Below are 457,480 nucleotides of genomic sequence, written 5' to 3'. Positions count from 1 at the left end.
TTTTCGCTCGCTCAGTAATGCAAACGCCCCGACTGATCGGGGCGTTTGCATAAGTGCGGGGTTTGCTGACGCGTGCCTACAGTGCGCCGAATACTTTCTTCGCCAAACTGGTGGCAGCCGCCGCGGGATTCTTGCGAATCGTCTCTTCCTGTTGCGCAATCATCTTGAACAAACCATCCAGTGCCTGTTCGGTCACGTAGTTCTCGACATTAGCGCTCTTGGCATCCAAGGCGCCGAAGGCGGCGGCTTTGCCGGCCAGGGCGTTGTACTGCTGGGCTACGCCGACTTTGTCGGTGGCAGCCTTGACGATCGGCAGGAACTTGGCGCGAATGGCTTCGCGACTGCTTTTGTCCAGGTACTGAGTGGCCGAATCCTGGCCGCCGCTGAGGATGCCCTTGGCGTCGGTCACGCTCATGTTTTTCACTGCGTTTACCAGAATCGGCTGGGCTTGGGTCACAGCCGTTTCAGCCGCTTTGTTCATGCTGGTTTCCAGTTGGGTGACCTGATCACCCATGCCGAACATCTTCAGCTTGTCCGCGACTTTGCCCAACTTGCCCGGTAGGCCGATCTTGACCTCCGGGTTGTTGCTGAAACCGCCGGGTACGCCCAGTTGTTTCACAGCGATCTGGGCACCTTGGGTCAGTGCATCCTTGAGTCCGCCAGTGGCGTCGCCCTGGGACAGGCTGCCCAGGTCCAGGGCCATAGCGTTGGCGCCGAGCAGCAGGCCGGCACACAGGGCAGTGAAGCGAAGGGATTTACGGAGCATGGGCGCTTCCTTATGTTCGATGTTCGAAATCAGGGGGCTACGGCGTTGACGCGCACGCGCAGCGGCTGGGCGTCCTGGCCGTCGAGCCGCACGGTGTGGCGATCAGTGGTGATGAACAGTAGCTTGCCCTCCAGCTCGATGCGAGCACTCACCGCGTAACTGTGGCCGGGCTTGACCTGTGCCGGGTCGTAACTCAGGTGGAACGGCAGGGGCACCTGGCCTTTGACCGGGCCTTTCTGTTCGGCCAGAACCACGGCGGGAGCGTCCGCCAGGGACACGTCCTGCAGGCTCACGCTCAACGTGGCCGCCGGGGGCAGGGCGATGCGTTGCAGGTAGAACACTTCGCCGTCGAGGCTGGCCTTGGGCGCGGGACTCATGGATTGGCAGGCTCCGAGCAGGGCGGTGAGGCCCAGGAGAATGATCTTTTTCATGGTGCAGCTCCTTTTCAACGGGGCCGGAGGCTCTCCGGCCCTTATTCAATTTAGCGGCTTTCTTCTGGTTCCACCGGCGCATCACCCGCACCGTCCACCCGGTGCAAGGCCACCTGGCGGATCGACAGGCGAATCTCGGCCGGCAACACGCGTTTGGCCGCGCCTTCGGCCAGTTCACCGAGCAGGTCGTGGTAGCTCAATTTGCCGGCCTCATCGCGGCGCAGCACATCTTGCTCCAGCAACGTCTGAATAAAATGTCGGAAAAGACTCTTATCGAAGAACTCCGGGGCATTGAGCCCATGCAGGATCGACAGGCGCTGGGCCATGATCGTGCACAGGTCTTCCAGCTCCTCGGCGCTGATGCTGTTCTGGCCGCTGTTGAGCAACAGCGAGATCGCCATATAGAAGCGTTGCAGGGTCTGGGCGATGCTCTTGGACAGCAGCGTCAGCAGCACAAAGTGTCGCGAGCTGGGGGCCGGGCGCAGGTACACATCTTTCTCGAAGCGCAGCAGGCCCTGTTCGACGAACGCCTCCAGCCACTGGTCGATCACGTTGTCCAGATCGTCCAGGGACCAGCGGATAAACAGTTCCGATTGCAGGTACGGGTACAGCGCGTGGGTATAGCGCAGGATCTGTTCGCGGCTCATGCGCGAGCTGCTCTGGAAGAAGCTCGCCAGCAGCGCGGGCAGGGCGAAGATGTGAAGTACGTTGTTGCGGTAGTAAGTCATCAGAACGGCGTTCTGTTCGTCCAGGTACAAAATCTTGCCCAGGGCGTCGCTCTGTTCCGACAACAGCTTCATATCTTTGACGTGCTGGATCAGCGCCATGCCATCGCCTTCCGGCACGGTGGTATGGGGCGAGTACGGCACGCGGCGCAATAGCGTCAGGTACAAGTCCAGCTGACGGGCCATGGCCTGTTCATCCAGGGCCAGGCGCGTGGTGGACAGCAGTGCCAGGGCCACCAGATTCACCGGGTTCACGGCGGCGGCTTCGTTCAAGTGGCGAGCCACTTGTTCGCCCAGGCGATGGGTGGTTTGGTTGAGCCACGCCGGCTTGTAGTTCGGGCCCAGGTCCTGGGCGCGCCAGTCCGGTTGCTCGGCGTCGAGGAATTCCGCCAGCTTGATCGGCTCGCCGAAGTTCACCGCGACCTGGCCGAAGCGCTGCTTGAGGGCGCCGACCACTTTGAAAATATCGAAGATCGACTCTTTCTTCTTGCTCGCCCCGCGCAGTTCGCCGAGGTAGGTGCGGCCTTCGAGCACGCGCTCATAACCGATGTACACCGGCACGAATACGATCGGCATACGCGAAGAGCGCAGGAAACTGCGCAAGGTGATCGCCAGCATTCCGGTCTTGGGTTGCAACATGCGCCCGGTGCGCGAGCGTCCGCCTTCGACGAAATACTCCACCGGGAAGCCCTTGGTGAACAGCGTATGCAAGTACTCGTTGAATACGGCGGTGTACAGCGGGTTGCCCTTGAAGGTGCGGCGCATGAAAAATGCACCGCCACGGCGCAGCAGGCTACCGATTACTGGCATGTTCAGGTTGATACCGGCGGCGATATGCGGCGGCGTCAGACCGTTCTTGAACAGTAGGTAGGACAACAGCAGGTAGTCGATATGGCTGCGGTGGCACGGGACGTAGATCACCTCGTAACCCTGGGCAACCTGTTGCACACCTTCGATGTTATTGACCTTGATGCCGTCGTAGATCTTGTTCCAGAACCAGCTCAGCACCACTTCCAGAAACCGGATCGCGGTGTAGGTATAGTCCGAGGCGATTTCGTTGCCGTAGCGCAGGGCCTGGGCCTTGGCTTTTTCCGGGCTGATTTTTTCGCGTTCGGCTTCGTCGGCGATGGCCTGGCGCACCAGCGGCATGTTGACCAGACCCTTTACCAAGTTGCGGCGGTGGGACAGGTCGGGGCCGATCACCGCAGTCTTCAGGTTACGAAAGTGCACACGCAGGATGCGCTGCGCCATGCGCACGGTGCGTTCGTGGCCTTTATTGTGCTCGATCAATTCACGCAGGTTGATAGGCGCGGAGAATTGCACGCGAGTCTTGCGCCCCAGGATCAGGATGCTCAACAGCCGGCGCAGACGCCCGGTGACCGCCCAACTGTCGGCGAACAGCAGCTTCCATGGGCTGGACTCGCTCTCGGGGGACTGGCCCCAGAACACGCTGACCGGAATGATTTGTGCATTCTCTTCGGCGTGCTCGCTGAGGGTGTTGACCAGGCGGGTCAGGGTCGGCGGCGCACCGCGCTTGTCCTGGCGGCCCAGCCAATCCGGTTCCGGCGTGAGGTAGAAGAACGCCGCCGGCTCCATCAGTGGGCCTACCGACACCGGCAACACCGGGCGCGGCAGGCCGGCCTTGGTGCACTCGGCGTCGACCACCGCCAGTTCGGTGAGGGAGGGTGATTGCAGGACGTAAAACACCGGCCGGCTGCGGTCCAGGTTGAGGGTTAGGGACGACTGGTTGATCGTCTCCGAGCGAACCCAGAGGTACAACAGTCGGCGCAAGGTGCCGAACACCAGACGGCGGAACGGGGAGCGGGTCATAGGCGAGCTGCTTCAAGTGGGAAAAAACCGAGCAGGCGCTCGGGCGGGTAGTGTGCCGTATTCGCCGAAAATCGGCAAAAAAGCAGCGATGTAAACTTGAGTTGAACGCTTTTGAGCCTGCCATATACTCGGCAGTTCAACGCGTACCGGCTCAATAATAAAAACCGAAGTGGGAGTAAACAGATGGCAACGCGCGAAACCGGCAATGTGAAGTGGTTCAACGATGCAAAGGGCTATGGCTTCATTCAGCGTGAGGACGGCCAGGATGTGTTTGTGCACTACCGCGCCATCCGCGGTGAAGGCCACCGCTCCCTGGCCGAGGGCCAGCAGGTGGAATACGCCGTGGTGAGCGGCGAGAAGGGCTTGCAGGCCGAGGATGTGGTCGGCCTATAGGCTGAGTGGCAGGTTTAAGCGGCAAGCTACAAGCGCTTTGGCTTGCCGCTTGCCGCTTGCCGCTTGCAGCTTGAAGCTGCTTTTCAACCCGTCCTCCAAGTAATCTGCTCTTCGCCGTCTGCGCTGATGCGAATCCATATGTCGGCGCTTTCTTCACCTTCTTCCTCGACCCACGTGCCCGGCGCGCAGCGCACTTCCACGTTCAGCGCGGCAAATGCGGCGCGGGCGCAGGCGATGTCGTCGTCCCATGGGGTCTGGTCGCTTTCCAGGTACAGACTGTTCCACTTGCCGACGGCCTTGGGCAGCCAGGTGACAGGCACGTTGCCGGCCTTGCACTTGTAGGTCTGGCCTTTCTGGACCCAGTCGCTGCATGGCCCCAGGGCCGCGCCCAGCCAGGCGGCGATGGCTTTGTGGTCGACGTCGGCGTCCTTCAGGTAAATCTCGATATCGGGTTGGCGCATGGATGTTCCTCGTTGCGGGATTCGAAAATCCATTCGCGAAAATAAAGTCGGTTATTGAAGCACGAAATAATCGTAGCGCATCGACACCGTGACCTTCAGCGGCTCGGCCGCCTCGATCACTTCGGCGCGGCGCTCGGCACTGGCCCGCCAGCCGTGGGGTGTCATGGCCAGCAGGTTGGCGCGGTCCTTGGGATCGGCCAGGCTCAGTGTGAATTCCAGGATCTCGCTGTGCGCCAGGCTCATGCCCGACGGCACCAGGGCCAGGTGCTTGTCGTCGGTGTATTCGCGCACTTCGTCGTACAGACGTTCACGTAGCTCCATCAGGTGACCACTGGTAGGACCGACCTTCATCAAGCCGCCGCCAGGGCTTAGCAGGCGCTTGGCTTCCTGCCAGTCCAACGGGCTGAATACGCTGGCCAGGAACTGGCAACTGGCGTCGGCCAACGGCACGCGGGCCATGCTGGCGATCAACCAGGTCAGCGCCGGGTTGCGCTTGCACGCACGTTTGACCGCTTCCTTGGAGATATCCAGCGCGTAGCCGTCGGCATGGGGCAGGGCCTCGGCGATTTGCGCGGTGTAGTAGCCCTCGCCACAGCCGATGTCCACCCAGCGCTGCGGCGCACGTTCTGCGGCCAGTTCGGCCAGGCGTTTGGCCACCGGGGCGTAGTGCCCGGCGTTGAGGAAGTCGCGACGCGCCTCGACCATGGCCAGGTTGTCACCCGGGTCACGGCTGTTCTTGTGCTGTACCGGCAACAGGTTCAGGTAACCCTGGCGTGCCCGGTCGAAACGGTGCCCGGCCGGGCACGCCACGCCATTGTCCACCGCGTTGAGCGGGGCGCTGCAAAGGGGGCAGGCGAGCATCAGGCGAGCAACTTGATCAGGGTCTGATAATAGATTTCGGTCAGCACATCGAGGTCGCTGGCCAGAATGCGCTCATTGACCTGGTGGATGGTCGCGTTGACCGGCCCCAGCTCGACCACTTGGGTGCCGAGGGTCGCAATGAAGCGGCCATCGGAAGTGCCGCCGCTGGTGGACGCCTGGGTCTCGCGACCGGTGACTGCCTTGATGCTGGCCGATACGGCATCGAGCAGGGCGCCCGGTTCGGTCAGGAACGGCAGACCCGACAGCGCCCATTCCACGTGCCAGTCCAGGCCGTGCTTGTCGAGAATCTGCGCAACGCGATGCTGTAGACCCTCCACGGTGGACTCGGTGGAGAAACGGAAATTGAACACCGCCGTCAGCTCGCCGGGAATCACGTTGGTGGCGCCGGTGCCGGAATTGAGGTTGGAAATCTGGAAACTGGTGGGCGGGAAAAACGCGTTGCCGTCATCCCAATGCTCGGCGGCCAGTTCGGCCAGGGCCGGCGCGGCCAGGTGGATCGGGTTCTTCGCCAGGTGCGGATAGGCCACGTGGCCTTGCACGCCGCGCACGGTCAGGGTCGCGCCGAGGGAGCCGCGACGGCCGTTCTTGACCACATCGCCGACCAGCGTGGTGCTTGACGGTTCGCCGACGATGCACCAGTCCAGGCGCTCCTTGCGCGCTGCCAGGCGTTCGATCACGGCTTTGGTGCCGTGGTGTGCCGGGCCTTCTTCATCGCTGGTGATCAGGAAGGCCACCGAACCCTTGTGGTCCGGGTAATCGGCGACGAAGCGCTCGGACGCTACCAACATCGCCGCCAGGCTGCCTTTCATGTCGGCTGCACCACGCCCGCAGAGCATGCCGTTTTCGTCGATCAAGGCGTCGAACGGGTCGCTCTGCCAGGCCTGCACCGGGCCGGTCGGGACCACGTCGGTGTGGCCTGCGAAGCACAGCACTGGGCCTTCATGCTTACCGTGGGTGGCCCAGAAATTGTCCACGTCTTCGATGCGCATCGGCTCAAGTTTGAAGCCGGCGTCGCCCAGGCGCTGCATCATCAGCTTCTGGCAATCGGCGTCGATCGGCGTCACCGAGGGGCGGCGGATCAGGTCGATGGCAAGTTGAAGGGTGGGCGAAAGGTCGGCATGGGCCGTCATGGGAAAACTCCGGAAAGCATGTTTGGAAGAGCAGGGCGGGCAGACAAAACGGCCGTTATCTTATAGCAAAACGGCGGCCAGAGGCCGCCGTTTAGTGCATTGCGCAAGTTTTTACGCGGCCGGAGCGGGCTGTGGCGCCGGCGCCGGTTTCGGCAGCGACGACAAGAACGCCATGATCAGCGCCGCCACGTACGGCAGGGACTGTACCAGCAACATCACCACCCAGAAGCGCATGTCATTGCTCGGCAGGCCCTGCACCAGGTAGATCCCCAGCGCGGCGCCCCACAACAACAGCATGATGAACATTTCTTCGCGGGCTTCGGAAATCGCGACCCAGAAGCCGTGGTTATCCGCGTTTTTCGGTGTACGAAAGAACGGAATACTGGTGGTGAAGAAGCCATACAGCACCGCCTTGGCGATGGTGTGGGACAACGCCAGCCCGGCCAGGGCCGCGCAGAACGCGTCCTTGAGGTTCACGCCCACCGCACGGCGGTACAGGAAGATGATCTTGCCCACCTTAAATACGAACAGCGCCAACGGCGGAATCGCGAAAATCAGCAATGGCGGGTCGACCCGGGTCGGTACGATGATCATCGCCGCCGACCACAACAGCGCGCCGACGGTAAAGAAGATGTTCATGCCGTCCGCCACCCAAGGCAACCAGCCCGCCAGGAAGTGATAGCGCTGGCCACGGGTCAGTTCGGTGTCCTTGCCGCGCAGCAGGCTGGCGGTGTGACGCTTGATGATCTGAATCGCGCCGTAGGCCCAGCGGAAGCGCTGCTTCTTGAAGTCGATAAAGGTATCCGGCATCAGACCTTTGCCGTAGCTGTCGTGGTAATACGCCGCCGACAGACCTTTCTCGAATACCCGTAGGCCCAGTTCGGCGTCTTCACAGATGCACCAGTCGGCCCAGCCCAGTTCTTCGAGCACCGAGCGGCGGGTCATGGTCATGGTGCCGTGCTGGATAATCGCGTCGCGGTCGTTGCGGGTCACCATGCCGATATGGAAGAAGCCTTTGTATTCCGCATAGCAGAGCTTCTTGAAGGTGCTTTCGTTCTGATCGCGATAATCCTGCGGCGACTGCACCACAGCGATTTTCGGGGCTGCGAAGTGCGGCACCATGTGCTTGAGCCAGTTGGGCGAGACGCAGTAGTCCGAGTCGATCACGGCGATCACTTCGGCGTCTTTGGCGGTGTGCGGAATCAGGTAGTTCAACGCACCGCCCTTGAAACCGGCCAGGGGCGCGACGTGGAAGAACTTGAAGCGCGGCCCGAGGGTGGCGCAATAGTCGCGCACCGGTTCCCACACGGCCGGGTCCTTGGTGTTGTTGTCGATGATCAGGACTTCGTAGTCCGGGTAATCGAGCGCGGCCAGGGCGTCGAGGGTCTGTTTGACCATCTCCGGCGGCTCGTTGTAGCACGGCACATGGATCGATACTTTTGGGCGGTAGTCCGAATCGCCGACCACCGGCAGGAATTCACGCCGACGTTTGTGGGTCCATACCGCTTCGGCCAGTTCGTGGGCTTCGGTCAACAACACGATGAACACGCCAAGGGCGCCGAGCGCCAGCAAAAAGCCCACGGTCAGGCTGAACCAGGTGCTGTATTGCTGGCTGTAGTCGTAGCCGATCCATACCAGCACCGAACCGCACAGGAACGCAATAAAGGTCAGGAACGTGCGGCCGCGCTGGCGCAGGGCCGAGCCGTCGATCATCAGCAGGGTCAGGGACAGCAGCGCCAGCACCACCGAACCGATAGCCAGCACGCGCCATTGCGGAATCGCCACCACCGGTCCTTCGAAGTTGAATTTCTGCTGGCGCGCGGCGTTGAACACGCCCCAATACGCACCGACCGAGCCTTCGTCGCTGGCCTTCCACGGCTGGTCGAACGCCTCGATCACAAAGTAGTTGTAGCCTTGGCGGTTGAGCTTGTTCACCAGCGTGCGCAGGTAAATGGCCTGGTCGGCCGGGGACGCGTCAGCCCCACCGCGCATGCGCCCGTTGCTCGGCCAGCCGACTTCCGACAGCAGCAGCGGCTTTTTCGGGAAGGTCTTCTTCAGATCCTTGGCGCGGTCGAGTACGAATTGGCCGGCCTTATCCACCGGAATATGTTCCCAATACGGCAGGATGTGCGCGGCGATCAGGTCGACGTGCTTGGCCAGTTGTGGATTGTGTTCCCAGATGTGCCATTGCTCGGAGGTGGTTACCGGTACTTTGACGGCAGCGCGCACACGGTCCAGCAGCACGATCAGCGCCTCGGGCGTGATTTCCTCACGGAACAACGCTTCGTTGCCCACCACCACGCGCACGACGCTGCGCGAGTTGTTGGCGATCTCGATGGCGCGCTGGATTTCGCGTTCGTTACGCTCCAGGTCCGGGCTGATCCAGATCCCCAGGGTCACCCGCAGGCCGAATTCTTCCGCCAGTTTGGGGATATCCCCCAGGGTGCCGTCGACCGAGTAGGTGCGGATGTTGTCCGTCAGCTTGCTCATGATCGCCAAGTCTTGACGCATCTGTTCGTCGGTGGGGTATTGGTCTTTCTGGGGGTACTGGCCTTGTTGGAACGGCGAGTAGGAAAAACCGGAGATTTGTTCAGGCCAGTTGGGGGCTGAGACCGGGCGGTTGATCAGCGCCCAGAAACCGGTGAACAGCGCGGCAATTGCCAGCACCACCACCAGGTTGAGTCCAAATTTACGCGATGCCATGGTTATGCGGGTTCCAAAGGGTGTGGAACGAAATGAGGTGCCGGGCTGCGCCGAACGGCGCGCATCCTACACCGGCCTTTCCCTGACCGTACAGCAAGCCGAGAAAAACCGGACATTGGGCAGCGAAAGTACATCTAAGTTCTTAACTTGTAGCTTGTAGCTTAAAACTTGTCGCTGCGTAGCCCTATAATGCGCGCCGGTTTTTGGGGTAATGGTCATGAGTACAGAAGATCCGCGGTTTGCAGGCGTTGCCCGCTTGTATGGCATTGAGGGCCTGCAACGCTTGAAAGCGGCCCATGTGGCGATCGTCGGCGTGGGCGGCGTGGGTTCCTGGGCGGCCGAAGCCATGGCCCGCTGCGGGGTGGGCGAAATTTCGCTGTTTGACCTGGACGATGTCTGCGTCAGCAACAGCAATCGCCAGTTGCACGCCTTGGACAGCACCGTGGGCAAGCCCAAGGTCGAGGTCATGGCCGAACGCCTGCGCGGCATCAACCCGGACTGCACCGTGCATGCGGTGGCGGACTTCGTCACCCGCGACACCATGGCCGAGTACATCACGCCCAACATCGATTGCGTGATCGACTGCATCGACGCCGTCAACGCCAAGGCCGCGCTGATTGCCTGGTGCAAGCGCCGCAAAATCCAGATCATCACCACTGGCGGTGCCGGCGGGCAGATCGACCCGACGCTGATCCAAGTCTGCGACTTGAACCGCACCTTCAACGACCCGCTGGCCTCCAAAGTCCGCTCCACGCTGCGCCGCGATTATGGGTTCTCCCGCACCGTGACTCGCCATTACAGCGTGCCATGCGTGTTTTCCACCGAGCAACTGCGCTATCCCAAACCAGACGGCAGCATCTGTTTGCAGAAGAGTTTTGTCGGCGATGGCGTGAAGCTGGACTGCGCCGGAGGATTTGGCGCGGTGATGATGGTCACGGCCACCTTCGGCATGGTGGCCGCGACCAAAGCGGTGGACAAAATTGTGGCGGGAGTGCGCAGGCCTTCGGAGCGGGTCAAACCCACCTGAATCTCACGGCCTTGCACAAATCAAAATGTGGGAGGGGCAAGTCCAATCCTCGCACCGGCCCTCTCACATTTAGTTCTGTGTCTGGCTTAGGGTTCGCATGCGCTGCAGGACTGCATTCAAGCCATTGCTGCGCGACGGCGACAGTTGGCGGGAAAGCCCGAGTTGATTGAACCAGTCGGGCAAGTCGACCCCCTGCAACTCAGCAGTCGATAACCCGTTGACTCGCGCCAGCAGCAGTGCCACCAACCCACGAATCATTCGTGCATCGCTGCTGGCGGCAAACTGCCAATGACCGTTCTCCAAACGGCCTACCAACCACACCAGGCTTTCACAGCCCTGCACCAGATTGGCGTCGACCTTATCTTTATCCGCCAAGGTCGGCAGCCTCTCGCCCCACTGCATCAGCATGCGCGCGCGTTGCTCCCAGCTGCCGACGGCTTGAAACGCTTCGAGCGCCTCTACGGCATCAACGGGCAGAGTCATCGCAGCATATCCAGCGCTTGGTCCAGGGCCTCGAAAAAGCGCTCCAGATCGTCGGAATCGTTGTACAGCGCCAGGGACACACGGATCGCCCCCGACAAGTGCATCGCCTTGAGTAGCGGCATTGCGCAGTGATGGCCGGCGCGTACGGCAATTCCTTGCTCGGTGAGCAAGTGCGCGAGGTCGGCGTTATGGATGCCGTCGACCACAAAGCTGACCAGCGCAACCTGCGGCGAACCCAGCACGCGCACGCCGTTGCGGGCCTTCAGGCCGCGCAGCAGGTAATCATGCAGAGCGGCTTCGTGGGCGAGAACCGCCTGTGGGTCCAGTGAACTGAGGTAGTCCAGGGTCGCGCCCAGGCCGATCACTCCCGCGATCGGCGGCGTTCCCGCTTCGAAACCCAGGGGCGCCGGGCGGAAACTGGCGCTGTGATAGTCCGCGTGCTGCACCATCTCGCCGCCCAATTGCCAGTGGCGCAAGTGGTGCAGGGCGTCATTGCGGCCAAACAACACGCCAACGCCGTCGGGGCCGTACAGTTTGTGGCTGGAGAATGCATAGAAATCACAGCCCAGGGCCTGCACATCATGCCGACCATGGACGATGCCTTGGGCTCCATCCACCACGGTCAGGGCGCCATGGGTCCGGGCCATCGCCAGCAAGGTTTCCAGCGGTTGCCAGGCCCCCAGCACATTGGATAACTGGCTCACCGCCAGCAGGCGCGTGCGGGGGCCGATCAGTCCGACTGCGGCTTCAACATCGATCACGCCGTCGGCATTGAGCGGCAATACCACCAACTCCAAGCCGCGACGTTTGGCCAGTTGCTGCCACGGCAGCAGATTGGCGTGGTGTTCCAAGGCGCTGATGACGATCTCATCGCCCGTTGTGAATAAGTGCTCAAGGCCATAGGCCAAGAGGTTCAGCGCAGAGGTCGCGCCATGGGTAAACACTATTTGCCCGCTATCACCTGCGTTCAACCACTGTGCAACCTTGCTGCGGCTGTCTTCGAAAGCCTGGGTCGCATGGGCGCCGGGCAAGTGTTGGGCGCGGTGCACATTGGCTGCGCCATTGGCGTAGTAATGGCTGATCGCATCCAGCAGCGCCTGGGGTTTTTGAGTGGTGGCGGCGTTGTCCAGATAGGTCTGGTCCTGCCGTTGCAGGGTGGCGATGGCCGGAAAGTCGGCGCGCCAGGGGGAGGGCACAAGCATGATGATCAAGACTCGTATAAGCGGGCCGCACCGCGAAGGCGCGGCCCACTAGTGGCATCGAGTGGCTGCTTAGTTGTGAGCGTGCAGCGCTTCGTTCAGTTCGATGGCCGATTTGTGGGTTTTGCACTCCACGGCACCGGTCTCGGAGTTACGACGGAACAGCAGGTCCGGTTGGCCGGCCAGCTCGCGTGCCTTGACCACTTTGACCAGTTGGTTCTGCTCGTCGAGCAGGGCGACTTTGGTTCCGGCGGTCACGTACAGGCCCGACTCCACGGTGTTGCGGTCGCCCAATGGGATACCGATACCGGCGTTGGCGCCGATCAGGCAGCCTTCGCCGACCTTGATCACAATGTTGCCGCCGCCCGACAGGGTGCCCATGGTGGAGCAACCGCCGCCCAGGTCCGAGCCCTTGCCGACGAATACGCCGGCCGACACGCGGCCTTCGATCATGCCCGGGCCTTCGGTGCCGGCGTTGAAGTTGACGAAGCCTTCGTGCATCACGGTGGTGCCTTCGCCCACGTAGGCGCCCAGGCGCAGGCGCGCGGCGTCAGCGATACGCACACCGGCTGGCACCACGTAATCGGTCATTTTCGGGAACTTGTCCACCGAGAACACTTCCAGCAGCTCGCCACGCAGGCGCGCTTCCAGTTGGCGCTCGGCCAATTCGCTGATGTCGATCGCGCCCTGGCTGGTCCAGGCCACGTTCGGCAGTTGCGGGAACACGCCGGCCAGGCTCAGGCCGTGGGGCTTGACCAGGCGATGGGACAACAGGTGCAACTTGAGGTAGGCCTCAGGCGTGGAGGTCAGTGCGGCGTCTTCGGCTAGCAGGGTGGCGACCAGCGGCGTATGGCTTTCGGCCAGACGGCTGAGCAGCGCGGCCTGGGTCGCATCGACGCCCTTGAGTGCGTCCGCCAGTTGCAGGGCCTGGGTGACGGTGAAGGTGATGGCTTGGTTGCCTTCGCTGTAACCGAGGATCGGTGCGATGGCCGCGACGATTTCAGCCGACGGGTTGAGCAAGGGGTGTGCGTAGAACACTTCCAGCCAAGCGCCTTGGCGGTTCTGAGTGCCGACGCCGAAGCCCAGGCTGAACAGGGAATGGGACATGCTGTTACCTCTACAAAAATAAAAGGGCTGGCCTACTTGAGGGCCGCCGAATAAATGTCTGGCTTGAAGCCAATCAGGGTTCTGTCTCCGAGATCCAGCACCGGGCGCTTGATCATCGAGGGTTGCGCGAGCATCAATTCAATGGCTTTCGACTGATCGAGATCGGCTTTGCGTTCGTCTTCGAGTTTGCGAAAGGTGGTGCCCGCGCGGTTCAACACCACTTGCCAACCGTGCTCGTTGCACCATTGGGTCAAGTGTTCACGGTCGATACCGGCCGTTTTGTAGTCATGGAACTCATAATTCACGGCGTGCTCATCGAGCCAGGTACGTGCCTTTTTCATGGTGTCGCAGGCTTTGATACCGAAAAGGTGCAACGTTTTGCTTGAAGCGGTCAAGGAATTGCCCCCCTCTGATCCGATGGAGTGTGCTGATGAAAGTCAAAGGTCTGGGATTATGCCACGCCCAGCGCATTTGGGTGCCGCTCGTCAGCACCGTGCGACTTTTGTGCAAAAGCCACCGCGCAGCATAGGCGGCTAATATGGCACTTCAACGGCGAGTTGTTGCCTGATGTGTGTCGTTGCGAGTCGATTGTCCGGGAACCCCGCCTTATGCAAACCGCCTACACCGTTCTTATCCTGCTGATGCTGGTCAGTGCTTCGCGCCTGGTCGGGCGTGTTATTCCCCTACCGTTGCCCTTGGTGCAGATTGCCGCCGGCGCTTTGCTGGCCTGGCCCACGTTGGGGCTGCATGTAGCCCTGGACCCGGAGTTGTTTCTGTTTCTGTTCCTGCCGCCACTGCTGTTTTCCGATGGTTGGCGCATGCCCAAACGTGAATTGTGGCGCCTGCGCGGCCCGATCCTGACGCTGGCAGTGGGGCTGGTGCTGTTTACCGTGGTCGGCGCCGGTTACTTCATCCACTGGATATTGCCTACGATCCCGCTGCCGGTGGCCTTCGCCCTGGCGGCCGTGTTGTCGCCGACGGACGCCGTGGCGGTGTCGGCCATTTCCCAGAATCGGTTGCCGACCCCGCTGATGCACATGCTGCAGGGCGAGGCCTTGATGAATGACGCGTCGGGCCTGGTGACCTTCAAGTTCGCCCTGGCAGCGGCGTTGACCGGGATTTTTTCCCTGGCGGATGCCAGCCTGACCTTCGTGCTTGTCGCCCTTGGTGGCCTGGCGGTGGGCGTCGCTTTGAGCTGGGTGGTCGGTCGGTTGCGGGCTTGGATGATCGCGCGGGGCTGGGACGATCCGGCGACCCATGTGGTGTTTATGTTGCTGTTGCCATTTGCCGCCTATGTGCTGGCCGAACGCCTGGGGGCGTCGGGGATTTTGTCTGCGGTAGCGGCAGGGATGATGCAAAGCTGGCTCGACCTGCTGCCGCGCCAGACCAGCACGCGCCTACTCAACCGCAGCGTGTGGTCGTTGCTGGAATTCGCCTTCAATGGCCTGATTTTCCTGCTGCTGGGCCTTCAGTTACCCGACATCGTCAAGGCTGTGGTGAGTCATGAGTCGACGCTGTGGCCTACCTTGCTGTATCGCTGCCTGGACGTGATCGCGATCTTTCTGGTGCTGGTGGTTTTGCGCTTTATCTGGGTGCAAAGCATCTGGCGCCTGTCGGGCCTGTTGCGGCGCTTGCGTGGGAAAAGTGAGCTGACATTGGTACCGACTGCCCGGTCCTGCTGGTTGTTGACCGTCGGCGGTGTCCGCGGTGCCGTGACCTTGGCCGGTGTGATGTCGGTGCCGCTGCTGCTGGCGCCGGGCAAGGATTTCCCCGAGCGCGACCTGCTGATCTTCATTGCCGCCGGCGTGATTCTGCTGTCGCTGATCGCTGCCTGTATTGCGTTGCCGCTTTTATTAAAGGGCATCGAAAAAAGCCCGGACGAAAAACGCCACAAGGAAGTGCGCGAAGCGTGGAAAAAGACGGCCGTGGCTGCGATCCACGCCCTTGAGGCCGAGGAGCCGCCCGAGAGCGAGAGCCAGGACGCTGCGCAAGCCGCATTGGCCACCGAGCTTAAAGCGCGCCTGATGTCGGAATATCGTCATCAGTTGGAGGTATTCAATGATTCGGCCGAAGCTCAAGCGCTGGCGCAGCAGATGGACCTGCTGGAGCGAAAATTACGCCTCAAGGCCCTTCGAGCCCAGCGTCTGGAGTTATACAGTTTGAGCCGTCATCACCAAATTGGTGATGACGTTTTGAGGGAAGTGTTGGCGGAACTGGACATGAGTGAAGCGAACCTGGGGCCGGTGAAGTAAGTGCTATCACTGCCCATTGGCTTGGAATACTGAGCATTGGGTGCCCGAAGGATTGCCATCCCTCGGGCTCTCGATGCGTCTGGCTTAACGACGGCGCTGAATGAAATCGCGAATCCGCTCCGCTGCCTCCACGCACTCAGCCAGCGGCGCAACCAGCGCCAGGCGCACTCGACCGGCCCCAGGGTTGACCCCGTCCACTTCTCGCGACAGGTACGAGCCCGGCACCACCGTCACATGTTCTTCCACGAACAGGTCGCGGCAGAACGCAGCGTCGTCACCCTGCACATTCGGCCATAGGTAGAACCCGCCGTCCGGCGCCTGCACGTCCAGTACCGGCTTGAGAATGGCTAACACGGCTTCGAACTTTTCGCGGTACAGGTCACGGTTGGCCAGCACATGGGCCTCGTCCTGCCACGCAGCGATGCTGGCAAGCTGGGTTTGCACTGGCATTGCGCAGCCATGATAGGTGCGATACAGCAGGAAACCTTTGAGGATATCGGCGTCACCGGCCACGAAGCCGGAGCGCAGCCCTGGCAGGTTGGAGCGCTTGGACAGGCTGTGGAACACCACGCAACGCTTGAAGTCCTGGCGACCCAGTTCCACACAGGCACTGAGCAGGCCTGGCGGCGGGGTTTGCTCGTCGAAATACAGCTCGCTGTAGCACTCGTCGGCGGCGATCACGAAATCATATTCGTCGGCCAGGGCGATGAGTTTTTTCAGGGTCTGGACTGGAATCAGCGCGCCGGTCGGGTTGCCCGGGGAGCACAGAAACAGGATCTGGCAGCGTTTCCAGATATCCGGCGAAACCGCGTCGAAGTCTGGGTTGAAGCCATTGCTGTCCAGGCACGGCAGGTAGTGCGGCTTGGCCCCGGCGAGGAACGCGGCGCCTTCATAGATCTGGTAGAACGGGTTCGGGCTCACCACCAGTGCGTCGTCACTGCGATTGACCACGGTTTGGGTGAAGGCAAACAAGGCTTCCCGCGTACCGTTGACCGGCAAAATAGTGCGTGCCGGATCGAGCCACCCCTTGGGTACATTGAAGCGCCGCTCGCACCAGGCGCCGATGGCCTCGCGCAAGGCGGGAATGCCTAGGGTGGTCGGGTACACCGCCATCTGGTCGAGGTTATTAGCCAGGGCGTCGGCCACGAACTGCGGGGATTTGTGCTTGGGCTCGCCAATGGACAGCGCAATCGGGCGCTTCGCCGGGTTCGGTGTCACGCTGCCCAGCAGGGCGCGCAACTTTTCGAACGGGTAGGGTTGGAGCTGGTTCAGGGCGTTGTTCATCGGTGGATCTCGTGCAAGGCGTTAAAAACGGCGAAGGGGGCGGTGGGCCGCCCCTGGTATCAAATCGTCAGGCGCGTCAGTTCAACGCCCGGCTCCTGGGGCACGCTCAACTGTTGGACGATGGCTTCCTGCAAGCGTCGGCACAGCTCGGGGTCGGATAACGGTTGGTTGTCGGCATCGGTAATGAAGAACACGTCCTCCACGCGCTCGCCCAGGGTCGCAATCTTGGCGTTCTGCAACGACAGGTCGAACTCCAGGAAAATCCCGCCGATGCGCGCCAGCAGGCCCGGACGGTCCGGCGCGCTCAGTTCCAGCACGGTGACTGGGCGCTGGGCATCGTTGGAGATGGTGACCTGGGGTGCGAAGGCGAAGTGCTTGAGCTGGCGTGGGACCCGACGCTGGATGATGGTGGGGTAATCGTCGGGGTTGCGCAGGGCTTCGGTAAGGCCTTCGCGGATTTTCTTTACCCGCGCCGGATTGTCGCCGATCGAGTCGCCATCGGTGTCGAGCACGATGTAGGTGTCGAGGGTGAACTGGCTGCTGGAAGTGATCACCCGTGCGTCGTGGATGTTCAGGTTGAGCTGGTCCATGGCGGCCACGGTCACGGCGAAGAAGTCGTGCTGGTCCGGTGCATAGATGAAAATCTGCGTGCCGCCCTCGAACTCGCGCTGAGTGGTTTCCTTGATCAACACCAGCGGGCCGCCATCGGCAGGCTGCTGCAAAATGGCGTCGGTGTGCCAGGCGACATCGCCGGCGGTGTGGCGCAGGAAGTAATCGTCCCCCAACTGCGACCACAGCTGTTCGACATCGTCCGGGTCGTTGCCGCCGCGTACGAGGATATCCAGCGCCGCACTTTGGGTGCGGCGGATCTGCTCTTCGCGGTCCACTGGGTTTTCCAGGCCACGGCGCAGGGCGCGCTTGGTCTCGGTGTACAGCTGACGCAGCAGGCTGGCGCGCCATGAATTCCACAGAGTGGGGTTGGTGGCGTTGATATCGGAGACGGTGAGCACGTATAGGTAGTCGAGGCGGGTTTCATCGCCGACCACCTGGGCGAAATCATGGATCACCTGCGGATCGGACAAGTCCTTGCGCTGGGCAGTGGTCGACATCACCAGGTGGTTCTGCACCAGCCAGACAATCAGGCGGCTGTCCCACAACGGCAATTGGTGACGCTGGCAAAAAGCCTCGGCATCGACGGCGCCGATTTCCGAGTGATCGCCATGCCGGCCCTTGCCGATGTCGTGGTACAGCCCGGCCAGGTAGATCAGCTCGGGCTTGGGCAGTTTGGCCATCAACTTACTGGCCAGCGGGAATTTTTCCGATACCTGGGTGTACTGCAACTTACGCAGATGTTTGATCAGGTTCAGGGTGTGCGCATCGACGGTATAGATATGAAACAGGTCGTGCTGCATTTGCCCGACGATAAAACCGAACTCCGGTAAATAGCGCCCGAGGATGCCGTAACGGTTCATGCGGCGCAGGTTGCGGTGGATGCCGATCTTGCATTTGAACAGCTCGATGAACAGGCTGGTGTTGCGGATATCGTTGCGGAAGTCTTCGTCGATCAGGTAGCGGTTTTCCCGCAGCAGGCGAATGGTGTCGGCGCGCACGCCTTTGATTTCCGGCTGCTGGGCCATCAGCACGAAGATTTCCAGCATCGCGAACGGCGTGCGGCGGAACACATTGTCGCTGCGTGCTTCGATATAACCGTCGTGCAACTGGAAGCGCGCATTGATCGGTTGCGGCGGCGCTTCGTCTTCGGGGGCCAGGATCACCTCTTCGAAGTGCTGAATGATCAGGTCGCTCAGCTGCGCAATGCTCATGACCACGCGGTAGTACTGCTGCATGAAGCTTTCGATACTGGTCTTGGCGTCTTCGCCTTCAAACCCCAGCAGCGAGGCGATGGAGCGCTGATGGTCGAACAGCAAACGATCTTCGGCGCGCCCGGCAAGCATGTGCAGGGCGTAGCGCACTTTCCACAGGAACTCCTGGGAGGAGGCCAGCAGCGCATTCTCGCTTTCCACCAGGAAGCCTTCGCCGGCCAGGGCGCGCAGGTTCAGGGTGCCGTATTCGCGACGGGCCACCCACAGAATGGTCTGGATGTCCCGCAGCCCTCCCGGTGAGCCCTTGACGTTGGGTTCCAGGTTGTACTCGGTGTCGTTGTACTTGTGATGCCGGGCTTTCTGTTCGGCGCGCTTGGCCAGGAAGAAATCCTTGCTCGGCCACATGTGCGCCGTGCTGGTGACGTCGAGCATGCGCTGGCGCAGGCGCTCGGGGCCGGCGATGGTGCGGCTCTCCATGAGGTTGGTGATCACGGTGAGGTCGGCACGGGCCTCTTCGGCGCATTCGTCCACCGACCGTACGCTCTGGCCGACTTCCAGGCCGATGTCCCACAACAGTGTGAGAAAACGCTCGATGGAATCGCGAAAGATCTCATGGTCTGCACTGTCCAGCAGGATCAGCAGGTCGATGTCTGAGTACGGGTGCAATTCGCCGCGACCGTAGCCGCCGACCGCCACCAGGGCGATGTCGGCGTCAGTGCTCCAGGTGAACTGTTCCCAGGCCTTTTGCAGGATGTTATCGACGAACCAGGCGCGATCCTCGATCAGCCGGCGGATATCCCGGCCCTTGCGAAAGCGCTCATCGAGCACCTCGCGGGCCTGGCGAATGGCTTTTTTGAACGCGGCGATAGGGCTCGACTTCAGTGCCAGCTCGGCCTGGAACTGGCCACGGTCGAAGAGTTCGGGATCCACCTGGGGCATCGATCGGCTTTCCTTTCTATCTATGAGTCAGTCACAACACCGTTTGGGAAAACCAACGCAGCCTTGAATTACGCCGACACGCGCGGGATGGTGTCGTCCGAGCGCAGGGTGAAGATCTCGTAGCCGGTTTCGGTGACCAGTAGTGTGTGTTCCCACTGGGCCGAGAGCTTGCGGTCTTTGGTAATAGCGGTCCAGCCGTCGCCCAGCACCTTGGTGTCGGCCTTGCCCTGGTTGATCATCGGCTCGATGGTGAAGGTCATGCCGGCCTTGAGCTCCATGCCGGTGCCAGCGCGGCCGTAGTGCAGGATCTGCGGTTCTTCGTGGAACACCTTGCCGATGCCGTGGCCACAGAACTCGCGAACCACCGAAAAGCCGTTCTTTTCAGCGTGCTTCTGGATCACTTCGCCGATGTCGCCCAAGCGGCAGCCAGGTTTGACGATCTCGATAGCCTTGTACATGCATTCCTGAGTGACCTGGGACAGGCGCTCGGCCCAGACCGGCACGGTGCCGACGTGGAACATGCGGCTGGTATCGCCGTGATAGCCATCCTTGATCACGGTGACGTCGATGTTCAGCGTGTCGCCGTCCTTGAGCGGCTTGTCGCCTGGGATGCCGTGGCAGACCACATGGTTGATCGATGTGCAGATCGACTTGGGAAAGCCTTTGTAGTTGAGCGGGGCAGGGATAGCCTTTTGCACATTGACGATGTAGTCATGGCAGATTCGGTCGAGTTCTTCGGTGGTGACGCCGGGCTTGACGTGTTCGGCAATCATTTCCAGCACATCGGCCGCCAGTTTGCCGGCAACGCGCATGCCGGCGATGTCTTCGGCGGTTTTCAAAGTAACGGTCATACAGGCTCTCTCTAGCGCGAGGCGCTGAAATCAAAACGGTTTACGGGTGTGCGACAAAAGGTTACAGAATTCACACAAGCCCTGAAAAACGCGATTCTAACAGACGATGCTCTCAAGTCATGAGGGTCTGACGATCGCTTCTCTCTATAGGGTGGGGGTATCCGGACTCAATTCAAAGGGTTGCGCGAATGGCCTTCAAGGCAGTTGTGATTGCAGGTTTCGTTTTCGCCCTTCGTGTGGTATAAAATGCGCCGCTTTCCGGGGATACCCCGAAAAGCTTAAATCCACACACGTGTCGACACGATGACCTGGGTGCCGGAGGCCTTGATGCCGCTGGTTGGTCATTGGGATACGTGGAGGCCAAACCCGACTTATTAAGGAACTATCATGTCCCAAGTCAACATGCGCGATATGCTGAAGGCCGGTGTGCACTTCGGTCACCAGACCCGTTACTGGAACCCGAAAATGGGTAAATACATTTTCGGCGCGCGTAACAAGATCCACATCATCAACCTTGAAAAAACCCTGCCAATGTTCAACGAAGCGCTGACTTTCGTAGAGCGTCTGGCCCAGGGCAAAAACAAGATTCTGTTCGTCGGTACCAAGCGTTCCGCTGGCAAGATCGTTGCTGAAGAAGCAGCACGTTGCGGTTCGCCGTACGTCGACCACCGCTGGTTGGGCGGCATGCTGACCAACTTCAAAACCATCCGTGCTTCCATCAAGCGTCTGCGTGACCTTGAAGTACAAGCCGAAGACGGTACTTTCGCCAAGCTGACCAAGAAAGAAGCGCTGATGCGCTCCCGTGACCTGGAAAAGCTCGATCGTTCCCTGGGTGGTATCAAGGACATGGGCGGTCTGCCTGACGCACTGTTCGTTATCGACGTTGATCACGAGCGCATCGCGATCACCGAAGCCAACAAGCTGGGCATCCCTGTTATCGGCGTAGTCGATACCAACAGCAGCCCGGAAGGCGTTGACTACATCATCCCAGGCAACGATGACGCAATCCGCGCTATCCAGCTGTACATGGGTTCGATGGCTGACGCTGTAATCCGTGGTCGCAACCACGTTGCTGGTGGTACCGAGCAGTTCGTTGAAGAAGCTCCGGTAGCTGCCGCTGAGTAATTGACGCCCTGGCGTTGACTCAGTAAGCAAAAAGGGGGCTTGGCCCCCTTTTTGCCCCCTCGAAAACCATTTGTCGGCAGCGCAGCTACATCATCTGTAACGTGCAGCGGCCTACAAGGGGTGGTTCGAGAAGAATTGATCGCCCGTTTAATCGGGTGGAATGGTTGAAAACCTATCCAAGAGGATTTTGAAATGGCAGAGATTACTGCAGCGTTGGTTAAAGAACTGCGCGAGCGTACCGGCGAAGGCATGATGGATTGCAAAAAAGCCTTGACCAAGGCTGGCGGCGACATCGAAAAAGCCATTGATGACATGCGTGCTTCCGGCGCCATCAAGGCTGCCAAGAAAGCAGGCAACGTTGCCGCTGAAGGCGCCATCGCTCTGAAAGAAGACGGCAAATCCGCCGTTCTGCTGGAAGTGAACTCCCAGACCGACTTCCTGGCTCTGCAGGACGACTTCAAAGCATTCGTTGCCGATAGCGTTGAAAAAGCGTTCGCTGACAAGCTGACCACTGTCGAGCCTCTGATCGAAGCTCAAGAAGCTGCCCGTCTGGTACTGGTCGGCAAGGTTGGCGAAAACGTCAACATCCGTCGCCTGGTCCGCGTTGAGGGTGATGTAGTGGGTGGTTACCTGCACGGTAACAAGATCGGTGTTGCGGTTGTCCTGAAGGGCGGCAACGTTGAGCTGGCCAAAGACATCGCGATGCACGTCGCAGCCAGCAACCCTGAGTTCCTGCTGCCTTCGGAAGTATCTGCCGAAGCCATCGAGCGTGAAAAAGCTGTGTTCCTGCAGCTGAACGAAGAAAAAATCAAAGGCAAGCCAGAAAACATTGTTGAGAATATGGTTAAAGGCCGTATCAGCAAGTTCCTGGCCGAAGCGAGCCTGGTTGAGCAGGCGTTCGTCAAGAACCCTGAAATCAAGGTTGGCGAGCTGGCTAAAAAAGCCGGCGCTGAAATCGTTTCCTTCACTTACTTCAAAGTAGGCGAAGGCATCGAGAAGCCGGTCGACAACTTCGCTGAAGAAGTTGCTGCCCAGCTGGCTGCCGCCAAGCAATAAGACAGTTTTAACTGTCGCCCGAAAGAGGCTGCCCGCTCACGCGCGCAGCCTCTTTTCAAATGGGAAGGCCAATTTTATTTGGTTTCCTTTCGGAACTGGCTTACAAAGCCGTGTTCCGATGGCGCTGTGATAGCGTCCAGCTAGAGTGAACGCAAGCCGTAAACGGCTCGCCAAGAATTTTTGAAAAATACGCCGCAGGAGAGATTCGCAATGGCTCAGCAGGGCAGTGGTTATCAGGCTCGCTATAAACGCATTCTACTCAAGCTCAGCGGCGAGGCCCTGATGGGCTCGGAAGAGTTTGGGATTGATCCCAAGGTGCTCGACCGCATGGCGCTGGAAGTCGGCCAACTGGTCGGCATTGGCGTGCAAGTGGGCCTGGTGATTGGCGGTGGCAATCTGTTCCGTGGCGCGGCACTTAGTGCTGCCGGTATGGATCGGGTCACCGGTGACCACATGGGGATGCTGGCCACTGTGATGAACGCTCTGGCCATGCGCGACGCTCTGGAGCGCGCCAACATCTCAGCCATCGTGATGTCGGCGATCTCCATGGTGGGCGTGACCGATCACTATGATCGTCGTAAAGCCATGCGCCACCTGAACTCCAAAGAAGTGGTGATCTTCGCCGCCGGCACAGGTAACCCATTCTTTACCACGGATTCGGCGGCTTGCCTGCGTGCTATCGAAATCGATGCAGACGTGGTGCTCAAGGCCACCAAAGTGGATGGTGTGTACACCGCAGATCCATTCAAAGACCCGCATGCCGAGAAGTTCGATCATCTGACCTACGATGAAGTGCTGGATCGCAAGCTGGGTGTGATGGACCTGACGGCTATTTGCCTGTGCCGCGACCACAAGATGCCGCTGCGCGTATTTAACATGAACAAGCCCGGCGCCCTGCTGAATATCGTACATGGCGGTGCGGAAGGGACTCTGATCGAGGAAGGCCAACAATGATCAATGAAATCAAGAAAGACGCCCAAGCGCGTATGCAGAAATCCCTGGAGTCTCTGAGCCACGCATTCGGCCAGATTCGTACCGGCAAGGCTCACCCGAGCATCCTGGGCAGTGTGATGGTGCCGTATTACGGCGCAGATACGCCGCTGAGCAGCGTAGCCAACGTCACCGTCAAAGATTCGCGGACCCTGCAGGTCGTGGCCTTCGAGCGCAACATGCTTGCGGCCGTCGACAAGGCGATCCAGAGTGCCGGTTTGAATCTCAACCCGACCAACCTGGGCGAGTTGTTGCTGATCTCCATGCCTGCCTTGACCGAAGAAACCCGTAAGGGCTTCACCAAGCAGGCGCGCAGCGCGGCAGAAGATGCGCGCGTTGCTGTGCGTAACATTCGTCGTGATGCCTTGGGCGAACTGAAGAAGTTGGTCAAGGACAAGGAAATCAGCGAAGACGAAGAGCGTCGTGCCGTCGCCGATATCGACAAGCTGACCAAGGAAGCCGAGGCGAAGATCACTCAGGCAACCGAAGAAAAAGAAAAGGACCTGATGGCCGTATAAAGGGTCAGGACGCCTTCATGGAAAAGACCAAGCAGACTGTGCCCTCCGTGGTGCCGCGCCATGTCGCGATCATCATGGATGGGAATAATCGCTGGGCGAAGAAACGCTTTATGCCGGGTGTTGCCGGGCATAAAGCGGGTGTCGATGCGGTGCGGGCGGTGATTGAGGTGTGTGCCGAGGCCAAGGTGGAGGTGCTCACGTTGTTCGCGTTCTCCAGTGAGAACTGGCAGCGCCCCGCCGAAGAAGTCAGCGCGTTGATGGATCTGTTCTTCAAGGCCCTTCGTCGAGAGGCCAAGCGTCTCAACGACAACAACATCAGCCTGCGCATTATTGGTGATCGCTCGCGGTTCCACCCGGAGCTGCAAGCGGCCATGCGCGAAGCTGAGGCCATCACCGCCGGAGCCGACCGTTTTGTGTTGCAGATTGCAGCTAACTACGGCGGCCAATGGGACATCGCCCAGGCTGCGCAGCGCTTGGCTCGCGAAGTCCAGGCCGGTCATCTGCGACCGGACGACATCACGCCCGAATTGCTGCAAACCTGCCTGGTCACCGGCGACCTGCCGTTGCCGGACTTGTGCATCCGCACCGGTGGCGAGCACCGCATCAGTAATTTCCTGTTGTGGCAGCTGGCTTACACCGAGTTGTACTTCTCCGACCTGTTCTGGCCGGACTTCAAACACGATGCCATGCGCACTGCACTGGCCGATTTCGCTTCTCGTCAGCGTCGCTTCGGTAAAACGAGCGAGCAGATCGAAGCTGGAGCCCGGGTTTAAATGCTAAAACAACGAATCATCACTGCTCTGATCCTGTTACCGATCGCCTTGTGTGGGTTTTTCCTGCTCGATGGTTCCGGTTTTGCGCTGTTTATTGGCCTGGTCGTGACCTTGGGTGCCTGGGAATGGGCGCGTCTGGCCGGTTTCACCGCTCAGTTGCCCCGCGTGGCCTACGCCGCGGTCGTGGCGCTGCTGTTGTTCCTGATGCATACCCTGTCGAGCATCGTGGTGCCATGGGTGTTGGGCGCTGCGGTACTGTGGTGGGCGCTGGCGACCTTTCTGGTGCTGACTTATCCGCGCACCAGCAGCCAGTGGTCCAGTGTCGCCAGCAAGCTGGTGATTGGCCTGTTGATTCTGTTGCCAGCCTGGCAGGGGTTGGTGGAAATCAAGAACTCGCCAATGGGTAACTGGCTGATCATGGCGGTGATGGTGTTGGTCTGGGGGGCTGATATTGGTGCCTACTTCTCGGGTCGAGCCTTTGGCAAGCGTAAGCTGGCCCCGGCCGTCAGTCCTGGCAAGAGCTGGGAAGGTGTGTACGGCGGCCTGGCATTGACCCTGGCCATCGCGCTGGTGGTCGGCGTGGTGCGTGGTTGGTCGGGAAAGGAAATTGTCCTAGCCTTGCTGGGCACCGCAATCGTGGTCTTCATCTCGGTGGTCGGAGACCTTACTGAAAGCATGTTCAAGCGCCAAGCCGGTATCAAGGACAGCAGTAATCTGCTGCCAGGGCATGGCGGCGTGCTTGATCGTATTGACAGTCTTACCGCCGCCATCCCGATCTTTGCCGTGTTGCTGTGGATGACCGCTTCGTGAGCCGCTTGCAGCAGGTCACCGTGCTGGGGGCGACCGGCTCGGTGGGATTGAGCACCTTGGATGTCATCGCGCGCCACCCGGATCGTTACCAGGTCTTCGCGCTTACAGGTTTTACGCGCCTCAGCGAGTTGCTGACGTTATGCGTACGCCATGCACCGCGCTATGCCGTGGTGCCTGAGCCCATCGCGGCGCGTGGTTTGCAGGCTGATCTGCGCGCGGCCGGGCTCGCCACTCAAGTGTTGGTGGAGGAGGAGGGGCTGTGCCAGGTTTCGGCGGATGCCGAGGTCGACACGGTGGTTGCGGCTATCGTCGGTGCGGCGGGCCTGCGACCGACTCTTGCGGCAGTGGATGCGGGCAAGAAAATCCTGCTGGCCAATAAAGAAGCGCTGGTAATGTCCGGTGCGCTTTTTATGCAGGCCGTGCGCAAGAGCGGTGCGGTGCTGCTGCCGCTCGACAGTGAGCACAATGCTATTTTCCAGTGTATGCCGGGTGATTTTGCGCGAGGTTTGAGTCAGGTCGGCGTGCGGCGGATTCTACTCACTGCCTCGGGCGGTCCGTTCCGGCAAACACCGCTGGTCGAATTGGAGCATGTGTCTCCCGACCAAGCCTGCGCCCATCCTAACTGGTCGATGGGGCGTAAGATTTCCGTAGATTCGGCCAGCATGATGAACAAAGGCCTGGAGCTGATCGAGGCATGCTGGCTGTTCGATGCGCGCCCTGATCAGGTCGAGGTGGTGATTCATCCGCAAAGTGTGATTCATTCTCTCGTCGATTATGTGGACGGTTCGGTATTGGCCCAATTGGGCAATCCCGATATGCGCACGCCGATTGCCAATGCCTTGGCGTGGCCGGAACGCATCGATTCCGGTGTGGCCCCACTAGACCTGTTTGCAGTGGCTCGCCTGGATTTCGAAGCGCCGGACGAGCAGCGCTTTCCTTGTCTGCGCCTGGCGCGGCAAGCGGCCGAGGCAGGTAACAGTGCGCCGGCGATGCTCAATGCGGCCAACGAAGTGGCCGTAGCAGCGTTTCTCGAACGGCGCATCCGCTTCCCGCAGATCGCGAGTATCATCGAGGACGTGCTGAGTCTGGAGCCTGTCGTGGCGGTCGGCGATCTGGGTGCGGTGTTCGAGGCGGATACCAAGGCTCGCGTCCTTGCGCAACACTGGCTGAGCCGCAACGCGAAATAGTCTGTCGGCGCGTTGAGCCTTCTGGCACTGGATTGGAATGCGGAGAAATTAGATGAGTGCGCTTTATATGATTGTCGGCACCCTGGTTGCTCTGGGTGTGCTGGTTACCTTCCACGAATTCGGCCACTTCTGGGTGGCGCGTCGTTGCGGCGTCAAGGTACTGCGCTTTTCCGTCGGTTTTGGCATGCCGCTGGTGCGCTGGCATGATCGCCATGGCACTGAGTTCGTGGTCGCAGCCATTCCGTTGGGTGGCTACGTCAAGATGCTCGATGAGCGTGAAGGCGAAGTGCCGGCCGACCAGTTGGACCAATCCTTCAATCGCAAAACCGTTCGTCAGCGTATCGCCATTGTGGCGGCCGGTCCGATCGCCAACTTCCTGTTGGCCATGCTGTTTTTCTGGGTGTTGGCCATGCTGGGTAGCCAACAGATCCGTCCGGTGATCGGTGCGGTCGAGCCGGACAGCATTGCAGCTAAAGCGGGTTTGGTCGCCGGGCAGGAAATTGTTTCCATTGATGGCGAACCCACAACAGGCTGGGGCGCGGTCAATCTCCAACTGGTGCGTCGCCTGGGTGAAAGCGGCACCGTCAGCGTCATCGTGCGTGAGCAGGATTCAACTGCCGAAACCGCCCGTTCACTGGCATTGGATCACTGGCTAAAAGGGGCTGATGAGCCCGATCCGATCAAATCCCTGGGGATTCGTCCATGGCGGCCGGTGTTGCCGCCAGTGCTCGCGGAGCTGGACCCTAAAGGCCCGGCCCATGCCGCAGGTCTGAAAACCGGCGACCGCCTATTGGCGCTCGATGGACAGGCGCTTAATGACTGGCAGCAGGTGGTCGATCTGGTGCGTGTTCGCCCTGATACCAAAATTGTGCTGAAAGTTGAGCGCGATAATGCTCAAATCGACGTCCCTGTAACGTTGGCGGCACGCGGGGAAGCCAAGGCGGCCGGCGGTTATCTGGGTGCTGGGGTCAAGAGTCCCGAGTGGCCGCCTTCGATGATGAGGGAGGTCAGCTACGGGCCGTTGGCGGCAATCGGCGAGGGTGCCAAACGCACTTGGACCATGAGTGTGCTGACGCTCGAATCCCTCAAGAAAATGTTGTTCGGCGAGCTCTCGGTAAAAAACTTGAGTGGGCCGATAACCATTGCTAAAGTGGCGGGCGCTTCTGCCCAGTCGGGTGTCGCGGATTTCCTGAATTTCCTGGCTTATCTGAGTATCAGCCTGGGTGTTCTGAATTTGCTGCCCATTCCGGTATTGGATGGGGGGCATCTGCTGTTTTATCTGGTCGAGTGGGTGCGTGGTCGCCCCTTGTCGGATCGTGTGCAGGGTTGGGGGATACAGATTGGTATCAGTTTGGTGGTTGGGGTGATGTTGTTAGCCCTGGTCAACGATCTGGGTCGTCTGTAACGCTTCGCTGAATTGCGAATCTGCCGCATTTTGCGGCAGTTTGTTTATTGCCAGTTGGAATAAGAAAGGACTTCATGAAACGTCTGCTGCTAACTGCGGTTCTCACCGTATTGATGATCGCCGAAGTTCACGCCGAGTCCTTCACCATCTCCGATATTCGCGTCAACGGCCTCCAGCGGGTTTCCGCGGGTAGCGTCTTTGGTGCCTTGCCGTTGAACGTCGGGGAACAGGCTGATGATCGTCGCCTGGTGGAATCCACTCGTGCGCTGTTCAAAACCGGGTTCTTTCAAGACATCCAACTGGGTCGAGAAGGCAACGTCCTGGTCATCAACGTCGTTGAGCGACCTTCCGTCGCCAGTATCGAGATCGAGGGCAACAAAGCGATCTCCACTGAAGACCTGATGAAGGGCCTTAAGCAATCTGGCTTGGCCGAAGGCGAAATCTTCCAGCGTGCCACCCTCGAAGGTGTACGTAACGAGCTACAACGCCAGTACGTAGCCCAGGGCCGCTACTCGGCGACCGTGGAAACGGAAGTAGTTCCGCAGCCGCGTAACCGTGTAGGCCTCAAGGTCAACATTAACGAAGGCACCGTGGCGGCCATTCAGCACATCAACGTGGTGGGCAACACCAAGTTTGCTGATGAAGACCTGGTCGATTTGTTCGAACTCAAAACCACCAACTGGTTGTCGTTCTTCAAGAACGATGACAAGTATGCTCGTGAAAAGCTCTCCGGTGACCTGGAACGTCTGCGCTCCTACTACCTGGACCGCGGCTATATCAACATGGATATCGCTTCGACCCAGGTGTCCATCACGCCGGACAAGAAACACGTCTATATCACTGTCAACGTCAACGAAGGCGAGAAGTACAAGGTTCGTGACGTGAAACTCAGTGGTGACTTGAAAGTGCCTGAAGACCAGGTCAAGTCCCTGTTGTTGGTGCAGAAAGACCAAGTGTTCTCGCGCAAGCTGATGACCACCACTTCCGAACTGATCACGCGTCGTCTCGGTAACGAAGGCTATACCTTCGCCAACGTCAACGGCGTTCCAACGCCCCATGACGAAGATCACACCGTCGACATCACCTTCGTGGTGGATCCTGGCAAGCGTGCTTACGTTAACCGCATCAACTTCCGTGGCAACACCAAGTCTGCCGACGAAGTGCTGCGTCGTGAAATGCGTCAGATGGAAGGTGGCTGGGCGTCGACTTACCTCATCGATCAGTCCAAGACCCGTCTTGAGCGCCTGGGTTTCTTCAAGGAAGTAAACGTCGAAACACCGGCGGTGCCAGGTGTGGATGACCAGGTTGACGTGAACTACGCCGTTGAAGAGCAAGCGTCGGGCTCCATCACCGCCAGCGTCGGTTTCGCGCAGAGTGCCGGTCTGATTCTTGGTGGTTCGATCACCCAGAACAACTTCCTCGGTACCGGTAACAAGGTTTCCATCGGCCTGACCCGTAGCGAATACCAAAGCCGCTATAACTTCGGTTATGTCGACCCCTACTGGACCGCCGACGGTGTGAGCCTGGGCTACAACGCCTTCTACCGCACCACCGACTACAAAGATCTCGACGTAGACGTAGCTAGCTATGCGATCGACAGCCTGGGTGCTGGCGTGAACATCGGCTATCCGATCAGCGAAACCTCGCGCCTGACCTTCGGCTTGTCGGCGCAGCAGGATGAGATCAAGACCGGTGTCTACACCGTAGACGAAATCTTCGACTTCACCCGTCGTGAAGGCGACAAGTTCCTGAACTTCAAGGCCTCTGCTGGCTGGTCCGAGTCGACCCTGAACAAAGGTGTGCTCGCAACCCGCGGCCATTCCCAGAGCCTGACGGCGGAAGTCACCACGCCGGGCAGCGACCTGTCGTTCTTCAAGCTCGACTACCGTGGCCAGCTGTTCCAGCCATTGAGTGATAACTACACCATGCGCCTGCATACTGAGCTGGGCTACGGCGATGGTTATGGTTCGACCAATGGTCTGCCGTTCTATGAAAACTACTACGCAGGTGGTTTCAACTCGGTACGCGGCTTCAAGGACAGTACTCTTGGCCCGCGCGGTACGCCGAGTCGTGGTGTAGGTGTGACCGGTAACCAGGGCACCACGGCCGACTCGGACAACGACCCGCTGCCATTCGGTGGTAACGTGTTGATCCAAGGTGGTGCCGAAATTCTGTTCCCGCTGCCGTTCGTGAAAGATCAGCGTTCCCTGCGTACATCCGTATTCTGGGACGTGGGTAACGTGTTCGACTCCAAGTGCGAGCAGATCACCAACCCGAGCGGCGTGAAGTCCAACACCCAGTGTAACGACGTGAGCCTGAGCAACATGGCAAGCTCCGTGGGTGTGGGTGTGACGTGGGTGACCGCGCTGGGCCCGTTGAGCTTTGCTCTGGCCATGCCGATCAAGAAGCCGGATAACGCTGAAACCCAGATTTTCCAATTCTCCCTCGGCCAGACGTTCTAAGCGTTTGACCTAAGATAACGACAACGGATTCTGTAGGAGTACATCGTGCGTAAGTTGACTCAATTGGTTCTGCTGGCAACCGTGCTGGTAGCGACCCCGGCCTTCGCCGAAATGAAAATCGCCGTCCTGAACTATCAGATGGCGCTGCTGGAGTCCGACGCGGCCAAAAAATACGCCGTGGACGCTGAAAAGAAATTCGGTCCGCAACTGACCAAACTCAAGACACTGGAAAGCAGTGCCAAGGGCATCCAGGACCGTCTGGTGGCTGGTGGCGACAAGATGCAGCAAGGCGAGCGTGAGCGTCTGGAGTTGGAATTCAAGCAAAAGGCCCGTGACTACCAGTTCCAATCCAAGGAGCTGAACGAAGCCAAGGCTGTTGCCGACCGCGAAATGCTCAAGCAGCTCAAGCCTAAGCTCGACAGCGCCGTGGAAGAAGTCATCAAGAAGGGTGCCTTTGACCTGGTGTTCGAGCGTGGCGCTGTGATCGACGTTAAACCTCAGTACGACATCACCCGTCAGGTGATCGAGCGCATGAATCAGCTGAAGTAAGCCATGACCGCGACTATCAAACTCGGCGAGTTGGCCGAGTTCCTGGGGGCCACCTTGCGTGGCTCCCCGGAGAAGGAAATCACTGGGCTAGCCACCTTACAGGAGGCTGGCCCAGCTCAGTTGAGCTTCCTCGCAAACCCTCAGTACCGTAAATACCTTGTCGACAGTCGTGCCGCAGCCGTGTTGCTCAAAGCTGCCGACGCTGAAGGGTTCGCGGGGGAGGCGTTGGTGGTAGCGGACCCGTACCTGGCGTATGCCAAGGTGTCGCACCTGTTCGATCCAAAACCCAAAGCGGCAGGCGGTATTCATCCTTCAGCTGTGATTGCCGATGACGCTCAGGTTGACCCAGCGGCCAGCATTGGTGCCTTTGCGGTGATCGAGAGTGGTGCGCGCATCGCCGCAGGCGTCACGGTCGGGGCTCATTGCTTTATCGGTGCGCGTTGCGAGATCGGCGCCGATGGCTGGCTCGCGCCGCGGGTGACCCTGTACCACGATGTGCGAATCGGCCAGCGTGTGGTCATCCAGTCGGGTGCCGTGATCGGTGGCGAAGGCTTCGGCTTTGCCAAAGCCAAAGGCGTCTGGAACAAAATTGCCCAGGTCGGTGGCGTTCTGATCGGCGACGATGTGGAAATTGGCGTGAACACGGCGGTGGATCGTGGGGCCTTGGCCGATACCGTGATCGGTAATGGCGTGAAGCTCGACAATCAGATCCAGATCGCCCACAACGTGCAGATTGGCGATCACACCGCTATGGCCGCATGCGTGGGGATTTCCGGCAGTACCCGAATTGGCAAGCATTGCATGCTCGCCGGGGGGGTCGGGCTGGTTGGGCATATCGATATCTGCGACAACGTCTTCATCACCGGTATGACCATGGTGACCCATTCGATTACCGAGCCGGGCGCCTATTCCTCCGGTACCGCCATGCAGCCGGCGGCCGAATGGCGCAAGAGTGCGGCGCGTTTGCGGCAGCTTGATGATATGGCTCGACGTCTCAAACAGCTGGAAAAGCGTGTTGGAGAAGTGACCCCTGGCAGTAATGCTTCATCAGAAGGCTGATACCATTTTCATATCAAGTGTGTACAGCCGCTAGGCTGCCTCCTTGATTTGCTAGCGGGGCGTGCTTTTAGTCCGCCCGCCCCCAATCTTTATTACAGGCTTCCCCCCGAAATGATGGACATCAACGAGATTCGCGAATACCTGCCTCACCGTTACCCGTTCCTGCTGGTGGATCGCGTAGTGGACCTCAATGTTGAGGAAAAGCGCATTCGCGCCTACAAGAATGTCAGCATCAACGAACCGTTCTTCAATGGTCACTTTCCCGCACACCCCATCATGCCGGGCGTGTTGATCATCGAAGCGATGGCCCAGGCTGCCGGTATCCTTGGTTTCAAAATGCTCGACCTCAAGCCCGCCGATGGCACGCTTTACTATTTCGTGGGCTCGGACAAGCTGCGTTTCCGCAACCCGGTCACTCCAGGTGACCAGTTGATCCTGGAAGCTAAGTTCATCAGCTGCAAGCGCCAAATCTGGAAATTCGAGTGCCAGGCCTCGGTGGATGGCAAGCCGGTGTGCTCCGCCGAGATCATCTGCGCGGAACGCAAACTATGAGTTTGATTGACCCTCGCGCAATCATCGATCCGTCGGCCGTACTGGCCGCCGACGTTGAGGTCGGCCCCTGGTCGATCATCGGCGCAGGTGTGGAAATCGGCGAGGGGACTGTCATCGGGCCGCATGTGATCCTCAAAGGTCCGACCCGCATTGGCAAGCACAATCGCATCTACCAATTCTCCTCGGTAGGCGAAGACACACCGGACATGAAGTACAAAGGTGAAGAAACGCGCTTGGTTATCGGTGATCACAACATCATCCGAGAGGGCGTGACAATTCATCGCGGTACCGTGCAGGATCGCGCCGAAACCACCCTGGGTGATCACAACCTGGTTATGGCGTACGCCCATATCGGTCATGACAGCGTCATCGGCAACCACTGCATCCTGGTGAATAACACCGCGTTGGCTGGGCATGTTCATGTTGATGACTGGGCGATTCTGTCCGGTTTTACCCTGGTGCATCAGTATTGCCATATCGGCGCCCATAGCTTCTCGGGCATGGGGACCGCCATCGGCAAGGACGTTCCGGCGTATGTCACGGTATTCGGCAACCCGGCCGAAGCGCGTAGCATGAACTTCGAAGGCATGCGCCGTCGCGGGTTCAGCGATGATGCCATCCATGCTCTGCGCCGCGCCTATAAGGTGGTTTATCGCCAGGGGCTGACCGTGGAGCAGGCACTGACCCAACTGACCGAACCGGCTGCGTTGTTCCCGGAAGTTGCGGTGTTCCGTGACTCGATCCAGGCGTCGACGCGCGGCATCACCCGCTGACCATGGCCAATCTGCGTATAGCGCTGGTGGCCGGAGAAGCTTCCGGCGATATTTTGGGCGCAGGTCTTATGCGAGCCCTCAAGGCTCAGCATCCGGCGGTGGAGTTTATCGGTGTTGGCGGCCCGCTGATGCAGGCTGAAGGCCTGGCGTCCTACTTTCCCATGGAGCGCTTGTCGGTCATGGGGCTGGTGGAAGTATTGGGTCGTCTGCGCGAGTTGCTGGCGCGGCGCAAACTGCTGATCCAGACCTTGATCGAAGAAAAGCCTGACGTCTTTATCGGCATCGACGCACCGGATTTCACCCTCAATATCGAACTCAAGTTGCGTCAGGCCGGGATCAAGACCGTGCATTATGTCAGCCCGTCCGTGTGGGCCTGGCGGCAGAAGCGCGTGCTGAAGATTCGCGAGGGTTGCGACCTGATGCTGACCCTGTTGCCGTTCGAGGCCAAATTCTACGAAGAGAAGGGCGTGCCGGTGCGGTTTGTCGGGCACACGCTGGCCGACGCCATTCCCCTGCACGCCGACCGAGCCGCGGCCCGCGCCGAACTGGGCTTGCCAGAAGGTCCGCTGGTGGCGCTGATGCCGGGCAGCCGAGGCGGTGAAGTCGGACGTCTGGCCAGCGTCTTCTTCGATGCGGCCGAGCGCCTGATGGTCCTTAAGCCCGGCGTGCGGTTTGTATTGCCTTGTGCCAGCCCGCAACGTCGTGCGCAGATCGAAGCGCTGCTGCCAGACCGCGACCTGCCGTTGACCTTGCTGGATGGTCAGTCCCATCTGGCTTTGGCGGCGTGCGATGCGGTCATGATCGCTTCGGGTACTGCCACGCTGGAGGCCTTGCTGTACAAGCGCCCTATGGTCGTGGCCTATCGTTTGGCGCCGCTGACCTTCTGGATTCTCAAGCGCATGGTCAAGAGCCCTTACATCTCCCTGCCCAACCTGTTGGCCCAACGCCTGTTGGTGCCGGAGTTGTTGCAGGACGATGCTACGCCGGACGCCCTGGCGCAGACCCTACTACCCTTGATCGACGGCGGCGAAGAACAGACCCGTGGGTTCGACGCCATTCACCGCACGTTGCGCCGTGATGCCTCGAACCAGGCAGCCGACGCCGTGCTGAACTTGATCGGCAAACAACAGGAAGCTTTATGAGTACGCAAATGGGCCTGGATTTCAGCCTGGTTGCCCAAGCCCATGAGCTGGTGGCCGGCGTCGATGAAGTAGGACGTGGCCCACTGTGCGGTGCGGTGGTCACGGCGGCGGTCATTCTGGATCCGAATCGACCGATCCTGGGACTGAACGATTCGAAAAAACTCACCGAAGCACGCCGTGAAAAGCTGTATGACGAGATCTGTGAAAAAGCCTTGAGTTGGCATATCGCCCGGGCCGAAGTCGAAGAAATCGACACGCTCAATATTCTCCATGCCACGATGCTGGCGATGCAGCGTGCGGTCGAAGGCCTGCACATCACGCCGAAGATGGCGATGATCGACGGCAACCGTTGCCCGAAACTGAGCATGCCGTCGGAAGCGGTGGTCAAGGGTGATAGCAAGGTGCCGGCGATTGCCGCGGCCTCGATTCTGGCCAAAGTCAGTCGTGATCGGGAAATGGCTGCATTTGAACTGATCTACCCAGGTTATGGCATCGGCGGGCATAAGGGCTACCCGACGCCCGTTCATCTGGAAGCTCTCGCACGCCTCGGCCCGACGCCGATTCATCGCCGCTCCTTCGCCCCGGTGCGCCAGGCCTACGAGCTGCGCGAGAGCTTCAGCGAGGTTTAGTCGCGAGGCTGATGTTTTTGCCAAGGCCCGGTACAATCCGGGCCTTGTTGTCTCCATGTATTAGAACAGGATCACTATGCCGGCTTCATTCGTTCACCTGCGCCTGCACACTGAATACTCCCTGGTCGACGGCCTGGTACGGATCAAACCCCTGGTCAAAACCCTGGTGGGCATGAACATGCCTGCGGTAGCGGTGACTGATCAGAACAACATGTGTTCCCTGGTCAAGTTCTATAAAAATGCCATGGCCGCCGGCATCAAGCCGATCTGCGGCGCCGACCTGTGGCTGTCCAACAAAGACCCCGACAACCCCTTGAGCCGCATCAGCCTGTTGGCGATGAATGGCGTCGGCTATCGCAACCTCACCGAACTGATTTCCCGCGGTTTTATCGACGGTCAGCGCAATGGCTCGATCATCATCGAGCGCGAGTGGGTGGCCGAAGCCAGCGAAGGGCTGATCATGCTGTCCGCCGCTAAAGAGGGCGAGATCGGTATCGCGCTGCTGGGCGGCAATCCCCAGGAAGCCGAAGTGCTGGCCCGCGAGTGGATGCAGGTTTTTCCCGACCGTTTCTATTTGGAAGTGCAGCGCACCAATCGGCCCAACGATGAAGAGCACCTGCACGCCGCCGTAGCATTGGCCGACAAACTCGGTGCGCCGCTGGTGGCGACCAATGATGTGCGCTTTATCAAGAAGGAAGATTTCGAGGCCCACGAAACCCGAGTGTGCATCGGCGAAGGCCGAGCCCTGGATGACCCGCGCCGTTCGAAGAATTACAGCGAAGAGCAGTACCTTAAAAGCGCCGAAGAAATGGCCGAGCTGTTCAGCGACCTGCCCGAGGCCCTGGAAAACTCTGTCGAGATCGCCAAGCGCTGCAATATCGAAGTGAAGCTGGGCAAGCACTTCCTGCCTAACTTCCCGATTCCAGATGGCATGACCATCGATGAATATTTCCGCAAGGTCTCGTTCGATGGCCTTGAGGAGCGGCTGGCGGTCCTGCTGCCCAAGGAAACCACCGAAGACTACGAAGCCAAGCGCCAGGTCTACGTCGACCGGTTGAATTTCGAGCTGGATATCATTATCCAGATGGGGTTCCCCGGTTACTTCCTGATCGTGATGGACTTTATTCAGTGGGCCAAGAACAACGGCGTGCCGGTGGGCCCGGGCCGGGGGTCAGGTGCTGGCTCGCTGGTGGCCTATGTGCAGAAGATCACCGACCTTGACCCGCTGGAATACGACCTGCTGTTCGAGCGATTCCTGAACCCGGAGCGGGTGTCCATGCCCGACTTCGACGTCGACTTCTGCATGGACGGTCGCGACCGCGTGATCGAATACGTAGCCGAAAAATATGGCCGCAACGCCGTGAGCCAGATCATTACCTTCGGTTCCATGGCGGCCAAGGCGGTGATCCGCGACGTGGCGCGGGTGCAGGGCAAGTCCTACGGCCTGGCTGATCGTCTGTCGAAGATGATCCCGTTCGAAGTCGGCATGACCCTGGAGAAGGCTTACGAGCAGGAAGAGATTCTGCGCGATTTCATCAAAGTCGACGAAGAAGCCGCCGAAATCTGGGAGATGGCCCGCAAACTTGAGGGCGTAGTGCGTAACGTCGGTAAGCACGCCGGTGGCGTGGTGATCGCGCCTACCAAACTCACCGATTTTTCGCCGATCTATTGCGACGAAGAAGGCGACGGCCTGGTAACCCAGTTCGACAAGGATGACGTGGAGGCGGCCGGCCTGGTGAAGTTCGACTTCCTCGGCCTGCGTACCCTGACCATCATCGACTGGGCCCTCAAAACCATCAACCGCGACCGCGCCAAGGTGGGCGAGGAACCGCTGGATATCGCCTTTATTCCGCTGGACGACAAGCCGACCTACACCCTGCTGCAAAAAGCCGAAACCACGGCGGTGTTCCAGCTTGAATCCCGCGGTATGAAAGAGCTGATCAAAAAGCTCAAGCCCGACTGCCTGGAAGACTTGATCGCACTGGTGGCCCTGTTCCGTCCGGGCCCGCTGCAATCAGGCATGGTGGATGACTTCATCAACCGTAAGCACGGGCGTGCCGAGCTGGCGTACCCGCATTCCGATTACCAATATGAAGGCCTAAAGCCAGTATTGGCGCCGACCTACGGCATCATCCTGTATCAGGAACAGGTGATGCAGATTGCTCAGGTGATGGCGGGCTATACCCTGGGCGGCGCCGACATGCTGCGTCGTGCGATGGGTAAGAAGAAGCCTGAGGAAATGGCCAAGCAGCGTGGTGGTTTCATTGAGGGTTGCGCCACTAACAATATCGACGCCGATCTGGCGGGTAACATCTTCGACCTGGTGGAGAAATTCGCCGGTTACGGCTTCAACAAGTCCCACTCTGCCGCCTATGGCTTGGTGTCGTACCAGACCGCCTGGTTGAAAGCGCACTATCCTGCGCCATTCATGGCAGCGGTGCTGTCGGCGGATATGCACAACACCGACAAGGTCGTGACCTTGATCGAGGAAGTGCGCACCATGAAGCTGCGCCTCGACGCGCCGGACGTGAACGCCTCGGAGTTCAAGTTCACGGTCAACGACGAAGGCCGCATTATTTATGGCCTGGGTGCGATCAAAGGCGTGGGCGAGGGCCCGGTGGAAGCCATCACCGAAGCGCGTCAGGACGGGCCTTTCAAAGATCTGTTCGACTTCTGCGCGCGGGTCGATCTCAAACGTATCAACAAGCGAACCCTGGATGGCTTGATCCGCAGTGGCGCACTCGACCGTCTCGGCCCTTATTTCCATGATGAGCCCAAGGCTTATCAGGCCAATATCGACCGCAACCGCGCGGTGCTGCTGGCCGCCATGGAAGAAGCGATCAAGGCCGCCGAACAGACCGCCCGCACCCACGACAGTGGGCATGCCGACCTGTTCGGAGGTTTGTTCGTCGAAGAAGACGCGGACGTGTACGCCAATCACCGCAAGGCCAAGGAGTTAACCCTCAAGGAGCGGCTCAAGGGCGAAAAAGACACCTTGGGCCTCTATCTCACCGGCCACCCGATCGACGAGTACGAAGGGGAAATCCGCCGTTTCGCCCGTCAGCGCATCATCGACCTGAAACCGGCGCGGGATACCCAGACCGTGGCCGGCATGATCATTGCGCTGCGGGTGATGAAAAATAAAAAGGGCGACAAGATGGGGTTCATCACCCTTGACGACCGTTCGGGCCGGATCGAAGCCTCATTGTTCGCCGATGCGTTCCACTCTGCTCAGTCGCTTTTGCAGACCGACGCCATGGTGGTGGTGGAAGGGGAGGTCAGCAACGACGACTTCTCCGGCGGCCTGCGCCTGCGGATCAAGCGTGTAATGAGCATGGAAGATGCCCGCACCAACCTGGCCGAAAGCCTGCGCCTGAAAGTTAAAACCGAGGCGCTCAAGGGCGATCAGCTACGCTGGTTGGGTGAGTTGCTCAAGCGGCATCGGGGCGCGTGCCCGGTGACCATGGAGTACACCGGTAACGATGCCAAGGCCATGCTCCAATTCGGCGAGACCTGGCGAATTGATCCCGCCGACGGCTTGATTCAAGCTTTGCGTGACCAGTTCGGGCGAGACAACGTCTTCCTCCAATACCGTTGATGGCTGGCCCGGTAGTGGCATTCAGCGTGATCGACAAAACATTTAATCTCGACCTAAACGCGCCTCTCCCTTAAGGTAGGGCGCGAATAGACAACCGGCTGGCCAGGCACTCCCTGGCCGTCGACCCAAGACGGACGCTTATGAACCCGAATTTTCTTGATTTCGAACAGCCGATCGCTGACCTGCAAGCCAAGATCGAAGAGCTGCGCCTGGTCGGCAATGACAATTCGCTGAATATCGGCGATGAAATCGCCCGCCTGCAAGACAAGAGCAGCACGCTCACCGAAGACATCTTCGGCAAACTGACCAGCTGGCAGATCGCGCGCCTGGCCCGCCACCCGCGCCGGCCTTACACCCTGGATTACATCCAGCACATTTTTACCGAGTTCGACGAACTGCACGGTGATCGTCACTTCTCCGACGACGCGGCTATCGTGGGCGGTATTGCGCGTCTGGACGACCAGCCAGTGATGGTGATCGGTCACCAGAAAGGCCGTGAAGTTCGCGAGAAGGTGCGCCGCAACTTCGGTATGCCGCGTCCGGAAGGCTACCGCAAGGCGTGCCGTCTGATGGAAATGGCCGAGCGTTTCAAGATGCCGATCCTGACCTTTATCGATACCCCGGGCGCTTACCCAGGCATCGACGCCGAAGAGCGCAACCAGAGCGAAGCGATCGCCTGGAACCTGCGCGTGATGGCTCGTCTGAAAACGCCGATCATCGCCACCGTGATTGGTGAGGGTGGTTCCGGCGGTGCATTGGCGATTGGCGTCTGCGACCAGTTGAACATGCTGCAATATTCGACCTACGCGGTGATCTCGCCGGAAGGTTGCGCCTCGATCCTGTGGAAAACCGCCGAAAAAGCACCGGACGCCGCCGAAGCCATGGGCATCACCGCCGATCGCCTTAAAGGGCTGGGTATCGTCGACAAAGTGATCGCCGAGCCACTGGGCGGCGCCCATCGTGACCCGGCTGCCGCTGCCGCGACCATCCGCGCAGAGTTGGGCTCGCAGCTGGCGATGCTCAAGAAGATGGATAACGAAGCGCTGTTGGCTCGTCGTTATGAGCGCCTGATGAGCTACGGTCTCTAAAGTCGCAGCAGTACTAATGTGGGAGGGGGCTTGCCCCCGATAGCGGTGGATCAGTCAGCAAATACAGGGACTGAAACTCAGCAATCGGGGCGCAATCCCTCTCCCACATTTGCTTTGTGTATGCTTGGTCAACGTATTCCAGATTTGCGGCGGTAGCGTTTGATGAAACCAACTTTACCCGCCAAACTCCTGCAAGCCCTGGCTCCCTGGCGCGACGCCCCGGCTTGGCATATCGCTTTCTCTGGCGGTCTTGATTCCACTGTGTTGCTGCATCTCCTGGCCACCGCCAAACCCCTTGTGCCTCTAAGCGCCGTCCATATCCACCATGGCTTGCAAGCCGCTGCCGACGCTTGGCCAAGCCATTGCCAGTCGGTGTGCGACTACCTGGGAGTCCCCTTGCGTATCATGCGCGTGCAAGTGCCGTCCGGTGCCAGTCTCGAGCGTGCGGCGCGTGATGCGCGTTATCAGGCGTTTGCGCAAGTTATCGGAGCAGGGGAGGTGATGCTCACCGCCCAGCATCGCGAAGACCAGGCCGAAACCTTGCTGTTTCGGCTGTTACGCGGCGCAGGCGTACGGGGGTTGGCAGCCATGCCCGTGCACCGTCCGTTGGCGGGCGGGCACTTGGTCCGCCCGTTGTTGGGCGTCTCTCGGGCAGAGCTGGAAGCCTATGCCGTGGAGCATCAGCTTCAATGGATCGCAGACCCTTCCAATGCAGACAATCGCTTCTCCCGCAATTACCTGCGCCACCGCGTATTCCCGATACTGACCGAGCGCTGGCCGCAAGCCGTCCCCGGGCTGGCCCGCAGTGCCGAGCACTTGAGTGAAGCCCAGGGCCTGCTCGATGAGTTGGCCAGGATGGATCTGCAAGCCGCCGAACAACCTTCAGCGTTTCCCTGGTTGGGCTTGCCATCCCTGGCGCTTGCTCCGCTGCGAGAGCTTTCCGATGCCCGTCAGCGCAATGCTTTGCGCCATTGGCTGAATCCGCTGACACGCCTGCCCGACAGCGATCACTGGGTCGGCTGGCAATCCTTACGTGATGCCAAGCACGACGCACAACCGTTATGGTCTCTGGCTGCTGGGCAAATACACCGTTGCGGTGAGCGCATCTGGTGGTTGCCTTCCTCCTGGTCGGAATTTTCCGATGTGCCGGTGAGCTGGTCTGATGCGCAACGCCCGCTACAGTTACCCGATAATGGTGAGCTGAGATTTTGCGGCAAGGCGCCCGCAGGTCCGTTGGAGGTCCGTTACCGCCAGGGCGGTGAAATCGTCGATGTGCCAGGCCGCGGTCGACGGGATCTGAAGCGCTTGCTCAACGAAAGCGGTTTACCGGGCTTCGTCCGTGGCAGATTGCCGCTGCTGTATCGAGGAGGATTTTTAGTGGGGGTGCCCAACCTTGCGGGATTGTGGGCGCCGCCCAGTCAGGACTGGCAATTGCATTGGATGCCACAGACCTGCGATCAAGGTTTGAGCTGATAGAGCCTTTCCGGTAGACTACGCTCCCTTCTTGATACAACTTCTGTGGATTCGCCTGAATCGCAGCAGTTGCCGATTACCAAGCAGTCTTTGCTGGGCGATTCCAAAAAATGTGTAGCGATCAACGTACCGGTGTTTCATTGCTGGTCTGTCACAACGCGGCGGTTTTTTTGAAAGGTGCACTGTGATTAATGCAGGTGATCGGGGGCTTCGGCCTCTCTTCGCTTTCCCCGGCGGCTCGGACCGCTTTAACGCAGACTTCTAGGGTTTTTCATGACGCGCTACATATTCGTCACGGGCGGTGTTGTTTCTTCATTGGGGAAAGGCATTGCCTCCGCTTCATTGGCGGCCATCCTGGAGGCGCGGGGGCTTAAAGTCACCATGCTCAAGCTGGACCCGTACATCAACGTCGACCCGGGCACCATGAGCCCGTTCCAGCACGGTGAAGTGTTCGTCACCCACGACGGCGCCGAGACTGACCTGGACCTGGGCCACTACGAGCGGTTCATCCGCACGACCATGACCCAGAACAACAACTTCACCACCGGCCGTGTCTACGAACACGTGCTGCGCAAAGAGCGCCGTGGTGACTACCTGGGTGCGACCATCCAGGTTATTCCGCACATCACTGACGAAATCAAGCGCCGCATCATCAAGGGTGCGGGCGATGCTGACGTGGCGATGGTCGAGATCGGTGGCACCGTGGGTGACATCGAATCCCAACCGTTCCTCGAAGCCATCCGCCAGTTGCGTTTCGAAGTCGGCGCCAAGCGCGCGATGCTGATGCACCTGACTTTGGTGCCATACATCGCCACCGCCGGCGAAACCAAAACCAAGCCTACCCAGCACTCGGTCAAGGAACTGCGTTCCATCGGCCTGCAGCCGGACGTGCTGGTCTGCCGTTCCGATCATCCGATCGACATTTCCTCGCGTCGCAAGATCGCGCAGTTCACCAACGTTGAAGAACGTGCGGTAATTGCCCTGGAAGACGCCGACACCATCTACAAGATCCCGGGCATCCTGCATTCGCAAGGTCTGGATGATTTTGTGGTCGAACGTTTCGGGCTGCAGTGTGGCGGCGCGGACTTGTCCGAGTGGGATGCAGTGGTCGACGCCAAGCTCAACCCTGAGCACGAAGTCACCATCGCCATGGTCGGCAAGTACATGGAGCTGCTGGACGCGTACAAGTCGCTGATCGAAGCGATGAGCCACGCCGGTATCAGCAACCGCACCAAGGTCAACCTGCGCTACATCGATTCCGAAGACATCGAGAACCAAGGCACTGCGCTGCTCGAAGGCGTGGACGCGATCCTCGTACCTGGCGGTTTCGGCTTGCGCGGCGTGGAAGGCAAGATCACGGCCGTTCAGTACGCCCGTGAGAACAAGGTTCCGTACCTGGGGATCTGCCTGGGCATGCAAGTGGCCGTCATCGAATTCGCCCGGAACGTGTTGGGCTGGAAAGACGCCAACTCCACCGAGTTCGACAGCAAGAGCGGTCACCCGGTCGTGGGCCTGATCACCGAGTGGGAAGACGCCACCGGTGCGGTCGAAGTACGTACCGAGGCCTCCGACCTGGGCGGCACCATGCGCCTGGGCGCGCAGGATTGCCTGCTGGAGCCGGGCTCGCTGGTTCACGACTGCTACGGCAAGGACGTGATCGTCGAGCGTCACCGTCACCGCTACGAAGTGAACAACAACCTGCTGCCGCAGATCAAAGAGGCCGGCCTGAAAATCTCCGGTCGCTCGGGCGATGGCGCGTTGGTTGAAGTGGTCGAGGCGCCGGATCATCCGTGGTTCGTGGCTTGCCAGTTCCACCCCGAGTTCACCTCGACACCGCGCGACGGTCACCCACTGTTCAGCGGTTTCGTCAAAGCTGCACTGACGCAACATCAGAAGAAGGCGTAAACCGATGGCCCAGAAGATCATTCGCGTAGGCGATATCGAGATTGCCAACGACAAGCCCATGGTGCTGTTCGGCGGCATGAACGTACTGGAAAGTCGCGACATGGCGATGCAGGTCTGTGAAGAATATGTGCGGGTCACCCAGAAGCTGGGCATCCCTTATGTATTCAAGGCCAGCTTCGACAAGGCCAACCGTTCGTCTGTGACGTCCTATCGCGGCCCAGGCCTTGAAGAAGGCATGCGGATCTTCCAGGACATCAAGCAAGCCTTCGGCGTGCCGGTCATCACTGACGTCCACGAGCCTGCGCAGGCGGCCGTGGTCGCCGAAGTGTGTGACATCATTCAGTTGCCGGCCTTTCTGTCGCGCCAGACCGACCTCGTGGTCGCCATGGCCAAGACCGGTGCAGTGATCAATATCAAGAAAGCCCAGTTCCTTGCGCCTCAGGAAATGAAACACATCCTGAGCAAGTGCGTGGAAGCGGGTAACGACCAGTTGATCCTCTGCGAGCGCGGTTCCAGCTTCGGCTACAACAACCTCGTGGTGGACATGCTCGGTTTCGGCATCATGAAACAGTTCGAATACCCGGTGTTCTTCGACGTGACCCACGCGCTGCAAATGCCCGGTGGTCGCTCGGACTCCGCAGGCGGGCGTCGCGCCCAGGTCACCGACCTGGCCAAGGCCGGCATGAGCCAATCCCTGGCCGGCCTGTTCCTGGAAGCCCACCCGGACCCGGATAACGCCAAGTGCGACGGCCCTTGTGCCCTGCGCCTGGATAAACTTGAACCGTTCCTGGCCCAGCTCAAGCAGTTGGACGAACTGGTCAAGAGTTTTCCGACGGTAGAGACCGCGTAAGCCGGGTTTCTCCGGTAGAGTATCCCACGCTAAACGCTCAGGCCTGCGGGCCTGAGTCTTGTCGCCTGCAAGCCTGCCCCGTTGTTCCACCCTTGCGGTCGGTCAAAAGTTTTCCTTCAGCTGCGTCGTTTTCGTCAACTTTGGAGTGTTTACAACAATGGCAAAAATCGTCGACATCAAAGGTCGTGAAGTTCTCGACTCCCGTGGCAACCCCACCGTCGAAGCCGACGTGCTTCTCGATAACGGCATCATCGGCAGCGCTTGTGCGCCGTCCGGTGCTTCCACCGGTTCGCGCGAAGCGCTGGAACTGCGTGATGGCGACAAGAGCCGTTACCTGGGTAAGGGTGTCCTCAAGGCTGTCGCCAACATCAATGGTCCGATCCGTGACCTGCTGCTGGGTAAAGACCCGCTGGATCAGAAAGCCCTGGACCACGCGATGATCAAGCTCGACGGCACTGACAACAAAGGCAGCCTGGGCGCCAACGCCATTCTCGCCGTATCCCTGGCCGCCGCCAAGGCCGCTGCCCAGGACCAGGACCTGCCGTTGTACGCGCACATCGCCAACCTGAACGGCACCCCAGGCGTCTACTCGATGCCCGTACCGATGATGAACATCATCAACGGTGGCGAGCATGCCGATAACAACGTCGACATCCAGGAATTTATGGTGCAGCCGGTTGGCGCCAAGACCTTCTCCGAAGGCCTGCGCATGGGCACCGAGATTTTCCATCACCTCAAAGCCGTACTCAAAGCCCGTGGCTTGAGCACTGCGGTCGGCGACGAAGGCGGTTTCGCACCGAACCTGGCGTCCAACGAAGATGCGCTGAAAGTTATCTCCGAAGCCGTGGCCAACGCTGGCTACACCCTGGGCACCGACGTGACCCTGGCCCTGGACTGCGCGGCCAGCGAGTTCTACGAAGACGGTAAATACAACCTGTCCGGCGAAGGCCAGGTGTTCAACTCCGAAGGTTTTGCCGAGTACCTGAAGGGCCTGACCCAGCGCTACCCGATCATCTCGATCGAAGACGGCCTGGACGAGTCCGACTGGGATGGCTGGAAGATTCTCACCGACAAGATCGGCGAGAAGATCCAACTGGTGGGCGACGACCTGTTCGTGACCAACACCAAGATCCTGAAAGAAGGCATTGATAAAAAGATCGCCAACTCGATCCTGATCAAGTTCAACCAGATCGGTACCCTGACCGAGACCCTGGAAGCCATCCAGATGGCCAAGGCCGCAGGTTATACCGCTGTGATCTCGCACCGCTCCGGCGAAACCGAAGACTCGACCATTGCCGACCTGGCCGTGGGCACCTCGGCTGGCCAGATCAAGACCGGCTCGCTGTGCCGATCCGACCGCGTTTCCAAGTACAACCAATTGCTGCGTATCGAAGAGCAACTGGCTGGCAAAGCCAAGTACAACGGTCGCGGTGAGTTTCGCGGCTGAGGGTTAAATGGTAAAAAGTCGGCGGATTGCGTCGGAAAACTCACGACAGGGTGAATTTCGGCGTTAATCTGGTGACTATCTAGCACAAGCCTGGTTCTTCCAGGCTTCGTGCTATCAGTTGCTTCAAAAGTTTTGCATGGCTGTCTTTTTCCACTGGATACCCGATATTCGATGCGCAGTCCCAATTGGTTGTTTCTTGTCTTGCTCTTGCTGCTGGCTGGCCTGCAGTACCGCCTATGGGTAGGTAATGGCAGCTTTGCGCAGGTAAAAGACCTGACCCAACAAATTGCCGATCAGCGTGCTGAGAACGAACGCTTGCTGGAGCGCAACCGCGTGCTCGATGCCGAGGTCCTTGAGTTGAAAAAGGGCACGGAGACCGTCGAAGAGCGGGCTCGCCATGAGTTGGGCATGGTCAAGGAGGGTGAAACCCTCTACCAGTTGGCCCAATGAGTCAGCGTTTGCCGGCCTTCTGGGCCGTGATTCCTGCCGCGGGCGTTGGTGCCCGTATGGCCGCGGACCGTCCCAAGCAATACCTGCAACTGGGCGGACGCACGATTCTCGAACACAGCCTCGGCTGTTTCCTCGACCACCCCTTGCTCAAGGGCCTGGTGGTCAGCCTCGCTTCTGATGATCCTTATTGGCCCGCCCTGGCGTGTGCTGCCGACCCGCGTATCCAACGCGCGGACGGTGGTGCGGAGCGTTCGGGCTCGGTACTCAACGCGCTGCTGCAGCTCAATGCCCTGGGCGCCTGCGATGACGATTGGGTCTTGGTGCATGATGCGGCGCGGCCTAACCTGAGCCGTGATGATCTCGATAAATTGCTGGCTGAGTTGGCGGACGATCCGGTCGGTGGCCTGCTGGCGGTGCCGGCTCGCGATACCCTCAAGCGCGTCGACAAGCAGGGGCGGGTGGTGGAGACCGTCGATCGCAGTTTGATCTGGCAAGCCTATACGCCGCAGATGTTCCGCCTCGGGGCCTTGCATCGCGCATTGGCCGACAGCCTGGTGGCCGATGCGCTGATCACTGATGAAGCCTCGGCGATGGAATGGTCCGGGCAGGCGCCGCGCTTGATCGAAGGGCGCTCGGATAATATCAAGGTGACCCGTCCGGAAGATCTGGAGTGGCTACGACTGCGTTGGGCCAATCGTCGATAGTCAGTTGCACGGGGTCGACTTCATCGCAGGCAAGCCACATTCGATCACCTTCTCCCCATGCCGCTCGGTCAACTGTGGGAGCCGGGCTTGCCCGCGATGAGCCCCACCTAGGCACCCAATACTCAACCGCTGTACTCCGGCCGCTCGGCCAAGCCCTCCTTCAAGAAATCCACCAACTTCCTGACCTTTGGCGACAAATGTCGTTGCTGCGGATACAGCGCCCACACCGCCGTATTCGGTGGTTGATGAGCCTCCAGCAGCGACACCAGTGCGCCCGTGTGCAGGTGCTCCAGCACGTAATAGTCCGGCAGCTGACACAAACCCACACCTTGCAGCGCCGCATCCAACACGGCTTGCCCACTGTTGCATCGCCAGTTTCCCTGCACGCGCTGGGCAAATTCGCGTCCGTCCTGGGCCAATTGCCAAATGTCCGAACTGCCGATCAGACAATTGTGCCGAGTCAATTCCGACAAGCTATGTGGCCGACCATACCGTGCCAGGTAGGACGGTGAAGCGCACAGGAACATGCGTCGCGGCGCGAGGCGGCTGGCGACCATACGCGAGTCTTGCAGGCGGCCCAGGCGAATCGCCAGGTCGAGGCCTTCGTGCACCAGGTCCAGCTGACGGTTGCTCAGTTCGATATCCACTCGCAGCTGTGGATACAGGCGCATAAATCGGGTCACCAATGGCACGATAAAGCGCTCGCCGTAAGCCACGGCACAGGTCATGCGCAACATGCCCTTGGGTTCGCTGGTCAGGTCGCCCACGGCACGCAAGGCTTCTTCGCGGCCATCCTGCAGGCGTTGGCAATGCTGCAAAAAGGTCTGGCCGGCCTCAGTCAAGGTGACCTTGCGGGTACTGCGATAAAGCAGCCGCGTTTGCAGTCGGTCTTCCAGGCGCGCGACTTGCCGGCTGATATGGGATGACGAAACCCCAAGACGCTCAGCGGCGGCGGTGAACTGGCTGCACTCGGCAACTGCGACGAACTCGTCGATGCCTTCCCAGCGGTTTTCCTGCATGGTGATTATCCCTGTGCAGCAATAAAGTTTTGCTTTTGACTGGATTATTAATCATTCGGCCATGTTTTACACTCTCAGCCTCAGTTGTTAACCCATGGAGAAACCCGGATGATCAAGTCTCGCGCCGCCGTAGCCTTCGAAGCCAAGAAGCCCCTCGAAATCGTAGAAGTGGATGTCGCCATGCCCAAGGCCGGCGAAGTGCTGTTGCGGGTGGTTGCCTCCGGCGTGTGCCATACCGACGCCTACACCCTCTCGGGCGCTGATCCGGAAGGCATCTTCCCGTCGATTCTCGGCCACGAAGGCGGCGCAGTGGTCGAAGCCATCGGTGAGGGCGTGACTTCCGTTGCGGTCGGCGACCATGTGATCCCGCTGTACACCCCGGAATGTGGCCAGTGCAAATTCTGCCGCTCGGGTAAAACCAACCTGTGTCAGGCCATTCGCTCCACCCAGGGCAAAGGCTTGATGCCCGATGGCACCACGCGTTTTTCCTACAAAGGTCAGCCAATTTTCCATTACATGGGTACCTCGACGTTCTCCGAGTACACCGTGCTGCCGGAAATTTCCGTGGCCAAGATTCCCAAAGAAGCACCGTTGGAGAAGGTTTGCCTGCTCGGTTGCGGCGTGACCACCGGTATCGGTGCGGTGATCAACACCGCCAAGGTCAAGCCGGGTGACACCGTCGCCATCTTCGGCCTGGGCGGTATTGGTCTGTCGGCGGTGATCGGTGCGGTCAAGGCCAAGGCCGGACGTATCATCGCCATCGACATCAACCCGGCCAAGTTCGAAATCGCCAAGCAACTGGGCGCCACCGACTGCATCAACCCGAAAGACTACGATCGCCCGATCCAAGACGTGATCGTCGACCTGACTGATGGCGGCGTGGACTTTTCCTTCGAGTGCATCGGCAACGTACAGCTGATGCGCGCGGCCCTTGAGTGCTGCCACAAAGGCTGGGGCGAGTCGGTGATCATCGGCGTTGCCGGTGCCGGCCAGGAAATTTCCACCCGTCCGTTCCAACTGGTCACCGGTCGCGTCTGGCGCGGTTCGGCGTTCGGCGGCGTACGCGGTCGCAGCGAATTGCCAAGCTACGTGGAGATGGCCCAGACCGGCGAAATCCCGCTGGATACGTTCATCACCCACACCATGGGCCTGGAAGACATCAACAAAGCGTTTGACCTGATGCATGAAGGCAAGAGCATTCGTACCGTCATTCACTTTTGAGGTCGGCCATGAGTCTGGAGAACCTGTCGTGCCAGAAAAGCTTCGGCGGCTGGCATAAACGCTATAAACATCATTCCGATGTGCTCGGTTGCGACATGACCTTCGCAGTCTACCTGCCGCCGCAAGCGGAGCAGGGCGGCAAGCTGCCGGTGCTGTACTGGCTGTCCGGCCTGACCTGCACCGATGAGAATTTCATGCAAAAGGCCGGCGCCCAGCGCATGGCCGCCGAACTTGGTTTGATCATCGTGGCCCCGGACACCAGCCCTCGCGGGCCCGGTGTGCCGGGTGACCCGGACAACGCCTGGGACTTCGGCCTTGGCGCCGGGTTCTACCTGAACGCCACCCAAGAACCTTGGGCCAAGCATTATCGGATGCATGACTATGTTGTGCAGGAATTGCCGGCATTGGTGGAGGCGCATTTCCCTGCGTCCGATAAGCGCGGCATCAGCGGCCACTCCATGGGCGGGCATGGCGCTTTGGTGTGTGCGTTGCGCAACCCGGGGCGTTACCTGTCGGTGTCGGCATTTTCGCCGATCAGCAACCCCATGGACTGCCCATGGGGCCAGAAAGCGTTCTCCCGTTACCTGGGTGAAGAACGTTCAAAGTGGCGCGAGTGGGATGCCTGCGTACTGATCAGTGAAGCCTCGCACAAGCTCCCGCTGCTGGTGGATCAGGGCGATCGCGACGATTTCCTTGCCGTGCAGCTCAAGCCCGAAGCCCTGCAGCAGGCAGCGAAAGCGGCCAACCATCCGCTGGAACTGCGGCTGCAACCTGGTTACGACCATAGCTACTTCTTTATCGCCAGCTTCATCGAAGATCATTTGCGACACCATGGTCGTGCTTTGCTCGGTTAATGTGAGGCAAAAGTAGGTAGAATCACGCCCTGAATTAAATCGGGGCGTTTTTTTATGCGTATTGGCCACGGCTACGATGTGCACCGTTTCGCTGAGGGCGATTTCATTACCTTGGGCGGCGTGCGCATTGCACACCACCATGGGTTGCTGGCTCATTCCGACGGCGACGTTGTGCTGCATGCCTTGAGCGATGCGTTGCTCGGCGCGGCGGCATTGGGTGATATCGGCAAGCATTTTCCAGACACCGACCCCACCTTCAAAGGTGCCGACAGCCGGGTGCTGCTGCGCCATGTGGTCGGCCTGATCCATGCAAAAGGCTGGAAGGTCGGTAATGTCGACAACACTATCGTGGCCCAGGCACCGAAAATGGCACCCCATATCGAATCCATGCGCGCGCTGATTGCCGCGGACCTGCAAATTGAATTGGATCAAGTCAACGTGAAAGCCACCACCACCGAAAAGCTCGGGTTTACCGGTCGTGAAGAGGGCATTGCGGTGCACTCCGTCGCCTTGTTGCTGCGCGCATGAGTGATCTGCAACTGCTGGGCCCGCGGGCCTATGGCGAGGCATTGGGCAGTGCTGTACTGAAAGCCACGGCCGAAGATTTCCAAGTGGACGAAGTGCTCGATATCCCGCTGACCGGCGAGGGTGAGCATCTGTGGCTGTGGGTGGAAAAGCGCGGCTTGAACACCGAAGAGGCAGCGCGGCGTATCGCCAAGGCCGCTAGCGTACCGTTGCGCACCGTCAGTTATGCCGGGCTCAAGGATCGCCAGGCACTGACCCGTCAGTGGTTTAGCGTGCAATTGCCCGGCAAGGCCGACCCGGACATGAGCGCCGCTGAAAACGACAGCCTCACTATCCTCAAAACCGCTCGGCATAAACGCAAGTTGCAGCGCGGCGCACATTCGGCCAACGGTTTCACCTTGCGCCTGACCCAATTGGTGGCCGATACCGCCGCGATCGACGCGCGCTTGCAACTGATTGCCCAGCATGGCATTCCCAATTATTTCGGCGCCCAGCGCTTTGGGCATAACGGTGGCAACGTCGTTGACGCGCGCGACTGGGCAGCGCGCAAAGCCTTGCCCGAGCAACGCAATGTGCGCTCGCGGCTGCTGTCCACCGCGCGCAGTTTTCTATTCAACAAAGTCCTGGCGGCGCGCGTGGCCGATGGCTCCTGGCAGCGCGCCCAGGTGGGCGACTTGCTGGCGTTTACCGACAGCCGCAGTTTTTTCCCGGCGGGCGAGGCCGAGTGCAACGACCCGCGCCTGGCGATCCTGGACCTGCACCCCACCGGGCCGCAATGGGGCGAAGGCGATTCGCCTGCCGCCGGCGCCACCTTCGAGCTGGAACAGGCGATTGCCGCCAGCGAAGCCGACCTGCGTGATTGGCTGGTGAAGGCGGGCATGAGCCAGGAACGTCGTATTCTTCGACTGCCCATTGGCGGGTTGACGTGGCATTATCCCGGGCCTGACATTCTGCAATTGGAATTCGTCCTGCCGGCCGGATGCTTCGCCACTGTCTTGGTGCGCGAGCTTGTTGATCTGGTGCCGGTGGGGCAGACGGACAGCCCATGCGTATTCTGATATCAAACGATGACGGTGCCACCGCACCCGGCCTTGCCGCGCTCCATGCCGCGCTGCAGGATTATGCCGAGTGCATAGTGGTTGCCCCCGACCAGGACAAGAGCGGCGCCAGCAGTTCGCTGACGCTTGACCGTCCGCTGCATCCGCACGTTCTGCCCAATGGCTTTATCAGTGTGAACGGCACCCCCACCGACTGTGTACACCTGGCGATCAACAGCCTGTTGGAGCAGGAGCCGGACCTGGTGGTGTCGGGTATCAACCTCGGCGCCAACCTGGGCGATGATGTGTTGTATTCCGGCACCGTGGCCGCCGCCCTTGAAGGGCGCTTCCTGGGGCGCACCTCGTTTGCCTTCTCCTTTGCCTCGCGCCAGCTCGACAACCTGCCGACCGCCGCCCATTTCGCACGTTTGCTGGTCGAGGCCCACGGTTCCCTGGACCTGCCGCCGCGCACGGTACTGAACGTCAATGTCCCCAACTTGCCCCTCGACCATATTCGCGGTATCCAGCTCACGCGTCTGGGCCATCGCGCCCGCGCGGCGGCGCCGATGAAGGTGGTCGACCCGCGTGGCAAGGAGGGTTACTGGATCGCGGCCGCCGGTGACGCTGAAGATGGCGGCCCCGGCACCGACTTTCACGCGGTGATGCAAGGTTATGTGGCGATTACTCCGTTGCAACTCGATCGCACCTTCAGTGATGCCTTCGGTAGTCTCGATGGCTGGCTGGAGGGGCTGCGCTGATGGCTCGTGAACAAGACGATCTGCTGCGTCGCGGCATTGGGATGACCTCCCAGCGTACTCGCGAGCGCTTGATCCAGCGCCTGTACGAAGAGGGGCTGTCCAACGCCCAGGTGTTGGAAGTGATCCGGCGCACGCCCCGGCATCTGTTTGTCGATGAGGCCCTGGCCCATCGCGCCTATGAAGACACCGCGCTACCCATCGGGCATAACCAGACGATTTCCCAACCGTACATGGTTGCGCGCATGAGCGAGCTGCTGCTAGCGGCGGGGCCGCTGGACAAGGTGCTGGAGATCGGTACCGGTTCCGGCTACCAAACAGCCGTGCTGTCGCAGCTGGTGGAACGGGTGTTTTCGGTTGAGCGTATCAAAGTGTTGCAGGACCGCGCCAAGGAACGCCTGGTGGAGTTAAACCTGCGCAACGTGGTGTTCCGCTGGGGAGATGGTTGGGAAGGCTGGCCGGCGCTGGCACCCTATAACGGCATTATCGTTACCGCAGTGGCCACCGATGTACCGCAGGCGTTGCTCGACCAACTGGCACCGGGCGGCCGCCTGGTCATTCCGGTCGGTTCCGGTGAAGTGCAGCAGCTGATGCTGATTGTTCGTGAGGACGAAGGCTTTTCACGACATGTACTGGGTGCCGTGCGCTTTGTGCCCTTGCTCAATGGCCCGCTGGCCTGATCAATTTGCGCGGCCAGTGAATTCTGTTGGCGCGGATGTGTCTTACGGCGGGGTCTATCAAGTCAACATGATGGGTGGCTACATTCCCCGCGCTTGAACATCGGTTTCGCGCGGGTGCCAGTAAAACTTCAGTGCCCAGTTATACTTGCGTCATCTTTCAAGCCTGCTATGGGCGTTCATATTCAGTCACCACAAAGGGAGCGGCGGGTGAGTCTCACAGGTCTTGCGCAGCGTATGAGTAAAACAAGTTTTCAGCGACTGGTGCTTGGCCTTGTGTTCAGTTCCGTGTTGGTAGGCTGTTCAAGCTCGCCAAGCAGTGGCGCACGGGTCGTTGATCGTAATAATTCCGCCCCGCAGAAGCCCACGGTCACCACCGGGCAGTATGTGGTGCGTAAGGGCGACACGTTATTCTCGATCGCCTTCCGTTATGGCTGGGATTACAAGGCTCTCGCAGCTCGAAACAATATTCCTGTGCCCTATACGATCCATCCGGGTCAGACGATCCGCTTCGATGGACGCACAGGCTCGGCCTCTACGACGGTTGTGACAAGCACCGCATCGTCCCCATCGTCCTCCAGTAAAACCACCGTCATTACGCGGCCTGCCGGTACTGCGGCCTCGACCTCCGCCAGCAAACCAGCACCGGCGCCGCAACCTCCTGCAGGTCCTGCACCTACCGGGTGGGGATGGCCCTCAAATGGAGTGCTGATTGGAAAATTCTCTTCAAACGGTAGTTTGAATAAAGGCATTGATATCGCCGGGGATTTGGGACAGCCTGTTTTAGCTGCGTCTGATGGGACAGTGGTGTACGCCGGGAGTGGTCTACGGGGTTACGGCGAACTGGTCATCATCAAGCACAGCGATACCTACGTCAGTGCTTACGGTCATAACCGCAGGCTGTTGGTTCGGGAGGGGCAGCAGGTCAAAGTCGGACAGACAATTGCCGAAATGGGGTCAACTGGTACGGACCGGGTGAAACTGCACTTTGAGATTCGCCGTCAAGGGAAGCCTGTAGATCCACTGCAATTCCTACCCCGTCGTTGATGTGTTGCCAGCCTGTTCCTCGCGTAGAAGGAACAGGCTCCAGCGTTGCCAAGGATAAAGGCGTCGCTTGAGCTTGAGGTCGAACTCACCAAAGGACTATAACAATGGCTCTCAGTAAAGAAGCGCCGGAGTTTGACATCGACGATGAGGTTCTCCTTATGGAGAGCGGCATCGCTATGGAATCGATGTCGAATGAGGGACCTGCTACACCTTCAGTTCGAACCAAATCCAAGAACTCCTCCGCGTTAAAGCAACACAAATACATTGATTACACGCGGGCGCTCGACGCGACCCAGCTGTATCTCAATGAGATCGGTTTTTCCCCTTTGCTGACCCCCGAGGAAGAAGTCCACTTTGCGCGCTTGTCGCAAAAGGGCGATCCGGCTGGGCGCAAGCGCATGATTGAAAGCAACCTGCGCCTGGTGGTGAAAATCGCCCGACGCTATGTCAATCGTGGGTTGTCGCTGCTGGACCTGATTGAGGAGGGCAATCTGGGCCTGATCAGGGCAGTTGAGAAATTCGATCCTGAGCGGGGCTTCCGTTTTTCGACCTATGCCACTTGGTGGATTCGCCAGACCATCGAGCGGGCGATCATGAATCAGACCCGGACGATTCGCTTGCCGATCCATGTGGTCAAGGAACTCAATGTCTACCTGCGGGCCGCCCGTGAGCTGACGCAGAAGCTCGATCACGAACCGTCACCTGAAGAGATCGCCAACCTGCTGGAGAAGCCGGTAGGGGAGGTCAAGCGCATGCTTGGTCTCAATGAGCGGGTGTCTTCGGTCGATGTGTCGCTGGGGCCGGATTCGGATAAAACCCTGCTGGACACTTTGACGGATGATCGCCCGACGGATCCTTGTGAGCTGTTGCAGGATGATGATTTGTCTCAAAGCATCGACCAGTGGCTGTCTGAACTCACGGACAAGCAGCGTGAGGTGGTGATTCGCCGCTTCGGCCTGCGCGGTCATGAGAGCAGCACCCTGGAGGATGTGGGCCTGGAGATTGGGCTGACCCGTGAGCGGGTGCGTCAGATCCAGGTGGAAGGGCTCAAGCGCTTGCGTGAGATCCTGGAGAAGAATGGCCTGTCGAGCGAGTCGTTGTTTCAATAGCGGCGCAGCTTGAATGCCTGAATAGGGGAGGGGGCTTGCCCCCGATAGCGGTGTATCAGTCAAAGCAAGTGCCGACTGCTAAGCCGTCATCGGGGGCAAGCCCCCTCCCACATTTTTTATCAGGCACCAGTGGGTGTGAATACCAAATCCCAGGCATAAAAAAACCCCGCTTTTAAGGGCGGGGTTTTTTCGACTAAGTCAGTACAAGTTAGATAACTTGAACTTCTTCAGCTTGCATGCCTTTCTGACCGCGGGTAGCGATGAAAGAAACCTGTTGGCCTTCTTTCAGGCTTTTGAAGCCGTCGGATTGGATAGCTTTGAAGTGAACGAACAGGTCGTCACCGGATTGTGGAGTGATGAAGCCGAAGCCTTTTTCATCGTTGAACCACTTAACGGTACCAGTTTGGCGATTAGACATGGTGTATCTCCTTGGACAAAGTTAACTGCGACTCAGGAAAAGCCCTGGCCGAGACTGAGTGCAAAGAGCAGGAAAAATTCTTGGAGATGGTTGGATCGAAATTCAACATATCGTGTAGAGATTCTCAGTGACACAAGCAGCACAGTGGCGCCACCTTAACCCTTTTTCCGGAACGTGCCAATGATATTTCCGAAGGTTTCTCCAATTTCGTGACTGGCGGTGATATTTCCAGTCACCCGACCCAGTAGCGTGGGGCCCAGCCCCGCTGGCTGGAGCGTATGAAGAGGCCCGCTTTCGTCAAGAAAACCCCCACGCCCTTTGAACCCCAACGCCGGCACCGGTAAGATGCCCCACAGAATTTTTCCACCTCGCTATTCAGGACACCCGCCATGAGCATCAAATCGGACAAGTGGATTCGCCGCATGGCGCAAGAGCACGGCATGATCGAACCCTTCGTCGAGCGCCAGATGCGTGGCGAAGGCGCCGAACGCCTGATCTCCTATGGTGTTTCCAGCTATGGCTACGACGTGCGTTGCGCCGATGAATTCAAGGTGTTCACCAACATCAATTCGGCAACCGTCGATCCGAAAAACTTCGATGAAAAGAGCTTCGTCGATATCAAGAGCGACGTGTGCATCATTCCGCCGAACTCTTTCGCCCTGGCGCGCACCGTGGAGTTTTTCCGTATCCCTCGCGACGTGCTGACCATCTGCCTTGGTAAAAGTACCTACGCGCGCTGCGGCATCATCGTCAACGTGACCCCGCTTGAGCCTGAGTGGGAAGGCCACGTGACCCTGGAGTTCTCCAACACCACCACATTGCCGGCAAAAATCTACGCCAACGAAGGCGTGGCACAGATGCTGTTCCTGCAATCCGACGAGGCCTGTGAAGTGTCCTACAAGGACCGTGGCGGCAAGTATCAGGGTCAGCTTGGCGTCACCTTGCCGCGCGCTTGATCGAAAGCTCCTACACGTAAAGGGAATTAGTCTGAAGAAAGTGACTCTATTGGGTGTACTGCCCCGACACGTGTGAAGTGTGTCGGGCCACGCTTGAGGAGTACTTTATGAAGATCGACCCCCGAATCAGCGCAGAACTCGCACGGCTGGAGCCCAATCAGATTGGTGTTCTAGCCTGGTCCCTGATGGCCGACCCTGCCTATGCGGGCGGCATCCCCGGCCAACCTGGGCCGGATTATCCGCAGCCCGGTGAGCCCGGTGAGCCTACCCGGCCGGACGAGGCACCCCCCGTGCCCGTTGCCTGAAGCCTTTAGGGTTGGCCTGCATCATCTGACAAACCATACCTCCTGATCGCCAATCACCAGAATCCGGTGGTTGGCGTCCGGTTCCACCCTATAGCCCCCTGTAAACGCCCCGAACGCGGGTAGCAGGCTGACCCGCGGCCCGAGCTGAAAGCAGGGCAAGCGCAGGCTCTGGCGACCCTTGCCGCGCAAGCGATATACCGGATGCACATGACCTGCCAGTACATGGTAGCTGGGGTGAGCGTCCGGTTCGTGTTGCAAGGCAAACGGTCCCATCAGCAACGGTTCTGCTACTACGTCGATACCGAGGTCGGCCGGCGGATCACCCGCACGCTTATCGTGATTGCCGCGAATCAACGTCATGGGCAGCTCGCGATGCTGGGCGCGCCATGCTCGCAGGGCGCTCAGCGTGCCGCTGGCATGGGAGCCGGGGCCGTGCAGGAAGTCGCCGAGGAAGATCACCTGCGCGCAGTCGAATGCTTGTAGCAGTCTGTCCAGTCGCGCCAGGTTGTCGGTGGTGGTGCCTTGGGGAACCGGTTGCCCCAGGCTGCGATAGGCCGACGCTTTGCCAAAATGCGCGTCGGCGATCAGCAGGCAATTGCGCGCTGGCCAGTAGATAGCTTTCTCCGCCAGCAGCCATAACGTTTCGCCTTCAAGCTGCACTTCGCAATACATCAAGTTTTCCCGTTATCCGCGACTTTTTCCAAATCCTTGACCATCCGCGCGATGCGCTCCGAGAGTTTTTCCGAACTCATGCTTTCGCGCATCCGCTCCACCAGTAGCGGAAAAGCCAGGGGCGTGGGCCGTTCGATCACGTGCAGGTCCAGCGTCAGGGTGCAAAGATGTCTCAACGCCGCTTCCAGGCGGCGGATGTCCAACTCGTCTCGCAATACTTCTTCGCCAGCCTGGGCCAGCAATAGGTTGTGCGGGTCATACTGCTTGAACACTTCAAAGAACAAGCCGCTGGAAGCCTGCACCTGCCGCGTGCTTTTCGGCGCGCCGGGGTAACCGGCGAACACCAGCCCGGCGATACGGGCGATCTCGCGGAAGCGGCGCAGGGCCAGTTCACCGGCGTTCAAGCTGGCCGCCACATCCTCCAGCAGGTTATCCGGGCTCAGCAGCTCAGAATTCAACAGTGCCGGCCAATCCACGGGTGTAGCGCTGAGCAGTTCCAAGCCATAGTCGTTGACCGCAATGGAGAAGGTGACGGGTTGCCCCTGGCTGACGCGCCAAGCCAGCAAACTGGCCAGGCCGAGATGCACTTGGCGCCCCGCGAACGGGTAGAGGAACAGGTGCCAACCCTCCCGTGACTTCAGCGCTTCGGCCAACAAATGCTCGCGTGTCGGCAGGCCCGACCAGCGCAACTGGGTCTGTAGCAACGGCTGCACGGCGCGCATTTCCGGGCCGTCGAAGTGGCCATGGGCGGCAGCATCGAAACGTTCCACCACGGCCTGGGCCAGTTCGTTGGAAAGCGGCATGCGCCCGCCATTCCAGCGCGGTACGGCGGCTTTTTTGGCGTTGCTGCGGCGTACATAGGCAGTCATGTTTTCCACCCGCACCAGCTCTAGCAAACGCCCGGCAAACAAGAAGCCATCCCCAGGTTTGAGCCGGGCGATAAAGCCTTCCTCGACGCTGCCCAGGTTCTTGCCGCCGCCGCCCTTGCTCCAGAATTTCAGCTGAATGCTTGCATCGCTGACGATGGTGCCCACGCTCATGCGATGGCGCCTGGCCAAGCGTGCATCCGGTACACGCCAGATGCCGTGTTCGTCGGGCTCCACGCGGCGGTAGTCCGGATAGGCCGTCAGCGATAAGCCGCCGTGGCGCACAAAACCCAGGGCCCAGGCCCAGTCGGCGTCAGTAAGGTCGCGATAGGCCCAGGCGCCGCGCACTTCCTCCAGCAACGACACGGGCATAAAGCCACCGCCCAAGGCCATACTTACCAGATGCTGTACGAGTACATCCAAGGGTTTGTAGGGTGATTCGCGGGCTTCGATGCGGCGCTCGGCGATCGCGTCCTGAGCCGCCGCCGCTTCAATCAGTTCAAGGCTGTGAGTCGGCACCAGCGTCACTCGGGACGGCCGCCCCGGGGCGTGGCCGGACCGCCCGGCACGCTGCATCAGGCGCGCCACGCCTTTAGCCGAGCCGATCTGCAACACCCGCTCGACCGGCAGAAAATCCACCCCCAGGTCCAGGCTGGAGGTGCACACCACCGCCTTGAGCTGCCCGTCTTTGAGCGCCCGTTCGACCCAATCACGGGTCTCGCGGGACAGCGAACCGTGGTGCAAAGCAATCAGCCCGGCCCAATCCGGCCGCGCATCGAGCAGGGCCTGGTACCAGATTTCCGACTGTGCACGGGTGTTGGTGAACACCAGGCAACTGCTGCTGGCGTCCACCTCGGCCACCACCTGCGGCAGCATTTTCAATCCGATATGCCCGGCCCAGGGAAAGCGTTCGGACACAGGCGGCAGCAACGTGTCGACGTGCAGCGCCTTGGCCGTTTGCCCCTGCACATTGATCCCGCCGCCTTGTGGCACCAGTACTTCCAAGGCGTGGGATTGATTACCCAGCGTCGCGGAAATCCCCCACACCATTAAGTCAGGATGCCAACGGCGCAAGCGTGCCAAGGCCAGTTGCAACTGCACCCCGCGTTTGTTACCGATCAGTTCGTGCCATTCATCCACTACCACCATGCGCACATGGGCCAGGCTGGCTTCGCTGTCGGCGCGGGCCAGCATCAGGGTCAGGCTTTCCGGGGTGGTGACCAGTGTGGTCGGCTGGCGACGGGTTTGTCGGGCGCGCTCAGCGCTACTCGTGTCGCCGGTGCGCAGGCCGACACTCCACGGGATTTGCAACGCTGCCAGCGGCGCTTCCAAGGCGCGCGCGGTGTCGGCGGCTAGGGCGCGCATCGGCGTAATCCACAACACCGTCAGCGGCTCGGCCGGTGGCTTGCGTTTGCCGGTGGCCGGCGGTCGCGTAATGGCGAAGCGATTGAGCGCGGCAAACCACAGTGCGTAAGTCTTGCCGGCGCCGGTGCTGGCATGCAGCAAGCCGGAATTTCCCTCCTTGACCGCCGTCCACACGGCTTTTTGGAAGGCGAATGGCTTCCAGCCTTTGGCGGCGAACCATTGCCTGGCGAAGTCGTGGGGTTTTGCCATGCGGTGGCTGACGCTCTGGAGGGCTTATTCCACAGACCCTCCAGGCGTCACAAAGGTTTACTTCAAATTACCGCTCAAGAACTGTTGCAGACGCTCGCTCTTGGGGTTGCCCAGCACGTCTTCCGGCGCGCCTTGCTCCTCCACCAAGCCTTTGTGCAGAAACAGCACCTGGCTGGACACTTTGCGCGCGAAGCTCATTTCATGGGTGACCATGATCATGGTGCGGCCTTCCTCGGCCAGACCCTGGATCACCTTCAGCACTTCGCCCACCAGTTCCGGGTCGAGGGCCGAGGTGGGTTCGTCGAACAGCATCACCTCCGGTTCCATCGCCAATGCGCGGGCGATGGCGACACGTTGTTGTTGACCGCCGGAAAGAAACGCCGGGTATTGATCGGCTACGCGGGCCGGCAGGCCGACTTTGTCCAGGTAGCGGCGGGCGCGGTCTTCGGCGTCTTTTTTGCTGCAACCCAGCACCCGGCGTGGGGCCATGGTGATGTTCTCCAGCACGCTCATGTGGCTCCACAGGTTGAAGTGCTGGAACACCATCGCCAGCCGGGTGCGCAAGCGTTGCAGTTCGGCGTCGTCGGCCACGCGCATGCCGTGGCGGTCGCTGACCATGCGGATCGGCTGGCCGTCGAGGGTCATGGCGCCGTCGTTGGGGGTTTCCAGAAAGTTGATGCAGCGCAGGAAGGTGCTCTTGCCCGAGCCGCTGGCGCCGATCAGGCTGATCACGTCACCGGTCTTGGCCTTGAGCGAGACACCTTTGAGCACCTCATTGTCGCCATAGCTTTTATGCAGGCCTTCAACGGTCAATTTGTACATGGGGCGTGCATCCTCAAGGCGAAAGTAGATAGCCGCTGCGGTAGGCCTCGGTGCCTGCGACATGGCCGATGACCATCCCGGCAGTGGCCATGCGGCGCAGCGAACGGGCGTAAAGCAGGCCAGCTTTGCGGCAGTGCACGGGCGTTACGCGGTCGGTAATGGGGTCGATGATTTCGGCCAGCAATTGCCCGGCTTCCAGATATTCGCCGGGCAGGGCGGCGAACACCAGCAAGCCGCCCACTGGCGTGGCTACCGGTTCTACGCCTGCCAGTGGCGTGGCCGGGTAAGGCAGGTCGGGCAACGGCGAGGCCTGGCCGTTGATGGCACCGAAGCGGATCAGGTAATCGATGATCGCCTGGGCGTCGAGGCTGGCCAGGCCGTGGTTGACGTCGCCCTGGCCGCGCAGTTCGACGGTCACCGCGATGCTGCCCATGGGGATCGGAAACCGCGCGCCGAAGCGCTGCTGCAACTGCCACCACACCAGGGTGAAGCATTCGTCGAACGACTGTCCGCCCGAATCCGTAGCCAGCAGGTTGGCTTCCGAGCCGAGGTAACGTGCCAACGCCTCCACCTGCGGCCAGGCTTGCGGCGTGGTGTACAGGTGCGCCACGGCTTCGAAGTCGCAGTGCAGGTCCAGCACCAGGTCGGCATCGCACGCCAGGCGTTGCAACACCAGGCGCTGGGATTGCAACTGGGTCGCGGCGCCCTGGCCGGCCAGGGCGGAGAGCAGCGCGGCACGGATCACTTGCACGTTGTGCTGCGGATCGTCGCCAAGCAAGGCTTCGACCTGATTGCCCACCTCATCACCGAGGTCGACAAACAGCCGATTGAAGTTCTGCCCGCTCTCCAGCTCGTAGCGGCCCAGCGGGGTGTCCATCAGCACCTGTTCCAGGCCCGCCGGGTTAGCGACCGGCACCAACACGATTTCGCTGCGCAGGCGCCCGGCGGCGGCCAGCTCGGCCAGGCGCGCCTTTAAATGCCAGGCCACCAGCATGCCCGGCAACTCGTCGGCATGCAGCGACGCTTGGACGTAGACTTTGCCTTCGGCGTGTTCCGGGCCGAAGTGAAAACTGTGAATCTGCCGCGCCGTGCCGGGCACCGGCGCGATCAGTTCGTGAATCCGATGACGCATGAAGGCTCCTTAGTGGCTGGGGCCGAGAAAGGCCAGCCAGCGCCGCTCCGCCAGGCGAAACAGACCGACCAGGGCAAAGGTCACGGTCAGGTAGATCAGCGCGGCGATGCCGAATGATTGAAACGTCATAAAGGTGGCGGAGTTGGCGTCCCGGGCCACTTTGAGGATGTCGGGAATCGTCGCAGTGAAAGCCACGGTGGTCGAGTGCAGCATCAGGATCACTTCGTTGCTGTAGTACGGCAGCGAACGACGCAGCGCCGACGGCATGATCACGTACGCGTAGAGCTTCCAACCGCTGAGCCCATAGGCCTTGGCCGCTTCGACCTCGCCGTGGGCCATGCTGCGGATCTCCCCAGCGAAAATCTCCGTGGTGTAGGCGCAAGTGTTGAGGGCGAAGGCCAGGATGGTGCAGTTCATCGCATCGCGGAAAAACGCATCCAACACTGGCTGCGCGCGGACTGCGGCAATGCTGTAGATGCCGGTGTAGCAGATCAGCAACTGGATATAAAGCGGCGTACCGCGAAACAGGTAGGTGTAGAACTGCACCGGCCAACGTACCAGCGGGTTGCGCGAGACGCGGGCGATGGACAGCGGGATCGACACCAGAAACCCAATCACCAGTGAAGCGCTGAGCAGCCACATGGTCATCGCCAGGCCGGTGATGTGCTGGCCGTCGCTGTACAGAAACGGGCGCCAGTATTCCTGCAAGAGTTCGATCATCGCACGGCCTCCCGGGCGCCAGCGGAGTAGCGGCGTTCAAGACGGCGCAGGACAAAGTTGGAGGCACTGGTGATCAGCAGGTAGATCAACGCGGCCAGTACCAGGAAGTAGAACAGTTGATAGGTGCTCTTGCCGGCATCCTGTGCGGCCTTGACCAGGTCCGCCAGGCCGATGATCGACACCAGCGCGGTGGCCTTGAGCATCACCATCCAGTTATTGCCGATGCCCGGCAGGGCAAAGCGCATCATCTGCGGGAAGGTCACGTAGCGAAACCGCTGGCCGCGCTTGAGCCCGTAAGCGGTGGCGGCTTCCAGTTGGCCGCGGGGCACGGCGAGGATCGCGCCGCGGAAAGTCTCGGTGAAGTAAGCACCGTAGATAAAGCCCAGGGTAATCACCCCGGCGCTGAATGGGTCGATCTCGATGTATTCCCATTCCATAAAGTCGGTCAGGCCGGTGAGCCAGGTTTGCAGGCTATAGAAAATCAGCAGCATAAGCACCAGGTCGGGGACGCCGCGAATCAGGGTGGTATAGAGCTGCGCGGGGATGCGCAAAAATGGCAGGCTGGACAGTTTGGCGCTGGCGCCGAGCAAACCCAGCAACACGCTGACGGCCAGGGACAGTACCGATAACTTGATGGTCATCCAGGTGCCTTGCAGCAATAGCGGGCCGAAACCCTTCAGGCTGAGTGCGCTCAGCCCGAGGGTTTGCAACAGTTCTTCGAACATAAATCGGGACCTATGGCGATAAAAAAGCGCCCCTGCAAACCCAGGGGCGCCCCAGGCATTATTTGCCGCTGTACAGGTTCAGATCGCCAAAGTGTTTCTTCTGGATGGTGGCGTAGGTGCCATCATCGTGTAACGCTTTGATACCTTTATCCAAAAGGGCCTTCAGCTCAGTGTTACCTTTTTTGATACCGATGGCGGTTTTGGACGGCAGCAGAGGGTCGTCGATAGCCGCGCTGACTTCATAGCCGGCGCCTGCTGGCGACTTCAAAAAGCCCAGTTCGGCTTGCAGCATGTCTTGCACCGAAGCGTCGAGGCGGCCGGAAGTCAGGTCGGCATACACTTGGTCTTGGTTAGCGTAGGCCTTGGTGGTCACACCGGCTTTATCCAGTACCGCCTTGGCGTAGGCTTCCTGAATGGTGCCTTGCTCATAGCCTACCGATTTGCCCTTGAGGGATTCCGGCGTCGAGTAGCCCGCGCCTTTCTTGAATACCAGTGAGGTTGGGCCGGAGAACAGTTCGCTGGAGAAGTCGATGGCTTTCTCACGCACCGGGGTCACGGTCATGGACGAAATCACGCCGTCGAACTTATTGGCTTTCAGGCCCGGAATCATGCCGTCGAAATCACTTTCGACCCATTTGCACTTGACCTTCAGCTCGGCACAGATGGCATTGCCCAGGTCGATATCGAAGCCCACCAGGCTGCCGTCGGCTGCCTTGGATTCGAACGGTGCGTAGGACGGGTCGACACCAAAACGCAATTCCTTGTATTCCTTGGCCAACGCGGTACCGGCGGCCATGCACAGAGCCAGTGCAGAAAGGGTCAGCAATGCTTTTTTCATTATGTAATCCCTTGAAACCAAGATAAGCGCTTGTGGCGCGATTAGGACTGTTACTGAACGGTGTCAGACGGATCCCAAGTAGCAATTTCTGCACCATAGTTCCGAATGAGCGTTTTAAAAGGCAAGAAGGTGGCGATGTGAGTGTAGGAGATGCCCAAAAATGGGCATCGATTTTTCAATGCACCATTTTGGGTGATGGGGCTCAGTTCAGCAGGTCTTGCAAGGTGCCGAGGTTATCGGCGTCTTCCACGTGTTTATCCTGGCGCCAACGCAGCATCCGCGGAAACCGCACCGCAATTCCGCTTTTGTGGCGTTTGGACAGGGCGATGCCCTCGAAGCCCAGCTCGAACACCATGCTCGGCGTTACGCTGCTGACCGGGCCGAATTTTTCCACGGTGGTCTTGCGCACAATGGCGTCGACTTTGCGCATTTCTTCATCGGTCAGCCCGGAATAGGCTTTGGCAAACGGCACCAGGGTGCGCTCGCTGCCTGGCGGCCCATCCCACACCGCAAAGGTGTAGTCGCTGTAGAGGCTGGCGCGTCGGCCGTGGCCGCGCTGGGCGTAGATCAATACCGCGTCGACGCTGAACGGATCGACCTTCCACTTCCACCACACGCCCATGTCTTTGGTGCGGCCCACGCCGTAGAGGCCGTCGCGCGCCTTGAGCATCATGCCCTCCACCCCCAGTTTGCGGGAGTCTTCACGTTGCCGGGCCAAGTCCTGCCAAGTACTGCCCGTCAACAGCGGCGAGGGCAGTAGCACCGGTTGGTTGCACGTTGCGATTACCTGCTCCAACTGTGCCCGGCGTTCGGCTTGGGAATGGTTGCGCCAATCTTCGCCCTGGTGCTCCAGCAGGTCATAGGCGAGCACTGCCACAGGTGCGTCCTCCAGGACTTTTTTACTCAAGGTCTTGCGACCGATCCGCTGTTGCAGCAGGGCGAAGGGTTGTACCGCGTCCTTCCACACCACGATCTCACCGTCGATCACCGTACCATCCGGCAGACCACTGACCAGCGCATGCAGCTCCGGAAAACGTTCGGTCACCAGTTCCTCACCGCGGGACCAGACCCACAGGCGCCCCTCGCGCTTGACCACTTGCGCGCGAATGCCATCCCACTTCCATTCCACCTGCCAGTCGGCGGTGGAGCCCAGCAGGGCGTCGAACTGCTCCACCGGTTGCGCCAGGCCATGGGCCAGAAAAAACGGATACGGTTGCCCGCCACGCTGCGCGTGTTCGTCGGACGATTCGGCGGCGATCAGCTTCAGATAACCCTCGGCTGTAGGACGGTTGGACAAGTCGGTGTAACCCACCAACCGCTGCGCCACCCGTTTGCTGTCCAACTCGGCCATCGCGGCCAGGGCGCGGGTGACCAGCAGTTTCGAAACGCCCACGCGGAAACTGCCGGTGATCAGTTTGATACACAGCATCAAACTCGGTTGATCTAGTTGCGCCCACAGCGCCGGCAAGCGTTCGGCCAGTTCCGTCGGCGGCAGGCCGCGCAAGGGCAGCAGTTTTTCTTCCAGCCACACCGCCAGGCCGTCCTCGGAGGTGTAGGTCGATTCTGGCAACAGCAGGGAAATTGTCTCGGCCAGGTCGCCTACCGATTGGTAACTTTCTTCGAACAGCCAGGGTTCGATGCCCGAAGCCTCGGTGGCCATGTCGCGCAGCAGCCGCGTCGGCACCAACTGCCGTGGGCGCCCACCGGAAAGGAAATACACCGCCCACGCGGCGTCGGCTGGCGGCGCCTGGCGGAAATAGCTCTGCAAGGCGGCGAGCTTGGCGTTGCTAGAGGTGGTGGCGTCGAGGTTGGCGTACAACTCGGCGAAGGCCTTCATGCCGTGACCTCTTCTTCATCGTCCCCGTATTCGGTGGTGAACCCTTGGGCATCCAGGCCTTTTTCGCGCAGGTGACGTACCAATACGCCGACGGAACCGTGGGTGACCATCACCCGTTCGGCCCCGGTTTGCTCGATGGCCCACAACAAGCCGGGCCAGTCGGCATGGTCCGACAGCACAAAACCGCGGTCCACCCCACGCCGCCTACGGGTGCCGCGCAGGCGCATCCAACCGCTGGCGAAGGCATCGCTGTAGTCGCCGAAGCGGCGTATCCAGGTGCTACCGCCGGCGGAGGGCGGCGCGATGATCAGCGCCTGGCGCAGCAACGGGTCGTTTTTCTTGAAATCGCCAGCGTATAGCGTCTCCGGGATATAGATGCCGGCGTCGCGATACACCCGGTTCAATGGCTCGACCGCGCCGTGGCTGAGGATCGGGCCGATGCTGGCGTCGATGCCATGCAGGATGCGCTGAGCTTTGCCGAAGGAGTAACAAAACAGCACGCTGGCCTTGCCGTTGGCGATATTCCCACGCCACCACTCATTGATTCCCGCAAAGATCTGCGCCTGGGGCTGCCAGCGGTAGATCGGCAGGCCGAAGGTGGATTCGGTGATAAACGTGTGGCATCGCACCGGTTCGAACGGCGCGCAGGTGCCGTCGGGTTCGACTTTATAGTCACCAGAGGCTACCCAGACTTCGCCCTGGTATTCGAGGCGTACCTGGGCGGAACCGAGCACATGTCCGGCGGGATGGAAGCTCAGGGTCACGCCGTGGTGCACCAGGCGTTCGCCGTAGGGCAGGGTCTGCAGGTTGATGTCCTGGCCCAGGCGCGAGCGCAGGATGCCTTCGCCGGGCGCGGCCGCAAGGTAATGGGTGTTGCCGGTGCGGGCGTGATCGCCGTGGGCGTGGGTGATAACCGACCGCTCCACCGGGCGCCAGGGGTCAATGTAGAAATCTCCGGCGGGGCAATAAAGGCCTTCCGGGCGGGCGATGACAAGGTCCATGGGGTGACCGGGGAGGTGGGCTTGTTACTTATGAGGCAGGGGCGAACGCAGAAGTTCTATCTAAGTGCATGTGGATCCTGGTGGTTCTAGCAGGCTACCGATGATCAACAGCGAAACCGGCTGATCGTACTTCAATAGACATTCGACACTGAACAGGCTTGCTGGGGTGAGCAGCCTCACCACAACAAGCCCCTCTTGCATTTTGCAGCGTTTACTTGCCTGGGGTGAGGGTCAGGCGGGTCTTGCCATACACCTTGTCAAAGTTCTGTGGCTGCATCGGGAAACTCAGGTATTGCGCCTTGAGCGCCGCGTCAATGCCATTGGCGTAGTGCGGGCTGACCGGGTTGCCGGATTGGCCGATGCCGCCCTGGCCCATCATCGGTTCCGCCTGGCCGAAGTCGACGATCATGCGCAGCGCCGGTACCTGGGTGGTGTTGAAATCCTGGCCCCAGCTGTAGGGCGCCGGGTTCAAGGTGTTGTGATCGCCGCCACTGGCCAGCGGCCCACGGATCACTTGGCCTTGCACGTTTTTCCAGGTGGTGCTGTGCAATTTGCCCCACTGCCAGGCCTTGTGGTCCGCACCCAGTTGGCTGTCGCCGGCGGTGATGGCGGCCGCCAGGCTGCGTGCGAGGATCGCCGGTTTGTCTTCTTTCTGCGGGGTGCGCACATCGTCCCAGAAAGGGCTGTCTTCACGGCCCAGCAGGTGGTCGGCCTGGGCGGCGTAGGACAAGCGCGCGTTGCTCACAAAGGCTTTCCAGCTGGCGCTGGTTTCCGGGCCGAGTTCGTCGAGGAAGATCTGCCGCGTACTTTCCTGTAGGAACAGTTCATAGAGCGCAGCATCGGCGGAGGTCGACACCAGGCGACCATCGAAGGCCATCAGGCGGGTCAGGGCTTCGCGGGCCTTGGCCTGCTCGGCAGCGGGTAACGCCTCGATCGCCTGCTTGAGCGGCTGAGCCATGCCTGGGGCCTGGAACATGCTCTTGAGTTTGGCGGCGAAGGGGGTGGTTTGGTCGTACTGCATGGCGATCAGGCTGCGACTGTCATGCTTGCCGGCATTGGCCAATTGCGCCAGGCGTTCGCTGCGCTCAGGGGCATCCCAGGTGTTGGACAATTGCATGCCATAGCCGCGCGGTGCAGTGCGCTGGTTGGCGGTGCCGATCCAGCCTTGGGGCGGGTCCTGGTCATAGGGGTGCAGCATGGCATCGGCGTAACCGTCCCAGTCGAAGCGCCCGTCCCACCCTGGCGACGGCAATAGCCCTTCACCTTCGCGGCGATTGGGGAAGCGCCCGGTGACCTGCCAGCCGATATTGCTGGCGTCGGCGAAGATCATGTTCAAGGCGATTGCGCGGATTTCCCGGGTGGCGTCCGAGGCTTTGCCGGCATTCTGCGCGCGCGACAGGTCGAAGAAGGCGTCCAGGCTCTTGTCGTCTTTGAAGTCGGCGCTTTGCAAGGCCAAGCCCAAACCGCTGGTCAAGGCCTGGCTGCTATTGAGCAGGGCACCGTGGCGGGTTTCGTAGACGACTTCGCGGATCGAGCGTTGGCCCTTGATGAAGAAGGTTTCGTTACGAACGCCGGCAGGTAGCCATTTTCCGTTGTTTTCGTAGTAAAGCGCGCTGCCCTGGCGTTTGACCTTTTCCAGGAACAGGTCCTGGGTGTCGCCCTTGACCGCGCTCATGCTCCACGCCACTTTGCCGTTGAACCCGGTCAGCAGCGTAGGCAGGCCGGCAATCGAGACACCCACGGCCTGGTACTTAGGTGCGCGGATCTGCACGTAGCTCCATGGCGACGGTGCCTGTGGCTGCGCCGCCAAGTCGTTGGCCAGCAGGCTTTTGCCGGCGCGGCTGCGTTGCGGGCCGATGGCCCAGTTGCTTGAAGTGGTGACCGCCAGTGCATTGAGGCTGTTCAACTGCTGACTGACCGCATCCAGCCCCGCCAGACCGGTGATCTGGCCCAGGTTGATGCCCTTGAGTTTGTCGGCTTCGGCCAGTGGGATCGGCTCGTCGGGCGCGCTTGGCGTGAGCCAGGCAAGTTTATCGACGCCGACTTTTTGCCCCAGCACCAAGGAGCCCAGTTCTTCCTGCAGGTTGGCCGACTCGCTGAAATTGAGCAGGCAGAACAGCAGCGCGGAATCTTCCGGTTTCCAGTACTCGGGCTTGTAGCCGGTCTGGGCCAGGTCCGGCGGCAACTTGTCGCGATAACGGAACAGATAGGCGTTGACGCCGCGGGCGTACACCTCGAAGAAGCGCTTGAGGCGCGGCGATGAGGCGTTATACAACTCGCCGGCGCTTTTTTTCAGGTTGACCGCTCGCATAAAGCGGTCGACGTCCAGCACCTCAGGCCCCGACATTTCCGCCAGACGGCCCTGGGCCAGCAGGCGCAGGGTGACCATCTGCTGGATGCGGTCGCTGGCATGCACGTAACCGAGGCTGAACAGCGCATCGTGGAAGGTGTTGCTTTCGATCAGCGGCATACCTTGGGCATTGCGGCGCACCGACACATTCTGCGCCAGGCCCTTGATGGGCTGCACGCCGGCCACCGGCGGCAAGGTGTCTTGGGTGCTTTGGAGCTGGCAACCGGCCAGGCTCAATGCACTGGCAACTGCCGCGGCAACGCCGAACCGGGGAAGAAAATGTGAGAGGGCTGGCGAGGCCATGGCAAAGCTCCTGCGGGGGGTAGCGTCAGTAAAGGCGCTACGTTAGTGAGCGCGGTGAAACGACGCAAGCAGGAGTTGTGTAATTGCGTAAGCCTGGGGCAAAACAGTGTGGGAGGCGCTGGGCGTCCTCCCACAGGGTCAAGCGAATGTCATGCGTCGCGATCAGGCGCCGTGGCACTTCTTGAATTTTTTCTCGCTGCCGCACGGGCAAGGATCGTTGCGACCAACGTCCTTCAGGGCATTGCGCACCGGCTCTTGGTGAGCGTGGCCGCAGTTCGGGCCGTGGACATGGCCGTGGTCGTGATCATGGTGATCGTGATCGTGGTTGCAGTCAGGACCATGGACATGGGGTTGCTGAGTCATTGATGTCGCTCCGGAATAAAATCGCCGGGGATTATCTCGCCATTGTGGTTCACCTGCACGTCATAACCGATGAATAATCCGGTTTTCAGTTCGCCTTCGAGGCGGTAGGGCACAGGTCTGTCCGGGTTTTTCAGCATCTGCACCACATCGCGGATCTGCGGCCAGAGGTTGGTGCGCACCGTGACTTTGAACACCGCATGGCTGCGCGGCGGGACCGTCAACCATTCATTGGATTCGCCTTCGGTCAGCACAAAATCACCCAAGGTCACCTTGTAGATCAGGCCGCGCACGGTCAGGTCGTCGTCATCGCGGTTGTCCACGCGAAAGAACAGCTTGAATTTCTGCTCAAGCAGTTTGGCGCGCACCACCTCCACCTTCACCAGGGAAACATGAGGCGGTGGAGAATCGTCTTCGAACCACGATGCGCAACCGCTCAGGCCGAGGGTCAACGCCAGCATCAAGCTGTATATCCGGAGCATGGCGTCAGTCCTGTAAGGGTTAGAGGTAGCTGGAACAACACTTCTTGAATTTCTGCCCGCTGCCGCACAGGCAGGCGTCGTTGCGACTGGCTTTGATTTGCACCGTAGGATCGATGAAGTACCAGCGCCCGTCATTCTGTACGAAAGAAGACTGCTCGCGGTGGCTATGTTCGCCGGTGCTGTCGTGCCAGCGTGCGGTAAAGGTCACGAACGCGTGTTCCGGCTGGCCGCCGAACACTTCGGAGCTTTCCACTTCAAGACCCAACCAGGTGCTTTGGGCGCTCCACGCGGCGATGGCTTCGCGGTCCAGGCCGGCCTGTTGCGCAGGCAGAGTGGTGGCCACCAGATAGTCCACCAGGCCCAGGACGTAGGCGCTGTAGCGCGAACGCATCAACGCGCTGGCGCAAGGTGCCGGGTGGCCGGCGTGATAATGGCCGCAGCAGGCATCCAGCAGGTTGCCGCTACCGCAGGGGCAAATGGATGTACTCATCGGGATCACCACCAATACTTTCCGAAATTTTCCGGGTTGGCCCAGAACCGGGCGTTGAGCCAGTCGGGCACCTGTTTATAGTCAAGCAGATCGTAGGTGAACAGGGTCAACACCTGCTCGTCGCGCTGGAAACGCTCGCCGGCCTGTAGTGCCAGGGAGAAGAAGTCAGTGTCCTTCCAGTCGCAGGCGGCCAGGTCCACCAGCACGGCGATGCGGCTGGCATTGAGGTTGCGGATGCCGCCGAGCAGGGTCAGCCCTTGCGGTTTTGACAGGTGCTCCAGGCAATCGACCACCAGCGCCAGGTCAAAACGCTGGGCGGCCAGGTCTGCGGGCAGCGCGCCGGGCGCGGCGAAGGACACCTGGCTCTGCGGATGCGCCTTTTCAAAAGCGTCCAGTGCCGGGAACCGGCTGGCGCCCAGCACCAGCAGGCGTTGGGGCGAGTGCAGGTCGAGCAAGGCAGCCAGGGCTTGCTGGGGTGTACGGTCAGAATTACCAGCGGTCATCACAGATCCTCACATCAGAACCCTAGAGACTAGCGCGGCTGAACGTGCGGGCCTAGAGCGGGTGGTGGAGAAAAGTCCCGGCTGAGCCCTCATCCTTAATAAATACGGGGGTGTGACGCAGTGGCGCAGTTGAAAAGAGCGGTCTTAACTGCATCCATCGGCCTTCGCCGATCCCCTCAGGAGAAATCAGATGAGCATCATGCGGACAGCTCTACCCTTGGTTCTGCTAACCGGAGTATTGACAGGTTGCGCAGGCTTGCAAAAAACCGACTGGCCCACCTGTGCCGCCGTAGGCGGTGTGACAGGCGCGGCGCTGGGCGCCACCGAAAGTTCGTCATGGGCCGGCGGCGGTGCGTTGCTGGTCGGTGGTCTGGCCGGCGCCTATTGCTGGGTGCATGGCGATGGCGACGAGGATGGCGACGGCGTGCCGGACAGCCGCGACAAGTGCCCCGGCACTCCTAAAGGCGTGCAGGTCGATGCCAATGGCTGCCCGCCCGCGCCGCGAGCAGCAGTGGTCGAGGAAGTGGTGGTGGTCAAGGAAGAAACCATCGTGATTCGCGACGTACACTTCCAATTCGATTCGGCCAAGTTGACGGCAGCGGATAAAACCAAGCTCGACACCATTGCCACGCGCCTTAAACAGGAAGCACCTAACGCCCAGTTGCGTGTCAGCGGGCACACCGACAGTGTCGGTAAAGATGCCTACAACCAGAAACTCTCGGAACAACGCGCCCATTCGGTCACCGAATACCTGATCAGTGCCGGCGTGCCGCGCAGCAGTTTTGTCTCGGTCACCGGGGCGGGCGAGAGCCATCCAGTCGCCGACAATAAAACGGCCGAAGGTCGTGCGCTGAATCGCCGTACGGAAATCCAAATCAACCGCTGACAGCCCTTGCCCCTGTGGGACCCACAGGGGCATTGCCGATCTGCATCGCTCCGTTCTCAAGTTTTTTGATCCTTCACTGGCAAAGCGCCGGTAGAAGTCGGTACTGTGCGTCCAAAGAAAAATTTGAAAACACTCAGGAGCCCCATGATGCGTAAGGTTTTTCTGTTGGCCCTGTTGGTCAGCCCCATTGCCCTGGCCCAGAGCGTCAGTGTGGAAACCAACTCATTGATGCGCCTGCCCAGCAGCACCAGTGTGTTGCAGTTGGAGCGCTTGGACGTGGCGGACTATGGCACCTTGCTGGTGCCGGCCACCATCAGCCAAGTCAGCGTGGACGAGCTGCACCTGGGCCGCGACGCGCGCATCGCCATTGTGCCCGGCAACACCGCGCTGCAATTGCAGGTGCGCCATGCGCAATTGGATCACGGCAGTCAGATCACCTCGCGCGGCGCTCCCGGCACTCACGAAAAACCTGCTAAGCCCGGACGTGACCTGAATTTGCGCATCAATGCCCTGACGGCTGAAGAGCTCTCGGTGGATGCCCGTGGCGGTGCCGGAGCCCAAGGCTACGCCGGTCTGGATGGCGCCAACGGCGAAGACCCCGGCTGCACCTGGGGCGCGGCTGGGCGCGGCGCCAATGGCGATAACGGCGGCGATGGCTTGCCAGGCGCGGCAGGTGCGCAGGTGCGATTGGAGGTGCCGAAAGACTTTCCGGCCCAGCAGATCAAGGTATGGGTCGACGGCGGCCCGGGGGGCCTGGCGGGCACGGCAGGCAAACCGGGTAAGGGCGGGCAATCCAAGGGCTGTTTGGTGTACCGCGCCGATGGCGGCGAAAAAGGCCGCCCAGGCTTGGAAGGGCAGCCAGGGCCGGCCGGGCCGGCGGGTGCCGTCACTATTGAACGGCTCTGACGTGCCCCCACCTCAATCGGCAAGCCCAGGCTTGCCGTTTAGAACATCGGTCGCGCTGAAGCAATCGCCACCACCAGCAGCCCCACGATCAAGTTGATCCCCACCAACGTGCGAATTTGCCCCAGGGCCGTGGCGCCCGCCGGCCAGTCCTCGGCCGCCACCGCCGTGCGCAGCGCCGGGAATTTCAACGCCTGGATGCGGATAAACAATGCGGTCATCACCAGATACAGGCCCATCATCACCTGCACATAACGTGGCGCGGTTTCAAACCCATTGAAGCGCAGATGCAACAGGCCGACACCGCTGATCGGCAAAATCAGCACCGCCACCCAGACCCACACGAAAAAACGTTGAAACACATTCGCCCACAACTTGAGCCGGGCAGGGCCTTCAAGTGCCGCCACAGCGGCGGGGCGCAGGATCATCCAGGCGAAAAACATACCGCCGACCCACACCAGGGCGGCCAGGACATGCAGGGTGTAAGCGAGGCTAAAGACGGTCATTGCGGTACTCCGTTCTGCGCGGGATTAATTAGCGGGGTATGATAGCCGCCGATCCGAACCACTGAAAATTTATCCAGCGTTTTTTGCGCCCGACTATTCATGATCAGCACTGAACTCAAAACCACGATCCAGGGCGCCTACACGCGTTTTCTCGAAGCCAAGAGCTTGAAACCGCGCTACGGCCAACGCCTGATGATCGCCGAAGTGGCAAAAGTCCTCGGGGATATCGACACCGACGACGAAGGCCGCCGCGAAGGCGAGCCGGCGGTCGTGGCCGTCGAGGCCGGCACCGGCACCGGCAAGACCGTGGCCTACAGCTTGGCCGCGATCCCTACTGCCAAGGCCGCCGGTAAACGCCTGGTAATCGCTACCGCCACGGTCGCCCTGCAAGAGCAAATCGTCTACAAGGACCTGCCCGACCTGATGCGCAACAGCGGCCTGAACTTCACGTTCGCCCTGGCCAAAGGGCGTGGCCGCTATATGTGCCTGTCCAAGCTCGACGTGCTGTTGCAGGAAGGTCACGCGCAAACCGCCACCGCGCAGCTGTTCGAAGAAGAAGGCTTCAAGATCGAAGTCGATGAGGCCAGCCAGAAGCTTTTTACCAGCATGATCGAAAAACTGGCCGGCAATAAGTGGGACGGCGACCGCGACAGTTGGCCCACTGCCCTGGAGGATGCCGACTGGGCACGCCTGACCACCGACCACAGCCAGTGCACCAACCGTCATTGCCCGAACTTCGGTCAATGCGCCTTCTATAAGGCTCGCGAGGGCATGGGCAAGGTCGACGTGATCGTCACCAACCACGACATGGTGCTGGCCGACCTGGCACTGGGCGGCGGTGCGGTGTTGCCCGATCCGCGCGACACGCTGTACGTCTTCGACGAAGGCCACCACCTGCCCGACAAGGCCATCGGCCACTTCGCCCATTACACGCGGCTGCGTTCCACTGCCGATTGGCTGGAATCCACCGCCAAGAACCTCACCAAGCTGCTGGCCCAACACCCGCTGCCCGGCGACCTGGGCAAGCTGATCGAACAGGTGCCGGAGCTGGCGCGGGAGATCAAGACCCAGCAGCAGTTCATGTTCAGCGCCTGCGAACAGGTGGCCGACTTCAAGCCCGGCGAAGACGTGGAAGGCCGCGAGCGGCCACGCCACCGCTTCGTCGGCGGTCTGATTCCCGAGCACATGCGCGAAATGGGCATCGAGTTGAAGAAGGGCTTTTCACGCCTGACCGATCTGTTCACCCGACTCACCGACCTGCTCAAGGAGGGCATGGATGGCGAGGTCAATATCGGCATCGCCAGCAACCAGGCCGAGGAGTGGTACCCGTTGTTCGGCAGCCTGCTGTCCCGTGCCCAGGGCAACTGGGAGTTGTGGACCGCCTTCACCGTCGAAGACCCGGAAGACAACCCGCCCATGGCGCGTTGGCTGACCCTGGCCGAAAGCGGCGCCCTGTTCGATATCGAGGTCAACGCCAGCCCGATCCTGGCGGCCGAGATGCTGCGGCGCAACCTGTGGAATGTGGCCTACGGTGCCTTGGTGACATCGGCCACCCTGACTGCGCTGGGCACGTTCGATCGTTTCCGCATGCGCGCCGGTTTGCCGAAAAAGGCCGTGACTGCCGTGGTGCCGAGCCCGTTCCACCATGCCGACGCCGGCGTGCTGCGGGTGCCGGACCTCAGGGCCGACCCACGGGACGCGGCGGCCCACACCGCGGCGATCATCCGCGACCTGCCGGAGCTGGTCGAAGGCTCCCGGGGCACCCTGGTGCTGTTTTCATCGCGCAAGCAGATGCAGGACGTGTTCGACGGCCTGGACCGCGACTGGCGCAAGCAGGTGTTTATCCAGGGCAACCTGTCCAAGCAGGAAACCCTCAACAAGCATAAGGCGCGGGTGGACGGTGGTGATTCCAGCGTGTTGTTCGGCCTGGCGAGTTTCGCCGAGGGTGTGGACTTGCCGGGGGCCTATTGCGAGCACGTCGTGATCGCCAAGATCCCGTTCTCGGTGCCGGACGATCCGGTCGAAGCGGCGCTGGCCGAGTGGATCGAAGCGCGGGGCGGCAACCCGTTCATGGAGATCTCGGTGCCGGATGCCTCGCTGAAGTTGGTGCAGGCCTGCGGTCGTCTGCTGCGAACCGAACAGGACCGGGGCACCATCACCTTGCTCGACCGGCGTTTGGTCACCCAACGCTATGGCAAGGCTATCCTCAATGCGTTGCCGCCGTTCCGGCGCGAAATTTCTTAAGCCACTGTGGGCGAATTCGCCCACTTTGTGGTCTATCTCGTCACCGTCATCACAGGCCATTCATCGGCCGTCAGGGAGAACCTTGCTCGTATGATTCGCACGCTGCCCGCTCTTTTTGCCTTGCTGTTCGCGGCGCCTTTAATGGCCGCGCCAGATGGGCAACAAACACTGTTCAACTTCGTCCGGCCTGCCGATGTGGTCAAGGTGGCGACCCAGGACGCCAGCCTGCCCCAATACAATGCCGAGCAAACGCCCGAAGGCGAGGTGCTGCGCCGCGTCACCTTCAACCCCGCGGCCGAACCGAGCCTGGTGCTCAGCCCGCAAAGCGGAGCGTGGGATTGGTCGCAGTCCGGAGCCTTGAGCCTGCGTATCCAGAGCGCCATGGACTGGGCGTTGACCCTGTACGTCAAGGTGCAAAGCAATGATGGGCGCACGTTGACCAGCCGCATCGACCTGCCGGCCGGCCCTGCCCAGACCTTGCTGATCCCGCTGCAAGCCAATTCCCCACTGAGCCAGGGCATGAAGGCCGGCCCACCGATGCCGATCAGTGTGAACGGCCAACGCGTGCTGCTGGCCAGCAGCGCCGGCGAAATCGACCGCAGCCAGGTGGTCTCTGTGACCGTGTCGATGCACAACCCTAACGTGGCCCAGAGCATCCTGGTGGAGCGCTTCGGCGTGCAGGATGTGGAGCCGGTGATCAAAGCGGCCTACAGCGAACTGGTGGATGCCTACGGTCAATCCACCCGTGCGCGCTGGCCGGAAAAGGTCAGCAGCGACGAACAGCTCAGGGCTGCCGCCGTCAAGGAGCAGCAACAATTGCAGGGTTGGCTGGCCACCCGGGACAAATCCGCACTGGACCCTTACGGCGGCTGGAACAAAGGCCCGGCTTTCACCGCCAGCGGCTTTTTCCGCACCGAAAAACGCGACGGCCGCTGGTACCTGGTGACGCCCCAGGGGCATCCGTTCTATTCCCTCGGGGTGAACACCGTAGCCCCGGATAACAGCCAGACTTACGTGGCCGGCCGCGAATGGATGTTCGCCGCCTTGCCCAAGGCCGGCGAGCCTTTCGACAAGTATTACGGCAGCGCGGACCACCGCACCGGCAACGGCTCGGGCGAGGGTCGCAGTTTCGGCGCTGGGCGTTGGTACGATTTTTATGGCGCCAACCTGGAACGCGCCTACGGCACGGCAGGGTTCGACCAAAAACGCTGGGTCAGCCATACCCTCGACCGCCTGCAGGCCTGGGGCTTTAACACCGTAGGCAATTGGAGCGACCCGGACCTGACCACCGCCGACCGTGTGCCGTACACCTTGCCGCTGTCCATCGTCGGCGACTACACCAGTATCAGTACTGGCACCGACTGGTGGGGCGGCATGCCCGATCCGTTCGACCCGCGCTTTGCCATGGCCACCGAACGTGCCGTGGCCATCGCAGCCCGCGACCATCGCGACGACCCCTGGCTGATTGGCTTCTTCGCCGATAACGAACTGGCCTGGGCCGGCCCCGGTGACGATCCGAAGGCCCGCTATGCCCTGGCCTACGGCACCTTGCGCATGACCACCGATGTGCCGGCCAAGCGGGCGTTTCTCAAGCAATTGCGCGACAAATACCGCAACGAGCAAGGCCTCTCGAAAGCCTGGGGGATCGAACTGGCCGGTTGGGAGCTGATGGAAGACCCTGGCTTCGAGCCGCCGATGCCCAACCCAGCGCATCCCGAAATCGAAGCCGACTTCAAATACTTCCAGAAAACCTTCGCCGATGCGTACTTCAAGACCATCTCCGACTCGCTGAAATGGCACGCCCCCAATCAACTGTTGCTGGGCGGTCGCTTTGCGGTCAGTACGCCGGAGGCCGTGGCGTCCTGCGCCCAGTATTGCGATGTGTTGAGTTTCAATATGTACACCCTCAAACCCCAGGACGGTTACGACTTCGCCGCCTTGCGTGCGCTGGATAAACCGGTGCTGATCACCGAATTCAACTTCGGCTCGGCCGATCGCGGGCCGTTCTGGGGCGGTGTGACGCAACTGACCAGGGAAGAGGATCGCGGCGCGGCGTATGCCAACTTCCTCAAGCATGCCATCGCCGAGCCGTCGATTGTCGGCGTGCATTGGTTTCAGTACCTGGACCAACCCGTGACTGGGCGTTTGCTGGACGGTGAAAACGGCCATTTCGGTCTGGTGGGTATCACCGATATGCCGTTCCAGGGCTTTGTCGAGAGCGTGCGCAAGAGCAACCTGGCGGCGGTCGAGCAACTGGGCAAGGAAGCGGAAAAGGCCTCTGCCGCCGCAAGTGCTCAGGAGAAGGGGGGCGGGCGCTCGGGGCATGAAGGCAAAGGCCCGGGGCAGGGCGCCGGGCATGCCGGCGGTCATGCTGGAAACGGTCATTGATTCGAGGCTGACGGGTTCACAAACCCCACAAGGGCTGGAACAATGTCGGCCACTTTTTATGGCGCTTTACGAGGGGACTTAGGTGCAGATTCAGGGTCATTACGAGCTCCAGTTCGAAGCGGTACGTGAAGCCTTTGCCGCACTGTTCGATGACCCGCAAGAGCGTGGCGCGGCGCTGTGCATTCAGATCGGCGGAGAGAGCGTCGTCGACCTGTGGGCCGGTACCGCCGACAAGGATGGGGCTGAGGCTTGGCACAGCGACACGCTCGTCAACCTGTTCTCCTGCACCAAAACCTTTACCGCCGTCACGGCCCTGCAATTGGTGGCCGAGGGCAAGTTGCAATTGGACGTACCGGTCGCCCGGTACTGGCCGGAGTTCGCGGCGGCCGGCAAAGAAAGCATCACCCTGCGCCAACTGCTCTGCCATCAGGCCGGGCTGCCGGCGATCCGCGACATGCTGCCGGCCGAAGCGCTGTATGACTGGAACCTGATGGTCGACACCCTGGCCGCCGAGGCCCCTTGGTGGACACCGGGCCAGGGCCATGGCTATGCGGCAATTACCTACGGCTGGCTGGTGGGCGAACTGCTGCGCCGTGCCGATGGCCGTGGGCCGGGCGAGTCCATTGTGGCGCGGGTCGCGCAGCCGCTGGGGCTGGACTTTCATGTGGGGCTGGCCGATGACCAGTTTCACCGTGTTGCTCATATAGCGCGTAGCAAAGGCAATATGGGCGATGAAGCCGCGCAACGTTTACTGCAAGTAATGATGCGTGAACCTACGTCCATGACCGCACGGGCATTTGCCAATCCACCGTCTATTCTGACCAGCACTAATAAATCCGAATGGCGGCGTATGCAGCAGCCAGCGGCAAATGGTCACGGTAATGCACGTAGCCTGGCTGGTTTTTATAGTGGTTTGTTGGACGGTAGTTTGTTGGAAGCCGATATGCTCGAACAATTGACTCGCGAGCACAGTATCGGGCCGGATAAAACTTTATTGACCCAAACCCGCTTCGGCCTGGGCTGCATGTTGGATCAACCCCAACTGCCCAACGCTACATTCGGCCTTGGCGCTCATGCTTTTGGCCATCCTGGGGCTGGCGGCTCGGTGGGTTTTGCCGATCCGGAACATGATGTAGCGTTTGGTTTCGTGACTAATACACTCGGCCCTTATGTACTTATGGACCCGCGTGCCCAGAAGTTGGTCAGAATATTGGCCGGTTGTCTGTAAAACCCTTGCCGTTTCACAATTTTTTGTTACAAAGGCAACTATAAAAGGCGCTGAACGAAATCATGTAACTTTAATGTTCTGTAAGCGTCTGTTTAACGGGTCACCCAGACCCCCGTTTCTTTTCTCATTTTGTGGATATCTCATGTTATCGAACAAGTCCTTGGCTCTGGCGCTCTGCCTCACTATTACCGGATGTGCACAAACTCCACAAAATGATGCCGAAGGCGGGCATTGGTGGTCATTTGGATCGGATAAGACGGCTGCCAAGGACGCAGTAAGCCAGACCGATGCCAAACCGGACGCTAAACCCGCCGCCGGCGCCAAGCCTGCCGCTCCAGCTACCGCGGCTGCCCCTGCGCCGGCACCTGCCACTGCGGCACCGGTTGCCAAGGCCGACACCGGTTCCAGCTGGTGGCCATTTTCGTCGAAGAACGCTGATGCCAAGGCCGCCGATGCCAAGGCCGACTTGAAAGCCGATCTCAAAGCCGCAGATCCGGCCCCGGCGCCAGCTGTCGCCAAGACCGACACCGAAACTCACTGGTGGTGGCCGTTCGAAAGCAAGCCCAAGCCACTGGCCAAGGTCGATGTGACCAACGTGCAGATGCCCGATCCGAAAATCACCCAGGCTTGGTTGGACGACTATGAGCCGCGCCTGCGTGCCGCCATCAAGGACAGCAACCTGCAACTGGAACGTCGCGACAACGTGCTGGTGGTCATTGCCCCGGTGGACGGTTCCTACAATCCTAAGCGCCCGGCGATGTTGTTGCCGGTGACCCTGGGGCCTTTTACCCGTGTGGCCAAAGCGGTTGAATCCGATCCCAAAACCGCCGTGCTGGTGCTGGGTCACGTTGATGCCACCGGCAGTGCCCCGGCCAGCCAGGCGTTGACCAAGGAGCGTGCGCAGTCCATCGCCTCGATCTTCAGCCTCAGCGGCCTCAAGCAGGACCGCTTGATGCTGCGTGGCATGGGCGACCTGATGCCGCGTGCCGCCAACGACAGCAACCAGGGTCGCGCTCTGAACCGTCGCATGGAAATCATGTTCACTCAACGCACCACCATGCTGGCTCTGTTGAGCAAGTACAACTCGGGCAAAACCCCGCCTGTGGCTGAAATGGTCGCAGTGCAGAACGCGCCAGCCCCGGCCGCTCCTGCTGCCAAGGCTCCGGCCAAGAAAGCACCAGCTGCCAAGAAGGCTGCCGCCAAGCCGGCTGCAAAAAAGGCTCCCGCCAAGCCGGCCGCGAAGAAGCCAGCGCCGGCCAAAGCCAAGGCTGCTGCCCCGGCTACCAACGACCAGGCAAAAAACTGATCCGCTGAACCAGAAGGATAAAGCCGCATGACCCAGGCACTGGCCGATATGCGTCGTGACTACACACGGGACGGTTTGAGCGAGGCCCAGGCCCCGAGCGAGCCGTTTGCGCTGTTTCACCAGTGGTTTGCCGATGCGGTGAAGACCGAGCAGCCACCGGTGGAGGCCAATGCCATGACCCTGGCCACGGTCGATCAGGATGGGCGGCCGCACTGCCGTATCCTGTTGCTCAAGGGCCTGGATACCCAGGGCTTTACCTTCTTTACCAACTACGAAAGTGCCAAGGGTCAGCAGCTCGCGGCGCGGCCGTTCGCGGCAATGACGTTTTTCTGGCCGAGCCTGGAGCGCCAAGTGCGTATCGAAGGGCGGGTGGTCAAGGTCACGCCGCAAGAATCGGACGCGTACTTCCAGGTCCGCCCTCTGGGCAGCCGCTTAGGTGCCTGGGCCTCGCCCCAGAGCCGGGTGATCCGTGACCGTGAAGAACTGCAAGAACTGCTCAAGGTCACCGAGCAGCGCTTCAGCGATACCCAACCCGATTGCCCCGAGCATTGGGGCGGCTATCGCCTGCTGCCCGAGCGCATCGAGTTCTGGCAGGGCCGCGCCAGCCGCCTGCACGACCGCCTGAACTACCGCCTGCAAGATACTCAGTGGATCCGCGAGCGTCTGGCGCCCTGAGCTTCACCTTTCGTCACTTACGCTGAATGATGCCCTTCACCCCGCAGTCTCTGTTAAAGAGGCTTCGGGCGTGTAGTGCTGGGCGGCGTTCTTCAACCAGCCAGCCAAGTCGCGGCGTTTGATCTTCAGTTGGCGGGCGCTTTCCAGCTGTTGCAGCATAAAACTGCGTTTGTGCGGATCGTCACCGGCCAGCGACAGTGCCAGGTCGCGGTCAGTCCAGCGCCTGATTCGCACGTAGAGCCAGGCGTGGAAATACAGGCCGGCAAGGGTTGTGACTAGAATAATGAAATAGTCCATGGATGTCCTGAGACGGAGGGCAGTGCTACCGTTCGTCGAGTTGTCTGGTGCGGGCTGTCTGTACTCAGGCTGAATGAAAGCAGTTTTTTGCCGGGCTTGCCGTGACAGGCGTCAAGCGGCAGCGTTTAATGAATACCTGTCCTTTGGAGTTGATGCTATGCGTAAGTCTGTTTTACTGGTTGCCTGCTTTACCACCTTGTCTCTGCTGTTGGGTGGCTGCGCCTCGAGTCTGACCGGCGACTCGTACTCCCGTGATGAAGCGCGTCGTGTACAGACCGTTCGCATGGGTACCATCGAATCCCTGCGTCCGGTAAAAATCGAAGGCACCAAAACCCCTATCGGCGGCGCAGCCGGTGCAGTCATCGGCGGCGTGGGTGGCAGCGCCATCGGCGGCGGTCGCGGCAGTATCGTCACGGCGGTGATCGGTGCTGTGGCCGGTGGCCTGTTGGGTTCGGCTACGGAAGAAGGTCTGACCCGTACCCAAGGTGTCGAAATCACCGTGCGCGAAGACGATGGCAGCATGCGCGCCTACGTCCAGGCCGTGCAGGAAAATGAAATCTTCCGCATCGGCGACCGCGTGCGCATCATGACTGTTGACGGTACCAGCCGTGTTACCCGCTAAGGCGTAATCAGCAGGTAAAGAAAAACCCCAACCGGGTCACCGGTTGGGGTTTTTTTGTACGCCGTGTACCTGGGTAATCAGGCTTTCTTGCGGCTCGCCATCGCGGTCACGGCATAGCCGATGCAGGCCGCCAGGATCGACCCGGTCAGAATGCCCATGCGGTCTTCACCGGCAAATTCGCTGGCCCCTGGTACGAACGCCAGGGAGCCGACGAACAGGCTCATGGTGAAGCCAATACCGCACAGGATCGCCACACCGAATACCTGGCCCCAGTTGGCCCCTTCCGGCAGCGCGGCCAGGCCGGTCTTGATGGCCAGCCAGGTCAAGCCGAACACGCCGACGGTCTTACCGATCAACAGCCCGGTGGCGATGCCCATCGGCACATGGTGGGTAAAGCTTTCCAGGCTGACACCTGTGAGGGAGACGCCGGCGTTGGCGAAGGCGAACAGCGGCAGAATGCCGTAAGCCACCCACGGGTGCAGGGCGTGTTCCAGGGTCAGCAACGGCGAAGGCTCGGCGTTCTTGGTGCGCATCGGAATGCAGAATGCCAGGGTCACACCGGCCAGCGTGGCGTGTACGCCGCTCTTGAGTACGCATACCCATAGGATCAGCCCGACGATCAGGTAAGGCGCGAGCTTGATCACGCCTAGACGGTTCATCGCAATCAACGCCAGCAGACATGCGCCCGCACCGGCCAGGGCGGCACCGGACAGGTCGGTGGAATAGAACACGGCGATCACAATGATCGCGCCCAGGTCATCGATGATGGCCAAGGTCATCAAAAACAGTTTCAACGACACGGGTACACGCTTGCCGAGCAGGGCCAGTACGCCAAGGGCGAAGGCAATGTCGGTAGCCATCGGGATCGCCCAGCCAGAAAGTGCGGCGGGGTAGTCCTTGTTAATGGCCCAGTAAATCAGCGCCGGCACCACCATGCCACCAATCGCCGCGGCGCCCGGCAGCACCACTTGGGAGGGCTTGGACAGGTGGCCGTCGAGCAACTCGCGCTTGACCTCAAGGCCGATCAGCAGGAAGAACAGGGCCATCAGGCCGTCGTTAATCCACAGCAGGGCCGGCTTGGCGATTTGCAAGGCACCGACCTGCGCCACCACGGGCACGTCGAGAAACGCGGCGTAAAGGTGCGACAACGGCGAGTTGTTGACGATCAGCGCCAACGCCGCAGCGGCGATCAGCAGCAGGCCACTGGCGGCTTCGAGCTGAAAGAAACGGGTAAACGTGCTACGCAGAGCCAAGGGATGCTCTCCAATCCAAGTTCAATAGGTGGCTACCCTAACCCGTACCGATAGTTGTTAAAACAAAAGTTATATTCTTATTTGTTATAAGCAGCGGTCGACAAAGGCATCGCGCCAAACACTAGCAATTGTGTGTCTGATTGCGTCCTCACTGTATCTGTGTGGAGTGTAGGAAACATCCTAAGATTGCGTTCAAAATCCTTGAGAGATCACCCCCGATGAGTGACCACCGCCCCTGGGCTCGCGAAGCCATTCGCATCATTGAAGCGGATTTCCAGCGCAGCGCCGACACCCACCTGATTCCCCTGCCGTTACCTGGCTTGCCGGGAATTGAGTTGTACTTCAAAGATGAGTCCAGCCACCCCACCGGCAGCCTGAAACATCGCTTGGCGCGCTCGTTGTTTCTGTATGCCTTGTGTAACGGCTGGCTTAAACCAGGCGCGCCGGTGATCGAAGCTTCCAGCGGCTCCACGGCGATTTCGGAGGCGTACTTTGCGCGGCTGCTCGGCTTGCCGTTCATTGCGGTCATGCCCGCCACCACCTCCCAGGAAAAAATCGCGCAGATCGCGTTCTACGGTGGCAAGAGCCATTTGGTGCAGGATCCGACCCAGATTTACGCCGAGTCCGAACGCTTGGCGCAGGAAAGCGGCGGTCACTTCATGGACCAGTTCACCTATGCCGAGCGTGCCACCGACTGGCGCGCGAACAACAACATTGCCGAGTCGATCTTCCAGCAGATGCGCTTTGAGCAGCACCCCGAGCCGAGCTGGCTGATTTCCAGCCCCGGCACCGGCGGCACCACCGCCACCCTGGGGCGTTATGTGCGCTATCGCCAGCATTGCACCCGCGTGTTATGCGCCGATGCCGAACGCTCGGTGTTCTTCGACTTCTATCAGAGCGGCGACGCCAGCCTGCGCCTGGATTGCGGTTCGCGCATCGAAGGCATCGGCCGGCCACGAGTGGAAGCGTCGTTTCTGCCGAAAGTCATCGACGCGATGGTCAAGGTGCCGGATGCGCTGTCCTTGGCCGCCATGCATTACTTGGCCGAGCGCCTGGGGCGACGGGTAGGCGGGTCCAGTGGGACCAATCTGATTGGCGCGCTGATGGCCGCGCAGCAGATGAAAGCGGCGGGGGAGTCGGGCTCGATCGTAGCGATCCTATGTGACGGTGGCGAGCGCTATGCCACCACCTATTACGATCACGCGTGGCTCGCGGGGCAGGGGTATGAACTGGGTGCTTTGATATCGGCCGTTGCCGCCAGTGTGGAGCGCGGCGAACCGCTGCCCGCCAGCGTACTGCGGGCGAATATTTAAGAGAGCAGCGGCAAGTCAGAGCAGACGCACTTGCCGCTTACCGCTTGCTGCTTCAGCCCCGTCTGGCCAACATATCCCGCGCCAATGCCTCGGCAATCCGGATCCCGTCCACGCCCGCCGACAGAATCCCACCGGCATAACCCGCGCCTTCGCCGGCCGGAAACAGACCTTTTACGTTCAGGCTCTGCATCGATTCGTTACGAGTAATCCGCAGCGGCGATGAGGTGCGGGTCTCGATACCGGTCAACACGGCATCGTGCAGCGAGTACCCCTTGATCTGCTTCTCGAACGCCGGCAACGCTTCCCGAATCGCTTCGATGGCGAAGTCCGGCAGTGCCAAGGCCAGATCGCCCAGGGACACCCCCGGTTTGTAGGACGGTTCCACGCTGCCCAGGGCGGTGGACGGCTTGCCCGCAATGAAGTCGCCGACCAGTTGCGCCGGTGCCTCGTAGTTGCTGCCGCCGAGAACATAAGCGTGGGATTCCAGGCGCTCCTGCAGCTCGATACCAGCCAGCGGGCCGCCGGGGTAGTCCACTTCCGGCGTGATGCCGACCACGATGCCGGAGTTGGCATTGCGTTCGTTACGCGAGTACTGGCTCATGCCGTTGGTCACCACGCGGTGCGGCTCGGACGTAGCGGCGACCACCGTACCGCCCGGGCACATGCAGAAGCTGTAGACCGAACGGCCGTTCTTGGCGTGGTGCACCAATTTGTAGTCGGCGGCGCCGAGTTTCGGGTGACCGGCGTACTTACCCAGGCGTGCGGCGTCGATCAACGACTGCGGGTGTTCGATACGAAAGCCCACCGAAAACGGCTTGGCTTCCATGTACACACCACGGCTGTGCAGCATGCGGAACGTATCGCGCGCGCTGTGGCCGAGGGCGAGGATCACATGCTTGGACAAAATCTGCTCGCCGCCATCGAGCACCACGCCGTTCAATTGGCCGTCTTCGATCAGCACGTCGGTTACCCGTTGCTCGAAGCGCACTTCACCGCCGAGGGCGATGATCTGCTGACGCATATTTTCCACCACGCCGGTCAGGCGGAAGGTGCCGATATGGGGCTTGCTGACGTAGAGGATCTCTTCCGGCGCACCGGCCTTGACGAACTCGTGCAGCACTTTGCGGCCGTGGAACTGCGGGTCTTTGATCTGGCTGTACAGCTTGCCGTCGGAAAACGTCCCGGCGCCGCCTTCACCGAACTGCACGTTGGACTCGGGGTTCAGCACGCTTTTGCGCCATAGGCCCCAGGTGTCCTTGGTGCGTTGGCGCACTTCCTTGCCGCGTTCGAGGATGATCGGCTTGAAGCCCATCTGCGCCAGCAATAGCCCGGCAAAGATGCCGCATGGGCCGAACCCGACCACCACTGGCCGCTCCACCAGATCGGCTGGGGCATGGCCGACCACTTTGTAGCTGACATCCGGCGCCGGGTTGACGTTGCGGTCATCGGCAAACTTGCGCAGTAGCGCGGTTTCGTCACCTTTGACGGTCAGGTCGATGGTGTAAATAAAGCACAGTTCCGACGATTTCTTGCGCGCATCGTAGCTGCGTTTGAAGAGGGTGAAATCGAGCAGGTCATCACTGGCGATGCCCAGGCGCTGCACGATGGCGGGCCGCAGGTCTTCTTCGGGATGGTCGATGGGCAGCTTGAGTTCGGTGATTCGTAACATGACGGGATCCGGTGTGCGGCGTCTGGTAAGGCCGGCGGTTTTGCAAACCGGCGATTATAAGCCCCAACCTGGGTATCCCGTCATGCTAAAACAGCGCTGGCGCCGATCAATCGTCCCGCGAACCGCCGAAAGCTGCGCAGCCACGCTGGACTTTACCGTTGATCCGCAATTCGGCGCTCATGTGCTGCAGGCTGCCGCTGACGCTGTCCACGCAGCGTTGCGGGGCCACCCACAGTTCGATGTGTTCGTTATTGGCTTCGGTCATCAGGTTGAAACGGCCGTCGCCCAACTGTTCTTCCACATAGGGCACCGCCAGCGGTGGTTGGCCTTCGCGTTCGAGCACCATGCCCTTGGCCGCCACGTTCAGGGCCCAGGCCGGCTTGTGGCCGTTGGCGCGCAGGATCATGCGTTTGAAGTCCGGGTCGTTGCAGGCGTCGGTGGAACGTTCCACGCGGTACAGCTGCTGCAGCTCCACTTCGCCCTGGGCGCCGGCCGCCACGCCGGAAAACTTGCCACGCAAGTCGGCAAATAACGCCCCTTGCTGCCCGGCCAGCGCTGCCGCTTCCTGCAGGATACTGGTACCGCCGGTGTCCTTGACCACGTAGTTGCGCTTGTCGTTGCACGGCTGGAACAGCAGTTTGCCACCATCGGCCGTGAGTTCGCCCTGCATGCGAGTCAACCCGGCGAGGGAGGGTTTGGCTGGCTCGCTTTCGAACATTTGGCAAGCGGTGAACAAAGGAAGCAAGGCGAACAGGGCAAAGGTACGGGCGGCACGCATAAAGGGTCTCCAGGCAAGTGCCGCCACGTTACGCAGGCTGGCGTTGCATCACAAGCCCACTCGCCAGCTTCAGGCAGTTCTGACAGACGCTACAGTCAACCCACGATAAACGTCTGGCCGGTCTGCAAGCCTTCGACACTTTTTGCGTAGGCCAATGCCACATCGGCACCGGTGACCGGCTTGTAGCCACGGAAGTACGGCGCGTAGCTGCCCATTGCTTCCACCAGCACCGTCGGGCTCACGGAGTTGACGCGAAGACCGCGCGGCAATTCGATCGCGGCGGCTTTGACAAACCCATCGATTGCGCCATTGACCAAGGCCGCCGAAGCGCCGGTACGAATCGGGTCGCGGTTGAGAATGCCGCTGGTGAACGTAAAGGAGGCGCCATCGTTGGCGTACTCGCGACCGATCAGCAGCAGATTGACCTGGCCCATGAGCTTGTCACGCAGGCCCAGTTCGAAGTCGCTGTCCTGCATCTCGCCCAGCGCCACGAAGTTCACGCTGCCGGCGGCGCAGATCAGGGCGTCGAAGTTGCCGGTCTGTTCGAACAACTTGCGGATGGAAGCGCTGTCGCTGATGTCCACTTGGAAATCGCCGCTGTTGCGACCGATGCTGATCACCTCGTGACGCTGAGCCAGCTCTGCCTTGACGGCTGAACCGACGGTGCCGTTGGCGCCAATCAATAGGATTTTCATGTTGCTATTCCTTCAAGGGCTGATTGAAGGGCCAGTCTAGGCTGGCTTTTGCATGGGATAAACGCGCTAATAGGCAACCTTTGGTTTTCAAATGGAAACAATCCATGGGCGAAATGGATGACCTGGCGGCCTTCGCCGTGTTGATCGAAGCGGGCAGTTTTACGTTGGCAGCCGAACAACTGGGTTGCAGCAAGGGGCAACTGTCCAAGCGCATCAGCCAGCTGGAAGCGCAGTTCAGCGTGGTGTTGCTGCACCGCACCACACGCCGGCTCAGCCTGACGGCCGCCGGCGCGGCGTTGCTACCTCAGGCCCAGGCCTTGGTGGTGCAGGTGGAGCGGGCGCGTCAGGCCCTGGCGCGACTCAAGGACGACCTGGCGGGGCCGGTGCGCATGACGGTGCCGGTTTCCCTGGGGGAAACCTTCTTCGATGGCGTGCTGCTGGAGTTCACTGAGCGCTATCCGCAGGTCCAGATCGAGCTGGAGCTGAACAACCGCTACCGGGATCTGGCGCGGGACGGTTTCGATCTGGGCGTGCGCTCGGGGGCGATTGAAGATGAGCGCCTTGTCGCCAAACCATTGCTGGCCTGGCACGAAATGACCTGCGCCAGCCCGGCCTACCTGGAGCAGCACGGCGAACCGCGAACCCCGGCGGACTTGGCCACGCACCGTTGCCTGCTCAACAGCCACTACAGCGGCCGCGAAGAGTGGCTGTACCACCAGCAACACGAATTGCTGCGGGTGCGGGTCAGCGGCACCTTCGCCTCCAATCACTACAACCTGCTGAAAAAAGCCGCGCTGGTGGGGGCGGGGATCGCCCGTCTGCCGTCCTACGTACTGCCGGCTGAGCTGGCTGACGGACGTTTACGCTGGCTGTTGCGCGATTATCAAACGCGAAGTCAGCCGATGTATCTGGTTCACCCTTACCAGGGCGGCCTGCCGCGCCGCACCCAGGTGCTGGCCGATTACCTGGTGGAGTGGTTCAAGCGCAGCGGCGAGGCTTTGGACCGGCTTTAACGGTAGCGCCGTGCAATCAGGTGATCGATGGACAGACGCCCCGGCCCCTTGGCAACCAGCAGCAAAAGTACGGTGAGCCAGGTGCCGTGGGTTGGATAAGCGTCCGGGTAGACGAACAGTTGAATCACCAGGGTCATGCCGATCAGGGCCAGTGCGGAGAACCGCGTGGCCAATCCCAGCAGGATCAGCAGTGGGAAAAAGTGCTCGGCGAAGGCGGCCAGGTGCGCGGCCACTTCCGGCGACAGCAATGGCACCTTGTATTCGCTGCGAAACAGCGGCAGCGTCGAAGCCGCCAGGCGCGGCTCTCCCAGCTCGAAGGTGCCGTTGATCAGGTCAATGGCAAAACCCTGGACCTTGGTCTGCCCGGATTTCCAGAACACGGCGGCGATGGAAAAACGCGCGAGGAAGGCGATCAGGCTGTAAGGGATTTGTTCAAAAAGCTGGATGGCCCGTTGGATCAGGCACTGTGCGCTGGTGTTCATGGCGATACCTTTGAGTCCAGGTGTAAATGAGTGATGGCGTGATGGCTGATCAACAGCGTCAGGCATTGGTGCAGGTCGAAGTCATTGCTGGCCTCCAGGGCCCGTTCTACGGCGGTCTGCAAGGCTTCGCCCTGGGCAAGGCGCTGGATAAAGGCCACTGAACCTGCGTCGATGGCGAACACTTTGACTTCCAGGCCCTGGCGCAGGACCAGTGCGCTTTGGGCATGCCCGGGATCAAGGGCGGCCAGGCCGCCTTCGGTCTGATGCGCCGCCCACACTGCGACCACGGCATACGCCGAAGCCAGAGTGGCGACGCTGGGGTGCAGCCGTAGGCGCACCGTGCCGAGGTCGGCGCGGGCCTGCAGGGCAGCAAGTACGGTGTGCGGCTCCAGCGGGCGGTCATCGGCGGCGTGGTAAGCGCGGACCCGCAGGCGTTCCAAGCGTGCGATATCCGCCAGGTAAGGCACGCTCGCCGCCGGTTCGAAGCCCTGGATAAAGTTGGCGAATGTGCTGCCGTATTCGCTGATCAGCGGGCTGGTGGGCGGGCACGCCTGCACGTAAAGACCGGCCATGGCTCGAAAGAACGCTTCGCCCACCAGGAGCTGCGTCACCGGGTACGCCACTGCCAGCGCGTTGATCAACCCGTTGTGCACTGTGTTGCGATGCACCGCGAAACGGCTGGCCGGGTCGGCGCCGTTGCCACTGAACAGGCCGTCTGGGCAGGTTTGGTCGGGCGCGAGCAAGGCCTTGGCGAAGGTGGCTTGATGGTTCATGGGCGCACCTGCGTTAACAGCCCATCGGCATGCTGGGCTTCAGCCAGCAGCACCGACAATGCGGGCACCTGATTGTCGCGTTCGATCAGTGTCGGTATCGGGCCGATGCGCGCCAGCACCTGTTCATACAACTGCCACACGGCGTTATCGACGGGCGCGCCGTGATCGTCGATCAGCAGGCGATCGCCGAGGCTGTCGCTGTCTTCGGCAAACCCGGCCAGATGAATCTCGCCCACGGCCTGTAATGGCAGTGCATCGATGTAGGCAGACGGATCACGTTGGTGGTTGATGCATGAGACGTAGACATTGTTGACGTCCAACAGCAGCCCACAACCGGTGCGACGGATGACCTCGGTGATGAAGTCGGTTTCATCCAGGGTGGAACGCTCGAATTGCAGATAAGTCGATGGGTTTTCCAGCAGCATGGGCCGCTTGAGTGTGCTTTGTACCTGGTCAATATGTTCACAGACGCGGTGCAGGGTGGCGCTGTCGTAAGCCAGTGGCAGCAGGTCATTGAGAAACACCGGGCCATGACTGGACCAAGCCAGGTGTTCGGAAAAGGCTTGAGGTTGATAGCGCTCGATCAGCGCGGCCAAGCGCGCCAGGTGCTCGCGATTGAGCGAACCTTCGCCGCCGATGGACAGGCCCACGCCGTGCAAGGACAGCGGGTACCGGTCACGGATCAGCCCTAAATAGTGATGAAACGGGCCGCCGGCCATCATGTAGTTCTCGGCGTGTACTTCAAAAAAACCGAGGTCGGGTGAGGTTTCGAGCACTTCGATGAAGTGCTCGTGTTTCAGCCCCAGCCCGGCTCGATCTGGCAGGCCGGGCGCCTGAGCCGGTGAGGACGTGTGCGCGAATATAGGTGTCATCGTCAGTACTCAGGCGCGGCCAGGTTTCAGGACTTGGCGTCGAATGCGGCTTCCTGGCCGAAACCGGTCGGCGAGGTGGTGCTAGGGGTTTGGGTACAGGTGCCGGCAGGTACCAGTTTCCAGGCATTGGCCTGATCCTTGGTTTTCGAGGTGCCGGCGCAGGAAGTGCCGGGGCCTGCGGCGCAATCGTTCTTGCCGGCTTCTGCGATGCCATAGCATTTCACGTCGTCGGCGGCGTGGGCGGTGGTGGTCAGGGCGGACAGGCTCAGGGACGAGCCCAGGGCGAGGATCAGGGCGGTAGCGGACAGTTTGGTGGTCATTGAATTATCTCCAGCAGTGGGTTGAGGAGCGGGCTTGAATGCCTGCTTGCACCACTAGAGGCGGGACGACGCAGTTCGTTACAGGGGCGGGAGAATTAACTTCGAATAATGCAAAAAAAATGTGGGAGGGGTTGCCCCCTCCCACATTGATAGCCCGGTTCATGTAGCAACCGGGTGTTAACCGCCCAGGTACGCCTCGCGCACTTTCGGATCGGTCAACAACTGCTCGCCCGAGCCCTCCATCACCACCCGGCCGTTTTCCAGCACATAGGCACGGTCGGCGATTTTCAGTGCCTGGTTGGCGTTCTGTTCCACCAGGAACACGGTCACACCGTCCTTGCGCAGTTGTTCGATGATGTCGAAGATCTGCTGGATGATAATCGGTGCCAGGCCCAGGGACGGTTCGTCCAACAGCAGCAACTTGGGCTTGCTCATCAGCGCCCGACCGATGGCGAGCATTTGTTGCTCGCCGCCGGACATGGTGCCACCGCGCTGGCTGAAGCGCTCCTTGAGCCGGGGGAACAGGTGCAGCACCTTGTCCATCTGCTCTTGGTAGTCGCCCTTGTCGGTGAAGAACCCGCCCATGGCCAGGTTTTCTTCCACGGTCAGGCGCGAAAACACCCGGCGGCCTTCCGGCACCACGGCAATGCTCTTGCGCATGATGTGTGATGACTGCTGGCCCACCAGTTCCTCACCCATATAGCGGATGCTGCCGCTGTAGGCCTGTGGTGAACCGCACAAAGTCATCAGCAGGGTGGATTTGCCGGCACCGTTGGCGCCGATCAGGGTGACGATTTCGCCCTGGCGTACCTCCACGTTGACGCTGTGCAGGGCCTGGATCTTGCCGTAGAAAGTGGAAACGTTTTCGAATTGCAGCATTTTACGCTTCCCCCAAATAGGCTTTGATCACTTCGGGATTGTCGCGGATCTGCTCCGGGGTCCCGTCAGCCAGCGGCGTACCCTGGTTGATCACCACGATATGGTCGGAGATGCTCATGACCAGTTTCATGTCGTGCTCGATCAGCAGCACCGTCACGTTGTTTTCCTCGCGCAGCACGCTGATCAGCGCCTTGAGGTCTTCGGTTTCCTTGGGGTTCAGGCCGGCGGCCGGTTCGTCGAGCATGAGAATCCGCGGGCGGGTCATCATGCAGCGGGCGATTTCCAGGCGACGTTGCTGACCGTAGGCCAGGGTGCCAGCGGGACGGTTGGCAAACTCGGTGAGGTTGACCTTGTCCAGCCAATACGCGGCGTATTCCATGGCCTTGCGTTCGCTTTTGCGGAACCCCGGGGTCTTGAACAGGCCGGCAAAGAAGTTGGTGTTCAGGTGACGGTGCTGGGCAATCAACAGGTTCTCTACGGCGGTCATGTCCTTGAACAGCCGCACGTTTTGGAACGTACGCACCACGCCTTTGCGGGCGATCTCGTGGCCGGCCAGGCCCTGGATCGGTTGGCCGTCCAGCAGGATGCTGCCGCCGCTCGGTTTGTAGAAACCGGTAAGGCAGTTGAACACCGTGGTCTTGCCGGCGCCGTTGGGGCCGATCAAGGCCACGACCTGTTTCTCTTTGACGGTTAGGGCTACGCCGTTGACCGCCAGCAAGCCGCCGAAGCGCATGCTCAAGTTTTCGACTTTCAGGATCTCGCGGCTCATTTGCGCAGCTCCATGTGTGGACGTTGCATGGGCAGCAGGCCTTGAGGTCGCCAGATCATCATCAGCACCATCAGGGCGCCGAACATCAACATGCGGTATTCGCTGAACTCACGCATCATTTCCGGCAGCAGGATCATCACGATCGCCGCCAGGATCACGCCCAACTGCGAGCCCATGCCACCCAGTACCACGATGGCGAGAATGATCGCCGACTCGATAAAGGTGAACGACTCCGGCGTCACCAAGCCTTGGCGCGCGGCGAAGAAGCTGCCGGCGAAACCGGCGAACGCAGCACCCAGGGTGAACGCGGAGAGCTTGATGATGGTCGGGTTCAGCCCGAGGGCACGGCAGGCGATTTCATCTTCGCGCAGCGCTTCCCAGGCACGACCGATCGGCATGCGCAACAGGCGGTTGATCACGAACAGCGCGGCCAGAGCCAGCAGCAGGGCGACCAGGTAGAGGAACACCACTTTGCTCACCGGGTTGTAGTCGATCCCGAAGTATTCGTGGAACGTCTGCAGGCCTTCGGCGGCGTTACGGTCGAACGTCAGCCCGAAGAACGTCGGCTTTGGGATGCTGCTGATGCCGTTGGGGCCGCCGGTGATGTCGGTGAGGTTACGCAGGAACAAGCGGATGATTTCACCGAAGCCCAGGGTCACGATGGCCAGGTAGTCACCGCGCAGGCGCAGCACCGGGAAGCCCAGCAGGAAGCCGAACGTCGCCGCCGCCATGCCCGCCAACGGCAGGCAGATCCAGAAGCTCCAGCCCAGATAGTGCGACAGCAGCGCATAGGTGTAAGCACCCACCGCGTAGAAGCCCACATAGCCCAGGTCGAGCAGACCAGCCAGGCCCACCACGATGTTCAGGCCCAGGCCCAGCAACACGTAGATCAGGATCAGGGTGGCGATGTCCACCGCGCCGCGCGAGCCGAAGAATGGCCAGATCAATGCGGCCACGATCAGGCCGACGATGATGTAGCGCTGGGTACGCGGCAAGGTTAGGAATTGACTGACCTTGGGCGATACCAGTGGGCCACGGTTGCCTTTGAACAAGGCGCCCACCTGCTGGGTGAACAGCACGCGCAGGAACATCAGCACCGAGCACAGGGCAATGATGGTCAGGGTCACGGGACCGGTGCCATGCACTTCCAGGTTGATGCCGACAATGCTCAGCTTGAGGCCGAGGACCGGGAACGCCACGGCCCATACCAACAGGGCGCTGAAAAACGCCGATTTAAGATATCTGCTCATACTTTCTCAACCTCCGGACGGCCCAGGATGCCGGTCGGACGGAACAACAACACCAGGACCAACAGGCCGAACGCCACGACGTCCTTGTACTGGTCGCCGAAGATATCGGCGCCAAACGCTTCGGCCACACCCAGCACCAACCCGCCGAGCATCGCGCCCGGAATACTGCCGATGCCGCCCAATACCGCCGCAGTGAAGGCCTTGAGGCCCACCAGGAATCCGGCGTTGGGGTTGATCACGCCGTACTGCATGCTCAGCAGCACCGCCGCGACGGCAGCCAGCGCGGCACCGATCACGAAGGTCAGGGCGATGATGTTGTTGGTATTGATGCCCAACAGGTTGGCCATCTTGATGTCTTCGGCGCACGCCCGGCAGGCGCGCCCCAGACGGGAGCGAGAGATAAACACGGTCAGGCCCAGCATGGCCACCAGCGTGACCACGAAGACCAGAATCTGCATGTAGGAAATCAGGACTTCTTCCGCGCCGCCCGGGCCGAAGGAGATGCTCCCCGGGATCAGGTTGGGGATGGATTTATCCTTGGAGTCCTGGGACAGCAATACAGTGTTCTGCAGGAAAATCGACATGCCGATGGCGGAAATCAGCGGGATCAAACGGTTGCTGCCGCGCAAGGGGCGGTACGCGACGCGTTCGATACTGTAGCCATAGGCACTGGTTACGACGATCGATGCAATAAAGGCAGCGGTCATCAACAGCGGCAGGGAGTGGATACCCATCATGGCCAGCCCGGCAAGGGCGATGAAGGCCACGTAGGAACCAATCATGTACACCTCGCCATGGGCGAAGTTGATCATTCCAATGATGCCGTAAACCATTGTGTAGCCAATAGCTATCAAGGCATAGGTGCTGCCAATGGTCAGGCCATTAACCAGCTGTTGGAAAAAATGATAGATCTCAGGCATTACAGCGCTCCTAAAAACCCGATACGCATTTCACTGGTGGAGTCATGTTCCGGCCCCGTGCTGTGTTCTGTGAGCACATTTGCACGTTGCGTTTGCCAGCGAACCGCTGGTGACGGTTTTAAGATTTTCAGGTGAGCCAGCGCCCGGATCGCGGGTGACATGGCCCATAAACCTCGTAAAACAAAGCCCACTGCTTTCACAGTGGGCTTGTTGACCAGTAACGCCTGGCTTACTGAGGGGATACTTCGGTTTTAGGTTTGCCGAAGTGCCACTGGTAGACCACGAACTTGAAGTCCTTCAGGTCGCCGTTTTTGTCGAAGCTCAGGTCGCCGGTAGGCGTCTTGAAAGTGCCCGCGTGGATGGCTGCAGCCACTTTGGCGGTGTCTTCGCTCTCGGCGGCTTTGATGCCACCCGCGATGACTTCGATGGCCGAGTAGGCTGGGAACACGAACGGACCGGTTGGATCCTGCTTGTTCTTGGTGAACTCTTCCACGATGGCTTTGTTGGCAGGGTCGGTGTCGAAGGACTTCGGCAGGGTCACCAGCAGGCCTTCGGAAGCGTCCTGGGCGATCTGCGAGATGGAGTCGTTGCCGACGCCTTCCGGACCCATGAACTTGGCGTTCAGGCCTTTTTCCTTGGACTGGCGCAGGATCAGGCCCAGCTCTGGGTGGTAGCCGCCGTAGTAGACGAAGTCGACGTTGGCTTGCTTGAGCTTCTGGATGATCGAGGAGAAGTCTTTATCGCCAGCGTTCAGGCCTTCGAAGACGGCTACTTTTACGCCTTTCTTCTCGAGGGTCTGCTTGACGGCGGTGGCGATGCCTTCACCGTATTGCTGTTTGTCGTGCAGTACCGCAACGACTTTCGGTTTCACGTGGTCGGCGATGTAGTTACCGGCCGCAGGGCCCTGGGCGCTGTCCAGACCGATGGTACGGAAGATCATCTTGTAGCCACGGGTGGTGATTTCCGGGCTGGTGGCTGCCGGGGTAATCATGATGACGCCTTCGTCTTCATAAATATCCGAGGCGGGTTGGGTGGAGCTGGAGCACAGGTGGCCGACTACGAATTTGACGCCGTCGTTGACCACTTTGTTGGCTACGGCCACGGCTTGCTTAGGATCGCAGGCGTCGTCGTATTCCTTGGCTTCGAGCATCTTGCCGTCGACACCGCCTTTGGCGTTGATATCGGCGATGGCCTGCTTGGCACCCATGAACTGCATGTCGCCGTACTGAGTCACAGGGCCGGTTTTAGGGCCGGCGATGCCGATCTTGATGGTGTCGGCTGCGAACGAATGGCCGGCAACCCCAGCCAGGACCATAGCGGCAAACAGTTTGGAAATCTGCTTAGTAGCCTTATTCATAGTGCTCCACTCTTACTGTTGTATTTTTTATAGTTCTGGCGGCCTTGTGAGCTGCTGAACCGGATCGGATATCTCGGATATCCCCCCGGCAACCGCCTGGCAACTGTACCGGTACAGTGTAGAGCGCCGGTTGATCGCTTGAAAAGCTGGCTGCCAGGGGCAAATCCGGGGGTGTCGCTTAAATGAAAGAAAAAGACAGAATTGCGGCGGGGGTGATACCTGTATCTCGCGCATTCCTTGGCTTTCCTGACACTTTTCAATCGTTGACGCATTTGCAACTGGGTTTTTCTGCCTGAAGCATGACGTTATGATTGCGCCGATTTTTTCTTCAGGTGAACTCCCATGACGCAAGAACCTAGCACCCTCTATGCCAAGCTGCTCGGTGAAACCGCCGAAATCTCCTGGAAGGAGCTTGAACCGTTCTTTGCCAAGGGTGCCCTATTGTGGGTCGACCCCTGCCTGGATTTGATCGAGGCCGCTGAGGGAATGGCCGAGGACAATCGCGACAAAGTCGCTGCCTGGCTGGCCGCGGGCAGCCTCGGCGAAGTGTCTGCCCCGCGGGCATTGGACCTGGTGGAGCGTGATCCAAGCCTATGGGCGGTGGTGGTTTCTCCGTGGATTCTGATCCAGGAAAGGGCGTCGTAAGAAAATTCTGCACGAGAATGGTGCGTGATTTCTGCTCGAAGAAGTGTGTAGCGGAGTAACCGCTGGCGGCGTGATGGCATCTTGCCGTAGAGAAAGGTCACAGCCGAGGGTGACGTGCACGTCACGGGAACAGTTTCAGGGGGCTAGGAAGGCCTGGGCAATTGTTTCGAAGTATGCCAATGAAATGAAGGCCTTCATTCAAAGCGCCATCGCGGACCCGCCGCGATGGCATCGCCTCACGTCAGCCGGTCTTGCCGGTATGGTTGTTCAACGAAATGACCTTGGTCTTCCCGATCCGATGACGGTAAATCTCACGCAGGTACTTGATCGCCTTTTTCACGCAATCCCGTGACAGGCGAATGTCATTGATCGACACGAATTTCTCTTTGTCGTTGATCAGCTCGCGGTACTTCTTCTCATACATCGGTTTGATCGCGTACCAGTTGGTATCGAGGATCTTCGCCGGGTTTTCAAACTCATTGAGCAACTCGTCGATACGGTCTTCGTCGAAATCCTCGTGGATGATGAAGTCCAGGATCGAGTTGTCCAGGGTGTCGTCGAAACGATACGGATTGCGCGCAAAGCAGCGTTTGATAAACGCCACGATCAAAGTGAGGAAGTCATCCGACAGGCACGGGCTCTTGGCGATCAAGGTGGTCAGTGACAGGTTGGCCGACGCGCCGATCACCAGGGCATAGCGCTTGAGCGTGGTGTTGGGGAACAGGCTGTTGAGGTGAGTCTTGAGCCGATTCAGGTCCATATAGGACAGCTTGTAGTCCTTGGGCAGCGAGACGATCGACACCACCGACGAGCAGTTCTTGAAGAAGTGCAGGTCGTGCAGCGCCGCCGCGTCATAGCCGGAGTTCTTGTATTGTTCCAGGGACGCCTTGTAACGCTTGGACTCGATCGGCAACAGGCTGATGCCTTCGATGGCCTGGGTGACTTTATTGAAGTGCGGCAAATCGATGGAGCGGAAGAACAGGTCGTCGATGTTCAGGCGCTGAGGTTCTTTTTCGAAGACCTTGAACTTGTCATTCGACGGCGCCGGGGTTTCCGGGACCACGGATTCGGCGTAGGCAATCGCCACCGGGCCGGCCAGGCTCATAAACAGGTCGTTGGCATCCAGGCGAATGGTTTCGCCGATGTCGATACCGGCGCGGCGGAAATAGTTCTGGTCGTAGTCGGTGGTCACCGCCTGGGCCGTGAGGATGTTGAAGATCTGCTGGGAGATGTACTGGTTGGCGTGTTTCTCCATGGCATTGACATCAATGTTTTGGATATTGCCGTCGTCGCTCTCTTCGGCGTAACGCATGATGTCGTTGGAGATCAGCATCATGGCGTTCCACGGCCGGATACGGCCCTTTACGCTGGCTTCGCTGCTGTCTTCATTGGCGAAGTTGTACGAGAAGTCCCATTCTTCGGAAAGGTATTTGCACAGCAGGCGCCCGGCGTTGATGTGCAAGGCCTCGGACATTTCGCTGCGGTGGTCGGAAATATTCGGCAGTACGCAAATGCCGCTGGTGAAGATCGGCTCGAATACAAAGGCATGTCCGCTCTTGCTGTCGTGCTCGTCGGCGGGTTTGGTATCGAACGTTTTGTTCATGTACGAGTGTTGTTGAGCCAGGCCGAATTCGGACGCCATCCCCGAGCCGGTGCCGCCGCCGGCGCTGAAAATCGAAAAATACAGGCGCGACTGGTTGGCTTTGATGCCGCAGGAGTCGATGAGGTACGAGTGGATCATCTTCCAGTCGGGGCTGGAGAAACGCTGGGTATCTTTGTTGAGGATGATCTTGGCCAGGTACTGGCCGAGGATCGGGGCGTTACCGGCGCCGCCGGCATGCACTTCCGACAGGTCCATGATTTTCATTTTGCTGTAATCGCGCAGGAAGCCGCTCTTTTCGTTTTTGCGCGAGAAGCGGATACGCCCGGCGATGTCTTTATCCAGGTCGCCCAGCATCACCAGCGGCTCCACCAGGAACACCGGTTTGCTGGCCTTGCCGCTGCCCAGCCGCAAGTTGTTGCGAATCCATTGGGCCGGGCTGTAACCCTTATCGATCGACTTGTCTTCAGTGCTGAACTCGTTCAGGTAAAACTTGCGCGCGTTGTACACCAGTTCTGCCACGTCCAGAGCGATGTTGGAACCGCAACGGCCCAGGCCGATCAGGCACACCGAGGGGAATTCCTGGTCGCTGTGCTGTTCGCCATCGCCTTCGGCGTGGGGTGGGCGCGGGAACACCATGTCGCGCAGGCCGTCGAGGTTATCGAGAATGCGGTCGGTGTTGGTTTCGGTGAAGTACAAATACTGCTGAGTGGCCAGCGCGGAGGGGGTGCTCAATGACTTTGAACCTGAGGTTTTTTCCGCAGGAGCTGTGAGCAACACGTCGGATACCACGTTGGCAGAGTTATTTTTAGAAGTCATTGTGCGCCATGTGCCTGGGCGGATGGCTGAAGTGCATCAAAAGGCCATCACGGAATGGGAGTTCGCGACTTTACAGTGCGTCGTTGTCCTGCGCCGTTGAGCTTGAGGCTGAAGCACTCAAGAAAACGCTGATGCGGACTCTGATGAATCGGCCGTTCGTCGGCGATCTTTAGGGAAATGATGGCGAAATGCCAAAGATTGATGATCAACGGATGGGCCTTACGATCGAACCGGAGCCGCTGCGGCTGGCCGAAGGCTCCTTCAAAAGTGCCGACTCCTTGCTGGCGGCGGCGCGCATCCGGTGGAGAGGGTTGCGCCGCTCAATGCCCTGAACCACGCCAATGATGTCGCTGACGGCCACCGCCGGACTTAACAGGTAGCCCTGGATGAAATCGCAGCCCAGGCCGTGCAGCAGTTCGAATTGGCTCTGGGTTTCCACGCCTTCGGTCACTACTTGGAGGTGAAGGGTATGGCCCATGCCAATGATCGCCTGGACGATCTCCATATCGGCGGTGGACTTGGGAATATCTTGGATAAACGAGCAATCGATCTTCAATGTGTTGAGCGGCAAGCGTTTGAGATAGGCGAGGGACGAATAGCCGGTGCCGAAATCATCAATCGCCAGCGACACGCCCAGTGAGCGAATTTGCCGCAGCAGCGCCAGAGTGCTACTGATATTGCCCATCAGCGCGTTCTCGGTCACTTCCAGCTCCAGTCGATTGGCGGCCAGGCCGCTGAAGCGCAGAGCGTCTTCGATTTCATCCGCCAGCTCATCCCGCTCCAGGTTCAGGGCTGAGCAGTTCACCGAGAGGGTCAAGTCGGTGTAGCCCCGGTCCGTGAGCAGGCTCAGGTCATGGCAGGCTTGGCGCAGCACCCAGTGGTCCAAGTCGGCGATCAAGCCGTTGTTTTCGGCAATCTCGATAAACCGATCGGGGGCTAGCAGCCCGTGCTGTGGATGCTGCCAGCGTACCAGGGCTTCCAGGCGACTGACTTTGCCCAGTTTCATGTCGAAGATCGGTTGGTAGAACAGCACCAATTGGGTTCCGGTACGCAGGGCACTGCGCAGTTCTTCTTCCAATTGCAATTCGAGGGTGGCGCGGGTCTTCAAGTTGGAACTGAAGAAATTCAGGCTGTTGCGCCCCGCATCTTTGGACTGATAAAGCGCCAGGTCGGCGGTTTTGAGCAGCTCTTCGCATGTCTGACCGTCATCGGGAAACAGGCTGATGCCGATGCTGGTGGTCATCACCATCCGACGGCCCGCCAGTTCCACTGGTTCTTTCATTTTCTGCATGATGCGTTGGGCCAGATGCCGCGCTTCATCGCGGTGGTGAATGCTGATGAGGATGCAGAACTCGTCGCCGCCGAACCGGGCGACCACGTCGGCATGGCTGCGTACCGAGCCTTTGATATGGCTGGCCAGCACTGTCAGGAGCTGGTCGCCGGCGTCATGGCCGAGGCTATCGTTGATGCGCTTGAAATGATCGATATCGAGGAAGATCACCGCCATCATGCCGTGGTTCACGGTATTTTCTATGACTTTCTCCGCAAAGACCTGGTTGAACCCGCGACGATTGAGCAGGCTGGTCAGCGCATCGTAATGGGCCACCTGCTGCAAGGAGGCGCGAGCTTGGTCCAGTTCGCTGAGCAATGCGTTGACTCGGCGCAAATCGCGTTCCTTGTGCTGCAGCTTCTTGTCCGCCAGGGCCGCGCTGATGCTGCTGCTGATGACCAGCAGGGTGATGACAGCCACCGACAGACCCAATTGGATGGGATTGTTGTCCAGCCGTAGCGAAAGGTCTGCACCCGTTGGCACCACCAATTGCAGGGCTGCCATTCCGGTGAAATGCATGCTGATAATGCCCGCGCCCAGCACCAGGCTGGCGGCGTATTTGAGCAGTTGATGGAATATTCCGGCGCCGGTGCGCAGGTAACTCGACAGCAACAACGCCGCCAGGCTGGCGCCCATGGCAATGCCGATTGAGGCCAGCAGCAGCCATGAGTCGAAATACATTTGGGCCTGAGAGCGCATGGCCGACATGCCGACGTAATGCATCAGGGCGATGCCGATGCCTATCCACACAGCTGCGAGCAGGTATTGATGCAGTCGCACCTTCGTATGGCTGAGGGTTTTCATTGCGAACAGCGAAGCGACGAGGGCGATCAACAGGGACGTGAAGGTTGTGAGCAGTTCGTAGTGAAACGCGATGGGAGCCTGGAAGGCCAGCATGCTGATGAAGTGAGTCGACCAGATGCCGCCGGCCAGGCAACCCGCACCCAGCCAGCGCCAGTGGCGGCGGGCGGTGGGGTTTTCGACATGGCCGACCCGTTCAGCCATGTCCAGCGTGCCGAACCCCGCCGCGCAGGCGACCAAATAAGCCAGCAGCACCAGGAATGGGTTATGACTGCAGTTGAGTAATAAGTGCCCGTTCGCTGGAAGGTCGGTAAAAAAGTGCAGACCTAGCCATTCCATAGCATGTCCTGTCATAGGGTCACGTCACTGCCTACGGCGATGACCTATGAGGTCGAGTATAGAAGCCTCGCGGGATTTTCCATGGCTAATGGCACTTTGCTCTGGACCATTTCGGCATGCCGTTCATAGCGTTTGATGCTAAGCGCTGATGGGAAGCTCCACTTCGAACGGTGCTGGCAACGGCGCCAGGCCGAACGCAGCGCGCGCAGCATCGCAGTCGACGTTCTGCACGCCCTGGCTCCAAGACGATTCAAACTCGCGGCAGACGCTGGAGCGTTGTTCGTAGATCGTGCAACGGGTGCCTTCGCCCACCTGGCCCTCTAGGCTGCAGCAACGCGCGGGCTTTTGGTCGGTGCCGATCATCGCCACGCGGGTGGGGTTGATCTGTACCACCAGATCATCGGGCACCGTGCCCCCCGACGAGGCGCACTCGCCCCAGAAGAATGACACGCGAAAATAGGAACAGCAGGCACCGCAACTCAGACACGGACTGGCTTCGGACATGGGCGTCATCGATACGAAAAGTGGGATAGGGGCACTACAGGAAGGCTCGCCATTCTATCCACGCCATCGCCATTGGGAAGAGGGGGGCGCACATATATTTTGCGTAGGCAAAGTCCCGCAGCGCCGGGTGAAATTACGTCCTATCAGCTTTACGAATCATTACAGACAACCACCGCCAGCGTGACTATGTTGCAGGAACCTGAGCAGGATGCAGCGGGCATCGCAGCTCTCATAACAATAAAAGAGACGGACCCATGCAGAACTCGACCCAAGCGGCGAATGCCTGGCGCATTCTGTTCCTGCTGTTCCTCGCCAACCTGTTCAATTTCTTTGATCGCACTATCCCGGCGATCATCATCGAACCCATTCGCATGGAATGGCACCTGAGCGACTTCCAGCTCGGCATCATCGGCACCGCCTTCACCATCGTCTATGCCATCGCCGGCCTGCCCCTGGGGCGTCTGGCCGATACCGGTTCGCGCAGCAAATTGATGGGCTGGGGCCTGTTTGCCTGGAGCGGGCTGACGGCGGTCAACGGCTTGGTAGGCAGTTTCTGGAGTTTTCTGCTGGTGCGCATGGGCATCGGCATCGGCGAAGCCAGCTACGCACCGGCCGCTAACTCGCTGATCGGCGACCTGTTCCCAGCGCACCGCCGCGCCCGCGCCATGGGGATATTCATGCTCGGTCTACCGTTGGGCCTGCTATTGGCGTTCTTTACCATCGGGGCGATGGTCAAGGCGTTCGACAGCTGGCGCGCGCCGTTCTTTATTGCCGCAGTGCCGGGGCTGATCCTGGCGGTGTTCATGTTCTATATCAAAGAGCCCAAGCGTGGCGCGGCCGAGACTGTGCAGGTGTCGCAGACGCGTGTCGACCGCCCGATCCGCCGTGTGCTGGCGGTGCCGACATTCCTGTGGCTGGTACTGGCCGGGCTGTGCTTCAACTTCGCGACTTACGCGTGCAATTCCTTTCTGGTGCCGATGTTGCAGCGCTATTTTCTGCTGCCGTTGCAAGACGCGGCGGTGGCCACTGGGGTTATCGTCGGTGTGACCGGCCTGGTCGGTCTGACCCTGGGCGGCTGGATCGCCGATAAGATTCACCAGCGGATTGCCAATGGTCGGCTGTTGTTCGCCGCCTGCAGCTTGATTATTTCCACCGTCACTACCGCCTGGGCCCTGCATGCCGGGCGCATTGAAATCGGCGTGTTTATCGCGCTGTTCAGCGTTGGCTGGTTGTTTGCGTACAACTTCTACACCTGTGTCTACACCGCGATTCAAGACGTGGTGGAACCGCGCCTGCGGGCTACGGCGATGGCGCTGTTTTTTGCTGGGTTGTACCTGCTGGGCGGCGGCATGGGGCCGATTGTAGTTGGCGGTTTGTCCGACTACTTTGCCCATTCGGCGATGTATGCGGACGGGGCGCAACAGATGACGGAAGCCTACAAGGCCGTGGGGTTGCACGACGCCATGTACCTGATTCCGGTGGCGCTGTTGTTGACGATGCTGTTTCTGTTCCAGGCCTCGCGCAGTTTTGTGCGGGATGCCAAGCGGATGAAAGAGGGGTTAAGTGCGGTTGAAGTGCCGGCTGTTGCCGCGACCGCTTGAGACTGAGGTGATGCCATCGGGGGCAAGCCCCCTCCCACAGTTGACCGAGTTGTCATGTCGATCACAGATCAATGTGGGAGGGGGCTTGCCCCCGATAAGGTCACCAGGGCAGGAGAGTCATCAACCCGCCACCAGCACCCGAATCGCTTCCAGACGCAGCGCAGCTTTGTCGAGCATGGCCAGGCCTTGCTCGCGCTGCTGGCGTAGCGCAACCAGTTCGCTGTCGCGTACGGTCGGGTTGACCGCTTGCAAGGCGGTCAGGCGCGCCAGTTCTTCATCGGTATCCGCCGCCAGGCGACGTTTGGCTTCGGTCACGCGTTCGGCATGGCGCGGGGTGATCTTCTCTTCACCGGCGTTGATGCGCGGGGTGAGTTGATCGCGCTGGGCCTGTACGAACTTGTTGGCGCTGGCCCGTGGCACGCTTTCCAATTGATCGTTGAGGGTTTCGAACGACACTCGACCGGCCAGGTCGTTGCCATTGGTGTCCAGCAGGCAGCGCAGGGCGGCCGGTGGCAGGTAGCGACCCAGTTGCAGCGAACGCGGCGCCACCACCTCACTGACATACAGCAGTTCAAGCAGTACGGTGCCTGGTTTGAGCGCCTTGTTCTTGATCAGAGCCACGGCGGTGTTGCCCATGGAACCGGACAGCACCAGGTCCATGCCGCCCTGCACCATCGGGTGTTCCCAGGTGATGAACTGCATGTCTTCGCGCGACAGCGCCTGGTCGCGATCGTAGGTGATGGTCACGCCTTCGTCGTCGCCCAAGGGGAAACTGGCGTCGAGCATCTTTTCGCTGGGCTTGAGGATCAGTGCATTTTCCGAATGATCTTCGCTGTCGATACCGAACGCATCGAACAGGGTTTCCATATAGATCGGCAGTGCGAACTGATCGTCCTGCTCCAGGATGGCTTCCACCAGCGCATCGCCTTCACCTGCACCGCCGGAGTTGAGTTCCAGCAGGCGGTCGCGACCGGTGTGCAGTTCCTCTTCCAGACGCTCGCGCTCGGCACGGGCCTCGTCGATCAGCGCTTGCCACTCGCCATCGTCAGCGTTTTCCAGCAGCGGCAGCAGGCGCGGGCCAAACTGATGCTGCAAGGCGTTGCCGGTCGGGCAGGTGTTGAGGAAGGCATTCAGCGCCTCGTGGTACCACTGGAACAGCCGCTCCTGCGGGCTGGTTTCCAGGTACGGCACATGCAGTTCGATCACATGTTTCTGACCGATCCGGTCCAGACGGCCGATCCGCTGCTCCAGCAGGTCCGGGTGGGACGGCAGATCGAACAGCACCAGGTGGTGGGCGAACTGGAAGTTGCGGCCTTCACTGCCGATTTCCGAACAAATCAACACCTGGGCGCCGAATTCCTCATCGGCGAAGTAGGCGGCGGCGCGGTCACGCTCAAGAATGTTCATGCCTTCATGGAACACCGTGGCCGGAATACCGGAACGCACGCGTAGGGCGTCCTCCAGGTCCATGGCGGTTTCAGCGTGGGCGCAGATCACCAGGACCTTGGTGCGCTTGAGCATTTTCAACTGGTCGATCAGCCACTCGACCCGTGGGTCGAAACGCCACCAGCGGTTTTCTTCGTCGATATCCGGCTGCGACTGGAAGCTGACTTCCGGGTACAACTCGGCGTGCTCGCCCAGGGGCAGTTCGAGGTATTCGTCCGGGTTCGGCAGCGGGTAGGCGTGCAGCTTGCGCTCCGGGAACCCCTGCACCGCGGCGCGGGTGTTGCGGAACAGCACGCGGCCGGTGCCGTGGCGGTCCAGCAGCTCACGCACCAGACGGGCGCTGGCATCGGTGTCGCCATCGTTGACGGCAGTGAGCAGCGCTTCGCCTTCGTTGCCGAGGAAGCCGTGGATGGTCTGGTGTGCGGCCGGCGACAGACGACCCTTGTCCAGCAGTTCCTGCACGGCTTCGGCCACCGGGCGATAGTTTTCGCTCTCGGCACGGAAGGCTTGCAGGTCATGGAAGCGGTTCGGGTCAAGCAGGCGCAGGCGCGCGAAGTGGCTGTCCTGGCCCAGTTGCTCCGGGGTTGCGGTCAGCAGCAGCACGCCGGGAATGACCTCGGCCAGTTGCTCGACCAGCGCGTATTCCGGGCTGACCTTGTCTTCATGCCACACCAGGTGATGGGCTTCGTCGACCACCAGCAGGTCCCAGCCGGCGGCGAACAGCGCGTCCTGGGCTTTCTCGTCGTCCACCAGCCATTCCAGGGCCACCAGTGCGAGCTGGGTGTCTTCGAAGGGGTTGGTGGCATCGCTTTCGATAAAGCGTTCTTCGTCGAACAGCGCAACCTGCAGGTTGAAGCGGCGGCGCATTTCCACCAGCCATTGGTGCTGCAGGTTTTCCGGGACCAGGATCAGCACGCGATTGGCGCGGCCCGACAGCAGCTGGCGATGGATCACCAGGCCGGCTTCGATGGTTTTGCCCAGGCCCACTTCGTCGGCCAGCAATACCCGCGGCGCGATACGGTCAGCGACTTCACGGGCGATATGCAGTTGGTGCGCGATAGGCTGCGCACGCACGCCGCCCAGGCCCCACAGCGAAGATTGCAGTTGGCGGCTGGTGTGTTCCAGGGTGTGGTAGCGCAGCGAGAACCAGGCCAGTGGGTCGATCTGCCCGGCGAACAACCGGTCGCTGGCCAGGCGGAACTGGATGAAATTGGAGAGTTGGGTTTCCGGCAGGGTGACCTGCTCGTTCTGCCCATTGAGGCCGTGATACACCAGCAGACCGTCGACGTCGTCGACTTCCTGCACGGTCATTTTCCAGCCTTCGAAATGGGTGATGGAGTCGCCCGGCGAAAACCGCACGCGGGTCAGAGGCGCATTCCGTAGCGCATACTGGCGGGTGTCGCCAGTGGCCGGATAGAGCACGGTCAACAAGCGGCCGTCCTGTGCCAGAACGGTGCCTAACCCCAGCTCTGCTTCGCTGTCACTAATCCAGCGTTGCCCCGGTTGATACTGCTGCGCCATGCTGCCTGACTCCCGCCGTGAAAAAGCCGACTATCTTAACGGAACAAGGTCCACCGCCCAAGGACTCTGACAAAAACTACGCCGTTTGCATGCCGCCTTGGGCGCTGAATCGACGGGTGGCGGGCACTTGCGAGTGTCGACTGGGTCACAGCTTCAAACCGTGGCGCTCAAGTCGCTCCGCACTACGCCGACAGCCTGAGATCAGGAGATGAAAACTTATGCTGCCACCCATGTTGCCCGTCAGCGTTGTGCCGGTCACGTCACAACTCGATCCGGTGCGCCAGAAGCCGGATATCCCGCCCGTGGTGCCCGTGCAACAAGGCTCCAACGAAAGCACGATCGATCTGAAAAAGGGCGATGCGGAACAATCCACTTTTCTGCTGCGCGAGGAACAACGTCGTCAGCAGGAGCAGCAGAAGCGTCGGCGCGAGGCGGATGAAGATCCCGAGCAGCACCTGGCCATCCCCGGCGATCTGCTTAACGCCGATAACACTGTGCCGGTAGTGCCGCTGATTGAGGACGCGCCGCGCCAGGGCCTGTGGGTGGACGTCGAAGTCTAGCGACGCAACGCCCGCAGGGCGTTTAGCAGGGCATCGATATCGTCATCGTCATCGTCATCCTCATCGTCGCTGAGCGGGCAGACGCAGATGCGCGCAATGCTGGACAGGCCTCGAGCCTGCATGTCCCACGGGTGCAGGCCACGCCGTTGGCGCCAATGTTGATGCCCAGCAAGCCCAACCGCCGTTTGAGTTCGAACCCATCTCAGTCGTCGAGCGTGAAGGCGATCAAGCCCGATTGATGCTCGCCCAAGTCAACTTCCGTGCGTGCCACGGCTTCGAACGCTCGCAGGGCCGGCAACGGCGGAAGGTCTTTGTGCAGTGCCACCTGAATGCACCTCGAACGGTTGGGCAGATGCGCCGATCTTGGTCGATGGCCTGCCTTTTGTCGTTCGCTGATTTGCCGTGGGGCGGGGTTGGCCGCATTATTGGGGCATTCCCGCCACCACAAAAGCCAAGCCATGAGTGATGAACCCAAGCTGATCGACCTGAATGCCGAACGCGCCAAGCGGGTGCATGACCTTAACGAGAAACGTCTGAATGAAGTTCGCCAGGCATTCGAACAGGCCATGCCCCTTGGAAAAGCCAAGAAGAAACCGAAAAACAAACCTAAAAAGCGTTGAAATGGCCTGCATCTATTGATGCAGGTCAGTTATTTCCCTCCTTTACGCCCCGTTGCGGGCGACATTGATCCCCGTCAATTTTCCAATGTGCCTTCTCCATTAACTTAGCCCCATCGCAACAGGGCAAGCACAGGAGGCCGGTCATGTTTATCGATAATGTGGTGTTTGCCGGAGTGCTGACGGTCAGCCTCATGGTGTTGTTCTTTGTAGGGTTTGGAATTTTTATCTGGAAAGACGCGCATAAGCGTAAAAAACCTTAAGTCTTTCCGGGTTACATGAGCACGCAAGGCATTTTGGGCGACTTCGGTCGCCCTTTTTTTTTGCCTGTTATTTATGCCTGGCATTAATGCGCAGCCATAAAAAAAGGTGCGGTCCTCCTGCGAGGCCGCACCTTCTTTATTCAGCGCAGGGCGATCAGCTACCCAGCGCCTTGGACGCCAGCCAGAACAACCCGGCCGACAACGCCACCGTCGCCGGCAAGGTCAGCACCCAGGCCATCAGGATGGTCTTGACCGTGCCGCCTTGCAGGCCGCTTTTGTTGGCAACCATGGTGCCGGCAACGCCGGACGACAGCACATGGGTAGTCGACACCGGCAGGCTAAAGATGTTGGCCAGGCCAATCATGCTCGCCGTGGTGATCTGCGCCGACATGCCTTGGGCGTAGGTCATGCCTTGCTTGCCGATCTTCTCGCCGATGGTCAGCACTACGCGCTTCCAACCAACCATGGTGCCCAGGCCCAGGGCCAGTGCAACGGCCAGGATCACCCAGAACGGTGCGTACTCGGTGGTGGCGGTCAGGTCTTTGCGCAGCTTGTCGAGGTCGGATTTCTCACGGGCATCCAGGCCTGGCAGCTTGCCGACTTTCTTCGCGGTGTCGTCCAGGCAAAGCAGGTAGCGACGCACTTCGATACGTTGATCGGCGCTCAGCGAATGGTAGTCAGACACACCTTTCAAGGTGTTGACCAGCGCGTTGATGGTCGGCTCGGTCTGTTGCGGGTTGCACTGGAACTTGCCCGGCAGGTCGTCCTTCATGCTTTTGCCCAGGGCTAGGAACTCGCCGAGGGTTTCGTTATTGCGCTGATAGAACTGACTCAAATGCACGGTGGCGTCGCGGGTGCGTTCGATCTGGTATGTGGTGCTGCCCAGGTCGAGTACGAACTGCGCCGGCACGATACCGATCAGCACCAGCATGATCAGGCCGATACCCTTCTGACCGTCGTTGGAACCGTGCACGAAGCTTACGGCCATGGCCGAGATCACCAGTACCAGACGGTTCCAGAACGGCGGATGCTTCTTGTCGTCGAGCTTGCGGCGCTGGTCCGGCGTCTTGTGCATCTTCGACAGCGGGCGCCACCACTTCAGGCCGATCAGCACCAGGGCCGCGACCAGGAACCCGGCCATCGGCGAGAACACCAGGGAGGCACCGATATCGATCGCTTTCTGCCAGTTCACACCGTCAGCCAGGGGGATATCGTTGATCAGTGCGTTGGCCAGGCCGACACCGAGGATCGAGCCGATCAAGGTGTGGGAACTGGAAGCAGGGATGCCGAAATACCAAGTGCCGAGGTTCCAGGTGATCGCCGCCGCCAATAATGAGAAGACCATGGCCAGACCATGGCCGGTATTCACATTGATCAGCAGCTCCACCGGCAGCAGATGCACGATGGCGTAAGCGACACCCACACCGCCGAGCAACACGCCGAGGAAGTTGAACACCCCAGAGAAGAACACGGCCAGGTGTGGCGGCATGGCTTTGGTATAGATGACTGTGGCCACCGCGTTAGCGGTGTCATGAAAGCCATTGATGAACTCGAAGGCGAGGACAAAGGCCAGGGCGAGCAACAGGCTCACTAGAACCCACGCATCCAGTCCGCTGAATAAATCGATCATGAAGGTTTTCTGACCCGGTCGTAAGGGGGCGCGATTATGCCAGAAAACCTCGGTAATCGATGCACTAGCTGCTCATCGGTAACATTCATCAATGAAAAAATACCCAGGGACGGCGTGTATCCCAGGGATTCCGGGGCTTTGGCAAGTGTTTGATTTATAAAGCAGAGGGCGTGCGAGGAGGGGGAATGTCACCAAAATGTCATGTCGGAAACATTTGTATGAAATTTTACTGTGAGTGGTGAGATGCCAAGAAGCCGGCTGCTAGCCATACGCCAGCAGCCAATGCCACACCCAGGCTGTAACCGAATCGCTTATGGCTCTTCGGCCTTGAGTTCCTGTTCTATCTTTTGGATTTCCTGGGCAAACGCCTGATCCAGCAGGCTGGCGCGCTTGCGCCACGGTTTGCGCTCAGGTTCAGGCTGGGCGGCGTAGGTGGTGACTTCCCCGCCGTAAACGTCCTTGTAACGTTGTTCCTGGCGCTCAAGTTCCGCGCGCAGTTCATCTTTCGTCACATTGTTACCTAAATGAGTTGAGTGTATTTAAGTTCAAGCGTCATGCCTGATGGCCGTCCCGGATTGTTCAAAGTTGAACCGTTGTCGTGTTCAAGTTTGAAAATACAGAAGACAGACGCGGCGGTCATTCAGGCAAGTAGTTGCGCTCGGTCATGCACTGCCTGTGCACGGTTTCGGGCCCGGTTGCGCTAGCAACGTCGAATGGGCCTGAGCACACGGTGCATTATAGCGGCGCATCTGAATAACACTATCGGTATGAAGTTAAAAAGCTTCAACGGTGTGTGAGTGTTTTGTTACACCCACGTGTGAGTATTAATAAATGTCTGGCGTCAGAAAGTCCGCATTTGCTTTAACGGCCAAGATCATTTGTATAAGTCTTTGCAGAACCATCAGGTTGAGCGCGGAACCCCCGGGGGAGGCGCGGCGAATTGCGATAATCGAATACTCGTTCGATAATCGCACGATGTCGTCGGCCCTACCTTGTATCACGCGGCCGGCGCGGCTTGTAATACCCGGCAAACCTCCCCGTGCGGCTGACAATAAGAGAAGGCATCGAGATGAACGATCAATTGCGCAATTCTTTCGCGTCCGTAGCCCCTCCGATCGTTGCCTCGCCGGCAAAACGCATCCAGGCGTTTACCGGTGATCCCGACTTCATGACCTCCCTGGCCCGCGGCCTCGCCGTGGTGCAAGCCTTCCAGGAGCGCAAACGCCACCTGACCATCGCCCAGATCAGCCATCGCACCGAAATCCCGCGTGCCGCCGTGCGCCGTTGCTTGCACACCCTGATCAAGCTTGGCTATGCCACCACTGACGGACGCACCTATTCGTTGCTGCCCAAGGTGCTGACCCTGGGCCACGCTTATCTGTCGTCCACGCCGCTGGCGGTATCGGCACAGCCCTATCTGGATCGCATGAGCGAGCAACTCCATGAAGCCTGCAACATGGCAACCCTCGAAGGCGACGACATCCTCTATATCGCCCGTTCGGCCACCACTCAGCGCCTGATCTCTGTGGACCTCTCCGTCGGCGGGCGTTTGCCGGCGTATTGCACCTCCATGGGTCGCATCCTGCTGGCAGCGCTGGACGACGCATCGCTACAGGATTATCTCGACCACGCCGACCTGCAAACCAAAACCAGCCGTACCCTTACCACGCCTCAAGCCTTGTTCGAATGCCTTCAACAGGTGCGTCAGCAGGGCTGGTGCATCGTCGATCAGGAACTCGAACAGGGCCTGCGCTCCATCGCCGTGCCGGTGTATGACGCCTCCGGCCAAGTGCTCGCGGCGCTGAATGTGAGCACCCACGCCGGGCGGGTCAGTCGCAGCGAGCTGGAGCAGCGTTTCTTGCCCAATATGCTCAGCGCCAGCCGCGAGCTGAGTGCGCAGCTGTTTGCCTAAGTGTTCGGTGACCGCACAGATCCCGGTCTGATCAATTGACGGTGTTTCCCCCGGCTTATTAATGTGCGGCAGCGCTGTTCCAGCGCCCTTTAATAAGAATGACGGCCCCAGGCCGTCAGCCCGCCATCGGTGTGGAATAAAAATAATGAATCAGCCTTCTGTCGGTACTTCTCTGGACGTGCAGTCCTTTATCAATAGCCAGCCACTGTCGCGCTATCAGTGGCGCGTGGTCATCCTATGTTTCCTGATCGTGTTTCTCGATGGCCTCGATACAGCGGCCATGGGCTTTATCGCGCCGGCTTTGTCCCAGGACTGGGGCATCGACCGCGCCAGCCTTGGCCCGGTGATGAGCGCCGCGTTGATCGGCATGGTGTTCGGTGCCCTGGGCTCCGGCCCGCTGGCCGACCGTTTCGGGCGCAAAGTCGTGCTGGTAGGCGCGGTGCTGGTGTTCGGTGCATTCAGCCTGGCTTCGGCCTACAGCAGCAGCGTCGATCAGTTGCTGGTGTTGCGTTTTCTCACCGGCTTGGGCCTGGGCGCGGGTATGCCCAATGCCACCACCTTGCTCTCCGAATACACCCCTGAGCGCCACAAATCGCTGCTGGTGACCAGCATGTTCTGCGGCTTCAACCTGGGCATGGCCGGCGGCGGATTTATCTCGGCCAAGCTGATCCCCGCGTTTGGCTGGCATAGCCTGTTGTTGATCGGCGGCATTCTGCCGTTGATCCTGGCCGTGGTGCTGCTGGTGTGGTTGCCGGAATCGGCGCGTTATCTGGTGGTACGCAACCGTGGCACCGACAAAGTGCGCCGGACCCTCTCGCCCATCGAACCCAATCTCGTCGCCCAGGCCACCTATTTCAGTGTGCCCGAACAAAAAACCGTGAAGGCACGCAACGTGTTCGCGGTGATCTTTTCCGGCACCTACAGCGCCGGCACCTTGTTGCTATGGCTGACCTACTTCATGGGCCTGGTGATCGTGTACCTGCTGACCAGTTGGCTGCCGACCCTGATGCGCGACAGCGGCGCGAGCATGGAGCAGGCCGCGTTTATCGGCGCGCTGTTCCAGTTCGGCGGTGTATTGAGCGCGGTCGGCGTGGGCTGGGCAATGGACCGGTTCAACCCGCACAAGGTCATCGGTACGTTTTACCTGCTGGCCGGTGTGTTTGCTTACGCGGTCGGGCAGAGCCTGGGCAACATCACGCTACTGGCAACCCTGGTGCTGATCGCCGGGATGTGCGTCAACGGCGCGCAATCGGCGATGCCTTCCCTGGCGGCGCGCTTCTACCCGACCCAAGGCCGCGCCACTGGGGTGTCGTGGATGCTCGGCATCGGGCGTTTCGGCGCGATTCTCGGGGCCTGGATGGGCGCCACGCTGCTGGGCCTGGGCTGGAACTTCGAGCAAGTGCTCACCGCCCTGGTGATTCCCGCCGCACTGGCCACCACTGCGGTTGTGATCAAAGGCATGGTCAGCCATGCCGACGCGACCTGATCGATAGCCTGCCAACAATCAGTTCGATAATCGAACGCTTAGTCGATTATCGGATTGTTCGGCCCATTTGCCCGGCTTAATCTGCAAGCACTCGGCGCGCCCTCAGCGCCTTTTTCGATCAACACCGGGAGCCCGACCCCCATGGCTGAAATCCTTGCCCTGCGTGATGCGGTAAAGCAATTCGTCAACGACGGCGACACCGTCGCACTGGAAGGTTTTACCCACCTCATTCCTACGGCAGCGGGTCATGAAATCATTCGTCAAGGCAAGAAAGACCTGACGCTGGTACGCATGACACCTGACCTGATCTACGACCAGTTGATCGGCGCCGGTTGTGCCCGCAAGCTGATTTTCTCCTGGGGCGGCAACCCCGGAGTAGGCTCCCTGCATCGTCTGCGGGACGCGGTCGAAAAGCAGTGGCCGCAACCGCTGGAGATCGAAGAACACAGCCACGCCGACCTGGCCAATGCTTACGTAGCCGGGGCCTCCGGCCTACCGTTCGCGGTGCTGCGCGCTTACGCCGGTTCCGACTTGCCCAAGGTCAACCCGCTGATCAAGAGCGTGACTTGCCCATTCACCGGCGAAGTGCTGGCAGCGGTGCCGTCGGTGCGCCCGGATGTCACGGTGATTCACGCGCAGAAGGCCGACCGCAAGGGCAACGTGTTGCTCTGGGGCATTCTCGGTGTGCAGAAAGAAGCCGCGCTGGCCGCCAAGCGTTGCATCGTCACCGTGGAAGAAATCGTCGACGACCTGAACGCGCCGATGAACAGCTGTGTGCTGCCGACCTGGGCCCTGACAGCGGTGTGCCATGTGCCCGGCGGCGCACACCCGTCCTACGCCCATGGCTACAACGAGCGGGATAACCGTTTCTATCAGGCGTGGGACCCTATCGCTCGCGACCGTGAGACCTTTACCGCATGGATCGACGACTACATCCGCGGCACTGCCGATTTCACTGAGTTCCAGGCCAAGCTGGCCGCCGCACCGGAGGCCAAGTAATGACCTATTCGACCAATGAGATGATGACCGTCGCCGCCGCGCGCCGCCTCAACAACGGTTCGGTGTGCTTCGTCGGCATCGGCCTGCCCTCCAAGGCTGCCAACCTGGCGCGCCTGACCTCATCGCCGGACGTGGTGCTGATCTACGAATCCGGCCCGATCGGCGCCAAGCCGTCCGTGCTGCCGCTGTCCATCGGCGATGGCGAGCTGGCGGAAACCGCCGACACCGTGGTGCCCACTGGGGAAATTTTCCGTTACTGGCTGCAAGGCGGGCGCATTGACGTGGGCTTCCTCGGCGCGGCCCAAGTCGACCGTTTCGGCAATATCAACACGACCGTGGTCGGCGATTACCACCAGCCCAAGGTGCGTTTGCCGGGGGCCGGGGGGGCGCCGGAAATCGCCGGCTCGGCCAAGAGCGTGTTGATCATTCTCAAGCAGTCGGCGCGCTCGTTCGTCGACAAGCTGGACTTCATCACCTCGGTCGGCCATGGCGAAGGCGGCGACTCGCGTAAACGCCTGGGTCTGCCAGGCGCAGGGCCTGTAGGGATTATTACTGACCTGTGCGTCATGGAGCCGGAGGAGGGCACCCATGAGTTCGTGGTCACCGCGCTGCACCCCGGCGTGACCCGTGAACAGGTGGTGGCCGCCACCGGTTGGGCGATTCGTTTCGCCGAACAGGTCAGCACCACCGCCGAACCCACTGAGGTCGAGCTGACCGCGCTGCGCGACCTTGAAGCCCGCACCGCCGCCGCCCATGGCCAAGCCCCGGGAGAAGTCTGATGCGCGAGGTATTTATCTGCGACGCCATTCGCACCCCCATCGGCCGCTTTGGCGGTGGTTTATCCAGCGTACGCGCCGACGACCTGGCGGCGCTGCCGATCAAGGCGCTGATGGCGCGCAACCCGTCGGTGCAATGGGACGCGGTCGATGAGGTGTTCCTCGGCTGTGCCAACCAGGCCGGCGAAGACAACCGCAATGTGGCGCGCATGGCGTTGCTGCTGGCCGGCCTGCCGGAGAGCGTGCCGGGCGTGACCCTCAACCGTTTGTGCGCCTCGGGCATGGAGGCCATCGGCACTGCGTTTCGTGCCATTGCCAGCGGCGAGATGGAGTTGGTGATTGCCGGTGGCGTCGAGTCGATGTCCCGTGCGCCCTTTGTGATGGGCAAGGCCGATGCCGCGTTTTCGCGCAACATGACGCTGGAAGACACCACCATCGGCTGGCGTTTTATCAACCCGTTGATGAAAGCCCAATACGGCGTGGATGCGATGCCGCAAACCGCCGATAACGTGGCCGACGATTACAACGTCTCCCGCGCCGACCAGGACGCGTTCGCCCTGCGCAGCCAGCAACGCACGGCTGCCGCGCAGGCCGCCGGTTACTTTGCCGAGGAAATCGTGCCGGTGCGGGTCGCCCATAAAAAAGGCGAAACCGTGGTGGAACGCGATGAGCATCCACGGGACACCACCCTGGAAGCCCTGGCCAAACTCAAGCCGGTCAACGGCCCCGACAAGAGCGTCACCGCCGGCAATGCCTCGGGGGTCAACGACGGCGCGGCGGCGCTGATTCTTGCGTCCGCCGAGGCTGTGCGCCAACACGGTTTGACGGCCCGCGCCCGCGTATTGGGCATGGCCAGTGCCGGTGTAGCCCCGCGCGTAATGGGCATCGGCCCGGTGCCGGCGGTGCGCAAACTGTTGGCCCGTCTGGACCTGGCGGTAAGCGATTTCGATGTGATCGAGCTCAACGAAGCCTTCGCCAGCCAAGGCCTGGCCGTGCTGCGTGAACTGGGCCTGGCCGACGATGCGCCGCAGGTCAACCCGAACGGCGGCGCTATTGCCCTTGGCCATCCATTGGGCATGAGCGGCGCGCGGCTGGTCTTGACGGCCTTGCATCAATTGGAAAAAACCGGCGGCCGCAAAGGCCTGACCACCCTATGCGTGGGCGTCGGCCAAGGCCTGGCCCTGGCGATCGAACGCGTCTGAGTCTAATAAGAGAGGATGGCTCCATGAGTGATAAGCCCGGTTACCGGCGCCCCCAGGCGGGCACCCAGCCTGAATACCTGCATCCGGCGTACCAGTCGACGAACCTGCGTTCGCCGTCCAAGCCGTTGGTGTTTCTGCCCCATTCCTTGTCGGAAATCACCGGCCCGACCATCGGTGCCGAGCGGGTCGGTGAGAAGGACAACGACCTCACCGCCCAGCATGACGGCGAGCCCCAGGGCGAACGCATCATCATCCATGGCCGCGTGCTGGATGAAAACGGCCTGCCGGTGCCAGGCATTCTGGTGGAGATCTGGCAGGCCAACGCGGCCGGGCGCTACAACCACCCGCGCGACCTGCACGATGCGCCGCTGGACCCCAACTTCACCGGTACCGGGCGTACCGTTACCGACGCCGACGGGTGGTACCAGTTCCAGACCATCAAGCCCGGCGCCTACCCGTGGGGCAACCACCACAACGCGTGGCGTCCGGCCCATATCCACTTTTCGCTGTTCGGCCCCAGCGTGCTGACGCGTTTGGTGACCCAGATGTATTTCCCCGGCGACCCGCTGCTCGAATACGACCCGATCTACAACTGCGTGCCGGACACCCGTGCCAAGGAACGCCTGATCGCGCGTTTCGATCTGGAAAAAACCATTCCGTCCTATGCCCTCGGCTACCGCTGGGACATCGTCCTGCGCGGCCGCGATGCCACGCCGATGGAGAAATAAGATGACACTCAACGCAACCACGTCCCACACCGTCGGGCCGTACTACCACATTGGTCTGACCTGGCTGAACCGCGAAGACCTGACCACCCCGGCCACCCTTGGCGAGCGCGTGGCGATCAGCGGGCAAGTGGTGGATGGCAAGGGCGAGGTCGTCAATGACGCCATGCTGGAAGTCTGGCAGGCCAACGCGGCCGGCAAGTACGACCACCCCGAGGACGAGCAGGACAAAGCCCTCGACCCGAGTTTTGAAGGCTTCGGCCGCGTGCCGGTGGACGCCGAAGGGCGGTTTCGCTTCACCACCATCAAACCGGGTAGTGTGCCGGGGCTCAACGGCACGACCCAGGCACCGCACTTGGTGATATTGGTGTTTGCCCGTGGTCTGGTGAAGCACTTGCTTACGCGGATTTATTTCGAAGGCGAGGCACTGAATGGGGATGACCCTTTGCTGGCCTGTGTGCCCGCGGAGCGCCGGAGCACCTTGGTGGCCAAGCCGGACGCGCACGGTGTGTATCAGTGGAATGTGATTTTGCAGGGGACCGATAAGGAAACGGTGTTCTTCGATTATTGATTCGTTTGGTAGGGCCTGATCGGGGGCAAGCCCCCTCCCACAGTTGATAGGCGGTGCGGTCAAGATGTGGGAGGGGCTTGCCCCCCGATCAGGCCGTCTCAGGCACCGCTTTCGGAACATGGCTGTTGCAAAGTGTGTCTAGGCTATAACCGTTCCCACTGAGTGAAAACACTATGACCACCACCACCAGTCATTACACCGGCGAAGAACGCAGCAAGCGCATCTTTGCGATTGTCGGTGCCTCTTCCGGCAACCTGGTCGAATGGTTCGACTTTTACGTCTATGCCTTCTGCGCCATTTATTTCGCTCCGGCGTTTTTCCCATCGGATGATCCCACCGTTCAACTGCTTAACACCGCCGGTGTGTTCGCCGCCGGGTTCCTGATGCGGCCGATCGGCGGCTGGCTGTTTGGTCGAGTGGCCGATAAGCACGGGCGCAAGAACTCAATGATGATCTCGGTGCTGATGATGTGCGCCGGCTCGCTAGTTATCGCCTTTCTGCCCACCTACAAGGATATCGGCGCCTGGGCCCCGGCATTGCTGCTGGTGGCGCGGTTGTTCCAGGGGTTGTCGGTGGGCGGCGAATACGGCACCACGGCCACTTATATGAGTGAGGTGGCGCTCAAGGGGCAGCGCGGCTTCTTCGCCTCGTTCCAATACGTGACGCTGATCGGCGGGCAATTGCTGGCCGTGCTGGTGGTGGTGATCCTGCAACAGCTGCTCAGCGAAGAGGAACTGCGCGCCTGGGGCTGGCGCATTCCGTTCGTGATCGGCGCGATTGCGGCGCTGATCTCCTTGTTGCTGCGTCGCACCCTGAAAGAAACCACCAGCCAGGAAACCCGCCAGGACAAAAACGCCGGCAGTGTGGCCGCGCTGTTCCGTCATCACAAAGCCGCGTTTATCACAGTGCTGGGCTACACCGCCGGCGGTTCGCTGATTTTCTACACATTCACCACCTACATGCAGAAGTACCTGGTGAACACCGCCGGCCTGCACGCCAAGACGGCCAGCTTCATCATGACCGGCGCGCTGTTCTTGTACATGTGCATGCAGCCGTTGTTCGGCATGCTCTCGGACAAGATCGGCCGACGTAACTCGATGCTTTGGTTCGGCGCACTCGGCACGCTGTGCACGGTGCCGATCCTGTTGACGTTGAAAACCGTGACCAGTCCGTTTCTGGCATTTGTGTTGATTTCTCTGGCGCTGGCGATTGTGAGTTTCTACACCTCCATCAGCGGCCTGGTGAAAGCCGAAATGTTCCCGCCCCATGTTCGCGCCCTCGGCGTCGGGCTGGCTTACGCCGTGGCCAATGCGCTGTTCGGCGGCTCGGCGGAATATGTGGCGTTGGGCTTGAAGTCCATGGGCATGGAAAACACTTTCTACTGGTACGTGACTGGCATGATGGCGGTGGCGTTCCTGTTCAGCTTGCGTCTGCCGAAACAGGCGGAATACCTGCATCACGATCTGTAAGGACTGAGTTATGACGTTGCGCACGAGCAACCAACTGTTCGACGCCTATTTCACCGCCGACAGCATGGCCGAGGTGTTCTGCGACCAGGGGCGCTTGCAGGGCATGCTGGATTTCGAAGCCGCTCTGGCCCGGGCGCAGGCGCGCGTTGGGTTGATTCCGCCAGCGGCCGTGGCACCGATTGCCCAGGCGTGCCTGGCATCGCTGTACGACGTGGATGCCCTCGGCATGGCGATTGCCTCGGCGGGCAACTCGGCGATCCCATTGGTGAAAGCCTTGGGCAAATTGATTGCCAGCGAGGACGCTGACGCCGAGCGCTATGTGCACCTGGGCGCCACCAGCCAGGACGTGATGGACACCGGTCTGGTCCTGCAACTGCGGCGTGCCTTGGTGTTGATCGAAAGCGACCTGGCGCAATTGGGGGATGTGCTGGCCGCGCAAGCCCAGCGCTATGCCACGGTGCCATTGGCCGGGCGCACCTGGTTGCAACATGCGACACCCGTGACCCTGGGCATGAAAATCGCCGGATGGCTGGGCGCGGTGACGCGCAGCCGGCAACGTCTGGCCGAACTCAAACCGCGTTTGCTGGTGCTGCAATTCGGCGGCGCCTCCGGCACGTTGGCGGCGTTGGGCGAACAGGCCATGCCGGTGGGCGAAGCCTTGGCCGCCGAACTGCATCTGAGCCTGCCCGATCAACCCTGGCACACCCAGCGTGATCGCCTGGTGGAGTTCGCCAGTGTGCTGGGCCTGATCGCCGGCAGCCTCGGCAAGCTGGGGCGGGACATCAGCCTGCTGATGCAGACCGAAGCGGCGGAAGTGTTCGAACCTGCCGCGCCGGGCAAGGGCGGTTCTTCCACCATGCCGCACAAACGCAACCCGGTGGGCGCCGCCGTCCTGATCAGCGCCGCCACTCGTGCACCGGGGCTGGTGGCCACGATGCTCAGCGCCATGCCCCAGGAACACGAGCGCAGCCTGGGCCTGTGGCATGCCGAGTGGGAAACCTTGCCGCAGATTTGCCGGTTGGTTTCCGGTGCCTTGCAGCAGGCGGTATTGCTGAGCCAGGGCTTGGAGGTCGACCCGGCGCGCATGGCACGCAACCTCGAATTGACCCAGGGCCTGGTGCTGGCCGAAGCGGTGAGCATTGTGCTCGCCCAGCGCCTGGGCCGCGAAACCGCGCACCATCTGCTGGAGCAATGCTGTCAGCGGGCGGTCGCTGAGGGGCGCCATCTGCGCGCGGTATTGGCGGACGAACCACAGATCACCGCCGAACTGTCCGCCACGGAGCTGGATCGCCTGCTCGACCCGGCCCATTACCTGGGGCAGGCGCACACTTGGGTCAGCCGCGCCGTGACCGATCATTTTGCATTGACTGCCTGAGGAGACTGCTGTGGCTTTTGTACAACTCGCCGAGGGCGACCTGCACTACCAACTGGAAGGCCCGGTGGATGCGCCGGTGTTGGTGCTGTCCAATTCGTTGGGCACCAACCTACGTATGTGGGATACCCAGATCCCGGCGTTCACCGAGCATTTTCGCGTGTTGCGCTATGACACCCGTGGGCATGGCAAGTCGCTGGTGACCGAGGGGCCGTACAGCATCGAGCAATTGGGGCGCGATGTGCTCGCGCTGCTGGATGCGTTGCAGATTCGCCGCGCGCATTTTTGCGGGTTGTCCATGGGCGGGCTGATCGGCCAATGGCTGGGCATTAACGCCGGTGAGCGCTTGCAGCGTCTGGTGGTGTGCAACACCGCCGCCAAAATCGGCACGCCCGAGGTTTGGAACCCACGCATCGAGACGGTGCTGCGCGATGGCGCGGACGCGATGGTGGCCTTGCGCGATGCGTCGATTGCGCGCTGGTTCACCCCCGACTTCGCCGCTGCCAACCCACACCAGGCCAAACTGATCACCGACATGCTCGCCGCCACCTCGCCCCAGGGCTACGCGGCCAACTGCGCGGCGGTACGGGATGCGGATTTGCGCGCAAACCTAGGGTCGATCCAGGTGCCGACCCTGGTCATCGCCGGCAGTGAAGATGCCGTCACGCCGCCAGCGGGTGGGCACTTTATCCAGCAACAGGTCAAGGCTGCCGAGTACGCCGAGTTCTACGCCGCGCACCTGTCCAATGTGCAGGCCGGTGCTGCTTTCAGTGACCGGGTGATTAAATTCCTGTTGTGCCGCTAAGGAGCTTTTCGTGGACGAGAAACAACGTTACGCCGACGGCCTGCAAGTGCGTCGGGAAGTGCTGGGCGATGCCCATGTCGACCGCAGCCTCAACGCGTTGACCGAATTCAACAGCGAGTTCCAGGAGATGATTACCCGTCATGCCTGGGGCGATATCTGGACCCGACCGGGCTTGCCCAGGCACACCCGCAGCCTGATCACCATCGCCATGCTGATCGGCATGAACCGCAGCGAAGAACTCAAGCTGCACCTGCGCGCCGCCGCCAGCAACGGCGTGACTCGCGCCGAGATCAAGGAGGTGCTGATGCAGAGCGCTATCTACTGCGGGATTCCGGCGGCGAATGCCACCTTTCACCTGGCCGAGTCGGTGTGGGATGAGCTGGGCGTTGAATCCCGCCAAGGTTGAAGTTCGCTCGCCACACGGGGTCAGTGGGAGTCCGCATCCCACACCCAATTCCACACGCCCGGCAGGTGTACGGTGTCATTCACGTCCTTGACCGTACGGGCCAGGGCGGCGCGTTCCAGTGCTGGGTGGTCGGTGTAGAAAGGCTCTGCGGCGGTTTTCATGCCGTTGATGCGGGCGCTGTCCAACAGGATCTGCAAGTACTCCTGCAGGTGCCGCGCGGTGTAGCGGTTGATGTCGTGGAAGGTCACCACCACCGGGATCACGCCGTCCACCGTGGGCAATTCGCCGAGGGCGATGCGCTCGCGCACCACCGACAGTTGCCGATACAGATTGGCGCGGCGGCGTGGGCTGGCATTGAAACCCCAGATCTTGCCGTCATTGGCGCTCAGGTCCGTGAGCAGTACCTGCATACCGTGGCGCTGATAGGCAGCAAAAGTGCGGCGGTCGTAGTTCCAGAACGGTGGGCGCACCAGGCGCGGCGGTGCGCCGGTGATGGCGGCAATATCGGCCGCACCCTGGGTGAGAGTGCGCTCCAGTTCGGCATCGTTGAGCCAGCGGTGATTGGTGTGGAAGGTGGTGGCGGTGTGAAACGCCAGCACATGCCCGCCGGCGTACTCGCGTTCCATGGTCTTGCGACCCCGTGAACTGCCGCCTGAGCGCGCGGATTCGGTCTGTAAAAAGAACACGGCCTTGATGCCCGGCAGCACCGGGTTGTGTGCCAGGTCGGCGATCACCGAGCGGGTCGGGTTGTTATAGCCCGAAGCACTGGGACCGTCATCGAAGGTCAACAGAAAGCGGATTGGCGCCTGGGCTTGCAGGCGTTGCTCGGTCTGGGGCGTCAAGGCGATTGGCGCGCTGATGCAGCCGCCGAGGCTCAGGGCCAGGGCCAGCACGGCAGCGGCGAAAGCATAGAGTTTCATGGTGGGCACGGGCTCGGCAAAGAGGCCGCTGCTGGGCGAATCAGCAGCGGCAGGCGCGCACCATACAGCAAGTGCCGCGCCGGTTTACAGCAGGCTGATCGGGTAACTGACGATCAACCGGTTTTCATCGAACTCGTTGTTGCTGTAGTCGCGACGCATGCTGGAATTGCGCCAGCGAACCGTCAGGTTTTTCGCCGCGCCGCTTTGCACCGTGTAACCCACTTCGCTTTCGCGACCCCATTCCTTGCCATCGGTGACGGTGCCGCTGTGCACATTGCTGCCGCTGATATAGCGGTTCATCAGGGTCAGGCCCGGCACGCCGAGGGCGGCGAAGTTGTAGTCGTGGCGCACTTGCCAGGATTTCTCCCGGGCGTTGTCGTAGCTTGAGTTGTAGCTGTCGTTGGCCAGGGTGCCGCCGCTGGTGCCGTTGACGCGCATCCATGCACTGTCGCCGCTGAGCTTTTGCAGGCCCACATAGAACGTGTTGCCGCCGTATTTGGCCGAGAGCAGGCCGGACCAGGTTTTATTGTCCAACTCGCCGGCGCGGGCGCTGCCGTCTTCTTTGCCATAGAAGAACCCGAGGTTGGCGCCCAAGGTCCAGTCGCCCACAGGCTGGCTGTGGATCAGGTTGACGAACTGTTGGCGGTAAATGTCCTTGAGCTGGGCGTTCCACAGGCCGATCTGGGTGCGCTTGTCGTTGAATGCGTATTCGGCGCCTTGGAAGTTGAAGCGGTCCGAGGTGAAGGCCGTTTTGCCCACCATCGACATGTCCGACAGACTGCTGTCGTCGCGCGGGCTGTTGGCGCGGAACTGGCCGCCATAGAGGGTCAGGCCGTCGATTTCCTTCGACGTGATCTGCCCGCCGCGCAAGGTTTGCGGTAGGGAGCGGCCATCGTCGGCGCGCAGGATCGGCAGCACCGGCATCCACTCGCCCACCTTCAGCTCGGTCTTGGACAGCCGTGCCTTGAACGCCACGCCCAAACGCCCGAAGTCATCGGCCGGGCGACCGTCGTGATCCAACGGCAACAGCTGCGTGCCGCCGGTGCCGCGTCCGCCGTCGAGTTTGAGCGAATACAGCCCCAGCACGTCCACGCCGAACCCCACCGTGCCCTGAGTGAAACCGGATTTGGCGTCGAGGATAAAACTCTGCGTCCATTCCTGGGCGCCGCCCTGGGTTTTGCTCGGGTTGGTGAAGTTACGGTTGAAGAAAAAATTACGCAGGTTGAGGTTGGCGCTGGCGTCTTCGAAAAAACCGTGGTCTTCGGCGACGGCAGGCAAGGCAAGACTGGCGACAGCGGTGGCCAGCAACAGCCGGCGCGGGTGGAAAGTGCTCATGGTATCGGACCTGTTGTTATTGGGGTTATGCAGGTGGCGGCCATGGTGCGCGGCGGTGCGGGGGCGGTTCAATCGGGGGAGGGCGGGTTGTGGGCGATGATCGAACGCAACTTGCCGGGCGCGCAGGCCCGGCAGGCTCAGCGTTTGGGCAGATCGATGTGGGTCCAGGGGAACGCCGGCAGGTAATGCTGGGCCGCGACGATCACGGCCACCATCGCCACCAGGAACACCGCTTGCCATGGGCTCCAGAACGCCCAATGCAGGCCGTTGAGCCACGGGTAGCCTTCGCTGAAGCGTTGGCTCATATGACCGATGCGTTTTTTGTGCAGCAGGTTGATCAGCACCATGCCGGCATAGGTGAACGCTCCGAGGATGCCGAGCATCAAGGCGCAGGCCACCAGCATGATCGCTTGCGGCACGCCGTGGCGGATCACCAGCCAATAGTCGTTGGGGTTGAGTCGCTTGGGGATCAAGCGCTGGCTCAGCCACAAGTCCAGCACTCTGTAGGTCGAACTCATCCCGGCCCAAAACTGCGTAACGCGAAAACCGATACCGGCCGGCACCAGTGCCATGAACATAAAGATCGACACCGACATCAAGTCCAGCTTGTCGGGCCTGGAGTGGGCGATGCTCAGGCCGATACCCAGGGCGAACACGGCCCACAACCGGATAAACACTTGGGTGTAGATCGGCCGTGGCACGAATTTGCGCCAGAAGAATAGGTCAGGCTGAGGCAGCCGCTCGATCAGTTGCGGATAACGCCAGGTCAGGGTCTCGGCCAGGTGCTGGCAGGCGTTCCATTCGTTTTCGCCGAAGGTGTCGATGATGCGTTTTTGTTGAGTGGTGGACATCGGCGTCAGCAATAAGCGCGCGGCCAGAGCGTCGGCGGAGTTGCGTCGGGTGTCCTGGGCTTTTTCTTGCAGATGAGTGAAGAAACTCTCCTGCTCACAACGCGACACCAACTGGCGCCACATCCACGCCGGTTCCGGGTACACCCCTTTCTGATCGTCCCAACCAAATGTCTGGCACACCCGTTCGAACAGCGGCACGCTCCATTGGGTGTCATGCAGCAATTGCAGAACGATGCGTTGCCACTGTTGCTGCAAGTCGAATACCTGTAACCAGGCTTGGCTGTTGTACTGGGTCAATTGGCTGATGAACTCGCGCTCGGCCTGTTGCTCCAGCAGTTCTTGCAAGGTGCGGCGATAGTCCTGCAGCAGTTCGCCGGTCAGCGCCTCGTATTGCCAAGGGGTCATCGCTACCTGCTGCCACGGCGTCAGCCATTCCAGGTGCTGCGCGGCCCATTGGGCGATGGCGCTGCGTTCGCCGGGGGCATTGAAACAATGGCGCAACAGGCCGGCCTGGAACGCGTCGGCGCAACCCTGTTGCCGAGCCTGCGCCCAGCGTTCATCGAGGTTATGGGCATTGAGGCCGCAGATCAGCGCCTCGGCAGGGTCTGGCGCGGGGGCGTCGAACGGCGCCGGGCTGAGGGGGCGCACGTCCATCAGTTCGGCCAGATCGCGGAGGTTGTCGGGAGCCGCCTCGGCCAGCGGTGTCTCGACGGCCACTGTCTCGGCGTTGTCCATGCGCCAGCGCGCTTCGCTCAGCGCTTCTTCATAGGCCTCGCGCAGGCGCTGGAAGCCGGCGGCGTCTTCATCCGGGCGGCAGCTTTTGAGCAGCCGCGCATAGCTGCGTTTGATGGTGCGCTCGTCGGCATCTTCCGGCAGCTGCAGTACGGTCCAACAATCCATGTGATCTTTCCTCAGCGCCAAAAGCCGTTATCGAGCTGCTCCAGTTGCCGGGTCAGTTCGCTGCGGGCTTCGCGGATGCGGCGTTCGTCCTGGGTGTCGAGCACCTGCTGGAACTGAGCGGCCCAATGCCCGAGTTGTTCGCGCAGCTCACCCAGGCTTTCCTGATAGAGCCGTTCAAGGCGCGCGGTCAGAACGGTGTTGACCTGCTGGTCACGCGGATGAATCTTCAGTAACGCCAGGGCTTGCAGGCGTTGCTGGATTTCCTGCGGGCTGAGCACACCTGGGTTGTTTTCGATCACCAGGGAATGTTGCTCGCCGGTGAGCGGGATATTTACCTGGGCTTCCAGCAAGCCGTTATTGTCGTAGGTAAAGCGTACGTCCAGGGAGACCTCACCGGCCTTGCGCTTGGGCACGGCGATTTCCAGTTGGCCCAGTTCGATGTTGTCTTTCACCAAGCGGCTTTCGCCTTGATAGATCTTCAGCAGCACGCGGCTCTGGTCATCGTGCAGGGTGACCACACTTTTGACCCGGCTCACCGGCACGCTGCTGTTGCGTTCGATCAGGGGCAGGTAGTGGCCGCTTTCGATATGGCCGCCGTATTGGTTCGAGGTTTCGATGCCCAGGGTGTAGGGGCACACGTCGGTCAGCACCACTTCTTCCAGCGCGGCGGAACGCGCTTTGAGGGCGGCCTGGATTGCGGCGCCGTGGGCCACCACTTGGTCGGGGTCGAGGCTGATGGAGGGAAAACGCCCGAACAACCCGGCGGCGAGTTTGCGCACCAGCGGCATGCGCGTGGTGCCGCCCACCAGCAGAATTTCATCCAGGTCACTGACACGAATGCGCGCATCGCGCAGGGCCCGCTCGATTGGCGCGCGCAGGCGCTCCAACAGCGGCGTGTAGAGCTTGGCCAGCTCCGCTTGAGTGATGGTTTTGACCCACTGCTGGCCATCGACGCGCAGGGTGAAATCGGCGCTGTCATCTTGGCCCAATGCCTTGCGTACGCGCTCGGCCTCGCGGCGCAGGGTGTGCAGCACGCTGCTGGTGGGCGGAAAGCCTTGGGCGTTGCGCTGGCTGTCGACGAAATGCTCCAGCAGCAGCGTGTCGAAATCTTCGCCGCCCAAGAAATTGTCGCCGGCGCTGGCGCGCACTTCCATGACCCCCTCGAACAGCTCGATGATCGACACGTCAAACGTGCCGCCACCGAGATCGAACACCAGGAACGAGGTTTCTTTGTCGCGTTGATGCAGGCCGTAGGCGAGGGCGGCGGCGGTGGGTTCGTTGATCAGCTTTTCAACGTTGAGCCCGGCCAGCTCACCGGCAATGCGCGTGGCTTTGCGTTGGCCGTCACTGAAGTACGCGGGCACGCTGATCACGGCTTCGGTGACGGTGAGGCCGTAGGTGCGCTCGATGTCTTCTTTCAGGCTTTTGAGCACCAGTGCCGAGAGTTCTTCCGGGCGGAACGAACGGTCGCCCAGGCGCACTTCGGTGGCGCTGCCCATGTAGCGCTTGAACAGCGACGTAGTCAGGTGCGGGTGAGTGTGCAGGCGCTCCTTGGCGGCCTGACCGACCAGCACGCGCCCCTGATCATCCAGCCCGACTACGCTCGGGGTGAGCAATTGGCCAAGGGCATTGCTCACCAATTCGGCGGCATCACCGCGCCAGACCGCTGCGAGACTGTTGGTCGTCCCCAGGTCGATTCCTACGATCATTACGACAAGCTCCCTCTGTGGTCTGTAAGAATCTGTAACCAATTTTCCCGAAAGGCTGAACGCAAAGCAAGACGGTGGCCGCTGACCCGAGCGGGCTGGCGGTGTTTGTCGTCGCGAACGGGATGCTCAACCTTTCAACCTTACGTTTCACCACTGGGGTGTCTACTGTCAGGGTTGACAGTCGAACACGGACTTTTCAGGGCGTAGTTGGGGGTGGTCACAGTAGATGTTGAAGCACGCGAGGGAGGAAAACTCATGAGCTTCGGAAAAGATATAGGAGAGATCTTAACGTCCGGGCAGATACAGAGATAAACGCGCATAAAAAAACGCCTCCTGTCAGGGAGGCGTTTTTCTTGACGACGGCGTTATCAGAACGCCTTGAACGCCGGCGCTTCTTCTTTCAGCGGTTCATTCTTTGCAGTCTGCTCGTTCCAGCCACCGCCGAGGGCCTTGTACAGGTTGACCTCGCTGGTCAACTGCGCGAGGCGGTCGGTGATCAGCGATTGTTGCGCGCTGAACAGTTGGCGCTGTGCATCGAGGAACGTCAGGTTGCTGTCCACACCGATGCGGTAGCGACGCTCAGCCAGGCGGTAGTAATCCTGGTTGGCCTCAACGAAACCGCGTTGGGCTTCCAATTGCTGCTTGTAGGTCGCCCGCGCGGCAAGGCCGTCGGAGACTTCCTGGAAGCCGGTCTGAATCGCCTTCTCGTAGTTCGCCACGTTGATCTCTTTCTGGATCTTCGAGTAGTCCAGGCTGGCGCGCAGGCTGCCGGCGTTGAAGATCGGGATGTTGATCTGCGGCGCGAACGACCAGGTGCCCGAGCCGCCTTTGAACAAGCCGCCCAGGTTCGGGCTGGCGGTGCCGGCGCTGGCGGTCAGGCTGATGCTTGGGAAGAACGCCGCACGGGCTGCGCCGATATTGGCGTTGGCGGCCTTGAGGTTGTACTCGGCCTGCACAATGTCGGGGCGACGTTGCAGCAGGTCCGACGGCAAGCCGGCCGGTACTTCGCTGAGCAGGTCATCCGACAGCGGCTGGCTGGCCAGATTGGCCGGCAGGCCGGTGCCCAGCAGCAGGGTCAGGTTGTTTTCGTCCTGGGCCACCTGGCGGGTGTAGCGGGCCAGGGACACACGGGCGTTTTCCACGGAGGTGCGCGCCTGGCTGAGGTCGAGGGCCGAGGCCACGCCGACTTCGTTGCTACGCGAAGTCAGCTTGTAGCTCTGCTCGAACGCGGCGAGGGTGTCCTGGGTCAGCTTGAGCAGTTCCTTGTCGGCCTGCCAGGTCAGGTAGGCGTTGGCCACACTGGCCACCAGACTGATCTGAGTGCTGCGCCGCGCCTCTTCGGTGGCGAAGTACTTTTGCAAGGCTTCTTCACTCAGGCTGCGCACGCGACCGAACAGGTCCAGCTCGTAGGAGCTGATCCCAAGACCGACCGAGTACTGGCTGGCGATCCTCGATTCGCCGGTCTGCGACAGGCGAGCCGGGGTGCGCGAGCGCTCACCGCTGCCCGTGGCCGAAACGGCCGGGAACAGGTCGGCGCGCTGGATGTTGTATTGCGCGGCGTAGGCATCGATGTTCAAGGCCGCGACACGCAGGTCGCGGTTGTTCACCAATGCGGTCTGGATCAGCTGTTGCAGGGCAGGGTCATGGAAAAACTGCTTCCAGCCTTGCTCGGCAGCAGCCTGACCCGGCGCCTGGGCCGACGAATACGCCGGCCCCTGCGGGTACTGCGCTGCTACCGGCGCGTCGGGGCGCTGGTAGTCAGGGATCAGCGAGCAGCCACTGAGCACGAAGGCTGTGACGGCTAGGGAAAGTAGCGACTTGCTCATTGGCCAGCCTCGTTAGAAGTTTGCTTGGTTTCGGGTTCTTTGCGGTTGCCGATGGCCGACACGGTAGCGAAGAACAGCGGCACCCAGAAGATCGCCAGGACAGTGGCGGTGATCATGCCGCCAATGACGCCGGTACCGATGGCGTGCTGGCTGCCTGAACCGGCGCCCGAGGAGATCGCCAGGGGCAGTACGCCGAGGATGAACGCCATGGAGGTCATGATGATCGGCCGCAGACGCATGCGAGACGCTTCGATAGCCGACTCGACGATGCCTTTACCCTGTTCGTGAAGTTCTTTGGCGAACTCCACGATAAGGATGGCGTTTTTCGCCGCCAGACCCACCGTGACCAACAGGCCCACCTGGAAGAACACGTCGTTGGACAGCCCGCGCATGCTGGTGGCGATCAACGCACCCACCACGCCCAGGGGCACTACCAACACCACCGCAATCGGGATCGACCAGCTCTCGTACAGTGCCGCAAGGCACAGGAACACCACCAGCAGCGACAGCGCATACAACGCCGGAGCCTGGGACCCGGACAAGCGCTCTTCATACGACAGACCCGTCCAGGCATAGCCCACGCCCGCCGGCAGTTGCTTGGCGATGCGTTCCACTTCGGCCATCGCTTCACCGGTGCTGTAACCCGGTGCCGGAGTGCCGAGGATTTCCATCGCGGCCACGCCGTTGTAACGCGAGAGCTTCGGCGAACCGTAGATCCACTTGCCGGTGGCGATGGCCGACAACGGCACCATCTTCCCGGAGTCGCTGCGCACGTACCACTTGTTCAGGTCTTCTGGAGACATGCGGCTGGCGGCTTCACCTTGCACGTACACTTTCTTCACGCGACCACGGTCGATGAAGTCGTTGACGTAGCTGCCACCCAGGGCAATCGCCAGGGTCTGGTTGATGTTGGCCAGGGAGATGCCCTGGGCGCTGGCCTTCTCGTCGTCAACGGTGAGTTCGTATTGCGGCTCATCGTTCACGCCGTTGGGGCGCACACCGGCCAGGATCTTGCTCTGTGCCGCCATACCCAGGAACTGGTTGCGCGCGGCCATCAACTTCTCATGACCGACACCGCCCTGGTCTTGCAGGAACACGTCGAAACCGGTGGCGTTACCCAATTCCAGTACCGACGGCGGCACGATGGCGAACACCATGGCGTCCTGGAACGTCTGCATGAAGTAACCCTGGGCGCGCTTGGCGATCTCGAACACCGAGGTGGACGCATCACGCTCGTCCCACGGCTTAAGCATTACGAACGCCAGGCCGGAGCTTTGGCCACGACCGGCGAAGTTGAAGCCGTTCACGGTAAACACCGATTTGACGCCTTTGCCTTCGCCCGGCTCACCTTCTTTATCGTTGAGCAGGAAGATCCGCATGTCGTCGATGACTTTCTGCGTACGTTCAGCGGTGGAACCGACCGGTGTCTGCACCTGGGCAAAGATCACCCCCTGGTCTTCGTCGGGCAGGAACGCCGCCGGGATGCGCATGAACAGCCAGATCATGCCGGCGAAGATCAGCAGGTACACCAGGAACGCCGGGATCTTGTGCTTGATCATGTTGCCCACGCCGCGCTCGTAGCTCACTACGCTACGGTCGAAGGTGCGGTTGAACCAGCCGAAGAAACCACGCTTGGGTTGGCCGTGCTTCTCGGGATCGATCGGCTTGAGCATGGTGGCGCACAGCGCCGGGGTGAAGATCAGGGCAACCAGTACCGACAGCGCCATGGCCGAAACGATGGTGATGGAGAACTGTTTGTAGATCACCCCGGTGGAACCACCGAAGAACGCCATCGGCAACAGTACCGCCGACAGTACCAGGGCAATACCTACCAGGGCGCCCTGGATCTGGGTCATGGATTTGACCGTCGCTTCTTTAGGCGACAGGTGTTCCTCGGCCATCACCCGCTCGACGTTTTCTACCACCACGATGGCGTCGTCCACCAGCAGGCCGATGGCCAGGATCATGCCGAACATGGTCAGGGTGTTGATGGTGAAACCGAACGCCGCCAGGATGCCGAACGTACCCAGCAATACCACCGGTACGGTCATGGTGGTGATGATGGTGGCGCGGAAGTTTTGCAGGAACAGGAACATCACCAGGAACACCAGCACGATCGCTTCGACCAGGGTGTGCACTACACCGGAGATCGATTCGGTCACTACTGGGGTGGTGTCATACGGCACCACCGCTTTCATGCCAGGCGGGAAGAACGGTTCCAGGGACGCCACGGTGGCGCGGATAGCCTTGGCGGTATCCAGGGCGTTGGCGCCGGATGCCAGTTTGATCGCCATACCGGAGGCCGGCTTGCCGTTGAACTGCGCGCTGATGCTGTAGGTCTGGCCACCCAGCTCGATGCGCGCGACGTCCTTGAGGCGAACCTGGGAGCCGTCGGTGTTGACCTTCATCAGGATGTTGCCGAACTGCTCGGCGGTTTGCAGGCGTGTCTTACCGATGATGGTGGCGTTCAGCTGGGTGCCGGGCAGGGCAGGCAAGCCGCCCAATTGGCCGGTGGCCACCTGTACGTTCTGTGCGGCGATGGCGGTGCTGACGTCGACCGGGGTCAACTGGTAGTTGTTCAGCTTGGCCGGGTCGAGCCAGATACGCATGGCGTACTGGGAACCGAACACCTGGAAGTCACCCACGCCGGCTGTCCGCGAGATCGGGTCCTGGATGTTGGACACGATGTAGTTGGACAGGTCGTCCTTGGTCATGCTGCCGTCTTCGGACACCAGACCGATCACCATCAGGAAGTTCTTCACCGACTTGGTCACGCGGATACCCTGTTGCTGCACTTCTTGCGGCAGCAGCGGGGTGGCCAGGTTCAGCTTGTTCTGCACCTGCACCTGGGCGATGTCGGGGTTGGTACCCTGGTTGAACGTTACGGTGATGGTCATGCTGCCGTCGGAGTTACTGTCCGAGGACACATACCGCAGGTTGTCGATACCGTTGAGCTGTTGCTCGATCACCTGCACCACGGTGTCCTGCACGGTTTGTGCGGACGCGCCTGGGTAGGTCACCTGGATATCGATGGCGGTCGGCGCGATGGCCGGGTATTGGTTGATGGGCAACTTCAGGATCGAGAGTGCCCCGACCAGCATGATCACCAGGGCAATCACCCAGGCGAAAATGGGACGGTCGATAAAAAATTTCGACATGGGTTACTCCCCTTTGCCAGCAGCGGCAGCAGGAGCAGCGGTACCGGCGGGCTTGGCGTTGTCCGCGTCCTTGACCTTGACCTCGGCGCCCGGCTTGACGTACTGCAAGCCTTCGGTGATCACACGGTCACCGGCATTCAAGCCTTTTTCCACCAGCCAGTAGGCGCCGGCGGTACGGTTGGCCACCAGCTCGCGTTGCTCGACCTTGTTGTCCGCGTTGACGATCAACGCCGTAGGAGTGCCTTTGAGATCGCGAGTCACGCCTTGCTGCGGGGCCAGGATCGCCTTGCTGTTCACACCGGCTTGCAGTTGGGCGTGCACGAACATGCCCGGCAACAGGGTGTGATCGGGGTTGGGGAACACGGCGCGCAGGGTCACGGAACCGGTGGTCTGATCGACCGACACTTCGGAAAATTCCAGTTTGCCGTCGTGCTTATAGTCGCTACCGTCTTCCAGGGTCAGCTTGACCTTGGCGGCATTGGCCCCGGCTTTCTCCAGTTGGCCGCTTTCCAGGTCGCGGCGCAGTTTCAGCATTTCGGCTGAAGACTGAGTCACGTCGACGTAGATCGGGTCCAGTTGTTGGATCACGGCCATGGCATCGGCCTGGCCATTGCTGACCAGTGCGCCTTCGGTCACCGAAGAACGGCCGATACGCCCGGAGATCGGCGCGAACACTTTGGTGTAGCGCACGTTGATCTGGGCGGTTTGAACGTTTGCTTCGGCGGTCATGCGATTGGCGACGGCAGTGTCGTATTCCTGACGGCTCACGGCCTGCTCATCCACCAACTGCTTGTAGCGGTCGCTGATGGATTTGGTCTGGCTCAGGCTGGCCTGGGCGCTTTTCAGGGTGGCTTCATAGACCGACGGGTCGATCTGATAAAGCTGCTGGCCTTCCTTCACGTCTGCGCCTTCCTTGAACAGGCGCTTGAGAATAATGCCGTTGACCTGCGGGCGAACTTCCGCGATACGGAAGGCCGTGGTGCGGCCTGGCAGTTCGGACGTCAAGGTAAAGGCTTGCGGTTGCAGGGTGACGACGCCGACCAGAGGGGTTTGAGCGGGCGGAGCCGCTTCTTCCTTTTTACATCCGCTGAGCAGCGATGCCAGGGCGACGGCAGTGACCAGAGCGGTAACAGCTGGCTTAAGTTGCATGAAGATCCTCGGGTCAGGCGCGCAGGGTGCGCACAAGAAGTGTGGAAGGGTAAAAAACAAGCCGCGAGTAGATAAGTAGCTTGCTACGCAATATACTTACGTTCATGGTTGTTTGTAAACTCTTGACAGGCTTTGCGGATTGTTGACAAAGCAATGTCCAAAGCCTCGATTTTAGTACGTTCGGTGCCCATGACGGCGTCGTCCCACAATTATTCAGATGATCGTTAACATCTATTAACACTGCGTTAACGATAGTCCCACGTGTTCTGATTGAGGTTTTACTGCCATGGTTCGTCGCACCAAAGAGGAAGCTCAGGAAACGCGCAGCCAGATTCTCGATGCCGCCGAGCAAGCCTTTTACGAGCGCGGCGTTGCGCGCACCACGCTGGCAGACATCGCCACGTTGGCCGGCGTGACGCGCGGCGCTATCTATTGGCATTTCAGCAATAAGTCCGACTTGCTCCAGGCCCTGCTCGATACGCTGCACGAGCCACTGGACGAGTTGGCGCGGGCCAGTGAAAGCGAGGATGAACTCGACCCGCTGGGCTGCATGCGCAAGCTGCTGATTCGTTTGTTCCATCAAGTGGCCCTGGATCCGAAAACCCGACGCATCAATGAGATCTTGTTTCATAAGTGCGAATTCACCGACGAAATGTGCGACATGCGTCGTCAGCGTCAAACCCACAGCCTGGAATGCAACCTGCGTATCGGCCTGACGCTGCGTAACGCGGTCCATCGCGGGCAGCTACCGGAAAACCTCGACACCACGCGGGGAGCCGTGTGCCTCCATGCGTACATCAACGGGCTGATCGGCCAATGGTTGCTGGTACCCGACAGCTTTCAATTGCAGCAGGAAGCCGAACGCTGGGTAGAGGCCGGGCTGGACATGCTGCGCTTGAGCCCCAGCCTGCGCAATTGAGACAAAATGCGTAATTGCGTCCAGTTGTGTCAACAGTAAAGCCTAAGGACGGTCAATCGTCCTTCTGACTTATTCGTGGGGTGACTTTATATACGGGCTGGCCGGCGCTTGATAGGTAGCCGCCTAAGTATTTTGTAGGGATTTTGTTGCAATGCTGTGAAGGAATGTTACCTAGGCAAAGTGAGAGGGGGCGTGCCCCCGATAGCGAGTGATGGGCAGCTTATAGCCGACCCACCGCTATCGGGGACAAGCCCCCTCCCACATTTGGTTTGTGTTTTAGGCGATTACAGCGGCAGGGTCGGATAGTCGATGTAACCGACCGGGCCTTTGCCATAGAAGGTTTCCGGATGGGCTTCGTTCAGCGGCGCATCGGCCTCCAGGCGAGCCGGAAGATCCGGGTTGGCAATGAAAGGCACGCCGAACGCCACCGCATCCGCTTTACCCTCGGCCAGCCACGCATTGGCGCTGTCCTTGGTGAAGCGTTCATTGGCGATGTAAGCGCCGCCGAAGGCTTTTTTCAGTTGCGGGCCAAGGCTGTCGGCGCCTTCTTTTTCACGGGAGCAGATAAACGCGATGCCGCGCTTGCCCAGCTCAGTGGCCACGTAGGTAAAGGTTTCCGCCAGATTGGCATCGCCCATGTCGTGCGCGTCGGCGCGGGGTGCCAGGTGTACGCCCACGCGGCCGGCGCCCCAGACTTCAATGGCCGCGTCGGTCACTTCCAGCAGCAGGCGTGCACGGTTTTCCAGGGAGCCGCCGTACTGGTCGGTGCGCTGGTTGGTGCTGCTCTGCAGGAATTGGTCGAGCAGGTAGCCGTTGGCGCCGTGGATTTCCACACCGTCGAAACCGGCGGCCTTGGCGTTCTCGGCGCCGGTACGGTAGGCGTCGACGATGTCGGCGATTTCAGCGGTTTCCAGGGCGCGCGGAGTCGGGTAGTCGGCCAGCGGACGCACCAGGCTGACGTGGCCCTTGGGTTGGATCGCACTCGGGGCCACTGGGGTTTCGCCGTTCAGGTACGACGGGTGGGAAATGCGCCCCACATGCCACAGTTGCAGGAAAATCTTGCCGCCGGCGCCGTGCACGGCCTTGGTCACGTTGGCCCAGCCACGCACCTGGTCGTTGGACCAGATACCGGGGGTGTCCGGATAGCCCACGCCCATCGGTGTGACGGAAGTGGCTTCGCTGAGGATCAGCCCGGCAGACGCTCGCTGCACGTAGTACTCGGCCATTAGCGCGTTGGGTACGCGACCGGCGTCGGCGCGGCAGCGGGTCAGCGGGGCCATGATGATGCGGTTCGACAGCTCCACGTCACCCAGTTTGATCGGATCGAAAATAGTCGTCATCGCACAATACCTTCTCTAGTTACTTGGATCAGTTGGTCGCAGGGGCCAGGTCGGCATCGCCGCTCTGACGGAACGTTATCAAGGTCACCAACAGGGCAAGGATCGCCAGGGCAGCGGCCGCCAGCGGCACACTGGTCAGGCCGAAACCATGAGCGATCACGCTGCCACCGACCCAGGCACCGAGGGCGTTGCCGATGTTGAACGCGCCGATGTTCAAGGTGGACACCAGGTTCGGAGCGGCCTTGCCGAAGGTCACCACGTTGATCTGCAGCGCCGGCACGGCGGCGAACGCGGCGGTTGCCCACAGGAACAGGGTGATTTCGGTGGGGATCACGGCGACGCTGGTCCAGCTCAGCGCGGTGGACACCACCGCCATGCTGATAAATACGCCAATCAGCGTGGCCGCCAGACGTTTATCCGCCAGTTTGCCGCCGATGATGTTGCCCACGGTCAGGCCCAGGCCGATCAGCAGCAGGGTCCAGGTCACGCCTTTGGGCGACACTCCGGTGACATCGCCCAACAGCGGCGCCACATAGGTGAAGAGGGTGAACATGGACGCAGCGAACAGCGCCGTCATGCTCAGCGACAGCCAGATACCAGCACCCTTGAGGGCGGCCAGTTCGGCGCGCATGTCGAGCTTTTCTTCATCGCGCTTGGCCGGCAAGAAGCGGATCAGCCCGATCAGCGCCACCACACCGATCACCGTCACGGCCCAGAAGGTCGAGCGCCAGCCGGCTTGCTGGCCCAGTGCGGTGCCCAGGGGCACGCCGAGGACATTGGCCAGGGTCAAACCGGTGAACATCAGGGCTACGGCCGAGGCCCGCTTGTTGGCCGGCACCAGGTTGGCCGCCACCACCGAACCAATGCCGAAGAACGCGCCGTGGCACAGTGCGGTGACCACGCGGGCAAACATCAGCACGTTGTAGTCGCTGGCCAGTGCGCAGAGCAGGTTGCCGATAATGAAGATCCCCATCAACGCGACCAGAGCTGCCTTGCGTGGCAGTTTGGCCGTGGCCAGTGCCATAAATGGCGCGCCAATGGCCACGCCCAGGGCGTAACCGGTGACCAGCCAACCGGCGCCAGGGATCGATACACCGAGGTCCGCCGCCACATCGGGCAGCAAACCCATGATGACGAACTCGGTGGTGCCGATGGCGAAGGCGCTCAAGGCCAGGATGAGGAGCGAGAGGGGCATTTGCGGATCCTTTTTACAGCGGTTCAGCGCTGAGTTCAGTGATAAGCGCCGTGAGGAAGGCTTGGATCGCTTCCTCATTGCGTTTGAAAAAGTGCCACTGCCCGGCCTTCTGGCTGCTGATCAGACCCGCCCGTTGCAAGGTGGCCAGGTGCGCCGACACGGTCGACTGGGACAAGCCGCAGCGCTGGTCGATCTGCCCGGCACAGATGCCGTATTCGTGGTTGTGCAATTGCTCGGGGAATTGCACTTTTGGGTCTTTGAGCCAGTTGAGGATGTCTCGCCGTACTGGGTGCGCCAGGGCTTTTATTATTTCGTCGAGGTCGATGGACATGGCAGTGTGCTCGGTGTCGTAAAGCGTTATATCGCGATGAGGCGAACTTTAAATCGGTATATCCCGATATACCAATACGATTTAGCTCTGAGATCATCTCAAATCGGTATATCGGGTTATAACGATACGTTGGCGGCAGTGCTAAACTGCGCGCCATGAATTATCTCGCACATCTGCACTTGGGCGGCCAACTTCCTGCGCAACTGCTGGGCAGCCTGTATGGCGACTTCGTTAAAGGCCGTCTGCAGGGCCAGTTCAGCCCATCCATCGAAGCGGCGATCCAGTTGCATCGCTCGATCGACCGTTTTACCGACAGCCATCCGTTGGTGGGGCAGGCGCTGTCGCGCTTCAGCCTGACCCGTCGGCGCTATGCGGGGATTGTTCTGGACGTGTTCTTCGATCACTGCCTGGCGCGGGATTGGACCTTCTATGCCGACCAGCCGCTGGAGCACTTCACCTCGCAGGTATACCGCGTATTGGCTGCCGAACCGCAGTTGCCCGGGCGCTTGGCGCAGATTGCGCCGTTTATGGCGGCCGATGATTGGTTGGGCTCGTACCGCGACTTTGCGGTGATGGAGCAGGTGTTGCGTGGGATTTCGCGGCGGCTGACGCAGCCTGAGGAGTTGGGGCAGGCGATGCAGGAGTTGCGACTTTTATATGAACCGTTGAGTGAAGACTTCCGGCGCTTCTACCCTGAATTGCAGGTGTTCGCACAGTCTCAACTGACAACATCAAACTAAATGTGAAGGGGGCTTGCCCCCTCCCACATTTGTCTCAAGCTGCGAACGCTGGTCGCGCCGCTACTTGTTCTACCTCCGGCACCGGCCCAAACAACACCTTCTGCACCGCCTGCTGCGCCTGGTAAGCCAGCGCCGCGCGTTCCTGCCCGGCGCACGCAATCGGTGTGAGCACATGAATTTCCACATCGCCCTGGTCATTGGCGAACAACCGCATCAGGTGCGAGAGCAAGTCGTCATCGCCGATAAACGGCGCCAGGGGATCGACCTGTCCGTCACGCAGGTAACGGATCGCCACCGGTTGCAGCGACACATCCGCATCGATGGCGCTGGCCAGCAGGCGCCCGTGGAAGGTGCGCAGGCTGCGACCGTCGGTGGTGGTGCCTTCGGGGAACATCAGCAGCGGGTGCTGTTGTTCCAGGTGGCGGGTCATTTGTTTGCGGATCAGTTGGCTGTCGCCCGAACCCCGGCGGATAAATAGGCTACCGGCCTTGGCCGCCAGCCAGCCGGCCACCGGCCAGGTGCGCACTTCGGCCTTGGACAGGAACGACATCGGCGCCACGGCGCCCAACAGCGGAATGTCGGTCCAGGACACGTGGTTGCTCACCCACAGCATCGGCTGCGTCGGCAACTCACCGTGTACCGTCACGCGAAAGGGTAGGGCGTTGGTCAGCCGCGCCATGAAAAACCGCGACCAGCGTTGGCGCCGCACCATCGAGTTGGCGATGCCCAGCCGCTCGAACACACCGAACACGCTGGCCATGCTCAAGCCCAGCGCCACCACCAGCAACACCCGGGCGATGCGCCCGTACACGCGCAGGCGGCTCATCACATGGCCGCCTTGAAATGGCGCGCATAGCGTGGGCACAACTCGTCGCGCTTGAGCAGGATAAATACGTCGGCCACTTGGAAATCCTCATCCCAGCACGGCTCGCCGCAGATCTTCGCCCCCAGGCGCATATAGGCCTTGAGCAGCGGCGGCATTTCGGCGATCACGTTGGACGGCAGATCCAGGGCCGGCAGCGGTTTTTTCGGCTCGGCGCGCAGGTGCTCGTTGCACAGATAGCGTTCGCGCAGACGCTGCATGATCGCGTGTGCCTGGATGCCGCCGTCGTGCATGGGAATGCTCGCGCAACCCATCAAATAGCTGTAGCCGCCCTGGTTGAGCACTTCGGCCAACTCCCCCCACAACACGGCGATGGTGCCGCCGTTGCGATAGGCCGGGTCGACGCAGGTGCGGCCAATCTCCAGGATCGGGCCTTTGAGATGGAGCAAGCCATGCAGGCTGAATTCTTCTTCACTGTAGAACCGCCCCAGCGTGCTGGCGGCCTGGTGGTCGAGCAAGCGTGTGGTGGCTACCAGACGACCGGTGTTCAAGTCCCGCACGCCGATATGGCTGCAGTGCACATCATAATCATCCATGTCCAGGCCATGTTCCGCGCCTTTCAGCTTGGCATTGAACTCGCCGCTGAATACGTTGAACCGCAGGGCCTGGGCTTCCTGCAAAGCCTGGGCACCGATCAGGCGTTCGGCTTGCAGACGGCGTTCATTGCCGGTGTCGCTGATGCGGGCGATCTGAGTCATGGCGAGTCTCCGAGTGCCGGCCACGTTTCGGCCGGTCGACTTTGTTGTCCAAACTCAGGCTATGGAGGCCCGGTGTCATCTCCATGAAGTTATGGTGACGCTTGGATGACAGGCACTGTGTCGTCAATCTGTCATCCAGCGGGGCTAGGCTCGCGGGTTTGAATGCCCCGTTGAGTCCGTGTCTATGGTCAAAGGTCTGTTGTGCGCCGTGCTGCTGTTAATCACTATTAACGGCCATGCTGAGACCTGGCCTGACCAGGAATGGGCCAAGGGCACGCCGCTCACCGGCCCCGCGCTCGAAGCCCTGGACGCCTATGCCTTTGCACCGCGCGACGACGCCACCCGCCAAGGCATTCGCACCGATGCCTTACTGGTGATCCGCGACGGTAAAGTTATTTACGAACGCTACGCCGCGCCCACCAGCGCCAGCACGCCGCACCTGACTTGGTCGGTGAGCAAAAGCCTGATGGCCTGCGTGCTGGGCGTGGCTTATGGCGACAATCGCTTCAAATTGAGCGACCCGGTGGCGCGTTTCTACCCGCCGATGAAGCAGCACCCGACGGTGACCATGGCCGACCTGCTGCACTGGGCCTCGGGCCTGGACTGGCAGGAAGACTACGAATTCGCCCCGCTAAAATCCTCCGTCGTGGCGATGCTCTACACCCGCGGGCGCGCGGATATGGCCGAGTTCGCCGCGAACAGCGACACCTTCAGCGCACCGGGGCGGGCGTTTCGGTATTCCAGTGGCGACAGCAATCTTTTATCCGCTGCTCTTAAAGGCATGCTTGGCCACAAGGCGTACATGAGCTACCCGTGGGATGCGCTGTTCACACCGCTGGGTATTCGCAATGCCACCTGGGAAACCGACGCCGACGAAACCTTTGTTGCCTCGTCCTATGCCTACCTCACCGCTCGCGATCTTGCGCGGGTCGGCCTACTGATGGCGCGGGATGGGCGTTGGAAGGATCAGCAACTGCTGCCCAGGGACTGGGTGGCCTTCAGTCGCCAGGCATTCGATAACTACAAAGCCGGCCAGGACGAAGCCACGCCCGGCGGCCATTGGTGGCTCAATCAAGGCACACCAAGGCCCTGGCCCGATGCCCCCGCCGACACCTTCGCCGCCCTCGGCCACTGGGGCCAGGCGCTGTATGTGATGCCCGAGCAGCGCCTGGTGATCGTGCGCTACGGCGACGACCGCGACGGCAGCTACCGCCACAACGAACTGCTCAAACGCGTACTTGCGGCGGTGCAACCATGATCCGTCGTCGTCCGTTCACCAGCCTGTTTCTGCTGCTGTTGCTCGCGCTGTTGGGGTGGGTTTGGCACGAGCGCGTCAACCTGCAAGCCTTCCCCGATATCATCGCGGCGTACACCGCCAAGGAATATTGCTCCTGCCGCTATGTAGCGAATCACCCGGCGGCGTATTGCCTGGGGTACGTAAAACAGTACGTGCCGACCAGCGCGTTCACCGATAACCCGCTGCGTAGCGAAGTAACGGCCAGTGGCTTGGGGCGCACCCATACGGCGCGTTGGTTGGGGGAGCGCCAAGGCTGTCGCCTGAACCCCTGACACAAGATCCCCTGCGGGAGCGGGCTTGCCCGCCAAAGCTGTCTGTCAGTAAAGATGTACCAACAGGCTCACCGCATTTTCGCGAGCAAGCCCACTCCCACATTTGGATTTGCGCCGTTCGTGACATTGCGCTTAAGGTTCGTGCAGGTTTTTCGCCCCGCGAGTCCTTAATGTTCGACGTTTCGTTTATCAAACCCCTGGCTTTTGTCCTGCTGGCCGCTGTTGCCGTGCCCGCCCACGCCGACTGGTACCTGGACAACGAGTCCTCGCGCCTGTCTTTCGTCACCACCAAAAACACCGAGATTGCCGAGGTCCAGCGCTTCCTGGTCTTGCACGGCAAGGTCGACGACAAGGGCGCGGCGCAGGTGCAGGTGGAGCTGGAGTCGGTCAACAGTGGCATTCCGCTGCGCGATGAACGCATGCGCAATCAGTTGTTCGAGATCAAGACCTTCCCCGAAGCGCTGATCAGCGCACAGATCAACCTGCAACCCATCAATGATCTGGCCCCGGGCGCGCAACTGGAGTTGCGCCTGCCCCTGAGTGTGACCTTGCATGGCAAGACCCAGACCTACAGCGCCGAGCTGCTGGCTACGCGCCTGGATGACCGACGCTTCCAGGTGGTGACCCTGGAACCGGTGGTGCTGCACGGCGAGGATTTCGACCTGGCGCCCGGGGTGGCCGCGCTGCGCAAGGCGGCCGGGCTCAAGTCCATCAGTTTGTCGGTGCCGGTGGGTGCGGTGCTGATCTTCACGGCGCGCTGACATGGGCGGCGCGGTGTTCCCATGGCGCAGCGCCAACCGTTTCGAGTTGTTGATCGACGGCCCGCAGTTTTTTCCTCAGATGCTGGTGGGCATTGCCCGCGCCGAACAGCAGGTGGATCTGGAGTTGTACCTGGTAGAGGCCGGCGCGTGCGCCGAGGCAATGGTGCAAGCGTTGGTGCTCGCCGCCGAGCGCGGTGTGCGCGTGCGATGCCTGTTCGATGATTACGGCAGCCTGGCGTTTACCCTGTCGCTGCGCAAGCGCTTGACCGACGCGGGCGTGGAGCTGCGTTTTTACAATCGCCTGAGCTGGCGTCGCTGGATGCGCAACCTGTACCGCGACCACCGCAAGCTGTTGCTGATCGACCAGCATGTGGCGGTGGTGGGTGGCACGGGCGTGACGGACGAGTTCTGGACACCGGGCCACGACACGGCCGAGTGGCATGAAGTGATGGTGCAGATCAGCGGCCCGCTGGTATTGGATTGGCAGGCATTGTTCGACCGCCAATGGCACGCCAACGCGGCGCGCCGCGCGTGGAAACCGGCGACCCATTTTGGCTTGCCGCGTCTGCCCAAAGTGCCCGCCAGCGGGCCGGGGCTTGGCCGCGTCGCGTACGCCGACGCCCGCCAGCACCGCGATATTCTGCAATCGCTGATCCGCGCGCTGAACAACAGCCACCAGCGCATCTGGCTGGCCACTCCCTATTTCCTGCCGACCTGGGGCGTGCGGCGTGCCTTGCGCCGAGCGGCGGGGCGCGGCGTGGACGTGCGTTTGCTGCTCACCGGGCCGCGCACCGATCACCCGTCCGTGCGCTACGCCGGGCACCGGTATTACCCGCGTTTGCTGCGTTCAGGCGTACAGATCTTTGAATACCAGCCGTGCTTCCTGCACCTGAAGATGGTGCTGGTGGACGACTGGGTAAGCATCGGCTCGTGCAATTTCGACCACTGGAACCTGCGCTTCAACTTGGAAGCCAATCTGGAAGCACTGGACCCCGAGCTGACCCAGGCGGTGGTGGCGAGTTTTGAGCGGGACTTTGCCCAGAGCCAGGCGGTGAGCCTGGAGGCGTGGAAGGCACGGCCATTGTGGCGGCGGGTCAAGCAGCGCGTCTGGGGGTGGATAGATCGGTTGGTGGTGAACTTGCTGGACCGGCGAGGCTAGCAAGAACACTGAGATCAAATGTGGGAGGGGGCAAGCTCCTCCCACATTTTTTGACCGGGTCAGGCTTAGAGCAGTTCGAAGCTCTGTTGCTGTACATCCTGAGAGTCCAGGCCGATCTGCACATTGAACTCGCCCGGTTCAGCGGCGTACTTGAGCTGTGTGTTGTAGAACTTCAAGTCGTCTTCGGTGATGGTGAAGTGCAGCGTGCGCTCTTCACCTGCCTTGAGCATGACTTTCTGGAAGTTCTTCAACTCCTTGATCGGGCGGATCATCGAGCCGGCCACGTCCTGGATATACAGCTGCACCACGGTTTCGCCGTCGAGCTTGCCGGTGTTTTTCACGGTGACGCTGGCGTCGAGCTTGCCGGTCTTGTTCAGGGTGGTGGACGACAGGGCCATGTCCGACAGGCTGAACGTGGTGTAGCTCAGGCCATAACCAAACGGAAACAGCGGCCCGGTGGTGTCATCGAAGTACTGCGAGGTGTAGTTGCCCGGTTTGCCCGGTGTGAAGGGGCGGCCGATGGTCAGGTGGTTGTAGTAGGTCGGAATCTGCCCCACCGAACGCGGGAAAGTGATCGGCAGTTTGCCCGACGGGTTGTAGTCGCCGAACAGCACATCCGCAATTGCATTACCGCCTTCGGTGCCGGCGAACCAGGTTTCCAGAATCGCATCGGCCTGTTGGTTCTCTTCCAGGATCGACAGCGGGCGGCCGTTCATCAGCACCAGGACCAGCGGTTTGCCGGTGGCCTTGAGCGCCTTGATCAGGTCGCGCTGGCTTTGCGGGATGTTCAGGTCGGTGCGGCTCGACGACTCGTGGGACATGCCACGGGACTCGCCCACTGCGGCGACGATCACGTCGGCCTGCTTGGCCGCTTGGACCGCCTCGTCGATCATGGCCTGGGGCGAGCGCTTGTCATCCACCACTTCCGGCGCATCGAAGTTAAGGAAATTGAGGTAATCGACTACGGCTTTGTCGTTGGTGATGTTGGCGCCGCGGGCGTAGATCACTTTGCCTTTTTCACCGATCACGGCGTTGAGGCCGTCCTGCAGAGTCACCGATTGCGCCGGGCGGCCGGCGGCGGCCCAACTGCCCATCATGTCGATAGGCGCCTTGGCCAGTGGGCCGACCAGGGCGATGGTGGCGGATTTCTTCAGGGGCAGGGTGTCGTTGTGGTTCTTCAACAGCACCAGGCTGCGCCGGGCGATGTCGCGCGCTTCGGCGCGGTGCAGGCGGCTGTCGGCATAGGTGTCGACCGGGTCGTCCTCGGCCTTGCCGATGCGCAGGTACGGGTCCTTGAACAGGCCCATGTCGTACTTGGCGCCGAGCACTTCGCGCACGGCGTTGTCGATGTCGCTCTGTTCGATCTCGCCGGACTTGAGCAGCCCCGGCAGTTCCTTGCCGTACAGCGAGTCGTTCATGCTCATGTCGATGCCGGCCTTGATCGCCAGCTTCGCGGCTTCACGCCCGTCCTTGGCCACGCCGTGCTTGATCAGCTCGAAGATCGCGCCGTGGTCGCTGACGGTCAGGCCCTTGAAGCCCCAGGCCTTGCGTAGCAGGTCGTTCATCAGCCAGGTGTTGGCGGTGGCGGGCACGCCGTTGATCGAGTTGAGCGCCACCATCACACCGCCGGAACCGGCCTTGATCGCGGCGTGGTAGGGCGGCAGGTAATCCTGGTACATCTTGACCGGGCTCATGTCGACCACGTTGTAGTCGCGACCGCCTTCCACCGCGCCGTACAGGGCGAAGTGCTTGACGCTGGCCATAAGGCTGTCGGCATTGGCCGGGCTGGTGCCCTGGAACGCCTTGACCATCACTTCGGCGATGCGCGAGACCAGGTAAGTGTCTTCGCCGAAGCCTTCGGAGGTGCGGCCCCAGCGCGGGTCGCGGGAGATGTCGACCATCGGCGCGAAGGTGATGTCGAGGCTGTCGGCGGCGGCTTCCTGGGCGGCGATGCGCCCGGAGCGGCCGATGGCATCCATGTCCCAGCTGGAGGCCAGGGCCAGGCTGATTGGGAAAATGGTGCGGTGGCCGTGGATCACGTCGTAGGCGAAGAACATCGGGATCTTCAGGCGGCTGCGCATGGCCGCGTCCTGCATCGGACGGTTTTCCGGGCGGGTGATGGAGTTGAACGTGCCGCCGATGCGGCCGGCGGCGATTTCCTTGCGGATCAGCTCGCGGGGCATTTCGGGGCCGATGCTGATCAGGCGCAACTGGCCGATCTTCTCATCCAGGGTCATCTGCTTGAGCAGGTCGCTGACGAAAGCGTCCTTGTCCTTAAGCGCAGCAGGCTTTGTTTCTGCCCATACGGGGTGACTGGCCAGAGTGGCAACAAGGCCGAGCAAACACAGCTTTTTCATGAATATCCTTTTTCGGCTCACTGCACAGCGCTTGCGCTGATCGGCCAAAATGTGGGGAGCGTCTATTGTTGTTCGGGCGTTGTTCAGATAAATGCAGCACACTCTGAACTCTTATTCGCGCTGGGCATCTTTGTAGCTGATTGGCTCGATGCGTACCAGTGGTGGCGGATTATGCCCCAAGCGCGCGGTTTATAGGGCAGGTCATCCAATTCCATCCAGTTTGGGCAGGAGATACACCATGCAAGCAGCACAGGTTAACCGCTGGGGCCTCAAGGCCGCGGCTCTGCTATTGATCAGCACGGTGCTGAGCGGTTGCGGCATCAACAACATTCCCACCCTGGACGAGCAGGCCAAGGCAGCCTGGGGCCAAGTGCAGAACCAGTACCAACGCCGTGCCGACCTGATCCCCAACCTGGTGGAAGTGGTCAAGGGCTATGCCGCCCATGAGCAGGACACCCTGACCGCCGTGATCGAAGCGCGGGCCAAGGCCACGTCGATCCAGGTCGATGCCAGCACCCTGGACAACCCGGAAAAACTCAAGCAGTTCCAGCAGGCCCAGGACGGTTTGAGCGGCGCCCTCAATCGCTTGATGGTGGTCTCCGAACGCTACCCGGATCTGAAAGCCAACCAGAACTTCCTGGCCCTGCAATCTCAACTGGAAGGCACCGAAAACCGCATCGCCGTGGCGCGCCGCGACTTTATCCAGGCCGTGCAGGCGTACAACACCGAGATCCGCACCTTCCCGGGCCGCCTGTGGCACAGCGTGATGTACAGCGATTTGCCGATCCGCGCCACGTTCGAAGCCACCAGTGCCGATGCCGATAAAGCGCCGCAAGTGAAGTTCAAATAAGGCTGCACTGAGGTGTCGATGCGTTTATTAAGGATAGGCCTGGCGCTGTGGCTGTTGGCCTGCGTGGGCGTGGCCCAGGCGGCGTTGACCTTCCCGGCGCTGACCGGGCGGGTGGTGGATAACGCCCAAATGATCGACCCGGCGGTGCGCGCGCAGTTGACCCAGCAGTTGCAGGCGCTGGAGCAGAAGAGCGGCGATCAGATCGTGGTGGTCACCGTACCTGACCTGCAAGGCGTGCCGATCGAGGACTTCGGTTATCAATTGGGGCGCCAGTGGGGCATCGGCCAGAAGGGAAAGGACAACGGCGCGCTGTTGATCGTCGCCCGCGATGAGCGCAAGTTGCGCATCGAAGTCGGTTACGGCCTGGAAGGTGTACTGACCGATGCGCAGTCCTGGGTGATCATCAACCAAGTGATCGCGCCCAAGTTCAAGGCCGGCCAGTACAGCCAGGGCATCAGCGACGGTGTGGCTGCGATGATCCAAGTGGTCGGCGGTGAACCGCTGGCGGTGCCGGCCCATGTGGCGGATGGCAACTTTGCCAAGGATAATCCGCGGCTCTCCATTGGCCTGTTCGTGTTGCTGATCGGCGTGTTGTGGCTGTGCAATCGCTTGGGCCTGCCGGTGGGTGCGATCCTGTTGGCGATCCTCAGCAGCAGCGGACGTGGCGGCGGTGGCGGCGGCGGAGGGGGCGGTGGTTTCCGGGGCGGCGGCGGTGGCTTCGGCGGCGGCGGGGCCTCGGGCGGATGGTAATGACAATAACGAGAAAAGAGCATCTACAACCATGGCACTACTGAGTGAACACGAACAACGCCAGGTCGCCGAAGCGATCGCCCGGGTCGAGCAGCAGACCGACGCCGAGCTGGTGACGGTACTGGCCGCCCGTGCCGATGACTACGCGTATATCCCGTTGTTGTGGGCCAGCCTGATCGCTCTGGTGGTGCCGGGCGTGGTGCATTACCTGTCCGGCTACCTGACCATGTACACCTTGCTGTTGGCGCAGTGGGCGACGTTCATTGTGCTGTGCCTGGTGTTTCGCTTGCCCAAAGTCACCACGCGCCTGATCCCACGCTCAGTGCGGCATTGGCGCGCGTCCAACCTGGCGCGTCGGCAGTTTCTGGAGCAGAACCTGCACCACACAGTGGGCAGTACCGGGGTGCTGATTTTTGTCAGCGAGGCTGAGCGCTACGTGGAAATCCTGGTGGATGAAGGCATTTCCAAGCGCCTGGACGACAGCCGTTGGGACGCCATCGTCCAAGCCTTCACCCAGCAGGTCAAACAAGGCCAGACCCTGGCCGGGTTCATTACCTGCATCGAAGCCTGTGGCGAGTTGCTCAAGGTGCATGTGCCGGTGACCCAGGCGCGCAATGAACTGCCCAATCGCCTGGTGGTACTTGAGTAGCCCAAACACCGCGATCAAAAAGTGTGGGAGGGGGATTGTCCCCTCCCACATTTAGCCCCAGCAGTGTTCAAGTGCAGTACCGTTGATCAAATAACTCCGTGCCCTGAGCCTCCATCCCCCCTAAAATGCCCGGCATTCCCAGCCCGAGGCGTTTTTGTTCATGTCCGTCACCGCTCAACCCGCCCGCCCTGCGCCGGATCATCACGCCCAGTTCATCGAACTGCTCGGCGAAAGCCTCGCGCACAATGCCTTTATCAAGCTGGTGCTGGCCAAGTACGTCGGTGACGAAGCCGAGCTGCAACGGCTGATTATCAAACCGGTGACTGTCAAGGAGCAGGCGTGCCTGTCCTTTGTGTACCGCTACAAAACCCGCGACATCACCAAGAACCTGCCCGTAGCCGAAGGCGTCGCGGCAATTGCCGCACTGTTGCCGACGTCGTTCAAGAACGCGCACTTGCTGGCGCTGACCGACGAAGCCCAGCTGGAGTACAGCAAGAAGAACAAAAGTTCGCTGTTCAAGAGCAAGCCGCAGCAACTGCGTGAGGCGCCGTCGGCCGAGCATAACCGCGAAAAAAATCGCTTTCTCGACCTGAGCCGGCCGTTTCTGGCCGACCTGGGCGTGACCGATGCCAAGCAGGCGCTGATCCCATCGATGTCGCGCAAGTGGAAGCAGATCAACAAATTCATCGAGGTGTTCAGCCATGCGCTGACCTCGTCGCCGCTGAAACTCGATCAGCCGGTGCGGGTCGCCGATTTCGGTTCGGGCAAGGGCTACCTGACGTTTGCCATCCACGATTACCTGCGCAATACCCTCAATGCTGAAGCCCAGGTCACCGGCGTCGAACTGCGCGAAGATATGGTGACCCTGTGCAACAGCGCCGCTGCACGCCTGGAACATCCCGGGCTGGTGTTCAAATGCGGCGATGTGCGCAGCGTGGCGCCCAGCGAGCTGGACGTGATGATCGCGCTGCACGCCTGCGACATCGCCACTGACTATGCGATCCACACCGGCATCCGTTCCGGCGCATCGATCATCATGTGCTCGCCGTGCTGCCATAAGCAGATCCGCCTGCAGATCCAGAGCCCGGCGCTGCTCAAGCCGATGCTGCAATACGGTCTGCACCTGGGCCAGCAGGCGGAAATGGTTACCGACAGCCTGCGTGCGCTGTTCCTCGAAGCCTGTGGTTACGAGACCAAAGTGTTCGAGTTCATCTCGTTGGAACACACCAACAAGAACAAGATGATCCTGGCGGTCAAACGCGCCGAGCCGGTGGATAACGCCTCGTTACTGGAGAAAATCCAGGCCCTCAAGGCGTACTACCACATCACCGAACACTGCCTGGAAACCCTGCTGCGCGCGGATGGTTACCTGGGCACCCGCCGTTAAACTGCGCTGGGCTTGGGCACTGGCGCAGGCTGCACCGCTGTCTTGCGCCCCAGCATCACCGTCACGATCACCCCGCAGGCGAACACCCACGTAATCGGCTCGATCTGTTCGCCGAAGAACAGCGCCGAGAACGCAATGGTGAAGAAGATCTGCAGCAGTTGAATTTGGCTGACCCGTGCGATGCCGCCCATGGCCAGCCCGGCGTACCAGGCGAAGAAACCGAGGAACTGCGAGAACAGCGACACATAGCCGAACGCCCACCAGGTGCGCGCCGAGATCGCGCCCTGATGCTGCGCCGCCAGGTACCACACCGGGCCGATCAGCAACGGTGTCGACAGCACCAATGCCCAGCAGATCACCTGCCAGCCGCCCATCTCCTTGGCCAATCGGCCGCCTTCGGCATATCCCAAGCCGCCCACGGCAATGGCGCCGAGCATCAGCAGGTCGCCGGCTTGAATACTGCCGGCGCCGGTAATCAGCGCATAGCTGAGCACCAGCCCACTGCCCAGCGCCGCGCAGGCCCAGAAGGCTTTGGACGGTCGTTCATGGGACAGCCACGCCGCATACAGCGCCACGCACAAGGGTTGCAAACCGTTGACCAGCGCACCGTGGGACGCCGGTAAGGTTTGCATGGCCCAGGCCGACAACACCGGAAAACCCAGGATCACCCCGGCGATCACCAGGCAAAGGCCGCGCACTTGACGCCAAGTGGGCCAACGCTCGCGGCGCCACAGCAACAGCGCTGCCGCCGGCACCGCAGCGAATAACGCGCGACCCAGGCCGTTGAGCAACGGGTGGATGTCCTGCACCACGATGCGGGTGAAGGGCAGGGTCAGGCTGAAGATGATGACGCCCAGCAGGCCGAGGGCCATGCCGGTGTTTTCGCGCGAACTCATAAGGGGGGCCGGAATTCAGAGGGCTTCATGGAATGCCCATCTAGCCACAACCCCCGCCGATCACGGGCCTACAGCTGCGTGCGGATTTATCCGTACAGTTGTTCAGAAAAAACGCGTGACGCTGATCTTCGCATCGCGGCCCTTGGTGTAGGCCCGATCGCCGCTCAGGGCCGGGCGGTAGTTATTGTTGAACATATTGTCGAGGGTGAAGTTGACTTCGGTGCCCTTGAGGTAAGCCTGCTGCGGTTTCCATTTGGCGAACAGGCCCTGGGTGTTGTAGCGCTTGTTGTTGTATTGGTCGTAAAAGGTATCGCCGACGCTGCTGCCGGGGCCGCCGGAGTATTTGTCGCTGGGCAGGCGGTCGGTGGCGCCGATGAACTGGCCCATCCATCCCACTTGGGCATCCCACGCCGGAATATGGGTGCCGAGCACCAGTACCCATTTGGTCGGCGGGATGTCCCGCGCCGATACGTTCGGCCCCCAAGGGTTGGTGTAGGCGCCTTCATGCTGGCCGGTGGTGTAGGCGTAGGACACCGAACCGAACAGGTACGTGGAGTTATAGAACGATTCCACCTCGAAACCCTTGATGGTCACGCCGCCGATATTGCGGTAGTTGGACATCGGCCCCGGCGGGCAGGCCGTGGAAATCGTGCCGCCATTGATTGCCTGGTTCTGGCAGCCGACGCCGGTGGCCTTGAAGATTTCGTCTTCGACTTTGTTGTGGAACAGCGTGGTACGCACTTGCAGGCTGTCGTCCTGGGCGATCAGGTTATCGAAACTGGTGATGTTGCCCACGGTGATCGACGTGATGCGTTCCGGGTCCAGATCGACGCTGGTGGCGGTGCGACTGCCCACGCCCTGCACTTCATATTGTTCGTCGATCACCGGGGCGCGCCAGGTCTGACTCCAGTTGGCGAACAGCCCGACCTGCGGGGTGACGGTCCAGAACAGCGCCAGACGGGGCGACCAGCCGGTGTAGGTGCGGTCGCTGTAGTCATGGCCGACTGCCGGGTTGGGGTTGCTGTAGTACGGCGCATCGTTGGCCTCGCCACGGTTGCGCACATGGTCGTAGCGCAAGGACGGAGTGACCGTCACGTCGCCCAGGGTCACCGCATCCTGAATGAAGAAACTGTTGGTATCGACCTTGCCGTGGGGCATGAAGCCCGGCTGGAAATGCCCGTAGTTGTAGCGCGGCGTGTTGTAGGTGGCGCCAGGCATCCACATCTCGGTTTCCCGCGTGTGTTTGCGGATCTGCGTGCCGACGGTGACCGCGTGCTGCAGCGGCCCGGTGTCGAACAGGCTGACGTTGCGGATGTCGAGGTTTTTGTCGGTGTAGGCGGTGTCCATCCGGCGCCCGCCGCTGGCCAGTTGGAAAAACGCCGTGGCGGTGCGCTCGTCGGTTTGCTCGGTGTCGGACTGCGAATATTTAACGGTCAGATCCACCAGCGGGTTATCCAGGGGCTGGTATTCGTACTTGCCGGACCAAGTGGTGTCGACCGTATCGCGGTTGGCCAGGAAACGCTTCAAAGCGCCTTCGTAGCCGTAGCGGTCGATATTGGCCTGGGTCGGTGGCGTGGGGTAGCTGGCGGCGGAAAAGGGCGTCCAGCGATCGCTATGGGAACGCGAGTAGGACAGGCCGACGCTGTGTTCATCGGTGAAGTGCGCATTGACCTTGAACAACTGCCCGTCGACGTTCTGGGCAGAGTTGGGCAGGCGCTGGGGGTTGATCGGGTACTGGTTATTTTCGTTGGGCAACTTACCTGCAACCTTCATGTCGTCGCCATCGCGCTTGGTCAGGTAGGCCAGGGCGTCGAAACGACCGTCGTCGGTGCGACCGAACACGGCGCTGCTGTAGACCTGCTCGTGGTCGTTACTGGAGTAACCGTACTTGAGCATCGCGCCGCTGTTGCGGCCGTCTTGCAACAAGTCCGGGGCGTCCTTGGTGGTCATGTTGACCGTGCCGCCAAAGCCGCCGTTGCCGGTGAAGGGCGAGTTGGGGCCTTTCTCTACTTCGATGCTCTTGATCAGCTCGGGCTCGATAAACACCGTGCCCTGTTGGTAGCGTTCGAAGCCGCTCTTGGTGGCGCCGTCGACGGTGAGCGGCACGTCTTCGGCATCGCCGAAACCGCGAATGTTGATGGTCTGGCCACCGGGTTTGAGCGAGCCACCCTGGCTGACCCCGGGCAGGGTCTGCAGCAGGCTGGGAATGTTATTGGCTTGGTAGCGCTCGATATCGGCCTGGCTCAAGGTGGAGCGGCCGACGGTGCTGGAGTCGACTTCATTGCCGGTGCCGATCACGCTCAGGGCTTCCAGCTGGATCGCGCCGCTGGTGGTGGTCCTGGCCTCTTCGGGTTTGACCACGTAAGTGCTGCCGACTTTGATCAGGATGAACTCGCCATTGGACAGCAAGTTGCGGATTGCCGTCTCTGCGCTGTAGTCACCGTTGAGTGCCGGCGCCTGTACGTTCTTGAGCTGGGCCTCGTCGAACAGCAACTGGATTTTGGTCTGCTGCGCCACTTGGCTCAGGGACGCGGCCAATGGCTGGGCGGGCAGATGCAGGGTGAACGATTCGGCCTGGGCGCCGAGGCTGAATGCCAGGCAGGTGACGGCAAGGGTCGGTCGAAACAACGGCAGAGCAAGGCAAGGCGCGCGAAACATGAAATCCCCCAGGGTGGCTAAATGGCCAAAAAGGCGTGCGTATCAAACGCAGACGGGAGGAAGACGGGGCTGCGGAAAAAATCCACACATGCGAATGCAAAATATTCTCAAGTATGGCGCTCGGCGGGTTAACGGTTCGGTTCGATCCTGATCGCGCCGTCGGCCAGCGTCACGGTTTTCACCGGCAGCAGCGCGGGCAGGGCGTTGAGCAGCGCATCGGGGTCATTCACATCCAGGTTGCCCGATACCTTCAACTGCGCCACCGCCTGACTGACCTGCAACGGTGCCTGAGGGCGGTACAGGCTCACTTCGTCGATCAGGCTGGCCAGCTCGCGATTGCGAAACGCCAGGTGCCCGCTGCGCCAATCTGCCACCGTTTCGTCGGTGAGGGAGGATTGCACCAGCGTGCCTTTGGCGTAGTTGTAACCGGCGCGTTGCTGCGCCCCGAGCATGGCGACCGGGCTTCTGGCCGTGGGTTCGAACGCGACCTGACCGTGGGCAACGCTGACCACCAGTTGTTGCGGGCTGCGGCGCACATCGAAACCGGTGCCGACCACCCGCACGCGGGCTTCCCCCGCCTGCACGAACAATGGCCGTTCCTTGTCGGCGGCCACTTCGATATACAGCTGGCCCTGATCCAAGTGCACGATGCGCTGGTGGGCGCTGAAGTCCACGCGCAGGCGGGTGTTAGCGTTCACGTACAGCGTGCTGCCATCCGGCAGGTTCAGGGTGCGCGTGCCTTTGGCTTGGGCCGCCACCTGGGTGTGATACAGCTCGCGGGGCGTGCCGAGGTGCGTCGCCATCACCGCGCACAACACGGCGGCGGCCACCGCCAGCGCCGGACGCCACGGGGACGACTTACGGGGCGCCAGCGCCACGGGTTTGTTCAGTTGCTGCAATTGGGCCAGGTCGGCCCACAATTGTTCGAACTCGGCATAAGCACGGGCGTGGGCCGGCACCGCGTACCAGGCCGCGAAGGCCTTGCGGTCGGCACGGCCGGTGTCCTCACGGTTGCGTGCAAACCAACTGGCGGCTTGGGCATCGATGGAATCGCTGGCTTCGATATCCAGGCTGTCGGTGTCGCTCAGGCGGTTCATTCTGGCTGCTCCGTGCCGGGGTCGTGTTGAAGGCGTCGCTTGCAATGCAGCAGGGCAAAGGCAATGTGCTTTTCCACCATGCTGGTCGAAATGCCCATGCGCTCAGCGATCTGCGCCTGGCTCAGGCCTTCGAAGCGGTGCAGCATAAGGGCTTCTCGTCGGCGGGGCGAGAGTTCGGCGAGGACTTCTTTCAACTGTTCCAGGCGTTGCAGGCGCAGGGCGGCGGCCATGGGTTCGTTTTGCTCGTCGGTGAGTGGCTCGCAGGGCTTGTCGGCTTGTTCGCCATGCACGCTCTGGCGCACCTTTTGTTTGCGCCAGTGGTCACGCAGCAGGTTGCGCGCCATCTGGAACAGAAACGCCCGAGGCTGCTCGACCTTGGCTCGGTCGCGGTAATCCAGCCATTGGGTGAACACGTCCTGAGTCATGTCCGCCGCGTCGCTGACGTTGTCGGTGCGCTTGCGCAGGAAATGCAGAATGTCTGCATAAAACCCGCGAAAGGCATCGGCCGACAGCGGGTCGGGCTTGGGACGAGACATGGATATCCTTCTTGACGACGTAGGCTGTGGAAAACGTCGCGAATGATATCGAGAACTATTGTCATTTGTCTCCAGGTAAATACCGGACGCCTGTTCAGGCTGGCAATACGGGGTGCTTAGCCTTTAATCCTACGAGCTGGTAAACGAAATCCCACTTCGAAGGAACACAATCATGGCTGGATGGTATGAGTTGAGTAAAAGCAGCAACGGGCAGTTTCGTTTTGTGCTGAAGGCGGCGAACGCAGAAACCATTTTGACCAGCGAGCTTTACGCCACCCGCAGCGCTGCAGAAAACGGCATCGCTTCCGTGCAGACCAACAGCCCGCATGACGAGCGCTATGAGCGAAAACTGGCCCAGAACGGTAAGCCGTACTTCAACCTTAAGGCGGCCAATCACCAAGTGATTGGCACCAGTGAGCAGTACTCTTCAGAAGCAGCGCGGGACCAGGGTATTGCCAGCGTCAAGAGCAATGGCCCAAGCACCACGATCAAGGACAAGACCTGATGTTTGCAGAGGTAAAGCCAACGCCCCGGCTCGCAGGAACCGGGGCGTTTTCATTCAAAGGGCTTCCAGCAAGCCCTTGAGTTGATTGCGTGCGGTATCGCCCAGCGGGAACACCGGTAACCGCGGGTCTCCCACCTCCAAACCGGTCAAGCCCAAGCCCGCCTTGATCGTCGCCGGCAGCCCGCCCTTGAGGATGAAGTCCAGCAGCGGCAACTGTTGATAGAACAGGGCCTGCGCCTGGCTCAGGTCATTGGCCAGCACCGCGTCATACAACGCCAGGTTCAGCGCTGGGATCAGGTTCGGCGCCGCCGTGCACCAGCCCTTGGCGCCGGCCACGAAGGCTTCCAGCGCCAGTGGGTTACAGCCGTTGTAGAACGGCACATCGCTGCGACGACGCAACTGGTGCATGCGCTGGATATCGCCGGTGCTCTCCTTGACCATGGTCACGTTGTCGACCTGTTCCACGATACGCAGGATCAAGTCCACCGACATGTCCGTACCGCTAGTGGCCGGGTTGTTGTAGAGCATGATGGGCACGCCGATGCTGGCGCCGATCGCGGCGTAGTGGGCGAGGATTTCGGCTTCGCTGAGTTTCCAGTAGGAGGCAGGCAGCACCATCACGACGTCGGCGCCATGAGCTTCGGCGTAGCGCGCGCGGCGCACGGCTTTGGCGGTGGTCAGGTCGGACACGCTGACGATGGTCGGCACGCGTTTGCCGACTTTTTCCAGGCTGTAGGCGCTGACTTCGTCCCACTCGGTGTCGCTCAGATACGCGCCTTCTCCGGTGCTGCCCAAGGGCGCGATGGCATGCACACCGCCGGCGATCAAGCGGTCGATGGAGCGGCCGAGCGCGTCGAAGTCGATGCGTTGCCCATCGGCACTGAACGGGGTGATGGTGTAGCCGATGATGCCGTGAATGTTGAGGCTGGACATGGGAATTCTCCGGTCAAAAAGGGGGGGCTTCAGTTCAGGCAATCGACGTGCTGGCGCAGGGTCTGCCGTGCGTAGTAGTTGAACGCGGCGCCGTGGCGCTTGGGTTTGGAGATCCAGTCATGGGCCTCGCGCCCCAGTTCCGGCAAGATCGGTTGGATCGTCCCGGCCGCCATTGCCAGCAACTGCAACCTGGCCGCGCGTTCGATCAACTGCGCGATCACGCAGGCCTCCTCGATGGCTGCCCCGGTCGACAACTGGCCGTGGTGCGAGAGCAGAATCGCGCGTTTGTCCCCCAGGGCCGTGGTGATGATTGCCCCTTCCTCATTGCCCACCGGCACACCCGGCCAGGTTTGCAGGAATGCGCAGTCGTCGTACAGCGGGCAGAGGTCCATGTGCGAGACCTGCAACGGCACTTCTAGCATCGACAGCGCGGCGACATGGGTAGGGTGGGTGTGGATGATGCAATTCACATCCGGGCGGCCACGGTATACCCAGGTATGAAAGCGGTTGGCCGGGTTGGGAATGCCGTGGCCTTCCAGCACTTCCAGGTCTTCGTTGACCAGCAGTAGGTTGCTGGCGGTGATTTCGTCAAACCCCAGGCCTAACGGCTGGGTGTAATAGGTGCCTGGCATTGGCCCGCGTGCGGTGATCTGCCCGGCCAGGCCGGAGTCGTGGCCATGGTCGAACAGGATGCGACAAGTGAGCGCCAGCTTTTGCCGGTCGGTCCACGTATTATCCGCCAGGGTGTTTTGCATCTGGGTCAGTGCATGCTTGACCAGTTGGTCTTTGGGGAGCGCTAATGTCTTGGCCATATCGGTGTCCTTTGAGGGTTGCAATGGACGTCGGATTTGCTGGTCTCCCGCTGCTCGCAAGGTCGTTGGGTGAACGCAAATGACACTAAAGATGCTATATGACACAAAGTGTCATTGGCAAGCACGGCTCATCGTTTCCTGCATGGATTAATCGCAGCGCATGTCTATCCGTTTGAAATTATTGAGAAAAAAACTTGGCGTTACTTTGGAGACCCTGGCGGAAAAGTCCGGGATGACCAAAAGTTACCTGTCCAAGGTGGAACGCGGGCTCAACACGCCATCCATCGCCGCCGCGCTGAAATTGGCCAAGGCCCTCAACGTGAACGTCGAGGAGTTGTTCAGCGAGGAACGCGCAAGTCTCGACAGCTACAGCCTGGTGCGCAGCCATGAGCGCCCCGACACCTCGCCGGGCTATGCCGTGCTTGCCCATCAGGTCAGCGAACGCAGCCTGTTGCCCTTTATCATCTACCCGCCCGCAGAGTTCTCCGACAAGACCTTCAAGGAACACGTGGGGGAAGAGTTTCTGTTCGTGCACGAAGGCCAGGTGGAAGTGGATTTCATGACCGAACGCGTGACCCTCGAGCGCGGCGATGCGCTGCATTTCAACGCGCAGAAGCCGCACCGCATCCGCTCGCTGGGGCCGGTGCAGGCGCAGCTGTTGGTGGTGGTTCACAGTACTGATGAGTGAGGTTCTTGCAGTAAGCAGGTTGTCCCGCGCGGGACCGCGAAACGGCTCCCAAGCCAAGCGCCTGCCAGGTAAAACCACTTTGTCTGGAGTGGGGCTGCTCCACAGCCCAGCGCAGGGCAAGCCTGCTCACCACGGCGTTACGCATCAGCCTTTGAGATGTGTGTAGAGACCTGTGTCAGTCAGCTCATGGGTAACTGATACGCCGCTATCGGAGGCATGGGTATCTACATCTCTTCGGTGAAAACATCACCTGAAAAATGCGGTTTTAGTGGTGAGCAGGCTTGCCCTGCGCGAGGCAAGCCCGTTCACCACAGCGCTATAGAGCCGCTTTAGGATATCTATGTCTCCACGGGGACCGACAACGCCGAGTTACCCAATGCATGGGTGCGCGCCGCAAAGAACTTCAGCGCGACTCCAGTGCCGTCGAACAACTGCGAATACCGGCGCTTCTGCTGACGAATGAACCCCTCACTGCGCCCCGACACCGAGATCGCCAATGTGCTGGGGCGAGCGTGGCGAATCGCGTCCACCAGGTGGCTGTCCTGCGTGCCCAGCTCGTGGCCGAAGACGCACAACGCACCCTGATGGTTGAGCAGTTGCGCGTAACAGTACGACAGGTAATCCGAACTGCGGATGGTCTTGAGCTTCTCCTGAACGCTGCCTTCGCTGACGAACAGCGGCACATCGTCCAGGGTCTTGAGGGTGTTGTTGATCGCGAAACTGCTGAGCAGGGTGCTGTCGGTACTCGGCAGTTTGCGCGCGGTGCCGTCGAGGTTGCGCACCAGATGCAGGCCGCCATGCAGGTAGAGGATACGCGTGGCGTCGGTGCGGGTGTCACGTAGATCGAAGCAAGCTTCGGCGCCGCGAAACAGGTCATCAATGCCCGGGGAGTGCAGGATCGCCCAATAGTTGAGCAAATCGTAATTGCTGGTGAACACCGTGGGGTAGCGGGCCAGCTCGCCATTGATCGCCGCCAGGGTCGAGGGCTGCACCAGGCGCCATGGGATATGCACGGCGTGGATGGTATTGATCAGCGCTTCCTTGATCGCGTAATAGCGATTGCGTGGCGCGGCTGAGCTGACTGCCAGCGCTTTGTTGACCCGGCTGGTGGTTTTCAACGCGCCCAGGGCTTGCTCGAAGCTGCGGGTCTGTAACGCATCAAACACACTGAGTTCGGAGGCGCTCAAGGGTTTTTCTTCGACGGTGCGGGCGTTTTCGAACAGTGAGTCGTAGGCAAAGTCTTCCCAGATCGCCCGGCTGGCGCCGTTGCCGATCAGTATCGCGCTGAAGTCGTGGGTGCTACGCAGCGCGCTCCAGTCTTCAAGGTGGGCGTCAATATCCTGGAAATCCTTCATTGCGGCGGGTCTACTCGAAATCGGCTGGGCGGTGACTTTATCACGAGCCGGCGTTGATCTTGATCAAGGTGCGCCAGGCGGCTGAGGTTGATGCTGTACCTATAACGTCATCCGAGGATTCGCCATGAGCAGCACTTTCTTTATTCCCGCCGTCAACATCATGGGCACCGATTGCCTCGACGAAGCCATGAATGCCATTCGCAACTATGGTTTTCGCAAGGCCCTGATCGTCACCGACGCAGGGCTTGCCAAGGCCGGCGTGGCCGCGATGATCGCCGAGAAACTGGCGATGCAGGACATCGACTCGGTGATATACGACGGCGCCAAACCCAACCCCAATGTGGAAAACGTCGAGAAAGGCCTGGCACTGTTGCAGCGCAGCGCTTGCGACTTTGTGGTGTCCCTGGGCGGCGGCTCGCCCCATGACTGCGCCAAGGGCATTGCACTGTGCGCCACCAACGGTGGGCATATCGGCGACTACGAAGGTGTCGACCGATCCAGCAAACCGCAACTGCCGCTGGTGGCCATCAACACCACCGCCGGCACCGCCAGCGAAATGACCCGGTTCTGCATCATCACCGACGAAACCCGCCACGTGAAAATGGCCATTGTCGACCGTAACGTTACCCCGCTGCTGTCGGTCAACGACCCATCGCTGATGGTCGGCATGCCCAAGGGCCTCACTGCCGCCACCGGCATGGACGCCCTGACCCACGCCATCGAAGCCTACGTGTCCACCGCCGCCACGCCGATCACCGACGCTTGCGCGATCAAGGCCATTGAACTGATCAGCGCCAACCTGCGCCTGGCCGTACGTGACGGCAGCGACAAAGTTGCGCGGGAGAACATGGCCTACGCGCAGTTCCTCGCCGGCATGGCCTTCAACAACGCGTCCCTGGGCTTCGTGCACGCCATGGCGCACCAGTTGGGCGGTTTCTACGATCTGCCCCACGGCGTGTGCAACGCGGTATTGCTGCCTCACGTACAAAGCTTCAATGCCAGCGTCAGCGCCAAGCGCCTGAGCGACGTCGGCCGCGCCCTGGGCGCCGATACCCAAGGCGCCAGTGACGAAGAGGGCGCCCAACTCGCCATCGCCGCCATCCGCAGCCTGGCCCACGACGTGGAAATCCCCGCCGGCCTGCGCGAACTGGGCGCCAAGTTGCAGGACATTCCCCTGCTGGCCACCAACGCACTTAAGGACGCCTGCGGGCTGACCAACCCACGCCGGGCCGATCAGCGTCAGATTGAGGAGATCTTTCGCAGCGCGTTTTGATCTGCCTTGCAACGGGCGACGCAGATCCACGCGCCGCCCGCTAATGCCACGCACAGAAGCGCCAGAGGCGATGCCTGCTGAGTGACCAGCAGGCTCGCCACGCCACCGATCATGGCCGCCATCAACTGATGGGTAAAACCACTCAAGGCCATGGCGTACGAGCCGCTAATGGGCGCCCCATCGTTGGCCAGTGACAGGCTGATGGGGTAGCTCATTGACTGGCCCAGAACGGCCACGCAATACGGCAGCCACAGCAGCACGGCAAGCCCACTCGCAAACACACTGCCCAGCAACATCACGGCGCTACCCAATAGCACCAGCGCAACCCCCCAACTCATCATGGTCAATCGCCCCGTGCGTGCCACGAAGCGATTGACCATCAAGGCGCCTGCCAGATACGCCCCGCTGATCGGCCAACCCAGCCAACCGTATTGCGCCGCGCTCCACTGAAAATGCCCCTGCAGGATTAGCGGAGCGCAAGTATTGAACGCGATGATCACCCCGTAACCCAAACCGCCGAGCAGCGCGGCATGCAAGAAGGGTGGGTGCCGCGCAATCGTGGCGTAAATGCGCCATGGGGGAGCGAGGAATCGGCTTTCAATAATTTAGGAAACGTCACACGTTGCAAGACCATCATCAAGAGGGCTGAGCCGATGGCTAGGCCATAGAAAATTGCCTCCCAGCCAAACGCCAGTTGCACCCTAGATCCCGCAAACTGGCCGATGCCCAGTGCGATGACAAACGTCATCCCCAGCCACGACAACCCCTTGGCCAGAAGCGCGCCGCTGAAACTGTCCCGTACCAGAACCCTCGCCATCACCGATACACCGCCCGCGCCAAAGCCCTGAATCAGACGCAAGGTCAAAAACACTTCAACGTTGAACGCTGATGGAATGGTCGCGCTGGCCAACCCATACAGCGCGAGCGCCGCCAGCAGCACCGGCTTACGGCCAAACCGCTCACCCAGGCTGCCCCACAGCAACATCGGCAGCGCCATGCCTACCAAATACACCGCCAGCGCCAGAGCCACTCGATCCTCGGCGGCGGGCAGAGCAAGGGCGATGGCCGGAACCGCCGGCAAGTAGCTGCTGATGCCAACTTGGGCGAGGAAAGCGGCACTGCAGGCGAGCGCAAGGGTGGTGGTGCTTTTCAATGGCAAGCTTCCTTATTGTTGTTTGGCCGTGGAGCTACAGCGGGGACGCCACAAGCTGGTAGTGTATTTGTCTTCAGGATGCCGTTCATGGCGGGCCTTTGAAGGTAAACCTTATGAGAGTTCTGTTATTTGGCGCCACTGGCATGGTCGGCCAGGGCGTGTTGCGCGAGTGCCTGCTGGCGGCGGATGTGCAGGAGGTCGTCGCGGTTGGCCGTACGCCGCTGCCTCAGGTGCATGGCAAGCTGCATCAGGTGTTGCACGCCGATATGCTGGATTTCCAGCCGTTGGAAAATCTGTTGCAGGGCTTCGATGCGTGTTTCTTCTGCCTGGGTGTTTCTTCGGCGGGCATGAGTGAAGCGCGCTACACCCATCTGACTTACGACCTGACCCTCGTCGCCGCCAGTACCCTGGCGCGGCTCAATCCGCAGATGACGTTTATCTACGTGTCCGGCGCCGGCACCGACAGTACCGAGAAGGGCAAGTCGATGTGGGCGCGGGTCAAGGGCAAGACCGAGAATGCTCTGCTGCGCTTGCCGTTCAAGGCGGTCTACCTGTTCCGCCCCGGGGTGATTCAGCCGTTGCATGGCGTGCGTTCCAAGACGCCGCTGTATCAGGCGTTCTACAGGCTGTTCGGGCCGTTGCTTTCGTTGGTGCGTCGGATAAAACCCGAATGGGTAGTGAGCACCGAGTCGGTGGGGCGTGGGATGCTGGCGGCGGTACGCCATGGCGCGCCGCAGGCAGTGGTGGAACAGGCCCAGATCCAGCGTCTGGCCAGCGAGCGTGTGTGATGTTGCACAAGAGCCTGGTGCGGCGCCTGGACTTGATCACCCTGCAACTATTCGTCGCGGTGTTCGAAGAGGGCACGCTGACCCGCGCCGCCACCCGTGAAGCCATCGCAGTGTCCGCCGCCAGCAAACGCTTGATGGAATTGGAGCAGGTGCTCGGAGTCAGCCTGTTTGTGCGCCGGGCCAAAGGCATGGAGCTGACGGCAGCCGGCGAGACCCTGCTACACCATGCACGCAGGATGCTGTTCAACGTCGAAAAAATGGGCCTGGAGCTGGGCGAACACAGCCATGGTGTGCGCGGTTATGTGCGGATGCTGGCCAATCTGTCCGCGATCATTCAGTTCCTGCCCGAAGACCTGCGGGATTTTTCCGAGCTGCATCCCGAAGTCAAAACCGATCTGGAAGAGCGCCCCAGCAACGGCGTAGTGCAGGGTGTACTGGACGGGGTGGCGGACCTGGGGATCTGCTCCTGCGACACCGACACCAAGGGCCTGCCCAGCGTGACCTATCGCCACGACAAACTGGTGGTGCTGATGCCGGCCGATCATCCGCTCGCGGCCCGGCCGGCCCTGGCGTTCGCCGACACCCTGGGCAGCGATCACATCGGCCTGCACGCCGCCAGCTCGATCAACATGCGCACCCATGCAGCCGCGCGCGAGGCTGGCCAGATGCTGCGCCTGCGCATTCATGTGCCGGGGTTCGATGCGATGTGTCGCATGGTCCAGGCCAAGATGGGCATCGGCATCCTGCCGCGCAAAGCCTATGAGCTGTTCGGTCGCCCGCTGGGCCTGCACGCCGTGGCGCTGACGGACGCCTGGTCGGACCGCAGTCTGATCCTGGTCGTACGTGATGAAACACAGTTGTCGCCCGTCAGCCGTTTACTGTTCGACTACCTGAGTCTCTCAGTGCCTTCCCTGGAGCGGCCTGACAGCCTGGTCCTACGGAAAAATCCCTGAGCGTTCGCGTTTAACGAACGCTCCTTGCCAACTGACGGTTGGATTTCTCCCGCGGCGGTCCTCTAGCCTTGGTCACTATTCCAAGAATAAGAGGGACTCCCGATGACGGCTCCACTAAGCGGAATCAAGGTGATCGAGATCGGCACGCTGATCGCAGCGCCGTTTGCCGCACGGCTGATGGCAGAATTTGGCGCCGATGTGATCAAGATCGAATCCATGGGGCAGGGCGATCCGCTTCGCAAATGGCGAAAGCTGCACGAGGGCACTTCGCTGTGGTGGTACCTGCAATCGCGCAACAAGAAATCCCTGGCCCTGGACCTCAAGTCCAGTGAAGGCCTGGACCTGATCAAGCAACTGCTCGGCGATGCCGACGTCCTAATCGAAAACCTGCGCCCCGGCGGCCTGGAAAAACTCGGCCTGGGCTGGGAGGTGCTGCACGCGCTGAACCCTAAGCTGACCCTGGTGCGCATCTCCGGCTACGGCCAGACCGGACCGTACCGTGATCGTCCGGGTTTTGGTGCCATCGGCGAGGCCATGGGCGGCATTCGCTACACCACCGGCAACCCGGAATCGCCTCCGGCGCGGGTCGGGGTAAGCCTCGGCGATTCCCTGGCCTCGTTGCATGGAGTGATCGGCGCGTTGATGTCATTGCTGCGGGTCAAGACCGGCCAGGGCGAGGGGCAGATCGTCGATGTGTCCCTGGCTGAAAGCGTGTTCAACGTGATGGAAAGCCTGGTGCCGGAATACGACATGCTCGGCCATGTGCGCGAGCGCAGCGGCGGTGCGTTGCCCGGCATCGCGCCATCCAATACCTACCCGACCGCCGACGGTGCCTACGTGGTGATCGCCGGCAACAGCGACCCGATCTACAGGCGTCTGATGCACGCCATCGGCCGCTCCGACCTGGCCGACGCGCCCGAACTTGCCCACAACGACGGCCGCGCCGCCCAAAGCGCCGTGCTGGACGCGGCCATTACTCACTGGACCAGCAGCCAGCCCATCGACCGCGTGCTCAGCGCCCTGGAGGCTGCCGAAGTGCCGGCCGGTCGCATTTATTCAGTGGCGGATATCGTCAGTGATCCGCACTACCAGGCCCGCGACATGCTGCTCGATGCCCAGTTGCCCGGCGGTGTGTCGGTGAAGATGCCAGGCATCGTGCCCAAGCTCTCGCAAACCCCCGGCGGCGTGAATTGGCAGGGGCCCGCGCTGGGTCAGCACACCGACGAAATCCTCGGCAACCTGGGCTTGGGTGGTCCTGATATCCAACGCTTGAGAGCTTCGGGGGTGGTGCAATGATCCAGCGTTATGACGACCCGTTGATCGTGCAGGAAGTGTCGCCGCGCGATGGCCTGCAGATCGAGCCGACCTGGGTCGAGACCGCCGATAAGATTGCCTTGATCGATCAGTTGTCCCTCGCCGGTTTTTCCCGCATCGAAGCCGGCTCGTTCGTGTCGCCCAAGGCCATCCCGGCGCTGCGCGACGGCGAGCAGGTGTTCCAGGGCATCGAACGTCGGCCGGGGGTGATCTACGTGGCGCTGATCCCCAACCTCAAGGGGGCTCAGCGTGCTATCGAATCCCGCGCCGACGAATTGAACCTGGTGATGTCCGCCAGCCAAACCCACAACCTGGCCAATATGCGCATGCGCTGCGAAGCGTCCTTGGCGGCGTTCGCCGATGTCGCGCGGTTCGCCGCCGAGCATCCGGTACGTCTCAACGGCAGCATCGCCACCACCTTTGGATGCCCGTTCGAAGGCAAGATCGACGAAGACCGGGTGCTGCAGATTGTCGAGGCGTACCAGGCGCTGGGTATCCAGGGCATTAGCCTGGCCGACACCACCGGCATGGCCAACCCGCGTCAGGTGACGCGCCTGGTCAAACGCGTGTTGCAGCGGGTTTCTGCGCGGGATCTGACCCTGCATTTTCATAACACCCGCGGCTTGGGCCTGTGCAATGTGCTGGCGGCCTATGACGCCGGCGCGCGCCGCTTCGATGCAGCGCTCGGCGGCCTGGGCGGCTGCCCGTTTGCGCCGGGGGCGTCGGGCAATATCTGCACTGAAGATTTGGTCAACCTGTGTGATGAAGTGGGCATTCACACCGGTATCGACCTGCCGCAACTGTTGCAGTTGTCCCGGCGCTTGCCGGCGCTGCTGGGTCACGAATTGCCCGGCCAGGTGGTCAAGGCTGGGCGTAATTGCGACCTGCATCCACCACCGGCGTACACCGCCGCGTTGTAACGCTACACCAGACAACAAAAACAATCGGACGCCGTAGAGCGATCCGCTGGGAGAAAACAATGAGCACCAATACAGTAGAGACCGGCGCGCGCCCGGTCGGTGATGTCGATCCGGTCAAAGCGGTGGTTCACAAGGTTGCGTGGCGCCTGATGCCGCTGATCATGGTGTGCTATCTGTTCGCCTTTTTCGATCGCATCAATATCAGCTTCGCCAAGTTCCAGCTGCAGGCCGACCTGGGCCTTAGTAACACCGCCTACGGTCTGGGCGCGGGGCTGTTCGTGATCGGCTACGTGATCTTCGAGGTGCCGAGCAACATGATGCTGTACCGGGTCGGCGCGCGCCGCTGGATCGCGCGGATCATGGTGTCCTGGGGCCTGGCCACGGCGGCCATGGTGTTCGTCACGGCCGAGTGGCAGTTCTACGCCCTGCGCTTTCTGATCGGGGCCATGGAGGCGGGGTTTGCCCCTGGCGTGCTGTATTACCTGACCTTGTGGTTTCCCCAGGACTTCCGTGGGCGCATCACCTCGATGCTGTTTCTCGCCTCGGCCTTTTCCGGGCTGGTAGGCGCGCCGTTCTCCGGCCTGGTGCTGGAGCATATGGACGGCGTGCTGCAAATGCGCGGCTGGCACTGGCTGTTCCTGCTCGGCGGTCTGCCGTGCGTGGGGCTGGCCTGGATGGTACTCACCCAATTCAAGGACCGCATCGAGGACGCGCCCTGGCTCAGCGCCGAAGAGAAAACCCTGCTGGCCAGCCGCATCGCGGTGCACGAAGTGCACAAGAAAGGCTCGCTGCTGCAAGCCTTGCGGATTCCCGGATTTCTGATGTTGGGACTGATTTACTTCCTGATCCAGGTGGCGTCCTACGGCCTCAACTTCTGGGCGCCGCAATTGATCCGCAGCGCGGGTATCGAAAGCGCGGTGGTGATCGGTCTGCTGACCGCCATTCCGTATATCTGCGGGGCTATCACCATGGTGGTGGTGGGGCGGTGGTCGGATGCCACAGGCGAACGGCGCAAGTTCGTTAGCGGCTTGGTGGTCATGGGCGCGGTCGGGTTTTTCTGCGCGGGCATCTTCGATGATCAGCAGGTGTTTCTAATTATCGCGTTGGGCCTTTTGGGCGCCGGCATCATTGCCTCGATCCCAACGTTCTGGACCTTGCCGCCCAAACTGCTGGCCGGTGCCGGGGCGGGCGCGGCGGGCGGGATTGCGCTGATCAACACGCTGGGGCAACTGGGTGGGATCGTCAGCCCGGTGATGGTGGGTCGCATCAAGGACATCACCGGCACCACCACGCCGGCGCTGTATGTGATCGGCGTGTGTGCGTTGATCGCCGCTGCGTTGCTGATGTGGGGCCTGCCGCAGAAAATGCGCACGTCCGACAAGCGCTGACGCGGGTTCACGCGGACGCCAGCGCTTTGGCTGGCGCGCCGCCGAACTGAATCAACGCCACGCCCCCCATCAGCAACAACGCCCCGACCACCCGGGGCGTTGTCAGTTGACGCTCTGCCAGACCGAACAGGCCGAAGTGGTCGAGCATCAGCGAGGCCAGCATCTGCCCGGCCAACGCCAGCGCGACAAACCCCGACGCGCCCAATTTGGGCAGCAGCATCAGCGCCAGGGAAATAAAACACACACCAAAGGCACCACCGGCCCACATCCACAGGGGCGCCTGGGTGATAAAGGCCAGGCTCGGCAACGGCAGGCGCAGCGCCAACATCACCGGCAGCAGCACCACAATGCTCACCAGCAGCGAGGCCAGCGTGGCCCACAGCGGGTGGCCGAGGCCGCGCCCGAGGTTGGCGTTGATCGCGCTCTGAAATGGCACCACCGCGCCGGCGATCACGGCCAGCACTATCAGCCCAAGCCAATGCAAAGGGGTCATCTCGAATCTCCTGAATGGTTTCGCTGGACTCTAGGGTATTCGTCAAGCAAATTTAAATTCCAAGTTCTTATGATAAGCATGCAGCTGATGAATGATCTGCGTCGCATCGACCTCAATCTGCTGGTGATCCTCGACGCGTTGCTCACTGAGCAGCACGTCACCCGCGCCGCCGAGCGCCTGCACCTGAGCCAGCCGGCGGTCAGCCATGCGCTGGCGCGTTTGCGCGATGTACTGGATGACCCGTTGCTGGTGCGCCAAGGCGGCACACTGGTGCCCACGGCCCGGGCCCTTGAGCTGGCTACGCCGCTGGCCGAAGCCTTGGCACAGGTGCAGGCGCTGCTGGCACCGAATCAATTTGACCCGGCATCGGCCAAGCGCCGGTTTCGTGTGGCGATGTCGGACTACAGCGCGGCGATTTTCCTACCGAGCCTGGTGCGCACTTTGCGCCGCGAAGCGCCCGGTATCGACCTGCAAATCGTGCAAACCAGCCGCGAAGGCATGGTCGACGGCATACTCAACGGCGACCTCGACCTGGCCGCCGGTGTGTTCCCCGATATCCCTAGGGAACTGCGCACCACGGCGCTGTTCGATGAGCACTACACCTGCCTGATCGATCGCGACAGCCTACCGGACAACGCCACGCTCGACCTGCCCACTTACCTGGCACGCCCCCACGTGCTGCTGGAAATGCGCGGCAGCGGCACCCCGGAAATCGAGCGGGCGCTGAGGGCGATCCGCCAGCGCCGACACGTGGCGATCAGCCTGCCGCACTGGGGCGTGGCGCCACAGTTGATCCTGGGCACGGACCTGATCCTGACGGTGTCCGCCCGTGGCGTGCAGAACGTTGATCATCGGCAATTGCTCACTCTGCCACCGCCGTTCGCTATTCCATCGTTTGCCTTCGAACTGGCCTGGCATGCGCGGCGGGGTGGGGATACGGGGCTGCAATGGCTGATTGGGCGTATACAAGCGGTGGTGGGTCGAGATCCGCTCGTTTCATAATCTGCGCTCGCACTGTTGGATCTTGCTCAAGCTATTGCGCCGAGGAAATATCATGCTTTCTGGCTTCAACCACCTGACTCTGGCCGTCACCGACGTGCCGCGCAGCGTCAATTTCTACCATGATGTGCTGGGGCTTCAGCTTGAAGCCACGTGGGATAATGGCGCGTATTTATCATTGCCGGGGTTGTGGTTGTGCCTGTCCCTCGACAGCTCATGCGGGTCGGAGCCGGCTGCGGACTACACGCATTACGCGTTCTCGGCTGAGCCTCAGGGGTTCACCGCGCTGGTCGAGCGTCTGCGTACCGCCGGCGTGCAGGAATGGCGCGATAACCGCAGCGAGGGCGCCTCGTTCTATTTTCTCGACCCGGACGGCCATAAGCTCGAAGTCCACGTCGGCGATCTGGCGTCGCGCCTGCGAGCCTGTCGCACGCGGCCTTATACCGGCATGACGTTTTACCCGTAAGGCCGGAACGTGCAAAATCCTTGCACCCTTCACTGATCAGAGTCGCGCCATGACCCCTTCCTTGCTGCTCGCTGTGCTTGCTTCGGGTTTTATCTACGGGATTACCCCTGGCCCCGGTGTACTGGCCGTGTTCGGCATCGGTGCCGCCCGTGGTCGGCGGGCCGGGGCGGGTTTTTTGTGCGGGCATTTGCTGGGGGACGTGGTGTGGTGCAGCACTGCGTTGATTGCCATCGTCGGTGCGCGGGAGGTGGGCAGCAGCGCGTTCGATGTGCTGGGCGTGCTCAGCGGTGCGTATTTGTTCTGGCTGGGCTGGCGCGCGATACGCACCCAGCGTCGCAGCAGCGATGCTCCCGAGGGCGCGGCGCGGCATCCGTTCTGGCACGGCATTCTGTTCGGCTTGACCAACCCCAAGGCCTACCCGGTGGCGGTGGCCACCTTTACTGCGTTGTTGTCCAGCCGTGCCGAGCTGCTGACCTGGTCGATGCTGCCGTGGTTGATCGTGTTGAGTTTTATCGGCGGGTTGCTGGCTTATGGGATTCTGGTCGGCGTGGTCGGCGCTCAGCGGGTGCGCACCCTGTACCAGCGCCATGAAATCCTTATCACCCGTCTCTGTGGCGTGATGTTTATCGGCTTCGCCATTAACGCCCTGGCCCATGCTTTGCCCGGCTTGTTTGGCAGCAAAGCGGCCTGACGAGCCGATGACCGTTCGTCGCACTGGTAAGTTTTTTCTAAACCTTTACTCCTGTGAAAATTCGAATTCAGGGCAGGGCCTGTGCCCCGCCCTAATTTTTGCTCTGGAGGAACCCATCATGAGCCGCATGGCTATCCGGTTACGCACCGCCAGTTTCGCGATGCTGCTGGGCCTCGGCGCCAGCAGTGCTTTCGCCCAGTCTCCTGCCGAATTCATCGAGAAGGCGTCGGCCAAGGGCATGGCCGATATCGAAACCAGTCGCATGGCCCACGCCAAAACCTCGTCCCAGGAAATCAAGGACTACACCATCGAAGTCATCAACGAGCGCACCCTGGCCAATCAGCACCTGGCGGCGATTGCCAAGAAGCTCGATCTGCCTGTGGCCCCGCGCGAACAGATCGTGGATAAAGCCGAGACCTTGATGCCCGAACTCAAGGACGGCGACTCTTTCGATGCCGCCTACACGGCCCAGCAGGTCAAGGAGAACGAAGAGGCCATCGCGCTGTTCAAGCAAGAAGGTGCCGCCTCGGATGTACCGGAAATAAAAGCGCTGGTGGATGAAACGTTGCCACGCTTGGAAGAGCGTCTGCAAAAGGCCCGCGCGCTGGCCTCGACCTATGGCAAAGGTCATCAAGGCGATGGTTGAACCCTACGCCTGAACCGAAAAACGGCGGCTGCATCACATCCAGCCGCCGTTTTTTTATGCCTGATTCAGGTCGGTTTTACTCGGCGCCGCATCGTCGGCGGCATGCCCGCAGCTGCTGTTGAGATTCATCGAGGCCGTTTTGCCGATGCTGCGGTATTCCTGGCGCAGTTTTTCCAGTTCCTTGCGGTCAAGGCCATCCAGGCTCAGTACGGCATTCTGCGCGTCCTTGGTCACCCGCAGCAGTTCGTCAATCTTGATATGCAGGATGTCGTTATCGCGGTTTTGCGTGTTCTGAATCAGGAACACCATCAGGAACGTGATGATGGTGGTCGATGTGTTGATGATCAGTTGCCAGGTGTCGTTGTAATGAAAATACGGCCCGCTCAGGCTCCATAGGCCGATCAACGCGACTGCCGCGTAGAACGTGCGCGCGCTGCCCGCCCAGCGAGACAGAGATTGGGAGACTGCAGAGAATTTCATGACCGGGTTCCTTAAAAAATACAGGTGATGAAATTCTGACCGCAGTCGCGCTCTAAAATTTATTTTTACAATTTTGCGATTGAATGCAGCGGAATGCTTGTCCGACATGTTTTCGGAGTGGGCCTACGGTCCCCTGCTGCCAGGCACTCAAGACTGGGCTTTTCCACCGGACATGCCCCATGCGCCTCAATGCCTCTTGTGACCTGCACACTCTCTATCGCCGCACCGAAGATTATTTTTTGCGCTGTTATGCCTGCTGCATCGGCGCTTCAGTGCCGATACCTGCGCCTATTTCACCGCGCAAAAATCAAGCCCGTTTAACGTTCTTTCTGGAGGCTACAGCGAGTGGCAGCTCGGTGTATCGAAAGTTGGGGTTCGAACCGTTATACAACTGCAAGGCTTTTGTCCGCGGGCCCATCTTGCCCGCCTGATCAGAAGCCCATTTTCGTCTGGCCGCGATCCTCAAGGGCCAACAGATACTGCTTGGCCTCCAGCCCACCGGCAAACCCGGTCAAACCGCCTGACGCACCGATGACGCGATGGCAGGGGGCGATGATCGAAATGGGGTTCCGACCATTGGCCGCGCCCACGGCGCGTACCGCGCTTGGGTTGCCGATTTGCTGCGCGATCTGGCTGTAGCTGCGGGTTTCGCCGAAAGGGATGGTCAACAGCGCTCGCCACACCTGCTTCTGGAAGTCGGTGCCGGTGAACTCCAGTTCCAGCTCGAACCTATCGCGCCGGCCCGCGAAGTACTCCATCAACTGACGCTCGGTTTCCAACAGCACCGGGTTGTCGTCAGCAGCGCGTAACTCGCCGAGTCGAACCCGATTGGCGCGTTCGGTTTCCCACAAAATGGCACTGAGCTTGTCGTGGCGGGCCACCAGGGTGAGCTGGCCGACGGGGGAGGGCATGAGCATGTAGTCGTAGGACATAGGCGAACTCCTGGGAGGGCGACAGTTTAACGGCGCATCCCAACACTAGCGCCAACAGACTAAGTGGGCACTACGTTTCTTGCGCTCGAATTTTGCGCCCCTCTAGAAATTCCAATACACCCAGCTGGAGTAATTGGGGGCTACGTACCACCAGGCGATCAGAAACGGCACCTTCACTATCGTCGGTTGCCCTACGGCAAACAGTGAGAGGGTATTAAGCACAGTGACGACCAGCGCAAACAGGCTGACGCGCCGGCTGGCGTGGCGCTTGGCAAATCGTACGCCGTACACCGACCCAGCAAGGGAGGCCAACACCAGTAGCAACCCAAACGGCACCGGCAACCTCAGGAACGAAACCAGCAGGGGCAGCACCACCACCCAGCCCACCACCTGATGCAGGATGGGCTTGGGCGTGGTTTGTGGGTATTCAGGCATGGCGGTCATCTTGCTTCCGGGGGCAGGGGTCGCATCATCCTTACCGGAATCTTTCAGCGCATCCAGATTTTTCCGAACGTGATTTACCGCTGCTAAAAGGTCGCCTCCAGGGAAAACGGCACGCGCAACGCTTCGATGGGCCCATCGCGTACCCCGCACATTTCGTCATGGGCGCACTGTTGCACCAGCACGCAGGGGAAGGGTGCCACGCCTTGCAGCAGGTCGCGCAAGTGTGTGGTGGAGCGGATACGCAAAGGCTGGCCGTCCTCGCCCAACAACGTCATCTCGCCGTGAACCAGCCTGATGCGTGCCACATAGAAACCGCCCTCCAGCGACAGCAATTCCAGTTCGCGGACTTCGCCTTTTGCAGCCACATCCGACAGCATTTGCATATTCATCATTCATCCCCACGCCTGCCAGGCAGGCTGAAAAACCCGTTTATTGGCGACGGAAAAACAGCGTGACCTGGCCCCATTCCACGCCGAACTTGGACATGCTGGAGCGGTTGATCAGGGTGTCTTCGTCCATCAGGTACATCCAGTCGTCGAAGCTGACTTCGTACACCGAACCGTCCACCGGCAAGTTGAGCCGATAGCGCCAGCGCAACGCGTTGCCCGCCACCTCACCGATCGCCTCGCCGACCACATCGCCGGCGCGCCCACGCCAGCGCCCGGGGCCGTCCGGGGTGAGCGTCCATACGCGACGTTGGCGAGTGCCATCGCTGTACACGAAATGCTCGTCGAGAATCAGCTGGTTGCCCTCGCGCCGGCTGTCGATCTGCACTTCAAAGCGCTTGGCTACCTCGCCGGAACGCTTCTCGAAAATGCCCCAGGCCTTGACCGGCTTGCTGAAAAAACGCTCCAGATCCAGCTTGGGTTGCTGATCGGCATAGTGATCCACCCCCACGCCCGTGCAACTGCACAGACTTGCGACCAGCAATAGAGAAACCAGTAGACGCACCATGGCGGGGCTCCGTGATCGTGCGAGGCGAAGTGCCCCTATCGCCATTGATACTTGTACAAAATAATTGATTTGTACAGGTTTGCGCTGCGTCGTGATGCGTAAAGGTCGCAAGATCGGGTGGTATCACTGAATTTCGCCCATAAAAAAACCGGCCACCAAGGGCCGGTTTTCTTATGCACCCCCGTCAGCAACGGCGTGACGGGGAGCGAATCTGAGTGGAGCGGGTGAAGGGAATCGAACCCTCGTTATCAGCTTGGGAAGCTGGAGTAATGCCATTATACGACACCCGCTCAGAGCGGCTGACTTTGTACCAGATGCGCGCTGGGATTTGAAGTTTTTCTTTGGAAAATGTGCAGGTTGCGTGCATCTGTCGAGGTGACGAACGGCTTCTTGCCGGCTCACCATGGCGACCGCACGTGTTCGCCATGGTGAGCCGGCAAGGCCTCTGCGGTTCAGAGTGCGAACGCATGTTGCGTTTGGCCGCGGTCGTAGCGCGGCCGGTTGATACGCTGCTCCGGCTTCAAGAAACCCACCACGGCGTCACGGCTGTCCCGACACGCGGCTTTGTGTTCCATGTCCAGAAAGTGACCGGTGGCCTGGATGCTACTGAAGCTGCTGTTCTTCACATATTGACCGAATAGCCTGGCATCGTCGGCGCTGGTGTATTCGTCCCATTCGCCGTTGACGAACAGCACCGGAATGTCGATCTGCTTGGCCGCCTTGAGGTAGCACAACCGGTCGCTGTCGAGCACTTGGCTGATGTGGAAATGCATCTGCCCGTATTCATGCTCGGCCAGGCTGCTCACATGCTTGTGGTTGAACCGTTTGAACAGCGAGGGCAGATGCTTGCCGATGGTGCTGTTGACCAAGTGGCCGACACGGTCGCGGTCGAGGTTGCTCAGGTAATCGACGCCGCGTTCCAGGTAGTCGCGCATGGGCGCATTGATCACCGGTGAGAATGAGCTGATCACGGCTTTTTCCACCCGGCGCGGGCGCTGGGAGAGGGCGACCAGGGTGGCGGCGCCGCCCCAGGAAAACGACAACACATGTTCGGCGGCGAAGTGCTCGATCAGCTCCAGCAGGATATGGCCTTCGACGTCCTTTGTGAGCATATGCTCGTGGCGGTTATGGAGTTTGGAACGGCCGGCGTAGGGCTGGTCGTACAACACCACATTGAATTGCGGGTGCAGGCTCTTCACGGTTTGGGCGAAGGATGCCGTGGTGGCCATTGAGCCGTTGACCAGAATGATGGTCTTTGCAGCGGCATCCGCGCGATAGAACTCCGTGTAAACCCGATACTGACCCTGTATATCCAACACAGCGATTTCTGGCCTCATGTCGTAAGACTCCTGGCAAGCGGGTAGGGCGCGCAGAACACTCTGCACGAGCTTTGTGACAGGTAGGCATACGCCTGGAAAAGGAAGGCCCATGTCGGTCCGATTACGGCTGGCCGGCGGGTGTTGTTATGGCGGGCGGTTTGCCTGGAGGGCCCGTGGATCAAGCGCGGGCAGGGCAAGGTGGGTCTTGGAATTTATAGGCGACTCGTCAGTCATATTGCGGCTGACGGTTTGATTCAAGCAGCAGACCCGGGATGCCGCAAGGCGCTCAAATAGGTTTTTGCAGTCGCCGGCTGAATGGTCGTCAGACCTGTCTGATTTCTGCGTCGGTCAATGCCCGGTACTCGCCCGGCGCAAGGGTCGCGTCCAGCACCAGCGGGCCCATGCGCTCACGATGCAGGTCGATCACTTTATTGGCGAAATGTCCGAACATGCGTTTGACCTGGTGGTAGCGGCCCTCGACGATGCTCAACCGCGCGGTCCTCGGCCCCAGCAGCGTCAGTTCGGCGGGTTGGGTGGTGAGGTCTTCGAAGGCAAAGTACAAGCCTGCGGCGAACGTAGGCGCGTACTCGGGGCCGATGTCCTGTTGCGTCTCGACCCGGTACACCTTGGGCAACTTGGTCTGCGGTTGAGTCAGCCGGCGCGACCATTGGCCGTCATTGGTGATCACCAGCAAGCCCGTGGTGTTGAAGTCCAGCCGCCCGGCAATATGCAGCTCGCCCTTATCCGGCTCATCGAGCCAATCGAGTACGGTCGGGTGTTCAGGATCCAACGTCGCGCTCACACAGCCCCTGGGTTTGTGGAGCATGAAATAACGCGCCGGCTTGCCCGCCTGCAGCACCTCATCGTCCAGGCATACCCGGCTGAATTCGCGCACTTCATGGTGAGGATCGCTGACGGCAACGCCATCGACCCGGATCCGCCGCTCCACCAATAACAGGCGTACTTGTTTTCGATTGAAGCGCGGCAGGTTGCTGAGGAAACGATCGACACGCATCAGGATCGCTCGGCGTCGCGCAACTGTTGGTCGACCTGGGCACAGCGCGGGCACAGGCAGGCTTGGTTACGCAGGGCGTCCGGCAGGGCTTGCAGCACCGCCGGATCGATGGTGACGCTGTAGCACCAGCAGGCTTGGTCGACGCGGCGAGGGTCGGCCAGGGCGCAGTCGTTGCGAGCGCCGCAGGCGGGGCAGAGGGTGGGCGTGGTCATCGGTCGGTTCGGGCGGTATCGGGCAAGGAGCCGGTCCATTCCGGCGTGCCTTGCACGATACAGGGCCGACCTTGCCTCGGCTACTCAGAGCTGGAACTTGCTGACCAGCACATTGAACGAGGTAGCCAAGCGCGACAGGTCCTGGCTGGAGGCGTTGGTCTGGTGCGCACCGGCGGCTGTCTGAGTGGACAGGTCCTGAATGTTAAGCAGGTTGCGATCCACTTCACGGGCCACCTGGGCCTGTTCTTCCGATGCGGACGCGATGACCAGGTTGCGTTCGTTGATCTTGGCCACGCTGGCGGTAATGCGTTGCAGCGCTTGACCGGCACTTTGCGCCAGGGTCTGGGTATTGTTGGCCCAGGTCAGGCTCTTGTTCATTGCCGCCACCGCGCCGTCGGCGCCCACCTGCACTTCGCCGATCATTTTTTCGATGTCGACCGTGGAGGTCTGGGTGCGATGGGCCAATGCCCGCACCTCATCGGCAACCACCGCAAAGCCGCGACCCTGCTCACCGGCCCGCGCCGCCTCGATGGCAGCATTGAGTGCCAGCAGGTTGGTCTGGTCGGCGATGCTACGGATCACGTCGATCACCTTGCCGATCTCGCGTACCTGGTTGGCCAGGTCGACGACCGATTGCGTCGAATCGTTGATCTCCACCACCATCGACGACATGCCGGATACCGCCTGCTCCACCTGCTGGCGGCCGTCTTCGGCTTCGGCGGTGGCCTGGCGCGAGGCTTCGGAGGTGGACACGGCATTGCCGGCCACTTCGTCCACCGCGGCGGTCATCTGGTTGACGGCAGTGGCGGCCTGTTGGATTTCGTCATTCTGACGGGTCAGGCCACGGGTGCTTTCATCGGTGACCGCACTCAGTTCTTCGGCGGCCGAGGCCAGTTGATCCGAAGCATTGGCGATTTCCATCAGGGTGCTTTTCAGGCCGCCCTGCATGTCCGACAGTGCCATCAACAGTTGCCCGGCTTCGTCGGTACGTTCGGTGAGGATGGCGTGGGTCAGGTCACCGCTGGCAATGCGTTGGGCGCTCTGCACCGCTTGGGCAATGGGGCGGGTGATCAGACGGGTGATCAGCACGCCCACGGTGATGGCGATGATGAACGCCAGTACGATGCCACTGATCATCCACGTCAAGGCGCTGTTGCGCAGCTCGTCGGCGGCGATGGCGCCTTCTTTGATCTGGCGGTTGTTGGACTCGATGATCACGCGGATCAACTCGCGGGTCTGGCGGAACAGTTCGTTGTTGGTGGTGTTGAGTTCAGCCCGAGCCTGATCGATCTTGCCGCTGTCGAGCATCGCTGTAATGCGTTCGGCACTGCTGATATAGCTCGGTAGCACTTTATCCAGTTTGTCACCCGCTGCCCGTTCGTCATCTGCCAGTGGCGTTGCGCGGTAGGTGGCGTAGGCATCCTGGCTGCGCTTGAGTTCGTTGGCGATGTCTTGGCGTACGCGGTCGCGGTCTTGCTGGGACACATCGCCTTGGCTGGCGTCCATCAGGCGGTACAAGCCTCGATTGTGCGCGACGATCCCATTGAGGGTGGCGGCCGTGGTGCTCACTGATACAAGGTTGTTGGAAAACGTGAGTTCCAATGCCGTGGAGAGCCTGACCACGCCCTTGATACCCAGCAAGCCAACCCCGAGGGTGACCAGCGCACACAGTAAAAACGAAAGCAGCAGCTTGGTTGAAATTTTCATGGTTCGAATCCGGGGACGTTAGCGAAGGATGCACGCTAGAGCCTCCCTGGCTGCACGCGACATCATAGTGACATCATGGTAAAGCGAAGAGTTTCAACATCCAAAAATTAACTGAAACGTTAAAGCTCAAGATTGGATTCGAGCTGCGGAAGGGCAGCGTCCATAGGCATTTATCAGAGGCGGCCTAGGTGTATCAAGTTGTTACAGGAACGCACCAGATTCCGTTTTTGATGTCAGATATCTCGTCATTCAGTGAAAGCTGAATGCCGCCCCTCAGCGTCGCTGAAGGTGCTCTTTCGCGGTCCAGGAGGCCGCCATGTATCGACGAATGCTGCTCAGCGCTTTACTCGGTCTGACCCTTTCCGCTTGCGTGCCCTATTACGAGGGAGGCCAGAGCTACTACCGTTCCGAGGTCTATACCTCACCAGCGCCGACGTACTACTACGGGGGTGGCTCGGTGTATCAATACCGGCGTGATTACTACCCTGCGCCCCGTTACTACGCACCGGCACCGCGTTATTACTCTGCGCCGCGCTACTACCAGCCGGCCCCGCGCTATTACTCGGCGCCGCGTTACTACCCGTCCGGGCCGCGCGCCGGCTACCGGCCTTATCCCAATCAGGGCTGGGGGGATCGCGGTGGGCATGACCGTCGAGGCGACCGTGGCGACCGTGGTGGCGGACGCGGCGGTCATTGGTAAGTTTCCCACTATCGAGCGGCGCATCTAGCGCCGCTTTTTTTCGTCTGCCGTTTGTCGGAACTGTCATATTTGACAGGTATCCTTCGCGCTCCAGATGTATTTCACTCACAGGGATCAGAGTGCCGGTCAGGCATGGAGCGTCCAGTGGTTAAGCGAACAATCTGCCTGCTTGTGGTGATGATCTGCGGCGTTATGCACGCCAGCGCGAAGCAGGGGTGTCCGTACGCGTCCTCCGTTCAATTAAAAGAGGGGCGTTTCCAGGCGCGCGATGGGCAGCTTTTGTGGCAGGGGCCTAAGGTTACCCAACTGGATTTCGTCAGCGGGTTCGTGGGCGCATTGTTCATTCCTACCCAGGGGCAGGCGCGGGAAAACGGCTACGTTGAGAAGTGCATCTACCGAACCAACGGCGATCAAGTAATTGCGCTGCGCTATGGCGGCTCGGAGGAGGTCGACAGCGTGTCGCTGACCAGCAGCCTGCATTGGCGCCTGGCCAAGGATCCCTTCGGCCAGGACATCTATATCTGCGATGACAGCCAGCCCGATAATTGCTCTTTCACCATCGACCGCTCCAAGCACTGAGCTGTCAAAAGTCGGAAAGGTCTGCCAGAGGGTGCCTACCCTCCCACGCTTTGTTGAAGTGCGCCTGCACCACGGCGTCCGGGATCGTATTGATGTCCGGCCAGTGCCAATGAGGCGTCTGATCCTTGTCGATCAACCGCGCACGCACGCCTTCGGCGAATTCCGGGTGACGGCAGCAATTGAGGCTGAGGGTGTATTCCATTTGGAACACCTGGGCCAGGGACAAATGCCGCGCGCGCTGGATCTGCTCCCACACCAAGTGCGCCGTCAGCGGGCAACCTTCACTCAATGTTTTGCCCGCGCGGTTGAACAGCGGGTCGGCATGCTCGCGCAAAGCACTCAAGGCCCGCCACGCACAGCGCACATCGCCCACGTCCAGCCAAGCGTCGATCTGCGCGCGCCGCGGCAGCCATTGCGCGTCGGGTTGCTGGTCGTGCGCCTCCTGGGCCAGGGCCTTGAGCAGGCTGTTGAGCTGCATCGCGGTCTGTTCCTGCCAATTCAATTGCAATAGGCCCTGGAGCAGCTGGTCTTGCTGGTCGTCCCGTAGGAAACGGTCGGCCAGCCCCAGGTCCAGTGCGTCACGCCCATTGATATGCGCTCCGGTCAGGCCCAGAAACAAACCGAGTTTGCCCGGCAGGCGCGACAGGAACCAACTGGCCCCCACGTCCGGGTACAGGCCGATGCTGATTTCCGGCATGGCCAGCCGGCTGCTGGGCGTGACGATGCGCACCGCCGCGCTTTGCAGCAGGCCCATGCCGCCGCCCAGCACATAACCGTGACCCCAGCAGATCAGCGGTTTGGGGTAGGTGTGCAAACGGTAATCGAGTCGATATTCGGCGGCAAAAAACTGCGCGCCCAGGGCGGGTACTTCGCCCGGGTGCTCAAGGCACGCCTGGGCCAGGCTGCGTACCTCGCCACCGGCACAGAACGCCTTGGCGCCATTGCCGCGCAGCAACACGCAGACGATTTGCGGGTCTTTGGCCCAGGCCTCCAGGCGGTCGCCGAGGGCCAGGATCATCGGCAGGGAGAGGGCGTTGAGCGACTTTTCAGCGTCCAGGCTGGCGATGCCGATACGGGCACCGCCGCTGCCGGTGAGTTCTTCGAAGTGCAGATTCATCGTGACCTCAATCGAGAAAGTGAAAAATCAGTATGATCCTTTGGTGGGAAAGTGCCGGTGGTGTGTCAGATCAATTGACAAGCGGGGGCGGCTTTCCTACGGTTCGCCTCATTCTTTTTTTACAAGACACTTCAACGATGACCGACGGCGACCGCATCAAACTCGAACCCAGCTGGAAACATGCCCTACGCGATGAGTTCGACAAGCCCTACATGGCCCTACTGCGCGAATTCCTGCGTCAGGAGCATGCCGCCGGTAAAGAGATCTACCCGCCTGGCCCGCTGATTTTCAACGCCCTCAACTCCACGCCGCTGGACAAAGTAAAAGTGGTAATTCTCGGCCAAGACCCTTACCACGGCCCCGGCCAGGCCCATGGCCTGTGCTTCTCGGTGCAGCCGGGGGTGCCGGCGCCGCCGTCGCTGGTCAATATCTATAAAGAACTCAAGCGCGACCTGAACATCGACATTCCCAACCACGGCTACCTACAGAGCTGGGCCGAGCAGGGCGTGCTGATGCTCAACACCACCATGACGGTGGAGCGCGCCAACGCCAACGCCCATGCCGGCAAGGGTTGGCAGTTCTTTACCGACCGGATTATCGAAGTGGTCAGCGAGCACCAGCCGCACTTGGTGTTTCTGCTGTGGGGCGCCCACGCCCAGAGCAAGCAGAAGCTGATCGATGCCACCAAGCATCTGGTGCTGACATCGGTGCATCCGTCGCCGCTGTCGGCGTATCGCGGGTTTATTGGTTGTGGGCATTTCAGTCGCGCTAACAAGTTCCTTGAGCAGAACGGCGAAACCCCAATTGAGTGGCGGTTGCCGCCTGTCTGAGTACGCCGCCCGGCTTAACCATGCGCCTCGCGTAACTCGAAGCTTGCGTGATGACCTGCGGCCTCTTGATGTGTATGCATCAAGGGGTACCTGTTATTCCTGACAGTATCCGACCTTCTTGTATCAGCATTAAATAATCTCCCTGGCCTCGTCGGTCTGGTACATGCCAGCACGCTTGTCAGTGGTCAATCATTGGTTCAATGCTTGAGGAGAGTAGAAATGTCTAATTCTAAAGTTTCTTCAAATGCGGAGGCGATGGGCTCAAAAAATGTCGACGTGTCCGGGCGCAAGCGCTCGGGTTCCGCCAAGACCCTCCAGATGCCAACAGTGCCTGAAGCGTTGCCATTACTGCCGGACGAGGCGGCTTGGACGATTCACTCGAACCTCCAGAATCAACCGTTGGCGGTGACGATCGAAGACGTATGGCCAGTCCACTATTCTCACGTCGCCATGACTACAACGGTTGTATATTTTTGGCAGAACCTTGAAGTTCATCGCCGTGAAATCGTGGGGCCTTACGATCCCAATGCTGTGTTTCCTTTGGTTGAGTACTTGCCGGCAAGCGTGTTAAGTACTGGCGGTATACGCCAGCTCAGATATCAGGTGAGTGCGCCGTTGCTAACGACGACTTCCTCGTTTATCACAATGATCAACGTCGACAAGACTGAACCCAATAATAATAATCCAGGTCCGGAGTTGATTTTTGGCCCTGAAGTGGCAGATGGCATTGTCACCGACGATGAACTGGTGGCAAACAACGGTATAGGGGCAGAAGTCGAGCGTTGGACGGATATTCGCCTTGAAGATGAGGTCGAGTTCTTTTGGGGAGCGGTAGCCAACGTCAATTTTGTGGGTAAGCTGATCATCGGGCCAAATCATGTGGCGGGTGCGCCGATTCTGATCCATTTCCCTGAAGACTTTATTCGTAAGAGTGGGCCAGGCCTCAGGTCCGCCTCTTATCGGCTGATCGACCGTGCAGGTAATATCGGCCCGTTCTCCGCGCCCACCGAAATTGAAGTCAGCACCATAATGTTGCCGGATCTTCCCCGTGCTGAAGTGCCCCTGGGTGAAGACGACGGCCTTATAAACCTGGACGATGCTCGTACAGGCGTTATTGTCGAAATCGAACAAATTTTCGGGGCGCAGCCGAACGACACACTCGTCATTTGGTGGAATACCCATACGCTTGCCGTCGTGACAATTGGGGTGGCCCACGCCTGGCCCATCCGTGTACCTGTGAAGTGGGAGATCCTTTCAGCCGAGGGGTTTGAGCAGGCGATTCCCGTGCGGGTGCGTTATCTGTTTCAACGCGGCAGCGCGTCGAAGCCATCGCCTGATAGCTTTTACATTCTGGACTTCAGTGTGGCCGGACCAGACCCGCAAGGACCTGATCCGATCAATACCCAATTGCCTTTGGTCGTCGTAAAGGGAGTTACAGGGGATGATGTTGTCACCCAGGCGGACGCCCCGGGTCCTGTTCGCGTCGAGGTGAGACTATGGAACGGTGACGTAATACCTGGGCAAAAGTTGGAACTGTTCTGGGGCGGAGAGGCTGCGCTGGCGGACGAATATGAGATTCAGCCCGGTGACCTTCCCGGTCAAACCGTGGTTTTTTGGGTGCCTTGGCTTTTGATCATGCGAGCAGCGTCAGGACAAGTACCGGTGTATTACTGGACGGATAACGCTGTCAATCGCCAGCGCAGTCCTGACAAATTGGTGCGAGTGGAGCTTGATACACTCAAGGGCCTGGTGAGGCCTGTATTGCTGAATGACAGCGACCGCAATTTCGTTGCTTGTGATACCCATCCGGAACCCTGGACAGGCGTGTTCATAGGTATACCGTGGGATGCTACCCACTTTGAGGTCGGTGACCGGCTTGAAGTGTATTGGAGTAGCCACCGCACAAAAGATGGTAGCGGAGATCCTTTCCCAGGTACGAGTGTTACGTTCCATGTTGAGTTGTCTGATGCTCACAGAGATCTTCAGCAGGTTGAGGTACAGATACAACCCTTCAATCCGCTGTTTACCCTTCCTGGGCTGGTCGCGGATTGGGGTTCGGGTGTTGTCTTCTATCGGTTATTCAAAGCGTCCGGGCCAACGGGTCTGTCGGCCAAGAAGCTCATTTACATTGATCTGAAAAGGCCAGGTGGTGGCACTTGCCTCGGGCCTACTCAGAGTGAGTGAAAACTGAAAAAAGCGCTCACGCCTGATGCCGATCAATCAAACCCTCTCGCTTGACCCTGGGCGCAAGAAATCGAAATCCGATGCCTGTACTGGCATCGGATTTTTTGCGTCTTGCGCGAGCACTGGAACTGACCCACGACATTGCTTGCACCCGATTTACTCTAGTCGTTGGATACCTTGCTCGATCACTCTTCGGGGGAGCAGCAGCTTGAACTGGCCGGCATGGTGGCACCGCGCAAGCGGCGTTTACCGCTGACAGTGTGCTGCCGGCCCAACGCCTGTCATGGGCCTAATACGCCACGTTTCCAGCGTGTGAGTCCTATAGGAATACCCCCAGTTTCCGCATCTTTACCTGTCAAGGTTGACAGGTGCGCGCCTGGCACAGGGGGGGTTAAATAGACTCGTCACTCGGTCCAGTTAGATGTCTGGAAGCGAGCCATTCTCTATTCCATGTGAGAGTAAGCAGCCATGACAAAACCCAATAACTCCCGAGCGCTTGGATCAACCTCCACGAGCAAAAAAAAACTGACGATAGCACCGAACTCTCCGTTGTTGGTGCGGCCGCCATGGGCTCGAACCCCTCGCGGACCGCGGGTGCTGGATGCGCTACATGTGGTGAATGCATTGCCCGACGTGGCGGACGGGCAAACGAATCTAATGGACATCGCGGAGTTGTACGCTGAAGGCGTTATATGTGAAATCGCAAGGTGGAACGAAATCCTGCCTGTTGGCGACGACGAATTGGAAATTCGTATTAATAATGTCCTTTATGGCTCTCGAATTCCTTTCAGTAAGCCGTTGTCTGCGCACACCTGGCCCTACCGCTTCTCGATACCGGAAGACAAGATCGGCGAACACGGGCTGAAAAGCCTACGCTATGAAGTATTTACCTCCAGCGGTACGACGGATGGCCCTGCTCTTCCTACCTCAGTGACCATTGACCGCCGAGACGCTAATGCCGGTCTTAGGCCAGGCGCGGTGACGTTACCGGGTTGGGTGGGCCACTATGTGACGTTACAGGATGTGGACGATAACGGCGGTAGCCTGACTTTCCAGGTACCGCGTCGCTTGGACCCACAAGTTGGCGACAAACTGGAGATCTTCACAAAGTTTCCCAGTGATACGCCCATACTGACTTTGGAAAATCTACCGCGTACCACTGCGCCGATACAGGTCAGTCTGACCACCGCTCAGCTTGCTGCGGATGGGGGGGGGCTAAAACAGATCAACTTTGTTTACACCGATCGTGCCGGTAACCAAACCAGCTACCCGAGCGCTATGCGAGAGTTCACATTGGTGACGCGCGCCCTCCCCGCTAACCTGCGAGACCCAGAGTGCCCTGCAGCACCGCTCGACCTGACCGACGCTCAATTGAATCGTGCTGAGATCTGGATCCGCAAATACGACAATGCGCAGGCTGGAGACCAGGTTTTTATCGAATTCAACAGTTTTTTGATCGTGGGTACTGTAGATCTGAGCTGGCCGCTTAAGGTAAAAATTCCTTGGGAGGACCTTAGGGATGGAGGTCTCACCGCACCCTACGTGGCAGACGTGTTCTACAACATTCATAGCGGCGGATTAATTGTCGGCCCTTCGGGAACCATCACGGTGGATGTGGACTTGACCTCGGCGGGCGGGCGGCCTGAAGACCCGGGTCCTGTTAATCCCGAGCTGGGTCCAGTGACAGTGACTTCATCCGGGGGCCTGACCAATGAAATCGGCCCTGGCGACTTCGGCGACGCTACCGCCCGGTTTGCGCGCTATACAGGGGCTACGGCGGGGCACCTTATTCAGCTGTGGTGGAAAGGCATCCCTTGTTTCGACCCGCCTTACCTAGTCACTGTGGCAGATGAGACTAATCCCGAGTTCATGCTTACGGTGCCTGCGGAGGTGATCAAGCAGGCAGGCAACGGAGACATTCCCACTTGGTACACACTCAATAACGGGGTGAACGATAACTTCGTCGATTCAGTGGAAACCCTTGTGCATGTCCGCGCGTTTGCCGTAGATAACCTGAATGGCATCGAGTACCCGGACGCGCTGGCCTTCGACGATTTGTTTGCGCTTACCTGCGACCAGGACATTGTTGGTGGGATCAAAACCGTAATCAGAGACCCTGCGAACTTGCAGGCGGGCGATCAGATAACGCTTCATTGGGTTGTTTATGGTCCGGATGATTTCTACTCCGCCGAGAAAACGGTGGATCTGCCTTTCCCTCCCGTGACGGTTAGCCACGACCACACTGATCCGGGCCATCCTGGCGAGCGTTTTACAGTACCGTTCCCGGTCTATATCCAGCCTGTCGTGAGCGGGCGTATTGAAGCTTACTATCACGTACTAAAAGCGGATGGCGTAACTGAAGGCGATTCACCCGTCACCTTTGTGCTGATGACTCGGCGTCAGACAGGTAATACCATCTGTGGTAACTGATGTAACGCGTTGAGGAGCCTTGTCCGCTACCTGGCGGCGAAAGCCTTTAGGTAGCGGTTCTTCGCGTGTGATCCACGCACGAAATTGCCCATTTGTGTGGACGCGGCTGATAGCGTGGTTTCGTGAGATGAAATTGAAGTATTGATCGCGCGCGCTTAGCTAGAGCGAGATTAAGAATAATCCTACGCGACCTTAGACTTGCCTTACATGAAGTTCCTCTTCGGCTCCGTACTCTAGGCCCCCACTGAAAGCCCAGGGCGATAAGCCTTTAATCGCTTGGCTTGTTCAGTCACCCGACTAGAGGTTAATTCTCCGTGACTCATATTAAATTTTTTACTCCAACTCGACTCGCTACTGCTATCAAGTTTTTGGCATTGATGCCATTGTCGCTCGCCGCCACAAAAGCGCTTGCTCTGGAAGTCTTTCCAGGCCATGAACTGACCATCGATGCCAGTTCGCCGTTAGACCGCTATAAGTTGAGCGGTGATGCAAAACTTATTTCCAATGGCGCCACGATCGTCAGTGTCCTTGCCAACGAATCGACCTTCGAAATGAATGGCGGTCGGGTACAGGCCGGCAATGAAGTGGGCGTTTCACTTTATGACAGTTATGCGAGCATCCGTGATGCGCATATTTCCAGTGACCGTTCTATCGGATTGATCGTGGGGAGCCAAGGTGCCCAGGGGTCGACGGCCGATGTTTTCAATACCCTGATCGAGGGCGCCACCCAAGGCGTTATCTTGAATGGCGCCAGCGTACTGACTTTGAATAACAGTGAGGTCATAGGCGGCGAGCAAGGCCTGTTGGCCGTTGATGGGAACTTGAACGCGAATCAGAGCCGCATCACTGGCGCCACCAATGGTATTGAAGTCTATCGGCACCCGACTGCACCGAACCCGGCGTCCTTTACGTTCAACCAGACGGCTGTGGTTGGCGAGAGCGGCGCGGCTATTGTGGTGAAGTCTCCTGGCGTGGTCGAGATCGATGTCAATAACGGCTCCACCCTGCAGGGTGGGAATGGCAACATGCTGGAATTGACGAATGGCGGTTCGGCCAACATGCGCGTCAACAGCAGCGCCCTGGCCGGCAACGTTCAAGTCGGCACCGGCAGCGCACTGGACCTGAACCTGGACAGCGCCACCATGCACGGCGATGTGATCAACAGCGGCGGCACCGCCAGCGTCGGTCTCAACAACGGCTCGATCCTGACCGGCCGCCTGGAGAACGTCGATAAGCTGGCAATCAACAGCGATGCCACCTGGGTGATGGTCGATCACCAGCAGGTAGGCGACCTCTCCATGAGCGGCGGCAACGTCAAGTTCGGTGAGTCCGGCACGTTCTACCAATTGGACGTCGCTAACCTGTCGGGCAACGGCACGTTCCATATGACCGCGGATTTCTCCACGTTGACTGGCGATTTCCTCAACGTTACGGGCACTTCCTCGGGTGAGCACAAACTGCTGATCGCCAGCAGCGGTGCCGACCCGCTTAGCGCTGATCGTCTGCACGTGGTTCACACGGCGGACGGCGGTGCCCAGTTCAGTTTGCTCGGTGATCGTGTGGATGTCGGTACGTATTCCTACAGCCTGATCAACGAAAACGAAGGCAAGGATTGGCTGCTCGACCCGGAGAGCAAAGTGATCAGCCCAAGCACCAACTCCGTATTGGCGTTGTTCAACGCTGCACCGAGCGTGCTGTTGGGTGAGACGACTACGCTGCGTACCCGTATGGGTGAGTTGCGTTTCAGCCAAGGCCAATCTGCGGGGCTGTGGACGCGCGCTTATGGCAATCGGTATGAGGTGTCCAACGACAAGACTGGCCTGGGGTATAACCAGTCGCAACGCGGTTTCTCCATCGGTGTAGACGCGCCTGTCGAAGCGGGCGACGGCCAGTGGATTATCGGTGGGATGGTCGGTCACAGTAACTCGAACCTGGATCTGAACCGTGGCAGCAGCGCCACGATTAACAGCTACTACGTGGGCGGTTACGCCACCTGGCTGGATGCCGAAAGTGGTTTCTACTTCGACGGTGTGCTCAAGTTCAACCGCTTGCACAACGAGTCGAACGTGGCCATGAGCGACGGTAAGAAAGCCAAGGGTAACTACACGCAGAACGCAGTGGGCGCCTCGGCGGAAGTGGGTCGGCACATCAAGCTGGCTGACGATTACTTCGTCGAGCCTTACGGCAAGCTGGATGCGGTGATTACCCAGGCCCAGAGTTATACGCTGGACAACGGCCTGGATGCCAAGGGTGACCGGTCGAGCACAGTGATCGGTGAGCTGGGCACCACCGTCGGACGGACGATCCAACTGGAAAGCGGCAGCGTGTTGCAGCCGTACCTGAAGGCGGCGATAGCCCATGAGTTCGATCAGAGCAACCAGGTGTCCGTTAACAATAACGCGTTCAACAATGACCTGTCGGGTTCGCGTTTCAAGGTAGGTGCGGGTGTCGCGATGTCCGTGTCGCAGAACCTGAAGTTGCATGCGGATCTGGAGCACAGCACCGGCAAGAACATCAAGCAGCCTTATGGTGTGAATGTGGGCCTGCGTTACGATTTCTGAGCAGGTAAAACCAACGCCGGATGTCATGCAGTTTGCCGGCACAATAAAAAACCCGCCTCGAAAGAGGCGGGTTTTTTTTAACAATTACGTTAACAGCGTGGGATATAACACTTACAGGCTGACCACGATGATATTGGCATTTCCAGAGTTGGCCACATAAGCACGGCTGCCATCAGAGGTAATAACAATCTCTTTAGGTCGGTCCAGTGGGTAGCTACTGGTATTGATTTCTCCAGTGATGGATTGGGTGGACGTATCGATGATTTTTATCGAGTTTTCTCCATGTAAACACATGTAGGCTTTTGTGCCGTCTGGCGCAAATGCAATGCCCCAAGGATAGCCGAGGTTGTCAATTCTCTTGATAAGTGTTACGGGGACGGTCGCAGCGGACAACATCATCAAATACCCATCCGTCGCATACGAACCGGCGTTGGTTGCGTAAATAACGTCGGCAGTGGGGCTATAGGCTAATCCAAAGTTTCTTCCTGAGCCACGAGGAACAGTAAATGAGCCTATTATGGTGCCTGAAGCCTGATCGAATGTTCTTATATGATAGCCATTTGTATAAATTCGAGTGCCTGAATGATTGAAGGCAATTGCTTGTGTATAGTAACTGCCGCCATTAAGCCATCTCACATACTTGTTAGTCGAAGTGTCTATTTCTTGGAGACCTCCATAATATTCGTTTCCACTGTAAAGGCGGGATCCTGTTGGGTTTAAGCGTAGAGCTGAGTTGTATGGGAAACCAGCAGACGAGATCGTCGCTATTGTCTGAAAATGCGTGGTTTCAATAACCAGCGTCGAGGTACTCAGTAAGCTGACGTACAGATTCCGGCCATTCGGGCTAACCGCTATACCCGAAAGCGCCCCCGTTCCAGTCACTTGGAGCGTACGAATCACTTCCCCCTTGTCGGTGTCGATCACTGAAATCGTTCTGTCACCCACATTGGTCACATAGAGTCTCGAGTCGTCCTTGGACAGAGCAAGGTGACTAGGGGTATGCCCTACTTGAATCTCGCCTTCCACGACCCCCGATGCTTTTTTGATCCTGTACACCGGTGACCGGCTAAAGTGCTGAGCCGTCGATTCGTTCCCGCTGCCATCGAGCGATACCCGCGCCTGAATCGTCACTGTGCTGTTATCGGGCAGTGACCTGAGGTAGCTGGCAGGGATCAGATCGAGGGTACGTCCGGCCGTGAATTCAGCGGATGTGACGGGCATTGAAACGCGAAGCGCAAGGTCGGTGGAACTCAATATATCAATCCACAGCAATTGCGAGGCCCGGAAAAACGGCCACCGGTTAATTCGCACATGGTTGGCAACACTGGGGTTGATTGCCCCGCCTACTGTTTCGGGAATAGTGACCAAATCAAGTAACGAGTCCGGTAGCGCTAAAACCTCCACGGTAAGATTCGGCGAGCTAGTCGTCCCAGAGGCTTCCATAAGTTGGTACGACACGTTGAACTCACCACCCAAGTAAGCCGCGACAAAGTCGCTCGATAAGTTGAAGCGCGTGTAGGTTTCACCCGGTTCGGGTATGGAGGGCCGTGCGGGGATGTCTGGAGTACCGACCCCCGGTTTACCGGTGATAATGATTTTAATGTCTGCGTCGTTCGGAAAGGTGTTCGACGTCACGCGGACTTCCAAGGAAGGTGGGCTGGGTGCAATCACATGCACAGGGTTGAGTTCAACCCGGGTTTCCGAGATATACGTGGCTTGCACCACACTGGGTAAAGGTAAGATACGCGGTCCGCCAATCGCAATGATCAGTTCCAGGGAAAACTGAGTGGGCCCTGGCATTACTGGCTTGAGTTCGTAATACAAATGCGCCGTGCCGCCCTCGTTGTTCAGTACAACGGTGCGACCAATGGTGAAGGGGATTTCGGCATCCTCCCAGTTTTCGTCTATTCGGAACCATGGGCTCGTGTAACTACCACCCGGTTTCGAACCGATGAATATGACTCTGATCTCCGTGCCCGCGACGATAGACGGATGCGGTTGTACCCTGACGTTCAAATTACCTTTGTGGATCAAAGGGTTGAATCTAAAGTCGGGTGGTACTGCCTGCAGTGTCGTAGGCGCCGGCAGTTTATTTTGAGTCTTGCCAACATAGATGATCGCTACGTCTGACGGTGGCCTTGGAATACCGCCGTTAATGATGTAATGAGCCTTGAAATAGCCTCCGTAGAGGGCGAAGAAGAACGCGCCATCCAAGATGAAATCAATATCGCCCGTGCCGGCGACGTCCGTGTAGGTCGCATAAGTAGGGGCACCACTGGCTGGAAACCCCACCACCACCAGCTCAACCCTATCTTGCGAGTTTTGCCCCATGTAGTGCGGGACTACGATATGCACCGGGTCGGTATTTTCGGGCAACACTCCGTTGATCAGACCCTGCACCTCTGGAGGCGGCAACTGTGTACCGGTGGGGTTGCCGAAAATGTAGTAAAGCGCGGCTGAGGAGTTACGGTCGGGTGTGCCTGGGCGAATCCGTTTGTAGGTGATCAGAATCAGACCATCGACCAGGGGTAAGAGGAAAGAAAGGGGCAGGGGGATATATGCCCTGATCAGGTTGGTATTCGTTACCGTATAGCGCAGCACGATTGAGCTGGATATGGCATGAACAAGCCCATAGACGGTCAGGACGACCACATCGTTGATGTTGTAGCCGTTGAAGCGTATCGGCACTTCGATGGTCGCGTCACCTATGAGATCCGGCACATTGATGACGTCCTTATCGATTTCCGGGTCGTAGTGCGATTCAAGGACATGCACCATTGGCAGCAGCGGTTCCACACCGTTCCCGGCCCGAAGTTCGATCAATCTGGACGGTGAGAAGCCGGGGGAGTGATTGCCTGCCTTATCGACGACGTACCACTGGACCAGATGCACGCCATTGGGCAGTTGGCTCCAGGTCCCATGGTAAGCCACGATCCGTATTGGCTCATTGCCGGAAGCCTCGAAAGACGTGACGGTGTGCTTGATAATTACGCCGCCGATACTGACGTGAATGACATCGTTCTCTTTACGGCTATGGACGGGAGATTCGTTGGTATTCAAAGGGTAATTGGCGATCAGCATCGACACGCCGAGGCCTATCTGCTCATCGGTAACGAACCCAAAGTTTTCGATTTGGGGATCCTCAAACGTGACAGGGCTCATGTTGTCGTTGTAAGGCGTACTGGGGATCGGGTCCCTGCCCACAGGGGGCTCACGGTCTGCGAGAAAATTGAACACTTTGCTGCTTTCGACAGCGCCGCCCGTGCGCTTAACAAAGGCTTGCACGGTGTTGTTCGCTTGGTCGATAAAACGACCGCTGTCCATGAACAGGACAGTGATCTGGTCGTTATCTATTTCTTCTTGGCTAACGGTGTGAATAGGTCCCCGTACGCCATTGATCTCCAGCCAGATAAAGTCATCCGCCTCCCTTTCCAGGTACCCCGGAAGCAGACAGATAACCCCCTTCGTGTGGACCACCAACGCCGCTTTGTTGAGCGCGGCATCGTGACCGGCAACGGGTTTTGTTTCAGTGGGAAAGATAATCACCAAGTCGCTGAACGGTTTGAGTTCGCCGGGAAACAATCTACGGGGTAAAAGCCCGCTAGGTGGCTTGGGGACGCAATGGGAGATGATTGCAGGTAGGTTAGTACCGTCTGAGCGGGTCTCAGCATTCTGATCCAAGGTCATGATCGTCAGCCTCTTGGGGTTGGTCGGTGCGGACACCCCACCCTCAAGGCAGGGCGCGTCGAGAATCATTGAGCGCCGAGCACAACGAGCTGCCTAGCTGTGAGAAATGACAGTCACGACCAACGGTCATTCGTCCGCTATAACACCACCAAGGACACAGAATCGCCGCCGATATTTGCCACATAGCCATGGGAGCCGTCTGGAGCCACCACCACTGCGCGTGGCTTGTTGAAGCCGGCGTATGTGCCGATCAACTGCCGCGAGCGCGTGTCGATAATGCCCAGTAGGTCGCCGTCGGTCTGCGACACGTAGGCACGGTCGCGACCGCGTTCAAAGGCGATATGCAAGGGCCCAGATAACCCTGTCAGTCGCTGGGGGATGCCGTGATTCACGGTATTGCCGATCGTGACGCTGCCGCCTGTCCGGCTGACGATGTAGACCTCCGCCCCCCTGGGATTGTGGGCAATTGCACTGGGCGCCGAAGGGGTGTCGACGCTATCGATCAGGGTGTTGGTGTGCAGATTGAGAATCGACCAGTCAAAAAATGTAGCCACATGTGCGCGGTTGTTATCGGGGCTGATGACCACGTCAATCGGCTCGCGTACTGGAATCGAGGACAGGCGTTGATGGTTGGTGGTGTTGATCACCACCAGCTGTGATGCGCCTGTATCCGCCACATACAAGCGGGAACCGTTGGCGTTGAAGGTGATACCGGCGACGGTTGTAAACCCGGTGATCGTATCGATCAGGGCGTAATCCTGTGTGTTGTAAACGCGAATAGGCGTGTTGACCGCCACGCTGTTGTCCGTCACGTACAATCTTGGAGCGGTTGGATTGATCGCGATGTGCAAGGGCGTCCCTGGCACTGCGAAGTGGTGAATGACGCGGTTGCGCAGTGTGTCGATTATCCAGATAGACGTGTCGCCAAACGCGCAGGCGACATACAGCAATTCTCCGTTCGGGCTCAGCACCATGGCGTTCGGCGCACGACCCACCGTAATAGTTGCAAAAACGCCGACGGTATTGGTGATCCTGTAGTGAGCGGTACGCAAGCGGATGGCCGAGGTCTTGTTGGCACTGCCGTTGAGCGATACCCGTACTTCAATCGTCAAGGTGCTTTGAGTCGGCAACGAACGCAGGTAATCGGCGGGTATCGTGACCTCCACGCGGCCGGCGCTGAATTGCGCGGCGGTCAGTGGTACGGCATCAAGCAGGGCAAGATTGGCTGCGCCCTTGAGATCGACCCATATCGCCTGCCCGACGCTTATGAACGGCCATGCAAGAATCAGCACGCTATTAAGCATGTTGGCTCTTACGATGCCGTTCGATGCCTGAGGCACAGTGACCAGATCCAGCACCTGCTCTTGGAACGGGTCGATGGTCAAGGTTAATAGCTGGGAGGCGGTGTCGGCACCGGCGCGGGTGACGATGGAGGACAACACAGCTTTTCGGCCCAGATTGGCGGAGATCACTTTGTTACTCAGGATGAAATCCACATAGCCCTTCGCGGGGTCGCCTGGTCGCGCAGCAATGGTGGGCGTTCCTTGCCCGTGAGTGCCAACGAAACTCGGTTGAATATCGTCGCTGGCCAGCATCGGTGTGTAGCTTACTCGCAGTGTGCATATCGGCGGGTTCAGAACGTGTTGCGGGTTGAGCCTGGCGCTGTTCAATCCCGTGACTGTGCTCTCCAGCACCAGTGGCACCGGCAATTGCAGGCGACTGCCGACGGTGATCACCAGTGCCTTGGAGTAGCGGGTGCGCTGGCCCGGTTTTTCTACCCGATAATAAATGCGAGCCGAACCGTTGAGGTTGGCGAGAATGAACTGTCGTTGGATGACAAACGCCAACTCCTGCCCGACCCACGGTGGGGTGATGAGAAATGCATCGGGTGGGGCGCTGCCGCCGACTGCACTGCCTTCGCAATACAGAGTTACCGTGGCGTCTACAACGAAAGCAGCGTTAGCCGGGACTCTCACATCGGCATTGCCCAGGGATACGTCGGGGTCGAAGGTGAAACCGGGGGCAGGCGCTTGCAGTACTTCAGGCTGGGCCAGTGCGTCCAAGGGGTCGCCAATGCGCAATGACAAAATGTCAGAGGGGGGCCGTTGGCCGATATGGTTGATGAAGTAGTAGAGCATCAGTTCGCCGCCATCCAGTTGGCGGATGTCGCCGTCAGCGCTGTTGGGCAGTTCGAATACGATGCTGTCCTCGCCCGCCACTGCGACATACTCCCGATAGAATCGGTGGCCGTAGACGTTAGTGCCCTCTAATACCAACGTGACGCAATCAAACTGCTTTTGCCCCGTGTAGCTCGTGATCGTGACGATTACCGGGTCGGTCAAGGGGGGCAGGACGCCGCCGCTGGCGGCCGGCACTTGCGGCGCCGCAAGAGCGGTTTGCTCGGGGGTTCCCGTGACTCGGACGAAGGCGTTTTCAGAGGGCACGTTGGCCTGACCTGCGCGAACCCGTTCATAACTGAGTTCGATCATGGCGCCGATAAGCGCGCGTACATCGGCATTGGGCCACGGGACGTCGGTGAAGGTGGGTGTCGTCGACGTGATACTGACGGTGTAGGTTTTATCAACGTCGCCGCCGTCCAGCGCGCGCCCTCGAAGGGTCAGTCGAGCTTCGTCGCCCAATGCCCAGCCTTTGCCAGCAACAGCGAACCTGAGGGTTGCGTCTTTGCCTAGCAAGGCGTCCGCATCCAGCGTTCCTGTAGGTGCCTCGACAACGTGGGCAGGGTCCAGCAGGCGTTCGTTGGGATTAAGCCGCACTTCAATCAGTTGCGTCGGCGAGCGGCCCGGCGCGTGGTTGCCTACTTCATCGATGACATCGTAGGCGCAGGTCTGGTAGCCGCTGCCGATCTGCAGCCATGTGCCGTAATAAACCATGATTGAAATCGGCAGTGTGCTGCTGGCTTCGTTCTCGGTCACGGAATGCTCAATGATTTGCCCACCGATAATCAGGCGAATGCGATCACGAACCGCTCGGTGAGTAGTGGAAGGGCGGGTGAGGTGGGAGGGATAAAAGGGAATTCTCACCGCGACCCCGCGTTGGGCTGCGGCTGAATCGATCAAAAAATGTGCAGGTTGAGGGCGTGGCAGTTGTTCATTTACCCACGGCGGCTGTTGAATAAGGTCGTTGCCGGTTGGCGCTACGGTGTCGATCTTGAGAGTCAGGCGCTGGGTTTCTTCTGCACGCTGATCAGGGTGCGTCACCCGAAAAAACACAGGTCCTACCGCGCCCTCATCCAGTCGCGCCATGGATATGTGCAGGCTGATCGACTTCCCATCGCGCGCCTCCTCCTTGCTGACGTTATGGTGATCGATCGGTACCAGCAAGTCGCCGCAGAACAGTTGGATAAGATCGCCTTCTACCTGACCGGCGTAGGTGCGCAAGATGCAAATCAGGCCGGGGCTGCCATGGTTCTCCAGCAACAGTTTGTACACGCCACCGGAGAAGCCCGCGACTGGCGTCGTCAGGCCAGGAATATTGGGGGCTAGTTGCCCAACGCTAGGGCGCGCGGTCGGAACCGGAGTCATGCTTGACACCTCGTGCGGATGCTCGAATCACATGCGGATTGAACGCCGAACGAGGCAGCTAGGCTAACTGTGAGAAAAGACAGTTGCGACAGACGGTACGGTCCCGCGTGGGAAGCCCGCTACGGCTGGCGATTCCATCGTCGGAACAAGGGTTCCGCCAAAAACAGCACAAACAATAAACGCATCACCTGCATCGCCGTCACCAGCGGCACTGACAGTTGCAGGGTTTCGGCCGTAAGACTCATCTCGGCAATGCCACCCGGCATCATGCCCAGGGTCAGCGAGCGCAGGTCCAAGTGGGTGAGGGCGCTCAGGCCCACGGCGGCCAAGGTCGCCAGCGCCATGGTCAGAGCGGTGCCGACTAATGTACGAGCCATGAACGACGGCGCGCGGCGGAAGAACTGGCGGTTGAAATGGCAACCCAGTCCACTGCCGATCAGCCATTGGCCGATTTGGCTGCCGCCGTCGGGCAGGCCGATATGCAAATCCCAGACAACGCTGGCGGTCGCACTGACCAATAACGGGCCGAACAACCATGGGTTTGGCTGACGCAGGCGCTGCCAACCCCAGGCCACCAGAGCCCCCAGCGGAAACAGCAACGCCAGCCACGCCCAACTCACCGGTGCCGGATGAAACTGCGGCGCGCCGCCCCCCAGCACATACTTGAAGATCGCCGGTACGCACAGCACCACCGCCAGCACGCGCAGGCTCTGCCCCGCCGCGACACGGCTGAGCACCGCGCCGTTGCGTGCGCCGAGGTTGACCATCTCACCGGACCCGCCCGGCATGCTGGAGAAAAACGCGGTGGCGCGGTCTTCACCGCTGCGGCGCATCAGCCACACGCCCACCACGCTCGACAGGCTGGTGACCAGCGCGCCGAAGAAGATCAGGCCGAAGTGGCTCATCACCTGCTCAATCACCACTGGGGTGAAGTGCAGGCCGATGCCGATCCCCACCACCCATTGGCCGCATTTACGCCCGCCGGGAATCTCCGCCAACTGCCAGGGCGTGAGGCAACGCACCAGAATGATCGCCAGCAACGAGCCGACCATGTACGGCAATGGCCAGCCGATCAGGCTGGCCAGGTAACCGCCGGCCAGGCCGACCAGCGGTGTTCCCCACCAATGTTTAAGGGTGACCTCAGACATTGGCCACAGCGCGGCGCTGTTGGGCGCGTTTGCGCCAGATCCGCAGCAGCGGCACGAACAGCATGATCGCGGTCAGTACCCAGACGCCAAAGGTGATCGGGCTCGACCACAGAATCTCCAGCGCACCGTTGGAGATCGATAGCGCACGGCGCAGGTTCTGCTCCATCAGGCCGCCGAGGATAAAGCCCAACAGCACCGGCGACAGCGGGAAGTCCAGCTTGCGCAGGATGTAACCGAAGATGCCGATCCCGACCATCAGGAACAGGTCGAAAGTGGTGGCATGCACCGCGTACACACCGATCGCGGTGATGATGGCGATCACCGGCACCAGCGCCCAGTTCGGCACGGCGAGGATGCGCGTGAAGATCCGGATCATCGGGATGTTGAGGATCACCAGCATGATGTTGGCGATAAACAACGAAGCGATCAGGCCCCAGACAATGTCCGGTTGCTGTTGGAACAGCAGCGGGCCGGGGGTGATGTTGTACAGCGACAGCGCGCCGATCATCACTGCGGTGGTGCCCGAGCCAGGTACGCCCAGGGTCAGCATCGGCACCAGAGCGCCGCAGGCGGATGCGCCGATTGCGGTTTCCGGGGCGGCGAGGCCGCGCATGTCGCCCTGGCCGAACTTGCCGCTGGCACCAGCCATGCGTTTCTCGGTCATGTAGGCCACGGCCGATGCCAGCGTTGCACCGGCGCCCGGCAACACACCCATGATGAAGCCCAGCAGGCCGCAACGGATATTCACCACGAATACCGACGCCGCTTCCTTGACGTTGAACATCATGCGCCCGGTGGCCTTGACCGCTTCCTGGCCACGGTGGGTTTTTTCCAGCAGCAACAGGATCTCGCTGATGGAGAACAGGCCCAACACCAGTACGACGAATTGGATGCCGTCGGTGAGGTGGATGTTATCGCCGGTAAAACGGTAAACGCCGCTGTTGGCATCGATGCCGACTGCCGACAGGAACAGGCCGATCAACGCCGCGACGAAGGTCTTCAACGGCTTGTCACCGGCCATGCCGCCCAGGCAGACAATCGCGAACACCATCAGTACGAAATATTCCGCCGGGCCGAAGGCAATCGCCCATTTGGCCAGCAGCGGCGCAAACAGCACCATGCCGCAGGTGGCGATGAACGCACCGATGAACGAACTCCACGCCGACAAAGACAGCGCCACACCGGCCAGGCCTTTGCGGGCCATCGGGTAGCCGTCGAGGGTGGTCATTACGGTGGAAGCTTCGCCCGGGATGTTAAGCAGGATCGAACTGATCCGGCCGCCGTATTCGCAGCCCAGGTACACCGCCGCCAGCAGGATCAGCGCCGATTCCGGCGGCAGGCCCAGGGCGAACGCGATGGGGATCAACAGCGCCACGCCGTTGATCGGGCCCAGGCCCGGCAGCAGGCCGACCACGGTGCCGATCAACGTGCCGCACAGCGCGGTCACCAGGTTGTAAGGGGACAGCGCCACGCCGAAGCCCTGGCCCAAGTAGCCAAAAGTATCCATATCAGTTCTCCAGAACGTCGAGCAGGCCAAGGGGCAACGGCACATCCATGACCTTATCGAACAGCAGGTACAAACCGATGGCAATCAGGGAGACGATCACCACGCTGGGCATCCAGCGGCCGCCGTACAGGCGCGCCATCGGGATGCCGATCAGCATGCTGCTGAGGATGAAGCCCAGCGGTTCGAAGGTGGCGGCGAACACAATCAGCAGCACCACGCAGAGGCTGATCTTGATCAGGGTTTCGCGATCCAGCGCCGGTTCTTCTTCGGTGTGCTTGGTGGCCTGCGGGCGAATCAGCATGTAGATCAGCGCCAGGCTCATCAGCCCGAGGATCAGCAGCGGGTAGGCGCGGGGCCCTACCGGCTCGTAGGAAAACGACGCCTGATAGGGCCAGGCCATCAGCGCCAGACCGGCACAGGCCAGCAGCAGCGCGGCCGCGAATATGCGTTGTAAGAGCATGTTGAACTCCTGGGCCATGCCTGGGTTTTACCAGGCATGGCCGCGCGACAGAGGGGGCGATTACTGGATCAGGCCGAACTCTTTGGCCAGCACTTTGTAGTCAGCCACCTGTTTCTTCACATAGGTGTCCAGCTCCGGGCCGGTCATGGCGAACGGGAACAGCTCGCGCTGGTCACGCAGCTTGGCGAACTCTTCGGAGGCCAGCAGTTTGTCGAACGCGTCTTTCCACCAGGCGTACTCGGCATCGCTGACTTTTGGCCCGAGGTAGAAGCCGCGCACCACTGGCCACACGATGTCGTAGCCTTGCTCTTTGGCGGTCGGGATATCCTTCATTTCCGGCTCGTTCAGGCGCTGCTCGGAGAACACCGCCAGCAGACGCATGTCGCCGCTGAGGATGTGCGGCATGGAGTCGGAGATGTCGGTACTGCCCACTTGAATATGACCACCAAGCAGGGCCGTGGCGATTTCACCGCCGCCTTCGAGGGCCACGTAGCGCAGCTCGCGCGGGTTGATCCCGGCGGCTTTGGCGATCAGGGCGGTTTGCATCCAGTCCTGGCTACCGACGGTGCCGCCGGAACCGATCACCACGCTGCCCGGATCTTTCTTCAGGGCTTTGACCAAATCATCGAGGGTCTTGTAGGGCGAATCGCTTTTTACCGCGATGGCGCCGTAACTGGTGCCGACCGCGGCCAGCCAACGTACGGCGCTTTCATCGAAACGCCCGAACTTGCCCTGAGCCAGGTTCAGCAGCGAGCCGCTGGACCAGGCCACCAGCGTACCGGCATCCGCCGGACGCTGTGCGACCACGGCGTTGTAGGCCACCGCGCCGACGCCGCCGGGCATGTAGGTCACGCGCATCGGTTTGCTCAGCAGTTTCTCGTTGACCAGTGCGCTTTGCGCCAGTTTGCAGGTCAGGTCGAAACCGCCGCCGGGGGAGGCCGGGGCGATGCATTCCGGGCGCTTGGGCTCGTCAGCGGCCAGCAGTTGGCCGGCGAACAACATGCAGCCGGCGGTGAGGGCCAATTTACGCAATGAAAGGGTCATGGGTGTCTCCGTCGTTTTTGTTATGAGGTTTTACTGCCAGGCACTACTTACCAGAGCGCGACGCTGTAGCTGACGAGCAGGCGCGTTTCATCCGATCCGCAGTCTTCGAAAAGGGCGGTTTGGCTGAGCGACGAAATAAAACCGGCAAGGGCGGTCTGGGTCGGGCGGGAAATACGAACAGGCGGGCAAGTCTGGGGCTGTGTCGACAGCATCGTGGTGCACTCCGGTATTGTTCTTATTTTTACGAAAACGCATCGAGGCGCTTTTCGGGCGCTGCGGATTAGGCAACTGGGTGGGCAAGACTCACCGTGAGCTGGATGCTAAAGGGCGAAGCTTTCACTAACCTTTCAGCCACCTTTCAATGTTTTCGGGCTTCACAGGGCACCGGGCGCCTGTAAACTCCCCGCCAAAGCGTGGCATCGACCACTCCTGAATGAGGCAGAAAACCATGCGTGTCCTTCTGGTTGAAGACCATTTGCAACTCGCCGACAGTGTGGCCCAAGCGCTCAAGAGCACGGGTTTGACCGTCGACGTGCTGCACGACGGCGTCGCCGCCGACCTGGCCTTGAGCAGCGAGGACTACGCGGTGGCCATCCTCGATGTGGGGCTGCCGCGCATGGATGGTTTCGAGGTGCTCGCACGTTTGCGAGCCCGGGGGAAAAATCTGCCGGTGCTGATGCTGACCGCGCGAAGTGACGTCAAAGACCGTGTGCATGGCCTGAACCTGGGCGCCGACGATTACCTGGCCAAGCCTTTTGAACTGACGGAACTGGAAGCACGGGTCAAGGCCCTGTTGCGTCGCAGCGTGCTGGGCGGCGAGCGCCAGCAAACCTGCGGCGTGCTGGTGTACGACTTGGACACCCGGCGCTTCACGTTGGGCGGCGAACTGCTGACATTGACCTCCCGTGAACAGGCGGTGCTCGAAGCGCTGATCGCGCGTCCGGGCCGGGTGATGAGCAAAGAGCAACTGGCCTCCCATGTGTTTGGCCTGGACGAGGAGGCCAGCCCCGATGCGATCGAAATCTACGTGCATCGCCTGCGCAAAAAACTCGATGGGCAACCGATCGCCATCGTGACGTTCCGCGGCCTTGGCTACCTGCTGGAAGCCCGCGATGCATAAGCCCAGCAGCCTGCGCTGGCGCCTGCTGTGGAACCTGGCGCTGTTGCTGGTGCTGTTGATGTTGGCCAGCGGCATGAGTGCCTACTGGAACGGTCGCGAAGCTGCCGATACCGCCTACGACCGTACGCTGCTGGCGTCGGCACGAACCATCGCGGCCGGCCTGACCCAGGTGGACGGCACTCTCAGCGCCAATGTGCCCTATGTGGCCCTGGACACCTTCGCCTACGACAGCGCCGGGCGCATTTACTACCAGGTCAACGACATCGATCAGAAGCTGATCTCTGGTTACGAAAACCTGCCCGGCCCGCCGCCCGGCACACCGCGTACCGATGATTACCCGGCCCTGGCGCGTTTCTACAACGCCAAGTACCAGGGCCAGGAAGTGCGGGTGGTCAGCCTGCTTAAAGCGGTTTCCGAGCCGAACATGAACGGTATGGCGGAAATCCGCGTGGCCGAGACCGACGAAGCAAGGGTCAGCATGGCCCGTAGCCTGATGGCCGATACCCTGCTGCGCCTGGGCATGCTCGCGGTCGGTGCGTTGCTGCTGGTGTGGTTTGCCGTGAGCGCCGCGCTCCGCCCGCTGGACCGTTTGCGTAAAGCCGTGGAGGAGCGTCAGCCCGACGATCTGCGGCCGCTGCCATTGGTGGAGGTGCAACATGAATTCGGCCCGCTGGTCAGTTCCCTCAACCACTTCACCGAGCGCCTGCGCGGGCAATTCCAGCGCCAGGCGCAGTTTATCGCCGATGCGTCCCACGAACTGCGCACTCCGCTGGCCGCACTCAAGGCCCGCCTGGAGTTGGGGTTGCGCGCCGAAGACCCGGCGACCTGGCGCAGCACCTTGGAAACCGCGGCTCAAGGCACTGATCGCCTGACCCATCTGGCTAATCAGTTGCTGTCCCTGGCGCGCATCGAGAACGGCGCCCGGGCGATTGCCGAAGGCGGCGCGCAGTTGTTGGATCTGAGCCAGTTGGCTCGCGAACTGGGCATGGCCATGGCGCCTCTGGCCCATGCGCGCGGCGTGGCCCTGGCGCTGGAAGCCGACGAGCCGGTGTGGCTGCGCGGCGAACCGACACTGTTGAACGAACTGCTGAGTAACCTGGTGGACAATGCCCTGGCGCACACGCCGCCTGGTGGCAACGTGATCCTACGGGTGATGGCGCCGGCGGTGCTGGAAGTGGAAGACGATGGCCCGGGCATCCCGCTGGATGAACGGGATCGGGTGTTCGAACGGTTCTATCGGCGTAGCCAGCAGGGTATGGGCTCGGGCCTGGGCTTGGCGATTGTCGGGGAAATCTGCCGGGCGCATCTGGCGCAGATCAGTCTGCATGATGGCAAGCGGGCAGGTTTGAAAGTGCGGGTAAGTTTTATCGCCGGGTGAATCAGTAGAACATCGACCGCGCTTCATCCAGTTCCGCACGCAGGCTGTCGCTGTAGGGGTCGACGCGCAGCTTTTTCATGGCAGGGATCTCGGAAACCACCACGTTTGCCAGGGGGTGACTGGTGCCGCGGTGGCAGTACAACACGGCGACTTGCACGAGATCAATGTAGTCGAGGCGGTCGGAGTCACGCTCGAAGTTCAGGTACTGCCCCGGCAGTTTCGCCAGCATTTCGGGAAAGTCCCAGCCACTGAGCAACTTATCGCCCAGCTTAGGATGGATGCTGTCGATCACATGATTGAGGCTGACCGGGTCTGCCAGCAGCTCGTAGTGGTCTTCGGCGTAGGTGAGGATCGGCAGCACGCCGATCTGGTGCACCAGGCCACCGAGTGCCGCCTGATCCGGCTTGAGCTGGCTGTGGCTGCGGCACAAGGCATAGCTCACGCCCGCCACTTCCAGGCTGCGGCGCCAGACATCGCGCATTTTCTGTTCGACGACTTCGGAGCGGGCGTGAAAGATCTGCTCCATCACCAGGCCAATCGCCAGGTTGCTGCTGTAATTGGTGCCCAGCCGCGTGATGGCGGTGTGCAGGTCGGTGACTTCCTGAGTGGCGCGCAGCAGCGGGCTGTTCACCACTTTGATCAGGCGTGCGGACAGGGCGGTATCGCGACCGATCACTTTGCTCAAATGGCTGATGCTGATTTCCGGGTCTTCGGCAGCCTGACGAATCTTAAGGGCCACTTCCGGTAATGTCGGCAGAACCAGGTCATCGTTATCGATAGCCTTGACCAAAGCCTGTTGGACTTTTTCCGCCAGCTTGTTCATTCATGATCTCTAGGGTGTTGCAAAAAAGTATGACGACTAGCGTTGGATCTCTCGATCACGGTCGAGGGTATAAGGCAAGTCAAGCAGTCGCAGACCTGGGCCTTCAAGCGTGCCTAAATGCACATCGCCACTATCGGCAGCTTCGGCTTGCAATACGGCCAGAAGTTCAATGACCTGGTCAGCTTTTGCTGCGATCACCACTTCACCGATCGAGCTGCTGTGGCTCGGCGAAAACAGAGGAGTGCCTGGCTCGGGCATTTGCGCCGAATCAAGGCTTAAGCGGTACAAGCGGCGCTTGAGTTTGCCCAGGTACTGCATACGCGCGACGATTTCCTGGCCGGTGTAGCAGCCTTTTTTGAAACTCACACCGCCCACGGCTTGCAGGTTGAGCATTTGCGGGATGAACAGTTCACGAGTTTGCGGCATGACTTGGCCGATACCGGCGCGAATCTGGCCCAGCAGCCATTCATTCAAATCAGCTTGATCAAGGGTTTCACTCAATTGGGCTTTGACGGCGTCGGCTCGATCCGAGGGTACCCAGAGTTCGCTGCGGTCGGGTGAGACCCGAATCGCGATCAAGTGCTCGTTGCGGGCTACGCTATCGGTCTCGGCCGGCAGCTCAAGCCCGAGGTTGGCCAGGGCCGAATCCGCATTCACCAGACCGAAACGGGACCAGGCGGCACTTTCGTCGGTCAGCTTAGACTTGGAGAACACCGCGTATTTTTTCAGGTCGGCCAGTTGCGGCTCCAGTAGCTCGCTGGCCATGGCCAGCAACACGCCGTCACCTTGCAACAAGATGCGAAAGCTCGACTGCATGCGCCCTTTTTGAGTGCAGCGCGCGCCCAGGCTGGCCTGGGTATCACTCAGGTAATTGAGGTTGCAGGTCAATTGGCCTTGCAGGAATTTAGCAGCATCGGCGCCGCGGACGGCGAGGACACCTTCGTGGATCAGGGGGCAAAAGAAAGCAGAGTCAGCCATGGTTCATCGCAGGTCAAAAAGTCATGGGTGCATCATAGAGGGGCGCCCGGCAAATGGATAGTTTCCGTAGGAGCGACCAAAGCCGACTGTTCCACTGCTGTTGGGCCTGTATACTTGCGCTCTATTTGAGGAGCGCTCCATGGTCGAAGATGTAGAACTCAATCGCCTCTACTGGCACAGCCGTCGCGGCATGCTTGAGCTGGATGTATTGCTGGTGCCTTTCGTCAAAGAGGTTTATTCCACCCTTAATGAAGTGGACCGCAAGGTGTATGTGCGTCTGCTGGAGTGCGAAGACCAGGATATGTTCGGCTGGTTCATGGAGCGCGCCGAGTCGGACGATCCGGAACTGCAGCGTATGGTTCGGATGATTCTGGACCGTGTCCAGCCCAAGTAATCGCTTTGAATGTCGCTGGCAGCCGTCACGGCGGCTGCTGGTGGCGTATCTTTTCGCCCAACTGTTCGCGTTGGGTGCGTTGGCATTGATTGATCTCGCTTTCTCAACTCTGGCGATAGTGCTGTGTCTGGGGCATGCCGCCTGGGTTTTGCCGCGACACATTCTGTTGTCACACCGTTCGTCGATTCGAGGCCTGCGACGCGATGAGGACGGCTGGCAATTATTCAGTGAGCAGCGTGGCTGGCACGCCGTGCAGTTGCTCCCGGATAGCTTGGCGTTGCCCCTGGTCGTGGTGCTGCGATATCGGGTCAAGGGGCAGTGGTGGGCGCGTTCGATCTGTGTGCCCAAGGACGCGCAGGCGGCGGATACACACCGGCGCCTGCGGGTACGCTTGAAGTTCAGCCGGCGTAGGTGGCTGGCACCAGGATAGTGTCGCGGGCTTCGGGGAGCATCTGCGGGTAGTCGAGGGTGTAATGCAGGCCTCGGCTTTCCTTGCGTTCCATGGCCGAGCGGATCATCAGCTCGGCCACCTGAGCCAAGTTGCGCAGCTCGATCAGGTCACGGCTGACTTTATAGTTGCTGTAGAACTCGTCGATTTCATCCAGTAGCAACCGCACCCGATGTTGTGCCCGTTGCAGGCGCTTGTTGGTGCGCACGATGCCCACGTAGTCCCACATGAAGCGCCGCAGCTCATCCCAGTTGTGGGCGATGATCACGTCCTCGTCCGAGTCGGTGACTTGGCTGGCGTCCCAGCGGGGCAGGGCGTCGGGCACCGGAATTCGCGGCAGTTGCTCAAGGATATCCACCGCCGCTGAGCGGGCATACACGAAGCACTCAAGCAGCGAGTTGCTAGCCATGCGATTGGCACCATGCAGGCCGGTGAAGCTGGTTTCACCAATGGCATAAAGGCCGGGCACATCGGTGCGGCCATGCTGGTCAACCATCACGCCGCCGCAGGTGTAGTGCGCGGCCGGTACGACGGGGATCGGGCCTTTGGTGATATCGATATTGAAGGCCAGGCAGCGCTCGTAGACGGTGGGGAAGTGCGTCTTGATGAATGCCTCGGGTTGATGGCTGATGTCCAAGTAGACGCAGTCGATGCCCAGGCGCTTCATTTCATGGTCGATGGCGCGGGCGACGATATCGCGCGGGGCCAGTTCGGCGCGGGGGTCGAAGCGCTGCATGAAGCGTTCGCCGTTCGGCAGTTTCAAGTGCGCGCCTTCGCCGCGCAGCGCTTCGGTGATCAGGAAGCTCTTGGCCTGCGGGTGATACAGGCAGGTGGGGTGGAACTGATTGAACTCCAGGTTGGCCACTCGGCACCCCGAGCGCCAGGCCATGGCGATGCCGTCGCCGCAGGCACCGTCAGGATTGCTGGTATAGAGATAGACCTTTGCCGCGCCGCCCGACGCAAGAATGGTGAAGCGCGCGCCGTAGGTATCGACCTCGCCGCTGCTGCGGTTGAGCACGTAGGCGCCGAGGCAGCGCTCACCTTCCAGGCCCAGGCGCTTTTCGGTGATCAGATCGACGGCGACGCGTTGCTCCAGTAGTTCAATGTTGGGGCGTTGACGGGCCTGATCCAGCAATGTTCTGAAAATAGCCGCGCCGGTGGCATCGGCGGCATGGATGATGCGGCGATGGCTGTGGCCGCCTTCACGGGTCAGATGGAACTCGAAACCGCCGTCGTCGGCGCTGGCGTGTTCGTCACGGGTGAAGGGTACGCCTTGATCGATCAGCCATTGGATCGCTTCGCGGCTGTGCTCAACGGTGAAACGCACCGCTTCTTCATTACACAGCCCGCCACCGGCGTTGAGGGTGTCTTCGACATGGGACTGCACCGTATCGGTGTCATCCAGCACGGCGGCAACACCGCCTTGAGCCCAGAATGTCGAGCCATTGGCCAGGTCGCCCTTGCTCAGTACGGCGATGCGCAGGTGGCTGGGGAGGGTTAGGGCAAGACTCAATCCGGCTGCGCCGCTGCCAATCACCAGAACATCGTGTTGAAACTGTTGGCTCATTTGAAGGATTCCGCAAAAAGCGATCCAAGGGCTAGTGGCGCTGACGGGACGCCTGGATCGGCGAATCAAAGGGTCACACGGCCCACTAGTATATAGAGGGGGGGAGCGGCACAATAGCCAGGCATTCGTGGCAATGTGAGATTACGGTGCGCGGCTTGGGTATAATCTGTCGGTTATTGAATTGGGAACTTTTTGCATAAGCCCCGACTCAATAGCAGGTTGCCCGAAAGCTGGGAAAACGTTGAGTTTATTGGCCCGTCGGGAGCATTGGACGCGTCAGGAAACCGACGACAAGATTATTCGCGCAGCCGGCGTTGCCCGCGCTGCGTTTTTCGTGTGTGCCAAATCAGTGCATGCCGGAAACTTGCTTGGAGGGGGAGAACTTTTGCGAAAAGTCCGAGTCTATGTTTGCAAGCCTGATCGTTTAGTTATGCAAGCCTCCTTCAAGTACAACGAGGAGTGTTCATGCTAACCCAGGAAGAGGATCAGCAGCTGGTCGAGCGCGTACAACGCGGCGACAAGCGCGCATTTGATCTGCTAGTGCTGAAATACCAGCACAAAATTCTCGGGTTGATCGTGCGATTTGTGCACGACACCCACGAAGCGCAGGACGTTGCACAGGAAGCCTTTATCAAGGCGTACCGTGCACTCGGTAATTTTCGCGGTGACAGTGCGTTTTATACGTGGCTGTATCGCATCGCCATCAACACGGCGAAGAACTATCTGGTGTCTCGCGGACGCCGCCCACCAGATAGTGATGTTAGTTCAGAAGATGCAGAATTTTACGATGGTGATCACGGCCTCAAAGATCTCGAGTCGCCGGAGCGTGCATTGCTGCGCGACGAGATCGAAGGAACCGTTCATCGCACAATTCAGCAATTGCCAGAAGATTTGCGTACGGCGTTAACTTTACGTGAATTCGATGGTCTGAGTTATGAAGACATTGCGAGCGTCATGCAATGTCCGGTGGGGACTGTAAGGTCACGGATTTTCCGGGCCCGGGAAGCCATCGACAAAGCCTTGCAACCGTTGTTGCAGGAAAACTAAAGACAGCGGCGACAGCCAAGAGAGGAACCGCCATGAGTCGTGATGCCCTGCAGGAATCGCTGTCCGCAGTGATGGATAACGAAGCGGATGAACTGGAACTTCGTCGAGTGCTCAACGCATTCGATGACGCCGAAACCCGTGATACCTGGTCTCGTTACCAAGTCGCTCGGGCGGTGATGCACAAGGATCTTCTAATCCCTCGTCTGGATATTGCTGCGGCCGTTTCTGCCGCGTTGGCTGATGAAGCCGTTCCGGCAAAAGCTGCCCGTGGTCCATGGCGTAGCCTGGGTCGCCTTGCAGTTGCTGCCTCGGTGACTGTCGCCGTGTTGGCGGGTGTTCGTCTTTACAATCAGGACGAAATTGCCGGTGCCGAATTGGCCCAGCAGACTCAGCAACCGGTCATGGCTGGCCCGCAAGTCAAAGGTCCGGCAGTGCTCGCAGGCTACAAGGAAAGCTCCGACGCCACCGGCCCTATGGCCAACGGTGTATTGCAGGGGCAATCCGGTTGGCAGGATCAGCGTCTCCCAGGATACCTGCGTCAACATGCACAGGAATCTGCCCTGAAAGGCACTGAAAGCGCTCTGCCATACGCTCGCGCCGCTAGTCTGGAAAATCGTTGAACCGCTAAGGAGCTCTATGCGTGCCATACCGCTCCTTACGCTTTTGCTCAGTGGTTGGTTTGTACTTCCCGCCCATGCCGATGAAGCCCAAGACTGGCTGAGTCGACTTGGGCGCGCAGAGCAACAGCAAAGTTTCGAAGGTACGTTCGTCTACGAACGTAACGGCAGCTTTTCCACCCATGACATCTGGCACCGTGTCCAGAATGGGCAAGTCCATGAGCGGCTTTTGCAGCTTGATGGCTCTGCTCAGGAAGTTGTGAGAGTGGACGGCCGCACACAATGCGTAAGCGGCGCGTTAGTCGCCGGGCTTGGCAATTCTCGAGACGCCTCTTCCCGTGTGCTCGATCCGCAGAAACTCAATCAATTCTATGATCTGGCGGTGATAGGGAAATCCCGTGTTGCTGGCCGAAATGCTGTGATTGTGTCTATCACTCCTCGTGACCAATACCGTTATGGATTTGAACTGCATCTGGATCGTGAAACCGCCCTACCGCTCAAGTCCTTGTTGCTCAACGACCAAGGTCAGTTATTGGAGCGCTTTCAGTTCACCCGCTTGAATACGGCGATTTCGCCTGAAGATCGTAACTTGCAACCGAGCAAGGATTGCACGCCGGTCGCAGCGGTAAACAGCGACGAGTTAGAGATAGCACCAACCGATGCGTGGCACTTGGAATGGTTACCGCCGGGGTTTCAGTTAACGAATTCCAGCGCGCGCGAGGATGCCCACACCAAAAACACCATCGACAGTTTGATGTATGAAGATGGTCTGGCAAGATTTTCGGTGTTTCTAGAGCCCATCAGTGATGGCGGTGTCACGGAAAACCGTACTCAGCTAGGACCCACTGTCGCGGTTTCCCGTCGCTTGAATACGGTTGACGGTGAAATGATGGTGACGGTTGTTGGAGAAATCCCTATCGGTACCGCCGAGCGTATTGCGCTGTCGGTGCGCGGTGAAAAAAAGGCAGCCGCTAAGCCTTTGCCGTGAGTTGTTAATTCTATGTTCATCCTGATCTTTCAATTTACAACCATGCACGCTTGGCTGCCGAGAGCATGAAATGTCTGGATCAGGATTTTCACTTGCAAAAATCTTCCATCTTTTTTATAGGTCAGAGTTTGTCGGCTCTGGCCTTGTTTTGTTCGCGGAACAAAAACGGCGGACGCAGTTTCCGGCGTTTCTTGAACCCTATCGCTCAACCTTGCTCGTTGTAACGGGAGCTGTATGTCGATACCACGTTTGAAATCCTACCTATCCATAGTCGCCACGGTGTTGGTGCTGGGTCAGGCTGTGACCGCGCAAGCGGCTGAGTTGCCTGACTTCACCCAACTGGTTGAGCAAGCCTCGCCTGCCGTGGTGAACATCAGTACCACGCAGAAGCTGCCAGATCGCAAAGTGTCGAACCAGCAGATGCCGGATCTTGAAGGCCTGCCGCCGATGTTGCGCGAGTTCTTCGAGCGTGGGATGCCACAACCGCGCGCCCCCCGGGGGGCGGTGGTGGTCAGCGTGAAGCGCAGTCTCTGGGTTCGGGCTTCATCATTTCGCCGGATGGCTACATTCTCACCAATAACCATGTCATTGCCGATGCAGATGAAATTCTCGTACGCTTGGCTGATCGCAGTGAGCTCAAGGCCAAACTGGTTGGCACCGATCCACGCTCCGATGTGGCATTGCTGAAAATCGACGGCAAGGACCTGCCTGTGCTGAAGCTGGGCAAATCCCAGGATCTGAAGGCCGGTCAGTGGGTAGTCGCCATTGGCTCGCCGTTTGGCTTTGACCACACGGTCACCCAAGGCATCGTTAGCGCCATCGGTCGTAGCCTGCCAAATGAAAACTACGTGCCGTTCATCCAAACCGACGTGCCGATCAACCCGGGCAACTCCGGCGGTCCGCTGTTCAACCTGGCCGGCGAAGTGGTGGGTATCAACTCGCAGATCTATACCCGGTCCGGTGGATTCATGGGCGTATCGTTCGCTATCCCGATCGACGTGGCCATGGACGTTTCCAACCAGTTGAAAAGCGGCGGCAAGGTCAGTCGTGGTTGGTTGGGCGTAGTTATCCAAGAAGTGAACAAGGATTTGGCTGAATCCTTCGGCCTCGACAAGCCGGCGGGCGCGCTGGTCGCACAGATTCAGGATGATGGCCCGGCGGCCAAGGGTGGCCTGCAAGTGGGTGACGTGATCCTGAGCATGAATGGCCAGCCAATCGTAATGTCCGCCGATCTGCCCCATTTGGTGGGCGCACTCAAGGCCGGCAGCAAAGCCAAGTTGGAAGTGATTCGTGGCGGCAAGCGCCAGAACGTTGAGCTAACTGTCGGTGCGATTCCTGAAGAAGGCGCCACCCTCGATGCCCTGGGCAACACCAAGCCAGGCGCCGAGCGCAGCAGCAACCGTCTGGGGATTGCCGTAGCCGAACTGACGGACGAGCAGAAAAAAGCCTTCGACCTCAAGAGCGGTGTAGTAATTAAAGAAGTGCAGGATGGACCTGCTGCGTTGATCGGCCTGCAGCCGGGCGATGTGATCACTCACCTGAACAATCAGGCGATCGACAGCACCAAGCAATTCACTGATATCGCCAAAGCATTGCCGAAGAATCGTTCGGTGTCGATGCGCGTACTGCGCCAGGGCCGCGCCAGTTTCATCACCTTTAAACTGGCCGAGTAACCTGCCAGCTCAATAAAAAGCCCCGCGTTCGTTTGACGAAGGCGGGGCTTTTTTGTGGGGGATGGTTTAGCTCATCATGCCTTTGACCAAGCGTTCCTGCTCGATCAACTCACGCTGGCGTGCATCGATACGTGATGACAGTGGAAAGTTGTTTCCGGCCCTTCGCTTGGCAAAGTCCAGTTGCTGGATGGCCTGCTGGAAGTCGCCCACCAGCGCAAAGTATTCGGCACGGGCCTGGTGCAGGCCGATGATGTTGCCGGACAAGCCACGTGTTTCGGCGACCTGATACCACACATCTGGATCATCCGGGCGCGATTTGAGCAGCCCATCCAGCGCCTTTTCCGCATCGGCGGTGCGATTCTGCTTGAGCAGCAGGTCAACCCGAACCTGATTCAACGGGTAGTTGCTGGGGTACTGGGTCAACATCCTGTCGGTGCGTTGCTGGGCGTCGGGCAGGCGGTTGTTGATGATGTCCAGTTCGATCTGCGCCAGATTGTAGGTGATGTCGTTGGGCGCCTTGGCCAGCAGCGGCGCCAGGTTCTCCCGGGCTTCCTTGAGTTGCGTGCCTTTGATCTGGGCGATGGCCAGGCCGTAGCGCGCCACGTCGTTTTTCGGGTTTTCGTCGAGTTGCGCTTGGAAGCGTTTGGCGGCGAGGCCAGGGGTGTCTTCGTATCTCAATTGCACTCGCGCACGTATCAATTGGTAGCGCAGGCTGTCTTCCTTGCCGCCTGGCTTAGCCTGTTCGGCCCGGTTACGGGTGTCGGCGATCCGAGACTCTGTCACAGGGTGGGTCAGCAGGAATTCCGGCGGTTTGGCATCGAAGCGGTACTGGCGCATCAAACGCTCGAACATGGTCGGCATGGAGCGCGGGTCGTAACCAGCTTTTTCGAGGTTGACGATGCCGATGCGGTCCGCCTCTTGTTCGTTTTGCCGGGAGAAACGGCGCTGCTCCTGGATCGCGGCGGCCTGGGTGCCGGCAATCGCGGCAATGCCAGCATCGCCTGCGCCCGCTGCCGCCGCAATGATGCCACCCAGCAGCGCAGCCATCATCGGCACTTGCATGCGCTGTTGGGCTTCAACGCCTCGTGCGAAGTGGCGCTGGGACAAGTGAGCCAATTCGTGGGCTAACACCGAGGCGTATTCCCCTTCGGTCTGGGCATTGAGGAACAGTCCACCGTTGACCCCGACAATTCCGCCTGGTGCGGCAAATGCGTTCAGTTGTGGGCTGTTGATCAGGATGAACTCCAGACGTCGGTCGTTGACCTGGCTGGTCTCCACCAGTTTGTAAACGCTGGTCTCGACATAATCCTTGAGTTGCGGGTCGTTGAGTTGCGACACCTGGCCCCGCAAGTACGCCAGCCAAGCGCGGCCCAGTTGGTACTCCTGCTGCGGCGAGACAATGGCAGAACTGGCGTCGCCCAGCGACGGCAGGTCATCGGCGAAGCCTGGGGAGGCCAGCAGGCAAGCCAGCGTCAGCAGGGTAGGGCGCAAAAAATTCATGCACAGGGCCTTTCGACAAAGAGCTTACTGTAGCCGGACACTGAGCTTCGGACCAGATATTCTAAGCACCCCGAACGCTTGACCCGGAGTAAACCCATGACCGACACCGTCGCCTTTGATGCTGAACTCGATGCGAGCGGGCTCAATTGCCCGTTGCCCTTGCTCAAGGCCAAGTTGGAGCTCAATCGATTAGCCAGCGGTGCGGTACTCAAAGTGATTGCCACCGATGCAGGCTCCCAGCGCGATTTCCGCACATTTGCCAAACTGGCCGGGCACACCCTGTTGCACGAAGAAGACGCTGCCGGTGTGTACCGTTACTGGTTGCGCAAGGCCTGAACCGTTTGTTCCCACAGCCCGAGGTTGATTGATGTTCAAAGTGTTACGTGACTGGGTTCAGCGCTACTTCTCCGATGAAGAAGCGGTGGTGCTGGCGGTCTTGTTGTTCCTCGCCTTTACGGCGGTATTGACCTTGGGTGGCATGCTGGCCCCGGTGCTAGCGGGCATGGTGTTGGCGTATCTGATGCAGGGATTGGTGACGACGTTGGAGCGCCTGCGCGTACCCGGCGGGGTAGCGGTTGGGTTGGTGTTCGCGTTGTTCATGGGCCTGCTGGTGGTGTTTATCGTGGTGGTGTTGCCATTGCTCTGGCATCAGCTGATCACGCTGTTCAACGAATTACCGGGGATGCTCGCCAAGTGGCAATCGCTGTTGCTCCTGTTGCCGGAGCGTTATCCCCATCTGGTATCGGACGAGCAGGTGCTGCAAGCCATCGAAGTGGCGCGCGGTGAAATTGGGAAATTCGGGCAATGGGCGTTGACGTTCTCCCTGTCCAGTCTGCCGTTGCTGGTCAACATCATGATCTACCTGGTACTGGTGCCGATCCTGGTGTTTTTCTTTCTCAAGGATCGCGTAATGATCGGTCGTTGGGTGCGTGGCTATCTGCCGCGGGAGCGGGCGTTGATTACCCGTGTGGCGCAGGAAATGAATCGACAGATCGCCAATTACATCCGTGGCAAGGTGATCGAGATCTTTATTTGTGGCGGTGTGACCTATATCGCCTTCATCGCTTTGGACCTCAACTATGCCGCGTTGCTGGCATTGCTGGTCGGCGTGTCGGTGGTGGTGCCGTATGTGGGCGCGGTGGTGGTGACTGTGCCGGTGACATTGATCGCACTGTTCCAGTGGGGCTGGAGTGATCAATTCATCTACCTGATGGCGGTGTACGGGATCATCCAGACCCTGGACGGCAACGTACTGGTGCCGCTGCTGTTTTCCGAAGCGGTCAACCTTCACCCGGTGGCGATTATCTGCGCGGTGCTGTTGTTTGGTGGGTTGTGGGGGTTCTGGGGAGTGTTCTTTGCGATACCCCTGGCCACGCTGTTCAAGGCCGTGCTGGATGCCTGGCCGCGACAGGAACCGGTGGTGGCGCCGCTGTTGTAGGGGCGAGCTAGCCCGCCCCGCAGCGTTTGTTCAGGCCTTGTTCAAGGCTTGGGCGGCGGCCAGGACGGCATCTACATGGCCTGGCACTTTGACGCCCCGCCATTCCTGGCGCAGCACGCCATCTTTGTCGATCAGGAAGGTGCTGCGATCCACACCCAGGTATTCCTTGCCATACAGCTTTTTCAGCTTGATCACATCAAACAGCTGGCAGACTGCCTCATCTTTGTCGCTGATCAGCTCAAAGGGGAACTGCTGCTTGGCCTTGAAGTTCTCGTGGGACTTCACGCTGTCGCGCGACACGCCGAATACTTCCGTATTGGCTGCCTGGAACGCCGCGTGCTGGTCACGAAAACCCTGGCCCTCGGTGGTGCAGCCTGGTGTGCTGTCCTTCGGATAGAAGTAGATCACCACTTGCTTGCCCTTGAGGGCGGCCAAGCTGAAGGTCTGGCCACTGGTGGCCTGGGCTTCGAAGTCGGCTACGGGTTGGTCGATGACTACCGCCATGGGTACTTCCTTACATTGGGTTCTGTGGGCGCCACGGTTCGATCAGGGCGTCGAGGTTCAACGCATCGGCGAAATCCAGGAACTGATCGCGCAGCCAGCTGATCTGCACTCCGGCCGGCAAAGTGACGGTAAAGGTGGCATTGAGCATGGTGCCGCCGGTCTGGGGCGCCTGGTAGGTGTCGCACGTCAGGTTTTCCAGCTCGACGTTATGGTCGATGAAGAACTGGCACAGCTCATTGACGATGTCCGAGCGGTAGGCCGAACTGACGTAGGCAACGTATGGCAGGGCCTGTGGGCGATTCTCCAGAGCGGCACTGCGTACCACATTAACGGTGAAATCATGCTTCTTGGCCAGGCCCGGCAGACCGGTCTCAAGGCGCGCCAGGGCGTCCCAGCTCCCGGAGATCTGCAGCACCAGGGCGCTGCACTCGCCATGGCGAGTCAGCCGAGAGGTTACGACGGCGCAGCGGTTTTCATGGCTGGCGCGGCACAGGACGTTGGTCAGCTCCATGGGGTTGGCGCCGAGGGCACTGATAACAAGGAATTGTTCGCGAACTGTGGGGGTGGACATGCAGCCTTCCTAAAGCGATGAGCGGTCGATACCGAGATGGCCGTATCGATCAAAGGATCAAGGGTAGCGAAAAGCGTCGCCAAGGGCTAGGAGGTGGCGTTTTCATTGCGTCGTTCAGCGGTTTTCACTGCTCCTCAAACCGTGCTCTGGCCCGATGATGGCGTTGATCGATGTTTAGTTGCGTCAGAACGCATCCTCACGCGGTACTTCGCTTGTGCAAGCATCTTGGCGCCAGTACCATTACGGCTCTCTTTTTCCGGCAGGAGCGGTTGCATGATTGCGGGCAGTATGGTGGCACTGGTCACACCCATGGATGCACAAGGTCATCTCGACTGGGACAGCCTGGGCAAACTGGTGGACTTCCACCTGCGTGAAGGCACCAACGCGATCGTTGCGGTCGGCACCACGGGTGAATCGGCCACGCTCGATGTGGAAGAACACATCCAGGTCATCGAGTTCGTGGTCAAGCGCGTTGCCGGTCGTATCGCGGTCATCGCCGGTACGGGTGCGAATTCGACGCGTGAGGCGATCGAACTGACCAAAAACGCCAAGAAAGCCGGTGCCGATGCCTGCTTGCTGGTGACCCCGTACTACAACAAACCAACCCAGGAAGGCCTTTACCAGCACTTCCGCACCATTGCCGAAGCCGTCGACATTCCGCAGATCCTCTATAACGTGCCGGGCCGTACCGCCTGCGACATGAAGGCCGAGACCGTGATCCGCCTGTCCACCGTGCCGAACATCATCGGCATCAAGGAAGCCACTGGTGACCTGCAGCGCGCCAAGGACATCCTTGCCGGCGTGAGCAGTGACTTCCTGCTGTATTCCGGTGACGACGCCACCGCTGTCGAGCTGATCCTGCTGGGTGGCAAAGGCAATATCTCTGTGACCGCCAACGTGGCCCCCCGCGCCATGAGCGACATGTGCGCCGCCGCACTCGCCGGCGATGCCGACAAAGCCCGCGCAATCCACCAGAAGCTGATGCCGCTCAACAAAGAACTGTTTATCGAATCCAACCCTATTCCCGTGAAATGGGCTCTGTACGAGATGGGCATGATGCCGGACGGTATCCGTCTGCCGCTCACCCGCCTCAGCGAAGCCTGTCACGAACCGCTGCGACAGGCCCTGCGCCAGTCCGGCGTCCTGGTTTAATTGAGGAAGCACTACGCATGAAGCGATTGGCCGGACTTTCCGCACTTGCCTTGATTATCTCCAGCACCAGTGGCTGCGGTTGGATCTGGGGCCCGGAAGGCTACTTCCGTGACCGCGGCAGCGATTACCTGGAAGCCCAAGCAACCAAACCGATGCAATTGCCGCCGGACGTCAATGTCGCTAAGCGCCTTGACCCGTTGTTGCCGATTCCACGCAATGTTGCCGATGACACCACCAAAGGCGAGTACGTGGTGCCACGTCCACAGCCGATCGCGGCCGTGGCTGATGCCAGCGACTACAGCCTGCAAAAAAGCGGCGACTCGCGTTGGATCGTGGCGCAGCGCCCACCTGCCGAAGTCTGGCCGGTGGCGGTGCAGTTCTTCCAGGACAATGGTTTCCGCATTGACGAACAGCGCCCGCAGACCGGTGAATTCACCACTGCCTGGCAGCAGGGCAGCGAGTTGTCCGCCAGTATGGCCAAGCGCCTGCAGGCCGGCGGTGTTGCCTCCGGCAGCGAAACGCGCGTCCGTGTGCGCATTGAGCCAGGCGTGCAGCGCAATACCAGTGAAGTCTATGTGGTGAGCGCCGAGCGTCCTGCCGGCAGCACAGCCAACGTCGACTTCACCAACCGCTCGGTCAACACCGGCGTCGACTCGGCATTGGTCGATGAAATGCTGGCCAGCATGAGCCGTATTTCCGAGAAGGGCGGTTCGGTTTCCCTGCTCGCTGCACGAGATTACGACACCCCGAGCCGCGTCAGCCTCACCGAGGACGGCAGCGGTAACGTGGTGCTGAACCTGGGTGAAGACCTGGATCGTGCCTGGGCCAGCGTAGGCCGCGCGTTGGAGCAAGGCCCGTGGCGTGTTGAGGACATCAACCGGAGCTTGGGTCTGTACTACATCAACGTGGCGGAAAAGGCCGAACGTAAAGACGACGAACCGGGCTTCTTCGGCAAGCTGTTCGGCAGCAAGCCGACCAAGGAAGAAGTCGAGACCCGCGCCGAGCGTTATCAGGTGCGTTTGAGCAAGGTTGGCGACGCCGTTCAAGTCACGGTCGAGAAGAACATCAACACCGTAGCGCCGGCTGAAACAGCGCGCAAAGTGTTGGGTGTGATTCAGGACAACCTGGGCTGATCCGATGCGTTTTGCCGTTCTCGGCAGCGGTAGCCAAGGGAACGGCACGCTCGTCGCCCATGACGACACCTATGTGCTGGTTGATTGTGGTTTCTCGTTAAGAGAAACCGAGCGCCGCCTGCTGCGCCTGGGGGTTCACCCTGCGCAGTTAAGCGCGATTCTGGTGACCCACGAACATGCCGACCATGTGCATGGCGTGGGTTTGCTGTCTCGGCGCTACAATCTTCCGGTGTATCTGAGTCGCGGTACCTTGCGCGGGATGCGCAAACCCATTGAGCCTGCGGGTTTCCTGGCCGGTGGCGAGACCTTTCGGATCGGTGCCTTGAGCATTGATGTGGTCGCCGTAGCGCATGACGCTCAGGAACCCACGCAGTATGTATTCAGTGATGGCGAGCGACGTTTCGGTGTGCTCACCGACCTGGGTTCTTACTGCGCCAAGGTGCTTGACGGTTACCGTAATCTCGATGCCTTGATGATCGAGTCCAACCACTGCCGTGACCTGCTGGCTCGTGGTCACTACCCCTACTTTCTCAAGCAGCGGGTGGGCGGCGAACTGGGGCATTTGAACAACCATCAGGCGGCGTACCTGGTGTATGAGTTGGGCTGGCAAGACCTGCAACACCTGGTCCTGGCCCACTTGAGCAGCAAGAACAACCTGCCGATGCTTGCCCGGCAATGTTTTGTCGACACCCTTGGGTGCGACCCGGACTGGCTGCAACTGGCCGATCAAGATTCAGGGCTCGACTGGCGACATATCGCCTAGCCCACCTCACTCAAAGCGGAGCCCATCATGGAAAAACGTGAAGAACTCTACCGCGGCAAAGCCAAGTCGGTGTACAAGACCGACGACGCCAACCGCCTGATCCTGCTGTTTCGCAACGACACCTCGGCGTTCGACGGCAAGCGCATCGAACAGCTCGATCGCAAGGGCATGGTGAACAACAAGTTCAACGCCTTCATCATGCAGAAGCTCGAAGCGGCCGGTATTCCGACCCAGTTCGACAAGCTGCTGAGCGATAACGAGTGTCTGGTCAAGAAACTGGACATGATCCCGGTCGAGTGCGTGGTGCGTAACTACGCCGCCGGCAGCCTGGTCAAGCGCCTGGGTGTGGAAGAGGGCATGAAGCTCAATCCGTACACCTTCGAGTTGTTCCTGAAGGACGATGCCAAAGGCGATCCCTTCATCAACGAATCCCACGTCGTGGCCTTTGGCTGGGGCACCGCTGAGCAACTGGCGCGCATGAAGGAGTTGTCCCTCAAGGTCAACGACGTGCTGAGCAAGCTGTTCGACGACGCTGGCCTGCTGCTGGTGGACTTCAAACTGGAATTCGGTGTGTTCCACGACGGTTCCATCGTCCTGGGCGACGAATTCAGCCCGGACGGCTGCCGCCTGTGGGACAAGGCCACTAAGAAGAAGATGGACAAAGACCGCTTCCGCCAGGGCCTCGGTGACGTGATCGAAGCCTACGAAGAAGTCGCCAACCGTCTTGGCGTACCGCTGTAATCGACGCAAGCATCTGATAGCACGGAAAAAAATCTCGTAAGAGCTTTGCTTCCATGAAACAGGCTGTTATGATGCGCGCCGTTGGAGAGATGCCAGAGTGGCCGAATGGGACGGATTCGAAATCCGTTGTACCTTCACCGGTACCTAGGGTTCGAATCCCTATCTCTCCGCCATATAGATGCAAAAAGGCCCCACAAATGGGGCCTTTTTGCATTCTACGGTTTTTGTTCCCCCATTTGTCCCCCCACTCGGTTTTCGCGTTGTTTGGGCCATCGCGCTCAAGTACTTGGGCCGTCTCAGCTCATGCTTCTTCGCTTACTGATCTAGCTGCGTTATCACGCTGTTCGAGAGCATTACGTTAAGCCAACAAACTTATCGCGGGCCTGAATGAGCGGCTCAATCGCAGCGGTTTTTCCATCGATGTGAAAATCCCTGACACAACTTCGCTGACTCTCAAGTACACCGCTGGCGGGGGGCTGTGTAATTCGGTGTATAGCAAGCACGGGTAACGTCTCTCGCGCTCTCGCCGCAGCCTTGATGAGGATGTTCAGGAGCTCAAGAGAAAACGTCCTACAGATGTGATCGCGACACAGCGCATTTTCAACGTCTTGCCCCAGGGGGCTCGTTCGTTCAAAGTCCCATCTGCAGGTCATTGTTCTGGAACACGCTGGCGAGGAGATCTGGAAGGATATTCCTCTCACCCACTCCGTAGAGAAATGGAGCGTCAAGGGTGATGGTCTGATCCCGGCTTCCTGGACTTAATTGTGATCTGCTTGCGCTTATATCAGCGGCTGTATTTCCCTTGGCCGCCTTGACGCTGCCGAGCGGAGACGGGAACGTTCCTCCGTCGCAGCTCATGAGCGATCGGCTTTGATAGACCGAGAGTGTAACCTTACACACCCCTTGGTTTAAACGGCATGCTCCACGCATCCCATCCTCGTTCATGGCGGCTGTACGTAGGGCATCTTCAGTGGGCGCCGGGTTCCTACACTACAGGGCTGTCAACCCGCGTGCAGCTGCCCGGCTTCTTAAACATTGTGGGAGCCCCATCATGAAAAAGTTATCCCTACACCTCCCTACGCCCCACCAACATCCCAACAAAAACCACCCCCGCCACCCCCACCGATATCATCAACCCATGCGCACTGACATAAGACACCGTCGCCCCCGTCGCAATCGGCCCCAACACACTGCCCAGCGTATAAAACATTGCAATGGCCGTTATGGCCGTAGAAATCTGATGCTCCCCCACCCGATCCCCCGCCTCGATCACGGCCAGGGTGTTCATGCCGCCGATCGCACCGCCCCACAGAAACACGATGAGCGTCGCCAACCAGGGAAGCGGCTGGCTGAATGGGATGGTGAGGGTGCCCAGCAGCAGGATCAATCCGCAAACCAATTGGCCGATTTTGTAGGAGCTGCGGTCGGCCATCCAGCCGATGGGCAGTTGCAACAGGGTGCCGCCGATGCCGAAGACGGAGATCAGCAGGGTCGCGGCGGTGAGCAGGTAGCCGGCCGAGAGGCTGTAGCCTGCCAGGAATGAGACGGATGAGGTTTCTGCAAAGCCGGCGATAAATGCACCGCAGAGCGCGGTGGGGATGACGCTGAATAATTTGCCGTGGCGTTTTTCTGCGGGGGTTTGTGGTTGGGTGTCGTAGGGTTTAAGGGTCAAGGCCAGTATGCCGGAGAGTAGGACGATGACGGCGCAGGCGTAGTAAGGTGCGGTACTGCCGACGCCGAAGACCACCAACAGCAACGGGCCGACGGCGATGCCCAAGCCCATGAGGGTTTCGTGCACGCCGATCGCGCGGCCGCGTTCGTCTTTGGAGGCGACTGCGACGATCCAGGTATCGCAGGCGATCCAGCGCAGGATCAGGCCGATACCGAGGACAAAATTCAGCGCAAAAATCAGCACCAGGTGGTGGGTCAAGGTCATGCCGATCAGCGCGCCAATGGTCAGCACCGCACTGAGGATGTTGGTCTTGACCAGCCCCAGATGGGCGAGCAAACGCGGCACCCATTTGTACAGCAGCAGGATCGCCAGCCACGAGGCGCTGACAATCACGCCGATCTTGGCCGGTTCCACGTCTTGCTGTTCCAGCGACAGCGAAAGCAGCGGCGTGACGGTGCCGATCTGCACGATCTGCGACAGTGCCGAGAGGGTGTTGATCTTGGTGAGGGCAAACCAGCGCTGTTTGTCGGTGTATTCGATGCTCGGACTTTCCATGGGGGACCGACCTTGGTTAAACCGCCGTAAAGTGTTCGAACTGCCAAGGGCACAACTCACCTTCGGGCTTGTGAAACAGGGCATTGATGGTGTCCAGCGGCGTCCAGTAGGTCTGGATGCCTTGGAGGCTGCCAAGGAAGGGTAGAGCAATTTCCAGCACGCGTTGGTGGTCCATCTGTTCCGGTTCGACAATTCCACGGTCTGGGTTTTCGATGGCCCAGAGGATACCCGCGTACACACCGGCGGCCACTTGTAGGCTGGTGGCGGTGTTGAACGGGGCAATCCGGCGCGCTTCGTCGATGCTCAAGATTGAGCCGTACCACTAGGCATTCAAGGCGTGGCCCATGAGCAAGACGCCCAGTGCGTCGACACCATCGGGGGCAATCTTGTCGTTCATGATTCGCTTGGTGTTCCGGAGCTTTCAGCCTCTGCCGACATATTCATGCACCGACAACAGCGCATCGTGCCTCGGTCTTCATGACTGCTTGCATGTTCAATCTCCATTGCTTCCAGGGTTTATTGAGCACTGCTTCAGGTGGCCGATTGCGCGGCCAGGGGTTGCTTGCGCAACAACACGAGCGTCAACGCCCAGCCCGCGGCCAATAGCAGCGAGGACAAGGCGATAACTTGGGCGAACCCGTGGCCGAACTGGGCTGCATCGGTCATGTTGATCAACAGGCTGAAGATGGCTACTCCGATCAGGCCACCCACTTGGCGCGAGGCATTGACGATGGCGGACGCCACGCCGGACTTATCACTGCTGACGTGGTTGACGGCAGTGGCGGTGAGGGTGGGCACCGTGAGTGAAATGCCGAAGCCGATCACAAACATTTGTACGGCGATGTTGGCGTAAGGTGCGCCATCCACGAAGGGTGTCAGTGCCACCACGCCGAGCAGCGCGATGGCCAGGCCCAACGCCAGCAGGCGCCGCTCACCCAACTTGGGCAGCCAGCGGGCAGCCAGCTGATTGCCGAAAAACAGCACGCCGGTCATAGGGATAAAGGCCAGCCCGGTATTGATCACCGAGTAGTGATTGACCTGCTGTAAAAAGATGCTGAACACGAAAATCAGCCCGTAGAACACGAAGTTCACGATCACGCCCAAGATCGAGACCAGGCTGAACGCCGCGTTGTTGAAGACCGTGAGCGGCACCATCGGCCGGGCAGTGTGTGACTCGACCCACAAAAACCCGAGCAAGCCGCCGACAAAGCACACGGCATGCACCGCAACGCGCAGGTCGACACCGTTCTGGCGGCCCAACTCGATCACCGCGTAGGTCAAGTTGGCCAAGGTAAACAACGCCAGCAACTGCCCCCACAAATCGAAACCGCCTTTGTGGTTGGCCGGGATACGTGGCGCATTGATCAGGCACAGCACGATGCCGATCAGGCCAATGGGCAAGTTGATGAAAAAGATGCTGCGCCAACCGAACACACCAATCAGCAAGCCGCCCACCACCGGGCCGGCGGCCAGCGCAATGCCGGCAACGCCCGCCCACAAGGCAATGGCCTTGCTGCGTTCGGCGGGCACCTCAAAGGTAATTCGCACCAGCGCCAGGGAAGTGGGCACCAACAGTGCCGCGCCGATGCCTTGCAGCGCGCGAAAGCCGATCAGCGCGGGCAAGGTTTCCGCCAGGCCGCAACCGAGCGAGGCCAAGGTAAAGACCGCATACCCCCACAGGAAGATTTTCTTGTGGCCAAACCGGTCGCCCAACGCGCCACCGGTCAGCAAAAACGAGGCAAACAACAGCGTGTAGGCGTTGACGATCCATTGCAGTTGCAGCACGTCGGTGGCGAACTCGGCCTTGAAGCTTTCAAGGGCCACGTTGACCACGCTCACATCGAGCAGCACCACCACAAAGCCAAGGCAGGTGGCGAACAGGGTCAACTTCTTATTACTGGAAGTATCCATTATCAATTCCTCAGGAGGTGTGGAGCGCAGCCGGCAGCGACTCCAGGGTCGCCTCGATCTGCGCCTTGAACGCCAGTGCCGTAGCGCGCTCGACTTTCAGCGAACTGAACGCCAACGCCGCATGCCAGTTGCCATTGAACCTGCCCAGGTGCAGGATGAAGTCGTAGTTGCCGCCGGAGCGGTTAACCAGGGTTGAAAACCCGAGCACAGCCGGCGCGGGGTGAGTCAAGAAGCGGTCCAGCGGCCCGGTATTGGTAAAAGCCAGTGCGGGTCGCGGGCTGTCGTTGGCCGCACTGGCTGGGGGGGGCGCCCAGTTGCGCGCGGCCCTCGGCGACCGCCTGCGCATAGCGCTCAATACAGCCGATCACGCCTGGGTTTTGCCGTGCAAAGGCGGTTCTGCGCACATCGATCAGGCAGGCCTTGGTCAACGGATGGCCATGGCTGGCGGGCTCACGCAGTGAATACGCGGTGAACAAGTCGAACGCCGGCACATCCGCGAAGCTCAGATAACTGTGCGCCAGCACCCCACCCCAAATGGCATTGGTGGTGAAGCCAGACCCCGCGCGCAGTTGATCCAGGCGTTCTGTGGCCTGGTGGCTGACCTGCAGCCGGACAAAATCGGCGTAGCTGGCTTTACCCGTCTCAAGGGGTGACCCGCGCCAATGCTTCAGGCGGATATGGAACGCCTGCGACACCCGGCTATCGAGGCTCGCGGGCATCGCACCGAGGTAACCGGCCAGGCTGTTGACCAGCCTGGCGGTGCTGTAGCCGTCGGAGATCGCATGGTTACGCGTCAGCAGAATGTGGGTCTGGTTGATCTCGGCATCGGCAACCACTAACGCGCGCCAGCCCTCTTGATCCCCCAGCAAGCGGTTCAATTCAAGCTTGAGCAATACGTCGGTACGCTGCGACGGTGGCGTCGTGCTGGTCGACGACTGCACGTGATTGTCGACCGGCACGAACCCGTACCGGTCATCACCGACAGGCACAATCTTCTGGTGCAGGAACGGGTACTCCGCCACCAATTGCGCGAACGCTTTGCGGGCCTGCACAGGGCCCACACACCCAGGCACCGTCAGCAACGAGGTCACCTGAGTGTTGCCGTTATGTTGCAAAAAATTCTGGTGAAAGCGCTGTTCCGTTTCGTCGAGCAAGCGGTGCGGTTGCATGGCTGGCCTCCCTGGCAGTGCCTATCGGTCGATGAACTGCATCATTCGCTGCTCGTAGCGCTCACCGGCAACCGCCCACTGCCCCAGCAAGGCCTCGATCGCCTGAAGCTGCTCATCGCTGAGTACGCAGTCGTCGGCGGCGACGTTTTCTTCCAGGTAGGCCACTCGTTTGGTGCCGGGGATCACCGCCAGGTGCGGGCTGCGCGTCAGCAGCCAGGCCAGCGCCAGTTGCGCAGGCGTCATCGACCAGGAGGCGGCCAGCGCCAGAATCGACTCGGTCAGAAAGGTATTGGCCGCGAAGTTCTCTTCGCGAAAGCGCGGGTCCTGCTGACGGAAGTCATTGGCGTCGTAGTGCGTGGCGCTGACGGCCTTGCCGGTCAAAAACCCTCGGCCCAAGGGGCAGAACGCGACATAGCCGATCCCCAGGTTGTGCAGCAGCGGCAAGATCTCTTGCTCGACATTGCGCTCCCACAACGAGTACTCGCCCTGGACTACAGATATCGGGTGGGTTTTATGGACGCGCTCGATCGTGCTTGTCCCCACCTCACAGAGGCCCAGGTACTTGACCTTGCCCTGCTCAACCAGGCGTCCCATCGCGCCTACTACCTCTTCGATGGGAATGGTGGGGTCGAGCCGGTGCTGATACAGCACATCGATGTGGTCCGTGCCCAGCCGTTTGAGGGAGGCCTCGACGACCTTTTGCAGATTGCTCTGCGAGCTGTCGACGCCAACGATCTGGCCGTCGACGATGCGAAAACCAAACTTGGTGGCGATCACCACCTCTTCACGCCGACCGGCAAACGCGCGCTGCAACAGCCGCTCGTTGGTAAACGGCCCATACGCCTCGGCCGAATCGAAGAAGTCCACGCCCAGCTCCAGCGCACGGTGCAGGGTACGCACCGATTCGTTGTTATCCGTCGCGCCATACCACTGGCTCATGCCCATGCAGCCAAGGCCGATGCGGCCGACACGCAGCCCTTGAGTACCCAATGTGATCTTGGAAACCATGGAATCGCCCTCCTTGTGATACTGATCGTTCTACATAATTTTCAAAAAATCGGTTCTCCGTCAACGCAAAACTTCAATAAATAAAATTTAATTTTCGCCTCAGCGCGGAAAAAACGATCCAGAAACCGTCCTAAAAACCTTTGAATAACAGATGCTTGATCAATAAAAACGGCACTTTATTAATCTCGTCATATAAACCAAATGATTGGATCCAATAAATAGAAATATATTGACACATAAATTTCGGAGGACTAAACACTCACAACAGAGACATACCAGTCTCTCTTTTCTTTCACGTGATCGAGGACGAACGCATGGGCAAGATGGACTCTTGGATCGGCCATTGGGAACGCAGGGTGCCGACCTTCAAAGCTGAATGCGCCCAAGCGCAAGCGAACTATTTGGAAAGGCTCGACAAACCCCTCAGGACACAGGAACACGTGCTTGAGGACATCATTTCGGTGTGCCAGAAATCGCTGTTCTGGAAGGAAAACGGCTTTCACGTCAGCCACTGCAACGGCCGCATCACTCGCACCAACATCCCGGTCATGACCTACGAAGGGTTCCGCGAAATCCTGGTGCGTGAAGGCCAGCAAAAAGGCGGGATACGGCCGTAGACGGCGGGGATACCGTGAGCTTTACCTGAGTTTTTGCGACATATGGGCGAAACACCGAATGGAGACTGAGATAGACTGATCTATATCGTAATGTTACGGTTTTCGCCCATCCCAACTACTTGAACCTGGAGTTCCGAGTTGTCCGTATCGAAGAAGCAGCATGTCGTCGACACTGCTACCAGCCTGTTTTCCCAGCACGGTTTCCACCCCGTAGGTGTTGACTGGATCATCGAAGCGTCGGGCGTCGCCAGAATGACGATGTACCGTAACTTCAACGGTAAGGAAGACTTGGTCAAAACCGTGTTGACGCAACGCTCGGCGCATCTGATCGAGCAATTGAAAGCGCGCATGGATGAAAAGCCCAGCCTGGAAGAAAAGATCATTTCGATCTTCGATTGGCGCGGGCAGTGGTTCTGCTCCACCAGCTTCGCCGGCTGCCTGTTCGGCCGCGCAGTGGCGGAATTTCCGGAGCACTCCGATATCCGCGAGATCGCCCTCGACTACAAGCACAAACTGCATGCGCTGGTAGAACACGAGATAGCCCGCCACCACACCCCCGATACAGCGAAGACCCTCGCGACCTACATCATGATGTTGCTCGACGGGGCCACGGTGAATGCCCAGGCCTTCAGCAAAAGCCACTTTGCCGGCGATGCCTGCGATGCGGCGTTGATGTTGCTTCGATTTAACATGGGCAAGCAGATTCGCTGAGCGTTTTAGCGGTGTGCAGCGATGTCTGATAGCTGCATCTCTCTCGCCTACCTTTGTCACACCCTGGATGATCGAGGCGTTCATTTGAGCGCAGGGAGCGCCAGATGTCCTCGGCATAGGCCTTGGTAACGGAGTCTTTTTTCAGCTCAAACCAAGCAGTTTCGACCGCTATCCAGTCCGCTACAGGATACTACTCGGCTTTCCTCTAGTTCATTCGCATCGCCATCCGTAACTTTGCAAACCGGCGTTGCCTGAGGGGAGCGATACTGACTTTTCCAATTCCTGTTACAGACGTTCTGCGGCCGTGATGTGCTTGAAGCTGTTTGCTTTGCAGAAGATTGTCGCCATTAACCGATGTCTCGCAAAGTGCCGGCGTATAGCTGATAGATTTCGGGTAGCAATCAGACACACTCGCCATCAGTCAACGCTATCGTCAGCTACGTGGGGTTTGTAGTGCGTGGTAACCATAGTCGGCCCGCGCCTGGCGCAAAGGCACTCCCGTCTCGATAGCCGCACGGATATGCTCTTCGGCCTGGTGGACTTCTTCGGCTACCGCCAGCACTTCGCTCAGCGACCCGGCCGGAATCACCACCAGGCCATCGCCATCGCCGCGCAACCAATCATCCGGTTGTACCCGCACGCCGCCCAGCGTCACGGGCGCCTGGATCGCTTCGACACGCACACGATCCTTGCCGGTGCGCATCCAGTTACCTCGGGAAAAGATCGGGTAGTTGAGCTCCAGCGCACGGTCGACATCGCGGCAGATACCGTCAATCACCGTCCCGGCCAACTGATTACGGGCGGCGGTAGAGGTCAGCAAGTCGCCCCACACTGTGGTGTCGAGCCGCGCTTGGTTGTCGATCACCACCACTTGGCCCGCCTCAAGGTCGTCGATGTAATCCCCCACCGAGCCGCCGTCCAGGCCAATAGGACCGTAGCGCAGGGTCCAGGCTTTGCCTGTGAGATTGAACGTGCGATCCAGGGGCATGATGTCGGTGCACTGGCAAACGATTTTCAGGCGGTCCATCGCGTCGCTGAGGTCGGTGCAACTCAGGGCGTTGATACGGGTAAAAATAGAGGTTTGCATGATATGGCCTTCCTTGTGTCCGGTCGGTTAACGCACGATGGCGGCGTTACTGAATGCATGGATCTTGTCGACGATCTGGCGCGATGCCGACCTGATTGCCGTGGTGGTATTGCCGGCAATATGCGGCGTCAATTGCGCGCGGGGAATGCCGGTCAGTGGAGAGTCGAACCGGTCCTTTTCCAGGGCAAAGGTATCGATGGCGACCGCCTTGATATGCTTGGGAAACTGGCGCATGAAGGCTGCCAGTTGCTGTTCGTCAACGATCCCGCCGCGTGCGGTATTGATCAGGATTGAACCTTGGCGCATCTGCCGGAACTCGGCAGTGCCGAACAAACCTCGGGTCAGCGTGGTTAGCGGGACATGGATCGAAACGATGTGCGCCTCGGCCAGTAACTGCGCCAGGTTTGCTCGTCGTTCAAGCTCAAGGCTGCGCGCCACCGGTTCGGTGAAACGCTCCGACCCGGTGGCGATCACCTTGATGCCCAACACCGTAGCCTTGCGTGCTACCTGCCGGGCAATGCTGCCGGTGCCCACCAGCCCAAGCGTGAGTTCGGCGTATTCGGAGGTAGGTGCCAAGGCGCCTTTTGCCCAATGGCCGTTGTGGGTTTCGGCGTTGTAGTAATCCAAATCGCGAGACAGAAACAGCGCCTGGGCCACGACGTATTCGGCAACAGCGGTCGCGTTGGAACCCGGCGTGTTGAGTATCGCCACGCCACACTGCTCGCACTCTAGTCGATCAATATGGTTAACCCCGGTGCCTGCCTGGGCAATGGCGCGCAGTGGTGTAGACAGCGCGGGTGAGGTGGCTGCGCGAATCAGGCTAGCGCCGAAGGGGATATTCAGGCGTGTCTTGAATACGCTATAACCCCCGGCCTGATTCACGGCAGCAATAAAGTCAGGCTCGTCGTGGCAGTTAATCTCGGCATACTGAATGCGCGTGGTGTAATGCTGCCGGATGCGGTCCTTTTCCGCGAAATAGTGCAGATTGAGGGTAACGGCCAGGCCCAGGTTAAGGAAGCGATCGACTTCTTCAAACAGCAACGGTGGCCCGGGGGCGTCGAGTATCAGGGTAGTAAACGCCATACAGTTGATCCTCTTGGAGGGTAGCGCCTGCCGATACCCAGGTTGCCCTGGGTATCGGGACTGATCACCAAGTGAAATGTTGGGCGCTGGTGGGATCGACCAGACCTGCATCGGTACTGGCGGCCGCGAGGAACCCGCTGTAGAAATCATTCAGCGACGAAGACTGGATGAACTCGGGATTGCTTTTGGCGTAGATAAGAAACAACCGATAGATTCTCAGGTTCTTTTCCTTGCGGTAGACCTCTGCCTTGAGGCTAGGCCACGGGTTGAGCAAGCTGCTTTCCTTGATTTTCCATGGATCCACCCACTCGGTGCCGGTAATGGCTCTGTACACGAAGCGCTTACCTTCAATCACTTCCAGGTGCAGGCTGGCCAGCAGCTGTTCGGCCGTTCCGACTGCTTCGGTCTTCAAGGCTTCAGCCAGCGCCAGGATGTTGGTCTTCTCCGGGATGCTGCCGGTCAAGGTCAGCCAGGCGCATTTCAGGTCGGTTCGCGCGATGGCATAGGCCATACCTTTGACGTAGGTATGAAAACTCTCATCCTCGTTAAACGCCGTCGACAATTGCGCCGCCGGCTCTCGCGAAAACTGCCCGACGCCGATCAGTTCGCTGTGTAACCCACCGGCCAACAGCGCACGGGTCCAGGGAATTGCACGAATGGCATCTGGCCGGGACTCGAAAACCTTGATGTTAAAGATGCGAGAAGGCGGCCTGGTGCCCTTGGCGGTGGCCCTGACCACATCGAATCGCGCCAAGTCCCGCAGCAGGGAAGGCAGGGCTGGATGCTCGAAGAATGTCGCCTGGTAGCGGCGCACCACCTCAACCCAGCGTTGAATCCTGCCCGTAACGACCTCCTCGGACGGTTGCGACTGGGGCTCGGCGTGCATGCGGTACAACTGGCTGAGGAAGTTGACGGACTGCTTGCGGGTCAGCAGATGAGCGCGCATCTCCGCGCACCCGGCCAGCATGAAGCGGGTTTCCGGACCCTCCAGCGCACCGAACTCCTGCAAGGTCTCGGCGATCACTCCGTTACACCGTGCGTGTTCCCCGCCCATGATTACGTGGACAACCACCTCGACACCGTAGCGGGCCGCGATCCGCTTGTGCTGGTTGGCAATGGCCATGTTCAGTTTGTGCATGGCCTTGCCGCCTTGTTTGCCGGTGTCGCTTGGGCCAAACGTGATGTATTGGCGGTTGCCTCGCGTTGCCAGGTGCTGGCGGTACAACGGGTTTTCGTACACCTCATGCACCGTGGCCAGCGTGCGCTCGGCACCTGCCAGGTCTTCGGGTTGCAGGGCGATGTCGATACCGTCCCGCACCTGGGCCGCCTTCATCAGGAACAACACCTCCAGCGCGCTGAGGGCCGAGGTGTATTCGGCGATCCCGTGGATTTTCATGCGGTCGCGATACCGATCGATCATTTCAAACCGCTCGAGCGCATTGCGCGCATCGTGCATGCGGATGTAGCTCGGGTCCTGCTCCATCAGCGCGATGTAATCCTGGCCGGCGTATTGCTGGGCTTTCTTGGTGTAAATCGACGCGGTGCGTTGCAGATAGCCTTGCCACAGGGCAGCGGGAGCCTGGGACTCGTGGCCTTCCAGCGCGACCTCAAGCGCGGCCTGGCGCGCACGCTCATCCAGCTCATGATAGTGCCGGCCCTGGCCCAGGCCGATGGTTTCCAGCCACTGGCTGGAAAGAATCTCATCGACCACGCTGCTGAACATCTCAGCGTTTTCACGAAACTCGATATCCAGGTAGTGAAAGCCAAACGCATGCACCCGCAGCAGCAAGCGGTCAATGGCGGCCGGCTGGGTAAAACGGATGCTGCCAAGTGCTTCGATCAGCTCGGCGGGCTGCTCGAAATGCTCGGGATGATCCTTGCCCAGGCGTGCGCGAATCTCTTCCAGGCGATGCCGTGCGCCGCCGTCCTTGATCAGGCTGTCTATATCAGCGATGTAGCGATTGCGCAGCGCGGTTTCCAGCGCCACGACCAGGGTCTCGGTGTGCTGGTTGGTGTCATAGGGGCGGCCATCTTTGTCGCCGTATAACCAGGTAAACAAGGTCAGCCATTTTTCCTGCGGCGCCAGGCCCAGGGCGTGATGCACGTCGGGTAACGCGTCATACACACTGTCGGCGTAAAAAATCTGCGACTCGATATCGGTGCCATTACTGCCCGACCACACGGCGTTGTACAACTCCAGCAGGAGCTGCGCAGTGGCCTGGGGCTTTTTCATGCCACGGTCTTCGACGTGCTGCGCCAGTTTCTGCAAGACCAGCACGACGGAATGCTTGAGCTGGTCGGTCTCTTTGCACAGCAGCCCCAGGCTGATATTTACCCCCGATGGGGCTGCAATCAACTGCGAGTCGAGCGTGAGCAACTGACGGGGCAGGCTGGCTTGCGAAGCGATCTGGGTGGCCACACTCCTAACCGACAATTCGAACAGCAGTTGCTTGATCAGCAACAGTTTCCAGAAAGCCTCGACGTCTTTGCTAGAGCGGGATTCGAAGAACGCCTTGCCCAGAGCCGCCGCCAGTTTCGAATCAGCCTTGTCCAGATACGACAACGTATCTATTTCGGCGTAGATCCTCAGGCAGGCGCGAGTGTGCGGGGTTTGCGAAGCATCATCCATGTTTGCCTTGAGTGCGTGCTCCAATGCTCGCCATAGAACGTCATGCAGTAACGCGGGGTTGGTATGGCCGATTGAGGGGCGAGTTGACGTGTTTTCCAGTATGGAGTTGATCACATGATTCATGGGTTCAAGCCTCGATAATTGTACAAATCCCTTGTTTGCATTGCGCCAAACAGCCACAAGCAAAATCATCAATGTCCCAGGCTTAACCCACTGCGTCACAACGAACGGAACTCACCTGTTCGCCGACAGAAAGCCCTTGTCGGTACCGAAAAGCGGCAATAAATTCGAAACAACTCGTTACATCTGTTAGCAATAAAGCACGCCCCCGTTTTCTCGACAAAAGACCTTTTTGGAATAAATGGCATCGAAAAAATGATAGGGAGCTATTCAATATAATTGGATGAAGCTCTAATTTCGAACGCCGATATTTTCTTAAGCTTCTGTTTTTTCGAGGAGAAAAAAGCTGAAAGAAAAAATAGCCAAAAAAGCGTTGGTGGAACGGGGAGGTATTTTCTAGATGAATATGAAAAAAGTTTCACGACGTTAACAGCTGCTCCCCGCTCCAATACAAGAGCGTTATATGATCCAAATAAAACTATTGGAGGTTAAATACGCCAGTTGGCGCTGGAAAGCTCGTCTCGGCGGCTCCCTTGATGGTGAACGACAAGCTATTTCAGCGGTGGGGTGATCACGTGCGAAAATCGCAAGTCGTTGTTGACTGATAGATCATTCAAGCGTGAGTCCCTGAGTGTGGGAATGCAGAGCCTTCCCGCACTCAGGGACTTTGACTTAGGAGCGCAGGCGTGCGGGAGGTTTTGCGATAGTCGTGAAGCCTGTCCCCATACTGCACCACACGGTTACACGGTTTTTCGCCGGTGCCATCAGCTCTAGGATGCTCAGCGTATCGGTACGACGTTGAAGTCTCTGGTGTAATTGATCGCGGTTGCCGAAAGGCTGCCGGTGGCCGCCTTCTGGATATGTTCACTCCACCAAGCCATCATCGGACGCCGGCGTTCGATGTAATCCGCCCGGTTGTAGGCGCTTCGAACTTCGTCTTTATCGACATGCGCCAGCGCGACTTCGATCAGTTCCGGGTCCCACCCATGCTCGTTCAGGATTGTGCTGGCCATGGAGCGCATGCCGTGGCTGACTAAGCGGTCCTGAAAGCCCATTCGTTTCAATGCCATGTTGGCTGTCTGGCTATTCGCGCGGGTGCGCGGATTTCTATCTGACGGGAACACATACCCTGTGGCCGCTATGGGGCTTAAGCGTCTCCAATAACGAGAGTGCATGTTCGGTCAGCGGGATTGTGTGCGGACGACGCTTTTTCATTCGCTCTGGAGGGATGGTCCAGATGCGTTTTTCGAAGTCGATGTCTGCCCATCGGGTAGTCGCCGCTTCGGCAGGGCGGGTCATAGTGTGTAGCTGCCATTCGATCAGGCAGCGGGTCGTCCGCTTGATGCTGGCGTTCGCGATTTCCATCATGAGTTCCGGAAGCTCATCTGGTGGTAGCGCTGCCATGTTCTCTTTCTTAGGTTTCTTGGACACCGCTCGAATGCCGCTGAGAGGGTTGGCAAAGATCATTCCGGAATTGACCCCGTAGGTCATGATCTCGTTAAGGCGCTGGCTCACTCGCTTAACTGTCTCGAGGCTGCCTTTGGCCTCAATCGGACGAAGGAGCTTGATGACCATTGGGGCGCTGACTTCGGAGAGAGGCGTTGATTTCATGCTCGGAAAAACATGCAGTGTGAAGGAGCGCCAAATGTCTTCGGCATACGCCGGCGTGACGGAATCCTTCTTCAGCTCGAACCAGGCGGTGGCCACGTTCTCGAAGGTGTGTTCCGTTTCCGCTCGTTTGGCTTCCTGTAGCTCATTGCGCTGAGCTTTTGGGGCGATGTCCTGTGCAAGCAGCTCTCTGGCCTCAACGGTTTTCTTCCTCGCTTGCGCAAGAGAAACCTCGGGATAAGAGCCGAGTGCCATGTTGATTCGATTTTTGGTGACGGGATGCCGGTAGTTGAAATTCCACTGCATCGAGCGATTGACCCTGACTCGCAGTTGGGCCGGGGTAATCTGAATTGATTCTATAACATGTTGATTATTATGAATTATTTTTGGTTAAATTTTTTATTGGAATACCTTTTGGAATACCATTCGCGAATCTTCTTAAATTCCTACCTTTACGTCGATCAATGCTCAATTCCACAGCTGTTCGTCGGATCTCACTTTTGAGCGGAGCCAACGGCTTCTGATGGCCATTGCTGGCGATTGTGCATTCCTTCACTCGCTCTGGTGAGTCAGCACATGCCATATTGCCTTCGAGTACAGCAAATGGGCGGTCTCTACTACTTCCTGCTCCAACGCCCGGCGAATACCGCGTCGGCGGCTACTACAGTACCACCAAGGCTGACGATTTCTATCTTGCTGCGGACGTGGCACAGGAGCCGCTGAGCGATACAGGCTTCAAATCCCACAACAACAAACACGGCGCCTAGTGGGTGGTGCAGCATCAGGTCTACAAGGATGCGACCAACCCGGCCCGGGCGCTGACCTTGTTCAGCGACGCCACTGTGCATAACAAGGCAACCAACAAGATCGATCGCTACATCCAGCCCGGGATGTTCTACATCCAAAGTGGAGCTTTACTACGGCTTCCTGGTCAGCAAGTGGCTGACTGCGCGGCCAAATATTCAATACGTGGTGAGTCCTGGCGTCAACGATGTCGACAATGCCTGGATTGCCGGTTAGAAGTTTGAAACTACGTTGTAGTGCAAGATGTGCCAGGTTTGGCGCTGGGCCTAGTTTCTTTGCCTGCGTGAGTTATGAGAGCCAATACTAGTTCAGTCGGGGAGGACGGACCCAGGCCGTACAATATGCTCTGCTTAACAGCTGCGTCACAGCATGGATTGGCACGATGCAGAGCAGGTAAATAGAGAGCAGCCATTGTATCGCTCTCTTGAGATAGATCCTGCTGGGCCGTAAAATAATCCGAGAGTGAGGTCGGGTCTTGACCGGAGATCTATCAGGTATCTATTTCTGCAAAGTCCACTAATCTTGATTGAGTAGTTTGGAGTTTTTCAGTTTTTCAGCAATGTACGTAGCGTTTATCTCTTCTTGCGCTATGAGGATTTCTATTGCTCGAGCACGACTGATTTCATGTTGTTCGCATATTTTGTCTAAACTTCGAATGGCCTTGTCGGAAAGTATAAAGTTGTACTGAGACTTTCCTAATAGGTTGCTTCTGTATTTTTGCTGGCTCCATCGTGCTTTAATTTTAGTAAGGTAGAGCTCCCTTTGTTCGTTGATGATAAAGTTTTCATCAAAATATATTAAAAGGTCTTCATAGTCTTCAAACGGGGGGCGTGAGAGATTGAGTTGAGTGTTCTTTGTAAGCCATTCCCACGCGAGCAAGATTTTTTGGTTGTCGTCTTTAAACCATCTGAAAGGTTTGTCAGTGTTTTTTTGTGATCTCCACAGTTCCTCTATGTTTTTTAGTTCAATACGCTTGTAGGTGATGTCGGCTTCCCAGCAGTCTGCGATGTAATACAGCCTGTCTATTCCATGTAGGTTTGTTGGGATCATGAATGGAATAAGTCCTGAAGCGCTAAGTAATCGATTACTTACCCATGAGATTTGGCGTTTGCCCTCATGTATCCACTTGAAGTGATCCTGATGAAGTAGTTTTGCCGCTTCCTGTTGTTTCAAAGTCTCAGCGATGTGTGGGTTTAAGCTCAAGCACTCTGCGATTACGTTGCGCATCTCTCGCGGCGCTCTGTCGAGGGGGCCAATATTGAGCCCGTATTCTTGGAGGCGTTTCCATAGCCAAATATCCCTGCGGTCATTGACTAAATTGTCTCCCCAGAGCTGAGAAAGATTATCATTGATTCTGATGGCCATTTTATAAGTCTTCTAGAAAAAATTCAGTAGCTTTATAGCACAAACATAGACATTTTGCATGAGTTTTATAGTGTTTAGCTAGAATATTTATAGTAGATATTTTTGATGATGGGGCCGAAATTATACGGTGTTTAAGGCATCAGCACCATGGACTTCGCCCAACTGAGCACCCGTGAACAAGCCGCTGAAGTGCTGCTGGGCCTGAACAGCCTTGAGGTCAACAAGGGGCGGCTGCCGAAAGGTCTTCAAAAATCCGTCAACGCCGCCCATGGCAAGGAAGGGTCGCTTCTTACCATGCCCGTTTTCTAGCCTCTGAGTGGTTCATTGACTCGCCAGTAGACAGGAGTTTCGTGGCCCTCAGTAAAGTTCTACTGACCTTGCCAATCCTCTGGACGAATACAGGAGATGCGTTCATGAGGATAATTCGATTGAAAGAGGTCATGGATCTAACTGGCCTTGCTAGATCTACGATTTACAAGTTTATTTCGGGAGATTCATTTCCCAAACCTATTTCCTTGGGGGACCGTTGTGTAGGTTGGCTGGAAAGTGAAGTTCACGATTGGATACTAAGTAAAGTTAAAGAGCGGGATCAGTTGGTGAAGAATGATGCTTGAGGATCTGCTGCGTTTGCCTTTGTGAATTTCACTGGCTCGGTTCTAGTTAACACCATGAAGGAACTTATCCTTCATGGTGTTTTTCCAGAGTTGTTGTTTCTCTGTAATGTATCTTTTTTAACAGGGCTTGTGGGTGTTTTATCTAGTGTCGTGCCGTCAGAAAGTTTCGGTATTGGTATTATGCTTATACAGTATCTCTATTGTGAGTTTGGCTTGTCTGTACTGGTTAGGTGTAGGGGTGTGTCGGAGGGAAGGTAGGCACTCTAAGCAGAGCAGTACTGTGCTCTACATTCTTAGGTGTAAGTAAAAATGTACTAGTGGGCCTGACTATATGAAACTAAATACTCGGAGCTCCATCATGGCTAGATATCCAGGCAACACGAACTTAACCCTTCATTACGAAGGTTCTTATCAAGGCCTGACCGTGCAAGTGGATAAGGGACCCTTCATCCAAGAGTACCTAAACCGTCTTCATCAGACGGTATCTCGAGCGCTTAATCAGTACCCTCGTGTGTTCGCATTCAGATTTGACCTGCGGCTACCAGCTAACAATCAATTGCCCGATTACGCTTTCACGAACGAAGTTATTGACCGCTTCATCGAATCCTTTAAAGCCAAAATCAAGCACAATCGCCAAATGGCGAAACTTGTGAACAAGTACGCTCACGACACCAAGGTGCGTTACGTCTGGGCTAGGGAACAAGGGCAGCACGCGCGACCACATCATCACTTTGCGATCTTGCTGAACTACGATGCATTCAATGCGCTGGGTAAGCTCGAATCAGGCAGAGACAACATGTTTAATCGCTTGGAAGGAGCGTGGGCAAGCGCTTTAGGGTTATCAGTAGAGGCTGTCAGGGGATTGGTCGAGATTCCACAAAATCCTTACTATCACTTGTATCGCGACGAGATAGCCGGACAGGCAGCCTTCTTCCATCGTGCGAGCTACCTGTGTAAGTCGAGCACGAAGGTTTTTGGGGATGGTTCCCATGGTTTCGGGTGCAGCAGAACCTGAGCACAACGCTGAATCACGACAAAAAAATAGAAGGACACCGTGCCGACGACCACCCAGGCAATGCCAAAGGCGGTCCATCGGACGGTGTGTACATTGGAGTTAAAGGTAACCTCGTTCAGCCAGCGATACGCAGCCTTCATGACCTACAACGATGTGATCCAACGTCTGGGTGCCAATCATGCTGAGGGCGTTCTTGAGCGCCTGGGTTAGCGTGCGATCAGCTTGGCTGGGTTCAGGGTCGCCGGATGGATGGTTATGTACCAAAATCACCGCTGCCGCATTGTGCTCCAACGCAATCTTGACCACTTCTCGCGGGTAGACTCTGGCGCCATCCAGTGTGCCTCTGAATAGCTCCCTGAAGGCAATCACTCGATGTTTGCTGTCGAGCAGTAGTAGCGCAAAGACCTCGTGCTCGTGGTACTGCAGCAGTGTTTGCAGGTGGCTAAAAACCTGCTTTGGCTCCGTTAATGCCCGGCCTTTAGACAGACGGCTCATTGCCAATTGTTGTGCCATCTGCAGGATGTCAGCCTCGGTAACCGGGGATTCCATGACATAGGTACCGATTGTTTCACCGGATATCAGCTTGTGATATTTCATTCGGGTATTCCTGAGTGAATAGGGAAGGACGCAGAAGACTTGGTGGCTACTGAACCGAAGACCTGCTTTTGTGCTGCGAGGCTCGCGATTCCAGCTTCTGGGCAAGTGAGGGTTTGGCAGGCGCTGCCGGTGGAGGGGGGTTGAGTTCTATATGGCTGGGCTGATCTTCAATGGGAGGGAAGAACTCCTCGACGATGGCACCGGTGTCTTCCACGGTGTCCTCAAAGGCCCCGTTGTTAAAACCCTGCCTTGCCGCTTGATCTAAGGCGCTTTGGTCAAAGCCTGCGGCTTGGCGGGTCTCCTCCAATTGCTTGGCTGCAAGTAAGGCATCCTCCATGCCCAGACCGCTGCGTACCGTGATGTCTACGTAGAAAATCGGTGCACCGTGGCTTTGTCGAGTGGACTTGCCGCGGAGACGCAACTCCAGCGGCAGGCAGGCCAGGCGATCGCCGGAGATGGCTTGCAGATAATGCAGTCGCGCTGCAAGGGTGCGGATGCTGTTGTAGCCGGTGGTGCGAAAGACAAAGCTGCCAAGTGGATCGTCATCGCCAATCACAACGTTGAGCCGGCCGTAAGGTTTGCAGGCATTGCCTTGAGCCAGTGTGCAGCCATCCGGTGAAGGGCAGGGCAACGACTGAATGCCCTCCTTGGTCAGACGCTTGCAGGTCTCACCATTGCCGACGCACAGCGGCCGTCCAGTGTTACGGTCGAACAGGTTGTAGTCAGCCCGAAAGTTGAGGTCCGGCTCGTTGAAGAGCAGCCGAATCGGAATGCTGCGCAGTTTGCCGTCCTTACCATTGCGCAGTTCTTCGTTAAGGGGATGCAGCAACCAGCCGTCACGGTTATGTACTTGGGAGGTGAGGGTGAATTGATCGTCCTTTTCTGGCAGACGCTTACCGTTCTTTTCGACGACTTTGCCGATGGAAATTCGGCCCAAAACCGGCGGTGTGATGGCTAAACCTTTGAGCATGGGAATTTTCCTGTCATTGAAATAAAAACGCCACCGAGACCGCACGAGCGACCAGGGTGGTATTGAAGGGAAAGGGCACGGGGTTAAGGGAGGGGCGAACGATCGTTTAAGCCAGCAGAAAACGTCGACTACCGGCTTTGGTGGTCGAGTAGCGAACTTGCAGATGAGGCTTTTCTTTTAGCAGGCGTGGGATATCCAGAGCCAAGCTGTCTTTGGCTTTCTTCCACGTGATGCTGCCGGTTGCGAAGGTCGCCCGACTGGCATCGCCTATGGCCTGTTGCAGCGTTTGCTTAAGTTGAGCTTCCTGCGCCTCCTGCAGAGCAATCGACTTGCGCACGTTCTGCAGTTCGGTAAAGGCCGTGCAGAGCAGTGTGTCCTGGCTAAAGTCTAGGGTTTGTCCATTGTCGTGCGGATACAGGCAGCGCAAAGCTTGCTCCGCTGAGGCCGAACCGTCTGCCGGCGGTGGGGTGTCACTGACGACGTAATCCCAGAAGAGCCGTTCCAGGTCGATCAGCCGAGCTATCAGTGACTCATCGCGCTCAATGCGATGGATTTCCAGGTGCTGACCTCCGAGCAGTACCGCCACATCCGCCGCCTGCTTGCCAGTCACGGCCAACTGGTGAATGACCTGCAACTGCACATACTCGGGCACGCCTTCTTTCCAGAGACGTGCGCCGTTTATGCCGGCGGTTTTGCATTCGAGAATCTGCACTTCTGACGCACCGATAACCTCACGGTCGATATTGGCCAGCATCCAGGCCAGTTTGGGATCAGGATGCTGCAGAACCGCATTGACCCGACGGACCCGATGACCGCTGCGCCGGGTGTAATGGGATGCGACAATCGGTTCCAGAATGTTGCCCCAGTACGCGGGGTTTTCCTCATCCTGCGGATCGAGCATGGGCAGTAAGGTGTCACGCCCGGTTTTTTCCATCCACAGTTCCAGCTGTGATTTATAAGGGTTCAGGCCCACAGCGGCGGCGGCATCCGAACTGCCGATGCCTTGCTTGCGCACGGTCAACCAGTCCTCACGCGGCAGTTGTTTTGTGCCGACCAAGCGTAAGGCAGGACGGGGTTTAGTTCTGAGATTTTGTAGGGAGTGAGTGCTCATAATCATTTCCTTGAGGCATAAAAAACGCCCAACCAGCACGAGGCTGATCAGGTGTTTAGGGAGTGGAAGAACAGAATGGGGAAGGGGATGATGAGGACAGTGAAAACCTGGCCTAAGCTGCGAGTTGCAGCGCCGCCTCCAGCGCCCGTTGCTTGATCTGTGCACCTTGACCGAACCAGGCAGAATCCACGCGGTACTCGATGCTTCGCGCACGGCGTTCGTGGTCGACATATTCGGTCACCGCATTGAGTAGGCCCCAGACAGTTCCTTGAGCTGACTCCAGGGTTGATCCGCGGCCCTGGCCTTCATATAGACCTTGCACCTTGCGTAGCGCCCGCTCGTTGGGAAGTACTGCCGGTAGTGGCGTGTTCAGATTGGCATCACACAGCACGTTCATGAAGAACCCCATGGCTTCATGCCACTGAACTTTGCGTTCAGACAGCATTCGCATCCGGTGCATGAAGTTTTCCCATTGCGAGACGGCGATACCGAGTTGCTTTTTCACCGCCTGTGGATCGAAGCGCGTGCTGTGCGGCACCTTGATCGCTTTGGTGGAGCCGTCTAGCGCAATAGTCAACGTGTTATTGCAAACTACCCGCACAGTTGTAGGTGTGGCCGTGGTAGCCAAGGTACCGTCACAGGAGGTGGCCAGCAGGAGATAACCATTAACCTGATCGTTGCCTTTCAAGGTCGTACCTTGGCCAGTGCGGGCCAGCGCCCAAAACTTGCGACCGCCTTTGAGTACGCCGGCCGTTTCCAGCTCGTAGCCCGATACTTCAGTGAGGTCCCGATAGAACTCCAAGACCTCGCGCGGCTGCACGACCTGGTAGCGCTGAGAAACCACGGACAACGGGGCCTTAGTATCGGAGCGGTAGAGAACCTTCTGTTCAGGGAAGGTGTGAATTGAGCCAAGTGCACCGATGCTATCGGATTTGAAATGCACCGGGCTGTCCTGGATCATCCAGTCCATACCCGCTTCGCGCTGCCAGATTTCGATGGGTTGTTTCGGGGAAAGGCGACTACCCAGACCGTGCCAGGGAGTTGCGCCAACGTAAGCCATTTGTTCAATGAGATGAGCCATGGGAATAGGTCCTTTGACAAAGGGGGAGCCCCTGTTTGCATGAGAAACAGGGGCTGACTCGATGAGTTAGCGGTTGGCGCTAAAGCTGTAACCGCACTCTAGGCATTGATAGTTATTCAGTACCTTGTCATCGATCTGCTCACCGAGCGTGGCGCCTGCGACTCCGCCAGCAACCCCGCCAACTAGCCCCCCTAAAAGCGCCCCAGCGATACTCCCGATGACTATTCCAAAAGGTCCTCCAGCCACACCTAAGAATGCCCCGGCCTCTGCGCCAGACAAGGCACTTGCGGCACCACTGGCCGCGCCTCCTGCTGTCCCAATCAATCCACCTGTGTGTTTACCAACGTTTTTAGTGACGACTCTTCCCGAGTTGCAGCTTGGGCATGGCGCGTACATGTTTAAATCCTCTTAGAAAAATGAGCGTGCAGAATGAGAAATCAGCACGCGAATCCCCTGCCGCTGTTAATACGGATAGGTATTCATAGAGGTGATATAGGTCTGAGATTTTTTTGAATGTGATCAGCGTCTTGCAAACTGGAATTTGGGCCAAAAAAAATATGCCGCCCTGAAGGCACAGCGACGTCGCTACGCGCAAGTCCCCCCGTTTGTATGCAGCAGCTTTTTCATAGCTGGCATGTGCAACGCCCAACGCCTGGAGAGCGACCTCAAGTCGAGCGGAGTTCATCATGGTGAACATAGCCGCTAAGCCACCGTTCGGCTCGCCCATTAGCCATCCAGTGGCATTATCGAAATTGAGTACGCAAGTCGGGGATCCTCTCAATCCCATTTTGTGCTCGATGGACCCGCATGAGACTCCGTTTCGGGAACCTGGTGAACCATCTGGATTCGGTAAATACTTCGGGACTAGAAACAGTGAAATTCCTTTGGAGCCTAGAGGTGCACCCGGCAGTTTGGCCAGGACGAGATGCACAATGTTTTCTACCAGGTCATGCTCACCGCCGGAAATGAAGATCTTGGCTCCGTTAATCCGGTAAACCCCATCCTGTTCTTGCTGGCCCCTGGTGCGGATTAAGCTCAGATCTGTGCCCGCTTGAGGTTCAGTCATGCACACTGTGCCTGTCCAGGAGCTCGCTGCGAGCTTGGACAAATAAGTCTTCTTGAGGGATTCAGAACCATGCGCGCGAACGGCTCGATAAGCTCCTAGAGTCAATCCCCCAAACATCCCGAACGCCATGCTCGCCGAGTTGACGATCTCCTCTACCAGTCCCCCAATGGCGCTAACTACTCGACCAAGGAATGTCATTGGCTTGCATTTCTTAGGGCCCGCTAGCGCCATGCGACTTATGGAGGTCACCTGTGGTAAGGCCACTGCCAAAAACGTGCAAGCAAGTGTCCTGATGATCGCCAAGCGTATTGGAAAAATTCCCGTATTTCATAACGCGCACTCCATTTTTTGTCGGGCAGCGGATGCTTGAGTCATGCGCGCATCAAGTTCATCGGCTACTGCTTGAGGGCGCAAGTTCGAAGCAACTTAATAGAGTGCTTAATCTCCAGGGGCCTTCCCTATTCGATCTCGTGGGAGTCAATGCCAGCTATCTGATACGTGAATCGTGTCGCAATGTAATTTCCGCGGACTTTTACTACCCCGAAACCGGGCCAGAAAGCCCCGATACCTCTCTCTATGAGGGTAGTGGGAGTAGCCCCAATTTTAGTGCTGTCAAGTTAGCGGATCGGATGGCGATAGAGCTGGGGATTCAGAGGCGGGTGATCGACGACGATGAAGTTCAATGTCGCTGCCTTTACACGATGATTAATGAAGGGATCCAATTGATTGATGAAGGCATTGTGGCTAGTCGCAGCATTTTGGATCTGACTTGGACCAGCACCTTTGAGTTCCCACTCTGGACTGATGGACCGTTGCATTACGCTGAAAGCATCGGACTTGGAAAAGTGCTTGCTAGTTTGCTGCACTGTTGCACGATGCTCGGGCCCTATGGTGAGCGGTGGTTTCAGCCCGTGTTTTTGCTGGTGCGTCTCGTGAATAGTCACCGAGCAAGCATTTCTAGATTCTGACTAGTAAATGGTCATTCACAGATGGCCAAATTTCAATACAGGGAAGATGTGCAAAAATGAAAGAAGCAGTCATACTTTCCACCGCTCGGACACCGATTGCCAAGGCATTTCGCGGTGCCTTTAATAACTTAAAATCGCCGAGCATGGCGAGCTTCGCGATAAAAGCTACATCCGTATTCAGCGTATGGGGTGCTCCACCGAATTTACTGGTGTACTCAATCAAATTTCGAGCATTTTCCAAGCTCTGGGTCCCATTCCTGCTCGTTCAAGATGGTGCTGTCCATGGAGCGCGTTCCATGGCTCACCAATCCGCAAAAATCAAAGGCATATCGTGTCGATACCACTTATCACCGAATGGTATATTACGTGATCGTAGTCTCATCGTCCGTAAATTATTCTCGACTGCCGCACGGGACATTTTGCCCGATAGCCTCCCCCCAGTGCTTCAACAAGACTGATCTGATCCACAAGCAATCGTTCGCGAATATCCAGGTGTTCCATTTGCTGGGCCAGCAAGGGTATACGTGCTTCATCTGCGCTCGCCGCAGCAATCAAACCTTGTTCCAAGTGGGCAGTGACGCTCTTCCATATGAATGTTGCCTGCTCGACTCGCTCAACTTGCAACGTTTGTTCATGTTCGTTCGTTTGAACACGAGTTGCGGTAACAGCCACGTCCCGTACGGCATTTAATACTGCCTGATTATATTGCTGAATAAATATCTGACTGGCGGTCTTAGCGTTGGCAAGATTGGCGTCCAAGCGCCCCCCGTCGAAGATAGGCAAGGTAAATCCCGGCAACAAGTTGAATTGACGACTGCTGCGGGTGAGCAGATCGTCCAGATGCAACGCATCGACGCCAATAAACGCTTTAATGTCAAAACTCGGGTAATAGGCCGCTCGCGCTGCATCGATTTGGTTGAACGATGATTGCACATACCAGCGCGAGACCTGCAAATCGGGCCGCCGTGCGAGCAATTCGTAAGACAAGGAATCCGGCACGCCGAAGTCGGCATCAGGAAGTCCAACCGAGCTGATGTTGAGTTCATCGTGTGGGCCTGCCCCCATCAATGCACGCAACGCTTCGCGCAACTGTGCATATTCGCTCTGCGCCAATGACATGCGCTGATCGACTTGCAAAGACGCCATTCGCGCATGGGCATCTGGGATATAGGACTCAAGCCCCCGTTCGGCACGTGCCTGGTGCAGTGCTTGCCCCTGTGCTGCGGAAGCGCGAGTTTGAGCCAGTAGATCGACTTTTTTTAACAATGCCTGCATATGGAAATATAGACGTGCCACATTGCCGGCCACCTTCAGCTCAACGGCCGCCCGCTCGGCGATCCGAGCGTTTTCCAGGCCAATCGCTGCGTCTACAACTGATCTTTGCGTGCCCCAAATATCGAGATTCAGCGTGCTCACTGCTCCCGCGATACCCTGCGTATACCAGGGACCTGTCATGCCCATCGCAGGTTCGTCCGTTGCAAATGGACCCAGAAAACCGTTATGTGAAACCCTCTGACGATTTATTGCGCCCAATGCAGTGAGTTGCAGTCGAGTGCTGGAATTGGCCAAGTCAACTTGCGTTCTTGCTTGTTCCACCCGTTTGCTCGCGATCTCCAGAGTTGGCGAGCCTGCCAGTGCACGCTCGATCAGTCGGTTGAGTTGGGGGTCACGGTAATCCTCCCACCACCGCGTTCGCGGCCATTGCCCTGCGATCGCATTAATACTGGCATCCATCTCGGCGCGTTGCGGGGGGAGCAGGGTCTCAAGTCCCGGATAATTTTCTTTGGGTGCGCATCCGACCGCTATCGCTGACACCAGGAAAAGTAAGGCGAAGATAGGCAACTTTTTCATCCATGGCGAAGGCATCACTCGCGCCGGGGAGCTGTATTGGCTCATATGCCTACCTCCCACCAAACCAGGCGCGACGCATCTGGGCAAAGTGAGCGACCATCAAATTCGAATAGCCCTGCAAACGGCTCAGACTGTTCGTCGTGGAAACCGATGAGGCACTACGGATCGCAGCTGTCTGATGTACATCGAGAGGTTTGGGTAATGCGGCTATCCAGCTCGAAGGTTGATCGGCGTGTTGCAGGAAAGCGTCTCTATATTCCTCCAGCGCAATGGCTAGCCGTTCGAGAAAAAGCCGGCTCGGGGCAAGCGACTCCTCACCGCAGCATGCTTGCAGCGTACGCATCTCGGCAAAAAAGGCGTTGCTGCTGATCAGCAGTTCGCGCGCCGCGACAGTCGCGGTCTGCATGGTGCGAGCATCGATCTTCGGGTTAGCGTTCGCTGTTGCTCCGTCAGGTTCCAATAACACCCGCTCAAGCATCGTCTCGCACTCCTGGAAGCGGATCCATAGCGCAGGCTCGGTGAAATGAGGCGCATCAGCGGTGAGCCTGCCCGTTGTGGAGGGTTTGCGCAGATATGCGACTATTTCATCGAGCAAATGCTCCCATTTCGAATACAGCCCGCGCTTTTCTGACTCGGGCCACCACACAGAGTGTATGAACATGGACAGCGCCACTCCGAGGCAGATACCGATCATGCGGTCACGTATCTCAGTGATATTGCTCGTCGGCCCAAAATGCTCCAATAGCGCCAGGGCGAATGTAAACATCATCTGTATCCCGGCGTAACTGATGCGCTCCGACCCCGCAGCCAGCCATGCACTCGCCCCCAGGATCGGCAGGCACAGCAACACCAGCCCTGCGAGGTCGTCGAGTTGTGGCACGATCCAGATGATTGCCGCGAGGGCCGGCAGACTTCCGGCTGCTGCTCCGACAACCCGCAATCCGATGCGTCGCTGGGTGGCGCCCAGACTGGATTGAGCAACGATAAGGCACGTCAACATGACGGTATGAATACCCTGCCAGTCTGTGCCGACGTAGAACAGATATCCGATAAGGGTCGCTACCGTAGTTTTAAGGGCAAATTGCCGATATACCGGGTTGGTGAACGCATCTGGAACCCAGATTGGGCTGCTCTTGCGCGATTTGGCCAAGTTGTAAATTGTCTGCTCGGTAGATGCGTATTGCAGCAACGCCGCACGCATTTCACGCAACGGCCCTGGAAGCAGTGCATCATCAAGTCGGCTAAGCAAGGCGGGTGGTTCGTATGGCCGGTCGTGAAGCAGCGCTTGGGCAAAGAGCGCGCAAGCCTGTTCCATGCAAGCGGCCACTTGCACCGTGGCGCGTTCGCTCGAGAGCACAGGTATCTGACTTGCCGCTGCGTGCAGTCGAGACACTGTGGCGATCTGGGCCTGGTACACGCCCTGCATCCGAAAATACTGCGCATCGCGCATGGCGGCGTAGCCGAGCAGTTTCTGCATCCACACAGCATTGTCCTGCACTTGTCTGGCGCAAATCCGTATGGGCTCTGCACGCTCCTGCAACGCCCTCAACTGGTGGCCCACGTCGAGTATTTGTACGTGCATCCGAGCCATGAGCTGTTTTGCCGGCTCTTCGGGTAGCAGTAACGTATTGATGATAAGGCTTACAAGAATGGAGTAATTGACGGCGACCCATACCCACAATGTCAGACGCACAACCACATCGGCCTGATCGGTCAGATCGACAAAGCTTTGCACATAAACAATGACGATGGCGCAAATGAAAAATACCACGCCTATCTGAGTGGCGCGCATGAGGAACATGCAGGTCCAGACAAGGGCGCTGGCGATCAAGATGCGCGCCAGCGGTTGGTCATAGGTGAACTTCAACAATAGCAATGCACTGCCGATGGCGAGTGTTGAACCAACAAAAAACATCAAGCCTGTTAGCCGCGTCAGGGCAGCGTTGGATTGCGTTACGTAAAACATCACGATCAAGGACAACGCTAACCACGGAATCTGCAGCGCCATGGAAATGATGACCACCAAGGTGCTGCTGACAACGCAACGCAGGGTCATATTCAAACGCCCAGGCGTTGATTGGAGTTCACACTTGGTGAACTTTAAAAATCGCTCGAAGAGGCTGCCCACTTGATTCTTTTCAAGCGTGCGCTGGGTCATTTCGCCGACTCGCGAGTGTCTCCATCGCGGAGCAGGACTGCCACCGCGGAGGTACCTATGCGAAATAGATCAGGATCAGACGAGCGAACAGCGATCTTCACCGGGAAGCGCTGGGAGACATGCACCCAGTTGATGTTGCGGCGAACCCGAGGCAGACCTTCCACCACCACACCGCCATCATCTGGCAGGACTCCATAACCGATTGAATCAACGGAGCCTTCGAAAGATCGGCGGGTATCACCCATCAGGTAGATTTTGGCCGGCATACCACTGGTAATGCCAGCAAGGTCTGTTTCTCGGAAATTGGCCACGACGTACCATTGTCGTGCGTCTATCAACGTGAAGACAGGCTTCAGAGCCGTTGCATATTGACCCACCGAGGTACGCAACGAGGTGACTCGCCCCGTGAAAGGCGCACGCACTTCGGTAAATTCCAGGTGTATTCGCGCGATCGATATCTGTGCCCTTACCTCAGCGCGCTGTGCAACCAGTGCGTCTACGCCACTGACCGCAGCGGCAGCTCGCTCAGCCTGTAGCCTGGCAGTCTCAAGCTCAGCCATGGCAGCCTTGCGAGCATTCTGGGCACGCTCGACCTCCTGTGCAGAAGCGAAGCCGCGCGGTTCAAGCGGCTGTAGCCTGTTGAGCGTGTCGGTGGCCTGCCTGGTTAATGCCTCAGAACGTTTAACAATGGCCAGGGCCGAATCAGCCTCCAGCACTTGTGCGTTAACTGTTCGTTGGGTGAGCTTTATTTGCTGATCCAAGGTATGCAGCCGCGCAATTGCTGCATCTAAGGTGTCTTGATAAAGCCTAGGATCAACTCTGAACAGCAGATCGCCCTGATGCACCAGTTGGTTATCGCGAACCGGCATCTCTATGATTCGACCATCAACTTCAGGTACGACATCAATGGTATCAGCATATACATAGGCATCATCGGTACTCGGCGCGCGCTCGGTGCGTACCGAAACAACAACCAATAAGATAAGTGCGACCGCCATGAGCAAAATTGCCAGCCAATGTTTTGAGATAGAAGACGCTCTTTTCCTTATCATGGATTGCCTCTTATTGTGAAAAGAACACGAGCCAAAGCAGCATGGATACAACGGCGAAGAACGCGGGATAACTAATGGCAGCGGGCTCTAGAATGTGCAGCCCGACGGTCAAGGCCATCAGCCAGTGCATCAAACCAGTGGCAATCGCTCCAGCGATCAGACAAAAAAGCCAGTCGGGGAAGCCCGCACCGAATACAGGAAGGGACGGGGCCATTTGGCATCCCGACAGTATAGAGACCAAGATCAGAAGATAATATTTTCCAGAGTTCATATTTTTACTTCATATTTTGCAACTTATCATGCCAATAAGGCGATTTAAAAGCAGGCCGCTGCACACGTGCAGCAAACGCCGCAAGGCCGTATGCGAAAAATACTGGCAATACGCGATTATCAAAGTACCCCTCGAAACCGGCAACAGTATTTCACAAAAACAAAGTGGCATAATTGTGAGTAGAAACAATCCAAACTGGCGATAATCACAATGCGGCTATTCAGCTGGTTCGTTATATATGTACTCAACTAAGAAGGTCCTGCAAGCACGATCAAAAGAAGGAGTCACAATGTCGAACCCGTGCACACGGTTTAACAAAACCTTTAAAACACTGGCATTTCTGATAGCTCTGATGGGGCTGTTTTTCATTGGCAGCGGCATTTGGTTAATAACCCTGGGGGGCTCGTGGTACTACTTCCCGACAGGCGTGCTAATGCTGGCGTCCAGTGTCCAACTACTACGAAATCGAGTGGCTGGTGCCTGGCTCTACGCACTGGTATTCGTTGTGACACTCATTTTTACGTTATGGGAATCCGGGCTGGACTATTGGGGATGGGTGCCACGGATGGGGCTAATCGCCGCCATCGCCCTGGTGCTGTCGTTGCTGTTGCCGAGGTTGGGGGTTAACAAGCGCTGGGCCTGGGGCATGGGCGGGGTAATCTCTGCGTGCTTTGCGGTTGCGATCGGTCTGGCATTTCAGTCGTTCGCCACTGTACATGCCACCGCCTCCCTCCCCGGTAATTCGCTGGCAGGTGGATCTCAGGGCAGTCCTTCGAAAATATCCGAGGACTGGCGCACATATGGCAACCAGGACGGCACACGCTACTCACCGCTTACTCAATTGACGCCCCAAAACGTTGGTCAACTCAAGCGCGCCTGGATCCAAGTCACCAACGACTTGCCACCACCTGGAAAGCCCAACAAATGGGCGGCAGAAACGACACCGATCAAGGTCGGGGACGGACTGTACCTGTGCAGCGCCACGAATAATCTAATGCGTCTGGACCCGGCCAGCGGCGCCAAAGTCTGGGAATACCTGGCAAACGTAAAGTATGAAAACGTCCCTTACACCGCAGCCTGCCGAGGCGTGACCTATTACGAATCTCAACAGACGCCTGCTGGGCAACAGTGCCATCAACGCATCATTGAACCTACGCTGGATATGCGTCTTATCGCGGTGGATGCGCAAACCGGCAAGCCCTGCGAAAATTTTGGCAGTCAAGGCCAGGTCAATCTCATGAAAGGCTTCGGGCCGACGGTGCCGGGTTTTGTTGCAGAGCCATCGCCGGTGCCTATCGTCAACGGCGTGATCATCACCAATCAGGAAGTGTTGGATGGCCAGCGGCGTTGGGCCCCATCAGGGGTGATTCGCGGCTACAGCGCTGAAACCGGCGCGTTCCTTTGGGCCTGGGATGTCAATAAACCCCACGATCATGGTGAACCAGCGCCGGGCGAGACCTACAGTCCCGGCACGCCTAACTCATGGGTAGCCATGATCGGAGACGAGGCGTTGGGGTTGGTCTACGTGCCCATGGGTAACTCGGCGGCGGATTACTACAGCGCGCTGCGCACACCGCAAGAAAATCAGGTTTCCTCATCAATTGTTGCCCTTGATGTAAAAACCGGAGAAATTCGGTGGGTTTATCAAACCGTTCACAAGGATGTCTGGGATTACGATCTGAGTTCACAGCCTACTTTATTCGATTTCCCAGGCGACAACGGGCAGGTTGTCCCAGCGATGATAGTGCCAACCAAGCGAGGGCAGTTGTTCGTTCTGGATCGTCGTGATGGATCGCCGTTGACACCGGTAGAGGAGCGGAAGGCGCCAGATACTGTGCTGACAGAGGACCCACGCGCGCCCACCCAACCTTGGTCCATCGGCATGCCTCGCCTTGGTTTCGCGGATTTGCGTGAAGAAAACATGTGGGGAATTACGCCTCTGGACCAAATGTACTGCCGCATCAAATTCAGGGCCGCGCATTACGAAGGCGAATTCACCGCACCCACCCTGAACACGCCTTGGATAGAGTACCCAGGCTACAACGGCGGAAGTGACTGGGGCAGCGTCGCCTATGATGCGAGCAAGGGCATAGTGGTCGCCAATTGGAATAACACCCCGATGTATAACCAGCTGCTGCGCCGAGAGGAAGCTGATAAACGTGGACTAAAATCTATCGATGATCCGCAGTTCAAAGCTGGCAGTGGTGGCGCCGAAGGCCCTGGAGCGCAACAGGACACGCCTTACGGGGTGGACGTCAAACCTTTCCTGATGCCCCTCACTGGCATGCTTTGCAATGAGCCGCCCTACGGAATGATTACCGCTATCGATATGCATAATCGCTCCATTTTGTGGCAACGCCCCTTGGGTACGGCACGGGCTAACGGGCCGTTTGGCATACCTTCGCGCTTGCCGATCAATATCGGCACGCCCAACAATGGCGGGCCGATCATCACGGCTGGCGGGCTGGTATTCATCGCTGCGGCGACGGATAACCTGATTCGCGCCATTGACTTGAATACCGGCGAAACAGTGTGGAGCGATGTGCTGCCAGCGGGAGGGCAAGCCACACCAATGACCTATGAAGTGGACGGCAAGCAATTTTTAGTAATAGTCGCAGGGGGGCATCACTTCATGAAAACGCCGATTGGCGACTATGTCGTAGCCTACGCATTGCCCGATTTCAAATAGCGTCGAGCGCAGCCAGACCACCAGCCATTACCCGGCCGGTGGTCGCGCTTTTTCCTGAGCTTTCAGGTAATGCGAAGTGCTAGCCACAACGCAGTAATCCAACCCACATCACTGAGCTGCGCACCGAGAAGTTTTTCAATCCGCTCCAGCCTGTATGTGAGTGTGTTTGGGTGAATGCCTAGCGTGTCGGCGGTCACTTTACGGCGTAACCCCTGCTCGAAGTATGCCCTCAGCGTCAGTTTCAGCTCGGGCTCGGTCCCCAAGCGTTCCGCCAATGTCACCAAGTAATTGGATGCGGCCTTCGAGCGGCGGATGTGTTGCTCCAGCACGATGCGGGCATAGGCGAACACCGATTCTCCTTCTGCGGTACAACCATGGTTGAGCGCGCAAGCCGCTTCATCGGCTGAAGTCGCCCAACCTTGGACGCCTTGATTTGGCAAGCCGATTCCAATCCCGCGCACTTCTGATATTTGCCGCAAAAGCGCCCGCGATTGCTCGACTGCTGTCTGATTGATTACGTGAGCGCTGGCCCCTGGCTCAAAGGTTCTCCATAGCATCAACCGGTCATGCTGCCAGGTATCCACCAGGCTCTCTCGAGCTACGTTCATGCACCTGGCCATTTTGACAACAAAACGCTCCACGCTGTCCTCGAACCCAGGTTGGCCGCGATCTGGCGCCGCCCATTCAATAGCGAAGGCCACGCAAGGCGCCAGAGGCTCCAGCCCTAGAACGCTCACCATCTTGGCGAAACTTGCTGTGTCTGGCCGAGAGCTGAAAACGATACGCCGAAGCTGCTCCCGGGCGGCAGCACGCCAACGGGTCTGCTGCCCTTGCTCAACCTGGAACGCACTGAAAACCACATGCGCGATGGCATCGAAGTAGCTCATCAAAAAAGGAGAAAGCGTCAGCAGCAGTTCATCTCGCAGTTCGGCATGGCGGCTGGCAATACTCACGAGAGATTGCCAAATCTGAGCCCCCCCCATGCGGTAAGCGGCAAGTACGGCTTGCACAGGCAAACCTTGATGATAACGTCGCCTTGCATTATCCCATATGCAATCGAGCGGCAAGTCTGAGCGTAGGTCATGGTTTGCAATAGCCCTGAACCATAAACGAGAAGACTCTTGCACTGAACAGTGCAGCTCCGACTTCATATTCGGATGCAGATTCTGATAGGCCTGCATCTCGAGCAGATCTTCATAGATTCGGCTAATCAATGGTGAATCCGAAGCGAAGACGGGGCTGACAGCTTCCAATAATTGGGAGGAGGCTTGAGGCACACGCAGGTTCATGGGCGTAGCTCCTAATTGCATGATCCTTCTCAAATTTTATCGTCGGTGCTATCGAAACTGTGACGAATTAACTAGGCCTGACCAAAGGACCGCCGGAATATGGACGCGCAGACGACAACCGACCAAAATAAGACCAGGATTATACATTAAGTCATCTTTAGGTCTTCGCCATCGATCATTCAAACTCGCTGCTTGCTAACGCAACCCACTGCGTCAATTACAGCGAGCGAGCTACCAGTGGCTGGTTTACCAGACGGTGCGAAAGCTGGCCCCACAGCGTCCGATTCAGCGCTTAAGCAATGACTGCTATCGGCCGGTAGGACTGCTGAGTTGAGTTACTGCAGGTGCGTGTCTGATGGCGAAATACCCCCCTCCGGTTAGGCTGAAGATACTTCAGGGAGGGCATCCATGATCACACCGTGCTCGGTATCGATCAGATAATTCGTGGAGTAAGCGTAGAACGCTGGGCCACCTGGAGCCGCGGTCCAGAGGGCTCGAGGATCAGTTAGCGATAGGCGCTTCGGTAGCGTTTCGGCCAGAGCATCTTCATCGAGGGCTTCAAGGTACTTGAGCACAGCGCGGGTGCTCAGGACTGGATCGCTCCAGTTGACCTGTTCATCACTCAGTACACCGCGCTGCCGACTCGCATCCGCTTTGATGATGCAGGCGTCCTCGGCAAAGCCTTCGCCCTTGACCAGGCCGGCATTCATGCATCGACGCAGCACTTCATTGAACAGCCAGCGAAACAGATCGCTGTCCCGAAACCGGCCGTGTCTATTTTTGGAAAAGGTCGAGTAATTGCGAACTTCAGTTCAAGACTTAACCGGCAGGACTAGCGATACGCCAGGTTCAAATGGGCCTCTTCGCACAGCCGACGCTCTGAGCGAATGCCGTAGAATAGCCCACGATCAGCATGCGGATCATCAACTCAGGGTCAATCGAAGGACAGCCCTATCGGGCTGTAAAAAAATTGGCGAGGTAATGGCGCAATTCGCTCAGATCAAGACACCGATCAATGCTACGCAGAATGTGATTAGTGGGGGTGTGATCTTCAAGGTTGAACGAGTAAAACGGCCGTTCCTGCCCACTCGATTACTGTCCCATCATGCTGCATGCTTCCCTGCTGGCCGATGCGCGGATTTTGCCGCAGGCCAGACAGGGGAGCTACTTTTTCAACAGGATCGGCCAGAAGCAGACGTATAAAGCGTCTACTAAGCGGGGGCTATTCAGGACGCGCTTGACCACTCCCCAGAGGGCCAAAAAACAGGAGTAGATCACTACTGGGGCGCGCGCGGTTATTCTTCGATTGCTACCGCCTTCACAAGCTGGTGTATTGGTCTACGCTGAGGCGGCAAAAGGCCACTGCCTACTCAGGGTTCTAGGATGACGTACGCCATATCTAAGGCCGCCCCTTGGCTTGTTCCCTAACGTTTCCTCTCCACGGATGCGAGACATGATTGAATCGATCACCCTTTCCGGCATAGCAACCTACAGCCCTGTAACCCCCGAAACGATTCAAAACCTGAAGGCTGTGAACTACTTCTACGGTGCAAACGGAGCAGGCAAGACAACGATAAGCAGGCTGATAAACAACCCAGCACTATCAGCTACCTCCAAGGTCACGTGGGCGAAGGGCGATCCGATTCCTGCAATGGTCTACAACAACGATTTCATCGCTGCGAATTTCACTGACTCGAAGCAGTTCAAAGGTGTGTTCACGCTGGGCCAGGCCGAGCAGTCGCAACTTGATCACCTAGAAGAGCTCAAGAAGGAAAGGGGCCGCCACGCGCTATTCAAAACCAGAGCGCAAGAAAACCTGAATGGCCCAGACGGTAAGAGCGGGAAGATCGCCGAAAAAAATGCGTTGGAAGAAAAGCTAGTAGGACGGTGTTGGGAACAAAAGCAGAAGCACGATGATGAGTTTCAGGGGGCTTTTAAAGGCCTAAGAAACAACCGGGAGGCCTTCAAAAATAGGGTTTTGCAGGAGAGCAAAAGTAACACCTCCCAGTTGGTTGATATCGAAGACCTGCGCAAACGCGCAAACGTACTTTATGGTGACGCACCATTACCCATGAATGCTGTCCCCAATCTTGACCTGTCTCGCTTGGTCGCGCTTGAACAAAACCCTGTCCTGGGTAATAAAGTCGTCGGAAAAGAGGATGTCAATGTATCTGCGATGATCCAGCACTTGGGGAACAGTGACTGGATTAGACAAGGTATGAAGTACTTGGGCCATACCGACGATGACTGTCCTTTCTGTCAACAGAAATTGCCGCATGAATTCGAAAAAAGCCTTGAGGATTATTTCGACGAAACATTCGAAGCTGAAACTAGGGCTCTTTCGGAGTTTCGGGATACTTATAACGCATTAGCAGATGCTCTTTTAGCCCAGGCTCAAACAGTCCTGGCCACGGATTGTTCGCATCTAGATAAAGAGAAACTTGATCTTGAATTGCAGGCCCTGAATGCAATCATGTTGGTGAACAGGCAACGCATCGACCACAAGGTGGCTAGCCCCAGTATTGACGTGGCGTTGGAAGGTCTTGCAGAGATTCCGCTTAGAGTTTCTGATCTGATCAACTCAGCTAACCTCAAGGTATCTGAACATAATCGTCTTGTTTCCGGGTTCTCCGTTGAGCAGAATAAGTTAACAGATGCGGTATGGCGGTATCTTCTTGATGTTGAGCTAAAAGACACTCTTGCTGATTACACTAAAGATGTGGGTCGTGTCGACAAAGCAATTGATGGCATCACTGCAAGCGTGGATAAGGCAACGGTAGATATATCCACAGCTGACGCGGAAATTGCAAAGATTGAAAATTTGCTGACAAGTGTGAGGCCTACTGTCATTGCGATCAATAAAATCCTGAAAGACTTTGGGTTTCGGAGCTTCTCCCTAGATCCTGCGTGTGCCGATAATTCATATCGCCTGATCAGAAGCGATGGAACTGATGCTAAAGCAACGCTCAGCGAAGGCGAAAAGACCTTCGTTACTTTCCTGTATTTCTATCATTTGCTTAGGGGAAGTATCTCTACTTCAGGTGTCAGTACTGATCGAATAGTCGTAATTGATGACCCGGTTTCAAGCCTGGATAGCGATGTGCTGTTCATCGTGAGCAGTTTGATCAAAAAGCTCTTTCATGAGGTTCGCCAGAAGGGGAATAGCCTAAAACAGGTCTTTGTCCTGACTCATAACGTCCACTTTCATAAAGAAATTACCTTTAACCCCCAGAGGACTGGAGATGCTTCTATTAAGGATGAGACGTTTTGGGTAGTACGCAAGCCCGATTATTTCTCCAAGATTGAAGGCTTTGAGAATAATCCCATTAAGACGTCCTATCAGTTGCTGTGGGCAGAACTGACGAAAAAGCCATTGCCGGCGCTTACTATTCAAAATACCATGCGTAGGATCTTGGAGAATTACTTTAAAATTCTAGGAAACATAGATACGCATGTCATCATCGAAAAGTTCGAAGGGCAGGAGAAGGTTCAATGCCAATCATTAATTAGTTGGGTTAACGACGGATCCCACTATTCGCCAGATGATCTGTATGTGGCAATAAGCGATGGTATGGCACACAGCTATATGAAGATCTTCTTCAAGGTCTTTAAGGCTATGGAACATATGCCTCATTATAAAATGATGATGGGCCTAGACTTTGTCGATTTAGATCCTGTAGAAGATGAGCCGGAAGATGAGGAGCTGTTCGGAAATGCTGGCGGCACTGCAGTTGGGGAGGATGCACTTATCGTTGTTTCAGGGGGGCCTGGTGACGTAGGCGCTGTCGAGCCATTGCGCACTTCTGCGTCCTTGGTAATCCCCATTGTAGCGCAGTCTCCTAAGCCATTCTCAGTTGGGGCCGATGGTTCGGATACTGATATCCCATTCTGACTCGCTTGATCATGAGTCGGCGTGCTTGGTGGTACGCCGGTTCAAGAGCTTCTGCCTCGGTCTGATAATCGCCATATCGATATGAATTGTCCCCGGGCTCTGTAGGCGCCTCCAAATCTCAAAATAGAGCCTTGGTGAACATCCGCTTTTGGCCGATATCTGCCTGTCACCAAGGGCAGCAGCCGACCCTAAGCTGCCCTTCGCGAAAGGCAGCATTCGGCCAAAAGCAGCCGGATGTAGCAGTCAAAGCCTGATGGTTTCCCGGCGTCATCCGCAATGCTGGAACTTCACTCCAGCGGCAGGGGGCGATCAGTGATGACGTGCTTCATCACCAACGTTGATGTCAGACGCTGTACGTTCGGTAACCTCGACAGTTCCTCATCGTATAGTTTCTGAAACGCAGGAAGATCTGCTGTCACTACCATCAGCAGGTAATCAGGATCGCCAAAAAGTCTTTGCGCTTGGATGATGTAGGGAACACGCGGTAAAGCATCTTCAAAATCAGCTACCGCCTTTTGGTGCCCCTCTCGAAGCGTCACGAATACCAGGGACGAGAAATTGAGTCCTATATCAGTCGCGGATAGCTGAGCCCTATACCCTTTAATAACTCCTGCATCCTCCATCGCCCGAACACGTCGATGACACGGAGACAAACTCAGTCCTACACGTTCGGCCAAGTCCGTCAGCGACTGGCGACCATCCTGCTGCAGCTCCGCAAGAATCTTCTTATCAACACGATCCATTCAAGAAAACCTTCTAATTCTCACCACCGGGGAGGGAATCTTCGAAAGATAATACCACTTGGCTTTCTTTATCCTTCTATCACAGTTTTCAGGGCTTGAAGCTGCCCACTGAATTGATGAAAAGAAAGGTGTTGATCGTGACCGTATCTCTAATGATGGCTTTCTGGGCCGTATCATTTCTGTTTGTTATCACGCCTGGGGTTGACTGGGCCTATGCAATATCGGCGGGTCTGCGAGGCCGCGTATTACCCGCCGTAGTCGGCATGCTTTCCGGCCATCTTGTGGCCACGCTGATCGTCGCTGCAGGCGTGGGCGGGGTGCTGGTAAAAATACCCTATGGATTGCTGACATTAACGCTGATGGGGGCGGCCTATCTCTTATGGCTCGGACTCAACATGTTGTTCAAGCCTTCGCTGCCTGCTCAAGGGGCACGCCGCGATGAAGGTGCCTGGATGACCTGGGCGATAAAAGGACTGTGCGTCAGCGGTCTCAACCCGAAAGTCCTATTGTTGTTCCTAGCGCTGCTACCTCAGTTCACTGATGCGTCAGCCGCATGGCCAGTAGGGGCTCAGATTGTCGCTCTAGGCCTGATTCATGGTGTCAGTTGCGGTGTCGTCTATCTCGCGGTCGGTTATGGCGCTGGTGCGTTGATTGCTTCACGACCAGCAGCGGCAATTAATGTGAGTCGGATATCGGGAGCCGCGATGATCGTAATCGCTGTGGTTCTAGCTGCCGAGCGGCTGGCCATCTGAATTGAGGAAGTGAAATGTCTGATCAAATCAACGCCCCCTATAACAGCCGTCCTCGCGGAAGAGTACGAATTCCACATTTACAGGACATGAAGGTACGGGGGCAGAAATGGGCCATGTTGACTGCTTATGACATGTACGCCGCGTCGGTATTTGAGGCGGCAGGAATTCCAGTGCTGCTCGTAGGCGATTCCGCTGCCAACAACGTGTTTGGACATAACTCGACGTTGGCAATAACAGTTGACGAGATGCTTCCTCTTGTCAGGGCGGTTTCGAGTGCTACCAAAAGGGCGTTGGTCATTGCCGATTTGCCTTTTGGCTCTTATCAGGGATCGCCTGAGCAATGCTTTCATACCGCAGTGCGCTTCATGAAGGAAGGTGGCGCCCATGCCGTAAAGCTCGAAGGTGGGATCGAGATGCTTGCGCAGGTGGAGATGTTGGTAGCCGCTGGCATACCGGTTATGTCCCATATCGGCTTTACCCCGCAGGCAGAACACCAGCTAGGCGGATACCGTATCCAAGGCAAAGGCGAGGATGCACAGCGGTTGATTGATTTGAGTGTTGCCTTCGAGCGTGCTGGGGCGTTTGGTCTGTTGATAGAGATGGTGCCAGGCGATGTAGCAACGAGGATCACCGAGACAGTCTCCATCCCTACCGTCGGAATTGGTGCCGGGAATGGCTGCGACGCTCAGGTGCTTGTTTGGCAGGACATGGTAGGGCTCCGTACTGGTCAGTTACCGCGTTTCGTCAAGCAGTACGCGGATGTGAGAAAAGTGATGAGTGACGCTGCTCAAGCCTTTGCTAAAGACGTCGAGTCGGGTTCATTCCCTGGGCCAGTTCATACTTTTTAGATCAACGGAGATGTCAATGAACGCACTACGCCAGAAGGCAATTGAGGGACTTGAGGAAGGCGATACTTTCCAAATCAAACGCACTTTTTCGGACGCAGACATCGTCCAGTTTGAAGCGCTATCTCGCGATCACAACCCAGTGCATTCCAATGCCGTGTATGCAGAGGCCAAAGGCTTTGATGGTGTCATCGCTCATGGCTTGCTGACGGCGACATTGATCACAGAGATCGGAGGGCAGTTGGGGTGGTTGGCTACCTCCATGAGTTTGCGCTTCAAGCGCCCCGTTTATATGGGGGATGAGCTTACCTGCGTGTGGAAAATTATGGGAATCGATGAGGGCAATCGGGCTCAAGCCGAGGTAATTGTGACCAACAGTAGCGGCCTGGCTGTCTTGCTCGCGGAGACGACAGGGCTAATTCCCAATGACACCGAGAGAAAACTACTCGCGTCAATGACGGTTGATGAGATCTAGGCTTATCAAGGCAATGCAGAGACACTCCTGTAGAGAAATTACAGATGCATGACTTACTAAAATTTATTATTCGACCGGAAACGGAAAAGGCAGACGCCGGCTTTTTCGTTCTAGCCGCTTTCGTTGGTGGCGCAGCGGGAGTATTGCTGGCCTACAAAGTGTCGCTGTGGGTGGGATTGCCCTTCGCATTTTGTGCAACCTTAATGCTTCATCTCACCTGGCGGACACCAGGGTTCTCTCCCCAAACGACACAAAAATCGGGCCGTGCTGACGTATAGCATAACGGGAATAGTGAGGCCGTCTGATCGGTGCAATCAATTAAAGACCTAGTAAATGATTCCCCCTTTAGTGAGCACTTTTATGGATCGCATATGACCGCTTTTGGCCCAGAGTGTGTAAAAACGCCCGGACATACCCTTGCTATGATTTCTGAGAATTTCATCGCAAGGGAAGCCCATGAAACGGTTTATCCAGGGTGAGCACCGAGGGCAAAGCACCTTACTTCCCGAGAGGCTCGACGACTACGTCAGCGATTCCAACCCGGTACGGGTGGTTGATGCCTTCGTCGATGAACTCGATTTGGCCTCGTTGGGTTTTGATGGCGTCATTCCCGCCGAAACCGGCAGACCTGCGTATCACCCTGCGATCCTGCTGAAGATCTATATCTACGGCTACCTCAATCGCATCCAATCGAGTCGACGTCTTGAGCGAGAAGCCCAGCGCAACATCGAATTGATGTGGTTAACCGGGCGCTTGATGCCCGACTTCAAAACCATCGCCAACTTCCGAAAAGACAACAGCAAAGCCATTCGCGGCGTGTGCCGCCAGTTCGTTGTGCTGTGCCAGCAGTTGGGGTTGTTTAGCGAAAACCTGGTGGCCATCGACGGCAGCAAATTCAAGGCAGTGAACAACCGCGACCGCAATTTCACCAGCGCCAAACTGAAGCGGCGAATGGGAGAAATCGAGTCGAGCATCAACCGTTACCTGACCTCCCTTGATGCAGCTGATCGGCAAGTGCCAAGCGCCGCTGAGCCAGACGCTACGCGCCTGGAAGAGAAAATCGCCAAGCTCAAAGCTCAGATGAAAGAGCTTCAGGTGATCGAGTCTCAGCTCAACGACTCTCCAGACAAACAGGTCTCACTGACCGACCCCGATGCCCGCTCGATGATGACGCGTGGCAATGGCATCGTCGGCTACAACGTACAGACGGCGGTCGATACCCAGCACCATTTGATCGTTGCTCACGAGGTCACGAACGTTGGCTCTGACCGCGACCAACTCAGCTCGATGGCGAAGCAGGCGCGGGAAGCCATTGGTTCAGAAACGCTGTCCGTCGTGGCTGATCGAGGCTACTTCAAAAGCGAGGAAATCCTGGCCTGCCATGATGCAAAAATTACCGCCTATGTACCCAAGTCGATGACTTCAGGAGCTAAAGCGGACGGGCGTTTCAACAAAGATGCCTTCGTTTTTAACGCAGCTAAAAATGAATACCTTTGCCCGGCTGGCGAGGCATTGATTTGGCGTTTCTCCAGCGTCGAGAAAGGCCTGAACATGCACTGCTACTGGAGTTCGAACTGCCAAAGCTGCGCCCTGAAAACTCAGTGCACGCCGAGCAAGCAGCGACGAGTGCGGCGTTGGGAGCATGAAGCCGTGCTAGACGAAATGCAGAACCGGCTGAACCAGGCGCCGGACATGATGCGAGTCCGAAAGCGCACTGTTGAGCATCCCTTCGGGACGCTCAAACAATGGATGGGATCCACGCATTTCCTCACGCGTAGGCTGGCCGGCGTCAGCGCGGAGATGAGTCTAAATGTGCTCGCCTACAACATGAAGCGGGTCATGAGAATCATCGGTGCCGAAGGCTTGTTGAAGGCAATAGCGGCGTAAAAACCTCCGGCTTTTGCTGCTCCAGGTTGCGCTAAAACGCTTCATAAGCGCTCCGGAGCGTTACCGATGCTGATCGTGGCAAATACGTGGCCAATCGACTCGCCTGGCTGCGCTGGGCTGAGGCATCCACGATACGGAAGTGTTTTTACACACTCTGGGCCAGAAGCAGCCTCTCAGGGCAAGGCAGTAACGGACGTCTGACAAAACACCTATTCGTCTTAAGTACGATCCCAAATGGTGAACCGGACATCGGTACGATCAGGGGGCTGCGGTGTCTTGCTAAGTACAAGGCACCGGACAGGGCCAACATAATCATCTATCACACAAAGTGAGAAGATTGTGTGCTGCAGCCTAAATCGCCCAGCATCGTTTACTGATGGCAATCAGCCGCATATGATGCACTAACTGCAAGAACATCAGCCCCAAGGGCCTTAGCAATGGAAGCAAATAGTGAATTGCTGCGCTCACGACATCTCGCTACTCAAGCCCGGCAGCTCTTTGCTATCGCGATCACATCCGTACACGCCCCTCACCTCACTAAATGCCATGTGTGCCGCCAACCGTTTTTTTTGGGGGGGGGGGCTGCCTGGATGGCATAGTCGCGGAAGGAGGTAAGACGCTTCATAGTAGGCAACCGCCTTGGCAACAATCATTTGCATGATGGGGCCACCCTGCATACCTAGACACACCTACTTACCTATGCCATTTAAGTCTAACGATACGCTGGATATTTGCTTTCAAAACGCTCTTAACCCGTAAAACGGCGGGAGGTATCAAGTAGTGAAGGGTGGCTTTTGGTCAAAGTGATTCAGATATCTACGTTTCTGAGTTAGGAAAAATGGGGGGCAGCTCGGCGCTCTGTTGCTAACGCAGTGGTTAACCCACCGCTAGGTCTTTGAAGTCCACTTCTCCTCTTTTCCAAAACCCCGCTGCCTGTACATCTTCAGGATTGAATCCCCGCTCCCTGAGCAGATGCTGTCGAATCTTTTTGACGACGCCAGACTCACCGGCCACCCAAGCCCCGCCGGACTGATTCGGGAGCGGTGAACTGCGGATTGCGTCGTAAATGGTCGAGGAAGTCTCAAGGTTACCGGCATCGCGAAATAGCCATCGAACTACGGCGTTGGGCCGTGCCGGAAACTCTATAATCTCGCTCTCTCTGCCCACTTCAATAAAAACATGGAGCTCTTTTTCAGGCGTGGTTTTGGCCATGATTGCCTGGATGGCTGCGAGTGCAGATTCATCGCCTGCAAGCAGCAGCCAGCTTCTGGGGGGATTTTCGACGAAGCCTCCTCGCGGCCCGGATATGGAAAGGCGATCACCGACGCGGGCATTCGCAGCCCATTGGGACATTGGCCCACCACCGTGTAATGCCATGTCAAAGGTCATGCGGCGACGCTCGGCATCCCACGCACGGATGCTATACGCTCTGCCCACCGGAACCGCGTCATTGCTCGCTTCAAGGAACAGTTTGACCCAATGGCCTGGCTTTCCTTCCGGGAAGTCGAAGAGGCTGACACCGGTAACGACTATCCGTCGCAGCCGGGGTGAAACTTCGAGTACTTCCACCACTTTCGCCGGGCGTAAACGGGGGTGGTGATGCAGGGGGCGTGCAGTCACCTCCATGTCTGGAAGTGACTTGAATGCGGGTATGGGCCGGGATTTCATGGTCACTCCACCAATACGCAGGGCCATCCCGCAGGCACCGAATAATGTCGCCATCGCCTCTGGCAATTGGGCCGGCGCTGCCTCGTCCTGCCGCTGGGATTTCTTTCGCAAAAATGAGCTCAACGCTCCCAGCAACTCCAGTTCATTTTGCGAAACAAAAGGTGAATCTGGGCCGAGGAGCTCAAAGTCGGGAGCGTGCTCGCGTATCGATTTCATGAGCCGGGCGAATGTAAAATTATACTCCGGGTTTACCCCCAGTTCCTCGAGCAAGAATCCAGCTTGATTCGGCCAGGCGCCTTTCCAGTTCAAGGCCCGGAGCGCTTTGAGCAGCCTGGCTTCTACCGGGGAACAATGATGCCTGGACAGTAAAGGTCGCTGTATTCGGCTCTCCATCGAATCACTCCTCAAATCTTGATCAAGGTTTGGCAGGATGACGACTGCAAAAAAGTCTCCTGCCTCTCGGGTTACAGCGTCTTCACGTTACTGATGTGCGGTTGCGGTGCCTGAATGCCGCCAACTAGCGCGTAATTGCCTGCTTGCTCATCATTGCTTCTGGCTGTTGAGTCTTGCGCAATAGTCACGGGCGAATTGCGATGCAATGCGCCCCGATCGCGATCCTCGTTGAGTGGCCCATCGGTTCGCATGAATATGCGCTTCTTCAACGGCTTCCTCGGGGACCCCATGGGTCATGAGCCATTGATTGACGGCATTGATATATTCGTCTGGAGAGAAGCTGTAGAAGGAAATCCACAGCCCGAAGCGTTCGGATAAGGAAATCTTTTCCTCAACTTCTTCTCCTGGGTGCAGGGCGCCGTCCTCCCCTCGGGTTCTGGACAGGTTATCCGATGCCTTTTCGGCAATCAGGTGGCGGCGGTTAGAGGTCGCGTAGATCAAGGTATTCGTGGACTGCCCGGTAATCGAGCCATCCAGTACGGTTTTCAACCGTTTGTAGCCGATCTCACCCTCTTCAAAAGACAAGTCGTCACAGAAGAGAATGAACTTTCCGGGCTGGCCACTGACCAGGTCGATCACCTCGGGCAGGTCACCGATGTTTTCCTTATCGATCTCGATCAGGCGCAATCCCTGGCCATGGAATTCGTTCAGGCAGGCTTTGACCAACGAGGACTTGCCCGTGCCTCGGGAACCCGTCAGCAACACGTTGTTTGCAGGTTTCCCGGAAATGAAATTTTGCGTGTTGTCTCTTATCAGCTGAATTTGACGGTCCACGTTTTTTCAACTGGCGAAAATCTATCAGGCCCGGATGCTTAACCGGCAGCAATACCGCGTGACTAACGCCCCGGTGTGCCCTGTATCGCCATTGATAAGCGATGATGTCGGACTGCAGCGAGAATTCCGCGTTGAGTGGGTAAGCACGTTCGAGCGAGTCGGCAATGCGCTTGAGCTGGGCTAGTATTTCCAGCGAGATCTGGTTCTGAGAGTCGACGCTTGTGTTCACGATGATTAGCACGCAGATAGGGCAATGAGGCTTTCCATCATGCTAAGTTGGTGGTAACCCGTCTAACGCATAAGGGGCGCGCACCGTCGAGTTATGGACATTCCATTTCCGAGATTGCTCGGCAGCATCCGGGCCAAAGCATCTATACGCTGGCCCTTGATCTTTCCAGTGGCACACGCATCAGCACCCACCAGCATTCGGAAGGACAGCTTCTTTTTGCGCCTGCAGGTGTTCTGGCTGTGACGACAAATGCCGGTTGCTGGGTGGTGCCGGGTGGCCAGGGTCTATGGATTCCTGCCAATGAACCCCATTGGACGCGCGCTATCGGAACATCGAGGATCAGAACCATCTATCTCAGTGGCGAGCGGTCAGCAGATTTGCCCATTGCATGTACGCTGATGGGAATATCGACCTTACTGCAGGAGCTGATTGCTGCTGTCCTGCTCGTGACCGCGCACGGTGCACAGGAGAGTCGTGACTATCACCTGATGGCGCTTCTGGTCGAGGAGCTTGTCGCCGCACCCCGGAGCTCCAGACTCTTGCCGACTCCCGGCAGCGAGAGGCTGAAGGACCTGTGCCGTGCAATTTCAGCTAACGCGACCCTGGACTGGGGCCTGGCGGAGTGCGCGCAGTTTCTGGGTATAAGCATGAAAACCGTACAGCGCTGGTTTCAGGCGGACATAGGCATCAGCTTCGGCGAGTGGCGCAAGCAAGTCAGGCTGTTCGTAGCCCTTGAAAACCTCGCGCTAGGGAAGAGCGTATTGGAGGTTTCCCTCGATGCCGGCTATTCGAGCCCCAGTGCCTTTTCGGCTATGTTTCGACGCGAGTTCGGTATGTCACCCAGTACCTTTCAGAAAGTCTAAAATTCTGCAATAGACAGCTTTTGACCGATACTGTGGAAGAAGTCGAATTTTTTTGGGTAGCTGACACAGGCAGGTTGCCAGTAGTGGCCTCCTCAATATGATCACTCCACCAAGCCAACTTTGGTCGTCTGCGCTCAATCAATGTGGTTCGCAAGATTGTAGGTGCTTCGAACCTCATCTTTATCGAGATCGGCAAGCGCTACCTCGATTAGCTCCGGCTCCTAGCCGTGTTCGTTTACATAGCACTGGCCATTGAGCGAATGCCGTATCTACCTGACGCCTTTCGAGAACCATCCACTTCAGCGCCATATTTACTAAAGAATGGCAGGCCCATTTGCGTTGCGTGTCACAAAGTCGGCCCAGTCAGCCATCAATACACGGCGCTTTTCCAATAACTCACTTCGCCAATAGGCCGCCTCAGCACCGCTGGCGACAACATGAGCCAAAGCCATCTCGCAGACTTCGCGTGCATGGGGTGTACATTCAGCCGCCCAGTCCCTGAATGTGCTGCGAAACCCGTGAGCAGTAATGACTTTGTCATTGCTATCGCGCCAGCCCTTGCCACCATCTGCCAGATCCTTTTGGTCCATGCGACGCAAAGTCATTAACATGGCCATGTTGCTAATGGGGCGACCTTTACGAGCCCCTGGGAACAGCAACGAGCTACCTTTGATTCGTGGGAGAGCTTTGAGCAGTGCGATAAGCGCATCAGATAAAGGCACGGTATGAGTTTTCCCCGCTTTCATTCTCACCGCTGGAATCGTCCATAGCTTGGCTTCCAAATCAACCTCCCTCCAGTCGGCTTCAAGAACCTCGCTGGTTCGGCAGGCAGTGAGAATCGTCATTTTGAGTGCGCAAGCGGATTGTCCTTCGACACTATCAAGTGCTGGTATGAAACGAGTTAACTCCGAGTAAGGCAATGCCGGGTGGTTTTGGGTACGTTTAGCCTTGGAGCTCGGTGGTAACAGCTTGTCTAGGTGTCCACGCCAGCGTGCCGGGTTTTCACCGTCTCGCAGTCCACGTGCTTTTGCGGCGTCAAGCACTAGTTCGATCCTGTTACGAACCCGGCTAGCTGTTTCGGTTTTGCTGCCCCAGATGGGTTTTAGAATATCGAGAATGTGCTCGGTAGTGATCTGGTTTGTGGCGAGTTCGCCGATGACCGGCGCGGCGTAAGTAGACAGTGTATTCGTCCATTGTTGGGCGTGTTTGACGTTTTTCCAGCCAGTACGATGAGCTTCTATGTAATCGGTGGACACGTCCTTGAACGTGATGGATTTGTTTTTACGTTGCAGCTCAGCGGTCGCCTGCGCCGCTCGCTCGTCATCACGAGCCTGTAAGGGGTCAATACCATCGCGTAGTAAACGGCGCTTATCACTACTGTTTTGCCGAGCTTCCTTCAGGCCGATTGCAGGATAGGTGCCTAATCCCATTTCCCTGCGCTTTCCGGAAAGCTGGAAGCGCAGTACCCAGTATTTCTTCCCATTGGGCTTGAGCAGGAGACGTAGGCCATCCCCGTCCTCATAGGTGCCCGGTGTCGTCAGATTTTCAATTTGCTTAGCTGTCAGCTTTCCCATGGGAATAATCCTTTATAAGCTTTGTTCCCCCATCTGTCCCCCCACAAAGGCTAGGAAGGTGACGGATGTTGATGGATGTTATGAGACGATGATAGGCTGAGATTTCCTTTAAAATAAAGGGCTGCGGAGTTTTATCGGTTGTTGGTGGATTTTGATTGGGCGGACTATCTCTCCGCCATTATTGAATAACCAAAAGCCCCTGAAAGGTTTAATCCTTTCAGGGGCTTTTGCGTTTCCGATGGCTTCATTTTAGAGGTGGGTTTTATCCAGTGCGAGCACCAGCGTCCTTCACTTAAACACTAGCCCCTCACTCCCCAAAGCCTGCGCCATTTGCGCAAACTGCGGCAGCCGCGCGACATATTCCGTTTCGAACGCCAAATACCTATCCTGCGCCGCCACGTAACGAATCTGCGGTTTAACCCGTGGGATGTCCTTGGAGGACAGTTTCAATACATCGTTGCTGCACTGGTTCCACAACCACGCCAAGGTGTGGGTGCCGAAGGTTTGCGTGTGATAACTCCAGACCCACCAATCACCGTGGCCACGGGCAACGTCCAACCGGCCGTGAAAGGTGCGCAGGGTGATGACTTGCTTGGGCTGAGTGACCAGCAGGCGCGTGTCCTGGCGCACTTCGCTGCCGAAGCCGTCCAGTACCGCCTGGGTGCTGGTGCCGGTGACGAAGTTAAAGCGCCATGCTAGCAGCACGCTTTCCTGGTAGCCGGGGTGTTCGGGGTTGGGGCGCGCGCCTTCGCTGAATAACAGCACCTCATCGCCTCCCAGGTAAGCGGTGGCTGCGCGCAATTGATAGGCTTCAGCCGGCATCGGTTTGGCGGCAATGGTGACCGGTTGTGTAAGGTATTGACTCCAAATCCAGCAGCACGGGCCGTTGTGCTGCATAAACAGCAAACGGTTGGGGCCGATGGGCAGGAGGGTCAGTTCATCGGGGTGTTCGAAAATGATCTCGCTGGTCTGCGCGGTGATGCGCCAGATCCGCGTCAATGCCTCGGGTTCGTAGAGGCGTTGACGCTCGAAGACTTGATCCTCGACCACCACGCAGGGATCTTCAAACGCCGGCCATTGCGTCTCGACGGGGCCGAAAACCTCAACGCTGTTGCCCTTGCGGATCTCGTACTGATAGCGATCATCCGAACGGTACGCGCCGCGCGTTACCTGACGTTTCCACAGGCTGCGTTGAACGTTGGCATCGATCAGTTGCAGATCGGCGCCGTCCACGCCGTCTTTGCGGAGTTCGAGCATGTCCTGCTCGGTAGGCGGCCAGGCGTTGTAATCGATCAGGAAGCATAACCAGCTATCGTCCTCCTGCTCAGTGATCGCGGCCCAGCCGTTGCGATAGTTGCCTTCGTGCACATACGTCGGGCCTGGGTATTCATGTACGTCCTGCAGCCACTGGAGCTTGCTGCGTTTGGGCTTGGCTGCGGGCGGTGTTTGCGCTTGGATGAGTGTCGGCTTGAAATGCAGGGCTGTCTTCTGTCCGCACCAATGTTGGGTAAACCGTTCGCGCTGATTGGCGGGGACAATCACCGGGCGGTAATCGTCGCCCCCCGCGTCGAGGTTCCACAGGTCGAAGCCTTCGCGCGCCAGTGCAGTGGCCAGCGCTTCGAAGCACACCTCGGGCATTTCATTGCAGAGTTCATCCAGCAGCGTTTCGAAGGCCGCGCCGGAAAACACGCTGATGTGGGGGTAGACAGGTGGCAGCAGTGACAGCCATTCGCCGCCGGGGGTTTTCCAATCGATATGCACTAACGGATTAAAACCAGCAGTCATCACATCAGCCTCCCCCTGGAGTTTTGTACCTGTGCATCATAGAGCAAGAATGCAAGGCCAAGCGGCCGAGGCTCAATACAGCCGCTTGCGCAACAGTGTGTTCGGGGTTGTGCTTCTGACCGGTTTGAGCACGGTGGTGCTGGCCTGGTTGTTGACGCGCAGTATGTTCGGTCCGCTGGGCCAGTCGATGCGCGCCGCGCAAGCGTCGCTCGGGGCGAACTGACCCAGACCGTGCAGGTCAGTGGCAACGATGAAGTGACCCGCTGGTTCGTGGGGTGTTTTTGCGCTAGTTCACGGTGACGTCCTTCACGATCTCGATATTGATCGCCTGCCACTCACCGCCCGGACCTCTGACCCGTTCGTAGGTCACGACTTGCCCAGGACGCAGTACCGGCTCACCGTTATAGCTGAAGAAAACCTCTTGCTCGCCGTAGGGTATCGTCTCGTTGCTGGTGGGAATTGCAGTCTGTGGAGTTTCAATGGGCATGGCCGTTCTCCTTTTTCAGTGCAATACGTGGCCGGTTGTGGCCGGTAAGCGTGTGGGGGTTATTTTTCGACTTGGACTTTGTCCGCCTGCATGCCTTTCTGTCCCTGCACAGCCTCGAAAGTGACCTTTTGCCCTTCGGTCAGCGTTTTGAAGCCGGTGCCCATAATCGCTCTGAAATGCACGAACAGGTCAGGCCCACTCTCGGGGCTAATAAAGCCGAAGCCCTTGGTTTCGTTGAACCACTTCACAGTGCCGTGTTGTCTGTCGCTCATTGCTCATATCCTCGAAGCCTTGGTGTCTACCGTCAGTCGAGTCGACCTGACGACGGTATCCATAATCAAAGTTCCGATGAGTCTGGGCGTCAACGCGCCACAAGACCGGCGGTACTGTCATTCTTGACAGGTTCACCGCCCTTGGAAATGCGCCAGACTACGCAGTTATTGTCTGAAAAATCAGGTTGAGGACCCAGGTTTGGACGGTTCTAGCCCCTGGCGGATTTTTTCCAGCAATTGATCGATATGAAATGGCTTGGTGATCAGGTCCATGCGTTCGCCGAGAAAATCCTGTCGGTTTGCCGCGTTTTCGGCGTAACCGGTCATAAATAGGATCGGTAGCTCCTCGCGCATGCCCCGTGCGTGGTCCGCCAGCTCGCGACCGGTCATGTAGGGCAGACCGAAATCGGTAAGCAGCAGGTTGATTGTTGGATCGGCCCGCAGCATGACAATGGCCTCGTCGCCGTCCGCTGCCAGGCTGCAGCGGTAGCCCGCATCCATCAGGACTTCGGCCACGAAACCGCGCACAGACGGCATGTCTTCGACCACTAGGATATGTTCGCCGTGACCCATGCCTGGCAATGCTTCTACCTTGATGGCCTGGGCCGCAGGACCGTCGGCAGCGGGCAGCATGATGGTCACTTCGGTGCCCTGGCGGGTCACGCTGCGGATCTGTGCGTCGCCGCCGGACTGGCGCGCGAACCCGTAGATAGTCGACAGGCCCAGGCCGGTGCCTTGGCCCACCGGTTTGGTGGTGAAGAACGGGTCGAACACCTTGTCGATGACGCTGGGTTCGATGCCCACACCGTTGTCGCGTACCGACAGGGCAATGTACGGGCCGTTTTCCAGCTTGGGGTTACCGGTGGAATACGCCGGGTAGGTGGTGACCCAGATGATCCCGCCTTGTGGCAGGGCATCCCGGGCGTTGATCACCAGGTTGAGCACAGCGCTTTCCAGTTGAATCGGGTCCACCATCGCCACAGCCGGGTTGTTGGTCAGCTCCAGATTCAGCGCGATGTGCTCGCCGATGGTGCGCATCAGCAACTCTTCCAGGGAGCGGATATGCGCGTTGATATCGGTAGGGCGCGTATCCAGAGGCTGCTGGCGCGCGAATGCGAGCAGGCGGTTGGTCAGCCCGGCGGCGCTCAGGGCGGAGTTCAGCGCGGCGTCGGCATAGCCCAGTACTTTTTCGGTGCGCTGGCTCTGGATGCGTTTTTTGATCAGTTCCAGGCTGGTGATGATGCCGGTCAGCAGGTTGTTGAAGTCGTGGGCGATACCCCCAGTGAGCTTGCCCAGCGCATCCATCTTCTGCGCCTGCAGCAATTGGGCTTCGGTGCGCGCCAGTTGGCTCGCGGCGTTGGCCAGTTCGGCCTGTTGATGCCGTTCGCGATGGCGATGCTCGGTCACGTCTTCAACAAACACCAGGCTCAGGCCGGCGCGGCGGTAGGGTGAAATCTGCCACTCGGTCTCGCGCAACTGGTCGTCGACCTTCATCAGCAAGGTGCCTTTCCAGCGTTCACCAGCGGCCAGGCGCAGGCACAGCTCCTGGATCACGGCCAATTGATCTGCGGCGAAGCATTCCAGCAGAGCGTCCGGGTTGAGGTTGTCGTGAATCAGTTGAGCGAAGGCGTGGTTGCACTCGTGGACTTTGAGCTGCGCGTCCATCACTGCGATAGGCGCACTGATGTTGAAGAAAATCTCACGAAAGCGTGCCTCGCTCTCGCGCAAGGCGTACTCGGTGTCGCGGACCCGCAACAAGGTGCGCAGGGTGGCCAGCAGTACTTCAGGGTCCACCGGGTGGATCAGATACGCGTCGGCGCCGGCGTCCAGGCCGGTGATGATATCGCCGGTCTCGATCGAAGCCGCCGACACATGCACCACCGGCAGCAACGCGGTGGCGGGGTCAGCGCGCAGGCCGCGCACGATGTCGAAGCCGCTCATGTCCGGCAGGTTGACGTCCAGGATCAGCGCATCGATGGTACGGCTGGCGATCAGGTCCAGGCCGTCCTGACCGGTGCCGGCCTCCAGCACTTGGTAGTGATGGTTCTCCAGGCGCCGGCGCAGGGCGTAACGCGTGGCGGCGTTGTCGTCGACGATCAGCAGTTGGATGTCACGTTTCATCGACGGTCTCGTTGGCGATGGAAAGGGGAATGACCACAAAGAACAACGAACCCACGCCGGGCGTGCTTTCTACCCCAACCCGGCCGCCCAGCAGCTCGGCGAAGCGCTTGCACAGCGACAGCCCCAGCCCGGTGCCCCGCAGGCGCTTTTGCAGCGGCGAGTCGATCTGCGAGAAATCCTCGAACAGGTTGCTGTGCAGTTCGATGGGGATGCCAAGGCCGGTGTCCTGCACCGCGAAGCGGATCTCCCGCTCGTTCTCCATGCGCGCCGACACCCGCACCTCGCCCTGCAGCGTGAACTTCAGCGCGTTGGAGATAAAGTTGCGCAGGATCTGCGCGAGCTTTTTGTCATCGGTATAAAGCTTGGGCAGGCCGGCGGGCTCTTCGAAGATCAGGTCCACCGACGACGCATCCACAATCGGCCGGAACATGCCACGCAGGGCCGAGAATAGGTCGAACATATCGAACCAGGCCGGGGAGATGCTGATGCGCCCGGCCTCGATCTTGGCCAGGTCCAGCAGATCGTCGACCATCTCGCGCAGTTCTCGCGCCGAGCTGCGGATAAAGCCCACCTGGGTGTGTTGCTCGGGGCTGAGTGGGCCGTCGAGTTCATCGTCCAGCAGGCTGGTGATACTCAGGATCGAGCCCAATGGCGTGCGGAACTCGTGGCTCATATACGACAGGAAGCGGCTCTTGAGGTCCGAGGCCTGGCGCAGTTGATCGGCTTGGGTATCCAGCTCGGCATACAGCGCCAGCACGCCTTGGTTGGTCTCGTCCAATTCGGCGCGCAGCGCATCGGCCTCTTGACGCAAGCGCTGGACTTCTGCGGCGAGCGAGGCAGTGGTATCAGCCATCGATGGCCTCCAGGGCAATCACGAAAACGGTGACGTCATCCCGGCCGCGACAGAAGTCACGGTGCAGGATGGCGGCGATCAAAGCCGGGTGGCGGTGCGTCAGCCCGGGGTAGTCGGCCAGGTTCCAGCGTGACTGCAGGCCGTCGCTGAACAAGATCAGCAGCTGGCCGCTGACCTCAGCGTAGTCGAATGGCTGCGCCTTGCGAAACTGCACGCCGACGATGCCTGGATGAGACGCCAGACCGCGGGACTTGCCAGGGCCGATCAGGCTGGCGCCGATATTGCCCACGCCGGTAAAGCGCAGGCTGCCGGTCGCCGCGTTGTATTGCGCCACGGCCACGGCACCGCCACGGGTACCGCTCATGCCGGCGTGCATATCTGCCATCAGCAGCGTCGCTTCGTCAAAGGCGCCCCGTGCGAACACCTGTTCGCCGTCCCGCGCGGCGCGTTCGGCTTCGCTGCCATGGCCCAGCCCGTCGGCCACCATCACACTGAAGCGGCCGGGTTCAATTGCCAGGTGCCAGGCATCGCCGCAGGCCGGGTCGTCATGCAGGGAGTGTTGGCTGACCCCGTAACGTATGTCCTTGGCCGTTGAGGCTCTCGGATACAGGCGCGCGAGCATCGCCGTACCGCGTGGGTCGGCGTACACATCGAACACTTGGGCCACCCGTGAAATGGCGCCCATGCCGATGCCCTGGGTGCCGCCGGTGGAAAACCCGTCCACCAGGCAGCTGTCCAGGTCAAAGCCCTGGCCGCGATCCACGGCGATCATCTCCACACCGCCGTTGCCGGTGGCGCGCAGGTGCAATTGGCCGTGGGCGGCATGCTTGAGGATATTGCTGCTCAGTTCGGTGGCCACCAGGGCCACGCGACCGGCGTCGGTTTCGTCGAAGCCCAAGTGTTCGGCGAGTTTCTGTGCGGTACGTCGGGCGTGACCAATCTGGCTCACATCCTCGATCAACAACACCTGCGTGAGGGCGCTGGGAATATTCAGGACCATCGAGTGATCGTCACGCGGGTGCCCTGGCCGGGTGCGGTATCCAGTTCGAATTCGTCCACCAGGCGCTTGGCGCCGGTCAGCCCCAGGCCGAGCCCGCCGCCGGAGGTCCAGCCGTCGGTCATCGCCAGTTTGATATCGGGAATGCCTGGGCCTTCGTCGCGAAACGTCAGACGAACGCCGGAGCGCAGGTCTTTCTCGACTATTTCCCAATCCATATACCCGCCGCCGCCGTAGACCACCGTGTTACGCGCCAGCTCACTGACGGCCGTGACCAATTTGGTCAGGTCGATCAGGCGCATGCCGCAATCCTGGGCCAGTTTGCGGACCAGTTGTCGAGCCAGCACAACGTCCTGTTCGATCAGCACGGGATGAGTGCCATTGCTGGCCAGGGTCATGAGTTTTCTACCCGCTCGCGCAACAGCTTCATGCCGCGTTCGACATTGAGTGCGGTGGCGACTCCAGGCAAGGTCATGCCCAGCTCCACCAGGGTAATGGCCACTGCCGGCTGCATACCCACCAGCACGGTCTGTGCATCCATGATCCGCGAGAGCCCGGAGATGGTGCCGATCATGCGGCCGATAAAAGAGTCGACCATGTCCAGCGCCGAGATATCGATCAATACCCCACGCGCCGAGGTGCGGTTGATGCGTTCGGACAGGTCGTCCTGCAGCGTCAACGCGAGCTGGTCGTGCATATCCACCTGGATGGTCACGAGCAGAAACTCGCCCATCTGCAAAATCGGGATGCGTTCCATGGTCAGACGGCCTTGGTCACGGTCACGCCCAGACGCTTGAGGGACAGGGCCAGGGCGTCGGCGAGATTGGCCTTGGTGACTACGCCTTGCAGGTCAAGGCCCAGGTGAACGATGGTCTGGGCGATCTGCGGACGCACGCCGCTGATGATGCAATCGGCGCCCATCAGGCGAATGGCGGTCACGGTCTTGAGCAGGTGCTGGGCCACCAGGGTATCGACGGTCGGCACGCCGGTGATGTCGATGATCGCAATTTCCGCGCCGGTGTCGACGATGCGTTGCAGCAGCGATTCCATCACCACCTGGGTGCGCTGGGAATCCAGGGTGCCGATCATCGGCAGGGCCAGCACGCCGTCCCACAACTTGACCACCGGCGTGGACAGTTCCAGCAGTTCTTCCTGCTGGCGTTTGATCACCAGCTCGCGGGACTTCTGGAAGGTACGGATGGTGTGCATGCCCAAGGCGTCCAGCAGCTCGGAGATTTCCCATAGCTGTTCGGCCAGTTGCGCTGGCTGCTCGGCATATTCGCGTTGCAGCAGGGCGAAGAGCGGGCCTTTGAGGGCGAAGATGAAACTGGCGGTTTGTTGCGAGTCCTGGCCGACCAGTGCGCGGCTGTGGGACAGCTTTTCCAGGAGTACGCGGGTTTCGGCCCAGTTCTCCTGGTTAACGTTCTGCGAACCGCCTTGTTCCAGGGCTGCAATCAGGGTGTTCAGGAAGTCGTTGGCCTGTTGTTTCAGGTCGGCTTCCTTGACGTTGCGGGTGGCACCCGAGGCTTCGAGGCTTTCGATCCATGTGGTCAACAAGCTGAGTTTGTTGCTTTGCAGCGCCTGAACGGTAGTCGCGTGAAGTGTCGCCATGGGAAAGCTCCTGGATGCCTGTTATATGCTGCGCGCAATCTATACCAAAATGTGTGGTTTGAAACGGTTTACGCTAATTATTCCGGGGGATGTCTACAAAGTGCGTCGCGCCACGTTCATGGCCCTCGGGTACTATAGATCGCCCCCCCTAGTCGGCCAGTGTTTCCCGTGATTATCAATTTCGATCTCAATGACCTTCAGGCCTTTCGTGCCGTGGTGGACAAAGGCAGTTTCCGCGGCGCTGCCGAGGCGATCCGCATCTCGCAACCGGCCTTGAGCCGCCGCATCGAAAAGCTCGAATCGGCGCTGGACGTGAAGCTGTTCGAGCGCACTACCCGGCGCGTCAGTCTGACCATGGTGGGACGCGCTTTTCTCCCGCAGGTCGAACGCATGCTCGACGACCTGGACCTCGCCCTGATGGGTATCAGCAACGTGGCATCGACGCGCATGGGCAACGTCACCATCGCCTGCGTGCCTTCTACCGCGTACTACTTCATGCCTCACGTGATCTCCGAATTCCACAAGCTCTACCCGAAGATTCGTCTGCGGGTGCTCGACGCCAGTGCCGGCGAGGTGTGCAGTGCGGTGGAAAGCGGCGAGGCGGATTTCGGCGTGAGTTTCAGCGGCAGCCTGGCCGATGAGGTGGAGTTCGAACTGTTGTTGCAAGAGCGCTACGTGTTGGCGTGCCGGCGTGACCATCCGCTGGCCGGACGCGCCAGCGTGACGTGGGCCGAAGCCTATGAGCACGACTACATCAGCGTGGACAAGACCTCGGGCAATCGTTTTCTGCTCGACCAGGCCTTGCGTGGCGTGCGCGTTAAGAAGCTGAGTATTTGCGAGACCCACCACGTGACCACCATGATCGGGCTGGTAGAAGCGGGGCTGGGGGTAGCGATGGTGCCGTCGATTGCGATGCCAGCGTGCGAGCACCCGATTCTGGTGAGCGTGCCGCTGGTGGAGCCGCAGGTGATGCGCAATGTGGGCTTGATCAAGCGCCGCGGGCGGACTTTGCCGCCAGCGGCGCTGGAGTTGGAGCGCTTGGTGCGCGAGATGCCGTTTCGGTCAGTGTGACACTGAGTCCAGGCCGGTGGCCCGCACCGCCGGTTGCACCTCGGGAGAGGCAAGGAACTGCAGCAGCGCCTTGGCCTGCTTAGGGTGCTCGGCGTTCACCGAAATGCCCGCGGCGAAGCGCGTCACCGATTGCACGTCTTCAGGGATCTTGCCCACAAAGGTCACGCCCGGTACCGGCAACAGTTCCGCCACCTGCTGCAAGCCCACATCGTAATCACCCTTGGCTACCTGCTCGGCCACCGGCAGGCGTTCGATCATGGTGCCCTTGGCCGGCATACCGAGTTTCTTGAACAACTCTTTTTCCACATACACGCCGCTGGCGCTGTCGGAATACGCCACGGACTTGGCGTTGCTGAGCACAGCCTTTAGCTCGGCGTCGGTGCCGATCGCCGGTTTTGGCTGCCCTCGCTTGACCACCAGGCCAATGCGCGAGTCGGCCAGTTCTACCCGTGAGGCGGGGTCCACCTTACCTTGCTTGATCAACTCATCCAGGGCATAGCCGACCATGATCACCACGTCGGCATGCTCGCCGCGGGCCAGGCGGTTGGGAATCGCTTCCGGCGCCTTGCCCATGGATGGGCCGAGAATAGTGTCGAGGGTGTCGCCGCTACGCTGGGCATATTGCGGGCCCAGCACTTTATAAGCTGCGGTGAAGCCGCCGGACGTCATCACCTTGAGCTGTTCGGCCTGGGCCGTTAGTGCCAGGGCGCCGAGGGCGAGGGCGGTCAGGGTTTTGAACATTGATTTCATCACACGGCCCCCTGCATCACTTGACCACGGGCGTTGGCGCGGCGGTACAGCGCCAGGGTCGAGCACAGTGCACACAGCGCGGCGAACATCATCCAATAGGCTGGCGAGGCTTTGTCTTCGGTGATGTGAATAAACCAGGTGGAAATCGCCGGGGTGAAGCCGCCGAAGATCGCGGTCGCCAGGCTGTAGGCCAGAGAGAAACCCGCCACGCGCACTTCCACCGGCATGATTTCGGTCAGCGCCGGGATCATGGCGCCGTTGTACATGCCGTACAGGAAGGAGAACCACAGCAGGGTTTCCAGCATATGCGCAAAGCTCGGCGCGTTGACCACGTAGGACAACGCCGGATAGGCCGTGAGCACGGTCAGCGCAGTCATGGCGATCAGCACCGGTTTACGACCGAAACGGTCACTGAGAGTGCCGCCGATGGGCAGCCAGACGAAGTTGGAGATGGCCACCAGCAAGGTCACCAGCAGTGCGTCGGAAGTGCTCAGTTGCAGCACGGTCTTGCCGAAGGTCGGTGCGTACACGGTGATCAGATAGAACGCAGTGGTGGTCATGGCCACCATCAGCATGCCGCCGATGACTACGGTCCAGTTCTTTACCAGGGTTGCCAGCACTTCGCGCATGGTCGGGCGATGCTTGCGGTTGGCGAATTCTTCGGTTTCCTGCAAGTTGCGACGCAGTACAAAGATAAACGGGATGATGACGCAACCCACCGCAAACGGAATGCGCCAGCCCCAGTCGGCCACCACCGACGGTTCCATCCACACGTTCAAGCCATAACCCAGCGCGGCGGCGACCACGATGGAGATCTGCTGGCTGCCCGATTGCCAGCTGGTATAGAAACCTTTGCGGCCCGGCGTGGCCATCTCGGCCAGGTACACCGACACACCGCCCAGTTCCGCGCCGGCCGAGAAGCCTTGCAGCAGGCGACCGAGCAGCACCAGCAGCGGCGCCCACAGACCAATGCTGTGATAGCCCGGCACCAGCACGATCAACAGCGTACCGCTGGCCATGATCGATAGCGTCACGATCAGGCCTTTGCGGCGACCCACGTCATCGATATAGGCACCCAAAACGATTGCACCCAGGGGTCGCATCAGGAAGCCTGCGCCGAACACGGCGAAGGTCATCATTAATGACGCAAACTCATTAGCGGCGGGGAAGAACGCGGCAGCAATGTAAGTGGCATAGAAGCCGAACAGAAAGAAGTCGAACTGTTCGAGGAAGTTACCCGAAGTAACGCGCAATACCGCGCCCACTTTGGAGCGGGCAGAGTCAGGCCGGGTTGAGCTAGTCATGGTGTTGTGTCTCCAGCGTTCTTTTTAAAGTGCTTGTTTCGCTTAAGACTTGGGATAGTGGCTGACACATTTAGAAATGATAAGTGAAAATTTTGGATTTATTGATGCGTCATAGCTATCAATCAAGAAGGCGGCCAAACCCTTTGTCCTGTTCTATGCTTGTAGCTGTGTCCAATTCTTGGGAGGGGAGGTGACAATGGGCAATGAACCGAAGCACCACGATGAACCGGAGCAGGAGCAGCCCCGGCAGCGCCACGAGGAGGAAAAACCGCAGACCTGGAAACATCCCGACGATGGCACGGAGCTGTCCGAGCGAGATCAGGAAATACCGCTCAAACCCTGATGACCCGGCCTGACCAGCACCGGCGGGTACCGACCTGCCGGTGTGTTTGGCGGCAATGCGCATAGACGCCCGCCGCGGCGCTTTCTACACTGCGGCTCGTCTAGGGCAAAGGGCAGGCGCGATGAATCGCAATGAATTACGCAAGGCCGACATCAATCTGATGGTGGTTTTCGAAGCACTGATGCTTGAGCGCAACGTCACGCGCGTGGCGGAGAAGCTGTTTCTGGGCCAACCCACCATCAGTTCGGCGCTCAACCGTTTGCGTACGCTGTTTAACGACCCGTTGTTTATTCGCGTTGGCCATCGCATGGAGCCAACTGCGCGGGCCGAGGAAATCATTCAGCACCTGTCACCGGCCCTGGATTCATTGTCGTCGGCCTTGAGCCTGACCCACGATTTCGACCCGTCCATCAGCACCATGACGTTTCGCATCGGCCTGTCCGACGATGTGGAATTCGGCCTGTTGCCGCCGCTGCTGCGCGCCTTGCGCCAGGAAGCGCCGAAGGTGGTGTTTGTGGTGCAGCATGTCGACTACTGGCGCATTCCCGATCTGTTGGCATCCGGCGACATTACCGTCGGCATCACCCAGACCCGTGGCCTGCCGGCCAATGCCAAGCGCAAATTGTTGCGTCATATCCGTCCGCGCCTGTTGCGCGCCGACGCCTCGGACACGCCGCTGACCCTCGATGAATATTGCGCACGGCCTCATGTGCTGGTGTCCCACACCGCCAACGTGTCGGGGTTCGCCGATGAGTGGCTGGCGGAAATCGGCCGCAAGCGTCAGGTGGTGCTGTCGGTGCCGCAGTACAGCGCCTTGCCAGCGCTGCTGGCCGGCACTGACTTGATCGCCAGCCTGCCGGACTACGCCGCCGAGGCCATGGCCGTGTCAGGCAATCTGTTCTGCGAGCCATTCCCGTTCGAAACGCCGACCTTGGATCTGTCGATGGTCTGGCTCAGCCATGTGGACACCGACCCGGCCGAGCGTTGGGTGCGTTCGCGATTGGAAGCGTTTATGGGGGATCGCGGGCCGGTGAACCCAGCCTGATGGTTTTATCCGTGTTATATCTACGCGTCTTCCTACAAATAACTCGGAGCGATCAATGCCGCATCTGCACCTGGAATACACCGCGAACCTCACCGACCTGGCCGTCGAGAAAACCCTGTTGCGGCTCAATAACGTGCTGATGGCGTCCGGGCAGTTCGGTTCCGAGTTCGATATCAAAAGCCGCGCGTTGAAGGTCGAGAGTTTCCAGGTCGGCACGTCGCTGAGCCCGCGGGCCTTTATCGCGGTGAAACTGTCCTTGCTCAGCGGGCGCTCGCCTCAGGTTAAAAAGCAGTTGTCGGAGAGCCTGTTGGCGGCCTTGCAGGACGTGGCCGAGTGGCCGGCAGATATGCAGGTGCAACTCAGCGTGCAGTTGGTCGATATGGATCGCGAGTCCTACAGCAAAGTCGCCATCGGCTGATCACTGCCCCTAAGGTACGCGGGCGTCAGAGCAAGCCTTGCTCGGCGCAGACCTTCACCAGTTGTTCCCGGAACCAGGCATTGGCGCGGTCTTGCCCGCTGCTTTCATGCCACTGCATATCCAAAGTGAACCCCGGCAAGCCGTTGGGGGCTTCGCAGTGGCCGAAGGTGGTGGCCGGTGCCAGCAGTTTTTGCACGCGGCGGGGCAGGGTGACGACGTAGTCGGTGCCGCTGATCATCTTCAAGGCCGCGCTGTAGCTGTTGGCCCGCGCCACCACCTGGCGTTTGTGCGCCTGGCGCCCGAGCCAGCCGTCGATCATGTTGGTGTCGGATGTCCAGGGTGTCGGAAAAACATGGCGGCGTTCGACGAAGGATTGCAGGCTGAACGCCGGTTCCCGTGGCGCGGCGCGTTTGTCGAACACACAGACCAGGTCATCCTCCAGCAGCATTTGGGTCTTGAAGTCTTTATGGGCGCGGTGGAAATGCGGGCCGAAACAGATCACCAGGTCCAAGCGGCCTTCGCGCAGGTCGTCGGCGGGGATATCGGTCTCCAGCTTGCGCACATTAACGATCACCGGCAGGTCGGCGCGATCGAATTGCTTGAGCAGGCGCGGCAGGATCAGCTGTTCGAAGTATTCCGGGGCGCACACATTGAAGGTCACCGCCTGCTGCTTGGGGTCGAAAGCCTGGCCACCGGCGTGGCACAGGTTGATGCTTTCGAGGATCTTCTGCACATGCTCGTACATGGTGGTGGCCTTGTACGTCGGCCGCATGCCCGCACGGGTGTTGATAAACAGCTCGTCCTCGAAACTGGTGCGCAGTTTCTTGAGGCTGTAGCTCACCGTGGACTGGCTGACAAACAGCGTTTCTGACACCTCGGTAACGCTGCTCTGGTCATAGACGGCGATAAACACCATCAAGTCCTGCATATCGAGTTTTCTGAGCAAGTTACTGTTTAACATCGGTTTCGTCCGTAAATCCCATGTACCGAATTCAGTACAAGACAGCGCAAAAGATTAACGGAACGGTCGTACCAATAGAAAGCTCTGTAGGGCGTTTCTATGTTTGTGGTGGGACATAAACTGTTGGCAATACGACCTCAGCGGAAATGGCGCGCGTAATGCTTCGGGTCGAAGCGCGTGACCATCAGCAGCATCACCACGATCACTCCGGTCAGTGCCCACCAAGCCCATTCGAAGCTGCCCAATCGGTCGCGAATCACCCCGGCGATTAGCGGCGACACACCGGCGATCAGGTAGCCGATGCCCTGCACAAAGGCGGTGAGGCCGCCGGCGCGGCGCGGGTTGTCCAGGTGATCGAGGGACAGGATCAGGCTCATCGGGAACAGCCCGCCGATGCCCAGGCCGAGTAGGCATGGCCACAGCAGGCTCACGTGTTGCGGTGCCAGAATCAGGCCGCAGAAACCGAGGATGATCAGCACCAGCAACGTCGCCACCACGCTGCGTTTATCCTGGCGACGGTTGGCAATGGCCGGCGTGATCAGCCCCGACACCACTTCCATTGCCGTGAGAAAGCCCAGCACCAGGCCGGCGTTCTGTTCGCTCCAGCCTTGTTCCACGTAGTACGGCGCCAGCCAGGCGAGTACACAGGTGTAGGACGCGGTTCCGAGGCCGAAAAAGATCGCCAGCAACCAGGCGCGTGCGTTGCCGAAAAAGCGTTCCTGCGTGTCGGAACCGGCCTGGGGCACTGGCGGCAGCGTCGAGCGCTGGGCGTACCAGAACACCAGCGCCAACACGGCAAGCATCGCCCAGATGGCCAGGCCGATGCGCCAACTGCCGGTCTGCACCTGCACGAACGGCGCGAATGAAGCGGCCAGCGCAGCGCCGCCCATGATCGCCGTGACGTACAGCCCCATGAACAGCGAGACGTTCTGGTTGAAGCGGGTCTTGATCAGCGCCGGCATCACCGCCTGGATCAGCGCGATCCCCACCCCGGCGGCGATGGCGCTGACGATCAGCTCCAGCGCCGAGTCCAGCCACAACCGCGACAACGTCGCTACGCCGATCACCCCCAGGGACAACACGATGCTGCGGTGCTCACCCACCCGCTTGGCCAGGCCCATGCCGAAAAACATCGCCAGCCCCATGGCCATCACCGGCAGCATGGTCAACAACGCCGCGCTGCTGAAACTCAATGGCACATCGCCGCGAATCGACGACAACAACGGCCCGACCGCCGCCATCGAAGGGCGCAGGTTAAGGGCGACCAGCACAACACTAAGCATCAGCCAGACGGCGGTAGTGGGTTTTGCGTGAACGTTTTCCATGGGCAAGCCTTGAGTGAACAAGCGCAGATCAGGCCATGGCGGATGCCGGCGGAGCAAATGAGAAAGTCGCAAAGGCTATTGAAAAATTGCGCTGGGGTTAATGGGCTTGGTCCTTTGCTTGCCCCCTCGGCTCATATCGCCTTCATCCACAGCCCCTGATCGATTTCAATCAACGTTGGCCCTTGCCGTTGCACGGCGCTGTGCAAGGCATTGCGTAGCTGCTCAACGTCTTGTGCGCTGTCAGTGGCACTGCCAAGGGCCTTGGCCACGCCGATAAAGTCCGGGGTGTAGATATCCACGCCCACCGGTTCGATGGCGCGGTTGAGCATGTAGCGCTTGATCTCTTCATAGCCCTGGTTGTTCCACAGCAGCACGATGATCGGCGTGCGGGCTTCCACGGCGCTGGCCAGTTCCGGCAGGGTGAATTGCAGACCGCCGTCGCCGATCAGGCACACCACCGGCCGGCCATCGCCGCGTCCGAGCCAGGCACCGATGGCTGCGGGCAGGGCATAGCCCAGGGTGCCGTAACCGGTGGAGGCGTTGAACCAGCGACGCGGATGGTCGAGGTTCAGGGTCAGGTTGCCGCTGTACACCGGTTGGGTGGAATCGCCTACCAGCACGGCATCGGGCAAGGTCGCCAATACCGTGTTGAGGAACAGGGTCTGCGCGCGGGTGGCGGCGTCCCAGGTCGGCGCCAAGTCAGCCCACAACCGTGCGACGCGGTGCTGCCCCCAGTGTGGATCGCGCGCAGGCAGCAGCGTGTGGTTCAGTTCGGCCAGCACGGCCTCGACGGCGATCCGCGCATCGGCCACCAACGCCACGGCGGGCCGATAGTTGCGCACGGTCTGGTCCGGGTCGATATCGATGCGCAGCAAGGTGCCAGGAATCTCGAAGCCGCCGGCGAAGGTCGTGTCGTAGTCGGTTTCCGCCAGCTCGGTGCCGATGGCCAGCACCACGTCGGCTTCGGCCACCAGGGCGCGGGTGGCGGGCAAGGTTTGGGTCGAGCCGATTAGCAGCGGGTGCGCGGCGGGCAGCAGGCCCTTTGCGTTGATGGTCAGCGCGACCGGCGCGCCGAGGGTGTCGGCCAGTGTGGTCAGTGCCGCGGCGGCTTCAATGGCACCGCCGCCGGCCAGGATCAACGGACGCTTGGCTGTGGCGAGCAAGCGACCCATCTGCACGACGGACGCCGGTGCGGCACCGGCGCGGGCCACGCTGACGGGCGCGCAGTCCAGCAGCGCATCGGCGTTTTCCACCAGTACATCCAGGGGGATTTCAATATGCACTGGTCGCGGCCGCCCGGCCTGGAACAACGCAAACGCCCGCGCCAGCACACTTGGCAGTTCCGCCGCCGACATCACGGTGTGGGAGAACGCCGCCACCCCAGCCACCAGCGCACTCTGGTTCGGCAACTCATGCAACTTACCGCGCCCGCCGCCCAACTGACTGCGCGACTGCACGCTGGAAATCACCAGCATCGGGATCGAGTCGGCATAGGCTTGGCCCATGGCCGTGGTGATATTGGTCATGCCAGGGCCGGTGATGATGAAACACACGCCGGGCTTACCACGGGTGCGCGCGTAACCGTCGGCCATAAAACCGGCACCCTGTTCGTGGCGCGGGGTGATATGGCGGATGCCGGAGCGGGCCAGGCCGCGATACAGCTCCACGGTGTGCACGCCGGGGATGCCGAACACATGGTCCACACCATAGCCTTCCAAAAGGTTGACCAACACTTCGCCGCAGGTCGCCATACAGGTCGCTCTTATGAATGAGAGAAGGCGGTATTGGAACGGTTGGCCCATGGCGCCCACAATCGATAAAACGTCATACTTGCCATGTCCCCACGTCATGGCTCATCGCATGAAACGCCTTCCGCCGCTGCCTGCGCTGCACACCTTTTGGGTCACGGCCCACTGCTGCAACTTCACCCGCTCCGCCGAACATCTGCATATCACCCAGGGCGCGGTGAGCCGGCAGATCGCCGGGCTGGAGCGCCACTTGGGCTACCCATTGTTTCTGCGCCAGGCGCGAGGCATGAGCCTCACGGAGCAGGGCCGCGCGTGGCAGCACTGCGCGCAGCAGGTGTTTGGCCTGATCGGCGACGCGGTGGAGCACATCGGTCGGCGCCAGCAAACCCTGCAACTCAAGGCCTCCACCTGTGTGATGCGCTGGCTGCTGCCGCGCCTGATGCAATGGCAACGGGAACGCCCGGATGTGCCGGTAGAACTCACTACCACGGTGGCCAACACCGTGGACTTTCTTCGCGAGCCTTTCGATGCAGCAGTGATTTACGCGCCCATCGCCGAGCAGCCCGCCGAGGCCCGGCATTTATTCGATGAACGACTCACCCCGGTCTGCGCCCCGGCCTTGCTCGCGACGCTGCGCACACCGGCGGACCTGCAACACCAGGTGCTGCTACATCCCACGCGAGACGAGCGGGATTGGACGCTCTGGCTGAAGGCGGCGGATGTGCGCTTGAGCAGGGTCAGCCAAGGTCATCATTTCGAGACCCTTGACCTGGCGATGACGGTGGCGTCCCAAGGCTCTGGCGTGGCGATCGGCGACTGCGCGCTGATTGGCGAGGATGTGAAGGCAGGGCGGCTGGCCATGCCATTTGAACGGCGGGTGCCGACGGGGATGGGGTATTACCTGGTCTCTGCGCCGGGTACGCAGCCACTGCCGGAGCTTGAGGCATTGATGAATTGGCTGCAGAGCCAGGCCCACTCTTCAGATCAGGGGTGGGGCAGCGGTACTTGAACTGACCGATCGATCGCCATCGGGGGCAAGCCCCCTCCCACAGTTTTGATCTGGTTTCCTCAGTCCATGTGGGAGGGGGCTTGCCCCCGATAGCGATGGATCAGTCACTCCATCAATCAATCAGTAACCGACCGTAAAACGCTGGCGCGGGTGCTGATGCTTTTCCACTTCATCGATCATCGCGATAGCGTAGTCGGCAAAGCTGATCCAGCTGCGGCCTTCGGCGCTTACCAGCAAATGGTCCTGACCCAGGCGGAACGTGCCGGTGCGCTCGGTCTCGACAAATTCCGCCGACGGCGACAGGAAGGTCCAGTCCAGTTCCCGTTCCTGGCGCAGGGCCTCCAGGAACTCGGCGCCGGCGCTGGCTTCGGCTTTATATTCGGCCGGGAAGCCCTGGCTGTCGATCACGCGGCTACCGTCCGGCAGCAACAGCGAGCCTGCGCCGCCCACCACCAGCAGACGTTTGACCCCGGCTTTTTTCACCGGACCGAGCACCGCCGCAGCGGGCAAGGTGGCGAAGTGCGCCGCGCTGATCACCACGTCGCAGCCGCTGACGGCCTGTTGCAGGGCCTCGGCATTCAGGGCATCGACCTGCTTGACGGTGACGCCGTCGCGCGCCGGCAAGGCGTCTGTATTGCGTGCGATGGCGACCACGCTATGGCCGCGACGCAGGGCTTCTTCCAGCAGTTGGCTACCGGCACGACCGGTGGCGCCAATGATTGCGATCTTGCTCATGATGTTCTCCAAGTAAAGGTCAGGATCTACAACGGTTCACCACTTCATTTCGCCCTTGGCGACTTTTGCGCTCAGCTCCAGTGAGCTTTCGTCGGCGAGGGTCGGGTAACGCTTTTTCATGGCCGCGATCAGTGCGGCGGAGTCCTTGGCCTTGGCGGTTTCCAGGTCAAAAGCCTTGATGTAGTCGGCGGTGAAGGCCACTGACGCCAGCGACGGCGTGCCCAGGTAGTGCCCCGGAATCACCGTGCGCGGTTGCAGCTGTTGGATGCGCTGCAGAGTCGCCAGCCAGTCTTTGTGAGACTGCGCGCTTTGGGTGTCGGCCATCCACACATGAATGTTCTGGGCGACCACCACGCCACCCACCACAGCCTTGATCGACGGGATCCACACAACGCTGCGATCCGGCTGCGGGCCGTCCAGGCCGATCACCTCCAGTGTCTGGCCTTCCAGGCTCAGGCTATGACCTTCAAGCACCTGGGGCACGATGATCTTGGCCGGTTTGTCGGCGCCCATTTTCGGGCCCCAATAGGCCAATTTGCCGGCCTCGGTGGCTTTGATGTGCTCGACCACCGGTTGTGGGGCCAGCACTTTGGCGTCGGGGAAGGCCGCAGTGAGGATGTCGAGGCCGAAGTAGTAGTCCGGGTCGCCATGGCTGATGTAGATGGTGGTCAGGTGCTTGCCGCTGGCGCGGATTTTTTGCACCAGTTGTTCGGCCTGGCCTTTGCCGAATTGTGCGTCCACCAGGATTGCGTCCTTGGCGCCGCTGACCAGTACCGAACTGACCGGGAAAATCGCTGCTTCACCGGGGTTGTACACGTCCAGGCTCAGGTCGGCCGCTGCCGCTTGGGCCGCGAAAGCCAGGGCGGCGCTGGCCAGCGTCAGGCGCTTGAAAATTGAGAACATCGGGTAGCTCCAGCATCGATTCGAAGAATGCACAGAGCTTAGTTGCACCAAACCAAACTAAAAATGCGATGCTGGAACATAGTTTGTTTCTAAAAGCGGACAGATCATGGATCGTCTTCAAGCAATGCGTGTATTTGTCACCGTGGTCGACCTGGGCAGCCAATCCGCCGCCGCCGATCATTTGGACCTGTCGCGCCCGGTGGTATCGCGCTACCTGGCCGAGTTGGAGGATTGGGTCGGCGCGCGCCTGCTGCACCGCACCACGCGCAAGCTCAGCCTCACGGCGGCCGGCAGCGAAACTCTGCCCCGTTGCCGGCAAATGCTGGAGTTGAGTGCCGATATGCAGGCCGCCGTCAGCGAACCGGACGATGCACCCCGTGGCCTGTTGCGCCTGAGTGTGAGTACCTCGTTCGGCCAGGCGCAACTGGCCGAGGCCATCGCCGAGTACGTCAAGCGCTACCCGTTGGTCACGGTCGATCTGCAGATGCTTGACCGCACCGTCAACCTGGTGGATGAGCGCATCGATTTGGCGATCCGCATGAGCAACGACCTGGACCCCAACCTGATCGCCCGGCGGCTTACGGTTTGCCGCTCGGTGGTGTGCGCCACCCCGGCGTACTTGCGTGAGCATGCGGCGCCGCACAACGTCGAGGACCTGGCGCGACACAACTGCCTGACCCACTCGTATTTCGGTAAGAGCTTGTGGCATTTCGAAGAGCGGGGCGAACCTGTCTCTGTGCCGGTGAGTGGCACCATCACCGCCAACGAGGCCAGCACTCTGCTGCGTGTCACTCTGGCCAGCGCCGGAGTGGCGATGCTGCCCAGCTATCAGGCCGTGGATTACATCCGCCGTGGCGAACTGGTGCGCCTGCTGCCAAGCGCCGAACCCCGGCAGATGAACATCTATGCGGTCTACGCGTCGCGCAAGCACATGCCTTCGGCGCTGCGCAGCCTGCTGGATTTTCTGGTGTTGCGCTTTCCCGAAGAGCCGGCGTGGGATGAGGGTTTATACGCGACATAAACGGGTTGAATGGCGTCCAATAATGGCAACCTGCCCCGGCTGACCTATGCTTTAAACAGCACCGTGTATATCTGTGCAGAGGTCAGTGCCATGAGCATCAAAACCCGCAAGTACCTGATGATTTTCGCCCTTAGCGCGCTGGCCAGTGCGCTCTACGGGACGGCCGCCTACCGCGTCGAGCAGACCCGCATGCAACCGACCTTTGCGATCAGTTGCCATCAGGATCAGTGCATTCCCCACAGCGGCAGTTTCAGCGCGCTCAGGTAGGCTGCTGCGCTTTTAACTGTTCACGAAACGCCTTGGGTGAAAACCCGACCCGGCGGCGGAACAGCCGCGAGAAATTGGTCGGGTCGGAAAAACCCAACACCTCCGACATCTCATTGATGGTCATGCTGGTGTACGTCAGCAGGCGCTTGGCTTCCAGCAACTGGCGGTCATGCATGATCTGCAGCGCGGGCTGCCCGGCCAATTCGCGGCAGGTACCGTTCAGGTGCGACACCGAGATCCCCAGTTTGTGGGCCAGGTCCTCGATTTTGGGATGCTCGCGGTAGTGCTGTTCCACCAGCTGAGTGAAGCGCCGGAAATACTCACGACCCCGTGGTGCCCGTGGATGGCGGCGCTGGATCGCCTGGCGGCTGACCCACACCAGCAGCACGCTGACCAGGGCGTGCATCAGCATGTCCCTTGCCGGTTGCTCATCGGCGTATTCATCCTGCAGGCGCGCGAACAAGCTATTGAGGTAATCGCTGTCCTTGCCCGCTGGGTAATTGCCCAATGTCTGCAAGGCATCGACCGTGGAACCCAGTTGCGCCTGCATGTGGTCCACCAAGGGCGCGGCGAGGGTCACCACATAGCCTTCGACATCTTCACTGAAGCGAAACCCGTGCACGCACAGCGGCGGCAGGACCTGCAGCGTGGCTTCGTTGAGTGTGGTGCGCTGACCTTCGATTTCCAGCTGGGCCTGGCCTTTGTGCACATACAGCAACTGGCACAGATCCGCGTGCCGGTGGGGCTGGATCTCCCACTGGTATTCCCGGCTGCGCCGGGAAATGGTTTCGCAGTGCAACAAATCGGGCGTCGGCCATTGCTGGCTTTCCCCGTACAGCTTGAAGACCGGAATCGCGGTTTTGGTCATGGTTTCAATCCGATACTCAGGATAGGGGTGCGGTAATCGCCCCGATTGGTAAAAAGCGCAGGCTTTGGCGCAGTTTTCACCTTCTTATGCCGTGCACTCAAGTGAAAAATGTCAGCTACAAGATCAATGACAACTCTTTCACTCAATCCGTTCGAGTGGAACTTGCGGGCGATAAAAATAATGAAAACGCTGAATACCCAAGTCGCCATTATCGGCGCCGGTCCGTCCGGACTGTTGCTCGGTCAACTGCTGCACAACGCCGGCATCCAGACCTTGATCCTTGAGCGTCAGAGCGCCGATTACGTGGCGGGTCGCATCCGCGCCGGCGTGCTGGAGCAGGGCATGGTTGACCTGCTGCGCGAGGCCGGTGTGAGCCAGCGCATGGATCGCGAAGGCCTGGTGCACGACGGTTTCGCGCTGGCGCTCGACGGTCAACTGACCCCTATCGATCTCAAGGCGTTGACCGGCGGCCAATCGGTGATGGTTTACGGCCAGACCGAAGTCACCCGCGACCTGATGGCCGCGCGCGCGGAAGCGGGCGCCACCACCCTGTATGAAGTGCGCGACGTACAGCCCCATGACCTCAAAAGTGATCGACCTTGGCTCACCTTCGAACACCAGGGCCAGGCGTTTCGGCTGGAGTGCGATTACATCGCCGGTTGCGACGGTTTTCATGGCGTGGCACGTCAGTCGATTCCGCCTGAGTCATTGAACATCTTTGAACGGGTCTACCCCTTCGGTTGGCTGGGCATCCTCGCCGACACACCGCCGGTGCACGAGGAACTGGTGTACGCCAAGCACCCTCGCGGCTTCGCCTTGTGCAGCATGCGGTCGCCGACCCGCAGCCGCTATTACCTGCAAGTGCCGGCGGACGAAGACCTGGAGCAATGGTCGGATGCGCGCTTCTGGGAGGAGCTCAAACGGCGCCTGCCCCCGGCATTGGCCGAGCAACTGGTGACTGGGCCGGCCATCGAAAAAAGCATCGCCCCGCTGCGCAGCTTTGTGGTGGAACCGATGCAGTACGGGCGCTTGTTCCTGCTCGGCGACGCCGCCCATATCGTGCCGCCCACCGGGGCCAAGGGCTTGAACCTGGCGGCCAGTGACGTGAGTACGTTATTCAGGATCTTGCTTAAGGTTTACCGCGAAGGCCGCGTGGATTTGTTGGAGCGCTATTCCGCCATTTGCCTGCGCCGCGTGTGGAAGGCCGAGCGGTTTTCCTGGTGGATGACCTCCATGCTGCATACATTCGCCGAGGCCGATGGCTTCAGCCAACGCATTGCCCAAAGCGAGTTGGAGTATTTCGTCGGCTCCGAAGCCGGGCGCAAAACCATCGCAGAAAATTACGTCGGACTTCCTTACGAGGCTATTGAATAGCCTGCTATCGTATTGCGCATTGCCGTGGGCGCCTTTCCCACGGCCTTGCTCGAAGGTTCCTGCGTGACTCAGCTTAATCACTCCACCCCACCTGTTCCCGCCGTGCGCAGTATTCTGATTGCGCTGATGATGGCCATCTTTCTAGGCGCCCTCGACCAGACCATCGTTGCGGTGTCCATGCCTGCCATCTCGGCACGCTTCCACGACGTCAACCTGCTGGCCTGGGTGATTTCCGGCTACATGGTGGCGATGACGGTAGCGGTGCCGATTTACGGCAAGCTCGGCGACCTGTACGGGCGTCGGCCGATGATGCTGATCGGCATGGGGCTGTTCACCCTGGCCTCGCTGTTGTGCGGCATGGCGCAAAGCATGGAACAACTGGTACTGGCGCGGGTACTGCAGGGGATCGGCGCCGGGGGCATGATCTCGGTGAGCCAGGCGATCATCGGCGACATCATCCCGCCTCGCGAGCGCGGGCGTTATCAGGGCTATTTCAGCAGCATGTATGCGGTGGCCAGCGTAGCCGGGCCGGTGTTGGGCGGCTACATGACCGAGTACTTGTCGTGGCGCTGGGTGTTTCTGATCAATTTGCCCCTGGGCGCCGGTGCCTGGTACGTGGCCCATCGCACCCTGGTGGGGCTACCGGTGCCGCAACGCAAGCCGATCATCGATTACCTCGGCACTGTGCTGATGATCGTGGGCCTGACCGCGTTGCTGCTGGGCATCACCGAAATCGGCCAGGGCCATTCGTGGCGCGATTCGCAGGTGTTGGGGCTGCTGGGCGGTGCGCTGGTGGTGCTGACGCTGTTCGTGTGGCATGAACGCCGCGCGCGCGAACCGCTGCTGCCGATGCATCTGTTTGCCAACGCCAGCGCGGTGCTGTGCTGGTGCACGATTTTTTTCACCAGTTTCCAGGCGATTTCCCTGACGGTGCTGATGCCCCTGCGCTTTCAGACGGTGACCGGCGCCGGTGCCGACAGCGCCGCTCTGCATCTGCTTCCTCTGGCTATGGGCCTGCCGATCGGTGCTTACTGCGCCGGGCGCCGCACGTCGGTGACCGGGCGCTACAAACCGATGATCCTCAGCGGTGCGCTGTTGAGCCCGCTGGCGATCCTCGGCATGGCCTACAGCGCACCGCAGGCGGTGGGGTTGACGGCGGTGTTTATGCTGTTGTGCGGGATCGCCGCCGGCATGCAGTTCCCCACCTCCCTGGTGGGCGCGCAGAACTCGGTGGCACAGCCGGATATCGGTGTAGCCACCAGCACCACCAACCTGTTCCGCTCCCTGGGCGGCGCGGTGGGGGTGGCCTGCATGTCGGCGCTGTTGCTGGCGTTGCTACAGGATTCCAGTTTCGCCCACCTGGCCAGCGGCGCTCTGGTGGCCGAGGGCGCGTCCGGCAACGTGCTGCTCGACGGCCTCAACGCCGCCCCCGGCCCGGCGCAAGACGCCCTGCGCGCGGAACTGGCGGTCACCTTCCGGCATTTGCTGATGGTGAGTGCGGCGGTGTCGTTGCTGGGGCTGGCGGCCGCCGTGGCCATGCCTGATCGCATACTGCGCGGGCGTGAGGACAAGGCCAAGTAACGGGAACCGTGAACGACAAACTGTGGGAAGGCTTAGTCCCTCCCACATTTGCATGCAGTCCAATTCAAATCACGGGCTGTAGTAGCCCACCGCAACCATGAAATGCCCGGCCTTGCGCACATACACATGCTTGTTCTCGATTTTGCCGGTCACCGGGTTTTTCCAGCGGTATTTGTATTCGCCCTGATCCTGCTCCGCCATCATCTTAAGCATCGGTTCGCCCACCGGTTTGCCGTCCGGGTCCTTGACCTTGCTGAAGTCGGTGTTAATCATCCGCAATGTGGTGCCGTGGGCCACGTAGCGGTGGGTATTGAGGTCGACCACAAATACATACAGGTCATCTTGTAGAAAACCACCCTGCAGTGAGTTGATCGCCTTGAGTGTGCCGGTCTCGTCCTTGAGTAACGCGTTCACCGCTTTATTACGCAGCGCCCGCGCCTGTTCCGGCGTGGCCCTTGGCAGGTAGTAGCCCACCGCCAGGATGCGTTCGCCGACGCGCTGGTAGAACACATGTTTGTGCTCGACCTTGCCGTCGTTCCAGTTCTGCCAACGATAGTCAGCCTGCTGGATGCCCTGGCCTTCCGGAACCTTGAGCGCTTGCTTGAATGACTCACGCAGGTCCGGCCCCAGCACCTCGGACACATCGCGGCCGATCAACGCCGAAGACGGGCCGCCACTGGCCAGCAACACGCCTTTGGTGTCCACCACGAACACATAGCGGTCATGGTCGACGAACTCGCCCTGGCGGCTGAACGCGGCGAACGCCTTGTCGCCATTGCTCTGGTAATAAACCAGGGCTTTTTCCAGCAGCGCCTTGGCTGCCTGGGCGTCTTCATCCCGAGCGGTATCGGCATGCACCTGACTGAAACCCAACAGCAGCAACCAAGTGATGCGCAGCAGTCCCTTCATGAGCCAATCCTCGTTCTTGTTGATGTGAGCACAGCGTAGACGCCTATGGCTCAGGGCGCCGCCAGCCATTGATCGACGATGCCTTGGTACACCCCGGTGGCCACACTCAGGTGCAACCATTGGTCGACATAGCTTTTCCACGCCACGTCATCGCGGGGCAGCAGGAAGGCTTTTTCGCTGTACTGCATCTGCTTGTCCGGGTTGACCGCGCACAGCCCCGGCTTGAGTTTCTGCTGGAAGCGCGCCTCGCTGGCATCGGTGATCATCACGTCGGCCTTGCCCGCCAGCAACTCGTCGAAAATCGTCACGTTGTCATGCAGGCGAATCTGCGCTTTGCCCAAATGCGTGCGGGCGAACACTTCGTTGGTCCCGCCCGCCGGTTCGATCACCCGCACCTGGGGCTGATTGATCTGCTCGACGCTCTGGTAACGCTGCACGTCGGCGCAGCGCACCAGCGGGATCTTGCCGTCGACCCCGAGGGACTGGCTGAAAAAGGCTTTTTTCTGGCGCTCCAACGACACTGAAATGCCGCCCACCGCGATATCGCAGCGTTGGGCCAGGAAGTCTGGCATCAGGGTTTTCCAAGTGGTGGGCACCCATTGGATCTTGGCGTTGAGGCTCTTGGCCAGGGATTCGGCCATGGCAATGTCGATGCCTTCGTAGCCGCCATCGGCGCGCAGGGAGGTGTAGGGCTTGTAGTCGCCGGTGGTGCACACGCTGAGGGTGCCACGCTGCAACACTTCATCGAGGCGCGACGGGGCGGTGTCGGCCAGAGCCGGCGCGGCCAGGCTGGCCAATACACCGAGGGCTAAAAGAGCTTTCATGCAGTCGCGTCCTTGGGGCGGGGTCGGGCGGCCATTATTTCCAGCGCGGGGCAGGGTGGCAAGGCGTGACGATTGTTTAGTCGGGCTGCAACCATACTCCGCCAACCGTGAATTTAACCGGCGCTCGCGGCATGTGAGGCTGGCGCGCATCCCATCAGTGTGATTCGCCCATGGCCGCTTCCCCCGACGCCCACCTCGCGACACTGCCGTCCGCGCTGGCGTTCTGGGCGCTGTTCCATTGCCGCCACGCGCGCCCGCCGGATACCGCTCTCCTACGTTGATTGGCCCATTGGATGACGCACGCCTGTGCCCATCTGCCCGGCGGCGCCCGCGCGCCTGCCAGACCCACACGTATGAGAGCCCCCATGAGTGTTTTCGCCAGCCTGCACGAAGCCCAGTCTTTTCTTGAACACAACCCGGATATCGAACTGTTCGAGCTGTTTATCCTCGACAACAACGGTGTGCCCCGCGGCAAGCTGCTGCACCGCGATGAACTGCTGGCGGTGTATGAAAGCGGCCGCCCGCTGCCCAGTACCATCCTCGGCCTGACCATCAACGGCGACGACGTGGAAAACTCCGGGCTGGTTTGGGAGGTCGGCGATATCGACTGCCGCGCCTACCCGATCAGCGGCAGTTTGCAGCGTATGCCGTGGCGGTTGATCCCCACGGCGGCGGTGCAGGTCAGCATGCACCCCAGCGAAGGCCTGCCTGCCACCGTGGCCGACCCGCGCCAGGTGCTGGCCAAGGTGATCGACGCACTCAAGGCCGACGGCTATTACCCGGTGATGGCGGCCGAGCTGGAGTTCTACCTGCTCGATCAGAAACCCGACAGTCATGGCCGCCCGCAACCGGCGCTGGATCAGGACGGCGGCCGGCCGCGCGCGACCCAGGTCTACGGCCTGCGGGAACTGGAGCAGATCGAACCCTTCCTCGCCGACCTCTACAGCGCCTGCAAACTGCAAGGCATTCCGGCGCGCACGGCGATTTCCGAATACGCCCCGGGGCAGGTCGAGATCACCCTGGAGCACCGCTCCGACGCCCTGCAGGCCATGGACGAAGCGGTGCGCTACAAGCGCCTGGTCAAGGGCGTCGCACACAAACACGGCATGGCCGCCTGTTTTATGGCCAAACCGTTCGACGACCTGGCAGGCACCGGGCTGCATATGCACGTCAGCCTGGCGGATGCCGAAGGCCGCAATTTATTTGCCAGCGCCGCCGCCGATGGCACGCCGCTGTTGCGCCACGCGGTGGGCGGCATGCTCAGCACCTTGCTGGATTCGCTGCTGATGTTCTGCCCCAACGCCAACTCCTACCGGCGCTTCCAGGCCAACAGCTACGCGCCGTTGGCCGCCACCTGGGGGGTGGACAACCGTACCGTCAGCCTGCGTATTCCCGGCGGGCCAGCGCCCTCGCGGCATATCGAACACCGCATCTGCGGCGCCGACGCCAACCCATACCTGGCCGCCGCCGCGATCCTGGCCGGCATTCATCGCGGCATTCGCGAGCAGCGCGACCCCGGCGCCCCGGTGGAAGGCAACGGTTACGCCCAGGCCAAAGAGCGGTTGCCCACCGACTGGCTCACCACCCTGCGCGCACTGGAAGGGTCGCATTGGGCGCGGGAAGCGTTCGGGCCTGAGTTTCTCGGCGTGTACCTGGCGGTCAAGCGCGCCGAATACCGCCAGTTCATGGGGCAAGTCGGTGAACAGGACTGGCGCTGGTATTTGCATCAAGCATGACGGGATTAACGGTAGTGTCTTCGACCTTTTTTTCACGTTGCCGCCGTTAAGCTGCCAATCAAGGTCGTTCACTACCGTTTCACCCAGATGAGCCCATAGATGTCGTCACAACCTCCATCCTCCATCGAGATTGAATACGCCGAACGCTGTGGCCGTGAACACGCCCGGGTCTGCGGCGATACGCGCCCGCCAGGGCTGCGCCGGCGTCTGGTGGCGTGGCGCGACGCCTGGCTGGTGCGCCAGGCGTTGAAAGTGGCCGGTGAGCCGGGGCTGATCCTCGACCTGGCCTGCGGCTCGGGGCGGTTTTGGCCGGTGCTGGCCGAGCACGTCAACCGGGTGATTCTGGCCTCGGATAATTCCCAGGCCATGCTCGACCATGCTCGCACCCACTACCCGGCGTCGTTGCTCAAGCGCGTCAAGACGTTCCAGGGGTCGGCGTTTTCCATTGGCTTGTCGGAAAACGCGGTGGATTGCATCTTCTGCCTGGAATTGTTTCGTCATGTGCCCGACAGCGAAGGGCGCCTGGCGTTGCTGCGCGAGTTTCATCGGGTCAGTCGCGACACCGTGATTGTTTCGGTCAATTCCCGCGCCGTCGTCGAGGCAGAGTTTCGTCAGGCGGGGTTCAACGTGCTGCACCATCAGGAATTCGTGCCGGGCTCGGCGGTATGGCGGGTCTACGTTCTGCGTAAGAGATGATAACTCCCATCTGTCGGACTATTCTTCAACTCCTGTCTGAGTTTTCATGATCGGCTGTGCACTGTGGATGCTCGCAAGCCTCTTGCGCGATATATACTGCGCGCCATTCTTCAAGGGAGAGCCGTGTGGCCATCGATATTCACTGGATCTGCGACAACGATAGCCTCGGCCAGCATTGCGCCGAATGGCAGCAGTTGCCATTCGTCGCCCTCGACACCGAATTCATGCGGGTCGATACCTTTTACCCCATTGCCGGGCTGATCCAGATCGGTGATGGCGTTCGCGCCTACCTGATCGATCCCCTGACCATCGACAACTGGCAACCCCTGGCCGCCTTGCTGGAAAACCCAGCCGTGATCAAGGTGGTGCATGCCTGCAGCGAAGACCTCGAAGTACTGTTGCGCCTGACCGGCAGCCTGCCGGTGCCGTTGTTCGACACCCAACTGGCAGCGGCTTACCTGAACCTCGGGTTCTCCATGGGCTATTCGCGTCTGGTGCAAGCCGTGCTGGATATCGAGCTGCCCAAGGGCGAAACCCGCTCGGACTGGCTGCAGCGGCCATTGTCCGAAACTCAGATCAGCTACGCCGCCGAAGACGCGGTGCACTTGGCCGAGGTCTACACACGCTTGCGCCCACGGCTGTCGGACGACAAATACGCCTGGGTATTGGAGGACGGTGCCGAACTGGTGGCCAACCTGCGCCGCGAAGTCGACCCGTATGAGGTGTACCGCGAGGCCAAGCTGGCGTGGAAACTGTCCCGCGCGCAACTGGCCGTATTGCGTGAGCTGTGCGCCTGGCGCGAGCAACAGGCCCGTGCCCGTGACCTGCCGCGCAACCGCATCATTCGTGAACATTCGCTCTGGCCCCTGGCCAAGTCCCAGCCGGATAACCTCGCCGCCCTGGGCAAGATCGAAGACATGCACCCGCGCACCGTGCGCCAGGACGGCCAGTTCCTGCTGGATCTGATCAAGCGTGCCGGCAGTGTGCCCGCCGACCAATGGCCGCCGGCCATCGCCGAACCGTTGCCGGTGGACGCCGCCGCGCTGATCAAGCAACTGCGCGCACTCGGCCAGGCCGAAGCTGAACGCCTGGACATGGCGCCGGAGCTGATGCTGCGCAAGAAAACCCTCGAAGCCCTGGTTAAAAGCGGCTACCCCGATGGGCCTTACCAATTGCCAGACTCGCTGCGTGGCTGGCGCCGTGAGTTGATGGGCCAGGCGCTGCTCGACAGCCTGGCCACTGCCGGAGAACAGCCTTGAAACGTATTTGCTCCATCTACCGCAGCCCCAAACGCGCCGGCATGTACCTGTACGTGCTCAAGAGCGATGCCCTCGAACGCGTACCCGAAGGTTTGGTGAGCGTATTCGGCAAACCGGTGCATGCCTTCGACCTGGTGCTGACGCCCGAGCGCAAGCTGCAACAGGAAGACATCCACCAGGTACTGGAAAACCTCGACAAGCAGGGCTACCACCTGCAAATGCCGCCGGCCGAGGACGAGTACATCGAACACTTGCCCGAAGAGCTGCTGCGTCGCAATGACCCGATGTGATCGGTAGGTGCCCTGTCCGGGGCACATTTTCAATGAAATCGTATGAGTTGGCGGTGGCCGTAAGGATGCGGGCGGCCGTCTGCACTGTTTTTGAAAGGTTTGAACCATGCGTGTTCTGATTGCTGAACAGGATCACCCGCTCTATGCGCGACTGCTGCGCGAAGCCGCGCCGGACCTGGAGGTGCTCACCAGCGGCGACTCCGCCGAGTTATCGCGCCTGGCCGCCGATTGCCCGGTGTGGCTGGGCCAGCCGGACCTGCTGGCGACGCTGTTGCGCCAGGGTCATCAGCCGCAATGGCTGCAATCGACCTGGGCCGGCATCACGCCACTGTTGGCCGACGGCTTACCGCGCAACTATCGCCTGACCCGTGCGGTAGGCATCTATGGCCAGGTGATGGCTGAGTTTGTGCTCACCTATATGCTTGGCCACGAGCGTGAAGTGCTGGCACGTCTGGTCAGCCAGGTCGAGCGCAAGTGGGACAACCGCATGGGCCAGAGCCTGGCGGGGCGCACGGTGCTGATCGTCGGCTGCGGCGATATCGGCCAAAGCGTGGCGCAGTTTCTGCTGCCGTTCGGCGTCAAGTTGTACGGCATCGCCAGCACTGCGCGGGAGCAGGCGCCGTTTATCGAAGTGGCCGGCCTCGATCAACTGGGGCGGTTGGTGGGGGAGGCCGACTACGTGATCAACCTGCTGCCGAACACGCCCAACACCCACGACCTGTACGACGCGGCGCTGTTCAAGCAATTCAAGCCGACCGGGCTGTTTATCAACGTTGGGCGCGGCGTGGCGGTGGTCGATGCCGACCTGGTCGAAGCCCTCAAGGAAGGGCATCTGGCGGGCGCGGTGATCGACGTCTGTCGCCAGGAGCCGTTGCCGCAGCGCCATCCGTTCTGGACCGCCTGGGGCCTATTGTTGACCGGGCACAGTTCGGCGCCGACCTCGCCGCCGATGATGGTGGATTTGTTTATCGAAAATTTACGCGCGTATCAGGCCAGTGTGCCCTTGCGCGGCGCCGTGAGTTTCGACCGCGGCTATTGAATACACAGGGTCGCGGCCGTTCGGCCATGCGGCGGTCGAGGGTGGGGCTCACGGAGTTTAAAAACGTCTGCTCACACTCAGTCGATTTCGCCGTTTACTGCCCTGTGTGAGGCTGGCGCTCTTTGCCAAAAAGAGTGCCCGCCCATGCTCAGTTCCGGTGCTGTTTCCTCATCTTCTGGCGTTACTCCGTTATTCCCCGCGCCGGCTGCCGACGCGGTCATTCCCCCGTCCCAGGTACCGGCGGCGTTGCCCACCGCTAATGCTCACCTGCGCACGGCGTTGGGCGACCGGCATAACTGGAAAGTCCTCGGGCAACAGCTCGCAGCCATGGCGACCCGGCTTGGCCCGGCGGCCACGCCACAGGCTGTGCAGGCTGCGTTGCGGCAGACGCGGATGGACCTGCATCCCGACTCCTCAAGCCTTGCGCAGCTCGGTGCCGACCCAACACTTGAGGCTTTTATCCAGGCCAACGGTCTGCGCCTGCCGGCCAGGTTCTTTCACCTGACAAGCCTGGCGGACGCGGTCAGCGAGCGCGCCCTGGCGCATCCCTTGGGTAATTTCGGCGGTGGCCTGTCCTGGCCTGTCGCGCTGACGAGCGATGCACAGCGCATGTTGCTGCGCGCCGCTACCGACTATGCCGCGCATCACCCGAATAATCCCCAGACGGGCCCCAGTGCAGGGGCGCTGGAGTACCTCAACGGCAACCGTCCGCTCCCCAGCGATGCCGCCGACGATCCGGCGAAGGCGTTGCAAATGCTGGTCGGTTCCGCCCGTGGCCAGGCACTGGGCCAGGCCATGCAGCAACAGTTAAATGGCATCGCCACCGACACCAGCGTCAACGATTACACGCTGGCGGCGATCAACGTGGTGCTCGATCCCCAATCGGTCGCCGCACCCCGTCGCAATACAGTCGCAGGCTTCGATTTGGCTCAGCCGCGCTACTGGGGCAGGCCCATCACCGAGATACGCGCCGGGCTGAAGCAGCATTTGGTGGACAGCGGCCAGACCAGCGCCGGCATGGCCAATGTGGGCGCCTACGCGCTACTGGCCCGCAACGCCCCGCAGCTTCTGGTGAAGGATCTGCCTGACAACGTGACCTTTGGCAGCCCGGCCTGGGTCAGCCTGTCGATTGCGGCGGCAACCATCGAGGCCCAGGCGCCGGGTTCAGTGCCGAATATGACGTTTGCCCAGGTCATGCTCCAGGCCAAGCGTGCCGCCATGGCCGATCCGCTGGTCACCCAACACGCCCAGAGTGCCGCTTTGCTGGATTGGGGCGTGGTCAACGGCGTGGTGTCGGCCAAACCCGACGAGCGCTACACCCCAGCCGAGATCGAGCGGGTCAGAACCGCTTTCAATCGCCAGATGGATGAGCGTGTGCAGGCCTCCAGCCTGATGGAAACCGAGCTGCCGAACCGCAAGGAGATTGCGTTGGCCAAGCTCAAGGAACGGTTCGGCGAGGGCCTGCCCTTCGAGGCCAAGCGCCTGAGCGTCAAAGACCCGAGGCCCGGATTCGACCAGCCACTGTACGACCCGAACCGCGCGCCAGCGGGCCTGCACTCAATGCTCGATATTGCCATGGGCGGGTTGCACAACTACGCCTGGGAAACCCGCGACCCACGCCTGAGCAACGCGATCAAGGGCAAGTCCCTGAAGCTGGACGCCCATGGGGTTTTCAATAACCAACTCAACCAGGCAATCGCTGCGCGCAAGCAGGGCATAGGCACGACGATTAAACACCTGGTGGCGCAATTGCCCTTGGCTGATCGACAAAACCTCGAATATGGAAAACTCGAGTTTTTCCAGAACCATACATACGCGCTGGGGCTGGGCTTGACCGGTAGGACCCTGGAGCACAAGAACCCCACGCTACTGATCAAGGCCACCCGGCCCCGTGGCGTCAGCGTCTACGCCCTGGATCTGAAGCAAGGCGCTATTCGAACGATGCCGGCTTCGGTGCTGACCCGCGAGCGTGAGCGCGAGGCCAACCGGGTCTTCCCTATCGAGCCCTTCACACCGCGGCATAACAGCGGTGCTGCGCCGAATCGGGTAGAGCAGGCCGTTCCGTCAAGTTTTGAGAGCGCGCGAACACAGTTCATCGCCGATGCCTTTGTCGAACATTTGGATATCGACAATGACGAAGCGGTCAAGCAGGCCAAGGGCGTCACGACCTACGATCGGCAGATGGAAAACGAATGGAAGCTGGCGGATTTTTTCCTGAATCTGGTGCCGCTCAGGTCAGCGATCGGCAATTTTAAGCAGGGCAATTACCTGGATGGCGCATTGGATCTGGGGATGGATGTCTTCGGTTTTGTCACCGCCGGCGCAGGGGCCTCAACCAGGTTGGCGAAAGTGGGCGCCACGGCGGCGTCTGCTGGGGTCAAGGTGTTGAAGGTGGCCAGGATCATCGGCACTACCGCAATCGGTGCATTCAACCCGGCCAGTGGCCTGGGCGATTTGATTGGTCAAGGCGCGGGGTTGATCCGTCGGGGTGGCAGTTACCTGCTGGGCAAGGCGTTGAGCGGGGTCAATCAGCTCAAGGGCGCCGCCGGCAGTTATGACCTGTTGAAGACGGTCAGCAAGCAGTACGACGCAGCGGCAACCGGCACGTTCAAGGTGGCGGGCCAGGCCGTTGAGGGGGGCGCGGTACTTAATAACGGTCGTTGGTATGCCTTTGATGTCGACCACCTGCGCCCATATGGGCCCCCGCTGGAGGAGTTCACCGCGCAGACCAAAGCGGTAGGCGGGGCCTTGACCAGCGTAAGACGCGATCCGGGTAGCGAGCTGAGTAACCGAGCCCTGAGGCAGTACAGCGTGCCCGAATCCAGGATTGCCGGGCTCACGCGCAACAGTCGAGGGGTTTATACGGGAGCGGATGGCCATCTATCCTTTATCCGCCAAACCGACAGCACCGGTGCAACCGCTGTGTATGAGGTTCGGCAAGTCACCCGTACCCAAGACGGTGCGGTGCAGGCGAGGATTTACCACAACAATCGCCAGACTCCGGTGATGGTGCAGCATGTCGAAGGCGACCAGTGGCTGCGTTTGGGGGCTCGCGGCGGTAATCCACCTACGGTTGCCGAGGATCTCGGGCCCATCATCGGCGCAGGTGGCGAAGGCACAATTTACGAAAGCCTTGACGGCAAGAGTGTCTATAAAGAGTTCGTTGATCCCGTCCGTGGCTATATCCCCAGCTATGTGCAGATAGAAACTGACTGCCTGAACACCTATTACGGCGCTGGCTTTGCAACGGCGATTATCGAAGGCGAGCAGGCCTATATAAAAATGGGCAAGTTGGATGGCGTCGCGCTCAGCACCGTCGGCGGCCGCAGCTTGCCGCCGCAGGCCAGCACCTTACTGGAGGACGCACTGCGGCGAATGGAGGAAAAAGGCATCTATCACCAGGACTTGCAGCTCAAGAACTTCCTGTATTCGGCCCGCGATAAAGTGGTGTATCCGGTGGATATCCAATCGATGCCGGCGGAGTTCGTGGTCGGCCCCGTTCTGGATGCCTACAACGACATGAAGAGCACCTTGCTTTGGCAGTTCAGTGGGTTGGTTGGCTCATGACACGACGGGGGCTGGCGTAGGTTTGAGCCCAGGTGGCGTCACAGCATGCCCTGCCGTTTGAGCGGCAGGGCGTACGGCCTTACAGGCTGAAATCACCTTCGGACACCAACTCGCTCAACGGCCGGCGCGGGCTCGGTGTTTCGCGGCCTTGCAGGTATTCCGGCAGACTCGATTTGTCGCCCAGCTTGCCCACGGCCACCGCCGCATGCAGTGCGTAACCCTCGGGAATCTTCAACTCTTTGCGGGTCAGTTCCTGATCGAAACCGGCCATGCCATGGGTGTACCAACCGCTGAGGCTGGCTTGCAGTGCCAGATGGCCCCAGGCCGAGCCGGTGTCGAAGGTGTGCCACAGCGCCGGGGTTTCCTCGCTGGCGCCAGGGGCAATGAAGTCGGTTTTCGAGGCGATGATCACCAGTGCCGAGGCATGCTGTGCCCAGCCGCGATTGAATTCATTGAGCAGGCCCAGGAAACGCTTCCAGTCCGGCGTGTCGCGGCGTGCGTAGAGAAAGCGCCACGGCTGCGAGTTGTAGGCCGATGGCGCCCAGCGTGCGGCCTCGAAGAAACTCAACAAGGTCTCCTTCGGGATGCTCTCGCCGGTAAACGCGCGGGGCGACCAGCGTTCGGTGAACTGGGGATGGATCGGGTAGTCGGCAACGCGGGTCATGGGCGGGTTCCTGATGGTCAATTCGGCGCTCCAAGCTACTGCGCGCCCGCTAGACTGACAAGTCTTGCAACACCGCCAGTCGTAAGCGCTTGGCCCCGAGGGGCGAGGGCACTAGACTGGCGGCCTTTTCACAGACCGATACCGATGCAGACCCATGGCCGCCAAAGTCGAACCCTTCTGGATACGCAAAACCCTCGATCAACTCGACCAGGAGGAATGGGAGTCGTTGTGCGACGGCTGTGGCTTGTGCTGCCTGCAAAAGCTTGAAGACGAAGATGACAACAGCGTTTATTACACGCGCATCGCCTGCAAGTTGCTGGACCTGAAAACCTGCCAGTGCACCGACTACCCCAACCGCCGCGCCTCGGTGCCGGACTGTATCCAACTCACGCCAGGCCAGGCCGACCAGTTCAAGTGGCTGCCGCCCACCTGCGGCTATCGCCTGGTGAGTGAGCGCAAGGATTTGCCGCTTTGGCACCATCTCGTCTGCGGTGACCGCGACGCCGTGCACCATGAACGTATTTCCCAGTCCGGGCGCATGCTCAGCGAAGGCAGCGTGCCCGAAGACGACTGGGAGGATTACCTGATTTTCCGCGCTGGCTGAGGGGAGTGTGTATGACAGTTGCAGCCAAGTGGGCGGCAGGTCTGGTGATGCTGGCCATCAGCGGCGCGGCGTGGAGCGCCAGGAAAGTCGACCTGGACTACCACGTCAAACTGCTGCCGCAGACCGAACAGGCGGAGGTGCGTATTAGCCTGTCCCAGGGCTCGGCGGTGCGTGGTCTGGATTTCGATTTGGGCAGCGGCGGCGACTACAGCGACTTCAAGGCTGAAGGGCAGTGGAAAGTCACTGGTCACCGTGGCCTGTGGCAGCCCGGCGCGGACAAAGCCAGCCTGACCTACCGGGTCCGCCTTACGCATACACGCAAGCCGGGTGTGTATGACACCCGGTTCACGCCGAGCTGGGCGGTGTTTCGCGGCGAGGATCTGGTGCCGCCCGCGCGGCTCGATCAGCAGGACGGGGTTGAGTTGGTCTCGCGCCTGGTATTCGACCTGCCGGCCGGCTGGAAGAGCGTCGAAACCGCCTGGCCACGGATCGGTAAGAATAAATTCCGTATCGACAATGTCTCGCGCCTGTTCGACCGTCCCACTGGCTGGATGCTCGCCGGCAATCTGGGCAGTCGTCGCGTGCGCCTGGGGGAGACCGATGTCACCGTGGCGTCGCCCAAGGGGCAGGCCATGCGGCGCATGGATGTGCTGACGCTGCTGACTTTTGTCTGGCCGCAAGTGGAAGCGGCATTCCCGCGCCACCCGGCGAAACTGCTGGTGGTGGGCGCCAGTGATCCGATGCGCCGAGGTGCGTTCGCGGCGCGTGACTCGATCTTTCTCAACAGCCGCACGCCGTTGGTCAGCGAAAACGGCAGCAGCCCGTTGTTGCGCGAGGTGGTGCAGGCGATTGGTCGCTTCAATGACCATGACACCAGCGACTGGATCAGCGAAGGGTTGGCAGAGTTTTACGCCATCGAATTGCTGCGCCGTGGCGGTGGTATCACCGATGAGCGCTACGCGGCGATTCAGGCGCGGCTGACCAAGGAAGGCAAGGACGTGACCAGCCTGCGCGGCGAACATGTCAGCGGTGCGACGGTTTCCCGGGCGGTACTGGTGATGCAGGAGCTGGATCGCGAGATCCGCGTGAAAACCCACAACAAGCGCTCACTGGATGACTTGGCACAAGCAGTGATGCGCGCCGATAGCATCACCACCGCGGAGTTTGTGCAGTTGGCCGGGAGCATCATCGGCGAATCGTCGGTAGTGCTCGACTCCAAGCTTTTACGCTGATCCTCAGCCCTGCACGCACAAATCCAAACGTGGGAGTGGGCAATCCCCCTCCCACATTTGAATCTCCACTATGTCGAAGAGCTGTATCAGCCGGCAGTCTTAACTGCTTTCTCCGCCGCCACTTCGGCACGGGTCTTGAGGTTCTTCAACTCTTCACCGGCGCGCTCGATCTTTGTGCGCACGGCGTTCATTTCCTGGCGGCCTTGCTCCAGTTTGTCCTTGAGCGAGCTGTGCCCGGTGAAGCCGCGCGCCAGGGCGACGCCGCCGATTGCCACTTGGATCAGGCCGAAAATCCCGCCGCGGCGCAGGCCTTTGCCGACCATCACGACGCCACCGGCCACGGAGCCGATGCGCTCCCAGCCGTGTACGTTTTGGGTGGGCTGAGTCTGGAACGGCGTGTGTTCGATGACAGGGCGCAAGGTTTTGCTGTCGCTCATGATCTCTCTCCAACAAGGGCAAGTGTCTGCAACTGACTGCTCGCAGACGCTGGATGTTCCGAAAAAATCAATACTTGGGGCCCGAACGGGTGTTGTTGCCCTTGGCCAAGCGGTCGTACAGCACCACGTTGACCGTGGCGGCGAGGTTCATGCAGCCGGTGGTGGGGATGTACACCACGTCTTCGCACCAGTCGCGGATGTCTTTATCCAGGGAGCCGTCTTCCGGGCCGAAGATATACAGCGCGCGGTCCGGATGGGTGTACTCGGGCAACGGGCGGGCGCCGTCCACCAGTTCCACGGCCACCGGAATGCAGCCCAGCGGCAGGATTTTTTTCAGGTCATCGATGCCGATCAGCGGGATATCGTGATGGACCTTCTTGGTGTCGGTGATGAAGTCCCGGGCGCGCTCGTAACGCACGCCGGTGTAAAACACCGAGGCCACGCCATAGCAGCCGGCGGCACGCATCACCGAACCGACGTTTTCCGGGGATTTGGGGTTATACAGACCGATGCAGCTGTAGCGTTTATTGCCCACGGGGAAGGGTGCCTTGAAGAAAAGCGGAGATTATACGGCCTGGAGGGCATGTATTGCTTGGGCCCGCGTTATCGGGGCAAGCGCCCTCCCACATTTCGCTTGTGAGCACCCTAGAAATGTGGGAAGCGGGAGGGAACAGGCGACGGCAATGTTCAGTCGTCTTTCTTCATCAAGCCCGCCAACGCCGCGAACGGGTTGTGGGTGGCCTTGGCAATCGTTGGGCTGCTGGTCGAGCCTTCGCCGAAGTACTGCTGGTCGGTGTAGCGCGAGTGTTCGTTGTCGTGGCAATACAGGCACAGCAATTCCCAGTTGGAACCGTCCTGGGGATTGTCATCATGGTTGTGGTTGCGGTGGTGTACCGTCAGTTCACTCAGGCGCTTGCCGGAGAATTCGCGGGCGCAGCGGCCGCATACGTGGGGGTACATCTTCAGCGCTTTGTCGCGGTAGCCCATTTCGCGGTCGCGCTGGGCATCGGCGAGGATGCGGTCCAGCTTGGCGGTGTGGGAGGGCGGGTTAGTCGAGCTCATCATGGCTCCTGGCTATTAGGTGGGTCACGGATAGGGTTGATTCTAGCTGCTTGAGGGCAGTCACTGCACCTGGCACCGATAGACCGCTATCGGGGCCGAGCCCCCTTCCACATGGGATCTTCAACGGATTCAGCCCTTGAGCTTTTCCGCAATCCAGATGGTATGCCGCGTGCCTTTGTTGCCATGGGCGAACACCTGCACCTCTTCGGCCTTGAAGCCGGCCTTGCGCAGTTTATCGCTGAACAGTTTATCGGCACTGGCCGACCACACCGCCAGCACCCCCTTGGGGCGCAGCGCTTTGGCGCAGGCGGCCAGGCCACCGGCGGAGTACAGCCAGCTATTGGCCTTTTGCGTCAAACCTTCCGGGCCGTTGTCGACGTCGAGCATGATCGCGTCAAACCCTTGGGGCTCGGCCTGCAGCACCTTGGCCACGTCTTCCTGGCGGATCACCGTGCGTGGGTCCAGCAATGGCCGGCCGGATTTTTCCCCCAGCGGTCCACGGTTCCATTCCACGACCCCAGGCACCAGTTCGGCCACCACCACTTCGGCATTTTTGCCCAGATGCTTGAGAGCCGAGGCCAGGGTGAAGCCCATGCCCAGACCGCCGATCAACACCCGCGAGTTCGAGCGGCCAGCAACTTTGCGGCAGGGGATCTCGGCCAGCGCGTCTTCGGAACCGTGCATGCGCGTGTTCATCAACTGGCCACCGTCGCCGCCCTGGATCTTGATGACAAAATCCTCGCCGTATTCGAACAGGCACAAGGCACCGCCGTTGTCAGGGATTGGGGTGGTGTCCAGCAGAACGAAACGTTTCATGGAAATCTCATTGGGAAGGGCATTCTTGCGCGGTTGGGAGTAGCCTTACGACATTCCGGTCAGGCCATGGAGCCATCGATGAAGTGCAGCATTCTAACGGTCATTGTGTTGAGCGCGCTCGCATTGGGTGCGGCGCAGGCTCAGGAGTTGCAAACCGTACCGGTCGCCCCCGCGCCAACTCCCGGCGCACCGGGTACGCCAACGCCCACCCTGTATCCCCAGGTCACCCCGCCGGTGGTACCCAAGAGCAACGGTTCGCCGCCCCTGGCGCCCATCGTCTTGCCCGCACCGCCAAAAGACCAGACAGTGCCCGGCTTGCAGCAGAACGACAGTAAACCGAAGACACCCGGCGGCTAGAATTGCTGCGATAGCAGTTGCCCGTCAGCCATGCGCAGGCGCTTGGACAAGGCAATCGCAATCGCGCGGATAATCTTGGCAGCGACCCGTGGCGCTTCGTTGAGCATTTTCTCCAGGGAGTCTTTGCCCAGGTTCAATAGCACGCAAGCACTGGCGGCCACGCAACTGGCCGAGCGTCGCTCGCCGTCGAGCACCGCCATCTCGCCAAAGGCCCGGCCGCTGCGCAGGGTGGCGATGGTCACGGGTTGGCCGTCGTGATGAGCCTTCTGCACCGCCACTTGGCCGCTGTGGAGGATGCACATGAAGGTGCCCGCATCGCCTTCGAGAAAGATCACCTCGCCTTGGGCAATGCTGCTGATGTTGAAGTAGCCGGCAGCGATATGAAAATCTTCCGGCAACAAAGGATCGAACAATCCGCAGTCCATCAGCATGTCGCGGATTTCATTATTGAGTTGTGTCGGTGGTGGCATGGCAGCAATTGGGTCCATCAAAACAGGGGCGGTCCTGTGTTCAGACCGAACCGCCGCACTAAGTTCCTAAATCAACCCGAGCGCCTTGAACACAAATGCATATTCGAGCGCTACGTCACGTAATCCCTGATAGCGACCGCTCATTCCACCGTGACCGGCGCCCAGTTCGGTCTTGAGCAATAGCAGGTTGTCGTCGGTCTTGGTGTCGCGCAGCTTGGCCACCCACTTGGCCGCTTCCCAGTACTGCACGCGACTGTCGTTGTAGCCGGCAATCACCAGCATGGCCGGGTAAGCCTGGGCGCGGACGTTTTCGTACGGCGCGTAGGCTTTGATGCGTGCGTAGACATCCGGGTCTTCTGGGTTGCCCCATTCGTCGTATTCGGTGACGGTCAGCGGCAGTTCCGGGTCGAGCATGGTGTTCAGCACATCCACGAACGGCACTTCGGCAATCGCCGCCTGGAACAGCTCGGGACGTTGGTTGAGTACCGCGCCGATCAACAAACCGCCGGCACTGCCGCCGCTGATGACCAGTTGCTTGGACGTGGTCAGGCCCTGGGCGATCAAGTGTTCGGCGCAGGCGATAAAGTCGCTGAAAGTGTTCTGCTTGTGTTCCTGCTTGCCGTTGCGATACCAGGCCTCGCCCAACTCGCCACCGCCGCGCACATGCGCAATGGCAAACGCGACGCCCCGGTCCAACAGGCTCAGGCGCGCATGGGAGAACCAAGGGTCCAGGCTCGAACCGTAGGCACCGTAGCCATACAGGTACAACGGTGTCGGCTTGCCCACCTGATCGCGCTTGACCACCAGGCTGATCGGCACCTGGGTGCCATCGGCCGACGTGGCCCACAGGCGCTGGCTCACATAGTCGTCGGCATTGAACACGCCGAGTACCGGGGTTTCCTTGAGCACCTGTTGCGCGCCACTTGCCAGCTCCAACTGCCGCACTTGGGCCGGACGGTTCAGTGCTTCGTAGCGCAGACGGATGCGGTCGCTGGGGAATTCCAGGCTGTTTTGTACGTAGAGGCTGTACGCGGCGTCGGGCAACTCCACACGGTAGGCCGCCAGGTCCTGGGGATGCACTTCGATCACCGGCAGGCCGCCGATGCGCAGGCTCAGGGTCATGGCGCGGGCGTTCAGGCTCACGCCGTCGAGCATCACGTCGTCGCGGTGCGGGATCAGGTTGTGCCAATCGGCTTCGGTGGGCACCTCGCCGGTGTCGGCGGCGACGAACAGCGCGTAGTTGATGCCGTCGCGGTTGCTGCGGATAAACCAGGTCCACTGGCCATCGAGCTGGCCGTGGTCCACATCGTATTCGTGATCCTCCACCCGTGGCGCCACGCAGGTGAAGTCCAGGTGCGGCTGGTTGGCGTCCAGCGCCCAGATTTCGCTGGTGGTCTTGCTGCCCAGCGCCAGCAGCAACTGGCGTTCGGAGCTTGAGCGGTAGCAATGCAGGAAGAACCGTCCGTCAGGCTCGTGGAACACTTCCTGCGCCGCCGTGCCATCCAGGCGATAGCGATACAGCTTGTGCGGGCGGTGGGTGTCGTCCAATTCGCCGAAGAACAGGGTCAGGCTGTCGTTGGCCCAGGTCATGCTGCCGTCGCAGTGATCGAATTCCAGTTCGCTGACTTTGTCGGTGGCCAATTCCTTCACGAACAGGGTGTAGATCTCATCGCCACTGGTATCGAGGCTGTAGGCCAGGCGCTGATGGTCGGGGCTGATGCTGAACGCGCCGAGGGAGAAGAACCCGCCGTTGGCCAGCACGTTCGGGTCCAGCAGCAGTTCTTCGCTGCTGTCATCCACTTGGTTGCTGTCGTCGGCGGGGCGACGGCAGCGGTAGTGGCGCGCATATTCGTCACCGGCGGTGGTGCGCGTGTAATACAGGTACGGGCCCCAGGGGGAGGGCAGGGACAGGTCGGTTTCGAGGATGCGCCCCTTGATCTCGTCAAACAGGCTTTCGCGCAGGGCCGCTTGATCGGCGAGCTGGGCTTCCTGCCAGGCGTTTTCGGCTTTGAGGTAATCGAGCACTTCGGCGCTGTCACGCTCTTGCAGCCAGGCGTACGGGTCCTGGCCGGGGGCCTTGCGGGCAATCGGGGCGGCAGTGATGTGGGTCGATGACGGCATGGATCACTCTCTGTCTGGCGGAAGGTGGCGGGCATTGCAGCCGTGACACGCAAAAGCCGTTATGATAGCCGCCTGTTTGCCAACCTTGCCATGGACACCATGACCGAGAACGACTATCTGACCGCTTGGGGCCTTTACGCCTTCGCTGCTTTGGGCTGCCTGTTGGTGTGGTGGCGCCTGACCCGCTGGATCTGGCGCTGGCTGCGCGAGCCGCTGCAACTGCTGATGGCGGTGCTGTTGTTCAGCCCGACCATCGTCGATCCGGTCAAGACCCAGTTCGCGCCGGCCGTGGCCATTACGGCGATGGACCTGGTGCTCAAGGTCGGCAATAACGCCTGGCGTGCCATCTCCGATTTGTTCATGTACACCATGATTGCGTTCGGCGTGTACCTGGTGTTCGTGCTGATCCGCTGGCCCATCGAGCGTGCCGCCAAGGCGCGCCGCGAGCGCAAGGCCGCCACCGACGCCGCCCTGGCCGCCGAAGACCAGGACGATGACGAACCTTTCCGGCGTCCGGCGCCCGTCAGCGGTATGCGAGTCGAACCGCGTCTTTAACGTTGTAAGCCCTGCAGCGAGAGCCCTGGCATGTGTGAATTATTGGGCATGAGTGCCAACGTCCCCACCGATATCGTGTTCAGCTTTACCGGGCTGATGCAGCGCGGCGGGCGCACCGGGCCGCACCGCGACGGTTGGGGTATCGCGTTCTACGAAGGCCGTGGCCTGCGTTTGTTTCAGGACCCGGCCGCGAGCAGCGAATCGGAAGTCGCCCTGCTGGTGCAGCGTTATCCCATCAAAAGCGAAGTGGTGATTGGCCATATCCGCCAGGCCAATGTCGGCAAGGTGAGCCTGGCCAATACCCACCCGTTCGTGCGCGAGCTGTGGGGGCGCAACTGGTGTTTTGCCCATAACGGCCAACTGGCGGACTTCGCCCCACGCGCCACGTTCTACCGGCCGGTGGGCGATACCGACAGCGAAGCGGCGTTCTGCGATCTGCTCAACCGCGTGCGCGAAGCCTTCCCCGAGCCGGTGGACATCGAGCAAATGCTGCCGGACCTGATCGCCGCCTGCGCCGAGTACCGCAGCAAAGGCGTCTTCAACTGCCTGCTCAGCGATGGCGACTGGCTGTTCTGCTATTGCTCGACCAAACTGGCCCAGATCACCCGGCGTGCACCGTTCGGTCCGGCGCGCTTGAAAGATGTCGACGTGATCGTCGATTTTCAGGCCGAAACCACGCCCAATGACGTGGTCACGGTGATTGCCACCGAACCCCTGACCGACAACGAAAACTGGACCCGCTACGAACCGGGTCAATGGAGCCTATGGCGACGCGGAGAATGCGTCAGCCAGGGCATTACCGAGTAAGGACATCGACTATGTTGCTCAGCTATCTGCGGTTGGTGCTGTTTGCCATTGGCCTGTTGGTCGGTGTGCAAGTGCCGGGGTTTATCAGCGATTACGCCAAGCGCGTCGAAGCCCACCTGATCGAGGCCCAGACCAGCCTGCGTGGCTTCGAAACCACGGCGCAGCAGTTCTTCAAGGGGGACATGCACGCCCTGGTCGAGCATTACCGCGCCAGCGATGACCCGGTGTTCCAGAGCGATGCCAGCAGCCTGGGCGCTTTGCTCGATCGCCAAGTGGCGCTGGACAAGCAATTCCAGGCCATGCAGGGCCCGTGGTATATCCGTGCGCTGCAAGTGGCGGTGGCCGCCGACCCGGATATCCGCCAGGAAACCTGGAACGGCTACAGTTACCAGATCCTGCTGACCCCCGAAGCCATGGGCTGGGGCCTGGGTGGGGCGATGCTGTTGTCGTTCGGCCTGGAATGCCTGTACCGCTTGATCGACTGGATCGTGCTGGGCGGCAAGCGCCTGCGCCAGAGCCGGCCGATTGAAGAGCGGGACCTCAAGGGGCTCTAACGCCCAACTCGATCAAATGTGGAAGGGGGCTTGCCCCCGATAGCAGTGGATCAGTCAGCCGAACTGTCACTGACGCTATCGCGGGCAAGCCCGCTCCCACATTCATATCCGGTTTATTAAGTTGCCAGCACCATCCGCTCTTCGCCGACTTCCTCGGCATACCGGGCCACTACTTTCTGGCACAACCCCACGATCTCCTCCACCAACTCCACGCCCACGCGCCACGACACCACCACTTGCAGGTTCGGCAAACGTTGTTCCATGGGCAGCATCAGCAGTTCGCCGCGGGCCAGTTCTTCGCCGACCAGCACCGGCGGCAGCGCGCCAATCCCGAAACCGTCGCGCAGCAGGCGGGTGATCGCCGACACTGAGTTCACGCAGTTCATACGCGGCGCAGCAACGCCATTGGCTTGCATCAGGCGGATCACGTCCTGGTGCGGGTGGGAATTTTTCGAATAAGTGATGATGCGTTCCTGGGCCAGGTCGGCAAGGGAGGCATAGTCACGGTTATAGATCGATTGGCTGGCGACGATCCAGGCCATCGGGTGGCTGCCCAGTTCCAGGCTGCGCACGGTTTCCAGGCGCAGCAGGTCGGTTTGCAGGATCAGATCGAGAAAGCCTTTTTGCAGCTGATCGCTGAGGTTCAGCGCGGTATCGGCGACCAATTCGATTTCCACCAGCGGGAAATGGTCCATCAATTCCGCCACCAACGGGCTGAGCCAGGTGTGGATCACTGTGTCCATGGCGCCGATCCGAATCCGTCCGACCTTGCTGCTGGTGGTCTCCAGGGATTGTTTCAAACCTTGCAGGGTCACCATCATCTGCTCGGCATAGTCGAGCACCTTGACGCCTTCCGGGGTCAGGCTCACCCCCCGGGAATCGCGCAGGAAAAGCTTCACCCCCAGTTCGCTTTCCAGCACGGCGATGCGGCTGGAGATCGACGCCTGGGTGGTAAAGAGCTTTTCGGCGGTCAGGCGAAAGCTCTTGAGCCTGGCGACCCAAACGAAGGTTTCGAGGAACTTCAAATTCATGGGATCAACTTTTTCTTATGCTTGGATCGGTTTTTATTAGTTGGACGCCGCACGGGGCGAGCGCCAAAAATCGAGTCGTTCCACGATAAGCGGCGTGGGGGTGTCAGGACAAGTTGCGTGTCCGACGGTAAAAATCCCACACTACAAAAAAACAAAGCCTACAGGAGCGACCACCGTGAGCCGCCTGCTACTGAATTGTGATATCGGCGAAAGCTTTGGCAACTGGACCATGGGCCTGGATGCCGAGGTCATGCCGTTCATCGATTGCGCCAACGTGGCCTGCGGCTTTCATGCCGGCGACCCGAGCATCATGCGCAAGACTGTCAGCCTGGCGCTCAAGCATGGCGTGCAAATCGGTGCGCATCCGGCGTACCAGGACCTCCAAGGGTTCGGTCGCCGCTCGATGGCTTACAGCCCTGAAGAAATCCAGGACCTGTTGCACTACCAGATCGGCGCTCTCGATGGCATTTGCCGTGCCCAGGGCGCACGCGTCAGCTACGTCAAACCCCACGGTGCGTTGTACAACGACATGATGGCCAAACCCGCGCAACTGCGCGCGGTGATGCAGGCCATTGCGGCCTACGATGGCAGCTTGCCGTTGATGCTGCTGGCCACCCGTGATAACAGCGCAGCCCAGGCGATGGGCGACGAATACGGCCTGACCTTGTGGTTCGAAGCGTTCGCCGACCGTGCTTACGATAGCCACGGCCACCTGGTATCGCGCCAACTGCCGGGCGCAGTGCATCACGACGCTGACACCGTGCTCCAGCAAGCCCTGACTATTGCTCGCGGCGAGCCGCTCACCGCCAGCGATGGCAGCGCCCTGGTATTGCAGGCCAATACCTTGTGCGTCCATGGCGACAACGCCAGTTCCATCGCCGCCGTGCAACGTATCCGCGCGGCGTTGACGTCAGCATGAAGCCACGCATTGAAGTGGTGGCCATCGATTGTCTGATGGTGCGTCTGTTCGACGTGATCGCCGAAGCCAATATGCCGTGGATGCTCGCCGCTACCCAACGATTGCGCAGCGCTTTCGGCACGGCGTTGGTGGATCTGGTGCCGTCCTATACCACCTTGATGGTGCATTACGAGCTCACCGCGTTGAGCCCGGCCGAGGCGCGGCACCGCATCGATCAAGCCCTCGCCGACCTGCAACCCCAGGCCCAGGGCAGCGGCCAGTGCCATGTTTTGCCGGTGTGGTACGACCTGCGCGTCGGCCCGGAACTGAGCGTGCTCAGCCAGCGTAGCGGCTTGACGGTGGACGAGGTAATCCGCCGCCACAGCGCCCACGAATACCAGGTGTTCGCCCTTGGTTTTGCTCCCGGATTCGCTTTTATGGGCTTGGTGGATGAAGCCCTCGCCACTCCGCGCCTAAGCACCCCGCGCAAACGCGTGGCGGCCGGCAGTGTTGGGATCGCCGAGCGGCAGACCGCTGCCTACCCGGTGGTGTCGCCGGGCGGCTGGAACCTGATCGGCCGCACCCCGGCCAAACTCTTCGACCGCGAGCGCGGCGGCTACAGCTTGATGCAGCCCGGCGACACGGTGCGTTTCCAGGCGGTGGATCACGCCGAATTCATCCGCTTGGGTGGCGATGACACGCCGCTGGAGGCGCAGCCATGAGCCGCTTATCGATCGAGGCCAGCACCCCGCTGTGCCTGTTGCAGGACGCCGGGCGTTTTGGCGTGCGCCACTTGGGCGTCACCCAGGGCGGCGCGCTGGATTGGGTGTCGATGGCCTGGGCCAATTGGCTGCTGGGCAATGCGCTGAACGCTGCGGTGGTGGAAATTACCCTCGGCGGCTTCACCGTAAAGGCTGAGGACTATTGCCTGTTGGCTCTGGCCGGTGCAGACCTGGGTGCGCATATCGACGAGCGTGCCATCAGCCCTGGGCGCAGTTTTGTCCTGCAAAAGGGCCAGCGCCTGCGCTTTACCCAACCGTTCGACGGTGCGCGGGCGTACCTGGCGGCGCCGGGCGGGTTTGATGCGCCGGCGGTGCTGGGCAGTTGCGCGACGGTGGTTCGTGAAGCACTCGGAGGTGTGGATGGCTTGGGCAACGCACTGGCCGCAGGCGGTCGGTTGAGCTATTTCGGAACCGGCGGTGCCCTGCAGGAGTTGAGTCAGCCGGCGTTGCCAACCGGCGGCTCACTGGACGTGATTGTCGGCGCGCAGATCGGCCAGTTCAGCGGCCAGAGCCTGTTCGATGCGTTCAACACCGACTGGGCCTTGGACAGCCGTGCCGACCGCATGGGCATGCGCCTGCTGGGCACGCCATTGCAGTATCAGGGGCCGTCGTTGATCTCCGAAGGGATTCCGCTGGGGGCGATCCAAGTGCCGCCGGATGGGCAGCCGATCGTACTGCTCAATGATCGCCAGACTATCGGCGGCTATCCACGGTTGGGCGCGCTGACACCCTTGGCCTTGGCCAGGCTGGCGCAATGTCTGCCGGGGCAGAAAGTGCGATTGGCGCCGGTGGTGCAGGAAACGGCGCATCGGCAGCACATCGAGTATTTGCGCCGCTTCCAAACGGCGGGACGGGCTTGCTCCCGATAGAGTTAGGTCAGTCCATTCGTCAGTGACTGCACCACCGGAATCGGGGGCAAGCCCCCTCCCACACTGGATGTCTGTATTAATTGGAGAAAGTATCTGCGCCGCTTCCAAACAGTGGGAGGGGGCTTGCCCCCGATGACGGCGCGTCAGTGACAGAGGGGCAGGCAGACTGCTAAAGGGGGCAAGCCCCACCCACATTGGATGTCGGTATTACTTGGAAAAAGCCATTGCACCGCTTCCAAACTGTGGGAGGGGGCTTGCCCCCGATGACGGCGCGTCAGTGGCAGATGGGCAGGCAGACTGCTAAAGGGGGCAAGCCCCACCCACATTGGATGTCGGTAATACTTGGAAAAAGCCATTGCGCCGCTTCCAAACTGTGGGAGGGGGCTTGCCCCCGATGACGGCGCGTCAGTGGCAGATGGGCAGGCAGACTGCTAAAGGGGGCAAGCCCCACCCACATTGGATGTCGGTATTACTTGGAGAAAGCATTTGCGCCGCCTCCAAACTGTGGGAGGGGGCTTGCCCCCGATGACGGCGTGTCAGTGGCAGAGGGGCAGGCAGACTGCTAAAGAGGGCAAGCCCCACCCACATTGGATGTCGGTACTACTTGGAAAAAGCCATTGCGCCGCTTCCAAATTGTGGGAGGGGGCTTGCCCCCGATGACGGCGCGTCAGTGACAGAGGGGCAGGCAGATTGCACCAGGGGGCAAGCCTCCACATTGGATCTGGTGTTATTTGGACAGGTAGCGCATGCCTTCTTCCAGCCCGCGCAGCGTCAGCGGGTACATCTGGTCTTCCACCAACTCCCGCACAATCCCGGTGGAGGCCGTAAACCCCCAAGTTTCCTTGGGGTATGGGTTTATCCAGATCAGCTTCTTGTACTTGGCCATGAAGCGCTGCATCCACACATACCCGGGCTCTTCGTTCCAGTGCTCGACGCTGCCGCCGGCCTGGGTGATTTCGTACGGCGCCATCGAAGCGTCGCCGATAAAAATCACTTTGTAGTCGGCACCGTACTTGTGCAGTAAGTCCTGGGTGGAGGTGCGCTCCGATGTGCGGCGCTGGTTGTTTTTCCACACCGACTCGTACACGAAGTTATGGAAGTAAAAGTACTCCAGGTGCTTGAACTCGGTCTTGCACGCGGAGAACAGTTCTTCGCAGATCTTCACATGGGCATCCATCGAGCCGCCGATATCGAACAGCAATAGCAGCTTGATGGTGTTGCGCCGTTCCGGGCGCATCTGAATGTTCAGCAAGCCGGCATCGCGGGCGGTGTGGTCGATGGTGCCGTCGATATCCAGCTCTTCCGCCGCCCCTTGGCGAGCGAATTTGCGCAAGCGGCGCAGGGCCACTTTGATGTTGCGCGTGCCCAGTTCCACCTGGTCGTCGAGGTTTTTGTATTCGCGCTGGTCCCAGACTTTGACGGCCTTGCCCTGGCGCTTGCCGGCGTCGCCGACGCGAATGCCTTCCGGGTTATAACCGCCGGAACCGAACGGGCTGGTGCCGCCGGTGCCGATCCACTTGTTGCCGCCCGCGTGGCGTTCTTTCTGTTCTTCCAGGCGCTTCTTGAATTCCTCGATCAGCTTGTCGAGGCCGCCCAGGGACTGGATCTGCGCACGCTCTTCATCGCTGAGCGAACGCTCGAATTCCTTGCGCAGCCAGTCTTCGGGGATCAGCGCCTGTAGGTGATCATCGAGTTTTTCCAGGCCGTTGAAATACGCGCCGAAGGCCCGGTCGAACTTGTCGAAATGCCGCTCGTCCTTGACCAGGATCGCCCGGGCCAAGTAGTAAAACTCGTCCATGTCGGCAAAGGTCACGCGTTGTTTGAGCGCGTTGATCAGGTCGAGCAATTCGCGCACCGACACCGGCACCTTGGCTGCGCGCATTTCATTGAACAGGTTGAGCAACATCAGCGATTACCGCGACGGCTCATGAACGCCAGACGCTCCAGCAACTGCACGTCCTGCTCGTTCTTCACCAGGGCGCCGGCCAATGGCGGAATGGCCTTGGTCGGATCGCGCTCGCGCAGCACCGCCTCGCCGATATTGTCGGCCATCAGCAGCTTGAGCCAGTCCACCAGTTCGGAAGTGGAGGGTTTTTTCTTCAGGCCGGGGACTTTGCGCACGTCGAAGAACACGTCCAGCGCTTCGCTGACCAGGTCTTTCTTGATGTCGGGGTAGTGCACATCGACGATCTTTTGCAGGGTGGTGCGATCCGGAAAGGCGATGTAGTGGAAGAAGCAGCGGCGCAGGAACGCGTCCGGCAGCTCTTTTTCGTTGTTGGAGGTAATGATGATGATCGGGCGTTTTTTGGCCTTGATGGTCTCGTCGATTTCGTAGACGTAGAACTCCATCTTGTCGAGTTCTTGCAGCAGGTCGTTGGGGAACTCGATGTCGGCCTTGTCGATTTCATCGATCAGCAGAATCACCCGCTCATCGGACTCGAAGGCTTCCCAGAGCTTGCCTTTCTTCAGGTAGTTGCGCACGTCGTGCACCTTGTCCACGCCCAACTGCGAGTCGCGCAGGCGGCTGACCGCGTCGTACTCGTACAGGCCTTGATGGGCCTTGGTGGTGGACTTGATGTGCCAGGTAATCAGCTTGGCGCCGAAGGATTCGGCCAGTTGCTCGGCGAGCATGGTCTTGCCCGTGCCCGGCTCGCCCTTGACCAGTAGCGGACGCTCCAGGGTGATGGCAGCGTTGACGGCCAGTTTCAGGTCATCGGTGGCAACGTAGGCCTGGGTGCCTTCGAACTTCATCGGTGTTTCCTCGAATTCATCAATGCCCGGACTATACCGCGCGGCCCCGGCGACTGTGAACGCAGACGGGTTATTCAGTCTCTGAATGGCCGGTCACTCTGCGCGCTCAGTCGGCGCTCGGCTTGGGTTGTTCATAGCGCGCGTTGAACGCCTGAATAAAGCCGTTGCGCAAAATCGCCACCACGGCCCAGAACGCGCTGACATCTTGCTGATGCACGCTGCCGCTCAGTTCAACGCGGGTGGCGAACTGGTTTTTGCGTTGGTTCTTCAGCACGGTCTCGCTGGCGCCCACCACGGCCTCCCAGATCGAGCGGAAAATATTCTTGTCTTTGTTTTCCACGTCCTGCTGCCAGTCGAACACTTCCACATCCCGCAGCAACGGCTTGATGTAGCCGCTCAGTTGGCCCTTTTCAGCCTGGGCCTCAATGACCAGATCGCCAGTGCCGGCCTTGAAATCGAACTTGCCGTAGGCCGAGGCAAAGTCGTTCATACGCTTGAGCTGCAAGTCGCGGGCGCGGAAGCGGAATTCGAAGTCTTCGAAATTGCTCAAGGGGTCGAAGGTGGCACTGGCTTCCAGCGGGGCCTGGCCCAGCAGCAGTGCTTTACCGTCGAAGCGCGCATCGCGCCTGCCTTCGGTGTCGACCACGTTGGTCAGGTTATAGAAGCTGGCATTGACGCCGGTGGCGTTGATGTTCACCGCCGGTTTGGAATTGAAGTTATGGAACGCGATCTTGCCGTCTTCGATGCGCACCTCGTTGAGGGTGATCGGCAGCAACTTGCCCAGTTGCTCGCGCCAGTCGGTGCCCTTACCGGTCTGGGACGCCTGCTTGTTGGCGCCGCCGTCGACAAAATTGATTTCCGGCCGCACAAAGTAGCCTTCGGCGACGACCGCATGGTCGTACCACAGCGAATGCCAGCTCACCGCGAACTCGATCAGTGGCGCCTTGACGAACGGCACCGGCACCTTGCCGTCCACCTTAACGATCTGCAAGCCGTTGATGCGGTAGGCGCCGCGCCACAGGGCCAGGTCCACGTCGGCGATTTCGCCTCGGTAGTCGCCCATATTGGCCAGTTTGTCATTCAGGTAATTGCGCACCAGGTAGGGCAGGGCGATGTTCAGGGCGATCAGCACCACCACCAACCCGGCGACGGTCCATAGCGGCCAACTGTAGCGACGTTTCATGGGGCAGTTCTCCTTGCTCGTAAGCAGATGGACTGTCGCGCCGGCCTCAACGTTCCTCCGACTGGACGCCTAGTACGACCCGGCATACCCTTGAAGCCTTTCGCACATCGCCCAATAGGACCCGCCATGAGCCGCATTTTTGCAGATAACGCGCACTCCATCGGTAACACGCCCCTGGTTCAGATCAACCGCATCGCTCCGCGCGGCGTGACCATTCTGGCCAAGATCGAAGGGCGCAACCCCGGTTACTCGGTGAAGTGCCGCATCGGTGCAAACATGATCTGGGACGCCGAAAGCAGCGGCAAACTCAAGCCGGGCATGACCATCGTCGAACCCACCTCCGGCAACACCGGCATCGGCCTGGCGTTCGTCGCCGCCGCCCGTGGCTACAAGTTGCTGCTGACCATGCCGGCCTCCATGAGCCTGGAACGGCGCAAGGTGCTCAAGGCCCTCGGCGCCGAGCTGGTACTGACCGAGCCGGCCAAAGGCATGAAAGGCGCTATCGAGAAGGCCGGCGAGATCGTCGCCAGCGACCCGGCCCAGTACTTTATGCCGGCCCAGTTCGAAAACCCGGCCAACCCGGCCATCCACGAAAAAACCACCGGCCCGGAAATCTGGAACGACACCGATGGCGCCGTGGATGTGCTGGTGGCGGGCGTGGGCACTGGTGGCACCATCACCGGCGTGTCGCGCTATATCAAAAATATCCAAGGCAAGCCGATTCTGTCGGTGGCGGTCGAGCCGATCGGTTCGCCGGTGATCACCCAGACCCTGGCCGGTGAAGAGGTCAAGCCCAGCCCGCACAAGATCCAGGGGATCGGCGCCGGGTTCGTGCCGAAGAACCTCGACCTGTCGATGGTCGACCGCGTGGAACTGGTGAGCGACGAGGAATCCAAGGCCATGGCCCTGCGTTTGATGCAGGAAGAGGGGATCTTGTGCGGGATTTCCTGCGGCGCCGCGATGGCGGTGGCGGTGCGCCTGGCACAGAAACCGGAGATGCAGGGCAAGACTATCGTGGTGGTGCTGCCGGATTCCGGTGAGCGTTACCTGTCGAGCATGCTGTTCAGCGATCTGTTCACTGAGCAGGAAAACCAGGCTTGATGCAGGTCAGCTGGTCGGTGCGGGCCTTCTGCATAATGGCGCAACTGTTTATCATGGCCGGCTGCTACGTCTGGCACCCCTCCAACGGGGTGCTGTCGGCCAGACGCTTATTTCCAGGAGTTGCTGCATGACCTTTTCTCTGACCGCCAAACTGTCGGTGCTGCTGTTGTTTATCGGCAGCACGCTGTACGTGCACCTGCGCGGCAAGGCGCGTTTGCCGATGTTGCGCCAGTTCGTCAACCATTCGGCGCTGTTCGCCCCGTATAACGCCTTGATGTACCTGTTTTCGGCGGTGCCGTCCAAGCCGTACCTGGACCGCAGCAAATTCCCGGAGCTGGATGTGCTCAAGGACAACTGGGAAGTGATCCGCGAAGAGGCCATGCACCTGTTCGACGAGGGTTACATCCGCGCCGCCGAAAAGAACAACGACGCCGGTTTCGGTTCGTTCTTCAAAAAGGGCTGGAAGCGTTTCTACCTAAAGTGGTACGACAAGCCCCTGCCGTCGGCCGAGGCGCTGTGCCCGAAGACCGTGGCGCTGGTGAGTAGCATCCCCAACGTCAAGGGCGCGATGTTCGCGCTATTGCCGGGCGGCAGCCACCTCAACCCGCACCGCGACCCGTTCGCCGGTTCCCTGCGCTATCACTTGGGCTTGTCCACGCCCAATTCCGACGACTGCCGCATCTTCGTCGACGGCCAGGTGTACGCCTGGCGCGACGGTGAAGACGTGATGTTCGACGAAACCTATGTGCATTGGGTCAAGAACGAGACCGAGCAGACCCGCGTGATCCTGTTCTGCGACATCGAGCGTCCGCTGAGTAACCGCCTGATGACCCGCGTCAACCGTTGGGTCAGCAAACAGCTGGGCCGCGCCACCGCACCGCAGAACCTCGACGACGAGCGCGTGGGTGGGATCAACCAGGCGTATGCCTGGAGCAAGACCTTCAGCGACAAGTTCAGCGGTGTGGTCAAACAGTGGAAGCGCAAGCATCCGAAGGCTTACCGCATTGCGCGGCCGGTGCTGGCGGTAGTGGTGTTGGTACTGCTGTGGAAGTGGTTGTTCGGCTGATCTGAAGCGTTAAACGCGGTCAAAATGTGGGAGGGGGCTTGCTCCCGATAGTGGTGGATCAGTCATGGATGTTTTGACTGACATACCGCCATCGGGGGCAAGCCCCCTCCCACATTTGATCTCCTGTGTTCTTAAGAGGCAATCAGCTGCCGCAGCACATAGTGCAGAATTCCCCCCGACTTGAAGTACTCCACTTCATTCAAGGTATCGATCCGGCACAGCACCTCGACCTTCTCCGTGCTGCCATCCTCCCGGGTAATCACCAGCGTCAGGTTCATACGTGGCACGATCTCCACGTCGCTCAGCCCCAGAATATCGATCTTCTCCTTACCGGTGAGTTTGAGCGCCTTGCGGTTCTGATCCAGCTTGAACTGCAACGGCAACACGCCCATGCCCACCAGGTTGGAGCGGTGGATGCGCTCGAAACTCTCGGCAATCACCGCTTTGACTCCCAGCAGATTGGTGCCCTTGGCCGCCCAGTCGCGGCTGGAGCCGGTGCCGTATTCCTGCCCGGCGATCACCACCAGCGGCGTGCCTGTAGCCTGGTATTTCATCGCGGCGTCGTAGATCGCCATCTTCTCGCCAGTGGGGATATACAGCGTATTGCCACCTTCCTCGCCGCCGAGCATTTCGTTGCGGATGCGGATATTGGCAAAGGTGCCGCGCATCATCACTTCATGGTTGCCCCGACGTGAGCCGTAGGAGTTGAAGTCGCGCGGTTCCACGCCCTGTTCGCGCAGGTAGCGGCCGGCTGGGCTGTCGACCTTGATATTACCGGCGGGGGAGATGTGGTCGGTTGTCACCGAATCCCCCAACAACGCCAGCACGTTCGCACCTTTGACGTCCTTGATGACCGGCAGCGGCCCGGCAATGTCGTCGAAGAACGGCGGGTGCTGGATGTAGGTCGAGTCTTGCTGCCACACATAGGTGGCGGCTTGTGGCACCTCAATGGCCTGCCATTGTTCATCCCCGGCAAACACTTCGGCGTACTCCTTGTGGAACATGCCAGTGCTGACCTGGGCCACGGCGTCGGCGATTTCCTGGCTGCTGGGCCAAATGTCCTTGAGGTATACCGGGTTGCCCTGCTGGTCGTTACCCAACGGCTCGCTGCTGATATCGATGCGCACGGTGCCCGCCAGGGCGTAGGCCACCACCAGGGGCGGCGATGCCAGCCAGTTGGTTTTCACCAGCGGATGCACGCGGCCTTCGAAGTTGCGGTTGCCGGACAATACCGACGCCACGGTGAGGTCGGCTTTCTGGATGGCTTTTTCGATCGGCTCGGGCAAGGGCCCGGAGTTGCCGATGCAGGTGGTGCAGCCATAACCCACCAGATCGAAACCGAGCTTGTCCAAGTATTGCGTGAGCCCCGCGGCCTTGTAGTAGTCGGTGACCACTTTGGAGCCGGGCGCCAGGGAGCTTTTCACCCAGGGTTTGCGCGTCAGGCCTTTTTCCACGGCCTTCTTGGCCACCAGGCCGGCGGCCATCATCACGCTGGGGTTGGAGGTATTGGTGCAGGAGGTGATCGCGGCGATCACCACGGCGCCGTTTTTCAGGCGATAGGTCTGACCGTCGAAGTCGTAATCGGCTTCACCCACCAGGTCGGCATTGCCTACGGCGACACCGCCGCCGCCTTCGCTTTCCAGGCGACCTTCTTCTTTATTGGTGGGTTTGAACTGCAAGTCGAGAAAGTCGCTGAATGCCTGGCCGACATTCGGCAGCGCCACCCGGTCCTGGGGACGCTTCGGCCCGGCCAGGCTGGCTTCGACGCTGCCCATGTCCAGGGCCAGGCTGTCGGTGAACACCGGCTCCTGGCCCGCGTGACGCCACATGCCTTGGGCCTTGGTGTACGCCTCGACCAGTTTGACGGTTTCTGTCGGACGGCCCGAGAGGCGCAGGTAGTCCAGGGTCACTTCATCGACCGGGAAAAAGCCGCAAGTGGCGCCGTATTCCGGGGCCATGTTGGCGATGGTGGCGCGGTCCGCCAGGGGCAGGTCGGCCAGGCCGTCACCATAGAACTCGACGAACTTACCCACCACGCCTTTCTTGCGCAGCATCTGGGTCACCGTCAGCACCAGGTCGGTGGCGGTGATGCCTTCCTTGAGTTTGCCGGTGAGCTTGAAGCCGATCACTTCGGGGATAAGCATCGACACCGGCTGGCCGAGCATCGCCGCCTCTGCTTCGATACCACCCACGCCCCAGCCGAGCACACCCAGGCCGTTGATCATGGTGGTGTGGGAGTCGGTGCCCACCAGGGTGTCGGGGAACGCATAAGTGCGGCCGTCTTCGTCTTTGGTCCAGACCGTGCGGCCCAGGTATTCGAGGTTGACCTGGTGGCAAATGCCGGTGCCCGGCGGCACCACGCTGAAGTTGTCGAAGGCGCTCTGGCCCCAACGCAGGAAGGCATAGCGTTCGCCGTTGCGCTGCATTTCGATGTCGACGTTCTGCTCGAAGGCGTCGGCATTGCCGAACTTGTCGACCATCACCGAGTGGTCGATCACCAAATCGACGGGAGAGAGCGGGTTGATGCGTTGCGGGTCGCCACCGGCCTTGGCCACGGCGGCGCGCATGGCGGCCAGGTCGACCACGGCGGGTACGCCGGTAAAGTCTTGCATCAGCACGCGGGCGGGGCGGTACTGGATCTCGCGGTCGGACTGGCGCTCTTTGAGCCAGGCGGCGATGGCCTTGAGGTCGGCGCCGGTGACCGTTTTGTTGTCTTCCCAGCGCAGCAGGTTCTCCAGCAGCACTTTGAGCGACATCGGCAGCTTATCGAGGTCACCCAGGCTCTTGGCGGCTTCCGGCAGGCTGAAGTAATGGTAGGTCTTGCTGTCTATTTCAAGGGTCTTAAGGGTTCTCAGGCTATCAAGCGATGACATGACACGACTCCTTATGGTCCGCACGGCTACGGACCTGACGGGACGAACAGAGCTTTAAAGCTAGCGCTGTTTTCATTAGCAGGCTAATAACTGGACTCTATGGTGAAGTCCAAGGTTCCGAACTCGGCTATCATGCGCGCGTTTTCATGACAGACATTGCGATAGCGCAAGGTCCGTCGAGTCACCAGGAGAGTTGATGAACACCCTTTTTATGCACTGCCGCCCAGGGTTTGAAGGCGAAGTCTGTTCCGAGATCGCGGAACACGCCGCGCGCCTGAACGTGTCCGGCTACGCCAAGGCCAAGACCGGCAGCGCCTGCGCCGAATTTGTCTGCACCGAAGAAGACGGCGCCCAGCGCTTGATGCACGGCCAGCGCTTTGCCGAGCTGATCTTCCCGCGGCAATGGGCGCGTGGGGTATTTATCGACTTGCCAGAAACCGACCGCATCAGCGTGATCCTTGCCCACCTGCGCGAATTTCCGGTGTGCGGCAGCCTGTGGCTGGAAATGGTCGACACCAACGACGGTAAAGAGCTGTCCAACTTCTGCAAGAAATTCGAAGTACACCTGCGCAAAGCCCTGCTCAATGCCGGCAGGCTGGTGGATGACCCGAGCAAACCGCGCCTGCTGCTGACCTTCAAGAGCGGCCGCGAAGTGTTTATGGGCCTGGCCGAGTCGAACAACTCGGCGATGTGGCCCATGGGCATCCCCCGTCTGAAATTTCCCCGCGAAGCCCCCAGCCGCTCAACCTTGAAGCTGGAAGAGGCTTGGCACCACTTTATCCCGCGCGATCAGTGGGACGAGCGCCTGCATGGCGACATGACCGGCGTCGACCTTGGCGCCGCGCCGGGTGGCTGGACCTGGCAGTTGGTCAACCGTGGCATGCTGGTGACCGCCATCGACAACGGCCCCATGGCCGAGAGCTTGATGGACACCGGCCTGGTGCAGCACCTGATGGCCGACGGTTTCACTTTCGTGCCCAAGCAGCCGGTGGACTGGATGGTCTGCGACATCGTCGAGAAACCCGCGCGTAATGCGGCGCTGTTGGAAACCTGGATCGGCGAAGGGCATTGCCGCGAAGCGGTGGTCAACCTCAAGTTGCCGATGAAACAGCGCTATGCCGAGGTCAAGCGCTTGCTGGAGCGCATCGAGGAAGGCTTCAAGGCGCGTGGCATTCGTGTGGAAATCGGCTGTAAGCAGCTGTACCACGACCGTGAAGAGGTGACCTGCCACCTGCGTCGGCTGGAAAGCGTAAAGAAACCCAAGGCCCGCTGATCCACCGCCCAAATGTGGGAGCGGGCTGGCCCGCGAAAGCGGTATAACTGTCGAAATTTATGTTGAATGTGCCCGCGTCATCGCGAGCAAGCTCGCTCCCGCAGGAAATCGAGCTGGTTTTAGGAGTGAAATATGAGTCTTGAATTGCCCGTCGACGCCACCCTCGACGCCACCGGCCTCAACTGCCCGGAACCGGTGATGATGCTGCACCAGCACATCCGCGACTTGCCGGCAGGCGGCTTGCTCAAGGTGATTGCGACCGACCCGTCGACCCGTCGCGATATCCCTAAGTTCTGTGTGTTTCTGGACCACGAACTGGTGGAGCAGCAGGAGCAGGCCGGCACCTACCTGTACTGGATTCGCAAAAAAGCCGATTAACCCCGTAGCTTGTCGGCCCGAATGCGCCGGCGCGCGCTACGCGCCAGGCGCACCAGCAACATCCCCGCCGCACAACTCAGACCCACGATCAACCCTTGCCACAAGCCGCTCGGGCCGCTGGGTTCGCCGAGCCAGTGGGTCAGCCCCAAGGCATAGCCCACCGGCAATCCCACGCCCCAATAGGCAAACAGGGTCAGCACCATGGTCACCCGCGTGTCTTGGTAGCCGCGCAGCGCACCGGCGGCGGTAACTTGGATCGAGTCTGAGAACTGGAACAGCGCCGAGAACACAATCAAGGTAGACGCCAGATGGATTACCACCGGGTCCGGGGTGTAAATGCTTGCGATCTGTTCGCGAAACAGCAGCATCAAACTGCAGGACAGGCACGCATACGCCAGCGCCGTGCCCATGCCGACCCCGGCGGCGAAGCGCGCTTCACGCGGCTCGCCACGGCCCAGAGCCTGGCCGACGCGCACGGTGACCGCCATGCTCAGGGAGTAGGGGATCATAAACACCAGGGAACTGACGTTCAGCGCGATCTGATGCCCCGACACCACCGTGGCGCCCAGGCTGCCGAGCAGCAGGGCGATTACCGCGAAGATGCTCGATTCGGCAAAGATCGCCACGCCAATCGGCAGGCCAATGCCCAGCACGCGTTTGATCACTGCCCATTGCGGCCAATCGAAGCGTTTGAACAACTCGCTGCTCTGGTAGGCGGCGCCCCAGCGCGTCCAGCCGGCCAGGCCGAGCATCATCACCCACATCGCAATGGCCGTGGCCCAGCCGCAACCTACGCCGCCCATGGCCGGCACGCCAAAATGGCCGTAGATGAAGATGTAGTTCAGCGGAATATTCAGCGCCAGGCCGATCAGGCCCATAACCATGCTTGGCCGGGTGCGGCCCAGGCCGTCGCTGAAACAGCGCAACACGTAATACAACGCCACCGCCGGCATGCCCGCGGCAATGCCGTGCAGGTAACCCATGGACGGCGCGATCAGGTCGGGTTCCACCTTCATGGCATGCAAAATCGGTTCGGCGCACAGCAGCAATAATGCGCCGATGGCCCCGACGACCACCGCCAACCACAATGACTGACGGACCAACGGCCCGATCTCGCTGAACTGACCGGCGCCGTAACGCTGGGCGACTTTCGGCGTGGTGGCCAGCAGTGTGCCGGTCATCAGCAGGTACACCGGAATCCAGATCGAATTACCCAGGCCCACCGCCGCCAGATCCTGGGGGCTGACGCGTCCGGCCATCACCGCGTCGACAAAGCTCATGGCGGTGGTCGCCAGTTGGCCGATCATGATCGGCAGCGCGAGCGTCAACAGATCGCGCACCTCCCGGCTGATGCGGGCGGGGCGGGTGAGGGGAGCGGTGGCAGTGTTCACGTACGGGTGTCCAGTCGAAAGGTGCGCAAGGACGGCGGATTCTACGCCTTGACGCAATGGTCAGGAAAAAAGCTGTGTTAGGGATTTGTAAGCGAGGCCCGCGATCCCTGTACACTGCCTGTCCGCCAAAGGAGCCTGCCATGCTGATTGTTGCCGACGAAAATATCCCGCTGCTCGACGCGTTTTTCCAAGGGTTCGGCGAGATTCGCCGAGTGCCGGGCCGTTCCATCGACCGTGCGACCGTCGAGCAGGCCGACGTGCTGTTGGTGCGCTCGGTGACCAACGTCAACCGCGCCTTGCTTGAGGGCTCGTCGGTGCGTTTTGTCGGCACCTGCACCATCGGCACCGACCATTTGGACCTGGATTACTTCAAGCAGGCCGGTATCCAGTGGGCCAGCGCCCCCGGTTGCAACGCCCGCGGCGTGGTGGACTATGTGCTGGGTAGCCTGCAGACCCTGGCCGAGATCGAAGGGGTGGACCTCACCCGGCGCACCTATGGCGTGGTTGGCGCCGGTGAAGTGGGCGGGCGGTTGGTTCAGGTGCTCAAGGGCCTGGGCTGGAACGTGCTGGTGTGCGACCCGCCGCGCCAGATTGCCGAAGACGGTGATTACGTCAGCCTCGGGCAGATCATCGAGCAGTGCGACGTGATCAGCCTGCACACGCCGTTGATCAAGTCCGGCAATGCCGCTACCTGGCACTTGTTCGACCGTCAGCGCCTCAACCAGCTCAAGCACGGCGCGTGGCTGATCAATGCCAGCCGCGGTCCGGTGGTGGATAACGCCGCGCTGCGCGAGGTGCTGCTGGAACGTGAAGATCTGCAAGCCGTGCTCGATGTGTGGGAGGGCGAGCCTGAGGTCGATGTGGCACTGGCCGATCTATGCGTGCTGGCCACGCCGCATATCGCCGGTTACAGCCTGGACGGCAAACAGCGCGGTACGGCGCAGATCTATCAAGCGTTTTGTACCTATCTGGGGCAGGTGCCGAGTATCCAGCTGAGTGATCTGCTGCCGCCGCCGTGGTTGGCCGAAGTGCATTTGAACGCCGCCACGGACCCGGCCTGGGCGCTGGCGACGCTGTGCCGCAGCGTTTACGACCCGCGCCGTGACGATGCGGATTTTCGCCGTAGCCTGGTCGGCACCGTGCAAGAGCAACGTCTGGCCTTTGACCTGCTGCGCAAGCACTACCCGGAGCGCCGCGAGATCGAGGGTTTGAAAGTGCGGATCAACGGGGAGTCGGCGGCGCTGGCCAAGTTGGTCACTGCCCTCGGTGCCGAAGCCCTGTAGGAACGCCGTGCATAAAAAACCCGGCCACCGGGGCCGGGTTTGAAAGAGCGTGGGCGCTTCAGCCTTGCTTGGCAGGCTTGACCAGTCGCTGTTCCAGCGCGCTGCAGGCTTGCTGGATCATCTCTTCGGTAATCTGCACATCGTTGCCATCGGCATCGACATACCAGCACGGCAGCTGCTGCGGCTGGCGGATTACTTCGATTTTGGCATCGCTGCTGTGTTGCAAGGTCATGGCCTGTCTCCTCATCAGGTTGTGTACCTACTCTAAATCCCCCGCGTGACCGAGCTATTACAACTCCTTACAAGATCACCGGTTCGAACACCTACTCCAACAGAAACCGCCAACGATTTCCAGCCGGGCGTTAGACCGATAGCCTCTAGTGGCCAGCATCGACGGGCATAATTAACTGGACTCATTGTTATTTGCCCAAGTTCCCCCAATGTTGAACTACAGATTCCTTACCGGTGATGCCTTCCATGCTCTCAGTCCGTCAACGCCGTGCGATTCGCCTGGCCAGCCGCTTCATCGCGCCCTATCGCTGGCAGGCGTTGGGTGCCCTGGTGGCGCTGATCGTCACCGCCGGCATCACCTTGTCCATGGGGCAGGGCATTCGCCTGCTGGTGGATCAGGGCTTCATGACCCAGTCGCCGCACCTGCTCAACCAATCCATCGGCCTGTTTATGGTGTTGGTGCTGGGCCTGGCGGTCGGCACCTTTGCGCGCTTTTACCTGGTGTCGTGGATCGGCGAGCGGGTGGTGGCGGATATCCGGCGGCAGGTGTTCAACCACTTGATCTATCTGCACCCTGGGTTCTATGAAAACAACCGCAGCTCGGAAATCCAGTCGCGCCTGACCACCGACACCACCCTATTGCAGTCGGTGATCGGTTCATCGCTGTCGCTGTTCCTGCGCAATGGGTTGATGGTGATCGGCGGCATCGTGCTGCTGTTTGTCACCAACCCCAAACTCACCAGCATCGTGGTGGTTGCGCTGCCGCTGGTGCTGGCGCCGATTCTGATCTTCGGCCGTCGGGTGCGCAGTTTGTCGCGCCAGAGCCAGGACCGCATTGCCGATGTGGGCAGCTATGTGGCCGAGACCCTTGGCCAGATCAAGACCGTGCAGGCCTACAACCATCAAGTGCAGGACGAGCAGCGCTTTGCCGTCACCGTCGAACAGGCGTTCAGTACTGCGCGTAAACGCATCGCCCAGCGAGCCTGGCTGATTACCCTGGTGATCATGCTGGTGCTCGGCGCGGTGGGGGTGATGCTGTGGATGGGCGGCATGGACGTGATCAACGGGCGCATTTCCGGTGGTGAGCTGGCGGCATTCGTGTTCTACAGCCTGATCGTCGGCAGCGCCGTCGGCACGCTGAGCGAGGTGCTCGGCGAACTGCAGCGCGCCGCCGGTGCGGCGGAGCGCATCGCCGAGTTGTTGCAGTCGACCAACCAGATCCAAGCACCAGCTGCTGGCAGCGTGCCACTGCCCGAGCGGGTCAGCGGCCGCATGGAACTGCAAGACCTGCGTTTTTCCTACCCGTCGCGGCCGGACAGCTACGCCATCGATGGCCTGACGCTGACGATCAATCCTGGCGAGACCTTGGCACTGGTCGGGCCGTCCGGCGCGGGCAAGTCGACGATTTTCGATCTATTGTTGCGCTTCTACGATCCCCAGCAAGGCCGCATCCTGCTCGAAGGCCAGCCGCTGACCGCCCTCGACCCCATGGACTTGCGCCGCCACTTCGCCCTGGTGTCCCAGAGCCCCGCGCTGTTTTTCGGCAGCGTCGAAGAGAACATCCGCTACGGCAACCCGAATGCCACACGCGAGCAGGTCGAAGCCGCCGCGCGCATTGCCCACGCCCACGACTTCATTCTGCAAATGCCCGACGGTTACCAGACGCACCTCGGTGATGGGGGGCAGGGCCTCTCCGGCGGCCAACGCCAACGCCTGGCCATCGCCCGCGCGCTGTTGGTGGACGCGCCGATCCTGCTGCTGGACGAGGCCACCAGCGCCCTCGATGCCCAGAGCGAACACCTGATCCAACAGGCCCTGCCGCAACTTATGCAAGGGCGCACCACCCTGGTCATCGCCCACCGGCTGGCCACTGTGAAGAACGCCGATCGAATTGCCGTGATGGATCAAGGAAAACTGATGGCGGTGGGCACTCATCAACAGTTGATTGCAAGCAACCCGCTGTATGCGCGGTTGGCGGCGTTGCAGTTCAGCGATGGGGAAGAATCGGCCAGCTAGGCGATTGTTAGCGGTGATCAGCTCCCATTCCACAGGAGGGGAGCTACTGGATTCCACGCTCCATAAAAAATGCCCGTATCTTCCAATACGGGCATTTATCTTCACGCTTGAGCGGGTTGCTGCTTCAGCCTTCACTGATCGTCAAAATACCGCTCATGCCAATCCACCAATGGCTGTGGCGAGTTGAGCTTCTGCCCGTAGATCACCGAATAAGACAGCACGTTCTGTACGTATTGTCGGGTTTCGTCGAACGGGATGCTCTCCACCCACACGTCGAAACTCAAGTGGTCGGCCCCGCGCAGCCACTGGCGCACGCGGCCGGGGCCGGCGTTGTAGGCGGCGGAGGCGAGGACGCGGTTGCCGTTGAACTGGCTGTGCACTTGGCTCAGGTAAGCGGCGCCCAGTTGGATATTCTTGTCCGGGTCCAGCACCTGAGACGGGGAGGCCAGCGGAATGCTGAATTTGCGCGCGGTGTCCTTGGCGGTGCCGGGCATCAGTTGCATCAGGCCGCTGGCTCCGACGCCGGAGCGGGCATCGTCCATAAAGGCGCTTTCCTGGCGGGTAATGGCGAACACCCAGCTTGAATGCAGCCCGCGTACCTTGGCTTCGCGCACCAGGGTGTCGCGGTGGGCCATCGGGAAACGAATATCCAAGTCATCCCAGTACTGGGCTTGGCTGATGGTGCGGATGGCCGGGAAGTACCACTTCATGTCGTAGGCCAGTTTGGCTTGGGCGACCATCTCGTCACGGTTGAAGTGACGGCTGACGTGATACCACTCGCGGCGGCCGTCGACGATTTGCCCACGCGCGTAAAACTCCAGTGCGCGGCGCACGCCAGGCGTATTGCGCACCTTGTTGACCAGCGCCTGGCTCATCAGAAGCGGCTTGTTTTTCAACTGATAAGGCGCTTTGGAACGGTCGGCGGCCAGGAAACCGTAGAAGTCCCGTTCCTGGGCGAGGTTTTTGTACAGCACCAACGCCTGCGGGTTTTTCGGCTCGGCCAATTCCAGGCTGCGGGCCTGCCAGTAGCGCCAGCGGTTGCTGGTGGCCAGGTCCTGCGGGAGTTTGCGGGTCAGCTGGTAGGCATCTTCCCAGCGCGCCAGGCGCAACAGTAGGCGCAGGCGCCATTCGGAGACCGTATTGTCGCGCAGTTCCGGGTCGTATTTGGTCATCACCTCAAGGGCGCGCGGGTCGAAGCGTTTGGCCAGGGTCAGGCCGATTTCGCGGGCGATCGCGACTTTTTCGTCACGGGAGAAGTGCATGCTACTGGCATAGCCATCGAGCAGCGCCATGGCTTTGTCCGGGTCCTGACGGGCCAGGCGACGCAGGCCCAAGCCCACGGCGTCGGACATCGCCTCGGTAGCCGGCAGGAAGCGCGACGGGTCACTGAGCATGTCGGGCTTCTGCGCTACGTCCACCATCAAACGGCCTTGGGCGCCCAGGGTCGGCAGGGTTTTTACCAGGCTGTTGGCCAGCGCGTAATTGCGCGCTTCGGCGGCGAGCTTGGCGCGGTCCCAGATTTTCTGTTCGGTGAGTTGGCCGTCGGCGGCCCACTGGCCAAAAGTCACATCACAGGCGGCCGGTTGGGATTTGCCGGTCATCCAGAGTTTTTCGGCGGTTTTGTAGCCTTCGGCTTTCAGGTTGTGAGTGAGTTGGTATTGGCCGTGCAGGCAGTCCAGCTCGACGAAATTGAGCTTGGGGTCGTAGTACTTTTCAAAGGTCTGCCAGTCACCACGCTCGGCCAGCCAGCGCAACCAGCGCAGCTTCATCCAGTTGGCCTGGGGCAGGTCGCCGTTTTTGGCGAGGAATTGTTCGATTTCTTCGTTGCTGGCGCTCTTCAGGCGTGCGGTCAGCTCGTCGTAGGCCAGGTACGGCGTCAGTGGATAATCGGCCAGGGCCTGGCTGTATTGCATGTACGGGCCGGTATCGCCTTTGGCCAGGGCGCGCTTGGCCTCATCGTAATATTGACGTTGAGTGGTGAGGTCCACAGCCTGGGCGGATTGAACGGCGGTGGCGGAGAGAAGCAGACAGGATAAAAAGTTGAAAAGGCGACTGCGCATGAGACGTCCGTGCAGAGAAATCACGACTAGCACCGGCACCGCCGACGCTGATTGCCCCTAGCTTAGCCTTTTGCCAGCGGCCCGTGAAAGCTTTGCAGGATGGTTCCTGCAAGTTCGCTGCAAATGTCCTACAGAACGTGTCAACAACGAAAATGCCAGCCGCATCCCACCCTCAACTCAGGTAGAATGCGCGCCCAGTTTTTGGAGAAGCGTATGACCCTGCTCAAATTCAGCGATGTGTCCCTTGCTTTCGGCGCTATGCCGTTGTTGGACAAGGTGTCCTGGCAGATCGCCCGTGGTGAGCGGGTGTGCATCATCGGCCGCAACGGCACCGGCAAGTCCAGCATGATGAAGCTGGTCAAAGGCGATCAGAAGCCCGACGACGGCTCCGTGTGGCGCGCCCCGGGCCTGAAGATCGGCGAATTGCCCCAGGAATTGCCGGTGGCCGACGGACGGACAGTGTTCGACGTGGTTGCCGAAGGCCTGGACGGCGTCGGCGCACTGCTCGCCGAGTACCATCATCTGGCGCAGAACTGCGTCACCGAGGAAGACCTGGACAAGCTGATGCACGTCCAGCAAGACCTCGAAGCCCGTGACGGCTGGCGCTTGCAGCAGCTGGTGGACAGCACCCTGAGCCGCCTGCAACTGCCGGCCGACAAGACCCTCGCCGAATTATCCGGCGGCTGGCGTCGCCGGGTGTTGCTGGCCCAGGCGCTGGTGTCCGAACCGGATCTGCTGCTGCTCGACGAACCGACCAACCACCTGGACATCGGCGCCATTGCCTGGTTGGAAGAGGCCCTGAAGGATTTCCAGGGCGCCGTGCTGTTTATCACCCACGACCGTTCTTTCCTGCAAAACCTGGCCACGCGCATCCTCGAACTGGACCGTGGCGGCCTGATCGACTGGAACGGCGACTACGCCAGCTTCCTGGTACACAAGGAAGCCGCACTGGCCGCCGAAGAAACCGCCAACGCTTTGTTCGACAAAAAATTGGCCCAGGAAGAAGTCTGGATCCGCCAGGGCATCAAGGCGCGTCGCACCCGTAACGAAGGTCGCGTACGGGCGCTGAAAGCCTTGCGCGTGGAGCGCAGCGAACGTCGCGAGCGCACCGGCAAGGCCAATATCCAGCTGGATACCGCCGACAAGTCGGGCAAGCAAGTGATGGTGCTGGAGAACGTCAGCTTCCATCACCCGGACGGCCCGTTCCTGATCAAGGACTTCTCCATGGTCCTGCAGCGCGGCGACCGTATCGGCCTGCTCGGCGCCAACGGTACTGGCAAAACCACGCTGCTCAAGCTGATGCTCAGCGGTCTGCAACCGACCAGCGGCACCGTGGCCGAAGGCACGCGTATCGATGTGGCTTATTTCGACCAACTGCGCCACCAGCTAGACCTGGAAAAGACCGTGATCGATAACGTGGCCGAAGGCCGTGACTTCATCGATATCGACGGCCAGAGCCGCCACGTACTCAGCTACCTCGGCGATTTCCTGTTCAGCCCGCAGCGTGCGCGTACGCCTGTAAAAGCCTTGTCCGGTGGTGAGCGGGCGCGTCTGCTGCTGGCCAAATTGTTCAGCAAGCCGGCGAACCTGCTGGTGCTCGACGAACCGACCAACGACCTGGACGTGGAAACCCTCGAACTGCTGGAGGAGGTGCTACTGACCTTCAACGGCACCGTGCTGATGGTCAGCCACGACCGGGCATTCCTCGACAACGTGGTGACCAGTACCCTGGTCTTCGAAGGCGAAGGCAAGGTGCGCGAGTATGTCGGTGGCTATCAGGACTGGCTACGCCAGGGCGGCTCGCCGCGTCTGTTGGGCGTGACCGAGAGCAAATCCGGCAAGGCCGACTTGAACTCGGCGGTGGTTACGCCGGTGGCCGCGCCAGCACCCGCGCAGGAAACCGCACCAACGGCTAAGAAAAAGCTCAGCTACAAATTGCAGCGCGAGCTGGAAGCTTTGCCGGGGGATATCGAGGCCAAGGAGCAGCAGATCGCTGCAGTAGAGGCGCAAATGGCTGACGCAGGTTTCTACCTGCGTCCTGCGGCAGAAACCGCCAAGGTCATTGCTTCTCTGGAGACGTTGAATCAGGAGCTGGAAGCGTTGGTCGAGCGTTGGGCCGAGCTGGATGCCTGAGTGACCTTGGTGCAGTAAAAAGCCCGGCGCCCTGATGGGGGCGCCGGGCTTTTTTCATATGAAATGCGGTTCAAATGGGGAAGGGCTTGCTCCCTCCCAGATTAGCTCTGCATCGGTCCTAGGCGCTTTTTACCAGCTTCACCGCCAGCACATCGCACGGCGCGCCGTGCAGCACATCATTGGCGGTGGAGCCCAGCAGCAGCGCCAGGCCGTGACGGCCATGGCTGCCGACCACGATCAGGTCACAGCCTTGCTCCTTGGCGAGGTGGTGGATCTCCTGGCGCGGCTGGCCGTAGGTCAGGTGTGAGTTTTCTTTGGTCACTTCCGGGTATTTGGCTATCAGGCGGTCGAGACGTTCTTTGGCCTGATCGAACTGTTGTTGCTGCAGTTGGGACAGGTCCATCGGAACATCGCCGCCGAAGGCCATGGCCATGGGTTCGACGATATGCACGAGGGACAGTTTGGCGCCGCTGGCGACCGCGAAAGCCCGGGCGCGCTTGATCACTGGATCGCACTCTTCGGTCAGATCTACGGCGACCAGAATATGTTCGTATGACATGAGGCGTTCCTCCAGAGGACTGCAATAAATTAAGTATGGCTGGTTTCAAGCGGATGGGGTTGCGTCAGGTCAAATCCGCTCATCAGAAAAATCGGGAGTACACATATGACGGTCTGGATAGTGGTGTCAATCCTTGTGGTGGTATTAAGCCCCCTGGCATGGCTGCGCCCGTCGCGTCACCAGAGCGGGCGCATGGCCTTGCGCATGGAGGCGCGCCGCATGGGGTTGGCCATGCAGTTGGCGCCCCAGGAGTGGCCGCACTGGCTCAAGCAAGAGCCGCCGAGCCCTTGCGCCCAGTACTGCCGGCCACGACGCGGCGCCACGCCGGCCATTTGGAGTTACTGGCAACTGGAGCCGGGGGTGTGGGTTAACCAATGGCGAGAAAACTGCGTAGATGAGAAGTTGTTGCCGCATTTTTCAACGTTGCCGGCCAACGTCTACAAAGTCGAAGCCGACAAGCAAATGATTGCCTTGTATTGGGGTGAGAAGGGCGATGCCAGTGTCTTGAAGGACATCGACGCGTTGCTCAAGGCGCTGGCCTGAACCCAGGTGGCCCAGACTCAAACAGGCATTAAAAAGCCCGACACTCTCATCGGGCTGGAGTTGGCCAGGCAGGCCGGTGAATCTTGCGCCGGGTGTTGTCTTCTGGCGCTGTACGGTTGGCGCTAGCGTAGCCGTATCTCTCAATCTGTACAGCCCTTTCCCAAATAACTGAAATTATTGATTTCGTGAATAGTTGAATATTGACGAAGCGCGGGCCTATGGTTGTGGTTCTGAAATGACTGGAAAGTCGCGTTTTTCCTAGCCTTTGGAGCGATTGACAATTGCTCGGAATTGGATGAAGGTGGCGTACCCAAATCAAACGGGCGTATGAATTGAGCGTTTGTCTGTCAGACCGTTCATACATAATCCCGACTATCGCATTGGCGGGTGTGCCTGGCGGATTGGCATGAGCATTGACCTAACCATCAGTGTCCAACCATAGGCCAGCGTCCGATGTGTACTGTTCAGCTTCCATATCGTGGAGATCAGTTGATGATTTACGAAGGTAAAGCCATCACGGTTAAGGCTCTTGAAAGTGGCATCGTCGAATTGAAATTCGACCTCAAGGGTGAGTCCGTCAACAAGTTCAACCGTCTAACCCTGAACGAACTGCGTCAGGCCGTAGACACCATCAAAGCAGATGCTTCGGTCAAGGGCGTGATCGTCTCCAGCGGCAAGGACGTGTTCATCGTCGGCGCTGACATCACCGAATTCGTCGACAACTTCAAGCTGCCCGATGCCGAGCTGGTGGCTGGCAACCTCGAAGCCAACAAGATTTTCAGCGATTTCGAAGACCTCAACGTCCCGACCGTTGCCGCGATCAATGGCATCGCCCTCGGCGGTGGTCTGGAAATGTGCCTGGCCGCTGACTTCCGCGTGATGTCGGCCACCGCAAAAATCGGCCTGCCGGAAGTGAAACTGGGCATCTACCCAGGCTTCGGCGGCACCGTGCGTTTGCCGCGCCTGATCGGTGCGGACAACGCCATCGAGTGGATCGCCGCCGGTAAGGAAAACAAAGCCGAAGACGCCCTGAAAGTCGGCGCTGTCGACGCAGTGGTTGCTCCGGAAAAACTGGCCGAGGCCGCGCTGAACCTGATCAAAGGTGCCATCAGCGGCGAGTTCGACTACAAGGCCAAGCGCCAGCCCAAGCTGGAAAAGCTCAAGCTCAACGCCATCGAACAAATGATGTCGTTCGAAACCGCCAAAGGTTTCGTGGCTGGCCAGGCCGGCCCGAACTACCCGGCGCCGGTTGAAGCGATCAAGACCATCCAGAAAGCCGCGAACTTCGGTCGCGACAAAGCCCTGGAAGTGGAAGCGGCTGGTTTCGTCAAACTGGCGAAAACCTCGGCGGCCCAGAGCCTGATCGGCCTGTTCCTGAACGATCAGGAACTGAAGAAAAAGGCCAAGGCCTACGATGAAATCGCCAGCGACGTGAAACAGGCTGCCGTACTCGGCGCCGGTATCATGGGCGGCGGCATCGCCTATCAGTCGGCGTCCAAAGGCACGCCGATCCTGATGAAAGACATCAACGAACACGGTATCGAGCAGGGTCTGGCGGAAGCCGCCAAACTGCTGGTGGGGCGTGTGGATAAAGGTCGCATGACCGCAGCGAAAATGGCTGAAGTGCTTAACGGCATTCGTCCTACGCTGTCCTACGGCGATTTCGGTCACGTCGACCTGGTGGTCGAAGCGGTTGTCGAGAACCCGAAGGTCAAGCAGGCCGTGTTGGCTGAAGTGGAAGCACAGGTCAAGGAAGGCACCATTCTGGCGTCCAACACCTCGACCATTTCCATCTCGCTGCTGGCCAAGGCCCTCAAGCGTCCGGAAAATTTCGTCGGCATGCACTTCTTCAACCCGGTACATATGATGCCGCTGGTGGAAGTGATCCGTGGCGAGAAGTCCAGCGAACATGCGGTGGCCACCACCGTTGCCTACGCCAAGAAAATGGGCAAGAACCCGATCGTGGTCAACGACTGCCCGGGCTTCCTGGTCAACCGCGTGCTGTTCCCTTACTTCGGTGGTTTCGCCAAGTTGGTCAGTGCCGGCGTGGACTTCGTGCGCATCGACAAAGTCATGGAAAAATTCGGCTGGCCAATGGGCCCGGCGTACCTGATGGACGTGGTCGGCATCGACACCGGCCACCACGGCCGCGATGTGATGGCTGAAGGCTTCCCGGACCGCATGAAAGACGACCGCCGTTCGGCTGTCGACGCCCTGTACGACGCTAAGCGCCTGGGCCAGAAAAACGGTAAGGGCTTCTACGCCTACGAGGCGGACAAGAAAGGCAAGCAGAAGAAAGTGGCCGATCCGTCGGTGCACGAAGTGCTGGCACCGATTGTGTACGAGCAGCGTGAAGTGTCCGACGAGGACATCATCAACTGGATGATGATCGCCCTGTGCCTGGAAACCGTACGTTGCCTGGAAGATGGCATCGTCGAGACCGCCGCCGAAGCCGATATGGGCTTGGTGTACGGTATTGGTTTCCCTCCATTCCGTGGTGGTGCACTGCGTTACATCGACTCGATCGGTGTGGCCGAGTTCGTTGCCCTGGCTGATCAATACGCTGAGCTGGGCCCGCTGTACCACCCGACCGCGAAGCTGCGTGAAATGGCCAAGAACGGCCAGAGCTTCTTCGGTTAAGCGCCCAGACGACTAGAGCGAGAATATTTATGAGCTTGAATCCAAGAGACGTCGTGATTGTCGACTTCGGTCGCACGCCGATGGGCCGCTCCAAGGGCGGCATGCACCGCAACACCCGCGCCGAAGACATGTCGGCGCACCTGATCAGCAAAGTGCTGGAACGTAACACCAAGGTCGACCCGAACGAAGTCGAGGACGTGATCTGGGGCTGCGTCAACCAGACCCTGGAGCAGGGCTGGAACATCGCGCGTATGGCGTCGCTGATGACTCAGATCCCCCACACTGCGGCCGGCCAGACCGTCAGCCGCCTGTGCGGTTCGTCCATGAGCGCGTTGCACACTGCCGCCCAGGCGATCATGACCGGTAACGGTGATGTGTTCGTGGTCGGTGGCGTGGAGCACATGGGTCACGTCAGCATGATGCACGGCGTCGATCCGAACCCGCACATGTCGCTGTACGCGGCCAAGGCCTCCGGCATGATGGGCCTGACGGCGGAAATGCTCGGCAAGATGCACGGCATTACCCGTGAAGCCCAGGACGCATTCGGCCTGCGCTCCCACCAGCTCGCCCATAAGGCGACGGTGGAAGGCAAGTTCAGGGATGAAATCATCCCGATGAACGGCTATGACGAGAACGGTTTCCTGAAACTGTTCGACTACGACGAAACCATTCGTCCGGATACCACCCTGGAAAGCCTGGCGGCCTTGAAGCCGGCATTCAATCCCAAGGGCGGCACCGTGACGGCGGGTACTTCGTCGCAAATCACCGACGGCGCATCGTGCATGATCGTGATGTCGGCGCAACGCGCCCAAGACCTCGGGATCCAGCCTTTGGCGGTGATCCGTTCGATGGCGGTGGCCGGCGTGGACCCGGCTATCATGGGCTACGGTCCGGTACCGGCCACGCAAAAAGCCTTGAAGCGCGCGGGCCTTTCCATCACCGATATCGACTTCTTCGAACTCAACGAAGCTTTCGCTGCACAGGCCCTGCCGGTGTTGAAAGATTTGAAAGTGCTCGACAAGATGAACGAGAAGGTTAACCTGCACGGCGGCGCGATTGCCCTGGGCCACCCATTCGGTTGCTCCGGTGCGCGGATCTCTGGCACGCTGCTTAACGTGATGAAGCAAAATGGCGGCAACCTCGGGGTAGCCACCATGTGCATTGGTCTCGGCCAAGGCATTTCCACCGTCTTCGAACGCGTCTAAGCGTTGGGTTGACGGAAGCCGGGGCCCAGTGCCCCGGTTTTTGTTTTTTGGATTTTTTAATATTTTTTTTAATAAATTTTGTAAGGGGGCCAGAGCATGAATGTCACACCAGGGCTCTATCAGCATTACAAGGGTCCGCAGTACCGGGTTTTCAGCGTGGCGCGCCATTCCGAGACCGAAGAACAAGTCGTGTTTTACCAAGCACTGTATGGAGATTACGGCTTTTGGGTGCGCCCCTTGAGCATGTTCCTGGAGAGCGTCGAGGTTGACGGCGAGCAGGTCCCACGCTTTGCTTTGGTCCAGGCCGAACACGGTCTTCTTAAAGGGCAATAACCGCAGGCCGCGCAGAATGCTGCGCTTGACCTCACCCGGTTGCCACTATATATAGCGTTGCCGCGTCAGGCGCCAACTGCCTTTCACTTCTCGAATTCAGGAATTTTCCGATCCATGGGCAAATCGCTGGTCATTGTGGAATCCCCGGCTAAGGCCAAGACCATCAACAAGTACTTGGGCAACGAGTACGTGGTGAAGTCGAGTATCGGCCATATCCGAGACCTGCCCACCAGCGGTTCGGCTAGCGCCAGCAAGGAGCCAGCCGCCAAGCGCGGCAAGGCCGCTGCGGGCGAAGGTCCGGTGCTCACGCCCAAGGAGAAAGCGCGCAAGCAGCTGGTCTCGCGCATGGGTGTGGACCCGGACCATGGCTGGAAGGCCAAGTACGAGATCCTTCCTGGCAAGGAAAAGGTCATCGAAGAGCTGCGCCGGCTCGCCAAGGATGCTGACACCATCTATCTCGCGACGGACTTGGACCGCGAAGGGGAGGCCATTGCCTGGCACCTGCGGGAAGCCATCGGCGGTGACGACAGCCGCTACAAGCGCGTCGTGTTCAACGAAATCACCAAGAAAGCCATCCAGGAAGCCTTCTCCAAGCCGGGCGAGTTGGATATCGACCGCGTCAATGCGCAGCAGGCACGGCGTTTCCTCGATCGCGTGGTGGGTTATATGGTCTCGCCCCTGCTGTGGGCCAAGATCGCCCGTGGCCTGTCCGCCGGCCGCGTGCAGTCGGTTGCCGTGAAGCTGGTGGTGGAGCGTGAGCGTGAGATTCGTGCGTTCATCCCTGAAGAGTACTGGGAAGTCCACGCCGACCTGGGTACCGCCAAGGGCGCCAATGTGCGCTTTGAAGTGGCCCGCGAGAAAGGCGAGGCCTTCAAGCCGCTGAACGAAGCCCAGGCCATGGCCGCGCTGGAGAAGCTCAAGGCGTCCAGCTACAGCATCGTCAAGCGTGAAGACAAACCAACCAGCAGCAAGCCTTCGGCACCTTTCATCACCTCCACCCTGCAACAGGCCGCGAGCAACCGCCTGGGCTTCGGTGTGAAGAAAACCATGATGATGGCCCAGCGTCTTTACGAAGCCGGCTACATCACTTATATGCGTACCGACTCCACCAACCTGTCGGTGGACGCGGTCGCCATGGCGCGAACCTATATCGAAAGCGAGTTCGGCAAGAAGTACCTGCCGGAGAAGCCTAACGTCTATAGCAGCAAGGAAGGCGCACAGGAGGCTCACGAAGCGATTCGTCCTTCCGACGCCAACACCGAGCCAAGCAAGCTGAGCGGCATGGAGCGCGACGCTGAGCGTCTCTACGAGCTGATCTGGCGCCAGTTCCTGGCCTGCCAGATGCTGCCGGCGCAGTACCTGTCCACCACGGTTACCGTGGCGGCCTCCGACTTTGAGCTGCGTGCCAAGGGCCGCATTCTCAAGTTCGACGGTTATACCCGCGTGATGCCGCAGATCGCCAAGCCTGGTGACGACGATGTGCTGCCGGACATGGCTCAGGGCGATACGTTGAAGCTGATCAAGCTCGATCCGTCGCAGCACTTCACCAAGCCGCCGGCGCGTTATTCGGAAGCCAGCCTGGTCAAGGAGATGGAAAAGCGCGGTATCGGTCGCCCTTCGACCTACGCGGCGATCATTTCCACCATCCAGGACCGTGGCTATGTAGCGCTGCATAACCGTCGTTTCTATTCGGAAAAGATGGGTGACATCGTCACCGAGCGTCTCTCCGAGAGCTTCTCCAACCTGATGGATTACGGCTTCACTGCCGGCATGGAAGAGAATCTCGACGACGTGGCCCAGGGCGAGCGCGATTGGAAAAACGTGCTGGACGAGTTCTACGGCGACTTCAAGAAGAAGCTTGAGGTGGCCGAGAGCCCCGAGAACGGCATGCGCGCCAACCAGCCGGTGATGACGGATATCCCGTGCCAGACCTGCGGTCGGCCGATGCAGATTCGCACGGCGTCCACCGGTGTGTTCCTTGGTTGCTCGGGCTACAGCTTGCCGCCGAAAGAGCGCTGCAAGGCCACGGTCAATCTGGTGCCGGGCGATGAAATCGCGGCTGACGACGAGGGTGAATCCGAGTCGTTGGTGCTGCGTGGCAAGCACCGCTGCCCGATCTGCAGCACGGCGATGGATGCCTACCTGTTGGATGAGAAGCACAAGCTGCATATCTGCGGTAACAACCCGGATTGCAACGGCTACGAGATCGAAGAAGGCACCTACCGCATCAAGGGCTACGAAGGTCCGAGCCTGGAATGCGACAAGTGCGGCAGCGAGATGCAGCTCAAGACTGGCCGCTTCGGTAAGTTCTTTGGCTGCACCAACCCGACGTGCAAGAACACCCGCAAACTGCTCAAGAGCGGCGATGCGGCGCCGCCGAAGATGGACCCGGTGAAGATGCCGGAGCTCAAGTGCGAAAAGGTCAACGACACCTACATCCTGCGTGACGGTGCCTCTGGCTTGTTCCTGGCAGCCAGCCAGTTCCCGAAAAACCGCGAGACTCGTGCGCCGTTAGTGATGGAAATCGTGCCGCACAAGGACGAGATCGATCCTAAGTACCACTTCCTGTGTGAAGCGCCGAAGAAGGATCCGGATGGTCGCCCAGCCGTGATTCGCTACAGCCGCAAGACCAAGGAACAGTACGTGCAGTCCGAGGTCGACGGTAAGCCGACCGGCTGGAAAGCCTTCTATGAAGGTGGCAAATGGAAGGTCGAGGACAAGCGTCAGGGCGCCTGATCTGTCGGATGCGCTGAAGATCCAAATAGCGGAGGGGTAAGCCCCTCCCATATTTGGATCTTTTAGATCCTGAAGTAGCGTTTTGATCTGCATAAGCAGCGCTTGATTGCGCTTGCAGTCGATTCGGCTGATCCGTGACACTATTCAGCCAGCATCACGCCTAATTCGTTGTGGAGACTGCCGTTATGGCCCACGAACTCTATACCCGTACCAATCAGAAAATTTACTTCGCGGGTTTATCCCTGGAAGCCCTTGGCCGCGCCGAGGAAGGTAAGGAGATGAACGCGATCGCGCTGGTGCAGGCCGGGCGTGAAGCGGCGTTATTCCACCTGTACGGCGCTTTGCTGGGCCTGTGCCATGAAATAGCAGGGTTCTATCGCCTGCCGCAGGCGGGTTCTCCTCGGGCAGAGATGATCATGAGCCGCGAAGTATTGGACGCCATGGCCATTCCCGAGTTGGCCGAGCTGGTGGAAATGGCCCAAAGCCCTGAAAGCTGGTTGGCGCGCTTGCTCAAGGCCCATGCCGATATGTTCCAGCCGCCGCGCATTCCTCATGTGCCCAAGGGCGATGTGACCCAGCCGCTGATCGTTGCGGTTGCAGTGGAAGACGAGGAGCCTGAACCTTTGAGCCGGAAAGAGCTGGAGAGCTGGCGCCAGGAACTGAAAAAACTGGCACTGCGTTTTCGGGAAGGGTTGAGCGAGTGCTAGAACGCAGGGCAATGGCGTGGCGCTAACCACGCCGTTCATCAAGACGTAAAGAAACCTGTTGAGATCCGCACCGAGGCTTGGCGGATGACTGATATAATCCTGCCCTTTCGTGGAGAACAGACTTTTATGCCGACGTCCTTTCTGGAAATTGTTGAACTGCCTGACGGCCGAATTGAGCTGCGCCGGGCGGAGGACGAAGGTTCTCTGGTTATCTTGGATTTTTCCGAGGACGCCAAAGCTTTTCTGCAAGGTCAGCATGTGGAAGTGGCGAAAGCCATGTTGAGCGTCGGCGTGCAGATGGCTGGTCGCCTGGCCGAGGGCGAGCCGGAGAAAGAAGACGGGCCGCGGGTCCTTCACTGATTTCAGGCTGTTCGGTATTGTTGTGGTCGGCGGGCTTATCCCACGTCCGGCTGCGAAGCAGCGCTCCAATATGGGACACGCCCGCTGACCACAAAGAGCATCTTCACCCCAGCGAGCCCTGCTGAGGCCCTCCGCGTAGCGAAACCTTCATCCCAATCGAATATTCAAGCTCTGTGCATCCCCAACACGCGCAGCGCTCACCAGTTGTTGCTTAGCGGCCGCGTTCAATGGGTTGAGCCAGCTGACCACGGTGTGGCTTCGGCCCAAGCGTAAGGCCTCGCAAGTCAGCTGTTGTGCGCTTTGCGTACCGCGCGGTTGCAGCAACAGGATGCGTTCGCGGTTAAGGCCGGCGTCCCGCAGCCAAGCCTGGGTAAGACTGGCAGGCGGAGCGATCAGCGTTAGCCAGCGGGCGTCCTGTTCCTCACTCAATTCGCGAAGAATTGGCGCCAGCAGGCTCAGGCAGCTCCCGGCAGCACCGCGCAACGACAGCTCACTGAACACCTCGGGTTCGGCGCTCCAGGGCGCTTCGACCGTTTCCTTGAGGATAGGCGCGAGAGGATGGGCCATAAAGGCCTCGAACAGCGACAGTTGGGTGTGTTGTGGGGTGTGTACGAGCTGCATGGTGCCTCCTCTAGCGGCGAATGACGCCGACGCTCAAGCCTTCGATCACCAGATCCTGATCTTTCAGGTTCACTTCAATCGGGGCGAACTCAGGGTTCTCGGCCAGTAGCCAGACCTTGCTGCCTTCGCGCTTGAAGCGTTTGACGGTGACTTCATCGCCGATACGGGCCACGACGATCTGACCATTACGGGCTTCGCGGGTGGTATGGACGGCCAGCAGATCACCGTCGAAGATACCGACGTCCTTCATACTCATGCCGTGTACCCGCAAGAGGTAATCAGCGCGAGGGTGGAAGAAGGTCGGATTAATGTTGCAGGATTCCTCGACGTGCTGCTGCGCCAGGATCGGCGCACCGGCGGCGACACGGCCGATGATGGGCAGCGTCGACTCGTCGGCCTTGGCCTCGAAGCCAGGGATGCGAATGCCCCGCGAAGCACCGGGGGTCATCTCGATAGCGCCTTTGCGTGCGAGGGCCTTGAGGTGTTCTTCGGCGGCGTTAGGGGACTTGAACCCCAGTTCCAGCGCAATTTCGGCTCGTGTCGGCGGGTAGCCGTTGTCGTCAAGGCAGCGCTTGATAAAAGCCAGAATCTCAGCTTGGCGTGGCGTCAGTTTTAGCATGTTGATCGCTCTGTCTTTTTATACAGTGACTGGGATTATATACAGTGAACTGCGCTTGGCAATCATCCTTTTTCGGCACTCCGCTGGACGGTCATTCGATATCCGTCCTACAAGTCACGGATAGCGCTACCTACAGACGGATACGGATGTGATTAAATAGCACGCACATGCATGACTGCCCGGCCGGAAAACGGCTCCTCAGGCTTGACAAGACACACCCTGAAACGTATGTTTCAAACAAGTGTTTGTCAGGCGGAGTAGCCATGGCCCAGTCGGAAACCGTTGAGCGCATTCTCGATGCTGCTGAGCAATTGTTCGCGGAAAAAGGATTTGCTGAAACTTCATTGCGGCTGATTACCAGCAAAGCCGGGGTCAACCTCGCGGCGGTGAATTACCATTTCGGCTCGAAGAAAGCCCTTATCCAGGCCGTTTTTTCACGCTTTCTGGGGCCTTTCTGCGCCAGCCTCGACCGCGAGCTTGAACGTCGCCAGGCCAAGGCCGACAACAAGCCCAGCCTTGAAGAATTGCTGGAAATTCTCGTTGAGCAGGCGCTGGTAGTGCAACCGCGTAGCGGTAACGACCTGTCGATCTTTATGCGTTTGCTCGGCCTGGCGTTCAGTCAGAGTCAAGGCCACCTGCGGCGTTACCTGGAAGACATGTACGGCAAGGTATTTCGTCGCTATATGTTGCTGGTCAACGAAGCTGCCCCACGTATTCCACCGATCGAACTGTTCTGGCGCGTCCACTTTATGCTCGGCGCGGCGGCGTTCAGTATGTCCGGGATCAAGGCATTGCGCGCGATTGCCGAGACCGACTTCGGCGTTAACACTTCCATTGAGCAAGTGATGCGTTTGATGGTGCCGTTCCTGGCCGCCGGTATGCGTGCCGAGACCGGCGTGACCGACCCAGCCATGGCCGCTGCGCAACTGCGCCCACGCAGCAAAACAGTGCCCATTCCCGCCAAGGTTTGATTGCCCTGGGTGTGCGCGGCCATTGGCATCCGCTAAGCTAGCCGCCATGCCGATTTCAGCTATTTATTCGCAACCCGTTGTGCTCGCCGCGCCCTTCGTGCGCCGTGAGCGCAACGGGTTGTGTGCGTTATATAAGGAAGGTTTATGACTGCTGCCCTGCAAGGTTCTTTGATGGTCGACGTGGCCGGTACCTGGCTCACGGCTGAGGATCGCCACTTGTTGCGCCAGCCTGAAGTGGGTGGGCTGATTATTTTCGCGCGCAATATCGAACATCCGCGCCAGGTGCGTGAACTGAGCGCGGCCATTCGCGCGGTGCGCCCCGACCTGTTGCTGGCCGTCGACCAAGAGGGCGGCCGCGTGCAGCGCCTGCGCCAGGGCTTTGTGCGTCTGCCGGCCATGCGAGCGCTCGCGGACAACCCCAACGCTGAATACCTGGCCGAGCAATGCGGCTGGATCATGGCTACGGAAGTGCTGGCGGTTGGCCTTGACCTGAGTTTTGCCCCGGTACTGGACCTTGATTACCAACGCAGCGCTGTGGTCGGCACCCGATCCTTCGAGGGCGACCCGGAGCGTGCCGCCTTACTCGCCGGTGCCTTTATCCGTGGCATGAACAGCGCCGGTATGGCTGCCACCGGTAAACATTTCCCAGGCCACGGCTGGGCTGAGGCCGATTCCCACGTCGCAATTCCTAATGACGAGCGCAGCCTGGAGCAGATTCGCGCCAATGATCTGGTGCCTTTCGCACGTCTGAGCCAGCAATTGGCGGCGGTGATGCCGGCCCACGTGATCTACCCGCAGGTGGACGCCCAGCCTGCCGGTTTTTCGCGTCGCTGGTTGCAAGACATTCTGCGCGGCGAGTTGCAATTCGATGGGGTGATTTTCAGTGACGACTTGTCCATGGCCGGTGCCCATGTGGTCGGTGACGCGGCCAGCCGTATCAAGGCCGCGTTGACCGCCGGTTGCGACATGGGCTTGGTGTGCAATGATCGCGCGGCGGCGGAGTTGGCGTTGAGTGCTGCGCAGCGTATGAAGGTCACGCCGTCGCCTCGCATCGCGCGCATGCGCGGTCAGGCAATGGCTTCAACGGAGTACAAGCAAGACCCGCGCTGGTTGGCGGCGCTTACGGCGTTACGCGAAGCCCAGTTGATCGACTGATACCTCGCTCCGTCACCGCTTCTCCTGCTTATTGGACAACGGCGCGAACAACGCCTCGATATCCTCATTGCCCAACTGCCAATCACCCGTGGTTCGTCCATCCAGCACCCCCGCCGCCAGATCGGATTTCTCCTTTTGCAGGTGCTGGATTTTCTCTTCCACCGTGCCGCGCGCAATCATCTTGTAGACGAATACCGGTTTCTCCTGGCCGATGCGATAGGCACGGTCAGTGGCCTGGTTTTCCGTGGCCGGGTTCCACCAGGGATCGTAGTGGATCACGGTGTCGGCTTCTGTCAGGTTCAGGCCCACACCGCCGGCCTTCAAGCTGATCAGAAATATCTGCAGCTTGCCGCTCTGGAAGTCCTTGACCGGCGTGCGCCGATCACGGGTCTGCCCGGTCAGTAGTGCGTAGGCAATGCCGCGTTTTTTCAGCTCGGCTTCGATCAGGCTCAGCATCGAGGTGAATTGGGAAAACAACAGGATCCGCCGACCTTCGGCAAACAGCTCGTCGAGCATGTCCATCAAACTGTCGAGCTTGCCCGAGCTGCTGCCGCGAGCGGGCAGGGTGGCATCGTTGATCAGGCGCAGGTCGCAGCACACTTGGCGCAGCTTAAGCAGCGCCTCAAGGATGATGATCTGGCTGCGTGCCACGCCTTTGCGGGTGATCTCGTCGCGGACCTTCTTGTCCATGGCCAGGCGCATGGTCTCGTACACGTCGCGCTGGGCTTCGTTGAGGTCGACCCAGTGGATGATCTCGGTCTTCGGCGGCAGTTCGGTAGCCACCTGTTCCTTGGTGCGACGCAGTAGAAACGGCTTGATCCGACCGTTCAGGTGCTGCAATCGCACATCGCTGGCGCGCTTTTCGATGGGCACGCGGTAGTCGCGATTAAAGCTCTTCACATCGCCCAGCCAGCCCGGCAGCAGAAAGTGAAACAGCGACCACAGCTCGCCCAAGTGGTTTTCCAGCGGCGTGCCGCTCAGGCACAGGCGCTGCCGTGCGTTCAGCTCGCGTGCCGCCTGGGCGGCCTTGCTGGTCGGGTTCTTGATGTACTGCGCTTCGTCGAGGATCAGCACATGCAAGGGCAGGGTGGCCAGATGCTCGATGTCCTTGGGCAGCAGTGCATAGGTGGTGAGCAGCAGGTCATAGTCCTGCAAATTTGGGAGATGTTTCTTACGTCCGGCACCGTACAGTGCCAGTACTTTCAGTTGCGGGGTGAAGTGCGCTGCTTCATCAAGCCAGTTAGGGATCAGACTGGTGGGCATCACCACCATGCAGGGCCGGTCCAAGCGCCCGGCGTTTTTTTCGCTGAGAATATGCGCCAGGGTTTGTAGGGTTTTGCCCAGGCCCATGTCATCCGCCAGAATGCCGCCCACCTCTAATTGCCGCAGCGATTGCATCCAGCTCAAGCCTTCCAACTGGTAAGGGCGCAACGTCGCGTTCAAGCCTTCGGGGGCCGCGCAGGTGAAGTCCTTGATGTCCCGCAGGCGTTGGGCGAAGTTGCGGATTTTGTCACCGCCCTCCCATTGCAGAGGCAGGCCTTCCAGCGGGTTGAGTCGGACCGCATCGGCCTTGGCCAAGCGCAGCGCAGTACTGCCCGGTTCCTGCAGGTAGAACTCACCAAGGGTGGCCAGCACCGGTTTCAAGCGACCGTAGGGCAGCGCCACCTGCACGGGGCCATGGTCGCCGTTGGGCGCGGCGGGGATGTTCACCAGGATCAGTTCATCGTCGCGGCGCCGTGCGAGCTTCTCCGGGTTGAGGATTTCGGTGTGAGAGCGCATCAGGTTCAGCAGGATCGGCAACAGGCTCAGTCGCTGGCCATTGACGATAATCCCCAACTCAAGGTCGAACCAATCACGTTCCGGGCCTTCATCGACGGTGGCGTACCAGTCGTCCACCGCGCTGAGGTCGAAGCCGAAATCGTCGTCGAGCAGCAATTCCCAGCCCTCGGCGCGTAGGGTCGGCGAGTCGTTGAGGGTGAAATTCAGCCAGGCGCTGTCGTTGATCATCTCGAACAGCTCGCCGGCGCTTTCCGGCAAGGCTTTGCTCTGACGCGTGGCGATCTTGAAACCCAGCAGGCGCAGCTGTTCGCGGTAGGTCTGTTCCACCTCCGGGTGTCGCTTGATCCGCAGGCTTTGGGTTTCTTGACGCACGATGATGTCAGCGTGTTTTTGCCCGCTGACGTAGTTACCCAGGTAGTTGAACGCCAGTGCCGCGCGGTGCTGGATATAGCGTTGCATCTTGCCGTTGCGCGGTTCGAATGCGCTGAACTCGGCGCTGGCCAGCCACAGGCGCGGCACCGGTTGCACGTCCTCCATCAGCACTTGCGGCAGGACCACGCGGTTATCCAGCACGGCCTGGAGTTTTTCCAGCAACTCGGCATCTTGAGCCGCCGCCGGGTAGGCCAGGGTTTCCTGAACCTTGAGTAGCACAGCCGCGATATGTTTGCAGTTGCTGTGTACGGGGCAGGTGCAGCGGCTGTCCACCAGGAGCAGCGCGCCTTTGGCCGACTCGCGCAGCGAAATGGTCTGCCGGTACACATTGCCGCCCGAGCCTTCGCAACTGGCGATAATGGTGCTGTCGCCGGACTCGACAATCCGCACGCGGTTTTCCAACGCATAACGCCGCCCACGCTCCAGGCTTTGTTCTTTGAAGCGATTGGCCCATGAAGGGGCAAGGGGCTTGGTCAACGGCGGGGTGAGGGGCATGGCGCTGGATCAGTCCTGCAGGTCGGGCGGTGGTGCGCTGGGCGGTTTGGCGGTCAGTGAGGTGATTTTGATCAGCAGCGCCAAATGGCCGCCATCCAGGTAGTTGAGCTGGTTGTTCTTGGTGCGCACGTCTTTCTGCGCCAGGTGTTCGCTGGCGACCACGCTGCCGTTGCTGTCGAATTGGTTGATCCAGAAATCCGCATCGATATCGGTGAAACGGCCCAGTTGCAGGTTCAGCACGCCCTCGATGGGGAATTGGCCGAACTGCTCCTTACCCTCGGCGATGGCGATTTTCACCGGTTGTTCGCCGAGGTTCTGCTCCCAGGCCTTATGGGCCAACACCGTGTAGTTGGCGTCGCCACGCAGTTTGTCGACGATAGCGCTCAGGCGCGGTGGGCTCATTTTGTCGCCCAGGCGCTCAGCGCCGTCATCCCAGGTTTCCGGCGCGGCGCGACTGTAGATCACCGGTTCGGCGTTCTGACGCACCAGGATCATTTCCACCTGGTACGGGCTGTCGGCAAACGCCGGGGGCGCAAGTATCACTAACAACAGGCTCAGAATGCGGGACAGGCGCATTGGGGCGTCCTTCAAACAGATTTCGGGATAAGGCGCTCGAACAGCGCCTCCAGGGTATTGAAGCGTTCGTCGGCGCGTTCCATCGGCACCATGAATTTGAACAGCGTAGCCCCTTCGAACTTGTAGCGGTTGGGCTGGCCCTGGATCAGTTTGATCAGTACCAGCGGGTCGACCGGCGTCTGCGCTTCGAATTCGATACGCCCGCCCTGGGGCCCGGCGTCGACCTTCTTGATCCCCAGTTGCTCGGCCTGCAATTTGAGTAGGGTCAGGCGTACCAGGTTCTTGGTCGGCTCCGGCAGCAAGCCGAAGCGGTCGATCATCTCCACTTGCAGGTCCTTGAGCCCCTCTTCATCGGTGGCCGAGGCGATGCGTTTGTACAGGATGAGTCGCGCGTGCACATCCGGCAGGTAGTCCTCGGGAATCAACGCCGGCAGGCGCAGGTTGATTTCCGGACCGCCGCCCAAAGGCTGATCGAGGTTCGGCTGTTCGCCCTTGCGGATGGCTTTGACTGCCCGTTCGAGCATTTCCATATATAAGGTGAAACCCACGGCCTGGATCTGCCCGCTCTGGCCGTCACCCAGCAGTTCGCCGGCGCCACGGATTTCCAGGTCGTTGGTGGCCAGCACAAAGCCGGCGCCGAGGTCTTGGGTGTTGGCGATGGCTTCCAGGCGTTTCTCCGCGTCGCCAGTGATCTGCTGGCGTGGCGGGGTGAGCAAGTACGCGTAGGCCTGGTGATGGCTGCGTCCGACCCGGCCGCGCAACTGGTGCAGTTGCGCCAGGCCGAACTTGTCGGCGCGCTCGATGATGATGGTGTTGGCGCTCGGCACGTCGATGCCGGTCTCGATGATGGTCGAGGCGATCAGCACGTTGAAGCGCTTGTGGTAGAAGTCGCTCATTACCTGTTCGAGTTCGCGCTCGCGCATCTGGCCGTGGCCGATGGCGATCCGCGCTTCGGGCACCAGTTCGGCGAGGTCGGCAGCGCATTTCTCGATAGTCTTGACGTCGTTGTGCAGGTAATACACCTGGCCGCCGCGCAGCAACTCCCGCAGCAGCGCTTCCTTGACCGTGCTTTTGTTCTGCTCCATCACGAACGTGCGCACTGACAGGCGCCGCGCCGGTGGCGTGGCGATGATGGACAGATCACGCATGCCCGACACCGCCATGTTCAGCGTGCGCGGAATCGGCGTGGCGGTCAGGGTGAGGATATCGACTTCGCTGCGCAGGGCCTTGAGCTGTTCTTTCTGGCGCACGCCGAAACGGTGTTCTTCGTCGATGATCACCAGGCCCAGGTTTTTGATCTTCACATCGTCCGACAGCAGCTTGTGAGTGCCGATCACGATATCGATCTTGCCTTCGGCCAGGTCGGCGACGGCGGCGTTCACTTCTTTGGCGGACTTGAAGCGGCTCATCACTTCCACGGTCACCGGCCAATCGGCAAAGCGATCGCGAAAGCTGTTGTAGTGCTGCTGGGCGAGCAGGGTGGTGGGCACCAGAATTGCCACTTGCTTGCCGCCGTGCACCGCGATGAAGGCGGCGCGCATGGCCACTTCGGTCTTGCCGAAGCCCACGTCGCCACACACCAGGCGGTCCATTGGCTTGGGCGCAAGCATGTCGGCGCGCACGGCTTCGATGGTGGTCTGCTGATCCGGGGTTTCTTCAAAGGCGAAACCGGCGCTGAAGGTGGCGTAGTCGGCTTTCGGGTCGGCGAATGCATAACCTTCGCGCGCCGCGCGCCGGGCGTAGATGTCCAGCAGCTCGGCGGCCACATCGCGCACCTGCTCGGCGGCCTTGCGCTTGGCTTTTTGCCAGGTCTCGGAACCCAGGCGATGCAGCGGCGCCAGGGCGTCGTCGCTGCCGGTGTAACGCGCAATCAGGTGCAGGTTGGCCACCGGCACATAGAGCTTGGCACCCTCGGCGTATTCCATGGTGAGGAATTCGGCGGCCTGGTTGTCGATCTCCAGGGTCTGCAGGCCCAGGTAGCGGCCGACACCGTGATCGATATGCACCACCGGCGCGCCTTCGCGCAGTTCGGTGAGGTTTTTGATCACCGCGTCATTGTTGGCGTCCGCGCGTTTTTCCCGGCGCCGACGCTGCATCACGCGTTGACCGAACAGTGGGCTCTCGGCAATCAACGCCAGGGCTGGGTCATTCAGCAGCAAACCTTCGTCCAGGGGGGCGATGGTGATCGCCAGGCGATCCTTGCTCGCGACGAAGTCCGGCCAACTGTCGACGTTCTTCGGGCGCAGTTTGAGGCGTTCGAGCAACTCCAGCAGGACCTCGCGGCGCCCGGCGGATTCGGCGGTAAACAACACGCGGCCCGGGAAGTCGCCAAGGAAGGTGGACAGCGCTTCCAGCGGCTGGTTGGCCTTGGCTTCAATCGCCAAGTCAGGCAGCGCTTGCGCGGGGAAGCGCTCGCGGCCACTGCCGGCATCCACGTCCTGCTGGCTGGCGACGACCCGCGGCCAGTTTTTCAGGCGCGCGAAACAATCTTCCACCGGCAGGAACAGCTCGGCGGGCGGCAATAAAGGACGGGAAGGGTCGACGCGGCGCTCTTCATAGCGGTTGCGCACGTCGTTCCAGAAGTTTTCCGCAGCCTGCTCGATGCCCGGCAGCGAGAACACTTGGGTGTCCTGGGGCAGGTAGTCGAACAGGGTGGAGGTTTCGTCGAAAAACAGCGGCAGGTAGTACTCAATACCGGCGGGTGTAATCCCGCTGCTCAGGTCTTGGAAGATCGGGCAGCGGCGGAAGTCGACGTCGAAGCGTTCACGGAAACGCGCTTTGAAGCGGGTCACCGCATCTTTTTGCAACGGAAATTCCCGCGCCGGCAGCAGTTTGATCGATTCGACCTTGTCGATGGAGCGCTGGTTTTCCGGATCAAAGGTGCGCAGGGTTTCGATTTCGTCGTCGAACAGATCGATGCGATAAGGCAGCTTGCTGCCCATCGGGAACAGGTCGATCAGCGCGCCGCGCACCGCGAACTCGCCGTGCTCGTACACGGTGTCCACACAGCGGTAGCCACTGGCTTCCAGGCGCGTGCGCATCTGTTCGACATCGAGCTTCTGGCCGACATCCAGCACCAGACTGCTGCCCAGCAGGAACTTGGTCGGCGCCAGGCGGTGCAGCGCCGTGGTGATTGGCACCACGAGCACGCCGTGGGCCAGTTCCGGCAGACGGTACAGGCTGGCGATGCGCTGGGAAATGATGTCCTGATGCGGTGAGAACAGGTCGTAAGGCAGGGTTTCCCAATCGGGAAAATGCAGCACCGGCAAATCGGGGGCGAAGAAGCTCAGCTCCTGCTCCAACCGTTCGGCGCTTTGGCTATCGGCGGTAAGCAGCAGGGTAAAGCGCTTGGCTGCGCTGGCAGCCTCGGCGATGGCCAGGCTCAGGGCGGCACCGGGCAGGTTGCCCCAGTGCTGTTTACCTGCCGCGGCAGGGAGTTGCGGTAGACGCAGAACGGGCACGGAAGGTTGAGCTCCAAGCGTTGCGACAAAGTCGGTAATTGTAACGGCCCCAGGTGCCGCCTGTCAGTTGCTGACTGAGCCTATTACGGTTTGTAGGAAATGTAGTGGCTAAGACAAACAAAGCGGTGTTTTGACTCAATATGTAGTGCCAAAACACATGGGGTTTTCGGAGAGTTACGGACAAGTCGCCCGAGGCGTTCCAATGGTGGCCTTCTGAAAGCCGCGTATTTACTGGGCTGCAGCGGGGTCGCTTTTTTTCGCGAGGCCTTTTTGTTGTGGTCGGCGCATTGCTCCGAGGGCGGTCGGGCGTCATAATGTAGCCCCTTTTTTCAGCCCCTACATGTGGAAGGTTCCCGTGACTCAGAAGCCCGACCAGTGTCTTGGTGAATGGATCGACCGTGAAGCACTCGCAGAAGCGATGATCCCGCTCATCGGTCAGCTCTACCGCAATAACAATGTGGTGAGTTCGATCTATGGCCGCAGCCTGATCAACCAGTCAGTCATCGCGATTCTCAAGGCGCATCGCTTTGCTCGCCATCGTTCTGCCGACGACAGCGAACTCTCCGTCCACGAAACATTCCCCCTGCTCAAGGCCATGAGCGAGCTCAAGCTCGGCGCGGCTTCGGTAGACCTGGGCAAATTGGCCTACAAATTCCGTACCGAAGCCAACGGCCGTAGCGCCGAGCAGTTCGTGCGTGAGGAAATGGCCGATGTGGTTGGCCAGCAAAACGCCGCCGCTCGCAAGGGCACCGACGTCGTGCTGTATGGCTTTGGCCGTATCGGCCGCCTGCTGGCGCGCATCCTGATCGAAAAAACCGGTGGCGGCGACGGCCTGCGTCTGCGTGCCATCGTGGTGCGCAAAGGCGCCGAGAACGACCTGACCAAGCGCGCCAGCCTGCTGCGTCGCGATTCGGTCCACGGCCCGTTCAACGGCACCATCGTCATCGACGAAGAAAACAACACCATTACCGCCAACGGTAACCTGATCCAGGTGATCTACGCGAAGAACCCGACCGAGGTGGACTACACCCAGTACGGCATCAAGGACGCCCTGCTGGTGGATAACACCGGTGTATGGCGTGATGCCGAGGGCCTGGGCCAGCACTTGCAGTGCCCAGGTATCGCTCGCGTTGTTCTGACCGCGCCTGGCAAGGGCAAGCTCAAGAACATCGTGCACGGCATCAACCACGCTGAAATCACCGCTGACGATAAGATCGTGTCTGCCGCGTCCTGCACCACCAACGCCATCGTGCCGGTGCTCAAGGCCGTCAACGACAAGTTCGGCATCGTGAACGGTCACGTTGAAACCGTTCACTCGTACACCAACGACCAGAACCTGATCGACAACTTCCACAAAGGCGATCGCCGTGGTCGTAGCGCCGCGTTGAACATGGTGATCACCGAGACCGGTGCCGCCACCGCCGCTGCCAAGGCCCTGCCTGAATTGGCCGGCAAGCTGACCGGCAACGCGATCCGTGTTCCTACGCCTAACGTGTCGATGGCTATTCTCAACCTGAACCTTGAGAAAGCCGCTACCCGCGAAGAGATGAACGAGTACCTGCGCTACATGGCGCTGCACTCCGATCTGCACAAGCAAATCGACTTCGTCAATTCTCAGGAAGTGGTGTCCACCGACTTCGTCGGCTCGCGCCACGCCGGTGTGGTGGACGCAGAAGCGACCATCACCCAGGACAACCGCGTTGTGCTGTACGTGTGGTACGACAACGAGTTCGGTTACAGCTGCCAGGTGGTGCGTGTGATGGAAGACATGGCCGGGGTCAACCCGCCTGCGTTTCCGCGCTAAGCCTCTGCGCTGAATGAAAAAGCCCCGACTGGTTCGGGGCTTTTTTGTGGCTGGGTTTTGTGTGGCCTGGGGTGCCTGATCGGGGGCAAGCCCCCTCCCACAGTTTGATTTGTGAATATATTCAAAGGTGGGAGGGGGCTGCCCCCGATAGTGGTGGTGCAGCCGACACATCAATTCAGCAATCGATCCCGCAAACTGTCCGACAACCCCCCAGGCGCGAGCCAGATGCCTAGGTAGGCCCTCGCCAGTTCATCATCAACACTGCTGAAAACCACCTGCCCATTGATCTCCAGCTTCAAACCGCGACCGGGATGAAAATCCAGGGCATAACGATCACCGTTGCGGATGTCACGAAAACTGCCGTGCAATTTATCCAGTTCCGGCTTTAATCGAGCGTTGGCGTGTTGGCGCGCCAGGGTGGTCGTGGCGGCCTTGATCACGTCACTGCGGTCGATGTCGCGAAAGTAATACAGCGTCAGGCGCAGGGCTTTCTGCTGGTCCCAGGCGTGCCTTGCGCTGAGACCTGACGGGGCATACAGCGCTGCGGCATACACGTCTGCCCACAGATAATTGAGCATCGCCTGGTTTTTTCGCGTCAGTCCTTCGACCTGTGCCGGGAAGCCAGCTTGCTTAAGGCGCTGCGCATCGCTGGCGTGCGCCGTGATCGACACCATCAGCATTAAACAAAACAATAGTTGTCGCATAATGGGCTCATCCTGAAATCGGCGCTGATTTGCGTCCTGTAGTATGGCAAGACTGGCCTATGACGCGACCAAGGGTTAATGTGCGCGGCGTTGAGCCTTATATAGACTGTGCCCCGGTTCACACACTTGAGCCAAATTGTCCTTCATGACCGCTGGCCGCGGCATGATTTAGCCCGGCGTCCTACCGTACGCCTGGCCTGTTCTGAGGAGTACGCATGGCTGTCTACAACTACGACGTGGTGGTACTGGGTTCCGGCCCAGCTGGAGAAGGTGCGGCGATGAACGCCGCGAAGGCAGGGCGCAAGGTGGCGATGGTCGATAGCCGTCGCCAAGTCGGCGGTAACTGCACCCACCTGGGTACCATCCCGTCCAAGGCCTTGCGTCACTCGGTGCGCCAGATCATGCAGTTCAACACCAACCCGATGTTCCGGGCTATTGGTGAGCCGCGTTGGTTTTCGTTCCCGGATGTGTTGAAAAGCGCCGAGAAAGTCATCTCCAAGCAGGTGGCCTCGCGCACCGGTTACTACGCCCGTAACCGTGTCGACCTGTTCTTCGGCACCGGCAGCTTCGCCGACGAGCAGACCATTGAAGTGGTGTGTTCCAACGGCGTGGTCGAGAAACTGGTGGCCAAGCACATCATCATCGCCACCGGCTCGCGCCCGTATCGCCCGGCGGATATCGATTTCCATCACCCGCGTATCTACGATAGCGACACCATCCTGAGCCTGGGCCACACCCCGCGCAAACTGATCATCTACGGTGCCGGCGTGATCGGCTGTGAGTATGCGTCGATCTTCAGTGGCCTGGGTGTACTGGTGGAGCTGGTGGACAACCGCGATCAGTTGCTGAGTTTCCTCGACTCGGAAATTTCCCAGGCGTTGAGTTACCACTTCAGCAACAACAACATCACCGTGCGCCATAACGAAGAGTACGAGCGGGTCGAAGGCCTGGACAACGGGGTGATCCTGCACCTCAAGTCCGGCAAGAAGATCAAGGCCGACGCCTTGCTGTGGTGCAACGGGCGTACCGGCAACACCGATAAGCTGGGCATGGAAAACATCGGGGTCAAGGTCAACAACCGTGGCCAGATCGAAGTGGACGAGAATTACCGTACCTGCGTGGCCAACATCTATGGCGCCGGTGACGTGATCGGCTGGCCGAGCCTGGCCAGTGCCGCCCATGACCAGGGCCGTTCGGCCGCCGGCAGCATCGTCGATAACGGCAGCTGGCGCTATGTGAACGACGTGCCCACCGGCATCTACACGATTCCGGAAATCAGCTCCATTGGTAAGAACGAGCACGAGCTGACCAAGGCCAAGGTGCCCTACGAAGTGGGCAAGGCGTTCTTCAAGAGCATGGCGCGTGCGCAGATCGCCGGTGAGCCGCAAGGCATGCTGAAGATTCTGTTCCACCGTGAAACCCTGGAGGTCCTCGGCGTGCATTGCTTCGGCTATCAGGCGTCGGAGATCGTGCACATCGGCCAGGCCATCATGAACCAGCCAGGTGAGCAAAATACCCTCAAGTATTTTGTGAACACCACCTTCAACTACCCGACCATGGCCGAAGCCTATCGGGTAGCGGCCTACGACGGCCTCAACCGGCTTTTTTGAGCGGCTCCGGCCGGTGGCCTGAGCCGGCCGGGGAGACCGATTTCAGTAATTCCCGAGGGTGGCAGTGGCCAAACCGGGAAAGTCTGTAATCAGGCTATCTACGCCGAAGTCGGCGAGCCTGCGCATCAGCGCGGGTTCGTTGACCGTCCACACGGATACGTGCAAACCCTGGCGTTGGGCTTTGGCCAGGCGCTCGGGTGTGCACAACGTCCAATTCAATGCCAAGTACTCACAGCCATAGTTCTGCGCGACCTTCAGCGGGTCGAGCCAGGCGTATTCTGCCACCAGCCCGCGTGACAGGTCCGGGGTGAGTTCCACCGCCGCCTTGAGCACTTCCCTTGAGCTGGACGTAACGGTGACCTTGTCCATCAGGCCGAAGCGCACCGCCATCTCGCGGATCGCCAACACAGTGGTCGCGGCGCGGGTGCGCGAAGCGCTTTTGACTTCCAGTTGCCAGTGATCGAAATCGCATTGTTCGAACAGTTCTTCCAGGCGCGGGATAGGGCAGGGCGAGACCCAGCCCGGGCCGCCCTTGCGCGCGTCCATTTTCACCAGGTCGGCCGCCGAATACTCGACCACCTTGCCGCGCCGGTCGGCGGTGCGCTTGAGGGTCGGGTCGTGGATGACCATCAGCTCGCCATCCATGGACAGGTGCAGGTCCAGTTCGCAGCGGCGTACGCCGTGCTTGAGGCATTGCTGAAAGCTGGTCAGGGTGTTTTCCGGTGCTTCGCCTTTGGCGCCGCGATGGCCGTAAATCAGGGTCACAGTTGCTCCTTTTCGCCAGGTCGTCCGGCGGGTGTATACGAATTCAGGTGGCCTGGGCGTCGCTTTTTTCCCGCGCCAGGCGCCGCTCCTGGGCTTGTTTTTGCAGGATGTAGCGCGCCAGCAACTGGCGTTGGGCATCGGTCATGGATTCGAATTCCGTGCCGACGTCGAAGCCGTCGCCCTTGGCTTCGCAATGGGTGACCTTGGCGCGCAGCAACAGGCCCAGCGCCTGGGGCATCAGCACCAGCTTGACCGCCAGGTGGGCACCCACAGTCAAGGATGAGGGGTATTGGAAGTCGATGCCGCCTTCGGAGATGATCACGGGCTGCGGCGCGCCCACTTCGTCCAGCAGGCCGAGCGCCATGACTTGGCTGAGCAGGTCCAGGCGTTTGTTCTGGACTTTGAGGAACGCCGCCAGGCTTCGATCTTTCTCGCTGATCTGGCGCAACAGGTGCTGAGCTTCGAATTCGCTCAGGTGCAATTCACTGAGCAGGTTGAACAGCGGTGAATCATCCAGCAATACTTCCTTGCCCGCTGCTTCAGGGGCAGACAGGCTTTTGATTTGAAGTGCGATCATGTCGTCGATACGGTAGTATTCGCGGCGCTCTTCTTCATCTAATGTCGTCATGGCGAACCCCTGCTGGCGGTAATGGTCTGAGTGTAAAGCTGCTTACCAGACCCCGCCACCGGGACGTCTTCTTTTCCTCCGAACAAGCCCCGACATGTTCAGACCTCTCTTCGTATTTATCGGCACGCGTTATACCCGTGCAAAGCGTCGCAATCATTTTGTGTCGTTCATTTCCTTGACCTCGATGATCGGGCTCGCCTTGGGCGTGGTCGTGATGATTGTGGTGCTGTCGGTGATGAACGGTTTCGATCATGAGATGCGCACCCGCGTGCTGGGCATGGTGCCCCACGCGACCATCGAAGCCAGCGAGCCCATCAGCGACTGGCAAAGCCTGGCCGATAAGGTCAAGCAGAACCCCAAGGTCGTGGCCGTTGCGCCGTTCACCCAGATGCAGGGGTTGCTGACCAACGACGGCAAGGTGCAGAAGATCCTGCTTAACGCCATCGACCCGGCCCAGGAACGCAAGGTCTCGATCATCGACCAGTTTATGCTGCAGGGCCGGCTCGACGACCTGGCCCCGGGCAGTTTTGGCATCGTTATCGGTGACAAGGCCGCGGCCAAGCTCGGCGTGGGTATCGGTGACAAGCTCACCTTCGTCGCCCCGGAAGTCACCGTGACCCCGGCCGGCATGTTTCCGCGCATGAAGCGTTTTACCGTGGTCGGCACCTTCCACGTCGGCGCTGGCGAGATCGACGGCTACCTCGGTCTGACCAATCTCACCGACCTGGCGCGCCTGCATCGCTGGCAGCCGGACCAGGTGCAGGGCCTGCGCCTGAAATTCAGTGACTTGTTCGACGCCCCGCGCGGCGCCTGGGAAATTGCCCAGCACCTGGGCGAGTCCGAGTATTACGCCCGCGACTGGACCCGCACCCACGGCAACCTGTACCAGGCCATCCGCATGGAAAAAGCCATGATCGGTCTGCTGTTGCTGCTGATCGTTGCCGTGGCGGCGTTCAACATCATCTCCACCCTGGTGATGGTGGTGAACGATAAAAAAGGCGACATCGCCATCCTGCGCACCCTCGGCGCCACGCCGGGTCAGATCATGGCGATCTTTATGGTGCAGGGCACCGTGATCGGCGTGGTCGGTACCTTGATCGGCACTGCCGTCGGGATTCTCGCCGCGTTGAACGTCAGCGCGGCCATCGCCGCACTGGAAACCCTGATCGGGCACAAGTTTCTCAACGCCGACGTCTACTTCATCGACTATCTGCCGTCCCAGGTCCAGACCCAGGACGTGTTGATGGTAGGCGGCGCGGCGTTGGTCCTGAGTTTCCTTGCCACCCTGTATCCAGCCTGGCGCGCGGCACGTACCCAGCCAGCACAGGCCTTACGTTATGAGTGAATCGGGCATGAGTGAAAAAGCAATCCTGAGCTGCCGCAACCTGGGCAAATCCTACGAGGAAGGCCCGGAGTCCGTGGTGGTGCTGTCCAACCTGCAGCTTGAACTGCATCCGGGCGAGCGCGTGGCGATCGTCGGCAGTTCCGGTTCCGGCAAAAGTACCTTGCTCAACCTGTTGGGCGGCCTCGATACGCCGTCCCAGGGCAGCGTCTGGTTGGCCGGTGAAGAGTTGTCGGCCCTGGGTGAGAAAGCCCGTGGCCAGTTGCGCAACCGCTCGCTGGGCTTTGTGTATCAGTTTCACCACCTGTTGCCGGAGTTCACCGCTCTGGAAAACGTGTGCATGCCATTGCTGATCGGCAAAACCGCGATCCCCGAGGCCCGTCAACGTGCGACGGCGCTGCTGGAGCGTGTCGGCCTCGGCCATCGCCTGGAGCACAAACCCGCGGAGTTGTCCGGCGGCGAGCGTCAGCGTGTGGCCATTGCCCGTGCCCTGGTGAACAACCCGGGCCTGGTGATGCTCGACGAGCCCACCGGCAACCTCGATTCGCACACTGCCCAGGGCATCAAGGACCTGATGCTGGAACTGAGCACCCAGATGCGCACCGCGTTCCTGGTGGTGACCCATGACATGAGCATGGCCCGGCAGATGGACCGCGTGTTGCACTTGCAGGAAGGTCATCTGGTCGCCATCTGACCTGTTTCAAGCCCGGCGCATGATGCCGGGTTTTCTATTTTTCCAACGGTGCCCGCGAATGTTCAGACCGTTATCGATTTTTATCGGCACGCGCTATACCCGCGCCAAGCGCCGCAACCGTTTTGTCTCGTTTATCTCGATGACCTCGATGATCGGCCTCGCCCTCGGCGTACTGGCGATGATCGTGGTGCTGTCGGTGATGAACGGCTTTCAGCGCGAAATGAGTTCGCGCATTCTCGGCATGGTGCCCCATGCGACCATTGTCGGCGTCAAGCCCATTGACGATTGGCAGCCAGTGGCCGCCGCGGCGATGAAGAACCCGCAGGTCACCGCCGCAGTGCCTTTCACGCAAATGGACGGCATGTTTTCCTATAAGGGTGCCATGCAGCCGATTGAAATCAGCGGCGTCGACCCGGCCCAGGAAGGCAAGGTGTCGATCGTGGCCCAGCATATCGTGCGCGGCAAACTGGAAGACTTGAGGCCCGGCGAGTTCGGCGTGGTGGTCGGTGAGATCACCGCGCGGCGTTTCCGCCTCAATGTGGGCGACAAGCTGACCCTGATCGTGCCGGAACTCAGTAGCGCGCCAGGCGGCATCACCCCGCGCATGCAGCGGTTGAATGTGGTGGGGATCTTCAAGGTAGGCGCTGAGCTGGATGGTTCCATGGCGCTGATCAACATGGCCGACGCTGCCGAGATACAGCATTGGCAGCCGAACCAGGTGCAAAGCGTGCGTCTGGCGGTGAAAGACTTGTACGCGGCACCCAAGGTTTCGGCGGATATCGCCGCCAGTTTGGGTGCGGGCTACAAGGCCGATGACTGGACCCACACCCAGGGCAGCCTGTTCAGCGCCATGAAAATGGAAAAAACCATGATCGGCCTGTTGCTGCTGATGATTGTCGCCGTGGCCGCGTTCAACATCATCGCCACGTTGATCATGGTGGTGAACGACAAGGGCGCGGACATCGCGATCCTGCGCACTATCGGCGCCACGCCGCGGCAGATCATGGCGATTTTCATGGTGCAGGGCACCGTGATCGGCATCGTCGGCACCTTGATCGGCGGCGTACTCGGCGTGATCGCGGCACTGAACGTGAGCGAACTGGTGGGTTGGCTGGAGCGCGTGACCGGACAGCATATCTTCAGTTCGGATGTGTATTTTGTCAGTAACCTGCCCTCCGAGCTGCAGGGCGGCGACGTGCTGCTGATCTGCTCGGCCGGTTTTGTGCTGAGCTTTCTGGCGACGATCTACCCGGCGTATCGCGCGGCGAAGATCGAGCCGGCACATGCGCTGAGATATTCGTAATCATTGAGACCGCTATCGGGGGCAAGCCCCCTCCCACATAAGAACGGCGTTCAAGGTGTGGGAGGGGGCTTGCCCCCGATAGAGCCGGCCTGTCTTGCATCAATTTACCCTGGGCAACTCAATCACAAACCTTGTCACTCCAGCCGCGGATTCACAAAAAATCCGCCCCCCATGGGCTCGCACGATCGACTGGGTAATCGCCAAGCCCAAGCCGGCATGCTCGCTGCTGCCTTCGCGCCGCGCTGGATCTGCCCGATAGAAGCGGTCGAACAATCTCGGCAGTAACGGCGCCGGGATGCCATCGCCAGTGTTTTCCACCGCCAACCTCACCCCGTGCGCATCCTCAAGCATCGTCACCCGCACTTCGCCCCCGGCCGGGGTGAAGCGCAGCGCGTTGTCCAGCAGGTTCGACAACGCCCGGCGCAACATGCCGCGATCGCCGCGCGTTTGGGCAGCGCCCTCACGCACCAGGCGCACATTGGCGTCTTCGGCCAGCAGCGCAAAAAACTCCAGCAGCGCCTCCACTTCATCCGCCAGCGCCAGGGGCTCGCGCTTGGGCGTGAGCAACCCATGGTCGGCCTTGGCCAGGTACAACATGTCGTTGACCAACTGCGCCATCCATTGCAGTTCTTCCAGGTTGCTGTGCAGCGCCTCGCGATAATCTTCCAGCGGGCGCGGCTGGGTGAGGATGACCTGGGTGTGGGTCAGCAGGTTCGACAGCGGCGTGCGCAGTTCATGGGCGATGTCGGCGGAGAACGCCGAGAGGCGCTGGAATGCGTCATCCAGGCGACCGAGCATGGCATTGAAGGCCTGGGCCAGTTCCGCCAGTTCGGCGGGCATATGTTGCTGGGGCAGGCGTTGGGTAAGGGAGTTGGCCGACACACTGGCCGCGACTTCGCCCATGCGCCGCAGAGGCCGCAACCCGCTGCGCGCAGCCCAGGCGCCGAGCAGGGCGGTGGCCAGTGCCGAGAGGCCGACGGTAAGCCAGATCAACTGTTGCATGCGTTGCAGGAAATGCTGATGGTGGGTGATATCCAGCAGCAGGCTCAGTTGCGGCGAATCGGCCTGGCCCACAATCAGCGGTGTGTTGAGCACCCGATAGTCCGTGCCGGCCAGTCGCAGGCTATGCAGGCCGGGCGATTCCGGCAGGGTCAGGTTCGCTGTGCTGTCAAACCAGCGCTGGCCGGCGGCCGTGATGCGCAGCGCCAGGTCCGGTTGGCGGCTGAGTTCGGCCTGTAAAGGGGCTTGGTGTTGGGCGAACTCCTGCGGGGAATCGACGCCTTGCAGGGTGCCGCGTAGCGCAATCAGTTTGCTGTCTAGCAGTTGCTGGTCCAACTCCAGGAAATGCGCCTCGCTGGCTCGATTGAACAGCACGCCGGCCAACAACGAGACCACCGCAGTACAGGCGGCAAACAACAGCGCCAGGCGACTGGCCAGGGACAGGCGTCGGATCAATTGCTTCGCTCCTCCAGCACATAGCCCATGCCGCGCACGGTGTGGATCAGTTTATTGGGGAAGTTGTCATCGACTTTCAGGCGCAGACGGCGGATCGCCACTTCGATGATGTTGGTATCGCTGTCGAAATTCATGTCCCACACCTGGGAGGCAATCAGCGACTTGGGCAGCACTTCGCCCTGGCGCCGCAGCAGCAATTCGAGCAGGGAGAATTCCTTGGCCGTGAGGTCGATACGTTGGCCGTCGCGTTCGACGCGGCGGCGGATCAGGTCCAGGCGCAGGTCGGCCAACTGCAGCGCAGTCTCCTGGGGCGTGCTGCTACCGCGTCGTAACAGGCTGCGCACGCGGGCCAGCAGTTCGGAAAAGGCGAACGGTTTGACCAGATAATCATCGGCGCCCAGTTCCAGGCCATGCACGCGGTCTTCCACGGCGTCACGCGCGGTGAGGAACAGTACCGGCACTTCCAGGCCGGCGGCACGCACCGCTTGCAGGATTTGCCAGCCGTCGCGGTCCGGCAGCATGACGTCGAGGATCAACAGGTCGTAGTCACCGGACAATGCCAGGTGCTGCCCGGTAGTACCATCGATCGCCAATTCGGTGGTGAAACCTGCCTCGGCCAGGCCCTGGCGCAGGTAGTGGCCGGTTTTCGGTTGGTCTTCGACGATCAGCAGTTTCATGGGCGGCTCTAGGCAACGAGTAACGAAGGGCTTTATACCGTGGGCGCCAGGGCAAAGGCGCAACCTGACAAAGTTGTAATCTAGCAGTCAGCTGGCTGGCAGCGGCGCCATCTTAGAGTGCGTCTCAAGCGGATTACATTTTTTTGGAGAATAGCGATGGCATTGCGTACACCCCTGCTATTGGCGGGCTGCCTGTTGGCGTTGAGCTTCAATGCGCTGGCCGATGGTGCTTCCACCTATGCGTTCGGCCAGCCGGCGCCGGCCGACAAAGCCACGCGTACCGTGGAAGTGACGATGCAGGACATTGCCTACTCGCCAGCATCCATCGATGTAAAGGCCGGTGAGACGGTGCGTTTCGTACTGGTCAACAAAGGCAACCTGCTGCACGAATTCAACCTGGGCGACGCGGCGATGCATGCACAGCACCAGAAGGAAATGTTGCAGATGCAGGCCAGCGGCATGCTCACCGCCACCGGCATGGGAAAAATGGACCACAGCGCCATGGGGCACGATGGGATGATGAAACATGACGATCCCAACAGCGTGCTGGTGGAGCCGGGCAAGACGGCTGAACTGACGTGGACCTTCAAGCAAGCCACTGGCCTGGAGTTCGCGTGTAACCTACCGGGCCACTATCAGGCCGGCATGGTGGGTAAGGTCAACGTCAGCCAGTGAGCGGCTGAGGCGCAAAGGCGGGGGCAAGGCTGTTAGACTGGCGCGGTTTATTTAGCCAGGTTTCCGCCATGCATCCCGCAGCCGAACATTCGCCGCTGGGCAAGTCCAGTGAATACATCTCCACTTACACTCCGTCGTTGCTGTTCCCGATTCCCCGCGCCGCCAAGTGGGCCGAGCTGGGCCTGAGCGCCGAAACCCTGCCGTACCAAGGCGTGGATTTCTGGAACTGCTTCGAGCTGTCGTGGCTGTTGCCATCGGGCAAACCGGTGGTGGCCATCGGTGAATTCAGCATCCCCGCCGATTCGCCGAACATCATCGAATCCAAGTCTTTCAAGCTGTACCTCAACTCGTTGAACCAGAGTGCTTTTGCCGACAGCCAGAGCCTGGAAGCGACCCTGCGCGCCGACCTCAGCGCGGCGGCCGGCAAACCGGTGGGCGTGCGCATCCGCAGCCTGGCCGATGTGGAAGCCGAAGGCGTACAGGCGCTGCCGGGTGTATGTATCGACGATCTGGATATCAAGGTCAGCAGTTACGAACATCCGCGCCCAGAGCTGCTGCGCTGCGATGCATCGCGCATCGTCGAGGAGAGCGTGCATAGCCATTTGCTCAAGTCCAATTGCCCGGTCACCAGTCAGCCGGACTGGGGCAGCGTGGTGGTGGAGTACCGGGGGGCGGCGCTGGATCACGCCAGTTTGCTGGAATACCTGGTGAGCTTCCGCCAGCACTCGGACTTCCATGAGCAGTGCGTGGAGCGGATTTTCCTGGATGTGCAGCGTTTGCTGAACCCGGAGAAGCTAACGGTGTATGCACGGTATGTGCGGCGGGGTGGGTTGGACATCAACCCATATCGAAGCACCGAGAATACTCAGTTCTTAAACATGAGGCTCGCGCGTCAGTAAGCCTTTATCCAAAAATACTGTGGGAGCTGGCTTGCCTGCGATTGCGATCTTTCAGTCATTTATCCAGTGACTGATACGCCGGTATCGCAGGCAAGCCAGCTCCCACATTTGGTCTTGGGTTCGGCTTGGGCTCGGGTTAGATGCCCATACTGCCCAGGGTAGTGACTATATTGCGAAACGCTCCAGCCAGCCCGGGATGACTGGATTCAAACTCGATCGCCGCTTTGTTGAAATCGTCGGCAATGCTGGGTGACTGGGCGCCCGGTTCCATTTGAAGTTGAAAATTCAAATCGGCAACCAGTTTTTCCAGTGCTTGGCGCTTTTCGAGGGGCAAATCTGGATGCTCTTCCAGTTGTTTGCTCACAATATCGGCCTGCTGTTTTAACTTCTCGCGATCAGGCATCACATTCTTCCTTTTATCGATAGGCACTGGCATAGACCGCGGCACGCCGGGAAAGGTCTACGGACTTACTCGTAGATTAATTCACTGGCGGCGACTGTGCATGATCTCGATCAGGGCTTCTCGCCTTTGAGTTGGCGCAGGCTGATGTCCGCCAGGCAGGTGCCGAGTTCGCCGAGGTGATCGATCACCGAGTGCACGCCCAGCCCATACAACGCCACGGTGGCTTTACCGCGCTTGTACTCGCGTTCCTGTTCGCTGAGCGCTTGCCATTGCTCGGGCGCCAGGCCGCACAGCGAGCCGCAGGAGGCCAGGCCGATGGTCCACAGTCCGGCATTCAAGCCTGACTGCAACAGGCGCGGCTCGCCGCTGACCAGTACGCAGCCTTCCAAGCGCTCGATATTCAACTCCATCAAGGCTTGCCAGCAGGCATGGGGCGCCGGCCAGCGGATCGGGGAGGGCGTCGCGGCCTTGAGCCAGCGCGGCAGTACGGCTGCCAATGGCGTGGTCACGGTAGGAGGCAGCTCATCCAACCAGGCGCACGGCACGCCTTGTTCCTTCAGGCTGCGTAGGACGTTCAGAGCGCCTGGGGTGGCTTGGGAGTGTGGCGACGATGAATCGGTGCGCGCCTGGGAACCAAAGTCCACCAGGCAGCCACTCAGGCCGAACAACACGGCAGTCAGGGTAGGAGCGCTGGCGTTGGCAATTTCGGCGTGTGGCATGTCGACGTCCCTGAAATAGCTCAAACGCTATCGAGACGGGATGACAAGGCGATGACAGCTTTATTTAATTGTAGGAATTTTGTCCATTTTGCGTATGTCGTTTCCTAGCGGCTGCCTAATTGGATACTTCCGTCATATACTAACGGCCTTATTCAGGGCATAGCGCCCATGACAGACCATTCAAGGAGCTAAAGCTATGCGCTGGAGCCATTATTTCGCTCAGCTGTCGGTGTGTGCCACTGTGATGCTGGCGCCGTTCGCCGTACAGGCTGCATCGGAAGACGATCCATGGGAAAGCATCAACCGCCCGATCTTCACATTCAACGACACGGTTGATACCTACGCCCTCAAGCCTTTGGCTCAAGGCTATCAGTGGATCACCCCGCAATTTGTCGAAGACGGCATCCATAACTTCTTCCGCAACATCGGCGATGTCGGCAACCTGGCCAACAACGTGCTGCAACTCAAACCCCATAACGCAGGTGTGGATACGGCCCGTTTGCTGGTCAACACCACATTTGGCGTGCTGGGCTTTATTGATGTCGGCACCAAAATGGGGCTGCAACGCAGTGACGAAGACTTCGGCCAAACCTTGGGTTACTGGGGCGTGGGCAGCGGTCCGTACGTGATGCTGCCGCTGTTGGGGCCTAGTACGCTGCGTGATGCACCGTCCAAGTATGTCGATAGCTACACCCAGCCGTATCGCTATATGAACGATATCGACTGGCGCAACAGCACCATGGGCCTGAACATCATCGACACCCGTGCCAGCTTGCTCGACAGCGAGAAGCTGATCACCGGTGACAAGTACACCTTCATCCGCAATGCTTACCTGCAGAACCGCGAGTTCAAGGTTCGAGATGGCAAGGTGGTTGACGACTTTTAAGCTGTGACATATTGAAATGAAAAAGGCGACCTCTGTAGGGTCGCCTTTTTTGTGCGCGCTTTTCAGCTCATTTTCAAGATTTTGAGCCCCAGCTTCTGTTGCTCGTCTTGCGCGTTGATCCAAACCACCTCGGTATCGGCTTCAAGACCCTTGAGTGCTGCGTGCTCGGAGTCAATGCGCACGCTCAGCAGGTCACCGACGCTGAATTGACGAGGCGCCTGCACCTGCATACCGGAGCTGGAAAGGTCCAGGCAAACACCTTCAATTTCCTGGCCTGCGTGGATCAAAGACACATTGGTATCCACCCGCATGCGGATGAAATCGCGTTTTTCGGCGTAGTCGCGCTCTCGGTCGCTCATCGGTTTCATCCTTACTTTGTGTTGTGGTCTTGGTTGTTCTTATAACTCCCGGTGATTTGCGGTGTAAAGACGCCCGGCGACCATCGGCATGAGCTTGAAACACCTGGCGGATGGGAGTACCGTCTGCGCCTTAGAAGGGCACCTCTGCTTTACAGTTGTGCGTGGGCCAAAGGCCTATGCTTTGTAGGACAGAGAGGCTAGAAAGCGAATCCAGTAGTATGAGCCCGGCCATTGCCGCGCCGCCTACGCCAACCTAATTCTGGCGCCGTTTGCCCACATGCAAAAAACCAGTGCCACGCTGCTGATAATCGATGACGACGAAGTAGTGCGCGCGAGCCTCGCGGCCTATTTGGAAGACAGTGGCTTCAGCGTCCTGCAGGCCAGTAATGGCCAACAGGGTCTCCAGGTGTTCGAGCGCGATAAGCCCGACCTCGTGATCTGCGACCTGCGCATGCCCCAGATGGGTGGCCTTGAGCTGATTCGCCAAGTCACCGAGCTGGCGCCGCAGACGCCGGTGATTGTGGTGTCCGGCGCTGGCGTGATGAATGATGCCGTCGAAGCCTTGCGCTTGGGCGCCGCCGATTACCTGATCAAACCCCTGGAAGACCTGGCGGTGCTGGAGCACTCGGTACGCCGTGCCTTGGACCGTGCGCGTCTGCTGCTGGAAAACCAGCGCTACCGTGAAAAGCTCGAAACCGCCAACCGCGAGCTGGAAGCCAGCCTGAATCTGCTGCAGGAAGACCAGAACGCCGGTCGTCAGGTACAGATGAACATGCTGCCGGTAAGCCCGTGGACGATCGATGAGTTCCGGTTTGCCCACCAGATCATCCCGTCGCTGTACCTGTCGGGAGATTTTGTCGACTATTTCCGCGTCGATGAGCGCCGCGTTGCGTTCTACCTGGCGGACGTGTCCGGCCACGGTGCTTCATCCGCCTTTGTGACCGTGCTGTTGAAGTTCATGACCACACGGCTGTTGTTTGAATCCAAACGCAATGGCACCTTGCCGGAGTTCACTCCGTCACAGGTACTGGGCCACATCAATCGAGGCCTGATCAGCTGCAAGCTGGGCAAGCATGTGACGATGGTCGGCGGCGTAATTGACGAAGAAACTGGTCTTTTGACCTACAGTATCGGCGGTCACCTGCCGATGCCTGTTTTATACACTCCCGACAGTGTGCGTTACCTGGAAGGCCGTGGCCTGCCCGTAGGCTTGTTCAATGAAGCCACCTACGAAGACCATATTCTGGAACTGCCGCCGACGTTCAGTCTTACGCTGATGTCCGACGGCATTTTGGATCTTCTTCCAGAGCCTACACTCAAAGAGAAAGAAGCTGCCTTGCCCCAACGGGTCAAGTCGGCGGGCGGCAGCCTGGATGGCTTGCGGCAGGTTTTTGGATTGGCCACGCTGGGGGAGATGCCGGATGATATCGCCCTACTGGTGTTGAGCAGGAATCTTTGATGAGTACCGGAAGAATCCAATTCGCCGAGCAAGACGGGACGTTTGTCCTGAAGTTTGTCGGTGAAGTGCGCCTGACATTGTGTTCGGCGCTGGATGCGACGATTGAGCGGATCTTCACTGCGCTGAATTTCTCGGCGATCGTGATCGATCTGACCGAAACCCGCAGTATCGATAGCACCACGCTGGGGCTGCTGGCCAAGCTGTCCATTCTGTCGCGCCAGAAGGTCGGCCTGTTGCCGACGGTGGTGACGACCCACGAGGACATCACCCGTCTATTGCAATCCATGGGCTTCGATCAGGTGTTCAACATCGTCGATCGCCCGATACCTTGCCCGGAATGCCTGACTGACCTGCCCTCTCAGGACCAGTCCGAGGAAGTGGTGCGGGTTAAGGTGCTGGAGGCGCACAAGATCCTGATGGGTCTCAACGAATCCAATCGCGAAGCCTTCCACGATCTGGTCAACGCCCTAGAGCGCCACTGAGCCTCTGCCTAACATTCGCCCCATTGTGGGAGGGGGCTTGCCCCCGATAACGCAGTGTCAATCAATGTATCTTCCACTGTTGAAATGACATCGGCCTGAGACATCGGCACAAAAAAGGGCGGTACCCTCACAGGTACCGCCCTTTTTGTCGCCTCCGCCGTTTACAGCTTAGCGGACAGCAGCGCCTCCAGCTTCTCCTGGTCCCGCGCAAACTGGCGAATACCCTCGGCCAGTTTCTCGGTTGCCATCGCATCCTCGTTGGACTCCCAACGGAACTGCGCTTCAGTCATATGCACGCGCGCCTCGCCCGCATGGCCTGGCGACAACTTACGCTCCAACTTGCCTTCATCCGCCGCCAACTTTTCCAACAAGTCCGGGCTGATGGTCAGGCGATCACAGCCGGCCAGTTCTTCGATCTGGCTCAGATTGCGGAAGCTCGCGCCCATGACCACGGTTTTGTAGCCATTGGCCTTGTAGTAGTTGTAGATGCGCGTCACCGACTGCACACCTGGATCGTCGGCGCCGGTGTAGTCATTGCCATTGGCTTTCTTGTACCAGTCGTAGATGCGGCCCACGAACGGCGAAATCAGGAACACACCGGCTTCGGCACAGGCCACAGCCTGAGCGAAGGAGAACAGCAGCGTCAGGTTGGTCTGGATGCCTTCTTTTTCCAGCTTTTCCGCAGCGCGAATGCCTTCCCAGGTGGAGGCGATTTTGATCAGCACACGGTCACGGCCAACGCCGGCTTTTTCGTACAGGTCGATCAGGCGGTGCGCACGCTTGAGTATCGCGCCTTCATCGAACGACAAACGGGCGTCCACCTCAGTGGAAATACGGCCCGGTACCACTTTGAGAATCTCTTGACCCACCGCCACCGCAAACCGGTCGCTGGCCAGGCCTACGTCGCCGTTGCAGTCCTGCACGCATTCATCCAACAGCTTGGCATAGCCTGGAATCGATGCGGCCTTGAGCAGCAGGGAAGGGTTGGTGGTGGCATCCTGCGGCTTGAGCTTGGCGAGCGTGGAAAAATCGCCGGTATCGGCTACGACGGTGGTGAACTGCTTGAGTTGTTCCAGCTTGGAAGTCATGGGCGTGCTCTGTCCTATGGGTCTGATGACATTACCCGAGCGCCAACAAGCGCTCAAGGGCGCAAATGCGTTCGATCGTTTGCGAGGGCAACAACCTGAAAACAGCCGTTTGAATTACCGGCCGTGGTGATCAATAGGAGGACAAAAGCGCTCGCAGGTTCAACCCAACTGCCCGAATACCTGCTGACGAAACCAGGTCAAAATGTGGGAGGGGGCTTGCCCCCTATAGCAGCGCCAGCCAATCCACGCTTGGCTGCCCCCTGCAAGCAATCCCATCAACGCCCTTCCAGCAGAGCCCCAGCCTGATCCAGCAACGCCAGCGGATCCGCCGCCTTATGAATATCCACCGACAACAACTGCCTGAACTTGCGTGCCCCAGGGAAACCGGTGCCCAAGCCCAGCACATGCCGAGTAATGTGATGCATCGTCCCACCACTCGCCAGATGCTCAGCAATATAGGGGCGCAACTGCGCTAGCGCCTGGGCACGACTAATCACCGGCACCTCGCTGCCAAACAACTGCTGATCCACCTCCGCGAGCAGATAGGGATTGTGATATGCCTCACGTCCGAGCATCACCCCATCGAACGTCTGCAAATGCTCCTGGCACTGCTCAAGCGTCTTGATCCCACCATTGAGCACGATCTCCAACGCCGGAAAATCCTGCTTCAACTGCGCCGCCACGTCATAGCGTAACGGTGGAATGTCGCGGTTTTCCTTCGGCGACAAGCCTTCAAGAATCGCAATCCGCGCATGCACCGTAAAACTGGTGCAGCCTGCCTCGTTGACTGTCTCAACGAAATCACACAACTGGGCATAGCTGTCGCGGCCGTTGATACCGATGCGATGCTTGACCGTCACTGGAATCGACACCGCATCACGCATCGCCTTCACACAATCGGCTACCAGCGCCGGATGCGCCATCAGGATCGCTCCGATCATATTGTTCTGCACACGGTCGCTGGGGCAGCCGACGTTCAGATTCACCTCATCGTAACCAGCCGCCTCGGCCATGCGCGCACAGGCCGCCAAATCGGCGGGAACACTGCCGCCCAGTTGAAGCGCCAGCGGGTGCTCGGCTTCGTTGTGGCGCAGGAAGCGCTCGTGATCGCCATGCAGGATCGCACCGGTGGTGACCATCTCGGTGTAGAGCAGGGCGTGCTTGGAGAGCAGGCGTAGGAAGAACCGGCAGTGGCGGTCGGTCCAATCCATCATCGGGGCGACGGAGAAGCGGCGGGAGAGTGGAGCGGGTTGTAAGAGCATGGGGGATCTGAGTCAGCGAGGCGAATGGGGCGCAGTTTATCAGGGATGCATCCGAAACGTTGCGCGTTCAAGAGCCTCGTCTCCGTCCGGCAGGAGCCTGAACCCACCCTGTCGCGCATTAAAGTTTCATCATCGTTTCTGCCCGGTAGGTCTACGATCTGCTCAAGCGAGGACCGCCGAGCCTCCAGCCCCTAGGGAACCGAAAATGACTTCAAACCTTGTCAAAGTCGTGTTGATCGCCGGTGCGTTGTTGTTGAGCGCGTGTTCATCGTCTTCTGCTGTCAGCAGCGACCCGTGTTTTTCAGGCGGGTGCCAAGCCTTTGGCGACCACAGCCCCAACAAAGCCGCCAAGATGAATTTTGGCGGCAGTGGGTTGGGGAGCAGTTATGGGGAGTATGGGGCGGGGTTGTTGCATGATGATTGATGGGGTGATGGGTCAGTCAGTGGTGTATTGACTGGCCCATCGCTATCGGGGGCAAGCTGAACTGGCCTAATGATTTTGGACACTTCAATCGGGCGCTATGATGGCGCCCAAATCTGAGGTGTTTGGATATGCGTAAATCTTATTCGAGTGAGTTCAAGCTCAAGGCTGCCAGCATGGTGCTGGACGAAGGCCAGCCGGTTACCGAGGTGTGTGCCAGTTTGGATATAGGCCCTACCGCCTTGCGTCGTTGGGTTGATCAGGTACGCAAAGAGCGTTTGGGCTCGACGCCGGTAGGCGCCAAGGCGATTACCGCCGACCAGCGAGAAATTCAGAGGCTCAAAGCCCTGCTCAGGGAGAAAGACCTGGACATCGAAATCCTAAAAAAGGCCAGTGCTCTCCTGCTTTTGGACGCCAAAGATCATTCACGCTGATCGATGAGCTGGACGAGCAGTACGGCGTTAATCGGTGTTGCCGGGCGTTCGGCGTCAACCGCAGCAGCTTTTACGCTTGGCGTCAGCGCCAAGGTAAGGCTAACCCTCAGCGAGAGCAGCTTAAAGCCGCGCTGGTCAAGCATCACAAGGCATCGCGAGCTTCTGCGGGAGCGAGGACTTTGGCGAAGGAGCTGCAAGAGAAAGGGCATCGCATCGGCCGGTACTTGGCTCGCAGTTTGATGCGCGAAGCGGGGATCGCCAGCCGCCAGCGCCGACGCCATAAGTACAAATCGTCCGGCGTAGAAGCTTTGGTGGCACCGCACGTGCTCAAGCGTGAGTTTGATGTCACGGCGGTCAATCAGGTGTGGTGTGGCGACGTGACGTACATCAAGGTCGGCAAGCGGTGGCTGTATTTCGCTGCGATTCTGGATTTGTTCGCCCGTCGGATCGTGGGCTGGTCGTTTTCGATGATTTCCGATGCCACGCTGACCTGCGAGGCTTTGCGGATGGCGGTTGAGCTCAGAGGTCGTCCTAAAGAGGTGCTGTTTCATTCAGACCAAGGCTGTCAGTACACCAGTCATAAGTTCAGGAATGAGCTGCTGGCGCATGGCCTGCGGCAAAGCATGAGCCGTAAAGGTGAATGCTGGGATAACGCTCCGATGGAGCGTTTCTTTGGAAGTTTGAAATCAGAGTGGGTGCCCGAGACGGGTTACGCATCAGAACATGAGGCCCGAGCAGACGTGCAGCGTTATGTCTCGCGCTACAACATCACCAGGCCCCACAGTTACAACGATTACCGGTCGCCGGTCATCAGGGAGAGACTGGCGGCATGAACCTTAAATGGTGTCCAAGAATACTTGACCAGTTCAAGCCCCCTCCCACAGTTTGATCTCCAGTGGAGCGGGTGGCGTTAGTGGCCGCCTTGCATGCGGCGGGCGATCAAATAGATGCCCAGGCCGACCAGTGCGGTGGCGGCGCCGATGTAGCCGGTGCTGGTCCAGCCGTACCCGGCGGTGATCGCCATGCCGCCGAACCACGGCCCCAGGGCGTTCGCGAGGTTGAATGCCGCATGATTGGAGGCCGCTGCCAGGCTGGGGGCTTCGTGGGCGATGTCCATCAGGCGGATTTGCAGCGGTGCGGCCAGTGACACCATGGTGCCGACCAGGCCCATGCTTAGCAGCACGCCCCATAACGAGGATGCGGCGACGGGGAAGAACAGCAGCACCGCCATCGACCACACCAATATCAGACCCACCGCGCGAAATTGCAGGCGGTCGAAAAGCTTACCGCCGGCGATATTGCCGATGATCCCGCCCACACCGAAGGCTGCCAGGCCGAAGGGGATCCACTGGGGCGACACCTTGGTCACTTCCAGCATGGTCGGCGCCAGGTAGCTGAATACGCAGAACATCCCGGCAAAGCCGATGGCGCCGATGGCCAGGGCCATCCAGACCTGGGGTTTGGTGAAGGCGCGCAGTTCTTTGCGCGGGTCGCTGCGTTGTTCGTCATGGCGGTGGGGCACGAACTGCCAGACCAGAGCGATGGTGCATAGAGCAATCGCACTCACCAGTGCAAACGCCGAGCGCCAACCTAGGTACTGGCCGAGGAAGGTGGCGATGGGGTTGCCCAACAGCATGGCCAGGGTCAGGCCCATCATCACGCGGGCCACGGCGCCGGCGCGTTTGTCGGTGGGCACCATGCTGGAGGCCACCACGGCGGCAATGCCGAAGTAGGCGCCATGGGGCAGGCCGCTGATAAAGCGAAACGCTACCAGCGAGCCGAAGGTCGGGGTAAACGCCGTGGCCAGATTGCCCAACGCATACAGCCCCATCAGCAACAGCAACATGTGTTTGCGCAGCAATTTGGCGCCGAGGATCGCCAGCAGCGGCGCGCCGACCATTACGCCCAACGCATAAGCGCTGATGGCGTGGCCGACCTGGGGTTCACTCAAGTTCAGGTTATGGGCGATGTCGGGCATCAGGCCCATGATGGCGAATTCGCCGGTGCCGATTGCGAACGCGCCCACGGCCATGGCCGCTTCCATTTTGGCGGCACTGCGCGCGGGCAGCACATGCCCGGGTGTTTGCTGGATAGACATGAATCGCTCTGTTTTGATGAAGGGCACGAAAGACAGCCGCCGATGCTACGCAAGCAACGACGAAGGTGTCTAGAACAGCCATTTGCACCAGAGTTCCCGCGCGATTGCCAGGCTGTGACCCCACGTCGCGCCCGCCAGGCTTGACACTGTGGCCGATCCAGCGCGCTAAAGCGGTTGTTTTGGCGTTGTCAATTAGCCAAACAGCGCATAACGGCCTTTTGCCGTGATATTCTGCGCGCCGTCCTGGTTTGGTCTGTTCCCGCAACGTACTCCTGTATACGTCGCGTGGGGCGGCTGTCGCCGGGTAGCTGAAGCCAATAATGATAAGAAGTCAGCGCAGAAGGGACATAAAAGTGAAGTCGATACGTCGGCTTTGTGTGCCCACCCTGCGACCCTGAATTGACTGTGCACACCTCGCGGTGCGTTGCCTGGCGCAGCGCGATAGCGGCGTGCCCAGGCGCAGGGGCTGCGGGGCGGATGGCGTTTTATCATAGGTGCTACTGATGTTTAAGAAAGTTAACACTGCCCTGCTGGGGCTGGCGTTGTCGATGGGGATCACGACCGCGCAAGCGCAAGAGCCTAAGAAAGTCGATGTGCTGCTGATCGGCGGCGGCATCATGAGCGCGACCCTCGGCGTATGGCTCAACGAGCTGGAGCCGGATTGGTCGATGGAGATGGTCGAGCGTCTCGACGGCGTCGCCGAGGAAAGCTCCAACGGCTGGAACAACGCCGGTACTGGTCACTCGGCTCTGGCTGAGCTGAACTACACCCCAGAAGACAAGAACGGCAACGTTGAGATCCCGAAAGCGGTCGAGATCAACGAAGCGTTCCAGATCTCCCGTCAGTTCTGGTCCTGGCAGGTCCAGCAGGGCGTGCTGAAGAACCCACGTTCGTTCATCAACTCCACACCGCACATGAGCTTCGTGTGGGGCGATGACAACATCAAATTCCTGAAAAAACGCTACGAAGCCCTGCAGGCCAGCCCGCTGTTCGCCGGTATGCAGTACTCCGAAGACCCGGCGCAGATCGCCAAATGGGTGCCGCTGATGATGGAAGGGCGTGACCCGAACCAGAAAATCGCGGCCACTTGGACCCCGATTGGCACCGACGTGAACTTCGGCGAAATCACCCGCCAGTTCGTCGCGCACCTGCAAACCACTCCGAAGTTCGATCTGAAGCTGTCCAGCGAAGTGCAGGACATCACCAAGAACGATGACGGTTCGTGGCGCGTCAGCTACAAAAACCTGAAAGACGGCACCAAGACTGAAACCGACGCCAAGTTCGTGTTCATTGGCGCTGGCGGCGGTGCACTGCACCTGCTGCAAAAGTCCGGCATTCCTGAAGCCAAGGAATACGCAGGTTTCCCGGTGGGTGGCTCGTTCCTGGTGACCGAGAACCCGACCATCGCCGAGCAGCACCTGGCTAAAGCCTACGGTAAAGCTTCGGTCGGCGCGCCGCCGATGTCGGTGCCGCACCTGGACACCCGTGTGCTGGATGGCAAACGCGTGATCCTGTTTGGCCCATTTGCGACCTTCTCCACCAAGTTCCTGAAGGAAGGTTCGTACCTGGACCTGCTGACCAGCACCACCACCCACAACATCTGGCCAATGACCAAAGTCGGTATTCGTGAATACCCACTGGTCGAGTACCTCGCCGGCCAACTGATGCTGTCCGATGACGACCGTTTCAAGGCGCTGCAAGAGTACTTCCCGAACGCCAAGCAATCCGACTGGCGTCTGTGGCAGGCCGGTCAGCGCGTGCAGATCATCAAGCGTGACGAAGAGCAGGGCGGCGTCCTGAAACTCGGCACCGAAGTGGTCAGCTCCGCCGACAACACCATCGCCGGCCTGTTGGGTGCATCGCCAGGCGCGTCCACCGCGGCTCCGATCATGCTGACCGTGCTGCAGAAAGTGTTCAAGGACAAGGTCGCCACCCCGGCCTGGCAGGAAAAACTGCACCAGATCGTGCCGAGCTATGGCACCAAGCTGAACGACAGCCCGGAAGCGGTTGCCAAGGAATGGGCCTACACCGCCGGTGTCCTGCAACTGACACCACCGCCTGCAATCCCACAGCGGTCGGCACCAACGGCTACCGAGGCTGCCAAGCCTGCGGCCCAGCCAAGCAAGCCGGCGTCTGACCTGGCTCTGTAAAAAATGCTGTAAGACACAACAAAGCCCGCTGAACCGGTAACGGTCAGCGGGCTTTTTTGTGGGCATCTGTCAGAGGGTGAAGCCCTGTTTCAACTGCTCATGCAGATCGAGCGCCAAGTAGTTCGCGCTATCGGACAGCAAGTAGAGATGGTGGCGTGGCAGTTCGGGCAGTTGCACCCCTGGAATGTTTTTAGTCAGCCCGGCGGTGATGCGACTTTCTTCGATCATGCCCACGGCCAGGCCACAACTGATGGCCGCCTCCACTGCCGTGGAGCTGGCGCTTTCCAGTAGCACCCGGTAGTAGGTGCCGTTGTCCTTGAGCACCCGCATGGCGGAGGCGCGGTAGGGGCAACCGTTCAATTGCACGGCGATCGGCAGCGGCGCCTGTTCGGGTGTTGTGAAATCTTCGGAAACCACCCACACCGGTTGTATCGACCCCAACAGCTCCCCTTGTTCCAACGGCTGGGCGCTGACAATCAACGCCAGATCGATCTGCTCACGGCTGAACATGGTGAACAATTCACCACTGGATCGGGCTTCGACTTCCAGTTCGAGCAGCGGATTGTCGGCGATCAGTTGCGGCAGGAAGTCCCGCATAAAGGCCGGTGCGTAGGAGTCCGGCAAGCCCAGGCGGATTTTCCCCTGCATGCGTTGTGGGGTCAGGGAAGCGAGGAGTCGGTCATGGCTCTTTAGAAAGTCAGTGGTTTCGCTGAGCAGCTTCTTGCCATACATCGTCAGCTCCACGCCCTGATTGCTGCGGATAAACAAACGCTGACCGATCAACGCTTCGAGCTTCTGGATCTGCGTGGTGACCGTCGAGGCGCTGCGGTGCACATGTTGGGCGGCTTCATTGAAGCGCCGAAAGCGGGCCACCGCATGAAAGGTGCGCAACAGGTCGACATTCAATTGTTTGCTCATGATTCTTCTTTTAAGGATCAGTTGTGCAGATTATTCAAATATACAAAATCATGCTCGCTCCCTAGGCTTTGGGTCAAGCAGGTACGCCGGCGTGCCTGAGAACAATAAGAAAGGGAGCGCTTATGGATATCAATGAGCTGGTGATGTCGTCGTTGAAGAACAACCACGGCTTTGAAAGCCCGATATGGACGGTTGAAAATGCCGCTAAATACGCGGCCACAGGCGCTGATTTATCGGAATGGGACCGGTTGGTCAGCGAAGAAATCCTGCACCTGATGACCTCGCTGAATCAGGAGGGCGTCGACCGCGTGGATCTGTGCGCCGCACCCTGTGGCCAAGGCGCATTGGGTCAACTGTTGCGCGCGGTGGCGGATGACCTTGTGGAGCTGGTCGGTCAAGACCGCTTGCACTATGTGGAGTTGGGCCCTGAGCCGATCAAAACCTGCGCGCTGATGCGACACCTGCTGGAGAACGGCGCTGAGCCGTTGCATTACACCGCCGTTGATATCAACCAGGCATCACACGGGGTCATGCGCCGATCGGTCGAGCCATTGCTCGCAGCGCCGCAAGGGTTTCGCTACTTGTCGACGGATTTTCGCTCGCTGTACAGGCGTCACATCGACTGCGGGCAGGATGTGACGCTGATCACCATGCTGGGGTTTCAGGAAGGCAATGAACTGCCCGACACCATCGGACAGATCCTACGGCGTATTGGTGGCGCGCGAACCTACGTGCTTTCGGAGATGCAACTGTCCACTGCCCAGGGCGACGAACACATCCAGCGCTTTTACCGGCACGACTGTATGTATCGATTCTCCGACCTGATCGGCATGAAGCTCGGCTTCCAGAAAACCGGCGAGCACGAAGTGGTTGTTTTAGAAATCGAGCACGGGGTGGATCGCTACCGCGTTGCCGCCACCTTGTTGCCCGTCAGCAAAGGCTCGGCACAGGGCTACCTGTTGACCAATGTCTGTTTGAAGTACACCCGCGAACAATTTACCCGCGTACGCCAGGACTACGGCGGTTGCCGCGTCATCGGCGAGTACTGCAGCGGTGACGGCAGCGTGCTGTTTCAGCTGTCGGAATATTGCGCGGATCACGCGGCCGTCAATTGAGTGAGGCATCACCATGAAAAGACAAAGTGAGCTACCGGTATTCGCCCAAGGCTTCGCGCGCGTCAGATCAGCCTTGCAGGCGTCATTGGCCCCCACATCCCGTTGTAAACATCCGGGCGCATTGCTCGATACGTTGCAACCTTGGCGTGACAGCTATTTGCGAACGGATGGGCCCAATCTCATGGGGAGCCGCACCCTTGCGGACTTGGGTTATGTGGAGTCGCCCTTGGCGGTTTCCACGCCTCAACAATTGACGGCCTTGGCCCAGGTATCGGGGCTGTTCAGCGAGCAGGGCATCCTCCAACTGCGGCGTGCCTGTTATCAGTTGGAGGCGGGTTCCAGCACCAGTGACTGGATCATTTCGAACCGCACCCGCGGCGTCACCGAGTCGTCCACACTGATACGCGAGATGATGAACAGTCGGGCCTTTCTGCTGGCGGTATCGCGCATTGCCGGGGTTCCGTTGGTGCCCCATCCGTTCCCGCGGGCGCGTTCCCAGGTCAACTATTTCTATCCGCCTCAGGCACACCACGACAAGGCACAGATCGGCATGTGGCACACCGACGGCACCAGTTTCGTGTTGAATATTCTGCTGTCTGAGTCCGACGAGTATGACGGCGGCGAGTTCGTCTACTTCGATGGCACCGCTGAACAGTTCGATGTCGAGGAGCTGGATCAGCGTGTGCGCAGTTGCTCGGTTAAATCCAGTGGTGATGCGGTGTATATATACGGCAGTCGTGTGTTCCATGGAGTGCGTCCGCTTACGCGCGGTCGTCGTATGTCGTTGGTGCTTTCGTTTCATTGCCCTTATAGCCAGGAGGATGTGAACAAGTTCTGGCACCTGGCTTCGGACGATGGGGTCTTGCGGACGATCCGGCCGTGGTTCCGTTTACAACACGACCTGGTACGGCCGGCCCACGAGCAGTACCAGCGGCTGGGCATCGAGCCGATCACCTTCGCCGATCTCGATCCGTTGAGTGTGGCGCCGTGAGCGCCACTCGCGGCACGCCTCGCATGGGTTATGTGAAGCTGCTGCTCCTGCAGGCGGTGTTTGTCCTGTCCTGGAGTTCGGGCTTTATCGGCGCCAAATTGGGCGCGCAGAGTGCCGGTGCATTCAACCTGCTGTTCTGGCGATTTCTGTTGGTCTCGCTGTGCCTGGGCATGTTTTTGAATGTGCGGTTGCTCAAGGTTTCCTGGGCGCAGATACGCCATCACGCGGTGATCGGGTTTCTCTCGCAATTCCTCTACTTAAGTTGCGTTTACGTCGCGATCCAGAACGGGTTGCCGCCGGGGATCGCGGCGATTATCGCGGCCTTGCAGCCGTTGATGACGGCGGCGCTGTCAACGGGGAACGCTGGGGAGCGCAGTGGTGGATGGCAGTGGTTGGGGTTGCTGATCGGGTTTGTCGGCGTGTCGATCGTCATCTCGGGGCAATACGGCAGCAGCGGGCAAAGTGTCGGCCTGGTCATGTATCTGTTGCCGCTGGTGTCGGCGTTGGGGCTGACCCTGGCAACCCTGTATGAGCGCCGTTCGGCGCAACAACACAGCACGGGCCTGGTCTTGCCGCTGTTTATCCAATCGCTATTGACGCTGATCGGGTTTACCGCTGCGGTGTTGTATACCGACACCCTGAGCATTCCCCGTGAGCCTGAGGTACTGATCTCGATTGTCTGGCTGACGGTGTTCTCGACCTTCATTGCCTACTTGAGTCTTTGGATGCTGCTGCGGTTCATGACCGCGACCCATGTGGCAGTGCTGGTTTACCTTGAGCCGCCAGTGACCTTGGTGTGGGCGGCGTTGATGTTTGGCGATGCGATTCTCGTCTCCACTTATGCCGGCATTGCGGTGGTTGTCGCCGGTCTGATTCTGGTTCGACTCAAGCGACCGACCGTCGCCTGCACATCGTGATGCCCTCAGCTTCAGCAAGCCGACAGATATCGCCTGTTACAAATTGTCCATGGCCACGCAGGAGCATGGCTGCGGCAACGGGGGGATTTTTGACAGCGGCAGGTGTTGGGCGCTTACGCCCGAGGGGTTTGTATGTTGCTACGTTATGCGGCATTGGCGGCGGTGGTCGTGGCTGCGTCCGGGTGTGTGCAAGAGCGTGTGGTGCATGAGCGCCGACCGGTGCAACGGGAATATGTCGAGGTGGTGGCGCCGCAGCCGCCGCCGGTGCAAGTGGTCGAAGTCGAACCGCCAGCACGTTATGGCTATATCTGGTCTCGCGGTTATTGGCGTTGGGAGGGCGGTCGCTACGTGGCGGTCCATGGCCACTGGGAGCCAGTGCGCGAAGGCTATCGCTATGTGCATCCGCATTGGGTGCAGCGCAGTGATGGCTTTCACTGGCAGATTGGTGGCTGGGTGCGTTGAGCCCGGCTCAGCCCAGGCGCTTCATGCCGGCTGCCTTGGCGGCATTAGCGTCAAAGGTCGCGGTGTATTCACAGCCGGCCCCATGGGCGCACCGCTCGATCAGGCAGTCGGCGAAATCGGCTTTGCCGGCGCCGAACTTGCGTAGCGCCTGCCAGATGACTTCGGCATGTTCCAGGGTCAACTCGCGGGTGCGCAGCAGGGTTTCCAGCACGCTGACCACGTCTCGCTTGGCGCAGGCGTAGCAGCTCTGCAGGACCCACACCAATTCCACAACCGACACCAGGCTGACAAACCCTGGAGACACTGTAGTGAGGGATTCGATCAATTCGGATGCCTGAGCGGACTGAACCGGGTGGTCCTGGGTGATGTAGCGCACCAAGACATTGGTATCCAGCCCGATCATCGAGCTTTAGCTCCCTGCGCAGCGATAGCCTGGTTCATGTCATCGAGCGAGACCGCTTTGGCTGGCATTGGGATCAGTCCCTTCAGATCGCGAACGGTTTTACTCGCTGCAACGATTGAAAACCGGCCGTCTTCCATCTCGACGAATTCCACGCGGTCGCCGGTTTCCAGGCCAAGGGCGGTACGGACTTGCACGGGGATCGTGATTTGTCCTTTAGAGGTGAGGGTGGCGGTGGCCATAGCAAAGAGCTCCATCGGGGTATTCCTTACCCTAAGGTAAGGAATGATGGAGGACAAGGTCCGTTGGTCCATAGCGTGTTCGGCTCAAGTTAAAAGTGGGGTAGGTCAAAACCTAGTCCGAACTTTTAACGCTCGCACGCCCGATCCGGCGCCAAAGCAATACAAACTATGAACGCGCTTACTGCACCACGCGATAACACGGCACATACGCGGCGCCGCCGGGCAGTTTCATGCGGTGCTGGGCCACGAATGCCTTCAACAGTTCATCCAGCGGTTTCATGATCGCCGGATCGCCATGGATCTCGTACGGCCCATTTTCTTCGATCAGGCGGATGCCCTTGTCCTTCACGTTGCCCGCCACGATCCCGGAGAACGCGCGACGCAGGTTCGCCGCCAGTTCGTGAGGCGGCAGGGCGTGACTCAGTTGCAGGCTAGCCATGTTCTCGTGGGTCGGATCGAACGGGCGCTGGAAGCCTTCGTCGATCTTCAGCAGCCAGTTGAAGTGGAAGGCGTCGTTGCGCTCGCGGCGGAACTGCTTCACCTCCTTGAGGCCGGCGTTCATCTGGCGGGCCACTTCGGCCGGGTCGTCGATGATGATTTGGTAGTGCGCCTGCGCCGCTTCGCCAAGGGTGGCGCCGACGAACGCGTGCAGTTGTTGCAGATACGGCGCGGCCTGTTGTGGCCCGGTGAGGATCACCGGGAACGGCACATCGCGGTTATCCGGGTGCATCAGGATGCCCAGCAGGTACAGAAATTCTTCAGCGGTGCCGGCGCCGCCTGGGAAGATGATGATGCCGTGGCCCACGCGCACGAAGGCTTCCAGGCGTTTTTCGATGTCCGGCAGGATCACCAGTTCATTGACGATCGGGTTCGGCGCTTCGGCGGCGATGATGCCCGGCTCGGTCAGGCCCAGGTAACGCCCGCCGGTGATGCGCTGCTTGGCGTGGGAAATGGTCGCGCCCTTCATCGGGCCTTTCATCACGCCTGGGCCACAACCGGTGCACACGTCCAGGCTGCGCAGGCCGAGTTCGTGCCCGACTTTCTTGGTGTATTTGTATTCTTCGGTATTGATCGAGTGACCGCCCCAGCACACCACGATCTTCGGTTCCACGCCCGGACGCAGCGTGCGTGCGTTGCGCAGCAGATGGAACACATAGTCGGTGATGCCCTGGGAGTTGCTCAGGTCGATGCGCTGGCTGTCCAGCTCGTTCTCGGTATAGACGATATCGCGCAGGGCGCTGAACAGCATCTCGCGGGTGCTGGCGATCATTTCGCCATCGACGAAGGCGTCGGCCGGGGCATTGAGCAATTCCAAGCGCACGCCACGGTCCTGCTGGTGGATGCGCACTTCAAAGTCTTTGTAGGCGTCGAGGATGGTCTTGGCGTTATCGATATGCGCGCCGGTATTGAGGATCGCCAGGGCGCATTGGCGGAACAGGGTGTAGATGCTGCCGGTACCGGCTTCGCTCAGTTGCTGGACTTCGCGTTGGGAGAGGGTTTCGAGGCTGCCCTTGGGGCTGACGGAGGCATTGATGACTTGACGTTGGGGCATTCTGATTCCTTGAAAGCGCAGCCACCGCATCCCCTTGGGGGCGATGGCTTGAGAAAGGTGGGCGCCGATCACGGTCGCACGAGACGGTTTTTACCTCAGCCACACGGCCGAGCGCAAACACCGTCCAGCACCATCATGCCGCAGAACTTACTCGATCAGCTTCCAGTTTTTGTAGAAAACCCGACGCAGGGTAAAGACCATGGCGGCAAACCCGGCGATCACGGCGTTAAGCACCGCCGGCAGCGGGGTCGGCCGCACAATGTCGATAAACAGGCAGTAGCGCTTGGCGTCGTTTTTGTTGAAGGACGCGTGCATCAGGGTGTCATCGAAGATAAACAGCGGATCGTCATGCCAGTAGTGCTTGTGCTCGCCCACCTGGATATACACCCCATCGTGATGGGGCGCCGGTGCCATGTTGTAGAGCACGCGGAACATCATGCGCAGCGGGCCGAAGTGAAAAGACGTGGAGCGGTTCTCGTTGAATACCGACACGCCGATGGTTTTTACGAACGGCAGCTTTTGCCGCAGTTGCGGGATGTTCAGCGTGGTTTCGATCGGCCGACCGTACCATTGGAAAAACAACATGCCGCGTTTCTTCTCGGCCATGCGCTCATCCAGATAGCCGATGATTTCATCCTTGTGGGCCATGGCATCGTCGATCACCTGTTGCAGCTCCTCGCGCCAGGCAGGCGGCAAGTCACGCATCGTATACACATGGCGATTGCGCGAACTCAACAGGTCGAACAGGGTGTTGAACGGCGCCAGCAACCAAGTGTTGCGGCCGCTGCCGATAAAATACTTTTTGACGGTGGGCGCGTCATACAAGCCGTTGCGCAGGAAATCGTAGATCCCGCAGACCAGCACCAGGCTTAGAAAAACCACGGTGGTCATGGGAAACACTCCCATAAACAGCAACACGCCGATAACCCAGGCAACAGACACCGCTTTTTTACGCAACGCAGCCTTATTCATGACACTCAAGCTCCAGCAGGACGCCATTCGACAGGTCCGTATCCGTGGCCGCGAGTGGTGGTTTTGAAACATGTTGAAACATTTGCGTCATCATAAGGCGTTTGCCGCCCCGTCGGCATTTTAAATAGTGCGAAATTGTGAAGGCTTTACACAGTTTTTAACCCCGCAGGGTCCCGTGCATTGGATTTTGTAAACGCAAGATTTGCGACTATCGTGACGCTTCGGTTTTTTGGACGTCATAGACCGGTACGATTGAAGTTGAATGGCTACCACTGGCCTTCGGCACCTTGGAAGAGGCAGAAATTTTATGATCATCAAACCGCGGGTTCGTGGCTTCATCTGTGTGACCGCCCACCCTGTTGGCTGTGAGGCGAACGTCAAAGAGCAGATCGACTACGTGACTCAACACGGAACCATCGAAGGCGGCCCGAAGAAGGTGCTGGTTCTCGGTGCCTCCACCGGCTACGGCCTGGCCGCGCGCATCAGTGCCGCGTTTGGCTGCGGCGCCGATACCCTGGGCGTGTTTTTTGAGAAAGAAGGCGAAGAAGGCAAGCTGAGTTCCGCCGGCTGGTACAACAGCGCCGCGTTCGAGAAGTTTGCCGTCGAAAAAGGCCTGTACGCCAAGAGCATCAACGGCGACGCGTTCTCCGACGAGATCAAGCGCCTGACCATCGACACCATCAAGAAAGACCTGGGCAAGATCGACCTGGTGGTCTACAGCCTGGCCGCGCCACGCCGTACCGACCCGAAGACCGGTGAAGTCTACAACTCCACGCTCAAGCCGATCGGCAAGGCCGTGACCCTGCGTGGTATCAACACCGACAAGGGCGTAGTGGTCGACACCACCCTGGAGCCGGCGACCCAGGAAGAAATCGACGGCACCGTGAAGGTCATGGGTGGCGAAGACTGGCAACTGTGGATCGACGCCCTGCGTGACGCGGATGTACTGGCCGAAGGCGCCAAGACCACCGCGTTCACCTACCTCGGCGAAAAGCTGACCCAGGACATCTACTGGAACGGCTCCATCGGCGAAGCCAAGAAAGACCTGGACAAGAAAGTCCTGACCCTGCGTGAAAACCTCGCGGCATTGAAAGGCGACGCCCGCGTGTCGGTACTCAAGGCGGTGGTCACCCAGGCCAGCTCCGCGATTCCGATCATGCCGCTGTACCTGTCGTTGCTGTTTAAAGTGATGAAAGAGCAGGGCACCCACGAAGGTTGCATCGAGCAGGTCTACGGCCTGTTCAAGGACAGCCTGTACGGCAAGGCACCGAAGCTCGACACCGACGGCCGCCTGCGTGCCGACCTGGCTGAGCTGGAGCCGAAAGTCCAGGACGCCGTGGCGGCGCTGTGGAACCAAGTGACCGATGAAAACGTCGACGAGATCAGCGATTTTGCCGGCTACAAGGCGGAGTTCCTGCGCTTGTTCGGCTTTGAAGTCGAGGGTGTGGACTACGAGGCTGACGTGAACCCGACGGTGAAGATCAACGGTCTGATCCAAGCCTAAAGCGCGGTTAAAAATGTTGGAGGGGGCTTGCCCCGATGGCGTCGCGTCAGACAGCTCAGCTGTAGCTGAGCTACCGCCGTCGGGGGCAAGTCCCCTCCCACTTTGATTTGTGTGCGTTTCAGAGGTTTCTTACGCTTCAGCGCGCCGTTCCCTCCCTTCAAATCTGCCAGACTCCTCCCGCTATCAAGCCAAGCCAACGGAGGATCTGATGACGATTCGTGCAGTAGTTTTTGATTTCGGCGGTGTTCTCTTCGATTGGAGCCCGCATCACCTCTACCGCAAACTGATTGCCGACGATCAAGAACGGCAGTGGTTTCTGGATAACATCTGCACCCAGGCCTGGAATACCGAACAAGATGCGGGGCGGCCGCTGGCCGAAGCCACGCAAATCCTGATCGATCAACACCCCCAGCATAGATACCTGATCACGGCCTATTACGACCGCTGGCACGAAATGCTGCGCGGCCCATTGCCTGAAGGCGTGGCGATTCTCCAGGCCTTGCACACCGCAAACATGCCCTTGTTCGGGCTCACCAACTGGTCTGCCGAAACCTTCCCCTATGCTAGTAAACACTACCCGTTCCTGCAGTGCTTGCGTGACATCGTCGTGTCTGGCGAAGTGAAACTGATCAAGCCCGACCCGGCGATCTACCACGCCAGCCTCGCGCAGGTGCGTGCCCATCTGGCCGATATCCAGCCGAGCGAAGTGGTGTTCATCGATGACGTGGCCGACAACGCCGAAGCCGCCAGCGCTTTGGGTTGGCAGGGCATTCATCATGTATCGGCCGAGCAGACATCGGCACGGTTGCGTGAATTGGGCGTGGGCTTTTAGCGCGCCCATTTCTCCATCACAAAATCGACAAACGCTCGCAACTTGGGCAGGCGATAACGATCCTGGCCGTACAGCACATGCATGGGACGGCTGGGCAATTGATAGTCGGTCAGCAACGCCACAAGGTTGCCGCTGTGCAGATCGGGCTGGACCAGCGCATCGGGCAGCATCACGATGCCCATGCCTTGCACCGCCGCTTGGCGCAGGGCTTGTGAGCTATTGATGGTCAACGATCCCGACACCGGGATTTCCACTTCGCCGTCCGCTCCCGTCATGCGCCAGAGCTTGTCGGCGTTGCGCCAGTCGTCGGTGGACGGATAGGCGAATGCCAGGCAGTCGTGGAGTTGCAGGTCTTCGGGCTTGGTCGGCGTGCCGCGTCGCGCCAGATAGCTCGGTGAAGCGCAGAGGGTGATGGTGTAGTCCTGCATGGGCCGGGCGATCAGGCTCGACGGTTCCAACTCGCCCAGGCGGATCGCCACGTCGAAGCCACTGTCGACCAGGTCCATGCGCTGGTTGCTGAGCACCACATAGAGCTTGATCTGCGGATAACGTTGGGAGAATTCGCTCAACGCCGGCGCCAGGCGCTCGGTGCCGAAGGCGGGTGGGGCGGTGATGCGCAAGGTGCCTCTAGGCACGTCGCTGTGGGCCTGTTCGGCCAGTTGTTCGGAGTCGGCCACCAGCCCCAGCACCTCCAGACAGCGTTGGTAATACTGGCCGCCGAACTCCGTAAGGCTCTGCTTGCGCGTGGTGCGCTTGAGCAGGCTGACTCCCAGGCGCTGTTCCAGGGCTCGCAGGTGGTTGCCGACCATCGTGGTCGACATGCCGCAGGCGTGGGCCGCCGCTGTCATGCTGCCGGTCTCCACCACTTTTACGTACACCGACATTGCCTGGAACAGATCCATTATCAAGTCCTGATTTAAAGTCATTGCACAAATGCGCAGTTTATCCAGCTCAGGTGGCTAACGATACTGAGACCATCAACCTGATGACTTGGAGCCCGCACCATGACCGCCGCCTGCCTGATGACCACCTACCAACCCTTGGCCCTGAGCTTCGCCCGTGGCCTGGGCACGCGTCTGTGGGACCAGCAGGGTCGCGAGTACCTCGATGCGGTGGCGGGTGTGGCGGTGACCAATATCGGGCATTCCCACCCGCGTCTGGTGGCGGCCATCAGCGAGCAGGCCGGTCTGTTGTTGCACACCTCCAACCTCTACAGCATCGACTGGCAACAACGGCTGGCCCAGCGTCTTGCGCAGCTGTCCGGCCTGGATTGCGCGTTCTTCAACAATTCCGGTGCCGAAGCCAACGAAACCGCGCTCAAACTGGCGCGCTTGCACGGCTGGAAAAAGGATATCGAAGAGCCGTTGATCGTGGTGATGGAGAACGCTTTCCACGGGCGCACCCTGGGCACCATGGCGGCCAGTGACGGGCCGTCGGTACGCCTTGGGTTTCAGCGCTTGCCGGGGAATTTTCTCAAGGTCCGGTTCGGTGACTTGGCCGCCATTGAGGCGATCACCCGCACCCACGGCGCACGTATCGCGGCTGTGTTGCTGGAGCCGATCCAGGGCGAAAGTGGCGTACTGCCCGCGCCGCCCGGCTATTTGCGTGGCCTGCGCGATCATTGCACCGCCCACGGTTGGCTGATGATGCTCGATGAGATCCAGACCGGCATCGGTCGCACCGGTGCGTGGTTCGCGTTCCAGCATGAAGGTATCGTGCCGGACGTGATGACCTTGGCCAAGGGCCTTGGCAATGGCGTGCCGATCGGAGCTTGCCTGGCGCGGGCCGGTGTGGCGCGCTTGTTCACGCCGGGCAGTCATGGCAGCACGTTTGGCGGTAACCCGCTGGCTTGCCGGGCGGGCTGCACGGTGATGGACATCATCGAAGAGCAGGGCTTGCTGCACAACGCCGCGCAACAGGGCGAACGCTTGCTGGCGCGGCTGCGCGTGGAGCTGGCGGAACACCCCCAGGTGCTGGCGATTCGCGGGCAGGGCTTGATGATCGGCATCGAACTGGCCAACCCGTATCGCGACCTGGCCCAGCGCGCCGCCCAGGAACATGGGCTGCTGATCAATGTGACGCGGGGCAAGATCATCCGCCTGCTGCCGCCGCTGACCCTGGACGGCAAGGAAGTCGAGATGATTGTGCGGGCGATTAGCCGGTTATTGGATCAGGGCCATTGAGCCATTCTTGGTTGAGGGTTTCGGTGTCACCCAGGTATTCCAGTAACCACGCCATGGCCGGGGACAGCTTGTTCTGCGCCCAGGCCACGCAGGACGGGCTGGCGGGGAAGGGGCGGGTGAGTCGCAGCGCTACCAGCTCGCCGCGTTCGATCCACGGCGTCACTTGATGTGCCGGCGCCATGCCGACACACAGGCCGTCGCGCAGGCAATCGATGGCGGACGCCCAGTTGGGCACGACCAGGCGTCGTTGATTGTCCAGGGTCCAGGTATCGCGCTTGGGCAGGTTGCGCGACGTATCGGTCATGCACAGCGAAGCGAAGGGACGCAGCTGGTCGTCGTTGAGCAAGCCTTCGGCCCTCGCCAGCGGGTGTTCTGCGCTGACTACGCACAGCCAGTTCAACAGGCCCATGTCGCGGAAGGTAAAGTGGCTGGCCACCGGCACCGCGCTGGTGGCGCCGATCACAATGTCGGTGCGCTCGTCGGCCAGGGCATCCCATACGCCGTTGTACACCTCGTATTCCAACAGCAATTCCACCTCAGGGAACTGTCGATAGAAATCCAGCACCAGTTGCCGGCAGCGTTGGGGCTTGACGATGGAGTCCACTGCCACCTTCAACTGGCCGCTCCAGCCATTGGCCACCTGCTGGCACAAGCGCCGCGTGCCGAGCATTTTCTTCATCACCCCCCGGGCTTCGTCGATAAACAGGCGGCCGGCGGGGGTCAGTTCCACGTCACGGTGACGTCGCACGAACAACGGCACCGCCAGCCATTCTTCCAACTGACGCACCGTATAGCTGATGGCTGACGGTACCCGGTGCAATTCCTGAGCGGCGGCGCTGAAACTGCCATGGCGAGCCACTGCGTCTACTACGTCCAGAGAATATTCGGACCACATGGCTATTGCCTTCAAAAATATTGATAAGAGTGCCCAATTATTATCGCTTCACACATAATTTATCAGCTTCATAATGGGCGCTAGTCAGCAAATAGTTTGATGGCAATGTCAGCAAGGCTTCAATGAAAAATTCGTTTGGTTTCACCGGGTATCTAGCGGGCCTGAGCATGCTCGGTTATCTCGCCATGGACATGTACTTGCCGGCGTTCGGCGCCATGGGCGAGCACTTGCAGATCAGCGCGAGCGCGGTTGGCGCGAGCTTGAGCGTATTTCTAGCCGGTTTTGCGCTAGGGCAGTTAATTTGGGGGCCGCTGTCCGACCGGCTAGGACGCAAGCCGATCCTACTCGCGGGCCTGAGCTTGTTTGTGCTGGGCTGCGTCGGGATGTTCTGGGTCGACAGCGCTGCGCAACTGCTGGCCCTGCGCTTTATCCAAGCGGTTGGGGTGTGTTCCGCCGCCGTGAGTTGGCAGGCACTGGTGATCGATCGCTACCCGGCCGATAAGGCTCATCGCGTATTTGCCAGCATCATGCCGTTGATGTCGCTATCGCCGGCTTTGGCGCCGTTGTTGGGAGCCGTGGTATTGAATCATCTGGGCTGGCAGGCAATCTTCGGCGTGCTGTTGGGTGTGTCGCTGGTGCTGCTGTTGCCCACCTTGTTCCTGCGCAGCGTGCCGAAACGGCTGACACAGGCGTCGGCACGTTTGGGGTATGGGCAGTTGCTCAAATCGCGGGTGTTCAGCGGCAATGTGATGATCTTTGCCGCGTGCTCGGCCAGTTTCTTCGCCTGGCTGACGGCCTCTCCCTTTATCCTCGGCGGCATGGGCTACAGCCCTAACGATATCGGTTTGAGTTATGTACTGCCGACCTTGGCGTTCCTGATCGGCGGCTACAGCTGTCGCAGCGCCTTGCAGCATCTGCCGGGCAAAACGTTGCTGCCGTGGTTGTTGCTGGCCTACTGCGTGAGCATGGGCGCGCTGTACCTGGTTGCCACGTTGACCGTGCCGACCCTGACCGCCTTACTGATTCCGTTCTGCCTGATGGCGCTGTGCAACGGTGCCAGTTACCCCATCGTGGTGGCGAATGCGCTGATGCCCTTTGCGGAAAACTCCGGCAAGGCCGCAGCGCTGCAAAACACCCTGCAACTGGGCTTGTGCTTTGTGAGCAGCCTGCTGGTGTCATCGATGCTCGAACATCCGCTATTGATCACCGTGATCGTGATGCTGGCGACCGCGCCGCTGGCGGTGTTGGGATATTGGCTGGCCCGACCGAAGGCCAATCGCGCCGAGCTGATGACAGAGCTGAATTGAAAGAACACTTGCGTAGCGGCTGCCCCACAGCCTGCAAACTGTTTATGCCTGGCACACCGCAGTGTCTGGAGACAGGGCCGCTTCGCGCCCCAGCGCGGGGCAAGCCCGCTCACCACAACTTGCGGGGGTGCTGCTTCCCTGTGGTGATGATAGAGCTGAACTGAAAGAGGATCCTGCGCAGCGGCTGCCCCACAGCCTGCAAACTGTTTATGCCTGGCACACCGCAGTGTCTGGAGACAGGGCCGCTTCGCGCCCCAGCGCGGGGCAAGCCCGCTCACCACAACTTGCGGGGGGGCTGCTTCCCCTGTGGTGATGATAGGGCTGAACTGAATGAACACCCCTGCACAGCGGCTGCCCCAAAGTCTGCAAACTGTTTATGCCTGGCACACCGCAGTGTCTGGAGACAGGGCTGCTTCGCGCCCCAGCGCGGGGCAAGCCCGCTCACCACAATTTGCGGGGTTGCTGCTTCCCAGTGGTGAGCAGGCTTGCCCTGCGCTGGGCTGCGCAGCGGCCCTAATGGCTGCGAATGCGGTGTGTCCGACTCACAGCAGCACCCGTGATTAAAAGGTGATTTCCATATTCACGGTCGGCGTGGAGGTGCGGCTGCCGCGGCCGCCGTCCACGCCGAATTTGTTATGCCAGTACTCGTAACCCACGCCCAGGTACAGGTTCGGTTTGACGCTCTTGCCCGGTCGCACGGCCACCATCAACGCGGTGCGCATCAGCGCTTCGGCGGCGGTGTCGCGGCCGTGGTAGTCCTCGCCTTTAGCCCCGACGTAATTGATGAACCCTTGGAATTTCGCCCCATGGTTGGCGATCTCGAACGGGCGCATCCACGTCAGGTTAAGCATGTAGGTGTCGTCGAAGGTGTGGTCGGATTCCTGGGCGCCGGGAATGCCAGTGTGGTTGCGCTCCTTGTAATACAGCAGGCTCAAGTCCAATACGCCGACAGTATTGAATTTCACGGTCGGGCCGATCACCAGCGCGCGTTTCTTCGCGGAGGCGAAGTTGTTATTTCGGTTAGCGTCGAAGCCCAGGGTCAGGGCGTAATCCTTGATCGCACCCGTGCCCAGCGGCCTGTCGAATACCCGCGACGCATAGAGCTGGTGCCGGTACACCGCGTACACCTCGCTGCCGCCGTGATCGGTGCCCTTGCGCGGGTCGCGGCTGTCGGACAGAAACACATCCAGGTTGAGGAAGTTGCTGCCGTACCGGTAGCCGCTGGCGTGGGTGAAGCTGTAGATACGCTTGCTGAATTCATCGGGGTTGTTCGGGTTGGTGAACTGCTGGCCGTAGCGAAATCCTACGCTGTTGTTCATCCACTCCATCGCGACAGCCTCCCCGCCGCCCAGCAGAGTGAGTGCGACGGTAGCGCCCTGTAATGCCTTTTTCATTGTTTTTGTGTCCTTTGGCGTTGCGGCTCATCACGGCCGAATGGTTTTTGTAACGCCGGCGGAGGGTATCTTGTCTGAATGATTGTATACAACTCTATGGACATACAGTCATAGGATTGCATACAGTGGCCCCACAACAAAAACAGAGAACCCCTCACCATGACTACCCCGAAGGCGTCACCGCAGCGGCCAGAAGATGAGAATCTCGGCGTCGCGGCCAATATGGCTTACGGCCTGCAGCATGTACTCACCATGTACGGCGGCATCGTCGCCGTCCCGTTGATCGTCGGCCAGGCGGCCGGCTTATCGCCGGCGGATATCGGCCTGCTGATCGCTGCGTCGTTGTTTGCCGGTGGCTTGGCGACTCTGCTGCAAACCCTTGGCCTGCCATTTTTCGGTTGTCAGTTGCCACTGGTGCAAGGCGTGTCGTTCGCCGGTGTGGCCACCATGGTGGCGATCGTTGGCAGTGACGGAGCGGGCGGTATACCGGCGATCCTGGGGGCGGTGATGGCCGCGTCCTTGATCGGGCTGCTGATCACGCCGGTGTTCTCGCGGATTACCAAGTTCTTTCCGCCATTGGTCACCGGTATTGTCATCACCACCATCGGCCTGACCCTGATGCCCGTCGCGGCGCGCTGGGCCATGGGTGGCAACAGCCGCGCGGCGGATTTCGGCAGCATGTCCAATATCGGTCTGGCGGCGTTGACCCTGGTGCTGGTGTTGCTGCTGAGCAAAATCGGCAGCGCCACTATCTCGCGTTTATCGATCCTGCTGGCGATGGTGATCGGCACGCTGATCGCGGTGTTGCTGGGCATGGCCGACTTCTCGGGCGTCGCCCAAGGGCCGATGTTCGGCTTCCCCACGCCGTTCCATTTCGGCATGCCGACTTTTCACATCGCCGCGATTATTTCCATGTGCATCGTGGTAATGGTGACCCTGGTGGAAACCTCGGCGGACATCCTGGCCGTGGGTGAAATCATCGACACCAAGGTCGATTCCAAACGCCTGGGCAACGGCCTGCGCGCCGATATGCTGTCGAGCATGTTCGCGCCGATTTTCGGTTCGTTTACCCAAAGCGCTTTTGCCCAAAACGTCGGCCTGGTGGCGGTCACCGGGGTGAAAAGCCGCTTCGTAGTGGCCACCGGCGGGCTATTCCTGGTGATTCTCGGATTGCTGCCGTTTATGGGGCGGGTGATTGCTGCGGTGCCGACGTCGGTGCTGGGAGGAGCCGGGATCGTGCTGTTTGGCACGGTGGCAGCCAGTGGGATTCGCACCTTGTCCAAGGTGGATTACCGCAACAACATGAACCTGATCATCGTCGCCACTTCCATTGGCTTCGGCATGATCCCCATCGCCGCACCGAGCTTCTACGATCACTTCCCCAGCTGGTTCGCGACCATTTTCCATTCCGGCATCAGTTCGTCGGCGATCATGGCGATCCTGCTGAACCTGGCGTTCAACCATTTCACCGCCGGCAACTCGGACCAGCAGTCGGTGTTTGTCGCGGGGACAGAACGCAGCCTGTGCTTCCACGATGTGGCGGCGCTGCGGGATGGGGATTACTTCAGGGGCGGCAAGCTGTTTGATGCCGAGGGCAAAGAGATTCCGCTGATGGCTGAACCGGCAAGGCAGCCATCAAAGCCTGAGACTTCCGAGGTGTGAAGGGGGGGAGCAAGCCCGCTTGCTCCCACACTCAACTCAACCTGCCTTGAGTGTTGCGTGCGGTACTGCGCACGCCTCATCCAAAAACTTCACCACAGTCCCCATGCACGCTTGGCGTTCTTCCACATGGGGCATGTGGCTGGAGTCCTCAAACAGCGCCCAGCGCACATCGGCGATCTCATCCAGGAACGGCTTGACCACCAGCGGTGTGGCCTCGTCGTGGCGGCCGGAGATCACCAGGGTTGGTACGTTGATCTTCGACAAACGGCCAATCGATTTCCAATCCTTCAGGCTGCCGATGACGTGGAACTCGGTGGGGCCGCTCATGGCGTGGTACACCGTAGGGTCCGAATCGACCTGGGCAAAGGTGCGGGCCACTTCTTCCGGCCATGGGTTGACCCGGCACACATGCTGGTCATAGAAGATCCGCGACGCGGCGAGGTATTCCGGGTCTTGGTAGGTGCCTGCGGCTTCGTGTTTAAGCAGGGTTTCGTGCACGCCTTCAGGCAGCAGTTTGCGCAGGCGATTGGCTTCGCTGACCCAGGTACGCATGCAGGTCGGCGAGTTGGCCGGGATAAACGCGCGCAAGCCCTTCGGCTGCAGGATCGCGTGTTCGCTGCCAAGCATGCCGCCCCAGGACTGACCCAGGATCGCGTAGTTATCGCTGATCTGCAGGTGGTCCAGCAGGTTGTTCAGCTCGGCGAGGAACAGTTCGACCGTCCAGAAGGACGGATCTTTATCGGGCAAATGGGTGGAGCGGCCGTTGCCGAGTTGATCGTAATGGATCACGGCATGCCCACTGGCCGCGACGTCCTTGAAGGCGTCGACGTAGTCATGGGTGCAGCCGGGGCCACCGTGGATGATCACCAGCGGCGTGCGGCCGCTGTTCAGGTCGCCGGTGACGCGGTACCAGGTCTGGTAGGCGCCGAACGCCGCATACCCTTCGCGGATTTTTTCGATGAATTCCATTTCGTACCCTGCTCTTTGAAAAAAAGGATCAGGGTCACGATAAGCCGCCGCGCACATTTAGGTAACTAGCAAAACAGCTAGGTTTTATCGGTGGATCAGTCTTCCAGCAGGCGGTAATGGGTAGCGCGCACCACGGCCTGTACACGATTCTTGGCCCCCAGTTTGTGCATCGCCGAGGCCAGGTGCAGGGTCACCACGGCCAGTGAACGGCTCAACTGGGTGGCGATTTCCGCCGCGGTCAGGCCTTCGGCGGCCCATTTGAGGCACTCGCGTTCGCGTTTGGTCAGGCGGATATGCGGGTAGCTGCGCAGTTCTTTGCCGAACAGCGGGTAGGCCGCTTCCTGCAAGGCATGGGTGATCAAGCTGAAATCCGCCAGGGTGTGTTGCGCATCCTGCAGCACCGTGCGGGTCTTGCCGACGCGCAGGCCGGTCAGTGAGGCAAAACCGCCTCGGGGCAAATGGATCGGCACACTGACCCCGCAGGTCAGTTGCTGGTCGTGCAGGTAGGAAGACACTGGCGCATGGCAGGGGTCCATGACCTTTTTAAGCGGGGTATCGGCTTTGACGTCGTAGGACCACACAAACGGCGACACTGTGCTCAGCGCCAGGTGCTGCACTGGATCGATCTGATAGAAGCCTTCGCTGCACCATAAGGCGTGCCAGTCCTGCGGGGTGTTGCGCAGTTCCAGCACCGAAGGGGTGATCAACGCGCCGTTTTGGTCCATCGGCACCGGTGTGTAGTCATACACCAAGGCGTCGAAGCCCAGTTGCCGGGCGAGGATGAAAGTGTTGTCCATCTGTTCATCCAGGCTCCTGCCCGGCATCAGACGGTCGTTGAATGCAGTTAGCTTGGTCAGCATCCGTTCTGCTCCCGTTTTCATTTGAATCTCGACTTGCGCCAAGTAGAATGCCACGCCCCGGCGAAGGACTGCCAGGCCAAACCTATAAGAAATACTAGGTTATGGACGCACGGCATCCTCGGTAGTGTTGGCCTGATAAACGGCCGCTACCTGCCAGGCCGATACAACACAAGGAATGTATGCATGTGGCGTGAAATTGCCCCCGACCAGCGGTACAACGTGCAAGTCGATGGCCATAACCTCGTTGTCTACAGCTTTGGCCAGGGCGATGAGGTGCTGTTGTGCCTCAATGGCGGCCCCGGCCTGCCGTGTGACTACTTGCGCGACGCCCATGGCTGGCTCAAGGAGCATAACCTGCGAGTGGTCGCATTCGACCAGCTCGGCACGGGGGCATCAGCCAGACCGACCGATGTTTCCCTGTGGGAAATCCGCCGTTATGTCGAAGAAGTCGAAACCGTGCGCCAGGCCCTGGGCCTGGGCCGCGTGCATCTGCTTGGCCATTCCTGGGGCGGCTGGCTGGGCATCGAATACGCCATTCATTATCCCGACGCGCTCAAAAGCCTGATCCTGGAAAACACCGTCGGCGATATCCCGCACCTGTCCCAGGAACTGGAGCGCCTGCGCGGTGCCCTGGGCAGCGAAACCGTGGCCATGATGCAACGCCACGAAGCCATGGGCACCCTCGACCACCCGCAGTATCAGGCCGCGATCACCTTGCTCAACTATCGCCATGTGTGCCGTCTGGACGAATGGCCCGAGCCGGTCAAGCGCTCCCTCGGCGACTGGAATATGGGGCCTTATGAAACCATGCAGGGCCCCAACGAGTTTCTCTACGTCGGCAACCTCAAGGATTGGAACCGCATCCCTGAAATGGCCGACTTCACGATGCCCATGCTGATCACCACCGGGCAGCACGACGAACTCACGCCGGCCTGCGCCATGCGCATGAAAATGGCGGCCCGGCACGCCGAATTGCATGTCTTCCCCAACAGTAGCCATATGCCGTTCTACGAAGAACCCCAGGCATACTTCCCGGTGCTGTTGGACTTTCTCGCTCGCCATCGAGGCTGACGGATGAACCTGGCGCGTTACCGTTTCGTGCTGTACCGGCCGCTGCAACTGCTGCCGGTGCTGTTTGGCATCAGCGTGATCACGTTCGTGCTGGTGCGCTCGATTCCCGGCGATCCGGCGCGGGCGCTGCTGGGTTCGCGCAGCACACCCGATGCGCTGTTGAAAATCCGCGCCCAGTACGGCCTCGACCAGCCGCTGTGGCTGCAATATTTCTACTTCCTGAAGAACCTGCTCAAGGGCGATCTCGGCCAGTCGCTGTTATACAAGGTCGATGCGCTGAAACTGATCGTGACCCGGATCGAACCGACCCTGATGCTGGTGCTCGGCAGCGTATTGCTGGCGCTGCTGATCGCGCTGCCGCTGGCCAGCGTGGCCGCGCGGCATAAGGGCGGCTGGGCGGATAATCTGATTCGTGTCTTCACCACAGTCGGCCTGGGCATGCCGGCGTTCTGGCTGGGCTTGATGCTGATCCTACTGCTCAGCGTGCAATGGGGGCTGTTCCCGGTCTCCGGCTACGGCCGTACCTGGCTGGACAAGGCGCACCACATGGTGTTGCCGTGCTTGACCATCGCCCTGGCGTTGTCGGCAGTGCTGGTGCGCAACCTGCGTGCGAGCATGTTGATGGAGCTGCAGGCCGACCACGTCACCGCCGCCCGGGCGCGTGGGCTGTCGGAGGCGGCAGTGTTTCGTCGGCATGTGTTGCCCAACTCCCTAGTACCGGCGGTCAACTTGCTGGCGGTCAATATTGGCTGGCTGATCAGCGGCACGGTGGTCATCGAAAGCCTGTTCGCCATTCCCGGCATCGGCCAGTTGCTGGTGCGCGGCATCTTTACCCGCGATTACATGGTGGTGCAGGGCGTGGCAATGGTGCTGGCGTGCGCTACCGTGCTGGTCAATTTCGTCGCCGACCTGGTAACCGTCGCCCTCGACCCACGGGTAAAAATGCAATGAGTAGCCGCCCCCTGATTGCCCCGTGGCGCCTGCGGCTACGATTCGGTTTGCGCAATGGCCGGTTGACGGCCGCGTGGGGCCTGCTGGTTTTAGGCGTGTGGCTTGGCTTGGCGCTTTTTGCGCCGTGGATCGCGCCGTACGATCCGATTGCGCAGAACACCGATCTAAGCCTGTTGGCGCCCAGTCTGGCCCATCCATTTGGCACGGATAACTACGGTCGAGACATTCTTTCGCGTGTGATCTGGGGCGCGCGTATTGATCTGCAATTGGCGGTGGTCGGAGTGATCTTCCCGTTTCTCATCGGTACGTTTATCGGTGCGGTCTCGGGCTATATCGGCGGGCGTTTTGACAGCGTGTGCATGCGCGTGATCGATGTGATTCTGGCGTTCCCGTTCCTGGTGTTGATGCTGGCGATCATGGCGATCCTCGGTCCGGGCCTGAAGAGCTTCTATATCGCCATGGCGCTGGTGGGTTGGGTGTCTTACGCGCGGTTGATCCGCTCGCAGATCCTGGTGCTTAAGGAAAGCGACTTCGCCTTGGCCGCCAAGAGCCTGGGCTTTGGCCACGGGCGCATCCTGTTTCGGCACCTGCTGCCCAATGCGATGTTCGGCTCGATTGTGTTTTCCATGTCCGACGCGGTGCTGGTGCTGCTCAATGGCGCAGCCGTGAGCTACCTGGGCCTGGGGGTGCAACCGCCGACAGCCGAGTGGGGCACTATGGTTGCCGAAGGCCAGGCGTTTATCACCACGGCGTGGTGGATCTGCACTTTTCCCGGCCTGGCCATCGTGACCCTTGCCATGGGCTTCAGCCTGCTGGCCGACGGTGTGGCGCAGATCCTGGGGGACCGCTCATGAGCCTGTTGCAGGTACGCGACCTGAGCGTGATCGCCAACAACGCCGGGCATGACGTGACCCTGGTGGACCGTGTCTCGTTCGACCTGGCCGAAGGCGAGATTCTCGGCCTGGTGGGCGAAAGCGGTTCGGGCAAGACCATGGCCTGTCGCGGCCTGATCCGCCTGTTGCCATCGCTCAACCTGCGTGTGCAGGGCGGCGCGGTGCGCCTGGCCGGTCAGGACCTGCTGGCCATGGGCGAGGCCGACATGCGCGCGGTGCGCGGCGGGCAGTTGGGCATGATTTTCCAGAACCCCAGCAGCCACCTGGACCCATTGATGCGCATCGGTGAGCAGATCGCCGAGGGCATTCGGTTGCATCAGGGCGCGTCGAAAAAGGACGCGCGTCGTCAGGCCGTAGAGGTGCTGCGGCAGGTCGGCATTCCCGACCCGCAGGCCCGCGTCGACAACTACCCCCACGAATTCTCCGGCGGCATGCGCCAGCGCGCGATGATCGCCGTGGCACTGGGCTGCAACCCCAAGGTGCTGATCGCCGACGAACCGACCACTGCCCTGGACGTGACCGTGCAGGCGCAGATTCTGCGTCTGTTGCTGGACCTGCGCGACCGGCGCGGCCTGTCGATCATCATGATCACCCACGACCTCGGCGTGGTGGCGCAAACCTGCGACTCCATCGCAGTGATGTATGCCGGGCGTTTGTGCGAGCACGCCAGCAAGTACGAGGTGCTGGCGCATCCACAGCATCCGTACACCGCCGGCCTGATCGACTGCCAGCCGGCCCACAGCAGTGGCCACGCCTTGCTGCGTACCATCCCCGGCCAGCCGCCGTTGCTCGACGCATTGCCCGCCGGGTGCCGCTTCAGCCCGCGGTGCCCGCAAGTGGGCGCGTTATGCACCGAACAGTTGCCCCATGGCGCGCGGGTGGCGTGCCACTACCCCTTGGGAGACCGCCCATGAGCCTGTTGCAGATCAAGGACCTGGAAGTCCGCTTCGCGGCGTCCGGCAGCGGCGTGTTCGGGCTGAACAAGCAGTGGGTGAGGGCGGTGAACGGTGTTTCGCTGAACCTGGCTGCCGGCGAAACCCTGGGCCTGGTGGGCGAGTCGGGCAGCGGCAAGAGCACCCTGGGCCGGGCGATTCTGCACCTCAACCCCATCAGCGCCGGGCAGGTGCTGTTCGATGGTGTCGACATGGCCCACGCCAGCGCCGTCGACATCACGCGCCTGCGCCATGAAACCGCAATGATCTTCCAAGACCCGTACGCCGCGCTCAATCCACGGCACAGCATTGGCGAGACCCTGGCCGAAGTGTTGCGGGTGCAGCGCAAGGTCGCCGCGTCGCAGATTCCGGCGCGGGTCAATGAACTGCTCGACCTGGTGGGCCTGCGACCTGAACTGGCTACGCGCAAACCCGGTGCTCTCAGCGGCGGTCAATGCCAACGGGTCGGCATCGCCCGCGCGCTGGCGGTGGAGCCGCGTTTGATCGTCGCCGATGAATGCGTGGCGGCGCTGGATGTGTCGATCCAAGGCCAGATCATCAACCTGCTGCTGGAACTGCAACAGCGAATGAACCTGGCGATCCTGTTTATCGCCCATGACCTGGCCATCGTGCGGCGCCTGTGCGACCGCGTGGCGGTGATGTATCTGGGCAAGATCGTCGAAGAAGGGCCGGTGGAAGCGGTGTTCAGTGCGCCGCGTCATCCGTATACGGCGGCGTTGATCCAGGCGATTCCCGAGATCGACCCGCAGCGGCCATTGCCGGCCGAACCCCTGCCGGGCGAGCCGCCAAGCCCACTGAATTTGCCGACCGGCTGCGCCTTCCACCCCCGTTGCCGGCATGCGCGGGCAATGTGTTCCGTGGCGTTGCCGCCTACCCATCACCTGCACGAGCATCGGTACAGTTGCGTGCTTGAAACGCCTTTGCTTTAACCCTCTGCCATTCATGAACAAGGAGTTATGACATGCAATCCCACCACTTGAAGTTACTCGCCGCCGCCACGCTGACCGCCTGGTCGCTGACCGCCGGTTTCGCCCAGGCCGCCGGTGTGCTCACCATTGGTTGCCGTGAAGACAGCACCACCTTTGACCCGATCAAAAGTGCGCAGAACCGCGATACCTGGGTGTTCGCCAATGTCTACGACACCCTGGTGCGCGTGGATAACCTGGGCACCAAGATGGAACCGGGCCTGGCTGAACGCTGGGACATTTCCAAGGACGGCCTGACTTACACTTTCACCCTGCGCGACGCGAAATTCTCCGATGGTTCGCCGATCACCGCCGCCGACGCCGCCTTCAGCCTGTTGCGCATCCGCGACAACAAAGCCTCGTTGTGGAGTGACCCGTTCAGCCTGATCAACACTGCGAAAGCCGCCGACCCGAAAACCCTGGTCGTCACCCTCAAGACCCCGGCGGTGGCCTTCCTGTCCCAGCTCGCTTCGCCGACGGTGTCGATCCTGTCGGAAAAAGCCATGACCTCCATGGGCGAAGACGCCTACTCAGAAAATCCGGTGACGTCGGGTGCGTTCACTGTGGAAGAGTGGCGCAAGGGCGATCGGGTGATCCTCAAGAAGAACCCGAACTTCTGGCAAGCTAAAAATGTCAGCCTGGACGGCGTGGAGTGGGTCTCGGTGACCGACGACAACACTCGTATGCGCATGGTGCAGAACAACGAACTCGATACCGCGATCTTCGTGCCGTTCTCCCGGGTTGAAGAACTGAAGAAAGACAAAAACGTGGTGGTTCACGCCGACCCATCCACCCGCGAAGATCACCTGCTGATCAACCATGCCCACGGCCTGCTGGCCAAGCCGGAAGTGCGCCAGGCGCTGGACATGGCCATCGATAAGCAATCGCTGGTCAAAACCGTCACGTACGGACAAGGCACCGTGGCCTATTCCTACATCCCAAAAGGCTCGCTGTACCACTACGCCAACAACTTGCAACGCCCGTATGACCCTACCGCCGCCAAAAAGCTGCTGGAGCAGGCCGGCGCCAAGGACTTGAAGCTTAACTATGTGGTCAATGCCGGCAACGAAGCCGACGAGCAGATTGCGGTGATCATCAAGGATCAGTTGGCCAAGGTCGGCGTGACCGCCAACCTGCAGAAGGTCGACCCCACCCAGAGCTGGCAGATGCTGGTGGACGGTGAGTACGATATTTCTGTGATGTACTGGACCAACGACATCCTCGACCCGGACCAGAAAACCACCTTCGTGCTGGGGCACGACACCAATCAGAACTACATGACCCGTTACAAGAACGACAAGGTCAAGGACCTGGTTGCCGCAGCCCGCATCGAAGCTGACCCGGCCAAGCGCGAGCAGATGTATGTGGAACTGCAGAAGCTGGCGAAACAGGACGTGAACTGGATCGACTTGTACTACAGCCCGTACATCAACATCTCACGTAAGAACGTAAGCAACTTCCTGCAAAACCCACTGGGCCGCTTCACCCTTGAGGAAGTGGTGAAAAACTAATAATCAGGGAACCGCGCAATGCAAATGTGGCAGGGGGCTTGCCCCCGATTGCAGGGTTAGTCACCGTATCTGGTACTGACCCACCGCCATCGGGGGCAAGCCCCCTTCCACATTTTGTTCCAGTTGTGTCAGTGGTTACTGAGCATCGAATGCCTGCCCATTCACGCCCGCGCTGTCCGGCCCCATCAGGTACAGGTACACCGGCATAATCTCTTCCGGCGCGGGCCTTTCCATCGGGTTTTCCCCCGGATAAGCCTGGGCACGCATGCTGGTGCGGGTGCCGCCTGGGTTGATGCTGTTGGCCCGCACCGCCGCCACATCCTCCAGTTCGTCGGCCAGGGTCTGCATCAAGCCTTCGGTGGCGAACTTCGATACGCCATACGCGCCCCAGTACGCCCGGCCTTTGCGCCCGACGCTGCTGGACGTAAACACCACCGATGCATCCTGGGACAGCTTGAGCAGCGGCAGCAAAGTGCTGGTCAGCATAAACATCGCATTGACGTTCACATGCATCACCCGCATGAAGTTCTCGCCGGACAACTGTTCGATCGGCGTGCGTGGGCCGATGATCGAGGCGTTGTGCAGCAGGCCGTCGAGGTGGCCGAATTCCTTCTCGATCATCGCCGCCAATTCATCGTATTGATGGGGCAGGGCGGTCTCCAGGTTAAACGGAATCACCACCGGTTGCGGGTGGCCAGCGGCTTCGATTTCGTCATACACCTGGGCCAGGTTGGCTTCGGTCTTGCCCAGCAAGAGCACGGTGGCGCCATGGGCGGCATAGGTTTTCGCCGCTGCCGCGCCAATCCCGCGACCGGCACCGGTCACCAGGATGACGCGGCCTTTGAGCAGTTCTGGACGTGCGGAGTAATCAAACATAAATAGCCTCGACAGAATTCAACATGTTTCAGCACAAAACTTGAGACCGGTGGAGATCCCTTGTGGGAGGGGGCTTGCCTCCGATAACGGTGGATCAGTCAACAAATGCAGTGACTGACACACTGCAATCGGGGGCAAGCCCCCTCCCACAGGGGATCTTCATCGGTCAGCTGGATCGATGAGCCATCAGCAACTGCATAGCGCGTTATCCAGCACCTTGCGCAGTTCCAGCGGGTGATCCACCACCACATCCGCGCCCCAGTGGCGCGGGTTGTCGTCCGGGTGGATATAGCCATAGGTGACCGCGGCTGTGCGCGTGCCGGCGTCACGGCCGGACTCGATGTCACGCAGGTCGTCACCCACGAACAGCACGCTGGCCGGGTCGAGGTCGAGCATCTTGCACGCCAGAATCAGCGGCTCGGGGTCCGGTTTGCTGTTCTTCACATGGTCCGGGCAGATCAGCAATGCCGAACGCTCGGCCAAGCCCAGCTGCTGCATGATCGGCTCGGCAAAGCGCACCGGCTTGTTGGTGACCACGCCCCAGATCAGGTTGGCCTTTTCGATGTCCGCCAGCAGATCGCCCATGCCGTCGAACAGCTTGCTATGGATCGCGCAGCCCTTGAGGTAGCGTTCGAGAAACTCTTGGCGCAGTTCCTCGAAGCCTGGGGACTCGGGGTCCATCGAGAACGTCACCGCGACCATCGCACGCGCGCCGCCAGAGATCTCATCGCGGATGTGTTGGTCGTTGATCGGCGCCAGGCCTCGGTCGGCGCGCATGGCCTGGCAGATGGCGATAAAGTCCGGCGCCGTGTCCAGCAGGGTGCCGTCCATATCGAAGAGAACCGCTCGCAACTTCACAGGCTTACTCCTCGCGCAGGGTCTGGATCATGTAGTTGACGTCGACGTCGTTGGCCAGCTTGTAGTGCTTGGTCAGCGGGTTGTAGGTCAGGCCGATAATGTCCTTGACGGTCAAACCGGCCTGGCGGCTCCAGGCCCCCAGCTCGGACGGGCGGATGAATTTCTTGAAATCATGGGTGCCGCGCGGCAGCAGCTTCATGATGTATTCGGCGCCGATGATCGCGAACAGGTACGCCTTGGGGTTGCGGTTGATGGTGGAGAAAAATACCTGGCCGCCCGGCTTGACCATGCGGAAGCACGCGCGGATCACCGATGACGGGTCCGGCACGTGTTCGAGCATTTCCAGGCAGGTGACCACGTCGAACTGCTCGGGCATCTCTTCGGCCAGGGCTTCGGCGGTGATCTGGCGGTACTCCACGTTTACGCCGGACTCCAACTGGTGCAACTGGGCCACGGCCAGTGGCGCTTCGCCCATGTCGATGCCCATCACCGTGGCACCGCGCTGGGCCATGGCTTCGCTGAGGATGCCGCCGCCGCAGCCAACGTCCAGCACCTTCTTGCCGGCCAGATTGACGCGTTCGTCAATCCAGTTGACTCGCAGCGGGTTGATGTCGTGCAGCGGTTTGAACTCGCTTTCGCGGTCCCACCAGCGGTGGGCCAGGGCTTCGAATTTGGCGATTTCGGCGTGGTCGACGTTGCTCATGGTGAATCCTCTGAATCTGATAAATCGGTGGGCCGGTGTTGAACGCGCAGGTTCACCACCGTCGTTATTCGTGCTGCCCGCTGATGCGCCTGCCCCAGGCGACGGCCGTGGCGGTCAACTGTTGCTCATCCATGCGGGTCAATCGCCGGTCGTCGAGCAACTGCTTGCCGGCGACCCAAAGGTGTTTCACGCAATCGCGTCCGGTGGCATATATAAGCTGTGAGACCGGATCGTAGATCGGTTGTTGCGCCAGACCCGACAGATCGAAGGCGACGATATCCGCCGCCTTGCCCAGCTCCAGCGAACCGATCTCATTGTCCAGCCCCATGGCGCGCGCTCCGTTGAGCGTAGCCATGCGCAGTGCGCGGTGCGCGTCCAGGGCGGTGGCCGAACCGGCGACGGCCTTGGCCAGCATCGCGGCGGTGCGGGTTTCGCCGAGTAAATCCAAGTCGTTGTTGCTGGCGGCGCCGTCGGTGCCGAGGGCCACATTGACGCCAGCCTGCCACAGACGTTCCACCGGGCAGAAGCCACTGGCCAGTTTCAGGTTCGACTCAGGGCAATGGATCACGCTGGTGTTGCTTTCTACCAGCAAAATCAGGTCGTCCTCGCTGATTTGAGTCATGTGAACGGCCTGGAAGCGCGGCCCCAACAGCCCGAGGCGGCTCAGGCGCGCCAACGGCCGCTCGCCGGTCTGCTCCACGGCTTGCTGCACCTCGCCGGCGGTTTCGTGTACATGCATATGGATGGCGGCGTCGAGTTCTTCGGCGATTACTCGGATTTTCTCCAGGTTGGCGTCGCATACGGTGTAGGGCGCGTGGGGGCCGAAGGTGATATTGACGCGCGGGTGGTGCTTGAGGTCGCCGAACAGCTCGATGCCCTGGCGAATCGCTTCATCGGCGGTGCTGGCGCCAGGGATCGGGAAATCGAGGATCGGAATCGCGATCTGCGCGCGCATGCCGCTGTTGTGTACGCAGTCGCTGGCGACCTTGGGGTAGAAGTACATGTCGGAGAAACAGGTGATGCCCCCTTTGAGCTGTTCGGCGATAGCCAGGTCGGTGCCGTCGCGTACAAAGGCTTCATCGACCCACTTGGCCTCGGCGGGCCAGATATGCTTCTCCAGCCAGGTCATCAGCGGCAGATCATCGGCCAGGCCGCGAAACAGGCTCATGGCCGCGTGCCCGTGGGCGTTGATCAAGCCGGGGCTGAGCAGCATGCCCGGCAGCTCGCGCACCTCGGCGGCCTGCAGTTTCAACGCTGCCGCCCGAGGCCCGATAAAGGCGATGCGCCCGTCGCGGATGCCCAGGCCGTGCTCCCTGAGCACCACGCCGGCGGGCTCCACAGGTACCAGCCAGGTCGGCAACAGCAAGATGTCGAGCGGGGCGGCGGTGGGGGTCATCGCGGGCTTCTTCCTGGGCAGCTATAAAAGAAGCGCGAAGTATACCCGAGCGTCCTGGCTGGCGGATCGCTATAATCGGCGGCTTTTGTTCATGAGTGCGGAGTAAGGGATGCGCGATCGACTGTTGGCTGCGGAGAAAGTGAAGGCCATCGATTGGCGCGACGGCACGCTGCACCTGCTCGACCAACGCGCCTTGCCGTCCCACGAGCGTTGGGTCGCCTGCGCCACGGTGGATGAAGTGGCCGCGGCCATCCGTGGGATGGTCGTGCGCGGCGCGGCAGCCATCGGTATCAGCGCGGCCTATGGCCTGGTACTGGCCGCTCGGGCGCGCATCGCCGAGGGCGGTGACTGGCAGGCCGGGTGGGAAGAAGACTACGCACTGCTCGCCGAGAGCCGTCCGACCGCGTCGAACCTGTTCTGGGCCCTCAAATGCATGCGAGACCGCCTCGACCGTCTCAAGAAACACGCCGATCCGCTGGCTGCGCTGGAAGCCGAAGCCATTGCGATTCATGAAAGCGACCGCGAAGCCAACCTGACCATGGCGCAATTGGGCGTCGACCTGATCCGCAAGCATCAGGGCAATGCCCAGGCCATTTTGACCCACGGCAACGCGGGCGCGCTGGCCACCGGCGGGGTCGGCACTGCGCTGGGGGTGATCCGTGGCGCATTCCTTGAGGGCATGGTCGAGCAGGTCTACGTCAATGAAACCCGTCCTTGGCTGCAAGGTTCACGGCTGACCGCCTGGGAGCTGGCGGGCGAGGGCATCCCGGTCACGGTGAATGCCGACTCGGCCGGTGCCCATATCCTCAAGACCAAAGGTGTGACCTGGGTGGTCGTCGGTGCCGATTGCATCGCCGCCAACGGTGATGTGGTCGGCAAAATCGGCACCTACCAACTGGCGGTCTGCGCCATGCACCACGGCGTGCGTTTTATGGTTGTGGCGCCGAGTTCTACCCTGGACCTGATGATGGCCACCGGTGAAGACGTCGCCCTCGAGGAGCGCAATGCGGGCGAGTTGCTGGAGGTGGTGGGGCAACGTCTGGACGTTGGCGCTTACAACCCCGTGTTCGATGTGACGCCAGCCGATTTGATCGATGTGATCGTGACCGAAAAAGGCATCGTCGAACGGCCGGATACCGCGAAATTGGCCAAGTTGATGTGCCGTAAGCGGCTGCACTGAAGTTTGTGTGAAGGCTGAAATGGTCATCGGGGGCAAGCCCCCTTCCACATTTGACTGTGTTCACATTTTCAGTATGCGAGAGGGCTTGCCCCCGATTGGCCCTAAAAGTCAACAAAACCCTCGGATTCTCCCTCGAAAAATACCACCACCCCACCTCTGAGCCCCTCTCGTCGCCCTCAAGCCTGTCATCCGTCAACTTACTATGCTCCATGCCCATCAAGGGGATAGGTGCGTGGCGGCGATTGTGATAACATCCGGCGGTTTCCAAGGTCACCCCGAGGGGCGGCCTATAACGTGCAGATCCGTGTCATAACTCGTTGATTTGTCGTAAGTCGTTGCCAGGCACTCTGCCGGCAGCGGCGAGCTTCGTTCGTCCCATATGGATGTGACGAAGTTTCACCCGAAAAAGGAATCAGGCTTCTCATGGGCGAACTGGCCAAAGAAATCCTCCCGGTCAATATCGAAGACGAGCTGAAACAGTCCTACCTCGACTACGCGATGAGCGTGATTGTCGGTCGAGCACTGCCTGATGCGCGCGATGGCTTGAAGCCCGTGCACCGGCGTGTGCTGTTCGCGATGAGCGAGCTGGGTAACGACTGGAACAAGCCGTACAAGAAATCTGCCCGTGTTGTCGGTGACGTGATCGGTAAGTATCACCCTCACGGCGACACTGCGGTGTACGACACCATCGTACGTATGGCCCAGCCGTTTTCCCTGCGCTACCTGCTGGTAGACGGCCAGGGCAACTTCGGTTCGGTCGACGGCGACAACGCCGCGGCCATGCGATACACCGAAGTGCGCATGACCAAGCTGGCGCACGAGCTGCTGGCCGACCTGCATAAAGAAACCGTGGACTGGGTGCCGAACTACGACGGCACCGAAATGATCCCGGCCGTCATGCCGACCAAGATCCCCAACCTGCTGGTCAACGGTTCCAGCGGTATCGCCGTGGGCATGGCCACCAACATCCCGCCGCACAACCTCGGTGAAGTCATCGACGGTTGCCTGGCCCTCATCGACAATCCTGAGCTGACCGTCGATGAGCTGATGCAATATATCCCTGGTCCGGACTTCCCGACCGCCGCGATCATCAATGGTCGCGCCGGTATCATCGAAGCCTACCGCACCGGTCGCGGGCGCATTTATATGCGCGCCCGCTCGATCATCGAAGACATCGACAAGGTCGGTGGCCGCCAGCAGATTGTGATCACCGAACTCCCGTACCAGCTGAACAAGGCGCGTCTGATCGAGAAGATCGCCGAGCTGGTCAAGGAGAAGAAGCTCGAAGGTATTACCGAGCTGCGCGACGAGTCCGACAAGGACGGTATGCGCGTTGTGATCGAGCTGCGTCGTGGCGAAGTGCCGGAGGTGATCCTCAACAACCTCTACGCCCAGACTCAGCTGCAAAGCGTGTTTGGGATCAACGTCGTAGCCCTCATCGACGGTCGCCCGCGCATCCTGAACCTCAAGGATCTGCTGGAAGCCTTCGTCCGTCACCGTCGCGAAGTCGTCACCCGCCGTACCGTGTTCGAACTGCGCAAGGCCCGCGAACGTGGTCACATCCTGGAAGGCCAGGCGGTTGCGTTGTCGAACATCGATCCGGTGATCGCGCTGATCAAAGCCTCGCCAACCCCGTCGGAAGCCAAGGAAGCGCTGATCAGCACGCCTTGGGAATCCAGCGCCGTGGTAGCCATGGTCGAGCGCGCTGGCGCCGACTCCTGCCGTCCGGAGAACCTGGACCCGCAATACGGTCTGCGCGAAGGCAAGTACTTCCTGTCCCCGGAACAGGCCCAGGCCATCCTGGAACTGCGTCTGCACCGCCTTACCGGTCTGGAGCACGAGAAGCTGCTGGCCGAGTACCAGGAGATCCTCAACCAGATCGGCGAGTTGATCCGCATCCTCAGCAGCGCCGTGCGCCTGATGGAAGTGATCCGCGAAGAACTGGAGGTGATCCGCGCCGAATACGGCGATGTGCGTCGCACCGAGATCCTCGATGCGCGCCTCGACCTGACCCTGGGCGACATGATCCCGGAAGAAGAGCGCGTGGTGACCATCTCCCACGGCGGCTACGCCAAGACCCAACCGTTGGCGGCCTACCAGGCCCAGCGTCGTGGCGGTAAAGGTAAATCGGCTACCGGCGTGAAGGATGAGGACTACATCGCTCACCTGCTGGTCGCCAACAGCCACACCACGCTGCTGCTGTTCTCCAGCAAGGGCAAGGTGTACTGGCTCAAGACCTACGAGATCCCGGAAGCCTCCCGTGCCGCTCGTGGTCGTCCGTTGGTCAACCTGCTGCCGCTGGACAGTGACGAGTACATCACCACCATGCTGCCGGTCGAGGAATACACCGAAGGTCACTTCATATTCATGGCCACCGCCAAAGGCACCGTGAAGAAGACCCCACTGGAATCCTTCAGCCGTCAGCGCAGCGTGGGCCTGATCGCCCTGGAGCTGGACGAAGGCGACGTGTTGATCTCGGCCGCCATCACCGACGGCGAACGTGAAGTCATGCTGTTCTCCGACGGTGGCAAGGTTACGCGCTTCAAGGAGTCCGACGTACGCGCCATGGGTCGTACCGCCCGCGGTGTGCGCGGCATGCGTCTGCCGGAAGGGCAGAAGCTGATCTCGATGCTGATCCCGGAAGAAGGCAGCCAGATCCTCACCGCTTCCGAGCGTGGTTACGGCAAGCGCACCGCCATCAGCGAGTTCCCGGAGTACAAGCGTGGCGGCCAGGGCGTGATCGCCATGGTCAGCAACGAGCGCAACGGCCGTCTGGTCGGCGCGGTGCAAGTGCTCGACGGCGAGGAAATCATGCTGATTTCCGACCAGGGTACCTTGGTACGTACTCGCGTGGCCGAAGTGTCGAGCCTGGGTCGTAACACTCAGGGCGTCACCTTGATCAAGCTGGCCAAGGACGAAAAACTGGTGGGCCTGGAACGCGTCCAGGAACCCTCGGAAGTCGAAGGCGAAGAGCTGGAAGGTGAGGAGTTTGAAGGCGAGGTGATCCCGACAGGCGATGACACCGTCGACGAGCCAACCCTCGACGCTGCCGCAGACGAAGAAGAACCGCAGGAATAAGCGGACACACAGGGGGCGGATGAAGATTCGCCCCCTTGTTGTTTGTCCCTTATGAAATAACACGTCCTTTGGCTGGACGCGGTCAATGTGGGAGCTGGCTTGCCTGCGATGGCAGCGCCGCGGTATCACTGCGCTACCGAGGTGCCCTTATCGCCGGCAAGCCAGCTCCCACAAGGGGGCGCTCCAGATAAAGGTTGTTACCGAACATGATTGCAGCCCCACCAGATCAGAGTGAGATTGGATGTGAGCAAGAGAGCCTATAACTTCTGTGCCGGTCCCGCGGCGCTTCCTGAAGCAGTCCTGCAGCGCGCGCAGGGTGAACTCCTCGACTGGCATGGAAAAGGCCTCTCCGTGATGGAAATGAGCCATCGCAGCGATGAGTTCGTGTCCATTGCCACCAAGGCCGAGCAGGACCTGCGCGACTTGCTGGACATCCCATCCAATTACAAAGTGTTGTTCCTGCAAGGCGGCGCCAGTCAGCAATTCGCCCAGATCCCGCTGAATCTGCTGCCGGAAGACGGCACTGCGGACTACATCGACACCGGTATCTGGGGGCAGAAAGCCATTGAGGAGGCCTCGCGCTACGGCCACGTCAATGTGGCGGGCACCGCCAAGCCTTACGATTATTTCGCGATTCCCGGTCAGAACGAGTGGAAGCTGTCGAAGGACGCGGCCTACGTGCACTACGTACAGAACGAAACCATCGGGGGCCTGGAGTTCGACTGGGTGCCGGAAGTCGGTGACGTCCCGTTGGTGTGCGACATGTCCTCGGACATCCTCTCGCGCCCGATCGATGTGTCCAAATACGGCATGATCTACGCTGGCGCACAGAAGAACATCGGCCCGAGCGGCATCCTGGTCAACATCATCCGCGAAGACCTGCTGGGCCGCGCCCGTTCGCTGTGCCCGACCATGCTCAACTACAAGGTCGCGGCCGATAACGGCTCGATGTACAACACGCCGCCGGCGTTCGCCTGGTACCTGTCGGGCCTGGTGTTTGAGTGGCTCAAGGAGCAGGGCGGTGTGGCTGCCATGGGCAAGCTTAACGAAGTGAAGAAGCGCACCCTGTACGACTTCATCGACGCCAGCGGCCTCTACAGCAACCCGATCAACAAAACGGATCGCTCGTGGATGAACGTACCGTTCCGCCTGGCCGATGATCGTCTGGACAAGCCGTTCCTGGCCGGTGCCGACGAACGCGGTCTGCTCAACCTCAAAGGCCACCGTTCGGTAGGTGGCATGCGCGCCTCCATCTACAACGCTGTCGACATCAACGCGATCAACGCGCTGGTGGCCTACATGGCAGAGTTCGAAAAGGAACACGGCTAATGTCTGAACAAGAACTCAAGGCCCTGCGCGTTCGCATTGACAGCCTGGACGAGAAAGTCCTGGAGCTGATCAGCGAGCGCGCGCGATGCGCCCAGGAAGTGGCGCGAGTGAAGATGGCGTCCCTGGCCGAAGGCGAAGTGCCGGTGTTCTACCGCCCTGAGCGCGAAGCCCAAGTGCTCAAGCGTGTAATGGAGCGCAACAAGGGCCCGTTGGGTAACGAAGAGATGGCGCGGTTGTTCCGTGAAATCATGTCGTCGTGCCTGGCCCTGGAGCAGCCGCTGAAAGTGGCGTACCTCGGTCCTGAGGGCACTTTCACCCAAGCGGCGGCCATGAAGCACTTCGGCCACGCGGTGATCAGCAAACCAATGGCGGCGATCGACGAAGTGTTCCGCGAAGTGGCGGCCGGTGCGGTGAATTTTGGCGTGGTGCCGGTGGAAAACTCCACCGAAGGCGCGGTCAACCACACCCTCGACAGCTTCCTTGAACACGACATGGTGATCTGTGGCGAAGTGGAGCTGCGTATCCACCACCACTTGTTGGTGGGCGAGAACACCAAGACCGACAGTATCAGCCGCATTTATTCCCACGCTCAGTCTCTGGCTCAATGCCGCAAATGGCTGGACGCTCACTACCCGAATGTCGAGCGCGTGGCGGTGTCCAGCAACGCCGAAGCGGCCAAGCGGGTCAAGGGCGAATGGAATTCGGCAGCGATCGCCGGGGATATGGCCGCGGGCCTGTATGGCCTGACGCGCCTGGCGGAAAAAATCGAAGACCGCCCGGACAACTCCACGCGCTTTTTGATGATCGGCAATCAGGAAGTGCCGCCGACCGGCGACGACAAGACTTCGATCATCGTTTCCATGAGCAACAAGCCCGGCGCCCTGCATGAGCTGCTGGTGCCGTTCCATGACAATGGGATCGATCTGACGCGCATCGAGACTCGGCCTTCGCGCAGCGGTAAATGGACCTACGTGTTCTTTATCGATTTCGTCGGCCATCACCGCGACCCGCTGGTCAAAGGCGTGCTCGAGAAGATCAGTCAGGAGGCCGTGGCACTCAAGGTGCTGGGCTCCTACCCGAAAGCGGTTTTGTGAGGCGTTAACATGAGTGGCAACTTCCTCGCCCTGGCTCAGCCGGGCGTGCAACAACTGTCGCCTTACGTTCCGGGCAAGCCGGTGGACGAGCTGGCGCGCGAGTTGAACCTGGATCCGGCCAACATCGTCAAGCTGGCCAGTAACGAGAACCCGTTGGGCCCAAGCCCCAAGGTGTTGGCGGCGATTCGTGAAGAGCTGGCGGAGCTGACCCGTTATCCGGATGGCAATGGCTTCGCACTCAAGTCCTTGTTGGCGGAGCAATGTCGTGTGGAACTGAACCAGGTGACCCTGGGCAACGGCTCCAACGACATTCTTGAGCTGGTAGGTCGTGCTTATCTCGCCCCGGGCCTGAATGCGGTGTTCAGCGAGCACGCGTTCGCGGTCTACCCGATCGTGACTCAGGCCGTTGGTGCCGAGGCGCGGGTGATTCCAGCCAAGGAGTGGGGGCATGACCTGCCGGCCATGCTGGCGGCCATCGACGCGCAGACCCGCGTGGTATTCATCGCCAATCCGAACAACCCCACCGGCACCTGGTTCGGTGCCGAAGCCTTGAACGACTTCCTGCAGGACGTGCCGGAGCATGTGCTGGTGGTGCTGGACGAAGCCTATATCGAGTACGCCGAAGGCAGCGACCTGCCGGACGGCCTGGATTTCCTCGCGGCGTATCCGAACCTGCTGGTGTCGCGCACGTTTTCCAAGGCCTATGGCCTGGCATCGCTGCGGGTGGGCTATGGCCTGTCGAGCGCGGTGGTCGCCGATGTGCTGAACCGCGTGCGCCAGCCGTTCAACGTCAACAGCCTCGCCCTGGCGGCGGCCTGTGCGGCGGTGAAGGATGTCGACTACCTGGAAGAAAGTCGTCGCCTCAATGAAAGCGGTATGCAGCAGTTGCAGGATGGCTTCCGCGCATTGGGCCTGGGCTGGATTCCGTCCAAGGGCAACTTTATCTGTGTCGATCTGGGCCAAGTGGCTGCGCCGATATTTCAAGGGTTGCTGCGCGAAGGTGTGATCGTGCGCCCGGTGGCCAACTACGGCATGCCGAACCACCTGCGTATCACCATCGGCCTGCCGGCTGAAAACAGTCGCTTCCTGGAGGCGTTGGCCAAGGTTCTGGCCCGTGGTTGATGTCACTGCATTGCAACCTGCTGTGCCTATGATCGGTCGCCTGGTGGTAGTGGGTCTGGGCTTGATCGGCGGTTCCTTCGCCAAGGGCCTGCGTGAAAGCGGGCTGTGCGGTGAAGTAGTGGGCGTCGACCTGGACCCGCAATCGCGCCAACTGGCCGTTGAGTTGGGCGTGGTGGATCGCTGTGAAGCCGACCTGGCGCTCGCGTGTAAAGGTGCTGACGTGATCCAGCTCGCCGTGCCCATCCTGGCCATGGAAAAGCTGCTTGCAGTGCTGGCTCAGATGGACCTGGGGCAAGCGATCCTGACTGATGTCGGCAGTGCCAAGGGCAATGTGGTGCGCGCGGCGCAACGGGCCTTTGGCGGCATGCCCGCGCGCTTCGTGCCTGGGCATCCGATTGCCGGCTCCGAGCAGAGCGGGGTGGAGGCGTCGAATGCGCAGTTGTTCCGCCGGCATAAGGTCATCCTGACGCCGCTTGAGCAAACGGATCCAGCGGCCTTGGCGGTGGTGGATCGTCTGTGGCGCGAGCTAGGGGCGGATGTGGAGCATATGCAGGTCGAGCGGCACGATGAAGTGCTGGCGGCGACCAGTCATTTGCCGCATTTACTTGCCTTTGGCCTGGTGGATTCGTTGGCCAAGCGCAACGAGAACCTTGAGATTTTCCGTTACGCCGCCGGAGGTTTCCGCGATTTCACGCGTATTGCCGGCAGCGACCCGGTGATGTGGCACGACATCTTCCTGGCTAATCGCGAGGCGGTGTTGCGCACCCTGGACACCTTCCGCAGCGATCTCGACGCTTTGCGCGATGCGGTCGACGCCGGGGATGGCCATCAATTATTGGGCGTGTTCACCCGTGCGCGGGTGGCGCGTGAACATTTCAGCAAGATCCTGGCTCGCCGGGCCTATATGGAAACCGCTGTGAACGCCGATGCGTTGACCTTTCTCGCCAATCCAGGTGGCCGCCTCAGTGGGCGTATCCGGGTGCCCGGGGATAAGTCGATCTCCCATCGCTCCATCATGCTGGGCTCATTGGCCGACGGCGTGACCGAAATCGAAGGCTTTCTTGAAGGCGAAGATGCCCTGGCGACCTTGCAGGCGTTTCGCGACATGGGGGTGGTGATCGAAGGTCCGCACCATGGTCGCGTGAGCATCCATGGGGTGGGGCTGCACGGTCTGAAACCTGCGCCGGGGCCGATTTATCTGGGTAATTCCGGCACGTCCATGCGCTTGCTCTGTGGGTTGCTGGCTGCGCAAAGCTTCGACAGCGTATTGACTGGCGACGCGTCGCTGTCCAATCGCCCGATGAACCGCGTGGCCGAGCCGCTGCGTGAAATGGGCGCGCAGATCGAAACCGGCCCGCAAGGGCGACCACCGTTGACTATTCGCGGTGGCCAGTCCCTGAAGGGTTTGACCTACACGCTGCCGATGGCCAGCGCCCAGGTTAAATCCTGCCTGCTGCTGGCCGGTCTGTATGCCGATGGAAAGACCGCGGTGACTGAACCGGCGCCAACCCGTGATCATACCGAGCGTATGTTGCGCGGCTTTGGTTATCCCGTGGCGGTGGACGGGGCGACGGCAGCGGTTGAATCCGGCCATGCGCTCAAGGCGACCCATATTGAAGTACCGGGAGATATCTCGTCGGCGGCGTTCTTTATGGTGGCTGCTTCGATTGCCGAGGGTTCCGAACTGGTGCTGGAGCATGTTGGCGTCAACCCGACACGCACCGGCGTGATCGATATCCTGCGACTGATGGGCGCGGATATCACGCTGGAAAATCCCCGTGAAGTGGGGGGCGAGCCAGTAGCCGACCTGCGGGTGCGCGCGGCTGCGCTGACGGGTATTGAAATCCCCGAGACCCTGGTGCCGTTGGCGATCGATGAGTTTCCAGTGTTGTTTATCGCGGCGGCGTGCGCTGAAGGGCGAACCGTTTTGCGCGGCGCGCAAGAGTTGCGGGTCAAGGAGTCCGATCGTATCCAGGTCATGGCCGACGGTCTGTTGGCGCTGGGCGTGAAGTGTGAAGCCACCCCTGATGGGCTTATCATTGACGGCGGCCCGATGGCGGGGGGGGAGGTTCATGCCCATGGGGACCATCGCATTGCCATGGCCTTTAGTGTGGCTGGGTTGCGGGCGGCTGCGCCGATTCATATCCATGACTGCGCCAATGTTGCTACGTCTTTTCCGAATTTTCTTACACTGTGTGCCCAAGTCGGCATCCGTGTTGCCCAAGAGGCTCAATTGTGAATATCAAAGCACCGGTGATAACCATCGACGGGCCAAGCGGTTCGGGTAAAGGCACGATCGCCGGCATCCTGGCAAAGCGCCTTGGCTGGGGCCTGCTGGATTCCGGCGCGCTGTATCGCTTGCTGGCGTTCGCCGCGCGTAACCACGGGGTCGACCTGACCAATGAAGCGTTGCTGACCCAGCTTGCTGCTCATCTGGATGTGCAATTCATCGCCGCGACAGACGGTCAACTGCAGCGCATCATTCTGGAGGGCGACGAAGTCAGTGATGCCATTCGCACTGAAGATGTCGGCTCCGGAGCGTCCCAAGTGGCGGCGTTGCCGGCCGTACGGGATGCACTGCTGCAGCGCCAGCGGGCGTTTCAGGAGCCCCCGGGCCTGGTCGCCGATGGGCGCGATATGGGCACTGTGGTATTTCCCGAGGCGCCGCTGAAGATTTTTCTGACGGCCAGCGCCGAGGAGCGGGCGCGCCGCCGCTACTTGCAGTTGAAGGGCAAAGTCGATGGTGTTAGTCTGTCGAGTCTGCTAGATGAGATCCGTGCACGCGATGAGCGTGATACCCAGCGCGCAGTAGCCCCGCTCAAACCGGCGGCCGATGCCATACAGCTGGATTCCACGGAGTTGTCCATCGAGCAGGTGCTGGAACGCATCATGAGCGAGATCGCCATTCGCGATATCGCCGGGTGACCAAGAAGGCTGCAGGGGACCAGTCATAGTCCTGCGGTGCTTCTTTTAATTGAAACTGACCCACACCGTCTGGGGTGTGGAGATGGGCGTATTCTTCGCCCTTATCAACAGGAATTAAAATGAGCGAAAGCTTTGCGGAACTCTTTGAAGAAAGCCTAAAAACCCTGAACCTTCAGGCAGGCTCCATCATCACCGGTGTTATCGTTGATATCGATTACCAAGCTCGCTGGGTAACCGTTCACGCTGGTCTGAAGTCTGAAGCTCTGATCCCGCTGGAACAGTTCTACAACGATGCTGGTGATCTGACAATCAATGTCGGTGACGAAGTTCACGTTGCTCTGGACTCGGTTGAAGACGGTTTCGGTGAAACCAAGCTGTCCCGTGAAAAAGCCAAGCGCGCTGAATGCTGGATTGTTCTCGAAGCAGCCTTCGCAGCTGAAGAAGTGGTCAAGGGCGTTATCAATGGTAAGGTTAAAGGCGGCTTCACTGTCGACGTTAACGGCATCCGTGCGTTCCTGCCAGGTTCTTTGGTCGACGTTCGTCCAGTGCGCGACACCACGCACCTGGAAGGCAAAGAACTCGAATTCAAGGTCATCAAGCTCGACCAGAAGCGCAACAACGTTGTCGTTTCCCGTCGCAGCGTCCTGGAAGCAGAGAACTCCGCCGAGCGTGAAGCTCTGCTGGAATCCCTGCAGGAAGGCCAACAAGTCAAAGGTATCGTCAAAAACCTCACCGATTACGGCGCATTCGTCGATCTGGGTGGCGTCGATGGCCTGCTGCACATTACCGACATGGCTTGGAAGCGTATCAAGCATCCTTCCGAAATCGTCAACGTTGGCGACGAGATCGATGTCAAGGTTCTGAAGTACGATCGTGAGCGCAACCGCGTTTCCCTGGGCTTGAAGCAGCTGGGCGAAGATCCATGGGTTGCTATCAAAGCACGTTACCCAGAAGGCACTCGCGTGACCGCGCGTGTTACCAACCTGACCGACTACGGCTGCTTCGCTGAGCTGGAAGAAGGCGTGGAAGGCCTGGTGCACGTTTCCGAAATGGACTGGACCAACAAAAACATCCACCCTTCGAAAGTCGTACAAGTCGGCGACGAAGTGGAAGTTATGGTTCTGGACATCGACGAAGAGCGTCGTCGTATCTCCCTGGGCATCAAGCAGTGCAAATCTAACCCATGGGAAGATTTCTCTGGCCAGTTCAACAAGGGCGATAAAATCTCCGGTACCATCAAGTCGATCACCGATTTCGGTATCTTCATTGGTCTGGACGGCGGCATCGACGGCCTGGTTCACCTGTCCGACATCTCCTGGAACGAAGTGGGCGAAGAAGCTGTTCGTCGTTTCAAGAAGGGCGACGAGCTGGACACCGTTATCCTGTCGGTTGACCCAGAGCGCGAGCGCATCTCCCTGGGTATCAAGCAACTGGAAAGCGATCCGTTCTCCGAGTACGTTCAAGAGAACGACAAAGGCGCAATCGTTAAGGGCACTGTGAAAGAAGTTGACGCTAAAGGCGCCATCATCACTCTGGCCGACGATATCGAAGCGACTCTGAAAGCCTCCGAAATCAGCCGTGACCGCGTTGAAGACGCTCGTAACGTTCTGAAAGAAGGCCAGGAAGTAGAAGCCAAGATCATCAGTGTTGACCGCAAGAGCCGCGTAATCCAACTCTCCATCAAGTCGAAAGACGAAGTGGAAGAGAAAGAAGCTATCCAGAGCCTGAAATCGGCTCCAGAAGCTGCACAAGGCGAGACCACCATGGCCTCCCTGCTGCGTGAAGCAATGGCTAAGCAGAACTAAGTTCTGTAAAAGCTGTAGGAAAAGGGCGACTTCGGTCGCCCTTTTTTGTGCCTGAAATTTGTTGAATCAACAACTTAGAACCAACGCGTTCAGCTCAGTGTCGGAAGTGACTATAGTCGTTAAATAGACGCCACCAACGCTTTTCATAAGGATTCGGATGAACAGGCTTATCGTAGTGCTCGCCCTGCTAATGCTTGCAGGGTGCGCCGGCACCAATGCAAAAACTTATGCAAAGCGCGGCGTCAGCGGTGTAGAGATCGACTGCTCGGGCTTAGGCAACAAGTGGGATAAGTGCGAGAAGCGCGCTGCACGCGAATGCAAGATGCAGGGCTACAAGGTCATCACGCGCTCCAGCGACGCCAAGGATGAAGAAGGCGACTACTTGTTCGGATGGAACCCGGCAGGAGCGGTCACGCGCAAGATGCTCGTAATCTGCAAATAGCTTAAGGAGCTTTATTCGTCAGTGTTTATTCAGTCGTAGATTAGTTTATGCACGGGCTGTTCAAATTCATCAAGTCATGCTAAAACCTTTGAAGCGCTTTTCCTAGCTGCTTGAAAAAGAAGGGAAAAATATGACGAAGTCGGAGTTGATCGAACGAATTGTCACCCATCAAGGGCTGCTCTCATCCAAGGATGTGGAGCTGGCTATCAAGACCATGCTTGAGCAAATGTCCCAATGCCTTGCCACCGGAGATCGCATCGAAATCCGTGGCTTCGGCAGTTTCTCCCTGCACTACCGCGCACCACGCGTAGGCCGCAACCCAAAGACCGGTCAATCCGTCAGCCTCGACGGCAAGTTCGTTCCCCACTTCAAACCGGGCAAAGAATTGCGGGACCGGGTGAACGAAGAAGAGGAAGAAGGCGTCTGAGTGTTTTTGGGGTAGGAGAAGGTTATGCGTGGGGTTAAGCGCGTTGCGCTAGTGGTCGTGGTGTTGCTTGTGGCTTTTGTGGTTTTGGCTTTTGTGCTTGAAAACAAGCAGAGTGTGTCGCTGTCGTTACTGGGTCAGGCAAGCAGACAGCTTCCCGTATCAGTATTCGTGGTACTGGCGCTGATCGTCGGCATGCTGATAGGGCCGCTGTTGGGCATGATGATGCGTAGTCGGCGACGTAAGCCGATTCTGACCGCTCAATATTAGCTGGCGCTGTCAGAGATGAAGTTAGGGATAAAAATTTTATTACCGTTCGTCTGATTTTCTGCTGTATATTTATTCAGTAACTATGAACGTTTCGGGTTGCCTTCTCTCTTTTGCGTCGGCTTTCTCGCCATACATTGAGCGCCGCCCTTCCATGTGCTTATTTATTTACGTTGCAAGAATCTTGTAGGGGGCTGTCCCTAGGCGTATGGAAATCGCCCTACAGATATGTCAAGGTTTGTAATATGTCGGCGAGATGAAAAATGACATCTGTTCTCAGTAATTGGCATTTTGTGCGCACAAAATTTGGCAGAGACACTGGGTTTTGCCGGTCATCTAATTAGATAAGAAAACATATAATCTGGTCTGCATAATGAGCCCGCAGTTACTTTTTGAAGGCGGATTTTTGTTGCTGATGGCAGTTTTCCGCGCACCGGCTTTAACAACCTCAGCAGGAATCGATATTCTCTCCGCCGAAATAGATTTTTTAAAAAATCGAGGTTTTTCTGGGAGCAAAAACTTTTTATTGGCTCATCTTTGAGGTTGACTGATTGCGGCCTCAGTCGCCTGTTTTTGTTATTCTTGAATATAAAATCAGCACGGTGTCGCGCCCTTCAACCGTCAATAGCTGCATGCGTTGAATCGGTCAAAATATATCAGCTTCAGCTGTATGAGGTGCTCATAGAAGTGGGTTCGGCCATAGGCTCTTATAGTGTTCGTCTGGGAAGTTTCGAATAAAAAAGCTATTCGAGATTTATTAAGCCGAGGTGCATGTTTGAACAATTTTTTGGAAAGTTAATTTTTCCGAAAACAGTAAAAATAATACACTTTATGCTTATTTAAAGCTTGAAATGATATATTCAAAATGATTGAAGGCGTCGCTATCCTTAGCGGTCTTGTTTGCTGTGTAATCAACGTCAAGCGAATCCAGATATCGTCAGTTTTTAACGCAGTTATCTAAAATCGAATAAACGAGTAAAAAATAAAGTATGAATTGGCACGGTCGAACTAGAGTGTCGAGAAAGAGGCTAGAATAGCATTGCAGCACGAAGCAGGTTCAGTGAGGCGAGCTCAATTGTAAGATAAATTCGGCTCGCTTCGCTCGTAATGGAGGGGGGCATAATGACCGCATAGCTAAACTTTAAGAATTTATAAGTATTGCTAAATCTTTGGGCATACAAAAGCCGGCTAGGCCAGCCTCGCTCGGTAAGCAGGTGAATGCAAGTACTGCCAGTATTATGCGAACAGAAATAAGCAACTTGCAAGCCCTGCTGTATTTTTTTATGGATACGGAGGCGCTTTAAGCAGAGCTTGCAGCCGGTATCAGCGTAGATCAGATGATTTCACCGGGTCTCAAATTGCACAGGTTGTCCAAGAACTTCGGATACTGGCGGTCAATCGCGAGGTTGAAGTGCTGGCACCGTGTATAAATGAAGATGTTCTTCTTGGCTATGTACAGCCGCTGCGCGCAGGGATTGCGCGTTTGAGCAGCTTTAGTATTGATGTAACTAATATGAAATTAGCGTGTGACGATCAGCAGATCTTAAAGTCCTTGAAGCCTTATAGCCCGAATCGTGTGTTTTTGGTGATGTCTGGTATTTTTTTGGGGTGGCAGATTCTTGCAGTCGTTATCGTTCTCGCTAAGTTTGCTTTCCTTTTGAACTCTATTAAAGTAAAGCCTGATATCGTCGCACTGCCCTCCCATGGTCGTTCTCTAGTAAATGCTTAAGTGGGACGGCAAAAAATCCAAAAAAGATGCTTAGGACGTAGTCAGTACACTTGAATTTTCGCGGATCGAATCTATCGATGTTGGGATTAACTGGAGGCTTCCGTATGGGCTATTCCGGCAGGCTGTCTATTCGCCCACAGAGTGACGCTTGTATAATCTGTCATGGTTTACGTCAGAAGATTCTTGCAGGCAGGAGGGGCTGACTTCCCTCCAGCAATCACCCTAGTCCATTCAAAAAATGTGGTTTTTCGGGCTGTTTCATAGCATTCCGTACTACTATAGCTCCTCGCTTCTCAAGAGAGAGGAATCCAGATGTAGGGGTGTGGGACCAATCAATTGGTGTATCATCTTCATTGGCAGGAAGGAGTCTACATTTCTCCGCAACTTTTTTTGGGGGCTGCTTGGAGGCGGATTCTATTACGGCGAGGGTGTTGTCCATCGGGTGGTTTGCTGTTAGTCGGCGTCTACACTCGAAACTGAGGATGCTATGGCTCTTTTTAGGTATCTATTGGTTATGATTATATTTTTTGGTAGTGGCGCAAACAGCAATGTCCTAGAGATGGTTAATCATTATGAGAAAAATAGTTTATATTTTTTGTAAAAAGCTTTAGTTGGCGTGAACCGTTCGTGAGTCATATATATTTAAAATTAGTTGCTAAAGCTTTAGCTGTTTGGGAAGGGAAAATGAGGCTGGAACTAAATGTTAGGAATGACACCATATATAATCTGCTCGGGAACATTGTTCCGATTCTGGCAGCGCTGATTTTTATACCCTATCTTACTCGAGAATTAGGCGCTGAACGTTTCGGTTTTATGACTATAATGTGGGCGCTGATAGGTTATTTTGGGATTTTTGATTTAGGTGTTTCTCGAGCGCTTACTTATTTTGCGACGCGCTCCAATGATCCAGTTAGTCCCGATCCCTTGGCCCCAGCAGTCAAGGCGGGTATGCAAGTTGTTGGTGTTGCTGGTTTGATCGGAATGCTGTTGGTTATGGCTGCTTCAGATCTAACAGTAAGGAAACTGCTCGGTAACAACTTGGACATGTATAACGAAGCGCTTTGGGCGCTGTGGATTACAGCTCTTATAATCCCACTAACAGCCATGGGGAACGGACTGAGGGGAGTGCTTGAAGGCCTGGGTGACTTTAAAGACGTCGCAGTCATAAAAAGTGTGACGGGGTCTGTATTTTTTATAGCGCCAGCCTGTCTTGCTTTTTACAATGTTCATTCCTTATATGCGATAGCTGTATCATTTTTTATGGTCCGACTAGTCACGTCATTTTGGTGTTGGTACGCCGTTCAGAGAAGCTGGCAATATGACTCATCCCGCGAGAAGGCGGTTTTTCCTACGCATAGAAAAGCGCTACTTTCATATGGTGCCTGGGCGCTGCTATCCTCAATTATCAGTCCGTTGATGATGTATGGTGATAGGTTCATTATCTCCACTGTGTTGGGCGCTCAAATGGTGGGTATGTACGCTGTGCTCCAAGAGATGATGGGCCGTACCGTTCTATTTTCTGCTTCGTTTGCATCCGCCCTATTACCACGATTTGCCAAGGAAAATGGCGAAACGTTAAAAAGTAATTATCGGCGTTATAATACTCTGTCAACTGTCGTGATGATTGTGTTTTATACTATGTTTTGGGTTTTCTCTAAGTTTATGGCTGAGCTTTGGCTCGGGCGTAACCTCGATGAATATAAAAATATTTTTGCGCTATTTTCGTTTGCGTTGTTTATGAATTCTATTGCACAATTGCCTTTTTTCTTTTTGCATTCCAAGGGGATGCCAGAAGTGCCTGCCAAGTTTCACCTTGTAGAGTTTATTCTATATGTGCCAGCTTGTATTTGGGCTACCCTGAGTTATGGGGTTGAGGGGGCTGCAGTAGTGTGGGTTTTTAGGGTTTTAATTGATTGGGTATTGCTGCAATGGGCCGTAAGAAAAATACTTGGCTAGTCACGTTTTCACCATTGAGTGTTTTGCTGCTAGTGTGGGGGGGGCAGTGGGTTTACTACGAAGTTATAGGTACTTCAGTGTTTAACCCTATTCTTTCGGCCACCTGGTGGATGGTCTCTTTAGCCTTGGCTAGCTATGCGCTCGGCGCGGTGATTGTCGTAGTGTTTAAGCGAGGCGCGTTATGGCGGCCGGATTTCAGGTTGGGAAGAAGTTTTTTTTATTTTAAATCAACGTGTTTTATTTTAGCGATGTGGGTTGTACTCGATAATTTGGTAATCCCCGTAGCGCTTGGGCATAGTGTTTCTGAGCTGCGAAATCAAGCTATAGATGAATGGACGCAGGGGGAAGTTGCGCCAAGAGTCTTGGCTGTGCTGATGAACGGCTTGGCCTGTGCACTACTTTTCGTAATATCTCTAAATTATGAAGTTAAGAACAAGTTGAGTCTTTTTTGGGTATTGGTTTATTTTTTACTTTGTATTGCTTGTTTTTCTCGTACTCTATTGCTAATAGGTATGGCTATTATCTTGCTCAGGGTTCTTTTGCAAGGTAAGAATCCGCTTCGTTTTATATTTATTTCGTTGATTGGTTTTATAGTTCTGTTTCTAGCCCTTGCGTGGCTGATGAAAGATCATCTTCCTGGGGAAGACTCTGTGGCGGATGTGCTTGTTCGGCATGTTGAGGTTTATTTTTTTGGTGGAGTATCAGGCCTTAATTATTACGTAAAATATGATAGTCCACACTACGATACTTTGTTGACGGTGCCGCGATTTATTCAGGGTTTCTTTTCAATGCAGATGGAAATGCCGCCGTCTTATTTCGATTTTGTAGAGACTCCTGGGACGCTCAATGTGTTTACGTCTATATTTCCTCCTTATCATGATTTTGGAGGAACAGGTGTTTTTATTTTTTTTGGAATGTACGGCCTCCTATCCACGGTTGCTTGCATGCTCTTTGTCCGAACAGGAAGATTCTTATGGCAAGTGATTGCAGGGTTCACTGTTTATGCAACGGCCATGTCGATTTTTGATGATCAGTTTTTGAGAGGTTTACCGGTCTTTTTGATTTTGGCATTTTTTGCTTGGATGCTGGATTTGATTCGTGGGCTTATGGGGCGCGTTATTCAAGTGGAATATGAGCAATGAGTGTTTCTGTAACATCAGGTAAGCGGCACGACAGCAAGTTCGAGGCATTAAGTGTGTCTGTTTGTATGGCAACCTATAACGGCGAGTTGTACTTGCGCGAACAAATTGATTCGATATTGTTAGAGTTGCGTGAGGGGGATGAGCTTGTAGTGGTTGACGATTGCTCTAAAGACGCAACGTGCGAAATATTACTTTCTTATATGGTTAAAGATAAGCGCGTAAAGATATTTTTTAATCAGCGAAACCTCGGTGTTATTAAGACTTTCGAATCGGCGCTTTCTAAAGCGGCCAATGAAATTATCTTTCTTTCGGATCAAGACGACGTCTGGTTGTCAGGTCGTGTGTCTTCTTCACTTGCGATATTCGCGGGCTACGAGCAGGTATCCGCAGTCGTAGTAAATGCGGAGATTCTTGCATTTGCGGACCGAACCAGTACCTGCTTTTATCCCCAGGGTTACACGCCGAGATTTAGCTTGTTCTCCCAGCTGTATAAGAATGAATTTATTGGTTGTTGCATGGGAGTTCGTCGAAGAGTACTGAGGTTGGCGCTGCCGTTCGCTCACCGAATTTCTATGCATGACTGGTGGCTCGGTTGTTGTGCCCTAATGAGTGGGCAGATCCACTTTTTAAACGAAAACAAAATATATTACCGTCGGCATTCTTCCAATGCATCTCCCGCTAAGCGCCGCAAGTTGGCAATTGTTCTCCGTTCGCGAATTTTAGATATATTTTGTTTTTTATCATTGTTGATGCGCTGGGTGAGCAGGAGGAGTAAATGAGCGGCAAGGTAATTATTTTGATGGCGACTTACAATGGTGAGGCGTTTTTGAAGCAGCAACTTCAATCTATTGTCTCTCAAACACATGGAAACTGGCATCTTTTTGTGCGAGACGACGGTTCGACTGATGCGACGTACTCGATAATCCGGTTGTTTCAGGAACACCATTCGAACATATCCATTTTGGATAACCAGGGAGTAAGTACGGGGTCCGCGGCGGGCAACTTTTTTGAGCTTATTCAGCAATGTCCATTCTCGGATTTCGATTATGTTGCTTTAGCTGATCAAGATGACGTGTGGTCTCCTGACAAGCTTGAGGCTGCGATCAGGCTAATCGAAAAGGAGGGAGCAGGCGCTTATTCCTCTAATTTGATCTCTTACGATAACCGCCTAAAGCGCTCGCGATTCATGGACAAGGGGCAGTCGCAAAAAAAGTTTGATTATTTGTTTCAAGGTGCTTCAGCAGGATGTACATATGTCTTGACTCGTGCAGCGTTTGAGTGCGTCAAGCAGATGACATCTGGGATCCGATCCTACAAAGGCCGGTCTCATGATTGGTTAATTTATGCAATCTGCCGGGTTAGTAATATCCGATGGGCGTTTGATCAAAATGCCTATATTTTCTATCGGCAGCATGCCTCCAATGTTTATGGTGCCATGAGTGCCTTTGCTGGCTTAAAAAGTAAACTCGGATTGATCCGCAATGGCTGGTATCGTGACAATATCCTTTGGATAGCCGAAAAATCCGGCGCTGAAGCATCAGCGAAAGATATCGTGAGCCTGATCAAAAGCTGTTCAGTTATGAGCCGAGTGCGCCTGGCGCTTAAGGCCGGTGAGTTCCGTCGGGAAAAAAATGCTCGCATTCTGATGGTAGTCCTGTTGCTAACGTTCGTATTTTGATATGACGGAGATAGAAACGCCGCTCAGCGGTGAGATGTAGAAATAGGCTGGGCAGATTTACGGTGTAGGCTTGCTGATCTTTTCTTGAATTCTGTAATGATGTAATTGTCAGGGTGTTGTCATGAAGCGTTTGTTTGATGTTTTTGCCTCTGGCGTTGGCTTGATCCTGCTGGCGCCCGTTATCTTGATCGTTGCTTTTCTGATCCGTAGAAACCTTGGTTCCCCGGTGTTTTTCCGTCAGGTAAGGCCGGGCATCCACGGTAAGCCGTTTGATATGATAAAATTTCGGACCATGCGTGATGCCACCGATGATCAGGGGAATCCACTTCCAGATTCGGAGCGAATGACCCCGTTTGGTTGTTTCCTTCGGTCCAGCAGTCTTGATGAGCTCCCTGAGTTGTGGAACGTCTTTAAGGGGGACATGAGCCTAGTGGGGCCTCGTCCGCTCCTCATGCAATATTTACCGTTGTACAACTCAGAACAATATCGTCGTCATGAGGTCAAACCCGGTGTTACCGGTTGGGCTCAAATCAACGGGCGGAACAGTCTTGAGTGGGAAGAAAAATTTAAGCTTGATATTTGGTATGTTGATAACCGTTCGTTTATCTTGGACTTAAAAATTCTGTTGGTCACGGTCAAGAAAGTCCTGATCCGCGACAGCATCTCGCATGAAAATCATGCCACGATGGAAGCTTTCAAAGGGTCACAAGAAAAGTAATTAACACACACCGGAGATTGGATAATGGCTGATAAAGTTTTGCGTTTGATTGAAGAGGCGATGGAGGTGGAAGAAGGTTCCATTGCTCTCGGTCAGGCGCTCGAATGGGATTCTATTGCAGTAGTAACATTCATGGCGCTGGTTGATGAGCACCTTGATAAGAGAGTGTCGGCGGACCTGTTGAATAAGTGTGAGACAGTAGACGATGTCGTCGAGTTAGTTGATTGATCTGGATTCCTTTAGAGTCGTATATATAGAATATATAGAATATATAGAATCAGAATATTGCCCCGTTAGTTTATCTTTCGGGGCAATTTAATTGCATGGTTCGTAGATTTTTATAGTGTGGTATGACTAAATTGCAAAATGATTATTTTGGTGTTCTGAGTTGTTCGATAATTGCATTGCTCAGCCGCTTTCAGGGTGGGGCGCCCCGGAGAGTCTTCGCAGGCACGTCATACGCAAGGAGCTGTTGAGATTTTGTATAATGCTTTTTTCGGGCGCAGTGGAGATTCAATAAATGCTCAAAGCCGATAGCAACGTTCGCCTGGTAAGGGACGTAAGTGTGAAAGGAGTCGCCTGCGCTGTGCCACCAAGGGTTAGCGAGGTGTCTGATCTTTGCGAAAAGTTCGGACAGGAGAGCGTGAACAAGATAATGATGAGCACAGGCGTGGAACGTCGTCATGTGGTCACTGATGAGTGCTCCTCTGACCTATGTTTTGCTGCTGCTGAGCGACTGATCAGTGATATGCAGGTGGATAGAGCTTCAATTGATACGCTGATATTTGTTTCCCAGACTCATGACTACACGCTGCCCGCCACAGCTTGTGTTCTCCAGCAACGTCTGGGGTTACCGATAACTACGGCGGCGTTCGATATTGCCATGGGCTGCTCGGGTTATGTATATGGTCTCTGGATGGCAGCCTCATTGCTTTCGGGAGGTGGCAGCAAGCGGGCATTGCTATTGGTGGGCGATACCATAAGTAAAATTACTTCTGGAGATGATCGCTCTGTAGCGGCATTGTTCGGAGATGCAGGCTCGGCCACGTTGTTGGATTATGAGCTTGGCGCGCCAGCCATTCCTTTTGTTCTGGGCACTGACGGACGTGGCTCACCAAACCTGATTGTCCCTGGTGGTGCGTTCCGTGATCGCTCAGGTTATACCAGTGATGTCCAAGACCCCGATGTGCGTTCCGCTTTCGATCTATATATGAACGGGGCGGAAATTTTTGCATTCACGCTGGCTAGGGTCCCCGCACTTGTAGCCGTTTTGCACGAAAGCATTGAACGTGGTGCTGATGGAGTGGATAAGTACGTATTCCATCAGGCGAACAAATTTATGCTTGATCATCTGGTCAAGCGCATGAAGCTCGACAGGGCTAAAGTTGTGCTTGATGTCAAGAGCGTCGGTAATACCAGTTGCGCATCTATTCCTCTCGCGCTCGTAATTGATCAACGCGATCACTCGCTGCCTGTCAGCGGGCAGTACATGCTCGCGGGCTTTGGGGTCGGATATTCTTGGGCAGGGTGTATTGCGAATTTTGATGGCGTCCATATTAGTCCGTTGGTAGTGATGCCAGACCTAAAAATGGGAGCCGTGCAGTGAGTTCGTTTAATCCATTCTCTCTAGATGCTAAACATATTTTAGTCACGGGTGCCTCCTCTGGGATTGGTCGAGAGGTTGCTAACTGGTTAAGTCGACAAGGCGCTGTATTGACACTCGTAGCTCGCGATGAGGACCGGCTTGCTGCTACCGCTCAGGCATTGGAAGGCAAGGGCCATCAAACGGCGGTCATAGATTTCTTGGGCGACGAGGACATTTCGCGCTGGATGAAAGAGTTGGTCCGCAGTTCCTGCCCCTTTGATGGGTTGGTGCACGCCGCCGGTGTCCAGATGCCGATGCCAATCCGGGCAACGAGCCTGAATCATTGGGAAAAAATTATGTCGACTAACGTGTCGTCAGGTTTCTCTTTGATCAAGGCGTTTCGGCAGAAGGGCGTTTGCCTGCCCGATTCAAGTATCGTGTTGATTTCTTCAGTAATGGCCAGGGCAGGAGAGCCAGCGCTTTTGGGATATTGCGCAAGTAAAGGTGCCGTCGAATCAATGGCCCGTGCTGCGGCGCTCGAACTTGCCAGAGAGGGCATACGCGTCAACTGTGTGGCGCCAGGCGTCGTTCAGACCGAAATGGTGGAGAGTTTGCAGAACCTTGTCGGGGAAGACTCGATGCAAGTGATTAGGGAAAAGCACCCGCTTGGCATTGGTAATCCTTCCGATGTTGCCTATGCCGTAAATTATCTACTGTCGCCCGCAGCCCGATGGGTGACAGGCATTTCGCTGGTCGTAGATGGCGGGTACCTGGCATGATTGTGCAGAAGAATATCGTTATCTTGGGCGCGGGTGGGTTTGGCAGAGAGGTGCATGCCTGGTTGCTGGATTGGATCGCGCGGGGAGACGGCCAGCAAACCCAAACCCATTGCTGGAAAGTTGCAGGGTTTATCGACGACAACGCTTCGGCGATGGATGCGTTTGCCAACATGCCACCGGTGCTTTCATCGATTGAAGATTTCGTCTCAGTACCTAACACGTTCGTTGTGTGTGCGATTGCAAATCCGAAAGTTAAGAAGAAGGTGGTTGGGCGGATGCTCGATAAGGGTGCCCAATTTTTGAGTATGGTTCACCCGACTGTAGTGATGGGCACCAATGTGCGTCTGGGGCGGGGCACTGTTGTGTGTCCATTGTCAATGCTATCGGCGGATATCAGCATTGGGGAATTTGTGACGATTAACGCGACCTGTACGGTTGGTCACGATGCAAAAATCTCTCGTTTTTGCACTTTGAGCGGGCATTGCGATGTGACGGGTGGCGTCGTACTGGAGGAAGGCGTCTTCATGGGATCTCATGCGGCGGTCGTCCCCAATGTCACCGTCGGAGAGTATGCAGTGATAGGCGCAAGCAGCCTTGTTGTACGTAAAGTTCAGCCGGGTACCACAGTCTTTGGCGTCCCTGCAAAACGCATTTCTAGGTAGTCCATATGATGAAGTACGCGAGAGTTACAGCGATTGAGTATGTTTTGCCCTCTCAAACGCTTTCGAATGAAGACCTTTCACGGGATTATCCTGAGTGGGACGTTGCAAAGATTTTCGGCAAGACAGGGATCAATGAGCGTCATATTGTTGCGGCTGAAGAAACGGCTTCTGATTTGGCGTTTAGTGCCTGTGAGAAATTGCTAACCAGCGTAGACGTCCCACGCTCATCTATCGACTTTATTATCTTATGCAGCCAAAGCCCGGATTATTTCCTGCCGGCGACCGCGTGTATCCTGCAGGATCGCTTAGGGTTGACTACCCAGTGCGGTGCTTTCGATTACAACCAAGGCTGCTCTGGTTTCATCTACGGCCTTGGGTTGGCAAAAGGGCTGATCGAGTCAGGCCAGGCGAGTAACGTGTTGCTTGTGACTGCTGAGACCTACAGCCGTTACATCAATCCTGGTGATAAGAGCGTTCGGACGTTGTTTGGTGATGCAGCCGCCGCCACCCTTATACAGGCGAGTGATTCCGCCAATGGTCCATTTCTGGATCGGTTTCGCTACGGCACGGATGGATCCGGGGCAAAAAATCTGATTGTGCCGATCGGTGGAGCTCGCTGCCCCGCTGAACTCAATCCAGCCCCGGTGCTTCATACGGACGAGAGCGGTAACGTACGTACCGACTCTAATTTATATATGAACGGGCCCGCGATATTCGAGTTTTCGATGACCAGGGTGCCGGAGTTGTTCGCCACGATCTTCGATGAAGACTTGAGAGTTGAAAACGTAGATTTTTTTGTTTTTCACCAAGCTAACAAGTTTATGCTTGATGCACTTCGCCGACGTCTGAAGTTGCCCCAAGAAAAATTTATTACCGAGTTTGAACATTGCGGTAACACCGTTTCGTCGACAATTCCAATCGCGTTGAAGGAATGCTTGAGTAAAGGCACGCTTGCTGAGGGGCGTACAATTGCCGCTATAGGATTCGGGGTCGGTTACTCATGGGCAGGCTGCATTATAAAATGGTAATTTTTCCATCGGCGCTCATCGCCGCTCAAGTCAATCTCTGAGGGTCTTTGCTTTGCTGAACACTCCTTTCGCGCCTTGGCCCTGCTTTTCCGACGAGGAAGCTAACGCAGTTCGAGACGTAATTCTCTCCAATAAAGTCAACTATTGGACCGGCAAAGAGTGCCGTGAATTTGAAAAAGAATTTGCTGTGTTTGCCGGCACCGAGTTTGCCATTGCATTAGCGAATGGGACGGTAGCTCTCGACCTTGCGTTACACGCACTGGGAATAGGTGAGGGCGACGAGGTTATTGTCACATCTCGCACTTTTCTTGCTTCCGTCTCATCTATCGTCAATGCTGGCGCGGTCCCGATTTTTGCAGATGTAGACCGTGATTCGCAGAATATCACGGCACGCACCATTACTGACGTTATTACGCCCAAAACCCGTGCAATACTGTGTGTTCATCTGGCTGGGTGGCCCTGTGATATGGACCCGATCATGGCTCTGGCTGGCGAACATGATTTGAGGGTTATTGAAGACTGCGCACAAGCCCACGGTGCACACTATAAGGGGCGCCCGTTAGGTTCCATCGGGGACATCGGAGCGTGGTCCTTTTGTCAGGACAAGATTATGACGACCGGCGGGGAGGGCGGGATGGTTACCACCAACAGTCGCGATTTATGGGCTGATATGTGGGCCTACAAAGACCACGGCAAGAGTTGGGAAGCTGTGTATGAGCGCCAGCATCCACCAGGTTTCCGTTGGCTGCATGAAAGCTTTGGGACTAACTGGCGCATGCTTGAAATTCAAGGCGTGATTGGCCGTATCCAATTGCGACACATGGCGGCTTGGCATTCTGCGCGCTTGATCAATGCGCAGCGCATCTGGGAAGTGGCGTCAGAGCTCCCAGGTTTGCGGGTGCCTAAAATCCCCGAAGGTTTGGTGCATGCGGCTTACAAATGCTACGTCTTTGTGGAGGCCCGGCAACTGAAAACCGAGTGGAATAGAGACAGAATCATGGCGCGGATTAATGAATTGGGTGTGCCTTGCTTTTCTGGGTCTTGCTCGGAGGTTTATCTTGAAAAAGCTTTCGATAACACAAATATGCGGCCTGCTCATCCTCTTCCAACAGCAAAAGAGCTGGGCGAAAGCAGTTTGATGTTCATGGTCCATCCGACGCTTTCTGTAGCCGAAATCGAAAAGACTTGTCAGATTCTTTCTGAAGTGATGGCTGAAGCTTCACGTTGAATCTAAATGTAACGCTCATTCAGGTGCATTGCACATGAACCTCTAGGTCTTTATGGAGCTTGTTCGACGTTGGTTGCCTGGGGGCAGTGGGGTGAGGTTTCAGGCGAATTTCGCGGTTGAAAACTGCCCTATTGGTAGGACATTGCTTGACCAGCGCGGCTTTAAGCTGCTCTCGCTGAGGGTTAGCCTTACCTTGGCGCTGACGCCAAGCGTAAAAGCTGCTGCGGTTGACGCCGAACGCCCGGCAACACCGATTAACGCCGTACTGCTCGTCCAGCTCATCGATCAGCGTGAATGATCTTTGGCGTCCAAAAGCAGGAGAGCACTGGCCTTTTTTAGGATTTCGATGTCCAGGTCTTTCTCCCTGAGCAGGGCTTTGAGCCTCTGAATTTCTCGCTGGTCGGCGGTAATCGCCTTGGCGCCTACCGGCGTCGAGCCCAAACGCTCTTTGCGTACCTGATCGACCCAACGACGCAAGGCGGTAGGGCCTATATCCAAACTGGCACACACCTCGGTAACCGGCTGGCCTTCGTCCAGCACCATGCTGGCAGCCTTGAGCTTGAACTCACTCGAATAAGATTTACGCATATCCAAACACCTCAGATTTGGGCGTCATCATAGTTCCCGATTGAAGCGTCCAAAATCATTAGGCCAGTTCACATACCCTGCCCATCGTGTTAGTTTCCGCGCACACGGAAACCATACGGTTTCCATTTCATATAGCTGCTGTGGGCTCACTTATTAGAGTCGACATGTTTTGGCTAGTACTCAGGAAAGAGTTATCGTGATCTCACCCATTCCCCCCCTTGTCGTTGATCTCGACGGAACCTTACTGCGTTCGGATATGTTGATGGAAACCGGCATGGCGTTTATGCGCAGTCAACCGGCAAATTTCATCCGTCCCTTGAAATGGTTTCTTCAGGGCAAAACGTCGCTCAAGCAAGGTCTGGCGCAGAACTCCGAAATAGATGTCAGCCTTTTGCCTTACGACCCTGCCGTTATAGAGTTAATTGAAGTCGAGCGCCAGACTGGACGAACGATCATCCTGGCGACTGCAACACATCATTCGTTGGCCGATCAAATAGCCGGGCACCTGAAGCTATTTGACCGGGTACTGGCGACGGACGCAAACCGTAATCTGTCAGCCGAACGCAAGCGTGACCTGCTCGTTGAGCTTTACGGCGAGGGCGGATTCGATTACGTCGGCAACTCACTGGATGATCTTTCGGTGTGGGCGGCTTCACGTAAAGCCTATGTGGTAAATCCTGACGCTGGGGTAGAACTGCGCGCAAAGGCCTTCGGAAATGTCGAGCAGGTTATAGTTTCTAACTCTTCCAATTACAAAGACTGGCTCAAGGCTTTGCGCCTCCATCAATGGATGAAAAACGCACTTATCTTCGTACCCTTGCTGGCGGCACACCAACTCACAAACCTGACACTCGTATGGCAGGGTACTTTAGCATTTCTATTTTTTGGGCTCTGCGCTTCCAGCGTCTATCTGTTGAATGACTTGCTCGATTTAGCGGATGATCGCCACCATCATTCCAAAAGACGTAGACCGTTTGCTTCAGGTAAGTTATCCATAAAGTCCGGATTGCTTTTAGTTCCTCTATTGCTGGTAATCGCATTTGGCGGATCCGCTTTGTTACTGCCCTGGGAGTTTGGTGCTACGCTCGTGGGTTATTATGTGCTCACCTTACTGTATTCCTTGTTGCTGAAACGGCGCATGGCCGTAGATGTCATTGCCTTGGCTGCGCTTTATACAATAAGAATTATCGCAGGCGCGGCGGCCTTCGAGCTAGCATTGACATTTTGGGTATTGGCCTTTTCGATGTTTATGTTTTTAAGCCTTGCACTAGTTAAACGTTATGCTGAACTCCACGATGCGCGAATTAAAGGGATAATGGAAAAAACTCGTGGGCGTGGTTATTACCCGGCTGACCTTGAGATGATCTCTTCGCTGGGGGCTTCCTCTGGCTATTTGGCCGTGATGGTATTGGCACTCTATATCCATGATCAGGAAACGGCAGCTCTTTATGCGCACCCGCAGGTGATTTGGTTGGCATGTCCATTACTGCTTTTCTGGGTGACCCGTGTGTGGATGCTGACTCATCGAGGGCAAATGCACGATGATCCTGTGGTATTTGCCATTCGTGATCGCGTGAGCTTGGTTGTGGGGGCGTTATTTGGGCTGGTATTTTGGGTGGCCTCGTGAGCGAATCATTATACTCGTGGGGCCGTTATCCAGATAAACCGCAGCGAGGACATGCTGCAAGTTGGCGTGACGATTTACCGGATTTACTCGCGGAGGTAAGTAAATCGCATACGAGCACTCTGCCTTATGGCAATGGGCGTAGTTACGGAGATAGCTGCCTTTCAACTAGCAACCACGTCTTGCAAATGCGTTCACTGGATCGGTTTATCAAGGTCGATTGGCAATTAGGTACTGTCTGCGCCGAAGCTGGGGTAACGTTGGCGGAAATCCTTACGTTAGCTATTCCGCAAGGTTGGTTCTTGTCTGTTACACCTGGAACACAATTCGCGACCCTTGGCGGTGCCATTGCTAATGACGTTCATGGGAAGAACCATCATCTACGCGGTACCTTTGGCCGACATGTTCTTGGTTTTGGGCTTTTACGCGACCGTGAAGTATGGACATGCAGTGCCACTGAGAATGCTCACCTATACGGTGCGACTATCGGAGGGCTGGGACTTACAGGTGTGATTACATGGGCCTGCATACAACTTATCCCTATCTGCGCTAGCCAGATCAACAGCACAGTGGTGAGATTTGACAATTTGAAGGAGTTCTTTTCGCTATCGGCGGAGTTGGACCACCGGCATGAATACAGTGTTGCCTGGATCGATTGCCTCGCCAAAGGCGAGAGTATTGGGCGCGGTGTGTTCATTGTGGGAGACCATGCCGGGTATGGCGCATTGAACGTTGATAAGCGCAACAAGCTAAATGTGCCCCTGATCCCCCCATTGTCTTTAATCAATAACCTTTCGTTGCGTGCATTCAATCACACCTACTGGCACGCCCATCCAAGTCAACGCAAACAAGTCCGCAGCGGTTACGAGCCATTCTTTTACCCTTTGGATCGCATCTTGCAATGGAATCGCGTGTACGGTCCTCGCGGGTTTCAACAATATCAGTGCGTGATTCCAGATAGTGCTGCCGAAGTGGCGATGCGTGAGATCCTAGGGGCTATCGCCGATGCCGGGCAAGGATCGTTTCTGGCTGTTCTCAAACGTTGCGGTGATATTGAGTCACCCGGTCTATTGTCGTTCCCGTTGCCGGGAACCTCGCTGGCGCTGGACTTTCCTCAAAAGCAGGGTTTGCTCCCATTATTCCTGTATTTGGATCGTATTGTCCACGAGGCGGGAGGACGATTATATCCGGCCAAGGATGCACATATGAGCGGTGTGGACTTCCGTCGTGCCTACCCCGCTTGGGAACAGTTGGAAGCGCTGCGAGATCCATCCTTGAATTCCCATTTTTGGAAACGAGTTACCGAATGAAAAGAGTATTGATTATCGGCGCGACCTCGGCGATTGCCTCCGCCTGCGCACGCATATGGGCAGAAGAAAGTAGTCAGTTTTTCTTGGTAGGGCGCAATGCCGAAAAGTTAGAGCAATGCGCCGCAGACCTCACGGCAAGAGGTGCCACTGCCGTTAATGTGCATTGCATGGAAGCGGCTGACTTCGCTGCGCACGCTGTAATGCTTGAAAGCTGCACGGCAATGATGCGACAAATTGATATTGTGCTGATCGCCCACGGAACGCTGCCAGATCAAAAAGCGTGTGAGCAGGACGTCGGCACTGCGCTGGTAGAGCTGGCCAACAACGGCACTTCAGTGATCGCTTTACTCACCCTTCTCGCCAATCGATTTGAAACCCAGCGATGCGGCACGTTGGCCGTCATTTCGTCTGTTGCTGGGGATCGTGGCAGGCCGTCCAACTATCTTTACGGTACTGCTAAGGCTGCTGTTTCCACATTCTGCGAAGGGTTGCGAGCGCGAATGTTCAAAGTGGGCGTGCATGTTATTACTATAAAACCTGGTTTTGTTGATACACCGATGACTCAGGGGTTGGCACTGCCAACGGCATTAGTTGCTAAACCAGAACAGGTAGCGAAGCTAATCGTAGAAGGTATAAATAAGAAGAAAAATACGATATACGTCCCGGGCTTTTGGCGTTTTATCATGATCATTATAAGATCAATTCCTGTAGTTATATTCAAGAAAATAAATATTTAATTGTAATGAGGTGGAAAGTGCGTACGAGTAAGGAAACGCGTCTCCCGACAGTTTTTTTCGATGGGGGAAAATGGTTGGAATTAACATGTATGTTTTTATTGTTGTTGGTTTCATTGTGCGTATTTGTACCTTTTAGTCCCGTCATGCCGTCTGTTGGCCTTGACCCATCATGGGTGCTTGGCATGAATCAGGCTGTTTCGCAAGGGCTACGTATTGGCACTGATGTGATTTTTACCTTCGGACCTTATGCGTCTATTTACACAAGAGCCTATCATCCAGCAACAGATGCCATGATGTTGGCCGGTAGTGTGCTCCTGTCGGTCTCTTGTTGGTTAAGTATAATTTTTTTAGTTAAGGGTCGGCCTGGCTTACTGCTGTCGCTGTGCGTGGCTCTACTCTTCGCAGCTTATTCACGTGATGCGTTGCTTTTGTTTGTACCGTTCCTGGCTGCGCTAGTGTCTTATAAGATTATAAATAATCGAGCGGTGGGCGTCCCATTATTACCAAGGACGTTACTTGTTTTTGTAGTAGCATTCGCGGCGTTGGGGTTGATTCCTGTTATTAAGGGAAGTGTGTTGATACTTAGCGTGGCAATGGTTATAGCCTGCTTGATGATGTTTGTTTTTTGTCGAGAAGGTAGATTGGCGCTGTTGTCCGTAATGACTCCGGTTGTGTCAATTATCATTTTTTGGGTCGCATCAGGACAAGCTATCAGTGATCTTCCCCGTTATTTTGCTAATATGGTTCCTATTGCTTCGGGTTATACGGAGGCTATGGCTATTCCTGGGGAAAGTCATGAGGTGATTATATATGTAGCAGGGGCTTTATTAGTAGTTTTTGCAAGTTTCTTCGGTCAAAATAAAGTATCGTTTTCGGTAATAGATTTATTTTTGCCTGGCGTTTTCTCTCTGTTTTTATTTGTATCTTTCAAAGCTGGGTTTGTACGACACGATGCGCATGCTGTAGCGGCAGCTATAGCCATACTATTGGGAGGGATTTCTCTGTTGGCTTTTGGCAAAGGGAAGTTTACAGTGGTCGCGTTAGTCTTCTCTCTATTCACCGCAGGGCTAGTGTTTAATCGTCATGTTGGTCTGAGTCTGCCTACAGTAAGTAATTTGGTGAATGTGACGCTGGTATCTGCGGTAGTTGGAATTGATAGGCGCATTTCGGATAAAACCTGGCCTAGAGCGGATTTCGATGGTCATGTCGCGTATTATAAAAGTGTCACTGATTTACCCCTCTTGAAGGGACGTAGTGATATCTATTCGTTCAATCAGGCACCTTTGATATTCTCTGGAAATACTTGGGCCCCACGTCCTATTTTTCAGGGGTACTCAGCTTATACCCGCAGTCTTGCGGAAAAAAATATTCAATATTTACTTGGCAAGGATGCTCCAGATAATATCTTTTTCAGGGTGGAACCTATCGATGGACGACTGCCGTCGATGGATGATGGCGCAAGCTGGCCTACACTTTTGACTGAGTATCATCCTGTTAGGCGCCTTCCGGAGTACCTGCAATTGCAAAAGAATGGTGCAGATAAGTATTCTGTTATCAGTACTCGTGGAAAGCCCGCTGAGCACCAACTAGATGAAGTTGTTGCTGTTCCATTAATTGATAAGGTCTTGGTCGCGAAGATTGATGTAGAGCCTACGCTACTTGGTCGCCTGGCTAGTATTTTATTTAAGCCGGCAGAGTTGCGTATTGCTATAGTCTTGAACTCAGGAGAAGAACGGACTTATAGGGTTGTATCCGGAATGCTGAAATCAGGAGTAGTGATTTCTCCACTGGTTGAAGATACTTTTGATTTTAGTCTGCTTTACGGAGATGCTGATTTTTCAGCTGGTAAAAGAGTTAAGTCAATTAGGGTTTATCAGGCACAGTCTTCGGATTTTTCTTGGCAATCTAGGTATTCTCTTCAATTTGATGAGTTGGAGGTGGCGCAGAAAATAGATCCTGTTGAATTTTTTGGATTTGATTCAGTTGATAATGATGCTGGCAAGTTGCCGATTGTTAACGCTCAGAAGTGTGATGGCTCAATTGATGTGATTAATGGTGTAAATCCCTTACCTGAAATGCAATTGCATCGCTTAATGAGTGTTTCCGGCTGGCTTGCATCCTCTGTAAGCGAAGGGCTCCCGTCTGAGGCTGTTTATATTGTGTTGAGCGATAAAGCGGGAAAGAATACGTTTGTGAAAGCTAAGGTCAAATCTCGCATTGATGTGGCAAACGCATTTAAACAGCCGAATCTAGAGTATGCAGGGTATTCTATCGAATTCGATACGGAAGCTTTGCAAGGTCTATATAGTTTGCAGCTGGCGATGAGGCGAAATGGGCGTGTTGAAGTTTGTCCAGAGTATCTAATTTCCGCAACGATCAACGACCAGGTAAACTAATGAAAAAGATAATTCTTCCCGGCGGCGCCGGCTTAGTTGGACAAAACCTTGTCGCGAGGTTGAAGGCCAAGGGTTATAGCAACATCATTGTCTTAGACAAACACAGGCAAAATATCGAAATACTCAAGCAGGTTCATTCTGACATCGTTGTAGAATTTGCCGATTTGGCAGAGCCTGGTGACTGGCAAAGACATTTCAAACGGGCTGATGTGGTGGTCATGCTGCAGGCGCAGATCGGTGGGCTTGATTATCAGGAGTTCGTGCGCAACAACATTGATGCCACCTCTTTGATTCTCGACGCAATTAAAGTCAATAATGTTCCTAACCTAATACATATCAGTTCTTCGGTTGTTGAGTCTGTCGCGGATGACTTCTATACGCGGACCAAAAAAGATCAGGAAAAAATGGTGTTGGACAGTGGTGTTCCGTGCCCCATTCTGCGTCCTACGTTAATGTTTGGCTGGTTTGATCGTAAGCACCTAGGGTGGTTGTCGCGCTTCATGAAAAAAGTGCCTGTGTTCCCCATCCCAGGTCATGGGCGCTATATGAGGCAGCCCTTATATGTTGGCGATTTCAGCAATGTCATCATTAGCTGCATCGAGAAGAATATCCAAAAAGGTATTTACAATATCTCCGGGCACGAAAAAATCGATTATATCGATATGATTCACGTCATAAAAAAGGCGACGAATGCGAGTACTCCGATTGTGCGTATCCCGTACACATTATTCTATGGGCTCATCTGGACTTGGTCTCTGTTTGACAAGAACCCGCCGTTCACGACTCAACAATTAACGGCGTTGAGCGCCAAGGATGAGTTTGAGGTGATTGACTGGCCCGGGATTTTCGATGTGCCCTATACCCCATTTGCTGACGCGGTGGATGAGACATTTAACGATCCAACGTATGGCAAAGTGGTTTTGGAGTTTTAAGCATGAGACAACGAATTGCAGTATTAGGCGCAGGGCCAATGGGGCTTGCCGTCGCCTACCAATTGGCGCGTGATGGGCATGCCCCAGTCATCTTCGAAGCCGATGATCGTGTGGGCGGCATGACTGCGGCCTTCGATTTCTCGGGATTAAGTATCGAGCGTTACTATCATTTCCATTGTATTTCGGATCATGCGTTTCTCACCATGCTGGATGAGTTGAGCTTATCGGACCAAATGCGCTGGGTTGAAACCAAGATGGGCTACTGGTTCCAGAATCGCCTCCAACCTTGGGGAAATCCTATTGCGTTGTTGAAGTTCAGAGGGTTGAGCCTGGTCGCTAAGTTTCGTTACGGTTTGCACGCTTTTCTTTGCACAAAACGTAACGATTGGAAACCGCTGGACGGTGTTGAAGCAACGGGCTGGATCCAGCGTTGGGTTGGAGCAGAGGCCTGGGAGGTATTGTGGCGCCGCCTGTTTGATTACAAATTTTATGATTACACCGATAATCTTTCTGCCGCCTGGATCTGGAGTCGAATTCGTCGTATCGGACGTTCGCGCTACAGCCTATTTCGTGAAAAGCTGGGCTATCTGGAGGGGGGATCGGAAACTCTGCTGCAAGCGATTAAGCGGGATATTGAGACTAATGGCGGTGAAGTGCGACTGAAGTCGCCAGTTACCAAGGTTCTGATAGACGGAGACAGGGTCCAAGGCGTTGAGTTGAATGGGCAAGTCGAGTACTTCGATAAGGTGATCAGTACTATTCCTTTACCGTATGTGCCACAGGTTATACCTGATTTGCCTGCTGACATTCTTCAGCGTTTTAAAAGTTTGAAAAATGTGGCTGTAGTGTGTGTGATTGTAAAGCTACGCAAACCACTCAGCGAAAATTTTTGGTTAAACACCAATGATCCAGACATGGATATTCCTGGATTGGTTGAATATAGCAATTTGCGCCCGTTGGATCAGCATATAGTTTATGTACCGTTTTATGTACCGTCAGAGCACCCAAAATTTGCAGAGCCGGACCAAGTATTTATTGAAAAGGTTAAGCGTTATCTAAAAAAGATCAATACAATATTGACTGATGACGACTTTCTTGAGTTGCGTGCTAGCCGTTATCGTTATGCTCAGCCAATTTGTGATCCGGGCTATCTAGGCCGTCTTCCCCCGGTATCTCTTCCTGTAGAGGGGCTATGGGTTGCGGACACGTCTTATTATTACCCGGAAGATCGTGGCATATCGGAAAGTATTGATTTTGGTCGAAAAATTGCTCGGGACGCGGTTCTGTGATTCATCAGTTCATATCCCGTCAGTTTTTTGTCTTCCTGCTCACCGGCGGAACATCGGCAGTAATCAATTTTGGTTCGAGGATTTTCTATAATCAATGGATAGGGTTTTCCGGTGCCGTTATCCTAGCGTACCTCACCGGTATGATCACTGCATTTATACTTGCCAAACTGCTTGTTTTTAAAAATGGCAGGCAATCGCTGCATCGTTCCCTAATTTTTTTCGTGTTGGTAAACGTTGTTGCTGTCTTCCAGACTTGGATAATTAGCATGGTCTTAGCTTTTTATATACTCCCGGGCTTAGGAATTAGCCATTTCGTCGCAGAGATTGCTCATGGCGTAGGTGTAATTGTTCCTGTATTTACCAGTTATTTAGGCCATAAGCGTTGGTCGTTTCGCTGAAAGTACGTACGTGTGGGACGTCAGTCACAGCACTGGAATGCCACCTCCGTTGCCGATGGGCAGGGGGCAAGGCCTTTATTGAAGCTTCGAGTGCGCTCCCGTTGTATGATTGATCGACTGACGAAATCAGCTTGTGGTTTTGCGCTGAGGAACTAAGTGTCCGTCATCAAAAATTGAGCTGGAAGGAAATTTAGGATCTATGGGTACATTACGGGCAAATCTGCTTCGCCTCCCTCGTCGGCAGAAGCGCATTCTACAGGTCACCGCTGACACGCTGCTGGTGTGGCTTGCATTGTGGATGGCATTTGTGGTTCGGCTCGGTATCGACGAATTGATCAATCCCGTAGTACAGCACTCATGGTTGTTTTTAAGTGCTCCTATCATCTCGATTCCTCTCTTTATTCGATTTGGTATGTACCGTGCGGTGATGCGGTACTTTGGCAACGATGCCTTGATTGCGATTATCAAGGCCGTGAGTCTGTCTGCGTTGATCCTCGGTGTCGTGGTTTATTGGTACAGCAACCATGAAAGTGTCGTACCCCGTTCTATCATATTCAACTATTGGTGGTTGAGTTTGATCATGATCGGCGGATTACGGCTTGCGATGCGTCACTACTTTCTGGGTGACTGGTTCACTGCCGTTCAGCATGTTCCCTTTACGAGTAGAGATGATGGTTTATTGAAGGTAGCCATCTATGGTGCGGGTGCAGCAGGTAATCAACTGGTCGCAGCATTGCGGATGGGTAGAGTGATGCGCCCAGTGGCTTTCATTGATGACGATAGCGATATTGCAGGCAGGGTAATCTCTGGCTTGCAAGTATACAAGCCCAAGCACCTTCAACAGATGCTTGAATCAACAGGTGCGCAAGAGATTCTCCTCGCCATTCCGTCTTCCAATCGTGCTCGTCGTCGCGAAATTCTTGGCCTTCTCGAAGGCTTTCCACTTCATGTGCGAAGTGTTCCTGGTTTTATGGACCTTGCCAGCGGACGAGTAAAGGTCGATGACATCCAAGAAGTTGATATAGCAGATTTGCTTGGTCGCGACCCAGTTCCAGCCAATGAAGAACTGCTTGAGCATTGCATCAAAAGCCAAACTGTTTTGGTAACCGGTGCAGGCGGGTCCATTGGCTCTGAGTTGTGCCGACAGATTTTGGACCTTCGCCCCACCACACTTTTACTCTTTGAGCATAGTGAGTTTAACCTATACAGTATCTCTTCTGAGTTGGAACAAAGAATTTCACGAGAGTCATTGCCTGTTCGAATTTTGCCCATACTAGGATCGGTGCGCAATCAACCTAAACTTTATGATGTTATGAATACTTGGCATGTTGATACCGTATATCATGCAGCGGCCTATAAACACGTGCCGATGGTTGAACATAATATCTCTGAGGGTGTATTGAATAACGTGATTGGCACTCTCAACACGGCTCAGGCAGCGCTTCAAGCGGGTGTTGCAAACTTCGTACTTATTTCAACTGACAAGGCTGTCCGCCCAACCAATGTTATGGGTAGTACTAAGCGCCTTGCTGAATTGATATTACAAGCGCTCAGTCGAGAGTTGGCCCCTGTCCTGTTTGGCGACAAATCGAATATTCGTCAAGTTAATAAAACACGATTCACGATGGTTCGCTTCGGCAATGTGTTAGGCTCATCTGGCTCTGTGATTCCGTTATTTTATAAACAGATCAAGTATGGTGGACCTCTTACGGTCACTCATCCTAAGATTACGCGCTACTTCATGACCATTCCCGAAGCTGCTCAGTTAGTTATCCAGGCCGGATCTATGGGGCTTGGGGGCGACGTGTTCGTTCTGGATATGGGTGAGCCTGTTAGGATTGTTGAATTAGCTGAGAAGATGATTCATCTTTCAGGCCTGAGCGTTCGCTCTGATAAGAATCCCCATGGTGATATTGCTATCGAGTTTTCGGGGCTGCGTCCTGGGGAAAAACTATACGAAGAGCTGCTGATCGGCGATAACGTGGTCGCAACTCAGCATCCGATGATAATGAGTGCTAATGAGGACCATCTTTCGTGGGACGTACTTAAGGATAAGCTGACAGAGCTTCTTGCGGCGCTGGAGGAGGACGATTACACCCGCGTCCGCCAACTCTTGCGCGAAACTGTAAGTGGCTACTCCCCCGAAGGCGAAATCGTCGACTGGGTTTATCAGCAACGGCGCCTGGAACCATAAGTTAACACTCTGTAACCTACCCATTTTTGACACCCTCCAACCATCGTCTAAGTTAGAAAAGCAGCTTCGGAAAAGCTGCTTTTTTCTAAACGATGTCATGGAGCTTCACCAATGCAAAACACCTATATCTCCTCCCTTGTTTTCGCTTTCCTCACCACTCTCTCCCTAGCCACTACAGCAGCCCAGTCAGTCAAACCCGCAGCCCCAGGCCCGATCACCGCGCTGATTACCCAGGTCGAGCAGTCCGCCAAGGTGAACCTTAATGCCGCCGATGCCGAAACCCTGCGCCGCGATCTTTTCGGGGTCGGTGCTGCCAAAGCCAAGGCTATTGTCGCTTACCGTGAAACCAATGGTCCGTTCACTGCGGTGGATGAGCTGCTGGAAGTGAAGGGCATCGGCAAGGCGTTGCTGGAAAAGAATCGCGATAGGCTGGAAATCAAATAAGCACCCGAAGGCCGGTCATTAACCGGCCTTCTTCCATTGTTCATCGGAAAACTAACCCTCCCGATGTACATAATCCACATTTTCGCCATCGGCAATGGACCTCATCGACAGCCGATACTGGCACAAATATTGTGTACCTCTACACAAAAGATTGTTCAACAATCCCGAGGTACTTATGCCAGCAAACTTGTCTCTAGCCGACCAAATCGCGCTGGAACTACGGGCCGATATTATTGGTGGCCGACTCTTGCCTGGAATGGGCTTGGTCGAGGCCGAGCTGGTCAAGTCTTATAACGCCTCGCGCAATACAATCCGCGAAGCCCTGCATCGCTTGAGCCAAGAAGGGCTGACACGCTATGTGCGCAATAAGGGCGTTATGGTCCGGCGGCTGGCACGAGAGGAGGTGCGTGATTTGTTTTTGGTCCGTCGCACTCTTGAGTTGCAAGCTATCGCCCAAAGTGCTGCGCTCACTCCTGAGCAATCCGAGCACATGCAAAACGCCATCGACGCCACCACTCTTGCCCGAGAGCGCGAAGATTGGCGGGCGGTCGCCACTCACAGTTTGATGTTTCACCAGCAGATCGTCGGGTTGCTGCACAGCCCATTGTTCAATGAGTTTTTCGCCCAGGTAATCGCCCAATTACGCCTGGTATTTTGTGCCGCTCCCGATGAGCAGCGTTTCCAGTTGCCCTGGCTAGAACGGGACCGTGAGATCTACGCGTTATTAGCCAATAACAACAAGCCGTCGGCCAGCGAGGCAATGAGCTTCTACCTGAACGATTCCGAACATCTTTCCCTCGCCCTCTTTGATCACCCTTGATGGAGGATTGCCCATGTACAAAGACTACCCCGCCGCCTATCAGGTCAGTAAAGGTTCAGCGTTGCAGGTGGATACGGCATTTTATGAACGCATCAAGGATCGCAAGGATCAACGTCAGTTGATCGAAAAGTTCGAAGTGCCGATTCGTACGGGGAGGGCGTGGAAGGTGCCGGCCGGGCATGTGTTTCGCGTGACCACGCCGGTCGGCCCGCAGGTAGGCGATTTCAACGTATGGAACGCCAATGACCCACGCGAGCGTTTGTGGGCGGCGCGTACCCGGCAATTACAGGGCGCCCATGTCAGCACTCACGACCGGCTGTGGTCCAACCTGCCATTTTTACGCCCCTTGGTCACTATCACCGACGACAGCCTGGCCAGCTACGGCATTGATGAGCACGGCGGTCGTCTGCACGATCTACTCGGCACTCGCTGTGATCCCTATGTGAACCGCATGCTCACCGGTGAAGACTTCCACCACCATTGCCACTCGAACCTGACCCGTGCGGTGTTACCCCACGGCCTGACGGAGTTCGATGTGCATGACGTGTTGAATATTTTCCAATGCACGGGCCTCAATCATGACGACATGTACTTCATGAAAGCCTGCCCCGCGCAGAAGGGTGATTACCTGGAGTTCTTTGCCGAGATCGATCTGCTGTGTGCGCTGTCGACCTGCCCGGGTGGGGATTTGTCGCTGCCGATGTGGGGGCCGGAGGCGCAAGACCCGCTGACGGTGTGCCGACCACTGGGTGTGGAGATCTATAAATTGGAGGATGAATTGCTGAGTGGCTGGAGCCAGCCGGAGCGTGCTGCCTATAAAGGGCAGCACGGTTTGCAGATTGCCAAAGCGGATTGGGAGTAACTCAAGATTCAGCGATCCTGCGCATCCTTAGCATCCGCCTGCGCATTTCGCTCGGCCACGCGTTTGCGTTGTTCGTCGGTCAGTTCAACCTTGTTGGCGCTGTCTCGCAGCATCATCAGGCCACCGACGATTGACCCGATCGCGACCACTAAAATCAACCATGCATACCACGGCATAACGCTCTCCTTGAGGCAGATTGCCGTGGGAGGGTTTTCCCACGGGAATAACTGCTTTGAGTTACAGGCTTTCTGAGTAGTTCAGTGTAGGCCTGTTCTGCCTCAAAACTTTAGAGCCCGGTCAACATTGCATCCGCGGGTGCATCGGCGCGGTCTTGCGCGGTCATCTGGAAGTAGATGAACCCCACCACCATAAAGCCCAGGAAGATCAGCCCGATCAGTGCGTTGAACCAGGCCATGGCCACCAGGCACACCACCGCCAACACTAGTGCGATCCCCGGCACGATCGGATAACCCGGCGCGCGGAAGGTGCGTTCCAGCAGCGGTTCGGTCTTACGCAGTTTGAACAGGCTAAGCATGCTCATGATGTACATCACGATGGCGCCGAATACGGCCATGGTGATCATTGCGGCGGTCAGGGTCATGCCGCCCAGGTTGATCAGGCCGTCGCTGTAGATGGCCGCTATGCCGACCACGCCACCGGCGATGATGGCGCGGTGCGGTGTCTGAAAGCGCGACAACTTGGCGAGGGAAGAGGGCAGGTAGCCGGCGCGGGCGAGGGCGAAGAACTGGCGCGAGTAGCCCAGGATGATGCCGTGGAAACTCGCCACAAGACCGAAGAGACCGATCCACACCAGCATGTGCAACCAACCGGAGCTGTCGCCCACCACGGTTTTCATGGCTTGTGGCAATGGGTCGTTAATGTTCGACAGGGTGCGCCAGTCGCCCACGCCGCCGGCGAAGAACATCACGCCCATGGCCAGGATCACCAGGGTCAGGATGCCGCTGATGTAGGCTTTTGGAATGGTGCGCTTGGGATCTTTCGCTTCTTCGGCGGCCATGGCCGCGCCCTCGATGGCGAGGAAGAACCAGATGGCGAAGGGGATTGCCGCGAACATGCCGGCAATCGCCGGCGCGCCGAAGGTGTCGGAGCCGGCCCAGCCGTTTAGGGCGAAGTTGCTGAAGCTGAAGGCGGGCGCCACCACACCCATGAACACCAGCAATTCAGCAACGGCAAGCACGCACACCACCAGCTCGAAGGTAGCGGCGAGCTTCACGCCGAGAATGTTCAAACCCATAAACACGATGTAGGCGCCGACGGCGGCGTGTTTGGGGTCCAGCGCCGGAAACTGCACATTCAGGTAGGCACCGATGGCCAGGGCAATGGCCGGTGGCGCGAAGACGAATTCGATCAGCGTGGCCAACCCGGCGATCAGGCCGCCCTTCTCACCAAAGGCGCGGCGACTGTAGGCAAACGGCCCGCCGGCGTGGGGAATCGCGGTAGTCAGCTCGGTAAAACTGAAGATAAAGCAGGTGTACATGGCCGCCACCATCAATGAGGTCACCAAGAACCCCAGGGTTCCGGCTACACCCCAGCCGTAGCTCCAGCCGAAGTACTCCCCGGAGATCACCAGCCCGACGGCGATGCCCCAGAGATGCAGGGTGCCCAAGCTGGGTTTGAGTTGTGTGTTCATCGTGTGGCGCTCCTTGAACGGTTGGAATGACTCAAGGTGTTGCAGCGGCCATGCCATGCTGCGCAACCGTGTCGTAAAGCGGCGCAACTGTCGTGTGGGGGATGGTTTGGCGTTTGGAGTTTTGTGGTGTTGCACCAGTTAGGTGCGGTGCTGGCTGAGCCGGCGCTATCGGGGGCAAGCCCCCTCCCACATTTGCCCGGGTACATCCTAGGTCAACCTGTGGGAGGGGGCTTGCCCCCGATAGCTTCCACCCCGGCACCCGCACCCGCATAAACCCACTCTTTACGCCGTCTTTACGCCCCGCCCACACCCTCGCTCTCGTTCCTTTACACCACTCCTGCGGACAATTGCCCCACACGCGGCGCTCGCCGCTAAACGGAGAGACTTCCATGAGTGTTCTGGACGGGGTGTCACTGCTATTGGCCGTGGCGCTGTTCATTTATCTGCTGGTTGCGCTGTTACGCGCGGATCGGAACTAGGAGCAGGCTATGCACAGTTATGACTATTGGCTGATCATCGCCTTCTTCGCCGTGGTGCTGGTGCCCGCGCCGTTTCTGGGGCGGTTCTATTACAAGGTGATGGAAGGCCAGCGCACATGGCTGAGCCCGGTACTGGGGCCCGTCGAAAAAGTCTGCTATCGCTTGGCGGGCGTGGACGCGCAGCAGGAACAGAGCTGGCAGAAATACATGCTGGCCCTGTTGGCGTTCAACCTTGCGGGCTTTGTGTTGTTGTTCTCGATCCTGGTGTTTCAAGGTTCTCTGCCACTGAATCCGCAGAAGTTGCCAGGCCAGGAATGGACGCTGGCCTTCAACACAGCGGTCAGTTTCATGACCAACACCAACTGGCAGTCCTACAGCGGCGAGGCGTCCCTGAGCTACCTCAGCCAGATGGCCGGCCTGACTGTGCAGAACTTCGTCAGCGCAGCCACCGGCCTTGCCGTCCTGGTCGCACTTTGCCGTGGGATCGGTCGTAAGTCCGCACGCACCTTGGGTAACTTCTGGGTCGATATGACCCGCGCCACCCTCTATGGCCTGCTGCCATTGTGCCTGGTACTGGCGCTGTTTCTGGTGTGGCAGGGTGTACCGCAGACCTTCGCTCACTACGTTGATGCCGTGACGCTGCAGGGCGTGGATCAGGTGATTCCCCTCGGCCCGGCCGCCAGCCAGATTGCGATCAAGCAACTGGGCACCAACGGTGGTGGTTTCTTCGGCGTCAACTCGGCGCATCCGTTTGAAGACCCGACTGCCTGGTCCAACCTGTTCGAAGTGGCGTCGATCATCCTGATCCCGGTAGCGTTGGTATTTACCTTTGGTCACTACGTCAAAGACCTGCGTCAGAGCCGCGCGATCCTCGGCTGCATGCTGGCACTGTTCCTGATCGGCGGCGCGACTTCGCTGTGGTCCGAGTACCAGCCCAACCCGACCCTCAACAATCCGGCCGTGGAGCAAACCGCACCGCTGGAAGGTAAGGAAGCGCGCTTCGGCACCACCGGTACCGTGCTGTGGTCGGTGACAACCACCGCCGCGTCTAACGGTTCGGTCAACGGCATGCAGGACAGCCTCAGCCCCCTCAGCGGGATGGTGGCGCTGGTCAATATGATGGTCGGCGAAGTGATCTTCGGCGGCGTCGGCGCCGGCATGTACGGCATGTTGCTCAACGTGTTGATCGCGGTATTCCTCGCCGGCCTGATGATTGGCCGCACCCCGGAATACCTTGGCAAGAAACTCCAGGCCAAGGAAGTGCAACTGCTGGTGGTGACCCTGCTGGTGATGCCGGTTGGCGTGCTGGTACTCGGTGCTATCGCCGCCAGCCTGCCGGGCCCGGCTTCCGCCATCAGCAACCCTGGACCCCACGGCTTCAGCCAGTTGCTCTATGCCTACACCTCAGCCAGCGCCAACAACGGCTCAGCGTTCGGCGGCCTGAGTGCCAACACGCCGTTCCACAACCTGATGTTGGGCCTGGGCATGTTGATCGGCCGCTTCGGTTACATCCTCCCGATACTGGCCCTGGCCGGCAGCCTGGCGATGAAAAAGGCCGCACCCATTGGCCAGAACAGCTTCCCGACCCACGGCCCACTGTTTGTGACGCTGTTGACCGTGACCATCTTGCTGGTGGGCGGCCTGACCTTCCTACCGACGCTGGCACTGGGCCCAATTGCTGAACACCTGAGCATGGGCTTCTGAGGGATATGAAAATGAATATGCCTGTAAAAAACGCCGCTCCGGTCAAACCCCAGGAGCCGGCTAAAACCGCGATTTCCGCTCTGTGGCGCCCGGCGCTGATCCAAGCGTTCGTCAAGCTCGACCCACGTCAGTTGCAACGCTCGCCAGTGATGCTGGTGGTGGAACTCACCGCTATCCTCACCACCATGTTGTGCTTTGTGCCGGACACCGCGGTGCCCACCTTCGTCGCTGTGCAGATCGCAGTGTGGCTATGGTTCACCGTGCTGTTCGCCAACTTCGCCGAAGCCTTGGCCGAGGGGCGTGGCAAGGCCCGCGCCGACAGCCTCAAGGCCGGTAGCGAAGGGCTCAGCGCACGCCGTCAGGAAGCCGATGGCAGCTTCAAGGTGGTGCCGGCCACCAGCCTGCGTAAAGGTGATGTGGTGCGCGTCGCCGCTGGGGAGATGATCCCCGGTGACGGCGAGGTGATCGAAGGCATCGCCGCGGTCAACGAGGCGGCGATCACCGGGGAATCCGCGCCCGTGATCCGGGAGTCCGGCGGCGACCGTTCGGCCGTCACCGGCAACACGCGGCTGGTCTCCGACTGGCTGCTGATCCGCATTACCGCCAACCCCGGCGAATCCACGCTGGACCGCATGATCGCGTTGGTGGAAGGCGCCAAACGCCAGAAAACCCCCAATGAAGTCGCGCTGGATATCCTGCTGATCGGTCTGACCCTGATCTTCCTGCTGGTGGTGGTGACCCTGCAGCCATTCGCCCATTTCGCCAATGGCAGCTTGCCGTTGGTGTTCCTCGTCGCACTGCTGGTGACGCTGATTCCTACCACCATCGGCGGCTTGTTGTCGGCTATCGGCATCGCCGGCATGGACCGCCTGGTGCGCCTGAATGTGATCGCCAAGTCCGGTCGTGCCGTGGAAGCGGCGGGGGACGTGCATGTGCTGATGCTCGACAAGACCGGCACCATCACCTTTGGTAACCGCCGTTGCGCGGCGGTGTTTGCCGCGCCAGGCGTGAGCGGGCGGGAATTGGCCGAAGGCGCGCTGCTGGCATCCCTGGCCGATGACACCGCTGAAGGCAAATCCATCGTCGAATACCTGCGCGCCTTGCATCCTCAGGCCGAGCCTACGGTGGATGAGTTGACCGGTGTTCCGTTCAGCGCCGAAACCCGCTTGTCCGGTGTCGACTACCAGGGCCGTGTGTTCCGCAAAGGCGCAGTGGATTCGTTGCTGGCGTTTATCGGCCTGCCACGGGACGGCCTGCCGGCGGCGCTGTCGCGGGAAGTCGACAAAATCGCCCAAAGCGGCGGCACGCCTTTACTGGTGTGCGCCGATGGCAAGTTACTCGGTGCTATTCACCTCAAGGACGTGGTCAAGCCTGGAATTCGCGAACGGTTCGCCGAGCTGCGCAAACTGGGGATTCGCACCGTGATGGTGACCGGCGACAACCCGCTGACCGCCGCCGCGATTGCCGCCGAAGCGGGCGTGGACGACGTGCTCGCCGAAGCCACCCCGGAGAAAAAGCTCGCGCGCATTCGCCATGAACAGAATGACGGCCGCCTGGTCGCGATGTGCGGCGACGGCGCCAACGACGCCCCGGCGCTGGCTCAGGCAGACGTCGGCATGGCCATGAACGACGGCACCCAGGCCGCCCGCGAGGCCGCCAACATGGTCGACCTCGACAGCGACCCCACTAAGTTGCTGGACGTGGTGCAGATCGGCAAGGAACTGCTGGTGACGCGCGGTGCGCTAACCACGTTTTCCATCGCCAACGACGTGGCCAAGTATTTCGCGATCCTGCCGGCGCTGTTCGCCTCGATCTATCCGCAATTGGGCGTGCTCAACGTGATGCACTTGCAGAGCCCGCAGAGCGCAATCCTGTCGGCCATTGTGTTCAACGCGTTGATCATTGTGGTGTTGATCCCACTGGCCCTGCGCGGTGTGCGGGTGCAGGCGGCGAGCGCTGCGGCGTTGCTGCGCCGCAATCTGCTGATCTATGGGCTGGGCGGGATTCTGGTGCCGTTCGTGGGCATCAAGGCCATCGACATGCTGCTCACCGCCTTGCACTTGGTGTAACTCCAAACCGTGGCGAGGGAGTTTGCTCGGGCAGTGCCCCGGCGCCCTCGCCAGCGGGTATCTCAACTGATTGAGGATATGAACATGACCCCTATCATTCGCCCAGCCATCAGCCTGTTGGTTCTGATGACGCTGATCACCGGCATCGCCTACCCGTTGGTGGTCACCGGTGTCGCCCAGGTCGCATTTCCCGACCAGGCCAACGGCAGCCTGGTGCGCGATGCCAGCGGCAAAGTGCGTGGCTCCAGCCTGATCGCCCAGGAATTTACCGGTGACCGCTGGTTCCACCCGCGTCCATCGGCCGGCGCTTTTGTGACGGTCTCAAGCAGTGCCAGCAACCTTGGCCCAAGCAACCCGGCGCTGGCGACGCGGATCTTCGATGACGCGACCAAGCAATTCGTACCGAGTCAGGGGCCGGTGCCTCTGGCATCGCTGACTACCTCTGGCAGCGGTCTTGATCCACACTTGCCACCGCAGGCGATTGCCTATCAACTGGCGCGCGTGGCGGCGGCGCGAAATGTGCCGTTGTCGACCTTGCAGCGCTTGCTCGATGAACATATCGAAAGCCCGCTGGTGGGCCCGCCAGTGGTGAATGTGTTGGCATTGAACATGGCCTTGGAAAAATTGTAAGCAGTGAACTGCCTTCGCGAGCAAGCCCGCTCCCACAGGAGTACGCATGTGGGAGCGGGCTTGCCCGCGAAGGCGGCCTGAAGCGCAACCAATCAACACCTGAGGAACCCCCGAGCATGAGCGACTCCGGCCGCGCCGATGCCCTGTTAGCCGATCTGCCCCGGCACGGCCGTGGCCGGCTCAAAGTCTTTCTGGGCGCCGCGCCGGGGGTGGGCAAGACTTACGCCATGCTCCAGGCCGCCCATACCCAGCTGCGCCAAGGCGTCAAATTGATCGCGGGCGTAGTCGAAACCCACGGTCGCGCCGAGACCGAAGCCTTGCTCAGCGGCTTGCCGCAGCAACCGCTGGTGCGCAGCGAGTATCGCGGCGTGATGCTGGAAGAGATGGACCTCGACGGCCTGCTCGCCGCCAAGCCCAAGCTGGTGCTGGTGGACGAGCTGGCCCACAGCAACGCCCCCGGCAGCCGTCACGAAAAGCGCTGGCAGGACATCCAGGAATTGCTGGCCGCCGGTATCGACGTGTTCACCACGGTCAACGTCCAGCACTTGGAAAGCCTCAACGATCAAGTGCGTGGCATCACCGGCGTGCAGGTCCGCGAAACCCTGCCGGATTGGGTGCTGCAGGAGGCCGACGAGCTGTTGCTGATCGACCTGCCGTCCCGCGAACTGCTGGAGCGCCTGCGCGATGGCAAGGTCTACGTGCCGGAACAGGCGCGCGCAGCCATCGATGCGTTCTTCACCCAGACCAACCTGACGGCCCTGCGCGAGCTGGCGATGCAGGCCGCCGCGGCCCATGTCGACGCTGATCTGGCCCAGGGTTACCGCCAACTCGGTCAAGACGCCCCGGCTGTGCGCGGGCGCTTGCTGGTGGGCGTGGATGGCGATGCGCAGGCCGAACGTCTGGTGCGCCACGCCAGCCGCGTCGCGCAGCGTCGGCATCTGCCCTGGAGCCTGGTGCATATCGATAACGGTCGCGCACGGGACGAGCAATCACGCCTGCGCCTGCAAAACGCCCAGCAACTGGCCGAGCGCCTTGGCGGGGAGGTGGTGTTGTTGCGTGCCGGCGAGGTGGCCAAGACCCTGATCCAACACGCCGCCGAACGCCGCGCCAGCCTGCTGCTGGTGGGGCAGTCGCGCATGCGCTGGCACCGCCGCGTGTTCGGTGGCGGCCTGGCGGCACGCCTGCTGCGCAATGCCCGGGGCCTGGAAATCAACGTGCTCGACAGCGACGATGTGCCGGCCCCGCCGCGTCTGCCGGAAGTGCGCGGCCTGGAGTGGTTCGATTACGCCCTGGCAGTGGTCGCTACCTTGGTGGCAACCGGCGTGGCGTGGGCGGTGTCGAGCGCGCTGCCGTTACCGAATATCTCGCTGGTGTTCCTCGCGGCGGTGTTGCTGGTGGCGGTGCGCAGCAGCCTGGGGCCTTCTTTGGTGTGCGCCGCGCTGTCATTCCTGACCTATGACTTTCTGTTTATTCCGCCCAACTTCTCGTTTGCCATCCAGCGCGAAGAAGACGTACTGACGCTGTTGTTCTTCTTGCTGATGGCGGCGCTTACCGGCAACCTCGCCGCGCGTCAGCGTCGCCAGCTGCAAGCCTTGCGCGATACCCAGGAAGAGACCAGCGAGCTGCTGGACCTGTCACGCAAACTCACCGCCGCCACCGACCGCCAAGCGGTGATCAGCGCGGCTGCCCATCACTTGGAGGGCTGGAGCGATCTGGACCTGTGCCTGGTCAACCGCGACGGCCAGGGCGGCTGGAAGGTCGAGACCGGCGGCCCGCTGACGTTCACCGAAGCCGAGCGCGCCGCCGCCGATTGGGCCTGGCAACACGACCAGCCGGCGGGCATGGGCACCGGCACCTTACCGTTCGGGCGCTGGTGGTGGTGGCCGTTGTCGGGGGAAGAGGGGCCGCTGGGCTTACTCGGCGTCAGCGCCAAACCCGGCCTGGAATTGAGCGGTCAGCGCCGTCGCCTGCTGACGGCGTTGAGTCAGCCCCTGGCCCAAGCGTTGGCCCGCGCACAGCTGGCGCAAGAGTTGGAGTCCGCGCGTTTGCACGGTGAAACCGAGCAACTGCGCAGCGCTTTGCTCGCCTCGGTGTCTCACGATCTGCGCACGCCCTTGACGTCCATGCGCGGCAGCATCGACAGCCTGTTGGCCCTCGGCGAGGCGATTCCCTTGGAGGATCGGCGCGAACTGCTCGAAGGCACTCGCGACGAGGCCGAGCGTCTCGACCGTTATATCCAGAACCTGTTGGACATGACGCGCCTGGGCCACGGCGCGCTTAAGCTGGCGCGCGATTGGGTATCTCCCGGGGATATCGTCGGCAGCGCCCTTGGCCGTTTGCGCGCGGTGCTGGCGCCGTTGCAAGTGAGCACCGATGTGCCGCCCGAATTGCCCCTGCTGTATGTGCATGCGGCATTGATCGAACAGGCGCTGGTCAATGTGCTGGAGAACGCCGCGCGCTTTTCGCCGCCCCACGGGCGCCTGCAACTGAGTGCCGGGGTGGCGGAAAATCAGCTGTTTTTTGCCGTGGCTGACGAGGGACCGGGCATTCCCGAGGAGGAGCGCGCGAAGATTTTCGATATGTTCTACACCGCTGCGCGTGGCGACCGTGGCGGGCAGGGCACCGGCCTGGGGCTGGCGATCTGCCAAGGGATGGTCGGCGCCCACGGCGGGCATATTCGCGTCGCCGAGGGCATCGATGGGCGCGGCACCTGCATCAGTCTGTTCCTGCCGTTGCCCACCCAGCCTGGCCTGGAACGTGAGCCGTGAGCTACCCTGTTTTTTCTACGGATTTTGATGGAACACCATGAGCCAGACCGCGACGATTTTGGTCATTGATGACGAACCGCAGATCCGCAAATTCTTGCGCATCAGCCTGGCCTCCCAGGGCTACAAAGTGATCGAAGCCGGCACTGGCAGCGAAGGGCTGGCCCAGGCCGCGCTGAGCAAACCGGACTTGCTGGTGCTGGATCTGGGCCTGCCGGATATGGACGGCCAGCAAGTGCTGCGCGAGTTTCGAGAGTGGTCGACGGTGCCGGTGCTGGTGCTGTCGGTGCGCGCCAGCGAGGGACAGAAAGTCCAAGCCCTCGATGGCGGCGCCAACGACTATGTGACCAAACCCTTTGGCATCCAAGAGTTCCTGGCGCGGATTCGGGCGCTGTTGCGCCAGGCCCCCGCGGGGGAGACGCAGGAAGCCGCGCTGTGCTTCGGCCCGCTGACCGTCGACCTGGCCTACCGCCGCGTGCTGCTGGACGGTGCCGAAGTGGCGCTGACCCGCAAGGAGTACGCAGTGCTGGCGCAACTGGCGCGCCATCCGGGGCGGGTGATCACCCAGCAACAATTGCTCAAGGACATCTGGGGCCCGACCCATACCGAAGACAGCCACTACCTGCGCATCGTGGTGGGCCATCTGCGCCAAAAACTGGCGGATGATCCGACCCAGCCAAGGTTTATCGTGACCGAGGCCGGGGTAGGGTATCGATTAGTGGGGGCGTAGATCAGTTTCCTGTGTTCGAGTCGCGGGCATGCCCCCTTGCAATCCCCTGTGGGAGCCGGGCTTGCCCGCGATGGCGTCACCCGTCATACCGACGCCTTCAAGGCTGCTCACTCTCGTACCGATCCAGCGTATCGCTCGCAATCTCCCGCCCGAGGGCGATCAACTCTGGCGCCTTGTAAAACTCAAAAAACCGGCACACCCGCTTGGGCACGTTGATCAGCACATCCGGCGGATAACCGGCGATTTTGTACTGCGCCAACGACGTCTGCATCACCTCAAAACTCTGGTTGATCAAATCCAGCAGTGACGCGGGGCCGACGTTATCGATGATGAACGAACCGGTCGCCGATTTCGGCGCCCCGGGTTTTTCCGGCGCGGCCGCCGGTTGCTGCGATTCGGGCTCGGCCGACTCCAGCCACGGGTTGATATCCGCCGCCTGAGCCTGCAAGGCTTCCTGCTCAAGCTTCATTAACTGCTCGGCCTGTTTGCGGCGAAACGGCAAGTGCGAACCCAGCGACTTGGCCAGGCTGTTGAAACGACTCTTGAACGCCGGTGGGCGCTGAATGACCGGTAACTGATAGTGCTTCTGGTTGGTGGCGTTGAGGTTGACGGCAATGATCAAGTCACAGTGGCTCGACACCACCGGCACGATCGGCAGCGGGTTGAGCAGACCGCCGTCCACCAGCATGCGATTGCCTTGCATCACCGGCGTGAACAGGCTGGGAATAGCCGCCGACGCGCGCATGGCCTGGTGCAGGCAACCTTCCTGGAACCAGATTTCCTGCTGATTGGTCAGGTCGGTGGCCACGGCGGTGTAGGGGATGCGCAGTTCTTCGATATTCAGCTCGCCGACGATCTTGCGGATCTGCCCGAAGACCTTCTCGCCGCGGATCGCCCCCAGGCGAAAACTCACGTCCACCAGGCGCAGCACATCCAGGTAATCGAGGCTTTCGATCCAACGGCGATACTCGTCCAGCTTACCGGCGGCGTAGATGCCACCGACCACGGCCCCCATGGAACAACCGGCGATACAGGCGATGTCATAGCCGCGTCGTTCGATCTCTTCGATCACCCCGATATGGGCGTAGCCGCGAGCCCCACCGGACCCGAGCACCAAGGCAACACGTTTCTTCATGGTTCATGTCCTTCCCCAGACTGCCGCCCACAATGCACCCATTGAGGGGGCGGCTTCAATCTTCGCGGCCTGCCTGAACTATATTTTCCAGAATAGCCACGCGGCTCGAGTATGCTCTGGCAATAGGCGAGTATGATTTCCCCTTGGCGGACAAGGCACTTTTCCTTGTAGGCAACGTCTATTCCGTACGACTGTTTCTTCCTTTTGAGGTGTCATCAATGAAAGCCTGGATGTGTGTGCCTGTGATCGTGTTGGCCTTGGCCGGTTGTGCCGGCAAAACCGCCTACCGTGACAGCTGCGGATCGCAATTGGACGCCGCCTGGAAAGAACTGGACCTGGCCAAGG

The 457,480-nt window shown here is 59.2% G+C and carries 418 protein-coding genes, 2 tRNA genes and 7 pseudogenes (1 of these 427 only partly in view); 232 read left to right on the top strand and 195 right to left on the bottom strand.

All coding sequences use genetic code 11. The annotated features are described in order from the left end of the window. Window positions 1–76: 76 nt before the first annotated feature. The 3 genes from K1567_RS09640 to plsB are packed head-to-tail and all read right to left on the bottom strand — an operon-like array spanning window position 77 to window position 3,752. Entirely contained in the window at window positions 77–766 is a 690-nt protein-coding gene (locus tag K1567_RS09640; protein ID WP_034096222.1) for a DUF4197 domain-containing protein, read from the bottom strand. A gap of 29 nt (window positions 767–795) precedes the next feature. Beyond that, on the bottom strand, window positions 796–1,197 hold the full coding sequence (locus K1567_RS09635) for a YbaY family lipoprotein (RefSeq protein ID WP_034096223.1): 402 nt from the start codon (window positions 1,195–1,197) through the stop codon (window positions 796–798). Window positions 1,198–1,247: 50 nt separating this feature from the next. Further along, the gene (plsB, locus tag K1567_RS09630) at window positions 1,248–3,752 is read right to left on the bottom strand and encodes a glycerol-3-phosphate 1-O-acyltransferase PlsB (RefSeq protein ID WP_034096224.1); all 2,505 of its coding nucleotides are present in this window, start codon (window positions 3,750–3,752) and stop codon (window positions 1,248–1,250) included. A gap of 183 nt (window positions 3,753–3,935) precedes the next feature. Here plsB and K1567_RS09625 point away from each other — a divergent pair, with 183 nt between their 5' ends. After that, on the top strand, window positions 3,936–4,145 hold the full coding sequence (locus tag K1567_RS09625) for a cold-shock protein (protein ID WP_034096225.1): 210 nt from the start codon (window positions 3,936–3,938) through the stop codon (window positions 4,143–4,145). A gap of 83 nt (window positions 4,146–4,228) precedes the next feature. Here K1567_RS09625 and K1567_RS09620 read toward each other — a convergent pair whose 3' ends face one another. From K1567_RS09620 to K1567_RS09605, 4 genes are all read right to left on the bottom strand, one after another. After that, window positions 4,229–4,606, bottom strand: a complete 378-nt coding sequence (locus K1567_RS09620; RefSeq protein ID WP_034096226.1) for a hypothetical protein — start codon at window positions 4,604–4,606, stop codon at window positions 4,229–4,231. A 51-nt stretch (window positions 4,607–4,657) separates the two neighbouring features. Continuing rightward, window positions 4,658–5,467 carry a putative RNA methyltransferase gene (locus K1567_RS09615; protein WP_034096227.1) on the bottom strand — a complete coding sequence of 270 codons (810 nt, stop codon included), beginning with the start codon at window positions 5,465–5,467 and terminating at the stop codon, window positions 4,658–4,660. Then, the gene (gene dapE, locus K1567_RS09610) at window positions 5,467–6,618 is read right to left on the bottom strand and encodes a succinyl-diaminopimelate desuccinylase (RefSeq protein WP_099312715.1); all 1,152 of its coding nucleotides are present in this window, start codon (window positions 6,616–6,618) and stop codon (window positions 5,467–5,469) included. The genes K1567_RS09615 and dapE overlap by 1 nt, the downstream gene beginning before the upstream one ends. Window positions 6,619–6,729: 111 nt before the next feature. After that, a complete protein-coding gene (locus K1567_RS09605) occupies window positions 6,730–9,321 on the bottom strand; it encodes a glycosyltransferase (RefSeq protein WP_169867430.1) in 2,592 nt (863 codons plus the stop codon). Window positions 9,322–9,538: 217 nt separating this feature from the next. Here K1567_RS09605 and tcdA point away from each other — a divergent pair, with 217 nt between their 5' ends. Beyond that, on the top strand, window positions 9,539–10,348 hold the full coding sequence (tcdA, locus tag K1567_RS09600) for a tRNA cyclic N6-threonylcarbamoyladenosine(37) synthase TcdA (protein WP_052448339.1): 810 nt from the start codon (window positions 9,539–9,541) through the stop codon (window positions 10,346–10,348). 69 nt (window positions 10,349–10,417) lie between these two features. Here the strand turns inward: tcdA and K1567_RS09595 are convergent, their stop codons facing one another. The 4 genes from K1567_RS09595 to K1567_RS09580 form a co-directional block, all read right to left on the bottom strand. Continuing rightward, complete coding sequence (locus K1567_RS09595; RefSeq protein ID WP_220698408.1) at window positions 10,418–10,831, bottom strand: SufE family protein; 414 nt, start codon at window positions 10,829–10,831, stop codon at window positions 10,418–10,420. Next, complete coding sequence (locus K1567_RS09590; protein WP_034112161.1) at window positions 10,828–12,033, bottom strand: aminotransferase class V-fold PLP-dependent enzyme; 1,206 nt, start codon at window positions 12,031–12,033, stop codon at window positions 10,828–10,830. The genes K1567_RS09595 and K1567_RS09590 overlap by 4 nt, the downstream gene beginning before the upstream one ends. Window positions 12,034–12,102: 69 nt before the next feature. Beyond that, window positions 12,103–13,137, bottom strand: coding sequence for a 2,3,4,5-tetrahydropyridine-2,6-dicarboxylate N-succinyltransferase (dapD, locus tag K1567_RS09585; RefSeq protein ID WP_034096233.1), 1,035 nt, complete (start codon window positions 13,135–13,137; stop codon window positions 12,103–12,105). 32 nt (window positions 13,138–13,169) lie between these two features. Beyond that, a complete protein-coding gene (locus K1567_RS09580; protein ID WP_231980866.1) occupies window positions 13,170–13,478 on the bottom strand; it encodes an arsenate reductase in 309 nt (102 codons plus the stop codon). Between the two features lie 267 nt (window positions 13,479–13,745). On the opposite strand from K1567_RS09580, the gene K1567_RS09575 reads away from it, so the two are divergent. Next, the gene (locus K1567_RS09575) at window positions 13,746–15,389 is read left to right on the top strand and encodes a Na+/H+ antiporter (protein WP_034096235.1); all 1,644 of its coding nucleotides are present in this window, start codon (window positions 13,746–13,748) and stop codon (window positions 15,387–15,389) included. 84 nt (window positions 15,390–15,473) lie between these two features. Here the strand turns inward: K1567_RS09575 and dapC are convergent, their stop codons facing one another. The 3 genes from dapC to map form a co-directional block, all read right to left on the bottom strand. Next, window positions 15,474–16,673: a succinyldiaminopimelate transaminase gene (gene dapC / locus K1567_RS09570; RefSeq protein WP_184336262.1), complete on the bottom strand. Its 1,200-nt coding sequence runs from the start codon at window positions 16,671–16,673 to the stop codon at window positions 15,474–15,476. 59 nt (window positions 16,674–16,732) lie between these two features. Continuing rightward, on the bottom strand, window positions 16,733–19,435 hold the full coding sequence (locus K1567_RS09565) for a [protein-PII] uridylyltransferase (RefSeq protein ID WP_034096237.1): 2,703 nt from the start codon (window positions 19,433–19,435) through the stop codon (window positions 16,733–16,735). A gap of 68 nt (window positions 19,436–19,503) precedes the next feature. Further along, window positions 19,504–20,286, bottom strand: a complete 783-nt coding sequence (gene map, locus K1567_RS09560; protein ID WP_034096238.1) for a type I methionyl aminopeptidase — start codon at window positions 20,284–20,286, stop codon at window positions 19,504–19,506. Window positions 20,287–20,673: 387 nt separating this feature from the next. Between map and rpsB the strand changes: the two genes are divergently transcribed. The 23 genes from rpsB (at window position 20,674) to ispD (ending at window position 46,831) form a co-directional block, all read left to right on the top strand. Beyond that, complete coding sequence (gene rpsB, locus K1567_RS09555; RefSeq protein WP_003189158.1) at window positions 20,674–21,411, top strand: 30S ribosomal protein S2; 738 nt, start codon at window positions 20,674–20,676, stop codon at window positions 21,409–21,411. A 192-nt stretch (window positions 21,412–21,603) separates the two neighbouring features. Beyond that, window positions 21,604–22,467 carry a translation elongation factor Ts gene (gene tsf / locus K1567_RS09550; RefSeq protein WP_034096239.1) on the top strand — a complete coding sequence of 288 codons (864 nt, stop codon included), beginning with the start codon at window positions 21,604–21,606 and terminating at the stop codon, window positions 22,465–22,467. A gap of 210 nt (window positions 22,468–22,677) precedes the next feature. Beyond that, entirely contained in the window at window positions 22,678–23,421 is a 744-nt protein-coding gene (pyrH, locus tag K1567_RS09545; protein ID WP_003189161.1) for a UMP kinase, read from the top strand. Beyond that, window positions 23,418–23,975, top strand: coding sequence for a ribosome recycling factor (frr, locus tag K1567_RS09540; protein WP_034096240.1), 558 nt, complete (start codon window positions 23,418–23,420; stop codon window positions 23,973–23,975). The genes pyrH and frr overlap by 4 nt, the downstream gene beginning before the upstream one ends. 17 nt (window positions 23,976–23,992) lie before the next feature. After that, the gene (uppS, locus tag K1567_RS09535) at window positions 23,993–24,748 is read left to right on the top strand and encodes a polyprenyl diphosphate synthase (RefSeq protein ID WP_034096241.1); all 756 of its coding nucleotides are present in this window, start codon (window positions 23,993–23,995) and stop codon (window positions 24,746–24,748) included. Continuing rightward, window positions 24,749–25,558 (top strand): phosphatidate cytidylyltransferase, encoded by an 810-nt coding sequence (locus K1567_RS09530; protein ID WP_034096242.1) that lies wholly within the window; start codon window positions 24,749–24,751, stop codon window positions 25,556–25,558. Beyond that, complete coding sequence (gene ispC / locus K1567_RS09525) at window positions 25,555–26,745, top strand: 1-deoxy-D-xylulose-5-phosphate reductoisomerase (RefSeq protein ID WP_220698407.1); 1,191 nt, start codon at window positions 25,555–25,557, stop codon at window positions 26,743–26,745. Before K1567_RS09530 ends, ispC begins: the two co-directional genes overlap by 4 nt. Window positions 26,746–26,797: 52 nt before the next feature. Next, window positions 26,798–28,150: a sigma E protease regulator RseP gene (gene rseP / locus K1567_RS09520; RefSeq protein WP_220698406.1), complete on the top strand. Its 1,353-nt coding sequence runs from the start codon at window positions 26,798–26,800 to the stop codon at window positions 28,148–28,150. Window positions 28,151–28,224: 74 nt separating this feature from the next. Continuing rightward, window positions 28,225–30,612, top strand: coding sequence for an outer membrane protein assembly factor BamA (gene bamA / locus K1567_RS09515; protein WP_220698405.1), 2,388 nt, complete (start codon window positions 28,225–28,227; stop codon window positions 30,610–30,612). Window positions 30,613–30,657: 45 nt separating this feature from the next. After that, complete coding sequence (locus tag K1567_RS09510) at window positions 30,658–31,161, top strand: OmpH family outer membrane protein (protein WP_003219314.1); 504 nt, start codon at window positions 30,658–30,660, stop codon at window positions 31,159–31,161. Window positions 31,162–31,164: 3 nt separating this feature from the next. Then, window positions 31,165–32,220, top strand: coding sequence for a UDP-3-O-(3-hydroxymyristoyl)glucosamine N-acyltransferase (gene lpxD, locus K1567_RS09505; protein WP_034112165.1), 1,056 nt, complete (start codon window positions 31,165–31,167; stop codon window positions 32,218–32,220). Between the two features lie 111 nt (window positions 32,221–32,331). Next, window positions 32,332–32,772 (top strand): 3-hydroxyacyl-ACP dehydratase FabZ, encoded by a 441-nt coding sequence (gene fabZ, locus K1567_RS09500; RefSeq protein WP_003172281.1) that lies wholly within the window; start codon window positions 32,332–32,334, stop codon window positions 32,770–32,772. Then, window positions 32,769–33,545, top strand: a complete 777-nt coding sequence (gene lpxA / locus K1567_RS09495; RefSeq protein ID WP_034096247.1) for an acyl-ACP--UDP-N-acetylglucosamine O-acyltransferase — start codon at window positions 32,769–32,771, stop codon at window positions 33,543–33,545. The genes fabZ and lpxA overlap by 4 nt, the downstream gene beginning before the upstream one ends. A gap of 2 nt (window positions 33,546–33,547) precedes the next feature. Further along, window positions 33,548–34,687 (top strand): lipid-A-disaccharide synthase, encoded by a 1,140-nt coding sequence (gene lpxB / locus K1567_RS09490; protein ID WP_220698404.1) that lies wholly within the window; start codon window positions 33,548–33,550, stop codon window positions 34,685–34,687. Next, entirely contained in the window at window positions 34,684–35,316 is a 633-nt protein-coding gene (rnhB, locus tag K1567_RS09485; RefSeq protein WP_034096249.1) for a ribonuclease HII, read from the top strand. The genes lpxB and rnhB overlap by 4 nt, the downstream gene beginning before the upstream one ends. Before the next feature lie 76 nt (window positions 35,317–35,392). Beyond that, on the top strand, window positions 35,393–38,914 hold the full coding sequence (gene dnaE / locus K1567_RS09480) for a DNA polymerase III subunit alpha (protein ID WP_034096250.1): 3,522 nt from the start codon (window positions 35,393–35,395) through the stop codon (window positions 38,912–38,914). A 140-nt stretch (window positions 38,915–39,054) separates the two neighbouring features. Then, on the top strand, window positions 39,055–40,002 hold the full coding sequence (locus K1567_RS09475; RefSeq protein ID WP_034096251.1) for an acetyl-CoA carboxylase carboxyltransferase subunit alpha: 948 nt from the start codon (window positions 39,055–39,057) through the stop codon (window positions 40,000–40,002). 162 nt (window positions 40,003–40,164) lie between these two features. Beyond that, window positions 40,165–41,475, top strand: a complete 1,311-nt coding sequence (tilS, locus tag K1567_RS09470) for a tRNA lysidine(34) synthetase TilS (protein WP_220698403.1) — start codon at window positions 40,165–40,167, stop codon at window positions 41,473–41,475. A gap of 273 nt (window positions 41,476–41,748) precedes the next feature. Further along, window positions 41,749–43,380 (top strand): CTP synthase, encoded by a 1,632-nt coding sequence (locus K1567_RS09465; RefSeq protein ID WP_034096253.1) that lies wholly within the window; start codon window positions 41,749–41,751, stop codon window positions 43,378–43,380. Window positions 43,381–43,384: 4 nt separating this feature from the next. Continuing rightward, complete coding sequence (gene kdsA, locus K1567_RS09460; protein ID WP_034096254.1) at window positions 43,385–44,230, top strand: 3-deoxy-8-phosphooctulonate synthase; 846 nt, start codon at window positions 43,385–43,387, stop codon at window positions 44,228–44,230. Between the two features lie 157 nt (window positions 44,231–44,387). After that, window positions 44,388–45,677, top strand: a complete 1,290-nt coding sequence (gene eno, locus K1567_RS09455) for a phosphopyruvate hydratase (RefSeq protein ID WP_034096255.1) — start codon at window positions 44,388–44,390, stop codon at window positions 45,675–45,677. 171 nt (window positions 45,678–45,848) lie between these two features. Further along, window positions 45,849–46,127, top strand: coding sequence for a cell division protein FtsB (ftsB, locus tag K1567_RS09450; protein ID WP_034096256.1), 279 nt, complete (start codon window positions 45,849–45,851; stop codon window positions 46,125–46,127). Then, the gene (gene ispD, locus K1567_RS09445) at window positions 46,124–46,831 is read left to right on the top strand and encodes a 2-C-methyl-D-erythritol 4-phosphate cytidylyltransferase (RefSeq protein ID WP_034112175.1); all 708 of its coding nucleotides are present in this window, start codon (window positions 46,124–46,126) and stop codon (window positions 46,829–46,831) included. Before ftsB ends, ispD begins: the two co-directional genes overlap by 4 nt. Window positions 46,832–46,953: 122 nt before the next feature. Here ispD and K1567_RS09440 read toward each other — a convergent pair whose 3' ends face one another. Further along, window positions 46,954–47,850, bottom strand: a complete 897-nt coding sequence (locus K1567_RS09440; protein ID WP_034096258.1) for a LysR substrate-binding domain-containing protein — start codon at window positions 47,848–47,850, stop codon at window positions 46,954–46,956. 108 nt (window positions 47,851–47,958) lie between these two features. Between K1567_RS09440 and K1567_RS09435 the strand changes: the two genes are divergently transcribed. The 8 genes from K1567_RS09435 (at window position 47,959) to rpoS (ending at window position 55,075) form a co-directional block, all read left to right on the top strand. Further along, window positions 47,959–49,071 carry an S-(hydroxymethyl)glutathione dehydrogenase/class III alcohol dehydrogenase gene (locus tag K1567_RS09435; protein WP_034112177.1) on the top strand — a complete coding sequence of 371 codons (1,113 nt, stop codon included), beginning with the start codon at window positions 47,959–47,961 and terminating at the stop codon, window positions 49,069–49,071. An 8-nt stretch (window positions 49,072–49,079) separates the two neighbouring features. Beyond that, window positions 49,080–49,925: an S-formylglutathione hydrolase gene (fghA, locus tag K1567_RS09430; RefSeq protein ID WP_034096260.1), complete on the top strand. Its 846-nt coding sequence runs from the start codon at window positions 49,080–49,082 to the stop codon at window positions 49,923–49,925. A gap of 54 nt (window positions 49,926–49,979) precedes the next feature. Beyond that, window positions 49,980–50,453, top strand: coding sequence for a 2-C-methyl-D-erythritol 2,4-cyclodiphosphate synthase (gene ispF, locus K1567_RS09425; protein WP_012722614.1), 474 nt, complete (start codon window positions 49,980–49,982; stop codon window positions 50,451–50,453). Beyond that, a complete protein-coding gene (truD, locus tag K1567_RS09420) occupies window positions 50,450–51,508 on the top strand; it encodes a tRNA pseudouridine(13) synthase TruD (protein ID WP_034112179.1) in 1,059 nt (352 codons plus the stop codon). The genes ispF and truD overlap by 4 nt, the downstream gene beginning before the upstream one ends. Then, window positions 51,496–52,245, top strand: a complete 750-nt coding sequence (gene surE, locus K1567_RS09415; RefSeq protein ID WP_220698402.1) for a 5'/3'-nucleotidase SurE — start codon at window positions 51,496–51,498, stop codon at window positions 52,243–52,245. The genes truD and surE overlap by 13 nt, the downstream gene beginning before the upstream one ends. Before the next feature lie 41 nt (window positions 52,246–52,286). Beyond that, on the top strand, window positions 52,287–52,922 hold the full coding sequence (locus tag K1567_RS09410) for a protein-L-isoaspartate(D-aspartate) O-methyltransferase (RefSeq protein WP_169867554.1): 636 nt from the start codon (window positions 52,287–52,289) through the stop codon (window positions 52,920–52,922). Window positions 52,923–53,129: 207 nt separating this feature from the next. Then, window positions 53,130–53,966 (top strand): peptidoglycan DD-metalloendopeptidase family protein, encoded by an 837-nt coding sequence (locus K1567_RS09405; RefSeq protein ID WP_034096264.1) that lies wholly within the window; start codon window positions 53,130–53,132, stop codon window positions 53,964–53,966. Window positions 53,967–54,070: 104 nt separating this feature from the next. Further along, window positions 54,071–55,075, top strand: coding sequence for an RNA polymerase sigma factor RpoS (gene rpoS, locus K1567_RS09400; protein ID WP_034096265.1), 1,005 nt, complete (start codon window positions 54,071–54,073; stop codon window positions 55,073–55,075). 208 nt (window positions 55,076–55,283) lie between these two features. Here the strand turns inward: rpoS and K1567_RS09395 are convergent, their stop codons facing one another. Continuing rightward, entirely contained in the window at window positions 55,284–55,493 is a 210-nt protein-coding gene (locus K1567_RS09395; RefSeq protein ID WP_002554837.1) for a cold-shock protein, read from the bottom strand. Between the two features lie 389 nt (window positions 55,494–55,882). On the opposite strand from K1567_RS09395, the gene dcd reads away from it, so the two are divergent. Together dcd and K1567_RS09385 are read left to right on the top strand one after the other, a co-directional pair. Further along, window positions 55,883–56,449 (top strand): dCTP deaminase, encoded by a 567-nt coding sequence (dcd, locus tag K1567_RS09390; RefSeq protein WP_034096266.1) that lies wholly within the window; start codon window positions 55,883–55,885, stop codon window positions 56,447–56,449. 107 nt (window positions 56,450–56,556) lie between these two features. Continuing rightward, window positions 56,557–56,754 carry a hypothetical protein gene (locus K1567_RS09385; protein ID WP_034137254.1) on the top strand — a complete coding sequence of 66 codons (198 nt, stop codon included), beginning with the start codon at window positions 56,557–56,559 and terminating at the stop codon, window positions 56,752–56,754. 21 nt (window positions 56,755–56,775) lie between these two features. Here K1567_RS09385 and pdeM read toward each other — a convergent pair whose 3' ends face one another. From pdeM to K1567_RS09315, 14 genes are all read right to left on the bottom strand, one after another. Then, a complete protein-coding gene (pdeM, locus tag K1567_RS09380; RefSeq protein ID WP_220698401.1) occupies window positions 56,776–57,426 on the bottom strand; it encodes a ligase-associated DNA damage response endonuclease PdeM in 651 nt (216 codons plus the stop codon). Further along, window positions 57,426–59,906 carry a ligase-associated DNA damage response DEXH box helicase gene (locus K1567_RS09375; protein ID WP_169867437.1) on the bottom strand — a complete coding sequence of 827 codons (2,481 nt, stop codon included), beginning with the start codon at window positions 59,904–59,906 and terminating at the stop codon, window positions 57,426–57,428. The genes pdeM and K1567_RS09375 overlap by 1 nt, the downstream gene beginning before the upstream one ends. 57 nt (window positions 59,907–59,963) lie before the next feature. Further along, entirely contained in the window at window positions 59,964–60,728 is a 765-nt protein-coding gene (locus tag K1567_RS09370; protein WP_012722621.1) for an ABC transporter ATP-binding protein, read from the bottom strand. 13 nt (window positions 60,729–60,741) lie between these two features. Further along, window positions 60,742–61,860 carry a succinylglutamate desuccinylase/aspartoacylase family protein gene (locus K1567_RS09365; RefSeq protein ID WP_034096270.1) on the bottom strand — a complete coding sequence of 373 codons (1,119 nt, stop codon included), beginning with the start codon at window positions 61,858–61,860 and terminating at the stop codon, window positions 60,742–60,744. Between the two features lie 9 nt (window positions 61,861–61,869). Beyond that, the gene (locus tag K1567_RS09360) at window positions 61,870–62,580 is read right to left on the bottom strand and encodes an ABC transporter permease (RefSeq protein WP_220698400.1); all 711 of its coding nucleotides are present in this window, start codon (window positions 62,578–62,580) and stop codon (window positions 61,870–61,872) included. After that, entirely contained in the window at window positions 62,577–63,305 is a 729-nt protein-coding gene (locus K1567_RS09355; RefSeq protein ID WP_010212412.1) for an ABC transporter permease, read from the bottom strand. The genes K1567_RS09360 and K1567_RS09355 overlap by 4 nt, the downstream gene beginning before the upstream one ends. Before the next feature lie 58 nt (window positions 63,306–63,363). Next, a complete protein-coding gene (locus tag K1567_RS09350; RefSeq protein WP_027604451.1) occupies window positions 63,364–64,143 on the bottom strand; it encodes a transporter substrate-binding domain-containing protein in 780 nt (259 codons plus the stop codon). Window positions 64,144–64,345: 202 nt separating this feature from the next. Further along, window positions 64,346–65,980, bottom strand: coding sequence for an ATP-dependent DNA ligase (locus tag K1567_RS09345; RefSeq protein ID WP_220698399.1), 1,635 nt, complete (start codon window positions 65,978–65,980; stop codon window positions 64,346–64,348). After that, window positions 65,977–66,981 (bottom strand): ligase-associated DNA damage response exonuclease, encoded by a 1,005-nt coding sequence (locus K1567_RS09340; protein WP_034137260.1) that lies wholly within the window; start codon window positions 66,979–66,981, stop codon window positions 65,977–65,979. The genes K1567_RS09345 and K1567_RS09340 overlap by 4 nt, the downstream gene beginning before the upstream one ends. 211 nt (window positions 66,982–67,192) lie before the next feature. Then, window positions 67,193–69,634 (bottom strand): penicillin acylase family protein, encoded by a 2,442-nt coding sequence (locus tag K1567_RS09335; protein WP_169867439.1) that lies wholly within the window; start codon window positions 69,632–69,634, stop codon window positions 67,193–67,195. Between the two features lie 162 nt (window positions 69,635–69,796). Beyond that, window positions 69,797–69,997, bottom strand: coding sequence for an SEC-C metal-binding domain-containing protein (locus K1567_RS09330; protein ID WP_003189235.1), 201 nt, complete (start codon window positions 69,995–69,997; stop codon window positions 69,797–69,799). Beyond that, a complete protein-coding gene (locus tag K1567_RS09325; protein ID WP_034096275.1) occupies window positions 69,994–70,476 on the bottom strand; it encodes an LEA type 2 family protein in 483 nt (160 codons plus the stop codon). Before K1567_RS09325 ends, K1567_RS09330 begins: the two co-directional genes overlap by 4 nt. 19 nt (window positions 70,477–70,495) lie before the next feature. Then, complete coding sequence (locus K1567_RS09320; protein ID WP_034096780.1) at window positions 70,496–70,966, bottom strand: YchJ family protein; 471 nt, start codon at window positions 70,964–70,966, stop codon at window positions 70,496–70,498. A gap of 5 nt (window positions 70,967–70,971) precedes the next feature. Further along, complete coding sequence (locus K1567_RS09315; protein ID WP_034096276.1) at window positions 70,972–71,469, bottom strand: DUF6231 family protein; 498 nt, start codon at window positions 71,467–71,469, stop codon at window positions 70,972–70,974. A 190-nt stretch (window positions 71,470–71,659) separates the two neighbouring features. Here K1567_RS09315 and K1567_RS09310 point away from each other — a divergent pair, with 190 nt between their 5' ends. Both K1567_RS09310 and K1567_RS09305 read left to right on the top strand, forming a co-directional pair. After that, entirely contained in the window at window positions 71,660–72,355 is a 696-nt protein-coding gene (locus K1567_RS09310) for an OmpA family protein (protein WP_220698398.1), read from the top strand. Window positions 72,356–72,502: 147 nt separating this feature from the next. Beyond that, window positions 72,503–73,261, top strand: a complete 759-nt coding sequence (locus K1567_RS09305; protein ID WP_034096278.1) for a collagen-like triple helix repeat-containing protein — start codon at window positions 72,503–72,505, stop codon at window positions 73,259–73,261. Between the two features lie 38 nt (window positions 73,262–73,299). On the opposite strand, the gene K1567_RS09300 is transcribed toward K1567_RS09305, so the two are convergent. Next, window positions 73,300–73,764, bottom strand: coding sequence for a CopD family protein (locus K1567_RS09300; protein ID WP_034137267.1), 465 nt, complete (start codon window positions 73,762–73,764; stop codon window positions 73,300–73,302). A 99-nt stretch (window positions 73,765–73,863) separates the two neighbouring features. Here K1567_RS09300 and dinG point away from each other — a divergent pair, with 99 nt between their 5' ends. From dinG to pdxH, 5 genes are all read left to right on the top strand, one after another. Next, window positions 73,864–76,008, top strand: coding sequence for an ATP-dependent DNA helicase DinG (gene dinG / locus K1567_RS09295; protein ID WP_034096280.1), 2,145 nt, complete (start codon window positions 73,864–73,866; stop codon window positions 76,006–76,008). Window positions 76,009–76,098: 90 nt separating this feature from the next. Further along, window positions 76,099–78,396, top strand: a complete 2,298-nt coding sequence (locus K1567_RS09290) for a beta-galactosidase (RefSeq protein WP_220698397.1) — start codon at window positions 76,099–76,101, stop codon at window positions 78,394–78,396. Window positions 78,397–78,478: 82 nt separating this feature from the next. Further along, the gene (locus tag K1567_RS09285; protein WP_034112205.1) at window positions 78,479–79,624 is read left to right on the top strand and encodes an EstA family serine hydrolase; all 1,146 of its coding nucleotides are present in this window, start codon (window positions 78,479–78,481) and stop codon (window positions 79,622–79,624) included. Window positions 79,625–79,766: 142 nt separating this feature from the next. After that, complete coding sequence (locus tag K1567_RS09280) at window positions 79,767–80,930, top strand: OmpA family protein (protein WP_040267513.1); 1,164 nt, start codon at window positions 79,767–79,769, stop codon at window positions 80,928–80,930. A 27-nt stretch (window positions 80,931–80,957) separates the two neighbouring features. Continuing rightward, a complete protein-coding gene (gene pdxH / locus K1567_RS09275; protein WP_034112207.1) occupies window positions 80,958–81,605 on the top strand; it encodes a pyridoxamine 5'-phosphate oxidase in 648 nt (215 codons plus the stop codon). Between the two features lie 36 nt (window positions 81,606–81,641). On the opposite strand, the gene K1567_RS09270 is transcribed toward pdxH, so the two are convergent. Then, entirely contained in the window at window positions 81,642–81,902 is a 261-nt protein-coding gene (locus K1567_RS09270; protein WP_220698396.1) for a hypothetical protein, read from the bottom strand. Between the two features lie 157 nt (window positions 81,903–82,059). Between K1567_RS09270 and K1567_RS09265 the strand changes: the two genes are divergently transcribed. Further along, window positions 82,060–82,524, top strand: a complete 465-nt coding sequence (locus K1567_RS09265; RefSeq protein ID WP_003189251.1) for a glycine zipper 2TM domain-containing protein — start codon at window positions 82,060–82,062, stop codon at window positions 82,522–82,524. A 77-nt stretch (window positions 82,525–82,601) separates the two neighbouring features. On the opposite strand, the gene nhaA is transcribed toward K1567_RS09265, so the two are convergent. After that, a complete protein-coding gene (gene nhaA, locus K1567_RS09260) occupies window positions 82,602–83,777 on the bottom strand; it encodes a Na+/H+ antiporter NhaA (protein WP_034096286.1) in 1,176 nt (391 codons plus the stop codon). Window positions 83,778–83,995: 218 nt separating this feature from the next. Between nhaA and K1567_RS09255 the strand changes: the two genes are divergently transcribed. Beyond that, window positions 83,996–85,090 (top strand): PLP-dependent cysteine synthase family protein, encoded by a 1,095-nt coding sequence (locus K1567_RS09255; protein ID WP_034112209.1) that lies wholly within the window; start codon window positions 83,996–83,998, stop codon window positions 85,088–85,090. A gap of 52 nt (window positions 85,091–85,142) precedes the next feature. Here K1567_RS09255 and K1567_RS09250 read toward each other — a convergent pair whose 3' ends face one another. The 3 genes from K1567_RS09250 to K1567_RS09240 all read right to left on the bottom strand — a co-directional run bounded on the left by K1567_RS09250 (window position 85,143) and on the right by K1567_RS09240 (window position 88,232). Then, complete coding sequence (locus K1567_RS09250; protein WP_034096288.1) at window positions 85,143–86,759, bottom strand: NAD(P)/FAD-dependent oxidoreductase; 1,617 nt, start codon at window positions 86,757–86,759, stop codon at window positions 85,143–85,145. 106 nt (window positions 86,760–86,865) lie between these two features. Beyond that, window positions 86,866–87,537 (bottom strand): COG3650 family protein, encoded by a 672-nt coding sequence (locus K1567_RS09245; RefSeq protein WP_034096289.1) that lies wholly within the window; start codon window positions 87,535–87,537, stop codon window positions 86,866–86,868. Window positions 87,538–87,632: 95 nt separating this feature from the next. Then, the gene (locus tag K1567_RS09240) at window positions 87,633–88,232 is read right to left on the bottom strand and encodes a short chain dehydrogenase (protein WP_034112210.1); all 600 of its coding nucleotides are present in this window, start codon (window positions 88,230–88,232) and stop codon (window positions 87,633–87,635) included. A gap of 104 nt (window positions 88,233–88,336) precedes the next feature. Between K1567_RS09240 and K1567_RS09235 the strand changes: the two genes are divergently transcribed. After that, complete coding sequence (locus tag K1567_RS09235) at window positions 88,337–89,245, top strand: LysR family transcriptional regulator (RefSeq protein ID WP_220698395.1); 909 nt, start codon at window positions 88,337–88,339, stop codon at window positions 89,243–89,245. On the opposite strand, the gene K1567_RS09230 is transcribed toward K1567_RS09235, so the two are convergent. The 9 genes from K1567_RS09230 to K1567_RS09190 all read right to left on the bottom strand — a co-directional run bounded on the left by K1567_RS09230 (window position 89,242) and on the right by K1567_RS09190 (window position 96,867). Continuing rightward, the gene (locus K1567_RS09230) at window positions 89,242–89,727 is read right to left on the bottom strand and encodes a DoxX family protein (RefSeq protein WP_184336266.1); all 486 of its coding nucleotides are present in this window, start codon (window positions 89,725–89,727) and stop codon (window positions 89,242–89,244) included. The two genes, K1567_RS09235 and K1567_RS09230, sit on opposite strands and share 4 nt — an antisense overlap. After that, window positions 89,724–90,500 (bottom strand): DNA-binding domain-containing protein, encoded by a 777-nt coding sequence (locus K1567_RS09225; protein ID WP_213548995.1) that lies wholly within the window; start codon window positions 90,498–90,500, stop codon window positions 89,724–89,726. Before K1567_RS09225 ends, K1567_RS09230 begins: the two co-directional genes overlap by 4 nt. Beyond that, window positions 90,497–91,372, bottom strand: a complete 876-nt coding sequence (locus K1567_RS09220) for a DUF692 domain-containing protein (protein WP_169867442.1) — start codon at window positions 91,370–91,372, stop codon at window positions 90,497–90,499. Before K1567_RS09220 ends, K1567_RS09225 begins: the two co-directional genes overlap by 4 nt. A 26-nt stretch (window positions 91,373–91,398) precedes the next feature. Continuing rightward, window positions 91,399–91,692: a DUF2282 domain-containing protein gene (locus K1567_RS09215; protein ID WP_034112215.1), complete on the bottom strand. Its 294-nt coding sequence runs from the start codon at window positions 91,690–91,692 to the stop codon at window positions 91,399–91,401. Between the two features lie 177 nt (window positions 91,693–91,869). Continuing rightward, window positions 91,870–92,571, bottom strand: coding sequence for an ABC transporter ATP-binding protein (locus K1567_RS09210; RefSeq protein ID WP_034096296.1), 702 nt, complete (start codon window positions 92,569–92,571; stop codon window positions 91,870–91,872). A 1-nt stretch (window position 92,572) separates the two neighbouring features. Further along, complete coding sequence (gene livG / locus K1567_RS09205) at window positions 92,573–93,340, bottom strand: high-affinity branched-chain amino acid ABC transporter ATP-binding protein LivG (RefSeq protein WP_220698394.1); 768 nt, start codon at window positions 93,338–93,340, stop codon at window positions 92,573–92,575. After that, window positions 93,337–94,590 (bottom strand): high-affinity branched-chain amino acid ABC transporter permease LivM, encoded by a 1,254-nt coding sequence (locus tag K1567_RS09200; protein ID WP_034096298.1) that lies wholly within the window; start codon window positions 94,588–94,590, stop codon window positions 93,337–93,339. The genes livG and K1567_RS09200 overlap by 4 nt, the downstream gene beginning before the upstream one ends. Beyond that, complete coding sequence (livH, locus tag K1567_RS09195; protein WP_034096299.1) at window positions 94,587–95,510, bottom strand: high-affinity branched-chain amino acid ABC transporter permease LivH; 924 nt, start codon at window positions 95,508–95,510, stop codon at window positions 94,587–94,589. The genes K1567_RS09200 and livH overlap by 4 nt, the downstream gene beginning before the upstream one ends. Before the next feature lie 229 nt (window positions 95,511–95,739). Continuing rightward, entirely contained in the window at window positions 95,740–96,867 is a 1,128-nt protein-coding gene (locus K1567_RS09190) for a branched-chain amino acid ABC transporter substrate-binding protein (protein ID WP_034096300.1), read from the bottom strand. A gap of 342 nt (window positions 96,868–97,209) precedes the next feature. On the opposite strand from K1567_RS09190, the gene K1567_RS09185 reads away from it, so the two are divergent. Beyond that, window positions 97,210–97,512 carry a DUF2288 domain-containing protein gene (locus tag K1567_RS09185; RefSeq protein ID WP_034112217.1) on the top strand — a complete coding sequence of 101 codons (303 nt, stop codon included), beginning with the start codon at window positions 97,210–97,212 and terminating at the stop codon, window positions 97,510–97,512. Window positions 97,513–97,753: 241 nt separating this feature from the next. Here K1567_RS09185 and K1567_RS09180 read toward each other — a convergent pair whose 3' ends face one another. The 3 genes from K1567_RS09180 to K1567_RS09170 all read right to left on the bottom strand — a co-directional run bounded on the left by K1567_RS09180 (window position 97,754) and on the right by K1567_RS09170 (window position 102,905). Beyond that, window positions 97,754–99,931, bottom strand: coding sequence for a hypothetical protein (locus K1567_RS09180; protein ID WP_034096302.1), 2,178 nt, complete (start codon window positions 99,929–99,931; stop codon window positions 97,754–97,756). A 205-nt stretch (window positions 99,932–100,136) separates the two neighbouring features. Beyond that, window positions 100,137–102,401, bottom strand: a complete 2,265-nt coding sequence (locus tag K1567_RS09175) for a bifunctional diguanylate cyclase/phosphodiesterase (protein WP_220698393.1) — start codon at window positions 102,399–102,401, stop codon at window positions 100,137–100,139. A 138-nt stretch (window positions 102,402–102,539) separates the two neighbouring features. Beyond that, window positions 102,540–102,905, bottom strand: a complete 366-nt coding sequence (locus K1567_RS09170; protein ID WP_034096304.1) for a YkgJ family cysteine cluster protein — start codon at window positions 102,903–102,905, stop codon at window positions 102,540–102,542. 254 nt (window positions 102,906–103,159) lie between these two features. On the opposite strand from K1567_RS09170, the gene K1567_RS09165 reads away from it, so the two are divergent. After that, a complete protein-coding gene (locus tag K1567_RS09165) occupies window positions 103,160–104,506 on the top strand; it encodes an MFS transporter (RefSeq protein ID WP_034096305.1) in 1,347 nt (448 codons plus the stop codon). A 120-nt stretch (window positions 104,507–104,626) separates the two neighbouring features. Here the strand turns inward: K1567_RS09165 and rapA are convergent, their stop codons facing one another. After that, window positions 104,627–107,473, bottom strand: coding sequence for an RNA polymerase-associated protein RapA (gene rapA, locus K1567_RS09160; protein WP_034112221.1), 2,847 nt, complete (start codon window positions 107,471–107,473; stop codon window positions 104,627–104,629). A 218-nt stretch (window positions 107,474–107,691) separates the two neighbouring features. Here rapA and K1567_RS09155 point away from each other — a divergent pair, with 218 nt between their 5' ends. After that, window positions 107,692–108,033, top strand: a complete 342-nt coding sequence (locus K1567_RS09155) for a hypothetical protein (RefSeq protein WP_034096307.1) — start codon at window positions 107,692–107,694, stop codon at window positions 108,031–108,033. On the opposite strand, the pseudogene K1567_RS27515 reads toward K1567_RS09155, so the two are convergent. Continuing rightward, window positions 108,030–108,286 (bottom strand): annotated as a pseudogene (locus K1567_RS27515) (aminotransferase); the annotation flags it as partial. The gene K1567_RS09155 and the pseudogene K1567_RS27515 overlap by 4 nt on opposite strands. A gap of 205 nt (window positions 108,287–108,491) precedes the next feature. Between K1567_RS27515 and K1567_RS09150 the strand changes: the two are divergent. Both K1567_RS09150 and ccoM read left to right on the top strand, forming a co-directional pair. After that, window positions 108,492–108,653 carry a hypothetical protein gene (locus tag K1567_RS09150; RefSeq protein ID WP_094064713.1) on the top strand — a complete coding sequence of 54 codons (162 nt, stop codon included), beginning with the start codon at window positions 108,492–108,494 and terminating at the stop codon, window positions 108,651–108,653. Window positions 108,654–108,796: 143 nt separating this feature from the next. Further along, window positions 108,797–108,913, top strand: coding sequence for a cytochrome c oxidase subunit CcoM (ccoM, locus tag K1567_RS27775; protein WP_034096309.1), 117 nt, complete (start codon window positions 108,797–108,799; stop codon window positions 108,911–108,913). Between the two features lie 154 nt (window positions 108,914–109,067). On the opposite strand, the gene K1567_RS09145 is transcribed toward ccoM, so the two are convergent. Together K1567_RS09145 and K1567_RS09140 are read right to left on the bottom strand one after the other, a co-directional pair. Then, window positions 109,068–110,543: an inorganic phosphate transporter gene (locus tag K1567_RS09145; protein WP_034096310.1), complete on the bottom strand. Its 1,476-nt coding sequence runs from the start codon at window positions 110,541–110,543 to the stop codon at window positions 109,068–109,070. 311 nt (window positions 110,544–110,854) lie between these two features. Then, window positions 110,855–111,055, bottom strand: coding sequence for a hypothetical protein (locus K1567_RS09140; protein WP_003172389.1), 201 nt, complete (start codon window positions 111,053–111,055; stop codon window positions 110,855–110,857). Between the two features lie 557 nt (window positions 111,056–111,612). Here K1567_RS09140 and pcaR point away from each other — a divergent pair. The 11 genes from pcaR (at window position 111,613) to pcaC (ending at window position 122,266) form a co-directional block, all read left to right on the top strand. Further along, window positions 111,613–112,455 (top strand): pca regulon transcriptional regulator PcaR, encoded by an 843-nt coding sequence (gene pcaR, locus K1567_RS09135; protein WP_034112318.1) that lies wholly within the window; start codon window positions 111,613–111,615, stop codon window positions 112,453–112,455. A gap of 145 nt (window positions 112,456–112,600) precedes the next feature. Continuing rightward, the gene (locus K1567_RS09130; RefSeq protein ID WP_220698392.1) at window positions 112,601–113,941 is read left to right on the top strand and encodes an MFS transporter; all 1,341 of its coding nucleotides are present in this window, start codon (window positions 112,601–112,603) and stop codon (window positions 113,939–113,941) included. Window positions 113,942–114,082: 141 nt separating this feature from the next. Beyond that, window positions 114,083–114,940, top strand: a complete 858-nt coding sequence (locus tag K1567_RS09125) for a CoA transferase subunit A (RefSeq protein ID WP_034096313.1) — start codon at window positions 114,083–114,085, stop codon at window positions 114,938–114,940. Then, on the top strand, window positions 114,940–115,719 hold the full coding sequence (locus K1567_RS09120; RefSeq protein WP_047881519.1) for a CoA-transferase subunit beta: 780 nt from the start codon (window positions 114,940–114,942) through the stop codon (window positions 115,717–115,719). Before K1567_RS09125 ends, K1567_RS09120 begins: the two co-directional genes overlap by 1 nt. Beyond that, complete coding sequence (pcaF, locus tag K1567_RS09115) at window positions 115,716–116,918, top strand: 3-oxoadipyl-CoA thiolase (RefSeq protein WP_173603576.1); 1,203 nt, start codon at window positions 115,716–115,718, stop codon at window positions 116,916–116,918. The genes K1567_RS09120 and pcaF overlap by 4 nt, the downstream gene beginning before the upstream one ends. A gap of 23 nt (window positions 116,919–116,941) precedes the next feature. After that, the gene (gene pcaH / locus K1567_RS09110; RefSeq protein WP_034096316.1) at window positions 116,942–117,646 is read left to right on the top strand and encodes a protocatechuate 3,4-dioxygenase subunit beta; all 705 of its coding nucleotides are present in this window, start codon (window positions 116,942–116,944) and stop codon (window positions 117,644–117,646) included. A gap of 1 nt (window position 117,647) precedes the next feature. After that, the gene (gene pcaG, locus K1567_RS09105; protein ID WP_034096317.1) at window positions 117,648–118,214 is read left to right on the top strand and encodes a protocatechuate 3,4-dioxygenase subunit alpha; all 567 of its coding nucleotides are present in this window, start codon (window positions 117,648–117,650) and stop codon (window positions 118,212–118,214) included. Between the two features lie 173 nt (window positions 118,215–118,387). Further along, window positions 118,388–119,683, top strand: coding sequence for an MFS family transporter (locus tag K1567_RS09100; protein ID WP_034096318.1), 1,296 nt, complete (start codon window positions 118,388–118,390; stop codon window positions 119,681–119,683). Between the two features lie 10 nt (window positions 119,684–119,693). Further along, on the top strand, window positions 119,694–121,058 hold the full coding sequence (locus K1567_RS09095) for a 3-carboxy-cis,cis-muconate cycloisomerase (protein ID WP_184336271.1): 1,365 nt from the start codon (window positions 119,694–119,696) through the stop codon (window positions 121,056–121,058). A gap of 10 nt (window positions 121,059–121,068) precedes the next feature. Next, on the top strand, window positions 121,069–121,860 hold the full coding sequence (gene pcaD, locus K1567_RS09090) for a 3-oxoadipate enol-lactonase (protein ID WP_034096320.1): 792 nt from the start codon (window positions 121,069–121,071) through the stop codon (window positions 121,858–121,860). 10 nt (window positions 121,861–121,870) lie between these two features. After that, window positions 121,871–122,266, top strand: a complete 396-nt coding sequence (pcaC, locus tag K1567_RS09085; protein ID WP_034096321.1) for a 4-carboxymuconolactone decarboxylase — start codon at window positions 121,871–121,873, stop codon at window positions 122,264–122,266. A 20-nt stretch (window positions 122,267–122,286) separates the two neighbouring features. On the opposite strand, the gene K1567_RS09080 is transcribed toward pcaC, so the two are convergent. The 7 genes from K1567_RS09080 to K1567_RS09050 form a co-directional block, all read right to left on the bottom strand. Next, a complete protein-coding gene (locus K1567_RS09080; RefSeq protein ID WP_047881517.1) occupies window positions 122,287–123,186 on the bottom strand; it encodes a polysaccharide deacetylase family protein in 900 nt (299 codons plus the stop codon). 84 nt (window positions 123,187–123,270) lie between these two features. Continuing rightward, on the bottom strand, window positions 123,271–124,521 hold the full coding sequence (locus tag K1567_RS09075; protein WP_099312671.1) for an OprD family porin: 1,251 nt from the start codon (window positions 124,519–124,521) through the stop codon (window positions 123,271–123,273). 137 nt (window positions 124,522–124,658) lie between these two features. Next, window positions 124,659–126,272, bottom strand: a complete 1,614-nt coding sequence (locus K1567_RS09070; RefSeq protein ID WP_099312669.1) for a J domain-containing protein — start codon at window positions 126,270–126,272, stop codon at window positions 124,659–124,661. Between the two features lie 11 nt (window positions 126,273–126,283). Then, a complete protein-coding gene (locus K1567_RS09065) occupies window positions 126,284–127,981 on the bottom strand; it encodes a molecular chaperone HscC (protein WP_047883030.1) in 1,698 nt (565 codons plus the stop codon). A gap of 368 nt (window positions 127,982–128,349) precedes the next feature. Beyond that, a complete protein-coding gene (gene adeC, locus K1567_RS09060) occupies window positions 128,350–129,807 on the bottom strand; it encodes an AdeC/AdeK/OprM family multidrug efflux complex outer membrane factor (RefSeq protein WP_034112333.1) in 1,458 nt (485 codons plus the stop codon). Next, window positions 129,804–132,965 (bottom strand): efflux RND transporter permease subunit, encoded by a 3,162-nt coding sequence (locus tag K1567_RS09055; RefSeq protein WP_034112334.1) that lies wholly within the window; start codon window positions 132,963–132,965, stop codon window positions 129,804–129,806. Before K1567_RS09055 ends, adeC begins: the two co-directional genes overlap by 4 nt. 3 nt (window positions 132,966–132,968) lie before the next feature. Continuing rightward, window positions 132,969–134,114: an efflux RND transporter periplasmic adaptor subunit gene (locus tag K1567_RS09050; protein ID WP_034096328.1), complete on the bottom strand. Its 1,146-nt coding sequence runs from the start codon at window positions 134,112–134,114 to the stop codon at window positions 132,969–132,971. A 286-nt stretch (window positions 134,115–134,400) separates the two neighbouring features. On the opposite strand from K1567_RS09050, the gene K1567_RS09045 reads away from it, so the two are divergent. Then, window positions 134,401–135,033, top strand: coding sequence for a TetR family transcriptional regulator (locus K1567_RS09045; RefSeq protein ID WP_034096329.1), 633 nt, complete (start codon window positions 134,401–134,403; stop codon window positions 135,031–135,033). A 284-nt stretch (window positions 135,034–135,317) separates the two neighbouring features. Here K1567_RS09045 and K1567_RS09040 read toward each other — a convergent pair whose 3' ends face one another. From K1567_RS09040 to K1567_RS09030, 3 genes are read right to left on the bottom strand one after another with little or no spacing between them, the layout of a single operon-like run. Next, window positions 135,318–136,373, bottom strand: coding sequence for an alkene reductase (locus K1567_RS09040; RefSeq protein WP_034096330.1), 1,056 nt, complete (start codon window positions 136,371–136,373; stop codon window positions 135,318–135,320). A 28-nt stretch (window positions 136,374–136,401) separates the two neighbouring features. Further along, window positions 136,402–137,568: an MFS transporter gene (locus K1567_RS09035; protein WP_034096331.1), complete on the bottom strand. Its 1,167-nt coding sequence runs from the start codon at window positions 137,566–137,568 to the stop codon at window positions 136,402–136,404. Window positions 137,569–137,581: 13 nt separating this feature from the next. After that, window positions 137,582–137,899 (bottom strand): helix-turn-helix transcriptional regulator, encoded by a 318-nt coding sequence (locus K1567_RS09030; protein WP_034096332.1) that lies wholly within the window; start codon window positions 137,897–137,899, stop codon window positions 137,582–137,584. Window positions 137,900–138,054: 155 nt separating this feature from the next. Between K1567_RS09030 and K1567_RS09025 the strand changes: the two genes are divergently transcribed. Further along, window positions 138,055–138,639 carry an ACP phosphodiesterase gene (locus tag K1567_RS09025; protein ID WP_220698391.1) on the top strand — a complete coding sequence of 195 codons (585 nt, stop codon included), beginning with the start codon at window positions 138,055–138,057 and terminating at the stop codon, window positions 138,637–138,639. Between the two features lie 34 nt (window positions 138,640–138,673). On the opposite strand, the gene K1567_RS09020 is transcribed toward K1567_RS09025, so the two are convergent. Both K1567_RS09020 and olsB read right to left on the bottom strand, forming a co-directional pair. Beyond that, window positions 138,674–139,465 carry a lysophospholipid acyltransferase family protein gene (locus K1567_RS09020; protein ID WP_034096334.1) on the bottom strand — a complete coding sequence of 264 codons (792 nt, stop codon included), beginning with the start codon at window positions 139,463–139,465 and terminating at the stop codon, window positions 138,674–138,676. After that, window positions 139,465–140,220 (bottom strand): L-ornithine N(alpha)-acyltransferase, encoded by a 756-nt coding sequence (olsB, locus tag K1567_RS09015; protein ID WP_034096335.1) that lies wholly within the window; start codon window positions 140,218–140,220, stop codon window positions 139,465–139,467. The genes K1567_RS09020 and olsB overlap by 1 nt, the downstream gene beginning before the upstream one ends. A gap of 184 nt (window positions 140,221–140,404) precedes the next feature. Here olsB and K1567_RS09010 point away from each other — a divergent pair, with 184 nt between their 5' ends. The 4 genes from K1567_RS09010 (at window position 140,405) to K1567_RS08995 (ending at window position 143,709) form a co-directional block, all read left to right on the top strand. Further along, entirely contained in the window at window positions 140,405–141,478 is a 1,074-nt protein-coding gene (locus K1567_RS09010) for a serine hydrolase (protein WP_220698390.1), read from the top strand. Further along, window positions 141,475–141,789, top strand: a complete 315-nt coding sequence (locus tag K1567_RS09005) for a hypothetical protein (protein WP_034112342.1) — start codon at window positions 141,475–141,477, stop codon at window positions 141,787–141,789. The genes K1567_RS09010 and K1567_RS09005 overlap by 4 nt, the downstream gene beginning before the upstream one ends. 170 nt (window positions 141,790–141,959) lie before the next feature. Continuing rightward, window positions 141,960–142,550, top strand: a complete 591-nt coding sequence (locus tag K1567_RS09000; protein ID WP_220698389.1) for a YceI family protein — start codon at window positions 141,960–141,962, stop codon at window positions 142,548–142,550. 1 nt (window position 142,551) lies between these two features. Then, window positions 142,552–143,709: a phosphatidylserine/phosphatidylglycerophosphate/cardiolipin synthase family protein gene (locus K1567_RS08995; protein ID WP_220698388.1), complete on the top strand. Its 1,158-nt coding sequence runs from the start codon at window positions 142,552–142,554 to the stop codon at window positions 143,707–143,709. Between the two features lie 65 nt (window positions 143,710–143,774). Here the strand turns inward: K1567_RS08995 and bglX are convergent, their stop codons facing one another. Then, window positions 143,775–146,066, bottom strand: coding sequence for a beta-glucosidase BglX (gene bglX / locus K1567_RS08990; RefSeq protein WP_047883026.1), 2,292 nt, complete (start codon window positions 146,064–146,066; stop codon window positions 143,775–143,777). Between the two features lie 238 nt (window positions 146,067–146,304). Between bglX and K1567_RS08985 the strand changes: the two genes are divergently transcribed. The 4 genes from K1567_RS08985 (at window position 146,305) to K1567_RS08970 (ending at window position 149,702) form a co-directional block, all read left to right on the top strand. After that, window positions 146,305–146,916, top strand: a complete 612-nt coding sequence (locus K1567_RS08985; RefSeq protein ID WP_034096341.1) for a LemA family protein — start codon at window positions 146,305–146,307, stop codon at window positions 146,914–146,916. 18 nt (window positions 146,917–146,934) lie between these two features. Beyond that, window positions 146,935–147,666, top strand: coding sequence for a YgcG family protein (locus K1567_RS08980; protein ID WP_099312659.1), 732 nt, complete (start codon window positions 146,935–146,937; stop codon window positions 147,664–147,666). A 31-nt stretch (window positions 147,667–147,697) separates the two neighbouring features. Further along, on the top strand, window positions 147,698–148,315 hold the full coding sequence (locus K1567_RS08975; protein ID WP_034112348.1) for a TPM domain-containing protein: 618 nt from the start codon (window positions 147,698–147,700) through the stop codon (window positions 148,313–148,315). A 160-nt stretch (window positions 148,316–148,475) separates the two neighbouring features. Further along, complete coding sequence (locus K1567_RS08970) at window positions 148,476–149,702, top strand: SAM-dependent methyltransferase (RefSeq protein WP_034096344.1); 1,227 nt, start codon at window positions 148,476–148,478, stop codon at window positions 149,700–149,702. On the opposite strand, the gene K1567_RS08965 is transcribed toward K1567_RS08970, so the two are convergent. From K1567_RS08965 to K1567_RS08950, 4 genes are all read right to left on the bottom strand, one after another. Further along, the gene (locus K1567_RS08965; protein ID WP_034096345.1) at window positions 149,699–150,598 is read right to left on the bottom strand and encodes a DMT family transporter; all 900 of its coding nucleotides are present in this window, start codon (window positions 150,596–150,598) and stop codon (window positions 149,699–149,701) included. The two genes, K1567_RS08970 and K1567_RS08965, sit on opposite strands and share 4 nt — an antisense overlap. A gap of 102 nt (window positions 150,599–150,700) precedes the next feature. After that, window positions 150,701–153,256, bottom strand: coding sequence for a TonB-dependent receptor (locus tag K1567_RS08960; protein ID WP_220698387.1), 2,556 nt, complete (start codon window positions 153,254–153,256; stop codon window positions 150,701–150,703). A gap of 128 nt (window positions 153,257–153,384) precedes the next feature. Continuing rightward, window positions 153,385–154,353: a FecR domain-containing protein gene (locus K1567_RS08955; RefSeq protein WP_034096347.1), complete on the bottom strand. Its 969-nt coding sequence runs from the start codon at window positions 154,351–154,353 to the stop codon at window positions 153,385–153,387. Then, entirely contained in the window at window positions 154,350–154,889 is a 540-nt protein-coding gene (locus tag K1567_RS08950; RefSeq protein ID WP_094064690.1) for an RNA polymerase sigma factor, read from the bottom strand. The genes K1567_RS08955 and K1567_RS08950 overlap by 4 nt, the downstream gene beginning before the upstream one ends. A gap of 172 nt (window positions 154,890–155,061) precedes the next feature. Between K1567_RS08950 and K1567_RS08945 the strand changes: the two genes are divergently transcribed. Further along, entirely contained in the window at window positions 155,062–155,394 is a 333-nt protein-coding gene (locus K1567_RS08945) for a YegP family protein (protein ID WP_034096349.1), read from the top strand. A gap of 54 nt (window positions 155,395–155,448) precedes the next feature. Here the strand turns inward: K1567_RS08945 and K1567_RS08940 are convergent, their stop codons facing one another. Next, the gene (locus K1567_RS08940; protein WP_034096350.1) at window positions 155,449–156,327 is read right to left on the bottom strand and encodes a dihydrodipicolinate synthase family protein; all 879 of its coding nucleotides are present in this window, start codon (window positions 156,325–156,327) and stop codon (window positions 155,449–155,451) included. Between the two features lie 29 nt (window positions 156,328–156,356). Next, window positions 156,357–157,139, bottom strand: coding sequence for an aldolase (locus tag K1567_RS08935; RefSeq protein ID WP_034096351.1), 783 nt, complete (start codon window positions 157,137–157,139; stop codon window positions 156,357–156,359). 160 nt (window positions 157,140–157,299) lie between these two features. Here K1567_RS08935 and K1567_RS08930 point away from each other — a divergent pair, with 160 nt between their 5' ends. Next, the gene (locus K1567_RS08930) at window positions 157,300–157,827 is read left to right on the top strand and encodes a helix-turn-helix domain-containing protein (RefSeq protein WP_034096352.1); all 528 of its coding nucleotides are present in this window, start codon (window positions 157,300–157,302) and stop codon (window positions 157,825–157,827) included. 338 nt (window positions 157,828–158,165) lie between these two features. Here K1567_RS08930 and K1567_RS08925 read toward each other — a convergent pair whose 3' ends face one another. Next, window positions 158,166–159,182 carry a DUF4917 family protein gene (locus K1567_RS08925; protein ID WP_220698386.1) on the bottom strand — a complete coding sequence of 339 codons (1,017 nt, stop codon included), beginning with the start codon at window positions 159,180–159,182 and terminating at the stop codon, window positions 158,166–158,168. 124 nt (window positions 159,183–159,306) lie between these two features. On the opposite strand from K1567_RS08925, the gene yiaY reads away from it, so the two are divergent. Then, window positions 159,307–160,455, top strand: a complete 1,149-nt coding sequence (yiaY, locus tag K1567_RS08920) for an L-threonine dehydrogenase (protein WP_040267558.1) — start codon at window positions 159,307–159,309, stop codon at window positions 160,453–160,455. On the opposite strand, the pseudogene K1567_RS08915 reads toward yiaY, so the two are convergent. Further along, a pseudogene (locus tag K1567_RS08915) lies at window positions 160,422–161,608 on the bottom strand (MFS transporter). The gene yiaY and the pseudogene K1567_RS08915 sit on opposite strands and share 34 nt — an antisense overlap. 113 nt (window positions 161,609–161,721) lie before the next feature. Between K1567_RS08915 and K1567_RS08910 the strand changes: the two are divergent. The 5 genes from K1567_RS08910 (at window position 161,722) to K1567_RS08890 (ending at window position 166,971) form a co-directional block, all read left to right on the top strand. Next, a complete protein-coding gene (locus tag K1567_RS08910; protein ID WP_034112366.1) occupies window positions 161,722–162,396 on the top strand; it encodes an NAD(P)H-binding protein in 675 nt (224 codons plus the stop codon). After that, entirely contained in the window at window positions 162,396–163,349 is a 954-nt protein-coding gene (locus K1567_RS08905) for a LysR family transcriptional regulator (RefSeq protein ID WP_034096357.1), read from the top strand. The genes K1567_RS08910 and K1567_RS08905 overlap by 1 nt, the downstream gene beginning before the upstream one ends. A 102-nt stretch (window positions 163,350–163,451) precedes the next feature. Next, window positions 163,452–164,645 carry a CaiB/BaiF CoA-transferase family protein gene (locus tag K1567_RS08900; protein ID WP_034096358.1) on the top strand — a complete coding sequence of 398 codons (1,194 nt, stop codon included), beginning with the start codon at window positions 163,452–163,454 and terminating at the stop codon, window positions 164,643–164,645. Beyond that, window positions 164,642–165,583, top strand: coding sequence for a hydroxymethylglutaryl-CoA lyase (locus tag K1567_RS08895; protein ID WP_220698385.1), 942 nt, complete (start codon window positions 164,642–164,644; stop codon window positions 165,581–165,583). Before K1567_RS08900 ends, K1567_RS08895 begins: the two co-directional genes overlap by 4 nt. A gap of 59 nt (window positions 165,584–165,642) precedes the next feature. Then, on the top strand, window positions 165,643–166,971 hold the full coding sequence (locus tag K1567_RS08890) for an MFS transporter (RefSeq protein WP_034096360.1): 1,329 nt from the start codon (window positions 165,643–165,645) through the stop codon (window positions 166,969–166,971). A 7-nt stretch (window positions 166,972–166,978) separates the two neighbouring features. Here K1567_RS08890 and K1567_RS08885 read toward each other — a convergent pair whose 3' ends face one another. Further along, window positions 166,979–167,464, bottom strand: coding sequence for a DMT family transporter (locus tag K1567_RS08885; protein WP_040267561.1), 486 nt, complete (start codon window positions 167,462–167,464; stop codon window positions 166,979–166,981). A 78-nt stretch (window positions 167,465–167,542) separates the two neighbouring features. Between K1567_RS08885 and K1567_RS08880 the strand changes: the two genes are divergently transcribed. From K1567_RS08880 to K1567_RS08865, 4 genes are all read left to right on the top strand, one after another. Continuing rightward, window positions 167,543–168,466, top strand: a complete 924-nt coding sequence (locus K1567_RS08880; RefSeq protein WP_376753341.1) for a LysR substrate-binding domain-containing protein — start codon at window positions 167,543–167,545, stop codon at window positions 168,464–168,466. Window positions 168,467–168,518: 52 nt separating this feature from the next. Then, a complete protein-coding gene (gene fos / locus K1567_RS08875) occupies window positions 168,519–168,929 on the top strand; it encodes a fosfomycin resistance glutathione transferase (RefSeq protein ID WP_220698384.1) in 411 nt (136 codons plus the stop codon). A gap of 49 nt (window positions 168,930–168,978) precedes the next feature. Next, on the top strand, window positions 168,979–169,620 hold the full coding sequence (locus K1567_RS08870; RefSeq protein WP_040267566.1) for a LysE family translocator: 642 nt from the start codon (window positions 168,979–168,981) through the stop codon (window positions 169,618–169,620). A gap of 118 nt (window positions 169,621–169,738) precedes the next feature. Further along, the gene (locus K1567_RS08865; RefSeq protein ID WP_034137333.1) at window positions 169,739–170,266 is read left to right on the top strand and encodes a DUF4142 domain-containing protein; all 528 of its coding nucleotides are present in this window, start codon (window positions 169,739–169,741) and stop codon (window positions 170,264–170,266) included. Between the two features lie 54 nt (window positions 170,267–170,320). On the opposite strand, the gene K1567_RS08860 is transcribed toward K1567_RS08865, so the two are convergent. The 10 genes from K1567_RS08860 to K1567_RS08815 all read right to left on the bottom strand — a co-directional run bounded on the left by K1567_RS08860 (window position 170,321) and on the right by K1567_RS08815 (window position 177,329). Next, on the bottom strand, window positions 170,321–170,746 hold the full coding sequence (locus tag K1567_RS08860; RefSeq protein WP_034096366.1) for a low affinity iron permease family protein: 426 nt from the start codon (window positions 170,744–170,746) through the stop codon (window positions 170,321–170,323). 431 nt (window positions 170,747–171,177) lie between these two features. Beyond that, the gene (locus tag K1567_RS08855; RefSeq protein ID WP_220698383.1) at window positions 171,178–171,678 is read right to left on the bottom strand and encodes a methylated-DNA--[protein]-cysteine S-methyltransferase; all 501 of its coding nucleotides are present in this window, start codon (window positions 171,676–171,678) and stop codon (window positions 171,178–171,180) included. A gap of 102 nt (window positions 171,679–171,780) precedes the next feature. Next, window positions 171,781–172,122 (bottom strand): hypothetical protein, encoded by a 342-nt coding sequence (locus K1567_RS08850; protein ID WP_309475191.1) that lies wholly within the window; start codon window positions 172,120–172,122, stop codon window positions 171,781–171,783. 83 nt (window positions 172,123–172,205) lie between these two features. After that, window positions 172,206–172,511, bottom strand: a complete 306-nt coding sequence (locus K1567_RS08845; RefSeq protein ID WP_034096782.1) for a DUF6482 family protein — start codon at window positions 172,509–172,511, stop codon at window positions 172,206–172,208. 40 nt (window positions 172,512–172,551) lie between these two features. Beyond that, window positions 172,552–173,076 (bottom strand): DUF3833 domain-containing protein, encoded by a 525-nt coding sequence (locus K1567_RS08840; RefSeq protein ID WP_220698382.1) that lies wholly within the window; start codon window positions 173,074–173,076, stop codon window positions 172,552–172,554. A 216-nt stretch (window positions 173,077–173,292) separates the two neighbouring features. After that, window positions 173,293–173,366 (bottom strand) — tRNA-Gly (locus K1567_RS08835). Window positions 173,367–173,528: 162 nt separating this feature from the next. Continuing rightward, on the bottom strand, window positions 173,529–174,413 hold the full coding sequence (locus K1567_RS08830; protein WP_034096369.1) for an alpha/beta fold hydrolase: 885 nt from the start codon (window positions 174,411–174,413) through the stop codon (window positions 173,529–173,531). A gap of 304 nt (window positions 174,414–174,717) precedes the next feature. Continuing rightward, window positions 174,718–175,410, bottom strand: coding sequence for a 16S rRNA pseudouridine(516) synthase (locus tag K1567_RS08825; RefSeq protein WP_220698381.1), 693 nt, complete (start codon window positions 175,408–175,410; stop codon window positions 174,718–174,720). Further along, a complete protein-coding gene (locus K1567_RS08820) occupies window positions 175,410–175,622 on the bottom strand; it encodes a cysteine-rich CWC family protein (RefSeq protein ID WP_034096371.1) in 213 nt (70 codons plus the stop codon). The genes K1567_RS08825 and K1567_RS08820 overlap by 1 nt, the downstream gene beginning before the upstream one ends. Window positions 175,623–175,706: 84 nt before the next feature. Next, window positions 175,707–177,329 (bottom strand): methyl-accepting chemotaxis protein, encoded by a 1,623-nt coding sequence (locus tag K1567_RS08815; protein WP_220698380.1) that lies wholly within the window; start codon window positions 177,327–177,329, stop codon window positions 175,707–175,709. Between the two features lie 316 nt (window positions 177,330–177,645). On the opposite strand from K1567_RS08815, the gene K1567_RS08810 reads away from it, so the two are divergent. Next, complete coding sequence (locus K1567_RS08810; protein ID WP_034137340.1) at window positions 177,646–178,029, top strand: hypothetical protein; 384 nt, start codon at window positions 177,646–177,648, stop codon at window positions 178,027–178,029. Between the two features lie 144 nt (window positions 178,030–178,173). Further along, window positions 178,174–178,608: a DUF3757 domain-containing protein gene (locus K1567_RS08805; RefSeq protein ID WP_034096374.1), complete on the top strand. Its 435-nt coding sequence runs from the start codon at window positions 178,174–178,176 to the stop codon at window positions 178,606–178,608. A 4-nt stretch (window positions 178,609–178,612) separates the two neighbouring features. On the opposite strand, the gene K1567_RS08800 is transcribed toward K1567_RS08805, so the two are convergent. Continuing rightward, entirely contained in the window at window positions 178,613–179,725 is a 1,113-nt protein-coding gene (locus K1567_RS08800) for an enoyl-CoA hydratase/isomerase family protein (RefSeq protein ID WP_034096375.1), read from the bottom strand. 137 nt (window positions 179,726–179,862) lie between these two features. Here K1567_RS08800 and ung point away from each other — a divergent pair, with 137 nt between their 5' ends. The 4 genes from ung (at window position 179,863) to K1567_RS08780 (ending at window position 187,730) form a co-directional block, all read left to right on the top strand. Next, entirely contained in the window at window positions 179,863–180,555 is a 693-nt protein-coding gene (ung, locus tag K1567_RS08795) for a uracil-DNA glycosylase (protein ID WP_220698379.1), read from the top strand. 219 nt (window positions 180,556–180,774) lie between these two features. Next, complete coding sequence (locus tag K1567_RS08790) at window positions 180,775–182,739, top strand: hypothetical protein (protein WP_220698378.1); 1,965 nt, start codon at window positions 180,775–180,777, stop codon at window positions 182,737–182,739. Window positions 182,740–183,333: 594 nt separating this feature from the next. After that, window positions 183,334–185,169: a hypothetical protein gene (locus K1567_RS08785; RefSeq protein ID WP_144419311.1), complete on the top strand. Its 1,836-nt coding sequence runs from the start codon at window positions 183,334–183,336 to the stop codon at window positions 185,167–185,169. Window positions 185,170–185,546: 377 nt separating this feature from the next. After that, entirely contained in the window at window positions 185,547–187,730 is a 2,184-nt protein-coding gene (locus K1567_RS08780) for an autotransporter outer membrane beta-barrel domain-containing protein (RefSeq protein WP_080758691.1), read from the top strand. A 111-nt stretch (window positions 187,731–187,841) separates the two neighbouring features. Here K1567_RS08780 and K1567_RS08775 read toward each other — a convergent pair whose 3' ends face one another. From K1567_RS08775 to K1567_RS08750, 6 genes are all read right to left on the bottom strand, one after another. Next, window positions 187,842–191,417, bottom strand: coding sequence for a YncE family protein (locus K1567_RS08775; RefSeq protein ID WP_220698377.1), 3,576 nt, complete (start codon window positions 191,415–191,417; stop codon window positions 187,842–187,844). A 137-nt stretch (window positions 191,418–191,554) separates the two neighbouring features. Further along, the gene (locus K1567_RS08770; protein WP_220698376.1) at window positions 191,555–194,959 is read right to left on the bottom strand and encodes a YncE family protein; all 3,405 of its coding nucleotides are present in this window, start codon (window positions 194,957–194,959) and stop codon (window positions 191,555–191,557) included. Between the two features lie 119 nt (window positions 194,960–195,078). Then, entirely contained in the window at window positions 195,079–196,107 is a 1,029-nt protein-coding gene (locus K1567_RS08765) for an AbrB family transcriptional regulator (RefSeq protein ID WP_034096382.1), read from the bottom strand. Continuing rightward, the gene (locus tag K1567_RS08760) at window positions 196,100–197,614 is read right to left on the bottom strand and encodes a tripartite tricarboxylate transporter permease (RefSeq protein WP_034096383.1); all 1,515 of its coding nucleotides are present in this window, start codon (window positions 197,612–197,614) and stop codon (window positions 196,100–196,102) included. The genes K1567_RS08765 and K1567_RS08760 overlap by 8 nt, the downstream gene beginning before the upstream one ends. A 1-nt stretch (window position 197,615) precedes the next feature. After that, window positions 197,616–198,074 carry a tripartite tricarboxylate transporter TctB family protein gene (locus tag K1567_RS08755; protein WP_169867470.1) on the bottom strand — a complete coding sequence of 153 codons (459 nt, stop codon included), beginning with the start codon at window positions 198,072–198,074 and terminating at the stop codon, window positions 197,616–197,618. 60 nt (window positions 198,075–198,134) lie between these two features. Beyond that, on the bottom strand, window positions 198,135–199,118 hold the full coding sequence (locus K1567_RS08750) for a tripartite tricarboxylate transporter substrate binding protein (RefSeq protein ID WP_034096385.1): 984 nt from the start codon (window positions 199,116–199,118) through the stop codon (window positions 198,135–198,137). A 448-nt stretch (window positions 199,119–199,566) separates the two neighbouring features. Between K1567_RS08750 and K1567_RS08745 the strand changes: the two genes are divergently transcribed. Continuing rightward, window positions 199,567–200,238: a response regulator gene (locus K1567_RS08745; RefSeq protein ID WP_034096386.1), complete on the top strand. Its 672-nt coding sequence runs from the start codon at window positions 199,567–199,569 to the stop codon at window positions 200,236–200,238. After that, window positions 200,231–201,616: a sensor histidine kinase gene (locus K1567_RS08740; RefSeq protein WP_034096387.1), complete on the top strand. Its 1,386-nt coding sequence runs from the start codon at window positions 200,231–200,233 to the stop codon at window positions 201,614–201,616. The genes K1567_RS08745 and K1567_RS08740 overlap by 8 nt, the downstream gene beginning before the upstream one ends. Window position 201,617: 1 nt before the next feature. On the opposite strand, the gene K1567_RS08735 is transcribed toward K1567_RS08740, so the two are convergent. After that, window positions 201,618–202,439: an HDOD domain-containing protein gene (locus K1567_RS08735; RefSeq protein WP_034096388.1), complete on the bottom strand. Its 822-nt coding sequence runs from the start codon at window positions 202,437–202,439 to the stop codon at window positions 201,618–201,620. Between the two features lie 36 nt (window positions 202,440–202,475). Next, window positions 202,476–203,417 (bottom strand): folate-binding protein YgfZ, encoded by a 942-nt coding sequence (locus K1567_RS08730; RefSeq protein ID WP_040267582.1) that lies wholly within the window; start codon window positions 203,415–203,417, stop codon window positions 202,476–202,478. 139 nt (window positions 203,418–203,556) lie between these two features. On the opposite strand from K1567_RS08730, the gene K1567_RS08725 reads away from it, so the two are divergent. Together K1567_RS08725 and K1567_RS08720 are read left to right on the top strand one after the other, a co-directional pair. After that, complete coding sequence (locus tag K1567_RS08725; RefSeq protein ID WP_034096390.1) at window positions 203,557–203,811, top strand: succinate dehydrogenase assembly factor 2; 255 nt, start codon at window positions 203,557–203,559, stop codon at window positions 203,809–203,811. Further along, the gene (locus tag K1567_RS08720; RefSeq protein WP_220698375.1) at window positions 203,795–204,241 is read left to right on the top strand and encodes a protein YgfX; all 447 of its coding nucleotides are present in this window, start codon (window positions 203,795–203,797) and stop codon (window positions 204,239–204,241) included. The genes K1567_RS08725 and K1567_RS08720 overlap by 17 nt, the downstream gene beginning before the upstream one ends. On the opposite strand, the gene nadB is transcribed toward K1567_RS08720, so the two are convergent. Further along, a complete protein-coding gene (gene nadB / locus K1567_RS08715; protein ID WP_220698374.1) occupies window positions 204,210–205,826 on the bottom strand; it encodes an L-aspartate oxidase in 1,617 nt (538 codons plus the stop codon). The genes K1567_RS08720 and nadB overlap by 32 nt on opposite strands. A gap of 465 nt (window positions 205,827–206,291) precedes the next feature. Here nadB and rpoE point away from each other — a divergent pair, with 465 nt between their 5' ends. From rpoE to K1567_RS08695, 4 genes and pseudogenes are all read left to right on the top strand, one after another. Continuing rightward, window positions 206,292–206,873 (top strand): RNA polymerase sigma factor RpoE, encoded by a 582-nt coding sequence (gene rpoE, locus K1567_RS08710; protein WP_003172477.1) that lies wholly within the window; start codon window positions 206,292–206,294, stop codon window positions 206,871–206,873. Window positions 206,874–206,905: 32 nt separating this feature from the next. Then, window positions 206,906–207,493 (top strand): sigma-E factor negative regulatory protein, encoded by a 588-nt coding sequence (locus tag K1567_RS08705; RefSeq protein WP_034096393.1) that lies wholly within the window; start codon window positions 206,906–206,908, stop codon window positions 207,491–207,493. A gap of 16 nt (window positions 207,494–207,509) precedes the next feature. Continuing rightward, window positions 207,510–208,478 (top strand): MucB/RseB C-terminal domain-containing protein, encoded by a 969-nt coding sequence (locus tag K1567_RS08700; protein WP_099312616.1) that lies wholly within the window; start codon window positions 207,510–207,512, stop codon window positions 208,476–208,478. Between the two features lie 234 nt (window positions 208,479–208,712). Further along, window positions 208,713–210,151: pseudogene (locus K1567_RS08695) on the top strand (DegQ family serine endoprotease). 66 nt (window positions 210,152–210,217) lie between these two features. Here the strand turns inward: K1567_RS08695 and K1567_RS08690 are convergent. Next, the gene (locus tag K1567_RS08690) at window positions 210,218–211,651 is read right to left on the bottom strand and encodes a M48 family metalloprotease (RefSeq protein ID WP_034096396.1); all 1,434 of its coding nucleotides are present in this window, start codon (window positions 211,649–211,651) and stop codon (window positions 210,218–210,220) included. 96 nt (window positions 211,652–211,747) lie between these two features. Between K1567_RS08690 and K1567_RS08685 the strand changes: the two genes are divergently transcribed. After that, complete coding sequence (locus K1567_RS08685) at window positions 211,748–211,987, top strand: sulfurtransferase TusA family protein (protein WP_034096397.1); 240 nt, start codon at window positions 211,748–211,750, stop codon at window positions 211,985–211,987. Between the two features lie 31 nt (window positions 211,988–212,018). Next, window positions 212,019–213,089 carry an AI-2E family transporter gene (locus K1567_RS08680; RefSeq protein WP_034096398.1) on the top strand — a complete coding sequence of 357 codons (1,071 nt, stop codon included), beginning with the start codon at window positions 212,019–212,021 and terminating at the stop codon, window positions 213,087–213,089. A 30-nt stretch (window positions 213,090–213,119) separates the two neighbouring features. Here K1567_RS08680 and K1567_RS08675 read toward each other — a convergent pair whose 3' ends face one another. Beyond that, on the bottom strand, window positions 213,120–213,593 hold the full coding sequence (locus K1567_RS08675) for a peroxiredoxin (protein ID WP_034096399.1): 474 nt from the start codon (window positions 213,591–213,593) through the stop codon (window positions 213,120–213,122). Between the two features lie 10 nt (window positions 213,594–213,603). Then, on the bottom strand, window positions 213,604–214,164 hold the full coding sequence (locus K1567_RS08670) for a glycine cleavage system protein R (protein ID WP_003189463.1): 561 nt from the start codon (window positions 214,162–214,164) through the stop codon (window positions 213,604–213,606). A 273-nt stretch (window positions 214,165–214,437) separates the two neighbouring features. Here K1567_RS08670 and dapA point away from each other — a divergent pair, with 273 nt between their 5' ends. From dapA to K1567_RS27945, 6 genes are all read left to right on the top strand, one after another. Then, window positions 214,438–215,316 (top strand): 4-hydroxy-tetrahydrodipicolinate synthase, encoded by an 879-nt coding sequence (gene dapA, locus K1567_RS08665; RefSeq protein ID WP_220698373.1) that lies wholly within the window; start codon window positions 214,438–214,440, stop codon window positions 215,314–215,316. A 17-nt stretch (window positions 215,317–215,333) separates the two neighbouring features. Further along, window positions 215,334–216,449, top strand: a complete 1,116-nt coding sequence (bamC, locus tag K1567_RS08660) for an outer membrane protein assembly factor BamC (RefSeq protein WP_034096401.1) — start codon at window positions 215,334–215,336, stop codon at window positions 216,447–216,449. A 4-nt stretch (window positions 216,450–216,453) separates the two neighbouring features. Beyond that, entirely contained in the window at window positions 216,454–217,212 is a 759-nt protein-coding gene (locus K1567_RS08655; protein ID WP_034096402.1) for an MBL fold metallo-hydrolase, read from the top strand. 27 nt (window positions 217,213–217,239) lie between these two features. Next, complete coding sequence (gene purC, locus K1567_RS08650; RefSeq protein WP_034096403.1) at window positions 217,240–217,953, top strand: phosphoribosylaminoimidazolesuccinocarboxamide synthase; 714 nt, start codon at window positions 217,240–217,242, stop codon at window positions 217,951–217,953. 83 nt (window positions 217,954–218,036) lie between these two features. Beyond that, window positions 218,037–218,126 (top strand) — tRNA-Ser (locus tag K1567_RS08645). A gap of 469 nt (window positions 218,127–218,595) precedes the next feature. Continuing rightward, window positions 218,596–218,715: a DUF3732 domain-containing protein gene (locus K1567_RS27945; protein WP_220699030.1), complete on the top strand. Its 120-nt coding sequence runs from the start codon at window positions 218,596–218,598 to the stop codon at window positions 218,713–218,715. Between the two features lie 304 nt (window positions 218,716–219,019). Here the strand turns inward: K1567_RS27945 and K1567_RS08635 are convergent, their stop codons facing one another. From K1567_RS08635 to K1567_RS08615, 6 genes are all read right to left on the bottom strand, one after another. Next, window positions 219,020–220,180, bottom strand: coding sequence for an MFS transporter (locus K1567_RS08635; RefSeq protein ID WP_220698372.1), 1,161 nt, complete (start codon window positions 220,178–220,180; stop codon window positions 219,020–219,022). Window positions 220,181–220,196: 16 nt separating this feature from the next. Continuing rightward, complete coding sequence (locus K1567_RS08630; RefSeq protein ID WP_259444992.1) at window positions 220,197–220,487, bottom strand: hypothetical protein; 291 nt, start codon at window positions 220,485–220,487, stop codon at window positions 220,197–220,199. A 224-nt stretch (window positions 220,488–220,711) separates the two neighbouring features. Beyond that, window positions 220,712–222,091 (bottom strand): MFS transporter, encoded by a 1,380-nt coding sequence (locus K1567_RS08625; protein WP_220698371.1) that lies wholly within the window; start codon window positions 222,089–222,091, stop codon window positions 220,712–220,714. 10 nt (window positions 222,092–222,101) lie between these two features. Continuing rightward, window positions 222,102–222,320, bottom strand: coding sequence for a hypothetical protein (locus K1567_RS27510; protein ID WP_259444991.1), 219 nt, complete (start codon window positions 222,318–222,320; stop codon window positions 222,102–222,104). After that, window positions 222,274–223,260: a hypothetical protein gene (locus K1567_RS08620; protein ID WP_259444990.1), complete on the bottom strand. Its 987-nt coding sequence runs from the start codon at window positions 223,258–223,260 to the stop codon at window positions 222,274–222,276. The genes K1567_RS27510 and K1567_RS08620 overlap by 47 nt, the downstream gene beginning before the upstream one ends. Before the next feature lie 21 nt (window positions 223,261–223,281). Continuing rightward, window positions 223,282–224,268 (bottom strand): aldo/keto reductase, encoded by a 987-nt coding sequence (locus tag K1567_RS08615; RefSeq protein ID WP_220698370.1) that lies wholly within the window; start codon window positions 224,266–224,268, stop codon window positions 223,282–223,284. 314 nt (window positions 224,269–224,582) lie between these two features. On the opposite strand from K1567_RS08615, the gene K1567_RS08610 reads away from it, so the two are divergent. Together K1567_RS08610 and K1567_RS08605 are read left to right on the top strand one after the other, a co-directional pair. Continuing rightward, window positions 224,583–224,885 (top strand): hypothetical protein, encoded by a 303-nt coding sequence (locus tag K1567_RS08610; RefSeq protein ID WP_177409492.1) that lies wholly within the window; start codon window positions 224,583–224,585, stop codon window positions 224,883–224,885. 138 nt (window positions 224,886–225,023) lie between these two features. Beyond that, window positions 225,024–225,596, top strand: coding sequence for a TetR/AcrR family transcriptional regulator (locus tag K1567_RS08605; RefSeq protein ID WP_078050233.1), 573 nt, complete (start codon window positions 225,024–225,026; stop codon window positions 225,594–225,596). A gap of 433 nt (window positions 225,597–226,029) precedes the next feature. Here K1567_RS08605 and K1567_RS08600 read toward each other — a convergent pair whose 3' ends face one another. The 4 genes and pseudogenes from K1567_RS08600 to K1567_RS08585 all read right to left on the bottom strand — a co-directional run. Next, a complete protein-coding gene (locus K1567_RS08600) occupies window positions 226,030–226,683 on the bottom strand; it encodes an RraA family protein (protein WP_220698369.1) in 654 nt (217 codons plus the stop codon). Between the two features lie 27 nt (window positions 226,684–226,710). Beyond that, window positions 226,711–227,766 carry a D-isomer specific 2-hydroxyacid dehydrogenase family protein gene (locus K1567_RS08595; protein WP_220698368.1) on the bottom strand — a complete coding sequence of 352 codons (1,056 nt, stop codon included), beginning with the start codon at window positions 227,764–227,766 and terminating at the stop codon, window positions 226,711–226,713. A gap of 64 nt (window positions 227,767–227,830) precedes the next feature. Continuing rightward, window positions 227,831–230,518, bottom strand: a complete 2,688-nt coding sequence (locus K1567_RS08590) for a phosphoenolpyruvate carboxylase (protein WP_220698367.1) — start codon at window positions 230,516–230,518, stop codon at window positions 227,831–227,833. A 776-nt stretch (window positions 230,519–231,294) separates the two neighbouring features. Next, window positions 231,295–232,456: pseudogene (locus K1567_RS08585) on the bottom strand (integrase domain-containing protein); the annotation flags it as partial. A 573-nt stretch (window positions 232,457–233,029) separates the two neighbouring features. Here K1567_RS08585 and K1567_RS27940 point away from each other — a divergent pair. After that, on the top strand, window positions 233,030–233,143 hold the full coding sequence (locus K1567_RS27940; protein WP_162946134.1) for a carbohydrate porin: 114 nt from the start codon (window positions 233,030–233,032) through the stop codon (window positions 233,141–233,143). Window positions 233,144–233,443: 300 nt separating this feature from the next. Here K1567_RS27940 and K1567_RS08575 read toward each other — a convergent pair whose 3' ends face one another. Next, window positions 233,444–234,292, bottom strand: a complete 849-nt coding sequence (locus K1567_RS08575) for a hypothetical protein (protein WP_220698366.1) — start codon at window positions 234,290–234,292, stop codon at window positions 233,444–233,446. Between the two features lie 147 nt (window positions 234,293–234,439). Between K1567_RS08575 and K1567_RS08570 the strand changes: the two genes are divergently transcribed. The 3 genes from K1567_RS08570 to K1567_RS08560 all read left to right on the top strand — a co-directional run bounded on the left by K1567_RS08570 (window position 234,440) and on the right by K1567_RS08560 (window position 235,921). Next, window positions 234,440–234,601, top strand: a complete 162-nt coding sequence (locus K1567_RS08570) for a hypothetical protein (protein WP_220698365.1) — start codon at window positions 234,440–234,442, stop codon at window positions 234,599–234,601. A 104-nt stretch (window positions 234,602–234,705) separates the two neighbouring features. Next, window positions 234,706–234,906, top strand: coding sequence for an AlpA family transcriptional regulator (locus tag K1567_RS08565; RefSeq protein ID WP_008436723.1), 201 nt, complete (start codon window positions 234,706–234,708; stop codon window positions 234,904–234,906). A 358-nt stretch (window positions 234,907–235,264) separates the two neighbouring features. Beyond that, the gene (locus K1567_RS08560) at window positions 235,265–235,921 is read left to right on the top strand and encodes an inovirus-type Gp2 protein (protein ID WP_047335636.1); all 657 of its coding nucleotides are present in this window, start codon (window positions 235,265–235,267) and stop codon (window positions 235,919–235,921) included. Between the two features lie 99 nt (window positions 235,922–236,020). Here the strand turns inward: K1567_RS08560 and radC are convergent, their stop codons facing one another. The 6 genes and pseudogenes from radC to K1567_RS27500 form a co-directional block, all read right to left on the bottom strand. Beyond that, a complete protein-coding gene (gene radC / locus K1567_RS08555; protein ID WP_220698364.1) occupies window positions 236,021–236,518 on the bottom strand; it encodes a DNA repair protein RadC in 498 nt (165 codons plus the stop codon). A gap of 46 nt (window positions 236,519–236,564) precedes the next feature. After that, a complete protein-coding gene (locus K1567_RS08550; RefSeq protein ID WP_220698363.1) occupies window positions 236,565–237,488 on the bottom strand; it encodes a hydrolase or metal-binding protein in 924 nt (307 codons plus the stop codon). Window positions 237,489–237,594: 106 nt separating this feature from the next. Next, window positions 237,595–238,599, bottom strand: coding sequence for a YqaJ viral recombinase family protein (locus tag K1567_RS08545; RefSeq protein ID WP_220698362.1), 1,005 nt, complete (start codon window positions 238,597–238,599; stop codon window positions 237,595–237,597). Between the two features lie 112 nt (window positions 238,600–238,711). After that, the gene (locus tag K1567_RS08540) at window positions 238,712–239,680 is read right to left on the bottom strand and encodes a DUF932 domain-containing protein (protein WP_220698361.1); all 969 of its coding nucleotides are present in this window, start codon (window positions 239,678–239,680) and stop codon (window positions 238,712–238,714) included. A gap of 66 nt (window positions 239,681–239,746) precedes the next feature. Further along, window positions 239,747–240,076, bottom strand: a complete 330-nt coding sequence (locus K1567_RS27505) for a hypothetical protein (RefSeq protein WP_253298744.1) — start codon at window positions 240,074–240,076, stop codon at window positions 239,747–239,749. A gap of 193 nt (window positions 240,077–240,269) precedes the next feature. Beyond that, window positions 240,270–240,914: pseudogene (locus K1567_RS27500) on the bottom strand (acyl-CoA dehydrogenase family protein); the annotation flags it as partial. On the opposite strand from K1567_RS27500, the gene K1567_RS27935 reads away from it, so the two are divergent. Continuing rightward, a complete protein-coding gene (locus K1567_RS27935) occupies window positions 240,874–241,116 on the top strand; it encodes a 3-hydroxyacyl-CoA dehydrogenase NAD-binding domain-containing protein (RefSeq protein WP_405045959.1) in 243 nt (80 codons plus the stop codon). The pseudogene K1567_RS27500 and the gene K1567_RS27935 sit on opposite strands and share 41 nt — an antisense overlap. Window positions 241,117–241,363: 247 nt before the next feature. Here the strand turns inward: K1567_RS27935 and K1567_RS08525 are convergent, their stop codons facing one another. The 5 genes from K1567_RS08525 to K1567_RS08505 form a co-directional block, all read right to left on the bottom strand. Continuing rightward, window positions 241,364–241,690 carry a hypothetical protein gene (locus K1567_RS08525; protein ID WP_220698358.1) on the bottom strand — a complete coding sequence of 109 codons (327 nt, stop codon included), beginning with the start codon at window positions 241,688–241,690 and terminating at the stop codon, window positions 241,364–241,366. A gap of 402 nt (window positions 241,691–242,092) precedes the next feature. Further along, complete coding sequence (locus K1567_RS08520) at window positions 242,093–243,610, bottom strand: efflux transporter outer membrane subunit (RefSeq protein WP_220698357.1); 1,518 nt, start codon at window positions 243,608–243,610, stop codon at window positions 242,093–242,095. A 4-nt stretch (window positions 243,611–243,614) separates the two neighbouring features. Continuing rightward, window positions 243,615–245,723 carry an FUSC family protein gene (locus K1567_RS08515; RefSeq protein ID WP_220698356.1) on the bottom strand — a complete coding sequence of 703 codons (2,109 nt, stop codon included), beginning with the start codon at window positions 245,721–245,723 and terminating at the stop codon, window positions 243,615–243,617. Next, entirely contained in the window at window positions 245,720–246,775 is a 1,056-nt protein-coding gene (gene mdtN / locus K1567_RS08510) for a multidrug transporter subunit MdtN (RefSeq protein ID WP_220698355.1), read from the bottom strand. Before mdtN ends, K1567_RS08515 begins: the two co-directional genes overlap by 4 nt. A 10-nt stretch (window positions 246,776–246,785) precedes the next feature. After that, the gene (locus K1567_RS08505; protein WP_220698354.1) at window positions 246,786–246,989 is read right to left on the bottom strand and encodes a YtcA family lipoprotein; all 204 of its coding nucleotides are present in this window, start codon (window positions 246,987–246,989) and stop codon (window positions 246,786–246,788) included. Between the two features lie 346 nt (window positions 246,990–247,335). On the opposite strand from K1567_RS08505, the gene K1567_RS08500 reads away from it, so the two are divergent. Beyond that, window positions 247,336–249,735, top strand: coding sequence for a membrane-bound PQQ-dependent dehydrogenase, glucose/quinate/shikimate family (locus K1567_RS08500; protein WP_220698353.1), 2,400 nt, complete (start codon window positions 247,336–247,338; stop codon window positions 249,733–249,735). A gap of 62 nt (window positions 249,736–249,797) precedes the next feature. Here K1567_RS08500 and K1567_RS08495 read toward each other — a convergent pair whose 3' ends face one another. Together K1567_RS08495 and K1567_RS08490 are read right to left on the bottom strand one after the other, a co-directional pair. After that, on the bottom strand, window positions 249,798–251,024 hold the full coding sequence (locus tag K1567_RS08495) for a CdaR family transcriptional regulator (RefSeq protein WP_220698352.1): 1,227 nt from the start codon (window positions 251,022–251,024) through the stop codon (window positions 249,798–249,800). A gap of 404 nt (window positions 251,025–251,428) precedes the next feature. Continuing rightward, window positions 251,429–252,131: pseudogene (locus tag K1567_RS08490) on the bottom strand (transposase); the annotation flags it as partial. A 346-nt stretch (window positions 252,132–252,477) separates the two neighbouring features. Between K1567_RS08490 and K1567_RS08485 the strand changes: the two are divergent. Continuing rightward, the gene (locus K1567_RS08485) at window positions 252,478–254,916 is read left to right on the top strand and encodes an AAA family ATPase (protein ID WP_220698351.1); all 2,439 of its coding nucleotides are present in this window, start codon (window positions 252,478–252,480) and stop codon (window positions 254,914–254,916) included. 287 nt (window positions 254,917–255,203) lie between these two features. Here K1567_RS08485 and K1567_RS08480 read toward each other — a convergent pair whose 3' ends face one another. Beyond that, window positions 255,204–255,659, bottom strand: coding sequence for an Lrp/AsnC family transcriptional regulator (locus K1567_RS08480; protein WP_220698350.1), 456 nt, complete (start codon window positions 255,657–255,659; stop codon window positions 255,204–255,206). A gap of 137 nt (window positions 255,660–255,796) precedes the next feature. Here K1567_RS08480 and K1567_RS08475 point away from each other — a divergent pair, with 137 nt between their 5' ends. The 4 genes from K1567_RS08475 to K1567_RS08460 all read left to right on the top strand — a co-directional run bounded on the left by K1567_RS08475 (window position 255,797) and on the right by K1567_RS08460 (window position 259,618). Then, the gene (locus tag K1567_RS08475) at window positions 255,797–256,411 is read left to right on the top strand and encodes a LysE family translocator (RefSeq protein WP_220699029.1); all 615 of its coding nucleotides are present in this window, start codon (window positions 255,797–255,799) and stop codon (window positions 256,409–256,411) included. A 14-nt stretch (window positions 256,412–256,425) separates the two neighbouring features. Beyond that, on the top strand, window positions 256,426–257,259 hold the full coding sequence (gene panB / locus K1567_RS08470; protein WP_220698349.1) for a 3-methyl-2-oxobutanoate hydroxymethyltransferase: 834 nt from the start codon (window positions 256,426–256,428) through the stop codon (window positions 257,257–257,259). Between the two features lie 16 nt (window positions 257,260–257,275). Further along, entirely contained in the window at window positions 257,276–257,731 is a 456-nt protein-coding gene (locus K1567_RS08465; protein WP_220698348.1) for a MaoC family dehydratase, read from the top strand. Window positions 257,732–258,187: 456 nt separating this feature from the next. Then, complete coding sequence (locus K1567_RS08460; RefSeq protein WP_034097281.1) at window positions 258,188–259,618, top strand: IS1182 family transposase; 1,431 nt, start codon at window positions 258,188–258,190, stop codon at window positions 259,616–259,618. Window positions 259,619–260,494: 876 nt separating this feature from the next. On the opposite strand, the gene K1567_RS08455 is transcribed toward K1567_RS08460, so the two are convergent. Next, entirely contained in the window at window positions 260,495–261,595 is a 1,101-nt protein-coding gene (locus K1567_RS08455) for a siderophore-interacting protein (RefSeq protein ID WP_220698347.1), read from the bottom strand. A 234-nt stretch (window positions 261,596–261,829) separates the two neighbouring features. Next, complete coding sequence (locus K1567_RS08450) at window positions 261,830–262,513, bottom strand: ATP-binding protein (RefSeq protein ID WP_310794495.1); 684 nt, start codon at window positions 262,511–262,513, stop codon at window positions 261,830–261,832. Window positions 262,514–262,792: 279 nt separating this feature from the next. Between K1567_RS08450 and K1567_RS08445 the strand changes: the two genes are divergently transcribed. Further along, a complete protein-coding gene (locus tag K1567_RS08445; protein WP_220698346.1) occupies window positions 262,793–263,605 on the top strand; it encodes a helix-turn-helix domain-containing protein in 813 nt (270 codons plus the stop codon). Here K1567_RS08445 and K1567_RS27495 read toward each other — a convergent pair. From K1567_RS27495 to K1567_RS08435, 3 genes and pseudogenes are all read right to left on the bottom strand, one after another. Next, a pseudogene (locus K1567_RS27495) lies at window positions 263,553–263,926 on the bottom strand (hypothetical protein); the annotation flags it as partial. The gene K1567_RS08445 and the pseudogene K1567_RS27495 sit on opposite strands and share 53 nt — an antisense overlap. Continuing rightward, a complete protein-coding gene (locus K1567_RS08440) occupies window positions 263,920–265,179 on the bottom strand; it encodes a phage integrase central domain-containing protein (RefSeq protein ID WP_220698345.1) in 1,260 nt (419 codons plus the stop codon). The gene K1567_RS08440 and the pseudogene K1567_RS27495, both read right to left, overlap by 7 nt. A 288-nt stretch (window positions 265,180–265,467) precedes the next feature. Further along, entirely contained in the window at window positions 265,468–266,964 is a 1,497-nt protein-coding gene (locus tag K1567_RS08435; protein WP_213549038.1) for a hypothetical protein, read from the bottom strand. 49 nt (window positions 266,965–267,013) lie between these two features. Between K1567_RS08435 and K1567_RS08430 the strand changes: the two genes are divergently transcribed. After that, a complete protein-coding gene (locus K1567_RS08430) occupies window positions 267,014–267,187 on the top strand; it encodes a hypothetical protein (RefSeq protein ID WP_213549040.1) in 174 nt (57 codons plus the stop codon). Window positions 267,188–267,250: 63 nt separating this feature from the next. Here K1567_RS08430 and K1567_RS08425 read toward each other — a convergent pair whose 3' ends face one another. The 8 genes from K1567_RS08425 to K1567_RS08390 all read right to left on the bottom strand — a co-directional run bounded on the left by K1567_RS08425 (window position 267,251) and on the right by K1567_RS08390 (window position 273,305). After that, complete coding sequence (locus K1567_RS08425; protein ID WP_034096411.1) at window positions 267,251–267,451, bottom strand: cold-shock protein; 201 nt, start codon at window positions 267,449–267,451, stop codon at window positions 267,251–267,253. Window positions 267,452–267,510: 59 nt separating this feature from the next. Beyond that, window positions 267,511–267,723, bottom strand: a complete 213-nt coding sequence (locus tag K1567_RS08420) for a cold-shock protein (RefSeq protein WP_034096412.1) — start codon at window positions 267,721–267,723, stop codon at window positions 267,511–267,513. Between the two features lie 180 nt (window positions 267,724–267,903). Beyond that, a complete protein-coding gene (locus K1567_RS08415) occupies window positions 267,904–269,844 on the bottom strand; it encodes a response regulator (protein ID WP_040267596.1) in 1,941 nt (646 codons plus the stop codon). Beyond that, complete coding sequence (locus tag K1567_RS08410) at window positions 269,834–270,697, bottom strand: sensor histidine kinase KdpD (RefSeq protein ID WP_034096414.1); 864 nt, start codon at window positions 270,695–270,697, stop codon at window positions 269,834–269,836. The genes K1567_RS08415 and K1567_RS08410 overlap by 11 nt, the downstream gene beginning before the upstream one ends. Further along, on the bottom strand, window positions 270,690–271,697 hold the full coding sequence (locus K1567_RS08405) for an ATP-binding protein (protein ID WP_082136187.1): 1,008 nt from the start codon (window positions 271,695–271,697) through the stop codon (window positions 270,690–270,692). Before K1567_RS08405 ends, K1567_RS08410 begins: the two co-directional genes overlap by 8 nt. Further along, the gene (locus tag K1567_RS08400; protein WP_034096415.1) at window positions 271,688–272,092 is read right to left on the bottom strand and encodes an anti-sigma regulatory factor; all 405 of its coding nucleotides are present in this window, start codon (window positions 272,090–272,092) and stop codon (window positions 271,688–271,690) included. The genes K1567_RS08405 and K1567_RS08400 overlap by 10 nt, the downstream gene beginning before the upstream one ends. Next, entirely contained in the window at window positions 272,089–272,451 is a 363-nt protein-coding gene (locus tag K1567_RS08395) for an STAS domain-containing protein (RefSeq protein ID WP_034096416.1), read from the bottom strand. The genes K1567_RS08400 and K1567_RS08395 overlap by 4 nt, the downstream gene beginning before the upstream one ends. 2 nt (window positions 272,452–272,453) lie before the next feature. After that, entirely contained in the window at window positions 272,454–273,305 is an 852-nt protein-coding gene (locus K1567_RS08390) for an STAS domain-containing protein (RefSeq protein ID WP_034096417.1), read from the bottom strand. 168 nt (window positions 273,306–273,473) lie between these two features. Here K1567_RS08390 and K1567_RS08385 point away from each other — a divergent pair, with 168 nt between their 5' ends. Next, a complete protein-coding gene (locus K1567_RS08385) occupies window positions 273,474–274,376 on the top strand; it encodes a LysR family transcriptional regulator (protein WP_034096418.1) in 903 nt (300 codons plus the stop codon). Here K1567_RS08385 and K1567_RS08380 read toward each other — a convergent pair. Both K1567_RS08380 and K1567_RS08375 read right to left on the bottom strand, forming a co-directional pair. Then, complete coding sequence (locus tag K1567_RS08380) at window positions 274,368–275,126, bottom strand: substrate-binding domain-containing protein (RefSeq protein ID WP_220698344.1); 759 nt, start codon at window positions 275,124–275,126, stop codon at window positions 274,368–274,370. The genes K1567_RS08385 and K1567_RS08380 overlap by 9 nt on opposite strands. Further along, window positions 275,126–276,430 carry an MFS transporter gene (locus K1567_RS08375; RefSeq protein WP_034096420.1) on the bottom strand — a complete coding sequence of 435 codons (1,305 nt, stop codon included), beginning with the start codon at window positions 276,428–276,430 and terminating at the stop codon, window positions 275,126–275,128. Before K1567_RS08375 ends, K1567_RS08380 begins: the two co-directional genes overlap by 1 nt. 196 nt (window positions 276,431–276,626) lie before the next feature. Here K1567_RS08375 and K1567_RS08370 point away from each other — a divergent pair, with 196 nt between their 5' ends. From K1567_RS08370 to K1567_RS08360, 3 genes are all read left to right on the top strand, one after another. Further along, window positions 276,627–276,773, top strand: a complete 147-nt coding sequence (locus tag K1567_RS08370) for a hypothetical protein (RefSeq protein WP_169867479.1) — start codon at window positions 276,627–276,629, stop codon at window positions 276,771–276,773. Between the two features lie 121 nt (window positions 276,774–276,894). Next, window positions 276,895–277,818: a LysR substrate-binding domain-containing protein gene (locus K1567_RS08365; RefSeq protein ID WP_034096422.1), complete on the top strand. Its 924-nt coding sequence runs from the start codon at window positions 276,895–276,897 to the stop codon at window positions 277,816–277,818. Between the two features lie 55 nt (window positions 277,819–277,873). Beyond that, window positions 277,874–278,236 carry a 5-carboxymethyl-2-hydroxymuconate Delta-isomerase gene (locus K1567_RS08360; protein ID WP_034096423.1) on the top strand — a complete coding sequence of 121 codons (363 nt, stop codon included), beginning with the start codon at window positions 277,874–277,876 and terminating at the stop codon, window positions 278,234–278,236. A 25-nt stretch (window positions 278,237–278,261) separates the two neighbouring features. Here the strand turns inward: K1567_RS08360 and K1567_RS08355 are convergent, their stop codons facing one another. From K1567_RS08355 to K1567_RS08345, 3 genes are all read right to left on the bottom strand, one after another. Then, window positions 278,262–279,197 carry a LysR family transcriptional regulator gene (locus K1567_RS08355; RefSeq protein ID WP_034096424.1) on the bottom strand — a complete coding sequence of 312 codons (936 nt, stop codon included), beginning with the start codon at window positions 279,195–279,197 and terminating at the stop codon, window positions 278,262–278,264. 137 nt (window positions 279,198–279,334) lie between these two features. Continuing rightward, complete coding sequence (locus K1567_RS08350) at window positions 279,335–280,522, bottom strand: cyanate transporter (protein WP_034096425.1); 1,188 nt, start codon at window positions 280,520–280,522, stop codon at window positions 279,335–279,337. A gap of 131 nt (window positions 280,523–280,653) precedes the next feature. Further along, a complete protein-coding gene (locus K1567_RS08345; RefSeq protein WP_184336286.1) occupies window positions 280,654–282,273 on the bottom strand; it encodes a 5-guanidino-2-oxopentanoate decarboxylase in 1,620 nt (539 codons plus the stop codon). 109 nt (window positions 282,274–282,382) lie between these two features. On the opposite strand from K1567_RS08345, the gene K1567_RS08340 reads away from it, so the two are divergent. Then, window positions 282,383–283,279: a LysR substrate-binding domain-containing protein gene (locus K1567_RS08340; protein WP_220698343.1), complete on the top strand. Its 897-nt coding sequence runs from the start codon at window positions 282,383–282,385 to the stop codon at window positions 283,277–283,279. 120 nt (window positions 283,280–283,399) lie between these two features. On the opposite strand, the gene K1567_RS08335 is transcribed toward K1567_RS08340, so the two are convergent. Both K1567_RS08335 and K1567_RS08330 read right to left on the bottom strand, forming a co-directional pair. After that, complete coding sequence (locus K1567_RS08335) at window positions 283,400–284,014, bottom strand: NAD(P)-dependent oxidoreductase (protein WP_047882582.1); 615 nt, start codon at window positions 284,012–284,014, stop codon at window positions 283,400–283,402. A gap of 36 nt (window positions 284,015–284,050) precedes the next feature. Further along, window positions 284,051–284,917 (bottom strand): MBL fold metallo-hydrolase, encoded by an 867-nt coding sequence (locus K1567_RS08330; protein WP_213549044.1) that lies wholly within the window; start codon window positions 284,915–284,917, stop codon window positions 284,051–284,053. A 106-nt stretch (window positions 284,918–285,023) separates the two neighbouring features. Here K1567_RS08330 and K1567_RS08325 point away from each other — a divergent pair, with 106 nt between their 5' ends. Together K1567_RS08325 and K1567_RS08320 are read left to right on the top strand one after the other, a co-directional pair. Beyond that, window positions 285,024–285,938 (top strand): LysR family transcriptional regulator, encoded by a 915-nt coding sequence (locus K1567_RS08325; RefSeq protein WP_034096430.1) that lies wholly within the window; start codon window positions 285,024–285,026, stop codon window positions 285,936–285,938. 90 nt (window positions 285,939–286,028) lie between these two features. Next, window positions 286,029–286,205 carry a hypothetical protein gene (locus K1567_RS08320; RefSeq protein ID WP_167389878.1) on the top strand — a complete coding sequence of 59 codons (177 nt, stop codon included), beginning with the start codon at window positions 286,029–286,031 and terminating at the stop codon, window positions 286,203–286,205. Here K1567_RS08320 and K1567_RS08315 read toward each other — a convergent pair. Beyond that, a complete protein-coding gene (locus tag K1567_RS08315; protein ID WP_034096432.1) occupies window positions 286,198–287,073 on the bottom strand; it encodes a helix-turn-helix domain-containing protein in 876 nt (291 codons plus the stop codon). The two genes, K1567_RS08320 and K1567_RS08315, sit on opposite strands and share 8 nt — an antisense overlap. 189 nt (window positions 287,074–287,262) lie before the next feature. Between K1567_RS08315 and pobA the strand changes: the two genes are divergently transcribed. Further along, window positions 287,263–288,447, top strand: a complete 1,185-nt coding sequence (gene pobA / locus K1567_RS08310) for a 4-hydroxybenzoate 3-monooxygenase (protein ID WP_220699028.1) — start codon at window positions 287,263–287,265, stop codon at window positions 288,445–288,447. A 129-nt stretch (window positions 288,448–288,576) separates the two neighbouring features. Then, window positions 288,577–290,028, top strand: a complete 1,452-nt coding sequence (locus tag K1567_RS08305) for an MDR family MFS transporter (protein ID WP_236217527.1) — start codon at window positions 288,577–288,579, stop codon at window positions 290,026–290,028. A 69-nt stretch (window positions 290,029–290,097) separates the two neighbouring features. Here the strand turns inward: K1567_RS08305 and K1567_RS08300 are convergent, their stop codons facing one another. Then, window positions 290,098–290,937 carry a cache domain-containing protein gene (locus K1567_RS08300; RefSeq protein WP_169867484.1) on the bottom strand — a complete coding sequence of 280 codons (840 nt, stop codon included), beginning with the start codon at window positions 290,935–290,937 and terminating at the stop codon, window positions 290,098–290,100. A 50-nt stretch (window positions 290,938–290,987) separates the two neighbouring features. Next, window positions 290,988–291,761, bottom strand: coding sequence for a transporter substrate-binding domain-containing protein (locus tag K1567_RS08295; protein WP_034096435.1), 774 nt, complete (start codon window positions 291,759–291,761; stop codon window positions 290,988–290,990). A 365-nt stretch (window positions 291,762–292,126) separates the two neighbouring features. Here K1567_RS08295 and K1567_RS08290 point away from each other — a divergent pair, with 365 nt between their 5' ends. From K1567_RS08290 to K1567_RS08265, 6 genes are all read left to right on the top strand, one after another. Continuing rightward, a complete protein-coding gene (locus tag K1567_RS08290; protein ID WP_034096436.1) occupies window positions 292,127–293,497 on the top strand; it encodes a glutamine synthetase family protein in 1,371 nt (456 codons plus the stop codon). Window positions 293,498–293,596: 99 nt separating this feature from the next. Further along, window positions 293,597–294,193: a class I SAM-dependent methyltransferase gene (locus tag K1567_RS08285; protein ID WP_034137380.1), complete on the top strand. Its 597-nt coding sequence runs from the start codon at window positions 293,597–293,599 to the stop codon at window positions 294,191–294,193. A 125-nt stretch (window positions 294,194–294,318) separates the two neighbouring features. Beyond that, window positions 294,319–295,452: a ribonuclease D gene (gene rnd / locus K1567_RS08280; RefSeq protein ID WP_034096438.1), complete on the top strand. Its 1,134-nt coding sequence runs from the start codon at window positions 294,319–294,321 to the stop codon at window positions 295,450–295,452. Further along, window positions 295,449–295,742: a YcgL domain-containing protein gene (locus tag K1567_RS08275; RefSeq protein WP_034096439.1), complete on the top strand. Its 294-nt coding sequence runs from the start codon at window positions 295,449–295,451 to the stop codon at window positions 295,740–295,742. Before rnd ends, K1567_RS08275 begins: the two co-directional genes overlap by 4 nt. A gap of 106 nt (window positions 295,743–295,848) precedes the next feature. Next, on the top strand, window positions 295,849–296,781 hold the full coding sequence (locus K1567_RS08270; protein WP_034112423.1) for a D-2-hydroxyacid dehydrogenase: 933 nt from the start codon (window positions 295,849–295,851) through the stop codon (window positions 296,779–296,781). Between the two features lie 144 nt (window positions 296,782–296,925). Continuing rightward, a complete protein-coding gene (locus K1567_RS08265) occupies window positions 296,926–300,348 on the top strand; it encodes a hypothetical protein (RefSeq protein WP_220698342.1) in 3,423 nt (1,140 codons plus the stop codon). Between the two features lie 79 nt (window positions 300,349–300,427). Here K1567_RS08265 and K1567_RS08260 read toward each other — a convergent pair whose 3' ends face one another. Further along, complete coding sequence (locus K1567_RS08260) at window positions 300,428–301,012, bottom strand: nitroreductase family protein (RefSeq protein WP_220698341.1); 585 nt, start codon at window positions 301,010–301,012, stop codon at window positions 300,428–300,430. A 154-nt stretch (window positions 301,013–301,166) separates the two neighbouring features. Here K1567_RS08260 and K1567_RS08255 point away from each other — a divergent pair, with 154 nt between their 5' ends. Both K1567_RS08255 and K1567_RS08250 read left to right on the top strand, forming a co-directional pair. After that, window positions 301,167–301,616 (top strand): YcgN family cysteine cluster protein, encoded by a 450-nt coding sequence (locus K1567_RS08255; protein WP_034096443.1) that lies wholly within the window; start codon window positions 301,167–301,169, stop codon window positions 301,614–301,616. An 11-nt stretch (window positions 301,617–301,627) separates the two neighbouring features. Then, window positions 301,628–302,848, top strand: coding sequence for a hypothetical protein (locus K1567_RS08250; protein WP_099312576.1), 1,221 nt, complete (start codon window positions 301,628–301,630; stop codon window positions 302,846–302,848). A gap of 86 nt (window positions 302,849–302,934) precedes the next feature. On the opposite strand, the gene K1567_RS08245 is transcribed toward K1567_RS08250, so the two are convergent. From K1567_RS08245 to K1567_RS08230, 4 genes are all read right to left on the bottom strand, one after another. Further along, window positions 302,935–303,285, bottom strand: coding sequence for a DUF2892 domain-containing protein (locus K1567_RS08245; protein ID WP_034112432.1), 351 nt, complete (start codon window positions 303,283–303,285; stop codon window positions 302,935–302,937). A 67-nt stretch (window positions 303,286–303,352) separates the two neighbouring features. Next, complete coding sequence (locus K1567_RS08240; RefSeq protein WP_034096446.1) at window positions 303,353–303,820, bottom strand: RNA methyltransferase; 468 nt, start codon at window positions 303,818–303,820, stop codon at window positions 303,353–303,355. A 152-nt stretch (window positions 303,821–303,972) separates the two neighbouring features. Next, complete coding sequence (locus K1567_RS08235; protein WP_025858458.1) at window positions 303,973–304,347, bottom strand: YajD family HNH nuclease; 375 nt, start codon at window positions 304,345–304,347, stop codon at window positions 303,973–303,975. A gap of 129 nt (window positions 304,348–304,476) precedes the next feature. Then, the gene (locus tag K1567_RS08230; protein WP_220698340.1) at window positions 304,477–305,163 is read right to left on the bottom strand and encodes a spermidine synthase; all 687 of its coding nucleotides are present in this window, start codon (window positions 305,161–305,163) and stop codon (window positions 304,477–304,479) included. A 78-nt stretch (window positions 305,164–305,241) separates the two neighbouring features. On the opposite strand from K1567_RS08230, the gene K1567_RS08225 reads away from it, so the two are divergent. Next, entirely contained in the window at window positions 305,242–305,520 is a 279-nt protein-coding gene (locus K1567_RS08225; protein WP_034096448.1) for a hypothetical protein, read from the top strand. Here K1567_RS08225 and K1567_RS08220 read toward each other — a convergent pair. Beyond that, entirely contained in the window at window positions 305,517–305,990 is a 474-nt protein-coding gene (locus K1567_RS08220) for a cyclic nucleotide-binding domain-containing protein (RefSeq protein ID WP_034096785.1), read from the bottom strand. The genes K1567_RS08225 and K1567_RS08220 overlap by 4 nt on opposite strands. 66 nt (window positions 305,991–306,056) lie before the next feature. After that, the gene (locus K1567_RS08215; protein WP_220698339.1) at window positions 306,057–308,111 is read right to left on the bottom strand and encodes a S9 family peptidase; all 2,055 of its coding nucleotides are present in this window, start codon (window positions 308,109–308,111) and stop codon (window positions 306,057–306,059) included. Between the two features lie 24 nt (window positions 308,112–308,135). Here K1567_RS08215 and K1567_RS08210 point away from each other — a divergent pair, with 24 nt between their 5' ends. From K1567_RS08210 to K1567_RS08200, 3 genes are read left to right on the top strand one after another with little or no spacing between them, the layout of a single operon-like run. Beyond that, a complete protein-coding gene (locus K1567_RS08210; protein WP_034096450.1) occupies window positions 308,136–308,666 on the top strand; it encodes a hypothetical protein in 531 nt (176 codons plus the stop codon). Window positions 308,667–308,696: 30 nt separating this feature from the next. After that, a complete protein-coding gene (locus K1567_RS08205; RefSeq protein WP_034096451.1) occupies window positions 308,697–309,473 on the top strand; it encodes a class II glutamine amidotransferase in 777 nt (258 codons plus the stop codon). An 11-nt stretch (window positions 309,474–309,484) separates the two neighbouring features. Continuing rightward, a complete protein-coding gene (locus tag K1567_RS08200; protein ID WP_034096452.1) occupies window positions 309,485–310,027 on the top strand; it encodes a DUF2937 family protein in 543 nt (180 codons plus the stop codon). A 116-nt stretch (window positions 310,028–310,143) separates the two neighbouring features. Here the strand turns inward: K1567_RS08200 and K1567_RS08195 are convergent, their stop codons facing one another. Then, on the bottom strand, window positions 310,144–311,058 hold the full coding sequence (locus tag K1567_RS08195) for a LysR family transcriptional regulator (RefSeq protein ID WP_099312569.1): 915 nt from the start codon (window positions 311,056–311,058) through the stop codon (window positions 310,144–310,146). A 175-nt stretch (window positions 311,059–311,233) separates the two neighbouring features. Between K1567_RS08195 and K1567_RS08190 the strand changes: the two genes are divergently transcribed. From K1567_RS08190 to K1567_RS08180, 3 genes are read left to right on the top strand one after another with little or no spacing between them, the layout of a single operon-like run. Beyond that, entirely contained in the window at window positions 311,234–311,977 is a 744-nt protein-coding gene (locus K1567_RS08190; RefSeq protein WP_220698338.1) for a 5-oxoprolinase subunit PxpA, read from the top strand. Beyond that, the gene (pxpB, locus tag K1567_RS08185; protein WP_220698337.1) at window positions 311,974–312,678 is read left to right on the top strand and encodes a 5-oxoprolinase subunit PxpB; all 705 of its coding nucleotides are present in this window, start codon (window positions 311,974–311,976) and stop codon (window positions 312,676–312,678) included. The genes K1567_RS08190 and pxpB overlap by 4 nt, the downstream gene beginning before the upstream one ends. Continuing rightward, window positions 312,675–313,607, top strand: coding sequence for a biotin-dependent carboxyltransferase family protein (locus K1567_RS08180; RefSeq protein ID WP_034112445.1), 933 nt, complete (start codon window positions 312,675–312,677; stop codon window positions 313,605–313,607). Before pxpB ends, K1567_RS08180 begins: the two co-directional genes overlap by 4 nt. A gap of 727 nt (window positions 313,608–314,334) precedes the next feature. Here K1567_RS08180 and K1567_RS08175 read toward each other — a convergent pair. The 3 genes from K1567_RS08175 to K1567_RS08165 form a co-directional block, all read right to left on the bottom strand. Beyond that, a complete protein-coding gene (locus tag K1567_RS08175) occupies window positions 314,335–315,513 on the bottom strand; it encodes a VWA domain-containing protein (protein WP_034112446.1) in 1,179 nt (392 codons plus the stop codon). Next, window positions 315,513–316,358 (bottom strand): MoxR family ATPase, encoded by an 846-nt coding sequence (locus K1567_RS08170; protein ID WP_034112447.1) that lies wholly within the window; start codon window positions 316,356–316,358, stop codon window positions 315,513–315,515. The genes K1567_RS08175 and K1567_RS08170 overlap by 1 nt, the downstream gene beginning before the upstream one ends. A gap of 106 nt (window positions 316,359–316,464) precedes the next feature. Then, window positions 316,465–317,541, bottom strand: coding sequence for a DUF748 domain-containing protein (locus tag K1567_RS08165; RefSeq protein WP_169867489.1), 1,077 nt, complete (start codon window positions 317,539–317,541; stop codon window positions 316,465–316,467). Between the two features lie 126 nt (window positions 317,542–317,667). Between K1567_RS08165 and cysK the strand changes: the two genes are divergently transcribed. Both cysK and K1567_RS08155 read left to right on the top strand, forming a co-directional pair. Continuing rightward, complete coding sequence (gene cysK / locus K1567_RS08160) at window positions 317,668–318,642, top strand: cysteine synthase A (RefSeq protein ID WP_034096460.1); 975 nt, start codon at window positions 317,668–317,670, stop codon at window positions 318,640–318,642. 127 nt (window positions 318,643–318,769) lie between these two features. Continuing rightward, window positions 318,770–319,708 (top strand): aspartyl/asparaginyl beta-hydroxylase domain-containing protein, encoded by a 939-nt coding sequence (locus K1567_RS08155; protein ID WP_034096461.1) that lies wholly within the window; start codon window positions 318,770–318,772, stop codon window positions 319,706–319,708. 131 nt (window positions 319,709–319,839) lie between these two features. Here the strand turns inward: K1567_RS08155 and acnA are convergent, their stop codons facing one another. Then, the gene (gene acnA / locus K1567_RS08150; RefSeq protein ID WP_220698336.1) at window positions 319,840–322,581 is read right to left on the bottom strand and encodes an aconitate hydratase AcnA; all 2,742 of its coding nucleotides are present in this window, start codon (window positions 322,579–322,581) and stop codon (window positions 319,840–319,842) included. A gap of 196 nt (window positions 322,582–322,777) precedes the next feature. Here acnA and rlmM point away from each other — a divergent pair, with 196 nt between their 5' ends. After that, window positions 322,778–323,854, top strand: a complete 1,077-nt coding sequence (gene rlmM / locus K1567_RS08145; RefSeq protein WP_034112449.1) for a 23S rRNA (cytidine(2498)-2'-O)-methyltransferase RlmM — start codon at window positions 322,778–322,780, stop codon at window positions 323,852–323,854. A 132-nt stretch (window positions 323,855–323,986) separates the two neighbouring features. Further along, entirely contained in the window at window positions 323,987–324,232 is a 246-nt protein-coding gene (gene tusA, locus K1567_RS08140) for a sulfurtransferase TusA (protein ID WP_034096464.1), read from the top strand. On the opposite strand, the gene K1567_RS08135 is transcribed toward tusA, so the two are convergent. Continuing rightward, window positions 324,229–325,623 (bottom strand): MATE family efflux transporter, encoded by a 1,395-nt coding sequence (locus tag K1567_RS08135; RefSeq protein WP_034112450.1) that lies wholly within the window; start codon window positions 325,621–325,623, stop codon window positions 324,229–324,231. The genes tusA and K1567_RS08135 overlap by 4 nt on opposite strands. Before the next feature lie 140 nt (window positions 325,624–325,763). On the opposite strand from K1567_RS08135, the gene pdxB reads away from it, so the two are divergent. Further along, window positions 325,764–326,906 carry a 4-phosphoerythronate dehydrogenase PdxB gene (gene pdxB, locus K1567_RS08130; protein WP_047883076.1) on the top strand — a complete coding sequence of 381 codons (1,143 nt, stop codon included), beginning with the start codon at window positions 325,764–325,766 and terminating at the stop codon, window positions 326,904–326,906. Between the two features lie 58 nt (window positions 326,907–326,964). Here the strand turns inward: pdxB and K1567_RS08125 are convergent, their stop codons facing one another. After that, complete coding sequence (locus K1567_RS08125; protein ID WP_034096467.1) at window positions 326,965–327,138, bottom strand: PA1571 family protein; 174 nt, start codon at window positions 327,136–327,138, stop codon at window positions 326,965–326,967. 236 nt (window positions 327,139–327,374) lie between these two features. Between K1567_RS08125 and K1567_RS08120 the strand changes: the two genes are divergently transcribed. Beyond that, window positions 327,375–329,153: an ABC transporter transmembrane domain-containing protein gene (locus K1567_RS08120; protein ID WP_220698335.1), complete on the top strand. Its 1,779-nt coding sequence runs from the start codon at window positions 327,375–327,377 to the stop codon at window positions 329,151–329,153. A 131-nt stretch (window positions 329,154–329,284) separates the two neighbouring features. Here the strand turns inward: K1567_RS08120 and K1567_RS08115 are convergent, their stop codons facing one another. Next, complete coding sequence (locus tag K1567_RS08115; protein WP_034096469.1) at window positions 329,285–331,213, bottom strand: transglycosylase SLT domain-containing protein; 1,929 nt, start codon at window positions 331,211–331,213, stop codon at window positions 329,285–329,287. A 213-nt stretch (window positions 331,214–331,426) separates the two neighbouring features. Here K1567_RS08115 and K1567_RS08110 point away from each other — a divergent pair, with 213 nt between their 5' ends. Continuing rightward, entirely contained in the window at window positions 331,427–333,346 is a 1,920-nt protein-coding gene (locus K1567_RS08110) for an ATP-binding cassette domain-containing protein (protein ID WP_034112455.1), read from the top strand. Between the two features lie 118 nt (window positions 333,347–333,464). On the opposite strand, the gene K1567_RS08105 is transcribed toward K1567_RS08110, so the two are convergent. Further along, window positions 333,465–333,905 (bottom strand): universal stress protein, encoded by a 441-nt coding sequence (locus tag K1567_RS08105; RefSeq protein WP_034096471.1) that lies wholly within the window; start codon window positions 333,903–333,905, stop codon window positions 333,465–333,467. A 105-nt stretch (window positions 333,906–334,010) separates the two neighbouring features. On the opposite strand from K1567_RS08105, the gene K1567_RS08100 reads away from it, so the two are divergent. From K1567_RS08100 to K1567_RS08070, 7 genes are all read left to right on the top strand, one after another. Continuing rightward, a complete protein-coding gene (locus K1567_RS08100; protein ID WP_034096472.1) occupies window positions 334,011–334,448 on the top strand; it encodes a hypothetical protein in 438 nt (145 codons plus the stop codon). Between the two features lie 492 nt (window positions 334,449–334,940). Next, on the top strand, window positions 334,941–337,088 hold the full coding sequence (gene fadB / locus K1567_RS08095) for a fatty acid oxidation complex subunit alpha FadB (protein WP_034096473.1): 2,148 nt from the start codon (window positions 334,941–334,943) through the stop codon (window positions 337,086–337,088). 29 nt (window positions 337,089–337,117) lie between these two features. Then, a complete protein-coding gene (gene fadA, locus K1567_RS08090) occupies window positions 337,118–338,293 on the top strand; it encodes an acetyl-CoA C-acyltransferase FadA (protein ID WP_169903450.1) in 1,176 nt (391 codons plus the stop codon). 96 nt (window positions 338,294–338,389) lie between these two features. After that, window positions 338,390–338,626 carry a DUF1653 domain-containing protein gene (locus K1567_RS08085; RefSeq protein WP_034137402.1) on the top strand — a complete coding sequence of 79 codons (237 nt, stop codon included), beginning with the start codon at window positions 338,390–338,392 and terminating at the stop codon, window positions 338,624–338,626. Window positions 338,627–338,740: 114 nt separating this feature from the next. Further along, window positions 338,741–341,362 (top strand): type I DNA topoisomerase, encoded by a 2,622-nt coding sequence (gene topA / locus K1567_RS08080; protein WP_034096476.1) that lies wholly within the window; start codon window positions 338,741–338,743, stop codon window positions 341,360–341,362. Window positions 341,363–341,547: 185 nt separating this feature from the next. Continuing rightward, a complete protein-coding gene (locus K1567_RS08075; protein ID WP_034096477.1) occupies window positions 341,548–342,069 on the top strand; it encodes a DUF6586 family protein in 522 nt (173 codons plus the stop codon). A gap of 126 nt (window positions 342,070–342,195) precedes the next feature. Further along, window positions 342,196–342,429 (top strand): hypothetical protein, encoded by a 234-nt coding sequence (locus K1567_RS08070; RefSeq protein WP_017254451.1) that lies wholly within the window; start codon window positions 342,196–342,198, stop codon window positions 342,427–342,429. A 147-nt stretch (window positions 342,430–342,576) separates the two neighbouring features. On the opposite strand, the gene sulA is transcribed toward K1567_RS08070, so the two are convergent. Both sulA and lexA read right to left on the bottom strand, forming a co-directional pair. Then, window positions 342,577–343,050, bottom strand: coding sequence for an SOS-induced cell division inhibitor SulA (gene sulA / locus K1567_RS08065; RefSeq protein WP_034096478.1), 474 nt, complete (start codon window positions 343,048–343,050; stop codon window positions 342,577–342,579). A 10-nt stretch (window positions 343,051–343,060) separates the two neighbouring features. Then, window positions 343,061–343,669, bottom strand: a complete 609-nt coding sequence (lexA, locus tag K1567_RS08060; protein ID WP_003172575.1) for a transcriptional repressor LexA — start codon at window positions 343,667–343,669, stop codon at window positions 343,061–343,063. A gap of 263 nt (window positions 343,670–343,932) precedes the next feature. Here lexA and psrA point away from each other — a divergent pair, with 263 nt between their 5' ends. Together psrA and nagZ are read left to right on the top strand one after the other, a co-directional pair. After that, a complete protein-coding gene (gene psrA, locus K1567_RS08055; protein ID WP_034096479.1) occupies window positions 343,933–344,640 on the top strand; it encodes a transcriptional regulator PsrA in 708 nt (235 codons plus the stop codon). A gap of 144 nt (window positions 344,641–344,784) precedes the next feature. Then, window positions 344,785–345,795: a beta-N-acetylhexosaminidase gene (gene nagZ / locus K1567_RS08050; RefSeq protein WP_034096480.1), complete on the top strand. Its 1,011-nt coding sequence runs from the start codon at window positions 344,785–344,787 to the stop codon at window positions 345,793–345,795. A 12-nt stretch (window positions 345,796–345,807) separates the two neighbouring features. Here nagZ and K1567_RS08045 read toward each other — a convergent pair whose 3' ends face one another. The 3 genes from K1567_RS08045 to mfd are packed head-to-tail and all read right to left on the bottom strand — an operon-like array spanning window position 345,808 to window position 352,538. Continuing rightward, a complete protein-coding gene (locus tag K1567_RS08045; RefSeq protein WP_220698334.1) occupies window positions 345,808–348,501 on the bottom strand; it encodes a DEAD/DEAH box helicase in 2,694 nt (897 codons plus the stop codon). A gap of 9 nt (window positions 348,502–348,510) precedes the next feature. Further along, the gene (locus tag K1567_RS08040) at window positions 348,511–349,077 is read right to left on the bottom strand and encodes a CsiV family protein (protein WP_034096482.1); all 567 of its coding nucleotides are present in this window, start codon (window positions 349,075–349,077) and stop codon (window positions 348,511–348,513) included. Between the two features lie 11 nt (window positions 349,078–349,088). Beyond that, a complete protein-coding gene (gene mfd / locus K1567_RS08035; protein ID WP_034137408.1) occupies window positions 349,089–352,538 on the bottom strand; it encodes a transcription-repair coupling factor in 3,450 nt (1,149 codons plus the stop codon). Between the two features lie 340 nt (window positions 352,539–352,878). On the opposite strand from mfd, the gene K1567_RS08030 reads away from it, so the two are divergent. Then, entirely contained in the window at window positions 352,879–354,342 is a 1,464-nt protein-coding gene (locus K1567_RS08030) for a glyceraldehyde-3-phosphate dehydrogenase (RefSeq protein ID WP_034096484.1), read from the top strand. A gap of 170 nt (window positions 354,343–354,512) precedes the next feature. Here K1567_RS08030 and K1567_RS08025 read toward each other — a convergent pair whose 3' ends face one another. After that, window positions 354,513–355,046, bottom strand: coding sequence for a chalcone isomerase family protein (locus K1567_RS08025; RefSeq protein ID WP_220698333.1), 534 nt, complete (start codon window positions 355,044–355,046; stop codon window positions 354,513–354,515). 215 nt (window positions 355,047–355,261) lie between these two features. Between K1567_RS08025 and sthA the strand changes: the two genes are divergently transcribed. Then, window positions 355,262–356,656, top strand: a complete 1,395-nt coding sequence (gene sthA, locus K1567_RS08020) for a Si-specific NAD(P)(+) transhydrogenase (RefSeq protein WP_034096486.1) — start codon at window positions 355,262–355,264, stop codon at window positions 356,654–356,656. Between the two features lie 42 nt (window positions 356,657–356,698). On the opposite strand, the gene K1567_RS08015 is transcribed toward sthA, so the two are convergent. Both K1567_RS08015 and K1567_RS08010 read right to left on the bottom strand, forming a co-directional pair. Next, on the bottom strand, window positions 356,699–357,421 hold the full coding sequence (locus tag K1567_RS08015; protein WP_034096487.1) for a glycerophosphodiester phosphodiesterase family protein: 723 nt from the start codon (window positions 357,419–357,421) through the stop codon (window positions 356,699–356,701). Window positions 357,422–357,464: 43 nt separating this feature from the next. After that, a complete protein-coding gene (locus tag K1567_RS08010) occupies window positions 357,465–358,049 on the bottom strand; it encodes a PilZ domain-containing protein (protein ID WP_034112467.1) in 585 nt (194 codons plus the stop codon). Window positions 358,050–358,143: 94 nt separating this feature from the next. On the opposite strand from K1567_RS08010, the gene K1567_RS08005 reads away from it, so the two are divergent. Genes K1567_RS08005 through K1567_RS07995 form a run of 3 tightly spaced genes read left to right on the top strand, consistent with a single transcriptional unit; the run spans window position 358,144 to window position 361,388 of the window. Beyond that, a complete protein-coding gene (locus K1567_RS08005; RefSeq protein WP_034096489.1) occupies window positions 358,144–359,394 on the top strand; it encodes a lipoprotein-releasing ABC transporter permease subunit in 1,251 nt (416 codons plus the stop codon). A gap of 7 nt (window positions 359,395–359,401) precedes the next feature. After that, window positions 359,402–360,085: a lipoprotein-releasing ABC transporter ATP-binding protein LolD gene (gene lolD, locus K1567_RS08000; protein WP_162830773.1), complete on the top strand. Its 684-nt coding sequence runs from the start codon at window positions 359,402–359,404 to the stop codon at window positions 360,083–360,085. A 58-nt stretch (window positions 360,086–360,143) separates the two neighbouring features. Further along, complete coding sequence (locus tag K1567_RS07995; RefSeq protein WP_167416529.1) at window positions 360,144–361,388, top strand: lipoprotein-releasing ABC transporter permease subunit; 1,245 nt, start codon at window positions 360,144–360,146, stop codon at window positions 361,386–361,388. A 99-nt stretch (window positions 361,389–361,487) separates the two neighbouring features. On the opposite strand, the gene K1567_RS07990 is transcribed toward K1567_RS07995, so the two are convergent. Together K1567_RS07990 and K1567_RS07985 are read right to left on the bottom strand one after the other, a co-directional pair. Beyond that, complete coding sequence (locus K1567_RS07990; protein WP_220698332.1) at window positions 361,488–362,843, bottom strand: heavy metal sensor histidine kinase; 1,356 nt, start codon at window positions 362,841–362,843, stop codon at window positions 361,488–361,490. Next, on the bottom strand, window positions 362,840–363,520 hold the full coding sequence (locus tag K1567_RS07985; RefSeq protein WP_034096492.1) for a heavy metal response regulator transcription factor: 681 nt from the start codon (window positions 363,518–363,520) through the stop codon (window positions 362,840–362,842). The genes K1567_RS07990 and K1567_RS07985 overlap by 4 nt, the downstream gene beginning before the upstream one ends. A gap of 156 nt (window positions 363,521–363,676) precedes the next feature. Here K1567_RS07985 and K1567_RS07980 point away from each other — a divergent pair, with 156 nt between their 5' ends. Both K1567_RS07980 and queF read left to right on the top strand, forming a co-directional pair. After that, window positions 363,677–364,195, top strand: a complete 519-nt coding sequence (locus K1567_RS07980; RefSeq protein WP_040267649.1) for a plastocyanin/azurin family copper-binding protein — start codon at window positions 363,677–363,679, stop codon at window positions 364,193–364,195. Between the two features lie 68 nt (window positions 364,196–364,263). Next, entirely contained in the window at window positions 364,264–365,094 is an 831-nt protein-coding gene (gene queF / locus K1567_RS07975; RefSeq protein WP_220698331.1) for an NADPH-dependent 7-cyano-7-deazaguanine reductase QueF, read from the top strand. Window positions 365,095–365,230: 136 nt separating this feature from the next. Here the strand turns inward: queF and K1567_RS07970 are convergent, their stop codons facing one another. Together K1567_RS07970 and K1567_RS07965 are read right to left on the bottom strand one after the other, a co-directional pair. Further along, window positions 365,231–365,497, bottom strand: a complete 267-nt coding sequence (locus K1567_RS07970; RefSeq protein ID WP_034096495.1) for a DUF4404 family protein — start codon at window positions 365,495–365,497, stop codon at window positions 365,231–365,233. Window positions 365,498–365,607: 110 nt separating this feature from the next. Next, window positions 365,608–366,216 carry a hypothetical protein gene (locus tag K1567_RS07965; RefSeq protein ID WP_034096496.1) on the bottom strand — a complete coding sequence of 203 codons (609 nt, stop codon included), beginning with the start codon at window positions 366,214–366,216 and terminating at the stop codon, window positions 365,608–365,610. 196 nt (window positions 366,217–366,412) lie between these two features. Between K1567_RS07965 and K1567_RS07960 the strand changes: the two genes are divergently transcribed. Then, window positions 366,413–367,102, top strand: coding sequence for a VacJ family lipoprotein (locus K1567_RS07960; RefSeq protein WP_034096497.1), 690 nt, complete (start codon window positions 366,413–366,415; stop codon window positions 367,100–367,102). Window positions 367,103–367,164: 62 nt separating this feature from the next. Here the strand turns inward: K1567_RS07960 and K1567_RS07955 are convergent, their stop codons facing one another. Beyond that, on the bottom strand, window positions 367,165–367,461 hold the full coding sequence (locus tag K1567_RS07955) for a PilZ domain-containing protein (protein ID WP_047882761.1): 297 nt from the start codon (window positions 367,459–367,461) through the stop codon (window positions 367,165–367,167). Between the two features lie 277 nt (window positions 367,462–367,738). On the opposite strand from K1567_RS07955, the gene rssB reads away from it, so the two are divergent. Together rssB and rssC are read left to right on the top strand one after the other, a co-directional pair. After that, on the top strand, window positions 367,739–368,920 hold the full coding sequence (gene rssB / locus K1567_RS07950) for a two-component system response regulator RssB (RefSeq protein WP_034096499.1): 1,182 nt from the start codon (window positions 367,739–367,741) through the stop codon (window positions 368,918–368,920). Beyond that, window positions 368,920–369,402: an anti-sigma factor antagonist RssC gene (gene rssC / locus K1567_RS07945; protein ID WP_003172602.1), complete on the top strand. Its 483-nt coding sequence runs from the start codon at window positions 368,920–368,922 to the stop codon at window positions 369,400–369,402. Before rssB ends, rssC begins: the two co-directional genes overlap by 1 nt. Before the next feature lie 161 nt (window positions 369,403–369,563). Here rssC and tal read toward each other — a convergent pair whose 3' ends face one another. Continuing rightward, entirely contained in the window at window positions 369,564–370,490 is a 927-nt protein-coding gene (tal, locus tag K1567_RS07940) for a transaldolase (protein ID WP_034096500.1), read from the bottom strand. A 275-nt stretch (window positions 370,491–370,765) separates the two neighbouring features. Further along, window positions 370,766–371,752 (bottom strand): tRNA dihydrouridine(20/20a) synthase DusA, encoded by a 987-nt coding sequence (gene dusA, locus K1567_RS07935; protein WP_220698330.1) that lies wholly within the window; start codon window positions 371,750–371,752, stop codon window positions 370,766–370,768. Window positions 371,753–371,957: 205 nt separating this feature from the next. Here dusA and K1567_RS27490 point away from each other — a divergent pair, with 205 nt between their 5' ends. From K1567_RS27490 to K1567_RS07930, 3 genes are all read left to right on the top strand, one after another. Then, a complete protein-coding gene (locus K1567_RS27490; protein WP_082238613.1) occupies window positions 371,958–372,176 on the top strand; it encodes a hypothetical protein in 219 nt (72 codons plus the stop codon). Between the two features lie 128 nt (window positions 372,177–372,304). After that, window positions 372,305–372,607, top strand: coding sequence for a transposase (locus tag K1567_RS27930; protein WP_040267329.1), 303 nt, complete (start codon window positions 372,305–372,307; stop codon window positions 372,605–372,607). Next, window positions 372,604–373,440 (top strand): IS3 family transposase, encoded by an 837-nt coding sequence (locus tag K1567_RS07930; RefSeq protein WP_052448344.1) that lies wholly within the window; start codon window positions 372,604–372,606, stop codon window positions 373,438–373,440. Before K1567_RS27930 ends, K1567_RS07930 begins: the two co-directional genes overlap by 4 nt. 77 nt (window positions 373,441–373,517) lie before the next feature. On the opposite strand, the gene K1567_RS07925 is transcribed toward K1567_RS07930, so the two are convergent. Continuing rightward, complete coding sequence (locus K1567_RS07925) at window positions 373,518–374,705, bottom strand: MFS transporter (protein ID WP_034096502.1); 1,188 nt, start codon at window positions 374,703–374,705, stop codon at window positions 373,518–373,520. Window positions 374,706–375,208: 503 nt separating this feature from the next. Here K1567_RS07925 and mqo point away from each other — a divergent pair. Further along, complete coding sequence (gene mqo, locus K1567_RS07920; protein ID WP_034112477.1) at window positions 375,209–376,855, top strand: malate dehydrogenase (quinone); 1,647 nt, start codon at window positions 375,209–375,211, stop codon at window positions 376,853–376,855. Between the two features lie 69 nt (window positions 376,856–376,924). Here the strand turns inward: mqo and K1567_RS07915 are convergent, their stop codons facing one another. Further along, on the bottom strand, window positions 376,925–377,773 hold the full coding sequence (locus tag K1567_RS07915) for a LysR family transcriptional regulator (protein ID WP_034096504.1): 849 nt from the start codon (window positions 377,771–377,773) through the stop codon (window positions 376,925–376,927). 122 nt (window positions 377,774–377,895) lie between these two features. On the opposite strand from K1567_RS07915, the gene K1567_RS07910 reads away from it, so the two are divergent. From K1567_RS07910 to K1567_RS07895, 4 genes are all read left to right on the top strand, one after another. After that, entirely contained in the window at window positions 377,896–378,888 is a 993-nt protein-coding gene (locus K1567_RS07910) for a hypothetical protein (RefSeq protein WP_220698329.1), read from the top strand. A 181-nt stretch (window positions 378,889–379,069) separates the two neighbouring features. Next, the gene (locus K1567_RS07905; RefSeq protein WP_244192337.1) at window positions 379,070–379,879 is read left to right on the top strand and encodes a 2OG-Fe(II) oxygenase family protein; all 810 of its coding nucleotides are present in this window, start codon (window positions 379,070–379,072) and stop codon (window positions 379,877–379,879) included. Between the two features lie 23 nt (window positions 379,880–379,902). Beyond that, on the top strand, window positions 379,903–380,796 hold the full coding sequence (locus K1567_RS07900; protein ID WP_213549673.1) for a DMT family transporter: 894 nt from the start codon (window positions 379,903–379,905) through the stop codon (window positions 380,794–380,796). A gap of 132 nt (window positions 380,797–380,928) precedes the next feature. Then, on the top strand, window positions 380,929–381,258 hold the full coding sequence (locus K1567_RS07895) for a YXWGXW repeat-containing protein (protein ID WP_034096507.1): 330 nt from the start codon (window positions 380,929–380,931) through the stop codon (window positions 381,256–381,258). A 7-nt stretch (window positions 381,259–381,265) separates the two neighbouring features. Here K1567_RS07895 and K1567_RS07890 read toward each other — a convergent pair whose 3' ends face one another. The 4 genes from K1567_RS07890 to K1567_RS07875 all read right to left on the bottom strand — a co-directional run bounded on the left by K1567_RS07890 (window position 381,266) and on the right by K1567_RS07875 (window position 384,424). Then, a complete protein-coding gene (locus K1567_RS07890) occupies window positions 381,266–381,661 on the bottom strand; it encodes a PIN domain-containing protein (RefSeq protein WP_213549069.1) in 396 nt (131 codons plus the stop codon). Then, window positions 381,658–381,915 carry an AbrB/MazE/SpoVT family DNA-binding domain-containing protein gene (locus K1567_RS07885; protein WP_034096509.1) on the bottom strand — a complete coding sequence of 86 codons (258 nt, stop codon included), beginning with the start codon at window positions 381,913–381,915 and terminating at the stop codon, window positions 381,658–381,660. Before K1567_RS07885 ends, K1567_RS07890 begins: the two co-directional genes overlap by 4 nt. A gap of 163 nt (window positions 381,916–382,078) precedes the next feature. Further along, window positions 382,079–383,452 carry a nucleotide 5'-monophosphate nucleosidase PpnN gene (ppnN, locus tag K1567_RS07880; protein WP_034096510.1) on the bottom strand — a complete coding sequence of 458 codons (1,374 nt, stop codon included), beginning with the start codon at window positions 383,450–383,452 and terminating at the stop codon, window positions 382,079–382,081. Window positions 383,453–383,599: 147 nt separating this feature from the next. Further along, the gene (locus K1567_RS07875) at window positions 383,600–384,424 is read right to left on the bottom strand and encodes an aspartyl/asparaginyl beta-hydroxylase domain-containing protein (protein WP_099312539.1); all 825 of its coding nucleotides are present in this window, start codon (window positions 384,422–384,424) and stop codon (window positions 383,600–383,602) included. A gap of 307 nt (window positions 384,425–384,731) precedes the next feature. Here K1567_RS07875 and fabV point away from each other — a divergent pair, with 307 nt between their 5' ends. Both fabV and K1567_RS07865 read left to right on the top strand, forming a co-directional pair. Beyond that, on the top strand, window positions 384,732–385,928 hold the full coding sequence (gene fabV, locus K1567_RS07870) for an enoyl-ACP reductase FabV (protein ID WP_034096512.1): 1,197 nt from the start codon (window positions 384,732–384,734) through the stop codon (window positions 385,926–385,928). A 208-nt stretch (window positions 385,929–386,136) separates the two neighbouring features. Beyond that, entirely contained in the window at window positions 386,137–386,760 is a 624-nt protein-coding gene (locus K1567_RS07865) for an HAD family phosphatase (RefSeq protein ID WP_220698328.1), read from the top strand. Here the strand turns inward: K1567_RS07865 and K1567_RS07860 are convergent. After that, entirely contained in the window at window positions 386,757–387,662 is a 906-nt protein-coding gene (locus tag K1567_RS07860) for a LysR family transcriptional regulator (protein ID WP_034112485.1), read from the bottom strand. The two genes, K1567_RS07865 and K1567_RS07860, sit on opposite strands and share 4 nt — an antisense overlap. A gap of 102 nt (window positions 387,663–387,764) precedes the next feature. Here K1567_RS07860 and K1567_RS07855 point away from each other — a divergent pair, with 102 nt between their 5' ends. Next, window positions 387,765–388,943 (top strand): aspartate aminotransferase family protein, encoded by a 1,179-nt coding sequence (locus tag K1567_RS07855; protein ID WP_220698327.1) that lies wholly within the window; start codon window positions 387,765–387,767, stop codon window positions 388,941–388,943. On the opposite strand, the gene punR is transcribed toward K1567_RS07855, so the two are convergent. Then, a complete protein-coding gene (gene punR / locus K1567_RS07850; protein WP_034096516.1) occupies window positions 388,915–389,838 on the bottom strand; it encodes a DNA-binding transcriptional activator PunR in 924 nt (307 codons plus the stop codon). The genes K1567_RS07855 and punR overlap by 29 nt on opposite strands. Window positions 389,839–389,960: 122 nt before the next feature. Here punR and punC point away from each other — a divergent pair, with 122 nt between their 5' ends. Continuing rightward, the gene (punC, locus tag K1567_RS07845; RefSeq protein WP_034112488.1) at window positions 389,961–391,145 is read left to right on the top strand and encodes a purine nucleoside transporter PunC; all 1,185 of its coding nucleotides are present in this window, start codon (window positions 389,961–389,963) and stop codon (window positions 391,143–391,145) included. A 560-nt stretch (window positions 391,146–391,705) separates the two neighbouring features. On the opposite strand, the gene K1567_RS07840 is transcribed toward punC, so the two are convergent. Beyond that, a complete protein-coding gene (locus K1567_RS07840; RefSeq protein ID WP_034096518.1) occupies window positions 391,706–392,539 on the bottom strand; it encodes a nucleoside-binding outer membrane protein in 834 nt (277 codons plus the stop codon). A gap of 159 nt (window positions 392,540–392,698) precedes the next feature. Here K1567_RS07840 and K1567_RS07835 point away from each other — a divergent pair, with 159 nt between their 5' ends. Continuing rightward, on the top strand, window positions 392,699–394,201 hold the full coding sequence (locus tag K1567_RS07835) for a nucleobase:cation symporter-2 family protein (protein WP_034096519.1): 1,503 nt from the start codon (window positions 392,699–392,701) through the stop codon (window positions 394,199–394,201). 36 nt (window positions 394,202–394,237) lie between these two features. Here the strand turns inward: K1567_RS07835 and K1567_RS07830 are convergent, their stop codons facing one another. Both K1567_RS07830 and K1567_RS07825 read right to left on the bottom strand, forming a co-directional pair. Further along, window positions 394,238–395,170 carry a proline iminopeptidase-family hydrolase gene (locus tag K1567_RS07830; RefSeq protein WP_034096520.1) on the bottom strand — a complete coding sequence of 311 codons (933 nt, stop codon included), beginning with the start codon at window positions 395,168–395,170 and terminating at the stop codon, window positions 394,238–394,240. A gap of 95 nt (window positions 395,171–395,265) precedes the next feature. Further along, the gene (locus tag K1567_RS07825; protein ID WP_034112490.1) at window positions 395,266–396,030 is read right to left on the bottom strand and encodes a LuxR family transcriptional regulator; all 765 of its coding nucleotides are present in this window, start codon (window positions 396,028–396,030) and stop codon (window positions 395,266–395,268) included. A gap of 183 nt (window positions 396,031–396,213) precedes the next feature. Between K1567_RS07825 and K1567_RS07820 the strand changes: the two genes are divergently transcribed. From K1567_RS07820 to K1567_RS07795, 6 genes are read left to right on the top strand one after another with little or no spacing between them, the layout of a single operon-like run. Then, the gene (locus K1567_RS07820) at window positions 396,214–397,101 is read left to right on the top strand and encodes a proline iminopeptidase-family hydrolase (protein WP_034096522.1); all 888 of its coding nucleotides are present in this window, start codon (window positions 396,214–396,216) and stop codon (window positions 397,099–397,101) included. 3 nt (window positions 397,102–397,104) lie between these two features. Next, on the top strand, window positions 397,105–398,052 hold the full coding sequence (locus tag K1567_RS07815) for an ABC transporter permease (RefSeq protein ID WP_034096523.1): 948 nt from the start codon (window positions 397,105–397,107) through the stop codon (window positions 398,050–398,052). Next, window positions 398,049–398,906, top strand: coding sequence for an ABC transporter permease (locus K1567_RS07810; protein ID WP_169867527.1), 858 nt, complete (start codon window positions 398,049–398,051; stop codon window positions 398,904–398,906). The genes K1567_RS07815 and K1567_RS07810 overlap by 4 nt, the downstream gene beginning before the upstream one ends. Continuing rightward, window positions 398,903–399,859 carry an ABC transporter ATP-binding protein gene (locus K1567_RS07805; RefSeq protein ID WP_169867528.1) on the top strand — a complete coding sequence of 319 codons (957 nt, stop codon included), beginning with the start codon at window positions 398,903–398,905 and terminating at the stop codon, window positions 399,857–399,859. The genes K1567_RS07810 and K1567_RS07805 overlap by 4 nt, the downstream gene beginning before the upstream one ends. After that, window positions 399,856–400,827 carry an ABC transporter ATP-binding protein gene (locus K1567_RS07800; protein ID WP_169867529.1) on the top strand — a complete coding sequence of 324 codons (972 nt, stop codon included), beginning with the start codon at window positions 399,856–399,858 and terminating at the stop codon, window positions 400,825–400,827. Before K1567_RS07805 ends, K1567_RS07800 begins: the two co-directional genes overlap by 4 nt. A gap of 32 nt (window positions 400,828–400,859) precedes the next feature. Beyond that, complete coding sequence (locus tag K1567_RS07795; RefSeq protein WP_034096527.1) at window positions 400,860–402,374, top strand: ABC transporter substrate-binding protein; 1,515 nt, start codon at window positions 400,860–400,862, stop codon at window positions 402,372–402,374. A gap of 135 nt (window positions 402,375–402,509) precedes the next feature. On the opposite strand, the gene K1567_RS07790 is transcribed toward K1567_RS07795, so the two are convergent. From K1567_RS07790 to K1567_RS07775, 4 genes are all read right to left on the bottom strand, one after another. Beyond that, window positions 402,510–403,250: a YciK family oxidoreductase gene (locus K1567_RS07790; RefSeq protein WP_034096528.1), complete on the bottom strand. Its 741-nt coding sequence runs from the start codon at window positions 403,248–403,250 to the stop codon at window positions 402,510–402,512. Window positions 403,251–403,436: 186 nt separating this feature from the next. Then, entirely contained in the window at window positions 403,437–404,108 is a 672-nt protein-coding gene (gene mupP / locus K1567_RS07785; protein WP_034112495.1) for an N-acetylmuramic acid 6-phosphate phosphatase MupP, read from the bottom strand. A gap of 4 nt (window positions 404,109–404,112) precedes the next feature. Continuing rightward, window positions 404,113–404,811, bottom strand: a complete 699-nt coding sequence (ubiG, locus tag K1567_RS07780; RefSeq protein WP_010211967.1) for a bifunctional 2-polyprenyl-6-hydroxyphenol methylase/3-demethylubiquinol 3-O-methyltransferase UbiG — start codon at window positions 404,809–404,811, stop codon at window positions 404,113–404,115. 64 nt (window positions 404,812–404,875) lie between these two features. Beyond that, window positions 404,876–406,207, bottom strand: coding sequence for a TRZ/ATZ family hydrolase (locus K1567_RS07775; protein ID WP_220698326.1), 1,332 nt, complete (start codon window positions 406,205–406,207; stop codon window positions 404,876–404,878). Window positions 406,208–406,316: 109 nt separating this feature from the next. Between K1567_RS07775 and mtnA the strand changes: the two genes are divergently transcribed. The 24 genes from mtnA to K1567_RS07655 all read left to right on the top strand — a co-directional run bounded on the left by mtnA (window position 406,317) and on the right by K1567_RS07655 (window position 432,378). After that, window positions 406,317–407,387: an S-methyl-5-thioribose-1-phosphate isomerase gene (gene mtnA / locus K1567_RS07770; RefSeq protein WP_040266111.1), complete on the top strand. Its 1,071-nt coding sequence runs from the start codon at window positions 406,317–406,319 to the stop codon at window positions 407,385–407,387. A 423-nt stretch (window positions 407,388–407,810) separates the two neighbouring features. After that, window positions 407,811–410,465, top strand: a complete 2,655-nt coding sequence (gene gyrA, locus K1567_RS07765; protein WP_040266113.1) for a DNA gyrase subunit A — start codon at window positions 407,811–407,813, stop codon at window positions 410,463–410,465. A 243-nt stretch (window positions 410,466–410,708) separates the two neighbouring features. Next, window positions 410,709–411,794 carry a 3-phosphoserine/phosphohydroxythreonine transaminase gene (gene serC, locus K1567_RS07760; RefSeq protein ID WP_034096533.1) on the top strand — a complete coding sequence of 362 codons (1,086 nt, stop codon included), beginning with the start codon at window positions 410,709–410,711 and terminating at the stop codon, window positions 411,792–411,794. Further along, window positions 411,794–412,888, top strand: coding sequence for a prephenate dehydratase (gene pheA / locus K1567_RS07755; protein WP_034096534.1), 1,095 nt, complete (start codon window positions 411,794–411,796; stop codon window positions 412,886–412,888). The genes serC and pheA overlap by 1 nt, the downstream gene beginning before the upstream one ends. Before the next feature lie 9 nt (window positions 412,889–412,897). Then, window positions 412,898–414,010, top strand: coding sequence for a histidinol-phosphate transaminase (hisC, locus tag K1567_RS07750; protein WP_034112500.1), 1,113 nt, complete (start codon window positions 412,898–412,900; stop codon window positions 414,008–414,010). A gap of 28 nt (window positions 414,011–414,038) precedes the next feature. Further along, a complete protein-coding gene (locus tag K1567_RS07745) occupies window positions 414,039–416,249 on the top strand; it encodes a bifunctional prephenate dehydrogenase/3-phosphoshikimate 1-carboxyvinyltransferase (RefSeq protein ID WP_034112502.1) in 2,211 nt (736 codons plus the stop codon). Then, on the top strand, window positions 416,246–416,935 hold the full coding sequence (cmk, locus tag K1567_RS07740; protein WP_034096537.1) for a (d)CMP kinase: 690 nt from the start codon (window positions 416,246–416,248) through the stop codon (window positions 416,933–416,935). The genes K1567_RS07745 and cmk overlap by 4 nt, the downstream gene beginning before the upstream one ends. A 119-nt stretch (window positions 416,936–417,054) precedes the next feature. After that, window positions 417,055–418,740 (top strand): 30S ribosomal protein S1, encoded by a 1,686-nt coding sequence (gene rpsA / locus K1567_RS07735; RefSeq protein WP_034096538.1) that lies wholly within the window; start codon window positions 417,055–417,057, stop codon window positions 418,738–418,740. Between the two features lie 157 nt (window positions 418,741–418,897). Next, window positions 418,898–419,182 (top strand): hypothetical protein, encoded by a 285-nt coding sequence (locus K1567_RS07730; protein ID WP_220698325.1) that lies wholly within the window; start codon window positions 418,898–418,900, stop codon window positions 419,180–419,182. A 130-nt stretch (window positions 419,183–419,312) separates the two neighbouring features. Then, window positions 419,313–419,609 (top strand): integration host factor subunit beta, encoded by a 297-nt coding sequence (gene ihfB, locus K1567_RS07725; protein WP_003189779.1) that lies wholly within the window; start codon window positions 419,313–419,315, stop codon window positions 419,607–419,609. A 24-nt stretch (window positions 419,610–419,633) separates the two neighbouring features. Continuing rightward, a complete protein-coding gene (locus K1567_RS07720) occupies window positions 419,634–419,876 on the top strand; it encodes a LapA family protein (protein WP_220698324.1) in 243 nt (80 codons plus the stop codon). Between the two features lie 370 nt (window positions 419,877–420,246). Next, window positions 420,247–420,414 (top strand): hypothetical protein, encoded by a 168-nt coding sequence (locus tag K1567_RS07715; RefSeq protein ID WP_220698323.1) that lies wholly within the window; start codon window positions 420,247–420,249, stop codon window positions 420,412–420,414. Window positions 420,415–421,284: 870 nt separating this feature from the next. Then, complete coding sequence (locus K1567_RS07710) at window positions 421,285–421,602, top strand: hypothetical protein (protein WP_220698322.1); 318 nt, start codon at window positions 421,285–421,287, stop codon at window positions 421,600–421,602. Between the two features lie 627 nt (window positions 421,603–422,229). After that, on the top strand, window positions 422,230–423,558 hold the full coding sequence (locus K1567_RS07705; protein ID WP_220698321.1) for a flippase: 1,329 nt from the start codon (window positions 422,230–422,232) through the stop codon (window positions 423,556–423,558). Then, the gene (locus tag K1567_RS07700; RefSeq protein ID WP_220698320.1) at window positions 423,531–424,700 is read left to right on the top strand and encodes an O-antigen polymerase; all 1,170 of its coding nucleotides are present in this window, start codon (window positions 423,531–423,533) and stop codon (window positions 424,698–424,700) included. Before K1567_RS07705 ends, K1567_RS07700 begins: the two co-directional genes overlap by 28 nt. Continuing rightward, window positions 424,697–425,479, top strand: coding sequence for a glycosyltransferase (locus K1567_RS07695; RefSeq protein ID WP_220698319.1), 783 nt, complete (start codon window positions 424,697–424,699; stop codon window positions 425,477–425,479). The genes K1567_RS07700 and K1567_RS07695 overlap by 4 nt, the downstream gene beginning before the upstream one ends. Further along, window positions 425,476–426,378: a glycosyltransferase gene (locus tag K1567_RS07690; protein ID WP_220698318.1), complete on the top strand. Its 903-nt coding sequence runs from the start codon at window positions 425,476–425,478 to the stop codon at window positions 426,376–426,378. Before K1567_RS07695 ends, K1567_RS07690 begins: the two co-directional genes overlap by 4 nt. A gap of 121 nt (window positions 426,379–426,499) precedes the next feature. Then, window positions 426,500–427,096 (top strand): sugar transferase, encoded by a 597-nt coding sequence (locus K1567_RS07685; protein ID WP_220698317.1) that lies wholly within the window; start codon window positions 426,500–426,502, stop codon window positions 427,094–427,096. A gap of 24 nt (window positions 427,097–427,120) precedes the next feature. Further along, complete coding sequence (locus tag K1567_RS07680; RefSeq protein WP_220698316.1) at window positions 427,121–427,324, top strand: acyl carrier protein; 204 nt, start codon at window positions 427,121–427,123, stop codon at window positions 427,322–427,324. Between the two features lie 292 nt (window positions 427,325–427,616). Beyond that, window positions 427,617–428,702: a ketoacyl-ACP synthase III gene (locus tag K1567_RS07675; RefSeq protein ID WP_220698315.1), complete on the top strand. Its 1,086-nt coding sequence runs from the start codon at window positions 427,617–427,619 to the stop codon at window positions 428,700–428,702. Next, the gene (locus tag K1567_RS07670) at window positions 428,699–429,460 is read left to right on the top strand and encodes an SDR family NAD(P)-dependent oxidoreductase (protein ID WP_220698314.1); all 762 of its coding nucleotides are present in this window, start codon (window positions 428,699–428,701) and stop codon (window positions 429,458–429,460) included. The genes K1567_RS07675 and K1567_RS07670 overlap by 4 nt, the downstream gene beginning before the upstream one ends. Next, a complete protein-coding gene (locus tag K1567_RS07665) occupies window positions 429,457–430,122 on the top strand; it encodes an acetyltransferase (protein ID WP_220698313.1) in 666 nt (221 codons plus the stop codon). The genes K1567_RS07670 and K1567_RS07665 overlap by 4 nt, the downstream gene beginning before the upstream one ends. A gap of 5 nt (window positions 430,123–430,127) precedes the next feature. Beyond that, entirely contained in the window at window positions 430,128–431,150 is a 1,023-nt protein-coding gene (locus K1567_RS07660) for a ketoacyl-ACP synthase III (RefSeq protein WP_220698312.1), read from the top strand. Window positions 431,151–431,202: 52 nt separating this feature from the next. Then, window positions 431,203–432,378: a DegT/DnrJ/EryC1/StrS aminotransferase family protein gene (locus tag K1567_RS07655; protein ID WP_220698311.1), complete on the top strand. Its 1,176-nt coding sequence runs from the start codon at window positions 431,203–431,205 to the stop codon at window positions 432,376–432,378. Between the two features lie 285 nt (window positions 432,379–432,663). On the opposite strand, the gene K1567_RS07650 is transcribed toward K1567_RS07655, so the two are convergent. Further along, a complete protein-coding gene (locus K1567_RS07650) occupies window positions 432,664–432,966 on the bottom strand; it encodes a transposase (protein ID WP_040267329.1) in 303 nt (100 codons plus the stop codon). 256 nt (window positions 432,967–433,222) lie between these two features. Here K1567_RS07650 and K1567_RS07645 point away from each other — a divergent pair, with 256 nt between their 5' ends. The 11 genes from K1567_RS07645 to K1567_RS07595 all read left to right on the top strand — a co-directional run bounded on the left by K1567_RS07645 (window position 433,223) and on the right by K1567_RS07595 (window position 445,972). Then, a complete protein-coding gene (locus tag K1567_RS07645) occupies window positions 433,223–434,593 on the top strand; it encodes a UbiA family prenyltransferase (RefSeq protein ID WP_259445055.1) in 1,371 nt (456 codons plus the stop codon). Then, window positions 434,590–435,900, top strand: a complete 1,311-nt coding sequence (locus K1567_RS07640) for an FAD-binding oxidoreductase (RefSeq protein WP_220698310.1) — start codon at window positions 434,590–434,592, stop codon at window positions 435,898–435,900. The genes K1567_RS07645 and K1567_RS07640 overlap by 4 nt, the downstream gene beginning before the upstream one ends. After that, window positions 435,897–436,637, top strand: coding sequence for an SDR family oxidoreductase (locus K1567_RS07635; protein ID WP_220698309.1), 741 nt, complete (start codon window positions 435,897–435,899; stop codon window positions 436,635–436,637). Before K1567_RS07640 ends, K1567_RS07635 begins: the two co-directional genes overlap by 4 nt. A gap of 89 nt (window positions 436,638–436,726) precedes the next feature. Beyond that, window positions 436,727–439,033 carry a hypothetical protein gene (locus K1567_RS07630; protein ID WP_220698308.1) on the top strand — a complete coding sequence of 769 codons (2,307 nt, stop codon included), beginning with the start codon at window positions 436,727–436,729 and terminating at the stop codon, window positions 439,031–439,033. Continuing rightward, a complete protein-coding gene (locus K1567_RS07625) occupies window positions 439,033–439,965 on the top strand; it encodes an NAD(P)-dependent oxidoreductase (RefSeq protein ID WP_220698307.1) in 933 nt (310 codons plus the stop codon). Before K1567_RS07630 ends, K1567_RS07625 begins: the two co-directional genes overlap by 1 nt. Before the next feature lie 2 nt (window positions 439,966–439,967). Then, a complete protein-coding gene (locus tag K1567_RS07620) occupies window positions 439,968–441,254 on the top strand; it encodes an NAD(P)/FAD-dependent oxidoreductase (protein WP_220698306.1) in 1,287 nt (428 codons plus the stop codon). Next, entirely contained in the window at window positions 441,251–441,652 is a 402-nt protein-coding gene (locus K1567_RS07615; protein ID WP_220698305.1) for a GtrA family protein, read from the top strand. The genes K1567_RS07620 and K1567_RS07615 overlap by 4 nt, the downstream gene beginning before the upstream one ends. A 199-nt stretch (window positions 441,653–441,851) precedes the next feature. Next, window positions 441,852–443,846 carry a nucleoside-diphosphate sugar epimerase/dehydratase gene (locus tag K1567_RS07610; RefSeq protein WP_220698304.1) on the top strand — a complete coding sequence of 665 codons (1,995 nt, stop codon included), beginning with the start codon at window positions 441,852–441,854 and terminating at the stop codon, window positions 443,844–443,846. Between the two features lie 111 nt (window positions 443,847–443,957). Then, window positions 443,958–444,290 (top strand): ComEA family DNA-binding protein, encoded by a 333-nt coding sequence (locus tag K1567_RS07605; RefSeq protein ID WP_034137461.1) that lies wholly within the window; start codon window positions 443,958–443,960, stop codon window positions 444,288–444,290. Between the two features lie 175 nt (window positions 444,291–444,465). After that, window positions 444,466–445,110 (top strand): GntR family transcriptional regulator, encoded by a 645-nt coding sequence (locus K1567_RS07600; RefSeq protein ID WP_220699026.1) that lies wholly within the window; start codon window positions 444,466–444,468, stop codon window positions 445,108–445,110. 13 nt (window positions 445,111–445,123) lie between these two features. Next, a complete protein-coding gene (locus K1567_RS07595; protein ID WP_220698303.1) occupies window positions 445,124–445,972 on the top strand; it encodes a DUF1989 domain-containing protein in 849 nt (282 codons plus the stop codon). 8 nt (window positions 445,973–445,980) lie between these two features. Here K1567_RS07595 and K1567_RS07590 read toward each other — a convergent pair whose 3' ends face one another. Both K1567_RS07590 and eat read right to left on the bottom strand, forming a co-directional pair. Beyond that, complete coding sequence (locus K1567_RS07590) at window positions 445,981–446,148, bottom strand: DUF2897 family protein (protein WP_012722955.1); 168 nt, start codon at window positions 446,146–446,148, stop codon at window positions 445,981–445,983. 110 nt (window positions 446,149–446,258) lie between these two features. Beyond that, a complete protein-coding gene (gene eat, locus K1567_RS07585) occupies window positions 446,259–447,623 on the bottom strand; it encodes an ethanolamine permease (RefSeq protein ID WP_034096554.1) in 1,365 nt (454 codons plus the stop codon). Between the two features lie 389 nt (window positions 447,624–448,012). Here eat and kdpF point away from each other — a divergent pair, with 389 nt between their 5' ends. The 6 genes from kdpF to K1567_RS07555 all read left to right on the top strand — a co-directional run bounded on the left by kdpF (window position 448,013) and on the right by K1567_RS07555 (window position 456,000). Next, the gene (gene kdpF, locus K1567_RS07580) at window positions 448,013–448,102 is read left to right on the top strand and encodes a K(+)-transporting ATPase subunit F (RefSeq protein WP_003218754.1); all 90 of its coding nucleotides are present in this window, start codon (window positions 448,013–448,015) and stop codon (window positions 448,100–448,102) included. 9 nt (window positions 448,103–448,111) lie between these two features. Beyond that, window positions 448,112–449,806: a potassium-transporting ATPase subunit KdpA gene (gene kdpA / locus K1567_RS07575; RefSeq protein WP_034137464.1), complete on the top strand. Its 1,695-nt coding sequence runs from the start codon at window positions 448,112–448,114 to the stop codon at window positions 449,804–449,806. Window positions 449,807–449,811: 5 nt separating this feature from the next. Next, window positions 449,812–451,875 carry a potassium-transporting ATPase subunit KdpB gene (kdpB, locus tag K1567_RS07570; protein ID WP_220698302.1) on the top strand — a complete coding sequence of 688 codons (2,064 nt, stop codon included), beginning with the start codon at window positions 449,812–449,814 and terminating at the stop codon, window positions 451,873–451,875. A gap of 84 nt (window positions 451,876–451,959) precedes the next feature. Beyond that, window positions 451,960–452,505, top strand: a complete 546-nt coding sequence (kdpC, locus tag K1567_RS07565) for a potassium-transporting ATPase subunit KdpC (RefSeq protein ID WP_169903463.1) — start codon at window positions 451,960–451,962, stop codon at window positions 452,503–452,505. A 116-nt stretch (window positions 452,506–452,621) separates the two neighbouring features. Continuing rightward, window positions 452,622–455,273: a sensor histidine kinase KdpD gene (locus tag K1567_RS07560; protein ID WP_034112540.1), complete on the top strand. Its 2,652-nt coding sequence runs from the start codon at window positions 452,622–452,624 to the stop codon at window positions 455,271–455,273. A 37-nt stretch (window positions 455,274–455,310) separates the two neighbouring features. Then, on the top strand, window positions 455,311–456,000 hold the full coding sequence (locus tag K1567_RS07555; protein WP_034096559.1) for a response regulator: 690 nt from the start codon (window positions 455,311–455,313) through the stop codon (window positions 455,998–456,000). A gap of 97 nt (window positions 456,001–456,097) precedes the next feature. Here K1567_RS07555 and K1567_RS07550 read toward each other — a convergent pair whose 3' ends face one another. Continuing rightward, window positions 456,098–457,135 (bottom strand): patatin-like phospholipase family protein, encoded by a 1,038-nt coding sequence (locus K1567_RS07550; protein WP_034096560.1) that lies wholly within the window; start codon window positions 457,133–457,135, stop codon window positions 456,098–456,100. Between the two features lie 218 nt (window positions 457,136–457,353). On the opposite strand from K1567_RS07550, the gene K1567_RS07545 reads away from it, so the two are divergent. Further along, window positions 457,354–457,480 carry the 5' portion of a hypothetical protein gene (locus K1567_RS07545; RefSeq protein WP_034096561.1) on the top strand. 152 nt of this gene lie beyond the right edge of the window, so the window shows 127 of its 279 coding nt (coding positions 1–127); it begins with the start codon at window positions 457,354–457,356; its stop codon lies beyond the right edge, outside the window.

This window comes from Pseudomonas sp. S5F11 (assembly GCF_019641515.1).
GTDB classification, from domain to species: domain Bacteria; phylum Pseudomonadota; class Gammaproteobacteria; order Pseudomonadales; family Pseudomonadaceae; genus Aquipseudomonas; species Aquipseudomonas rhodesiae.
This window is presented reverse-complemented; position numbering and strand designations above follow the sequence as displayed.

Bases quoted from the DNA above. Each gene is read 5' to 3' on its own strand.
- K1567_RS08750 (WP_034096385.1), bottom strand. From the start codon at position 199,118: ATGACCCTTTCATTGCGTAAATTGGCCCTCACCGCCGGCTGCATGTTG.
- K1567_RS08460 (WP_034097281.1), top strand. From the start codon at position 258,188: ATGAAACGGTTTATCCAGGGTGAGCACCGAGGGCAAAGCACCTTACTT.
- punC (WP_034112488.1), top strand. From the start codon at position 389,961: ATGAAAAATTCGTTTGGTTTCACCGGGTATCTAGCGGGCCTGAGCATG.
- K1567_RS07560 (WP_034112540.1), top strand. From the start codon at position 452,622: ATGAGCGACTCCGGCCGCGCCGATGCCCTGTTAGCCGATCTGCCCCGG.
- K1567_RS07790 (WP_034096528.1), bottom strand. From the start codon at position 403,250: ATGTTTGATTACTCCGCACGTCCAGAACTGCTCAAAGGCCGCGTCATC.
- rssC (WP_003172602.1), top strand. From the start codon at position 368,920: ATGAGTACCGGAAGAATCCAATTCGCCGAGCAAGACGGGACGTTTGTC.
- dapE (WP_099312715.1), bottom strand. From the start codon at position 6,618: ATGACGGCCCATGCCGACCTTTCGCCCACCCTTCAACTTGCCATCGAC.
- tsf (WP_034096239.1), top strand. From the start codon at position 21,604: ATGGCAGAGATTACTGCAGCGTTGGTTAAAGAACTGCGCGAGCGTACC.
- K1567_RS09175 (WP_220698393.1), bottom strand. From the start codon at position 102,401: ATGGAATGGCTAGGTCTGCACTTTTTTACCGACCTTCCAGCGAACGGG.
- K1567_RS07650 (WP_040267329.1), bottom strand. From the start codon at position 432,966: ATGCGTAAATCTTATTCGAGTGAGTTCAAGCTCAAGGCTGCCAGCATG.
- K1567_RS08825 (WP_220698381.1), bottom strand. From the start codon at position 175,410: ATGCGTGTCGATCGTTTCCTCAGCAACCTGCCGCGCTTCAATCGAAAA.
- K1567_RS08500 (WP_220698353.1), top strand. From the start codon at position 247,336: ATGTCGAACCCGTGCACACGGTTTAACAAAACCTTTAAAACACTGGCA.
- livH (WP_034096299.1), bottom strand. From the start codon at position 95,510: ATGCCTGAGATCTATCATTTTTTCCAACAGCTGGTTAATGGCCTGACC.
- K1567_RS07965 (WP_034096496.1), bottom strand. From the start codon at position 366,216: ATGCCACACGCCGAAATTGCCAACGCCAGCGCTCCTACCCTGACTGCC.
- K1567_RS09575 (WP_034096235.1), top strand. From the start codon at position 13,746: ATGCAAACCGCCTACACCGTTCTTATCCTGCTGATGCTGGTCAGTGCT.
- K1567_RS08690 (WP_034096396.1), bottom strand. From the start codon at position 211,651: ATGAATTTTTTGCGCCCTACCCTGCTGACGCTGGCTTGCCTGCTGGCC.
- K1567_RS09010 (WP_220698390.1), top strand. From the start codon at position 140,405: ATGGTCAAAGGTCTGTTGTGCGCCGTGCTGCTGTTAATCACTATTAAC.
- K1567_RS08485 (WP_220698351.1), top strand. From the start codon at position 252,478: ATGATTGAATCGATCACCCTTTCCGGCATAGCAACCTACAGCCCTGTA.
- K1567_RS07645 (WP_259445055.1), top strand. From the start codon at position 433,223: ATGTTGATGGAAACCGGCATGGCGTTTATGCGCAGTCAACCGGCAAAT.
- K1567_RS08260 (WP_220698341.1), bottom strand. From the start codon at position 301,012: ATGACCCGCGTTGCCGACTACCCGATCCATCCCCAGTTCACCGAACGC.
- K1567_RS08395 (WP_034096416.1), bottom strand. From the start codon at position 272,451: ATGGAACGCATCCCGATTTTGCAGATGGGCGAGTTTCTGCTCGTGACC.
- K1567_RS08895 (WP_220698385.1), top strand. From the start codon at position 164,642: ATGATCCAGCGTTATGACGACCCGTTGATCGTGCAGGAAGTGTCGCCG.
- dcd (WP_034096266.1), top strand. From the start codon at position 55,883: ATGAGCATCAAATCGGACAAGTGGATTCGCCGCATGGCGCAAGAGCAC.
- K1567_RS07865 (WP_220698328.1), top strand. From the start codon at position 386,137: ATGACGATTCGTGCAGTAGTTTTTGATTTCGGCGGTGTTCTCTTCGAT.
- pcaG (WP_034096317.1), top strand. From the start codon at position 117,648: ATGACACTCAACGCAACCACGTCCCACACCGTCGGGCCGTACTACCAC.
- K1567_RS09245 (WP_034096289.1), bottom strand. From the start codon at position 87,537: ATGCGTGCCGCCCGTACCTTTGCCCTGTTCGCCTTGCTTCCTTTGTTC.
- queF (WP_220698331.1), top strand. From the start codon at position 364,264: ATGCATCCCGCAGCCGAACATTCGCCGCTGGGCAAGTCCAGTGAATAC.
- uppS (WP_034096241.1), top strand. From the start codon at position 23,993: ATGGAAAAGACCAAGCAGACTGTGCCCTCCGTGGTGCCGCGCCATGTC.
- fabZ (WP_003172281.1), top strand. From the start codon at position 32,332: ATGATGGACATCAACGAGATTCGCGAATACCTGCCTCACCGTTACCCG.
- K1567_RS07720 (WP_220698324.1), top strand. From the start codon at position 419,634: ATGCGTGGGGTTAAGCGCGTTGCGCTAGTGGTCGTGGTGTTGCTTGTG.
- K1567_RS08540 (WP_220698361.1), bottom strand. From the start codon at position 239,680: ATGGCTCATCTCATTGAACAAATGGCTTACGTTGGCGCAACTCCCTGG.
- K1567_RS07820 (WP_034096522.1), top strand. From the start codon at position 396,214: ATGTGGCGTGAAATTGCCCCCGACCAGCGGTACAACGTGCAAGTCGAT.
- ihfB (WP_003189779.1), top strand. From the start codon at position 419,313: ATGACGAAGTCGGAGTTGATCGAACGAATTGTCACCCATCAAGGGCTG.
- K1567_RS08440 (WP_220698345.1), bottom strand. From the start codon at position 265,179: ATGGGAAAGCTGACAGCTAAGCAAATTGAAAATCTGACGACACCGGGC.
- K1567_RS09265 (WP_003189251.1), top strand. From the start codon at position 82,060: ATGCGTAAGTCTGTTTTACTGGTTGCCTGCTTTACCACCTTGTCTCTG.
- K1567_RS09370 (WP_012722621.1), bottom strand. From the start codon at position 60,728: ATGTACAAATTGACCGTTGAAGGCCTGCATAAAAGCTATGGCGACAAT.
- kdpA (WP_034137464.1), top strand. From the start codon at position 448,112: ATGCACAGTTATGACTATTGGCTGATCATCGCCTTCTTCGCCGTGGTG.
- K1567_RS08600 (WP_220698369.1), bottom strand. From the start codon at position 226,683: ATGCAAACCTCTATTTTTACCCGTATCAACGCCCTGAGTTGCACCGAC.
- ppnN (WP_034096510.1), bottom strand. From the start codon at position 383,452: ATGCCCCAACGTCAAGTCATCAATGCCTCCGTCAGCCCCAAGGGCAGC.
- K1567_RS08775 (WP_220698377.1), bottom strand. From the start codon at position 191,417: ATGACCTTGGATCAGAATGCTGAGACCCGCTCAGACGGTACTAACCTA.
- K1567_RS08480 (WP_220698350.1), bottom strand. From the start codon at position 255,659: ATGGATCGTGTTGATAAGAAGATTCTTGCGGAGCTGCAGCAGGATGGT.
- K1567_RS09125 (WP_034096313.1), top strand. From the start codon at position 114,083: ATGGCTGAAATCCTTGCCCTGCGTGATGCGGTAAAGCAATTCGTCAAC.
- cysK (WP_034096460.1), top strand. From the start codon at position 317,668: ATGAGCCGCATTTTTGCAGATAACGCGCACTCCATCGGTAACACGCCC.
- K1567_RS08410 (WP_034096414.1), bottom strand. From the start codon at position 270,697: ATGGCTGATACCACTGCCTCGCTCGCCGCAGAAGTCCAGCGCTTGCGT.
- K1567_RS08955 (WP_034096347.1), bottom strand. From the start codon at position 154,353: ATGAACCGCCTGAGCGACACCGACAGCCTGGATATCGAAGCCAGCGAT.
- ubiG (WP_010211967.1), bottom strand. From the start codon at position 404,811: ATGAGCAACGTCGACCACGCCGAAATCGCCAAATTCGAAGCCCTGGCC.
- K1567_RS08830 (WP_034096369.1), bottom strand. From the start codon at position 174,413: ATGAGGCCAGAAATCGCTGTGTTGGATATACAGGGTCAGTATCGGGTT.
- K1567_RS09065 (WP_047883030.1), bottom strand. From the start codon at position 127,981: ATGATCGTAGGAATCGACCTGGGGACGACCAACAGTCTCGCAGCGGTC.
- K1567_RS09350 (WP_027604451.1), bottom strand. From the start codon at position 64,143: ATGAAAAAAGCATTGCTGACCCTTTCTGCACTGGCTCTGTGCATGGCC.
- K1567_RS09355 (WP_010212412.1), bottom strand. From the start codon at position 63,305: ATGTTCGAAGAACTGTTGCAAACCCTCGGGCTGAGCGCACTCAGCCTG.
- K1567_RS08320 (WP_167389878.1), top strand. From the start codon at position 286,029: ATGAGCATCAAAACCCGCAAGTACCTGATGATTTTCGCCCTTAGCGCG.
- K1567_RS08670 (WP_003189463.1), bottom strand. From the start codon at position 214,164: ATGTCCACCCCCACAGTTCGCGAACAATTCCTTGTTATCAGTGCCCTC.
- K1567_RS07690 (WP_220698318.1), top strand. From the start codon at position 425,476: ATGAGCGGCAAGGTAATTATTTTGATGGCGACTTACAATGGTGAGGCG.
- K1567_RS08505 (WP_220698354.1), bottom strand. From the start codon at position 246,989: ATGGCCCCGTCCCTTCCTGTATTCGGTGCGGGCTTCCCCGACTGGCTT.
- kdpF (WP_003218754.1), top strand. From the start codon at position 448,013: ATGAGTGTTCTGGACGGGGTGTCACTGCTATTGGCCGTGGCGCTGTTC.
- K1567_RS08155 (WP_034096461.1), top strand. From the start codon at position 318,770: ATGACCTTTTCTCTGACCGCCAAACTGTCGGTGCTGCTGTTGTTTATC.
- K1567_RS08705 (WP_034096393.1), top strand. From the start codon at position 206,906: ATGAGTCGTGATGCCCTGCAGGAATCGCTGTCCGCAGTGATGGATAAC.
- K1567_RS08735 (WP_034096388.1), bottom strand. From the start codon at position 202,439: ATGAACAAGCTGGCGGAAAAAGTCCAACAGGCTTTGGTCAAGGCTATC.
- kdsA (WP_034096254.1), top strand. From the start codon at position 43,385: ATGGCCCAGAAGATCATTCGCGTAGGCGATATCGAGATTGCCAACGAC.
- K1567_RS07825 (WP_034112490.1), bottom strand. From the start codon at position 396,030: ATGCTGACCAAGCTAACTGCATTCAACGACCGTCTGATGCCGGGCAGG.
- K1567_RS09230 (WP_184336266.1), bottom strand. From the start codon at position 89,727: ATGAACACCAGCGCACAGTGCCTGATCCAACGGGCCATCCAGCTTTTT.
- K1567_RS08925 (WP_220698386.1), bottom strand. From the start codon at position 159,182: ATGAAGGATTTCCAGGATATTGACGCCCACCTTGAAGACTGGAGCGCG.
- dinG (WP_034096280.1), top strand. From the start codon at position 73,864: ATGATCAGCACTGAACTCAAAACCACGATCCAGGGCGCCTACACGCGT.
- K1567_RS07700 (WP_220698320.1), top strand. From the start codon at position 423,531: ATGGGCCGTAAGAAAAATACTTGGCTAGTCACGTTTTCACCATTGAGT.
- K1567_RS08935 (WP_034096351.1), bottom strand. From the start codon at position 157,139: ATGGCCAAGACATTAGCGCTCCCCAAAGACCAACTGGTCAAGCATGCA.
- rseP (WP_220698406.1), top strand. From the start codon at position 26,798: ATGAGTGCGCTTTATATGATTGTCGGCACCCTGGTTGCTCTGGGTGTG.
- lpxD (WP_034112165.1), top strand. From the start codon at position 31,165: ATGACCGCGACTATCAAACTCGGCGAGTTGGCCGAGTTCCTGGGGGCC.
- surE (WP_220698402.1), top strand. From the start codon at position 51,496: ATGCGTATTCTGATATCAAACGATGACGGTGCCACCGCACCCGGCCTT.
- lexA (WP_003172575.1), bottom strand. From the start codon at position 343,669: ATGCTAAAACTGACGCCACGCCAAGCTGAGATTCTGGCTTTTATCAAG.
- K1567_RS07550 (WP_034096560.1), bottom strand. From the start codon at position 457,135: ATGAAGAAACGTGTTGCCTTGGTGCTCGGGTCCGGTGGGGCTCGCGGC.
- K1567_RS07795 (WP_034096527.1), top strand. From the start codon at position 400,860: ATGCAATCCCACCACTTGAAGTTACTCGCCGCCGCCACGCTGACCGCC.
- K1567_RS08520 (WP_220698357.1), bottom strand. From the start codon at position 243,610: ATGAGCCAATACAGCTCCCCGGCGCGAGTGATGCCTTCGCCATGGATG.
- K1567_RS08970 (WP_034096344.1), top strand. From the start codon at position 148,476: ATGTCCGTCACCGCTCAACCCGCCCGCCCTGCGCCGGATCATCACGCC.
- K1567_RS08590 (WP_220698367.1), bottom strand. From the start codon at position 230,518: ATGAATCATGTGATCAACTCCATACTGGAAAACACGTCAACTCGCCCC.
- K1567_RS08075 (WP_034096477.1), top strand. From the start codon at position 341,548: ATGGCCCACGAACTCTATACCCGTACCAATCAGAAAATTTACTTCGCG.
- pdeM (WP_220698401.1), bottom strand. From the start codon at position 57,426: ATGTATTGCGAAGTGCAGCTTGAAGGCGAAACGTTATGGCTGCTGGCG.
- K1567_RS08350 (WP_034096425.1), bottom strand. From the start codon at position 280,522: ATGGAAAACGTTCACGCAAAACCCACTACCGCCGTCTGGCTGATGCTT.
- K1567_RS08765 (WP_034096382.1), bottom strand. From the start codon at position 196,107: ATGTCTGAGGTCACCCTTAAACATTGGTGGGGAACACCGCTGGTCGGC.
- gyrA (WP_040266113.1), top strand. From the start codon at position 407,811: ATGGGCGAACTGGCCAAAGAAATCCTCCCGGTCAATATCGAAGACGAG.
- K1567_RS08615 (WP_220698370.1), bottom strand. From the start codon at position 224,268: ATGGTTTCCAAGATCACATTGGGTACTCAAGGGCTGCGTGTCGGCCGC.
- K1567_RS08270 (WP_034112423.1), top strand. From the start codon at position 295,849: ATGCGTGTTCTGATTGCTGAACAGGATCACCCGCTCTATGCGCGACTG.
- fos (WP_220698384.1), top strand. From the start codon at position 168,519: ATGCTTTCTGGCTTCAACCACCTGACTCTGGCCGTCACCGACGTGCCG.
- K1567_RS07680 (WP_220698316.1), top strand. From the start codon at position 427,121: ATGGCTGATAAAGTTTTGCGTTTGATTGAAGAGGCGATGGAGGTGGAA.
- K1567_RS07600 (WP_220699026.1), top strand. From the start codon at position 444,466: ATGCCAGCAAACTTGTCTCTAGCCGACCAAATCGCGCTGGAACTACGG.
- K1567_RS09220 (WP_169867442.1), bottom strand. From the start codon at position 91,372: ATGACACCTATATTCGCGCACACGTCCTCACCGGCTCAGGCGCCCGGC.
- K1567_RS08685 (WP_034096397.1), top strand. From the start codon at position 211,748: ATGACCGACACCGTCGCCTTTGATGCTGAACTCGATGCGAGCGGGCTC.
- K1567_RS09625 (WP_034096225.1), top strand. From the start codon at position 3,936: ATGGCAACGCGCGAAACCGGCAATGTGAAGTGGTTCAACGATGCAAAG.
- K1567_RS07715 (WP_220698323.1), top strand. From the start codon at position 420,247: ATGAGCCCGCAGTTACTTTTTGAAGGCGGATTTTTGTTGCTGATGGCA.
- K1567_RS08295 (WP_034096435.1), bottom strand. From the start codon at position 291,761: ATGAAAGCTCTTTTAGCCCTCGGTGTATTGGCCAGCCTGGCCGCGCCG.
- fadB (WP_034096473.1), top strand. From the start codon at position 334,941: ATGATTTACGAAGGTAAAGCCATCACGGTTAAGGCTCTTGAAAGTGGC.
- livG (WP_220698394.1), bottom strand. From the start codon at position 93,340: ATGAGCCGCGAGATCCTGAAAGTCGAAAACTTGAGCATGCGCTTCGGC.
- K1567_RS08575 (WP_220698366.1), bottom strand. From the start codon at position 234,292: ATGGCCATCAGAATCAATGATAATCTTTCTCAGCTCTGGGGAGACAAT.
- K1567_RS07815 (WP_034096523.1), top strand. From the start codon at position 397,105: ATGAACCTGGCGCGTTACCGTTTCGTGCTGTACCGGCCGCTGCAACTG.
- K1567_RS08985 (WP_034096341.1), top strand. From the start codon at position 146,305: ATGCAAGCAGCACAGGTTAACCGCTGGGGCCTCAAGGCCGCGGCTCTG.
- psrA (WP_034096479.1), top strand. From the start codon at position 343,933: ATGGCCCAGTCGGAAACCGTTGAGCGCATTCTCGATGCTGCTGAGCAA.
- dusA (WP_220698330.1), bottom strand. From the start codon at position 371,752: ATGCTCTTACAACCCGCTCCACTCTCCCGCCGCTTCTCCGTCGCCCCG.
- K1567_RS08730 (WP_040267582.1), bottom strand. From the start codon at position 203,417: ATGGCTGACTCTGCTTTCTTTTGCCCCCTGATCCACGAAGGTGTCCTC.
- K1567_RS08760 (WP_034096383.1), bottom strand. From the start codon at position 197,614: ATGGATACTTTTGGCTACTTGGGCCAGGGCTTCGGCGTGGCGCTGTCC.
- K1567_RS08375 (WP_034096420.1), bottom strand. From the start codon at position 276,430: ATGACTAGCTCAACCCGGCCTGACTCTGCCCGCTCCAAAGTGGGCGCG.
- K1567_RS08285 (WP_034137380.1), top strand. From the start codon at position 293,597: ATGTCGTCACAACCTCCATCCTCCATCGAGATTGAATACGCCGAACGC.
- K1567_RS07890 (WP_213549069.1), bottom strand. From the start codon at position 381,661: ATGATCGGGCTGGATACCAATGTCTTGGTGCGCTACATCACCCAGGAC.
- K1567_RS08250 (WP_099312576.1), top strand. From the start codon at position 301,628: ATGACAGTTGCAGCCAAGTGGGCGGCAGGTCTGGTGATGCTGGCCATC.
- K1567_RS27930 (WP_040267329.1), top strand. From the start codon at position 372,305: ATGCGTAAATCTTATTCGAGTGAGTTCAAGCTCAAGGCTGCCAGCATG.
- K1567_RS09465 (WP_034096253.1), top strand. From the start codon at position 41,749: ATGACGCGCTACATATTCGTCACGGGCGGTGTTGTTTCTTCATTGGGG.
- yiaY (WP_040267558.1), top strand. From the start codon at position 159,307: ATGAGCAGCACTTTCTTTATTCCCGCCGTCAACATCATGGGCACCGAT.
- K1567_RS08405 (WP_082136187.1), bottom strand. From the start codon at position 271,697: ATGGTCCTGAATATTCCCAGCGCCCTCACGCAGGTGTTGTTGATCGAG.
- K1567_RS09150 (WP_094064713.1), top strand. From the start codon at position 108,492: ATGAGTGATGAACCCAAGCTGATCGACCTGAATGCCGAACGCGCCAAG.
- K1567_RS08120 (WP_220698335.1), top strand. From the start codon at position 327,375: ATGCCTTCCATGCTCTCAGTCCGTCAACGCCGTGCGATTCGCCTGGCC.
- K1567_RS08550 (WP_220698363.1), bottom strand. From the start codon at position 237,488: ATGCTCAAAGGTTTAGCCATCACACCGCCGGTTTTGGGCCGAATTTCC.
- K1567_RS07665 (WP_220698313.1), top strand. From the start codon at position 429,457: ATGATTGTGCAGAAGAATATCGTTATCTTGGGCGCGGGTGGGTTTGGC.
- K1567_RS09345 (WP_220698399.1), bottom strand. From the start codon at position 65,980: ATGAAGGCCTTCGCCGAGTTGTACGCCAACCTCGACGCCACCACCTCT.
- K1567_RS09605 (WP_169867430.1), bottom strand. From the start codon at position 9,321: ATGGCATCGCGTAAATTTGGACTCAACCTGGTGGTGGTGCTGGCAATT.
- K1567_RS09315 (WP_034096276.1), bottom strand. From the start codon at position 71,469: ATGACCGCTGGTAATTCTGACCGTACACCCCAGCAAGCCCTGGCTGCC.
- K1567_RS09155 (WP_034096307.1), top strand. From the start codon at position 107,692: ATGCTGCCACCCATGTTGCCCGTCAGCGTTGTGCCGGTCACGTCACAA.
- fghA (WP_034096260.1), top strand. From the start codon at position 49,080: ATGAGTCTGGAGAACCTGTCGTGCCAGAAAAGCTTCGGCGGCTGGCAT.
- K1567_RS07695 (WP_220698319.1), top strand. From the start codon at position 424,697: ATGAGTGTTTCTGTAACATCAGGTAAGCGGCACGACAGCAAGTTCGAG.
- K1567_RS09290 (WP_220698397.1), top strand. From the start codon at position 76,099: ATGATTCGCACGCTGCCCGCTCTTTTTGCCTTGCTGTTCGCGGCGCCT.
- rssB (WP_034096499.1), top strand. From the start codon at position 367,739: ATGCAAAAAACCAGTGCCACGCTGCTGATAATCGATGACGACGAAGTA.
- K1567_RS07980 (WP_040267649.1), top strand. From the start codon at position 363,677: ATGGCATTGCGTACACCCCTGCTATTGGCGGGCTGCCTGTTGGCGTTG.
- K1567_RS09045 (WP_034096329.1), top strand. From the start codon at position 134,401: ATGGTTCGTCGCACCAAAGAGGAAGCTCAGGAAACGCGCAGCCAGATT.
- K1567_RS08290 (WP_034096436.1), top strand. From the start codon at position 292,127: ATGAGTGTTTTCGCCAGCCTGCACGAAGCCCAGTCTTTTCTTGAACAC.
- K1567_RS09270 (WP_220698396.1), bottom strand. From the start codon at position 81,902: ATGGACTATTTCATTATTCTAGTCACAACCCTTGCCGGCCTGTATTTC.
- K1567_RS27490 (WP_082238613.1), top strand. From the start codon at position 371,958: ATGACTTCAAACCTTGTCAAAGTCGTGTTGATCGCCGGTGCGTTGTTG.
- nagZ (WP_034096480.1), top strand. From the start codon at position 344,785: ATGACTGCTGCCCTGCAAGGTTCTTTGATGGTCGACGTGGCCGGTACC.
- dapC (WP_184336262.1), bottom strand. From the start codon at position 16,673: ATGAACAACGCCCTGAACCAGCTCCAACCCTACCCGTTCGAAAAGTTG.
- K1567_RS09410 (WP_169867554.1), top strand. From the start codon at position 52,287: ATGACCTCCCAGCGTACTCGCGAGCGCTTGATCCAGCGCCTGTACGAA.
- K1567_RS08220 (WP_034096785.1), bottom strand. From the start codon at position 305,990: ATGCCACCACCGACACAACTCAATAATGAAATCCGCGACATGCTGATG.
- K1567_RS08770 (WP_220698376.1), bottom strand. From the start codon at position 194,959: ATGACTCCGGTTCCGACCGCGCGCCCTAGCGTTGGGCAACTAGCCCCC.
- rapA (WP_034112221.1), bottom strand. From the start codon at position 107,473: ATGGCGCAGCAGTATCAACCGGGGCAACGCTGGATTAGTGACAGCGAA.
- tal (WP_034096500.1), bottom strand. From the start codon at position 370,490: ATGACTTCCAAGCTGGAACAACTCAAGCAGTTCACCACCGTCGTAGCC.
- pxpB (WP_220698337.1), top strand. From the start codon at position 311,974: ATGAAGCCACGCATTGAAGTGGTGGCCATCGATTGTCTGATGGTGCGT.
- K1567_RS07960 (WP_034096497.1), top strand. From the start codon at position 366,413: ATGCGCTGGAGCCATTATTTCGCTCAGCTGTCGGTGTGTGCCACTGTG.
- K1567_RS07900 (WP_213549673.1), top strand. From the start codon at position 379,903: ATGGGTTATGTGAAGCTGCTGCTCCTGCAGGCGGTGTTTGTCCTGTCC.
- K1567_RS09595 (WP_220698408.1), bottom strand. From the start codon at position 10,831: ATGACTCTGCCCGTTGATGCCGTAGAGGCGCTCGAAGCGTTTCAAGCC.
- bamA (WP_220698405.1), top strand. From the start codon at position 28,225: ATGAAACGTCTGCTGCTAACTGCGGTTCTCACCGTATTGATGATCGCC.
- K1567_RS09620 (WP_034096226.1), bottom strand. From the start codon at position 4,606: ATGCGCCAACCCGATATCGAGATTTACCTGAAGGACGCCGACGTCGAC.
- K1567_RS09325 (WP_034096275.1), bottom strand. From the start codon at position 70,476: ATGCTCCGGATATACAGCTTGATGCTGGCGTTGACCCTCGGCCTGAGC.
- K1567_RS08940 (WP_034096350.1), bottom strand. From the start codon at position 156,327: ATGTCCAGCCTCAACATTCACGGCATCATCGGCTACACCATCACCCCG.
- K1567_RS08840 (WP_220698382.1), bottom strand. From the start codon at position 173,076: ATGGTGCGTCTACTGGTTTCTCTATTGCTGGTCGCAAGTCTGTGCAGT.
- K1567_RS09395 (WP_002554837.1), bottom strand. From the start codon at position 55,493: ATGTCTAATCGCCAAACTGGTACCGTTAAGTGGTTCAACGATGAAAAA.
- K1567_RS08005 (WP_034096489.1), top strand. From the start codon at position 358,144: ATGTTCAGACCTCTCTTCGTATTTATCGGCACGCGTTATACCCGTGCA.
- K1567_RS08950 (WP_094064690.1), bottom strand. From the start codon at position 154,889: ATGTCTCGTCCCAAGCCCGACCCGCTGTCGGCCGATGCCTTTCGCGGG.
- K1567_RS08100 (WP_034096472.1), top strand. From the start codon at position 334,011: ATGACGGTCTGGATAGTGGTGTCAATCCTTGTGGTGGTATTAAGCCCC.
- K1567_RS08180 (WP_034112445.1), top strand. From the start codon at position 312,675: ATGAGCCGCTTATCGATCGAGGCCAGCACCCCGCTGTGCCTGTTGCAG.
- K1567_RS08465 (WP_220698348.1), top strand. From the start codon at position 257,276: ATGAACGCACTACGCCAGAAGGCAATTGAGGGACTTGAGGAAGGCGAT.
- K1567_RS07985 (WP_034096492.1), bottom strand. From the start codon at position 363,520: ATGAAACTGCTGATCGTCGAAGACCAACCGAAAACCGGCCACTACCTG.
- eat (WP_034096554.1), bottom strand. From the start codon at position 447,623: ATGAACACACAACTCAAACCCAGCTTGGGCACCCTGCATCTCTGGGGC.
- dapA (WP_220698373.1), top strand. From the start codon at position 214,438: ATGATTGCGGGCAGTATGGTGGCACTGGTCACACCCATGGATGCACAA.
- K1567_RS09095 (WP_184336271.1), top strand. From the start codon at position 119,694: ATGACGTTGCGCACGAGCAACCAACTGTTCGACGCCTATTTCACCGCC.
- K1567_RS08890 (WP_034096360.1), top strand. From the start codon at position 165,643: ATGAGCACCAATACAGTAGAGACCGGCGCGCGCCCGGTCGGTGATGTC.
- lpxB (WP_220698404.1), top strand. From the start codon at position 33,548: ATGGCCAATCTGCGTATAGCGCTGGTGGCCGGAGAAGCTTCCGGCGAT.
- eno (WP_034096255.1), top strand. From the start codon at position 44,388: ATGGCAAAAATCGTCGACATCAAAGGTCGTGAAGTTCTCGACTCCCGT.
- K1567_RS08070 (WP_017254451.1), top strand. From the start codon at position 342,196: ATGCCGACGTCCTTTCTGGAAATTGTTGAACTGCCTGACGGCCGAATT.
- K1567_RS08800 (WP_034096375.1), bottom strand. From the start codon at position 179,725: ATGAATCTGCACTTCGAAGAACTCACCGGCAGCGGCGGTGCCCGTATC.
- K1567_RS08010 (WP_034112467.1), bottom strand. From the start codon at position 358,049: ATGACGACATTAGATGAAGAAGAGCGCCGCGAATACTACCGTATCGAC.
- K1567_RS08755 (WP_169867470.1), bottom strand. From the start codon at position 198,074: ATGCTCTTACAACGCATATTCGCGGCCGCGCTGCTGCTGGCCTGTGCC.
- K1567_RS08560 (WP_047335636.1), top strand. From the start codon at position 235,265: ATGGCTAGATATCCAGGCAACACGAACTTAACCCTTCATTACGAAGGT.
- K1567_RS07675 (WP_220698315.1), top strand. From the start codon at position 427,617: ATGCTCAAAGCCGATAGCAACGTTCGCCTGGTAAGGGACGTAAGTGTG.
- K1567_RS09365 (WP_034096270.1), bottom strand. From the start codon at position 61,860: ATGCGTCATCGGATTCACGAACTGATCGCGCCGGTGCCCGGCACGGCG.
- plsB (WP_034096224.1), bottom strand. From the start codon at position 3,752: ATGACCCGCTCCCCGTTCCGCCGTCTGGTGTTCGGCACCTTGCGCCGA.
- K1567_RS08025 (WP_220698333.1), bottom strand. From the start codon at position 355,046: ATGCGACAACTATTGTTTTGTTTAATGCTGATGGTGTCGATCACGGCG.
- K1567_RS08365 (WP_034096422.1), top strand. From the start codon at position 276,895: ATGAATCGCAATGAATTACGCAAGGCCGACATCAATCTGATGGTGGTT.
- K1567_RS08740 (WP_034096387.1), top strand. From the start codon at position 200,231: ATGCATAAGCCCAGCAGCCTGCGCTGGCGCCTGCTGTGGAACCTGGCG.
- K1567_RS08620 (WP_259444990.1), bottom strand. From the start codon at position 223,260: ATGCAACCGCACCGCTTGCTCGACGAAACGGAACAGCGCTTTCACCAG.
- K1567_RS07910 (WP_220698329.1), top strand. From the start codon at position 377,896: ATGGATATCAATGAGCTGGTGATGTCGTCGTTGAAGAACAACCACGGC.
- punR (WP_034096516.1), bottom strand. From the start codon at position 389,838: ATGTGGTCCGAATATTCTCTGGACGTAGTAGACGCAGTGGCTCGCCAT.
- K1567_RS08845 (WP_034096782.1), bottom strand. From the start codon at position 172,511: ATGAATATGCAAATGCTGTCGGATGTGGCTGCAAAAGGCGAAGTCCGC.
- K1567_RS07835 (WP_034096519.1), top strand. From the start codon at position 392,699: ATGACTACCCCGAAGGCGTCACCGCAGCGGCCAGAAGATGAGAATCTC.
- K1567_RS08905 (WP_034096357.1), top strand. From the start codon at position 162,396: ATGTTGCACAAGAGCCTGGTGCGGCGCCTGGACTTGATCACCCTGCAA.
- K1567_RS09240 (WP_034112210.1), bottom strand. From the start codon at position 88,232: ATGAAAATCCTATTGATTGGCGCCAACGGCACCGTCGGTTCAGCCGTC.
- K1567_RS07855 (WP_220698327.1), top strand. From the start codon at position 387,765: ATGACCGCCGCCTGCCTGATGACCACCTACCAACCCTTGGCCCTGAGC.
- K1567_RS08790 (WP_220698378.1), top strand. From the start codon at position 180,775: ATGTCTAATTCTAAAGTTTCTTCAAATGCGGAGGCGATGGGCTCAAAA.
- K1567_RS09050 (WP_034096328.1), bottom strand. From the start codon at position 134,114: ATGCAACTTAAGCCAGCTGTTACCGCTCTGGTCACTGCCGTCGCCCTG.
- hisC (WP_034112500.1), top strand. From the start codon at position 412,898: ATGAGTGGCAACTTCCTCGCCCTGGCTCAGCCGGGCGTGCAACAACTG.
- kdpC (WP_169903463.1), top strand. From the start codon at position 451,960: ATGACCCCTATCATTCGCCCAGCCATCAGCCTGTTGGTTCTGATGACG.
- K1567_RS08635 (WP_220698372.1), bottom strand. From the start codon at position 220,180: ATGGAAAGTCCGAGCATCGAATACACCGACAAACAGCGCTGGTTTGCC.
- K1567_RS08230 (WP_220698340.1), bottom strand. From the start codon at position 305,163: ATGAAACGTTTCGTTCTGCTGGACACCACCCCAATCCCTGACAACGGC.
- K1567_RS08045 (WP_220698334.1), bottom strand. From the start codon at position 348,501: ATGCCCCTCACCCCGCCGTTGACCAAGCCCCTTGCCCCTTCATGGGCC.
- pcaH (WP_034096316.1), top strand. From the start codon at position 116,942: ATGAGTGATAAGCCCGGTTACCGGCGCCCCCAGGCGGGCACCCAGCCT.
- K1567_RS08995 (WP_220698388.1), top strand. From the start codon at position 142,552: ATGGGCGGCGCGGTGTTCCCATGGCGCAGCGCCAACCGTTTCGAGTTG.
- K1567_RS08245 (WP_034112432.1), bottom strand. From the start codon at position 303,285: ATGAGCGACAGCAAAACCTTGCGCCCTGTCATCGAACACACGCCGTTC.
- K1567_RS08215 (WP_220698339.1), bottom strand. From the start codon at position 308,111: ATGCCGTCATCGACCCACATCACTGCCGCCCCGATTGCCCGCAAGGCC.
- tcdA (WP_052448339.1), top strand. From the start codon at position 9,539: ATGAGTACAGAAGATCCGCGGTTTGCAGGCGTTGCCCGCTTGTATGGC.
- pdxB (WP_047883076.1), top strand. From the start codon at position 325,764: ATGCTGATTGTTGCCGACGAAAATATCCCGCTGCTCGACGCGTTTTTC.
- K1567_RS08545 (WP_220698362.1), bottom strand. From the start codon at position 238,599: ATGAGCACTCACTCCCTACAAAATCTCAGAACTAAACCCCGTCCTGCC.
- K1567_RS09250 (WP_034096288.1), bottom strand. From the start codon at position 86,759: ATGTTACGAATCACCGAACTCAAGCTGCCCATCGACCATCCCGAAGAA.
- K1567_RS08980 (WP_099312659.1), top strand. From the start codon at position 146,935: ATGCGTTTATTAAGGATAGGCCTGGCGCTGTGGCTGTTGGCCTGCGTG.
- K1567_RS08255 (WP_034096443.1), top strand. From the start codon at position 301,167: ATGGCCGCCAAAGTCGAACCCTTCTGGATACGCAAAACCCTCGATCAA.
- K1567_RS09070 (WP_099312669.1), bottom strand. From the start codon at position 126,272: ATGGATTGTTGGACCGTACTGCAGCTGCCGGAAGATGCCGACGAGCGC.
- mdtN (WP_220698355.1), bottom strand. From the start codon at position 246,775: ATGATAAGGAAAAGAGCGTCTTCTATCTCAAAACATTGGCTGGCAATT.
- K1567_RS08040 (WP_034096482.1), bottom strand. From the start codon at position 349,077: ATGCGCCTGTCCCGCATTCTGAGCCTGTTGTTAGTGATACTTGCGCCC.
- K1567_RS08910 (WP_034112366.1), top strand. From the start codon at position 161,722: ATGAGAGTTCTGTTATTTGGCGCCACTGGCATGGTCGGCCAGGGCGTG.
- K1567_RS09130 (WP_220698392.1), top strand. From the start codon at position 112,601: ATGAATCAGCCTTCTGTCGGTACTTCTCTGGACGTGCAGTCCTTTATC.
- K1567_RS08865 (WP_034137333.1), top strand. From the start codon at position 169,739: ATGAGCCGCATGGCTATCCGGTTACGCACCGCCAGTTTCGCGATGCTG.
- K1567_RS07630 (WP_220698308.1), top strand. From the start codon at position 436,727: ATGTTTTTATTGTTGTTGGTTTCATTGTGCGTATTTGTACCTTTTAGT.
- K1567_RS08625 (WP_220698371.1), bottom strand. From the start codon at position 222,091: ATGGATACTTCCAGTAATAAGAAGTTGACCCTGTTCGCCACCTGCCTT.
- ftsB (WP_034096256.1), top strand. From the start codon at position 45,849: ATGCGCAGTCCCAATTGGTTGTTTCTTGTCTTGCTCTTGCTGCTGGCT.
- K1567_RS09145 (WP_034096310.1), bottom strand. From the start codon at position 110,543: ATGATCGATTTATTCAGCGGACTGGATGCGTGGGTTCTAGTGAGCCTG.
- mqo (WP_034112477.1), top strand. From the start codon at position 375,209: ATGTTTAAGAAAGTTAACACTGCCCTGCTGGGGCTGGCGTTGTCGATG.
- K1567_RS08425 (WP_034096411.1), bottom strand. From the start codon at position 267,451: ATGCCCATTGAAACTCCACAGACTGCAATTCCCACCAGCAACGAGACG.
- K1567_RS09640 (WP_034096222.1), bottom strand. From the start codon at position 766: ATGCTCCGTAAATCCCTTCGCTTCACTGCCCTGTGTGCCGGCCTGCTG.
- rpsB (WP_003189158.1), top strand. From the start codon at position 20,674: ATGTCCCAAGTCAACATGCGCGATATGCTGAAGGCCGGTGTGCACTTC.
- K1567_RS09580 (WP_231980866.1), bottom strand. From the start codon at position 13,478: ATGAAAAAGGCACGTACCTGGCTCGATGAGCACGCCGTGAATTATGAG.
- K1567_RS08335 (WP_047882582.1), bottom strand. From the start codon at position 284,014: ATGAGCAAGATCGCAATCATTGGCGCCACCGGTCGTGCCGGTAGCCAA.
- rnhB (WP_034096249.1), top strand. From the start codon at position 34,684: ATGAGTACGCAAATGGGCCTGGATTTCAGCCTGGTTGCCCAAGCCCAT.
- K1567_RS09185 (WP_034112217.1), top strand. From the start codon at position 97,210: ATGACGCAAGAACCTAGCACCCTCTATGCCAAGCTGCTCGGTGAAACC.
- K1567_RS08235 (WP_025858458.1), bottom strand. From the start codon at position 304,347: ATGAGCTCGACTAACCCGCCCTCCCACACCGCCAAGCTGGACCGCATC.
- K1567_RS08870 (WP_040267566.1), top strand. From the start codon at position 168,979: ATGACCCCTTCCTTGCTGCTCGCTGTGCTTGCTTCGGGTTTTATCTAC.
- pheA (WP_034096534.1), top strand. From the start codon at position 411,794: ATGTCTGAACAAGAACTCAAGGCCCTGCGCGTTCGCATTGACAGCCTG.
- K1567_RS08370 (WP_169867479.1), top strand. From the start codon at position 276,627: ATGGGCAATGAACCGAAGCACCACGATGAACCGGAGCAGGAGCAGCCC.
- K1567_RS09530 (WP_034096242.1), top strand. From the start codon at position 24,749: ATGCTAAAACAACGAATCATCACTGCTCTGATCCTGTTACCGATCGCC.
- K1567_RS27935 (WP_405045959.1), top strand. From the start codon at position 240,874: ATGCTCGCCGAGTTGACGATCTCCTCTACCAGTCCCCCAATGGCGCTA.
- K1567_RS07605 (WP_034137461.1), top strand. From the start codon at position 443,958: ATGCAAAACACCTATATCTCCTCCCTTGTTTTCGCTTTCCTCACCACT.
- K1567_RS09020 (WP_034096334.1), bottom strand. From the start codon at position 139,465: ATGAGCCGCCTGCGCGTGTACGGGCGCATCGCCCGGGTGTTGCTGGTG.
- K1567_RS08420 (WP_034096412.1), bottom strand. From the start codon at position 267,723: ATGAGCGACAGACAACACGGCACTGTGAAGTGGTTCAACGAAACCAAG.
- K1567_RS07685 (WP_220698317.1), top strand. From the start codon at position 426,500: ATGAAGCGTTTGTTTGATGTTTTTGCCTCTGGCGTTGGCTTGATCCTG.
- K1567_RS09100 (WP_034096318.1), top strand. From the start codon at position 118,388: ATGACCACCACCACCAGTCATTACACCGGCGAAGAACGCAGCAAGCGC.
- K1567_RS09180 (WP_034096302.1), bottom strand. From the start codon at position 99,931: ATGACTTCTAAAAATAACTCTGCCAACGTGGTATCCGACGTGTTGCTC.
- K1567_RS07915 (WP_034096504.1), bottom strand. From the start codon at position 377,773: ATGAGCAAACAATTGAATGTCGACCTGTTGCGCACCTTTCATGCGGTG.
- K1567_RS09215 (WP_034112215.1), bottom strand. From the start codon at position 91,692: ATGACCACCAAACTGTCCGCTACCGCCCTGATCCTCGCCCTGGGCTCG.
- K1567_RS09615 (WP_034096227.1), bottom strand. From the start codon at position 5,467: ATGCTCGCCTGCCCCCTTTGCAGCGCCCCGCTCAACGCGGTGGACAAT.
- K1567_RS08125 (WP_034096467.1), bottom strand. From the start codon at position 327,138: ATGACCTTGCAACACAGCAGCGATGCCAAAATCGAAGTAATCCGCCAG.
- K1567_RS09280 (WP_040267513.1), top strand. From the start codon at position 79,767: ATGTTATCGAACAAGTCCTTGGCTCTGGCGCTCTGCCTCACTATTACC.
- K1567_RS09035 (WP_034096331.1), bottom strand. From the start codon at position 137,568: ATGCCCCTCTCGCTCCTCATCCTGGCCTTGAGCGCCTTCGCCATCGGC.
- acnA (WP_220698336.1), bottom strand. From the start codon at position 322,581: ATGTCATCGCTTGATAGCCTGAGAACCCTTAAGACCCTTGAAATAGAC.
- K1567_RS08175 (WP_034112446.1), bottom strand. From the start codon at position 315,513: ATGTTGCTCAACCTGTTCAATGAAATGCGCGCAGCCAAGGTGCCGGTG.
- K1567_RS09440 (WP_034096258.1), bottom strand. From the start codon at position 47,850: ATGCAGGAAAACCGCTGGGAAGGCATCGACGAGTTCGTCGCAGTTGCC.
- K1567_RS08725 (WP_034096390.1), top strand. From the start codon at position 203,557: ATGGTCGAAGATGTAGAACTCAATCGCCTCTACTGGCACAGCCGTCGC.
- kdpB (WP_220698302.1), top strand. From the start codon at position 449,812: ATGAAAATGAATATGCCTGTAAAAAACGCCGCTCCGGTCAAACCCCAG.
- fabV (WP_034096512.1), top strand. From the start codon at position 384,732: ATGATCATCAAACCGCGGGTTCGTGGCTTCATCTGTGTGACCGCCCAC.
- K1567_RS07800 (WP_169867529.1), top strand. From the start codon at position 399,856: ATGAGCCTGTTGCAGATCAAGGACCTGGAAGTCCGCTTCGCGGCGTCC.
- K1567_RS09435 (WP_034112177.1), top strand. From the start codon at position 47,959: ATGATCAAGTCTCGCGCCGCCGTAGCCTTCGAAGCCAAGAAGCCCCTC.
- K1567_RS09055 (WP_034112334.1), bottom strand. From the start codon at position 132,965: ATGTCGAAATTTTTTATCGACCGTCCCATTTTCGCCTGGGTGATTGCC.
- bglX (WP_047883026.1), bottom strand. From the start codon at position 146,066: ATGAAAAAGCTGTGTTTGCTCGGCCTTGTTGCCACTCTGGCCAGTCAC.
- K1567_RS07620 (WP_220698306.1), top strand. From the start codon at position 439,968: ATGAGACAACGAATTGCAGTATTAGGCGCAGGGCCAATGGGGCTTGCC.
- K1567_RS08675 (WP_034096399.1), bottom strand. From the start codon at position 213,593: ATGGCGGTAGTCATCGACCAACCCGTAGCCGACTTCGAAGCCCAGGCC.
- ccoM (WP_034096309.1), top strand. From the start codon at position 108,797: ATGTTTATCGATAATGTGGTGTTTGCCGGAGTGCTGACGGTCAGCCTC.
- ung (WP_220698379.1), top strand. From the start codon at position 179,863: ATGACCGACGGCGACCGCATCAAACTCGAACCCAGCTGGAAACATGCC.
- K1567_RS08315 (WP_034096432.1), bottom strand. From the start codon at position 287,073: ATGACCAAAACCGCGATTCCGGTCTTCAAGCTGTACGGGGAAAGCCAG.
- K1567_RS08595 (WP_220698368.1), bottom strand. From the start codon at position 227,766: ATGGCGTTTACTACCCTGATACTCGACGCCCCCGGGCCACCGTTGCTG.
- K1567_RS08085 (WP_034137402.1), top strand. From the start codon at position 338,390: ATGAATGTCACACCAGGGCTCTATCAGCATTACAAGGGTCCGCAGTAC.
- K1567_RS09320 (WP_034096780.1), bottom strand. From the start codon at position 70,966: ATGAGTACATCCATTTGCCCCTGCGGTAGCGGCAACCTGCTGGATGCC.
- olsB (WP_034096335.1), bottom strand. From the start codon at position 140,220: ATGACTCAGATCGCCCGCATCAGCGACACCGGCAATGAACGCCGTCTG.
- K1567_RS08340 (WP_220698343.1), top strand. From the start codon at position 282,383: ATGAAACGCCTTCCGCCGCTGCCTGCGCTGCACACCTTTTGGGTCACG.
- K1567_RS08815 (WP_220698380.1), bottom strand. From the start codon at position 177,329: ATGAAAATTTCAACCAAGCTGCTGCTTTCGTTTTTACTGTGTGCGCTG.
- K1567_RS08885 (WP_040267561.1), bottom strand. From the start codon at position 167,464: ATGACCCCTTTGCATTGGCTTGGGCTGATAGTGCTGGCCGTGATCGCC.
- K1567_RS07895 (WP_034096507.1), top strand. From the start codon at position 380,929: ATGTTGCTACGTTATGCGGCATTGGCGGCGGTGGTCGTGGCTGCGTCC.
- K1567_RS08265 (WP_220698342.1), top strand. From the start codon at position 296,926: ATGCTCAGTTCCGGTGCTGTTTCCTCATCTTCTGGCGTTACTCCGTTA.
- K1567_RS08945 (WP_034096349.1), top strand. From the start codon at position 155,062: ATGGCTGGATGGTATGAGTTGAGTAAAAGCAGCAACGGGCAGTTTCGT.
- K1567_RS07625 (WP_220698307.1), top strand. From the start codon at position 439,033: ATGAAAAAGATAATTCTTCCCGGCGGCGCCGGCTTAGTTGGACAAAAC.
- K1567_RS09030 (WP_034096332.1), bottom strand. From the start codon at position 137,899: ATGTCCATCGACCTCGACGAAATAATAAAAGCCCTGGCGCACCCAGTA.
- K1567_RS07745 (WP_034112502.1), top strand. From the start codon at position 414,039: ATGATCGGTCGCCTGGTGGTAGTGGGTCTGGGCTTGATCGGCGGTTCC.
- K1567_RS08390 (WP_034096417.1), bottom strand. From the start codon at position 273,305: ATGGCGACACTTCACGCGACTACCGTTCAGGCGCTGCAAAGCAACAAA.
- lpxA (WP_034096247.1), top strand. From the start codon at position 32,769: ATGAGTTTGATTGACCCTCGCGCAATCATCGATCCGTCGGCCGTACTG.
- K1567_RS08565 (WP_008436723.1), top strand. From the start codon at position 234,706: ATGAGGATAATTCGATTGAAAGAGGTCATGGATCTAACTGGCCTTGCT.
- K1567_RS07555 (WP_034096559.1), top strand. From the start codon at position 455,311: ATGAGCCAGACCGCGACGATTTTGGTCATTGATGACGAACCGCAGATC.
- K1567_RS08200 (WP_034096452.1), top strand. From the start codon at position 309,485: ATGTTGCTCAGCTATCTGCGGTTGGTGCTGTTTGCCATTGGCCTGTTG.
- K1567_RS07610 (WP_220698304.1), top strand. From the start codon at position 441,852: ATGGGTACATTACGGGCAAATCTGCTTCGCCTCCCTCGTCGGCAGAAG.
- pdxH (WP_034112207.1), top strand. From the start codon at position 80,958: ATGACCCAGGCACTGGCCGATATGCGTCGTGACTACACACGGGACGGT.
- topA (WP_034096476.1), top strand. From the start codon at position 338,741: ATGGGCAAATCGCTGGTCATTGTGGAATCCCCGGCTAAGGCCAAGACC.
- K1567_RS07830 (WP_034096520.1), bottom strand. From the start codon at position 395,170: ATGGAATTCATCGAAAAAATCCGCGAAGGGTATGCGGCGTTCGGCGCC.
- K1567_RS09005 (WP_034112342.1), top strand. From the start codon at position 141,475: ATGATCCGTCGTCGTCCGTTCACCAGCCTGTTTCTGCTGCTGTTGCTC.
- K1567_RS07905 (WP_244192337.1), top strand. From the start codon at position 379,070: ATGGGGAGCCGCACCCTTGCGGACTTGGGTTATGTGGAGTCGCCCTTG.
- K1567_RS08400 (WP_034096415.1), bottom strand. From the start codon at position 272,092: ATGACCCTGGCCAGCAATGGCACTCATCCCGTGCTGATCGAACAGGAC.
- map (WP_034096238.1), bottom strand. From the start codon at position 20,286: ATGACCGTTACTTTGAAAACCGCCGAAGACATCGCCGGCATGCGCGTT.
- nadB (WP_220698374.1), bottom strand. From the start codon at position 205,826: ATGAGCCAACAGTTTCAACACGATGTTCTGGTGATTGGCAGCGGCGCA.
- K1567_RS09565 (WP_034096237.1), bottom strand. From the start codon at position 19,435: ATGCCCCAGGTGGATCCCGAACTCTTCGACCGTGGCCAGTTCCAGGCC.
- K1567_RS09475 (WP_034096251.1), top strand. From the start codon at position 39,055: ATGAACCCGAATTTTCTTGATTTCGAACAGCCGATCGCTGACCTGCAA.
- K1567_RS09255 (WP_034112209.1), top strand. From the start codon at position 83,996: ATGAGTGACCACCGCCCCTGGGCTCGCGAAGCCATTCGCATCATTGAA.
- K1567_RS09225 (WP_213548995.1), bottom strand. From the start codon at position 90,500: ATGAACCATCAAGCCACCTTCGCCAAGGCCTTGCTCGCGCCCGACCAA.
- tusA (WP_034096464.1), top strand. From the start codon at position 323,987: ATGAGTCTTGAATTGCCCGTCGACGCCACCCTCGACGCCACCGGCCTC.
- K1567_RS08610 (WP_177409492.1), top strand. From the start codon at position 224,583: ATGGGCAAGATGGACTCTTGGATCGGCCATTGGGAACGCAGGGTGCCG.
- purC (WP_034096403.1), top strand. From the start codon at position 217,240: ATGGAAAAACGTGAAGAACTCTACCGCGGCAAAGCCAAGTCGGTGTAC.
- K1567_RS08655 (WP_034096402.1), top strand. From the start codon at position 216,454: ATGCGTTTTGCCGTTCTCGGCAGCGGTAGCCAAGGGAACGGCACGCTC.
- frr (WP_034096240.1), top strand. From the start codon at position 23,418: ATGATCAATGAAATCAAGAAAGACGCCCAAGCGCGTATGCAGAAATCC.
- K1567_RS09300 (WP_034137267.1), bottom strand. From the start codon at position 73,764: ATGACCGTCTTTAGCCTCGCTTACACCCTGCATGTCCTGGCCGCCCTG.
- K1567_RS08165 (WP_169867489.1), bottom strand. From the start codon at position 317,541: ATGAAACGTCGCTACAGTTGGCCGCTATGGACCGTCGCCGGGTTGGTG.
- K1567_RS07590 (WP_012722955.1), bottom strand. From the start codon at position 446,148: ATGCCGTGGTATGCATGGTTGATTTTAGTGGTCGCGATCGGGTCAATC.
- K1567_RS07995 (WP_167416529.1), top strand. From the start codon at position 360,144: ATGTTCAGACCGTTATCGATTTTTATCGGCACGCGCTATACCCGCGCC.
- rpoS (WP_034096265.1), top strand. From the start codon at position 54,071: ATGGCTCTCAGTAAAGAAGCGCCGGAGTTTGACATCGACGATGAGGTT.
- K1567_RS09335 (WP_169867439.1), bottom strand. From the start codon at position 69,634: ATGGCCTCGCCAGCCCTCTCACATTTTCTTCCCCGGTTCGGCGTTGCC.
- K1567_RS08430 (WP_213549040.1), top strand. From the start codon at position 267,014: ATGCAAGGCCAAGCGGCCGAGGCTCAATACAGCCGCTTGCGCAACAGT.
- K1567_RS07730 (WP_220698325.1), top strand. From the start codon at position 418,898: ATGAACAGGCTTATCGTAGTGCTCGCCCTGCTAATGCTTGCAGGGTGC.
- K1567_RS08900 (WP_034096358.1), top strand. From the start codon at position 163,452: ATGACGGCTCCACTAAGCGGAATCAAGGTGATCGAGATCGGCACGCTG.
- dapD (WP_034096233.1), bottom strand. From the start codon at position 13,137: ATGTCCCATTCCCTGTTCAGCCTGGGCTTCGGCGTCGGCACTCAGAAC.
- K1567_RS07860 (WP_034112485.1), bottom strand. From the start codon at position 387,662: ATGGATCTGTTCCAGGCAATGTCGGTGTACGTAAAAGTGGTGGAGACC.
- adeC (WP_034112333.1), bottom strand. From the start codon at position 129,807: ATGAGCAAGTCGCTACTTTCCCTAGCCGTCACAGCCTTCGTGCTCAGT.
- K1567_RS08860 (WP_034096366.1), bottom strand. From the start codon at position 170,746: ATGAAATTCTCTGCAGTCTCCCAATCTCTGTCTCGCTGGGCGGGCAGC.
- sulA (WP_034096478.1), bottom strand. From the start codon at position 343,050: ATGCAGCTCGTACACACCCCACAACACACCCAACTGTCGCTGTTCGAG.
- K1567_RS09165 (WP_034096305.1), top strand. From the start codon at position 103,160: ATGCAGAACTCGACCCAAGCGGCGAATGCCTGGCGCATTCTGTTCCTG.
- K1567_RS09590 (WP_034112161.1), bottom strand. From the start codon at position 12,033: ATGCTTGTGCCCTCCCCCTGGCGCGCCGACTTTCCGGCCATCGCCACC.
- K1567_RS09360 (WP_220698400.1), bottom strand. From the start codon at position 62,580: ATGATCGAACTCTTGCAGGAATACTGGCGCCCGTTTCTGTACAGCGAC.
- K1567_RS09310 (WP_220698398.1), top strand. From the start codon at position 71,660: ATGAGCATCATGCGGACAGCTCTACCCTTGGTTCTGCTAACCGGAGTA.
- lolD (WP_162830773.1), top strand. From the start codon at position 359,402: ATGAGTGAAAAAGCAATCCTGAGCTGCCGCAACCTGGGCAAATCCTAC.
- K1567_RS07635 (WP_220698309.1), top strand. From the start codon at position 435,897: ATGAAAAGAGTATTGATTATCGGCGCGACCTCGGCGATTGCCTCCGCC.
- K1567_RS07970 (WP_034096495.1), bottom strand. From the start codon at position 365,497: ATGCCTGATCGCGAGAAGTTAAAACAGCAGGCCGATATTGTGAGCAAA.
- K1567_RS07875 (WP_099312539.1), bottom strand. From the start codon at position 384,424: ATGAATAAGGCTGCGTTGCGTAAAAAAGCGGTGTCTGTTGCCTGGGTT.
- K1567_RS08435 (WP_213549038.1), bottom strand. From the start codon at position 266,964: ATGACTGCTGGTTTTAATCCGTTAGTGCATATCGATTGGAAAACCCCC.
- K1567_RS08745 (WP_034096386.1), top strand. From the start codon at position 199,567: ATGCGTGTCCTTCTGGTTGAAGACCATTTGCAACTCGCCGACAGTGTG.
- K1567_RS08325 (WP_034096430.1), top strand. From the start codon at position 285,024: ATGGATCGTCTTCAAGCAATGCGTGTATTTGTCACCGTGGTCGACCTG.
- K1567_RS08570 (WP_220698365.1), top strand. From the start codon at position 234,440: ATGGACTTCGCCCAACTGAGCACCCGTGAACAAGCCGCTGAAGTGCTG.
- K1567_RS08115 (WP_034096469.1), bottom strand. From the start codon at position 331,213: ATGCGCAGTCGCCTTTTCAACTTTTTATCCTGTCTGCTTCTCTCCGCC.
- sthA (WP_034096486.1), top strand. From the start codon at position 355,262: ATGGCTGTCTACAACTACGACGTGGTGGTACTGGGTTCCGGCCCAGCT.
- K1567_RS07805 (WP_169867528.1), top strand. From the start codon at position 398,903: ATGAGCCTGTTGCAGGTACGCGACCTGAGCGTGATCGCCAACAACGCC.
- K1567_RS09235 (WP_220698395.1), top strand. From the start codon at position 88,337: ATGGGCGAAATGGATGACCTGGCGGCCTTCGCCGTGTTGATCGAAGCG.
- K1567_RS08810 (WP_034137340.1), top strand. From the start codon at position 177,646: ATGTATCGACGAATGCTGCTCAGCGCTTTACTCGGTCTGACCCTTTCC.
- K1567_RS08345 (WP_184336286.1), bottom strand. From the start codon at position 282,273: ATGGCGACCTGCGGCGAAGTGTTGGTCAACCTTTTGGAAGGCTATGGT.
- K1567_RS08780 (WP_080758691.1), top strand. From the start codon at position 185,547: ATGCCATTGTCGCTCGCCGCCACAAAAGCGCTTGCTCTGGAAGTCTTT.
- K1567_RS08105 (WP_034096471.1), bottom strand. From the start codon at position 333,905: ATGTCATACGAACATATTCTGGTCGCCGTAGATCTGACCGAAGAGTGC.
- K1567_RS09040 (WP_034096330.1), bottom strand. From the start codon at position 136,373: ATGACGACTATTTTCGATCCGATCAAACTGGGTGACGTGGAGCTGTCG.
- K1567_RS09305 (WP_034096278.1), top strand. From the start codon at position 72,503: ATGCGTAAGGTTTTTCTGTTGGCCCTGTTGGTCAGCCCCATTGCCCTG.
- K1567_RS09210 (WP_034096296.1), bottom strand. From the start codon at position 92,571: ATGCTGCAATTCGAAAACGTTTCCACTTTCTACGGCAAGATCCAGGCC.
- K1567_RS08680 (WP_034096398.1), top strand. From the start codon at position 212,019: ATGTTCAAAGTGTTACGTGACTGGGTTCAGCGCTACTTCTCCGATGAA.
- K1567_RS09385 (WP_034137254.1), top strand. From the start codon at position 56,557: ATGAAGATCGACCCCCGAATCAGCGCAGAACTCGCACGGCTGGAGCCC.
- K1567_RS07840 (WP_034096518.1), bottom strand. From the start codon at position 392,539: ATGAAAAAGGCATTACAGGGCGCTACCGTCGCACTCACTCTGCTGGGC.
- K1567_RS09075 (WP_099312671.1), bottom strand. From the start codon at position 124,521: ATGAGCACTTTCCACCCGCGCCGGCTGTTGCTGGCCACCGCTGTCGCC.
- K1567_RS08205 (WP_034096451.1), top strand. From the start codon at position 308,697: ATGTGTGAATTATTGGGCATGAGTGCCAACGTCCCCACCGATATCGTG.
- K1567_RS08975 (WP_034112348.1), top strand. From the start codon at position 147,698: ATGGCACTACTGAGTGAACACGAACAACGCCAGGTCGCCGAAGCGATC.
- tilS (WP_220698403.1), top strand. From the start codon at position 40,165: ATGAAACCAACTTTACCCGCCAAACTCCTGCAAGCCCTGGCTCCCTGG.
- K1567_RS08930 (WP_034096352.1), top strand. From the start codon at position 157,300: ATGTCTATCCGTTTGAAATTATTGAGAAAAAAACTTGGCGTTACTTTG.
- K1567_RS07885 (WP_034096509.1), bottom strand. From the start codon at position 381,915: ATGGAGCTCTTTGCTATGGCCACCGCCACCCTCACCTCTAAAGGACAA.
- K1567_RS08495 (WP_220698352.1), bottom strand. From the start codon at position 251,024: ATGAACCTGCGTGTGCCTCAAGCCTCCTCCCAATTATTGGAAGCTGTC.
- K1567_RS08300 (WP_169867484.1), bottom strand. From the start codon at position 290,937: ATGAAGGGACTGCTGCGCATCACTTGGTTGCTGCTGTTGGGTTTCAGT.
- K1567_RS09200 (WP_034096298.1), bottom strand. From the start codon at position 94,590: ATGAGCAGATATCTTAAATCGGCGTTTTTCAGCGCCCTGTTGGTATGG.
- pcaR (WP_034112318.1), top strand. From the start codon at position 111,613: ATGAACGATCAATTGCGCAATTCTTTCGCGTCCGTAGCCCCTCCGATC.
- K1567_RS08030 (WP_034096484.1), top strand. From the start codon at position 352,879: ATGTGGAAGGTTCCCGTGACTCAGAAGCCCGACCAGTGTCTTGGTGAA.
- K1567_RS09120 (WP_047881519.1), top strand. From the start codon at position 114,940: ATGACCTATTCGACCAATGAGATGATGACCGTCGCCGCCGCGCGCCGC.
- K1567_RS08355 (WP_034096424.1), bottom strand. From the start codon at position 279,197: ATGTTAAACAGTAACTTGCTCAGAAAACTCGATATGCAGGACTTGATG.
- K1567_RS08700 (WP_099312616.1), top strand. From the start codon at position 207,510: ATGCGTGCCATACCGCTCCTTACGCTTTTGCTCAGTGGTTGGTTTGTA.
- K1567_RS08820 (WP_034096371.1), bottom strand. From the start codon at position 175,622: ATGACCACGCCCACCCTCTGCCCCGCCTGCGGCGCTCGCAACGACTGC.
- pyrH (WP_003189161.1), top strand. From the start codon at position 22,678: ATGGCTCAGCAGGGCAGTGGTTATCAGGCTCGCTATAAACGCATTCTA.
- K1567_RS09190 (WP_034096300.1), bottom strand. From the start codon at position 96,867: ATGAATAAGGCTACTAAGCAGATTTCCAAACTGTTTGCCGCTATGGTC.
- K1567_RS08305 (WP_236217527.1), top strand. From the start codon at position 288,577: ATGGCCATCTTTCTAGGCGCCCTCGACCAGACCATCGTTGCGGTGTCC.
- ispD (WP_034112175.1), top strand. From the start codon at position 46,124: ATGAGTCAGCGTTTGCCGGCCTTCTGGGCCGTGATTCCTGCCGCGGGC.
- K1567_RS07810 (WP_169867527.1), top strand. From the start codon at position 398,049: ATGAGTAGCCGCCCCCTGATTGCCCCGTGGCGCCTGCGGCTACGATTC.
- K1567_RS07775 (WP_220698326.1), bottom strand. From the start codon at position 406,207: ATGACCCCCACCGCCGCCCCGCTCGACATCTTGCTGTTGCCGACCTGG.
- K1567_RS09170 (WP_034096304.1), bottom strand. From the start codon at position 102,905: ATGTCCGAAGCCAGTCCGTGTCTGAGTTGCGGTGCCTGCTGTTCCTAT.
- K1567_RS07925 (WP_034096502.1), bottom strand. From the start codon at position 374,705: ATGTCTATCCAGCAAACACCCGGGCATGTGCTGCCCGCGCGCAGTGCC.
- rpsA (WP_034096538.1), top strand. From the start codon at position 417,055: ATGAGCGAAAGCTTTGCGGAACTCTTTGAAGAAAGCCTAAAAACCCTG.
- K1567_RS08380 (WP_220698344.1), bottom strand. From the start codon at position 275,126: ATGAAATCAATGTTCAAAACCCTGACCGCCCTCGCCCTCGGCGCCCTG.
- K1567_RS08225 (WP_034096448.1), top strand. From the start codon at position 305,242: ATGAAGTGCAGCATTCTAACGGTCATTGTGTTGAGCGCGCTCGCATTG.
- K1567_RS09080 (WP_047881517.1), bottom strand. From the start codon at position 123,186: ATGAAACTCTATGCTTTCGCCGCTGCCGTGCTGGCCCTGGCCCTGAGC.
- radC (WP_220698364.1), bottom strand. From the start codon at position 236,518: ATGAAATATCACAAGCTGATATCCGGTGAAACAATCGGTACCTATGTC.
- fadA (WP_169903450.1), top strand. From the start codon at position 337,118: ATGAGCTTGAATCCAAGAGACGTCGTGATTGTCGACTTCGGTCGCACG.
- K1567_RS08195 (WP_099312569.1), bottom strand. From the start codon at position 311,058: ATGAATTTGAAGTTCCTCGAAACCTTCGTTTGGGTCGCCAGGCTCAAG.
- K1567_RS08855 (WP_220698383.1), bottom strand. From the start codon at position 171,678: ATGTCCTACGACTACATGCTCATGCCCTCCCCCGTCGGCCAGCTCACC.
- K1567_RS07955 (WP_047882761.1), bottom strand. From the start codon at position 367,461: ATGAGCGACCGAGAGCGCGACTACGCCGAAAAACGCGATTTCATCCGC.
- K1567_RS08515 (WP_220698356.1), bottom strand. From the start codon at position 245,723: ATGACCCAGCGCACGCTTGAAAAGAATCAAGTGGGCAGCCTCTTCGAG.
- K1567_RS08960 (WP_220698387.1), bottom strand. From the start codon at position 153,256: ATGTTTCGCGCGCCTTGCCTTGCTCTGCCGTTGTTTCGACCGACCCTT.
- mtnA (WP_040266111.1), top strand. From the start codon at position 406,317: ATGCGCGATCGACTGTTGGCTGCGGAGAAAGTGAAGGCCATCGATTGG.
- truD (WP_034112179.1), top strand. From the start codon at position 50,450: ATGAGTGATCTGCAACTGCTGGGCCCGCGGGCCTATGGCGAGGCATTG.
- K1567_RS09330 (WP_003189235.1), bottom strand. From the start codon at position 69,997: ATGACTCAGCAACCCCATGTCCATGGTCCTGACTGCAACCACGATCAC.
- K1567_RS08880 (WP_376753341.1), top strand. From the start codon at position 167,543: ATGCAGCTGATGAATGATCTGCGTCGCATCGACCTCAATCTGCTGGTG.
- dnaE (WP_034096250.1), top strand. From the start codon at position 35,393: ATGCCGGCTTCATTCGTTCACCTGCGCCTGCACACTGAATACTCCCTG.
- K1567_RS08330 (WP_213549044.1), bottom strand. From the start codon at position 284,917: ATGTTCTCAATTTTCAAGCGCCTGACGCTGGCCAGCGCCGCCCTGGCT.
- K1567_RS08360 (WP_034096423.1), top strand. From the start codon at position 277,874: ATGCCGCATCTGCACCTGGAATACACCGCGAACCTCACCGACCTGGCC.
- K1567_RS09375 (WP_169867437.1), bottom strand. From the start codon at position 59,906: ATGGCAAAACCCCACGACTTCGCCAGGCAATGGTTCGCCGCCAAAGGC.
- K1567_RS09000 (WP_220698389.1), top strand. From the start codon at position 141,960: ATGTTCGACGTTTCGTTTATCAAACCCCTGGCTTTTGTCCTGCTGGCC.
- ispF (WP_012722614.1), top strand. From the start codon at position 49,980: ATGCGTATTGGCCACGGCTACGATGTGCACCGTTTCGCTGAGGGCGAT.
- K1567_RS09025 (WP_220698391.1), top strand. From the start codon at position 138,055: ATGAATTATCTCGCACATCTGCACTTGGGCGGCCAACTTCCTGCGCAA.
- K1567_RS27505 (WP_253298744.1), bottom strand. From the start codon at position 240,076: ATGTACGCGCCATGCCCAAGCTGCAACTCGGGAAGAGTCGTCACTAAA.
- bamC (WP_034096401.1), top strand. From the start codon at position 215,334: ATGAAGCGATTGGCCGGACTTTCCGCACTTGCCTTGATTATCTCCAGC.
- K1567_RS08170 (WP_034112447.1), bottom strand. From the start codon at position 316,358: ATGAAGTTCGAAGGCACCCAGGCCTACGTTGCCACCGATGACCTGAAA.
- K1567_RS09340 (WP_034137260.1), bottom strand. From the start codon at position 66,981: ATGGACCTTGTCATCGCCCGCCCGGAAGGCCTTTATTGCCCCGCCGGA.
- K1567_RS09635 (WP_034096223.1), bottom strand. From the start codon at position 1,197: ATGAAAAAGATCATTCTCCTGGGCCTCACCGCCCTGCTCGGAGCCTGC.
- panB (WP_220698349.1), top strand. From the start codon at position 256,426: ATGTCTGATCAAATCAACGCCCCCTATAACAGCCGTCCTCGCGGAAGA.
- rpoE (WP_003172477.1), top strand. From the start codon at position 206,292: ATGCTAACCCAGGAAGAGGATCAGCAGCTGGTCGAGCGCGTACAACGC.
- K1567_RS08415 (WP_040267596.1), bottom strand. From the start codon at position 269,844: ATGAAACGTGACATCCAACTGCTGATCGTCGACGACAACGCCGCCACG.
- rlmM (WP_034112449.1), top strand. From the start codon at position 322,778: ATGAACACCCTTTTTATGCACTGCCGCCCAGGGTTTGAAGGCGAAGTC.
- K1567_RS07660 (WP_220698312.1), top strand. From the start codon at position 430,128: ATGATGAAGTACGCGAGAGTTACAGCGATTGAGTATGTTTTGCCCTCT.
- K1567_RS08110 (WP_034112455.1), top strand. From the start codon at position 331,427: ATGACCCTGCTCAAATTCAGCGATGTGTCCCTTGCTTTCGGCGCTATG.
- K1567_RS08965 (WP_034096345.1), bottom strand. From the start codon at position 150,598: ATGAGTTCGCGCGAAAACACCGGCATGGCCCTCGGCCTGCTGGGCGTC.
- K1567_RS08850 (WP_309475191.1), bottom strand. From the start codon at position 172,122: ATGACCGCCATGCCTGAATACCCACAAACCACGCCCAAGCCCATCCTG.
- K1567_RS07595 (WP_220698303.1), top strand. From the start codon at position 445,124: ATGTACAAAGACTACCCCGCCGCCTATCAGGTCAGTAAAGGTTCAGCG.